The sequence below is a fragment of the Wolbachia endosymbiont (group B) of Gerris lacustris genome, assembly GCF_964028355.1.
Classification (GTDB): Bacteria; Pseudomonadota; Alphaproteobacteria; order Rickettsiales; family Anaplasmataceae; genus Wolbachia.
Genome location: NZ_OZ034761.1, coordinates 230685 through 692057, shown reverse-complemented (window position 1 = coordinate 692057; position 461373 = coordinate 230685). Strand labels below are relative to the sequence as shown.

Genomic DNA, 461373 nt, shown 5'->3' with positions numbered 1-461373 from the left:
TTTACAGAGTAAGGTGGCAAATTATTTAAATTGTATAAAAGCCATATCAGACTTGATAAGCTAAAAGGAAAGCCATGCAGAGTATTATGTGAACTATATGCTAAATTGTGCGCAATTCTTATATTTCACAGCATAGTTGGTTGCACAGAAGTGAAAAAGAATACAGAACTTGGCTTAACAAAGGCATTTATTGAGCTAAAAAGGCGGGTTAGAGAGTTATTTTTAGCACTAAAGAATAAAGTTAATAGTTTGAAAGTTTTTCTTAAAAAGCTTACCATAACTTGGTCTCGATTTTCATTAAAAGACAAGTACAGAAAAACTAGAGTATCTACCTTAGAGCCTGTTCATAATCTTTTGAGGAGCAAGGCAGTAAAAGCTAGAACGACCATTTGTAGTCTAGTATTGAGTTTACGCTCGCAATTTTTCCATAACCGTCTACACTTTTCCAGCCAAGCAAAAGAACGCTCTACAACCCACCTTTTTGGCAATACAACAAAGGTATGTAATTCACTTCGTTTTATTACTTCAACGGTTGCACCAATAGTCGTTTTTATTTGAGTTGCAAAATTTTCTCCTGTATAACCTGCATCAACTAGTATATTTTGAACTTCGGAAAGATTTTTTCTTGCGTTACAAATCATCTCTACAGCAGCAGTACGATCTCCGATATTAGCTGTAGTAATATAAATTGCATGTGGCAAACCTTGCGTATCTACTGCAATATGACGCTTTATTCCTGAAATTTTCTTGCCGGCATCATAACCTTTTTCTTCAGCAATATCGGTGTTTTTTACACTTTGAGCATCAATGATGCAGAAGCTTGTTTTTGTATTCCGACCACTGTTGAAACGAACCTCTCCAACTAATTTTTTTTAAGACAATTTCTAGAACACTTTCTCTATCTTCATTCGGTTTTTTACTCCATCTCTTGAAGTAATCGTAACAATTGCGCCATTTTGGAAACTCTTTTGGTAGCATTCGCCACTGACAGCCACTTTTTAGCACATAAAGTACACCGCAAAATAACTCATATAAATCCAGTTTTCTTGGTTTTGTTTTTTTTCTACAGGATTCTAGATCTGGTAATATAATCTCAAATCTTTCCCGACTTATATCACTTGGGTATACACTCCTCATATATCCTAACTTATATACATTATCTCTTAGTTTATTCCTTTCTTGAGATCATGTACAGGTTCTTAACTTCCCTGAATGAATTTACTTACAATCTCTTAACTTGACGCGTATGGTTTATTTAACATTCCCTAAGTATGCACAACAAGATCCAGATTTGCATAATTGATGATCAGATGTCATTCATGTTCAGCCTATATATAGAAAAAATTCTCAAGCTCAAGAGGGCTTAGGGTGGAACTAAAATTCATGGACTTGTTGACGCACGTAATTAATTTCTTTTTTTTTAAGTTAATTAATGTTAACAAGCCACGTCTGCCTGTAATCATGTTAATACCAAAATATAATGTAAGAGAAGAAATGGACAGTGCTATGGTTAAATACAACAATTTTTGTTTCTTTCTAACCATGCCTCCATATGAAAAACATATGACATAAAAAGGCAAACAAAAAGCTAAGAACCTTGACGCGCTTTACATCTTGGCTTTACTTTATTTATAATATAAATCTTACGACCCCTTTTCACAACTTTACAATTTTTATCTCTGTCACGATGAGATTTTAACGACGATACCTTTTTCATATCTATAGTAAGAATTAAATCAGCTTAATATTATGATCACTTACAGAGAGTTAGTCAATTGATTAAATTTTATTAAAATATTGTATAATTGTTGCTGATACTTCTTCGATCGACCTTTGCGTAACATCAATAATTGGCCAGTTATTTTGCTTAAAGAACTCCTCTGCTTCTTTAATTTCCTTTTCTACTTTTTCAGAATCAGCATATATATTATTATCTTTGTTATTAATTGAAGTAAGTCTGTTTTTGCGTATTTCTACTAGTCTACTTGGGTTGATTGTTACTCCTATAGTCAGTTTATTTTTTAATTTTGCTAAGTCGACATAAAAGGGTACCTCACTAACAAAAGGAACATTCGCAACCTTGTAGCCTCTATAAGCTAAATACATACTAGTGGGAGATTTTGATGTGCGTGAAACTCCAACCAAAATTATATCTGCTTTATCGATTTGAATACCTTGTCCATCATCGTGATTGATGGTATAGTTTATTGCCTCAATACGCTGAAAATATTCGTTATTTATTTCAGTATATAGGTCAAGTTTTTCATCTTTTTCAATTTCAAGATAGGTCGAAATTTCTCTAATAATATGTGATAATATTGCTCTATAGGGAATTTTTAACTTGATACAATTATCTTTTAGATATTTTCTGAGTCCATCATCAGTAATAGTGCATATAACAAAGTTATGCTCATCACTTTTTCTCTCAATTTCCTCCAGAATTTTATCGATCTGCTCTTCTTCTTTTACAAAAGACCAAACATATTCGATTGTTTCTACGGAACGAAAGTGTTTCAGAGCTGATTTTGCAACTGATATAACAGTTTCACCACTTGAATCTGACACTAAGTGTAGGTTAAGCTTTTTAATGGTCATATGGCAAATAAGCAATCTGTTACTCAAATTATGCTAATTTGTTGAACTACGTAAATACAGAAAAACTATCCTGTTGATCAAACTCAAACTAATTGGTAAATTTTTAATACAATTATTCTCAAAACAAATGTTTTTATTAAAGCCTACAAATTTCTCCTATTTTTCCAAGAAAGCCCTACCTTGGCTTGGGGTTATTTGTCTTGCATCTTTTTTAATTGGAATATTCTTAGCATTATTCTTCTCTCCAGGAGATTATAAACAAGGAGAAATTGTACGAATTATGTATCTTCATGTGCCTTCTGCATGGCTTGCTCTTGGAATATACGGACTCATTGCATCACTTAGTTTCATCTCATTGGTGTGGAACAATAGTGTTGCTAGTGTCTTAGCACATGCCGCTGCTCCTGCAGGGACAGTCTTTTCGGCAATATGCTTAATCACAGGTAGCATCTGGGGAAAAGGGACATGGGGTACTTGGTGGGTATGGGATGCAAGGCTTACTTCAATGCTGATTTTGTTTTTTCTGTATGTTGGTTATCTTTCATTGTGGAGTGCTTTTGATAATCAAGCAAGAGCAGAGAAATCATCAGCAGTATTTGCCATTTTTAGTGCTATAAATATTCCCATAGTAAAATTTTCTGTGAATTTATGGTCTACTCTTCATCAGCCTGCAAGCATTTTGAGAAAAGGTGGAGTAGCAATAGAAGGTTCTTTACTGCTGCCACTCATTGCAATGTTTATATTTTGTGCCACATTTTTTTTAGTAGTGTGGATATTTAATGCCCTTCATTTAATTAATTTGCAGAAGATAAAGAGAGAAATCAGCATGCGGTATTAGGTATACAGTTCCAGAGTGTAATGTTGTGAACAGCGACGGAGATTAAAATGTAAAGCAATCATCCATTAGCAAGTTCCAGAACTAATTACGTACAAACCACACTTCAAGATTATAGTGATTAATCACGGAAAAGTAGAAGAATCATGACTCTCTAAGGTAGACTGTATGCAAAATTGGCAAAGATACGTTAGAAATTGGAAGAAAATTTCTATTGATTGGTATGCTAGATTTACAATGCGAGTTATTAAATTTTTAACTACTTTAGCTTATAATAGCTCCTAATACCAATTCCCGCTATACAAGCAACGAATAGACGATAATGGAAAAAAAGCCATACTGGAGTAAGTAAAACAGCGAGGTTTAGATGGCATTAAGATCAAAATTATTGGATGAAAAAGTGGTGGAATCAGCAAAAGAGATGCTGAAGAAAGTAAGAAATAATGCGTATGTTGCAAAAAAACTAAATGCTGTAATTGCAGCAAAAAAGCACAGTATAACAGCTGTAGCAAAAATATGTTGCATTTCGAGAAAGGCAATTACTACATGGATAAAGCACATAAAATTTGGAAGAGAAGAAAAATTATTTTCTCCACCTCAACGCCGTAGAAAAACTATATTGAACCAAAGTCAACTTGAACAAATTGAGGTGTGGATAGAGGAAAACCCCAATATTACTATTAGAGAAATGAGAATAAGAATCCAAGAAAGATTTGGTTTGAATATCAGCAAATCCACAATACATCGTAATATGCAAAGAATGAAATTCTCATATATCACACCAAGACCAGTTCATAGTGGACAGGATAAAAATAAGCAAGAGGAGTTTAAAAAAAAACCTCAATGAAACTATTGTCATGCATTCTGAAAAAGAGCTATTTTTCTTCGATGAATCACGGTTTGGTACACATTCAAAAGTTGGACATGGGTGGTTTAAAAAAGGCAGTAGGACACAGGTTAAGGTAAAATTAGGTAGGGAAAATTTTTATCTCTATAGTGCAGTTAATCCCAGAAATGGAGAGAATTTTAGCTTATTTGCACCAAACGTCAACACTGCTTGTATAAATATATTCCTTGAACAGATGTCGCAATATTTAGGAATACGAAAGGCTTTTCTCGTGATGGATTGCGCTAGTTGGCATAAGTCAAAAAGTTTAAAGATACCTAAAAATATCGAAATTATATACCTACCACCATACTCACCTGACCTCAATCCTGTTGAGAGGTTTTGGTTATATATAAAACAGAACATTTTGCGCAATAAAATCTACGATACAATTGTTCTGCTTGAGAGCGCTTTGTGTAAATTTATTACCTCTCTTTCCCCTTCCACGGTTAAACAACTCTGCAATGCTTCTTATTTGGTTCATTAATAATGAGAGTTGGTATAAGTTACCATGAAGTTTCTTGAAATGTGGTTTCTTTTACTCACATTAAATTTGTAGTTTTTTTATTTTAATACAATTTCAGTTTTGACTGTAGAGGAGGTTCCGATGTCAAAAAATACCTATAGTGATCAAGTTATACCAATTCCCGCTATACAAGCAACGAATAGACAATAATGGAAAAAAAGCCATACTGGAGTAAGTAAAATAGCGAGGTTTAGATGGCATTAAGATCAAAATTATTGGATGAAAAAGTGGTGGAATCAGCAAAAGAGATGCTGAAGAAAGTAAGAAATAATGCGTATGTTGCAAAAAAACTAAATGCTGTAATTGCAGCAAAAAAGCACAGTATAACAGCTGTAGCAAAAATATGTTGCATTTCGAGAAAGGCAATTACTACATGGATAAAGCACATAAAATTTGGAAGAGAAGAAAAATTATTTTCTCCACCTCAACGCCGTAGAAAAACTATATTGAACCAAAGTCAACTTGAACAAATTGAGGTGTGGATAGAGGAAAACCCCAATATTACTATTAGAGAAATGAGAATAAGAATCCAAGAAAGATTTGGTTTGAATATCAGCAAATCCACAATACATCGTAATATGCAAAGAATGAAATTCTCATATATCACACCAAGACCAGTTCATAGTGGACAGGATAAAAATAAGCAAGAGGAGTTTAAAAAAAAACCTCAATGAAACTATTGTCATGCATTCTGAAAAAGAGCTATTTTTCTTTGATGAATCACGGTTTGGTACACATTCAAAAGTTGGACATGGGTGGTTTAAAAAAGGCAGTAGGACACAGGTTAAGGTAAAATTAGGTAGGGAAAATTTTTATCTCTATAGTGCAGTTAATCCCAGAAATGGAGAGAATTTTAGCTTATTTGCACCAAACGTCAACACTGCTTGTATAAATATATTCCTTGAACAGATGTCGCAATATTTAGGAATACGAAAGGCTTTTCTCGTGATGGATTGCGCTAGTTGGCATAAGTCAAAAAGTTTAAAGATACCTAAAAATATCGAAATTATATACCTACCACCATACTCACCTGACCTCAATCCTGTTGAGAGGTTTTGGTTATATATAAAACAGAACATTTTGCGCAATAAAATCTACGATACAATTGTTCTGCTTGAGAGCGCTTTGTGTAAATTTATTACCTCTCTTTCCCCTTCCACGGTTAAACAACTCTGCAATGCTTCTTATTTGGTTCATTAATAATGAGAGTTGGTATAACTTATATACATTATCTCTTAGTTTATTCCTTTCTTGAGATCATGTACAGGTTCTTAGGAAATTTTCTTTTGCTTTTGCTTTTGTGATTTTAATGTTAAAGTATAATTCCTAGGTGCAATAAGTAGCTGCTGTTGTGTGATAAACACAGCAGAGGAAAGTCCGAGCTCCAAGAAAAGGTAGTGACGGGTAACGCCCGCCGGAGGTAACTCCAGTTATAGGGCTACAGAAAATTACCGCCTAAAATATTATTAGGCAAGGGTGAAAAGGTGTGGTAAGAGCACACCATAACAATGGCAACATTGGTAGTCAAGTAACCAACACTAGGAGCAAGATTAAATAGAAGTAGATTCTATGTTTTTCTCATATCTACTCGGGTAAATCGCATGAAGTAAATGGTAACATTTACTCCAGATAAATAGCTACATAAACAGAACTCGGCTTATATTTCACCTAGGCAATACATGAATGTCAGCCGTACTATGTAAATGTATCAAACATTTCACATATCCTGTACGCTCAATTTGACCACCTATATTCCTTTTACTTCTTGGCTTATCTCTTTTTTTATTTCCTTTTGAACTTAACAAAGCTTGAATTTTAACCGAGCTTTTCCTTTAACTCATCACCCTCTATCTCTAAAGCCTTATTTTCTTACCTATAACTTTTTAGCTTAGCTTCCAACTTTTCTATTTTTTGCTGCAAATCTTTGTAAAGTTCTAAAAAACTAACCATGTTACCTCACTTTTACGATTGGTTTTTATCTTATTTCATCTACCTATTTTGTTGCTTCAATGAATGGGTGAATAAAGCATTTCATGCGCTGTCCTTCACTTGTTCTGCTTGATAGTCACTACTGCTTTCGCTTATATTAGCACTAAAGTATTCTTCATCGTCAACATACTCTTTTAGAACATATCCTCTACCCCAAACGGTTTCTATGTGGCTTATTCCATCATTTGCACTTTCAAGTTTTTTACGTAATTTACACATAAAAACATCAACTATTTTGTTATCTGAAGGTTCGTCCAAGCCATTGTAAAGATGGTTTAAAAACATTTCTTTTGTCAACACCGCTCCTTTACGCAATGCCAGCAATTCTATCATGGAATACTCTTTGTTAGTAAGGTGAACTGTTTTGCCTTTTACCTCAACAATCCTGTGATCAAAATTGATACTCATATTACCAATCTTTATCACTGATTCGGGATGACCTTTAGTACGTCGGACTATGGCCTTAATTCGAGCTAATAATTCGCTCTTATGAAATGGCTTGGTTAAGTAATCATCGGCACCATACCCAAGTCCTTTAGCTTTATGGTTGGCAGCGGAGATACACGAAAGTATTAAAACAGGAACTTTGATTTTTGCACTTCTTAATCTTAACAGTATATCATATCCATCAATATCACCAGGTAGGTGTATATCTAGAATAACTAGATCGTAATAGTCTCCACCCGAAGAAACCATATTATTGTTATAATCTTGTGCAGAAGTAACAACATCGCAAAAATGTCCATCAGAAGTTAAGGCATTAACTACAGTCCTTGCACTTACTTGATCATCTTCAATTAATAATATACGCATATTTTACACCCCATAAATAATTTATAATTTTAGTAATATATATAACCAAGGAAAGTAACAAATCAAATTTTTATTAATGAATAATAGAAATTACACTTATTAATTAATAGTTAATGTGTCGTTCCAAAATTATACAAATAGATCTAAAATACAATAGATATACTATAATAATACTATTTTTAGTAAATATTGAATAGAAGCTATTTTTATTAAAAGAATACTTATACCAACTCTCATTATTAATGAACCAAATAAGAAGCATTGCAGAGTTGTTTAACCGTGGAAGGGGAAAGAGAGGTAATAAATTTACACAAAGCGCTCTCAAGCAGAACAATTGTATCGTAGATTTTATTGCGCAAAATGTTCTGTTTTATATATAACCAAAACCTCTCAACAGGATTGAGGTCAGGTGAGTATGGTGGTAGGTATATAATTTCGATATTTTTAGGTATCTTTAAACTTTTTGACTTATGCCAACTAGCGCAATCCATCACGAGAAAAGCCTTTCGTATTCCTAAATATTGCGACATCTGTTCAAGGAATATATTTATACAAGCAGTGTTGACGTTTGGTGCAAATAAGCTAAAATTCTCTCCATTTCTGGGATTAACTGCACTATAGAGATAAAAATTTTCCCTACCTAATTTTACCTTAACCTGTGTCCTACTGCCTTTTTTAAACCACCCATGTCCAACTTTTGAATGTGTACCAAACCGTGATTCATCGAAGAAAAATAGCTCTTTTTCAGAATGCATGACAATAGTTTCATTGAGGTTTTTTTTTAAACTCCTCTTGCTTATTTTTATCCTGTCCACTATGAACTGGTCTTGGTGTGATATATGAGAATTTCATTCTTTGCATATTACGATGTATTGTGGATTTGCTGATATTCAAACCAAATCTTTCTTGGATTCTTATTCTCATTTCTCTAATAGTAATATTGGGGTTTTCCTCTATCCACACCTCAATTTGTTCAAGTTGACTTTGGTTCAATATAGTTTTTCTACGGCGTTGAGGTGGAGAAAATAATTTTTCTTCTCTTCCAAATTTTATGTGCTTTATCCATGTAGTAATTGCCTTTCTCGAAATGCAACATATTTTTGCTACAGCTGTTATACTGTGCTTTTTTGCTGCAATTACAGCATTTAGTTTTTTTGCAACATACGCATTATTTCTTACTTTCTTCAGCATCTCTTTTGCTGATTCCACCACTTTTTCATCCAATAATTTTGATCTTAATGCCATCTAAACCTCGCTATTTTACTTACTCCAGTATGGCTTTTTTTCCATTATTGTCTATTCGTTGCTTGTATAGCGGGAATTGGTATTAGGTTAATAGATATTTAAACTATTTTATACTTCTATGTTATATTTTTAATTTACTTATTCTACAGTTTTAAATTATAAGTAATACTTTCAGGAATATTGAGTGATAATATCAGTTTTAGGTGCTGGCGCATGGGGTACAGCAATTGCGATTTCATTAAGTAGTAAGAAAAATGTAATTTTGTGGACTCGCAATAAGGCCATATTTGAATCAATTAAAGAGAAAAGAGAAAGTGACAAGCTACCTGATTGTCCAATTTCTGATAATGTATCAGTAAAATTAGCTATTGAAGATGCAGTTAATGCTTCAGTAATAATTCTAGCTATTCCCACTCAGTCTCTAAGGGAGATATGTCATCAATTGAATGATTGTAACCTAAAAAAAAATGTAGCAATAATTTTGGCTTGTAAAGGAATAGAAAAATCTACATTAAAATTACCTAGTGAAATAGTCAATGAAGTTTTACCTAATAATCCTCTTGCTGTTTTTTCTGGTCCTAGCTTTGCTATAGAAGTTGCAAGAAAATTACCATATTCGATGGTTCTTGCATGTCAAAATGAAGTATTAGGTTCAAAATTAGTATCAGAGTTACAGCAAGAAAATATTAAATTGTACCTTAGTAGCGATGTTATAGGAATACAGGTTTGTGCAGCGTTAAAGAATGTTTTTGCTATAGCATGTGGGGTTGTTCTAGGTAGGTTTGGGTTTAATGCTCATGCAGCATTAATTACGAAAAGTATGAGTGAAATTAAGGCTTTATACTCAGCAAAAGTTGGTGACGGTAATGTAGATATAAATACACTACTTGGACCAGCATGCTTAGGCGATTTGGTTGTGACATGCACATCATTAAATTCAAGAAATTTATCTTTTGGATCTAAAGTAGCTAATAGTAATGGTTCTAGTGCTCAACAGATTTTATCAGAAGGTAAGTCGGTAATTGAAGGTTTTAACACTGCTAAGTCTGCATTTGATTTAGCAGAAAAGCTAAAGATAAAAATGCCCATATGTGAAGCAATCTATAGATTGCTATATGAAAATACTTCTATAGAAGATACTATTTCTGTTCTTGTAAATTAGTTTTATATTTCGGTATATTGTGAAATTTTTATATAAATTAATATCAACATGGTGGCTATCTGGCACGGTAAAAAACATGCCAGGTACTATAGGCAGCTTGGCTGCTTACCCAATTGTTCCTATATTACTCAATGACAGAATTTTAGGTACAGCAATTATTTTTTTTTTATTCTTGGTTGGATTATGGTCTACAGGCAATTATATACAACATTACAAAGCTTCGCATGATCCAAAAGAGGTAGTAATTGATGAAGTAGTTGGTCAATTGCTGACAGTACTTCTAGTTTCAATATTATTAGAACAAGAAATGAATAGCTCTGTATTGTTAGTGTGCTTTTTCTCCTTTAGGTTTTTTGATATAATAAAGCTGTGGCCTATAAATTTGATTGATAAAAGTACAAAAGGTCCTTTAGGTATTATGCTAGATGATGTTGTAGCTGCAATTTTAGCCTTTATTTTTATAGGAGCCTTTTATTGTTTATTGTTGATTTATGCAGAATAAAAAAATTTATTACTCAAGCTTAATTATTCAAAACCTAAAGGATTATATACTTTATGCAACGAACTTGTCCAAATGGGAAATACATGATAGATTTGATAATATTATATTTACAGTAAATGGTACCAGGGAGTCGTTATTTAATTTTGTGTTTTGTGAAGATCAATGTACTGAGCTTTCGATATGCAGAACTCTAGATTATCTCAAAGCACGAAATATAGAAGCAACATGGATAATAAGTCCACGTATAAAAATAGGGGGTATTTTAGAAAAATGCGAAATAAAACACGTTAGCACACCAAAAAAAGTTTTACTCAATATAAAAGATTATTTTTTGCCTGATGATGCTGTTCCAAATTTGAAGTTCAATGTTGTAAATAGTAGTGAGCTCTTAGAGCAATTAGATTTACACACTTCTAAAATTTTTTATCACAGAATTAGTATTGTTAGCACATTTTTTCGCCAATTATCGAATTATGATGATAAGAGCTCAAGGTTAAGATTTTTTCTTGTAATGCTAAATAACGAAATTGTTGGAACATGCGGTCTTTATGTTCAAGACCGCATAGCTGGTTTTTATAGCGATGGAGTTTTACCAATTTACAGGGATCGTGGAATAGGAACTCAAATGGTTCTAGAAAGAATAAAGATAGCTAGGCAATTTGAATGCAAATACATAGTAGCACATTGCATGAAACCTTCTGTAAACCTTTATAAGAGATTAGGCTTTAGGGTATTGGGCAATCTCCACTTATATACCTCTTCAGTACAACCTCTTTGCTGAGCGGTTACAAATTTTTATATTTGTTTTTAGAATGCTATGTTTTTTTTGTATGAAATAATTTTATTGCTAATTCTAGTATTCTTCTTTTTCTCGTATTCTAAATTAAAAATTAGTAATAAAATTAAGGACTTACAACATCAAAATGTTATCATAAATAATTTAATAGATACTGTGAATGATGGATTTTATATTTGGGACGCAAAAAAACGTATAGAAAAATTTTCTCCCAATTTACTAATTTTGCTTAATACTGTTTTTTATTCATTTAATGAGTTTGTAAATTTTTTTGAGCAATCAGAAAGCTTAATTAAAAGTTTTGCTGAGGCAAAGGAAATAAATAAATCTTTTACTCTAGATTTAAAGTCAAAAGACAGTGAGGTTTATTGCACATGTTATGGTAGAAGCATAATAGATTATTCTAATAATGTGATTGGTGTGTTGTTATGGATAAGGAATATCTCAGATTATAGGATAAAAGCTAATGAACTTGAGTTAGAAAATAGTAAGCTTATGCGAGAAGTGGAGAACTATAAAAAAATTTTTGACTCTTTACCATTTCCAATACTGAAGCATAATAAGAATAAAAAAGTAAGGTTTTATAACTTATTTTATGATAAATATATAGGCAGCTCTAAAAAATTCACTGTTGCGAGCGGCTCATATAGCGTAAAACCAGGAGAGTGTGTAGTAACTTACAAGAACGAACCCAAGGTTTTTAATTTTGTTGAAGTTCCAATACAAAATTCTAATAGCATAGTAATGTATGGAAAAGATATTAGTAATGAAAAAAAATTACACACTGAGCTAAGCAATTGTTTAGCTGCACAAGAAAGTTTACTTGAGAAGCTATCGATTGCTGTAGCGATATATAGTAAGAATCAAAAGCTAAAATTTTATAATAATGCTTTTATAAAAACTTTTCAGTTTGATCCAAAATTTTTGGAGTCTTATCCAACTTATCACGAGATTATGCTTCACCTATTTGAATCTAAAAAGCTTTTAGGAAAAAATGATTTTCAAACTATTAATAATCAAAGACATGAGTTGTTCAAAAGATTACTGGAATCATATGGTGAAACAATACATTTCATGAACGGAAGAACGTTTAGAGTATTAACAATACCCTATGCTTCAGAGGGTCTACTATTTTCTTACGAAGAGTGCCAGAAATAACACTCAAATTCCTCCTCTCTCTACCATAAGCTGTTTTACTTTCGCTATCGCTTTTGCTGGGTTAAGACCTTTCGGGCAGGTTTTTGTACAATTCATTATTGTATGACAACGATACAACTTAAATGGGTCGTTTAAAGAAGCAAGTCTTTCTTCTTTCTTATTATCACGACTGTCAGCAATCCATCTATAAGCTTGCAGTAATATCGCTGGCCCTAAAAATTTATCACCATTCCACCAATAGCTTGGGCAACCAGTCGAACAGCAAGCACATAGTATACAATCAGACAGACCATCCAATTTTTTTCTATCTTCAGGAGATTGAAAGTATTCTTTATTTTGTAAGGCAGATTTATCTGTTTGTAACCAAGGTTTAATCGATTTGTATTGCTCATAAAATTGGCTTAGATCTGGAACTAGATCCTTTACTATATACATATGAGGTAGTGGATATATTTTTACTTCACCTTTTATATCATGTATAGATTTAGTGCATGCGAGAGTGTTGGTACCATCAATATTCATTGCACAAGATCCGCATATTCCTTCTCTGCAAGAGCGTCTAAAAGTTAAGGTTGAATCTATTTCATCCTTTATTTTTATTAATGCATCAAGTACCATAGGGCCACAATTATCCATATCGATAAAAAATGTGTCTATTCTTGGATTTTTATCATCATCAGCAGACCAACGATAAATTTGAAATCTTCTAATATTTTTTGCTCCAGTAGGAGTAGGATAAACCTTGCCCTTTTTATTAACTTTAGAATTTTTTGGTAAAGAAAACTGAACCATATTGCTTACCTTTTACAGCTAAAACCCCTTTTTTGTAAATAACATATTTTGGTATTATCTACCATACTTTTCCTTTTCAAATTCAAGCAAAGCTAAAATCTTGCTCTCTAAACTTTTCATTATAATTTCTTCATCTTCTTTTTGATGATCATAGCCAAGTAAATGCAGCAATCCATGAACTAACATGTGTGCAGTGTGAGTGAGGATAGATATACAGTACTCATGAGACTCTCTTTCTATTGTATCTACTGCAATTGCTATGTCTCCTAGATCACATTCACTAGATAACTGTTCGCATGGAAATGATAGTACATTAGTTGGCTTATCTATTTCTCTAAACTTAAGATTAAGTTGATGTAGCAAGTTATCATCAGCGAGAGCTATTGATATATTTGGTTTATAATGATCTATTTTTAATTCTTTTAGAGAAGCATTAATAATATTTAATACAAAACTCTGTGGGTCCTTCGTAATACTATGCCACCTCTTATCAAGAATATTTACTTCTAACATGAATAAAGCACCAGAAAGGACATTATCCCATCACTTGACATTGGAACCCAAAAAAGAAGAATTATAGACCATCGTATCATACACACAACTATACGAATATTGTACACTAGAAGTATGTCATCCCAGTGCTCCGACACTGGGATCCAGGAATTCTGATTAGACATTAGGTGAGTGAATATAAAAGCTATATTAAAACACAACATTTTTAATGTGGTTGCATTACAGCTGGATTCCAGTGTCAAGCACTGCTTTGTGTTTGATGCAAAATCGGCTACTTCGAAACAAACACTCATACAGCTGTATGTTGTGTGCTGAGGTAATATTGTTTGGCAACAGGTATTACACATCACTCATCCTTATTATTTCATTCCACTCAGTCTCTAAAACCGGAGAAACTGATAAACGTGATTGTTTTAATATAACCATATTTTTCAAAAGTGGGTTTTGTTTTATACTGTTTAACGTCACTTGGTTACTTAAAGGTTTCAAAAGTTTTACATTCACTAATCCAAACTTGGAATTATAAACATGATAATACTCCTTTAATACTTCAACTATTCCAAGTATAACTCTCTCTTTACCTGTATGATAAAAAAATGCAAGATCGCCTAATTTCATAGCTCTCATGTAATTTTGAGCTTGATAATTGCATACACCATTCCACTGCGTCACCCGCTCCTTTCCCATTTTTTGCCACGAGTATTCACTTGGTTCTGACTTGAGTAGCCAAAATTGCATTATTTTTTTCTTCTTAAATAAGCTGGTATATCATAAACATTGCTGCCCCACTTAACACCTTCGTTTGTTTGCTCAGTTGAAGCATATTCTTTCGTTTCTGATACAGGAATTTGATTATAAGGCCATTTAAATTTTTCTTCCTCTTGATTCTTGCTTTGATCGATAGATGCTTCTGGCTTGTCATTACGACCATCAATGCCAGTTGCAAGAACAGAAACTCTAACTCTTCCCTCCATCGCCTGATCAAAAGTGGCACCAAATATTATATTTGCATTTTCGTCTACTTCTTCACGCACTCTATTGGCTGCAGCATCAACTTCAAATAGAGTCATATCTCCACCACCAGTAATATTAATCAATATTCCTTGTGCACCTTTCATTGATACATTATCAAGTAATGGATTAGATATCGCAGCCTCTGCAGCACTAATTGCCCTATCTTCTCCTTCTGCCTCTCCAGTACCAATCATTGCTTTACCCATCTCACTCATTACTGTTTCTATATCAGCAAAATCAAGATTAATCAGTCCTGGCATGATCATCAAATCAGTTACTCCTCTTATGCCAATATGTAGAACATTATCGGCGAGCTGAAATGCGTCAGCAAATGTAGTTTTCTCATTAGCAATTCTAAATAAATTTTGATTGGGAATGACAATAAGTGTATCTACGTATTTTTGCAACTCTTCAAGTCCAAGTTCTGCAATGCGCATACGTCGCATGCCTTCAAAACCGAACGGCTTAGTTACAACTCCAACAGTCAGTATCTTTTTTTCTTTTGCTCCTTTATCTTTAACTACCGCTCTTGCTTCTCTGGCTGCCTTTGCAATTACCGGTGCAGCACCTGTTCCAGTACCACCACCCATCCCTGCTGTGATAAAGAGCATATGGCTATCTTTTATATGCTCCATGATTTCATCAATTGATTCTTCTGCTGCACCTTTACCAACATCAGGCAAAGCACCAGCACCAAGGCCCTTAGTTAAGTTGATACCAAGTTGAATTTTTTTATCACATAATGACTTCTCTAACGCTTGAGCATCGGTATTTGCTACAACAAAATTTACCCCTTGCAAATTGGATTGGATCATGTTATTTACAGCATTTCCGCCAGCACCACCCACTCCCACAACGGTAATCCTTGGGTGCAATATGGGTAATTCTGGCAAACTAAGGTCAATTGACATTTAAATTACTCAAATATTAGTGAATTCACTTGATAACAAGTTACTGCTTTTTTAACAATATGCAAACATTTTTCATTTTGACATATGCAAATAGTAAACAAGATTTACTTATTTTTAACACTAATAGATGTAATGATTATAGATTTTTCAATAACACTACTTAAGGTGCAAAAAGAAACTGTAAAAAAGGGATAGAAGCCTATCCCTTTGTTTTGTTAAAATTACTTATTTACTTTTTTTGTGCTTTTACCAATCCAACTACTTCCGCAACTACATACAATACTGATGATGGATCTTTACCATTAGCAAGTGTTAGCTTACCATGATCAACTTTAGGCTCATTATCTTCTTTTTTTTCACAAGCATCAGATACTGCTTCTTTGATTTTTACAACTTGATTTTCCATACATTTGATTTGAGTTGCCTTATCATTGTTTTCACATACAAGCACAGGTGCAGTTATTAAAGCTGCTACTGCAGCAAGAACTACCAAACTAGCAATGAGTGGATGAGCAACTGCAAACGCAGACATTGCAGTAATAGCAGGACTAACAAGTGTTGCAGCTTTTGTTCCAACTGTACCAACAGAAGTTGCATAAGCTGGGCTTAAGAGATAAGCAGCTGTAAGCGAGGCTACTGCTATAACTGCTAAAGAAATACCAATTGTCTTGCCTTTATGTTCTTTTACGAGATCCCAACCTTGCATAGACACTTCTTTAACCGCTAGCCAAACCTTCTCTTTATATTTCTCTATTGTTGCTTCAGTTCTCGGCATAATTCTACTCCAAAAATATTAAAATTTTACTAATGGTAGTATATGGCAAAAAAAAGTTTTCTGTCAAGTAAATTAATTTATTTATACATTCTTATTCTGTAATTCAGCGCTTCTGAGATATGTGCTCTTTTTATTTCCTCACTTTTCGCAAGATCTGCAATGGTTCTTGCGACTCTTAATACACGTGTATAGCCTCGATTGGAAATGTAATTTTCTTTCAGTACGTATTTTAGCAATTCTAACCCTTCCTGATCTGGTTCAGTGAATTTATTTAATGCTTCACCACTGACTTCTGCATTGCAACGAATATTAAATTTACTATAACGCTCAGTTTGAATTTTTCTCGCTGATATCACTCTTTCTCTTATCGTCTTATACCAATTCCCGCTATACAAGCAACGAATAGACAATAATGGAAAAAAAGCCATACTGGAGTAAGTAAAATAGCGAGGTTTAGATGGCATTAAGATCAAAATTATTGGATGAAAAAGTGGTGGAATCAGCAAAAGAGATGCTGAAGAAAGTAAGAAATAATGCGTATGTTGCAAAAAAACTAAATGCTGTAATTGCAGCAAAAAAGCACAGTATAACAGCTGTAGCAAAAATATGTTGCATTTCGAGAAAGGCAATTACTACATGGATAAAGCACATAAAATTTGGAAGAGAAGAAAAATTATTTTCTCCACCTCAACGCCGTAGAAAAACTATATTGAACCAAAGTCAACTTGAACAAATTGAGGTGTGGATAGAGGAAAACCCCAATATTACTATTAGAGAAATGAGAATAAGAATCCAAGAAAGATTTGGTTTGAATATCAGCAAATCCACAATACATCGTAATATGCAAAGAATGAAATTCTCATATATCACACCAAGACCAGTTCATAGTGGACAGGATAAAAATAAGCAAGAGGAGTTTAAAAAAAAACCTCAATGAAACTATTGTCATGCATTCTGAAAAAGAGCTATTTTTCTTCGATGAATCACGGTTTGGTACACATTCAAAAGTTGGACATGGGTGGTTTAAAAAAGGCAGTAGGACACAGGTTAAGGTAAAATTAGGTAGGGAAAATTTTTATCTCTATAGTGCAGTTAATCCCAGAAATGGAGAGAATTTTAGCTTATTTGCACCAAACGTCAACACTGCTTGTATAAATATATTCCTTGAACAGATGTCGCAATATTTAGGAATACGAAAGGCTTTTCTCGTGATGGATTGCGCTAGTTGGCATAAGTCAAAAAGTTTAAAGATACCTAAAAATATCGAAATTATATACCTACCACCATACTCACCTGACCTCAATCCTGTTGAGAGGTTTTGGTTATATATAAAACAGAACATTTTGCGCAATAAAATCTACGATACAATTGTTCTGCTTGAGAGCGCTTTGTGTAAATTTATTACCTCTCTTTCCCCTTCCACGGTTAAACAACTCTGCAATGCTTCTTATTTGGTTCATTAATAATGAGAGTTGGTATAAGGTGGCAAATTATTTAAATTGTATAAAAGCCATATCAGACTTGATAAGCTAAAAGGAAAGCCATGCAGAGTATTATGTGAACTATATGCTAAATTGTGCGCAATTCTTATATTTCACAGCATAGTTGGTTGCACAGAAGTGAAAAAGAATACAGAACTTAGCTTAACAAAGGCATTTATTGAGCTAAAAAGGCGGGTTAGAGAGTTATTTTTAGCACTAAAGAATAAAGTTAATAGTTTGAAAGTTTTTCTTAAAAAGCTTACCATAACTTGGTCTCGATTTTCATTAAAAGACAAGTACAGAAAAACTAGAGTATCTACCTTAACTTCCCTGAATGAATTTACTTACAATCTCTTAACTTGACGCGTATGGTTTATTTAACATTCCCTGCTAGACTAAAATCTTTGACTATGATGACATTCTACGTTAACTACTTCAAAAGTTTCTTCAACTCTAGATTGTTTATCAATATGTTGATTAATAAAATTACCTCTGACTAGAATATCCTTTATTGGCCAATTTGTTTCTGTTGGAGTACCTGATAGCACAGCTGCACATTGTGCTTTTGCTGATGTTAGAGAAAGAGATATAGTGTTATTTGAATTAAGAGAGAAACTTACATGATTTTTACAATCTTTTAGATCTATATTTACTGGAAAATCTGGTATTTTTGACTGTATATTTACTCTTATTGGATTCATCCAACCGAACTTTTCAGTAAGTATGCTTGCCTCTTTTGGAACTTGTAATGGGATTATAATGTCATTGCTGATTCCATTTTCCTTCTTGAGAAAAAAGTTCATTGTATGCTCCTTTTTTACTGTGTTTCTCAAAATACTTAGGAAAATACATATTAAGGTATTCAGAGTTTAGCTCTATACGATTTTTCTGGTTATCCTCTAAAGTAAATGTATATTTACCACCATTTTGCTTAAGCTCGCACAATTTAAATTTACTAAAGTCAGAGTCTGGCAATGGATTTTCAATTTCAAAAGCAAGTGTAAGAGTATGCATTGTATGATCAAATTCATTTTTTTCTTGTAGACCATCTTGTAGACTATAGTACTTATTTTTTTCATATTCCTTTTTTTCTCTATTAGCATTAACTTCCTGTTCATCAAAACTTTCAACAGCATAAAAAAATTCTTCTTCATCTAGCTCTTCTCCTGTTAGAGCATCCTCAAACACATCTTGCTCATCCTCCAAATCAATCTCATTACCTTTCGTTTCTATTTTATTCTCTATACTTATTTTTTTGTATGGCCATTTCCATTGCTAGCGGTTGTTTGATGATGTGTATCGTTAGTTTGAAAAAAGCTCTTTACTTTTGATATTAAACTAATCCATGAAAGTCTGACTTGATTAAGTAGCCATTTAAAACTCTTCATTGTTTTACCCCAACCTAATTACTAAAAGTTGTAACAGAATAAATTAAATATGTCAATAAGATACACAAATCGTACTAACTGGGAATTAGTTACAGCACTTAACATCTGTGTAAATTTGACATAGGCTTTTTCTGCATTTTAACCAAATCAGTAAGGAGAACACCATTGATATTCTCCTTTTAGAAGCAACTTAAAAAGAATTAATAAAATTTAATCCATCAGATTAAGGAAGTGAGTGACGAGTACTTTTTATTTGTATTTCTTTGGATTCATTTACCTGAGTATTAGGTTCTATTGTTTTATATGTAACGTAACCAGCTACGAATGCAGATACTGTTGCTATACTGATTATTGCTAACATACTTAGTCTAGTTGTATGTTCAAGTACAGTACTTGCTACCAGCCCAACAGCAAGGCCAGCACCAATAACAGCAGTGTACAACATTATCGGATTTGAATTAGGTGTATAGCTTGTGAGCTCTCTGGAATACCCTTCTACTAATTTTTTCACTGTGCTATCGAGTTTGTTTTGATCTTCTGCTGTTCCAGTACCTGATTTTAATTCCTTGCATAACTTTTGTATTTCTGCCAACTCTTTTAGCTCCATAGATAATTTCTCTGTTCTTCTTCCTTTCAATTTTACCATTATTTTCTTGAAAGGTGGTATTATTATTTGTTCTGTTTCTTCTTCTATTTGCTTTTTTAATGCTATTATTTTGTTTAATTGTTCTTCTGATATTTCGATATTTTTTTTTAGCTCCATTGTAAATTTTGTTTCTTCTATCTCTGATATTACATCCCCTAATACGTGAAATGCATTCCATAGTTTTTCATCAGAATTCTGACTCCGTTTTGGTGACATAGGCTGACTACTTTTGAACTTTTTTGGTGATATAGGCTGATTTTTACTATCTTTGAGTTTTTTTGAGTTTTCACCAACGTTTACTTTGACCATAATAAAGCTCGCATATTAAATAATGCTATTACATAATATCTTTAAAGCTCAAGGTCAAATAGTATCTTTACATAATATAACTCATAAACAGAAAATTTTAGTATAAATTGCCATATTTACTTTGTGCTATGGTTTGAGATGGAATAACAACTTGCTTCAAATGTGGAAAGGCAGTACAATTCTATACAAGTTACTGAACTCTCATTTGCTACTCTTTTTTCGTAAAAAAATCTACAATTCATTAGTTGATCATTGATTGCGTCCTTACAATGAGACAAGACCTCATTCTGGTAAATATTGTTATGGTGATGCAGACTTTTTTGAATAGCAAACATATTAGAAAAATATTAGTAGAATTACACAAGAGACTAATATTAGTTTTCAATTCTTCTGTTAGTTAATTATTGTTTGCCAGGTTAAGTTGTATCTAGTACACGTAATGGCAAGTCTTGTTAATTGAGGAATAGATTTAGCTGGCTGCTATTTTGGTCTCTCTTATCCTGAAATTAATTGCATACTCTTTTTCGGGTGGTCTAATGAATTTATTAGTAAAGCTCAGTAGTTTATATTAGATATGTTGATTAGAAATTAACTTTAAAAGCGTTATTCAACTGTGACGGATTTAGCTAAATTTCTCGGACAATCTACATCTAACCCTTTTTTTTCTGCAATAGAATAAGCAAGAAATTGTATAGCAACACTGTAGATAATTGGAGAAACAAAATTATCAACTTCTAGAAGTTGCACCACATCTACGCAAATTCCCTTTAAGAGCGGTGCTCCTTGCTTATCACTAAAGGCAATTACTTTACCTTTTCTTGCAATAATCTCTTGTATATTGGATAGCGTTTTAAAGAATAAATTATCGTAAGGGATAATTGCGATAACAAGTACAGTAGAGTCTATCAAAGCGATAGAGCCATGCTTCATTTCTCCTGCTGCAATACCAATCGTGTTAATGTACGAAAGTTCCTTTATTTTCAACGCCCCTTCCATTGCAACTCCATATGAGCTTCCTCTGCCAATTAAAATAACATTGTTGTGCTCTAATATACTGTCTGATACATGTTGTATTTTCATTACATCCAAAACATGCTCAACACATTTGGGAACAGAATTAATAGCACTGCTCAATTGCTTTATCCTATTCTCATTGATTACACCTTTTATTTTTCCAAGCTCTACAGCAAAGCATGCTAAAATTGCAAGTTGTGCAGAAAAGGTTTTCGTCGAAGCAACACCAATCTCAGGTCCAGCAAGAGTATGCAATACAATATCTGAGGCTTTTTCTATGCTGCTATTAAATGTATTAGTTATGCTAATGATCATTTGTTTCTGCAATCTCGCATAACGTAGTGCTTCCATAGTATCTGCAGTTTCACCAGATTGAGAAATGAATAAGCCAATACTACCTTCTTCGAGCTTGACGCTGCTATACCTAAATTCTGACGAGATTTCTAGATATACCCGAATTTGAGCAATACTTTCCAGCCAACACTTTGCTATTAGTCCAGCAAAATAGGATGAACCGCATCCAACTATAGTAATGTAACCTAGTTCAGAAAATAATTCTTTGTTGATTTCTTTATATTGTTTATAAAATTGATTTATTGTTTTGTTTAATGCATACGGTTGCTCAAAAATTTCTTTTAGCATGAAGCTAGAGTAACCATTTTTACTAATTAGAAAATTCCCTGGACTACTATTCTCTATGCTGCGTTTAACTTGTGTACCATTATTATATATACTAAATTCGTTAGATCTTATTACTGCAATATCATTATCTTCTAAATGCAATATTTTTTCCACAAATGCACTCAAAGCATTAGAATCAGACGCAGCAAACATCATATTGCAATTATAGCCTATTGCCAAAGGTAAATTTCTTTTCGCAACGAACAAAGCATCTGGGTATTCTGCAAATAATAGAACCAAGGCAAATGAACCTTGTAAGTTGTTTAGACACTTAAATATAGAATCAACTGGTGACAACCCTTCATCAAGATATGAAGTTAATATGTTTGGTATCACTTCTGTATCAGTATCGGTGTGGAAAGATACTCCCTTTTCCTCCAGATCCTTTTTTAATATACTGTAATTTTCAACTATGCCATTATGAGCAACAACAACATTATTTATATAAATGGGATGAGCATTTTTAAGATTTGGAGCTCCATGTGTAGCCCAACGAGTATGTGCTATACCAACTTTGCTACTAGATATCTTGCTCTCATGAACAACTTCACATAATCTTTCAACTTTACCTTCTGATTTTTTGACTTCTATCTTACCTCTATTATCTACAATTGCTATACCTGAAGAGTCATAGCCTCTGTATTCCAATTTTTGCAACGCGGTTAGTAAAGTTGGTATTACTGAATCACTGCTACTTACTATACCTAGTATTCCACACACTTCTTAAATTATGAAGCATTTTTGTCTTTTTTACTTTCCTCTAGTTTATTTTTCTTGCCATTCTTTTCAACTTTGCTTTCTTCAATAGATTTAGCTACTGGCTTTTGAATTTCTTTATTTAAGATTTCAGATATAGCAGACTTTAGGATTTTTATTTCAATTTTTGGTGCTATTTCTAGTATGAGTTGTGCATTTACTTCGTCAACTTTGTTCACTTCACCTATTATTCCACTAGAAGTAATAACCGTATCACCACGTTTTATTTGATCTATCATCCTTCTATGTTCTTTTAGTTTTTTGTGATTGGGGCGAATAATGAGAAAATAAAATACTACAAATATTAAAATGAGTGGAATAAAACTAGCAACAGATGCTGATACATTGTTAGTCGCATCTGCTGCAAAAACCTCAGAAATGAACATATTTAATCCTAATTATTAACGATAAAATTAAATAGATTAAGCAGCAATTACAATATCATGTCAAGTCTCTGAAAGAAATTAATGCAAATTAATAAGGAATTTGAAGAATTTTAAGGTGCTTCTGCTGTAATGGCGGGAGTGATGAGACTTGAACTCACGACCTCATGCGTGACAGGCATGCGCTCTAACCAACTGAGCTACACCCCCCATTGCTTTTTAACGTTTGCAACCTTAAAGCTAATCAACGTGTTGCCACTTGTCAATATTTTTTGTTTGCGCTTTGTTGTCTTTTTTATTACTATGTAAATAACTTAATTTCACACATGGCTTATGCAAGTAGTCCCGTTAGGGTTGTGCCATGGAGGATAAACTATTTGGAGGAGTAGATATGACAAATTTGCCTAAAGTCGCTATGCGTGATTTAGCTGAATCTGGTGTGCATTTTGGCCATAAAGTTAGTCGCTGGAATGCGAAAATGGCCCCATACATATATGGTATACATCAACAGAATCGTATACACATAATAGACTTACGAAAAACATTACCGTTGTTAGAGGTGGCGATGAAAGCTTTATACGATGTTGCATCTCAAGATGGTCGCATTTTATTTGTTGGTACGAAATTTCAAGCTTTAGATATTGTTGCAAGTGAAGCGGTTCGTTGTGGTCAATATTATGTAAATGATCGATGGCTTGGCGGTATGCTTACTAATTGGAACACTGTTTCTTCTTCGATAAAAACTTTGATACAATATGAGAAAATATCCAATGATGAAGATAGCATCTTAACAAAAAAAGAATTAGGAAACATTGAAAAGAAAAGAAAAAAGCTTGATAAAGAATTGGGTGGAATTAGAGAAATGGGAGCAGTTCCTGATATTTTATTTATTATTGATACTAACAAAGAGCATATAGCGGTTAAAGAGGCTAAAAAATTGGGTATTCCTGTAGTTGGAGTACTTGATACCAATTCTGACCCAGATGGTATTGCCTATCCTATACCAGGAAATGATGATTCAAGAAAATCAATAGAGCTCTATTGTAAATTAGTTGCTGATTCTATATTAGCTGGAATAGAGTCTAGTTTGACAAGGTCTAGAGTTAAGATTGATGAGATAGAGAGTGATGAGCTTATTAAAGAAAAAGAAGAGGATGTTGTGCAAACTAAAAAGAAGCGTATTAAGGTTCAAACAGAAAGGGAGGTAGTAGTAAGTAAATGAAGATGGATTCAGATAGTATAAGGGAATTACGCGATAGAACAGGGCTTGGCTTAAGCGATTGTAAGAAAGCGTTAGAAGAGTGTGATGGTGATATTAAGAAAGCCGTTGATAGGTTACGTACAATAGGATTTGCTAAAGCTGACAAAAAGTCTGATAGAGTAGCTTCCGATGGGCTTATTGCTATGTGCTTGGCTAAAAATTATGGTGTATTGGTTGAAGTCAATTGTGAAACTGATTTTGTTGCTAGAAATGAGAAGTTCATAGCATTAGTTTCAAATTTAGCATCAATTGCTTGTCAAGAACGTTGTACTAGTCTTGATGAGTTAAAAAATGCCAAATATGAAGATGTTGGTACAGTACAGGAAGCTATTATGAGTGGTACATCGGTTCTTGGTGAGAAGTTAGAGTTAAGCAATCTTTGCTACCTAGAGACTAAGGATGGGATTATTGCTGGCTATGTACATGGTGATATGCATGGCTTAGGTAAGATTGGTGCTTTAGTAGCATTGCAATCATCTGGTGATAAACAAGAGATTGGAAAGCAAATAGCTATGCATGTAGTTGCTATGAAACCTGAAGCTTTATCTATAGATGATTTAGATCAAGAAAAATTAAACAATGAGCGTTCTATAATTGAGGAGCAAGTAAAGAGCTTAAATAAACCTGAAGAGGTAGCGAAAAAAATAGTAGATGGACGAATGGCTAAATACTATGAAGAAGTTGTTCTGCTAGAGCAGAAGTTTATAAAAGATGATAAAATGAAGATTGCTGATTTTATAGAATCAAGTGCTGTTAAATTAGCTAATTATAAGTTACTTACTTTGGATGGTGCGAATAAGTAACAAAACTTCAGAAGTAAAATACCCCAGAGTGTTATTCAAAATCTCTGGGGAGGCTTTGATGGGATCAAAGCTATTTGGCCATGATATGGAAGTGACAGATAAACTATCCAAAGACATAGTTGAAGTTTGTAATCTCGGAGTTCAAGTTTGTATTGTTGTTGGTGGTGGGAATATTTTTCGTGGTGCATCAGCATCTTTGAGTGGCTGTGAAAGAGCAAGCAGTGATTATATTGGAATGCTTGGCACTGTCATTAATGCTTTAATTTTGCAAAATTTTTTAGAAAAAAGCTCTATAGTCTCTAGGGTGTTGTCTGCTATACCTATGACTACCATATGTGAGCCTTATATAAGAAGGAAGGCTATTCATCATTTAGAAAAAGGTAGAGTTGTCATTTTTGCAGCAGGTACAGGTAACCCATTTTTTACCACAGATACAGCTGCAGCTCTACGTGCTGTTGAAATGAATTGTGATGTTATTCTAAAAGGTACGCAAGTAAGAGGTGTATATTCTGCTGATCCAAAAAAAAATGAGGATGCTGTGATGTATGATAGGCTTTCTTATACAGATTTGCTAACTCGTGATTTAAAAGTTATGGATGCATCAGCAATTTCACTTGCTCGTGAGAATTCTATCCCGATTATAGTTTTTTCTTTAAAAAGAGAAAAAATGGTCGATATTATTAAGGGTCAAGGTACTTATACTATAGTCTCAGATTATAAACATTAGGTAATTTATGTTAAACGAAATAAAAGCTAAAACAAAAGAAAGAATGCTAAAAACTATTCAATCTTTTCATGATGATATGAAAGGTGTACGTACTGGTAGAGCTAGTGCATCATTACTTGATGGTATAGTTGTAAGTATCTATGGTGGACATCAAAAACTGAACCAAGTTGCAGGTGTTTCAGCTGTAGATAATAAAACTCTATCAGTTAAAGTTTGGGATATTACTGTTATAGGTGAAGTAAAAAATGCGATACTGAATGCTAACCTGAATTTAAATCCCGTTGTTGAAGGCAATACTATACGTATAGTTCTTCCAGATTTAACGCAAGAAACTCGTGAAAAATTAGTGAAATTATTGCATCAATTTTCTGAAAATGCGCGAGTTGCGATTAGAAATATACGAAGAGATGTTATGGAAGAAATAGAGGAAATGAAGAAAAATAAGGAAATCTCAGAAGATGATTTTCATGTTGCCAAAAAGGAAATACAAAACATTACTGATGATAATGTAAAAAAAGTTGATGACGACTTATCTATTAAAGAAAAGGATATATTGCATCATTAAGTTAATATGGAAGAATTTTTCAGTGTTGAAAAACATACAAAGATTCGATACATATGCAACTGTATAAATGCTGTGGTTCAAGTTTACCAGATTACGCACACATTTGATTGTTATACCTGCTGAAATCTAGGAAAAAAGCTTTTCAGTTTGATTTTTTATTACGATAATTAAGTTTACACTCTTGAGCAAAAAAGATGCTGAAACGCTTTTTCCTTATTTTTGCATTTGTATTACTCATGCCGCTGTCAAATGCTGATGCTAGAAAATATATCAGAATTGTTGGATCTTCAACTGTTTTTCCGTTCATCTCATTTATATCTGAAGAATTCAGCCGTATATTTTCCTTTAAAACTCCAGTTGTAGAATCGATAGGAAGTGGATCAGGGTTTAAAATGTTTTGTTCAGGAGTAGGGGAAGGCACACCAGATATCACTACTTCATCTCGCCCTATGAAGGAAGTAGAGAGAGAATTATGTAAAAGAAATAAAGTGAATGAAGTAATAGAGATCATAATTGGCTATGATGGAATTGTTATTGCAAATTCAAATCAAAGCCATAGATTTGATTTTACAAAAAATGACCTGTTTGAAACTTTATCTTCATATTCTGAAGACAATGATAGATTAGTAAAGAATAACAAGAAATTTTGGTCTGATGTAAATCAAGCTCTACCAAAAACAGAAATTAAAATCTATGGTCCACATCAAAATACAGGTACACATGAAACTTTGATTAATTTTATTATGCTTGATCAATATTCATGCATGAACTCAAGGATTTTCAAAGAGAATTATCAAGACCAAGAAAAAAGAAAGAAAGCATGTAGTAATATCAGAGATGATGGAAGGTATATAGAAGTTGGAATTAATGAAAACATAATAATACAAAAATTGAAGAGCAATAAAAATGCTTTAGGAATATTTAGCTTCAGTTTTTTAGCGAAAAACCAAGATGAGATTCAAGGAAGCACAATCGCAGGAATTGAGCCAACTTATAAAAATATATCATCGGGAAAGTATATATTAGCAAGGCCTTTATATCTTTATATAAAGAAAGAGCATTTAGACACTATTGATGGATTAAGAGAATTCATTAGAGAAGTTGTAGACTCTATTAGTACTGAAGGTGGATATCTATCTAGGCTTGGCTTAATTCCACTTTCAAGCGAAAATATGAAAAAAGTCTTGGAAAAGGTTCATGATATAATGTGACGGCTTTGATATTTTTTTATTCTGGATACTAGGTTGACAGTAGAACGTCTAAATTCTTTTTGCGGGAGTGTTAAACAAACCATACGCGTCAAGTTAAGGAAAAATGAGCAAATTTATTGAACTCAAAGTTGATATTCTTGTTTTTCTATATTTATCTTTTAAGGAGAATTTTGACCAGGTTGAGATGAGTTTTTTGAGGAAAATTTGTACTTTACTGACTACACAATTTAATGTTAAGAATAGCTCTCTAACTCGCCTTTTAAGCTCAATAAATGCCTTTGTTAGACTAACCCTTTTTTAGTTCTGTACAACCCATGAAACATAAGAATCGCACACAATTTAGCATATAATTCACATAATACCCTATATGGCTTTCCTTTTAGTTTATCAAGTCCTATATGGCTCTTATATAATTTAAATAATTTGCCATCTTATACCAATTCCCGCTATACAAGCAACGAATAGACAATAATGGAAAAAAAGCCATACTGGAGTAAGTAAAATAGCGAGGTTTAGATGGCATTAAGATCAAAATTATTGGATGAAAAAGTGGTGGAATCAGCAAAAGAGATGCTGAAGAAAGTAAGAAATAATGCGTATGTTGCAAAAAAACTAAATGCTGTAATTGCAGCAAAAAAGCACAGTATAACAGCTGTAGCAAAAATATGTTGCATTTCGAGAAAGGCAATTACTACATGGATAAAGCACATAAAATTTGGAAGAGAAGAAAAATTATTTTCTCCACCTCAACGCCGTAGAAAAACTATATTGAACCAAAGTCAACTTGAACAAATTGAGGTGTGGATAGAGGAAAACCCCAATATTACTATTAGAGAAATGAGAATAAGAATCCAAGAAAGATTTGGTTTGAATATCAGCAAATCCACAATACATCGTAATATGCAAAGAATGAAATTCTCATATATCACACCAAGACCAGTTCATAGTGGACAGGATAAAAATAAGCAAGAGGAGTTTAAAAAAAAACCTCAATGAAACTATTGTCATGCATTCTGAAAAAGAGCTATTTTTCTTCGATGAATCACGGTTTGGTACACATTCAAAAGTTGGACATGGGTGGTTTAAAAAAGGCAGTAGGACACAGGTTAAGGTAAAATTAGGTAGGGAAAATTTTTATCTCTATAGTGCAGTTAATCCCAGAAATGGAGAGAATTTTAGCTTATTTGCACCAAACGTCAACACTGCTTGTATAAATATATTCCTTGAACAGATGTCGCAATATTTAGGAATACGAAAGGCTTTTCTCGTGATGGATTGCGCTAGTTGGCATAAGTCAAAAAGTTTAAAGATACCTAAAAATATCGAAATTATATACCTACCACCATACTCACCTGACCTCAATCCTGTTGAGAGGTTTTGGTTATATATAAAACAGAACATTTTGCGCAATAAAATCTACGATACAATTGTTCTGCTTGAGAGCGCTTTGTGTAAATTTATTACCTCTCTTTCCCCTTCCACGGTTAAACAACTCTGCAATGCTTCTTATTTGGTTCATTAATAATGAGAGTTGGTATTAGCAGCTCAAATGAGCCTGCACTCGTGCGTAAAGTTTTTGCGTTTCTCCCATTTCTTCGGTTATTTTCTTCACTTTCAGCTGACATGTAGCTTTCTATTTCACCTTCCAGACTTGCCTCTAGCAACCTTTTTATAAACGGTGTTAATGCTCCATCTCTTCCTGTCAATGGTCTTCCTTCTCGTATAGATGACAGGATATTTGTTTCTAATTCTTTATAATCTACCAAACCAGTAGTTCTATTTGCTTGACTCATATCAAACCTCCATTTTTTATATCAATTTATTACTTTTTTTTCGGTTTGACACACTTTTTTGAACGTTCCCAACTTTTTTTGTTAAGACTTTTGTTAAAGAATCCGAGGAAAAATTATCTGAATGTTCTAAAGAAGCAAAACCAGGTTCAAAACACGAAAACCAGGCAAAATATTAACCCATGTCAACTCTATTGTGAATAATGTCATTCCACCAAGCCCATTGAAACTAGGTATTTGTAAAATAAGTGAAGGTATAGATTTTCTTGCTGCAAAAAAACACAAGGACAGAGTGAAAAAAGCTTTTGCAGCACTTGTGCTTTTAGAAGATCAAATGAGAAAGATTTTAGTAGAGGCTAGCTTGGAGATTTTTCAAAAATTTGAGAAGCAATTAACTGGAGTTGTGGATGCTGATTCCTCTTCTTGGAAGAGGGGAGTTGAGAAGTTAGCAATAGACGCTGCATCTAGAGTAATAAATTACATTTCAGTTAGTAATGAGAAAGGAGAATTTCCCGTTTCTCACATAACTAAAGGTGTTGTTTTAGGTGAATCGAAAAAGAGGCGTCTTGCTACATGTTTTGGATATCGAGTAAAAGATAAGCAAAGTGGTGAAATTTCGCTAACTTCAGCATTATATGGAAATGTAGGAATAAAAAAAATAGAAGATAATGCTACTAATACCAACTCTCATTATTAATGAACCAAATAAGAAGCATTGCAGAGTTGTTTAACCGTGGAAGGGGAAAGAGAGGTAATAAATTTACACAAAGCGCTCTCAAGCAGAACAATTGTATCGTAGATTTTATTGCGCAAAATGTTCTGTTTTATATATAACCAAAACCTCTCAACAGGATTGAGGTCAGGTGAGTATGGTGGTAGGTATATAATTTCGATATTTTTAGGTATCTTTAAACTTTTTGACTTATGCCAACTAGCGCAATCCATCACGAGAAAAGCCTTTCGTATTCCTAAATATTGCGACATCTGTTCAAGGAATATATTTATACAAGCAGTGTTGACGTTTGGTGCAAATAAGCTAAAATTCTCTCCATTTCTGGGATTAACTGCACTATAGAGATAAAAATTTTCCCTACCTAATTTTACCTTAACCTGTGTCCTACTGCCTTTTTTAAACCACCCATGTCCAACTTTTGAATGTGTACCAAACCGTGATTCATCGAAGAAAAATAGCTCTTTTTCAGAATGCATGACAATAGTTTCATTGAGGTTTTTTTTTAAACTCCTCTTGCTTATTTTTATCCTGTCCACTATGAACTGGTCTTGGTGTGATATATGAGAATTTCATTCTTTGCATATTACGATGTATTGTGGATTTGCTGATATTCAAACCAAATCTTTCTTGGATTCTTATTCTCATTTCTCTAATAGTAATATTGGGGTTTTCCTCTATCCACACCTCAATTTGTTCAAGTTGACTTTGGTTCAATATAGTTTTTCTACGGCATTGAGGTGGAGAAAATAATTTTTCTTCTCTTCCAAATTTTATGTGCTTTATCCATGTAGTAATTGCCTTTCTCGAAATGCAACATATTTTTGCTACAGCTGTTATACTGTGCTTTTTTGCTGCAATTACAGCATTTAGTTTTTTTGCAACATACGCATTATTTCTTACTTTCTTCAGCATCTCTTTTGCTGATTCCACCACTTTTTCATCCAATAATTTTGATCTTAATGCCATCTAAACCTCGCTATTTTACTTACTCCAGTATGGCTTTTTTTCCATTATTGTCTATTCGTTGCTTGTATAGCGGGAATTGGTATTAGCACATAAAGTACACCGCAAAATAACTCATATAAATCCAGTTTTCTTGGTTTTGTTTTTTTTCTACAGGATTCTAGATCTGGTAATATAATCTCAAATCTTTCCCGACTTATATCACTTGGGTATACACTCCTCATATATCCTAACTTATATACATTATCTCTTAGTTTATTCCTTTCTTGAGATCATGTGCAGGTTCTTATAGTATAGCTGCTCTCTTAGAAAAGGGAGCTGACCTTAATGCAGAAGATAATGAAAAAAAAACGCCTTTGCATCATGTTGCTAGTGTTGGTTGTTCTGAAGGCGTAGTTTTACTCTTAGAGAAAGGAACTATTTCTGATCAAGGTGATAAACAAGGAAAAACTCCTCTGCAAGTTGCACGTGATAATCATCATGAACATATTGAAAAGTACTTTGTGACTTATAAGCGAGAGAAGTTGAGTGATAAGTTACGCTCTATAATGGAAACGAAAGACTGGTTCGAAGATGGTTCAGGTTACGTTTTAACTAAGAGACAGGGGGGCTTGAGAAGCAAGTTGTTGGATATAGTAAATAACTCAGAAGGTGATTCAGTTGTTGAAGATCTACAGGAATTCTTAGATGATTTTGGGAATGATCAAGATCTAAGAATGGTTTTGAATCTTCGAAGTAATGAAGGAGAGTTGAAGGTGCATCAACATGCTAAAAATCTTGATTCTTTTGCTCATTCAAGTACTGATGAAAGAGTAAAAAACCAACTTAAATTTGAAGTAAAAAGATTGCTTTTGAAAGTAGATGCAACCAATTTACAATGGTCAAGTTATGATGAGAAGGAGTATTATTCTAGGGATTTATGGAGTAATTTACCGCCGAATCGACAGATAAAGCTAAAAGAATTTTTAGATAAAGTTTCTAAAGCTCAAAATATGGATGAACTGGAAGGAGTTGTAAACGAAGCTATTCTCTCAGGAGGAAGGTTTAACAGACGATTTTCTCAAGATAAGAAGCGTAACTTTACAGATTGTATTATGGAAAGAATTGGTGAGTTAGGAAAGAATCCTGAAGTTGCAAGCAGGATAGTATGCAAGTTGGTATCAATAGGGGCAGTGTTATATAATAAGGATAATATGAAAGTAATTGATACACTAGAATCTGAATTTAAAGAGCACAAAGAGAATATGATAGAAGCTTATTACGATTATATATATAGCACTCTAGATTTTATGGAAGTTATAAAAGGAGCAGTTATTAATGGTGTGGTAAGAAATGCAAAAATGGATAACACCACTTTGTATTCAGAATATTCTGAGGATAGCACAATAAATGTTGCAAGGCTCACAGAAAAAGCTAGTGAGCTAAGGAGAGCTCAGGGAAACATAAATTATGAAAGAGATATAATAAAGATTGGTAAAAGTGAAGTAGCAATTATAACAAAGGATGGTATAAGGAATTACACCAATCTTGCGGACGATAGTGATATATTATTGACTTTCCCTACCACTAAGGGAGAATTAGACGTTAGGTTGTATCCTGATAAGCAGAATAAAGACTGGATAAAGGTAGAAGTAAGAGATCTAGAGAGGTTGAAAAAATTAAAAGATTGTGGGGAGAAAATAGGAGTAGATTGCTTACTTGGTGGTTACTCAGTTTACAATGCTATTGAACGTGGTTACTTTGAAAGGCCTTTAGGAATTTTTCAGGGAGAAAGATTACACAGTGGTGAAAAAATTTCTCATGTAGATCAATTACAACGTAGAAAAAATAACGAGGTATGCATATCACTCTAAGCTATAAAAGCTTTGTCCGCAGCAGGTTTTAGATTATGCAAGAAGTCTAATTGTAATTATTAGTCTTTCAGATATAATCTGTTGAGATTTATAAGAACCTTACAGATGAAAGAAAAAGAAGAGCAGTTTAGTTTTACATCAGATAACCTGAGGAAAGCGAAAAAGTCTATAGAGATGTATCCTAGGGGTAGAGAAGGTAGCGCTGTCATGCCTTTACTATATCTCGTGCAAGAGCAATGCGGATGGGTTTCTGAATCTGCTATGCGTTATATTGCTGATATGCTGCATATTCCACATATTCGCGTATATGAAGTGGCAAATTTTTACACCATGTATAATTTAAAACCAGTAGGTAAATATCTCATACAAATTTGTAGAACAACTCCTTGCTGGTTATGCAATAGCGAAGAAGTGTTAAATACCTTTAAAAAGAAACTAAGAATCAATATCGGTGAAACCACTAAAGATAATCTATTTACTTTAAAAGAAGTTGAATGTCTTGGTGCATGTGTTAATGCTCCTGTAGTGCAGATCAATAATGACTTTTATGAAAATCTCACTCCTGAAAAAGTAGAAAATATTATAGCAGAACTTTCAAGCAAATAGATGAAAGAGAAATTTGCATTTCAGATAGCTAAACAATCAGGTTCTGCAAGAGTTGGCACAATTAAAACTCCAAATGGAAACATAGAAACACCAGCATTTATATTTTGTGCAACCAAAGCCGCTATTAAAGCTGCAGATATCGAGAGAATCAGAGAAGCAGGTACTCAGATAATACTTTCCAACACTTATCACCTAATGCTACAACCGGGAGAGGATACTGTGGCAAAACTCGGTGGCTTGCACAAGATGATTGGATGGAATGGACCAATGCTAACTGATTCTGGTGGATACCAGATATTTAGTTTAGGACACGGATCAGTTTCGGAAGAAATAAAGGGAATAAGACAGAAACAAAAAACTCTGATCAAAATTAATGAAGATGGGGCAATTTTTCGTTCTTACATAAATGGTAAAATTTATTGCTTAACTCCTGAAAAATCTATACAAATTCAACAAAAATTAGGTGCAGATTTAATCCTAGTTTTAGATGAATGTACTCCATTCCATGTCAGTAAAGAATACACAAGAAAATCAATGCTCATGAGCCATAGATGGGCTGAACGTTCTTTAAATGAGTTTGAAAAAAATAATGATGGCAAACAGGCGCTGTATGGAATTAGCCAAGGCGGAGTGTATCAAGATTTACGTGGAGAAAGTTGTGACTTTATCAACAATTTGCCATTTTTGGGTCAAGCAATAGGTGGATCGCTTGGTCAGAGTAAAGAGCAGATGTATGACGTAGTTTCCTTTACTATGGAACGTTTAAAAAAAGAGAGGCCTACTCATTTGCTTGGTATTGGTGGAATTGTGGACATCTTTCGTGCAGTAGAGCTTGGTGTTGACACATTTGATTGTGTGCATCCAACTCGCCTCGCAAGACATGGTGGCGCACTTGTTAAAGTAAAAAACAGAGATTCTATTTCTTCAAAGTGTAAAGAGCATATTAATTTGCGAAATCAACGATTCGAACTAGATGATAACCCAATTGAGAGTGATTGTTTGTGCTTTACCTGCAGGAGACATTCAAGAGCTTATATACACCATTTACTAAAAGCAAAGGAATTGCTGGCTTATACACTTGTTACCATTCACAATGTTTTCTTCATGAATAAGTTGATGGAATCAATAAGACAAGCGATATTGAATGATAGGTTAGATCAGGAAAAAAATAATTGGGTTAGTGAAGTGCCTTTACATTGTGAATTATATACCTAGTTCATATTTCTTCTACGCTTATTTTATGTTCTCTAAAACAGAAAAAGCCTTCCTCTTCCTACTCTTTCCTGACCAATCCATAATTAGCATCTTTTGCGCATGTGTGTTGCATTTTTTTTTAACTTGACAGTATATTATATATACTGACATACTAGAAATGTAATTTTTGTGAGGCATTTATGGTTAAAAATAAAGAAAAACATCAAATAGCGTTTTGTGTTTCAGCCTTTACACTTTTAGCTGGTTTACCATTAATCGCAACTGGAGTTGCAGTAGGTACTGTACCTGCTATAGCTTCTTGTTTAGTGATAGGAGGAATCTTAATGGCCTTGTCTATTGTGCAATCAGTAGAAAGCTATTTATTTTTACAAAACAGCGAAAAAACTTTCAATAAAGTGATGAATGGTATATGCGATAAACCAGAAAGCAAACTTTTTATAGAAAGGATTTTGCAACTATTCATTGAACTTTTTAGTGAGCATAAGCAACATAATTAAAGTACACTAAGCATAGAAAGCACTTTATCGTAACTTGGCAATGAATTAATTTCCCCAATCGCAGCTAAAGTAACTTTTTCATGCTGAGATAGCAATTCTTCTGCTGCCCTTTTTATATCAGCGGTGGTAACTGTGCTAGTTTTTTCTATTAATTCATTTTTACTAATGTATTTATTATAGTTACCGTAGTAGTGTCCTAATGTTTCAGCACGCGAGCTAACACTTTCACGTGACATTAAAATTTGAGATTTTACTCGTTCTTTTACTCTATTTACTTCTTCTTCCTTCAGATCATCCGTGGACAATTTCTTTAGCTCTGTCGTTATGGATTTTAAAAGTTTATCTAGATTACTACTATCTGTACCGGCAAAAATGGAGAGCATTCCTGTATCAGCATAGCTAGAGTTGAATGAGTAAATAGAGTAAGCAAGACCCTGCTTTTCTCTTACTTCCTGAAATAGGCGTGATGACATTCCGCTTCCCAGTATGGAATCAAGAACTTTAAATGTGTGATATCTATTATCATCACGAGAAACACTAGGTAGCCCAATTAACAAGTGCACCTGATCTAATTTACGATGTTCTAGATACTCACCACCAGTATAATCTGCATTTTGGCTTTTTTTTAGCTCTTTTGAATGAATCTTTGAGAGAAAGTCTTTGATTAATTGAACAACTTCCTCATGTTCAACATTTCCTGCAACAGCAAATATAATGTTCTCGCCAAAGTAATGCTCATTTATGTAGTTATCTAGATTAGCTCGAGTAAAAGATTTGACAGTATCTTGCGTACCCAAGATTGACCTACCAAATGGTTGATCTTTATAAGCTGCTTCAAAATACTTATCAAAAATGATATCGCTCGGTGAATCATTAGTTTGAAAAATCTCTTGTATTACAACACCCTTTTCGCGTTCCAATTCATCTTCTGGAAATATAGAATTTATCAGTATATCTATTAATATATCAATGCCAGTTTTAATATCTTTTTTAAGAACCTTTGCGTAGTAACTGGTGCTTTCCCTACCGGTGCAGGCATTGAAAGCTCCACCTATATCATCAAAAGCTTTTGCAATTTCAAATGCAGTTCTCGTTTTCGTTCCTTTGAAAGCCATGTGCTCTAGGAAATGAGATATTCCATTTTGACTTGCGCTTTCAGCTCTACTGCCAACACCAACCCATATATTTAAAGCTATGGAATCAACTTCATGCACTCGCTCAGTTATTATGCGCAGACCATTATTTAGTTTTGTTACTTGTGGTATATTCATCTTATATATTCTTCTTTAAATTCTCTTCTACAAAATCCCAATTGATCAAATGATCAAGAAAAACTTTTATGTAATCAATTCTGCGATTTTGACAATCTAAATAGTACGCATGTTCCCACACATCCATAGTAAGTAGTGGCACCTGGCCATAAATTAGCGGTAAATCTGCATTTGGAGTTTTAGTAATTTTAAGCTTTCCTTTTTCAAGTACTAACCACACCCATCCACTACCAAATTGGCTTACTCCATAATTTGAAAATTCTTCACAAAATTTGTCAAAGCCACCAATATCATCTTGAATTTTTTTTGCTAGAAGACCATCATCTTGAGGCTTACCACCACCATTCTTTTTCATTGAATTCCAATAAAAAGTGTGATTCCAAACTTGTGCTGCATTATTAAAAATAGGAACTGTATTATTATTTCCATGAACTTTCGTTACTAATTCCTCAATTTCCATATGTTGATAATCTGTGTTTTCAACCAGTTCGTTGAGTTTATTTAAATATCCCTTATGGTGCTTATCATAATGAAAATCTAATGTCTTTACAGATATATAAGGCTCTAAAGCTGCTTTATCATATGGCAACTCAGGTAAAGTAAAACTCATGCTGACCTCTTTATTTTCGATGGTATGGTAATATGTGCTTTTGCGCAACAGATAATTTAGTTAGGTAGTGATTGCATTTATTCTAAAACAAGCTATATTAGTAAGATAATTATGTTTTTATTTTTAGAGGGGTAATATGTCAAGTTTATTCAAGAATTTTAGTAGATATGCTAAGTATGGAACAGTTCCTACCAAAAGCGTTGGATATTATGATAACGAAGTTCCACAAAATAGTTTCTATAAATCCGTTCACCTTATCAACAGTGTTGTTGGACCAGTGAAGAATGTAGCTTTTGGTCTTTCCAGAAGATACTATTCTAGTTCTATGGGTTGTAATTCTATGACTCGTTCTGTCACTTTTTTTCCAGTTAATATAGTTCTACAACCTTTATATCTAGCATTGGCGTATTTGTCATACTGGCCGGCAAAAGGATTGGCGCAAGTAGTAGGTAGCCATGATTTTGCAAAAAATACAAAATCATTGATAGATTATTCATGCATGTTGTCGCGTAAGGCAAGTAGTCACAGCTACATGGTAGCTAACTTTGTTAACACAATTTGAATTATGCTGTTAGTGCTGTCATCTGGGCTGCTGCGCTTGTTGTTACACCACTTACTTGGGCTATTGATAAAGTGGCAAGTAAATTTAGTGATGCAAATGCTGAAGGTGTTGAGTTATCTAAGTGAAGAAGGTTGCCCCTCCTCACTCGACTTCAAAACCGTACGTGAAACTTTCGCTTCATACGGCTTCTCTCTAGCTTGGTGCTTTTCATGCATACTTCTGTGTAAATTATCGTGACAATGTCCATGTAGCATAGATAAGTTTGTGATTGTATTATTTTGCTTATTTTGGTCCTTATGATGTATTTCTAAGATATCACCATTCTTAAACCAAAGTTGACAACAATCACACTTACCTTGTTGCATCTTCAGAAGTTTTATTGTTTGTGGTGATTTATCAAGTATTTTACTCATACGCTTTCCCCAATAAGTCCAGTCTCCATCATATGGAGATTTGGCTCCAATCACTTTGACATGTCGTTTAATGTCATGATCTCCGTGTTTAATAAGACGCATTCCGTTACTTGTCATATATCGCCATTTATCGTTACCATACTTCTTGAAGTATTTTCTTTTGATCCAACATCTTCCTTTGTTTTGGTGTTTAAACATTGCCCATTTCCAAAGTTTTCTAAACATTGTATTATCCATTGCACCAAAGGCTTTAGATGATACCACCGAAGCGTAGTATTGACACCATCCTCGAATAATTGGATTAAGGTGACTTATTACTGCTTCTTGTGATTCACCACGCATTTTCTTTAGCTTACTTTTAATGACCAATGAGTGTTGTTCTATAGAGTTACGACTTGGTTTGATGATAGACTTGTATGACATCTTATTGTGTTTTGTTGGATATTGCCATATTGTAAAACCAAGAAAATTGAAACCTGGTTTTATTCCTTTCAGGAATTTTTGAGTATGAGAAATTCTTGTTTTTGAAGGGTTCAACTCCAATCCAATAGTTTTTAACCATTCTTCAATCAGAGTTTTGCTTTCAAAACAATTTCCTCACTTTCATGAAGTACTACAAAATCGTCTGCATAAGTGATTACGCTGAGTGATCTTTTCGCATTTTCCCTACATGTTCTGCCAGGTTTCGTTTTCCTGTAGCTAATTAGCTCCTCTGCCATTATTTCTTTCAGATAATTTTCTAACCCATGTAGAGCAATACATGCCAGTAATGGAGAAATTGTCCCTCCTTGGATTGTACCGCTTCTAGATGGTTGAAATATCCTATTTTCCATCACACCTGCTTTCAACCATCCTTTTACTATCCTCCTTAAAGTTGGTGTGGTATTGAGTTTTTCTAACAGTATATGATGATTTATATTATCAAAACACCCAGAAATATCAGCATCTAAAACAAATACTGTTTTCTTGATGAGTGCTTGAAATATAGCTTCAATGGCATCATGACATGATCTACCAGGTCTAAAACCATAAATGTTGGGCTCAAACTTTGCTTCCCATTCTGGTTCTAGCATCATCTTAACAAGTGTTTGTTTTGCTCGATCTGTTATTGTTGGTATCCCTAATGGACGTTTTTCACTTTTTCCAAGCTTTTGGAATCCAAATGCGCCTTGATGGCTTTGCTCTCTCCCTTATATCTAAGGATTTTGCCAATTGCAATCTTTCTTTTTGATTAAGGTTAGCTTTTCCATCAATACCTGCAGTTCTTTTTCCTCTATTGTCCTGAGTTACCTTTCTCACAGCGATCATCCTAGCACTTGTCGATTTTTGTAATAATCTCTGAAGCTCATGCATCTTTTTGATATCATTACATTTAGAAGCTCGGTAAATTCGTTTTTGTAGCTTAAATGAAGACTTTTCTAGCTTGCGCCAAGGAACTTCATTCCATTCATACCTAACTTTTTGTTGGCTCATAACATATTCACTACTATTCATAACTTTACCTTCCAAGTTACAGTGTCCACGTCTGCGTATCCTAAGCATTACTTTAGGCATTAGCTTTTTAGACAATCCTTCCAACATAGAAGCTTGCAGTTGGCTACTTGCTTATTACAAAGTATAATAAGAGCTTCTATGTGGTTACTCCGTTCCATGAAACCGTTTCGCGTCAGATTTAGGTTCTTATTTTTTGCCGGGAGATCGGAAACATCTTGATTAAACGAACCAATTCTAATCATCCTTATTCTCCATACCTTTTGGTCTATGTGTACCAACCTTATTTCACATATTCACAGTAACGACAATTCAAACATAAGTTTCTTTCGTAACCTTACCTGACTCTTCTTGGGAGAATTTATTATAAGGTTTAACATTACTCCCTTTTAGCCCATGCTCGCACCTTATACCAACTCTCATTATTAATGAACCAAATAAGAAGCATTGCAGAGTTGTTTAACCGTGGAAGGGGAAAGAGAGGTAATAAATTTACACAAAGCGCTCTCAAGCAGAACAATTGTATCGTAGATTTTATTGCGCAAAATGTTCTGTTTTATATATAACCAAAACCTCTCAACAGGATTGAGGTCAGGTGAGTATGGTGGTAGGTATATAATTTCGATATTTTTAGGTATCTTTAAACTTTTTGACTTATGCCAACTAGCGCAATCCATCACGAGAAAAGCCTTTCGTATTCCTAAATATTGCGACATCTGTTCAAGGAATATATTTATACAAGCAGTGTTGACGTTTGGTGCAAATAAGCTAAAATTCTCTCCATTTCTGGGATTAACTGCACTATAGAGATAAAAATTTTCCCTACCTAATTTTACCTTAACCTGTGTCCTACTGCCTTTTTTAAACCACCCATGTCCAACTTTTGAATGTGTACCAAACCGTGATTCATCGAAGAAAAATAGCTCTTTTTCAGAATGCATGACAATAGTTTCATTGAGGTTTTTTTTTAAACTCCTCTTGCTTATTTTTATCCTGTCCACTATGAACTGGTCTTGGTGTGATATATGAGAATTTCATTCTTTGCATATTACGATGTATTGTGGATTTGCTGATATTCAAACCAAATCTTTCTTGGATTCTTATTCTCATTTCTCTAATAGTAATATTGGGGTTTTCCTCTATCCACACCTCAATTTGTTCAAGTTGACTTTGGTTCAATATAGTTTTTCTACGGCATTGAGGTGGAGAAAATAATTTTTCTTCTCTTCCAAATTTTATGTGCTTTATCCATGTAGTAATTGCCTTTCTCGAAATGCAACATATTTTTGCTACAGCTGTTATACTGTACTTTTTTGCTGCAATTACAGCATTTAGTTTTTTTGCAACATACGCATTATTTCTTACTTTCTTCAGCATCTCTTTTGCTGATTCCACCACTTTTTCATCCAATAATTTTGATCTTAATGCCATCTAAACCTCGCTATTTTACTTACTCCAGTATGGCTTTTTTTCCATTATTGTCTATTCGTTGCTTGTATAGCGGGAATTGGTATTAGGTGTTTGCCAATTTCCTAAAATGTGGACTACAATTTCAGCCAGATGTTATGGCGGATGGAATTTAACCATCACAATTTCATGACTTCCGGGTCACACTGGTCCCGCTTTTTCAAAATAGATAGCCTACCAAGTGCATGTGAAACCATTGTATCTGTATGGCAAAATAAAGTAGACGAGATAAAGACACCTATAGAAGCAAGAGGATGTCATGCAAGTAGCTGACACTGGCATCCAGTCTTTTCGTCATCAAAAACGTTGTAAGAGCCTGTTCATAATCTTTTGAGGAGCAAGGCAGTAAAAGCTAGAACGACCATTTGTAGTCTAGTATTGAGTTTACGCTCGCAATTTTTCCATAACCGTCTACACTTTTCCAGCCAAGCAAAAGAACGCTCTACAACCCACCTTTTTGGCAATACAACAAAGGTATGTAATTCACTTCGTTTTATTACTTCAACGGTTGCACCAATAGTCGTTTTTATTTGAGTTGCAAAATTTTCTCCTGTATAACCTGCATCAACTAGTATATTTTGAACTTCGGAAAGATTTTTTCTTGCGTTACAAATCATCTCTACAGCAGCAGTACGATCTCCGATATTAGCTGTAGTAATATAAATTGCATGTGGCAAACCTTGCGTATCTACTGCAATATGACGCTTTATTCCTGAAATTTTCTTGCCGGCATCATAACCTTTTTCTTCAGCAATATCGGTGTTTTTTACACTTTGAGCATCAATGATGCAGAAGCTTGTTTTTGTATTCCGACCACTGTTGAAACGAACCTCTCCAACTAATTTTTTTTAAGACAATTTCTAGAACACTTTCTCTATCTTCATTCGGTTTTTTACTCCATCTCTTGAAGTAATCGTAACAATTGCGCCATTTTGGAAACTCTTTTGGTAGCATTCGCCACTGACAGCCACTTTTTAGCACATAAAGTACACCGCAAAATAACTCATATAAATCCAGTTTTCTTGGTTTTGTTTTTTTTCTACAGGATTCTAGATCTGGTAATATAATCTCAAATCTTTCCCGACTTATATCACTTGGGTATACACTCCTCATATATCCTAACTTATATACATTATCTCTTAGTTTATTCCTTTCTTGAGATCATGTACAGGTTCTTAGTTTATTCCTTTCTTGAGATCATGTACAGGTTCTAAAGTGTTTACCAACTTAATGCTCAATCTGAATCCCAGTGTTTAAGCACTGGGATGACACCTTTATTAAAGGAACTGTGTCAGCTACTCAAATAAAACCCATTTGTTTCTATAGTTGTCTTTTCTCTTCTACCTTGTTTTGCCATTCTGCTGAACAGATACGTTTCTTTTACCTTTTTTTGTTCTGTAGATTTTTTAGTATTTATAGTCAGAAAGTTTAACGTAAGAACCACACAAGACTATAAATGGTGGATCAGCATTACCTTAAAGAGAGTACCCATATTTTCAGTTAACCTTAAAAATTCACTGAGAATCCTGCTTTTTTGTTCATCATTTGCATTTTTCATTAAAACTTGTGCTCTTTCTTTTATACCAAATAAATATAAAAATTCTCTTTGAGTAAAAATCTCACAATCTACGTGTTTTAATGAATCTTTTAGTGCTTGAAAATTCACAAGTGCAGTGATGTCACTATTACCGACATTTTCAAGAAAATTAGTATACTTATGCTGTCGTATTGATTGTAAAGTGCTTTTGTATGAAGGATATATATAGCTATAATCTATGATCAAAGCAGCTCCTCCATTATTGACTATTTTCTTCTCAAGCTTTCTTAATATTTCAATCCCAGCTAAGCATACTTCTACTACTGCACCATTAAAAAGTTTTCCATTTGTTATCTGAATAGCTGATGCTGGAACACATGATCCTTTCCTTCTGGATTCGAGTGTCAAACACTGACCGCCATCCTGTTTCATCACTCTATTTTCATACCACTGCCCATCACGATAAACAAACTGGTCTATTGGAAGAGCATCAAAGAACTCATTTGCAAAAAAAATAGTTGGCTGATTTGGTAAGTTATCGATATCTCTGTGCCAGTTAATATCTAATCCCTTTAATTTTTTCTTTTGTGTTTTCTGTAAAATAGGACTTATCTCGATTAGGTGAATGTCCATTGAGCTAAAAAAACAGCTATATTTTTTAGTGACTCTTATTACATCGTGAATGAGCGTTCCTTTACCTGGCCCAAGTTCAACCAGAGAGAATTTTGATGGCTTTCCTAATTTTTCCCATGTATGCATCATACACACAGCGATTGTTTCGCCAAATAATTGACTAATTTCAGGTGCAGTAATAAAGTCACCGTCTTTGCCAAGTGGTAATTTACTCATGTAATAACCATACTCTTTATGATATAGAGCAGCATTCATAAAATCGCTGATGGATATTGATCCTTGGTTTTTATCAATTAATTCGTGTATATAAGTGAGCATATTATTAATAAATGTTTAATTATAGTGTGCTATACTATAAAATAGTGGAGTATTTATATATATAATATAAGTTTAAAGGCGATAGTGCTTCAATTATGAATAGTCAAGATACAGATTATGTTACCCTTATACCTCAAGATGATGGTGTTGAATATAAATTTGAAGAAGCTATAAATTTTGTAGAAAATAAGGTTATAGGTGCTGACGGGTTAACTTTAGCAGAAATATTTCAAGTGCTAGTCCGAATGTTAAATGGTGACCTAGAATTAGTAAAAAAAGTGCTAGCATGTGCTAATATTATGGTAAAGCATGGAATGAGGGTAGCAAAAGAGTCACAATTGAGCAGAGCTGATGTTCGTCGAGCTTTAGAAGGCAAGAAAAGCATTATCAGCAGGCAAGATTTCACACCTCCTACACCTACTGTAAAATTAACCAAAAAGAAAAGTAGAGGTCTTTAAATGGCTGAGTCTATAAAAAAATTTACTGTACAGTGTGATTTCAAAGGACAAAATGCACCTTTTGCAGTATATATAGGAAATCCAAAGGGTGATACTCATCCAATTCATCATCAAGATTCATGGCTTGCAAAGGAACGTGGGGGAAACATTCCTAATAAAGTTAAAGAAAGTTTGCAAAAATTATACAAGCTGTCTCAAGAAAACGGGATCTCTTTTTCGGAATTATGCGCATATGCCATTACTATAGTTAGTAATAATGATAAAAAAAGTGACGGTAAGTAGTTAGATTCTCAATATTTCATTTATAGAAGTTTTTGATCTTGTCTTCTCGTCTACTTTTTTTATTATAATTGCGCAATAGGTTGAGATATTATTTTTAGATGGAGTAGATCCTGGTACAACTACAGAGTAAGATGGTACTTCACCATAAAATATCTTGCTTGTTTCTCTGTCAATAATTTTTGTTGATGCTCCAATAAACACACCCATGCCAAGAACTGATCCTTCTCTTATTATAACACCTTCGGCTACCTCACTACGCGCTCCAATGAAGCAATTATCTTCTATAATAACAGGAGAAGCTTGAATGGGCTCAAGAACTCCACCTATTCCCACTCCACCTGAAATATGGCAATTTTTTCCTATCTGTGCACAACTACCAACTGTTGACCAAGTGTCTATCATTGTGCCAGAATCAATGTATGCACCAACGTTGATAAAGCTTGGCATTAGAACAACATTTTTACCTATGTAAGCAGATTGGCGAACAAAACATCCAGGGACTGCTCTAATTTTTGACTGGTAAAATTTTTCTTCATTCCATTCACTAAACTTACTACCGATTTTGTCAAACCAGCAATTGGTGTTGTCTATTATTTTGCTTTCCTCAGTGAGAAAATGTAATAATATTGACTGCTTTATCCACTTATGTACTATCCATTCTCCACTTGATAGCTTTTCTGCTACTCTAATTTTACCACTGTCAAGTAACTCAATTACCTCTTTGATTATTAATCTTGCTTTGTGTTTTAGATTATAGTCGTTAAGTTTTTCTTTATCTTTCCAAATATTTTCTATCTCATCTTGTAATTTTTTAGTTGCAAATTTTTCATTTATTATATACATACTGATATCAAATTTATATTATTTTATACGTAAGCACTATGAAAATACAATGTCATAATTGTACTAAAACTTACTTAGTATCTCGTGGGCAAATAGGTGAATCTGGAAGAAAAGTGAAATGTACAAACTGCAATCACATGTGGCATGAGTATCTAAAAGAAATGTCAAGTGAATTGTGCCCTGCTGGTATACAAGAAATTGGTCATAATCATAAGATAAAAAAAGCTAGCTGGAGGCAAAGTTTAACTCTAGCTTTTGCAACAGTTGCAGGGTTATGCGTTATAATTGTTGGTGGTATCTTTCCAGGAGAGATAAGTAAGATATACAAAACAGTTAGTGCATACAAAGATTCAATCAGCCATAAATTAGGATACAAAAAAGTGCAAACGGAAAATTCAAATGCGAGAGAACTTGTTGTAAATGAGTTTTATCAAGATTACCTTTTTCTATCTAGTTTTAGATCTAGTTAAATAGGCATAAGTCATCAATGTTATGCAAGTAACTACACTTACTCCTTTATGATAGTGTCATCCCAGTGCTCAGACACTGGGATCCAGGAATTTTGATTGTGGATAAGCATATCAAACGGTTTGGTGTAATAGAAGTCGGATTCCAGTGTCAGCTACTTTCATAACACCCTATGGTTGTTATGATATTTTTTACTATAGGTTTGTTTCAGAAGCTTACATTTGGAAAACTAGTATAGATTTTTCCTACTTATGTGCTACTATAAGCCTGTAATGATAAAATAAGTAAATATGGATAAGTCAGCATACGAAATCATAGAACATGAATATGATGTGGTAATAGTAGGTGCAGGAGGAGCGGGGCTTAGAGCAACACTTGGAATGGCTGCAACTAATTTTTCAGTTGCCTGCGTTTCTAAGATTTTTCCTACACGAAGTCATACAGTTGCAGCACAAGGAGGAATTAGTGCAGCTTTGAGCAACATTGCTGAAGATGACTGGCGCTGGCATGCATATGATACAATAAAAGGTTCAGACTGGCTTGGCGATCAAGATGCAATAGAGTATATGTGTAAAAATGCTGCCAAAGCTGTTATCGAACTTGAAAATTTTGGCGTACCTTTTTCTCGTACGGAAGATGGTAAAATATATCAGCGTGCGTTTGGTGGAATGACAACCCACTTTGGTAAGGGAAAGTCAGCTCAGCGTACTTGTGCAGCAGCAGATAAAACTGGGCATGCAATTCTTCATACTCTATATCAGCAATGTCTTAAATTTAACGCTGAATTTTTTGTCGAATATTTTGTAATCGATTTGATTATGGACAAAGGGACATGCTGTGGGGTGATAGCATGGTCGTTGTGTGATGGTACGTTGCATAGATTTCGTGCACATTCTGTGGTAATAGCAACAGGTGGTTATGGACGTGTTTATTTCTCTGCAACAAGTGCACACACCTGCACAGGTGATGGTAATGGTATGGTGGTAAGAGCCGGGTTACCACTTGAAGATATGGAATTTGTGCAATTTCATCCAACAGGAATATATGGCTCAGGGTGCTTGATGACGGAAGGATGCCGTGGTGAAGGTGGGTACCTCGTTAACTCTCAGGGTGAGAAGTTTATGGAACGTTATGCACCAAAGGCAAAAGATTTGGCTTCTCGTGATGTGGTAAGTCGAGCAATAACAATTGAAATTAGAGAGGGAAGGGGAGTTGGGCCAAAGAAAGATCACATGTACTTGAATATAGCGCATCTTGATCCGGAAGTGATCAAACTGAGATTACCAGGTATTAGTGAAACAGCAAAAACTTTTGCAGGAGTTGATGTTACTAAAGATCCTATACCTGTTATTCCAACTGTTCATTACAACATGGGCGGTATTCCAACCAATTATCATGGAGAAGTGATCACACTGAAGAAAGGTAAGGAAGAAGTAGTGAATGGACTGTTTGCAATTGGAGAAGCAGCATGTGTTTCTGTACATGGTGCAAATAGACTTGGCTCTAACTCGCTTCTTGATCTTGTGGTTTTTGGTAGAGCTGCAGCCCTCAGAGCAAAAGAAAAATTGAAACCTGATACACCGCATAAAAAATTGCATTCAGACTGCACAGATTGGATAATAGATAGATTTGATAAAATGCGATTTGCTTCTGGAGAACTCAAAGCAGCAAAAATACGTAGTGAAATGCAGCATACTATGCAAAAATATGCGTCAGTATTTCGTGTTGCTGAAGTTTTGAAAGAAGGTAAAAAAGCTATAAAAGAAGTAGCAAAAATGATGCCTAACATTGCAATTGAAGATCGAAGTATGATATGGAATAGTGATTTGGTTGAAGCGCTAGAGCTTGCCAACATGATTCCACAAGCAGTTATTACTATGGAGTGTGCAGCCAATCGCGAGGAAAGCAGAGGTGCTCACGCTCGTGAAGATTTCCCTGAACGTGATGATAAAATTTGGATGAAACATACTATAGCATGGCTTAAAGAAGAGAAAAACCAAGTCAGTGTAGAAATTGACTATAAAAAAGTTGCTGAAAGAACTCTGAGTGATGAGATTGATTTCATTGCCCCGGAAAAGAGGGTTTATTAGTCAACCCATCTAGTTTATTTAACACTCTCTATGCATGATTGGGCTTTGACTATGTCTCAACTTGATATCTTTTTTCCTTGTAGGTTAAAAATTGAGTTGAACTAAAAATGCGGTTTGACACAGTGTATTTAACCATACGCGTCAAGTTAAGGAAAAAAAGGTATGAAAGAGATAGAATAATAAGGTATAAGTTCTCCCAGAAATACTTTTAGTGAGAGAACGAATGAATAAAATAACTAGCTTATCAAAAAAGCTCAAAGAATTTTTTAATGAAAAAGTAGACAAAATCTCAATTACAACAAGGTTTATAAAAAGAAAGAGAAAGCTAAAAGGTTCATCGTTCGTAAAAGCCATGGTCTTGGGTAATATAGGGGTTGATAATTGTAGCGTAGAAACAATGTGTCAATTACTAAACGAGGACTCGATAGATATAACAAAACAAGGTTTGGATTTTAGATTTACTGAAGAAGCAGTGGAATTTATGAAAAGGATGTATAATGAATCTGTGGTTCTTTTTAAAAATATCTTGCAAGTTGATTGCAAAATCTTACAGCTATTTAATAGTGTTAAATTATTGGACAGTAGCTATATTACTCTACCTAATACCAATTCCCGCTATACAAGCAACGAATAGACAATAATGGAAAAAAAGCCATACTGGAGTAAGTAAAATAGCGAGGTTTAGATGGCATTAAGATCAAAATTATTGGATGAAAAAGTGGTGGAATCAGCAAAAGAGATGCTGAAGAAAGTAAGAAATAATGCGTATGTTGCAAAAAAACTAAATGCTGTAATTGCAGCAAAAAAGCACAGTATAACAGCTGTAGCAAAAATATGTTGCATTTCGAGAAAGGCAATTACTACATGGATAAAGCACATAAAATTTGGAAGAGAAGAAAAATTATTTTCTCCACCTCAATGCCGTAGAAAAACTATATTGAACCAAAGTCAACTTGAACAAATTGAGGTGTGGATAGAGGAAAACCCCAATATTACTATTAGAGAAATGAGAATAAGAATCCAAGAAAGATTTGGTTTGAATATCAGCAAATCCACAATACATCGTAATATGCAAAGAATGAAATTCTCATATATCACACCAAGACCAGTTCATAGTGGACAGGATAAAAATAAGCAAGAGGAGTTTAAAAAAAAAACTCAATGAAACTATTGTCATGCATTCTGAAAAAGAGCTATTTTTCTTCGATGAATCACGGTTTGGTACACATTCAAAAGTTGGACATGGGTGGTTTAAAAAAGGCAGTAGGACACAGGTTAAGGTAAAATTAGGTAGGGAAAATTTTTATCTCTATAGTGCAGTTAATCCCAGAAATGGAGAGAATTTTAGCTTATTTGCACCAAACGTCAACACTGCTTGTATAAATATATTCCTTGAACAGATGTCGCAATATTTAGGAATACGAAAGGCTTTTCTCGTGATGGATTGCGCTAGTTGGCATAAGTCAAAAAGTTTAAAGATACCTAAAAATATCGAAATTATATACCTACCACCATACTCACCTGACCTCAATCCTGTTGAGAGGTTTTGGTTATATATAAAACAGAACATTTTGCGCAATAAAATCTACGATACAATTGTTCTGCTTGAGAGCGCTTTGTGTAAATTTATTACCTCTCTTTCCCCTTCCACGGTTAAACAACTCTGCAATGCTTCTTATTTGGTTCATTAATAATGAGAGTTGGTATTAGTACTTTCTCCTTCTGAACAAATTTCAGGAGAGAATATATTGACGTTTGGCATTTCAATGCATATGTCTATTCTATCAAGCAAAGGTCCTGATATTTTATTTCTATAATCTGTGCCGCACTTTGGAGCTTTGTTGCACGATCTACTTGCATCACCTAAATAACCGCACCTGCAAGGGTTCATTGCAGCTATAAGTTGAAAATTAGCTGGATAAGTAATGTGAACATTTGCACGTGCAATAGTTACCTTTCTATCTTCAAGTGGTTGGCGTAGAGAATCAAGCACAAGCCTTGGAAATTCAGGTAGCTCATCAAGAAATAACACACCATTGTGAGCCATGGTGATTTCCCCAGGCTTTGCATTTTTTCCTCCTCCTATCATCGCTGACATCGAGCATGAGTGATGAGGTTCACGAAAGGGACGAGTTACTTTAAATGTTTCGTTACCGGCTTTTGTTATGCTAGAGATGATATTAACATCAATCATCTCTTGTTCAGTCAAATCGGGTAATAGCCCTATAAATCGCTTAGCAAGCATTGACTTTCCAGTACCAGGAGGTCCAACAAGAAGCATATTGTGTCCACCTGCTGCTGCAATTTCAGCTGCTCTTTTTGCAACAACTTGACCTTTAATATCCTTTATATCTAGAACTGAATTTTTTTCTTTGGGTGCAGCGCTATAGTTAAAAGTTACCGGCTGAATTAACTGCTCACCCTTAAAATGTCTGATAATATCGGTTAATTTCTCTATAGCTAGAATAGAAACATTCTTTACCCATGAAGCTTCTACTCCATTTCCCCTTGGGCAAATTACTCCTTTATTTGCCTGTTTTGCATTGATTGCTGTTGGAAGTACTCCTGAGATTGGTATGACTCTGCTGTCTAGTACAAGCTCGCCCATAATTATATAAGACTGAACTTTTTCAACTGGTATCACATTCATTACAACAAGTAATCCAACAGCAATAGCTAAGTCATAATGACTACCTTCTTTAAGCAAATCCGCAGGGGAAAGATTAACCGTAATCCTTTTTGGAGGTAACAGAAGATTGATTGAATTTAACGCTGCTCTGATACGCTCTCTCGATTCTGCAACAGTTTTATCCGGCAGTCCAACAATATTAAAAGCTGGAATACCATTTGCCATGTGAATTTGTGCATTAACATTTACTGTGCTGGTTCCCTGAAGTGCAACGGTATTTATATTTGCAATCATACTACATTATATAAAGTTATTAATATAATATATTGACAAAGTAACGAAGTAAACAGTAGCTGTTAAAAGTGGTTTAATTTAGCAAAAAAGTGTAGTACTCTATCACTTTGCTGATTATATATGTTTATAAGAATAATCGCTTTTCTTTTGCTATATTCAAGCGCAGTTTTCTGTAGTGATTGTAACTTTAACTTACCATATCGTGGGCTCAGTTGTGATTTGGATCTATCATATAGAAATTTAAGTAATATAAAGAAATTATTGAATAACAAAGATAAGTTCGTTGCACTTACGTTTGATGATGGACCGTCTTATAATAGAGCAGGAGATATTATTAATATTCTGGAGAGCAATAAAACAAAAGCGACATTTTTTGTGCTTGGTGAGCGTATAAATAAAAAAACATCTGAAATAGTAAACAAAATCCATAAAGCAGGTCATGAATTAGGTAATCATTCTTGGTCGCATAGGAAGTTGACATCACTTTCAAGTGAGGAGCAATTGCAAGAACTGGAAAAGACAAATGTGGCAATTAAAAATGCAACAGAACAGAATGTAAAATGGTTTCGTCCACCATATGGATGTCACAATGATAATTTGATCGAAAATACTAATCGATTAAATATGTGTTCCATACTATGGACAGTTGATTCTCTGGACTGGCAAGGCGATAAATCAGAGATTCTGGTTGAAAGAGTTTTAAGCAATGTACATAATGGAGCGATTATATTGTTCCATGATCACGATAACAAATCAAATACAGTTGAAGCTTTACCTCAGATTATTAAAATACTAAAAAAATGGGGTTATGAGCTTGTTACCTTAAGTGGTTGGGAAAAGAGGATTTGTGATGTAGTGAAATCTAGAAATATGCCAATAAAAGGAGAAGGAGTGCATTCTAAAGGAATTCTATGTGGACAAAAAACAAGGTCTTCAACCGCAGGGCATTCATATTAGGTGGTATTCAGCTTACTATTTCTGCTATTTTCAGTTATAGGTTGTATACTTTACAAGTACGAGATAGACAAAAATATGAAGTGCTATCCAATAATAATAGGATAAAAGTTGTTACTATTATGCCTAAACGAGGCAGGATTTTGGATAGGAATAGCGTTGAACTCGCAGTAAACAAAATTTCGTATATTGTTTTATTTGATGGGCAAAAAACCTTTACTAGGGAAGTTGATTTGCAGATGTTATCAGAAATTAAACCTGATGCAACAAAATCATCAGATACAAAAATAACTGCTCTTTATAAACGTTATTACCCGTTTGGTTCGATATGTTCTCATATAATCGGATATACAAAAAGACAGCAAGACATAAATGAAGCAGGGGTTAGTGGAATTGAATATACATATGATCATATATTAAAAGGCAAGACCGGAAAATCTGAGCAGGAAATAAATTCTAAGAAGCGTATCATGAGAGAGTTATCTAGCATACCGCAGCAAGACGGACAAGATATACAGCTGACAATTGATGTTGATTTACAGAAGAAAATTGCAGAGATATTTAAAGACCACCAAGGTTCCACAGTGGTAATTGATGTAAATAACGGAGAAATTTTAGCATTATATAATTCACCTTCTTACGATAATAATCTTTTCACTAGCAGATTATCAAATGAAACTTGGAAAAATTTAAACAATCCTTCATTACCGCTTGTAAACCGTGCATTATCATATCAAATTCCACCTGGTTCAATATTTAAAATAATAGATGCGCTTGCAGGTTTAAAAGATGGAATAATAACACCAGAAGAAAAGTTCTCGTGTAGGGGCTATATGAAAATAGGTGAACGAAAATTTCGTTGCCTAAAAAGCAAAGTCCATGGATATGTATCTTTAAACGAGGCAATGGCCTTCTCATGCAACACTTACTTTTATAATATAGGAAAAAAAATAAATGTAGATTCTCTACTAGAAATGGCTAGCAAATTTGGTATTGGAAGTGGACCATTAATTGGAATGTTTAAGGAAGAAGCTCCAGGATTGTTGCCTGATGTGGATTGGCGTGCACGCAAGCTATATTCAGAGTGGTATTTAGGTGATACCATTAACTTAGTTATAGGACAAGGGTATTTACTTACAACGCCATTACAGCTTGCGGTTCTTGCAGCGAGGGTTGCAACAGGAAAAGAGGTAATTCCCCACATTGAGATGAGTAAACCAGGGCAATACTTTCTTGATATTGATGTGAATCATGAGCATCTTAGTGTGGTTCGAAAAGCTATGTTTGACGTGGTGAATTCTAACTATAGAAAAGGACTAGGCAGTATACAAATTGCTGGCAAAACCGGTACACCAGAGATAAACTCTAAAGGTGAAAGTCATAAATTGTTTATCGCTTATGGCCCCTACCATGATCCGCGCTATGCAATCTCAGTGTTTATAGAACACGGCAAAACTCCACGCCAAGATGTTGCAATTGCTAGTGAGATATTGCAATATATGCTTGAAAAATGAACTTATGAAATTGCCATATATGTTACTTGTAATTTATATATTCAAATCAAAGCTTTGAGGTTAAAAAAAAAGAAACGAAAATTGCATAAACTTTTTCAATTTAGTGCTTTAATGTTTCTAACGCAGAGAAGGTACTATCTTTATTTTCTATGGAGGAAGGTAGACTATTTTGATTATCACCATCAATTGAAGTAATAGGGCGAGTTAAAGCAACTTTCATAACTTCATCAATATTCTTAGCAAAAACTACGTTGATCCCCTCTTTGATGCTTGCATGAATCTCTTGCATATCTTTTTCATTTTCACTTGGTATAATCACAGTTTTGATTGATCCTCTGAGTGCTGCAAGCAATTTTTCTCTTAAGCCCCCAATAGCTAAAACTCTACCACGCAATGTCACTTCGCCTGTCATAGCAACATTTTTGTTAACTGGTATATTTGTCATAAGAGAAACAATAGACGTACATATCGCACCTCCAGCAGAAGGGCCATCTTTTGGTACAGCACCCTCAGGTACATGCAAATGTATATCATTATTTTGGAATTTTTCGGGCTTTATACCAAAAAACAAACAATTTGATCGAATATAACTATACGCAGCTTTTATAGATTCTTGCATAACCTCTCCAAGCTTTCCTGTGTATTTTATCTCTCCCTTGCCCGGAATTAGGACTGATTCTATCATCAAAATATCACCACCTGTTTCGGTATAGGCGAGCCCAGTCACTATCCCTACCAAACTCTCATTTTCTGCAATGCCAAAGGTATACTTACGTACCCCTAGATAATCTTGTAAATTACCAATCTCTACGGATATTTTCTTATTTTTATCAGTTAATATTGCTTTAACTGCTTTTCTCATGAGTTTTGCAAGTTCCCTTTCCATGCTTCGCACGCCGCTTTCACGTGTATATAAACGTATCAACTCGTATAATGCTTCATTGGTTATTTCCCACTCCTTCTGATGCAAACCATGCTCTTTTTTTAATTTTGGAATAAGGTGATGTGTAGCAATACTGATCTTCTCGTCTTCGGTATACCCAGATAATTGTATAATTTCCATCCTATCACGCAAAGGATGCGGTAAATTTAAGCTATTTGCTGTGGCTACAAACATTACACTTGAAAGATCAAACTCAACTTCCAAGTAATGATCTGTAAAATGTTTATTGTGCTCAGTATCCAAAACCTCAAGTAATGCAGATGCAGGATCACCACGCGAATCAGAACCCATCTTATCTATTTCATCAAGCAGAAAAAGCGGGTTGCATGAATTAGCTTTTTTCATGTGTTGAATGATTTTACCAGGCATTGAGCCAATATAGGTTTTCCTATGCCCTCGTATCTCAGACTCATCACGCACACCACCAAGAGCCATGCGAACAAAATCTCTTCCTACTGCTCTTGCCATAGACTTAGCTAAAGAAGTTTTACCAACACCTGGCGGTCCAACTAAGCAAAGTATAGGACCTTTTATCTCTTTTACTCTCTTTAATACTGCTAAAAATTCTATTATTCTATCTTTTACTTTCTCTATGCCATAATGATTTTCATCTAAGATTTTTTTAGCCGTATTTAAGTTAATTTTTGCATCTTTGTACTTTCCCCATGGTAAATCAAGCAACCAATGCAAGTAACTAGATATAACTGTTGCTTCAGGAGAAATGGGATTCATTTTCTTATATCTCTTTAAGTCAGTTATGGCTTTCTCTTTTGCTTCCTCAGAAAGCTTTGTTTCATTTATCTTTTTTTCAAATTCATTGAGTATATTCCCTTCATCCCCATTTTCAAACTCACCTAATTCTTTCTGTATAGCTTTTAATTGCTCATTAAGGTAGTAGACTTTTTGAGTACTTTCAACCTGTGATTTAATTGTCTTATACAAGCGGTTTTGTGCGCTCAAAATACTTATTTCTCTCTCAATGAGAGCAAAAACTTTTTTTAAACGCTCTTTTGGGTTATAAACTTCAAGTATGTTTTGCTTATCTGATACCTTTATATTTAAGTTCGAAGCTATCATATCTACAATTTGATTAACCTCTTTGACTTGATCAATGGGGTCAATAATAATCTCGGGTCGACTTCTCTTGCTTAGTTTACACCAATTGTCGAATGCATCTATAACAGAACGCCTTAAAGCTTCTAAATCAATATTATCTTCATTTTCTCCATGCTCATAATGACCATCCAACACTACTCTGGCCTGTAACAAAGTGTGAGAGCTAATATATTCTATAACTCTTCCCCTTCTTACCCCATGAATCACGACTTTTACTGCATTGTCAGGCAGTTTTATTAATGGTTGTATAATGTTTGCTAACACACCTACTTCATAAAGATTCTCTGGCTCTGGATTATCAATAGAACCATCTTTTTGTGTTATGAGAAAAATCTCGTTTTGGTGACTACTGCTACTTATTGCATACTCTAGTGCATGAACAGATTTTTCTCTACCTACGAATAAAGGCAACATTATATTTGGAAAAATTACTACATCTCTTAGAGGTAATACTGGTAATACAGTAGAATTAAAGTTTACAGCACGTCCAATGCTCATAATATATACCTCAAATTAATCATTAACCGTTATAACACTACCCTTATTATTATGATTAATCGTCGCTTTGCCTAATTCTACCATTTTCTTAGTAACCGTTATAGTGCTACCTTCAAAACCTCCGTTGCCGGATATATACATAACATCAAGCAAAAGTGACCCTAAGATAGTACGTAATATCCTTGCACCTATTTTATAGCTTATAGCTTTTTTAGCAATAGCTGATATTGCTTCATCTGAAAACTCAAGGGTTACTTTGCTAAATGCAAGTAATGCTTTATATTGTTTTATTAGCGCATTTCTTGGTTCCGTTAATACATGTATTAAATCCTCATGATTCAGCTCATCTAAAACAGCAATTATCGGAACCCGCCCTACAAATTCGGGTATCAAACCGAATTTGATTAAGTCCTCAGGTTGAGCATCGCGTAAAGCATTTTTTTTCTTTTGTGCTTTAGACTGACTTATATCCGCTCCAAAGCCAACTGATGTTCCCTTTTTTCTTGCCTCAATAATCTTATTGAGGCCTTCAAAAGCTCCTCCGCAAATAAATAGTATGTTACTAGTGTCTACTTGTATAAACTCTTGTTGCGGGTGTTTTCGCCCTCCTTGTGGAGGAACATAAGCAACCGTACCTTCCATGATTTTTAGTAGAGCTTGTTGGACCCCTTCACCTGAAACATCACGGGTTATTGAAGCGCTTTCAGACTTTCTTGTGATCTTGTCTATTTCATCGATAAACACTATACCATGCTGTGCCTTTGCAACATCATAATTTGCAGCTTGCAATAGACGTGACAACACGCTTTCTACATCATCACCTACATAACCCGCCTCAGTCAAAGTTGTTGCATCAGCCATAGCAAATGGTACATCTGAAACTTTAGCAAGTGTTTTTGCTAGCAAAGTCTTACCAGAACCTGTAGGGCCAATAAGCATTATATTTGACTTCTCAATTTCAATATCACTTATAGAATGAAGTTGCACCATGGATTGACAATGATTATACATAGCTACAGATAAAACATGTTGCGCATGTTCCTGACCTACAACATGCTTGCTAAGAAAATTTTTTATATCTTCAGGTTTCTTTAGTGATAGCTTCATATCAGATATACGATCTGAATTAAAAGCCCTCTCTTTCTTTTGACTTATTGCTTTATGGGATAACTCTATGCATTCATTACAAATGAACACCTTTAAACCATCTGAAGAGTTAGTAATCAATTTATCTACTTCGTTTTGTGCCTTGTTACAAAAAGAACAGTAGTGTAAATCATTATTGTTATCCATTAAACTACCTTTTATTTAACTTTAATATTTTCAATCTTCATATCTTTACGCTCAGCTATTACTCTGTCAATTAAGCCAATTTTCATTGCTCCTTCAGGATCCATGAATTTATCTCTTTCCATCATTCCTTCAATTTTCTTCAGTGAATTTGCAGTATGTTTTTCATAAATTTGATTTAGTTTTTTCTTAACTCGCAAAATTTCATTAGCATGTATTTCTATATCAGTTGCTTGACCTTGATAACCACCAGATGGCTGATGTATCATAATTCTTGAATGAGGCAGCGAGTAACGTTTACCCTCCGCACCAGCTGTAAGCAACAAAGAACCCATAGATGCAGCTTGACCTATACACAAAGTTGAAACGTCTGGATTTATATACTGCATTGTATCGTAGATCGACAAACCAGCAGTTACAACACCACCTGGTGAGTTAATATACATACAAATGTCTTTATCGGGATTTTCCGATTCTAAAAATAAAAGCTGTGCTACTATTACGCTGGCCATGTTGTCTTCAACAGGGCCAGTTACGAAAATTATTCTTTCTTTTACTAGCCTTGAATATATGTCATAAGCGCGCTCACCGCGACTAGTTTGTTCAACTACAATTGGTATAAGAGTCATACCTTTTCCTATCAAATATTATCAAATAATTCCTTTAATTCTTTCACAGAAACAATCTGTTCTTCTTTACTAACTTTTTCTATCATATAATCTGTCACTTTATACTCAAGCGCTTGCCCTCTAACTAATTCCTGAAATTGTCCATCTGATTTAAAATGTTTAAATACTCTGTCAAATGATACATCTTTACTGACATATTGATTTACAATAACGTTCATAATATCACTTTGAGTTAATGATATTTCATGTTCTTTACTGAATTCCATAAACAACATTGCAAGCTTTACACGTCTTTCAGCTTCTTTACAAGAATCATCTTTAGCATTCAACTCTCTTTCCACTCTCTGCTGTTCCTGTTTTACTACTTCTATAGGCAAATCAAAACTATAACTAGCATCCAAACAATCAAATAGCTCTTTCTTAATTAAGAGATCTCCCATTTCTTTACACTGATTATCAATTACTTCTTTTACATGATTTGTTAGCGAAGAATGATCTTCAAAACCAATTCTCCTAGCTATTTCATCATCACTTTGCAAATCTTCGGCAATCTGAATATCATTAACTCGAACAGAAAAAGCAGCCTCCTGCCCCGCAAGGGAAATTACCTGATAATCTTCAGGAAATCTCAACTTAAAGCTTTTTGTTTCCCCCTTTTTCATGCCAATTAATTGATCTTCAAAACCATTTGTAAATGTTCCAGATCCTAAATTAACAGTAAAATTTTTGCCACTTCCACCTTGAAAGAGCTTGTTTCTAATTCGTCCTTCAAAGTCAATTATCAGTTTATCCTCGTTTTTTGCTTGATAAGAAGCATCATCAACAGAGACAAAATTAGGAAATTTTATTTTTATAGAATCAATAAATTCTTTTATGTCTCCCTCTTTGATTTTTGCCTTAACTTTCTTCAAATTTATTTTATCAAGATCTATTGCTGGCACTTTTGGCATCGATTCAAAAGATAATTTGTACAGAAAGTCACCTTTCTCATCCTTTTTATCCAGGTTTGGTAATGACATAATATCAACCTTAGGATGGATGTGAGACTTAACTTCGATTTTTTTCATTAAATCACTTGAGCAATAGTCTATCGTATCGTTTATCACATATTCCAAAGCTTCGTTTTTATAATTTGTAACAACAAGATCGTAAGGCATCTTTCCGGATCTAAATCCAGGCAATTTTGCATCCTTCGCTATTTCTTGTAATCTAGAGTTTATCTTTTGTTCTATATAATCACTACTAACTGTGATTTCATACTCATACTTTAGTTTATCTACACTAAGTTCCTTATAGGTATATATATTACTTAATGTATCTGCTTCGACTGCATTTTGAGTTATATTACTAGACATTACAACCTGTTATCAATATTTTATTTATGTTTTAATAAAGCCATTTTACCAGAATTTAAGTTAAATACAATCCTTAAGAACAGGTTCTTATACAAACAAAAGTGTACTTAGTGATTATAAATTTTCTCTTAAAACCTGAGTTACATGACTTTAAGTGCGGATAGAGGGACTTGAACCCCCACGAGCAAGCTCACCAGGACCTAAACCTGGCACGTCTACCAATTTCGCCATATCCGCAAGAGCCCTTCATTAACTTATAGATAACCACTTCTGTCATCTTATGCAATTTAAGGATTAGATTTTAGTACCACAGACTGAACTTATAATACTGGTTAACTCCACTATGAATCTAAGCCTGAATTACTTTAACTAACACTATTAAGATAAGTACTGTCTTAGAAATATTCAAGGCTTATTCAATTTATAGTATTTACACAATAAAAAAAGCTTATTAATCTTTAATTAAGGCTCTAAACTCTGGAAATTAATAATGAGATTAATAGCAAGCTTCTTACTCGCAATTTTTTTGATTACACAGAGTGGCTGTACGACTTTTGTGGGTGGTATAGTGGTAACAGCAACTGCAGCGGCTACAGCAATAACAATGCAAGATAAATCCTTGGGAAACATTATTGATGATACAACTATAGTAATAAGAATCAATAAGGGGCTTTTAAAACACGGACTGTTCTCATCTATAAAAGTTAAAGTAAGTGAAGGGAGAGTATTGCTCATTGGAAATGTTGATAATCCTGAAAAGCAACTCACAGCAGAGAAAATAGCTTGGCAGCAAAAAGAGATTAAAGAAGTGATAAATGAAATAAGAGTTACACCAATTAAAATGGCTTCTATGCTAGACGTTACTGTAGATGGTATGATAACAGCAGAGATAAGCACAAGGTTTCTGGGAAAAAGAAATATTAAATCAATTAATTATAGCGTTAATACAGTTGATAGAGTCGTTTATTTGATGGGTATAGCTCAAAATAAGGCAGAATTAAAAGCTGCAATAGCAATTGCAAGAAAAGTAAAAGGAGTAAAGCAAGTTGTAAGCTATGTGAGATATAGACATAGCAAATTGCGTCATTGATGAAAATTTACTTGAGTGTTAGTATCATGTAACTAAGCTATAAAACTCCTTTACAAATTCCGTCAGTTCACTCTTAGGTAGCCCTCAACAACTCATGATATAAGTGTATCTTAAGGAAAAAAAGCCAGTATAAGGTAAGAAATATTATACTAGAATGGAATATATTAAGTGCAGCGGCAGGTGCGTTAAGAACGGTAAGTTGAAAAGCGGAAAACAACAATATAAATGCAAAGAATGTGGCGAGCAATTCGTGAAAAATGCAAAGAAAAAGTATATTACACAGGAAGAATGGAATTTAGTAGATAGTTGAGAGAATTCCTGTAGCGGAAGAGTTACAGCAATCTCAGAAACCCATTTACAAAATTATGTAAATAAAAAATACAACAACGTAAAAAATTGAAGAGCCATATAGAGTAAATATCAACAAACGCAAAATAGTAGTAGAACGCAACTAAATGTGGAGTTTTGTTGGTAAGAAGACAAAAAAAGTATGGTTTTGGTTGGCAATAGACCTACTGCGAAACGGTATGGAACTAAATTCAGCATGAGTTAGGTCAACAGCAGGATCAATTAAAACTCATGTTTGAGGTTTACCAGACCAGCAATGATGTTAAATCTCGGGAACGTTCAAAAAAGTGTGTCAAACCGAAAAAAAAGTAATAAATTGATATAAAAAATGGAGGTTTGATATGAGTCAAGCAAATAGAACTAATGGGTTGGTAGATTATAAAGAATTAGAAACAAATATCCTGTCATCTATACGAGAAGGAAGACCATTGACAGGAAGAGATGGAGCATTAACACCGTTTATAAAAAGGTTGCTAGAGGCAAGTCTGGAAGGTGAAATAGAAAGCCACATGTCAGCTAAAAGTGAAGAAAATAACCGAAGAAATGGGAGAAATGCAAAAACTTTACGCACGAGTGCAGGTTCATTTGAGCTGCTAACACCAAGAGATAGGGAGGGAAACTTTGAACCGCAAATAGTCAAAAAAAGGCAAACGAGCCTACATCCAGAACTTGAAGCAAAGGTCTTAAGTACATACGCCAGTGGCATGGGATACAGAGACATAGCTTCACACGTTGAGGAAATATATGACCATAAAATATCAGCAGCAGAGATATCCAGTATTACTGATAAATTGCTACCAATAATCAATGAATGGCGCAGCCGTCCACTGCAATCAGTGTATCCAATAGTGTTCATGGATGGCATGTTTTTTAAGGTCAAGGAGGACGGACATTGCGTAAGTAAATGCATGTATAATATATTGGGTATAAATCAAAATGGCAGAAAAGAAGTATTAGGTTTTTATTTGGCTGAAAGTGAGGGAGCTAACTTCTGGTTGGGAGTTCTAAATGACCTCAAAGAAAGAGGAGTAGAAGATATTTTAATTGCCTGCATTGATGGACTAAAAAGCTTTCCTACAGCTATAAATAGTGTATTTCCTAAAGCAGAAGTACAGCTATGTATAGTGCATCAGATAAGGAATTCACTGAAATATGTATCTAGCAAAGATGTAAAAGTTTTCATGAATGATTTGAAAAAAATATATCGTGCTTCAAGTAAAGAAATCGCTGAGAATTATTTGCTTGAGCTGGAAGAAAAATGGAGTGAAAAATATCCCTTAGTTACAAAATCGTGGCAAAACAATTGGGAAAATTTATCTAGTTATTTTAAGTATTCTGGGCCAGTTAGGAAGATGATTTACACCACCAATCCAATTGAGGGGTTGCATAGACAGATCAGAAAATTTACTAAAACTAAAGGTTCATTTACCAGTACAAATGCCTTGTACAAACAGGTATATTGTGCTATAAAAAAGGTAGAGCAAAAGTGGATTACTGCTTTGCCTAACTGGGCTTTAACTATGTCTCAACTTGATATCTTTTTTCCTGGCAGATTAAAAATTGAGTTGAATTGAAAATGCGGCTTGACACACTTTTTTGAACGTTCCCAGTTAAGGGAGTGTTAAATAAACTGTGTCAAGCCGCATTTTTAGTTCAACTCAATTTTCAGTCTGTTGGGAAAGAAAATGTCAAGCTGAGACATAGTTAATGCCCAATTAGGCAAAGCTGTAGTCCACTTTTGCTCTACCGGGAACGTTCAAAAAAGTGTGTCAAACCGAAAAAAAAGTAATAAATTGATATAAAAAATGGAGGTTTGATATGAGTCAAGCAAATAGAACTACTGGTTTGGTAGATTATAAAGAATTAGAAACAAATATCCTGTCATCTATACGAGAAGGAAGACCATTGACAGGAAGAGATGGAGCATTAACACCGTTTATAAAAAGGTTGCTAGAGGCAAGTCTGGAAGGTGAAATAGAAAGCTACATGTCAGCTGAAAGTGAAGAAAATAACCGAAGAAATGGGAGAAACGCAAAAACTTTACGCACGAGTGCAGGCTCATTTGAGCTGCTAATACCAATTCCCGCTATACAAGCAACGAATAGACAATAATGGAAAAAAAGCCATACTGGAGTAAGTAAAATAGCGAGGTTTAGATGGCATTAAGATCAAAATTATTGGATGAAAAAGTGGTGGAATCAGCAAAAGAGATGCTGAAGAAAGTAAGAAATAATGCGTATGTTGCAAAAAAACTAAATGCTGTAATTGCAGCAAAAAAGCACAGTATAACAGCTGTAGCAAAAATATGTTGCATTTCGAGAAAGGCAATTACTACATGGATAAAGCACATAAAATTTGGAAGAGAAGAAAAATTATTTTCTCCACCTCAATGCCGTAGAAAAACTATATTGAACCAAAGTCAACTTGAACAAATTGAGGTGTGGATAGAGGAAAACCCCAATATTACTATTAGAGAAATGAGAATAAGAATCCAAGAAAGATTTGGTTTGAATATCAGCAAATCCACAATACATCGTAATATGCAAAGAATGAAATTCTCATATATCACACCAAGACCAGTTCATAGTGGACAGGATAAAAATAAGCAAGAGGAGTTTAAAAAAAAACCTCAATGAAACTATTGTCATGCATTCTGAAAAAGAGCTATTTTTCTTCGATGAATCACGGTTTGGTACACATTCAAAAGTTGGACATGGGTGGTTTAAAAAAGGCAGTAGGACACAGGTTAAGGTAAAATTAGGTAGGGAAATTTTTATCTCTATAGTGCAGTTAATCCCAGAAATGGAGAGAATTTTAGCTTATTTGCACCAAACTTCAACACTGCTTGTATAAATATATTCCTTGAACAGATGTCGCAATATTTAGGAATACGAAAGGCTTTTCTCGTGATGGATTGCGCTAGTTGGCATAAGTCAAAAAGTTTAAAGATACCTAAAAATATCGAAATTATATACCTACCACCATACTCACCTGACCTCAATCCTGTTGAGAGGTTTTGGTTATATATAAAACAGAACATTTTGCGCAATAAAATCTACGATACAATTGTTCTGCTTGAGAGCGCTTTGTGTAAATTTATTACCTCTCTTTCCCCTTCCACGGCTAAACAACTCTGCAATGCTTCTTATTTGGTTCATTAATAATGAGAGTTGGTATTACTACTGCCGGATGGTTATACTTGGCAGCTTCATGTAAAGCAGTTGATCCTAAATCGTCACTTTCATTAGCATTTACTCCATTTTCTAATAAAGTATGTACCATTAAATTAACACCGCATCTGGCAACATAACGTAAAAAATTAGCTCCTATAAATTTTATCACATCCTTCCATATTTCAAGTTCCATTATAGTAGATACTGCTTCTAGATAATTATATGGATGAATAGAAAGTAATATTTTCTGTGGATCATTCGTCTCAATACTTGCTCCATTGGCTATTAGATAATTAATTACTTCTCTATGCTTTCCTACAACAGCAAGATTAAAAGGAGTCCATCCCCATGTATCCTGATAGTTAATCTCTGCTCCATAGTTTATTAAGAGCTTTACTGCTTCCAAATTACCAAGCGCAGCAGCAATATGTAAGAACCTGTACATGATCTCAAGAAAGGAATAAACTAAGAGATAATGTATATAAGTTAGGATATATGAGGAGTGTATACCCAAGTGATATAAGTCGGGAAAGATTTGAGATTATATTACCAGATCTAGAATCCTGTAGAAAAAAAACAAAACCAAGAAAACTGGATTTATATGAGTTATTTTGCGGTGTACTTTATGTGCTAAAAAGTGGCTGTCAGTGGCGAATGCTACCAAAAGAGTTTCCAAAATGGCGCAATTGTTACGATTACTTCAAGAGATGGAGTAAAAAACCGAATGAAGATAGAGAAAGTGTTCTAGAAATTGTCTTAAAAAAAATTAGTTGGAGAGGTTCGTTTCAACAGTGGTCGGAATACAAAAACAAGCTTCTGCATCATTGATGCTCAAAGTGTAAAAAGCACCGATATTGCTGAAGAAAAAGGTTATGATGCCGGCAAGAAAATTTCAGGAATAAAGCGTCATATTGCAGTAGATACGCAAGGTTTGCCACATGCAATTTATATTACTACAGCTAATATCGGAGATCGTACTGCTGCTGTAGAGATGATTTGTAACGCAAGAAAAAATCTTTCCGAAGTTCAAAATATACTAGTTGATGCAGGTTATACAGGAGAAAATTTTGCAACTCAAATAAAAACGACTATTGGTGCAACCGTTGAAGTAATAAAACGAAGTGAATTACATACCTTTGTTGTATTGCCAAAAAGGTGGGTTGTAGAGCGTTCTTTTGCTTGGCTGGAAAAGTGTAGACGGTTATGGAAAAATTGCGAGCGTAAACTCAATACTAGACTACAAATGGTCGTTCTAGCTTTTACTGCCTTGCTCCTCAAAAGATTATGAACAGGCTCTAAGGGAGTTCGCCCCACTAACATATCCTCTATATCAACACTTGCTCCACATCGTGATATGGCTTGTAATAGGATCTCTAATATTGGTGTACTATTCTTTGCAGCAGCCCAATATAAAGAAGTCCATCCAAATACATCCACTGTCTCAATATTTTCGCCAATATTCTCATCGTTTTCTATTATACAATCCACCATTGCTTTATCGACATTTGCAACAGCAAGATGTAAAGGAGTAAGTTTAAGCGTCCCATTCCTCTTAACATCTGCTCCATTCTTCATTAAGTACTTTACTACTTCTTTATGGCCATGAACGGCAGCCTCATATAAAGCAGTCAATCTCGCTAGATCCTCTGCATTAACATCTGCCTTATTTTTTACTAAGATTTTTGTTATTTCTATATCGCCATTTGCAGCTGGCTGATATAAAGTAGTCCGTTGAGATGAATCCATACTATTAACATTTGCTCCATTTTTTATTAGCTCTGATACCATTTTTACATTGCTATTTTCAGCAGCCCAATGTAAAATATTCCATTGAAAAAATGGCCCTTTTGCGTTAATATTGATTCCTTTTGCTTTACACAGAGCATTGAATACATTCATCAAGTTAAAATCCATAGCTAAACACAATAATGAGTATTGATCATACCCACTATGTATGTCGTAATTTAATGTAAACCAATAATTTACATTAAATCTAGCTTTCTTCCACTCGTGATACACATCTTTACTTGCTTTCTTTAGCTTCTCTATTGCCTCTAGTATCTTTTGTGTATCTAACATCACTGGCATTTTCTCTGATATTTTTCGCACATTCAGTACATCTTCTGTCGTCACTGCTTTTGATTTTTCTGATGTCTCTTGTACACCTAACTTTTTTAGTACTCTCTTTAATATCTTTTGTGCATCTGATACTCCTTGCTCTTTTAGTATTTTTTCTGATTTCTCTAATGTCTGTGGTATATGTTGCACTTTTAGTCTCTTTTTTAATAGCTCTGGTGTCTCTTGCACTATTGGAATCTCGTTTGATATTTCTAATTTATGCGATACCCCTTCTAACATTCTTAATACTTCTTTTCTCTCCAGTATCCTTGCTTTATTTAGTAGCTCTTTTATTTTTTCAATTACATTATCTTTGCTTAAATCTGCCTTCTGATCAACTATACCTAGTATTATTTCCCATTGCTCATATGACATTACCATAGCTTTACCTCATACTATAGAATATTATTCTTAACTCTATACATTATGATGTAATGGTCAATACATTTTTTCTATAAGTGCAACATTAGAGACTAAAGACCTGTGAAAACCAAGCTTGCTTAAAACCACTTAATTGGGTACAATTATAAGTTTTAAGGCAGCAAAATGACAGCTTTTATTCCTTTGGTTATTTTTTTAATCTTGTACCTTGGAAGTGGTATCTACTTTTCCTTTATCGGAATTGATAATCCGCTTCGCCAAGTTTCACCAGTAATTTGCCTACTACCTGCATTATTTTTTGCTGTTGCGCGCAATACAAGTAAAATTCAGCATAACATCGATACTGTTATTGAGGGTATGGGTGATAAAAATACCCTTACTATGTGTTTAATTTTTCTATTTTCTGGAGCATTTTCTGTGGTGACTCAATCAATTGGTAGTGCAGATACTGTTGCTGATTTAATTCTCAATTTCCTTCCAGCAAGATTACTACTGCCTGGAGTATTTTTGGCTTCCGCTTTTATATCAACTGCAATTGGTACGTCTATGGGAGTTGTTGTATTAATGGTACCAATAGCTGTTAACTTAGCAAAAAGTGGGGCTTTTGGTCTTGAAATAGGAACTGCAACTGTAGTTGGAGGTGCCGTATTTGGTGATAATCTTTCAATGATATCTGATACTACTATTGCATCTGTTTCTTCACAGGGGGCCACGATAAAGGATAAACTTAAAGTGAATTCTAAAGTAGCATTTGTTGCCAGCATTATAACGCTTGTCTATCTGGCAATTATGGCAGATAGTACAAAAATTATTCCTACATCAAATTTAGATTATTTATCAGTAATAAAGATTATTCCTTATATTTCTTTAATAATCATGGGGTTATTTGAAGTTACTACTTTAGTAACAATAACTATAAATATAATTGTTGCTAGTGTATTAGGGATGACTTTTTTTGACTATACTATCATTCAACTCTCTCATGACATATATGACGGTTTCAAAAAAGTAAACGAGATAGTGATATTTGCTCTATTTATTGGCGGATTGAGTCATATAATGTAAAAGCAGGGTCAAAAGGCATTACACAAACTTATCGATGAAAGCAATATCACAAAAACTAAAGCTGAATTTGTAATAGCGGGCATAGCATCTATGTTTACTGTTTTAGTTGCTAATAATACCATTGCTATTTTATTAAGTGGAGATATTGCAAAAAGGCTTGCACAAAAGCACAATATTCCGCCATACCGTAGTGCATACTTATTAGATATTTTTGCTTGTGTTACAAAAGGCATTTTGCCTTATGGTTCGCAGCTGCTGCTAGCAGGTAGCATTGCTTCTGTCTCACCTATTTCTTTGTTAACACAAGTGTATTACTGCTTTATTTTAGCAGCAGTTACAGTAGGTAAAATAATCATCAATGGTAGACGTTGCGCAACTACAACTTAATGTACGAAGATTTCTCTTCATATTACATTTTTGTGCCCATAAGAAACGGGTTGCCATTTTCATCAGCTACTTGGATAATAGATATATTCACAAAATTGTTCCATTTTTCTCAATAGGTTTTGGTTTTCTTTTCCCCTTATTAGCAGAGCATAAAACTTAGCTTTTTAATAAATCTCATTTTAACTCCAATACACTAACTATGAAATAATCTATGTTGCCATCAAAAACGGAATTTATATTGCCAACTTCATGTCCAGTCCTTAAATCCTTTACCATTTGATACGGATGCATAACATACGATCTGATCTGACTGCCCCAACCTATATCGCATTTCTTGCCATATTCTTCGGCCATTTTCTGTTCTTTTTTTTCCAATTCAATTTGATATAAACGTCCTTTAAGTAGTTTAAGTGCTTCATCTTTATTTTTATGTTGAGAACGACCATTTTGGCATTGAGCTACAACGCCTGTTGGAATATGCGTAATACGTACCGCGCTTTCAGTCTTATTTACATGCTGACCACCTGCTCCAGAAGCACGGTAAGTGTCGATCTTTAAATCCTTTTCATCCACAACAATATCTATTGAATCTTCAATCACTGGAGTTACTCCTACACTTGCAAAACTGGTATGACGTTTACTATTTGCATCAAATGGTGATATTCTAACCAATCTATGAACTCCACTTTCGCTTTTTGCCCACCCGTAAGCTTTTTCTCCGATGATCTTTATTGTTGTAGATTTTATACCAACTGCATCACCATCTAATTTTTCTACAACTTCAACTTTAAAATTGTGATAAATTTCTGCCCATCTTGTATACATGCGCATGAGCATCTCAGTCCAATCATTGCTCTCTGTTCCACCAGCTCCTGAGTGGATTTCTAAAAAGCAGTTATTGTTATCTGCTTCACCAGTAAATAAGGATTCTGTCTCTTTAAGTTTGATTAATTTCTCTAGCTTTACTAACTCGCCTTTAACTTCAGAAAAAAATTCTTCATCATTCTCATCAATAGCAGATTTCATCAAGCTGATAGCATCGTTGTAATCGCTTTCTAGCTTTGAAAACGACTCTATTTCATGCTTAATTTTAGAGCGTTCTTTTAAAATTTCTTGTGCCTTTTGATTGTCTTGCCACAGACTATCATTTGACGCTTGGGAATCCAGCTCTTCAAGACGCAACTTTAATTTTTCTATGTCAAAGACACCTCCTGATAAGAGAAATACTTTTATTTAAGCCTTGAAAGTATTCGAAAATTTCTGAATAAGTTTTCATTATACTTTAGATTTTAATATATTTACTATTACTAACAATAACAGCAAACAAAATAGAAATTTAACCATATAATAGTTAATTCAAAATAATTTTATTATACTTGAATGTTCAATAAAATCAAGTGTGTATATTTATTAAAAAAATAAGGTAAAGTAATGAATATTAAAACAAGTTCTCATTATGGTTTAGACAAAAAGGCTATTGATGATTTAATAGAGTCTCTCGATAATCAAGAATTAGAAAGTGTTCGTAATATTGTCAAAACGATAGATAGCGTTCAGTTAGCTTATTTTTTATCTACTTCGATCAGTGATCACAGGGAGAAATTAGTTAATATCCTCGATCAACATTTGTTAAGTGATGCCTTAGTACATGTAGTACCAGATTTACAAGTAGAAATCATAGAAATATTGGGAATAGAAAATACAGCAAAGTTACTAATGCTTCTTGATATAGAAGACATAGTAGCCATAGTGAAAGATTTAGATAGAAAGTCTATAGAAAACATACTTAACTATTTACCCAATGCAACTCAAAAATTAGTAGAGGAATTGTTATCATACCCAGAAGAAAGTGCAGGAAGGTTGATACATAAAAATATGGTTATAGCTCCGTATTATTGGACGATAAATCAGCTAATGGAATTCTTGCGCAATTATAAAAAAATACCAGAAACATTTTACCAAATCTTCATCATTAACTCGAAATTAGAACCTATAGGTAGTTTCAACTTAAATAAGGTAATATCTCACTCAGGAGAAACAATAATAAAAGAGATAATGAGTCAAGATATAAAAATAATTAAAACTGGAATGGACCAAGAAGAAGTAGCAAGAATATTTAAAGATTACTCTCTATTATCAGCCCCAGTAGTAAATAAGAATGGTAAAATTATCGGTGTAATCCTTATTGAAGATGTAATCAAAATTGTTCAGCAAGAAGCAGAAGAGGATGTACTTAAAATAAGCGGTGTATCTTCTAAATCTGATATAAATGCTCCTATACATAAAACTATAATTAAAAGGCTACCTTGGTTATTATTTAACCTCTTAGCTGCAACAATATGTTCTATAGTAGTTGGCTTTTTCGATAACGTAATAGAAAGTTTTATAGTACTACCAATAATTATGCCAATAATTGCATCAATGAGCGGAAATGCAGGATCCCAAACAGTAACACTAACTATCCGGGCAATCGCAACAAAATATCTAACTGAGCAAAATGCAAAAAGAATACTGATGAAAGAATTTTTAATAGGTATGATAAACGGGATAATTTTATCTACCATTTCACTCGTAGTATTAGTAATTAGATTTCACAATTTCAAAGTGGAGATGATTTTTGTGGTCTCCATGATTATGATGTCAATTATTGCAACATTTATTGGCACTTTCATTCCTATAATGCTCCATCGCTTAAGATCCGATCCTGCTGTTTCCTCTTCAATCTTAACATCAGCAACAACTGATATTCTCTCAGCTCTTATATTTTTTGGTCTAGCCACGATCTTTTTGTTAAATAGCTGAATCTTGCTATATAAGAAATTGCTTTACAAGCTTTACCTGCCACGTTATCGTTACTCATAGGTGCATTGAAGAAGAAAATAACAGTCGATAAAGAAATAAAAGTACATGAAACTGGGCTGCTTTAGTTTTAAAAATACAAACTAAAATAAGATGCTAAAAAGATCTAGCAAAGCAAGAATTTTTTAGCTATAGTACAATTTAATATAATGAACATACGGAGTGTTGAGTTAGATGCACTGTATTATGTACATTATTCAAAAAGCAATTCTGACTTTTTTAAGTAAATATCTAATCTAGTAAGAAATCAAAAGAAAGGCACACTGTTACTTAGGGTTAACGTGAGGTTTCTACAGTAAATTTGTAGAGCAGTTTAGTACAGCTGTATAAGAGTCAAATGAATTAGATATTAAAACCAATCTTCAGAAAAGAGATTAGCGGTAAAATAATCTAAATATTAACATTAAAATATAGGAGGCTTTATGTTAGGTAAAGAAAATGTAAAGGAACAAGTAACAGATAATCAAATGGATTATGTAGCTAATGAATAAGCAACAGTTGATTACGAAGATAGATTATCTGAGGATATTAGCAATGGTACATGGCATAGCGCTTTGGATGATGCTGCAAGTGATGAAGTAATGAAAAAGGCAACTTTTTGGGAGTGTTAAATAAACTGTGTCAAGCCGCATTTTTAGTTCAACTCAATTTTCAGTCTGTTGGGAAAGAAAATGTCAAGCTGAGACATAGTTAATGCCCAATTAGGCAAAGCTGTAGTCCACTTTTGCTCTACCTTTTTTATAGCACAATATACCTTTTGTACAAGGCATTTGTATTAGTAAATGAGCCCTTAGTTTTAGTAAATTTCCTAATTTGTCTATGCAATCCCTCAATTGGATTGGTGGTGTAAATCAGCTTCCTAACTGGTCCAGAATACTTAAAATAACCAGACAAATTTTCCCAATTGTTTTGCCATGATTTTGTAACCAAGGGATATTTTTCACTCCATTTTTCTTCCAGCTCAAGCAAATAATTCTCAGCAATCTCTTTACTTGAAGCACGATATATTTTTTTCAAATCATTTATGAAAACTTTTACATCTTTGCTAGATACATACTTCAGTGAATTCCTTATCTGATGCACTATGCATAGCTGTACTTCTGCTTTAGGAAATACACTATTTATAGCGGTAGGAAAGCTTTTTAGCCCATCAATACAGGCAATTAGAATATCTTCTACTCCTCTTTCTTTGAGGTCATTTAGTACTCCCAACCAGAAGTTAGCTCCTTCACTTTCAGCCAAATAAAAACCTAATACTTCTTTTCTGCCATTTTGATTTATGCCCAATATATTATACATACATTTACTTATGCAATGTCCGTCCTCCTTGACCTTAAAAAACATGCCATCCATAAATACTATTGGATACACTGATTGCAGTGGGCGGCTGCGCCATTCATTGATTACTGGTAGCAGTTTATCGGTAATACTAGATATCTCTGCTGCTGATATTTTGTGGTCATATATTTCCTCAACATGTGAAGCTATATCTCTGTATCCCATGCCACTGGCATATGTGCTTAAGACCTTTGCTTCAAGTTCTGGATGTAGGCTTGTTTGCCTTTTTTTGACTATTTGTGGTTCAAAGCTTCCCTCCCTATCTCTTGGTGTTATACCAATTCCCGCTATACAAGCAACGAATAGACAATAATGGAAAAAAAGCCATACTGGAGTAAGTAAAATAGCGAGGTTTAGATGGCATTAAGATCAAAATTATTGGATGAAAAAGTGGTGGAATCAGCAAAAGAGATGCTGAAGAAAGTAAGAAATAATGCGTATGTTGCAAAAAAACTAAATGCTGTAATTGCAGCAAAAAAGCACAGTATAACAGCTGTAGCAAAAATATGTTGCATTTCGAGAAAGGCAATTACTACATGGATAAAGCACATAAAATTTGGAAGAGAAGAAAAATTATTTTCTCCACCTCAACGCCGTAGAAAAACTATATTGAACCAAAGTCAACTTGAACAAATTGAGGTGTGGATAGAGGAAAACCCCAATATTACTATTAGAGAAATGAGAATAAGAATCCAAGAAAGATTTGGTTTGAATATCAGCAAATCCACAATACATCGTAATATGCAAAGAATGAAATTCTCATATATCACACCAAGACCAGTTCATAGTGGACAGGATAAAAATAAGCAAGAGGAGTTTAAAAAAAAACCTCAATGAAACTATTGTCATGCATTCTGAAAAAGAGCTATTTTTCTTCGATGAATCACGGTTTGGTACACATTCAAAAGTTGGACATGGGTGGTTTAAAAAAGGCAGTAGGACACAGGTTAAGGTAAAATTAGGTAGGGAAAATTTTTATCTCTATAGTGCAGTTAATCCCAGAAATGGAGAGAATTTTAGCTTATTTGCACCAAACGTCAACACTGCTTGTATAAATATATTCCTTGAACAGATGTCGCAATATTTAGGAATACGAAAGGCTTTTCTCGTGATGGATTGCGCTAGTTGGCATAAGTCAAAAAGTTTAAAGATACCTAAAAATATCGAAATTATATACCTACCACCATACTCACCTGACCTCAATCCTGTTGAGAGGTTTTGGTTATATATAAAACAGAACATTTTGCGCAATAAAATCTACGATACAATTGTTCTGCTTGAGAGCGCTTTGTGTAAATTTATTACCTCTCTTTCCCCTTCCACGGTTAAACAACTCTGCAATGCTTCTTATTTGGTTCATTAATAATGAGAGTTGGTATAAGGACCTTAATTAAATATGGAGCAAATGTTAATGCACAGAATTACTCAGGGGAATGTCCTTTAAGTTATGCTGTCGAACATGGACACTGGATAGTAGTAATGACCTTACTATGCCATGATGCAAGTACTTTATTGCCTGATCAATGCGGTGAAACTGTAAGAGATTTAGCTGAACGTCAAGGCATAAGTAATCTTCTAGTGGAAGCAGAACAAAGAGCACTAGATATACTTACGCAGCTTGACTTAGAATCAAGTATACTCAGAAACAAAGCATTAATGACAGTGCAACACATAGCATCACATATATTGAGAGAAATAGAATTACATCCATCTATCAACTTTGAACGTATGATAAGAGATCAAGCTAATCAAATTGAACAATTACAGTATAACGCTAAACTTAATGAAAAAAGAGTAGCACTTATAACTGACCTCATTAAATGTTTGCAGTTAAGGACTAACACTAAAGCGTGTCCAGCTGAAATGGATGGAGTAAAAGAACAAATATTACATAGTCCTTGCAGGTGGTCATATCGCACTAAAAATGTTAATGTAGGAAGAGTAACATCTTTAGCTAACGGCATTGAGTGTATGAAGTTAGGGCCTAACACTGAAGCGTGTCCAGGCCCTAGTACTAAAATGAATGGAATAAAAGAACAAAGATATAGTCCTTACAGGCGGACATATCACACTACAAATGTTAATGTAGAAAAAGCAACACCTTTAGCTAACAACATTGAGTATACGAAGTTAGGCCCTAGTACTCACCTCTCTAAGAACCTGTACATGATCTCAAGAAAGGAATAAACTAAGAGATAATGTATATAAGTTAGGATATATGAGGAGTGTATACCCAAGTGATATAAGTCGGGAAAGATTTGAGATTATATTACCAGATCTAGAATCCTGTAGAAAAAAAACAAAACCAAGAAAACTGGATTTATATGAGTTACTTTGCGGTGTACTTTATGTGCTAAAAAGTGGCTGTCAGGGGAACGTTCAAAAAAGTGTGTCAAACCGCATTTTCAATTCAACTCAATTTTTAACCTGCCAGGAAAAAAGATATCAAGTTGAGACATAGTTAAAGCCCAGTTAGGCAAAGCAGTAATCCACTTTTGCTCTACCTTTTTTATAGCACAATATACCTGTTTGTACAAGGCATTTGTACTGGTAAATGAACCTTTAGTTTTAGTAAATTTTCTGATCTGTCTATGCAACCCCTCAATTGGATTGGTGGTGTAAATCATCTTCCTAACTGGCCCAGAATACTTAAAATAACTAGATAAATTTTCCCAATTGTTTTGCCACGATTTTGTAACTAAGGGATATTTTTCACTCCATTTTTCTTCCAGCTCAAGCAAATAATTCTCAGCGATTTCTTTACTTGAAGCACGATATATTTTTTTCAAATCATTCATGAAAACTTTTACATCTTTGCTAGATACATATTTCAGTGAATTCCTTATCTGATGCACTATACATAGCTGTACTTCTGCTTTAGGAAATACACTATTTATAGCTGTAGGAAAGCTTTTTAGTCCATCAATGCAGGCAATTAAAATATCTTCTACTCCTCTTTCTTTGAGGTCATTTAGAACTCCCAACCAGAAGTTAGCTCCCTCACTTTCAGCCAAATAAAAACCTAATACTTCTTTTCTGCCATTTTGATTTATACCCAATATATTATACATGCATTTACTTACGCAATGTCCGTCCTCCTTGACCTTAAAAAACATGCCATCCATGAACACTATTGGATACACTGATTGCAGTGGACGGCTGCGCCATTCATTGATTATTGGTAGCAATTTATCAGTAATACTGGATATCTCTGCTGCTGATATTTTATGGTCATATATTTCCTCAACGTGTGAAGCTATGTCTCTGTATCCCATGCCACTGGCGTATGTACTTAAGACCTTTGCTTCAAGTTCTGGATGTAGGCTCGTTTGCCTTTTTTTGACTATTTGCGGTTCAAAGTTTCCCTCCCTATCTCTTGGTGTTAGCAGCTCAAATGAACCTGCACTCGTGCGTAAAGTTTTTGCATTTCTCCCATTTCTTCGGTTATTTTCTTCACTTTTAGCTGACATGTGGCTTTCTATTTCACCTTCCAGACTTGCCTCTAGCAACCTTTTTATAAACGGTGTTAATGCTCCATCTCTTCCTGTCAATGGTCTTCCTTCTCGTATAGATGACAGGATATTTGTTTCTAATTCTTTATAATCTACCAACCCATTAGTTCTATTTGCTTGACTCATATCAAACCTCCATTTTTTATATCAATTTATTACTTTTTTTTCGGTTTGACACACTTTTTTGAACGTTCCCGCTGTCAGTGGCGAATGCTACCAAAAGAGTTTCCAAAATGGCGCAATTGTTACGATTACTTCAAGAGATGGAGTAAAAAACCGAATGAAGATAGAGAAAGTGTTCTAGAAATTGTCTTAAAAAAAATTAGTTGGAGAGGTTCGTTTCAACAGTGGTCGGAATACAAAAACAAGCTTCTGCATCATTGATGCTCAAAGTGTAAAAAACACCGATATTGCTGAAGAAAAAGGTTATGATGCCGGCAAGAAAATTTCAGGAATAAAGCGTCATATTGCAGTAGATACGCAAGGTTTGCCACATGCAATTTATATTACTACAGCTAATATCGGAGATCGTACTGCTGCTGTAGAGATGATTTGTAACGCAAGAAAAAATCTTTCCGAAGTTCAAAATATACTAGTTGATGCAGGTTATACAGGAGAAAATTTTGCAACTCAAATAAAAACGACTATTGGTGCAACCGTTGAAGTAATAAAACGAAGTGAATTACATACCTTTGTTGTATTGCCAAAAAGGTGGGTTGTAGAGCGTTCTTTTGCTTGGCTGGAAAAGTGTAGACGGTTATGGAAAAATTGCGAGCGTAAACTCAATACTAGACTACAAATGGTCGTTCTAGCTTTTACTGCCTTGCTCCTCAAAAGATTATGAACAGGCTCTAAGATGAAAGAAATATCATTAATATCTTCCTCGATTATAGGAAAGTATTCGGCTATTATAGAATTTCCTTTAAGTTCGTTTTAACCAATTACACTCGAATGATAGATGTAGAGGTAACAGACACTGAAAGTACATTAGGTAGGATTGTGTGCTATTAGATTTCAGTGTACGCTACTTTCATTATAAAATTTCTGTAGGTAAGATGTCAGAAGGTATCAAAACCATATTAGTAGAAGACAATAACGTTAGGCTCGATAGGTACATCAGAAGAATTTTTCCCAATTTGAAACAATCTGCAATTGAGAAGTCTTTAAGGAAAGGATTAATCAAGGTTGATAATTGCACGGCAAAATCCAGCGATAGGGTAAATTCGGGACAAACTATAACGATAAGATACCTAGATTATATAGAAAACACTAATTCTGAACGTAAATATAATGAAAAGCTAATAAATCTACTAAGAGAGAATATACTATACGAAGACGAATATATATTATCTATAAACAAACCTGCAGGAGTAATTGTTCAAGGAGGTATAAAGGTAAAAATTAGCATTAGTGATTTGCTTGATCAAATAAGAGAAGGGGAAGTATTTAAAATTGTCCATAGGCTGGATAGGGATACAAGCGGAGTAATAATATTCGCGCGCAATGCCAGCGTTGCCAGATATTTTATGGAAGAATTTAAAGGACGGAGAATAAAAAAAACTTACCTAGCATTAACTTCTGGTGTACCTAGCAAAGATAATGGAACAATAGACTACCCGTTGGTGAAAAAATATATTTCAGGACAAGAAAAAGTGGTTATTGATGAAAGCTCACCTCAAAATGCCACTACGCATTTTTCAATTATAGCAAAGCTAAAACACAATACAGCTTATTTAAAATTACAACCAATTACGGGTAGAACTCATCAGTTACGTGCACATTTAGCTCATATAAATTGTCCTATTCTTGGTGATGGTAAATATGGTGGTAAAAAAGCTTTTATTGATGGAATAGCAAATCAGATTCACCTTCATTCACATTCTTTATCTTTAAAATTACCAAATAATAAGTATATCTCTATTACTGCACCTATTTCTAAACACATCGAAAAGTCTATTGAAGTGCTATCTTTCAACTAAAACGATTTCACCAATCAATTTTTCTGTCTTTGTCTTTAATTTGAAGTACAGATATCAGGCTAATTAATGCGCACATAGTAAGATAAACACCTGCTGCAAATGTTGTTTCAGTTTTTTCTATAAGCCACATGCATATCGATGGAGAAAGGCCACCAAAAATACCTGCTGATATGTTATGAGCTAAACTGAAGCCGGTACACCTAACTTTCGTTGAAAATAACTCACAGGAGAGAGAATTATATATTCCAAAAGATGCACCTATCGGCACACTTATTAATAGGAAAGTGAGCGTTATAATATAGTGATCATCATAGGACAATAGCGAAAATGCTGGTAAGCTGATATAAGCTAATACTATTAATAAAGGAACCATCACGTTTTTCCTTCCAACTTTATCAGACAGTATTGCAAATAGCACTGCAGACGTTCCGAATGTGATTTCAACCAGAATCCTTACTACATTTTTAATATCAATACCTGAGAGAATAAGTTCTTTTACAGATATGTTGTAAAACATGATTACTGAATAAGCAATTGCGTTTTGAGCAATGCCAAGTCCAATTGCTATCACAAATGCTCTTTTATAATTCTTGATTAATTCTAAAAAGGGAGAGTTAGATAAGCTTTTATTTTGGTCATGAGTTTTATATGCTAGGCTCTCTTCCATTACGTATCTTATTAAGAAGCCTATTATGCCCATAATAAAGGAGAAATAGAAGAGCAACCTCCAGCCCCAAATTTCATAATTTTCACCTGTAAATTTTTTGCAAATAGATATCATTACAAAACATGTAATAGAACCAAGAGCACCACTGAAAGCTTTCATGCTACCTAAAAAGCCTAGATTTTTTTTATCGCTTGAATGCTCTATTAAAAAGGCTGAGTTGATACTCGTTTCCCCTCCTGTTGCCATTCCTTGTATTATTCTACAAAGCAGAAGTAATATAGGAGAAAATACTCCTATTTCTTTAAAGCCTGGTATGACCGCAATTGCGGTGGATGATATCGAAGCTAATATTACGGAAGTCAGCAAAATTTTCCTCCTACCGTACTTATCTCCAATGTAACCAAAAATAAACGCACCAAGCGGTCTAAATCCAAATCCAATTGCAAAACTGCCAAGAAATTTGATTGTGCTTAAATAATCACTTTCTGAAGGAAAAAAAACGTTGCTTATTATATGCGTTAAAACTCCAAACAGAGTTACTTCATACCATATAATCATATTGCAGATTATGCTTGATAGTATTGCTTTTTGAATATCGTTCATGACTTCCGGGTTAACACACTCCGCTATAAAAATTTTTATTCAATAACCTTCAAGGATAATTCACGTAAATGTTTATCTTCTATTTTAGAAGGAGCACCCATTAGAACATCTTCACCCTGCTGATTCATAGGAAAACAGATTACTTCACGAATATTTGGCTCATCAGCAAGCAGCATAACCATTCTATCAATTCCTGGTGCTATACCGCCGTGAGGCGGAACACCAAATCTAAATGCACGTACAAGCGCGCCAAATTTTGTATCAACTTCTTCTTTACTGTAGCCTGCAATGGCAAAAGCTTTGTACATTATACCCAGTTTGTTGTTACGAATGGCTCCGCTTGACAGTTCTATTCCATTGCAAACAAGATCATATTGATAAGCAATGATGTCCAGCGGATCTTTTTCTTCTAAATCCTTCAAGCCGCCATGTGGCATAGAGAATGGGTTATGAAAGAAATCAATTTTTTTGCTTTTATCGTCATATGCAAAATATGGAAAATCAATAATCCAACAGAACTTAAATATATCGTTATCTATAAGACCCAGTTCTGATCCCAAAAGAGTGCGCACTTTTCCTGCGATTGTTGCTGCTTCACTCTCCTTGTCAGAAGCAAAAAATACACTATCTCCAGGTTTTATATTTGTTATTTCTTTTATAGAATTTAGCCGATTGTCATCGAGAAATTTAGCAATTGGTCCTTTTACAATGCCGTCCCTATCAAATGTTATATACCCAAGACCTTTAGCGCCGAATTCTTTTTGTGCATGTTCTATTTTTTTATCAAAAAAGCTACGAGGTTCCTCTGCTGTTTTAGGAGCAGGAATCGCTCTGACTACCATACCTCGCTCAATATTGCTTTTGAAAATATTGAACTCTGAATTACGGAAAATTTCTGTTACATCGCTGATTAACAGTGGATTGCGCAGATCTGGTTTATCAGAACCGTATTTGAGCATTGCGTCTTTGTATGTAATACGTGGAAAATCTTTATCAACTGATTTGCGAGAAAATTTGGCAAACACTTTATATAAGGTAGATTCAATAACCTGAAATATATCTTCTTGAGTTACAAAAGACATTTCAAGATCTAGCTGATAAAATTCCCCAGGAGAACGATCAGCCCTTGCATCTTCATCACGGAAACATGGAGCAATTTGAAAATATTTATCAAACCCTGAAACCATGAGCAGCTGTTTAAAAATCTGCGGAGCTTGTGGTAATGCATAGAATTTACCAGGATTTAGTTTGCTTGGCACTAAGTAGTCACGTGCACCTTCAGGAGAAGAGGAGGTAAGTATTGGAGTTTGAATCTCTAAAAACCCCTGCTCTATCATGAGCCTCTTGAGCTCTGAAATGATCTGTGAACGCAGAATAATGTTATTACGAACCTTTTCACGTCTTAAATCAAGAAAACGGTATTTAAATCTCATGTTTTCTGGGTATTCTTGCTCGCCGGCGATACTTGCTAATATACTCCTTTCTTCTTTTGCTATTTCTTCATCACAGTGGAACTCAACTTCCGACTCAATGCACAAATTATTAACTATAACCTCAATTTCCCCAGTTGCTATAGAGCTATTTACCGTATCTTTAGTTCTAGCTTTGACTACTCCTGTGACAATAATCACACTTTCTGATTTTAAATTCGAAATTTCATCAAAAAAATCTTTATCATTATTGAATACCAACTGAGTAATCCCATGAAAATCCCTTAAATCAACAAAGATCAGATTACCATGATCACGTTTACGGTACAGCCAACCAGAGAGAATAACTTCCTTCTCTACATCGCTTTTTCGCAGTTCATTGCACGTATGAGTTTTATAGCAGTTCATTTAATTGAAATTTCTAGAATACAGAAAGATTATAAAGTAAATTAACCTTTGGGCAAGCTAATATCTAAAAATCCTTTTCAAAGGATTCTGATTTGGGTATATTTTCTTTATTATGTGTGTTGAGGTATGCTTATGACTCCTTTAGAAGAGGCTTTACATTTTGCTGTTATTAGAGGAGATATAGTGATGGGGAAAGCTGCAATTAGATATATTTTGGAACATAACTCACTCTGGCTAAGAAGGTCAAATAAACCAGATCTTCTTAATAATCAAGAAGAGTTATTAGGCTACTGGGACGAATATAAAGCTCAAGTTAAAGAACTGCATGATACAGTGGGAAATAGAATTGACTTGACTGGTGACGGCTCTACCCGTCCTATAATGAGAACAATGAATGGCTTTTTAGATCGCGAAAGTAGAAAAAATCTAGTAAAAGCATCATTCATATCTACTTCTAGTTCTAATACATCAGAAAATTTTTGTCCGAGAAAGCTTGTAAGTTAAAAATGTGATATAAAAGAGATAAGAGGGAAAGATAACCCTACTCACTATAGGAATAGGGCTATCACGGGCGTGTGCGACCGAATGAAAGTTGGTATTACAACCGTAGCCATCAAGGTAAACTAGCCCCATCTCTCGATACGTTTGAATAGTTGCATGGGACATATGTATGCACCCGTTTACAATCTTAAATTAATTAAACTATCGAGGTTATTTATTATGATTACATCTTATCAAAATTTCATTGGCATTGATATCGGAAAATTTAAAAATGTTGCTGCAGCTTATAACCAAAGGAGCGCTATCAAGTTTGACAATGATGCTACTGGTTGGCAACAGTTGTTTCAAAAATTTTCAGATATCCTACCTAATTCTCTAGTAACTTTAGAAAACACTGGAAAATATGAGCTTGGCTTAGCACATTTTCTTGTTGATAAGAATGTTGCTGTACATCGAGCTAATACTCGTAAAGTAAAAAGTTTTATCATATCACATGGAACTTTAGCAAAGACAGATCAATCAGATGCAAGAGCCCTTGCTCAATATGGTTTTGAACGCTATAGTGCTCTATCTCTATTTGTGCCTATGTCAAAAGAACAAACCGCCTTAGTTGCACTCTGTCAACGTCGTGATGACATTACACAAATGAGAACTCAAGAGAAATGTAGGCTTGCAGCACCTGAAAACGACTATATAAAGGAAAGTTGCCAAAAAACAATAGACTTTTTTACCAGTCAGATAAATGAGTTCAACGATGCCATACAAAGAATTATTGATAAAAATCCAGAGTTACAAAAGCGTCAAAAGATCTTGAGAACAGTGCCAGGAATAGGTCTCAAGTTATCACAAGTTTTTGTGTGTCTAATGCCAGAACTTGGCCACCTAAACAAAAAAGAAGTTGCAAGTCTTGCTGGAGTTGCTCCACATCCAAAAGAAAGCGGTAAAACTATTGGTTACCGAAGGATAACAGGTGGTAGAAGCAATGTTCGTGCAAAGCTTTTCACAGCTGCTATGGCTGCTGCAAGATCTAAATCTGCACTTGGTGCTTTTTATTCTGATCTTATTGGTAGAGGTAAAAAGAAGATGGTAGCTATAACAGCTCTAATGCGAAAAATCATAGTAATTGCCAATGCAAGACTTAAAGAAGCAATTAATATGAAATAAAAAAATCTGTATAGAAAATAGGTTAACGAATATGTGCGTCTACACACATTTAAAGCACATATTCGTTAACCATAAAATCTAAGCAGTGCTTGCTGTTTGATATAAATTTCTTTCTGTATAAACTAGGGTTTTTGTTGCCAAAATACATTTTTCAATTGAATAAAAATACAAAATTATCAACAAATGAGACTAAATTCAAAAAATTTTAAAAAACATAGTTGATGGCTGTTATAAGTGTAGCTGCAATAACCTTTGCTTTAGCGCTATACTTTCTTGCTCCATTAATAATGGGTTCCTCTATTGGGGTTGGCACTCAATTGGCATTAGGAGCTGTAGGTGCAGTTGTAGGTGGTGGAATTGGAATCTTGACCAATGTGGCAATAGATCAATGCTACGTTAATTTAGCTGCTCAGAAAGCTGACTAAAATTAAAGCGCCATAGATTGCTAAAACTCCATAATTGTGGAGTAATATAATGTTACTTTCCTCAAGCCTTTAGCTCTTCAAATACTTCATTTGCTCTATTTAAAACAGAATCAGGAAAACCAGCAAGTTTTGCTACATGTATTCCATATGACTCATCTGCAATGCCTTCAATTACTTCATGTAGAAAGATAACCTCTCCGTTCCACTCTCTTATTTTTACACAAAAACATTTCACGTTCTTCAAGTATTTGCTTACTTTAGTTAATTCATGATAATGAGTTGCAAAAATGGCGCGGCACTTATTTATGTTGTGAATGTGTTCAATTACTGCCTGAGCAATAGACAGGCCATCATACACTCCTGTGCCCCTGCCAATTTCATCAAGTATCACCAAGGAACGATCTGTTGCCTGATTTACTATTGTTGCTGTTTCGATCATCTCTACCATGAAGGTAGAATAACCAGCTGTTATATTATCTGTTGCACCAACCCTGCTGAATATCTTGTCAATCACTCCAATATGCGCACTTTCTGCTGGCACAAATGACCCCATGTGAGCTAAAATTGCAATGAGAGCGTTTTGCCTCAAGAAAGTGCTTTTTCCAGCCATATTAGGCCCAGTAATTAGATGTATACCAGCTAAATTGATGCTATTTGCAATGAATTTATCGTTAACTTCAACCACTGGATGTCTTCCACTACAGATATTGAACTCTTTACTGTCATCGATAATGGGTTTTACGTAATTATTTTGCACTGCAAGCTCCGCAAACGTGGCTCTAATATCAAGTTTTGCCAAAGCATTTGCAGCAAGAGCAATTTTTTCAGATTCTTTAGCGACTTCACTACACAATTCACTAAAAATTTTCACTTCTAAGCCGATTGCAGCATCACGTGCCGTAAGAATTTTATTTTCTAGTTCTTTCAATTCATTAGTAGTGTAGCGCATGCTATTTGCTAAGCTTTGCCTATGAATAAATATGTCCGAAGTTATTTTGTGATTTGCTGACACTTCAACGTAATAACCAAGTATATTGTTGTGTAATATTTTGAGTGCGGCAATGCCAGTTAGGTCGCGATAAGACTCACGGAGCTTGGTTACCAACTTGTTACTGTTGTTCAATATATAAGATAACTCAGATAATTCTGAGTTGTATTTTGGATTGATAAATCCTCCTTCTTTTACGGAACTGAGATTGTTATCAAGTATAGCGCTGTTTAGAAGCTCGAATAGATCTTTATGATTACCAAGACTTTTATGTATTGTGCTTAGTTCACTCTCGTCACTACTTATCACCTGAGTAGTAAACACCGGTTCCCTTTCTCTGGTCAAGCGCTGGAATGACATCTGAAAGTTAATTGCTGGTTTTTCACTTAAACAATAATTATGCAAGGTAGACAGAAACTTAGATAACTCTAAAGTTTTTCCTAGGCCTATTTTTAATAGGTTCATATCCTTTGGTGAACCACGTCCTAGTGTTAAGCGCGATAAAGACCTCTCAATATCCGGAATGTTAGATAATATCTCTCGTATTTTTCTGCGTAGCTCATGATTATTTACAAAAAATTGAGTGGTGCTGAGCCTCAAATTGATTGCCTTGGAGCAAGCAAGTGGTGAAGCGAGCATTTGTTTGAGCAGGCGTCCACCAGAGGCTGTAACTGTGTGATCAATAACTGAAATTAGTGAACCTTTCTTTTCACCAAATTGAGTTGTAAACAACTCAAGATTTCTCCTTGCTGAAGCATCAATAAGCATGAAATTTTGTTGCTTATAGGTTTTTGGGAATTCAAGCCTTGGAATGGAGCCCCTTTGTGTTACTCTGACATATTCAAGCAGTGCACCGCACGCCATGATTTCTACTTTGCTGAAATTTCCTATACTCCCAAGTTCCCTGATTTTATAAAACTCGCATAACGTTCTGTGAGATTTACTATACTCAAAAAAACTCTGGGCGTGTTGTGTAATTGATATTTTATAATTTTTTAAAATCGATCTAATTTTTTCGTCCTCAATGAATTTTTCAGAAATTAATAATTCTCTTGGTGAAATACGCAATAAATCACTATCTAAAGCTTTCAAACTCGTTAAAGTGTGAAAAAATTTTCCCGTTGATAATTCAAGCCAAGCAATAGCATATTCGCTATTTTGTTCAACTATGGATGCGAGATAATTATTGCTTTTATCCTCCAGTAGCGAATCTTCAATAATTGTGCCTGGAGTTACAATTCGCACTATATCGCGTTTTACTATAGATTTATAGCCCCTCCTTTTTGCTTCATCGGCAGTTTCTAATTGGTCACAGATTGCTACTTTGAATCCTAAATTGATTAGCTTGTTCAGGTAAGATTCGCTACTGTGTGCTGGCACTCCACACATTGGTATTTCTTGCCCATTTGAATTGCCCCTCTTGGTTAGCACTATATTCAGCAATTTCGCAGCTTTAATAGCATCATCGAAAAACAATTCATAAAAATCGCCCAGTCTATAAAACAATAGATGATCCTTGTATTGAGCTTTCAAATTTAAATATTGCTCCATTACAGGGGTATTTTTTTCTCTTATTAAGTTCATAACATTTTTAAATATGTTAGCAGCAAACCACTTACTCTGGTGTTGGCTATTTTATTATGGATCAATAATTTTTTTTAGCTATAGTACAAAAACAAATAGTTTGAGGTAGAATTATGGAATATGAACGGTTGTTAAAAATATTAAGGACAATAAGTGACTTAAATGAGAACAAAATAATCGAAAGGGTAAAAGAGGAATTGGAAAAAGAAGATCCAGACACGTATAAAAAGTGGCAAGATAATAGATTTAACATAAATTATACATTCGATGATCAAAGTACATTGTTACATATAGCTGCTAGAAATGATCTTGTAAAGATAGCAGAGCTTTTAATAAAAAAAGGGGCTAATGTTGATGCAGTAAATAAAGTTAAGAGAACTCCTTTACATGATGCTGTTCTCCTTGGTTATACAGAGGTGATAAAAGTTCTCATAGAAAACGGGGTTAATGTTAATGTAGCAGATCAAAATGGGTGTACTCCTTTGCATTATTCTGCTCACAATGAAAATAAAGAGATAGTAGAACTACTATTAAACACGGGGGCTAATGTTAATGTAGCAGATCAAAATGGGTGTACTCCTTTGCATTATTCTGCTCACAATGAAAATAAAGAGATAGTAGAACTACTATTAAACACGGGGGCTAATGTTGATGTAGTAGATCAAAATGGGTGTACTCCTTTGCATTGTTCTGCTCACAATAGAAATAAAGAGATAGTAGAACTCCTATTAAACACAGGGGCTAATGTTGATGCAGTAGATCAGGCTGAGAGTACTGTATTACATCATGTTGTTTCTGCTGAAAATTGCCAAGTGGAAATAGTAAAAGCTATAATACAAAAGGAAGCTGATGTTGACATAGCGGATAAATACGGGCGTACTCCGTTATGCTGGGCTATTAGAAATGGCTATTCAGAAGTAGCAAGAATTCTACTTGAAAACAAAGCAGATCCTTTATTGGGACATAAGAGTTTTAACACATTAAAGCTCTTGATTGAATTAATAAAAAATGATTTTAATACCAACTCTCATTATTAATGAACCAAATAAGAAGCATTGCAGAGTTGTTTAACCGTGGAAGGGGAAAGAGAGGTAATAAAATTACACAAAGCGCTCTCAAGCAGAACAATTGTATCGTAGATTTTATTGCGCAAAATGTTCTGTTTTATATATAACCAAAACCTCTCAACAGGATTGAGGTCAGGTGAGTATGGTGGTAGGTATATAATTTCGATATTTTTAGGTATCTTTAAACTTTTTGACTTATGCCAACTAGCGCAATCCATCACGAGAAAAGCCTTTCGTATTCCTAAATATTGCGACATCTGTTCAAGGAATATATTTATACAAGCAGTGTTGACGTTTGGTGCAAATAAGCTAAAATTCTCTCCATTTCTGGGATTAACTGCACTATAGAGATAAAAATTTTCCCTACCTAATTTTACCTTAACCTGTGTCCTACTGCCTTTTTTAAACCACCCATGTCCAACTTTTGAATGTGTACCAAACCGTGATTCATCGAAGAAAAATAGCTCTTTTTCAGAATGCATGACAATAGTTTCATTGAGGTTTTTTTTTAAACTCCTCTTGCTTATTTTTATCCTGTCCACTATGAACTGGTCTTGGTGTGATATATGAGAATTTCATTCTTTGCATATTACGATGTATTGTGGATTTGCTGATATTCAAACCAAATCTTTCTTGGATTCTTATTCTCATTTCTCTAATAGTAATATTGGGGTTTTCCTCTATCCACACCTCAATTTGTTCAAGTTGACTTTGGTTCAATATAGTTTTTCTACGGCATTGAGGTGGAGAAAATAATTTTTCTTCTCTTCCAAATTTTATGTGCTTTATCCATGTAGTAATTGCCTTTCTCGAAATGCAACATATTTTTGCTACAGCTGTTATACTGTACTTTTTTGCTGCAATTACAGCATTTAGTTTTTTTGCAACATACGCATTATTTCTTACTTTCTTCAGCATCTCTTTTGCTGATTCCACCACTTTTTCATCCAATAATTTTGATCTTAATGCCATCTAAACCTCGCTATTTTACTTACTCCAGTATGGCTTTTTTTCCATTATTGTCTATTCGTTGCTTGTATAGCGGGAATTGGTATAAGTACCCTAAGAAAGCAGAAGAAACACAGCAACAAGAGGATGATGAATATGAATTGATTAAATACTCATTGCTACTTCGCAATGACTGCTCCTTAACTGATGTTGTTGAAAGAAGCGCATTTAGTAAGGTGATATCTACTTGGCTTGCTGATATGTCCAACTTAACAGAAAGCCAGAAAGAGTTGAATAAAAAATTTTTAAGCATTTTTAAAGATTTTCCACATGTTATACCAATTCCCGCTATACAAGCAACGAATAGACAATAATGGAAAAAAAGCCATACTGGAGTAAGTAAAATAGCGAGGTTTAGATGGCATTAAGATCAAAATTATTGGATGAAAAAGTGGTGGAATCAGCAAAAGAGATGCTGAAGAAAGTAAGAAATAATGCGTATGTTGCAAAAAAACTAAATGCTGTAATTGCAGCAAAAAAGCACAGTATAACAGCTGTAGCAAAAATATGTTGCATTTCGAGAAAGGCAATTACTACATGGATAAAGCACATAAAATTTGGAAGAGAAGAAAAATTATTTTCTCCACCTCAACGCCGTAGAAAAACTATATTGAACCAAAGTCAACTTGAACAAATTGAGGTGTGGATAGAGGAAAATCCCAATATTACTATTAGAGAAATGAGAATAAGAATCCAAGAAAGATTTGGTTTGAATATCAGCAAATCCACAATACATCGTAATATGCAAAGAATGAAATTCTCATATATCACACCAAGACCAGTTCATAGTGGACAGGATAAAAATAAGCAAGAGGAGTTTAAAAAAAAACCTCAATGAAACTATTGTCATGCATTCTGAAAAAGAGCTATTTTTCTTCGATGAATCACGGTTTGGTACACATTCAAAAGTTGGACATGGGTGGTTTAAAAAAGGCAGTAGGACACAGGTTAAGGTAAAATTAGGTAGGGAAAATTTTTATCTCTATAGTGCAGTTAATCCCAGAAATGGAGAGAATTTTAGCTTATTTGCACCAAACGTCAACACTGCTTGTATAAATATATTCCTTGAACAGATGTCGCAATATTTAGGAATACGAAAGGCTTTTCTCGTGATGGATTGCGCTAGTTGGCATAAGTCAAAAAGTTTAAAGATACCTAAAAATATCGAAATTATATACCTACCACCATACTCACCTGACCTCAATCCTGTTGAGAGGTTTTGGTTATATATAAAACAGAACATTTTGCGCAATAAAATCTACGATACAATTGTTCTGCTTGAGAGCGCTTTGTGTAAATTTATTACCTCTCTTTCCCCTTCCACGGTTAAACAACTCTGCAATGCTTCTTATTTGGTTCATTAATAATGAGAGTTGGTATTACCTATAAGGATTATAAGAGCGATGTTGAAAAAATTAAAAAATTTTTACTAGATCATAGAAGTAATCAAGATCTAAAAACCATTCTCAACCTTAAAAGAGGAGAATCTAAACTGACAATACTGCATATTCTATCAAGTGTGGAATGTAGCAATTCAAAAGAATTCATAGATTTATTGTTGAATTCAGGTGCTGATCCTAATGAAAAGGACGACACAGGAAGAACGCCTTTGCATTATGCTACTCGTTTTGGTCATTGTGATACAATTATCAAATTGCTTCTAAGGAAAGGAGCTAATCGTGATATAAAGGATAAAAAAGGTAAAACCCCAATAGAATTTGGAGCTAATAATCCCAACCTTAATATTAAAGAGTCCTTTTTAACTGATGATGTTATTTATGAAACTTTTCGTAAAAAAACACAAGTTGATTATAATGAAAAAAACTATTTGTGCAAAAGTGTAAATCTATGGGGGGAGGATTTTCTACTAGACGAGCAAGATCCAGATAAATATTTTTGTAAATTAGACGAAGCTCAAGACATAAATCAGCTAGAACAGGTTGTAAATGAAGCTATAAAATCTAGGGTAAGGTTCAATCTTACTTGTGAGGGAAAGATATATGAAAATACTTATGAGAGTAAGTATAATTTTGCAGATTATGTAATAAGAAGAATTAGTGAATTAAAGATTTTTCAAGTTGAAAGGAACATAGAAGTTGCTAGTCGCATAGTATGTAATTTGGTAAAAAGAGGTGCAGTATTTGAAACTCTAAGTAGTATAATTGTAATTGATAAACTAGAGAAGTTTAAAGACCTAAAAGCTAATCTGAAAGAAGCACGTAAAAGCTATATACATTATTCTCTAAGGTTTTTGGAAGCTGCAAAAAACGCAACTACTGGTAAGGTAAAAGAGGCAAAAATAGACAACTTCACTTTCTACTTGAAATACTCAAAGAATAGTATAGTCGAGGTTGCAAAAATCATAAATGGAACAGATGAAAGCACAGAATTTCGAAGAGACGTGATAGCAATCGGTGAAAGCGAGATAGAAATTTTAACGGAAGGTGGGGTAAGAAATTATACTGACCTTATAGGTAATATAGTACTGACCTTTCATACTGATTTGGGAAAAGTAGATGCTAGATTGTATTCTGATGTGCAAGATGAAGGAAAAATTATAGTAGAAGTGAGTAACAAGGAGGAAATATTGGAAAAGTTTAAAAATTATAAAGAAGAGTTAGGTGAGAACTGCTTGTTTGGTGGTTCTTCTGTCTACGATGCTATTAAGCAGGGATATTTTAAAAAGCTTGAAGAATTGAAATCTTCTGAGACAACTAGCTCACATGAGGAAGTTTTAGAAAAAGATTCCATATATCATGTAAGTTCTTCATTAGAAAATATATCTTTATTTCCTATTGTACAACAGAACATAGAGAAAATTCGCTAGCAAGGTTAGTGTTGCTTAGCTTAAGTTTAAATTGCTAAAAAATGCAAACTTTATGATACTGAAGGAACTACTTTTTTGCTAGAAGAAAAAGCAGCAAGGAGCGAACCAAAAGCGATAAGAAAGGATCCTAGCCAGATTATAGACATTCCAGGTTTATAGTGCACTTTAGCTGCGATTTTGCTTTTACTCTTATCAATCTCTCCAATTACAACATAAATATCAGAAAATAAATTGTGGTAGATACTGCTTTCAACATTTTTCTGACCTTCCGCAAGGTAAAATCTATATTCAGGAGTCACTTCACCTAATATCTTATTATTCAGCAAATTTCTGATATCCATTATACCCCTCACTGCATGGAAATTTTTTTCTTTTATTAGCTCAGTATTTTGTAAAGTAACTTTAAATTTATTGACTGTTATGCTGTCTCCTATTCCCAAGTAGTTTTCTTTTTTCTCCTGCCAACCAACTGAATAAGCTATACCAAGTACTAGAATTGCCACTCCAGCATGAGCAGGCATCATTGCATAGTAGGACTTAGAAACTCTTCTTGCTAATAAAATTGATTCACCAAATGCTACCTTAAATAAACAAATTCTTTTACTATATGCTTCTAAAACAAAGATTAATAATGCTATGGAGATGGTAATTGATAGCACAATCATTAGCTCCATGTGAAAGATAAACGGCAAAATAGCTGCAGCACTACAAAATGAAAATCTATATTCACGGAATATTGGCAATAGACTATTTCCCTGCCAACTGCAGTATTGCCCTATCATGGTGAGCACTAGAATAGCTAGTGCAATAGAGTTAAATAAAGAATTGTAATATGGTGCTCCAACTGAAATTAATTCACCGGTTAAATACTCAAGCACTGTAGGGTGTAAAGTGCCAACGAACACGATGAAAAAGGCAGTGATGAATAATAGATTGTTCATCAGCATCATCGTAAGGCGTGAAAAGAATCTTCTACCCGCTGTCACTTGAGTAGCAGATTTCTTTTCAGATTCCAATATCGAATACTGGAAAGATGTGTGATTCTTTCTCGTAAACACTACAAATATTACTAAGCTACTGACTGTAATTACACCAAGTAGAGCTAATATATACAGTCCATATCTTGGGTCATCTGCAAACGTGTGCACTGAGGTAAGTATTCCTGAGCGGACTAGAAATGTTCCAGTCACACTCAATATAAAAGTTGTGAGCGTAAGTAAAATAGCAAAATTCCTTAAAGTATTGAAATTTCGTACAACGAGCAACAAATGTGTCAGCGTCACTGCAATTAGCCACGGCATCAAAGAAACGTTTTCCACTGGATCCCAAAACCAAAATCCACCCCAACCGAGTTCACGATATGCCCACCAGCTACCCAAGCTGATGCCCAAAGTGAGCAGCGACCAAGAAATAAGTACCCAAGACCTGACAGTTTTAGCCCAAACATTTCCTTCAGTATTTAAAATTAATCCAGCTATAGAGAGCGAAAAAGGAACGCTAAATCCAAGGTACCCCAAATATAATACCGGTGGATGAATAGCAAGGCCTATATCTTGCAATATCGGATTAAAACCAAGACCATCTGTTTCGATGCCTGGCATTTTAGTGAAGGGGTTTGATTCAAGTAAAGTGAACAGTAAAAAACAAAAGCAAATCAGCCCATGAGTGATAAGAGATATTTTTTTTAATTTACTACCATTAGTTCGTTCTGGTGTCATTCCAGTGCTTGACACTGGAATCCAGTTTTTATTACACTGCCATTTGATGTACTCATTTGCAATTAAATTGTCTGGATCCAAGTAGTCAAGCACTGGAATGACAGAAGATATATAAATATCCATTAGTAATAAATACATGACAAGCACTAAGGTCCAAAGCAACATAGACCCTTCTTTATTTCCCCAAACACCACAAATCTTATAGATCAAAGGTTTTGTTGTGTGTGAGTGGTAATATACGTTTTCAAGTGAGAAATCATTTTTAATGTGGCAGTAGATCAAAATAGCCATTGATGCTGACACACAAAAAAATATGGCAGAGGAGACGAATCGGTAAGAGCTAAACGGTAGAAACAAATACGTTAAAGATAACAAACAGGCTACCAATAACAATATATTCCCAAATTCAGGCATAAGATTCATATAATGATATTACTAATAATAAGTTAGGAGTTAAAGTTTTAATATAGGAACAAAACTAATCTTCAATTATATTAATAGTAAGTAAAAATTAAGCATTAAGCTTTTATACTTTTATTATATGACATTAATATTGTGAGGTAATATTATGGGCACAAGTAAGATTAGTGAATTTCTATTCAATATAAAAGGTAAAGTGGCAAAACAACATGCTGAACCAATAATTGAAAAAAATCTCTATACTATTTTAGGATTCAAAGATATAGAAGATTTTGAAAATAAGGCAAGTAAGTTTGTTAATAAAAAAATTTGGCAGCTATTTATTGATTGCTTTACAAAGGAAATAGATTATGTAGCAACTAAGCAAGTTGTAAAAAACGTTGTTTGTAACATTGCCAAAAGTGCCCAAGGCAATGCTTTTACTGAAGCTGAAAGCTTAATCTTAAACGAAAAACAAGATAATAAAAAGAGAGAAAGAGCGATTAAAAAAGCTACTAGTATTTTAAAAAAAATCAATCCAGAAAAAGCCTTTAATGAACTTTCAGTAATAAAAAAACAAGCTGAAGATTTTTTACAAACCGATTTTTATAAGAGCCTGTTCATAATCTTTTGAGGAGCAAGGCAGTAAAAGCTAGAACGACCATTTGTAGTCTAGTATTGAGTTTACGCTCGCAATTTTTCCATAACCGTCTACACTTTTCCAGCCAAGCAAAAGAACGCTCTACAACCCACCTTTTTGGCAATACAACAAAGGTATGTAATTCACTTCGTTTTATTACTTCAACGGTTGCACCAATAGTCGTTTTTATTTGAGTTGCAAAATTTTCTCCTGTATAACCTGCATCAACTAGTATATTTTGAACTTCGGAAAGATTTTTTCTTGCGTTACAAATCATCTCTACAGCAGCAGTACGATCTCCGATATTAGCTGTAGTAATATAAATTGCATGTGGCAAACCTTGCGTATCTACTGCAATATGACGCTTTATTCCTGAAATTTTCTTGCCGGCATCATAACCTTTTTCTTCAGCAATATCGGTGTTTTTTACACTTTGAGCATCAATGATGCAGAAGCTTGTTTTTGTATTCCGACCACTGTTGAAACGAACCTCTCCAACTAATTTTTTTTAAGACAATTTCTAGAACACTTTCTCTATCTTCATTCGGTTTTTTACTCCATCTCTTGAAGTAATCGTAACAATTGCGCCATTTTGGAAACTCTTTTGGTAGCATTCGCCACTGACAGCCACTTTTTAGCACATAAAGTACACCGCAAAATAACTCATATAAATCCAGTTTTCTTGGTTTTGTTTTTTTTCTACAGGATTCTAGATCTGGTAATATAATCTCAAATCTTTCCCGACTTATATCACTTGGGTATACACTCCTCATATATCCTAACTTATATACATTATCTCTTAGTTTATTCCTTTCTTGAGATCATGTACAGGTTCTAACTAAGGGATATTTTTCACTCCATTTTTCTTCCAGCTCAAGCAAATAATTCTCAGCGATTTCTTTACTTGAAGCACGATATATTTTTTTCAAATCATTCATGAAAACTTTTACATCTTTGCTAGATACATATTTCAGTGAATTCCTTATCTGATGCACTATACATAGCTGTACTTCTGCTTTAGGAAATACACTATTTATAGCTGTAGGAAAGCTTTTTAGTCCATCAATGCAGGCAATTAAAATATCTTCTACTCCTCTTTCTTTGAGGTCATTTAGAACTCCCAACCAGAAGTTAGCTCCCTCACTTTCAGCCAAATAAAAACCTAATACTTCTTTTCTGCCATTTTGATTTATACCCAATATATTATACATGCATTTACTTACGCAATGTCCGTCCTCCTTGACCTTAAAAAACATGCCATCCATGAACACTATTGGATACACTGATTGCAGTGGACGGCTGCGCCATTCATTGATTATTGGTAGCAATTTATCAGTAATACTGGATATCTCTGCTGCTGATATTTTATGGTCATATATTTCCTCAACGTGTGAAGCTATGTCTCTGTATCCCATGCCACTGGCGTATGTACTTAAGACCTTTGCTTCAAGTTCTGGATGTAGGCTCGTTTGCCTTTTTTTGACTATTTGCGGTTCAAAGTTTCCCTCCCTATCTCTTGGTGTTAGCAGCTCAAATGAACCTGCACTCGTGCGTAAAGTTTTTGCATTTCTCCCATTTCTTCGGTTATTTTCTTCACTTTTAGCTGACATGTGGCTTTCTATTTCACCTTCCAGACTTGCCTCTAGCAACCTTTTTATAAACGGTGTTAATGCTCCATCTCTTCCTGTCAATGGTCTTCCTTCTCGTATAGATGACAGGATATTTGTTTCTAATTCTTTATAATCTACCAACCCATTAGTTCTATTTGCTTGACTCATATCAAACCTCCATTTTTTATATCAATTTATTACTTTTTTTTCGGTTTGACACACTTTTTTGAACGTTCCCTTCTTATTTGGTTCATTAATAATGAGAGTTGGTATTAGTAAAAACCCAGTACTTCTTTTCTGCCATTTTGGTCTATTCCTAATATGTTATACATGCACTTACTTACACAGCGACCGTCTTCTTTTACCTTAAAAAACATCCCATCCATAAATACTATTGGATACACTGATTGCAGTGGACGACTACGCCATTCATTGATTATAGGTAGTAATTTATCTGTAATTCCAGATATCTCTGCTGCAGATATTTTATGGTCATAAATTTCTTCCACATATGATGCTATATCTCTGTATCCCATACCACTTGCAAACATGTTCAAGACCTTTGTTTCAAGTTCTGGATGTAGGCTTGTTTGCCTTTTTTTCACTATCTGTGGTTCAAAACTTCCCTCTCTGTCTCTTGGTGTCAATAGTTCAAATGAACCTGCACTTGTCTTCAAAGTTTTTCCATTTCTTCCGTTTCTACGATTGTTTTCTTTGCTTTCAGTAGATAAATGATTCTATTTCACCCTCCAAGCTTGCTTCAAGTAGCCTTTTTACAAATGGCGTTAGTGCACCATCTTTTCCCATTAATGGTCTACCTTCTCGTATAGACGACAAGATATTTGTTTCTAATTCTTTATAATCTACCAAACCAGTAGTTCTATTTACTTGACTCATGTCAAACCTCCATTTTTATCTCAATTATATTTTACTTCTCGGTTTGACACACTTTTTTGAACATCCCCATATTATCTTCAAAAATCTCGCTGTTGCAGTAGCCTTCAATTACCCAGGAAGCTTTAATTTTTCCTTCATTTAGTGCTCCAATTATGCTTACCCTCTTTCTTTTAAACCCTGGGCAAATAACCTCTTGCCTTTTTGAGACCACCCATATTCATAAAATCTGTTGTCTTCTACTCCAGACTCATCTATGAATATCAAGTTTTCTTTTTCTATTCCTTCTATTTTTTTTATGAACTCCTTGCGTTTCTCTTCATTCCTTTCCTGATAAAGAAAAGTTTTTTTTATATGTATAGTTTACTTTTTTAAGATAATTGTAGACTGTATCTTTGCACATGTTGCCAAATTTTTCAATTATTTTTTCAATCGTAATATCTCGGTTTTCATCCAGAAATTTGACAAAGCTATCTAAATCTTTAATTTTATGACTATGTCCCTTTTGATAGCCTGAAGACGGTTTCTCTTTCTTCTCTTCTTTTCCTCCACCAGTATATAGTTTTTCTATCAATTTTGAACATCTTCCTTACTTCTTCCATAGTCATTTTTTTCTCATCTACCACTTTTAAAACTCGTTCCCTCAGGTCCTCACTATATGGCTTTGGCATCATTCTACCTTCATTAAAGCAGTATTATACCTTTTTACCCCCACCCTTTGAGGAAATCTTACTTAGGTTAGCTATAAATTGTGTGCGATTCTTATATTTCATGGGTTGTACAGAACTAAAAAAGGGTTAGTCTAACAAAGGCATTTATTGAGCTTAAAAGGCGAGTTAGAGAGCTATTCTTAACATTAAATTGTGTAGTCAGTAAAGTGCAAATTTTCCTCAAAAAACTCATCTCAACCTGGTCAAAATTCTCCTTAAAAGATAAATATAGAAAAACAAGAATATCAACTTTGAGTTCAATAAATTTGCTCATTTTTCCTTAACTTGACGCGTATGGTTTATTTAACACTCCCGATAGGTAGCTTCAAGTAATACCTTATACGTTTTGCAACTTTCTTACACTTCTGTTAAAACATCTATTTCACTTTTTAATAAAGCTTTTTTTTAGTACAAATAATTCAGTGGATGCGTTTTTTAAGCAACAGCCCAGAACTTTAACTTCAATAGTCCAGCTATGTTTCAAAGTACCTTGCTAAGTGTGCCCAACAAATTTACCTTTTTTATCAGCAAAACAATTGTACGCTGCATATCTGTCAGCGACTATTACGATTGCAACATACACTGTCTTTTAAATCTTCTTTCTCTTTAAAACTTGCAGTATTGCTTCAGCACTAACCAGGTTTACCTTTATAATTCTCACGTTTTGAATTTTTATAAAATCCACTGATTACTACAATTATCAACCTAACTCTTGGACTAAATGTATCTGCTTTTTGGTAGTTTGCTACTTTTTCTTTCTCCTCATCTCCAACAACTTAATTAATATTCAATTATATAAAGTTTGATTTTCGGAAGATCAACTTTTTGATGATTTGTTAAACATTGCTATCTCTCCTCCTCATTTGCAAATAGGTAACAAATTGTACTTTTACCACCTCATCTGCATCCATTTTGACACACCTAACTTGACCATCAATACTCTTTTCACTTTTTGGTTTGCTCTTTTATATTTTGTATAGCTCTCTTGAGCTGAGAATTTTTCGAATTTAAACCTAGCTTTTCCTTTAACTAAGCGTCTTCAATCTTCAAAGCTTCATTTCTGCTTTTAAATTTTCTACTTCTATTTTACAGTTTTCGCAGAGTTCTAAAAGATCAGTTATATTACCTCACAGCTACTCCATGTTTACCTTGTTTCACCGCTCTGCTGAACAGATATAAATAAAAAAGAAATTTTTATAAACTTGGCAACGACCTACTTTCCCTTTTTAAGTATCATCGGCGCCAAAAAGTTTCACTTCCGAGTTCGAAATGAGATCGGGTGGTTCATTTTTGCTATAGCCACCAAGTCAATAAAAATTTCTGACTTAATAAATTTCAATTTAATATTTAACACTGCATATACACATATAGAAAGCAAATAAATCAATCAGGCTATTAGTACTAGTTAGCTTCACATGTTACCATACTTCTACACCTAGCCTATCAACGTGGTAGTCTCCCACGGCCTTAATTGGGAATTTTTTTTGAAGAGGGTTTCTTGCTTATATGCTTTCAGCAATTATCCCATCTATACATAGCTACCCAGCGATGCTATTGGCATAACAGCTGGTACACCAGAGGTATATCCATCTCGGTCCTCTCGTACTAGAGTCAGATCTTCTCAAATTTCCTTCACCCACGGCAGATAGAAACCGAACTGTCTCACGACGTTCTAAACCCAACTCACGTATCACTTTAATCGGCGAACAGCCGAACCCTTGGGACCTTCTCCAGCCCCAGGATGTGATGAGTCGACATCGAGGTGCCAAACGGTGTCGTCGATATGAACTCTCGAACACCATCAGCCTGTTATCCCCGGCGTACCTTTTATCCGTTGAGCGATAACCCTTCCATACAGAATTACCGGATCACTATGACCGACTTTCGTCTCTGCTTGGCTTGTCAGCCTCGCAGTCAGGCAAGCTTATACCATTGTACTATCAAGCTGATTTCCGACCAGCTCTAGCTTACCTTCGCACGCCTCCGTTACTTTTTAGGAGGCGACCGCCCCAGTCAAACTACCCACCATACAATGTCCTAGTTCCAGATAATGAAACATAGTTAGATATCAAAAATGTAAAGGGTGGTATCTCAAGGTTGACTCCATTATAGCTAGCGCTATAACTTCAAAGTCTCCCACCTATCCTGCACATTATATTTTTAATAGCAATGTAAAGCTATAGTAAAGGTGCACGGGGTCTCTTCGTCTAACCGCGGGTACCCCGCATCTGCACGGGGAATTCAATTTCGCTGAAGTGATGTTGGAGACAGTGGAGAAATCGTTACGCCATTCGTGCGGGTCGGAACTTACCCGACAAGGAATTTCGCTACCTTAGGACCGTCAGTGTTACGGCCGCCGTTTACTGGGGCTTCAATTTAGAGCTTGCACCCCTCCTATTAACCTTCCAGCACCGGGCAGGCGTCAGACCCTATACTTCCACTTACGTGTTTGCAGAGTCCTGTGTTTTTAGTAAACAGTCGCTACTCCCTATTTTGTGCCACCTACTCATAGTTTCCTAAAAGCAGGTTACCCTTCTTCCGAAGTTACAGGTATAATTTGCCGAGTTCCTTCAACATCATTCTTTCAACACCTTAGTATACTCTACTCATCCACCAGTGTCGGTTTACGGTACGGCCTCATAAATATAAGTGCTATTTCCTGGAGCCTCTTTTAAGCATAGGTCAATCCAATAAGACCTATACAAATACGAAACCCGTCACACTTAAGAGGTTTAGGAATATTAACCTAATTGCCATCGACTACTCCTTTACGGACTCGCCTTAGGAACCGACTAACCCTACGCAGATTAACTTAACGTAGGAACCCTTAGATTTTTGGTGAGAGTGTTTTTCACACTCTTTTACGCTACTTATGTCAGCATTCTCACTTCCGATATCTCCAGCAGTTTTCACAAACCACCTTCACAGACTTACGGAACGCTCCGCTACCGCGCCTATTGATCGAAATCAATAAGCACTCACATCTTCGGTATACAACTTTAGCCCCGGTACATTTTCGGCGCAGAAAAACTTATTTAGACAAGTGAGCTGTTACGCTTTCTTTAAAGGATGGCTGCTTCCAAGCCAACCTCCTAGCTGTAATGGTTTTTCTACTTCCTTCCCCACTTAGCTGTAATTTTGGGACCTTAGATAGTGATCTGGGCTGTTTCCCTTTTCACCACGGACTTAGCACCCGTAGTGTGTCTGCTGTATAATTAATTGTTGGTATTCGGAGTTTGGTTAGATTTGGTAAGATGATGAATCCCCCTAGTCTATCCAGTGCTCTACCCCCAACAACATACATACAACGCTCTACCTAAATAGATTTCGCGGAGAACCAGCTATTTCCAAGTTTGATTGGCCTTTCACCCCTAATCACAACTCATCCAATAATGTTGCAACATTAACTGGTTCGATCCTTCAGTATGTTTTACCATACCTTCAATCTGGTCATGACTAGATCACTTGGTTTCGGGTCTAATCCATAAAACTAACACGCCCTATTCAGACTCGCTTTCGCTACGCCTACACCTAACGGCTTAAGCTTGCTTCATAGATTAACTCGCTGACCCATTATGCAAAAGGTACGCTGTCACTCTAAATATCAATAAATTGATATAGAGCTCCAACTGTTTGTAAGCACTTGATTTCAGATTCTATTTCACTCCCCTCCCGGGGTTCTTTTCACCTTTCCCTCACGGTACTTGTTCACTATCGGTCGTTAAGGAGTATTTAGGCTTGGAGGATGGTCCCCCCATATTCAAACAGGATTTCACGTGCCCCGCTCTACTCAAGGATTTAAAAACTTTCTACTTATACAGGACTATCACCTTCTATGGTTACCATTTCCAGAGTATTCTAATTCTTATTTTTAAATCGCTGGCCTTTTCCGCTTTCGCTCGTCACTACTAACAGAATCTCGGTTGATTTCTTTTCCTTTGGCTACTTAGATATTTCAGTTCACCAAGTTTGCTTTATATACTTAGTATATAATAACCAGCTAAGCTAGTTGGGTTTCCCCATTCGGAAATCTGCGGATCAAAACTTGTTGACAATTTCCCACAGCTTATCGCAGCCTGCCACGTCCTTCATCGCCTCTTAACGCCAAGGCATCCATCAAGCGCTCTTAATAATTTATTTATCTGACTATATGTAGAATATGCAGAGTTAAATATTAACTTACAATTGAATTGAGATTAAATAATCTCTACCATAAAACTTTTCAAACATCTAAAAACTAATCTTTTATATGTTACAATCTGATAAATCATATGTCAACGCCTTTTTACACAAAACATTTACCTATTATTATCAACAACAATATACCAGCAATCTTAAACAGTACAATCTGAGAAATATTCGATAAATTGATATGTACAGAAAAATTAATGAAAAAGATATTTTGTAAGATAAAATGTGTTAAAATTAGTTACCTAAAAATGATAATGAACATTCGGAGTATTTCTAATGTATGAAAAGTAATCTATCTTTTATAAAAAACTTTGCTTTAAATTGTATATCTAAGCTCACTGGTTTATTAAATATTAAAAAAGTAAAAAACTTCATTATGGATAAATACAACACTTTCCATAAAGAAGTTGTAGTGCTTCTTGAAAGATCTAAAAACCTGTTGAATACCAACATTGAAATCGGATTATATCACTTCTATAAAGGTAATATATCAGATGCAAAGTTAAGATTTTGGTTAATTAGCATACTCTACCCCAAATTACCTATAACCTGGTATAATATTGGAAGATGTCATTTTGCAGTAGGAAATACTAATAAAGCCTATACTTATTTAACAAAGACGCTAAAATTAGATAGTAGTCACAAAGAAGCTTCTTACTACATAAAAAAAATAACAAACACATCAGATATTGTAGAATTGCCTGAAAATCTCATAAAGCAATATTTTGATTACACAGGTGAATATTTTGTTGAGCATTGGCTAATTGCCAAACAATACAGAGGGCATGAACTCGTACACATGATAATTACAAAAGTCTTTAACAATTCCACTTCTGAACTCAATATACTTGACCTTGGTTGTGGAACTGGAATATGTGGTCATTTCTTAAAAATAAACAATACTGGAAGACACATAACAGGAATTGACATTTCAAATAGAATGCTAAATATAGCAAGAGGATGCTTTATAAAAGGTAACCCTGTTTACAATGAATTGGTACATATGGAAATGAAAGAGTTTCTTAAACAAGAGAAAAACCAGCAGTATGATGTAATTATCTTTGCTGAAGTGCTACATTATCTATATGATTTTCAAGAAGAATTGGAATTAGCAAAAAGATCTATGAGCGAAAAAGGGGTTATTGTATGCTTAGTAAGAAGAAAAGAAGGTAAAGGTATTGACTTTGTAAACAAAGGAGATTATTTTCATCATTCTGAAGATTATATTCAGCATGTTGCAAAAGAAACAAATATGCAAATAAGTCATATGAGTTACTGTAAAATATATGGCAGTCAGGTTGATGGTATCTTGTTTGCATTACAGCATCCACAAAAAAATTCAACAACTTAACTTAGAAATTTCTCAAATAAATGTCTATAGCATAATAAAAGGAGCCTTATGAATTACATTACTATTAATTACGCAAAGGATAGTAAATTAACTAATTTTGGAAAAGCAGTTCTATTGGACAGGTATTTAATAGAAAATGAAAGTTATCAAGATCTCTTTATACGTATTGCTAATTACTATTCTGATAATAAAAAACATGCACAGCGTCTTTATGATTACATGAGCAATTTGTGGTTCATGCCTTCAACACCAATACTTAGCAATGGTGGTACCAAGAGAGGATTGCCTATTTCCTGCTTTCTTAATGAAACTGAAGATAGCTTGCAGGGAATAGTTGATTTATGGAATGAAAATGTTTGGCTCGCTGCACGTGGTGGTGGAATAGGTAGTTATTGGGGAAATTTACGTTCAATTGGTGAAAGTGTCAAAGGTAGCGGTAAAACATCAGGAATTGTGCCATTTATTGTAGTACAAAACGCTCTAACGCTTGCAATCAGCCAAGGATCATTAAGAAGAGGAAGCTCAGCCGTCTATCTTCCTGTATCCCATCCAGAGATAGAAGAGTTTCTAGATTTACGTAAGCCAACTGGTGGTGACCCAAATCGCAAAGCATTAAATATACATCATGCTGTAATAGTAACAGATAAATTTATGCAAGCTGTTGAAGATGATCAAGAATGGGATTTAATAAGCCCTCATAATAATAAAGTTATTTCAACAGTAAAAGCACGGGATATATGGATTAAAATATTAACAGCAAGAATTGAAACTGGAGAACCTTATATTATCTTTCTTAATGCAACAAATAACAATAAACCAGAACCTTACAAAAAGCTCAATTTAGACATCAAAATGTCAAACCTATGCAGTGAAATAACTTTAACTACAGGTTACGATCACCTGAACAAGTCACGCACTGCTGTATGTTGTTTATCATCCGTAAATCTTGAATACTACGAAGAATGGAAAGATAATGAGCTTTTCATAGAAGATATAATGCGTTTTCTTGATAATGTATTAGAGGATTTCATAAATCAAGCACCAAATGAAATACAGCGAGCAAAATATTCCGCAATAAGAGAGCGTAGTATTGGTCTTGGTGTGATGGGTTTTCATTCATTTTTACAAAGTAAAATGGTTCCTTTTGAATCAGTAACAGCCCAACAATGGAATAAAAAAGTATTTAAGCATTTGCGCGAGCAAGCGGATGTAGTTTCTAAAAAATTAGCAGAAGAAAAAGGGCCATGTCTTGACGCTAAAGAAATCGATCTAATGGAAAGGTTCACACATAAGCTCGCTATTGCTCCAACTGCCTCAATTTCGATTATCGCAGGCAACACTTCCCCTGGAATAGAGCCATATGCAGCAAACGTATTTATACAGAAGACACTGACAGGTTCATTTGTAGTACGAAATAAATTTTTGCAAAAACTACTAGCAAAAAAAAATCAAGACAATGATGAAATATGGTCCTCAATTTCAACAAATGAGGGTTCTGTTCAGCATTTAGATTTTCTTAGCAAGCATGAAAAACTGACATTTAAAACAGCATACGAACTTGATCAACAATGGATTATAGAACATGCAAGCGATAGAACTCCCTATATTTGTCAATCTCAATCAGTAAATCTGTTCTTACCTGCCAATGTGCATAAACGTTACTTACATAAAATACATATGCTTGCTTGGAAAAAAGGATTAAAGAGCTTATACTACTGCAGGTCACAATCAATGCAGAGAGCTGACAAGATTTCACATGACATACTCAAAAAAAGTGAAATATTGCAACAAAAAACAGATATTAATTATGATGAATGTCTATCATGCCAGTAGAATGGGCATACCTTACTGTCACAAAAATACAACTGTACAAAAGTTATGTTTTCAAGGCAACTCAGTTATCTTCCAGTATTCTCTTTTCCGTCATCCAAGTAATCCTCACCAACATCCAAACGCTCCTCCCCTTGTCATCCCAGTGTTCGACCAGGTATAAAAGTGCTTGCAGACCATACAATTGGCAGGGAACATATGTCAAAAACAACGTCTATGATCAAATAGGCTGGATTCCAGTATCAGCTACTCGAATGACATCTTGCCTTACAGGACGTTCTTACAGTTCTACATCACGTTACAACTTATTTGTTTATTCTTGGCTTTAAAGGAAATCTAATAGATGCTACATAGAAATCCAGATGAATTCCTAAAGTCTATTCCAAAAGATAAGCGTTTAATGTGTCTTGATATGGGAGAAAAACAAATAGGCATGGCATTTAGTGATAAAACACAGCTTATAGCTACAGCTCATAGTATATATCACAGAAGAAATATGAGCAAAGATTTAGGCTATCTACATAGAATGCTTAAAGAAAATGAAGCTGGATCAATGGTAATAGGGCTACCATTCACAATAGATGACCAAGAGACCGAATGGTGTAAAGCAATAATCCAATTTGCAAATAAAATAATAAAAAAATGTAAGATAAACATATATCTACAAGATGAAAGTTTATCAACATCTCTTGCAACTCATGCACTAAAAATTACTGAAATATCAATCACAAAATCAAAAAAAATAGATGATAAAATTGCCGCATGTATTATTCTGCAACGAACATTAGATAAGATAAACACCATCAAATGAATTCATGTAAAATTACTCGATCAAACAAGAACTTCTCGTATAAGCATGACAAATTGCTGTAGCAAGAGCGTCAGCAGCATGGTGACATTTTATATTTGAGTTTTTAACTATTTGCTTCACCATAAATATAATCTGATCCTTATCAGCATGACCATTTCCGGTAATGCTCTTTTTTATATAGTTTGCATCATATTCATTCATGTGCAAATCCATCATTTGTAATACTAAAATTACAATCGCTCTTGCATATCCTAAAGTTAGTGAAGATTTTGGATTTTTATTAACAAAAATTTTCTCTACAGCAGCTTCATTTGGAGAATATAGAGAAATTACTTTCTGTAGTTCTTCAAAAATTATATGTAGACGTTCACCTGTACCCAATTTACCATCAGTTGATATGGCACCACCACCCAAAAATTCAATACTATTTTTTTCTTCCAGATTGATAATGGCCCAACCAGTTTTGCTTATTCCTGGATCTAGACCTATTATTTTAATCACTTAATAAACGCTGAGCCAATAAATAAACAGAAATAAAAATATCCAGACTAGATCGACAAAGTGCCAATACCAAGAAGCAAACTCAAAGCATAAGTGATCTTGAGGTGTAAATTGATCTTTTCGAGCTCTAAATAAACATACTGACAAAAATATTATACCTATTATAACATGCACACAATGAAAACCAGTAATCATGTAAAAGTTGGATGTATAAATAAGTTTTTCTCCTGTTTCTCGTAAAGAAAAACTTGCTTCATGATATTCGATTGCTTGCACTATTATAAAGAACATCCCAAGCAATATAGTTATAGACAGCATTTTAATCATGCTTTTTTTATCATTTTCAAGTAAAAAATGATGTGCTGAAGTAATTGTTGTACCAGAAAGCAATAATATTAGTGTATTCATAAATGGTAACGACCACGGATCCGGTGGTAAAATCCCTTCAGGGGGCCATTCAACTTTTTTTGTAGGAGAAAACGCTTCAAATAAAAAAACCGGATCAAGCCAGGCTTTAAAGAATGAACAAAAGAACGCTATAAAAAACACAACTTCCGAGAGGATAAACAAGTACATTGCAAGCTTGAGTCCATGTTTTACAATGACAGTATGACATTTATCACAAATTGCCTCTCTTATTACATCTCTCCACCAATAAAATAGTACTCCTGATACTGCAGAGATTCCTAGAATTAAACCAAATATTCCAGAAATTTGTTTATGGAGTGTACCAACTAATCCAAGTGCAAGAACAAGAATTGCTGCTGATACAGTAATTGGCCAGGGGCTTGGATCCACTAAATGAAAATCATGCTCTTTACTTTTCATATCATCTTTAAAAATACGTATCAAGCATACAAATTAGCTTGAAATTGTCAATATTTCTTAAAATCTTGATCAAATTTTGAAAAATTATATGCCCCACTCCAAAAATCCAACTCAAATTGTGCAGTTATTTTAAATAATTCGAGCATTCTGGTTCTTTCACTTTCCCTTACTTTGTTACAATACTCGTCAACAATATCTTCCAAAGCAACACATCCAGATTCCATCAAATTACTGCTAAAAAAATCAAACCAATCCTTATACCTGTTATTTTTTTTAATTTTATTTCCCATACTACCAACAACAACTTTATATATAAAATGGCAAGAGTAAAGAACTGTTACAGCTTCATAAATGTCGCTATACGAAGTAGACAAAAGAAAGTTAGTAAAATTGAAACACTCTAGTGACTTTTCTCCACGATTTATGGAGTATACAGTAAAGTAGTGGTCGTATAACACTCTCATAATCTCTATTCCTCCTTGAGCCACCTCAATCAATGGAACAATGTTGTTACAACTCTCCATTTTTGATGCAATAATTAAAACAGTACGAACATAATCAGCTACAAAAAATACATCTTGTTGTATATAAAACTTGAAATTTTCTATGTTTAAAGTATTATTTGCTAATTCAACATTGAAAGGGTGCTCAATAATATCCTTTAAAAGATTTGATCCATAATAGCTTTTAATTATACCACTGAACATCACATAAATTAGAATATAATTTGGTGTTAATACTACAGACTATGCTAGAGAATACATCTCATCCCAAAACATTATTTCTAGCTCTAGGCCTCTCCTAAAAAACTCACGCATCATTTTCTTTTCACAATCACCAACCTTTGCATATTGCCTATTTGTAACATCAGTAACTTCATCAATCGTACTATTCATTACTGTATTATTATAGATGTCAATCCACCCTTGGTATCTGTGATTTTCAATTTTCTTAGACGTAATCTCTCCTACCATATAACCTACAACAATTTGGTATATACTAAAGCAAGGATAAGATGCTGCCAAAGCTTCAGCAACAGAATTGTGATATGCAGCACACATAAAAAAGTCAGTAAAGGCAGAACAGCTCCTTGATTTCTTGTGATTATCGGATAAATCACAATCTCCAAAATATTCTTTATATTGCTTGCGAACATTAAATGTTCCTTTTGCTACATTTGTTAGGCTGCTCATTACCTCAATATCACTAACTCTAGCTGCAATAATCAATAAAGCACGAGTACAGTCTACTAGATATAAAAAATCCTGCTGAAGATAAAATTTGAACTTTTCATAGTCTAGAGTATTATCCATCAATTCAACATTGAAAGGATGTTTTTTTATTTTTTCGATAAGATCAGATGATTCTCTTATAGCAATATCGTAAAATTCTTCTTTTGGTTTGTCGAACATCTTGTAAGCCTCATAAATATTAAAACTGGTATAATTACTAAAAAGCTACTTACAATTTAATAATAAGTTATTATATCAGTATCGAGCTAGAAATCAAAGAGTTTAATAGTTTAAAGAAATTTTCTCTTTTTTTCTTCTATATTAAATTCTCTACAAAAATCAGCAGATAAGTCCATATTCTCCCAAGAAAAGCCACCATCACTTTCCGATTCTTTACCAAAATGCCCATAGCAGGCTGTACGTTTATATATAGGACGATTAAGTGATAAATGTCTTATTATGCCTTTAGTTGATAAATCTATGTTACCTTCAATAAACCCTTTAATCCTCTCTTCATCTATTGTATTCGTGCCAAATGTATCAATGTAAAATGAAGTAGGTCTTGAGACACCAATTGCATAAGAAAGCTGTACAAGGCAACGTTTAGCCAAGCCGGCAAAAACAATATTTCTCGCAAGGTATCTTGCCATATAAGCTGCAGATCTATCAACTTTAGTTGCATCTTTTCCAGAAAATGCTCCCCCACCGTGTGGAATATAGCCACCATAAGTATCAACCATAATTTTTCGTCCAGTTAATCCACAATCACCAACTGGCCCACCGATAACAAATCTACCTGTTGGATTAACTAAGAGATTTTCTTCAGGACACATCCACCCTTCAGGTAAAGATGAAACTATGTAAGGATAAATTATCTCCTTTACTTTTGATTGACTCAGATCCTCAAGGTGCTGTATTGAAACAATAATACTTTCAGCACGTACTGGAAGGTTATTCTCGTATGCCAAAGTAATTTGTGACTTTGCATCTGGGCCAAGTTTTACCTCTTTAACCATACTCATGACATTTTTCAGAATTGAGTGTGCATAAAAAATGGGTGCCGGCATGAGGCTTTCTGTCTCTGCTGTTGCATAGCCATACATTATGCCTTGATCTCCAGCACCTTGATCTACACCTATTGCAATGTCATTTGATTGTTCATGTAGCAATATATTTACTTTTACTGTTTTCCAGTGAAAACCATCATGCTCATAACCAATATCTTTTATTGTATTCCGTACAATACTTTCAATCTTGCTATTTTCAATGTTCGGCCCAAACACTTCCCCAGCTATAATGACATTATCTTTGGTAACTAAAGTCTCTATTGCAGTACGAGAAGAAGAGTCATTAAAAAGGTATTCGTCAAGTATCGCATCTGAAATCTGATCTGCTACTTTGTCTGGATGACCGGCTGCTACTGACTCACTGGTTACTGAATTCTTATGTAAAACCATCGTTTAGTTACACAATATCAAAACTATTGCAAATTTAAATGGTGGGTCTGGGAAGAGTTGAACCTCCGACCTCACGCTTATCAGGCGTGCGCTCTAACCACCTGAGCTACAGACCCGTATCTATTCAAGCCAAGGCTTGCATATCATCTGTAGGCACAACATCAATAAAAGTCTTTTTATTTGCTGATTTTCTAAAACTGACCCAGCCTTTCACTTTAGCAAAAATCGTATGATCCTTACCCATACCAACATTTTTTCCAGGATGAAATCTTGTACCTCTTTGACGTACAATTATGTTACCTGGAATAACCTCCCCATTCTTCTTTATTCCGAGCCTACGCCCTGCCGAATCTCTACCATTACAGGAACTACCACCTGATTTTTTAGTTGCCATATCTTACCTCTTACTTTTGAAGACTAATTTCATTGATACGAAGAACAGTGATATACTGCCTATGACCAGTTTTTCTACGGTAATTTTTTCTTCTTTTTTTCTTAAAAATTATAATTTTTTTATCTCTACACTGCTCCAGTACTTCAGCTTTAACAATAGCACTCGATGAACAAGATAAGCCATTATTTGAAACACAAATCACTTTATTGATTTCCACTTCCTCTTTTTCTTCAGCTTGTAATCTTTCTACTTTGATTATACTGCCTTTTTTTACTAAATATTGCTTTCCACCAGTTTCAATTACTGCAAACATGACAAATATCAATTATCGTTATTAACACTAATCGTAAATGATGTCATGCATACTGTCAATACAAATAAAAACATGAAATACTTCTATCTTTATCTGCTTTTCCTTGGAGAGTAGTCAAGTTCAAAAACTTGACTACTCTGAAAACTCACTTAAATTCCCTTCTTCTTATGAAAATTTTATGATGCTAAAAAACACTCAAGCTTTCACTAAAAATATTCAATCGGAGCTTATAAATTAAAACTCATTCCAAGTTCAAACCCATGAGAAAAATTACTGAATTTGTGAAGCTTGTAGCCAGCAAAAACATTTGTTCTCTCAGAAATTGGAAGATTAATGCCAGAACCTATCTGGTAGGAAAAAATCCTTCTACGTCTGGCTGTTGACCTTTCTGTGCTGGTTGAAACACTTTAGCGACACCTCCCACGCCAAAAGCAACATAAGGAGTAATATCCGTACTTTCAAATTTATAATGATAATGAAGCTTTGCCATGAGCCCTAGCTCTGCCAAAACTTCTTGAACAAGAATAGGTTTGACCACAGGGCCAAATGAAATTTTAACGCTATCTGTATAGTGATAACCAATGTCATAATTAACACCAAGATTACCATATGACGACGAAGTATAGATTTTATCTCTAATCCAATCAACTCCAAAAGACGGTGCTGACAGAGAACAGCAGACTACTAAAGTAAGTAATTTTTTCATTTTTACCCTCTAACCATGAATATACGCATATATACTCACAGAAAAGTTAAAAATTACATAACTTACATAATAAAATCGGAATCACTTTCTTAGCTACTTGCCTTTCTCTTGCAATTGCCAAACTTCTCTTTGTTACATTTTGTTACCTACTGCAATCATCATTTTAGCCTATATCACTTGCTTTTTTTCAACAAAAATTCAAACCAGACTTCACTAAAAACATTCAATCAGAGCTTACAAATTAAAACTCATTCCAAATTCAACCCCATGCGAAAGTTCATGAAACTTTTGCAGCTTGTAGCCAGCAAAAACACTTGTTCTCTCAGAAAGTGGAAGATTAATACCAGAACCTATTTGATAAGAAAAAAATTCTTCTACGTCTGGCCCTTGATTTTCTGAAAGAGGAATTTTAGCAACTCCTCCTACACCAAAAGTAATATAAGGAGTAATATCTGTATTTTCAAATTGATGATGATAATGAAGCTTTGCCATAAGTCCCGCGTCTAAAATCCCTTCATTCATAACAAGTTTGACTATAGGGCCAAATGAAATTTTAAAGCTATCTGTACAATGATAGCCAAGATCATAATTAATACCAAGCATGCCATACGACGAAGAGGTGTAGGTTCTATCTTTAACCCAATCAACTCCAAAAGACGGTGCTGACAAAGAACAGCAAGCCAACAAAGTAAGTAACTTTTTCATTTTTATCCTCCAAAGATTAATATATGCATATACAAGCATATAAATATTAAAAATAGCATAAATTGCAAGTAAAAAATTGAAGTTATTTTATTTTTTTGGTTATTTGCCTTTCTCTTGCAATTGCCAGACTTCTCTTTGGTATATCTTTCACTACCTGCTGCAATCAGCATTTTAGTCTATATCACTTGCTTTTTTTCAACAAAAATTCAAACCAGACTTCACTAAAAACATTCAATTAGAGTTTACAAATTAAAACTCATTCCTAGCTCAATTCCATGGAAAATTTTATGAAACCTTTGAAGTTTGTAGCCAGCAAAAACACTTGTTCTTTCAGAAAGTGGAAGATTAATACCAGAACCTATTTGATAAGAAAAAAATTCATCATTGACTACAGCTTTGAAAGCCTCTCCAAGTAGAGCACTTATGTTTTCACCTATACTATCAGCTCTACTTACATTAAGTTTAGCCTTCATTGTACGCACTATAACAGCACCAACACCAGCAGTAATATAAGGAGTAATATCCGTATTTTCAAATTGATGATGATAATGAAGCTTTGCCATAAGCCCCACCACTGCTCCAAATTCTTCATCAAGAGTAGGTTTGATGAGAGAATTAATAATAGGTTTGATTACATAGCCAACTGAAATTTTAACGCTATCTGCATAGTGAAAACCAACGTCATAATTAACACCAAGCCGGCTATAAGACAAAGAAGTATAAATTCTATCTTTAATCCAATCAACTCCAAAAGATGGTACTGACAAAGAGCAGCAGATCACCAAAATAAGTAATTTTTTCATTTTTATCTTCTAAAACTCAATATATGCATATACAAGCATATAAAAATCTTCAAGAAAAAAAACTGGGATTATTTTATTTTTTTTGTTATTTGCCTTTCTCTTGCAATTGCAAGACTCCTCTTTGGCACATCTTTGACTACAACGCTACCTGCTGCAACTAGAGAGTCATCATGCACATTAAGTGGCGCAATTAGTGAACTATTGGCACCAATAAAACAATTGCTTCCTATATTTGTTTTATGTTTTTTTTTTCCATCATAATTACAAACAACGGTACCTGCACCTATGTTACTCCCCTGCCCTACCTGAGTATTTCCTATATAACTTAAATGCTTTATCTTAGTATTTATACCTATATCACTTGCTTTTGTTTCAACAAAATTACCTATGATTGCGCCATCACCTATTGTTGTATTTTCACATTTGGCAAATGGACCAACCCTAACACCAGATCCTATTTTTACTCCAGGACCAAAAAAAACGTATGGGTAAACAATCGAATCCATACCAATTTGCGTATCAAGAGAGAAGAAAACAGTTTCTGGAGCAACAAGCGTTACTCCAGAGTTAGTGAAAAACTTTCTTTTTTCTTCTTGAAAGTAAAACTCGGCCGTTGCAAGGTCATTCCTATTATTTATGCCAGTTGCCTCCTCCTCATCAGCAATAACATAGCCGACATTTAAATTACTCTTTACTGCAATGGCAACGATATCGGTCAAGTAATATTCATGAGCTTGGTTATTACATTCTATTTTCTCCACCAATTCACGTAGATTTTTTGCACGTGCAACCATTATTCCGGCATTAGCAAGAAATTCCTCATCATTATTTCTACCATTTTGTGCTTCTACGATTTCTCTTAGGGAACCGTTCTCAATAATTAGTCTACCGTATCCTTTATTATTAGTTTTAAACCCAAGACAAACTAAAGCATTGCTCTCTTCTAAGCAGCTTATCATTTTAGTTATTGTGCTGCTTTTTATTAGTGGAGTATCCCCATACTGCACAATAACTATATCTGACAATTCTTTCAGGTTTCTCATCGCAGTTTTGACTGCATCTCCCGTGCCGAGCGTTGATTCTTGTGTAATTAACTGTATATCCTCAAAGCACTTTAGTCTTTCAATTAAAGGCTGATCAACTACAACAGCAATATTTTCAGGATTTAACTGTTTTGCATTGTAAATGACATGCTCAAGCATGGAAAAATTACCTATTTTGTGCAGAACTTTAGGTGTGTTCGAGTTCATTCTACTGCTATGACCTGCAGCAAGTACAATAAATGTATAACCTTTGTTTGTCACTTATCTTAAAGACGAAAAATGGAAACCATAATGGTTGAGCCAATTGATTTTGTTGTCGTAAAAACTCCTTAGATCACCAATTTGATATTTCAGCATCGCAAGTCTTTCTATGCCAATTCCAAATGCAAAGCCACTGTATTTAGTATGGTCTATGCCAACATTTTTAAAGACATTTGGATGCACCATACCACATCCAAGCACTTCAATCCATTTACTATCTTTATAGCTTATGTCCACTTCCGCAGAAGGTTCAGTAAAAGGGAAAAAACTATTACGAAAGCGTATTCTTAGACCCTTATCTCCGAAAAATTTACTAAGGAAGCGATGAATAGTAAATTTTAATTGGCCCATATTGACATTTTCATTAACATAAAGTCCTTCTATCTGATGAAACATAGGAGTGTGAGTTGCATCAAAGTCATTTCTGTATACCCTGCCTGCAGCCACTATTTTAATTGGAAAAGTTTTTGTCTTTTCCATGGTTCTAATCTGCACAGATGAGGTATGAGTGCGCAGCACCATTCTTTTATCGTTTATTTTATTCTTTAAGTAGAAGGTATCTTGCTCCTTTCGCGCAGGATGATGACTTGGAGTATTCAGTGCATCAAACACATGAAATTCATCTTCAATATCAGGACCATCAACTGCTTTAAAGCCCATATGCGCAAAAATGAGCTTTACTTCACTTATAACTTTACTGAGTGGATGAATCTTGCCAATTCTTTCTGGCCTGACAGGCAGTGTGATATCAACTGCTTCATTTTGCAGTTTTAACTTAACTTCTTTATCTTTTAGTTCATTTTCTTTGCTTGTTATAAGCTGGTCTATCTTATTGCGTAAAACATTAATCACTGCACCTAAGTCACGTTTTTCTCCTGCATCATCTATATTCTTTAAGTCATCGAAATAAGCTTTTACTACACCCTTTCTCCCCAAGTATGACAACCTAACTTTTTCTAAATCTTGCAAAGAAGCAGCATTTTCAACCTCAGAAACCGCCTTATCTTCAAGTAAAGGTATTTCACTTATTAGCTCTTTATTCACCTTAAAAACGCCAGCTTAAATTTTTATTATAGTGAAATCTTTAATATCATCAATAAAACTATTTGGATAAAAAGGCGTCATCCGAGTAGCTGACACTGGTTCCTTTATAATGGTGTCATCCCAGTGCTATCCCTTCTTGTCATCCGAGTAGCTGACACTGGTTTCTTACCAACAAAAACTTAGCATAAGATCGCCTCTTTTGTTCTCAAAAAATTTCTAGATTCCAGTGTCAAACACTGGAATGACAACGTTATACCTGCTATCATCCAATTGTCGTAATCTCACGCACTGTCATCCAAGTAGCCCTTTGCTGTTATTCGAGTAGCTGATCTCTATGATGGTGTCATTCAAATTGCCCTTTGTTGTTGCCTCCTTCTTGTCATCCAAGTACTCTCCTTCTTGTCATCCCAGTGCTTGACACTGGGATCCAAGTTACTCACAAGCAAACTAGCATAGAAAGTTGTAAGTTAAAAATGTGATATAAAAGAGATAAGAGGGAAAGATAACCCTACTCACTATAGGAATAGGGCTATCACGGGCGTGTGCGACCGAATGAAAGTTGGTATTACAACCGTAGCCATCAAGGTAAACTAGCCCCATCTCTCGATACGTTTGAATAGTTGCATGGGACATATGTATGCACCCGTTTACAATCTTAAATTAATTAAACTATCGAGGTTATTTATTATGATTACATCTTATCAAAATTTCATTGGCATTGATATCGGAAAATTTAAAAATGTTGCTGCAGCTTATAACCAAAGGAGCGCTATCAAGTTTGACAATGATGCTACTGGTTGGCAACAGTTGTTTCAAAAATTTTCAGATATCCTACCTAATTCTCTAGTAACTTTAGAAAACACTGGAAAATATGAGCTTGGCTTAGCACATTTTCTTGTTGATAAGAATGTTGCTGTACATCGAGCTAATACTCGTAAAGTAAAAAGTTTTATCATATCACATGGAACTTTAGCAAAGACAGATCAATCAGATGCAAGAGCCCTTGCTCAATATGGTTTTGAACGCTATAGTGCTCTATCTCTATTTGTGCCTATGTCAAAAGAACAAACCGCCTTAGTTGCACTCTGTCAACGTCGTGATGACATTACACAAATGAGAACTCAAGAGAAATGTAGGCTTGCAGCACCTGAAAACGACTATATAAAGGAAAGTTGCCAAAAAACAATAGACTTTTTTACCAGTCAGATAAATGAGTTCAACGATGCCATACAAAGAATTATTGATAAAAATCCAGAGTTACAAAAGCGTCAAAAGATCTTGAGAACAGTGCCAGGAATAGGTCTCAAGTTATCACAAGTTTTTGTGTGTCTAATGCCAGAACTTGGCCACCTAAACAAAAAAGAAGTTGCAAGTCTTGCTGGAGTTGCTCCACATCCAAAAGAAAGCGGTAAAACTATTGGTTACCGAAGGATAACAGGTGGTAGAAGCAATGTTCGTGCAAAGCTTTTCACAGCTGCTATGGCTGCTGCAAGATCTAAATCTGCACTTGGTGCTTTTTATTCTGATCTTATTGGTAGAGGTAAAAAGAAGATGGTAGCTATAACAGCTCTAATGCGAAAAATCATAGTAATTGCCAATGCAAGACTTAAAGAAGCAATTAATATGAAATAAAAAAATCTGTATAGAAAATAGGTTAACGAATATGTGCGTCTACACACATTTAAAGCACATATTCGTTAACCATAAAATCTAAGCAGTGCTTGCTGTTTGATATAAATTTCTTTCTGTATAAACTAGGGTTTTTGTTGCCAAAATACATTTTTCAATTGAATAAAAATACAAAATTATCAACAAATGAGACTAAATTCAAAAAATTTTAAAAAACATAGTTGATGGCTGATCTTATATTGAAATACAACGTTCTTGGTGAGATTACGGCAAGTCTGGATTCCAGTGTCATGCACTGAACATTTGCTGTGCAGTTTACCTTCAAAAATGAATGTTCGTATATCTGCGAGAAAGCGGTAATGCATTAGCTTAATCTACAGAGATCAAAAAAGTTCTTTTTTAAAAAACTTAAGGTATACTTATAAGTATTTGATATCTTTTATAGTGAATATGCCAAGTTTAAGCTGCCTTTATGGTGACAATGCAGAATTTGTGGAAGAAATATATAACCGCTATTTGCAGGGCGATAAATCAATTGGAGAAGATTGGTACAGAATTTTTTCGAGCAATTTAGAAGTTAATAAAGCAGAACCCTGTAGAGCACAGAATGAAGCCAAGGTAGATGCTGATGATTTAGCAAATTTTTTCAGATCTTACGGTCATTTTTTTGCAGACTTAAATCCATTATCACCGAATGTAAATAAGGAAATAGATTATCAAAAATACTTGAATCTTTCTCCTACAAGTGACACTAGAATCTACAGAGATATTTACTGCAAGAATATCGGTTTTGAATTTATGCATATTTCCTCTTATGAGGAAAGAGTTTGGCTGCAGGAGAAAATTGAAAATCAGGTCTATACGCTAAGCCCTCAGGATAAAAAAGAAATACTAAGGCACTTGATTGAATCTGAGATGTTCGAGCAATTTCTCCATATGAAATTTCCTGGATATAAGCGTTTTTCTATCGAAGGTGGGGAGTCAGCCATTGTTGCAATTGAAAGAGTTATTAGTGATTCTGCAGCTTTTGGTATTGAAGAAATAGTTCTTGGTATGGCCCACCGAGGACGGCTTAATGTTCTAACCAAAGTGATGGGGAAAGAGTATGCGGCAATGCTATCTGAATTTCAAGGCAACCTTGCATACCCAAGTGGTCTTGAGGTATCTGGTGATGTCAAATATCACCTTGGTTACTCTTCTGATCGAGCACTTGCTGGTGGTAAAAAAATACACTTAAGTTTATGTCCTAACCCATCTCACCTTGAGGCGGTAAATCCGGTTCTAGCTGGAAGAGTAAGAGCAAAGCAAAATATGAGATCTGTGCTTGGAGTATCAATTCATGGTGATGCAGCTTTTATCGGGCAAGGAGTGGTTGCCGAAACCCTGACTTTGAGCAACATTGAAGGTTATAAAGTTGGTGGTATAGTGCATATTGTCATTAATAACCAAGTTGGTTTTACTGCGAGTCCTCGTTGTACACGCTCTTCTTTTTATTGTACTGATGTAGCAAAATCAATAGAAGCTCCAATACTTCATGTTAATGGAGATAATCCAGAAGCCGTGAGTTTTGCCGCGAGTTTGGCAATGGAGTATGTGCAGAAATTTAAAAAGGATGTGGTGATTGACATAATATGCTACCGCAAATATGGCCATAATGAAGGCGATGAACCGAATTTTACCCAGCCACTTATGTATAAAGCAATATCAAGGCATAAAACTCCGGGAACAATTTACGAAGAGAAGCTAGCTGCAGAGAAAGTCCTAATTAGTGATGAAGTAAGTAAATTACGCAGCGAATTTAGAGCAAGATTGGATAAAAGCCTTACTGAGTCAACGACTTATACTCCGAAGAAAGCTGACTGGTTTGATGGAGTGTGGTTAAAACTCAGGAGAGCAAAGTTAAATGATTTAAGTGAATATTATACGGACTCTGGTGTTTCACTAGATGAGCTAAAAAAATTAGGTGTACACATAAATAGCAATATTCCAAGCAGTTTTAATCTCAATAATAAAGTGAGGAAAATACTTGATGGCAGAATAGAAAGTATAAATTCCGGTAGCAACATAGACTGGGCCACTGCTGAAAGTCTTGCATTTGCGTCATTGCTTAAAGAAGAAATAGGAGTGCGCTTGTCAGGACAAGATTCTGGTCGTGGTACCTTCTCGCACCGTCATTCAAGACTTGTTGATCAAGTAACGGAAGAAGAGTTTATTCCACTAAACAACATAAGTGAGAAGCAAGCTCGCTTTGAAGTTATAGATAGCGCACTATCTGAGTATGCTGTGATGGGTTTTGAATATGGCTATAGCCTTGATTCTCCGTATTCACTTGTGCTCTGGGAAGGACAATTTGGTGATTTTGCAAATGGTGCGCAAATCATGATCGACCAGTTTATTGCATCAGCAGAAACAAAATGGTTACGATCAAGTGGTCTAGTTTTATTGCTGCCTCATGGTTATGAAGGACAGGGACCTGAGCATAGTTCTGCTCGTATAGAGAGATTTTTGCAACTCTGTGCGGAAGATAATATGCAGGTGGTTAATTGCTCTACTCCTGCGAATTATTTTCATGTTTTACGCCGACAAATTAATCGAGATTTTCGTAAGTCTTTAGTGGTGTTTACACCTAAATCACTATTGCGTCATAAAATGGCAGTTTCTAACCTTTCTGACTTTGAAGGAAAATTTCTTACGGTAATTCCAGAGTGTAGAACAGGTTTAGTTGCAAGTGATAAAATACGTAAAGTTGTAATATGTAGTGGTAAAGTTTATTACGACATAATTGAAATGCTTGAAGCACAAAAAATAAACGATATAGCAGTAATGCGTTTAGAACAATTTTATCCATTCCCAGCTGATAAACTAGGCAGTGAACTTGAAAAATATAAGAACGCTGAAATTATATGGTGTCAAGAGGAACCCAAAAATATGGGAGGATGGTTCTTTGTCAACCCATTGATAGAAGAGGTATTGTCTGGCCTCAATGCTCAAGCAAAAAGACCTAAGTGCATTGCAAGACCTGCTGCTGCATCTCCTGCATGTGGTTATGCTAATATTCATGCTCAGCAACAAGCAGAAATTTTGAAGCAAGTTGCGCAGGCACAACTGTACAAACACTGAGCGGCTTCAAGCAGACTTATTAATTAGACTCTAGCACTTAGATAACTTACAACAATCAAACCTTTTATATACTCATACAAATATAAAAAGACTTTACTTTTTTAATAAAAGCTTAATCTTTATTAAGATTTTCATTTATTTTTCTTAAAATAGCTAATACAATTAATATTAATCTTAATTATTTTAAGATATATATGAATACAGAAGCATTTGAGAGGTTAATAGGGCAAACTAAGCTACGCAGCAATAGCAAGGCTGAAATCATACAATTAAATAGAAGCGAGAAGGCTTTTATAGATGAGGATAAAAAGTCTATAGAATTAGCTGAGGCTATTTTTGCAGAAAATAATATGTTTCATTTTCGCAAACCAGGTCCTGCTACGGATTACATTTTGCATAAACTAATAAATGATAAAAAGCTTCTCGAGGAAATGAAAGATAGAGGTACAAGTATAATGCGTCTCTTTTCTTTGCTATCAATGTATTGTGGTCTTCCCAAGTGCTGTATTGTGAGAAAAGAGGGATGTATTACTGAGTTTAGCATATTGACTTATGTTGAAGACGATTTAGAACCATTACCTTTAGAAGACTTTATACTTATTGAGTCTGCCTCGTATCTAGAGTATATTTTGTTTGACAATGATGATATCATAAATAAATTAGTTAAAGACTTAACTAAAGATAAAACAAAATTAGATATTTTCCTTGATGGGATTTTAGCAATGAAGAACTCGGATTTAGTATTGTCTTGTATTAACAAAATACAAGGTCTGAATGAGGAAGCTAGAAATTATGTTAGTCGCTTACAGAAAAAAACATGCTAGATAAAATCTTAAATAAAGATGATAAAACACTTGCAAAAATAGCTATAAAGGAGTTGTTAAAACTTTCTATTTTACAGGAAAAAGAAAGTACTACTTTAGAATTTCCTCAAATTTCGAGTGTGGAACATTGTAATGGACGATAGGCTTTAAAATATACTGAGGCTCATTTAAATATGAGCCTCAGTATCGCTTAACTTTTATGGAGCATACTTTAACTTTATTTCACTTCCACCAAGGGAATATTGTTCCAGCTATTGCTGCCATAGTTATCAATAGAAGCGTTTAGGTAATCTGTATCAAATCGTACTGGTACATCAAATTCGAAGCTTGCGGTGATTATTGTGCCTTTTGCTGGTGGTTTCATAAATGCTATTTCTCCAGTTGAATAATTTACTGAGTATTTTTCTGTTTCTACACCATCTAGGTAAATTTTTGTTGTATCATGCACTGGCTTTTTAATCATACGTGTATGTTTGTCTTTTCCACTTATGTAAGTTTTAATCAATTGAAAGATCGTTTTTTTATCGTCTCCTATACCAATTTCTTGATTGGTAACTGTAAAATCTGACCAATCATTAAAGCGAAACCCTATTGCTTTACCTTTTCGTGCATGAAAAAATGTTATGAATTCTGTTAGCTGCTCATTTGACCTAACTCCATAAGCTATGTTATACCTGGCACGTGCACGAGACCAATTAATATTGCGCTGCTCACAGCCATTATGAGTTGTTACAACGTCAGTGGAAAATTCCTGTCCTCCAGTGGAACCATAAGATATATTTTCTGGAAATCTAATTTCTGTAAATGACATATGTCCTCCTGTAAAAATGAAATTGAGATATTTTAGCTAAAAAAGACATATAGTGGTATCTAGGTTTCTAGATACCACTAAGAGATGAAGTAAATATAAGAAAAAAGAAATTAGTAATATTATTATATTTCAGATGATTGTAATGATGGTGATTTTTTAGACACTTCAGATTCTTGTAGAATTGTTGATATCGCTTTAGCTTGTTTACGATCATGATCTAAGAAATATGTAATTAATCCAGCAGCTACGCCAACAAGAGGAGATGCTATGATTGCACCTAATATAGCACTAGGAAAACTTACTACATCACACTCTGCTGCAATGCTCACACCCACTCCAAATACAATAAAAGCAAGACAGCTGACAGCGAATGTACGCCCTAAAGCATCATATCTAGAACTTTCTTTTTTTGAGCTAGCCTGTTCCATCATGCCTTTAATAAGCTCTTCCCTTGTTTGTCCTTGAGCTAAATCTAATGGAATCTGATTATTCATATTTTTGATTAAAGGGTTTGCATCATATTTAATAAGGGTCTTTATATTTTTATGTTGACTATGTGAAGCTACGTAGTGCAACAACGTATTTCCTTTATTGTCTTGAAAATCTAGTAGTTCATGAAGCTTTATATGTTGACATAACGATCTTTCCTTTATTGTTTTATCTAAATACTTTATTGAATTTTCTAGTAATTGCTCATTAAAATTTTGTACAAAAGAAAGCAGAATTTTATATACTTCCACCTTTGCTGTAGCTTGTGAGCATTCTAAAGCATATTTAAAACGCTTAGCTATCTTTTTATCAATCTTTATTTCAAGAGTTGTTGAATTTAAATTTGTGTTACCCATCATATTGTCCTTCTTATACCAATTCCCGCTATACAAGCAACGAATAGACAATAATGGAAAAAAAGCCATACTGGAGTAAGTAAAATAGCGAGGTTTAGATGGCATTAAGATCAAAATTATTGGATGAAAAAGTGGTGGAATCAGCAAAAGAGATGCTGAAGAAAGTAAGAAATAATGCGTATGTTGCAAAAAAACTAAATGCTGTAATTGCAGCAAAAAAGCACAGTATAACAGCTGTAGCAAAAATATGTTGCATTTCGAGAAAGGCAATTACTACATGGATAAAGCACATAAAATTTGGAAGAGAAGAAAAATTATTTTCTCCACCTCAACGCCGTAGAAAAACTATATTGAACCAAAGTCAACTTGAACAAATTGAGGTGTGGATAGAGGAAAATCCCAATATTACTATTAGAGAAATGAGAATAAGAATCCAAGAAAGATTTGGTTTGAATATCAGCAAATCCACAATACATCGTAATATGCAAAGAATGAAATTCTCATATATCACACCAAGACCAGTTCATAGTGGACAGGATAAAAATAAGCAAGAGGAGTTTAAAAAAAAACCTCAATGAAACTATTGTCATGCATTCTGAAAAAGAGCTATTTTTCTTCGATGAATCACGGTTTGGTACACATTCAAAAGTTGGACATGGGTGGTTTAAAAAAGGCAGTAGGACACAGGTTAAGGTAAAATTAGGTAGGGAAAATTTTTATCTCTATAGTGCAGTTAATCCCAGAAATGGAGAGAATTTTAGCTTATTTGCACCAAACGTCAACACTGCTTGTATAAATATATTCCTTGAACAGATGTCGCAATATTTAGGAATACGAAAGGCTTTTCTCGTGATGGATTGCGCTAGTTGGCATAAGTCAAAAAGTTTAAAGATACCTAAAAATATCGAAATTATATACCTACCACCATACTCACCTGACCTCAATCCTGTTGAGAGGTTTTGGTTATATATAAAACAGAACATTTTGCGCAATAAAATCTACGATACAATTGTTCTGCTTGAGAGCGCTTTGTGTAAATTTATTACCTCTCTTTCCCCTTCCACGGTTAAACAACTCTGCAATGCTTCTTATTTGGTTCATTAATAATGAGAGTTGGTATTAGTAAGGTTAGTTTATTAAAAATAATAATAAATTATATCAAAAATTAAATAAATTAACAATAGAAATCTTAAGCTTTTAAAGCTACTTTATCAATAAGGCTGTGCATTTTTAATCCCATTCCTTCTAAAAAAGTATGGGCGCTATTTTCTCCTAAGTTACTTTTCAGCTCATGAATGTCTTTATAACTCTGCGTTAATTGATATACACAAACACATGCAACGGCTAAAGCAATACCAGCAAGACATGCTAAAGGAATTGGTTGAGTAAAAACAGCAGCTATAGCAGATGCTGTGAATGCCGTAGCTGCTATTACAGAAGCTATGGCATAAATAGCTTCTTTTCTGTAACTATTGATTAATTTCTTTTGTATTTCCTCTTGTTGTGCTTTTTGCTCTTGTTGATGAGAAATAGTAATTATTGTATCTGTATAAACTGTCTTACTAGCGCTGGTATTAATTCTCTCTTTTTGTGTTTCATAAATTTGCGCAATTGCTGATTTACTAGTTTTAGTATTATGTTGTACTTCTTGCTTTGGTTGATCAGAAGCAGGAACTCTTTCACCTATTTCAAGAATTTCTTCACTGGAATTTTTTTTCATATCCTTAGAAGTGTCACTCAAGATCTTTGCTGTATTTTCAAAAGCTTTGCTGTGTGTTTTTTCTAACATTACTTCATGATTTTGTGAATTCCTTTCATCAATACTTCTATCAGCAGCTCTTTCTTTTAGTGGTTTCTGCTCTGATTGATTAGAAATAGGAGTTCTTTTCTATTCGAAAAAATCGGCTTACCAGCGCTGCTTTTTTGTTGTACTGGTTGCTCAGAAGCAGAAGCTTCTGTAACCTCACCAAAGATTTCTTCATTAGAAACTGGTTGACTTTCTCTTATATCCTCAGAAATTCCACTAAGAAGTGGAACAAAATGTCGCATGTAATTCACTACTCCTATAGTTTTTTTGTTAATATCTATCTCTAGTTGATTGAGATTTATATCTTGTATATAAACTTCTGGATCATCATCATGTGCTGTAATTTTAGTTACCGTAACTTTTTGACTTTCTTCATCTATTGAATAAATATAAAGCTCCACTTTGTACTTGTCGCATATCATTCTACCTTCAATGTTTGGACGACCCCATATAGGTGCGTCAGCTGTATGTGTATTAGTAATACCAATTCCCGCTATACAAGCAACGAATAGACAATAATGGAAAAAAAGCCATACTGGAGTAAGTAAAATAGCGAGGTTTAGATGGCATTAAGATCAAAATTATTGGATGAAAAAGTGGTGGAATCAGCAAAAGAGATGCTGAAGAAAGTAAGAAATAATGCGTATGTTGCAAAAAAACTAAATGCTGTAATTGCAGCAAAAAAGCACAGTATAACAGCTGTAGCAAAAATATGTTGCATTTCGAGAAAGGCAATTACTACATGGATAAAGCACATAAAATTTGGAAGAGAAGAAAAATTATTTTCTCCACCTCAATGCCGTAGAAAAACTATATTGAACCAAAGTCAACTTGAACAAATTGAGGTGTGGATAGAGGAAAACCCCAATATTACTATTAGAGAAATGAGAATAAGAATCCAAGAAAGATTTGGTTTGAATATCAGCAAATCCACAATACATCGTAATATGCAAAGAATGAAATTCTCATATATCACACCAAGACCAGTTCATAGTGGACAGGATAAAAATAAGCAAGAGGAGTTTAAAAAAAAACCTCAATGAAACTATTGTCATGCATTCTGAAAAAGAGCTATTTTTCTTCGATGAATCACGGTTTGGTACACATTCAAAAGTTGGACATGGGTGGTTTAAAAAAGGCAGTAGGACACAGGTTAAGGTAAAATTAGGTAGGGAAAATTTTTATCTCTATAGTGCAGTTAATCCCAGAAATGGAGAGAATTTTAGCTTATTTGCACCAAACGTCAACACTGCTTGTATAAATATATTCCTTGAACAGATGTCGCAATATTTAGGAATACGAAAGGCTTTTCTCGTGATGGATTGCGCTAGTTGGCATAAGTCAAAAAGTTTAAAGATACCTAAAAATATCGAAATTATATACCTACCACCATACTCACCTGACCTCAATCCTGTTGAGAGGTTTTGGTTATATATAAAACAGAACATTTTGCGCAATAAAATCTACGATACAATTGTTCTGCTTGAGAGCGCTTTGTGTAAATTTATTACCTCTCTTTCCCCTTCCACGGTTAAACAACTCTGCAATGCTTCTTATTTGGTTCATTAATAATGAGAGTTGGTATAATATACTCTAAATATTTGAAAAAAGACTTCGCCTTGTCTTGCTTATTAAGTCCATTTTCGCTTATTACTTCTCCATCCGGATCTTTTTGAGGTACGAAATACTCTCCGGCATCTCTTATTACCGCGTTATAAACCCACTGATCTGGCTTGCTGTTTGCTCTAGCATAATCTGAACAGTCTTTTCTTAATGATTTTGCAGTAAAACGATAATCAGGTTTTATGTTTAATTCATTCAATCCTTGAGCTACAGAGTCAAAAAAGCAATCCCCTGTCTTTATAGCAGCCCCGATTTTTAGTTCTCTAGGATAAGCGCTCTTTAAGTTATCCAATAGATAACTTGGTTTTTTCTTTTCTTTGATTTGTTGAAAAAGAGCAATTGGCCCTCTTACATAGTTAGAATCTCTCATGTTATAACTCCAAAATGATAATAATATTTTAATAGATTAACTGGACTACGAAGAATGATTACTTAAGGTTACGCTTGGTTGTAGGCATCACCTATTCTTCTTAAACTAATATGTAGCCTATACATATTGTTACTTACTATATCTTAGCTTAATTATACTTAAACTCTCTTATGCTGTCAAGTAAGAAATTTATTAATTTTTTAACTTATCCACCTTTTTGCGTAGCACATTCAAATCAGTTGCCCCTACAAAAAGACTATCTCCTATTATCAAAAAAGGTGTACCGCCTACTCCCAGCTCCCTTACTAAAAGTTTGCTATTGTTTATCATTTGCTCAATTTTGTCTGCGTTATTTTTCATAGAGTTATTAAAGTCGTCCTCGTTAATCCCTATACTTTTTATTATACCTAATATAGCTTCATCTGAAAATTCTCCTCTGTGATCTAGTGCAGCGTAGTGAAAATCTAAGTACTTTTCTTTATCGATAAAATAAGTAGCTAGAGCACCTTTTGCTGCTTTTATAGACCTTTCACCAAGTATTGGAGCATCCCTAAAGATATATTTAATTTTGCCATCATTGATCAACTGTTTTATGTCATTCTTTATTGCCTTACAATAGCCACAAGAATAGTCAAAAAACCCTACAGCTACAACATTGCTATTTTCATTTCCTGAGTAAGGATAAGTGGAGTCAAATATTTCATTTTTATGCTGAGAAATTTTATTTTTGGTTGCATTAGCATAACTATTTTTAGCTGACTCTTCCTGGAGAGTTTTTATAATCTTATTAAAATTTTTACTGATGTAATTATCCAATCTCTCACCTATATAATCATCATTTAAGGTCTGAGTGCGATGTGAAAGCCAATTGTTTATTACTGGTAAACTTGCTACTGCAAGTATAAAAATCAATAAAAATGGTATCTTAGACATATACTTACTTAAAGGATACAAATATTAAAGAAATGCTTAATGTTAAAACATTTTTATCAAGAAATGCAAACTTTATATATGTTATATCAGAGAATCTGGTGATATTAAGTAACGAAAACTTGTGTATAATAAGGCATTTGAGATTTAAGCAATCCTTACCGCCGCGTATAACAATTGTAACCGCGGTGGTAAAAAAGTTGATTATTTTATAACCGCCACATATAATGCTAACAAACACGCCGGTAAATTATATGAGCGAACCAATAGCTGAAGTTCATATATTGTGGATAGTATTGTCGGGTCTAATAAAATGACTTTTCAATAAATGTGAGGACGTAATGAAATTTTTAAAAATTATATCTAATTTAGCATTACTAGTATTTTTTATAACTCCTACAGCTGAAGCAAGATGGCGTAAGTACGAAGATGCTTCCGTCGAAGTCAAGTTTTCTAATGTTAACATTAATGTTAATAAAGATGGTACCTACGAAACGGAAGCAGAATTTCAAGCAAAAATACTCAAGGAATCTGGACGTGATGGATTCTCTCTATACAGTCTTGTTTACAATGATGATAGTACAGATTTTACTATTTTAGAGGCTAAAACAACTTACAGCAGGGAAGAATATATAGTCACTGAAGACATGATTGAGGATAAGCCACTGGCTAGTCCTGCCAAGGGTTTCGACCAATCAAGGCAAGTAATCATATCATTTCCTAAGGTAGAAATTGGTACAGAAGTATATTTAAGATATAAGCAAGTTACAAAAAAGGTTCCTGTTGATAATTTTTATGGTTTGAGCTTTTCTTATTATGGGGATTATTTACAAGCAGAAAATACTAAAATCAATTCTGAATTGCCTCTAAAGATTAAAGTGAATGATCCAAGAGAAGTACTAGAGATCACTGAAGAAAAAAAGGATGATATACATTCTATAAGCATTGCTTTAAAGAAAGCAATTTATGAAAACACAATAAATGAACCACATAATGGAATATTGAATATTAAACATAACACTTGGGTATCACTGTCGAGCCTATCTAAATGGGATGATTTAGCTAAAAAGTTAGCTCCTGGATATCATAGAGTCATTAATCAACCACTTCCTGCAATTTTTGAAGCTATAGCAGAATCTGCTGCCAATGAGAGTACTGATGAGGAAAAAATAAATGCTGTTACTTCTTTGTTAAATGAAAAAATTCAATACATGGGAGATTGGCGCACAGTATCAGGAAAAATTTTTCCGAGAGATTTAGAGAAAATTGCTAATTCTCAAATTGGGGATTGCAAAGACTTTTCTGCTAGCACGGCTGCTATTTTACAGGAACTTGGTTACAAAGTTCAACCTATTTTTGTTATGAGAGGAACTACTAGCACTTCTAACTCTGAAGCATTACCTAATATGAGTTTCAATCATGCGATGCTCAGAGTAAAAAATAAAGATGGAAAAATATATTGGATTGATCCAACTAATACCGTCAGTATGGCGCAGGGTATTTTTCCAGATATTGCTGATAGGAACGCTCTAGTACTCGATTCTGAGGAAGCAGATTACATAAAAATTCCTGCTGTACAAGCTGAAAATTCAAAAGTGATATCCCATAGTGAATTAACTATAGAAGGTAATGTTGTAAGTGAACGCGGATGGCTTATCGTGCAAGGAGAATCAGCTATAGATTTAACAGGTGTTGGATTATATTACTCAAATGAGCAATTAAGGGATTCTGTTTTTCGTATGATTAGTGGGGTATATCTTGATGAAGAAGAAAAGAAGTCCTTAGAGTTACCTGATCTTACTTTGCGTAATGTAGAGGATCTTACAATTAAGTATGAATTTCAGCAAAAAAATAAGGTTTTTAAGACAAATCTAGGACCTGCTTTGAACTTAGGAGATAATTGGCTTAATGATGTTGTGAATACAGTTTCTGACCAAATATCAGACCTTTTTATTGGTGTTCCTAAAACTAAGGAAAGCCATATGATAATAAAAGATATCAGAATTAAAAACTGTGAAAATTTGAATTTTGAAATAGATACTCCTTGGTTGTATGTAAATAGGTCGTGTAAATATCAAAATGATGGAACCGAATTTAGCAATTTAATAACCATAAAGAAAAGTTTTATTACCAATGAAGAGTTAAAGACTGATGAATATAAAAACTTAAAAAGTGAGCTGGAGAATAATTTTTCTAGAGCCTCTATAATAATAAGTGAATGAGTTGTGCTGGGAAAAGCACTTCTTAAAAGGCTTAAAATTTTTAAAATATGTACAATAACTTACGCGACTTCATCAGAGCATTAGAAGAAAAAAAAGGTCTAATTAGAATTAAAAAAGAAGTTTCAACTATTCTTGAAATGACAGAAATTCATCGTAGGGTTTTGTCAAACAAGGGACCAGCTATCATCTTTGAAAATGTTGTCACAGAAAATGGCAAAAATTCAATTCCCGTTTTAGTGAATTTATTTGGTACTATTGAGAGAATTGCATTCGGACTTGGTATAAATTCTGATGAATTAAGGGATCTGGGTAAACTTCTAGCATTTTTGCGATCACCTGAGCCGCCAAAAACCTTCAAAGATGCTGTGAAAATGTTTCCTCTACTAAAAGTTGTATTGTCGATGCGGAGCAAAGTTGTGAGCAAAGCCCCATGTCAAGAGGTGGTGCTAACTGGGGATAAGGTGGATCTTAGTTTGCTACCTATTCAGACATGCTGGCCAAACGAGCCTGCACCGCTTATCACTTGGCCACTTGTGGTAACAAAAGGACCAACAGCAGACAAGCAAGATAATTTCAATCTTGGAATATATCGTATGCAGGTTGTGAATAAAAAAACGACTCTCATGCGCTGGCTTGCACATCGTGGTGGTGCAGGTCACCATAAACGGTGGAAGGAGAGGGGGCAAAATATGAAGTTTCCTGCGGCTGCTGTGATTGGTAGCGATCCTGCAACGATTATTGCTGCAGTAACTCCGGTGCCGGAGACTTTATCAGAATACCAATTTGCCGGGCTGCTGCGAAAAAAACCACTTGAGCTTGTAAATTGTAAAACTATTCCTCTTCAGGTTCCAGCTCATGCAGAAATTGTTTTGGAAGGATATGTAAGTTTAGATAAGTATAGAGATGAAGGGCCATACGGAGACCATACCGGTTACTATAATGCTGTTGAACAGTTTCCTGAGTTTAACATTACTGCAATTACAATGCGCAAAGATCCAATTTATCTCAGCACTTTCACTGGCAAGCCACCAGATGAACCATCAATTCTTGGTGAAGCACTCAACGAAATTTTTGTGCCGATTCTCATCAATCAGTTTCCGGAGATAGTAGATTTTTATCTGCCCCCAGAAGGTTGTTCATATAGAATAGCGGTAGTGTCGATAAAAAAGGCTTATCCAGGGCATGCAAAAAGAATTGTTATGGGCACACTATCTTTTCTCAAACAGTTCTTATACACGAAATTTATTATAGTTGTTGATTATGATATAAATATACGTGATTGGAAAGAGGTAATGTGGGCAATGTCAACAAGAATGGACCCTGTGCGTGATACAATTACGATAGAGAATGCCCCAATTGATTATTTAGATTTTGCTTCCCCTGAAAGCGGTCTCGGAGGTAAAATAGGGTTTGATGCAACAAACAAACTTCCACCTGAAACCAAACGAGAATGGGGAAGAAAAATTGAAATGAGCGAGGAAATAATAAAGAAAGTTACAGAGAAGTGGAAGGAATATGGGTTGACAGATGATTGAGATATGATGTAGACTACCGCCGTGTATTTAGGTGTGGTTTGTGAGGCTTTTATATCTTTTATTTTTGTCGGCATGTTTTTCTCTGTATTACTATGTGGGTCCTACATTCTCGCCTTGCCCAAAAGCAACAGTTTGCTTCTCACCTGAAGAAGACTGTGCTGTACCGATAATCAGCGAGATAGACCAATCTAAAGAATCTATCTTAGTTCAAGAATATACATTTACTCTTGGAACAGTTGCAAAATCTTTGATTAACGCCAAAGAGCGTGGTGTTGATGTTAAAGTCGTCTTAGATAAATCACAACTCCATTCAAAATATAGTGTCATAAGCGAATTGTTTTCAAATGGAATACCGATTTGGATCGATAATAAGCCAAAAATTGCTCATAATAAGGTAATAATTGTTGATAATCAAAAAGTCATCACAGGATCGTTTAACCTCAGTAAGACAGCTGAAAAGGGAAACGCTGAAAATTTATTAATTATTGAAAATTATCCTGAATTAGTCCAGCAGTATGTGAAGAACTGGGAAATACGAATGTCACAATCCTATCAATATGCTCCCTAGATACTTGATATCAAAAAAAGTCTTTTTATTGATAGATTTAATTTCTTGTGATATAATAAATTAAAAGGTTTTAAGGGGTAGGTAATGGATTGCATAAATGATGCTGCTGATAGTTACGCTGCCATTCATGATTTTTTTCAAAATAATGGTGTTGGAGATTACAAAGTTCAATGCAATTATGGTGGTGTACCGTATGCTACTGACGAATATGTACATTCTGGAGACAAATTTTGGAGCAATAATTTTATAGACTCACATTTTGGAAGGGAAATAAAAATGTATCCTCAAAGTGAGCTTTTAGCTAAAGAGTATGCTGGTAATACACTACCGGTTTCAATATCACTAGACAAGGATCTAATAAAAATAAAAGAATGTCAGAAAAAAACTAAATTTGTAGAACTAGAAGGGAAATCAGGTGATATAGTATATGATAAGCAAAAGCATATAAAGTGCTACACGACGAAGTTATCATATGACGATGTTTCTGTTCATAATAAAAACGAAGTTTCAATACTGAATATTAGATATGATGTGCCAAACGATCCGAAGTACAGTTTAAACATAGCCTTTACAAAGGTTAATGATAATAAACCAGGATTTTGGCAAAAGTTTAAAAATATGTTTTAATAGAGTAGGTTCTCAATCAAGACTATTCTAGTGGGATCAGTAGCTGCTAAGTTTGTCTCATAGCTATCCAAAAAAGGTTTGCTGGTCTTACATTTATTCTCTGCAAGACAAAAAATTCACATAATTGTACATAGCATGGAATGAATAAACTTCCACTATATTTTTCGATTAAACTTACCTTTTCTCTATTGAACAGATTTCGTATTAAATCTTAAGTTCAACGCACCTAAATATATAAGCATTCCCAGCAAAATCATAGGTATAGAAAGAAATTGTCCCATAGTTAAATTGAACCATAAATAGCCAATTTGATAGTCTGGCTCGCGGAAAAATTCAACCACAAAACGTGCTATTCCATACCACATAACTGCAATACCAGTTGTTGAACCGTAATACAGTTTCACTCTAGTCAAGAAAAACAGTGAATTTGCAACTACAAAAAGTAGCGCTCCTTCAAAAAATGCCTCATAAAGTTGGCTTGGATGGCGCAATAAATTATCACCACTTTCTGGAAATACCATACCCCACGGCATAGTTGTAACCCTGCCAAATAACTCTCCATTTATAAAATTACCTATGCGGCCTAGAAGTAAACCTATCGGAACTCCACAAGAAATTAGATCCAGTGTGTAAAATATAGGAATGTTATGTCTTCTACAGGAGATTATTACTGCAAGCAAAACTCCTATAGCACCGCCATGAAATGACATCCCTCCTTCCCAGGTCTTTAGTATCTCGATAGGATTGCTTATATAGAGAACCGGATCATATATCAATACGTAGCCAAGCCTACCTCCAAGGATAATGCCTATAATAACGGCTGTTAATAACGAATCGTAAAAATTCTTAGTAAATATTTTTTGATTGTCTAGCTTATGTAAATACCAATATGCAAAAACTATACCCAAAACATATGCTAAAGAGTACCAATATATAGAAACAGGACCGATGCTAAAAATAATTGGACTTAAAGACATATTTTACTACAAATTATTCTTAGACAATCTACTTTTCTCACGGTCCCACTCTCTCTGCTTTATGGTCGCTCTCTTATCGTAGAGTTTTTTTCCTTTAACAATAGCAATTTTAGTTTTTGCCAACCCTTTATCATTAAAATAGATAGAAAGTGGCACAACAGTTATTCCAGAGGTTTTGATTTGACCAATTAGCTTATTTATCTCTTTTTTATGCAAAAGCAATTTACGTTCTCTTTTTGGCTTGTGATTCTTTTGGTTTGCAGCTTTATACTCTGCAATATGCATATTGTTTAGCCATATTTCACCTTTTTTTTCAGTAACGTAAGCATCAGAAATGTTTGCTTTTCTTTCCCTTAGTGATTTCACTTCACTACTTAAGAGGATCATACCTGCTTCAAATTCTTCTAAGATAAAGTATTCAAACCTTGCTTTTCTATTTTCTGCAATAACTTCCATATCTAAAGATATCTTTAAGCTTCAATATATTACAGAACTTTTGGTTTAATTCATAACAAAACAATTATCTCAATAAATGCAAGTTTGGTTAAAAAAGCTCCAATCTTCCTGCAAGTGTAATTTGTTCCACTCTTCCTACTGCCATTTCAGCCCTAGAACTAGCATTACCTGACAAAGAACTTATCACATCTTTGCAGCCCCATTCAATAGCAAAGTGTAAAGGAGCATATCTATTATTGTTCTGTTTACTAACATATGCCCCACTTTCAATTAAAATATCTCTTATACTTTCATGATCGCTAGCAAAATGCAAAGGAGTGCGTCCACAACTATCCCACACATTAACACATGCTCCATGTTCAATCAGAGTTCTTACTATGTTTTCATTATCACTTTCAGCAGCAAAATGCAAGGGAGTGCTTCTATAATTATCCCACGCATCGACATATGCTCCGTGTTCAATTAGAGCTATTACTATGTTCTCATAGCCACTCTTAGTAGCAAAATGTAGAGGAGTGTGTCCATCATTGTTCTGCGCGTTAACATCTGCTCCACATGCAATTAGAGCTCTTACTACACTTTCATTCCCACCTTCGGCAGCAAGATGTAAAGGTGTACATACATCATTGTCCCACGCATTAACATTTGCTCCACTTTCAATTAAAATATCTAATATGCCTTTGTGGTTCCATTCAGCAGCAAAATGTAAAGGAGTGCATCCATCGCTGTCCCATGCATCAACATATGCTCCATATTCAATTAGAGCTATTGCTATGTTCTCATAGCCACTCTTAGCAGTAAGAGCCTGTTCATAATCTTTTGAGGAGCAAGGCAGTAAAAGCTAGAACGACCATTTGTAGTCTAGTATTGAGTTTACGCTCGCAATTTTTCCATAACCGTCTACACTTTTCCAGCCAAGCAAAAGAACGCTCTACAACCCACCTTTTTGGCAATACAACAAAGGTATGTAATTCACTTCGTTTTATTACTTCAACGGTTGCACCAATAGTCGTTTTTATTTGAGTTGCAAAATTTTCTCCTGTATAACCTGCATCAACTAGTATATTTTGAACTTCGGAAAGATTTTTTCTTGCGTTACAAATCATCTCTACAGCAGCAGTACGATCTCCGATATTAGCTGTAGTAATATAAATTGCATGTGGCAAACCTTGCGTATCTACTGCAATATGACGCTTTATTCCTGAAATTTTCTTGCCGGCATCATAACCTTTTTCTTCAGCAATATCGGTGTTTTTTACACTTTGAGCATCAATGATGCAGAAGCTTGTTTTTGTATTCCGACCACTGTTGAAACGAACCTCTCCAACTAATTTTTTTTAAGACAATTTCTAGAACACTTTCTCTATCTTCATTCGGTTTTTTACTCCATCTCTTGAAGTAATCGTAACAATTGCGCCATTTTGGAAACTCTTTTGGTAGCATTCGCCACTGACAGCCACTTTTTAGCACATAAAGTACACCGCAAAATAACTCATATAAATCCAGTTTTCTTGGTTTTGTTTTTTTTCTACAGGATTCTAGATCTGGTAATATAATCTCAAATCTTTCCCGACTTATATCACTTGGGTATACACTCCTCATATATCCTAACTTATATACATTATCTCTTAGTTTATTCCTTTCTTGAGATCATGTACAGGTTCTAAAATGCAACAATGTAGTTTCTACAGGATCTAGATCACTATGTGTAGTGAATATATGATTGATATTAAATTCACTATCTTTCCACCTCCGTAAATCAATTCTTTCTAATTTTATTTTTATTCGTTCAACTATGTTGTTCTTGTTTAAACCTGAAGTATCATTTATTTCTTCAAGCATTTTTAGAAAATCATCAAGCGTCATAATCTCCACTACTTATTAAAATAACTTGGTTATTATGTTCTTTGACACAAAAATCAAGAACTTTTTATTTTCCTAAAAAATCATTTAAGTTATACTCCAAATCATGAAAGTCAGGCAAAATATTAAGTTTTTTTCTCTATCATTTGTGATTTTGTCTTCTCTATGGATTACATTGTCTGGTTATTTTGAGCCTTTTTTTATTCTCTGTGGAGCATTTTCTTCTGTGTTCACATTGATTATCTTTAAAAGGTTAATTGATGCTGAAAGTGCCCTTAGTCAAATTCTAAATGATAGTGGTAGGCTGTCACTTTATCAGCTTATAAGTTATATACCTTGGCTAATTTACCAAATTATTTTTTCAAGTATTTATGTAACAAAAAAGGTGCTACGATTCAAATCTACAGTTGAGCCAATTGTTATTGTAAGAGAATGCATAGGACATAATGATAAGACCATTGCATTATTTGCTAACTCGGTTACGATTACTCCTGGAACTTTAACTATCAATGTTGAAAAGAAGCAGAAAACATATTTATCTACCATATGTTTGATAGATAAAGATCTTGAAAGTGGCATTTCTGAAATAGAAGGTAAAGTCTTAAAAATGCTACACCTAGTTAAGTAATCGCTTTAAATAAGTTAACAGCGTCTCTGTATTCTCTTCTTAGGCTTTCAAGCATTTCTTTTGGAAGGCTATCAATAACAGTAGAACATAAATAATTGTACAAATCTTCTAGCCTTGATATGTTATTTTTCTTCTTGCTGTTGAATTTGTACGGAAAAATGCCCTCCATAATTTCAATATCAACAACCTTATTTAAAAATGCATTTTCACTTGTTATGCTTATTCTTGTAAGTATAGTATTAATTTCAGGTTCATTACTCGTATAAATATCTGATAATTCTGCCATTTTAATAACGTATAAAGTTACTACTTTTGATAAACAATTATCAGAATATTCACAATTTTTTATTACCTCCCACTGAGTAACCTGAGACTTGCTTGTTTTTGCATTGCTTGGTAATTTGTTCATTGAATTTTCTCCATTTAATTCAGTGTAGTAAATTATACTAATACTTTGTTAAATAAATAATAACGCAGCCATAAAAACATGCATTTATTTACCATAAATTGTATAATATTCCTAAAATTAAATGTTAAAGTTACTTCAAACTGAATGATTTCTTTAATTCCATATTATCCATCAGTGTAAAATATTGCTACACAATAGTATTTATTCTAAAATAAACTTTCCTTTTGAGCTATTTTATTAATATCCATTCTTACGGCTGCACTAAAATGAAAAAGATAAAACTCGGAATACTAATTTCAGGTAGAGGATCAAACATGCAGGCTTTAATAGAAGCATGTCAAGATCAGAATTTCCCTGCTGAAACTGTGTGTGTTATCACAAATAATAGTGAAGCTGGAGGCCTTAAAATAGCAAAGCAAGCAGGAGTTTCAGCGTTTGTTGTTGAAGATAAGCCACTTGATACTGATAAAATTCATGAAATACTTGTTCAACATAAGGTTGATTTAATTTGCCTTGCAGGGTTTATGAGAATTATAAAGGCAAATTTCCTGAATAAATGGCATAACAAAGTTATAAATATTCATCCCTCTTTACTTCCGTCATTTAAGGGCCTAAATGCTCAGGAGCAAGCTCTGAAAGCGGGTGTAAAAATTACAGGATGTACTGTGCATTATGTTACTCCTGAAATTGATGCTGGAGCCATAATCGCTCAAGCTACTGTTCCAGTGTTACCAAATGATGATGTTCACAGTCTCTCAGAGCGCATTCTAGCTGAAGAGCATAAGTGTTATGTAAAAGCAGTAAGATCAATAGCAGAAGGTATTAACTATTGACCTTGAGCGTTTCTTCCAACTTCAACAAAAAATAAATTTTCAGGATTCAGTAAAGAACTTGCCAGCTTGTTTACTTTTTCCAATTGAACATCATTAATGATATTTGCATAATTATTTATATGATTAACATCACGATCATTTATCTGCATACTATCCAACAACGTTGCTGTATTCGCATTATTGGATAGAAAAGAGAAGGTAAGGTCATTTACTAAACTGGTTTTTGCATCCTTGAATAATTGTTCGTCAATTCCTTCCTTTTTTATTCTGCTAAATGTATCTTTTACTGCTGATATAGCTTTGCCAGCAGTAGAACTATCAGTACTTATAAATCCAGATATAATATTCCCATGTTTATTTGTAATATTACTTGCACTAATACCATAAGTAATACCTAGATTTTGTCTCAATTCCTTCATTAATATTGAATTCAGCCCCATACCACCAAGCGCGTTAATTAAGACGCTAGCATTATAATAATTAGGGTCTTCATATGCTATGCCTTTTTGAGCAAAAAGTATTACACTCTGTGGTATATCCATAAAAACGCTCTTACTTTCTGCAGGCCTAAATTCATTTTTTACAGATATCTTCCTAACTTTTGATCTTTTTGATGGTAACTTAGATAAATATTTATCGAGGAGCGTACTAACTTCTTCTTTTGTTGCACAACCAACAATACTAATAACGATATTATCCTTAGTAAAACTACGCTTTATGTATGTTAAAACATCGTCTCTAGTAATGCTCATTATAGTGTCTAGAGTTCCATATGGATCCCTTGAGTAAGGATGTTTTTTGAACAACAAAGTATCCAACTCTTTTGCAGCAATAAAATAAGGATCTTTTTCAAAATTATTAAAGCTTACTTTGGCTTTTTCAAAAACTCTATTCAATCCTTCAGGATCAACTTTAGGACGCATTATAGCATCACTCAGTAGTGAAATTGCATCCTCTAGATTCTCAGATAAAGTATTTAATGAAACCCTAAATGCTTCTAAACCAGCAATAAAATTTAAACTAATTCCTTTATCCTCAAGCTTTTTTACAAAATCTTTGGCATCATTTTTTCCTGCTCCTTCTTGAATTACAAGGGAAGTAAACCAAGCAAGCCCCTGCTTTTCTGCACTTTCATACACGCAACCTGCATCTTTGAATGATATATTGAGTGAAACTTTTGGTAGATCGCAGTTTTCAACGAATAAAAACTTAAATCCTTTATTAGTAGTAACTTCCTCTATATTTAGGTGACTGCTTGCTTGCAAATTAAAGCATAGACAGAAAAAAAATAGAAATACAAATTTACTTATCTTCATTATTACCCCCTTTTGGTAGCAAACGACCGACTAATTTATTAGTAGAAAAAATAGTACGAATTTTGTGATTTACATCTTTCAGATTGACATCATTAATTTTGCTATATGAAATGTCTATTTCATCAAGTGGGATACCTAGTGCTAGACGTGGTATATAAAACATTGCTACACTAGTTAAATCAGATAGATTATCAAACTGTGCTGCTTTGTATTTAGACTTTGTGCTTTGCAACTCTTCACTTGTTATTTCTTTAGAGGTAAAGTGATTAATAGAATTTTCTAACTCTCTTGCAACAGCATCCAAATCTACCCCGCTTTTTGGAGTTACCCGAATCTCAATGTAACCATTACTAAAAGCTAAGCTATTATAATAAGCAAACACTTCTACTGCTACATTCTTATCTAGAACTAAATCTTTATATAGCTTACTAGACTTGCCATTCCCCAAAACATCAATTGCCAAATCAATAGGAAAAGTTTCACTTATATGTTCGAACAAAGGAACACGGTAGCGAAAGTATAAAACTGGTTCCTTTACTTCAGTGCTTTCTAAAGTTACTGACAAATCTGCATTATGTACTGGATCTTGGTTTGGATAATGCCTAATTACAGGCTTAGCTTTAATTTCTCCATATTTTTTTTCTGCTAATTTCACCACTTCATCAAATTCCACATCACCAACAACAAGCAGTATTGCATTGCTTGGATGATAATAGTTATCGTGAAACCTCGTTATGTCATCCTGATTGTAAGTTTTAATGTCGCTCTCCCAACCAATAACAGACCTGCCATAACCATTACGGTAGAATGCACTTTCCATTTCCTCCCATAGTAAAACTTCAGGATTATTATCGAACCTCATCTTCCTTTCTTCTAATACGATGTTTTTTTCTCTATCTATTTTGTCTTGAGTGACATCAAAGTTGCTCATTCTATCTGCTTCAATTTCCATTGCTAGTGGTAAATCTTTTTTGAGAACTAATTCATAGTAGCAGGTATATTCTTTAGTAGTAAATGCATTAAACTGGGCCCCAATACTACCCAAAGTAGATTCTATGTTTTTAAATTTTCCTGTAGTTTCAAACATCAAGTGTTCAAAGTAGTGAGCCAATCCTGCTTTGCCAATTGGATCATCCATTCCCCCAACTTTATATATTACTGCATGAAAAACAGCTGGAATTCGGTGATTGGGTACCACATAAACATCCAATCCGTTACTGAGTTTAGTATATTTTACATTGTGTGCTACGATTTCAGCCTTCAAAAAAATCGGATGAATGAAAAAAAATACAAGTAATATAAAAAAACTAAAGAATTTACGAAGCATTATTTTATTCCTCATTTTGCTTAGAGATAGACCTATCATATATATACCACTTATATAACAATATACACATTCCACAAACTATAAATAGATCAGCTAAATTAAAGGCCGGCCAATACCAATTATTGATGTGAAAATATATGAAATCATATACAGCTCCCCAATAGATTCTGTCAATTACGTTCCCGATCGCTCCACCAATCATCAGAGAAAAACCAAGGTAAATTGACTTATCATTAGATTTATATATCAAGTATGCAAGTATACCAATTATTAATATTGAACACGCCGAAAAAAAGAAGCTGCCATGCGGCAGAGCACTACACATTCCAAAGCTAATTCCTGAATTCCAAACTTCAACTAATTTCATAAAACTAGTAATCTCGATTGACTCCCCCTCATCAATCAATGAGTTTATATACAATTTACTTGCTTGATCGAATAATACTATAATTAATATAATAATTAAACATATCCTTTTCATAAATTTATCTTTAACTGGTAAGCCTTTAGTATATCACAATCTATCTGTTTTGTTAACTCGTTAATACTATGGAATTTTTTTTCTGGCCTAATAAATTTTAAAAGTTGTATATCAACCTTAAAATTGTATACATTTTCATTAAAGTCAAATATGTGCATTTCTACTATAGGTTTTTTTAAATCTTTAAACGTAGGTCTCATACCAATATTGACTACTCCATATAGCCAACTTGTACTACTTTCAGGAAATGCCACTTTAGCGTAATATGTACCAAACTTAGGTTTTATCATATAATCTTCTATCGGAATGTTTATGGTTGGAAATCCTATCTCTCTACCTCTACATGCATCTTTTGTTACAATACCAGAAACTTGATAAGGCCTACCAAGCAATTTATTAGCAACTTCTATTTCGCCTTTTTGTAAACATTCTCTGATTGAAGAAGAAGAGCAGATTTTTCCATCGATTATCAATAGCTCTAATTTAGTTAAAGAATATCCATACGTTTCCGAATATTTCTCTAAAGTTGATATATTACCTAATCGTTTATGACCAAAAGTACAATTTTCTCCAACAGCTATGTGTTTAGCGCCATATTTCTCTACCAAAATCTTACTAATAAAGTCATCACAGCTTACTTGAGCAAAACCTTTATTGAAATCAACAACATATAAGTAATCTATACCATGGTTGCCGATTAGTTCCTTTTTTTGTTCTTGATCTATCAATCTAAAATTTTTTCTGTCAGATAGGACAGTTGATGGATGGGGTTCAAAGGTTAAAACTGCGGAAGGTAATCCTTTTTCCTGTGCTATCTTCTTTAGAGTAGAAATCGTAAATTTATGTCCTAAATGAACGCCATCGAAATTTCCGAAAGTTAGTGCTACATTATCTTCTATCCTTTGCTCACAGTCGTAAATAATTTTCATACAATTTGATGTTTTATACATATTTCTTATATATAATAGTTATATTTTATAAACTACGGAGATAAATCGTGAAAAATACTAAAGGGAAGGTTGTAATATATGTGAAGCAGTACTGCCCATTCTGCAAAAAAGCAAAAGAGTTATTGGATGAAAAAGGTGTGAAATACGAAGAAATTGATGTACTCCAAAGCTCAGATTTGTTTAACAGCATAAAGTCAAAATATAACGTTAGAACAGTTCCACAAATTTTTATTGCTGATGAAAATGGTGATTATGTACATCACATTGCTGGATGTGACAAATTGATGGATCTTGAAAGAGAAGGAAAGTTGGATAATATGTTAAATAATAATGAAGATAGCATTGATGCAACAGCTTACACAAACAGCAGTAATGAACATGAGGGATGTGTTATATCACATGATGATTTTATGTGATTTTTTTGCCTTACCGTTGCTGGCATACCCACTTTAAATAATTTTTAATGAATTAAAAATACAATTCATCTAGTGAGTTTTTTTAGTGGGAAAAAATGATAAAAAATATTATAATTATTAGTAACAACTTAATTAGTGTTGAATTAATTAACAAACAAGATTTAGAGAATTTCATCAAGATTTTCACAGTCCTTGATAAACATATAGCAGCTAAAACACTTTTTACAGAAGAAGTAAAAATAGAGTATAAACAACGTAATTGCGTAGAAGTCGTTGAACTGATAAAAGATACAGGTTTTACATATCATGATGTTGAGAATGTGTTAAATCACCTAAGTAAGCATGGAATGAAAGTACCAAGCAGCGTTATAGCAAGCACCCTTTCTTCTTCATACAATCACGTACTTGAGTCTAAGGATGTAGCATTTGCCTGTTCTAAAGGATTGCCACAATTTCACATCAGAGTAAACAAGAATACCTTTATAATGACTCCTATAAGTGAAGAGAATCTGGAATTGAATTCGCAAAATAGCAAAATGCTTATAGAGTCATTAAAGAGCGAAAAAAGCACTTATGATTGCATAGTGGAAGAAAATATCATCAAAGTTATAGTGCATTCTGAAATACATCAGGCTATAAACTCAATTACAAAATCACTGATAAAATCTTGCCTTTTAGCAGGAGATGAAGAAGAAAAATTCAAAGAGAAATTGAGACAACTTGCTTTTAAAGATCAAGCTTTCGTTGAGTATTCTAGCATCAAAACCATTCATAGATATCCGAATAACCATCCTCTGAGAAAGCATGAAAGTGTTATTAAAGATATAGAAAATATTTTATGTGATTTCATAATAAATGAGAACAGCGAGTTTGCTATAGAGCGGTTAAATAAGCTGGGTTCGGAAGTTTCTTCCAATACTCCAAGAATCATCACTAAAACTATAGATAAACTTGTTAAGTTTCACTAAAATGTTATTAGTGGTTTTAGCCAATGTCTACATTATCTGTTTTTACTGATTGAGTAGAACTCTTGAGCTGCTCTCTATTATTCCAGTGTTAAACACTGAAATAACATCATTGCATGGCATCTTGTATAGTGTTGATTTAAGATGTATCTATTTTAAATTTACCCATATCAATATCAGTGAACTTATTGAGCAAAATATTACTTAATTCTTGAAAATTATGTTTTTGGACATACATTAATCATTTATTTTCAAAGCCTCAATAAAAGCATTCTGTGGAATGTTTACGTTTCCCACAGAATGTAATCTTTTCTTACCTTTCTTCTGTTTTTCAAGCAGCTTCATCTTTCGTGTGACGTCTCCACCATAGAGTTTAGCTGTTACATCCTTTTTATATGGATTAATCGTTTCTCTAGCAATAATTTTACTGCCCAATGCCGCTTGAATCGCGATTTTATATTGCTGACGTGGTATCAAGTCTTTCAAACGTGCACATATTTCACGGCCTCTTTTTTCTGCCCTGCTTTTATGAACAATGCAGGCTAATGCATCCACAGGTTCTCCATTAACTAAAAAACTTAATTTATCTATCTGACTTTCCTGATAATCGGATATTTCCCAATCTAAACTTGCATATCCCTTGGAAATTGATTTTAGTCTATCGTAAAAATCAAAAACAACCTCAGACAGCGGTAATTTATACTTCAGTAGTGCTGTTGTCGTATTACCAACATAAGATAAATCCTGCTGTTCTCCTCTCCTCTCTTCACACAGAGATAGAATCTCTCCTAAATATTGATCAGGTACCATTATAGTTGCAGTGATCCACGGTTCTTCCACTATTTCAATTTTTGTAGGGTCTGGCATATCGCTTGGGTTATGGATATTTAAAACTTTACCATTTTGTGTTGCAACTTTATATATAACACTCGGTGCAGTTGCTGTTAGATCTAAATCAAATTCTCTTTCGAGTCTTTCTTGAATGACTTCAAGATGTAGCATTCCTAAGAAACCGCAACGAAATCCATAACCTAGCGCATTTGACGTTTCAGCATCAAATGTAAAACTAGCATCATTTAAATGTAATTTTTCTAGTGCTTCCCTTAAATATTTAAAATTATCTGTGTTATTGGGAAAAATACTGCAAAATACTACAGGATGTACTGCTTTAAAGCCAGGTAATGCCTTGCTGCACGGCCTTTTCTCTTCAGTAATAGTGTCTCCTACTTTGCAGTCTGCTACTTCTTTCATTGAAGCAGTTATAAAACCAACTTCACCTGCTGAAAGTTCACCAGTCATAACTTTTTTAGGAGTGAAAATACCGATATTATCGACCTGATATGTAGCATTATTAGACATCATAACGATTCTCATGCCTTTTTTTAGTACTCCATTTTTAACTCGCACTAAAATTACTACTCCTAGGTAAGGATCATACCAACTATCAACTAAAATTGCTTGCAGTGGAGCATTTGTATCACCTTGAGGAGCGGGAAGTTTTGTCACTATAGCTTCAAGTACATCCTTTACCCCAAGACCAGTTTTTGCTGATATCAAAATTGATTCAGTTGCATCAATTCCGATTACCTCTTCAATCTGAAGCTTTATCCTTTCTGGATCTGCAGCAGGAAGATCGACTTTATTAAGCACAACTATTATCTCATGATTATTGTCAATTGCCTTGTAGACATTTGCCAGAGTCTGAGCTTCAACTCCTTGGCTGCTATCTACTACCAAAAGTGCGCCTTCACATGCGGCTAAGCTTCGGCTGACTTCATATGAAAAGTCAACATGACCTGGTGTATCCATTAGATTGAGGCAATATTGATTACTATCATTTGCAGTATAATTGAGCCTTACGGTTTGTGCTTTGATTGTGATTCCACGTTCACGCTCTATATCCATTGAATCAAGTATTTGATTGGTCATCTCTCTTGCTTCAAGACCATTGCATTCTTCTATTAAACGATCAGCAAGTGTTGATTTACCGTGGTCTATGTGTGCTATTATTGCAAAATTTCTTATATTGTTCATAGATCTACTTATTTAAGTAGATCTATTTTACATTTTAAGTATTGTAAGAGCAATTATTTACATCGAAAAAATAGCACATTATTGTATCTGTTGTTGAACAAACTGCTCACTAGAAACTGATTGATTCATTGTACTACTTGGCTGTCTACATGTTTTTACTGCCTCAGCAAGGCTTAGGAGGTTATCACCAACTTGAATTTTTATATCTTTATTTTCTTCTAAATCTTTATCAGCTGGTCTATCGCCTATTACTCTAATGCTGCCATCGCTATTAGCACCTAACGTAATACTACGCTCCTTTCCATCCACATACCAGTTAAACTTCATTCCATATTGAGCTGTGGTACCTAAATTATAACACCTCCTTCTCTCGTTATCTACAAAGCCATAGATAGTTTTTTCTTGATTGCTATTTAGAATAAGAAAACCAGCAATATTATTTTTTTTACAAAAATCACTATTTAAAAATTCGCTTATTTTAACATCTGTGCTTTTGTTGTCATTTTTTAGCGTGATTTTTGCATAAAAAAATCAAGATCTTTATATTTTTCAATTGATACTCCATCAATAGTACCATTTATGTACTTGCTAAACTCTTCTTTAGATTTCTTTTCCAATTCAAAGAGTTCTTTTTGGCTTTTTTGTTGTTGCATTTTTTCCAGCGCTTCTTTCATTTTTTTCTGGAGTAATATAGCTCGATCACGTGTTTTGTCTATATCTTTGTTATCACTAACAAGTAGCCTTAAAGCTTCTACCACTATATTTAAATTCTTATAAGCTACTTCAACACTATACTTGTCACTTAAAGGCTCATTATTAGCTGAAGAGTATTTCAAGCTATCCAAATAATCCTCTTCAATAATATCACATTCCTTTGCAAGCAATTGGTAGATAGACTGAAGCTCTTTTGTTATTTCTTCTTTTTGACTATGACCATTTTTAATTAACTCCAGACTTTCTCTAATATCATTAACTAAATTATCAGATACAGGCAACTTTACTATCGACTTGCTCTATATTGACTGACCTAGTTTTTTTATGATGCCTTGAAGTTTTTCTAAAACCATATATTTCACCTCATAAAACTATCTGATACCATATACATAAGCATTAGGAAGTTTTCAACATAGCTGATACTCTTTTTGAATGAGAAATCACTTTATTAATCATATAATTCTCATGATTGTTATCTATTTTAGGCAGCTCATACAGATAATTCACCATTATTCCGGCTGACTGACTAATGCCTTTTTCAGAAGTATCGGCCATCCAGTTGATTTGTTTGATTGATGCACCATTGCTTAAATGAAAGTGTGCTACCGGATCATAAGCACCCCCAACACTGCTTTTAACCTTTAGCAAATAATGTGCACAAAGTTTCAGTAGGGACTGTTTTTCGCATTCAATGTTAGTTTTTATGCTTTCTAAAATTTCTGTACCTGATTGTTTTATATTAAGCTTACCTAATAAAGCTACGTCTTGATTTTTTAGCCATTTTGTAAATCCAGGAACTGGAGAAAGAGTTGCATAAACTTTTACGCTTTTAAATTCCTGCGATAGTTTTTCTACGACTCTCTTTATTAAAAAGTTACCGAGGCTAATTCCAGATAAACCAGTTTGAGTGTTTGATATTGAATAGAATATAGCAGTACTTGAACTGCTTGGGTCACTTGAAGGAACTGACTCGTCCAAAACGTGTTGAATGCTATCTGCAATTTTGTTCATCAATGCAACCTCTACAAAAATTAGAGGCTCCTCTGGTATTTTATAATGAAAGAAAGCAAAACAGAGACGGTCAGAATCTAACCTGTTTTTTAAATCACCCCAAGAAGAAATTTCATGCACAGCTTCATATTTTATAAGTTTTTCTAGCAATGATGCAGATGAATCCCAAGTGATTTGATGAAGATCAAGTAGATCAACATCAACCAAAGTACAGAGTATACTTTTTAATTCGTTTTCTAGTGAACTTAGACTTTGATATTCGCTCTTTAGCTTGAGTACATCAGAACGCATATCAACAATAAACTTAAGACCCTCCGGTAAGGAGATAAACTGCTTCAATATTTTAGAGCGTGGTGATTCAAGGACTTTTATTAAGTCCTGTTCAAACTTATAGCTCGACTCAGAATCTTGATTTTTCTTATATATTTTTATTTCTTCATCTATTTTCGTTTTATCCGGATTAAATTTTTCTGCCAGGGTTTGTAAAAATTTTATTTTACCTTTTTCTGATAAACTCAAGTATAGATTACCAAGAGATACGGTGTTCTTACGTGCTGAAACCTCCCCTCCCTTTGGGTTTAAGCACTCGTTCATCTTCAAGACTAAGCTATCGATATCGCGACTACTACTTAAATCAGGGCCAATATTGCCAACCCATGACCTTACAGCATCTGCTACTTCACCTAATATTTTAAAAAAGCCCTTTGGTGCTTTCTTATCTTCAACTTTCACTATACCAGTTTTTGCTAATGATTCTTTTATCATATGTTCCTTTTATCGTGTATTTATCTTAATTTAAAGAAAGATCTTAGTCTACAAAGAAGGCATATATTTTCATGGTACAACTATTTTATAATCTATTTGAAATTTTCGTAAAGAGAGTTAGATTTTTAATTCTATTATTCTTCTTAAAAAAGTACTTTTATTATAAAAATGCCCTTTTCCTCTTCCTTTTCCGGGTAAGGCTGATTTTTTAATTACCTAGTCGAAGTCACTTAATTTTTACACATCTATTGTAAAGTACAAAATCTGACTTTGGAGTGAAAATGCTAGCTGATGCTTGGACTTTATTGATACTTATGCTACTTGAAACTATACTTGGTATAGACAATTTAATCTTTATTTCTCTAGCAATAGATAAGGTGCCAAATCTGCTGAGAGAAAGAGCCCGCCTGATAGGTTTTGGCTTGGCGCTATTGATGCGTTTTGTAATACTGTTTTTTACATCACATATATTATCAATGCAAGAGCCTATATTTCACTCTGTATCACTAGATATTTCAGTAAAAGATTTGCTTATGATTGCAGGAGGGTTATTCCTTATTGTTAAAAGTTCTATGGAGTTATGGAGCGAAATTTTTGTACATAAGGAGAACAAAACAAAGGCAAACGTTAAATCACAATTTTTTTTAGTTGTGTTACAAATTATATTAATAGATTTAGTTTTTTCTGTTGATTCAATATTAACTGCTATAGCATTAACTCATGATATGATAATCATTGCTATAGCATTTATATTTTCCATATTAGCAATGCTATTTTTATCAAGTTATACTGCTCAGTTAATAAAATCCAGCCCAAGCTTAAAAGTAATTGCCATTCTATTCATTTTACTCATCGGTATATATCTAATACTTGAAGGACTTCACATAGAGCTACCAAAAGCATATTTATATTCTTCATTTATATTTGCACTGCTTGTGGAAGCTATAAGCAAAATAAAGACAATGCGGTCTTGAAATTATTTTGTACAAAGCAAAAGTCTAATTTTTATTCCGGTTTGTGACGAATATCTGTACGAACATTTTGATATCATCCGAGTAGCTGATACTGGTTCTTTTTTTTTCCTGGATTCCAGCGTTACGCGCTGGAATGATATTAAATAGTTTTCCTTGGAATTTGAGTTATGCAAGCAGCCTCTTTGGTGTGATTCGAGTAGCTGAAACTGGAATGAAATTATTGCTACTCCCACTCAATAGTTGCTGGTGGCTTGGAAGTTAAGTCATACACAACTCGATTTACTCCGGAAATTTTGTTAACAATTATACTGCTGACGTCTTGCAAAAACCTCCAAAATACTAACGAATGTTGATCTTTATTTTCAAATGGAAATGCATCAGCTGTCATGCCATCAGATGAAGTCACAGCCCTTAAAGCGCAAACATATCCGTATGTACGATTATCTCCCATAACTCCCACAGTTTTTACTGGTAACAGTACAGCAAAGGCCTGCCATATTTTATCATACAGATCATAATTTTTCATTGTGTTGATATATATTTCATCTACTTCTTGCAATATTCGTACCTTTTCTTCATCAACCTCACCTATGATCCTCACTGCAAGTCCAGGTCCAGGAAATGGATGTTGAAATATTATCTCATCTGAAAGCCCAATTTCTTTGCCAAGCAGCCTTACTTCATCTTTAAAGAGATAGCGTAAAGGTTCTACTAGTTTCAGATTCATTTTTTCTGGCAACCCACCAACATTGTGATGAGATTTAATTGTACTAGTGTTTCCTGAAGCGTGCCCTGATTCAACTACATCAGAGTAAATGGTGCCTTGCATTAAAAAATCCACATCACCTATTTTTTTCGCCTCTTCTTCAAACACTTCGATAAAAGTATTGCCAATAATTTTTCGCTTTTCTTCCGGATCAGTTATTCCCTTTAACCTACTTAAAAACAAGTTTGATTTATCAACGTAATTTATTGGAATTTCTTTTAACATAGCAGTGGTCTGGCTCTTACGCAATAACCCAGTATCGATAAAAATACAGTTTAATTGTTTTCCTATAGCTTTATGGGTGAGAACTGCTGCAACACTTGAATCAACTCCCCCACTTACTGCAGCAATTACTTTTTTCTCCCCTACTAAGTTTTTAATTTTTTCCTTCTGTTTTTCAATGAATGACTTCATTGTCCAATCTCTCTCACAGTTTGCAATATCTATGAAATTAGAGAGAAGTTTACTACCATTTGTCGTAGGCTTAACTTCAGGATGGAACTGAGTACAGTAAATCTTCCGCTTTTCGTTGGCAATTATTGCGATTGTTTGATTTATTACACCTGAGGCAATAACAGTAAATCCTTGCGGTATAGTTTCGACACTGTCTGCATGATTCATCAGCACATCGACTTCCGAATTAACGTCCCAAGTATCCTTTATAATTGGAGATTCTTTTAGTATCTTGATTTTAGTTTTGCCAAATTCCTGATTGAATCCTTTTCTTACCTTTGCTCCGAAATAATGACAAATGAGTTGCTGTCCATAACATATTCCAAGTATAGGAGTGTTTATTGTTTCGTTAAGTTTTATAATTTTATGTGCTACTTCACTTACTTCAGAGCAATTGTCATTTACAGATTGCGGTCCTCCAGAAAAAATAAATCCATTGAATTTTGATACTGTTTCGAAATCGATATTGCTTGGAAATATTTCACAGTAAACGCCCATTTCCCTGATTTGTCTTGCAATAAGCTGTGTAAACTGTGAACCAAAATCAATAACGGCAATTGCTGACAATGTGCTCCTCCATATTATTTAAAGCAATATTTGATAATAAAGAAAACAATAAAGTAAGTAAACTAAGACCTGTTTAAAAACTTTAATATATGACTAAAGTAACTTAAATTTACCGCAACAGATTTATGATTAAGTTGTCTTAATTATCATTCTGATACTCTCTTCTTATCATAATAGCAACCCCAACATCTTTCCTTAAGTTGATGCCATTGCCTGAACGGATACGTTTAATATATATATAAATTCTTATCTTTTATATCTAATAAACCAAGTGTTGGTACGATTGTTGCTTTCAGGAAGATGACGGTTTCTACTGTCTTAGCCAGTTTCTTTGACTTTTGATGCAATAAGTTTTGGTTATCTTTTCTATGCTCTATAAGCCCACCAATTACCATAACTTCGCCGCTCTTAATTTTTAACGTAGAGTGCATTTCTCTGGTTTCAATAATTGGAATGTCACTATTTAATTTCATTTTATTCTGCTGTGCGACATATTCTATATTTGGGTCTTTAGTGTAATCGTTAATTCTTGATAAGATTGGGTGTATATCCATGAATATTTCATTAGTATCAATATTAATGCTTGGGTGGATTATTAACACCACACCTATTGGAGTGCTATTCATCTTGGTAATTAAGACATGATTAGAATTTTTGGTATTTTTCTGTATATCGGAAGTAAAATAGATATGATTTTTAGTAAATGAAATCATTGCTTGCTGATTATTTATAGCATGTACTCTAGGACTTGAAATTACGGTTGAAGTGCCAAATTTGCCTAAATTTTTTACTAAATCTCCTAAATCACTCACACCAGAGTTAATTGCTAGGTCAATAATGGAGTTACCTTGATTTGTTATAGATTTGGTTTCATTATGCAAATCATTTAAGTTGATACCGGAAAGGTATTTATCGTCTAATAAAACTTCAACTATTTTGGCCTCGATCATTACTTGAGAAGACGCCAATTTCTTAACTTTATTAATATATTCTTCAACAGCTTTGTGAATATCTTTTCTAGCATTTAGAATAATGACACCAGCTTCTCTGTTGGATGAAAGAAACTCACCATCATCTACTCCGTTAACATCCATTATTGCATTTAAGCCTTTTTCTAATGAATTCCATAAATCACTACTATATTGAGACTTCATATAGTTTCTATCAACATCGCTGTCGGTAATATTGTTACCAATGATAAAATTTCTTTGCGCAGAGTGTTGAATATTGATGAAGTCTACGTAATAATTTTGTGCATATGGCAAATCTTGTTCAATTCTAATTACACCATTATTCATTGAGTAACGCAATTTGGCGCTGTTGGCTATATTCTGAATTACTTCGTTTATGTTCTTATCTTTTAGTTTTAAAGTAATATTACCTGATATTTTGGGATCTATGTCTAAGTTAACGTCAGAAAGTTTTCCTATCTCAATCAGTAAATCCTTTACTGGTACTTTTTCATCAACATTAATCGAAAGAAACTGATTACTGGTTGTAAGATCGGGAAACTCTACCGGTAAAGGTATCATTTCTGGTATTGCTGGATCGTTATTCTTCAAAGGGGTATTATATTGTTGCAACGAATAACCGTGCTTATAATTATCTATATTAACAGGATGTTGCTTGTTAGGTAGATGTGTACAAGAAATAATGAAAAGGAATATTAAACATTTTAAAATAGCCATGAGGGCAGCATACAAATCTATACTAATAGTTTTCTATAAAAATGTTAAAAATGTATTTAATTGTATCCGTTCAGGGGAGTGGTTTAAGAAATGATAGATAGGGGATTGTGAAAAGGGTTTAGCCGTCTTTGTTTTCATGTTAAGTATAACGAAATTATCCGTTCAAGCTCCTTGCTCCGATTGTATAAAAATGAGTTTTTATGGTAAACGATATAATGCCTAATTTGCCGTTCAGTGGGGGATGTTAAATAAATCATACGAGTCAAGTTAAGGAAATCACAACCTATTACTTGTAGGGAGTGTTAAATAAACCATACGCGTCAAGTTAAGAGATTGTAAGTAAATTCATTCAGGGAAGTTAAGGTAGATACTCTAGTTTTTCTGTACTTGTCTTTTAATGAAAATCGAGACCAAGTTATGGTAAGCTTTTTAAGAAAAACTTTCAAACTATTAACTTTATTCTTTAGTGCTAAAAATAACTCTCTAACCCGCCTTTTTAGCTCAATAAATGCCTTTGTTAAGCCAAGTTCTGTATTCTTTTTCACTTCTGTGCAACCAACTATGCTGTGAAATATAAGAATTGCGCACAATTTAGCATATAGTTCACATAATACTCTGCATGGCTTTCCTTTTAGCTTATCAAGTCTGATATGGCTTTTATACAATTTAAATAATTTGCCACCTTACTCTGTAAATCGTTAATACTTGCTCAGCACTAATTTTATTTTCTGGAACATTAGTTTTGACCAGTTCAACAATTTTTGATTTCTTTTAGAGGATGTATATCCCTGCGATCTTGCTAATCTATTAGCTTTCCTTCTTCTGGCCATATTCAGTTAGTTTCTGACATATAATTCTTACTCTAATTTTTGCTTCTTTTCCTAACAATACCTCGTTTTCTAAAAATAACTTATCCTCTAAACATTCTAATAACTCCATTTTTTGATTTGTTTCTACATCATATATGTTGGTATCGGATTTATAACGACTTATGAAATAAGCTCCTATTTCATTGATTTGTTTAAAAGAACTTGGCACAAAATAACCGAGATCAGATATTAGCAAATCATTGCTTAATATATTACTTAAATGTTTCCTATATCCCTGGTCTGATCTTACTCCCTCCGTTAAATTAAGTTGGTCTATTATCTGATTCATGTAGTCGAAAACTAATTGTAACTTTATTCCAGACTTATACCAACTCTCATTATTAATGAACCAAATAAGAAGCATTGCAGAGTTGTTTAACCGTGGAAGGGGAAAGAGAGGTAATAAATTTACACAAAGCGCTCTCAAGCAGAACAATTGTATCGTAGATTTTATTGCGCAAAATGTTCTGTTTTATATATAACCAAAACCTCTCAACAGGATTGAGGTCAGGTGAGTATGGTGGTAGGTATATAATTTCGATATTTTTAGGTATCTTTAAACTTTTTGACTTATGCCAACTAGCGCAATCCATCACGAGAAAAGCCTTTCGTATTCCTAAATATTGCGACATCTGTTCAAGGAATATATTTATACAAGCAGTGTTGACGTTTGGTGCAAATAAGCTAAAATTCTCTCCATTTCTGGGATTAACTGCACTATAGAGATAAAAATTTTCCCTACCTAATTTTACCTTAACCTGTGTCCTACTGCCTTTTTTAAACCACCCATGTCCAACTTTTGAATGTGTACCAAACCGTGATTCATCGAAGAAAAATAGCTCTTTTTCAGAATGCATGACAATAGTTTCATTGAGGTTTTTTTTTAAACTCCTCTTGCTTATTTTTATCCTGTCCACTATGAACTGGTCTTGGTGTGATATATGAGAATTTCATTCTTTGCATATTACGATGTATTGTGGATTTGCTGATATTCAAACCAAATCTTTCTTGGATTCTTATTCTCATTTCTCTAATAGTAATATTGGGGTTTTCCTCTATCCACACCTCAATTTGTTCAAGTTGACTTTGGTTCAATATAGTTTTTCTACGGCATTGAGGTGGAGAAAATAATTTTTCTTCTCTTCCAAATTTTATGTGCTTTATCCATGTAGTAATTGCCTTTCTCGAAATGCAACATATTTTTGCTACAGCTGTTATACTGTGCTTTTTTGCTGCAATTACAGCATTTAGTTTTTTTGCAACATACGCATTATTTCTTACTTTCTTCAGCATCTCTTTTGCTGATTCCACCACTTTTTCATCCAATAATTTTGATCTTAATGCCATCTAAACCTCGCTATTTTACTTACTCCAGTATGGCTTTTTTTCCATTATTGTCTATTCGTTGCTTGTATAGCGGGAATTGGTATAAGCAATAGAAATAGTAGGATAACAGTAGTCAACCAAGATTCCAGCATCACGTACTAGGATGATATAAGTATCATAATTTACGATTAGATTGACATGAGATAAAGAGTAAATTAAAAATTGAATAGATCTTTAAATGTATAATAAATGCCTATAGAAATATTAATGCCTGCTCTTTCCCCGACAATGAGCAAAACTGGAGGAAAAATTGTAAAGTGGTGTAAAAAGGAACAAGATAAAGTTGAAATAGGTGATGTAATCGCTGAAATTGAGACCGATAAAGCCATAATGGAGTTTGAATCTATCGATGAAGGAGTTTTGGCAAAAATTTTAGTGTCGGAAGGAACAAGTGGCGTGCCTGTAAGTCAACTGATAGCTCTAATGTTAGAGGAAGGGGAAGATAAAAGCGCACTTGATTTAGCTTCTGCCATCAATACCAAGGTTGAGAAGGAGGTTGAAGCCGATTTTTCAGTATCATCTAACCCTTCGATTTCATCTAGCTCTTCAATGTCATCTAATTCTCTAATGTCATCCCAGTGCGTGACACTGGGATCTAAAAAAGAGGATAGAGCAACAGAAAATAGAATAAAAGTAAGCCCCTTAGCTAAGAACATAGCTCAAAATGAAGGTGTTGATGTAAAGCGACTGAAGGGTACCGGACCATATGGTCGCATTATCAAGGCTGATATATTAGAATGTCTAGATCAAACTAAAAATTATGAGAGACCTGAGAAAGATGTAACAGTTGAAGTAAGCAACATGCGCCAAGTGATAGCACAGCGTTTAGTTGAATCTAAGCAAAATATTCCACACTTTTATTTAACTGTAGACTGCTACGTTGATAAGCTAATATCGCTCAAAAATGAGGTTAATTCAGCAAATGAAAACAATAAAGTAACAATTAATGACTTAATTATAAAAGCTGTGGCTTTAAGCATGAAAAAATTTCCTGATATAAACTCATCGTGGATAGATACTAAAATAGTAAGATACTCAAATATAGATATCTCAATTGCTGTAGCGCTTGAGGATGGACTCATTACTCCTATAATAAAAAATGCTGATGAAAAAAGTGTTTTATCTATATCAAAAGAAGTGAAAGATTTAGTAAGTAGGGCAAGATCTGGAAAACTAAAGCCTGAAGAATTTCAAGGAGGAGGATTTACTATCTCCAACTTAGGCATGTTTGGTATAAAAACTTTCAGCGCTATAATCAATCCACCGCAATCTTGCATTATGGCTGTTGGTACATCCAAAAAGCAACCAATTGTTATAGGTGAAAAAATAGAGATAGCAGAGATAATGACAGTTACTCTCTCTGTTGATCACAGAGCAGTTGATGGAGCACTCGGAGCAAAATTTTTAAATGCCTTTAAGTACTATATAGAAAACCCTACGGTGATGCTTCTTGAGCCTTTATTATTATAATAAAATTAATACCTCTTAGTTTATACTTTTATTAATTGGATAGGTTTAGAGGTAAAAATATGACTGAAACAAAGATAGAAAAACGCAGTATATCTTTTGATTCTGCAAAATCAAAATTTTCAAACGATAGGTTTCAAATAGATTCCTCGTCTAATGAGTCAATAGATGCCATTGATAAGAAATTTAAGTATGAAGTGAAACTTCCGGGCATTATCCACACTACAACAAGAAAAAATAACGTTGGGGACGGACTTAATGAATTGAATACAAGAAAGAAGGCTAATTTTATTGCTCCAGAGCTTAGCATTGCAAAGAAGAAAGTTACTTTTGCAAATCCAGAGTACCATATTATTCCAAATGTTGATAACCATAAGAAAAGTTCTCCAGTACAAGCAACTGTTGAGGATATGTTATTTGGAGGAGTAAGCGATTCTACTCCATGTCTGACACCTAAAAGAACTACTGAAAACATGTTATTTGTTGGGGGAGTGAACGACTCTACTCCATGTTTAACACCAGAAAAAAGCCAAGCAACAACTACAGATGAACTGGAGACTGTAAAATTCCTTAAAACATTAAGCAAAGCAGAAAAAGAAAATTTTAGTTTTTCTGCTAAGCAGCACAACCAAAAGGTTAAGGATAGCAAAAAAACTTATAATCCACTTGATTGGAATCCAATTTATCAGGATAAAAAGCGTTTTAGTCCAGACAGGTTAAATGTTCATCCGTTATTGCATAATAATGCTGAAATGCACGGCAATATAACTTCTGGTACCAGGCCTTACTCAGTGACAGAAAAGTGCATGGTAACACACGATGGCAGTGAGCTTGGAGCAAAGATGGAGAGAAAGCATGGATTTCAACAGGATCTAAATGTTAAGCATACAAAAGCTGATACTGTAGTGTGCTCTATTACCAAAGGTAATGATAAAAAAGATGTCAGACCTGATGAACAAGAGCCTTTATCAGAGGTATCTAAAGTTAACGTGAAGGAATTAGTAAATAGATTCCGCGGTTAATAATTATTCGATTTTCATATAACAATTGTTTAAGAAAATCAAATATAGTATCAGCGCATTGGAACGACACTGTCATAAACTATATATAGTAGATTATAAAAGGAATGGAAGTACTAAACGCTTCCCTCTTTAACCACTTGCTGAAGAACGTTTATCTTCTGTGGCGTCTGGTGATGGAGCAACTAATCTGCTTAAAATCTCATCTTTTGGTCCCATAGCATAAATAACACCATCTGACATGATAATCACTTTATCAACCACGGATAGTAACGGTAGCTTATGAGTGATGATAACAGTGGTAGTATTTTGTTCTCTTGCAACGTTGATTGCATTAATCAAGCGCGCCTCTCCATTACTATCTAAGTTAGCATTCGGTTCATCAAGCACTAAAAGCTTAGTATTACCATAAAAAGCCCTTGCAAGTCCAAGAAGCTGTTTTTGGCCACCAGAGAGTATTACTCCTCCAGGTCCGCCTATTGTTGTATCATACCCATTTGGTAAGCTTAGTATTAATTCATGTATTCCTGCAATTTTTGCTGCTTTGATTATTTCTTCAGGATTTGGATCTGGTCTCATGCGAGCAATATTAGCTTTGACACTAGTGTTAAATAGTTCAATATCCTGAGGTAAGTAACCAACATAATTACCAAAGTTTTCTCGATTCCAAGTATATACATCAGCACCATCTAGTCTGACTACACCTGATATGGGTTTCCAAACACCAACGGTTAGTTTTGCAATGGTCGACTTACCAGAAGCACTTGCACCAATAACACCAACAACATCCCCTGGTTCTATTACAAATGAGATTCCTTTTACTGTTGGCTTATTGCTCCCATAAGGAGTAAAAAATACCCTATCAAATTCCAACTTCCCTTCAGGCTCTGGTAGAGCCATAGTTTGCTCTCTTTTTGGGGATGTTAGGATAAGTCTTTGCAGCCTACCATATGACATCCTGGCTTGATTTAAAAATTTCCAAGTATGAACTGCTGCATCAAATGGAGCCAATACTCTACCCATCAAAATCGAGGCAGCAATGATACTACCGGCAGTTTTGTGAGCTGTAATTGCAAGTAATGCGCCTGTTCCAATTACTGATATTTGCAGAGTTGAGCGTAGAAACTTAGTAATCCCAGTAATCACATTAGAACGATTCTGCGCTGTAACTTGCATTGCACGATTTTGATCATTCCGTTTACACCAATCAGAAACTATAAATTCTGACATGCCCATAGCTTCAACCACCTCTGCGTTTCTTGTTGCAACATCTATAGCATTAATATTGCGTATAGTTTCTTCATTGGTTTCTCGCAATATACGCTTAGTGGCAAGTTCATTCCATACTGCCATTGAAACTAATATAATGATCCCGGCAATAGCTATAAACCCTGTAGAGGTATGTATCATAAAGATCACAACAAGGTAAATTAGCGACCATGGAGTATCGAACAGTGAAAATATACCATTTCCTGTAATGAAATTTTTTATTACTCCAAGATCTCGTATTGCTTCACCACTTGAAGTTGAGCTTTGTACTGATGTTAACCTGATTGACCTTACTATTAGATCTGGTGTTGCAGTTTTATCAATCCAATCACCAATTTTAGCCATAGCTAAATATCGACAAGTTTCAAGCATTGCAGAACATGCAAACGCAGATAAAGTAATAACCGTCAGCATAACTAGTGTTGACACACTCTCGCTCGATATCACTCGATCAAGTACCTGAGAGGTATAAAGTGGCAAAAATAACATTAACGCATTAATCCCTGAGCTAAACCAGAAAATAAACCAAAACGCACTTTTGCACTTCTCTAGACAAGCATATAGTATACTTTGCTTTAATTCCTTTTTTATTGACGGAGTGATTTCCACAATCTTCCTTTTTACTTAATTATATGTACCATATATAATTTTTATTTCAAAAGTATTAACAGTTATTGCCTTGCCATATCATTAATGTAATAAAATATTAATGATATGCGAATATAAACTTTTTCATAGCAAGGCTATCTAATTTCTTCTCTACTATAACCTTATACGACAGCCTTGCCAATTGTTCTATGTTTTTCTTATCTACTACTCAATGACAGGTTACTAGAATGCTTACTATCACTTCTCTGAAAGTTGATGCTATCAGAGTCAGTGACTACAATCTGCATCTCTTTTTCTCTTCCTATATGATCAGGAAGTATTCCATATTCCAATACTCTACCTGTAAATTATCTTTTGTTCATACAAGGTGGACTTGAATATACCCTTGGTCTATATTCCAATTCTAAAAAGTCTGTTTCTTTAACAAAAACCGCTGTCCCAGGGCTAGAAAGTGTTGCAGACGGAATTTTATTAGCTACCTTCTTACTCACAGAAGGTAGCTTATTTTCACTACTATCACTCACATGATGCGCTGCTCTATGGTTGTTATCACACTCTTCTCTTAAGAACCTGTACATGATCTCAAGAAAGGAATAAACTAAGAGATAATGTATATAAGTTAGGATATATGAGGAGTGTATACCCAAGTGATATAAGTCGGGAAAGATTTGAGATTATATTACCAGATCTAGAATCCTGTAGAAAAAAAACAAAACCAAGAAAACTGGATTTATATGAGTTATTTTGCGGTGTACTTTATGTGCTAAAAAGTGGCTGTCAGTGGCGAATGCTACCAAAAGAGTTTCCAAAATGGCGCAATTGTTACGATTACTTCAAGAGATGGAGTAAAAAACCGAATGAAGATAGAGAAAGTGTTCTAGAAATTGTCTTAAAAAAAATTAGTTGGAGAGGTTCGTTTCAACAGTGGTCGGAATACAAAAACAAGCTTCTGCATCATTGATGCTCAAAGTGTAAAAAACACCGATATTGCTGAAGAAAAAGGTTATGATGCCGGCAAGAAAATTTCAGGAATAAAGCGTCATATTGCAGTAGATACGCAAGGTTTGCCACATGCAATTTATATTACTACAGCTAATATCGGAGATCGTACTGCTGCTGTAGAGATGATTTGTAACGCAAGAAAAAATCTTTCCGAAGTTCAAAATATACTAGTTGATGCAGGTTATACAGGAGAAAATTTTGCAACTCAAATAAAAACGACTATTGGTGCAACCGTTGAAGTAATAAAACGAAGTGAATTACATACCTTTGTTGTATTGCCAAAAAGGTGGGTTGTAGAGCGTTCTTTTGCTTGGCTGGAAAAGTGTAGACGGTTATGGAAAAATTGCGAGCGTAAACTCAATACTAGACTACAAATGGTCGTTCTAGCTTTTACTGCCTTGCTCCTCAAAAGATTATGAACAGGCTCTAAGGTTGAACAGCTTGAATTAAAAAAAGCCGGAAATATTAAACACCCATTGATATCACCAAATTTTTTTATCAATTCATTTTCTTTATTCATTCTTGTAATATTCTCTTGATTAGCACCTTCTGATAAGCTTGATGAAGCAATAAGATCTTCTTTTTTCTTACTAAAGATATTGCCTCTTTTTAGCTTGGCTGCAACATTCTTGAATTTGCTTTTCGGAGCTTTTGGTTTACTTTCTGAATGCTCATTTATAGTTATAAAACATGATTCATTATCTAACTTGTCCATTGTATCTTGTACTCTACTGGTGCGTTTTACATACTGATCAAGCTTTTCTCCTAAATTGCCCAGAAAAGAAGAACTTCTTCTTTCTGCTAACACTGTACTACCACGCCTACTCATTTTCTGAGGAGAAATATTGAGTTTGTCTCTACTCTCTAAGCTAACTGGATGCACAAGTTTGTTAAATCTATTTTTCAATTGTGAAATATCTCCAGCATGTTGTACTAATTGTTCCGATATTATTCTGTCTCTTTCTGAATCATAGATTTCTACTTCTGTCTTAGCTAGCTTTCCTGTGACCTCTTCAATTCTGTTTATTTGTTCAGTATAGTTTTCTATCTTACGTTTAACAAATTCTTTTTGACGGCCAATCACTAAGTTGCATAACAAAAGAAAAAATGATATCAAAGAACACGAAATGGAAATCCAGGTAAAAGTTTTTTCTATTTCAGATTCTGACTTATTAGACATAATGCAAGCAGAAATAATCACAGTTGATATTGACGTGGCCATATTAGAGTAGTCTAGAAGCTTTTTGCTTCTCTCTTGATATTCCATCTCAAGTTTATCATATTTCCTTTTTTTGTTTTCCTTTATTTCATAAAAGAAATCTAAAAATAACCTCAAGATATTTGTGTCGCTATGTTTAAAAGCATAATCTAAAGCTGTTTTTTTTGCATTATCCTTTATATCAAAATTTATTTTCTCATTTACAATTTTCTCTCCGTTGCTGATTGTTATACCAACTCTCATTATTAATGAACCAAATAAGAAGCATTGCAGAGTTGTTTAGCCGTGGAAGGGGAAAGAGAGGTAATAAATTTACACAAAGCGCTCTCAAGCAGAACAATTGTATCGTAGATTTTATTGCGCAAAATGTTCTGTTTTATATATAACCAAAACCTCTCAACAGGATTGAGGTCAGGTGAGTATGGTGGTAGGTATATAATTTCGATATTTTTAGGTATCTTTAAACTTTTTGACTTATGCCAACTAGCGCAATCCATCACGAGAAAAGCCTTTCGTATTCCTAAATATTGCGACATCTGTTCAAGGAATATATTTATACAAGCAGTGTTGACGTTTGGTGCAAATAAGCTAAAATTCTCTCCATTTCTGGGATTAACTGCACTATAGAGATAAAAATTTTCCCTACCTAATTTTACCTTAACCTGTGTCCTACTGCCTTTTTTAAACCACCCATGTCCAACTTTTGAATGTGTACCAAACCGTGATTCATCGAAGAAAAATAGCTCTTTTTCAGAATGCATGACAATAGTTTCATTGAGGTTTTTTTTTAAACTCCTCTTGCTTATTTTTATCCTGTCCACTATGAACTGGTCTTGGTGTGATATATGAGAATTTCATTCTTTGCATATTACGATGTATTGTGGATTTGCTGATATTCAAACCAAATCTTTCTTGGATTCTTATTCTCATTTCTCTAATAGTAATATTGGGGTTTTCCTCTATCCACACCTCAATTTGTTCAAGTTGACTTTGGTTCAATATAGTTTTTCTACGGCGTTGAGGTGGAGAAAATAATTTTTCTTTTCTTCCAAATTTTATGTGCTTTATCCATGTAGTAATTGCCTTTCTCGAAATGCAACATATTTTTGCTACAGCTGTTATACTGTGCTTTTTTGCTGCAATTACAGCATTTAGTTTTTTTGCAACATACGCATTATTTCTTACTTTCTTCAGCATCTCTTTTGCTGATTCCACCACTTTTTCATCCAATAATTTTGATCTTAATGCCATCTAAACCTCGCTATTTTACTTACTCCAGTATGGCTTTTTTTCCATTATTGTCTATTCGTTGCTTGTATAGCGGGAATTGGTATTAGGTAGAATAAGGCTTTAATAGCTTTTTCCCTTAAGTGCTCATTTTGTTTACGCTTTTTTAAAACCAACTTTTTCAAAAATTGACCTTGCTTAAAATCCTCATCTAAGATTCTTGTAAAATCATTATTATGCACTACAAGATAGTGTGATGGTGTTCTTCCAGATTTAGATACAACATTAAACATTTCCTCAGTATAGGGATCATGATGATCTGTCATAAAATATTCTATTAACTCAGCATTAAGGCTCATGGCAGCTAAACGTAGAGGTATAAGCCCTTGACTGTTTGTGTGAAAAAGTGATACTGTGTTCCTAATAGTTGATTTAGCAATACTTTCAATAACATACTGAGAGCATCCTATGCCGTCGGCAAGAGCAGCCATGTGTAACGGTGTATTGTCGTTTTCATCATATAACACTTTGATGCTAGCAGCCACCTTTTTACCTACAAGTTCTTTTGCCACAAATTCAAGACATTCCTTATTGCTGCTTAAAGTAGCTGCAAATAACAACTTTTTTTGTGTATTTTCTTCTGAAAAAATATCAATTTGGCTTTTTTGTATCAAATACTCAACGCATTCAATGCTTCCGCTTAACATAGATAAGTACAGTAAAGTTTGCCCATCTTCATTCTTCTTATTTAATACCTTTTCTATTTCCTCTTTTTGTATAAGAGAGAAAAGATACTCAAGGCATGACTTATTACCAACATGTGCTGCCATATGAAAGACGGTGTCACCGTTGCTATTCTCACGCAAAACCTCTTGATAAACGTCAAAATTCTTATTTTTCAACTTTTTTTTCTATCATGCTTAAAAACGATAAATCAAGTTGGGCAGCAAAATGTAAAGGGGTGTTTCCTTCATTATTACTCTTATTTACTTGTATGCTTCTGTCTGTTAATAATAGACTCACACGTTTTTTTCTTGTTCTGTTTCTGTATTACTCGATAGAGCTAAGTGTAGGGCCGTATTTCCTTTGTATGTTTCTGTGCTTAAATCGTAATCAGGAAATTTATTGAGTAAAGATGTTAGACAATCATACTTCCCGTACATTGCAGCTAAATGTACAAGATCTCTTCCATGTTCACCTTTGGATTCAAGCATGCTATTTCCTATATTTTCATAAAATAGGTCTATACAATATGAATTACCATGTATAATAGCAATATGTAAGGGGGTGTTACCTTGTTTATTCTGAACAATTTTTGCACCTGATTTAATAAACAATTTCATTAGCTGGTTATTTTCATGTTTTGCAGCTATATGCAATGGGGTGTTACCATCTACATTTTCTTGATTAATTTCACTTTTTAGTCTACCTAAAAATTTTAGATGCTCTATAAGAAAATTTATGGCATTTTCTTGAGTTCCTGAGTTATCTACAATCTTATGAAAAGGATTCTCATTATATTTATTTTTTAAAAATTGTACTTGATTATCAATGAAGAATTTTATGCACTCAGCATTTCCAGATTGCACAGCATAGTGTAATGCGTTATTTCCATATTTGTCTGTTTTAATTTTCTCCCTATCAAAAATTCCTTTTGCTGTCAATATTTCTTTTAAATATTCTAGGAGGTTAGGACTTCCGCTTCTGGCAGCATAGTGTAACTCAGTTTTATTATTGGTAGTGCAACTCAAATCTGCTCCATTTTCTATGAGAATTTTAAAGCATTCTTTATTGCCAGATTTAGCCGCATAGTGTAGTGGTGTTTTACCATCTCTATCTTTATTCCTTACTGCTTCTTCAATGTCAAAATCAGAATTTTCTATCACAAAACGTAAAATATCTTCTTTACCCGACTCAGCTAAATAATGTAGAAGTGTTTTATCATTACTATCTGCAAAATTCTCCAATTTTATAATCAATTCTCTGTCCATACCAAGAATTAGAGATACAGCTATTTCAACATGAATATCATAATTCCTATTTTTCTTTTGTTCTTTCCCAATTCTTTCAATAGCCACTGTTAATAGCGAAGAACCATCATTACTTGTTATATTCCATCCATCTTGACGAAATTTTTCAGCTAATGAATCACTTATATTTTCTGCTAAAATCCTGCTTTTTGTACAATCAAGATTATTAGTACATATATTATAGTTTTCTTCTTGAGTTACTTTATTAATATAATCATATATGATTATTAAGTCTTGCTTATTGACTTTATCTTCTGAATTGCCTTGTAATGAAGAGAGGTCTATCTCACTAATTGCTCTTGCCATACCAATGGTTCCCACAGCAAATAAACCTGAACTGAGTGTCTTTGCGCTTGTACTAGATTTAGTTTTGAAAGGATTAATAACTGTGTCAAAATTTTTTTTGAACATGCTGTACCTCATAAATAATAATGCCGGTAGTGAATAAGGCTTTCCACTATAATTTTTAAGCCTACAAAAATCCACCAGCGGCCGCATTATATAGTAGATAATTTTTTGTGCTAGTAATATTTTTCTAATTCCCACTTTGGCCTTGGTGCAAAGTCAAGAGAGTCTACATAGCTTTTCTGTAACCTTTCAATTCCTGTCCATCCAACCATCACTGCATTGTCTGTACATAAATTGCTTGGAGGAGAAAGCACGTTCAAGTCTATGTGCTTTTTTAATCTCTCTTTCAGGAAATTATTTGCTGCAACTCCACCAGTAATTACAAAATCATTGATTTTAATATTTAAAGATACAGCGATACCAATAGCATTTCTGACTCTATCGAGTAATATGTCGCTAATACACTCCTGAAACGAAGCACACATATCACACACATCCTGTTCACTCATTACAAATTCTCGTGCTAAGTTTTTTACCGCTGTTTTAATTCCAGAAAATGAAAAGTCACATCCAGAGCGTTTTGTCATCGCCCTTGGCAATTTAAATCTCATACCATCACCTTTTTTAGCTAATTTTTCAATCAATGGACCTCCTGGATAGCTTAGACCCAGCATCTTAGCGACTTTGTCAAATGCTTCTCCTAATGAGTCATCAAGCGTTTCTCCAAGTTTGATATATTTACCTACATCCTGTGCAATTAAAAATTGACAATGGCCACCTGATATCAGTAGGACTAAAAACGGAAATTTAACCTCATATAGTAGCCTAACAACTAATGCGTGTGCTTCTAAGTGATTGACTGCAATAAACGGTTTTTGTGTTACGTGTGCAATTGCTTTAGCCATCATTGTACCAATTATTAATCCACCTATGAGTCCTGGTCCTGATGTCGCTGCAATTGCATCTAGATCACAAAAGTTAAGGTTAGATTTTTCCATAGCATTTTTTATTAAACCACTTAAATGCTTCATATGAGCACGTGATGCTATTTCAGGAATCACTCCACCGCACTTTTTATGCTCTGCCTGAGAGAGAATTTCGTGAGCAAGAACTTGTTTATCACTACTCACAATTGCTGCTGCAGTTTCATCGCAACTTGTTTCAACCGCTAAAATGGTTTTCATATATATTTGAACTCTTTAAGTTGCGAGAACTATAACTTAAAATGTTGAAGAAGTTAACTATATTCTGCTGAGCTAATTATCATCTTCAAATATGGAACCAATTTTTTTGCTTCCAGGAGAAAATTTATTAGTCCAACTGTTTTGTACTTTGTTTATATCTTTAAAAGCAGTTTTGTTGCTGTACTCCTTTACTTCTTTATCTATTCTCTCCATTATTTGTAGATCCAGATAGCTCTTTTTCCATTGGTTAGTAGCAAGGAATATTTTGTTTAAATCTTGAGTGCAAATTAGATATTCTTTATCTTTAGGATAAACTTCCTGAGCCCAAGCGAACAGCTCAAAATAGCGTGCGAATAACTCAGATGCACGTGATTTTGGAGTCTGATAGGCTTGTATCTCTTCAAATATAATTTGACCAGTAATTTTTTGTACCAAAATATTTGACTGCTTTAAGTTCTGCTCAATATCCTGATAAACTTTATAGAGAAATTCTTGCTCTAAGCTTAAGTTCAGTTCATTTTCAACCATATGTGAAAGTTCATGTACTATGATGTAAGGATTTGACCTTCTTAGCACAATAACATACTTATTTAAACCAGAAGATCGAATTGTCTTACATACTCCCTCTTCCATATCCACTAATCTTTCTTGATATATTTCAAACGAGAGTCTATTTTGCTTTATTAGTGACAAAGTGAGGTTTAATGTATTTCTAAACTTCTCAAATTGATAGAGATATTTGACATATTGTATTACGTTTTCACTATTTCCTACTTGAGTTGCTTGTTTTATTAAGTTCCTGATTAGCATGCTTTATTATTAAAGGAATTTTCTTTATGCTCAAGAATTATAAAGTGTTTTCAGGAAGTATAGCTAAAAAAGTTTAATTTACTTACATTCCGCTACTTATTATTAGCCAAGAGGTATCACGTCAGTATAACTTAGGAATGTACTAGATATAAAAGTGCAATATCAAATATATTCTACTAAAAATCAATCAACTTTTCACATGTTTGCTCTTCATAAAAGAAGTTCAGTGTTATCGTAGTACCAAGTTTTGCTTCACTTTGAATGTTGAAAGTCCCACCCATTAACTCTACTAATTTCTTGCTTAGAGGTAATCCGATACCTGTGCCTTCGTTTCTATATCCCGAATCTGCTTGGCCAAAAACGGACATAACTTTATATATGTCTTGCTGCATTATCCCTATTCCATTATCATGAAACTCAATAGTTAATAAATTTTTTTCTATATTCTCTTTTATAATCATTCTTATTAAACCACCTTTAGGAGTGAACTTGATTGCATTTGATAACAAATTTATTATAATTTGCTTCATTCTTTTGGGATCGGCGATAACTAATAATTGTTTATCAGATATCTCTTTCTTTAAACTAATTCCTGTTTCTTTTAGTTTAGGTGATAACATGTTTAAGCACGAATCTATTATCTTATTCAGATTAAACTTCACTTTTTCTACTGTTAAACTACTTGATTCAGCTTTAGAAAAATCGAGCACATCATTAATCAAAGCAAGTAAATGTGTACCAGCATTATATATATCGTCTACGTATTCCTTGTATTCAGAGTGATCTACCGAACCTAAAGTTTCATTTTTGATCAATTTTGCAAATCCAATAATAGCGTTAAGAGGTGTACGCAACTCATGTGTAACACTTGCAAAAAATTTTATCTTATTTGCATTTTCTTGCTCTAATGCCTCTTTAACCCTTTGTAATTCAATATTAGTTTTGTGTTGCTTAGCTAGCATTTGGGTGTTGGAAAAGTGCAAATAAACCATTATTAGTATTAAGATAACCAGTAATAAGCCCATGAATATTGAAAATAGACTATATACCATAATATAAGAGTCATTATAGCTTTGAATGATCTTCAAAAAAAATGAAGGCTTAATGTCATCTTCATGAAATATAGGGAAAGTAGAAGTTAATGTATTTCCTGTAGCGTAAAATATTTCTTGATTGCTTAGCAATTTATCAATTTCATCATTTGTAAGCAACTGCTCATAGTCATGACCTTGAGTATTAAAATTACTGAAAATTACTCTGGCATTTTGATCATACAGTATTAAGCTAAAATTTCTTACTTTGCTTACTGATTGTAACAATTCAGCACGCAGTTTTACCAACTGGTTTATGTAATCAAAACTGTTATATTTAATATGATGTTTTTCTATTAGTAAATAATGATATTTTTTTATTATACTATTTTCCAATAGATCTTTTAAGTTTGCATTTGAATTACGGTAAAAAGAAAGAAAATTATTCTTTAATGAATAATTGCGGTATATTGTGCTCAATAAAACCACAAAAACTAATAAGAATAGCGAGATAATTTTTGTATATCTATTTGTTTTTAGTTTAGTAAACATTAATTTACTTAATTTATACATATTCTTCTCATTGTGAAATAACGTCTTTTATGGTATTAATAAAAAATTAGCATATCATACTTTTATGACAATTTCTCCTATCTTGCCAGTTTATTCTCCTATTAATATAAATTTTCCTTATGGTAAAGGTGTTTACTTGTATGATATCGATAATAAGCGCTATGTAGATTTTCACTCTGGAATAGCTGTTAGCAGTTTAGGTCATGCTAACCCACGATTAACTGATGTCCTAAAATTACAAGGGGAAAAACTATGGCATATATCAAATACCTATAATATATCTACTGCCAACAAATTTGCAGAAAATTTAATAAACAACAGCTTTGCTAATACTGTATTTTTTGCAAATTCTGGATCAGAAGCAGTGGAATGTGGACTTAAAATCGCTAGGGCCTATCAAAATGGAAAAGGTAATAAAAATCGCTATAGAATTCTAACATTTCATGGTGCATTTCATGGAAGGACATTTTTAACTTGTGCAACAAACGATAGACAGAAATTTTCTGAATTACTGAATCCTTATATTGACTGGTGTGATAACATAAAGCCCAATATTGAGAGTGTAAAGAAAGCAATTTCTAATGACATAGGTGTTATATTAATAGAACCAATACAGGGACAAGGTGGTATTAAAGTAATGAGTGAAGTCTTCATGAAAGAGCTAAGAGAACTATGTAACGAAAACGACATACTGCTATTTTTTGATTGCGTTCAGTGCGGTGCTGGCAGGACAGGAAAGTTATTTGCATATGAACACATAGGAATTAAGCCTGACATATGTGCTCTTGCAAAAGGAATAGGAGGAGGTTTCCCTCTGGGGGCTTGTCTTGCAACTGAAAAGGTTGCTAAGTACATGGCGGTCGGTATGCATGGTTCTACTTTTGGTGGTAATCCACTTGCAACTTCAGTAGGTAATGCTGTATTGGATGAATTGCTCAGTCCTGGCTTCTTAGAAAATGTTGAAGTTAGAGGTAAGTCTTTAAAAAACAAACTAGAGGACTTAGCAAGTAAGTTTCCAATGATAGAAGAAGTGAGAGGAAAAGGGTTGATGCTAGGAATAAAAGTAAAAATGAATAACCAAAAATTTGCAGAAGAGCTAAGTCACCGTGGTTTACTCACTGTTGGAGTAACATCAGATAACGTTGTAAGAATCTTGCCTCCACTCATTATCACTGAAAAAGAGATTGATGAAGGCATTGAAATCCTCACTCAGTATTTATCTGAAAAGTTCTAGTTAAAAACTAAACCTTCCTGCTCACTAGTTGTTGGCTATATCAAAATTGCAGATAAAGCAGTAGCTACAACTTTATCAGCTACTTCATTTGTACACTTTGCCTTTTCCTGTTCTCTTATCAATGTAATACCAACTCTCATTATTAATGAACCAAATAAGAAGCATTGCAGAGTTGTTTAACCGTGGAAGGGGAAAGAGAGGTAATAAATTTACACAAAGCGCTCTCAAGCAGAACAATTGTATCGTAGATTTTATTGCGCAAAATGTTCTGTTTTATATATAACCAAAACCTCTCAACAGGATTGAGGTCAGGTGAGTATGGTGGTAGGTATATAATTTCGATATTTTTAGGTATCTTTAAACTTTTTGACTTATGCCAACTAGCGCAATCCATCACGAGAAAAGCCTTTCGTATTCCTAAATATTGCGACATCTGTTCAAGGAATATATTTATACAAGCAGTGTTGACGTTTGGTGCAAATAAGCTAAAATTCTCTCCATTTCTGGGATTAACTGCACTATAGAGATAAAAATTTTCCCTACCTAATTTTACCTTAACCTGTGTCCTACTGCCTTTTTTAAACCACCCATGTCCAACTTTTGAATGTGTACCAAACCGTGATTCATCAAAGAAAAATAGCTCTTTTTCAGAATGCATGACAATAGTTTCATTGAGGTTTTTTTTTAAACTCCTCTTGCTTATTTTTATCCTGTCCACTATGAACTGGTCTTGGTGTGATATATGAGAATTTCATTCTTTGCATATTACGATGTATTGTGGATTTGCTGATATTCAAACCAAATCTTTCTTGGATTCTTATTCTCATTTCTCTAATAGTAATATTGGGGTTTTCCTCTATCCACACCTCAATTTGTTCAAGTTGACTTTGGTTCAATATAGTTTTTCTACGGCATTGAGGTGGAGAAAATAATTTTTCTTCTCTTCCAAATTTTATGTGCTTTATCCATGTAGTAATTGCCTTTCTCGAAATGCAACATATTTTTGCTACAGCTGTTATACTGTGCTTTTTTGCTGCAATTACAGCATTTAGTTTTTTTGCAACATACGCATTATTTCTTACTTTCTTCAGCATCTCTTTTGCTGATTCCACCACTTTTTCATCCAATAATTTTGATCTTAATGCCATCTAAACCTCGCTATTTTACTTACTCCAGTATGGCTTTTTTTCCATTATTGTCTATTCGTTGCTTGTATAGCGGGAATTGGTATTAATAGTAGATATCAACCTAACGACATTGCTGATAACAAACCTAGAAGCTACTTAAACAATACAACAGTGGACAAACAGCTACAAGGGTCATATCATGCTATTTCTTCCTGAAGTTGTTTAATTTCATCTACCGAAAGGCCTGTGATTTCAGCGATAACATCAATAGAGACACCGGCCTTGAGTGAGTTTTTGGCTACTTCAACGTCCCTTTCTTTTCTGCCTTCCACTTTGCCTTTTTCATGGCCAATTAGGATGCCTTCTTGTCTACCTTCTTGTCTACCTTTTTGAGTGGCATCATCGAGTTTTTGTTCTAAGATGGCAGCTTCTTTCTGTAAATCCATTACTCTTTCTTCATAAGCTACAAGATCCTTCTCATTCCAATGAAACTTATCTAACTCATCATACGCTAGCTTTATTATTGGTGATTTTTCTGCTATTTTTCTTAAATCTTCATCAGTTGTTTCTTCTGCATATTTAAAGAAAAACAGCCAACGATCTACTACATTTTCTAGCTGCTCTTCTCTATTCTTAGGAAACTTTGGTAACTCAATGAAAATAAATTGAAAATCTTTTAAGTCATGCTCATTAGTTTTTTCATCTCTTATGGTATGGCTAGATATATAATCAAGCTTGTCAGGAAATAAATTACAGTTAGAAATAGCAATAAAGAAAACCTTCTTTAAATCAATGTACTTACCACCTTTATCAGCCTGCCTTGAGTAAGCCTTAGCAGCATAGAGTTGAGCGCGCTTTTCAAATCCTTTATCACGAGCGAGTTGCATCTCAATCACGTACCTTGCCCCAGTAGAATCCTTGCACAGAACATCAACAATACTCTGCTTATCAGAGGCAATTTCAGGATCCATAATGGTGCTAAGGAATTCGACATCTTGTATAGTATTTATTTCAGTAAATCCCAAAATATCATTCAAAAAATGGATAAGGATATTCTTATTTTTTTCAGTACCGAAGATTTTCTTAAATGTTAAATCTAATTTCGGATCAAGAAACTTCGAAAGAGCCATGAGAAAGTAAGATAAAAAGCATTAATAATTATACACAATTGTGAAGAAATATTCAACTAAAATGCAAACATTTTGTATATCTTTATTTTGTAGTATTAACCTATATAATATTTATGGCAAATATCTCGATAAGGTACAAAATAGCGCAAAAAGTAAAAAGTTGGAGGTTAAAGCGAAAATATACTCTGAAAGATTTAGCAGGCAAAGCAAACATAAACTATCACACGCTGCTAAGATATGAACAAGGAACATGTGGCATCCAATTGAGAAGTTAAAAATCGTAGCAGAGTCATTATCAATTCCTATTAATACATTTCTGCTTTAGGAAATACGCTATTTATAGCTGTAGGAAAACTTTTTAGACCATCCACACAAGCAATCAGAATATCCTCTACTCCTCGCTCTTTTAGGTCATTTAATACACCCAACCAGAAGTTAGCTCCCTCACTTTCTGCTAATACCAACTCTCATTATTAATGAACCAAATAAGAAGCATTGCAGAGTTGTTTAACCGTGGAAGGGGAAAGAGAGGTAATAAATTTACACAAAGCGCTCTCAAGCAGAACAATTGTATCGTAGATTTTATTGCGCAAAATGTTCTGTTTTATATATAACCAAAACCTCTCAACAGGATTGAGGTCAGGTGAGTATGGTGGTAGGTATATAATTTCGATATTTTTAGGTATCTTTAAACTTTTTGACTTATGCCAACTAGCGCAATCCATCACGAGAAAAGCCTTTCGTATTCCTAAATATTGCGACATCTGTTCAAGGAATATATTTATACAAGCAGTGTTGACGTTTGGTGCAAATAAGCTAAAATTCTCTCCATTTCTGGGATTAACTGCACTATAGAGATAAAAATTTTCCCTACCTAATTTTACCTTAACCTGTGTCCTACTGCCTTTTTTAAACCACCCATGTCCAACTTTTGAATGTGTACCAAACCGTGATTCATCGAAGAAAAATAGCTCTTTTTCAGAATGCATGACAATAGTTTCATTGAGGTTTTTTTTTAAACTCCTCTTGCTTATTTTTATCCTGTCCACTATGAACTGGTCTTGGTGTGATATATGAGAATTTCATTCTTTGCATATTACGATGTATTGTGGATTTGCTGATATTCAAACCAAATCTTTCTTGGATTCTTATTCTCATTTCTCTAATAGTAATATTGGGGTTTTCCTCTATCCACACCTCAATTTGTTCAAGTTGACTTTGGTTCAATATAGTTTTTCTACGGCATTGAGGTGGAGAAAATAATTTTTCTTCTCTTCCAAATTTTATGTGCTTTATCCATGTAGTAATTGCCTTTCTCGAAATGCAACATATTTTTGCTACAGCTGTTATACTGTGCTTTTTTGCTGCAATTACAGCATTTAGTTTTTTTGCAACATACGCATTATTTCTTACTTTCTTCAGCATCTCTTTTGCTGATTCCACCACTTTTTCATCCAATAATTTTGATCTTAATGCCATCTAAACCTCGCTATTTTACTTACTCCAGTATGGCTTTTTTTCCATTATTGTCTATTCGTTGCTTGTATAGCGGGAATTGGTATTAGCACATAAAGTACACCGCAAAATAACTCATATAAATCCAGTTTTCTTGGTTTTGTTTTTTTTCTACAGGATTCTAGATCTGGTAATATAATCTCAAATCTTTCCCGACTTATATCACTTGGGTATACACTCCTCATATATCCTAACTTATATACATTATCTCTTAGTTTATTCCTTTCTTGAGATCATGTACAGGTTCTAAAGCAGAAGTACAGCTATGCATAGTGCATCAGATAAGGAATTCACTGAAGTATGTATCTAGCAAAGATGTAAAAGTTTTCATAAATGATTTGAAAAAAATATATCGTGCTTCAAGTAAAGAGATTGCTGAGAATTATTTGCTTGAGCTGGAAGAAAAATGGAGTGAAAAATATCCCTTGGTTACAAAATCATGGCAAAACAATTGGGAAAATTTGTCTGGTTATTTTAAGTATTCTGGACCAGTTAGGAAGCTGATTTACACCACCAATCCAATTGAGGGATTGCATAGACAAATTAGGAAATTTACTAAAACTAAGGGCTCATTTACTAATACAAATGCCTTGTACAAAAGGTATATTGTGCTATAAAAAAGGTAGAGCAAAAGTGGACTACAGCTTTGCCTAATTGGGCATTAACTATGTCTCAGCTTGACATTTTCTTTCCCAACAGACTGAAAATTGAGTTGAACTAAAAATGCGGCTTGACACAGTTTATTTAACACTCCCTTTTGGTCTTTAAATTTACGATCATTTTCTTGCTGCAATAACAGGTCATGTGTCACTATAATTGTTGTAGGTTTAGTTGCCTTCAGTGCATTTTTAATTTCCTCAGCAATTTTAGGTGTCCTAATGTTTACAGTAAATGCACTACTCATCATTTTTTTAGCTTGATTCACTAGGTCACTACTTGGTACTGCAACCAGATGATGAAATCCTGCTTGGGCTAGTACATGACTCAATATTCCAATGTCGTAAGTCTTACCAAATCCAGTTTCTGCATCGATCATAACATTACAGTTAGTAGTGCAAGAGTTGCATAGATGTTCTAATACCCCTTCAACAACAGGTTTACGACGTGCTACTATTATAGATTCCTTTGTATCATCAAGTTTTATAGATTCACCTTGCAACTTACAGTTGATTTCTTCTAAGCCACTTATAATACTTTGCTTTTCTTGATTGCTGATAGAACTCACACATTACCCACTATAATTATCACAATATTAATTGTATGTTAATTCAGTAAATTGTCAATTCTATAGACAAAAAGCTGATTTCAACTATCATATTAATATGAATATATGCCTCGGAATCATTACTTCTCCCCATGGAATCAAAGGAGCTGTCAAGATAAAAACCTTTACTGAAAAACCCGAAAATATTTTCCTATATGGTGAATTAATAAGCGGAAGTGAAAATTATAAAATAAGCTTGGTGTCTGTTGTCAGTAATAATTTAGTAATAGCAACAATTAGCGGTGTGAACTCCCGTAATGAAGCAGAACTTTTAAGAAATAAAAAGTTATATATAGAAAGAAATAAGCTACCACAGTTAAATGATGAGGATGAATTTTACCAAGATGATCTTGTGAATATGGAAGTAAGACTAGAGAGTAATGAATTATATGGCTATGTGAAGTCTGTGTATAATTTCGGCTCGGGTGATATATTAGAAATTTTGGTTATCAGCACAAAAAAAAACATTATGTTATCTTTTACTAAAGAAACATTTCCACATATCAATATGAAGGAAAGGTATATAGTAATCAACATGCCAGAATTCATTAGCCAATAAAAATTTTGATATTTATATAAAGTTATTTATAATCATCAGACCAAATTAAAAGTGTAATTATGGCAGAAAGGGCTAATGATATCAGGCCAGGTCAGGTACTGGAACATAACGGTGGATTGTTTTTGGTTGTAAGTATTATGCATACTCAACCTGGTAAAGGTGGTGCATATATACAAGCTGAAATGAAAAATATCCAAACAGGAGCAAAGTACTATGAGAGGTTTCGCTCTGATGCAACAATCAGAAGGGCAATTTTAGATGAAGAGGAATATGTTTATCTCTTTACTGAAGGGAATATCGTAAATCTTATGCATCCAAGTAGTTACGAACAGATTGTTATAAATTTAGACTTATTAGGGGAAAAGAAGGCTTATTTGCAAGATAATATGAAAATTAAAGTAGTAACTTATCAAGATAAAATAATTTCTGCACATGTGCCTGATCACGTTACACTAACTGTAAAAGAGACAGAGTCTGTTATCAAAGGTCAGACTGTTACTGCTTCTTATAAGCCTGCAATTTTGGAAAACGGAATACGTGTTAACGTGCCTCAATTTATAAAAGAAGGGGATAAAATTGTATTACATACTCCTGATAACAGCTATTACGAAAGAGTAAAAGAGTAAATGGCCATTTCATCACCACGAATCAATGTGATGCTTGATTCTGTACGCAGTGCCTCCAAGCAGCTTATACGTGATTTTAATGAATTGCAAATTTCAAGCGTTAAGTCAGCAGACTTTATCAATAAAACTTATTCGAAATCCAAGCAACTTATGTACGATTGCTTGAAAAACTACAACCAGAACTATGACTTTATTTTTGAAGACAATGTAGGCCAAGATCTAAAAGAAGGCAGTTATACTTGGTTTATTATGCCTATAGAAGGCAAGGAAAACCTTTTTAGTTGTATGGTTTATTTTGCAGTATCAGTTTGTCTCATTCATAAAAACAGAGTTGTAGCAGCTGTGATTGATGCTCCAGCCCTTAGAGAAACTTTCTGGGCAGAGGAAAAGAAAGGAGCTTTTCTTGAAGATTTCAAATCTCGCCATGTAAAAATGCGGATGAAAGCTCGTGAAGGGGGAATAATAGACATAAGTGGTAATTTGTTAAATAAATTACCACTTGACAATAATAATCTACGCTCCCTTGGCTCAACGGTACTAGGTTTTGCATATCTTGCTGCTGGAAGATACAATGGAATAATTTACTCTGGAATTAATAAATATAAAACTTCACTCGGTAGGCTTTTTCTGCAAGAAAGCGGTGGGAGATTAAGGGAAGATAACGCGCTTGTCATTGCTGGAGATATAAACTAAAGTTCATTCAAAAGAGCAAAAGTCACGTAGTGAAAATAATAAATGGTCTTACATACCCCTCATTGTAGCAGGGTGGCAAAATAAGGTAAATAGAAAAACACAGAAATGAATGATGTCATCCAATATGATGGCAGTGCTTCATTCTATAACGCAACTCACCAAATCCAATGCATTCCTTACAACCTGGATCCCAGTGTCGAGCACTGGGATGACACCATTTTTGCTTCGATATTTACATATTAACCATGCTTTTAAATAGATACCTTACTTTCGGCAACTTTAAACTCAACAACAGACACAAACAGACAATTTCTCAAAAACTTTTACAAGAGATTTTGTTAAATGCTCTATCATTTCATTTGTATGGTAAGGCGTAGGAGTAATACGGAAGCGCTCAGTCCCATTTGAAACTGTTGGGTAATTTATATGTTGTACATATATTCCATACTCATCAAATAACAATTTTGATGCTTTTTTGGACAACTCAGGATCGCCAATTATGATTGGAATTATATGAGTTTCTGTTTGCATAAAATTCACTCCTGCGTTTCTCAGTGAGTCTTTTACTTTTTCAGTAGCCTGTTTTTGCTTCTCTCTTTCAACGCTGCTTGATTTTAAATGTTCAACGCTTGCCTTTGCTGCTGCTGCTAAAATGGGTGACATAGCAGTAGTAAAAATAAATCCTGGGGCTGAACTTCTTATTACATCCACCAAGCTCTTTGAAGATGCTATATACCCACCCATCACTCCAAAAGCTTTTGATAATGTACCCTGAATAACAGTTATTCTATCCATCAAACCTTCTCTTTCTGCAATTCCGCCACCGCGCGGTCCATACATGCCAACTGCATGTACCTCATCCAAATAGGTAATTGCATTATACTGATCTGCTAGATCACATATCGCTTCAAGCGGTGCTACATCACCATCCATTGAGTATACAGATTCAAGTGCTATTATTTTCGGCGTTTTTATATCCATAGACTTTAGCAACTGCTCTAAGTGATCAACATCATTATGCCTAAATATGTGTTTTGGTCTTTTGCCTGACTTTATACCTTCTATCATTGAAGAGTGATTTTTCTCATCTGAAAAAATTACCACACCAGGAATAACAGACGACAAAGTGCTAAGCGTAGTTTGGTTAGCAAGGTAGCCACAAGCAAAAGTTAAAGCAGCTTCTTTTTGATGCAAGTCAGCCAAAGACTTCTCGAGCTCAACAACTTCTTTTGTTGTACCTGATATATTTCTTGTTCCTCCAGCACCAACAGATGAATTTTGAATAGCAGCAATGACACTATCGTTTTGTGACATTCCCAGATAATTATTACTGCACCAGACAATAACCTCCCTATTTCTTTCATAATCCATAATATAGGGAAGTCTGCCAGGTAATGACGCAAAATGCGTGAATTCACGATAGCGCCCTTCTTCTTTTATATCTTTGATTTTATTTAAGAATATTTCTTCGTAGTCTACCAAGTTTCTATCCATTAATAACTAATAAAATTATAATAAATTATTAAATGATAGACTACTATATTTGTCAGCCACAACAAGGTGTACTTTTTTGTGTATCATTAATTTTTTCGACCTTGCTTTCATCTAAGCTCTGAGGCCTAACGCAGTACGTAATTGTAGCTGCAACAAGACAACAAGCTGCAATTCCTATCACTAACATTTCCAAATAAACTGCAACAGCCACTCCTAAGGCAATACCAGTTATTGCAAGCGCAGAAGCAGCTACAATATACTTTTTTGTATTTTGTGGATCATTCTTTGAATTGCTTGGTACGGTTGCTGAATAGCCTAAAGATGACATAAATTTCAAAAATCCCTTATTTCCTCGTTTTTTTGCCATATCTAAAGAGCTTCCTTTCACAAGAGTATCAAGTGGTGTATTAATAATTGGATCATTTTCTAAATATGGACTTGCACCATTGTCTAGTAGCAATTTTGCAGATTTTTTATGTCCTTCATTTATTTTCTGATTATAAGCTATAACATGCAACGCAGTACCAATACTATCGCTTTGCATATTAACGTACTTTTCTTTATCTTCTGCTGCATCTATCAAAATGGCAGCTACATCAAAATAACCATTATCAGCAGCTAAGTGCAATGCAGTTTCACCATTATTACCCCGTAAATAAAGATCTGCTTTGTTTTGTAAAAGTAATCTCACCACTGCCAAATTACCTTCTGCAGAAGCATACATCAAAGGAGTAAAGTTATGCCGATCTTTAGCATCAACTGTTGCATTATGTGCTATTAGCAATTCTGCAACATCTAAATGTCCATAGTACGCTGCTTCATATAAAGGAGTTACTCCGCTGCCTGTACTACTCACTGAATTAACATTTGCACCGCTATCAAGTAAAAGCTTCACAAAATCTTTATGACCATTTCTAGCAGCTAAATGAAGTGCAGTGTCACCACCTACTTTTGTTTTTGATTTAATCTCAATATTTGTACCACATTCTAGTAAACGCCTGCCAAGCTCAACATCACCTTTTTGTGCTGCAACGTGTAAACGAATAAATCCATTATTATCATAATCTGTGAAATATTCGTTGATATTGTCTAGTAAACTTTCTCTATAAGCTTTTAATTCTTCAGGAATGATAAGTGTTACTTTACCGTTTCCATACTCTACCTTACTATTCTGAGATTTAAGTGTGAACTCTAAAATAGCATCAACCCTGCATATTTCCCTATTTGTATCAAGTTCCCTGACAGGCATACTTGGACAATACTGAATATTGAGAGAATCTTGGCTGTTATATACAATACTTATCTTTCTATCGTTGGCATTAAACAAGATTAGTTTATGCTTAAAGAATATAGGAGAGAGTTGCATTAACAAAGAGCCATCATACCCAGCCTGATTGCAACTAGTAATTAACTCTTCCAGTATATAGTCACTTGGAACTTCTGCTTTAGCATATTTAAACATTTCTGTGAAAACACATTTTGCAAACTGACGTTTATCATTCTTCTGATTGTATTTAGCATACAACTCTCCAATGAAATTATTGTCTATAGTTTGATCATTGATTACAAAAAAATCCGTTCTATATAAGTCTTGATAAGCTATTTCACCAGACTTTACATCTTCATTGTTCTCATTTGCCTTTACCAGATTTAGCAAAGATTGTGTTAATTGAAATTCCAACGTAGTTACTGCACTAGATTCAGTATCAGAATTATTAACGCCAGCTTCTTCTTGACTTTCATTACCTGAATCCTCAGAACGACGGCGCTCTTTTTCCTCTCGTTCTAAAATTTCAAACCCTTCTTCAGTGCCCGAATCCCTAGAATCTGATTTCTTTAAAATTTTGTTTGATTCCTGTGATACAAAATCTGAACCTAACATGTTTTTCCTCCTAATTAGTAGCTAAGCTAAGTGTAGCATTAAATGGCAATTTTGTCAACTTAGCAAGCATTTCTTCGTAGTCTATCAAGTTTTTATCTATTAATAATCAATACAATTATAATAAATTATTAAGTGATAGACTACTGTTTCTTAATTTGCTTCTACAGTAACATTATGAGCAATCGCCTCAGCATCTGGTTCTTTAAGTGAATCTGAAGGTGCCTTATTACAATAATGTATAGCTATAGCAGCAACTATACAGAAAGCTCCAATACCTGCTGCTACTCCTGCTACTAGCAGACTAGTACCGAGAGCAAAATATGCAGCTAGTGCAGCAGCTAATGTAAGTACTTCAGTTGCTGCAAACACCCATGTAGCCACAGTAGGCCATTTAACGCTATTCTCTTTTATGTGACTTTTGTTGCTATTACTAGCTTGCTTATTAGCTACTGATTTTGGTTGTGTATTTTCGTTAGCAACTTGTTCTACATACTCGGCGGGTTTATTAGAAGTTTGCTTTTCTCTGTTATTATCAATTGATATTAGGGTATTAACACTTTCATTTGCAAAACCTAATGATGATGGTTGAGGTGGAATAGTAGAATTTTCATCTCTAGAAACTAGAGGTGGTGCACAAAGATCATCTTCGTCATCAGATGATGATTGAGATAGTAGAGAATCTCCACTATCATGTGTAAACAATCCAGTACCACGTTGATCCTCAAAAATAGGATGATCTACAGCTGTAGGTATTGTAGAATTTTGCTGATCATCTTTTTCGTCATTTAGATTATCAGACTTTTCCTCAGTGACCATTGAAGGCATTGCTGCTGCAATTTCAAGTACTTCTGTTTCATCAATAATATCAAACGAAGGAGAATCTGAAGAAATTCTAGCAGGATCATCACTTTCAAGCTTAGAGCCTGTTCATAATCTTTTGAGGAGCAAGGCAGTAAAAGCTAGAACGACCATTTGTAGTCTAGTATTGAGTTTACGCTCGCAATTTTTCCATAACCGTCTACACTTTTCCAGCCAAGCAAAAGAACGCTCTACAACCCACCTTTTTGGCAATACAACAAAGGTATGTAATTCACTTCGTTTTATTACTTCAACGGTTGCACCAATAGTCGTTTTTATTTGAGTTGCAAAATTTTCTCCTGTATAACCTGCATCAACTAGTATATTTTGAACTTCGGAAAGATTTTTTCTTGCGTTACAAATCATCTCTACAGCAGCAGTACGATCTCCGATATTAGCTGTAGTAATATAAATTGCATGTGGCAAACCTTGCGTATCTACTGCAATATGACGCTTTATTCCTGAAATTTTCTTGCCGGCATCATAACCTTTTTCTTCAGCAATATCGGTGTTTTTTACACTTTGAGCATCAATGATGCAGAAGCTTGTTTTTGTATTCCGACCACTGTTGAAACGAACCTCTCCAACTAATTTTTTTTAAGACAATTTCTAGAACACTTTCTCTATCTTCATTCGGTTTTTTACTCCATCTCTTGAAGTAATCGTAACAATTGCGCCATTTTGGAAACTCTTTTGGTAGCATTCGCCACTGACAGCCACTTTTTAGCACATAAAGTACACCGCAAAATAACTCATATAAATCCAGTTTTCTTGGTTTTGTTTTTTTTCTACAGGATTCTAGATCTGGTAATATAATCTCAAATCTTTCCCGACTTATATCACTTGGGTATACACTCCTCATATATCCTAACTTATATACATTATCTCTTAGTTTATTCCTTTCTTGAGATCATGTACAGGTTCTTAGAAGAGTCATCATCCTCAGAACTCAGTGATGGTGAATTTTGTTGATCACATCCGCCTTCAATATAGGAACTATTATCTAAAAATTCCATTGTATCTTCTTTTTTTGACACATCACTTCGTACTACATTTCCAACAGAGAAATTATTTGAACTGCCTACACTACCTAATCTTGAATCTAAGAGTTCTATGTTACCGCTGTCTGCAGATAAAACCTTCTCTTCAGCATTTTGTACAACTTTCTCAGATTGAGAATTTTTTTGAACCTTTTTTTTGTTTGTATACTTACTACTAAAACTACTTTTCTTATTTTTAGACACTTTACCCCTCCTATAATTATTACTTATAGCTTCTTCTATTGAAGCCTCTTCATTGTTCATAATATTTTCTATTTTATCAACAACGTTTCTTTGTAGCTGTTGATTTTTGGATTCTTTAGTATTTAGCTGTTCTCTACTCACTGCTTGGCTTGAGGTTGGAGTCTCATTTAGTATAGCCGAAGTGTCTTGAGCGTTTGTAACAGAAGGTCCTGCATTATGATCATTGCTACTTCTTTTTATCAGATTAGACTTAATCTTGCACAAAATCTCCTTATATTGCTGCTTGGCAGAATATATATGACTTGCAATAGGTACAGTAGGATGACAGTTCCATGCCTTACCTTGTTCCTCAATAAAACCACTTACTATTTCTAATATTTTTTCTACTACTGGCAAACCTTCCTTAGGTGATACATGAGTAACGTGATCTTGAAAAGAGCCTATGTGATTAGCTAAGTCATTAACATCCTTATCATCCACTGCCTTTTTTATTAGTTCTGGAATGTGACCCAGATCAAAAACTGCATTCTCAGGAATAATATCAAATGAATCTGAATTTACCTCTGCTGGCAGATTTACAACAAATGACTTTGGACCTTCACCAATATTTTCAACAAGGGACTCAATAATTGTGTTATCAACATCTACAAAATGCCTATTTATGTTATCTAATAAACTTTTGCCATCAGCTTTGTAATTCTCCAATTCCTTCGGAATTGTAAGTGTTACTTTACCGTTTTCATACTCTGCCCTATCATCCTGAGATTTAAGTGTGAATTCTAGTTTACTAAAAGCTTCATATTGTCTTAATTGATCTGGATTTTTTACAACTATAACATCACTATATTCAACATCTATACAACCTGCACTATTACAACAAAGACTTACTGTCTTTTTAGGAATTGTTGGTATTAAACCATATTGATCAAGTATAGGATGAATGTGTCCATACACTGCAAATTCATACCCAGCCTGATTGCAATTAGTAATTAACTCTTCTAATACATTGTAATTTGGAATTTCTGCTTTAGCATATTTAAACATTTCTATGAAAACTTTCTTAGCAAATGGGCGGTAATCCTCGTTTTCACTCGGAATCAAATGATTGCACTTGATGTATAACTTGCCAACATACTCTTTACTTATTTCTTTCCCATTAATTACAAAACTCATTCGTTTCAGATCAAGTTGTGCTTGCCTGCCAGAATTTGCATCCCTATTATTCTCACCTGCCTTTACTTGACTTAGTAAAGATTGTGTTAGCTGAAATTCCAATACTCTGTTAGTATCTTGCCCTTCCTCAGCCTCTGAACAATTACCTGAATCTTCAGAACGACGATGCTCTTCAATTTTAACTTCCTCTCGCTCTAAAATTTCAAATTCTTCTTCGTTACCTGAATCTCTGGAATGGCGACGCTCACTTTCTCCTGCAGTATCTACTGCTGGCGGCATGAGCCCACCAAGTCAATTCCAACCACCCATAATCTACCCCCTAATTATTAGCTAAGCTAAGTATAGCATTAAACAGAAATTTTGCCAAGCAAATTATTGAGTCTTTTAGCAAACAGACTTACGTCTTCCATCTCTTCACCTTCCACTATACAAGCTTGATAGAACAATAAGTAAATCATATCTCCAAGTGTTGGATTTTCACCATTTTCAGCGTGAGATTCCATTATGTTTTTTATCAAAGGATGCTTAATGTTAATTTCAAGTACTTTTGGCGTGCGGTAATTTAGCTGCTTCTGTTCACGTAAAAAACGCTCCATACGAAGATCCATAGTTCCTTCATCAACTGCTAGACACACAGGACTGTCGGTCAATTTCTTAGAGATCTTTACACTTTTTACTAAGCTTCCAAGAACCTTGGTGAAGTATTCGAGTATAGAATCTGCGTTTTCTTCGCTTTTGTTTTTATCTGATTTATTTTCTTCATCTTTCTTACCTTCTTCTGAAGAGAATTTTTCTAAATCAACATCAGCGCGAGTTACAGATTTAAATTTTTGATCTTTATATTCATGAATCACGCTAGTCCAGAAATCATCAACTGGATCAACAAATAGAAGCACTTCCAATCCTTTGCTGACGAATCCTTCAAGTTGTGGACTGTTTTTTACTGAATCAAGGCTATTTCCCGTGAGATAGTAGATATGCTCTTGCTCAGGCTTCATTCTGCTTATATAGTCGTCAATGCTGACCAATTTCTCATCGCTGGTGCTATTAAATCTGCAAATCGAGAGCAAAGCTTCTCTCTCATCAGTTGGCATAGCTTCACAAAGACCCTCTTTTAACACCGCACCAAAATTGCCCCAGAATTTTGTATATTCCTCTAAATTCTCTTTTGCTTTTTTGCCAAGCTCTGATACCGCACGTTTAGTTAGGGATTTCCTAATTTGCTCAACTACACGATTATTCTGCAATGTTTCTCTGCTGATGTTGAGAGGCAAATCTGGTGAATCAACCACACCTTTCAAGAAACGTAGGTATTGTGGTATAATTTGTACATTATCTTCAGTAATAAATACTTTATTTACATATAATTTTACAGAGCAGCGTCTATCTGGATGGAATAAATCAAAAGGCTTGATAGAAGGAACATAAAGCAAATTCGTATATTCTATTGCACCTTCATTTTTATTATGCAGTATCATCCAAGGCTCACCACCGACATGTGCAACACCACGAAAGAAACCGTTATGCTCTTCTTGAGTAACGTCATTTTTTGGTTTAGTCCAAATTGCAGCCTTGCTGTTTAATTTTTCACTTTTTCCTTCTTCATTCAAAAACTCAACGGGAAAATTTATGTGGTCAGAGTAAGTAGTAACAATGTTTTCAACACGGAATTTGTCTAAAAATTCACTTTCTTCAGGACGCATGATGAGCGTAATTTTTGTGCCACGAGAGATTTGACCATCTAACTTGCTGATTGAATATTCTCCATCTCCTTTAGATTTCCATACCCAAGACTCTTCTTCTCCAGCTTTCCTTGATTCAACTATCACTTCTGAGGCAATCATGAAGCTTGAATAAAAACCAACACCAAATTTTCCAATCAGTTCTACAGCTTGGCTTGAATCTTTATTATTCTTGATTGCATTCAAGAATTTTTGTGTACCAGAACTCGCAATCGTACCAAGATTATCTATCAAATCCTGTCTGTTCATGCCAATTCCATTATCAGTTATATACAGCTCATTCTTATCTTTATTGGAGCTAATAGTAATCTTTAACTCATCACTTGAATCTAATAAATTAGAATTTAATTGTGATTCATAGCGCAATTTATCACATGCATCTGATGCGTTTGATATTAACTCACGCAAGAAAATATCCTTATTAGTATAGAGTGAGTGGATTACTATATTCAATACTTTCCCTACTTCAGCATCAAATTTTAAATTTTCAGTTTCTTGTACATTGTGCATTTTGAGCTCCATTATTAGCCTACTACTCTAATAATTTAAGTATTGCACCGCAATCTTTCAAGGTCACGCATGCTAAAATTTATGTAGGCCAATTTATGGATGTGAACTTTCAATACTAAAAGAGAGTTCTGTTTTACAATATGAACACTTTCTTTATTCTTAAAATATAATATCTCTTATTTGCTTCAAAGATTTGTGAGTCTTTGATTCTTTTTCTTTAAAAGTAGTCTCAAGAGAAGTTTTAAGCTTTTCCCATTTTTCTTGGCCATTTAGAATTAAGTCATTCTCAATCTTCTCTAGTACTTTTTTATGTGATGAATATAACTCTTCATATAAATCAGTGTTTACTGACTGTAGTATTACTAAAAATGTAAATAAATTTGGATCAACTTTCGCATAACATAGCTTTATTTTCTTTATGCAGTATTGTATTGCTTTTAATGATAACGAGAAACTTTCTGCATAAAATATAAAGCTATCTATCATTAAGTTCTTTGATTTTTTTGGTAATTCAACACTTTCAAATAGCTTTCTTATAAACCTCTCTGTTGGCTCTTTTGGCAAATGCAAGGAAAGATCAGTAAAAGATTTTAAGCTAAAATTTGGTCCAAGTATTGTGCTAATTGCTCTTTGCACATTACTCTTATCTTGACTAACAGAGAGAATGAAAACCAGTCCCTCCACATCTAGCATGTACTTTATGGATTCTAAAAAATCAACAATAAATTTAGGGCGGCATATATCAAGATCATCGACCATTATATAAATGTTTTTGCCTTTTCTGATTTTGTTAACCACATCTGCCAATTGTCTTTTAAAATCTCTGATGTTCTCTTTTCTCCTTTGAAGAAGAGTTAATTCACTCAAGATAAAACCAATATCTTTCTTATCAGCTTCTTTTGCAGCATCGAGAAATACTGAAAGCATAGCAAGTGGAGATTTACTGATCAGCTTTCCTAATGTATTAAGGGAAAATAGTTCTTGGTTTATGTTTTTGAATTGCTGTATAACACTCCTTTTTACTTCATAAGATGCAAATAGATCTTCAAACAGAAAGTGCAAAAAAGAAGGTAGTGGTTGATCTAGAGCATTAATATCCCATGCGCTGTAATAAGCTGCAATTTCATTTTGCTGCTTTAGATCCTTTATCCACTCTTGCAAAAAAAATGTCTTACCCCACTTATCATATCCTTCTAAGGATACGATTGAAAAAGACTTTTCAATCGTCTTAATTATAGCACTAAATCTACTTGCAACTTGCTTATAACCTAAGCAATCATTTTCCCAAGTTATTACCTTAGGTAGATGTTCCGTTTCTTTTTTTCTGCAGGTTATTAGCGACATAAGGTTTTTTAAGCACATACCTTACTTTATATTTAACTCATACTCCTGTCTTGAAGCAAGTGCTATCCTTAGCGTTCCTTCATCTAGGTAGTCGATTTCTCCACCTATCGGTATGCCACAAGCAAGGCGTGATATTTTCACATTCAAATTTTTTAGCAATTCAATTATATATTGTGCGGTAACTTGGCCCTCTAATGTAGGATTGATTGCAATAATGACCTCTTCAATTTTAAATTCTGTAACTCTTTTAGGAATGTTATCAAGATTGAGTTCTTTTGGACCTATGCCATTTATTGCTGACAATCTGCCACCTAAAACATGATACATACCTGAGTATATATTTCCTTTTTCAAATGCCCATAAATCACCTAACTCTTCTACTACACACATTAACTTGGTGTCACGCTTTGGATTAATGCAAATAGAGCACGGTGACTTAGTATCTAGGTTCCCACAAATTTTGCACTCTATGATAAGATCAGCTAGCTCTCTAATCAAAGATGCAAGCGGCAGCATGACCCTCTCTTTGTTTTGGAGCAAATGTATAACTAACCTTCTTGATGATGATGGCCCTAAACTTGGCAATTTAGAAAAAGCATGAACTAAATTCTTTATATTAATGTTCATTCAACAAATTCAGGATAGTGCATAAAATGATAACATCAAACCTTTCGTAAAGAAAGCAGTAAGTCTTTATCTTGATTAGCTATAGAAAAATTTTTCCACTTTTCTCAGAAATTGTCTTGAAAAAAGTAATGTAATCATAATCTACTGTAACCCAACTCTGATTCAGGTGTAACTGAAATTATCTCAGACATTTGAGTATTTGTTCTAGTATTTCTTTTTTGAAAATGACGCAATTTATTTTTCAACATATTTCTTTCTTCTACATAACTGTCTGACTCTTTATTCAAACTAGAATTTTTTTCTTCACACTTGGAAAGCGTTATATCGATAAAATGATTCACAAGGAATACTACACCCATAGTGTCGAAGAGAAATCCAAGAATACGATATAACATATTTTCACTCGCTTCTTTATTTTCTGTGTCATAAGTATTTTTATACATTCTAAAACAAGAGCCGGAGGCTGCTAAGATTGCAGCAACAGATTTTGTTATAAACAGAAAAGACTTAGTTGGCGCTAATTTTTTATTACTATCTTCTAATTTTATACGCAACTTACTAATTTTACTACTATAGTGCTCAATAAACAATTCTATTGCCTCTTTGTTATTGGCATAATTATATGCTTTGTAATACCAATTCCCGCTATACAAGCAACGAATAGACAATAATGGAAAAAAAGCCATACTGGAGTAAGTAAAATAGCGAGGTTTAGATGGCATTAAGATCAAAATTATTGGATGAAAAAGTGGTGGAATCAGCAAAAGAGATGCTGAAGAAAGTAAGAAATAATGCGTATGTTGCAAAAAAACTAAATGCTGTAATTGCAGCAAAAAAGCACAGTATAACAGCTGTAGCAAAAATATGTTGCATTTCGAGAAAGGCAATTACTACATGGATAAAGCACATAAAATTTGGAAGAGAAGAAAAATTATTTTCTCCACCTCAATGCCGTAGAAAAACTATATTGAACCAAAGTCAACTTGAACAAATTGAGGTGTGGATAGAGGAAAACCCCAATATTACTATTAGAGAAATGAGAATAAGAATCCAAGAAAGATTTGGTTTGAATATCAGCAAATCCACAATACATCGTAATATGCAAAGAATGAAATTCTCATATATCACACCAAGACCAGTTCATAGTGGACAGGATAAAAATAAGCAAGAGGAGTTTAAAAAAAAACCTCAATGAAACTATTGTCATGCATTCTGAAAAAGAGCTATTTTTCTTCGATGAATCACGGTTTGGTACACATTCAAAAGTTGGACATGGGTGGTTTAAAAAAGGCAGTAGGACACAGGTTAAGGTAAAATTAGGTAGGGAAAATTTTTATCTCTATAGTGCAGTTAATCCCAGAAATGGAGAGAATTTTAGCTTATTTGCACCAAACGTCAACACTGCTTGTATAAATATATTCCTTGAACAGATGTCGCAATATTTAGGAATACGAAAGGCTTTTCTCGTGATGGATTGCGCTAGTTGGCATAAGTCAAAAAGTTTAAAGATACCTAAAAATATCGAAATTATATACCTACCACCATACTCACCTGACCTCAATCCTGTTGAGAGGTTTTGGTTATATATAAAACAGAACATTTTGCGCAATAAAATCTACGATACAATTGTTCTGCTTGAGAGCGCTTTGTGTAAATTTATTACCTCTCTTTCCCCTTCCACGGTTAAACAACTCTGCAATGCTTCTTATTTGGTTCATTAATAATGAGAGTTGGTATTAGCACCAACCTGGATCCCAGTGTCAAGCACTGGCCTGATTATGCAAGAAATCTAATGTTAAAAAACTTACAGTTATTATTGAGTTTTTAGCATTGCTTCATTTGTATAAGCCTTTTCATGCTTGATGGAAGAGAGTTGAGAATCAACAGCTTCTTCTATGGCTTTAGCCTGTTTATAGTCCTGACTTAGGAAGTATATAGCCAGTCCAATTGCTATTCCAGCAACAAGAGCAGATACTGCGAGTGCGCATAATATAATAGTCATTGAAGGTACTAAAGCACTACCAACACCCAGTCCAATACCGAGAAAAACTCCAGGTATAATTCCAATCAAACCATTACATCTAGCACTTTCTTTTTTCGATTGAGCTTGGTCTTGCATAAATTTAATTAGCACTTTTTTTGTATTTCCTTGAGCTAAATCTAGTGGAATGTTACCTTCTTTATTCTTTAACAAAGGATTTGCACCATATTTCAAAAGGGCTTCTATTGCGTTAGTGTTGTTACTTATAACAGCTTGGTGTAATAATGTACTTTCACTACTTTGATCTCGAAAATTTATCAATTGATAGAAATACTTAGTAGTATCAAGCATATGAACCACCTTATCTAAAATCTTCATCACGCTTTGAAACGATAATTTCTCTTTTTTCTCAGATATTGCACTATCGTGTTCAATACAGTGGTGCAAGATAGGGTATACTATCTTTCCTCCTTCCTTATTGATAAGATCTCCATTTACAGGGATTTTATTTGAAATAGCCAGTGCGAATAACTGCTTGTTAATCACAATTTCCTTATTATCATTAAGATAATTTTGCAATTCTATAACTTTTTTATTATAATCCCTGTCTGGATTATTAATGATTTTAAGCAAAGCAGTCATATTATCTACCTATTGTAATTATATTAACAATATAATAAATTCTAATAAAAGTCAAATTTTTAATTAAAAAATTAGTATAATTTATTAGCAATTCCTACGAATGTCAAATAAATTCAAATAACATCAAAAAAAACTCACAGGATCAACATCTATTGTTACTGCAATGTTTGAACTCAAGTTACAGCAATGTTTCAGCTTTTTCTTTATAGACAGACTGTATTTATTGTGTATTTTGAGTAACACTCTATACCGATATTTATTGTTTAAAAAATTTATTGCTGCTGGAGATGGACCAAAAATTTCAAATTCTTCCAGCGTTAAGTGCTGAGAGGTAGTTGAAGATTGATTATGTAAAAAGCTTGTTAGCTCACTTGCTGCTTTTTGCGTTGCAAATTGATCCTTACCGCAAACTATAAGCGCTATTAATCTACTAAATGGTGGCATTTTAGCTTTGCGTCTTGACTCAAGTTCAATTTCATAAAACAAATCCCTTTTTTGCTGCTGCAATGCTTTTATTATCAAACTTTCAGGATTATTAGTTTGCACTATTACTGTTCCTTTTTCGTTGAATCTTCCCGATCTTCCTGCAACTTGATGCAACAATTGATACGTCTTTTCTGCTGCCCTAAGATCAGAATTTTCAAGTCCTAAATCTGCATTTATCACTCCAACCAAAGTTAATTTAGGGAAATTATGCCCTTTAGCAATTACTTGTGTACCAATTATAATATTCACTTCTTCCTTGAGCACTGAGTCAATGACGCTACCAAGCGACTTCTGATCGCTGCTGATAATTGCAGTTTTCGCATTTGGTAATAGTTTTACTATTTCTTCAACTAACCTCTCAATTCCTACACCATAAAGGAACAGTGACTTCTCACTTTGACAATTCGAGCATTTTTCTGGAAGTTTTGATTGATAAGAACAATGGTGACACAAAAGGACGTTCTTTTTCTTGTGGTAAGTAAGCCATACAGTGCAATTTGAGCAGGAAATTTTATATCCACATTTTTTACAAACTGCAAGTTGCGCATATCCCCGGCGGTTTAGAAAGAGCATAACTTGCTGTTTTTTCTCTATGGTTTGTTTTATCCCTTCGAAAAGTTCATTAGAAATCCATTGCTTATTATTTACTACTTTTATTTGTGGCAACTCTGCACCACCGAATCGTTTAGTCAATTTTACATGATTGTAATTCCCTTTTTTAACATGATAAATTGTTTCAAGCAGCGGAGTGGCGGATGATAAAATAATCGAAATATTTTCGAGCTTGGCTAAGATAATGGCCATATCTCGAGCATTATATATAATCCCCTGTTCTTGTTTAAAGGATGAGTCATGCTCTTCATCGACGATGATTAATTTTAGGTTTTTATAAGGCAAAAAAAGCGCTGACCTTGCCCCAATAATGATCTGTGCACTTCCGTTTGCTATATTGAGCCAATTATTTCGGCGAGCTTTTGGAGTAAGTCCTGAATGCCACTGGGCTATATTACCGGATATCTTACGATTTACCAATTGTGAAGTTAGGACAATTTCTGGCAGAAGGATCAGGACTTGTGCATTACCTCCTTCTGTTGTCATTCCAGTGCTTGGCAAAGGCAGTATGCTAAGTGTTACAGTGGGTTTTGCCTTAAATAAAAAGTTGTCATTCCAGTGTTTAACACTGGAATCCAGAAATTTTGATTCTAAATTTGGTATTGATTTTAAATTAAAATAAATGTTTGTGATGAGATTATATGAAAAACTGGATCTCAGTGTCGGGGCACTGGGATGACAGGAGAAAGAAGCACTGGGATGACAAGAGAAGAGAGCATTGGAATGGCAAGAAAAGTAGGCATTGGGATGAAAGGAGAAGGAAACGCTGGAATGACACCATAGGATGGAGTTACGCCTTTTTGGTAGACAATGTGCGTACATACTATGATTCTTAATCAACTGTGCAATCACAGAGAGATAAACTTCCGTTTTTCCAGACCCGGTTTCACCGTCAAGTAAAGTTACTGAATACTCATTCAAATTACTTATTATTTTATCTCGAGCTACTTGCTGTTCAGGGTTTAATTGGTAATCTATTTCACTTATTTCCTGCTTTTGCTCAGTGCAAACTAACTTATCTATTTGATTTACCTTTAATACTCCTCCCATTGTCACTTTGGCAAGCATACCAATAGGTATTACATTATACTGTGCAACCCACTCTGCAAATTCGATCAGTTTTGGTCTAATACTCGGTAAATCGATCTTTTGTTCAATGCATTTTAATTCTCGATCACTCTTGCCGCTATATCTCCAAACTATTCCAATCAAACGCTTCTTGCCAAACGGCACCACTACGTAATCTCCAATTGAAATTTCAGTATCTTCCTCAATTGCATATGAAAATAGCTGATCAATTGGAAGTGGTAGTAATACGTCAACTGTTCTTGTCATAAGTTAGCGCTGTTTTTAGATACATAAAGAAGCCTTAATGCTTTTTTCATAGTACACAATTTATAATCATAAATATTGGAAATGTGAGGAAATTCTGTATGTTTAGCGATAAGATAGTCCTAGACTTTGAAATAGAAAAAGGTGACCGAATAGATCGTTGTTACTTTTCTGCACGCATCAAACTTACAGATAAGAGCAAAAATCTTTTGCGTGAAAAGCTTGGAAGTACAATTCAGCTTGATAATCTAGATAATTACTTTGATCTTAGTCCTGAAGATTTTTACATTTATTACAACAAATATAGTGGGCACTACGGTATAAATGAGCTGTATGTCAGAGATAATAATGGTAGATATTTAGCTACTAAACTTCCACTTGATCACAACGGATTTTCAATAGAGTTATCACCTGGTGAGACGAATTATGGCTTTTATCCTCTGTATGCAGTCTATAACCCCACTCAATATGACAAAGAGCAGGAAAAGAGCTTTGAAGATAATGGTGAATTGCAGCCATTCGTGTCAAGTGTATTTGATTACTTTCTAAATGGCTTAACCATTCAAGATATGTTTTTGCAAATACAAAATGAGCTTGTTGAAAAAGAAACAAAATTAGAAGAAGACAGAAGAAAAGCAGAGGAAGAATTAAATCAAAAGAATGAAAAGTTAAGAGAATTCACAGAAAATGGTGAGATTAAAACATTTAAAGTAATAAAAGGTCATAGTATTGGGAATGGACGTTCAGCGGCAATTTTGCAGCTTTATGGTGATCTTGATGCAAGTAAGTACTACATAGCAGAGTATGAAGGCAATGAATACTTACATTGCACGAGCTCTGGTTATGACATACTGCTTGACCAGAGCGATTTATTTTTTGTTCTCAATAGAAGCTCTTATCTTGAACTTGAAAGCGGTTTTTACTCAATACCTGCTGGCAGCTATGCTAAATATCTCGATACTAAGAATCGGCTTTTCAGCGATAATCAACTATCTAAGCAGTTATGTAAAAATCAAGTAAGGGATGAATCTATGGTGAACACATTTTTCTCAAAACTTATTTATAGTGAAAATTTTTAAGAGGTGAATATGAAATTTAAAACAAATTCTGAATATGATAAATCAAAAAATTTAGACTTAGATGCTAAAGCCTCTACAGGCTATACTGCTCTACATAAAGCTGTTTTTAGTGGGTGTTTCGATGAGGTCAAACTGTTAATAGATAAAGGCGTTAGAGTGGACGTGCAAGATAAACATGAGCTCACTCCACTTTTTTATGCTGTTATCAACAATGATGAGAAAATGATAAAATTTCTAGTCGAAATAGGTAATGCCGATGTTAACCTGGGTAAATATAATAATCCTCTTGGCATGGCTATTTCACGTGGACGTATGGAATTAGCAGAATATTTGATAGACAAAGGTGCAGATATAAACCGACAAGACAATATCGGCAGAACCTTTCTGCATAAAGCTGCTGAAGGTGGAAATTTAGCTGCAGTGAAATTTTTAGTAGAAAAAGGTGCTAGGCTTGATGTTTTAGATGAATGGAATGATACTCCTCTTCATCTTGCTGCAAATGTAGAAGTCAATAAAGGTCATACAGAAGTAGTAGATTATTTAATAAAAAACGGTGCAGATATAAATCTTACTCATAACTACACTCCGATACACCTAGCTATTACACGTGGAAATTTAGATATGGTGAAATGTCTGATAGATAATGGTGCTGATCTTTATATTAAAAGAGCATGCGATGGTACACCCCTTACTTATGCTAAACAGCAAGGGCAAGTGGAAATAGTAAATTACATGGATAGTGTAATGTCAAACCTTTCACTTAGCAAAACTGTGTCCCTTGATAACACTAATATAAATATCAAGTATGACTTAGCTGCCAATAAGCTAGATACAATAGAAAAAAGCATTAAAGATGCTGTACGAGACTTTAAGGGTGCTTTTAATACCTCTGACCATGATATAAGGATCAATGCTTATGTATTCAACACTCAAAATGAGTTTAAAGAGTACTTGAAAAAAGTTGGATTCGATGCTGGCGACGGTGTTAATGGCTACACAAGAATGATCGATCTAAATAAGGGAAATGCTGCTGACGTTTATGTCTACCTAGATAGTAAAGGGAATTTAAATCAACATACGTTAAAGCACGAGATAGGGCATGCAATGCACTTTGCAAATCTTGGTCTAAGCTATATCTTGCCAAAAGCAATGCACGAAGCTATTGCTAACTATGTTGCTGGTTTAGAAAATGGCAAGCACATTAATGATCACGGAGATAAAGAAGCTTTAATTGCAATAAAAAATAAGAATCTTAAACTAGATGAGATATTACGTAATGATTATCAAGGAAATCACTACTATTCAGAAGCAGAGCAAGTAGTAAAGTTTCTTGAACATAAACACCCGGACTTAATTGATAATTTACTAAAGAGCCTCTCCACTTATAAGAGATATCATGATAGGGATGAAGGTAAGAAATTAGTTGAGGATTTTTTGACTGAGCTAAAAGGTTATACTCAGGAATTTAAACAGTGGGTCAAAGCTGAGCTGAGTGGTGAACAACATATGGAATATAATGTTGTTGAATCTAACAGTGTTGAAAGTTCAACAAGCCAACAAAGTGCAGGCAAGGGTCTATATGGTTACAGTCCAGTACATAATGTAAGTGGTGATAAAATCAAGATAGAAAGTATCAGTAGAAAAGATACTATGCAACTTGCTAAAAAAGCGAGTGCAGACGAACAAGGAAAAGCTGTTACAACAAAAGTTATGAAGTATAATAAACAGCCTTTCTTAAAGGTGAATATTGACGACAATAATGTAGGAAACACAGACGAGATAAATAAGATAACAGGTGCGACGAGTTTACATTCTGCTGCTTCATTGGGAGATTTAAGCAAAGTAACAACGCTTCTAAAGCACAATGCATATATTGATGCAAGAGACCATAATGGACAAACACCACTACATTGTTCCATTCAGTCAGGAAATACGGAGGTAGCAAAATATCTTATTGATCATGGAGCAAATCTTAATGTTCAGGACAATTATTATCAGAAAACTAATACTAAATATGTCTATTACAAGACACCTTTACACTATGCTATTGAATCTGGCAACACAGAGATAGCTAAATATCTAATAGATCGTGGTGCAAATCCTAATATTCAAGATGCTTATTCTAAAACGCCATTATACAGCGCTATTTATTCAGGTAATACAGAAATAGTGAACTATCTATTAGATCATAACGCAGATCCTAATAGTCAAAGTTATTATACTTTTCCATTACTTGTTGCTGTTAAGCTAGGGCATGCGGAAATAGTTAAGAGTTTAGTTGAGCATGGTGCAATCAACAATACATCAGCTCAAACGCTGCTGCACTATGCAATTGAGCTAAAACACACGGAAATTGCTAAATACTTAATAGATCGTGGTATAGATATTGATACCCGTGATATTAGCTCTGGTAAATCTCCGCTATATTTTGCCATGCATATGAAAAATATGGAAGTAGTTAAATATCTTATAGACCACAATGCGAATATTGATGTTCCGGATAGCTACGGCTTAACACCTTTGCACCTTGCTGTTGATCTTGGGAATAAGGAGATGATAGAGCAGTTAGTTAAAAAAGGTGCGAATATTAATGCTCAGGACAATGATGGCTGGACACCGCTGATTCATGCAGTGAGGCATGGACAGTTAGATACAATAGAATATCTAATAAAAAACAAAGCTGATGTTGACGTTGTAGGCAAAGATGGCAGGACACTTGTTGAACATGCTGAGTTATGGGCAGAAGAGAAAGGGCTAGCAAGAGATGTAATAGATAGCAAAGGTGATAATGATTCTTATTATCATCAGCTTTCAAAAGAAGCTGCAACTTGGGAAAAAGCTGGAAAGGACATGCTTAGCTATCTCGAAAAAATTACTATGCAAGAGAACGATATAGACCAAATGCCAGCAGATCAACCTGCAAATGGAGAGAGGAATAAAAGGTCGCTAATAGAAGACGAAGAGAAGCAAGAGGAAACAATTGTTATAGATGATATGAAAGAAGAATCACAATATCCTTTAAAAATCAAGGTAGGTGAAGCTATTGGAGATGGTAAATATAAGGCGGTGCTGCAAGCTCAAGGTCAAGACATAGATAATTTTTATCAAAACTTAAGTAGTCAGTATACTGCTGGGAAATACAATTATAATCAAATGATAGCTCTGTATAATAAAGTTTATGTGCAAGATTCCAAGCTTGATGGAAAGCCGATCACTCTTTCTGAAGCTTATGTTACAAATGATCATCTGTTTATTAAAAATCAAGATTTTGGAATTTTGAATGATTTTAATGAGATGTTCTATAAAAGTGATGAGTTTATGTAACATAAAAGGTGGATGAGAATTAATTGATATAGGAAATTAGGGTTTTTGCATGATCTTCTATCATCCCAGTCAGAAAGGTGTAATCCCAGTGCTTGACACTGGGATCCATTCTTTTTTTACTAGATTCCAGCACCAAGTGCTGGAATGACACCATCTACTACTAAAATTGCCTACAAATTGCAACAGTTGTGCGCTTGACTACTAGGCTCTGTGGACAAAATTTTAAAGAAGCCATACAAGAGCCGCAACAAAATTTAGAAAACCCATAAAAACCTCAGCCGTTTTATCGAATCTGGAAAAATACGCCTAAAATTTTTAATTTTACCGAAAAAGCACTCAATCAAATGACGTTCTTTATAAATATGCTCATCATAATACCTCTGCACTTTTCGGTTACGCTTCGGAGGAATAACTGCTGTACATCTTTTGCTCTCAAGACTTGCAACAAAAGCGTTGCTATCATAGCCTTTATCAGCCACTACAGTAGTATTGTAAATGCTTTCAGTTAGTGTTGCTGCTTGTGTAATCTCATTTCTTTGACCAGCAGTTAGGGTAAATTTAAGCGGATTTCCGAGTGCATCAACAACTGCATGTATCTTGGTTGTAAAGCCTCCTTTGCTTCGCCCTAAAGCCTCTTGCTCTTTGGAATTTTTTGTATAGCCAGCTGAACATGGATGGACTCTAACGATTGTACCATCGATTATGGCAACTTCTAAATCTGGTTCTTGTTTAGCATACTCGAGTAACTTTGCCCAAACATCTTTTTCACACCATCTTTTAAACCGCTTATGTATACTTCTGTAATTACCATAAATCTGTGGCAAAAGCCGCCACTGGCAGCCACTTCGTGCCATATACCACACTGCTTCTGTGAATATTCTTAGACGTTTTTCGTCTTTGCTATGCATTCCTTTTATGCCTTTTATAAACTCTAAAATTTGTTTCCAATTTCTTTCTTTTATATAATATTTCACTTGGTAGTTTCTCCACTTTTATATCCACTTGGTTAAACTACCACTTTTTTCTTCTCTTCCTTGTTTTTTGTCCACAGAGCCTAGAGTTTGAAAAGGAAGATGTCATCCCAGTGCCCAGACACTGGGATCCAGTTTTTCATATAATCTCATCACAAACGTTTTAAGACCAACACCCAATTTAGAATCAAAATGCCTGGATTCCAGTATCAAGTACTGGAATGACACCGTTTACTATGGAAATTGCCAAAATGTTCGTGCAGCTGTGACTGGTTTGGGTTTTGTACAGCTATCCTGCAAACGCTATGTAAATAACAACTATACATTTATCTTCAAGATTATTTACCGAGTATAGACATCAGCTCATCCCATTCTCTTTTACCCATGCCAATTTCTTCTCTAGTAATATTTTCTCCTTTAATTAGCTTGCGAATTATTTCAAGACCAGTTTTTGAAATGCAGGATGATTTTAGCGAGTATTCAACAAAAGCATTATAGGCTAGCGGAACCCATTTCTTTATTATATCCAACATAACTTCTGCATAGACTCTAATTTCATATTGGGCATGCTTATCAGCTCTGAGCTTTAGAAAATGAAGAAGGTTGTGAAGATCTATCTTCCAATAAAACTGGGTATAGTAATTAAGTGTTAGATTAGTTCGGGAAATTTCCCTTGCAAGGCCCTGCTCAATAAATTTCTCATAATGAGAGTATACCAAATTAGAATCATTTATCAGAGAGTCTATTATTTCTTTTGAAGTACTTGAGTCAAAAGCTTCACCACTGCCTTGTTTATTATTATCAGATTGTTTTGCAACTTGTTCTGATTTTGGTATATAAAATTCATTATCAAGTATCGAATACCTTCCAGAATATTCATTCACATTTGCAGTTCTGTGTCTTATCCATTGTCTTGCAACAAAAATTGGAAGTTTCACGTGAAACTTAATTTCACACATTTCAAATGGAGTTGTATGATGATGTCTCATCAAATATTTTATAAGCGCTTCATCTTGATTTATCTGTTTCGTTCCCTTTCCATAAGAAACGCGAGCAGCTTGAACTATAGCGCTATCAGAGCCCATATAATCAATTACTCGAACAAATCCATGATCTAATACCTTATGTTCTTCGTATAGAATTTCATCTATCTCTTTTACTGTAGTTCGCTTATTCATAATATGTCCTCAAGGAGATATCAGCTCCACACGAATTGAGTTTTTCGTCCATCGCTTCATAGCCTCTCCATAAATGATGTGAGTTATTTATTGTAGTTTCTCCTCTAGCCACCAAAGAAGCAAGAATTAAAGCTGCTGTTGACCTTAAGTCATTAGCATGCAGATTAGCTCCAGATAGGCTCTTTGTTCCACTTATAGTAGCTTTACTTTTTTCGATGCTAATATTAGCACCTAATTTTCTTAGCTCATTTGCATGTGCAAATCTATTTTCAAAAACATTTTCTTCAATTACTGATATTCCATCTGCAATTGACATAGCAGACATTAGTTGTGGTTGCATATCACTGGGAAAATTAGGATATGGATTTGTTGTAACGTGAGTAGATTTAATAGAGCCATTTTTTCTAGAAATAATAATACCATCGTCACATAACTCAATTCCGGCTCCTATAGTCTTCAATTCATTTGCAATACATTCTATATCAGACAAACTTACTCCTTCTAACTTTAGCTCGCCGCCGGTAATGACAGCAGCCAAAGCATAAGTACCGGCCTCTATGCGATCTGGTATTATTTTATGCTCACACCCATTTAATGCTTCAACACCTTCTATTGTGATTTTTGTGTTATTAACTTCAATATTGGCATCCATACTCTTCAGAAACTCTATTAAATCAAGAACTTCCGGCTCGATTGCCGCATTGTTTATTATTGTTACTCCCTCTGCAAGTGTTGCTGCCATTATTATATTTTCTGTTGCACCAACACTCACCTTTTCAAATGTTATTTCTTTACCTTGCAATTTTCTCTTTATTGTTGCAGTTATGTTACAGCCATCAATTTCAATTTTAGCTCCCATTTCTTCGAGCGCCTTGATATGCATATTAACAGGACGTTTTCCAATATTACAACCACCAGGAAACACTGTTGCAATTTTACCAAATCTACTGAGCATTGGACCCAAAATTAAAAAAGATGCTCGCAGTCTGCTTGCAATTTCATGTGATATTAAATGGTTATTGATATTGCTACAGTCAATTTTTAAAGTATGATTTGCTTTATAATCTTTGTTATGTATAAAATTCACTTTTGCACCAAGCTTCTTAAGCAGCTCAGACATCAAATGCACATCAATTAAATCAGGTGCGTTATGCAGAATTACTGAAGAATTACTCAATAAGCTTGCCGCCATTATTGGCAAGATAGCATTCTTTGAACCATTAATCTTGATTTTTCCAATCAAGGGCTTATGGTTACTTCTTACTAATATTTTATGCATTTAATCAAGCGATAGAACTTATCAAGTAAGTATAATAGGTTAGCGGTAAAAGGCAAAATTTTGCTTTTTATTCTTCTGTCATTCCAGTGCTTGACACTGGAACCCAGTTAAGTTGGTAAGCATAAAAGTAGTCATTTTATGTTAAAACACAACATTTTGATGATTATGTAAAGGCTGAATTCCAGTATCAGCTACTCGAATGACATCTTCATAGTCGATTCAAAATAGCATAATTAACTACACCCTTCTAAAAATAAGAGACGCATTAGTGCCACCAAAACCAAATGAATTGGAAAGCGCATATTGAATTTTATGCTCTTGAGCTTTAAGCGGTACAAAATTTAAATCACACCCTTCTGAAGGTTTGTGTAGGTTTAAAGTTGGTGGAACGATTCCATTGTTTAATGCAAGGATACTAAATATTGCTTCAACACTTCCTGCAGCACCAAGCAAATGTCCTATAGAAGATTTAGTCGAGGAAATAGGTATTTTATAGGCATAGTCACCGAATAACTGCTTCATTGCTATTACTTCGATTTTGTCTCCAAGTGGTGTTGAAGTGCCATGTGCATTGATATACCCAATTTGATTTGGGCTGATTTGTGCATTCTTTAAAGCAAGCTCCATTGCCTTAAATGCGCCTCTTCCTTCTGGATGAGGTGCTGTGATGTGGTGTGCATCTCCTGTGAGTCCATATCCAGTGAGTTCTGCATATATTTTTGCTCCTCTTTTTTTTGCATGTTCATATTCTTCCAGCACTAATATACCTGCCCCTTCCCCCATGACAAATCCATCACGTTCTTCATCCCATGGCCTTGAGGCTTCTTCAGGTTTATCATTGAATTTAGTTGATAGCGCCTTCATCGATGCAAAACCTGCAATTCCAACTCTACATAGCGCACTTTCTGCTCCACCTGCAATCATCACATCCGCTTCATCAAGTTTTATAGCTCTTGCTGAGTTTATAATCGCATGCGCACCTGTTGCACATGCAGTTACCGCTGAATCATTTGGACCTATAAATTCGTATTTAATAGAAATATGACCAGATATCAAATTTATTAGACTCGCAGGGACAAAAAATGGGCTAACACGCCTAGGCCCCTTTTCCTGCATGGTAATTACATTTTCTTGAATTAATGGAAGACCACCTATACCAGAACCAATAACTACACCGATTCGCTCTTTATTAATATTTTGATTTTTCAAAATCAGTGAATCTTCTACTGCCTGAACAGCTGCTGCAATTCCGTAGTGAATAAAACGATCTGTTCTTTTTAGGTCTTTTTCAAAAATATAATCTGGCGGATTAAAATAATACTCAGTGTTATCAGATTGCACAGGCACCTGCCCTGCAACCTTACAAGCAAGATCAGAAGAGTTAAACCTATCTATACTAATTGCTTTTATGCCAGATTTACCTTTTATCAGCTTTGACCAAGTGTTATTGACATCTGCTGCTAATGGAGTAATTAAACCAACACCGGTAACTACTACTTTTCTGCTCATTCAACATTAATTGTTTGCTTTGTTTACTACATATTCAACTATCTGTTCCATAGTTTCCATTTTTTGTGCATCTTCATCAGGAATCTCTATACCAAACTCTTCTTCAGCTGCCATAATTATTTCAACTGCATCTAAACTATCTGTGCCATGGTCTGAAAGCTTTGAAGAGCTACCAAATTTCTCTACATCCTTACTGATGTGCTCTAGTATAATCTTCTTTACTTTTTCTTCTATATCTTCCCTAGTGCTTTTTGCCAATTCGCTCATTTCTTACTAAAAAATAACCTATTCTTTGATGTTATAAGAAATTTTGATGTTTGCAATAGCTTTTATGATTATATAGACTATTAAAAACTTCCTATCTCTTAGCACTCGATAGTTAATAAATTTAAAAATGCTAGACGAAACAACAAAAAATTTGCTTGTTGTAGAAGTGAATAAGCTCTTACCTGAAAATAGCGAGAATAAGCTTATATCAGCTATGCGTTATGTGCTTCTTGCTCCTGCAAAACATATACGTTCTTTTTTAGTTATAGCATCTTCGTCGATATTCAACATAAAGGTTGAAAAAGCAATAACAGCAGCAGCAGCAATTGAATTTATTCATGCTTACTCCCTAATTCACGATGATCTGCCATGTATGGATAACAGTGACACCCGCAGAGGCCAGCCAAGCTGCCACAAAAAATTTGGTGAAGCAACAGTAGTACTGGCCGGAGATGCATTACTTACCCTTGCATTTGAAATATTATCATCACTTGATATAGATAGCGATAAGCGCTGCAAAACTATAAAGGTGCTGTCAGAAGCGATAGGGCCTAAAGGCATGGTAGGGGGGCAGGTTTTGGACATTGAGAATCATCATGTAAATTTTGAGAAAATAAAAGAAATCCATTTGATGAAAACTGCAAAACTATTTGCAGCTTCATGCAAAATAGGGGCTATAATAGGTAATGCCACAACCAAAGAGCGGAGAGCGTTATATAACTATGGAATAAATCTAGGGCTTATCTTTCAAGCCAAGGATGATATTGAAGATTACGAGCAGGATAAAACAAACAATTTAATATCTGTGCTTGGCAAAAATGAAATGGAAAACTATATAGATAGTCTCTTTAAACAGGCCTCAGATAATTTAAGTACGCTTTCAGGGAATACTAATGACTTATATGATTTATTGAACCAAGTAAAAAAAGATGGTTAGAAAAATTATATTACAAATATTTATCTCTGTAGTAATGATTCTCACTTTAGCTTCTGCTTTTATAATTACGATTGTTTATATAAACAAAGATAAACCAGAGAAAAGGGAAAAGCTTTACGAAATAAATGCTACACATGGTGGTTTGACACAGATGATAGCAAGTTATTTGGTCAGGCCGATACTTGAATCAGCTCTTGATCGTTATATTGAAAAGCATGGGTTAGCAGAATATTTAGAAGAAATAACACAGCAAAAAGAAGAAGAGATGATAAACTTTTATGAAATTACTGAAGGTAGCGGCAGTAAGGCTTTCTGTGGCCAAGAAGTCCTGCTACAAATGTACAAAATATCCAACAATCTGGCAGCATTACCAAGTCAAGTCTCTGATATTACTCTGAGAATAGGTGAAAAAGAAGTGAGTTTAGGGGTAATAGGTATGAAAGAAGGCGGAGAGCGTGTAGTTACTATTGCTGCTGATGACAACAAAATGAGTTTTAACTCTTATTACATCAAACTGATTGAAGTAAAAGATAAATATCCCGATTCAGTAAATAACCTGATGATTTTTAATGACTTAATTAACAAAACTGGAAAACGAGTAAAATGTGGCGATGAGATATCAGTTCAATATAGCATAAAGAGACATAATGGTGAGTATATAATCAAAGATCAAATAGTGCAGTTTAAGGTTGGTGACAAAAAAATACCACTTGCTATAGAACTTGGAGTTGTGGGAATGAGAGCTGGTAATAAAAGAACAGTTCTTTCTCCACCTGACCTTTTAACTGATGTATTAACAAAAGAAATAGATTTTGATATTGCAATAATTGATTTAAGCTTGAATTCTACTATTGAAAAATAGCTTAAAGAATTACGAAGTAAGAGAAAATAAAACTTCTTGAGTGCTATATATTACTTAAAGAAAAAGTTTCTTCTAAAGTATAAACTTAGATAAATCAAGCTGCTTTGAAATTGATTCAAGCTTATCTCTTACGTGCTTGCTATCTATAACAAATTTTTCACTATTTTTTTCAGAAGCGATAAAACTTATTTCATCCAAAAGCTTCTCCATGATAGTATGAAGTCTTCTTGCACCTATATTTTCCACTTCTCTATTAACTGTAAATGCTATTTCAGCTATAGTCTCTATACCATCATCAGTAAACTCAAGTGTTACATTTTCCGTTTTCATTAACGCTATATACTGTTTTAACAAACTAGATTCTGGTTCCTTTAATATTTTTATTAGATCCTCTTGAGTAAGCGCCTTAAGTTCCACTCTAATTGGCAATCTACCCTGTAATTCTGGTAAAAGATCAGATGGCTTAGATAAATGAAAAGCACCAGATGCAATAAATAATATATAGTCTGTTTTTACGGGGCCATACTTAGTTGAAACAGTTGTTCCCTCAAGTAATGGTAACAGATCGCGCTGCACTCCTTCTCTGTTAACTTCACCTTTTATTTCTGTACGTGCTGCAATTTTATCTATTTCATCTAAAAACACTATGCCTTCATTGCTAACAAGATCAATCGCTTCTTTGATTATCTTGTCTTCATCCATTAACCTTTCGCTTTCTTCATTAGTCAATATTTCACGTGCCTCTTTCACTTTAACTGTAATAGTTTTTGTTTTTTTGCTCCCATTAAACATCTTGCCCACGATTTCTGTTACGTTCATCACACCAATTTGCCCACCTGGCATGCCAGGTATATCAAAAGTGGGTAACATACCCTTGCTCTCCCTGACGTTAATAGAAACTTCTCCATCTTCAAATTCCTTATTTCTCAGTCTTTCTCTGAAAACTTTTTTGCTTTCCTCGGTTGCATTTTCACCAACCATGGAGTTGACTATTATCTTTTCAGCCAAACCTAAAGCTTTTTTAGTTAAGGCTTTACGTGCTTTTTCCTTAACTAAAACTATTGCTGCATCAACTAAATCACGTATTATCGAGTCAACATCACGTCCAACATATCCTATTTCAGTAAATTTCGTTGCTTCAACTTTTATAAAAGGTGCACCAGCAAGCTTTGCTAAACGGCGAGCTATTTCAGTTTTACCAACTCCCGTATGGCCTATCATGAGTATATTCTTAGGTATAATCTCTTCACGTAGTGGAAGTGGTACTTTATTTCGACGCCAACGATTTCTGAGTGCAATAGCAACAGCACGCTTTGCGTCATTCTGCCCGATTATAAATCTATCCAACTCTTTAACTATCTTCTGTGGTGGTAGATCATCTAATAAAGCTTGTGAGCTTTGGATGCTGCTACTTTCTGTACCTTCATTTTCATAGAGGCTATTTTTCTCATTACAGTCATCATTATTATCAAATTGACCTACCACGGATTGACCAGAAGAATTGGTACACAAGGTTCTTGACATATTACTCCTTTATTTTTTCAATAATTAGATTATGGTTTGTATAAACACATATATCGGCAGCTATCTTCATAGCCTTTTTTGCAATCTCCTCTATTGATATTCCTTCAACGTCAATCAAAGCTTTTGCTGCAGATAAAGCAAAATTTCCTCCAGAGCCAATGGCTGCAATGCCATCTTCAGGTTCAAGAACATCACCCGTTCCTGTAATGACCAATGAAATGGACTTGTCTGCCACGATCATCATAGCTTCTAATTTTCTTAAATATTTATCCATTCTCCAGTCTTTTGCAAGTTCAACACATGCCCTCATTAACTGTCCTGGGTGCTTATCAAGTTTAGATTCTAGCCTTTCGAAGAGAGTAAATGCATCAGCTGTTGCTCCAGCAAAACCGGCAATTACGGAATCGCCAGAAAGACGCCTAACTTTTTTTGCTCCAGATTTTATAACGGTATGGCCTAGCGAGACTTGCCCATCACCTATTACTACTACATTTTTGTCTCTTCTAATTGACAGTATAGTAGTACCATACATTTTACTGCTGTCATGATGAATCATTTTTTTGTTATTTTAATTCGTTATATTATATTAAGATTATAACTTATAATATAGTACTTTTCTTATAACATTTAAAGTGTAGATGCAAAACATAATTCGCCCAGATTTGGAAAAAAGTATAAATAATTGGTTTGAGGCAAAATTTAACGGCCTTACATTGCCATTTTATAGCTCTATAGATCTTAGGAATTCAGGCTGCAAAATTGCTCCAGTAGACGCTAATTTATTTCCTGCAGGTTTCAACAATCTGAGCGAGGTATCGAGAGTAACAGCAGCAAAATTGATAAAAAGCTACTTCGAAACAAAACAATATAAGAAAGCCCTTATAATACCGGAAAATTACACACGAAATAAAATGTATATAGAAAATGTATTTGCCATAGAAAAGGTGCTTCAACTTGCAGGTTTCGAAACTAAAACTGGTCTCTTTCACAGTGAAGCATATAATTTAATAGAATTATATGAGACTATTGTAAAAGAAAATTCTTTGTTAAAGACAACTTCAGGATTTGTACCCGATGTTATTATACTGAATAGAGATATGACAAGCCACATTCCAGATATTCTCAAAAATGTAAAACAAGAGATAATACCGAGCCCACTTTATGGTTGGCACAGTAGACAGAAATTTAAGTATTTTAAAATTTATCAAGAATTATCATTCGAATTTTGTGGCGAGTTTAAAATAGACCCGTGGCTTATTTCTGTGCTTACAGAAAGCTGTAATGGAGTTGACTTTAATGATGATTCATCACTAGGAGCAGTAGCGACTAAAGTTGATCAAATATTATCTCTAGTGCAAAAAAAATATGAGGAATATGCAATAAAAACACAACCTTACGTTTTTATCAAAGCAAGCAATGGCACATACGGAATGGGTATCATAACAGTGACAAGTGGTGAAGAAGTGTTAAACCTCAACAAAAAAAAGCGCAGTAAAATGAAAAAGGTAAAGGAAGGTATAGAAGTAAGTAGTGTTATTATACAAGAAGGTGTACCAACTATCGATGTATTTAAAAGCAATTCTGCAGAACCGCTAATATATTATATAGGAAATACACCTACGTGCTACTTATATCGATGTAATAGCAGAAAAGATATATATTCTAGCTTGAATTCCACTGACTGTGAATTTTATGACATCAGCCAAGAAAATAAAACTCTGCCACTTTGGAATATTGTTAGTAAATTAGCAGTGCTAGCATTGGCAGTGGAAATCAGGTCTTTTCATCTCTAATCATTAATTTCTACAATGCTGCCATTATGCTGAATATGGTGAGCGTCATCAAGTCCAGTAGAAGGATCAGTGCCATTATTAGGCTGATTGACAAACTTATCGATGTTTGATACTAGATATGCTATACTTAGTATCAAACTGACCGTAACAGTTAAGTTGAAGTTATAGATTATGCCACCACCCAAGTCTATCGGTATAGTTGCAATTTCCATTCTCTTTAATGTAAAGCTTAATAAGCCTAATGACAAGGTTATCGTGCTGAAAATAACATCTTTTCTACATTCAGCAGATTTTTCAGGATTCTTATTATCCAGATACTTCTTCCATGTATAATAATAGCTTATAAATTCTGAAAATAAAAACAGAACTGCTGATATTAAGCTAATATAACTTATTATATCTTTATTGTTCCCAGCTAGGAAATGAATGATTTTTGTCTGCATCAATATTCCTATTGTACAATTTGCCAAGAAGGCTAAGCTACCTATAACCTGTGCTCTTTTTTTAGGCTCACCTTTATCGTCCTGAGATTTATATCCAGCTAACTTGAGTCCAGAATGAAGAATGAGTAATGTTGATGTTGGTAATTTTATGAACTTGGCAATATCTAATATAGTACAAATATTGGATCTGTTGTTATCAATAAACTCGCAACAGAATTGCAATGAAATTTTACACAATATGCCTGTTAAACCTACTGCAATACAATACATCTTTCTAATATCATGATTGTGAACATCATGTATACTTTGTATAAATGTATTTGGTTTACCTTTTGGCATAAGTAGATAATAAAATAATAACTTTTTAATATTGTACTATAAAAATCTAAAAAGAAAAGTGCTATAAATCAGTACCTTGAGAGTGATCTAAACATAAATCGGCCAAGCACTTGATAAATAAGAGATCAGTACTGAGAGTTGGTACGCGAAAGTAATATCCGTCTTTGATAATTGCTTTATACTCTATATCAAGTTCAACCAGTGTTTCAGAATGCTCAGAAACAAAAGATATAGGTGATAAAACTACAGGTATATTATCGTCTTTCGCGCGTGATAGCTCACTTTCAGTGCTAGGCTCCAACCATTTTACAGGGCCAACCTTACTCTGATAACATATTCCCCAATCAAGATCTTCAATATTCAATTTTTTTACTATTAATTTTACTGTTTTTTCTATCTGTGAAGCGTAAGGGTCGCCTTTTTTAATGATACTAAGAGGCAAGCTATGAGCTGAAAACAGTACTCTTGGCTTACCGATTTTGCTAGCTAACTTGTAGTACTTAGCTGTCAGATTGGTGTGAGCTTCAATAAAGTCTTCATTGTCATAATAATTATTGATTATTGTTGTGTTACATTCCAGGCTATGTTTTTTGGCATTTTTTTGCCAATTCTCGATGGATGATAGAGTTGTGGTGGTTGAATATTGCGGATATAGTGGTAACAGAATGATTTCGTCAGGGTCGAATTGCTTTACACTTTCAACAACTTCATCAGCAAATGGATGCCAATAACGCATGCAGATGAATATCTTATATACATGGCTTCCATTTTCATTTAATTTTAGTTCTAAAGCATCAGCTTGTGCTTTCGTATTCTCCAAGATTGGCGATTTACCTCTAATGTGCTCGTATATTTCTTGTGCAGTACTTTCTCGCCTTTTGGAGATAAATTTTGCTAAAAGGAAGCGAAAAGGATTTGGTAGATTTATTATTCTTTTATCGTAAAAAAGATTAAATAAGAAAGGACGTACTGCACTTAGTGAATCAGGTCCGCCAAGGTTAAATAAAATAACTGCTTTTTTCATTAGATCTGTTGCAAATTATTACTGAAGCTAAAAGCTTGCTTTTTGCCTCCATTCCAGAGCATTATGCATGACAATATTGCGGTTTGAGTAGCAAGAAGAATGTCATCCCAGTGCTTTGACACTGGGATCCAGGATTTCACTAAATTGGTGAGTATAAAAGTACTATAAAAAAACAGCATCCTCGATGAAGTTGTGTGAAAATGCTGGATTCCAGTTTCAAGCACTGGAATGAGAAAATAGAGTACGTTTAAATAGAAGAGACACATTTAGGCTCCGCAGCAAGTTGCTTTTGGGGTACCTATAAGATTAGCTACACACTCATCAAGTTTAGTTACAGGCACTAAATTTCTTATATTAGCGTACAATAAGTGGACAGACTTCTGCATGTTACTCTCTGTGGATGAAAAGCTTCTATCGAAAACCAGATCGACACAAAAACTTGGCACTGCTTCAAGAACTTCAACAGTAGCTAAAGATAGCATGATACAGCTTTGTAAGGCCTTTAGAATAACCGTAAGAGAAACTTTAACGAAACAACAAGAGGTGCTTTCATTCAGTGACTGCCCTGGATTAGGTGAATTATACTCAATATGCTGTCTGTTTTTATTAAAGATAGGAAATTTCATGGTGTCTTTCTTAAATTGCTCGTATATTTCTTCTCTACTATGGCCAGTGGTATTTAACCATTTCGTTTCCATTAATTTCTGACGCAGTTGACAAGTTCTCACAACAAAACATGTTGCAACCATCAGTGCAGCGCATGTAAGTGCACACTCCACAAGGCTTATATTACCTACCATAGCTGGTAATACAAAACAAACAAGCAGCGGTACGGCAATCATTTCACCAAATGGAACAACATTTCTTTTCATCGCAAAAGCAGCACCTTCTTTTAATTTCATATTACGATTCAAGCTATACTCTAACCAGCTCAAAGATGCTAAGCTGAAAGTCAAAAACCCTTTCGTTCCACAAAAAATTGATGACTTTAAGTTATTGATCAATTTTTCAGTAGTAGATGCAAGTTTAACTGGTTGTTTAATAGCAGGATCAATATGTCCATTATTTTTGTTATGACAACATTCACCCATACAATACCTCCTTGATGATTTATCCTTGACTATAAATAAAAAATCTCTTTGATGGAACAAAAATTCGCAATAAAGTAAATATACGATCTTAATATAAGGAAATGATATGGTAATTGAAAGAACACTTTCGATATTAAAACCTGATGCAGTAAAAAATAATATTACAGGTAATGTAAATTCTTACATTGAAAAATCTGGACTAAAAATTATAGCACAAAGAATGATGCTGCTGACAAAAAAACAAGCAGAGCTATTTTATGAAATTCATAAGGATAGGCCTTTTTTTGGAGAATTAGTGGAATTTATGACTTCTGGGTCTGTAATAGTTCAAGTTTTAATCGGTGAAAATGCAGTAAGTAAATATAGGCAAATAATGGGTGCTACAGATCCAAAGCAGGCAGATAAAGGCACAATTAGGGGCGATTTTGCTGATGATATTAGTGAAAATAGAGTGCATGGTTCTGATAGTCTAGAGAATGCTCATAGAGAAATAGCTTTCTTCTTTGCTGAATGTGAATTGGTGTAATTTTACTTTACTATACAGAATTAAATTTTCTAGGTTTTATGTCAAGCCATGGAATATTAACTAAACTTTTAGTTATGAAGAAAAAGCTTTATGTCAGTTTCATAAATAGCATAAGATAATACTAAATGGATTATATAGTTAATGCTTATAATAGATCTAAAGCTTCTATAGTTAGAGGAGAAGGAGTATATCTCTTCGATAAGGATGGTAAAAAATATTTAGACTTTGCTGCGGGAATTTCTACAACCTCTCTAGGGCATTGTCATCCATATATTACAGATAAACTGAAGGATCAACTGGATTCGTTGTGGCATTGCTCTAATATTTTTACTATTCCCCAGCAGGAAAGGCTTGCTCAGCGTTTAACGGAACTTACCTTTGCCGATAAAGTTTTTTTCTGCTCAAGTGGACTTGAAGCAACAGAAGCTGCAATTAAATTTATTCGCCGTTACTTTTACTTCAATGGACAAGAAAAACGCAATCGCATTATTACAATTGAAGGAGGTTTTCATGGCCGTAGTATTGCTGCAATTTCTGCTGGAGGAAATGAAAAATCACGCGAAGGCTTTGCTCCGCTCCTTTCTGGTTTTGATAAAGTTCCAAGAAATAACATTGAAGCATTAGAAAAGAAAATCAATAGCGAAACAGCTGCCATATTTTTAGAGCCCATACAAAGTGAAGGCGGAGTACATCCATTGGACGTAGAGTATCTTAAAAAAGTAAGGGAGATAACAAAAGCTCAAGGAATAATTTTATGCTTTGATGAAGTGCAATGCGGATATGGACGGATTGGCTCTCTATTTTACTATCAAAATATAGGAGTTGAACCTGATATGCTCACTTGTGCGAAGGCTATGGGCAATGGATTTCCTCTGGCTGCATGTTTAGTAAAAGATTATATAGCAGAAGCAATCACTCCAGGAACTCATGGGTCAACTTATGGAGGTAATCCACTTGCTATGACTGTTGGTAATGCAGTACTCGATGTAATGCTAAAGGAAGGCTTTTTTGACCATGTTAAGAAGGTCAGTAAATATCTAAAAGAAAAGTTGTTGCCTTTGACTGAAGAATTTCCGAAGATCGTTTCAGAAGTTCGTGGGGAGGGTTTATTGATAGGGATAGAGCTTAGGGTACCTTTGGCTGATACAATTGTTAAACAATCTCTTGACAAAGGCTTAATAATGACTAAAATTTTGAATAATAGGGTAATAAGAATAACTCCTCCACTTGTTGTTGAGAATATGCATGTGAATGCAGTGTGTGATATATTTCATGATTTATTTTTTTATGTTAAAGATATATAGACTTGCAAATGCCTCTTACAACATATAAAATCAACTCTGTTTCTATATCGCAATAACATCATACTTTAATGGATTGGTTATTGATTTCAGTATTGTCAGCAATTTTTTTCTTATTGATTTTATCGTTTTTGTTCTCAGGAGCAGAAATAGGGTTAACCTCAATTAGCCGATCCCGAGTTAATAAACTAAAGCTAGAAGGTAACAAAAAAGCTAAGATAATAGAGCTTTTGTTAGGTAAGAAAGAATTAACAATAGGAACAATATTAGTATGCAACACAATTATTAACATTACTTGCTCTGCTTTATTTACAGCAATATTTATAAATTCTTTTGGGAGCGAGGGCATACTTCTTGCAACATTTACGATGACGTTTTGTATTTTGCTATTTTGTGAAGTTTTACCAAAAACTTACGCCATGCAAAATCCTGAAAAATTTACATTACTTTCTGCTTATTTTATGCTGTTTTTTGTTAAGATTCTTTCTCCATTGACATTAGGCATTCAATTTATTGTCAATCTCATTCTGAAGTTATGCGGGCTTCATAAGAATAGGGAAGTGATATCTGCAGCAGATGCAATGCGTAATATGATTACTCTTCATCGCAGTGAGGGAACTATGTTACAACAGGATTTAGATATGCTAAATAGTATACTTGATTTGGCTGAGACAGAAATATCACAAATTATGACCCACAGGAGAAACTTATTTTCTCTTGATATAGATCGAAACAAAGAGGACTTAATAAGAGAGATTTTAACCAGCAGACATAGTAGGGTACCTTTATGGCAAAAAGAACCAGATAATATTGTTGGAGTGGTTCACGTGAAAAATCTAATAAATGCCTTGCGTGAAAAGGACAATAAAATAGAGGTTGTTAAAGTGATGTCGAAGCCTTGGTTTATACCAGAAAGTACACCGCTTAGTGTACAACTTCACAACTTCCGTAAAAATAGGAAACACCTTGCATTTGTTATTGATGAGTATGGAGCGTTGCAGGGAATTGTAACTCTTGAGGATATACTGGAAGAAATAGTTGGAGAAATTTCGGATGAACATGATTTGATTACAGAAAATTTTATAAAAAAAATATCTGATAGCGTGTATCACATAGAAGGAAAATCTACTATTAGGGACATTAATAGACAATTAAATTGGAATCTACCTGATGATGAAGCTACAACTCTAGCAGGTATGATTGTAAATGAGATAGAGCGCATTCCTGACGAAAATGAAAAGTTTTCCATGTACGGTTTTTACTTTAAGATTTTAAAAAAAGATAAAAATATTATTACTGTTATTGAAGTACAAGTAAAAACTGATAATACTATAGCAGCAATTAATTAGTTGGGTTCTATGGAAGATACAGTAAAAATAACGGCTGAAGATTTAAAGAGCTATATAGAGAGAATCGAAAAACTTGAACAAGAAAAAAGGGATGTGCAAGATCACATTCGTGATGTATATACAAAAGCTGCAGATGAAGGTTGGGATATAAAAGTGATGAAACAGATTATTAGGCTAAGAAAGATGGATGATGATGACAGAGAGGAACAGGAAATATTACTTGATACCTACAAACGTGCATTGGGAATGAATTACGAAGGTGAATAGTAGGATTGTAATTGGAATAAGTGGAGCATCTGGTTCTATTTACGGTGTACGGATTCTAGAGGCACTAAAAAATACCAATCATGAAACTCATTTAGTGATAAGTCGTGCTGGAAAAATAACTCTAGCTCATGAGATTAAAGAAAAACTTGAAGATATTACATCACTTGCAGATTTTTACTATTCTGAAGAAAAAATAGGAGAAAAAATAGCAAGTGGCTCATTTAAAACCTCAGGAATGATTGTAGCACCATGCTCTATGAAGACAATGTCTGAAATTGCATCAGGTGTTACTTCCAATCTATTGACAAGGGCTGCAGATGTAACGCTAAAAGAAAGAAGAAAATTAATTCTTATGGTGCGAGAGTCACCACTACATCTTGGGCATTTACAAAATATGTTAAAATTAACGGAGATGGGAGCAATAATTACTCCACCAGTGCCTGCTTTCTATATTAAACCAAAATCGTTGGATGATATTATTAATCATTCTGTTGGCAAAATATTGGATTTATTTGATATCAAATTACCTGACTTTAAGGAGTGGCAAGGAAGTGACAATTATTATTGATGGTAAAAAAATAGCAAACGACCTATGTGAGAGGCTATCACAAAAAATTGATATTTTAAAGAGAGAGTATAACATTTTTCCTTGCCTGAAAGTAATTCTCGTGGGCAGTAATCCAGCAAGTCAGGTTTATGTTCGCAACAAACAGAAAAAAGCAGAATCAATAGGCATAAGTTCTGAGACCATTGTTTTGCCTAATAATATTTCAGAAGATGAATTGATTGAAAAAATCAATGAGTTAAATGAAGATCGATCTGTGCATGGCATTTTAGTACAGTTGCCTTTACCAAATCATATTAGTGCAAGCAGAGTAATTAACGCAGTAAGTATTGAAAAAGATGTAGATGGCTTCCACGATGAAAACGTTGGTAGATTAGTTAAAGGTGAAAAAAACTGCCTTATACCTTGTACTCCTAAAGGTTCTTTGCATTTAATTAAATCAATTGAAGAGAACCTTTCCGGTAAAAACGCAGTGGTGATTGGTAGGTCAAATATCGTGGGCAAACCAATGTTTCACCTATTGTTGCAGGAAAATTGTACCGTTACCATCTTGCATTCACAAAGTAGGAATTTAGATGATTATTGTTCTAAAGCGGATATAGTAGTTGCAGCAGTTGGAAAGCCAAATTTTGTTCAATCAGATTGGATAAAAAAAGGTGCAATAGTGATTGATGTTGGCATAAATAGCGTTAACATAGGAAATCAAAGTAAGCTTGTAGGTGATGTTGACTTTGAGGGAATAAAAGAGAGAGCTAAAGCTATGACCCCAGTACCCGGGGGCGTTGGCCCAATGACAATTGCATTTCTAATGATGAACACTATCATTGCTGCTTGCTTGCAGAAGGGAGTTGATGCTTCTGATTTTATTGCTTAAGGTTTAGCTTAAGGTTAGCATAAACAGAGTACTTTTGCAAATAGCACATATATAGCACCGAGCATACAACCGTACGCGTCAAGTTAAGGAAAAATGAGCAAATTTATTGAACTCAAAGTTGATATTCTTGTTTTTCTATATTTATCTTTTAATACCAATTCCCGCTATACAAGCAACGAATAGACAATAATGGAAAAAAAGCCATACTGGAGTAAGTAAAATAGCGAGGTTTAGATGGCATTAAGATCAAAATTATTGGATGAAAAAGTGGTGGAATCAGCAAAAGAGATGCTGAAGAAAGTAAGAAATAATGCGTATGTTGCAAAAAAACTAAATGCTGTAATTGCAGCAAAAAAGCACAGTATAACAGCTGTAGCAAAAATATGTTGCATTTCGAGAAAGGCAATTACTACATGGATAAAGCACATAAAATTTGGAAGAGAAGAAAAATTATTTTCTCCACCTCAACGCCGTAGAAAAACTATATTGAACCAAAGTCAACTTGAACAAATTGAGGTGTGGATAGAGGAAAACCCCAATATTACTATTAGAGAAATGAGAATAAGAATCCAAGAAAGATTTGGTTTGAATATCAGCAAATCCACAATACATCGTAATATGCAAAGAATGAAATTCTCATATATCACACCAAGACCAGTTCATAGTGGACAGGATAAAAATAAGCAAGAGGAGTTTAAAAAAAAACCTCAATGAAACTATTGTCATGCATTCTGAAAAAGAGCTATTTTTCTTCGATGAATCACGGTTTGGTACACATTCAAAAGTTGGACATGGGTGGTTTAAAAAAGGCAGTAGGACACAGGTTAAGGTAAAATTAGGTAGGGAAAATTTTTATCTCTATAGTGCAGTTAATCCCAGAAATGGAGAGAATTTTAGCTTATTTGCACCAAACGTCAACACTGCTTGTATAAATATATTCCTTGAACAGATGTCGCAATATTTAGGAATACGAAAGGCTTTTCTCGTGATGGATTGCGCTAGTTGGCATAAGTCAAAAAGTTTAAAGATACCTAAAAATATCGAAATTATATACCTACCACCATACTCACCTGACCTCAATCCTGTTGAGAGGTTTTGGTTATATATAAAACAGAACATTTTGCGCAATAAAATCTACGATACAATTGTTCTGCTTGAGAGCGCTTTGTGTAAATTTATTACCTCTCTTTCCCCTTCCACGGTTAAACAACTCTGCAATGCTTCTTATTTGGTTCATTAATAATGAGAGTTGGTATAAGGAGAATTTTGACCAGGTTGAGATGAGTTTTTTGAGGAAAATTTGCACTTTACTGACTACACAATTTAAGGGAACGTTCAAAAAAGTGTGTCAAACCGAAAAAAAAGTAATAAATTGATATAAAAAATGGAGGTTTGATATGAGTCAAGCAAATAGAACTACTGGTTTGGTAGATTATAAAGAATTAGAAACAAATATCCTGTCATCTATACGAGAAGGAAGACCATTGACAGGAAGAGATGGAGCATTAACACCGTTTATAAAAAGGTTGCTAGAGGCAAGTCTGGAAGGTGAAATAGAAAGCTACATGTCAGCTGAAAGTGAAGAAAATAACCGAAGAAATGGGAGAAACGCAAAAACTTTACGCACGAGTGCAGGCTCATTTGAGCTGCTAACACCAAGAGATAGGGAGGGAAGCTTTGAACCACAAATAGTCAAAAAAAGGCAAACAAGCCTACATCCAGAACTTGAAGCAAAGGTCTTAAGCACATATGCCAGTGGCATGGGATACAGAGATATAGCTTCACATGTTGAGGAAATATATGACCACAAAATATCAGCAGCAGAGATATCTAGTATTACCGATAAACTGCTACCAGTAATCAATGAATGGCGCAGCCGCCCACTGCAATCAGTGTATCCAATAGTATTTATGGATGGCATGTTTTTTAAGGTCAAGGAGGACGGACATTGCATAAGTAAATGTATGTATAATATATTGGGCATAAATCAAAATGGCAGAAAAGAAGTATTAGGTTTTTATTTGGCTGAAAGTGAAGGAGCTAACTTCTGGTTGGGAGTACTAAATGACCTCAAAGAAAGAGGAGTAGAAGATATTCTAATTGCCTGTATTGATGGGCTAAAAAGCTTTCCTACCGCTATAAATAGTGTATTTCCTAAAGCAGAAGTACAGCTATGCATAGTGCATCAGATAAGGAATTCACTGAAGTATGTATCTAGCAAAGATGTAAAAGTTTTCATAAATGATTTGAAAAAAATATATCGTGCTTCAAGTAAAGAGATTGCTGAGAATTATTTGCTTGAGCTGGAAGAAAAATGGAGTGAAAAATATCCCTTGGTTACAAAATCATGGCAAAACAATTGGGAAAATTTGTCTGGTTATTTTAAGTATTCTGGACCAGTTAGGAAGCTGATTTACACCACCAATCCAATTGAGGGATTGCATAGACAAATTAGGAAATTTACTAAAACTAAGGGCTCATTTACTAATACAAATGCCTTGTACAAAAGGTATATTGTGCTATAAAAAAGGTAGAGCAAAAGTGGACTACAGCTTTGCCTAATTGGGCATTAACTATGTCTCAGCTTGACATTTTCTTTCCCAACAGACTGAAAATTGAGTTGAACTAAAAATGCGGCTTGACACAGTTTATTTAACACTCCCCAATTTAATGTTAAGAATAGCTCTCTAACTCGCCTTTTTAGCTCAATAAATGCCTTTGTTAAGCTAAGTTCTGTATTCTTTTTCACTTCTGTGCAACCAACTATGCTGTGAAATATAAGAATTGCGCACAATTTAGCATATAGTTCACATAATACTCTGCATGGCTTTCCTTTTAGCTTATCAAGTCTGATATGGCTTTTATACAATTTAAATAATTTGCCACCTTACTCTGTAAATCGTTAATACTTGCTCAGCACTAATTTTATTTTCTGGAACATTAGTTTTGACCAGTTCAACAATTTTTGATTTCTTTTAGAGGATGTATATCCCTGCGATCTTGCTAATCTATTAGCTTTCCTTCTTCTGGCCATATTCAGTTAGTTTCTGACATATAATTCTTACTCTAATTTTTGCTTCTTTTCCTAAGAGCCTGTTCATAATCTTTTGAGGAGCAAGGCAGTAAAAGCTAGAACGACCATTTGTAGTCTAGTATTGAGTTTACGCTCGCAATTTTTCCATAACCGTCTACACTTTTCCAGCCAAGCAAAAGAACGCTCTACAACCCACCTTTTTGGCAATACAACAAAGGTATGTAATTCACTTCGTTTTATTACTTCAACGGTTGCACCAATAGTCGTTTTTATTTGAGTTGCAAAATTTTCTCCTGTATAACCTGCATCAACTAGTATATTTTGAACTTCGGAAAGATTTTTTCTTGCGTTACAAATCATCTCTACAGCAGCAGTACGATCTCCGATATTAGCTGTAGTAATATAAATTGCATGTGGCAAACCTTGCGTATCTACTGCAATATGACGCTTTATTCCTGAAATTTTCTTGCCGGCATCATAACCTTTTTCTTCAGCAATATCGGTGTTTTTTACACTTTGAGCATCAATGATGCAGAAGCTTGTTTTTGTATTCCGACCACTGTTGAAACGAACCTCTCCAACTAATTTTTTTTAAGACAATTTCTAGAACACTTTCTCTATCTTCATTCGGTTTTTTACTCCATCTCTTGAAGTAATCGTAACAATTGCGCCATTTTGGAAACTCTTTTGGTAGCATTCGCCACTGACAGCCACTTTTTAGCACATAAAGTACACCGCAAAATAACTCATATAAATCCAGTTTTCTTGGTTTTGTTTTTTTTCTACAGGATTCTAGATCTGGTAATATAATCTCAAATCTTTCCCGACTTATATCACTTGGGTATACACTCCTCATATATCCTAACTTATATACATTATCTCTTAGTTTATTCCTTTCTTGAGATCATGTACAGGTTCTAACAATACCTCGTTTTCTAAAAATAACTTATCCTCTAAACATTCTAATAACTCCATTTTTTGATTTGTTTCTACATCATATATGTTGGTATCGGATTTATAACGACTTATGAAATAAGCTCCTATTTCATTGATTTGTTTAAAAGAACTTGGCACAAAATAACCGAGATCAGATATTAGCAAATCATTGCTTAATATATTACTTAAATGTTTCCTATATCCCTGGTCTGATCTTACTCCCTCCGTTAAATTAAGTTGGTCTATTATCTGATTCATGTAGTCGAAAACTAATTGTAACTTTATTCCAGACTTAGTATTGCTTTCATAGCCACTGTAGCTAGTACCATAACCTTTATACATCTCTTCCATATTGTTAGGTAGAGTAATATAGCTACTGTCCAATAATTTAACACTATTAAATAGCTGTAAGATTTTGCAATCAACTTGCAAGATATTTTTAAAAAGAACCATAGATTCATTATACATCCTTTTCATAAATTCCACTGCTTCTTCAGTAAACCTAAAATCTAGACCCTGTTTTGTTATTACTACAGATGCTTCGTTTAATAATTGGCACATTGTATCTATGCTGCAGTTTGCAACTCCTATATTACCCCAAATTATAGCTTTTATGAATGATGAACTACTCAATTTTCTCTTCCTTTTCTGTTTTAATTATTTGCTCTCTCATTGAAAAATTTGTTGAGGTAATTTGATAAGCAAGTTATTTTATTCATCATTAGTTCTCTCACTAAAATATATCCGAGAGAACTTATACCTTGTTATCCTATCTTCTTCATACCTTTATTTCCTTAACTTGACGCGTATGCTTTATTTAACACTCCCCCTCAAACATGAGTTTTAATTGATCCTGCTGTTGACCTAACTCATGCTGAAATTAGTTCCATACCGTTTCGCAGTAGGTCTTATATACGCTGGAATGAAATTCTAAGCTTTTTTCCTAAGTCTCTTTTGCTCTTTCTATAGGGCCATCTATTACTAAAATCTCGTATTCTACATTTGACTTTAATAGCTCTTTATCTTCCTGAAATCTGGATGTTTTATCAATGCATCTTCTATCCAGCCGTTAGCAAGCACTTTCACTTATTCCATAGCTTTGTGCTATATGGAAATATGTACGGTATTTACGCAAATATTCTAGTGCTATTAACAAACATGCATTGTTTATTTGGTTTTCCTCCTCTTGCCTTTTTATTGGCCTCTTCCTCTATTAAAATTTCTATTATTTTTCCAATGTTTTTCTTTTTACTCTTGTTAGTCTTCGAAGCTTCTCTTCATCAAATTTACTTGCCTGCTCAAATTTTATACCTTCCCTAATATTGCTTCTACTACTTGTTTCTTAAGTTATCCAAGAAGTCTATTGTTTGTTCAGACACGAGGTAGCTGCTGCCATTTGAAATATTTTATTCACCTAAAATTACATTCTACTTATTTTAAAAGTAGTTTAAACAAACTTTATAGACTGCATACAAAAGACCTAACATCTTTAGCAATGTCTTCATAAATCCTTACTAAATCCTCACTTAGCATTGAAGGATCTCCACAATCAGAAGCACTACATATTTTCGGATCTAGAGGAACTCTGCCCAAGAGTTTGACTCCCAGCTCTTCAGACATTTTTTTTGCACCGTCTTTTCCAAATATGTGTATTTTTGAATTATCTTGAACAAAATAGCTCATATTTTCCACAATACCGATAATTGATACGCTGAGCTTTGTGAACATATCATAAATTTTTCGTGCATCAATTAAAGCAAGCTCCTGTGGGGTTGAAACTATTATTGCTCCAGTTAAACTAAAATTCTCCATCAGACTTAAATGTACATCGCCAGTGCCAGGCGGTGTATCAATGATTAAATATTCTATATCAGACCACCTTGTTCCCATTAGCAAATTGTAAAGTGCTTTTGTGATCATAGGTCCACGCCATATTGCTGCGCGGTCCTTATCAATAAAATAGCCAATTGAAATAGTATAGAGACCATGTTTCTCTATAGGCATTGCTTTACCACTCTGTATTTCTGGTTTTAAATTCTCAGTGCCCAATATTTTAGGAATCGAAGGACCATATATATCTGCATCAACTAGCGCAACTTTATATTTTAATTCTGCTAACGAAAGAGCTAGATTTAGTGCAACTGTCGACTTACCCACACCTCCTTTACCAGAAGCAACGACAATTATATTTTTCACTCCTTCGATATGAAGTTTAGCTTTTTGTTGCCTAGCTTGTTTTTGACCAGTAGCAACTACAGTAACCTTCCCTACTCCCGTTATCGCCTTAACAGCTTGCTCACAATTTCTTCTTAATTCTTCATTTTCTTCAGTAACTTCAAGAGCAAAGGCAACATCTTTACCCTTAATAACAATTGAAGATACTGTGCCAATACCCTGACCACCTTTTTTCTCTATGACTTTTTTTAAGCTCTCTCTTATGATTTCCTCATTGATCATTGTACATTTTTTCCAGAACATATTATAAAATTTCTTCTATCAGTGTATACTAACATAAACTGCACTAACTTGAAAATGAGGTTACAAAAATATGCTAAATCATCAAAATTTAACACGAAAACAAGAAGATTTGTATTTTCAGTTAAAAGGATCCATATGGAATGGAAGAAGCATCAGTAATATCTTGAAAGCAGTTTCAAAAAATGATTTACTAAAAGTTCTTACAACAGAATATACTACACGATTTCCAAGAGGTGGGGGACGCACCTTGACACTTCTTAGCCTTACTATACATAGAAATAACAATGAATGTGTTAATTCTATTTTAGAACAAGCTAAAAACAATGGTATATTGCAAGAGATTATTAATACTGAAAATATTATACACTATAAAGATGATAGGTCATACACCTTAACATCGCTTGGCTTTGCCATATATGAAAATAAGGAAAGATATGTTAATGCTATTTTTGTAAAAGCTCAGGAAAGTGGTATATTACAAGATATTCTTGCTGCTAGAAATATTATAAAGTTAAATATTATATCATATGCTTTAACACCACTTAGCTTCTCTATATATAAAGGTAATAACGAATGTATCAATTCTATTTTAGAACAAGCTCAAAATAATGGTATGCTGCAGGGTGTTTTTGTTGCTGAAGATATTGCAACACGGCCTTTAAGTTGTCTTATACCAACTCTCATTATTAATGAACCAAATAAGAAGCATTGCAGAGTTGTTTAACCGTGGAAGGGGAAAGAGAGGTAATAAATTTACACAAAGCGCTCTCAAGCAGAACAATTGTATCGTAGATTTTATTGCGCAAAATGTTCTGTTTTATATATAACCAAAACCTCTCAACAGGATTGAGGTCAGGTGAGTATGGTGGTAGGTATATAATTTCGATATTTTTAGGTATCTTTAAACTTTTTGACTTATGCCAACTAGCGCAATCCATCACGAGAAAAGCCTTTCGTATTCCTAAATATTGCGACATCTGTTCAAGGAATATATTTATACAAGCAGTGTTGACGTTTGGTGCAAATAAGCTAAAATTCTCTCCATTTCTGGGATTAACTGCACTATAGAGATAAAAATTTTCCCTACCTAATTTTACCTTAACCTGTGTCCTACTGCCTTTTTTAAACCACCCATGTCCAACTTTTGAATGTGTACCAAACCGTGATTCATCGAAGAAAAATAGCTCTTTTTCAGAATGCATGACAATAGTTTCATTGAGGTTTTTTTTTAAACTCCTCTTGCTTATTTTTATCCTGTCCACTATGAACTGGTCTTGGTGTGATATATGAGAATTTCATTCTTTGCATATTACGATGTATTGTGGATTTGCTGATATTCAAACCAAATCTTTCTTGGATTCTTATTCTCATTTCTCTAATAGTAATATTGGGGTTTTCCTCTATCCACACCTCAATTTGTTCAAGTTGACTTTGGTTCAATATAGTTTTTCTACGGCGTTGAGGTGGAGAAAATAATTTTTCTTCTCTTCCAAATTTTATGTGCTTTATCCATGTAGTAATTGCCTTTCTCGAAATGCAACATATTTTTGCTACAGCTGTTATACTGTGCTTTTTTGCTGCAATTACAGCATTTAGTTTTTTTGCAACATACGCATTATTTCTTACTTTCTTCAGCATCTCTTTTGCTGATTCCACCACTTTTTCATCCAATAATTTTGATCTTAATGCCATCTAAACCTCGCTATTTTACTTACTCCAGTATGGCTTTTTTTCCATTATTGTCTATTCGTTGCTTGTATAGCGGGAATTGGTATTACCACATGCAATTTATGTAACAACAGCAGACACAACTGATCGTAGCAGTGCTATGAAAATGGTTGAAAGTGCGCAAGAAAATCTCTCTGAGGTCAAAAATGTACTTGTTGATGCAGGTTACACGGGAGAAAAATTTGCAACTCAAATAAAAGATATTATCGGTGCAACTGTTGAGGTTATAAAGCGCAGTGAGTTACATTCTTTTGTTGTGCTGCCAAAGAGATGGGTTGTCGAACGCTCTTTCGCCTGGTTGGAGAAGTGTAGACGACTTTGGAAAAATTGCGAGCGTAAACTTAATACTAGCCTACAGATGATTGTTCTCTCCTTTTACAAAGATTTTAAACAGGTTCTTAGAGCGTGTGCTTTAACGCTACTTAACTTTGCTATATATAAAGGCAATAACGAATGTATCAATTCTATTTTAATACGGGCTCAAAATAGTGATACACTGCGAAATATCCTTACTTCTAAAGATATTGTGCAGCTTCCAGGTATGACGTATGTCATCAAACCAATTGCCTTTGCTATATATAAAGGTAATAATGAATGTGTCAATTCTATTTTAATACGAGCTCGAAATAGTGGCATGATACAAGATGCATTTACTGAAGTAAGTACTGTACTGTTTCCATATGGTAGATGTACTTTGAATGCTTTTGAGCTAGCTGTAGTTGTTAATGAGAACAATTCTAGTATTAGGACTGCATTAGATAATGTATCTATTTCTTCTAGATATGTTAGAGAAAATAGCAAAATTAATTAATTTCTTAAGTAACTCTTTCTTGCAAGTACTACTTTTTTATGTATCTGTTCAGGCAATGGCGTTAACTTAAGAGAATAAATTAGCAAGCTCTCCTAAAGACATGATGGCGTTTAGGCTTATCTACTTTATTGCAGCTATACAATCTTCACGTTAACTTTAGTGCGTATACTTAAAAAGGGCTTGAAAATTTTTTGGTTCCAACAAGCACCTGATAAAGTTTTTGTTTCATTATACCAAATAAAACTGAAAAATTTAAACGATACTCAGCAATTTGATCTGGGTTCCAAGGCCCTTGTGAATAACACATATGAAGTATTGCACATGACCAAGTTTGCACAAAATTCTTATCTCTAAATTTATCTCAGAAAAATTCTCTAACTCTGTTTCTACTTTGAGTCGTTTATAGCACTCCTCTATGTGACACCTTAATAGATAAGCTTTACTGATATCTTCTTTATTGAAATAAAATAGAAACCAAAGGTCCTATTTTTTGTAGTATTTTACTCCTTAACATCTTTCCTTAAGTTGATGCTATTGGGCTTTGTTGCATTGCTATCTACGATGGATAAAAGATAAAAAAGTGTAGAATGTCAATAGCTTATTATTCTAGCATTTATAGTAAGGACAGTCAGTAAATATCTAAATTTAAGTAAAAGAAGTTTTACTATCATTCACTAATCTAGCTAGAATTCAAGAATTTTAATGCTTTAGCTATTTTAAGTAGAATTAAATTTACTAGTACAAACAATAAATTACTATTCTTAAATTTGATCAGATTGATTGCAAAAAATAAGATTTTCAATAAGCTGCTTGTATAGTTAGCCTTTCATAGGTAGTGATGCAACAAAGCCCGCTGGAATCTAGTTCATATTATATATTTATCTGATAAGTTCCATGTATATGTAATTTATTTAAATTGACTTCTTATCATATAATTAAATACATTATTGAAAATTAAATGTGAGGTTATGACAATGGAAATTTCAAATTGGCACGAATTATTGAGTTTAGTTAATGTTGACAAAGATTTAAGCAAAGATAACGTAATTGAAAAAATACAAAATGAGCTGAAAAGATATTCAAAGGAATATGAAGAGTGGGAAAAGTCTGGCTTTGATATAAATTATGTGTTTAAAGATGGTGAAAAAGAGACTCTTTTGCACTTAGTGGCTTCCTTTAACCTAGAAAATATAGCGAAGGCTCTCATGGAAAAAAGGGCAAATGTTAATGAAAAAGATGTAAAAGGAGATATTCCTTTACATAATACTACTTATCTTGATAGTATAAACATAGCAAACGCTCTCATAGAAAAAGGTGCAGATGTTAATGCAATAAATATATGGAGAAGGACTCCTTTACGCTATGCTGCTTTATTTCGCAGTATGGCCATAATAGATGCTCTTGTAGAAAGAGGTGTCAATGTTAATGCAGTAGATATGTGGGGAGAGACTCCTTCATACTATCTTAATCGTTCAGCAATTAAGAAAGGGTGGATTGCCGGTGGAGTAACTGCATTATTAGGTACTGCTATATCTATAGCACTTTTTACAGCCGGAGCAATTATAGCTGAGTTAATACCTATAGTTATAGCAGTAGTTGCAATTACAGCAACAGCACTAATAGTTGTCAATGCTATATATAAATTGTCAAAGCCTGATACTCAAGTTGATAAACCAATCTTAGCAAATCGACAGCAAGAAACTGCTAGCGATAGTAGGGTTGCCTAGCGATTCTGCCACAGTGTCAGCTGCTTCAATGATATCCATTTGTTCCTATAGTTGTCTTTTCTTGGCTACCTTATTTTGCTATTCTGCTGAACGGAGACAAATTTACTTTCTTACTTCACTCACTAAAATTTTAATATGGCGTTTCTTTCCTGCAGATAATTTGATAAATGGCTGACCTTTAAAGCTTTCAGAGTTTATTGTATAGTTAACATCATTTATAGTATTATCATTAACTTTACATCCATTTCCCTGTATTAAACGCTTTGCTGCGCCTTTTGAAGATTCAAAACCGGTGTTGTACAGCAAGTCTATCAAGGATATACCATTTGCGACTTGTTCTTTTGCTATAGTGTAACTAGAAAGCAATGAACTGTCTTCATTTTCAAAAGCAGAGATTGCAGCAGATCGTGCAAGTTTCGCTTCTTTACAACCGTGACATATTTTTGTCACTTCTGTTGCCAAGACCTTTTTTGCTTCATTTATTTCTTGATCCTTCAAGGACTCTAGTTTTTTAATTTCATCAGTTGGTAAATCAGTGAAAAGTCTCAAGAAGCGACCAACATCTTGATCATCAACATTGCGAAAATATTGCCAGTAGTCATAAGGCTTGAGCATACTGCCATCAAGCCATAATGCCCCACTTTCAGTTTTGCCCATCTTTTTTCCTTGTGCGTTTAATAAAAGAGGCGTGGTAAGACCAAACATCTCAGGTAAATTTAACTTTTTGCCAAGTTCAATTCCGTTTACTATATTTCCCCATTGGTCTGACCCTCCAATCTGGAAACGACAGTCATACTTTTTATTCAACTCAACAAAATCATAGGCTTGTAACAACATGTAGTTAAACTCGAGAAAGCTTAGATTTTGTTCCCTATCTAGCCTAGTTTTCACACTATCAAAGCCTAACATGCGATTTACAGAAAAATGTGCCCCTATATCACGCAAAAAGTCTATATATTTTATGCTATCTAACCAATCTGCGTTGTTTACTATGATTGCACCGGTTTTGCCATCATCGAAAGATATCATCTTCTCGAGGGTTTTCTTTATACCAAGTATATTTTGATTGATATCTTCTATCGGCAAGACGCTTCTTGCTTTGTCTTTACCAGATGGGTCACCAATTTTTGTTGTGCCACCTCCAAGTAGAACTATTGGCTTATAACCGAATTTTTGTAGGTGACGGAGCATCATGATTTGAATGAGACTGCCAATATGCAAACTTGGTGCCGTACAATCAAACCCAATGTATGCAATTATATAATTATCTTGTGATAATAGCTGGTCTAATCCTTCAATGTTTGTACATTGATATAGGTATCCTCTTTCTTGAATGAAATTTAAAAACTCGGATTTATGTTTCATAATATGTTATTTTGTGTGTAAACGGTGTTGTTAATGATGGCGTCATTCCAGTGCTTGACGCTGGAATCGAGTTTATTATGAAATTTCATCAAAAATGTTGTATAGTGTGCTCGTTTATGATCTAGTTTTCTAGATTCCAGTGTCAAGCACTGGAATGACACCACCAACTTCGTAAGGGTTGCCTTCAAAATTACAATATTTGAACAAGTGTATACCAGCTACCTGGATAATCAATTCCATAACTCTTCTATTTTATAATATTCTCTTACTTCTGGCCTGAATAGGTGAACCATTATACCTTGAAAATTCACAATCACCCAGTTACCTTCATCCATACCTTCTACATCTATTTTATCATATTGCTTGAGATTTTTTATCACGTGCTCAGCTAATGCTTTTACATGGCGGCTCGAATCACCGGATGCAATGATCATATATTTTGCAATGACAGTTTTATTCTGCACATCAAAAGTAACTATATCTTGACCTTTGTTTTGATCTATTACATCTACAATTGTATTTTTTATTGATTCTGTGTCACCAGTCATTATTCTAAGTTATATAATTTTTTATGATTATACACTCAAAATTTCTGAATATGAATTGTTTTTGATATGCTTTTAACTTAACATTTATAATACATATTCTTTTGTTTGTAATATATGACAGTTTTCTAATGGTATGCTCATTTACTTAATCGGATTTCCGGGTAGTGGCAAACTTACGACCGCAAAAGAGCTGTGTAATATTATTGATGGGGTGATAGTAGACAATAACCTGTTTAATAATATCATATTTGATATTATTGATTTCAGAAACGCTGAGGTTACAAGTGAAATATGGGAAGAAATTTTTGTGATTAGAGAGAATATGTTAGCAATATTGGAAAAATACCATATAGAATCAAAGCATTATATATTTACAAACGAATTGATAAAAGGTGATTCCTATGATCAAAGAGTATACAATTCAGTGGTAAATTTAAGTGAAAAAATGAATGTGGAGATTCTTCCTGTGGTGTTATATTGTAATAGTGCAGAACTAGTAAAGCGCTTTCAATCAAAGGAAAGAGAGCAGGAGAGAAAAATTACTGATTCAGATTTTGCTATGAGAAGAATTAAAGGAAAGAAACTATTTGTGCCTCAAGGTTCACTTGAAATTGATAACTTAAACTTAAGCGCAAAAGAAGTTGCAAAAAAAAATTGTTGAAAAAATGAATGGTAAAAAGTAGTTAGCTTCTATGATAGATAATTTATCAACAGAGAGTGTTTGTGGTTAGGCAAAAAAAAGAGTATCGCCCTTGTGTTGGCATAATGCTATTTAACAAACAGGGAAATGTTTTTATTGGAAAACGTTTTGATAGTGACTCTTATTGGCAGATGCCACAAGGGGGAATTGACGATGGTGAAGAGCTGGAGCAGGCAGCACTACGCGAGCTATTGGAGGAAGTTGGTACTGATAAAGCAGAAGTTGTGGCTAAAAATAAAGAGTGGATACACTATAACTTACCTGAGGAAGTTATACCAGTATGCTGGAATGGTAAATATTCTGGCCAAAGGCAAAGATGGTTCTTAATGAAATTTTATGGAGAGGATAAGGATATTAATATTAACTATACTGATCATCCAGAGTTCAAAGAGTGGCGTTGGCAGAATGTGAATGATTTGGTAGCCAGTGCTATACCGTTCAAAAAAGAAGTTTATAAAACAGTGATAGAAGAGTTTTCTTCTATCATAAAAGGATCTATTTATGATAGTTGATTCTCATTGTCATCTACTTTATTTTTCTGATGATGAAATACCAAAGGTAATTTCAAGGGCAGAGCAAAATGGTGTGAGAATTTTGCATAACATATGCATAAGCGTCGATGATATCCCTAAATTATTAAAAATCTCTTTATCCTATGATCAAGTCTACTGCTCCGTTGGTGTACATCCGCTTGATACTACTGTGGAAAAAGGTGAGTGTATACATGCTGATGAATTGATTGAATTTACTAAGGGTAAAAAGGTAATTAGTATCGGTGAAACCGGATTAGATTTTTATAAATCTGATAACAAAAGCAATCAAAAAAAAAGTTTTGCATCACATATAGAAGCGGCAAAAGTAACAGGATTACCTTTAGTTATTCATACTAGAAGTGCTGATAGTGAGATGATTGATATGTTAAATTCAGAAATGAGGAAGGACGCTTTTAGTGGAGTAATGCATTGCTTTGCTTCTTCTAAAGAGCTTGCTTATAAGGCTATGGACTTGGGATTATACATTTCATTTTCTGGAATTATTACTTTTAAAAATGCAAACTTACTAAGAGAAATTGCACAAAATGTGCCACGTGAGCGTGTTTTAGTTGAAACTGATGCACCTTATCTATCTCCTGAGCCTTACAGAGGAAGAAAAAATGAACCGGCAATGGTGAAATACGTTGTGAATTGTTTAGCGAAATTATGGAATGAATCGCCAGAAGAAGTAGCAAAAATAACTACAAATAATTTTTTTAGACTGTTTTCGAAGCTTGAGCTCAAAGAAATTCTATAGGGCAATTAATTTAGCTGACAGAGCTCTTTTACTGCACTCACAGATTTATAAAACATCTCTTGTTCACTATCGTTCATTTTAACTTCTAGAACTTTCTCAACTCCATTTTTGCCAATAATAGTAGGAACACCAATGAATAAGTCTTTCACACCATATTCACCATTAAGATAAGCAGCGCATGGCAATATACGCCTTTTATCTTTTAAGTATGATTCTAGCATGCTTATGGCTGAAGATGCAGGAGCATAGTATGCAGATCCAGATTTAAGTAGATCAACTATTTCTTTTCCACCATTACGAGTGCGCTCAACTATTTCATCAACTTTTCCTCGCGTAATCAAACCCATCTCAATGATTTGGGTAAGTGGAATGCCAGCAATTGAAGCATAATTGATTAGTGGTACCATAGTGTCACCATGTCCTCCAAGCACAAAAGCAGATACATCTTCGACAGAAATATTTAACTCACTTGCAAGAAAATAACGAAAACGAGCAGAGTCAAGCACTCCTGCCATACCAACAATCATATTAGTTGGCAGACTCGAAGATTTGTGCACCACTGAAACCATAGCATCTAAAGGATTGGTAACCACTATTACAAATGCGTTTGGAGAATGTTTTTTAATATTTTCCCCAACCTCTTTCATTACTGCAGCATTAGTTTGCAGAAGGTCATCTCTGCTCATTCCAGGTTTTCTGGCAATTCCAGCAGTTATTATAATTGCGTCAGAGTTTTTTATATCTTCATACCTATTTGTACCAGTAATATTGACATTAGATCGATCAATAGGAGATGATTCTGTAATGTCAAGCGCTTTACCTTGTGGTATTCCATCGCTTACATCAAGCAAAATAACATCTCCTAGCTCTCTTAGTGCAATCATATGGGCAAGAGTCCCACCGATATTTCCTGCACCAATCAAAGATATTTTTTTTCTTTGTGCTGTCATTTTCTACTCCTTTATATTTACTTTTGTGGCTTTACTACCTTCCCAAGGGGATAAGCTGTCAAACATACGAAAATCTTGCGGTAAGTCTATAGGATTATATACAACCTTTTTTGCCTCTATATCGTATCTTACTTCCTCGTAGCCAGTGAGAGGAAAATCTTTTAACATTGGATGACCTTTGAATCCATAATCCGTTAAAATCCTACGTAAATCTGGGTGATTAGAAAACTCTATTCCATACATATCAAATACTTCACGCTCAAACCACGAAGCTGCGTTAAATATCTTTGCTGCACTTAGAGGTATATCACCTTCACATAACTGAAGCTTTATGTGCACTCTGATATTGTGCACAAGGCTGAGCAAATTGTATATTAGCTCGAAACGTTTTTTTCTATCTGGGTAGTCAACTCCAAAAACGTCAACTAATAATTCAAGCCTACACTTTTCATCATCACGTAGAAAGAGTAAGTGATTTTCAATGTCATTCAAAGCTGAATATATTACAATAGTGCCATCATTTTTCTGAATACATTCACATTTAGTCTTTTTTTGTATGTATTTTGCAGTTTTATCCATGCTATATATTCTTAGTTCGTTTTATTTTATTTTGTAGACATAGCATTCCATATAGTAACGCCTCAGCAGTTGGAGGGCATCCAGGAACATATACATCAACTGGTACAATTCTGTCGCAACCACGGACTACTGAGTAAGAATAATGATAATAGCCACCGCCATTTGCACAACTTCCCATAGAAACGACGTATTTGGGGTCCGCCATTTGATCATAAACTTTACGCAATGCTGCTGCCATTTTATTAGTTAACGTGCCAGCAACAATCATAACATCTGCTTGCCTTGGGCTTGCACGAAAGATTATGCCATATCTATCAAGATCATAACGACTGGATGCAGTGTGCATCATCTCTACTGCGCAACATGCAAGACCAAATGTCATTGGCCACAATGAACCAGACCTTGCCCAGTTCATTACATAATCTATTAAATCGCCAAATTTAGTGATAAGAAAACCTTCTTTTTTGTAACGATTCCAGTCGCCATTAGATAAATTTACTTCCATTCCAACGCACCTTTACACCACTCATAAATAAAGCCTATAGTAAGTATTGCAAGGAATATCATCATAGACCAAAATCCGCAATAGCTTATTTTAGATAAAGAAACGGCCCAAGGGAAAAGAAAAGCAATTTCTAAATCGAATATTATGAACAATATTGCAACTAAGTAAAATTTTATGTCGAAACTTTTTCTGGCTCTTGATAAAGGATTAAAGCCACACTCATATGTAGAAAGCTTTTCACCATCTGGGTTACTGACTGCAAGAAACATAGGTAATACACCTAAAGTAAAGGATACTACAATTGATACACAGATAAAAATTAATATGGTTAAATATTCACTCATTTAAAAAACATATAACACTATGAACTTACATGCTTTCCTAATCTTTTACCACCTAAAATATGTATGTGAAAGTGCGGTATAACTTGCTCTCCATCTTTACCGTGATTAGTAACTAATCTATATCCTGTTTTTTCTAAGTTATATTTATGTGCTATTTCTCTAACAGTTTTAAAAAAACTTACTATTTCCTCTTCGGAAGCTTTCAGAACAAAATCATCATATGAAACGTATTGAGCTTTTGGTATAACTAGAATATGAACTGGTGCATCAGGATACTTATCACGAAAAGCTAGCACATTTTCATTTTTGTGTATTTCCTCATAAGACAATTGACCTCTTAATATCTTAGCAAAGATATTAGTGTCATCATAAGCTGTACTAACCATACTTTATTAAATTCCTGGTCCTCTCCTATTTTGCTTATGATTTGGTGTAGAAGGTGGGCTTATTGCTGCTTCGCTAGAAGCATCTTCAAGACTTGAAACGTCTTCTAGCTGTATATCTTGTCCACGTAAAACTGACCCATAGTCCATTTGGTGTCTTTTTGAAAACGTTTCTATTCTATTTGCCCTTCTTGCAGCAATAACTTCTGGTTGTAAATGATACATATCTCCAGGAATAGTTAGGCTATGATACCTTTCCTCTATTTTAACTTCTTTCATAACACTCTCCATAATTTATTTCCCCTTACCTCTTATGCTTTCGCAACTTTTTAAATCTTGTTTAATAGCTTTTTGCCAATTATTTGAAATTTTCTCTGATGACTTTTCTTTACCCATAGACTCTATAACTTCTTGTGACTGTTGCTTTTGATTATCATATTCTTTATACAACTTTTCTGCAATACCATACAGCAATTTTGGATCTGTGTGAGTTTTAAACTCTCCACCAGTAATTTTTGCCAAATTTTTGAGATCACAATCAATCTTATTATAAATTTCTTCAAGAGCATACTTTTTCATTACTTTTTCATCTATACCTGGATTTTTATCTTTTATTTCTTGGATAATCTTCTCAACATCAACTTCAATTACAATTTTGTTTTCTTCTCTAAAAATAGTTATATTTGGCAGATCTTTCCTTATTTTATCTAATTTCTCTGTACTCAAGTAAGGTACATCCCCCGTTAAAGTTCTTGACGCTAAAAAAAACACCTTTCCTTTTTCTTGTTTTGTTATTTGTATACCAAGGTACTTACTAGCTTCTGTGGTTTCTATAGGTGGTTCATATTTCTTTCCTTCTTCAAGGACATCCATACCAACAGCTTCCTTTAACGAAATTTTGGCATCATGTTTCATTTCATCCAGTGAAGCAAACGGCTTCTTTACAGGGTAAACAAGTGCTTTAGGCACAAGAAGAAGTACGTCTTTTGTAGCTCCTGCAACTGTTTTAACTGCTCCACCTATCTTAGCCCAAACTTTTACCATACATACCTCCAAGACACTTTCTACAACCAGGAGTAAAATACACCTAATTATAGACGAAAACATTTAAGCTTGTATATCTATTATAAGATGAAATTATAGAGATTGCAATCATTATTGTACATTGCCAAAGCATGTAGTATTTTTACTGCTTTTCTTGTTCAATTTACTTTTAAAGATAAATTATGTTTAAATGGAACGCAAATAATATTATTGATGCTACTGGCGGAAGAGGAGAGGGTGATTGTAATTCGGTATATAGCTCAAATATTTCAACGGATACAAGAAGAATAAAAAAAGGTGATTTATTTATTGCTCTCAAGGGAAAGAACTTTGATGGACATGATTTTCTACATGAAGCATTTTTAAAAGGAGCTGTTGCTGCGGTAGTAAGAGAAGATAAATATAGAAATTTTCCTCTAATTATTGTGCAAGATACCCTAAAAGCTTTGCATAATATGGCATCATATTACATTAGAAATATTCTTGTTAATGCTAAAGTTATCACAATCACAGGTAGTGTTGGGAAAACCACTACAAAAGATATGCTTAACGCTGTTTTGTTGCAGTATGGAGTATCTCATGTAAATGAAGGTAACTTGAATAATAATATAGGATTGCCTTTTACAATTCTAAAAGCCCCAAAAAACTGCCAGTACTTAATCCTTGAAATAGGAATGAATAGAGCTGGTGAAATAAAAGAGTTATCGGAGATTAGCAATCCGGATATTGCAGTTATTACCAACATTGAACCTGCGCATGTTGAAAATTTTTCATCTCTACTTGATATTGCGCAAGCGAAATTAGAAGTTCTGTATGGTATGAAAAATAATGGTACTTTAGTTTTGAACAAGGATAATAAACATTATGATTATCTCTTATCAAATGCTGACAGAAGTGTAGTAAGCTTTGGTAAGAATGAAAGAGCTACTGTTTGTTTGTTAGACCTAATAAGAAACGATAACGGTCTAAATTTAAAAATTAAACTGAACAATGATCAAATTATAAACTGCAATTTACGTGTACGGGGTGAGCATTTTGCATACTCTGCATTAGTTGCTACAGCAGTTGTGCAAAGTCTAGGACTTGATTTATCGAAATTACCGCTAGCACTTGAAAATTTTACTGTAACAGAAGGTAGAGGTAATGTTCATAAAGCTGAATACAATGCAAAATTAGTACATTTGATTAATGATTCCTATAATGCCAACCCTACTTCAATGAAAGCTGCAATAAGAACTTTAGGTACATATTCTAATCTGAGAAAAGTGGCATTACTTGGTGATATGTTAGAACTTGGTAATGAAAGCATAGTATTTCATACGGAATTGCTTGATTCTATAGTAGAACACAATGTGAATAAAGTTCATACGGTCGGTAAATTTATGTTAGAATTGAATAGGCTTTTACCGGAGAATGTAAAAGGCATGCATTTCAATGATTCTAACCAATTGAAAAGTAATTTAGCTAATATTGTTCAAGGTAATGATGTAATTTTAGTTAAAGGTTCTCATGGAATGAGAATGGACCTTATAGTGCAGGAATTCACAATAGAATATTAAATAAAACTATTGTATTAATTTAAAGTTAAGTTATTGGAAGTTTTAACTGTGATAAAACGTATAGTTATTTTTGGTGGAACGGGATTTATAGGAAAACACATCGTAAGACGCTTGGCAGCGGCGGGGTATTTAATAAGAATATTTACTCGTGATCAGGAAAAAGCTGCTTGTCTGAAGTTATGTGGAAATTTAGGACAAATATCAATAATTGAAGGAGATTTTTTTAATGAAAAATCAATTTTAGAAAGTATGGAGGGGTGTGATGTTGTTATAAATTTAGTAGGAATATTATATGAAAAAAGAAAATACGATTTCTATGACGTTCATGTTGGAGTAGCTGAAAGAATAGCAAAAGCTGCGCAAATAAAAAGTGTATACATGATGATACATTTTTCTGCCATGGGAATAGAAAATAGTAAGCTGTCAAGATACGCCCACAGTAAATTAGAAGGTGAAAAAGCTGTAACTTCAGCATTTCAGGGAGCAATAATAATTAAGCCAAGTCTTGTATTCGGTAAAGAAGATAGTTTCTTCAATAAATTTGCAAGATTAGCAACAATTCTTCCTTTTTTGCCGTTAATCGGTAGTGGAATAACGAAGTTTCAGCCGATATGTGTAACAAACTTAGCTGAAGTGGTATATCGTATTATCAGTTTTAATAAGCAAGATAAAAAAATTTATAATATAGGTGGACCAAAAGTTTACTCTTTTAAAAGCTTATTAAAGTTTATTCTGAATGTTACTAACAGAAAGTGTTTACTGATCAATTTATCTTTTCCAATGGCAAGATTGATAGCCTTCTTCTTAGAAAGTAAAGTTGTTTCTGTGCTGTTAAAACCTATAACTGGAGATGCAAGCCCTATACTTACTCGAGATCAGGTGAAAGTTATGATGAGTAGTTCAATTGAAAAGTCAGATGATCTCGAAACAATGAAAATTCGACCATTAGCAATTGAAAATGTGGTACCAGAGTACTTGAGAATTTATAGAAAGCATTGATAGAAGAGAATGTGCCCGGTAGGATTCGAACCTACGACCCACAGCTTAGAAGGCTGTTGCTCTATCCAACTGAGCTACGGGCACACAGCATATATAAAATGCTTCTTAGTACACATGAAGTCAAGTATTTCTTGTGAATATGATGTTTGTAATAATATCTCAAAACTTTGTCAGTACAGCATGTAACGATAAAACTGAGAAAAAAGAAGCGTGGGTAATAGGAAGTCTAATAGCGCAGTAACACAGAACCCCAGGCTAAACCTGCACCTATTGAAATCAGCAATATCAGATTTCCTGACTTTATTTTTGATTCTTGTACTGCATAGTCTAAGGCTAGTGGAATTGACGCTGCTGAGGTGTTTGCATGCTTATCAACTGTATTAATTACTTTTTCTATAGGAAAATCTAATTTCTTTACTACTGCTTCAATAATGCGAATGTTTGCTTGATGGGGAATTAACCAGTCAATATCAGTAATCTTCAAACTATTGCATTTTAGAGTTTCCTCTACTGAGGCTGTTAATTTCTCTACTGCATGTTTAAACACTTCTCTTCCATTCATAAGTATCTTTCCAGAATCACGAGTAGAGGATATTCCTCCGTTTGTACATAATAAGTCCACATTGCCATCAGAGTGTAAGTTTGTTGATATAATGCTACTGCTACTCATTTCTGATTTCATTATCACTGCACCAGCACCATCACCAAAGAGTACACAAGTTGACCTATCTTCCCAATCAACAATCCTAGACATTATTTCAGCACCAATAACAAGCGCGTATTTAATTCTATCGTTAGACTTTATAAGTGAATCAGCAACTGTAACTGCATATATAAAACCAGAGCATGCTGCCTGTACATCAAAAGCAAATGCGTTTTTACACTTTAATTTACTTTGTATAATCGTTGCACAGCTAGGAAAAGTTTTGTCAGGTGTTGTTGTTGCAACTATGATCAAACCAATTTCATCTATTGAAATTTTCGCTTTTTCTATAGCATTTTTTGCTGCATTAACAGCTAGATCTGACGTTAATTCTTCTTCATCTGCTATATGTCTTTGAACTATTCCTGTTCTTTGCCTTATCCATTCATCGTTTGTTTCAACTATCGATGCAATTTCGTTATTACTCAAAATTTTTTTTGGTAGGTAAGAACCAGTGCTTAATATGAAACTTTTATTCAATATGACTTACCCCGTTAATTATCTTCTGGTTTAAATTTTCACTGATTGCATTTACTGCAAATTTTATAGCGTGAGCAAAAGAAATAGCATCAGAATTTCCGTGGCTCTTTATAATGATACCATTTAGCCCTAAAAACATAGCTCCACTTCTAATTTTAGGATTAAAACGTTCTAATGCTTTATTTAGCTTGGGTTTCAACAATATGCCGACAAGCATTTTTGTCATCCATGAATTAAATACTTCCTGTTTTATTAGACTGATAAAAGTACCAGCAGTTGCCTCAGCTGTCTTGAGCATTACATTACCAACAAAACCATCAGCAACAATTACGTCTATATTACCATCTAAAAATTCACTTGCCTCTATATATCCTTTGAAGTTAATACTTGGAGCATTTTTGAGTAACTCAAAAGCTCCTCTTACTGAGTCAGTACCTTTCACTTCTTCTGTACCAATGTTTAGCAAAGCAACTTCAGGATTTTCAACTTTTAATGCTATTTTTGCAAATATACTCCCCATTAATGCAAATTGAAATAATGAGTCAGTATTACAGTCAACATTTGCACCAAGATCAAGCAATGCAAAGCTTTTTGTCTTAGTTGGACAGACAGATGCAATAGCAGGACGATAGATATTTGGTAATGTTCCTAGAATAAGTCTAGAGATTGCCATCAATGCTCCAGTGTTGCCTGAAGACACCACTCCGAAAGCCTTACCTTCTTTCACTGCGCCAATTGCAGCCTTCATACTTGAATCTTTGCGATATCTCAATGCAAAAGAGGGCTTATCATTTGGAAGAACATTGTCAGAGCAATGGGTAAACTCGGAATTATCACTTACTTTTTTATATTTTGAAAGCAAAGGAGATATTTCTTTCTGATCTCCATAAATATGAAAAAAAACTTTAACGCCTAGATCAACAAGATTATCCAAAAAAAAACTAGCACCCTGAATTACGGAAAGAGGTGCAAAATCACCTCCCATAGCATCAAGTGCGATAACCATGTTATTGTTGACCGTAGGTAACATACCATTAGTTACTCCGCCTTTTGTTTAATGAAAACACGTCTTCCTTTGTAACTGTTGTCAACTGCTATGTTGTGAGGCAACATGAATTCTCCAGTTTTTGCACATACCACGGTATTCTTAGGCTTAATAGCATGATGAGAACGATGCATATTACACTTTGACTTTGACTTTTTGTTCTTTGGAACTGCCAAAACTTACTCCAATCGAATTATAACACGATTTATTAGTAGCATGTTTTTTACAAGAAGTAAATAGCGAAATAAGTAGGGTTTTCTTACAAAATTCAGTCTTATAAACTTAAACTCAAGCATTTTGATCAAAGTATATTGAACTTAGGACATATCTTGACTATACTCTGGTGAAGTTAATAAAAATTTTAATAAAATCAGTAAAACTAATTTTAGCTAAGATAAGTGTAAAGTGAGTTCTTTTAATATAGACAGCGTTAGAATAATCGGTAGATGCTTTATTAACTTTCTGTTGAGGGTTGGTAACGCATTTGTATTTTTTATTCAATCTCTATACCACTGCTTTATTCCTCCATATTATTTTAGCAATGTAGCAAGACAAATTATAGAGATAGGCTTTTTCTCTTTGCCAATTGTTGGGCTCACTGGAGTTTTTATAGGAGCGGTGATAGTTTTACAAAGTAGCTTGAGTGGTCTATTGATGAATCAAGAACAAGTAGTACCTAAACTTGTTACGATCACTATCATTAAAGAGTTAGGGCCAGTTTTGATCAGTTTAATAATGGTAGGGAAGGTTGGGTCGTCAATTGCGGCAGAAATTGGTACGATGCGCATCACTGAGCAAATAGATGCACTTACAACTTTGGACATCAACCCTTTCAAATATTTAATTGTACCAAGGATTTTAGCGTCAATCATAGTATTTCCCATGCTTACAGTATGTGCAGATCTAATAGGAATATTTGGAGGGTATGTCACCGCAGTCTTCGAATTTAACCATAATTTAAATATATACATAAAATATACAGCTCAATTCTTTAATATGTACGATTTTGTTGTTGGGCTAATGAAAGCAACTGCTTTTGGCGCTATAATTTCTGTTTCAAGTTGTTATTACGGTTACCATTGTAGAGAAGGTGCACGAGGAGTAGGTGTTGCTACAACATCAACTGTTGTTTTATCGTCTATATTGATCATTTTAGCAAACTACTTGATTACTTTGATACATGCATAGCCCCATAATATCAATATTGAACTTAAGCTTATCTTTTGATGATAGAACGATATTAAACGACATAAGTTTTGATATATTGCAGGGAGAGTCATTAGTCATACTTGGCGGCTCGGGAAGTGGCAAATCTGTATTAACAAAAATAATCATTGGATTGCTAAAACCAGACTTAGGGTCTATTAAAATAAATAGTAAAAGCAAAAATAAATTTGGAGTCTTATTTCAAAATTCTGCTTTATTTGACTATGTTACAGTGTGGGAAAATATATCTTTTAATTATAAAAAACGCTTTAATATTAGCAAAAAGGAAGCAAAACAGCTGGCAATCGAGAAGTTAAATGACGTTGGACTGGAAGAAAACATAGCAGATATGTTTCCAATAGAACTATCAGGTGGAATGAAGAAAAGAGTGGCACTTGCAAGGGCAATTGCACACAATCCAGAAATCATCGTCCTGGATGAGCCAACTTCAGGGTTGGACCCAATTATGTCAGATATAGTAAACGAGATAATAATAAAGTTATCTAAAGATCTTCGTCCTACAATTATCACGATTACACATGATATTCATAGTGCATTTAAAATAGCTGACAAAATAGCAGTATTATATGAAGGGGAGATCATTTCTCACGGAACTGTTCAGGAAATACAAAATACTAACAACGAATATATAAGAAAATTTATTTATTGTATATAGCTACAGGTTTACAAACGATATTGTGGATGCTATAACTAACCTAACTTGAGCTATCGACAACCTTCGGTCTGTTACTAGTGTAGTGCTACGGTGGTATAGTGTGTTAGCTATAAAACAACGCATTAAATATAGATAAAGTAACTTAATATCAATTTTTATTATCATGCCAATTCCAACTGCAGAAATTTATTGAATTTGTTACTTCACGCTAAAATAATATACTTCACTACTCAACGGCAATTACAATTGATGATTTTATTTCATTCTACTATTTATTGACTTATTTTCTGCTCAGCATATCCATTAAATCAGATTCTTTGAGTTTACTATGATCGACTTTACTGAACTTATTTACCATAGAGCTCATTTGATTATACTGCTTAATTAAAAGATTAACATCAGTTACACTTGTACCGGACCCTTTAGAAATTCTAAATCTTCTTTTGCCATTTAAAATATCCGGATTTTGTCTTTCTTTTTCAGTCATTGAATTTATAATGGCTATATATTTTTTCACTTTATTATCGTCTGGTATACCGCTGCTTAACTTTTTTGTGAATGAGCTAGGAATGAATTTCATTATGTTGCTAATACCATCCATTTTATTGAGGGTTGTTAACATGCCCACTAAGTCGTTCAGATCGAACTTACCCTTTTTTACTTTCTTTTGCAGTTTATCAATTTCTTCCTGACCAACAATCTCAGCAGCTTTCTCAACCAATGAGACAACATCACCCATACTCAGTATCCTTTTTGCAATTCTATCAGGATAAAAATCATCAAGGTCACTTAATTTTTCACCACAAGCAATAAATTTAATTGGACAATTGGTGATCATTTTCATAGAAAGAGCAGCACCACCACGTGCATCACCATCAACACGGGTGAGAATAATCCCAGTTACACCTATTACTTCATTGAATGATTTGGCAATGTTTACTGCATCTTGACCTATCATTGCATCGGTTACTAAAATAACCTCTGTAGGTGAGGATATTTCCTTTACGGCTTTTAACTCACTCATCATATTGTTGTCGATATGAAGCCTGCCCGCGGTATCCAGTATTAACACATCATAATTATCATTTTTTGCTGCTGTTAGTGCCTTTTTTGTAATTGCAGTGGGCTTATCGTCTATTATTATAGGTAAAGTTTGCACATCTATTTGTTTACCTAGCACTTCAAGTTGTTTTTGAGCGGCTGGTCTATAAATGTCCAAAGAAGCAAGCAACACTTTTTTCTTTTGTTTTTTTAACTTCAGAGCAAGTTTCCCTGAAGTAGTTGTTTTTCCCGCACCTTGCAAACCTACCATCATAATCACAGCAGGAGGTTTAACCGATAAATTTAAGTCACTTTTTTCTGATCCAAGAACTGCAACTAAATTATCCTGCACAATTTTGATTATCATTTGCGCTGGAGAAACGCTTTTTATGACTTTTTCCCCAATCACTTTATCTTTAATGTCGTTGATGAATTTTTTTGCAACTTCAAGTGAAACATCAGCTTCGATTAAGGCCATGCGTATTTCTCGCATGGCAAGGTTAAAATCATCTTCAGAAATGATTGATTTTCCTCTCAGTTTATTAAATACAGAATTTAAACTTTCAGTTAACGATTTAAACATAATATAATTAGTAGAATACTCATTAAAAAGAGAGAAGAAGCTGAAACAAAACTCACTGAGTTATAACTCAGCACTTCTTTAAGTTTATTAATATTATTAAAGTATAAACTAGCAAGTGAATTAGTCAAGTTTTGCAGTAAGTTGGCAGACATTTCTCTCACTTTAAAGATCAGTTGATTGAACAGCAAAGCAATATATGGTATAAGAGCTCTAAAAATCCAATCAACATCCATTTTAAAATTTATCCTTGGGTAAAACAACTTGCGTAAAGGAATAAACAATAAAGTGGTACATAATAACAAATTAAATTGCGACAAAATATTTTTTGTGTTGTACACAAAATCGAAAATCGAAGATTTATTGTAAATAGGTAAGTAAGGGTTGCCGGCGATTATACATATAAATGCTAAAATAAGCATAGATATTTTACCTTCCCTATTTGTTAAAGGTTTTGACTTACTTTTTGCAATAAATATGTAGTAAAGAAATTTGAGTCCCACGCTTAAATAAAGCAGTAAATTCAGAATCTTGTATAAATTTTTATATCCTTTTAGGGCAGCACCATTTATTTCAATTTCAGCTGCAATGTATGATTTACTGATGAATCCAGCAGTTCCAGGAAATGCAGCCATTGTGAGTACTGCGATCATAGCGCACATACCTTCCACTGACATTAGTTTACCCATTCCATTAAAACTAATTGTTTTTGTTTGTGAAATAATCGAATTGCTGACTACAAATAATAGTGATTGATAAAGAAGAGAGAAAATTATGTGTAACATCAAAATTGGTATTGCATTTTCCGAAGGGATAAGTAAACCTCCTGCAATAATCAGCAAGCCCATTTGTCCTACAGCATTATAGCATAAAAATCTACGAATATTTTGCTCAAGGGAAGCAAATATAATGCTGTAAATTACAGTAATAGCGCCTACAAGTGCTAATATTTCAGTACAATCTTGCCATAGGGTATAAGTGTGTAAAAGCATCACTAAAAAAGAGACTTTAGTGGTAAATAAAGAGAGATATGTAGTGCCATGCAGCGACGCATCAGGATACGCATCAACAACCCAAAATGAAAAAGGGAAACAAGCACAGTTTATTAATAAACCCAAAATTATCAGGTTAGTGCTTTGAAATGCCAATCCTGCTATCAATATAACTCCAACGAAAAAGTGTATACAAGCGTACCTTATTGCAGATCCACTATCTTTACAGCTAGCTGCAATAACAAAAAATGCACTGATGGTCATTAACTCAAAGAATATTATAACTAATATTGTCTGCTCAGATAATATTGCACTGAGCGAACTGATAGTGTAAGCAGCAAAGGAAAGCATCTCTGAAAAACTCAAATTTTTTGCTGGTAGAACAGCTAAAAATGCAACTGATAGAAAAGATATTAGTACGATACGAAAAGATAAATCATAATTTAGAACTGGATGAGACCAATTTAATATATTACCTAAATTTTCAGGTAATGTTAGGACTATAACTATTAATGTAGTCAATAGAAATAAAAATGAAAATTTATAAAGTTGCACAGTGATGTAAACCAGTATGGTTTATGCTACCTCAACATACAAATAAAATCAATTTGCATATTAACCACCAGTTAAGCTAATTACCATATAATTACATCAGGGTTCAGAGGGTTATAGAGAAACCGGTCAGATTAGGTTTTTAATCTAATCTGACCGATAGCTTTAATAGTGAGGTAAGCTCTAATATAGCGCTCCTAATTCACAGTGCTACACTCGTGCATAATTTATTTTTAATTTGTGCACGAGCGTTAGTAAATTATTTACTTTTTGAAATAAAGTTTGGCATCACTTTAATACCCAGAACTTCAGTAAGTCTGCCAGTTGAAAGTTATTTACTCGCTTTCTCTTCAGTATTTGCATAAATATAATGGAGCTGCCAGTTTTTAATTCACTCATTCGACTTTTATGCTCTTCACAATATCTGATTCTATTAAAGAATTCTTTGTTAATTTAGTTTTTTATGTTTTTTGGATAATAATATAGATAGGTTCCGCTAACATGTAGCGGAATATTAAATTGTTTGGCTATAGATCGCTGTATCAAGCACTGTAATGACGGCATTCGAATAGCAGATAATGGAACCAAGAGAGCTCTGAGTAGCTGTATAATGAAAATTAGATTATAAAATCCTCTGACAGCACATTCTGTGTTGTATCATTATCCATAACTGTGTAATCAATATTATATTTATCGAATTCATTGCGCATCCTAGTTAAATGTCCTTTACCATGATCCAAAAGAACACTTACGTAGCTAAAGCTATCATTAAAAAGATCATTATAAATTACTGGAAATTGAACTGTTTAGGATGTTGTACACTCATCCTGACCGTTATTATCTTTACAAAGGGACATTTTTCCTGTTTTGCCAGTATCATCTGTAGTAGAAATAAGAAATTTAATACCTACGTCTTTGTTTTTTGCTACAAACTCCTTACACTTTCTACTTTTTGCAGAACACGGTCCTATAGCTATATAGTAGCTTTCTTTTGGAAGTGTGAATATTAACTGATGTGTCATAATGCTACCTTAATAAAAATCATTATTATAGTATAGATTTATTAATAAATAATATACATTATGGTATAATTAGTACAAAATAGGTTTAACCAATCTCAGTAGGACTGCCAGTTGGACCCATAAGAATTATTTGTTCACCTTTTTTAAAACATTTACATAAATTAGTGGAACCGCCAGTTTCAAGCACAATAGTAGAAATAAATCCTTTTTTTTTGTCTACTTCAGTGCCGGTTACTGCTATACCTTCCATAGTGAGGTGAGTTTTTCTGCTATTGGTTTCAAAATTTTGCAACCTAAAGAATTGTCCAGGTTTAAAATTCTTTGCCGCAAGTGGTGCTTTGATCACTATTTCCACAACTTTGTCTGTTAAATATTGAACTTTTATAACCTTTGCAGTGAATTGCTCTTTGATTCTATTAAAGAATTCTTTGTTAGCTTGACGGAACAGCGTCACTCCAGCGCGTGACGCTGGCTGATTAGCTGTTTGGATCACTCCACTCAAAAGCTGAGAAATAATAGGGTAGCCGTTCTTAGCACTTGCCATAGCTTTCACGACGCTGCCGCTATACGAAGGGTGAAGATCACCAAAAAAGCTGATTGTTTTATTGCTTTGCTTATACACTAATATTCTATCTTTATTTTGCATTTTAGGAGAAAATATTGGGTCTATTTCTTTTCCTGATGAATTCAAATGAGTAAAATACCCATTACTTAATTTAAAATGCTTTTTATCTTCTGTTGCAATAACTGTATTTGGCTCAGTACCTGCTGCTATAAAAATAGAACGTGCTTTTATACGTTTGATTTCGCCGGATTTTGTGTCTATCAGTTTTATTGACTCAGCATGGTTATATTTATCTGTCACAACTTCAACTGGCTCTAAGTTTTCAATAAAGTAAATCCCTTCTGATAATGCGTTTTGCACCTCTTCGCTATTTAATCGATAACTTGGCGAGTCTTTCAGCTCTTTTCTATATACAACTTTCACTCCCCCCAAGCTCTGCATTAACTCCAATATTTTTATTTCTCTATTCTCTTTTTTTGCTAACTCTTGTTCTGCTTGGATCAACTGTGCGTGCGATATGAGCTCATTTGCAATTTTGTGTTCTTCCTCTGTCCAATCTTTTTCAACATAGTCCTCTCCATACTTATCAACTAATATCTCATAACGAAGAAGAAATTTTTCTACTTGAATTGGATAATACGCTAAAGCTTCAGTGGCAGTGTCAATCGCAGTAAGCCCCGCACCTATGACAATTATCGGCATACGAACTTGCAGATTTGCTATAGAATCAAATTTAAGAGCGCCAGTCAGTTGTAACGACATAAGAAAGTCAGATGCCATACGCACTCCGCGAGCTAGTGTGTTTTTTATTTTGATCATTTGTGGCTTACCAGAGCCAAGTGCCAAGGCAATGTGATCAAAACCCAAGTTGAATGAGTCATCAACAGTTATCGTGCCACCAAAACGAATACCTCCATAAAGTGCGAAATTCTCACGTCTTTCCAGCAACAGTCTGATAATCTTTAAGTAATTTTTGTTCCATCTAGAGGTTATGCCATACTCTGCTACTCCACCAAATCCACCAGCTGTGCGTTCACTTAGTTTTTCATGCTCGAAATCTTTAATTAGCTGAAAATTATCGATCAAAGGTTCAATCTTTAGTCCATCAATGGCGATAACGTTATGCCCATCGTTTAATAAATGATGAGCTAAATTAAAACCCGCAGGACCAAGGCCTACAACTAGAACGTTTTTTCCAGTGTTTTCTTTTGGCAATGGACGCTGGAAATTTAAAGGATTCCAACGGCTAAGCAGAGAATATATTTCAAAGCCGTACGGTAAACTAAGCACGTCATCCAAAGTTCTTGTTTCAACCACTGGCACATTTACAGGCTCTTGTTTCTGGTATATGCATGAGTTCATGCAATCATTGCATATTCTGTTCCCAGTAGCTGCACATAGCGGATTGTCTATCATCACAATTGCAAGACTTGCTATGCTGTACCCTTCGCTCTTCACCAGATTCATTTCTGATATTTTCTGTTCTAGTGGACAGCCATGCAGTTCAACTTTAAGTGGAGATTTTTTAAAGGCATTGCCATTATTAATCAGTCCTTTTGAACAGCTATCCTTATTTTGCTTATGGCAAAATATGCAATAGTGAGCGTTATCTAATGCTTTATTCAAACGCACCTTTTTATTTGTGAGATCAAAACCATATCGCCTCTTTACTTCATTTGAATACAGGGCCTTAACTCCGTCTACTTCTTTTTTAGAGAATGATACAAGATTTTCGTGGTCAGTTTTTCTGTAGATACTAAAGAGTATACTCTGTTTATTTTTCACTCTCCACGCTGCATATTGTGCCGCAAGTTCTATTTCCTTTTTGTGATGCTCTTTATCCTCAAACCAATGCATCACTTGCTCGGCAAAGCTTTTCTCTGTTGTCAATAAAGTAAGAAAACGATTTAATCTGTTTGCGACATAATCAATGTCTATATTTGCTATATCAGTGTATTTCTTCAATGCGTAGCGCTGAACAAACAACCTTTTGCATTTATATATTACAGCGAAGTCGTTGTGTTTTTTCCTTAGCTCTTCTATTTCTTTTTCAATATTGAAAAGTTTTGCGATAAATTCATCAAGTAAATATGAAAGATCTATAATTAGCTGGTTATCTGTCATCCAAGTAGCTGACCGTCCTTCTTGTTTTCTAGATCCCAGTGTCAAGCACTGGGATGACATAGAAGAAGCTGCTTTTTCTCTTGCTTCAATCAGTGAACAAAACAAATTTTCATCGCATGATTTGATGTAATCTAAAAACGCCTCGTCTAACTTTATTAATTCACTACGAGTGTATAAGTTTGAAAATGAGATTTTGAAATTCAGTTGCATCTTTATACTATACAGCGTACATACTGTTTCTTACAGATGAAGATTTTATTTCTTTTTTAATGCTGCTGAGATTATTGCTTCTGCAACCTTTTCTTCCTTAACATATGCAACACACTCAAATTTGTGTAGACCTAAACGCACACTTTGAATATTAGCTTGAAGAATCAATGCGTCTCCTGGAGTAACTGGCTTTGTGAATTTTGCATTTTCAATTGATCTCAAGTAAACAACTTTATTTTCTATTGTTTCTTTACCGAGAACACATATTGCAGATGCTTGAGCCAGAGATTCAATTATCAAAACTCCTGGCATTATCGGATGGCCAGGAAAATGACCAATAAAAAATGGCTCGTTGAAAGTCACATTTTTGATTGCTTTTATACTTTTACCAGGTTCGCATTCTATAACCCTATCTACTAAGAGAAAAGGATAAGAATGTGGTAGTATTTTTATAATATCACTGATATTAAATTGCATAAGCCTACTCAATGCTTTGCAAAGCAAATTCAGGTATTTCCTTGTTTACATTTTTTAATACCACATCTGATAAATCTGCTTCATCCATAGAGTATAAAACTTGATTCTTTTTTGAAATAAATAGTACTAAATCTATATTGTTTTTTTCTGCCGTTCTTTTAGCAATTTCTTTTATCTTATTAAAAACACTTTCTACTGCTTCTCTATAATTTTCTTCTAAATGTGATATTTTCTTAGCATAATTATCCCTAACACTTACAGTATGCTTACTAAATTGTTCTGTCTTTTCCTTTTTTGCTTCTTCTGATAAAAGTTCAAATTCTTCTTTTGATGGCTTAAGTTTTTCTAACTCACTTTCAAATTTTTGCTGTAATCTAGAATTCTGATCCTTTATTTGTTGTTGTATACTTTGCAGAGCAAGAGATTCACTGATAACTTTGTCACTATCAATAATGGCAGCCTTTGTATTAAGCGCGCTCTGAGGTTGATACCCTATAAATTTATACCCTACAAATAAGGAAATAACTAAGGCAATAACTGATGTAAATAATTGTATATATTTCATTTAAATCCCCGCTTCAATAGAAATTTTAACGTTTGTTGATGGTATGTCATAAGCTTCCTTTACTAAAGGAAATCCAAAGTCTAATCTTAGTCTACCAAAAGGAGAAGGCATTGAAAAGCCAAAACCTGGTGATACTCTTATAAGCTTACTGTCGTAATATTTTCCTTTATACCTTACTTTTTCATCTAAGCCAAAAAGCATTGCATAATCAACAAATAATGAGCCTTTGATACCAGTATAGTCGTATAATTTAGGTAATGGAAAATCTACTTGCTGTGTTAAATTAAAATAAGTTTTGCCTCCTAATGAGCTTTTATCTTCTTTATCATTTTCATCTTTCTTACCTTTTACTCTTGGTCCAATACCAGAAAGGTCAAACCCTCTAATTTCATTGCCACCTTTAAAAAAGTGCTGGCCAATGTTTAGCTCTTTATCGGTATAAGAGAAAATATGACCTGCTGCTATTTTAAAGCGCAGTGTTATATCATCATCAATTTTGCTTAGTATAGGGCGTGTATAAAAAGACAAAAACTCAGATTTTAAGAAATTTACATTTCCCCATAATCCTGAAATATCTTGACTTAAACGCAGTAAATATCCCTCTTTAGGAGTATAGAGGTTATCCAATTTGTTGTATGCTAACGTATACCCCACTGATGAAATTTGATACTCACCTACTTGATCTCTTATTATTTCAGAGACATTCTCATCTTTTCCACCCTGATTGTCCATGTGTATGTGATTACACTTATAAGAATAGTGAAAAGAATTGGTTAGATTTTCTAAAATTTTATAAGATAATTTTACTGTTCCTCCCCAGTCACAAGTATCAAAAGTGGTGTTTGGCTTATCTTGTTTTTCATAAAATATACCTACGCCTAATGACGTATCAGAATCGTTAAAATTGTTTTCAATAGCATCTATATTAGCAGAAAGCATGTACTCACTTTTTTCAAGAGCAAAAGAGAGCTCTTTGCCGCTACCAAATAAATTACGATCCGTGAAATCAGTTTTAATAAATACTCTACCAGGCCAGGACATACCTCCTGTTAAAGATAATGAGGCAGTTCTTTTTTCTTTGACATTTAAATCAAGATTTACTACATTATCACTCACTGTGTAACTATTTATTTTCACTGTTTCAAAAAAATCACTATATATCAGTTTTCCACGTGATTTTTGAATCTCAGCTGTGTTATATGCGTCACCTTCTGCTATACTGAGCTTTCTTCTAATTACTTTATCTAAAGTGCGGTCATTGCCATCAATAGTAATTTGGTTTATATAAATCTTTTTACCTGGTAGCACTTTGTAAGTTACATCCACAATATTGTTATGTTGTGTATATTCTGGATTAACTTTTGCAAATATATATCCTTTTTCGTTTAAATGTTTACTTATTTTTTCTGCTGTATTGTTAATTTTAACTCTATTAAATATTTGATTATTTTCCTCTTTGATAAATTCTAATATTTCTTCCCTTAAACTTAAATCCTGAATCTCAGTTTCAATATCAACTTCATTACTTCCAAATAAATATTGCTCCTTTTCATCAATCAAAAAAGTTAACTCTATTTGGTTGTTGCTATCAATCTCAACAATTGGTTGGATATTATTTTGAATATATCCCTTAGATGAATAGAAGCGATCAAGCAGTTCTGTGTTAATCAGTAGATATTGAGGTGAATAATGAGTTCCGCTTTTAAAAATGGCTCTAAATAACTTACTAAATATATCATTGCTATGCCTTTTGATAACTTGCTCTAGCTCATTTGCTGAAAAGTTTTTATTACCTATGAATCGTAAACCCTTAATTTTAGACGTTCTTCCTTCTTTTATCTTAAAAATTAGGTTTATCCTATTGCTACCAAGCTTATCTAGCTCGTATGCAATTTTAACACCAATTTTACCACTGTTCCTATAAAGGGTAGCTAGATTTATTAAATCGTTTTGTAATTTTGTTTCAGTGAAAATGGTTAGTGATTTTGACTGGATAACGTTATTTAGCAACTCTTTACTGTTAAATAACTTATTGCCCTTTAATATTACTTTGTTAATCAATGGATTCTCATGAATTTTTACTACTAAGTTTTTTTCATCATCGATATAGGCGTTAATACTAGCAAATAACTTTGTTTTATATAAACCTTTTATAACTGAATCTATATCATCACCATTTATATAATTACCTGGTTCTAGTTTTGTATAAAATCTTATTGTTTGATCACTTACTCGCTCATTGCCAATATACCTGATATCTTTTATCTGTACTTTTTCCTTATTTTCTAGAGCAACAAGTAGAGCAGGAAAAGAGATAAAAATTATTATTAGTATGTGGAATAACTTCTTCATACGTATCTTAAAAAAGATGCCTAATATCGTTTGTGATTGCAACTGCCATCAACAAAAACAGTATGGTAGCACCAAAAGTGGCTGCATATTTTTGATATTTCAAACTCAAATCTCTACGTATCACTGTTTCTATGATATAATGAAATAAATGCCCACCATCTAATAGTGGTATTGGCAATAAGTTAATAGCAGCTAAATTAGCTGAAATGATTGCCATAAAATATAGAACTATAATAAATCCCTTTTTAGCTGATTGTCCTGAGTATTTTGCGATTTTTATTGGCCCGCCTATTTCATTTATACTCCTCTTACCAACGACAATTTGAAAGAGGGCTTTGATTGTTAAACACATAGTGTGGTAAGTTTCACTCACTGATAGGCTAGCAGCTCCAAGAAAAGATGACTGTCTTAACCCAGTCATATTAATTGAGGTAATTCCTATAGTATTTCTTTCTATTATGTTGCCAAAGACATCTCTATCCTCAACTGTAAACGGAGTTAGGGTAGTTGTATGCTCTTCGTTATTCCTGCTATATTTAATTTCAATTCTTGTCTCAGGGTTCGACATTATCACGCGTGAAATATCTTCAAAGTATTTTATTTTATACTCATTGATCTGTGTAATAGTGTCACCTGGCAACAGGCCAGCTTGCTTTGCTGCACTTTCTTCAATTACATTACCAATTACCGGTGGAGTACGATAATAGCCTGCCACACTAAAAAATACTGTGAAGGCTATAACGGTAAATATCATATTTGCAAAAGGCCCTGCAAAAACTATTGCTGCTTTTTGATATCGAGGTTTTGTATGGAATGAGTATAATTTTTCTTCTTCAGTTAATTTTTGTTGATCAACAGGAACGCTTGCTGCATTAGTATCCCCTAACATTTTAACGTAGCCACCCAATGGAAAGGCACTTAATTTCCATCTAGTTCCAGACTTGTCGTTAAAACCAAAAATTTCAGGACCAAAGCCTATAGAAAAAGATTCAACTTTAACCTTGCATGCTTTAGCGACAACATAATGCCCACATTCATGCACGAATACTATGATAGAAATTATTAAAGAAAATGATAAAAAATAATATATTCCAGCGCTAAGTTGATGAGAAATTAATTCCACCTATGTTTTAAATCTTAATCAAACATTGAGTGTATTAAAATGCGCCTTGCTTGACAAGTATTTAGTTTAGTCTTTAAATTAAAAAAAGTTTAATGACAATGATAGATATCTCCTTATTAAGAAGAAAACTGATGTATAGGAGTTGGCATAGGGGTTGTAAAGAAACTGATATACTTTTAGGGCATTTCGCATTGAAATATCTTGATAAATTTTCCTTAAGCGAACTAATTGAATACGAAAAAATAGTTGACCTTGATGATTGCGAATTATATTGTTACATAACTCGTAAGACACTTCTCCCCCCTGATTTGAGTAGTGAGGTAGTCGATTTGATTGCTTGCTTTAATCACTTATGCACCCAATAATCTTGTTTACCCTATCTAACACTTCAGCATATTCTACTCTTTTTTCCTCCCTATACTTTTTGCATTCTTGATTTATTTCATCTAATCGCTTTGTTAATTCTAAAATTTTGTCTTCGAGAGTCAATGCTGCAAGTAAGAAATTTAATGCATCTGAGCCCTTACCTCCAGTTCTTTGAGATATGGAGCTAACTAGCTTGTTGAAGCTATTAGCAAGTTGTAATAAATGGTCCTTCTTTTTACTTTCGCAAGATATTTTATATGTGTTATTATGTATAACTATTTCTACTACTTGCATATGATGCTATATTGTATAACTTTCAAGTTTACAATATAGATTTTCATTCATTTATCAAGAGGGATAACTTTTTACTGCTACGAAAATAAGTTTTAAAGTATTGATGTTTTGCAACCTTCTGTGACATCAAATTACTTGCTTCTTTCAAGTTATAGCTTCTAATTGAAAAAGAACCAAACCCCCTGATTTCAACTCTATTATGATATTTCAATGTGTTTGAAAACACTCGAAAAAAACTATCAACTATGCTGCTATAATGACCTTATCTAACAAAAGGTGTTTTTTTGCCACTCTTGCTATTATATCAGATTTCGTTGCCATTTATATGAAGCACAAGAAGTTATTTGGCAGATAATATGATATTATATTTTTCAACACCTACTACTTCAACTTTTATTTTTTCTGATATAGAAAACTTTTTATTTTCTGGTAAATGCTCTTGATCTACTAAAAGGGTTACATTGTTCTCAACCTCAACGATTAGACCATTTTCCTCTCTCTTACTTACAGCAACCTGCATTTTATCCCCTACTTTAACTTTCTCTATCAGTTCTTCAAGGGGATCATACTCTATTTGTTTTACTCCAAGATAAATTCTTGTCCGATCTACGTTAGCCCTTATCACTTTTGCTTCTATTTCATCACCTACATTATACTTTTTTATCTCATCTGAATTGTTTTTGGACCAACTTAGATTTTGCATATAAATTGTTCCTTCTACGTCCTCAGATATCTCAGAATCATCAAAAGTCACAGATATTTGTGAACCATTGTTGCTTTTAACTTTACCAGAGACAATAGAACCAAGAGGATATTTATTAATAAATACTTGCCAAGGATTCTCTACGCACCTTTTTGTGCTTAAACTCATCTTATTTTTAATAATGTCAATACCGAGAATTTTTACATCCACTTCTTGTCCTATTGTTACAAAACTACTAATTGGTAAATTACTCTTGCTCCAAGTTATTTCTGATGAGTGTACCAAACCCGCAATCCCAGGTTTAATCTCAACAATGAATCCACAATCTTTTATACCTGTTACACATCCTTTGTATACGCTGTTAATTGGACATTTTGACTCTAGATCTTGCCAAGGATTGTCTCCTAATTGTTTTACACCCAGGGAGATTTTTCCATTTTCTCTATCTATTTTTATAATTTTAGTTTTTATATGCTGACCACAAGAAAAAATTGCAGATGGATGACTTACATTACTCCAAGAGATATCTGTAATATGTAGCAGTCCATCTATAACTCCCACTGTATCTGATTCATGGATGCCAACAAATACACCGTAGTGAGTGATGCTTTTTATTTTGCCTTCTACTACATCACCTTCATTTAAAGATTCTAAAAACTTAATTTTTTCACCAGCATGCAATTTCTCTAATACCAGCTTTCTTGATACTACAATATTCCCCTGCTTCTTATCCATTTTAAGCACGATGAATTTTTGTTCAGTTTCAATAAGGTGATTAGCATCTTTTATTTGCTTCAAATCTACATGACTCAGAGGTAAAAATGCACTTATTCCATCACCAAGATCAATAATAAAACCGCATTTAATTGAGCGTTTAATGATTCCTGTTACTTCATCTTTTGTAACTGCGCTTTCTTCCAATTTATTCCATTTTTCGTCTCTGATTGCTTTCTCACGACTAAGAACAACATTACCATGGTAATCTTCAATTCTTTCAACATAAACTCTAATTTTCGAGCCAACAGTGATATCATCATTACAACTGAGCTCCTTAATCAGAATTCTTCCGTCTGACTTTAAACCAACATCAACCACAATATCATTAGAATTTCTTCTTGTGATTATACCTTCTACCACATCTCCTTCTTTGATTCTGTTAGCAAAAGAATCTTCACAAAAGTCATTATCTTGATTGTCAAATTGATCTTGAAATATCTCTTCTATGAACCTATTTGATAATAGCCTCCTGATAGCAACTGTATTTTCCATACCTTTTAACTTTAACTTCATTAGAACTGATATATTATATAATATTAATAATTAGTGACAAGTAAATTCTCATTAATTCATTTCGAGAATTGTTTAAGCTATAAAAGATTAAGTTATGTAAGATATGCTATCTAGGAATAATAAATGGATTAGATCATTTTCCAGAAGATCTAGGTTAAAGTTGAATGTTTTGGAGAAATATTCTATTCAAAACAGCAGGGAATCTATAAAAAAGATCATAAGTTCGCAAAAAAGGATATGGGTAGAAATAGGTTTTGGCAATGGCGAAAATATGCTTTATCAAGTATTCAATGAAACTGACTTATTATTTATAGGGTGTGAGCCTTATTTAAAGGGGGTTTCTTCCTTGCTAAAAAGCATAGAAGCATACAGCATAAAAAATATTTTAATATGGACAGAAGATGCAAGAGAATTAATTGCCAATTTTCCTGACAACAGTGTTGAAAAATTCTTTATTCTCTTTCCAGATCCATGGCCAAAAAGAAGTCACAACAAAAGACGGTTAATTAATACGGAATTTTTAAATTTATTAGCAAAAAAAATACTTATCACAGGGGGAATATTTATTGCAACTGATCATCAGGATTATGCAGAGTGGATAGAGTTACATATAAAGCAGTGTAATTCTTTAATCTACAAGGAAGAGAGTTTTCCAAATTATACTCTAACAAAATACCACAGAAAAGCGCTAGAATATCAGCGTAAAATAAAGTTTTTTAAAGTAAGTGTTATGTCTAAAATGACTTAGAATTTACCTCTACTTGTTAGTACAGATGTGTACGTGACACTCTACAGTGCAAGCAGTCCATCATGTACTGGAAATAACAGTTCACTAAATTCTTTAATCTCACTAGGAAGATCAATAAACTTGATAAACATCAACATTATCAGCCAGCATTGCTTTTGTAGCTTCAATTTACCTTTTTTATGACCGATTTGGATAATTTTATAACCTATAGCATTTTGTCTAGCAACCAGTCTGGTGCTTCTCTACCTTTTTCCCACTTAGCAAATCTCATCTTTTCTTTTAGGTAATATTCTCTATAGGCTTCTATTGGGTTACTACATTTATATCGATCAGGTAACGCTTGTGTAAAAGCTTGTATATCAGATGATCGAAATATTAGCAAATCCTTGTTATTATTGCACCAATCTATAACTTCTTCGGATTTATGCGTTCTTTTGTATCGCAAGCTATATTCTATACACAATTCTTTTCCATGTTTTATTAACCAATCAAAGTTTCCTTTTGATTGTCTAGCCCATAAAGAACAAGGATGGTTTTTGTGAGTAAGTTTATATGGAACTTCTATATTCTGGTTTGTAATGCTGACTAAAGGATTTGGCTCTTTTAATGCGATTGAAAAAACACTGCTAAGCAATTGAGCAGTTTCTAGCGGCATTTTTACTATGTGCTTATCGCATAACATTTGTGCTGCAGTTACAGGATTTTCGTCTAATATAAAGATATTCATCTAAGCATCTAGAGATAGAGTTATTGCGTAGTATTTATTTCAGTAAACCTCAAAATATCATTTAGAAAATGGATAAAACTCAGTTAAAAAAATTATACACAATTCCGAGGGACCTTTTCAAGCTACAATGAACGTATAGCTACCACTCTAGCAATATTATTGCTCACCCACTGAAGATATTGCACGGTACTGTCTACTTGATCGTCGTGACGGGTTTCTGGGAACATTAAAATCTCATACTCAAAGTCGCTAAGCCATACTGCTTGGTTAGGGAGAAAAACCCGCTCAGATTCTATAATTGGGACAATTCGGTGAAATCGAGTTAATTTGTCATCATGTGGTACTATTTGAATAATAGGTAAATCACTGTTTTTCCTGAGCTCCTGAACCAATTGTTGACCGCTTGCTTTTGCTTCGATTAAAATTGCATGTGGCTTCCACCTTGCAGCCAGTGATAAAACTTGTTCTTTAAGTTTTGGATACTCAAGTTTTGCGCGGTATACATCGAGCAAATAGAATTTATTATTTATTTTTGTCCAGGTAGTGCAGACACTAAAGTCACTTGTGTTGTTTGTTGAAATTGCAGTATCCCAACTTTGCGTTACATACAATAGGCTATCAGGAAAATTTTTATAGCACTTCAACCACTCTCGTTTAATTATACCACTTGAAAGTGGTAGAGGGTTTTGTTGGTATTGAGCAGCAAAACCATAACTCCCAAGTTCAGCTTTTATCATCTCATACCAATTCCCGCTATACAAGCAACGAATAGACAATAATGGAAAAAAAGCCATACTGGAGTAAGTAAAATAGCGAGGTTTAGATGGCATTAAGATCAAAATTATTGGATGAAAAAGTGGTGGAATCAGCAAAAGAGATGCTGAAGAAAGTAAGAAATAATGCGTATGTTGCAAAAAAACTAAATGCTGTAATTGCAGCAAAAAAGCACAGTATAACAGCTGTAGCAAAAATATGTTGCATTTCGAGAAAGGCAATTACTACATGGATAAAGCACATAAAATTTGGAAGAGAAGAAAAATTATTTTCTCCACCTCAACGCCGTAGAAAAACTATATTGAACCAAAGTCAACTTGAACAAATTGAGGTGTGGATAGAGGAAAACCCCAATATTACTATTAGAGAAATGAGAATAAGAATCCAAGAAAGATTTGGTTTGAATATCAGCAAATCCACAATACATCGTAATACCAACTCTCATTATTAATGAACCAAATAAGAAGCATTGCAGAGTTGTTTAACCGTGGAAGGGGAAAGAGAGGTAATAAATTTACACAAAGCGCTCTCAAGCAGAACAATTGTATCGTAGATTTTATTGCGCAAAATGTTCTGTTTTATATATAACCAAAACCTCTCAACAGGATTGAGGTCAGGTGATACCAATTCCCGCTATACAAGCAACGAATAGACAATAATGGAAAAAAAGCCATACTGGAGTAAGTAAAATAGCGAGGTTTAGATGGCATTAAGATCAAAATTATTGGATGAAAAAGTGGTGGAATCAGCAAAAGAGATGCTGAAGAAAGTAAGAAATAATGCGTATGTTGCAAAAAAACTAAATGCTGTAATTGCAGCAAAAAAGCACAGTATAACAGCTGTAGCAAAAATATGTTGCATTTCGAGAAAGGCAATTACTACATGGATAAAGCACATAAAATTTGGAAGAGAAGAAAAATTATTTTCTCCACCTCAATGCCGTAGAAAAACTATATTGAACCAAAGTCAACTTGAACAAATTGAGGTGTGGATAGAGGAAAACCCCAATATTACTATTAGAGAAATGAGAATAAGAATCCAAGAAAGATTTGGTTTGAATATCAGCAAATCCACAATACATCGTAATATGCAAAGAATGAAATTCTCATATATCACACCAAGACCAGTTCATAGTGGACAGGATAAAAATAAGCAAGAGGAGTTTAAAAAAAAACCTCAATGAAACTATTGTCATGCATTCTGAAAAAGAGCTATTTTTCTTCGATGAATCACGGTTTGGTACACATTCAAAAGTTGGACATGGGTGGTTTAAAAAAGGCAGTAGGACACAGGTTAAGGTAAAATTAGGTAGGGAAAATTTTTATCTCTATAGTGCAGTTAATCCCAGAAATGGAGAGAATTTTAGCTTATTTGCACCAAACGTCAACACTGCTTGTATAAATATATTCCTTGAACAGATGTCGCAATATTTAGGAATACGAAAGGCTTTTCTCGTGATGGATTGCGCTAGTTGGCATAAGTCAAAAAGTTTAAAGATACCTAAAAATATCGAAATTATATACCTACCACCATACTCACCTGACCTCAATCCTGTTGAGAGGTTTTGGTTATATATAAAACAGAACATTTTGCGCAATAAAATCTACGATACAATTGTTCTGCTTGAGAGCGCTTTGTGTAAATTTATTACCTCTCTTTCCCCTTCCACGGTTAAACAACTCTGCAATGCTTCTTATTTGGTTCATTAATAATGAGAGTTGGTATGAGTATGGTGGTAGGTATATAATTTCGATATTTTTAGGTATCTTTAAACTTTTTGACTTATGCCAACTAGCGCAATCCATCACGAGAAAAGCCTTTCGTATTCCTAAATATTGCGACATCTGTTCAAGGAATATATTTATACAAGCAGTGTTGACGTTTGGTGCAAATAAGCTAAAATTCTCTCCATTTCTGGGATTAACTGCACTATAGAGATAAAAATTTTCCCTACCTAATTTTACCTTAACCTGTGTCCTACTGCCTTTTTTAAACCACCCATGTCCAACTTTTGAATGTGTACCAAACCGTGATTCATCGAAGAAAAATAGCTCTTTTTCAGAATGCATGACAATAGTTTCATTGAGGTTTTTTTTTAAACTCCTCTTGCTTATTTTTATCCTGTCCACTATGAACTGGTCTTGGTGTGATATATGAGAATTTCATTCTTTGCATATTACGATGTATTGTGGATTTGCTGATATTCAAACCAAATCTTTCTTGGATTCTTATTCTCATTTCTCTAATAGTAATATTGGGGTTTTCCTCTATCCACACCTCAATTTGTTCAAGTTGACTTTGGTTCAATATAGTTTTTCTACGGCATTGAGGTGGAGAAAATAATTTTTCTTCTCTTCCAAATTTTATGTGCTTTATCCATGTAGTAATTGCCTTTCTCGAAATGCAACATATTTTTGCTACAGCTGTTATACTGTGCTTTTTTGCTGCAATTACAGCATTTAGTTTTTTTGCAACATACGCATTATTTCTTACTTTCTTCAGCATCTCTTTTGCTGATTCCACCACTTTTTCATCCAATAATTTTGATCTTAATGCCATCTAAACCTCGCTATTTTACTTACTCCAGTATGGCTTTTTTTCCATTATTGTCTATTCGTTGCTTGTATAGCGGGAATTGGTATTAATATATCAAAGAATAAACTTCACTAGTAGAATGTCATTCTAGTACTAAAATGACAAAAAGAGGATAAAATCGCAATAGCTACGTATCAAGCACCGTTGTATTTTCTCTATGTTTTAGGTTACTTTGTTTACCCCCCTTTACCATTCAGCTACGCAGATAGTTACTACAAATCGTAAAAATGTTTAAAAGAAATCGAATTTTTTATCAACTCATACATTTCATTACCAACTTCACAATAAGGTTCTGCAGTTGGATAAAAATAATCAAAAAAGAAATAATCCTTTAGTATTTTGTGCTGAATCCAGAATTATAGTAAGTATCAAGCCCTCCTTTAAATATCAACTTTAAGAGTATCTTTATACTTTTTCCAAATCACCCTCCCCCAAACTGGTCTGTGATGTTTGATAGTTATGCATCTCGATCATTTAACCCTTTGCTCTTATATTTACCAAGCATACTTTTCATTTTAGAGTTAAGATCGAATGCTTTTATTTCAAGATCTGCACTTTTCTTCATATAATCTAAACCATTAGCTAATTTTGCATTGAAACTCTATGTAAGCTTTTCAGCCAGCTCTCTTGCTTTTCGTCTTTATTAAAAGCTAGTATCAAACCAACGTCACATTTGCAACAATCACATGCTTTATACCACGTTCATTTAGAACCAAATGCATTGCATATTTCACTAGCCGCTTTATTTCAATACTTTTTCTGCTTTAACATTGTTATAAGCAGTGGCACCCATAATATTATTTCCGTCGATTATAATGAAAAATAAATCTCCTTTACCTACACCTGGATGATGTTTAATTACTGCGTTTAGCTGATTAACTAAACGAAATTTATTGAGGAAATAAGAAAAAACAGGGTCAAGAATTTCAGATGCTGTTGCATATAAAATCGCATAGTTATGACCTTGCTGTTCATAGTATCGATCAAAAAATGAGCATCTCCATGATGGCTTAAATTCTTCTAAAACCAAATACTTTGCTACATATTCAACAGCAGTAAGGCCATTGCTAAAAGATCTTCCTTAATGAAAAGGGGCATTAAGTTTCACGTTTCTTGCAAAGGATAAGTTATTTAAAATTTCAATAATTGCACTATTATCAGATAAACTATCACCTAGAACACAAAAATTTTTACACTCTGAATTAGAGTTATTATTTTTATTTGCCATAACATTCAATATCTAATCATATTGCTCTATGAAGCCTATAAAAAAGGAAAAATAGGGTAAAATTATAGAATTTTGGCTGAATTTTACCTATTTTTTGAGCAGCCCTTCTGCCTTAAAAGAAACCTCTAAGTTTTTTAGCACGGCTTGGATGTTTCAACTTACGTAGTGCTTTTGCCTCTATTTGCCTAATTCTCTCACGTGTAACATTAAAAATTTTTCCTACTTCTTCTAAGGTATGCTCCTTTCCATCTTTACCAAGGCCAAAGCGCATCCTTAGAATTCTTTCTTCTTTTGGTGTTAAAGTTGCAAGAACACTGGTCGTAATGCCACGCAAGTCGGCAAGTATTGCAGCATCCTCTGGTTTAGAAACTCGCTTATCTTCTATACAATCACCGAAGGTACTACTATCATCCTTTCCTGTTGGAGCTTCAAGACTTACCGGATCTCTTGCTATCTTCATAACTTTGCGTATTCTTTCTAGCGGCATCGCCAATTCTATACTTAATTCCTCTAATGTAGGCTCTCTACCCATTCCATGGGTCATCTTTCTTAATGCTTTGTTGATCTTACTGATAATTTCCACCATATGCACTGGTATTCTAACTACTTTAGACTGTTCAGGTATTGCCCTAGTGATTGATTGTTTTACCCACCAAGTGCCATAAGTCGAAAATTTATATCCACGTTTGTAATCAAACTTATCCACAGCCTTCATAAGACCAATATTACCCTCTTGTATCAAATCAAGCAGATCAAGGCCTCTTTTTGAATATTTTTTAGCAATCGAAACCACCAGCCTTAAATTAGCCTTAATCATTTCTTGCTTTGCTTGAGAGATTTCTCGTTCGTGTTTCTGTATTCTCTTGATTAGCTTCTTAAACTCCTGAACTTTATCTCCTTGTACATAACTCTTAATATTGCTTAAGGCACTAGCCATATACTCATAGCTATCGTTTATAAACCTTAAGAATTTATTTTTTAATTCACTTGTAAAAAGAGATTGATTTTCATTAATCTTGAGAAGACTTATTTCACTAAACTCACGCTTTAAAAGCACATCATCATAAACATTATAAAAACTTTCTCTATCAATATCGTACTTTCTAGCTTCAGTAATAAGATTAGCTTCTTCAAACGTGATTAGTCTATTTATTTCGTAAAGTTTTTTTGTAATTCTGGTAATAGCAGCATCACTAAACTGAATTTGTAATGCTACAGACCATATTTGATTATATAAATTTTCTAGCTCATTAGAGAAATCTTTAGAATCTTTTTTCAATACCAATGCTTCATTTGTTAAAGAAATGATCTCATCCAATGCCGCGATAACCTTTGGCAACAAATCACTTTCCATTTCAAGAACAGAAATACTTAAGTTAGCTGAACTTATGTCTTCACTCTCATTTCCCTTTTCATCATTACCTTTTTCCTCATCATTAACACAATCTCTAACATCTTCAGCTTCACTTTCTTCTTTGTCTATCATATTGAAATCAGAGTTATAAATTGCATCCAGATTTATAATTTCTCTCAGAAAAAAAGTTCCACCACTTAAATCATCACGCCATGTTTTGATCATGTTGAATGCCACTGATGTTTCAATGATTGCACGTAACATGTTATGCTTTTCAGATTCAATTTTTTTTGCTATCTTAATTTCATCTGCTCGTGACAAAAGCTTTACAGAGCTCATATCTTGTAAATAAATTCTTACTGGATCATCATTTTGCACTAAAGTTGTAGTAGTATTCAACGATGTCTCATCATCATCAAGCTTATTACCATCATCATTAGAAGGAGCTTCTTCCTCATCTTCACTACTTTCGAGTATGTTAACTCCAGAGTCTCGTAATAAAGCTATAGTATCATCTATAAAATCAGGTGAAAAATTTTCATCTGACAACTTATCATTTATATCATCAAAAGTGATAAAACCACCCTTTCTTATACTTTTAGTTACAAGATCTTTGATGATTTTTTTCCTATCTTCCGTATCATTAATAGTTGACATCATTACCTTTACAGTTTATAATTTTACTTCTTATTATCAAATAAACTTACAATTAGCAAGTTTATAGTTTTATTCTTAATTTATAGCTACTTGCTACTTCATATAGTTTAAGATACTGTCAATTCATTCACACTCTTCTTAATCAACCAATCTCTCCATTCTTACTGCTATGGACAATCCAACTGAAAATGTTGCAATTCCAACCACTATAGCAGTAAGCATTAAGACGTGAGGTATAGGATTGGTATATAAGTGAAAATTTGAAGTCAATATAGGAGGTAAAGAACTTTTTATATACCCTAAAGATATGTAAAATAACAAAACAGATGCTTGTAAGACACTTAATCCCATCATTTTTTTGATTAAGTTTTTATCATTTACAATGATATAGAAACCTAGCACCATTAATATAGTAATGCCTACATAATTATATAGAGTCATTGTTTTTTCTTACGAGCAAAATTTATATATATGATTAACATGGAAGAAGAAACGGTAAGTAATACACCCAGCTCCACTAAGAAAATACCCAATTTTTGACCCGTTCTACTGTCAGCTGACAATACACTATAGGATAAAAAATTTTGGCCAAATAAAACTGTTATAATACCAGCTCCTCCATAGGTTAAAATACCTAGTACGTTAGTAAATTTGATCATAGAGTAAGGTATTGCTTTTAAAGTTGTAGATATATCAAATAACATAGAATATAATATTATCCCAGAAGCAATAATTATCCCCGCCTGAAAACCTCCACCTGGAGTATAGTCACCATGAAACTGTATGTATAACCCAAACAAAATGATAAAAGGTATCATCAAAAATGTTACTGCACTTAACACCGGATCTTTAATCACTTTCTTTCTCTTCTAATATCAACATTATACAGAGTGCAGCAGTAAAAACTACTATAGTTTCTCCAAATGTGTCATAGCCACGAAAGCTTGCTAAAACAGCTGTCACTATATTAGGAATATCAATAGCCTTTTCAGTATTTTCTACATAATAAGGAGCAACGTGCAAGTGAACTGGAGCATTATGACTGCCAAAATCTGGTAATTGAATCATAAAGTATGATAAACATGCAGTCAAAAATAACATAAAAAAAAGTGTTGTGGGGCTATGAGATAAATTTGCTTTGTGATTCTTTACCAAAGAGAGTGCTGCAAACGTAAAGACTGTGCTCAATCCTGCACCAACAGAAGCTTCAGTAATTGCAACATCTGGCGCATTCATAATTAAGTACATAAGTGCAATAAGTGCACTAAATACACACATTAGAACAGCACTTACAACCAAATGTTTCGAAAGAACTATAAAAACTGTAACCGTGAGTAACAGCAAAAGTAATATTAGATTCAGTATTTCCAGCATCTTAACCTTCTTTAATAGTCTTTACTTTTATAATGAGTACGCGCTAAAATATAACTGTTAGTTGAATTGGCTATCCATATTATAAAAATCAATAATATAATTTTAACAGTATTGATTGAAAATTCATTTTGCCAAGCAAAACCAATCAACAACAACATTGCGCCACTAGAATCTGCAATACCTGCAGCATGTAGTCTAGTATAGAAATCAGGAAATACTACTACTCCTACGCTTGAAATGACTATTAAACAAATACCTAAAAATATGAGAATGGATGCTACCATAAATTATCAAAACAACATTAATCTCATTAGCGCTATAGTTGATATAAAGCTGATGCTAGCATATAGTAATGCTATATCAATTAAAAAAAAATCATCCAGAATAATCGATATTGCTGTTATGAGTAAAACTACTTGTGTTGATAAATTATTGAATGCTAAAACCTTATTGTACACATCACTTGACCTAAACACTATACAACATAACATTACACTCATACAGAATAAAAGCGCATAGATAGCAATACTAATCATTTATAAGCTATTATAACCTCTGCAGATTTCTAAATCGGTACTTCTTCACCACTATCTTGATCATCTATTTCATCATCTTGGCTTTCTTGACTTATATCCAGACTTGTGTTAAGTTGATGATCAGAAAAATTTAACAAATTTGCTAGCTTACTTGGACTACTACTATAAGCATTATCCGCGTTTCCTTTCATGTGCTCCTTGCACCTTTTCACCAAAAGGTTAAACAACTCATGAGTATTCACCTTCTTTTCTGCTATTTCATATAAAGAAACTATGGTATCCTTATGACCTTTAAACTTAACCATTTCAACGGGATCGCTTGCCCCTGTACTCAAATCATGTGTTCTTTGACTTGCTAGCAGAACCAATTTAAAACGGTTGTGTACCTGTTCTACACACTTTTCTACAATAGAATCAACCATAAAATACTACCTTGATAAGCTTTATACTATATCACAAAAAATAAGATGTCAACTTCGCATCTATTGAGATCCAATTCTATATTCTACTTTTTCTTCTTTAGCTTTTACTGATTGATTCTCTGTTATTGTAATTGTTATTTCATGATCAAGCTTTTTCAAAAAACCTAACAATCTCTCTAAAGAAAAACCACTTGTCTTACCACTTTTAATTTGTGACACCTTTGGTTGATCAATACCAAGTTTCTCAGCTGCACAAGCTTGAGTCCAAGTATTTTTTCCTATAATTTTACTTATTATGCCAAGCAATTTTTTTTTTATTGCTTCACTATCCAGATTGTTTAACGATATTGTTTCCATAATTTTTACTCTCACATACCAACTAGCTTTATTAAATATTATATCATAATATTTAATATACCAATATATTAATACTATATAATTTGTCAATAACTATAATGATATACTGATACTCAAAATTTTAAATTGACTATAATTTTTATCAAAATACTAGTAATTTCAAACTATTATTTTGTAAAAAACTCACTATTAAAGAGAATAAGTTAAAATTGCAAAGTTTAAAATACAGAAATAATCATTTTACAAATTCATTTTAGAGACTGTACATGATCTCAAGAAAGGAATAAAGTAGGAGACAGGGTATGTAAATTATGAAAACAGAGCAAGATGAGTAGAGTTCTGTAGAAAGAAACAAAATCAAGAAGATTTAGGATGTATTTTACATAGTGTTACAGGTCCTAAAAAGTGGCTTTCAGTGAATCAACAATGTTTTCAAAATGGCAAGATTATTTTAATAAATGAAGTAAAAAACATAGCGGAAGTAAAGAAAGTGTTTTGAAACATATATAACAAAGTAGTTGCAAAGAAACAAATAAAAGAATGTAACTGTTGAGATCTTTGCCATATTGTCAAAAGGTAAGTCTCTAATACTCTTATAGAAAAGTGTAGACAATTGTGATAAGCAAAATTCAATACTAGCTTACAAATCGTCTTCTTGCTTCCACTGCTTTGCTTCTAAAAAGATTATGAATAGACCCTTATATCCGAAATTTATACCTCTATATTTTAATATAGAGATTCATTTCAATTTTTAAAGTTTCTATTTAATGAGAATGCTATATCATATTCGTAATTTAATTTAAATATTTGTTGCTTCTGAAATACTATTTGGTTAGTAAATAAAATCATGTCTAATACAGAAAAAATGAAAAAAGATGTTGCTATAATTATGGGAAGCGAGTCGGATTATGGCACTATGGTGCATGCTATTAACCTATTAAAAGAATTAGAAATTTCACATGATGTATTTATAATATCCGCACACAGAACACCAGAGAGACTCTTTAATTTTGCTAAGTCTGCTCAAGAAAAAGGCTTTAAGGTTATTATAGCTGGTGCAGGAGGGGCGGCTCATTTACCTGGTATGACTGCATCGCTTACTTGTTTACCTATTATCGGCGTCCCTGTGCACAGCAAGCACCTAAATGGGCTAGATAGTCTTTTATCCATAGTACAGATGCCAAAGGGTGTTCCAGTTGCAACAATGTCCATAGGAGAGAGTGGAGCATGCAATGCCGCTATCACTGCTGCATCTATATTATCGATTTCTAACAGTGAAATTGCAGATAGATTAAAAAAATGGAAAGAGAAGCAGACCGAAGCAGTAAAAGAGAAACCAACACTATAATGGCAATAGTTCTTTTAGACACAAAAACCATAAATCGTATAGCAGCAGGAGAGGTAATTGAAAGGCCTGCAAGTGTGGTAAAGGAATTAGTGGAAAATGCAATAGATGCAAAGAGCTCAGAGATAGAAATTAAGATAGAAAGTGGTGGGCGTAACCTCATTACTGTAATCGATGATGGTAGCGGAGTAAAAAAGGATGATTTAGAACTTGCGTTTATGCGCCATGCTACTTCAAAATTGAGTGACAGTGAATTGATAGAGATCAAGCATCTTGGCTTTAGAGGAGAAGCTTTGCCTTCAATTGCAGCAGTAAGCAGAATAAAATTATCATCTAAGGCAAGCAAAGCAGATCAAGCATGGTCTATAAGGTATGAGGGGGGAGAAAAAATAGGAGAGCTTGTTCCTTATCCTTTATCGATAGGAACATGTATTGAAGTACGAGATTTATTTTTTGCCACACCAAATAGACTAAAATTTCTCAAAGCCGAAAGGGCAGAAACACAAAGCATTGTTGATATTGTAAACAACTTAGCAATGATCAATTATGGAATTGAGTTTACTCTTATCTCCGATAATAAGAAACTTCTTAAGTATGCTAAGCAGACCTCATTATTTAGCAGGCTATGCGAAGTAGAAGAAGAATTTCATGAAAACTCTTTGCAAATTAGTAAAGAAGAAGATGGAATTAGACTTACAGGATACATCTGTAAACCTACTGTCAATCGTAGCAATTCAACTCAGATCTATACATTTGTTAATGGTAGACCAATTAAAGATAATCTACTTATTGGTGCAATTCGTTGTGCGTATCACGACCTTATTCCAAGCAATAGATATCCTTTTGCAGCGCTGCACTTAGAGATACCGTATGATCAAGTTGATGTAAATGTGCATCCAAATAAATCAGAGGTAAGGTTTCAGAACAAGAGGCTAATATATGAAATAGTGAGAAGAGGGCTAATAAAAGTGCTATCAAAGAGAATAGATCTTGCAGAAACTGTATTGGCCCAGAATGGAACAACAACGAATCATCTATCATCAGATCCTTTTAGTAGGTCTAGTCTTAAAAATGAATTTTATGGAAGAAGGTCGGATCCTTTTGAAAACCAGTTAATGAGAGAATTTACTTCTCCAAATATAGAGACAAAAAGCTTATCAGAACATTCAAAATCGTTTGATTATACTGGTATGCAAAAATCTCCTCCACGAGCAGAAACTACAATTTTGGAAAGGAAACAAACCGATCTAATAAGGGACTATCCACTTGGGTTTGCACACTGTCAAATCTACAATACTTATATTATTGCCGAGGTAAGAGACAAACTAATTATAGTAGATCAGCATGCAGCCCATGAAAGACTAGTATACGAGTGCTTAAAGGAGAAATCAAGTATAAAAAGACAAAAACTTCTTTTGCCTGAAATGGTTGAAATCAAAAGTCAAGCCGGTATGGAAATGATAGAAGTTTATAAGGATAAGCTTTTCGAAATGGGCTTTGATATCGAAATTAAATCAGAAAATGCGATCATAGTAAAAGAAATACCTGCAATCTTAGGGTCAATAGATGTGAAGGAAATGCTAATTGATATAGTGGATAGATTAATAGAAATAGAAGATACTCTACCTATAGAGGATAAAATAAATAAAATACTAGCTACAATTGCTTGTCATGGATCAATTAGAGCAGGTAGAAAGATGAAATTAGAGGAGATGAATGAGTTGTTGAGGCAAATAGAAAAAACACCATATTCTGGACAATGCAATCACGGAAGGCCAACCTATATAGAAATGAAATTAAGCGATATTGAAAAGTTATTTGAGCGAAGGTAAGAAATTGTCACAAATGTGTATAGATTATACAACCCTAGTTTCGTCATCTCAAAACTCAGATACACAATTGTTCGAACATTGCAATTTGCAGGTAATTTATATAGTAGATAATGTCATTCTATTACTAGACGATGATTTACTATGCAACTACTTGATTAAAATTAAGTTTCCTAAATCCCAGGCATTGTCTTTCATGTTAATAATTAATATACAACTAAAGATACTTATCAAAAACGACAATAAAGAATTCAAAAAAAGCCAAAATTCTGTAGAATTGACCATATCATATAGAGAAAAAGGAAGTGTATGATCACATCCTTCACTCCGATCATTAATTTGTAAACAAAATAGTTTTGCATTTTTTGATAAGATTAAGTAATATCAGCGTATTAGTTATACAATTAATAATTTTTATGGATGAGCGTAATCCTTGGAATCTTGGAAAGAAACCGTCAGGTCCTAGTAATGAAGATATTTTAAGTAAAGCTGTGTCTGATATAAGATGCTTCTTTAATGGCTTAACCAGAAATAGAGGGAAAAAACCTTATTTCATCATTTTTATTGTTTTGTTGTTTTATTTTTGTACTGGTTTCTATATTGTCCATCCGAGTGAGGAAGGTATAGAACTTACTTTTGGCAAATATTCCAATACAGAAACATCTGGTTTGCGCTATCACTTCCCCTACCCTATTGGTAAGGTTTTTAAAGTGAATGTTAAAGAAGTAAATCGTGAAGAAATTGGGATAAGCAGCTCTTATGGGCGAGATACAGATCGTGGTGAAGGAGTGATGCTTACTGGAGATGAAAATATAGTCAACGTTAACTTTGAGGTCCAGTGGCGAGTTAGAGATGCCAAAGATTATTTATTCAAAGTGCGGGATTATAAACCTGGTTTCAGCGTTAAAAATGCTGCTGAAAGTGCTATGAGAGAAATAATAGGTAAGAATACGATCTCTTTTGCACTCGAAGGTCAAGGCAGGGCTGAAATTTCCAGAGATACCAGAATTTTATTGCAACAGATTCTTGATGGATATCAAATGGGTATAGAGATTTTATCCGTTCAAATGAAAAAAATCGATCCACCAGAAAAGGTAATTAGCTCATTCAGGGATGTACAAAGTGCTCGTGCAGATAAGGAGCGTACCATAAACGAAGCATACGCTTACAGTAATGATATTATACCTCGTGCAAAAGGTGAAGCAATAAAGATAAAATTAGATGCAGAAGCATACGAGAATGAAGTAATAAATGAAGCAAAAGGTAATGCAAATCGCTTTTTATCTCTTTATGAGGAATATAGACAGAATCCTTCTCTCGTTAAGAATCGTATTTATCTTGAAACTATGGAAAATATTTTCAGTAAGGTAGACAAAGTTGTTGTAACTGATGATCTGAAAGGTATGTTCTCTTATTTACCCCTTACAAATCTAGGAAAATAGTCATGAGTAGTAATATTAAAATTGTTTTTGCTTTTGTATTTGTTGCATTATTGATTGCATTATCTAATTCAATCTTTGTTGTTCAAGAAACAAAACAAGCGATAGTTATACAATTAGGTAAAGTCGTCAGAGATGTTAAGGACAGTGGTTTATATTTTAAGCTACCATTTATAAATAACGTAGAATTTCTTGATAAGAGAATTTTAGATCTAAGTCCTGATAAAACTCCAAGGGAAGTGATAACTGCAGATCAAAAGCGTATTATAGTAGATGCTTATGCAAAATATAAAATAATAGATCCTATCACTTTTTATCAAACTGTGAAAAATGAATCAGGGCTAGTTAGAAGATTATATCCTGTCATAGAAGCTCACATAAGGGAGAATATAGGAAGATTTTCATTAATTAGTTTATTGAATGAAAAGAGATCAGAAGTTATGCAATTAATTCAACGTGGAGTTTATTCTGAAGCTGGAAAATTTGGCATAGAAATAATAGATGTAAGAATTAAGAGAGCAGATCTACCAGAAGAAAATAGTTCTGCAATATTCCGCCGCATGCAAACTGAAAGGGAAAAGGAAGCAAAAGAAATTAGAGCAGAAGGAGAACAAGCTGGACAAGAAATCAGATCAAAAGCTGATAAATTAAAAAGGGGAATTGTCTCTAGTGCAGTAAAAGAATCGCATGAAATAAGAGGCCGTGGTTATGCTGAAGCAACTAGAATCTATAATGAGGCATTCAAGGTTGATAAAGAGTTTTTTAACTTTTATCGCTCTATGAAAGCTTACAGTAAATCATTTGCTGAGGGTAATACTAAATTTGTGCTTTCACCAAATAATAATTTCTTAGATATTTTGAACAAGGGATGGAAATAGTTTATGAAAAGTAAAGCATTTATTTTATCTATATTTGCATATTTTTTAATTTCATTTTCTTCATATGCTAATCTGTTTGCAAAAACAGTTGCAGATCCTGTATGTAGTTGTAATAAAGGGCTTGCTGATATAGTGGAAGAACTTATTCCCGCAGTTGTAAATATTTCAAGTGAGCAAATAGTTAAGCAAGAAAATAACAGTAGAACTAAAATTCCCTTTACGCCAAGAAATAATTTCTTTGATGACTTTAGAGAATTTTTCGAGCATTTTGATCAATTTTTTGATAGAGCTCCTAGCATTAATAGAGAAGTGACGTTACTTGGGTCTGGATTTATTATAGATAAAAGTGGAACCATAGTAACCAACTATCACGTTATTAAAAATGCCCAAGATATTACAGTTACTATGAACGATCATACTTATTTTAAAACAGAAGTTTTAGGCTATGATGCAAAAACTGATCTTGCTGTGCTTAAGATTAATTCTGATAAAGATCTTCCTTTTGTTGCATTTGGCGATTCTGATACAGCAAGGGTTGGTGATACAGTTATTGCAATAGGTAACCCATTTGGTTTAGGTGGCTCTGTAAGTACAGGAATTGTGTCTGCAAGATCTAGAGACATTAGTATTGGTACTATGAATGAATTTATTCAAACTGATGCTGCAATTAATAGAGGCAACTCAGGTGGACCATTATTTCATCTAAATGGAAAAGTTATAGGCATTAATACTGCTATCTATTCCCCATCTGGATCTGGAGGTAACGTGGGTATAGGCTTTGCTATACCATCTAATCTAGCTATTTCAATTATTGAAACATTAAAAAGTGGTAAAAAAATAAAACATGGTTGGCTTGGCGTGCAAGTTCAGCCTATAACAAAAGAATTTGCTGAATCCTTGAATTTAAAAGATATCAAAGGTGCATTAGTTGCAAGCGTAGTAAAGGGCAGTCCTGCAGAGAAAGGAGGAATCAAAGTAGGTGATATACTATTAGAGTTTTACGGCAAAAAAATTGATAGAATGACGCAATTACCTCATATGGTTTCACGAACTGAGCCCGGAAAGAAAGTACAGGTTAAGTTACTTAGAAAAGATAAAGAAGTCAATATCAAGGTTGCAATCGAGGAATCTATAAATGATGGTTCAGGTAATAATCAAGAAGAAAATAAATCAACATCTAGTTATATAAGTGGTTTAACCGTTTCAAATTTGCCAAAAGAACTAAAAAATAATGCACCCACAAAGGGTGTAGTAGTTACTAGTGTAGATAGTAGTAGTAATTCTACACTACGTGTTATTAAGAAAGGTGATATAATTATTCAACTAGATGGAATCGATATTGAAAATACTAATGATTTTCAAAAACAAATTGATTCAGCAGTAAAGAAAGACGGCAAAGATTCAGCAATGTTGCTTATTTACCGCAACGGCAATCAATTTTTTACCTCAATCAAATTGAAGAAGTAGCTATTTATCTAGCTGGTCATGAAAAACTTGCTTGACAAATTTAACTAGCTTCTTTATCCTGAGAGTAAGGGTATTTCTGTAGATTAATGAAATTTATCCCTATACTAAAAACGTTTTCAATGAGATTATGGAAGAACTAGATTTCAGTATCAAGCACTGGAACGACATCATCTATCAGATGAAAGAGCTGGAGTGGTAAGAAATTCGATAATATAAAGCATTTTTATGCTCAGTTGTAAAAAAACAACTTTCTTTCATAAATTAATTTATAATTAAATTAGTATAAAATATAATTGTATTTACTGATCATCATTATTAATCAATAATTAATACCCATAAATTAATTATACCTAATCGCAAAGGGAGGTGGAGATGCGTTTTAAACTAGAAAAGGAAGATATTCCACTAAACGATTATAATAATAGAACTGGTCGTAAGATACCTGCACAAATAAGATTAAATAACAAAACAACATTTAGCCTGCCTAGTGTATCTTACATTATCATCGACAATAATATTGATCTGCGTTTTCAAATTTGGGATTTGAAGCATGACGTGGGAAGTATACTAAACGACTTATCTCAAGGGCTACAACTAAAGCTAGAAAGCGTAAGAAATGATTACAAATTCGCTTTAGTTACTACCTCTGATCAACCTTATTATTATTACTATGATGGCAAAGATACTATGATAGATACTATTGATCATATACCTCATGGTTACACAAATGGTTTCTATGTTAACGCATATAATCGTGAAAGCTGTAGTATTTATTATGAACTGCTAGAAAACAGGAAGGTTTTAATAGATCCAAAAGACATAATTAGTAGTGAAAATATCATTCTTATTTTGGAAGATCTTAAAAGTTCACCTGATAAAAGACTCAAAATAAAAATAGGAGACTATTTGTTTAAAGAATCAAGAAATACATACAAAGTATATAGGAGCGCTCAGGTATATAATTTAACTGGTGAAAAAGTTGGCATATTGAATGATATTCTTTCAGTATTTACTCGTATAAGCAATACATTTCAGTTATTCCCTTTTCATGAAACGGAGCGCTTGAAAGCACAAGATATCTATTTCGCAGTAAAAAAGTTAGGCAACAATTATGTTGGTTGCATATCGTATGAAAATAGCACATGCAAAAATTTTTATAATTTTAACCCTAATTCTTTTGGGTATGACCACGACAATAGCCCAGGTCCATATCCTTATTATTATAACTTATACCAATTCCCGCTATACAAGCAACGAATAGACAATAATGGAAAAAAAGCCATACTGGAGTAAGTAAAATAGCGAGGTTTAGATGGCATTAAGATCAAAATTATTGGATGAAAAAGTGGTGGAATCAGCAAAAGAGATGCTGAAGAAAGTAAGAAATAATGCGTATGTTGCAAAAAAACTAAATGCTGTAATTGCAGCAAAAAAGCACAGTATAACAGCTGTAGCAAAAATATGTTGCATTTCGAGAAAGGCAATTACTACATGGATAAAGCACATAAAATTTGGAAGAGAAGAAAAATTATTTTCTCCACCTCAACGCCGTAGAAAAACTATATTGAACCAAAGTCAACTTGAACAAATTGAGGTGTGGATAGAGGAAAACCCCAATATTACTATTAGAGAAATGAGAATAAGAATCCAAGAAAGATTTGGTTTGAATATCAGCAAATCCACAATACATCGTAATATGCAAAGAATGAAATTCTCATATATCACACCAAGACCAGTTCATAGTGGACAGGATAAAAATAAGCAAGAGGAGTTTAAAAAAAAACCTCAATGAAACTATTGTCATGCATTCTGAAAAAGAGCTATTTTTCTTCGATGAATCACGGTTTGGTACACATTCAAAAGTTGGACATGGGTGGTTTAAAAAAGGCAGTAGGACACAGGTTAAGGTAAAATTAGGTAGGGAAAATTTTTATCTCTATAGTGCAGTTAATCCCAGAAATGGAGAGAATTTTAGCTTATTTGCACCAAACGTCAACACTGCTTGTATAAATATATTCCTTGAACAGATGTCGCAATATTTAGGAATACGAAAGGCTTTTCTCGTGATGGATTGCGCTAGTTGGCATAAGTCAAAAAGTTTAAAGATACCTAATACCAACTCTCATTATTAATGAACCAAATAAGAAGCATTGCAGAGTTGTTTAACCGTGGAAGGGGAAAGAGAGGTAATAAATTTACACAAAGCGCTCTCAAGCAGAACAATTGTATCGTAGATTTTATTGCGCAAAATGTTCTGTTTTATATATAACCAAAACCTCTCAACAGGATTGAGGTCAGGTGAGTATGGTGGTAGGTATATAATTTCGATATTTTTAGGTATCTTTAAACTTTTTGACTTATGCCAACTAGCGCAATCCATCACGAGAAAAGCCTTTCGTATTCCTAAATATTGCGACATCTGTTCAAGGAATATATTTATACAAGCAGTGTTGACGTTTGGTGCAAATAAGCTAAAATTCTCTCCATTTCTGGGATTAACTGCACTATAGAGATAAAAATTTTCCCTACCTAATTTTACCTTAACCTGTGTCCTACTGCCTTTTTTAAACCACCCATGTCCAACTTTTGAATGTGTACCAAACCGTGATTCATCGAAGAAAAATAGCTCTTTTTCAGAATGCATGACAATAGTTTCATTGAGGTTTTTTTTTAAACTCCTCTTGCTTATTTTTATCCTGTCCACTATGAACTGGTCTTGGTGTGATATATGAGAATTTCATTCTTTGCATATTACGATGTATTGTGGATTTGCTGATATTCAAACCAAATCTTTCTTGGATTCTTATTCTCATTTCTCTAATAGTAATATTGGGGTTTTCCTCTATCCACACCTCAATTTGTTCAAGTTGACTTTGGTTCAATATAGTTTTTCTACGGCATTGAGGTGGAGAAAATAATTTTTCTTCTCTTCCAAATTTTATGTGCTTTATCCATGTAGTAATTGCCTTTCTCGAAATGCAACATATTTTTGCTACAGCTGTTATACTGTGCTTTTTTGCTGCAATTACAGCATTTAGTTTTTTTGCAACATACGCATTATTTCTTACTTTCTTCAGCATCTCTTTTGCTGATTCCACCACTTTTTCATCCAATAATTTTGATCTTAATGCCATCTAAACCTCGCTATTTTACTTACTCCAGTATGGCTTTTTTTCCATTATTGTCTATTCGTTGCTTGTATAGCGGGAATTGGTATAAAAATATCGAAATTATATACCTACCACCATACTCACCTGACCTCAATCCTGTTGAGAGGTTTTGGTTATATATAAAACAGAACATTTTGTGCAATAAAATCTACGATACAATTGTTCTGCTTGAGAGCGCTTTGTGTAAATTTATTACCTCTCTTTCCCCTTCCACGGTTAAACAACTCTGCAATGCTTCTTATTTGGTTCATTAATAATGAGAGTTGGTATAACTATAAATATAGAGAAGTATTACTAAATAAAAAAGGTAAAAGAACCTCTGAGTAGTGAAGTTTTGACTCTATATTACTGTAAGTGGTGCTGTAATAATGTTCTAACAAGCGCGACTTGGCTAAGTATAGAAAAACTTAAAAAACCGCTATAATTTTACGTAATCTACCAATAAATACATAAATTTTTACTGAATTTTGTGATTGATCCTACAGGTCAAAAACAAGTTTTGAGTCATAAATACTTTTAATGCCATGATAAGGGAAATAGGGAGGTTTCTCAAGTAAAGTTCTTTATTTCATCGGATGCGCTGCCAAATTGTTATGCAAGCAAGTTTTTTAGTTTTCATATATTCGAAGTAATTCTTGTGCATTGGCCTTGATTAGAGTAGGACATTCTCTATCATTTAATAATGAATGCAATATTTCAATTGCACCTTTAATGTCGTTACTATGTATCTTTACTATAGCGATAGCTTCTTGGCTTGAATAAGGATACACTGCATTTGATTCTAAATTACTAATTTTATCTTTATTTATTTTTTCACCGCTGGAGTGAAGTAAGCTCATTACTTCTAAGTATTGTGCTAACTCACGCAAAACATTAGGAGCATCTTTATCATCTGCCAAATCATTATAAATAATAGATGCTGTGTCTGTTGGCATTGAATCTGAGATATGATTGAATGCGTGTTCAAAATTTGCTAAATACCCCCAATTTGAATCTATTTCTTCTAGCAGCGGCTTACTATCTTTTTTTAAGAATAATACTTCGTAAAATTTGTCACCTGCAGTTATAGATTGTTTTGTGTTATCAATGTTGCGCAATAAGTATAATGTGATGCTAACTAACATTGGTGCGAGTGCAAGCAGAAAGATGTATTTTTTCATGGTAATATTCCAAATAGTTATATATCTATACATTAATGCTTTTGATTTGCAAAAACATATTGACATAGTGATTATATCACATAATAATATTCTCAAAGTTGTTTGAATAGTTGGAGATTAAAATATTTCTAAAGTAGAAATAAAGACAGCAGTATTAAGCTAAATTATTTTTGTCGGATTTATCCGATGTACACTCAACCTTTTATAGGTTGAAGTCTAAATTTGAGAGTTTGATCCTGGCTCAGAATGAACGCTGGCGGCAGGCCTAACACATGCAAGTCGAACGGAGTTATATTGTAGCTTGCTATGGTATAACTTAGTGGCAGACGGGTGAGTAATATATAGGAATCTACCTAGTAGTACGGAATAATTGTTGGAAACGGCAACTAATACCGTATACGCCCTACGGGGGAAAAATTTATTGCTACTAGATGAGCCTATATTAGATTAGCTAGTTGGTGGAGTAATAGCCTACCAAGGCAATGATCTATAGCTGATCTGAGAGGATGATCAGCCACACTGGAACTGAGATACGGTCCAGACTCCTACGGGAGGCAGCAGTGGGGAATATTGGACAATGGGCGAAAGCCTGATCCAGCCATGTCGCATGAGTGAAGAAGGCCTTTGGGTTGTAAAGCTCTTTTAGTGAGGAAGATAATGACGGTACTCACAGAAGAAGTCCTGGCTAACTCCGTGCCAGCAGCCGCGGTAATACGGAGAGGGCTAGCGTTATTCGGAATTATTGGGCGTAAAGGGCGCGTAGGCTGATTAATAAGTTAAAAGTGAAATCCCGAGGCTTAACCTTGGAATTGCTTTTAAAACTATTAATCTAGAGATTGAAAGAGGGTAGAGGAATTCCTGATGTAGAGGTAAAATTCGTAAATATTAGGAGGAACACCAGTGGCGAAGGCGTCTATCTGGTTCAAATCTGACGCTGAAGCGCGAAGGCGTGGGGAGCAAACAGGATTAGATACCCTGGTAGTCCACGCTGTAAACGATGAATGTTAAATATGGGAAGTTTACTTTCTGTATTACAGCTAACGCGTTAAACATTCCGCCTGGGGACTACGGTCGCAAGATTAAAACTCAAAGGAATTGACGGGGACCCGCACAAGCGGTGGAGCATGTGGTTTAATTCGATGCAACGCGAAAAACCTTACCACTTCTTGACATGGAAATCATACCTATTCGAAAGGATAGGGTCGGTTCGGCCGGATTTTACACAAGTGTTGCATGGCTGTCGTCAGCTCGTGTCGTGAGATGTTGGGTTAAGTCCCGCAACGAGCGCAACCCTCATCCTTAGTTGCCATCGGGTAATGCTGAGCACTTTAAGGAAACTGCCAGTGATAAGCTGGAGGAAGGTGGGGATGATGTCAAGTCATCATGGCCTTTATGGAGTGGGCTACACACGTGCTACAATGGTGGCTACAATGGGCTGCAAAGCCGCGAGGCTAAGCTAATCCCTTAAAAGCCATCTCAGTTCGGATTGTACTCTGCAACTCGAGTACATGAAGTTGGAATCGCTAGTAATCGTGGATCAGCATGCCACGGTGAATACGTTCTCGGGTCTTGTACACACTGCCCGTCACGCCATGGGAATTGGTTTCACTCGAAGCTAATGGCCTAACCGTAAGGAAGGAGTTATTTAAAGTGGGATCAGTGACTGGGGTGAAGTCGTAACAAGGTAGCAGTAGGGGAATCTGCAGCTGGATTACCTCCTTGGGCTTTGTATGTAATTCACCATTTCAAATAATAGTGTCATTATGTACTATACTGCTGTCTTTACTTCTACTTTATTTTTTTAATTTCTCGATAACAAAATTTTATGAGTGATAGGCCTCTTTCTCCATATTTACAAATATATAAAGTACAAGTTACTAGTTTTTTCTCTATTATGCATAGATTGACTGGTATCTTGCTATTTCTTTTATTAATCATACTTTCTTGGTATTCTATATTATATGTTTACTCCCCTAAGTTACTTATAGTAAAGTGCTTAAATGTATTATTGTTCACTCCTATTGCTAAATTAGCTTATATCTTATGTTTTGTAAGCTTTATATATCATTTTCTTAATGGTATTCGTCATTTATTGTGGGATGCTGGGCTTAATTTAGAAATTGCTAGTGTTTCAAAAAGTGCTATGTTACTAACAGTAATGCTATTTCTTTCTACTATGGCTTTTTTATTTATGTTTATATGAGTCAATCTGTAAATTCAGTACATCATTGGTGGATCCAGCGTGTTTCTGCGGTGATTTTGTTATTTTTATTTCCTTGGTTTATTTACTCATTTTCTTACACATTTTATGTTGATAGCCCTTTATCTTTTAATGAAAAATTATTTCAGGCTATTAATCATCCACTAGAGCTTTTGTTTTTTGTTATACTGGTATTTTGCATTTTTTGGCATGCAGTTCTTGGAATGCAGGTAGTGTGTGAAGATTATATAGACAGCGTACCTCTAAGGATTTTTACAATTACATGCATAAAATACTTATCAAGCATTACTTATATAGTCCTTGCTTTTACGACTTTTTTCTTTTATAGGCATATTTTCTTGTAAAATTGTTAGTTTTGTGTTAATATATTATTAGTTTACTAGTTTTATTATTGAACTATAGCGATTTTGGTTTGACAACATGTTCGCAGTGTTAAAAAAAGCAGTAACAGATTTTACACTTAAAGCAAAAGGTTTATTTCCTTCATCTGAATCTCAAATTTATGTCAAGGATCTTAGAAAGGTAATGACCTATGCAGATGGAAGAAAATGCAAATATCCAAAGAATTACGATCAGATTGTAGAATCTGGGAAAATTATAGAAGCTAAGAATAGCGAGGGTGAGACTATATATAAACTTTTATATGGCAAGACAGACACAGATGGAAGAAAACCAAGTTTTGAATTGACTCTTGTCAAGGAAACGGACGATAGGTCTTATTTTACTGTTGACTTTTTAGTTAATCGGGAAAAAAACAAGGATGTTAAGCATTATGATGGCTACTATAAACCATTTGAGTTTTCAAAAATCGATCTTGAAAAACATATTCCAATTTTTGAAGCTAAAAAAACTAATGATCCTATTGAATTAACTCACTCTTCTGTGCTAATGAAAAAGGTAAAAAATGGAGAGGGTAAAGTTCAGGGAGTTGTTGATGAAAAGGGAAGAAATGGAGAATTACTATACACTAGTAATTATAAAAAATTAAGCACTAATTTTTCAGAAATTAGAGATCAAAATGGTAGTCTAGAGCTAGATAAAAGTCTGATATCTGTTCCTATTGTTTTTGTTGCGGGTTTAGCTAAGATTTGTGCTAGAATGCTGACTTTTATTCCTATGAAATTAGGAGAGAATTTGATAGCTAGAAAAAATCGAGTTGCAAAATCTTTTGGTTATCTTTTTTTCACTCCTGCAGTGGTAGTAAAAAATTTAGTAAATATGGGAGCTACAATACTTAAGGTTCCAATTTTATTATTTGTAGAAAATGAGAAAAAGTATGGTGATGCTTATCTTACTATGTGGAAACACCAATTGAAAGAATGTTGGAAAGAGGCAAAAAGTGACTTTAATATTATTAAAGGTGAAGAAGGGCTAAAGCCGGAGCAGAAGGATCATAAGCCACTCAGTATAGTGGGCACATGGGATGAGCTTGACGCTAGAAGTCCAGGTATTGAAAGAGACTTGGAAAAGGCGCTGAATAAAAGTAGTGAAAGTATAGATAAATCCAGAGAACCAGGTGTTGGAGAAAGCTTAAAGGAAAAGTTGCAAAGCAAAACTGATGAAAAAGTAGCTGCAGCCGTTAATCAAAAAAGCAACACTCCTCATATTGATAGAGAGATAGAAAGAAGACAAGACTCATCACGAAATGTAGGGACTCCATCACGCTCGTAGTCAACCATCACTTTAAATTACTTTTTACTTTAATCATCTCATAATAAAAACTTGCATGCATTTTGCCGTTAGTATAAGATATTAATTAAATAATTAATATCTTAATTAAATGCGCCCTGTAATACTGTGTGGTGATAGTGGCAGCAGACTTTGGCCTCTATCTAAGCCAAAGCAATTTCAGAAAATATTTAGTCAGAATACTATGTTTCACAACACTTTGTTGAGGCTAAAAGGCGATTATATGCCACCCATCATTACCACAAATATACAATATGAGTCATTATTGATGCAGGAATTACATGCATTACAGGAATGTAAAGTAGTTTTTGAACCAGTTAAAATTGGGACAGCGGCAGCAATACTAATTGCTGTGCTTCTCTGCGATAGGAACGAGACAATCTTATACCAACTCTCATTATTAATGAACCAAATAAGAAGCATTGCAGAGTTGTTTAACCGTGGAAGGGGAAAGAGAGGTAATAAATTTACACAAAGCGCTCTCAAGCAGAACAATTGTATCGTAGATTTTATTGCGCAAAATGTTCTGTTTTATATATAACCAAAACCTCTCAACAGGATTGAGGTCAGGTGAGTATGGTGGTAGGTATATAATTTCGATATTTTTAGGTATCTTTAAACTTTTTGACTTATGCCAACTAGCGCAATCCATCACGAGAAAAGCCTTTCGTATTCCTAAATATTGCGACATCTGTTCAAGGAATATATTTATACAAGCAGTGTTGACGTTTGGTGCAAATAAGCTAAAATTCTCTCCATTTCTGGGATTAACTGCACTATAGAGATAAAAATTTTCCCTACCTAATTTTACCTTAACCTGTGTCCTACTGCCTTTTTTAAACCACCCATGTCCAACTTTTGAATGTGTACCAAACCGTGATTCATCGAAGAAAAATAGCTCTTTTTCAGAATGCATGACAATAGTTTCATTGAGGTTTTTTTTTAAACTCCTCTTGCTTATTTTTATCCTGTCCACTATGAACTGGTCTTGGTGTGATATATGAGAATTTCATTCTTTGCATATTACGATGTATTGTGGATTTGCTGATATTCAAACCAAATCTTTCTTGGATTCTTATTCTCATTTCTCTAATAGTAATATTGGGGTTTTCCTCTATCCACACCTCAATTTGTTCAAGTTGACTTTGGTTCAATATAGTTTTTCTACGGCGTTGAGGTGGAGAAAATAATTTTTCTTCTCTTCCAAATTTTATGTGCTTTATCCATGTAGTAATTGCCTTTCTCGAAATGCAACATATTTTTGCTACAGCTGTTATACTGTGCTTTTTTGCTGCAATTACAGCATTTAGTTTTTTTGCAACATACGCATTATTTCTTACTTTCTTCAGCATCTCTTTTGCTGATTCCACCACTTTTTCATCCAATAATTTTGATCTTAATGCCATCTAAACCTCGCTATTTTACTTACTCCAGTATGGCTTTTTTTCCATTATTGTCTATTCGTTGCTTGTATAGCGGGAATTGGTATAAGCTAGCCTCTGAAACTGACTCTATAGTCACTTTTGGGGTAAAGCCTCATGAATTCAATTCTGAATACGGCTATATAAATGCAGTATATGGTCAGAAAGAAAAATGTCATATAGTAAAAGATTTTACAGAAAAACCCGAGCGTAAGGTAAGTAACGATCATTATTGGAACTCTGGAATATTTGTGTTTAGAGCAAAACGCTATATAGATGAGATAAAAAAAATTGCTCCGACTCTCTATAATTTATGTTGTAAAAGTATGAAGCATTTTGTACCACGAGAGAGATTTCTGTATTTAGAACAGCAAAATTGTGCAGGAATGGGTGATACATCTATTGATCACCTAGTGATAGAAAAAGCAGAAAATATTGTAATGATAGAAGCCAATTTCGATTGGATGGATGTTGGCACTTGGGGTTCAGTTTTAGAGTTAAGTAAGAGATTTAATAAGAATTTTGAGTCGTTTCAAGCTGTAACCAAAGGAAGAGAGCCAGTTTTGATGACAGAAAATGATGCAAAAAATTTACTAGGTAGAGTTTATAAACGGCCAAGTAAGAGCCTAATGTTGTTCATTAATAAAGTTAAGGAAGTAAAGCCAATAAGGAAAGAGATTAAGCCATGGGGATTTTATAGTGTAGTTTTAATGGGCAAGGATTTTCTTATAAAATATCTTTTTATAAATCCACTAAGCTGCACTTCTAAGCAATTTCACCACTATAGAGATGAGTAACATATAATACTATCAGGAGTTGGATATGTTAGTTTAGATGACAAAACATATGCTATAACGAAAAATCATGTAATAGAGATTCCAAGGAAGGTGTTTCATAAAATTGAGAATAAAAGTACAAGATTTCCTCTTGAGATAGTTGAGTTTCAGGTAGGAAAGTTTTTATCTGATAATGATATAGTAAGATTGGACGATATATATGGAAGGTCTTAATATAGAATATTGAATATATTCTATAAGCTTGCTAAATTTAGACAACCTAATTTGAGGTAAAGGAAAAATTACAGTTATATGAAGCATAAAAAGTATGATATTTAAATCTTAGTATAATGTCTATTGCCTTTGAATTTACTATGGCTATTCGTTATTTGCGAGCAAAGAATTCTAGATTTTGCTCTATAATGGCCTTGTTTTCTATTATTGGTATTGCTCTTGGAGTTGCAACGCTAATAGTAGTAATGTCTGTAATGAATGGGTTCAGAGCAAAGCTGCTCGACTCTGTACTTGGCATTAATGGCCATATTAATGTTTACTTTGATAGAAGCATAAGTTCAGATTACCACGCAGTGTTAAAATCTATTGAGAAAATCCCAGGTGTATTAAAAGCTACTTCTATGACCAATGATCAAGTGATCGTTGCATCAAATGGTGGAATTGTGGGTAGCGTAGTCCGTGGTGTGTCAACTAAAGACTTACTTAATAATACTACCGTTAAGAATAATGTAATTATGGGTAACGTGGAAAAATTCGATGAAGGTATCATAATAGGGGCAAGATTAGCAGAAGCTTTGAATATTGATTATGGTGATAACATTATGCTTATATCACCTGAAGGATTTGACGCACTGTCTGGTGAAATACCAAAAATGAAAGAATATAAAGTTGTAGCAATATTTGATATGGGTATGTTTGAGTACGACAATACCTTAATGTATATGCCCATAAAGTCAGCTCAAGCTTTTTTTAATTATAAAGATAATGTGAGAAATATAGAAGTGTTTGTAGATGATATTGCTATGGCTAATAAGCTAGCAAACGCTATAGCAAAAGAAACAGGAATGAGAGCTGAAAGTTGGCAATCTCAGCAAAGCCATTATGTTAATGCTTTAAAGACTGAAAGAAATGTGATGTTTTTAATTCTCACTTTAATTATAGTTGTAGCAGCATTCAATATTGTTTCAAGTTTGATGATGATAGTGCAAGAAAAGAAATCTGCAATTGCAATTATGCGTACATTTGGTGCAACAAGCGGAAGCATTATGCGCATATTTTGTGCTTGTGGGCTGTTAATTGGTTTTACAGGAACTTGTCTTGGCTCTATTATAGGGGTTGTTTTTTCTCTCAATATTGAAAATATTAGAGTGTTTTTAGAAAACATTACCAACATCAAGCTATTTGATCCTATGATATACTTTTTTTCAAGTTTGCCAGTGATATTAGTTTCTCAAGATGTAGTGAACATTTCTGCACTTGCATTGTTCTTGTCATTTTTAGCAACAATTCCTCCTGCATTGCAGGCAGCTGCACAAGACCCAGCGGAGATATTACGTTATGAATGATACTTGGAGAAAATGCATAGGTTGGTTCTTAATTATATTGTTGTTTGTTAGCTATATTACAATAAATAACATAATATTTTTTAAAATAAATCAGCAAGAAAGTGAAGACAGTATAAGTGTTTTAACGGAAAAGATAGATGAGCTTAAAATGTTGCTTGAAGTTAATCAAATTAAGGTAGAGAAAAAGATATTTGATTTAAAGAGGAATCTTCACACTCAATGTGAGCAAGGTGACAGTAGTTCAAGGCATAAGAACCTAGCGAAGTTACTTCTACTTGTAGTTAAAATGAAGAATTCATTATTGCAAGAAACAAAGTTTGATAATCATATAAATTCAATAAAGCCTTTGATATCAGAGCTTGACGATCCAGAAATAGAAAATGCAGTAAATGAATTGGAAAATTTGAAAGAGGTAGATACTTTATGCGGGTTGAAATTGTCTTTTGAGAAGAACATGACTGTTATTAACTACAATAAAAGTAACTTGTTTAAAAAAATCATTTCAAATTGGATAAAGATAGATGATCGTAGTGATCCACTCAGGTTAAAGCTTGCGGAAATTGAAGAATTAATAAGCGATAATGATTGGCAGAGCATAGCCACCGCAATAAGTGACTTAACATACCCAAAATTCAAACCATGGCTTAATAAATTGAATGATTTTATTGTAGCTTTCAAGAATACTTCAATAATATATCGTCACTTATTACAATACATCTCATGATTTATTTTATAATTTTTGCTTTTTCGTTTTTATTTGGCATATGGGTCAAGGTAAGTGGTGAAGTAATAAAATTGGAACTAGGCAATTATAATATACGTATTGATCTATATTTCGTTATTCTTGCTTGTATAGTTTTATTATTTTTATTGATTGCAATTGCGCGCTTTTATTCTTCTATTTCATCAACATTTGCTAACATAAAAAATAGAAGAAAAAATAGGGAAGAATTACTTCTCTTTGAAGCTTTCTTTAGCCTAGACTTAGGCAATACAGAGAATGTCCACAAGATAGTTAAAAATCTAAGCGAGGAGAACGATAAATTATCTTTAGTAAAGCTCTTTAACGCAGGTAAAACGGGAAATTACAGCTTTTTCAGTCATAGTTTGGTGAGTATTGCAAGTAAAAATCTTAATTTAGCTCTACTTCTGGTTAATAAATTGATTATTCACCTAAAGCAAGAAAGGTTAATCTTTCAAAAATTTATAGAATATTGCTCTAGTTCAATTAATGATAAAATTTTGTCTATTCCCTTTCAAATAGAGCATTGCATATTGCAAGAAGATTGGATAAATGCAATTTCAAAGTTAAATGAAGCTATCAAATTCAATATTTTTCTTCCTTTTGATCATAAAAGAATACTAGCAGTCTTTTATTGCGCCTTAGCAAAGCAACACGAAAGTAAAGGAAATTTCAAAGAAGCTGTAAAATCTTTATTTAAAGCGCAACACCATTGTGCGGTTTTTCAACCCATCAATTATTTAAAAGCAGAATTATATATTAAACTTGGAAAAATCAAAAAAGCTTCTGCAGTACTAGAAGAAGAGTATGCAGTAAATCCTACGCCTCAGTCAGCTAGAATGTATATCAAATTAAATAATAAAGGCGCTGAAATACTATATAACTTACGCCCTGATTATTATTTTAGTTATTGCTTGCTTGCTTTATCTTCAATTAGCTTAGGGAAATATGATCTTGCAAGTCAGCATTTAAATATTGCTACGAAAAAAGCTAATTACATATCAATCTACCTTGTTATGGTACAGCTCAAGATTATGCTACAAGAGTATGATCAAGCAATTTACTGGCTAAACAAGATGGACTCAGAAGCTGTGCCTGATCCAGATTGGAAATGTGCTGATTGTAATAAAGAGCTAAAGCAATGGGATTATAAGTGCTCAAGTTGCAATAGTTTTAATTGTATTTACCTTATATTATAAGACTCCGTAAGGTGTGATACTTTTACATCGAGATTGCTTTAATATAAGCTTTATCTCAAAACAGTAAATCTGTGAGTTTCTTAGTTAGGTTTGACTCCAATGTCAAAAAAACTTGTTTTTAGACATTACCAGTTATATATTTTAATAGATTGAAATTATAAAATGAAGAGCTTAAAGGAACTATCCTTAAGAATTAAGAATATTAAGTCTGTGCAGAAAACCACGAAAATAATGCAAATGGTTTCTGCAGCAAAGTTATTACAAAGCCAAAAGAAGTTATCAAATTCAAAATTGCATATATCTAAGCTGCATAGCATTATTTCTTCACTAGCGCTATCAGCGGATCAAGAGTTACTAGCAAGAATTCTAAATATCAATAATGAAGATTCTTTCCTAGTATTTATTATTGCATCTGATCGTGGTTTATGTGGCAGCTTTAACTCCTCTGTTGTTAAATTCAGTCAGGAGCATATAAACAAATTAATTGCAAATGATAAGAAAGTAGACATTGTTTTTTTTGGTAAGAAAGCTTTTGAGACAGGCAAAAATAGATTTAATTCTAAAAATATCTTGAAGGTTGAAAATAGTAAGGAAATCACACTAAAGCGTGTGGAAGCCTTGGTTAGTGATATAGATCTAAGTAAATACAATAAAGTTAAGGTTTTTTACAGTAAATTCTATAATACCTTCATGCAAAAGCCAATATTAGAAACAATAAAACCATGGAGTAAAGACTCATTATCAATTGATAATTCTGTAGTTAGTCCTCTAACAGATTACAGCTATGAGTATGAACCACAAAATATTGAGTTTATTGTAAAATCTTTGACTCAAGATTATGTTACAGCTGCTCTTTATTCTGCTTTACTTGAAAGTGCAGCAAGTGAAAATAGTGCTAGGATGGTTGCTATGGAATCAGCAAACAGAAATACAAAAGAAATGCTAAATAAACTAGCATTACTTTATAATCGTTCTCGTCAAGCAGCAATTACAACTGATTTGATTGAAGTTATAGGTGGTGCAGAATCTTTATAGAAACTCAAGGAATGAAAAATGAATATATTAAATATTGCAGCAGATATCACTAAACTAATAAAAAAGCAGAATCAAGATGCAGAAGTTACAATATATGAAACTAATAAGACCTCGGTTTCTCAGCGTCTATCAAAAATTGAACAAATATCACAATCTAAAAACTGTACTGTCGGAATTAGAGCTATAGCAGGTAAGAACAAAGCTGCGTATATTTCCACAAACGATTTGAATAATCTTAGTAGTGCAGTGAGCCAAGTGGTGGAAATGGCAAAGAATGCCCAGGAAGATCCTTATATTAGTTTTGCTGTAGATGGCAGTAATTATATCTCTTCTGCAGATTTAAATATCTCAGATAATAATGTTGTAACAATTGATAAATTAAAAGAAATTACTGAATCTACAGAAAATTCAGCTCTTGCACATAAAAATATTATTAATTCCGAAGGAGCTTCATCTTCACATACTTCAGTAAATACAGTATTATCAACCGTTTCTGGTTTTGTTGGTTCATTTAGTAAGTCAACTTTTGTTAATCAGGTTTCTGTTGTTGCTGGAGAAAAGAGTGAAATGAAAATAGGCTACGATTACGATGTAGCATGCAACTTCAGTGATTTAAAAACACCGGAGTCAATAGGGAAAGAAGCAGCAAAAAGAGCAATAGATCAATTGGGTTCATGTACAATCAGGACAAGCAAATTTCCGGTTGTTTTTGAAAAAAGAGCAGCAAAAGAGCTAGTAAAGAGCTTTGCTTCTGCCATAAATGGTAGCAATATTGTAAATAATGGCTCTTTTTTGAGAAATAGTTTAAATACTCAAATTTTTAATACTAATATTAGCATTATTGATGATCCATTCTTACCAAGGGGTATAACATCAAGACCGTTTGACGGGGAAGGAATAATGAGCAGAAGAAATGAATTTGTAAAAAGTGGAGTACTGCAAAACTGGATTTTAGATCTATATTCGGCTAGGAAATTAAACTTGGAAACGACCGCAAATGCAACTCGTGCAAGTAATGCTGCAATTATTCCTTCAGCTAGTAATTTCTATTTCAAAAATGGTAATAGATCGTTTAAGGAATTAATTGAGGAAGTAAAAGAAGGAATATATGTAACTGATTTATTTGGTTTTGGTGTTAATTTAATCAATGGCGATTATAGTCAAGGTGCATGCGGATTTTTTATAGAAAATGGTAAAATAACGTATCCAATACACGAGATTACTGTTGCCGACAATTTGAAAAATATGTTTAGCAATTTAGTTGTTGCAAATGACCTAACTTTCTGTGGGCAGTTTAATTCACCAACGATTAAAGTTAGCGAAATGACAGTAGCAGGTTCACTTAGTGATTAAAATTTTAGTTGCATTAAGTACAATAATTGTATACTATTACTATGTAATGTTAAGAATAGACTATGGAGTATAGAAGTTTAGTTGCAGTAACTAAGCTTAAAGCATTCTAAATCGTAATTTCAAAGTTTTTCATCACATTAATAATATTAGTTGGTAGTTTAGGAGTTATCCATATGGAATTTGGTAATATAAAATGGTTTAATGTTGAAAAAGGCTATGGTTTCATCAAGCCAGAAGGTAAAGGTGAGGACGTTTTTGTACATGTTAGTACATTAGAACGTTCAGGAATAAGACCTGATGCACTTCGAGGAGAGGATAAAAAGAAAGGAATGAAAGGGGAAAGGGTAAGTTATGAGCTTAAAGAGGAGCGTGGTAGGAACGGAGAAGATAAAAAGTCTGCAATAAATTTAAGATTAGAAGATTAGTCTATCGTGAAGCTTTTTAATAGGGTAATGTATTGTGAGTAATTTTCATGAAATGGGGCTTCCAATTTTGCTTAGGCAAGCTCTAAGTAAAAATAATCTTTGTATTCCAACCCCGATTCAAATGCAAGCGATTCCTCTAGCTCTCCAGGGCAAAGATATTCTTGGATCTGCTCAAACGGGAACTGGAAAGACTTTGGCATTTGCTATTCCACTGGTTGCTAAATTGCTGAATGAGCCAAGCATTGGTTCAGCTTTAGTCATCGTGCCAACCAGAGAGCTTGCTCATCAGGTAACAAATGAGATAAGAAAACTCTTATCTCAAAATTCTGTACTAAGAGTCGCTTTGTTGATTGGAGGTGAGCCTATTTTTAGGCAGCTAAATCAGCTTCAGAAAAAACCACAAATCATAATAGGTACTCCTGGTCGTATTATAGACCATATTGAGCGTAAAACTTTAGTTACTCGGAATGTTAGTATTCTTGTGCTTGATGAGACGGATCGTATGTTTGATATGGGCTTTGGAATTCAGATTGAAGAAATTATGGAGCATTTGCCTAAAATAAGGCAAACTCTTATGTTTTCTGCAACTCTTCCTGGAGAAATAGTAAAACTTACTGAAAAATATCTTAATCAACCAGAGCGTGTTTCTGTTGATTGCCAGGCTACAACTTCTGTAAAAATTAAGCAAGAAGTTGTTTATGCATCAGAATCAGAAAAATATGGAAAACTTGTTACACAATTGTGTCAGCGCAAAGGATCGATCATTATTTTTGTCAAAACAAAGCGGGGAGCGGATCAGCTGGCTGACAAATTGCACAAAGATGACTATAGCGCTTTGGCAATTCATGGTGATTTAAGGCAGCACAAGCGTGAAAGAGTCATTAATTCTTTTCGTCGTGGCCGCAATCAAATCATGGTTGCAACAGATGTTGCTTCTCGTGGCCTTGATATTCCGCACATTCAACATGTTATCAATTATGATGTACCACAATCGCAAGCTGATTATGTTCATCGTATAGGTAGAACTGCACGTGCGGGAGCTGAAGGATTTGCATTATCTTTTGTTACACCTCAAGATAAGAGAAGACTGCCTGCACTAGCAGATAAAGAAGGAGAGCCAAATTTTGATTGTAGTATGCAATCTCAAAAACGTAACAGCAAAAAGATCTTTAAAAGGCCAAGTACGCTAAAGGCTAAATACGGTAGAAAAAAGATCAATGTATTTAAGAAGAAAAGCAGAGTACTAGAAAAAGCGTATTAATGTACTTAACTATTCTTTAAAAGCTCCAGTAAACTTGCTGCAAAGTGAAGTGATTGGAGGATGGTAGAAAGAATATATAGCTAGCCCAAATTAGATTTACCTACAATTTGATAATCTTAATTCTGCTGCTTATAGCGTTTTGAGATTATCACAACGGTATAATGTTAGGCTGTGTGGACTATAATCTGTAGCTTAATTCAATTTGGCTACAACGAGCTGGTAGATTTCAGTTTTTTTAATAATTGTGTGCTACTAATTATATATAAATTTACACTTTTAAAGAGAATAGATGATTTCTAAAAATTTAGAGGCAAGTTTAAATAGAGCGTTACAGATTGCTTCTGATTGTAAGCTTAAATATGCAAAAGTGGAACATTTGTTGCTAGCATTAACCAAAGATGTGGATGTAAATTATATTTTATCAAGATGTAACATCAGAGCTGGTGAAATCATAAATATAGATAATATTATATTAAGGAATGATCATGGTAATAATACAAAGGGTTTTTTACAAGACAACTCCGAATTAACTGTCAATAAAGTTGAGCCTGATGTGCTATTTAAACGCATAATACATAAAGCCATGATACGAGCTCATCGTTTGGGAAGAAAAGAAATAAATGGAGCAAGTATTCTATTAGAGATTTTGTCTGAGCAAGATTTATACATTGAAGAGCTATTACTCAAACAGAATGCAAAGGGTTCTAATTTGATTTATAATATATCCAATATAAAATATTCAGGTGATATAGAAGAATATGTAACTAATCGCAAGATAAAACTTGATAAGAATAACGATATCTCTACTGTAGCAAATAAAGGTGAATTATTAAAAGATGAAGAAGTTCTACAAAATTATTGTAAAAATTTAAATGATTATGCAAGAAGCAAAAAAATAGATTATGTCATTGGTCGTGATTATGAATTAGATCGCACTATAGAAATCTTACTAAGACGCAGAAAAAATAACCCTTTATATGTCGGAGAACCAGGTGTTGGTAAAACAACAATAGTTGAAGGCTTGGTATTGAAAATTATTGAAGGTAGTGTTCCAAGTGCACTGAGATCCAGCATAATTTATGCTTTGGATTTAGGATCACTTCTTGCAGGAACACGCTATAGAGGTGACTTCGAAGAGAGAATAAAATCTATAATAAAAGTAATTGAGGCGAAACCTGGCGCTATTCTTTTCATTGATGAAATACACACTATTATTGGAGCGGGTTCAACAAGTGGCAGCTTTCTTGATGCTGGCAATCTGCTCAAACCTGCACTTGCAAGAGGTACGTTGCGTTGTATAGGTGCAACTACATATAGAGAATATAGTAATAGCTTTGAAAAGGATAAAGCATTAGCAAGGAGGTTTCAAAAAATTAATGTAAAAGAGTCTTCTATTAATGATACAGTAAAGATACTAGATGGTATAAAGCATTACTATGAAAGGTATCATGGAGTATATTACACGAAACACGCCATTAAATCTGCAGCTGAACTTTCACACAAGTATATTACTGGGCGAATATTACCTGATAAAGCAGTTGATGTTATAGATGAAGCTGGGGCATATTGTAAGTTACAAAAAAGCAGGCGAAAAATTATAAACAGTAGAGACATTAAGAATACTATCGCTAGGATTACAAATGTACCTTGCGGGTTTGATGATATGCAAAGAGTAAAATCTTTGAAAGAAAATCTCAATAGGGCCATTTTTGGTCAAGAGCAAGCGATAGAGTCTCTCGTTAATTCTATTAAAATTGCTAAATCTGGTCTGAGAAGTTACAATAAACCCTTAGCAAATTATCTTTTTGCAGGGCCAACTGGTGTAGGTAAGACTGAGCTTGCGAAGCAACTAGCACAAAATATGGGTATGAACCTTATTCGGTTTGATATGTCTGAGTATATGGAACCTCACACAATATCTAGAATGATTGGTTCCCCTCCTGGATATGTGGGTTACGACCAAGGTGGATTGCTTGCAGAATCTGTATCTAATAATCAATATAGCGTAGTACTTCTTGATGAAATTGAGAAAGCTCATAGTGATATTTATAATATATTACTACAAATCATGGATTATGGGTGTGTTACAGATACTTACGGACGTAAGGTTAATTTTTCCAATACTATTTTAATTATGACAACCAATGCAGGGGCATTTGAACGCAACAAAAGTTCTATTGGCTTTGGGTATAAAAACTTTAACATCAGTGACAGCGAAAAAGCAATGGAACGGGTTTTTAACCCTGAATTTCGTAATCGTCTTGATGCAGTCATTTCCTTTTCTGATTTGGATACGGATGTCATTTTGCACATTGTGGATAAATTTATTCAGGAATTAAAAAAACAACTTGTGCAAAAGGGTATAAGCTGCTCAGTGGAAGAAGAAGTAAAGTCTTATCTTGCGCAAACAGGTTATAGCAAAGAAATGGGAGCACGCCCAATAGAGAGGCTGATTGAAAAAGAGATAAAAAGTCATTTGGCTGAAGAAATACTGAATCGTCGATTAATTAAAGGAAAGAAATTAAGGATTTATATTGGTAAACACGGAATTGCTTTTGATATAGTTTAAATTCTTGCTTGAGTATTAAATTTGTAGTATAGTCACTATTTTTTAATGAGGCTATAGTGGCAGGTTTAACCAGAAATCAATATTACAGTAATCAAGATTTACAGAACTTATTTTCAAGGCTGGGAATAAAAGCAGAAGAAGTCATAAGCCAGGAGTTTGATGATGTACTTAAGTTAGTTGAGCGGCGCTTTAGAAGAGCTTCATTAAAATGTCACCCTGATAAAGTAGTAGGAGAGAAAGAGAAAAAAATAGCTGAAGGAGAGTTTAAAAAACTTAGTGCAGATAAAGATAGGCTAGAGCAATATCTTAACGACTTAAAAGCAGCTGGCATATCTATACCATTACAGCGAGAAGAACAAAGAAAGACTAATGAGATTCTATCACGTAGAAGCGAAGCTATAAATAGAGCACTTTTATTTTTTATATTAGCAAATGTGGTACTTGGTCCGTCGCCTCAAGTCAAATATTGCTTATCACAACTTGCTAACAGTGGCAAAGTGCAAAATATTGCTTATAAATTTTATGCATTCAGCATCGGAGTTTGGCCATGGTTATTTATTATATCCTTTTGTAGTATTATCTATGCAGCAAGTAAACAAAGAGGCTCACAAGAAGAAAATCTAGATAGGTTAAATAGGGGATACAATTTACTTATTGCTGCTGATAATTATGTGATATGTATAGCAGCAGCGTTTGCTGTGTGCAGTTTAGCGTCGGAAATTGCACAAAATGGCTGGCCTGTTCAATATGGAATGGTGCTTATGGCTAATTTAGCATTGGATTTATTACTTATTGCTTTACTTAGAACTTTTATAAAAGCTTCTGAACTATATGGTGAATACTGTATCCAGCGTTTATACGAAGAAGATGCAGAATTTAGTTATAAAGAAAAATTTGCATGGTATGACTACAAATTAGTACTTATGCCGCTCGTTCTTCCTATTGTTAAAATATATTTTGAAGATTTAGTTCAAGAAAAACCACAACAGCATACTACTGATCCTAAAGTTACACCTTTAAATATAGGCGTAGGAACAAGAGCATAAAAAGGTCTTTGCTTCAACTATAGTTTTTGCTACACTTTGAGTAAATTTGAAGATATTAATGAGTGAAGAAGTAAAACAAATCCTAAGTTACTACGAAAGTGAAAACCCTGGAGTAAAAGCGAATCTTACTCGCATTCTTATGCATGGGAAACTTGGTGGAACTGGCAAGTTAGTAATTCTCCCTGTAGACCAGGGATTTGAGCACGGACCAATAAAAAGTTTTGAAGTTAACCCTGATGCTTACGATCCACATTATCATTTTCAGCTTGCAGTTGATTCAGGAGTAAGTGCATACGCTGCTCCGCTTGGTATGATCGAAGCTGGTGCTTCAACTTATGCTGGAATGCTACCACTTATTTTGAAGCTTAATAGCGCTAACTCTTTGCACTCAAAAAGCTTAACTTCAGATCAAGCAATAACTGCCTCTGTAAAAGATGCGCTGCGTTTGGGCTGCATGGCTGTTGGGTTTACTATATATCCTGGTTCTGCTAAGTGTTTTGATATGATGGAAGAAGCTCGCAAAATTATAGCTGAGGCTAAATCTTGTGGCCTTGCTGTAGTGCTATGGTCTTATCCACGTGGTGAAGGGATTTCCAAAGAAGGTGAAACAGCAGTTGATGTGATTGCTTATGCTGCGCATATAGCGGCTTTGCTCGGTGCCAACATAATAAAAGTAAAACTTCCAACCAATCATCTGGAAAGAGAAAAAATAGAAAATATTGAACCATTATCTAAAAGAATTGAGTATATTAAAAAGTCTTGCTTTGCAGGAAAAAGAATAGTAGTTTTCTCTGGTGGTGAGTCAAAGTCAGTGGATGATATATACAATGAGGCAAAAGAAATTAAGCAAGGTGGTGGTAATGGTTCAATTATCGGGCGCAACACTTTTCAAAGAAAAAAAGAGGATGCTTTATCTATGCTAAAAGATATAATTAATATCTACGCATAAAAAAACGGCTGGGTGGCAGAATGGCTTATGCGGAGGACTGCAAATCCTTTTATACCGGTTCAATTCCGGTCCCGGCCTCTTACTCCAATTAGATCGTTTTTTCTTCTGAAATTTTAACAAGAAGTGTGGCTTTTAATGAAATATTTAAAAAAATAAGATACTATATTCAAAATATAAGCAGTAAAATGCCAAAGAGATTAACAGAAGTTTTATTATTGATTGGTTTGCCCTTCTTGCTTACCAGTTGCACTTTTCACTATTTATTAAAGAGCTCGTATACTCATCTTGCACCAGAAAAGTACCCTTCATCCAACAAACAGCCGGTTTACGTCGGTACAGCTTACAGTGCACAGACTATATATAATGAGTTATTTAATGACTTTCTGTTAATAGGTAAGTCATCATTCACAGCTAAACATGGGCGTGCTAGTCAATATATCAACTATGGAAGAGAAGTTGGAGCAGATGTGATAATTGTATCATTTCAAAATATGCAAAAGGATAAAGAGCATTTTAGCATCACAGAACAACTATTATGGGACACAAGCTTAACAACATTTCATACAAGGACCATTATAAACTTTGATCAGGACGTACTCTTTCTAAAAAAGGTAGGTGATGCAAAAGCTTCATGGGAATATGTCAAAGGAGAGTTCAAGCTTTACGAAGAAAACGATACTGATCCATATCTAGGGAATTGGGTAGGGTATAGAATGTGCAAGGTTGCAATATATTCTTCAGAAGATGAATATTTAGGATTTGTAAATGAAGATAATTGTAAGGAAAAATCAGGAATAAATAAGATGCTTGCTTGGGAGAGTGGGGATATAAGGTTACGGATTAAAAAACAATCAAAACAGGGATTTTATTTAAATCGAAATAAGATTCCTATACTAATAAAATCTCAAATTAACAAATTTGGCTACCTAGAATTAGTAGATAAAAATACCGATCAAGTAGTGGTTTCCCTTCAGAAAAATTAGTTTTTATTCCTCATAGAAACTATATACTTATACCAACTCTCATTATTAATGAACCAAATAAGAAGCATTGCAGAGTTGTTTAACCGTGGAAGGGGAAAGAGAGGTAATAAATTTACACAAAGCGCTCTCAAGCAGAACAATTGTATCGTAGATTTTATTGCGCAAAATGTTCTGTTTTATATATAACCAAAACCTCTCAACAGGATTGAGGTCAGGTGAGTATGGTGGTAGGTATATAATTTCGATATTTTTAGGTATCTTTAAACTTTTTGACTTATGCCAACTAGCGCAATCCATCACGAGAAAAGCCTTTCGTATTCCTAAATATTGCGACATCTGTTCAAGGAATATATTTATACAAGCAGTGTTGACGTTTGGTGCAAATAAGCTAAAATTCTCTCCATTTCTGGGATTAACTGCACTATAGAGATAAAAATTTTCCCTACCTAATTTTACCTTAACCTGTGTCCTACTGCCTTTTTTAAACCACCCATGTCCAACTTTTGAATGTGTACCAAACCGTGATTCATCGAAGAAAAATAGCTCTTTTTCAGAATGCATGACAATAGTTTCATTGAGGTTTTTTTTTAAACTCCTCTTGCTTATTTTTATCCTGTCCACTATGAACTGGTCTTGGTGTGATATATGAGAATTTCATTCTTTGCATATTACGATGTATTGTGGATTTGCTGATATTCAAACCAAATCTTTCTTGGATTCTTATTCTCATTTCTCTAAGAACCTGTACATGATCTCAAGAAAGGAATAAACTAAGAGATAATGTATATAAGTTAGGATATATGAGGAGTGTATACCCAAGTGATATAAGTCGGGAAAGATTTGAGATTATATTACCAGATCTAGAATCCTGTAGAAAAAAAACAAAACCAAGAAAACTGGATTTATATGAGTTATTTTGCGGTGTACTTTATGTGCTAAAAAGTGGCTGTCAGTGGCGAATGCTACCAAAAGAGTTTCCAAAATGGCGCAATTGTTACGATTACTTCAAGAGATGGAGTAAAAAACCGAATGAAGATAGAGAAAGTGTTCTAGAAATTGTCTTAAAAAAAATTAGTTGGAGAGGTTCGTTTCAACAGTGGTCGGAATACAAAAACAAGCTTCTGCATCATTGATGCTCAAAGTGTAAAAAACACCGATATTGCTGAAGAAAAAGGTTATGATGCCGGCAAGAAAATTTCAGGAATAAAGCGTCATATTGCAGTAGATACGCAAGGTTTGCCACATGCAATTTATATTACTACAGCTAATATCGGAGATCGTACTGCTGCTGTAGAGATGATTTGTAACGCAAGAAAAAATCTTTCCGAAGTTCAAAATATACTAGTTGATGCAGGTTATACAGGAGAAAATTTTGCAACTCAAATAAAAACGACTATTGGTGCAACCGTTGAAGTAATAAAACGAAGTGAATTACATACCTTTGTTGTATTGCCAAAAAGGTGGGTTGTAGAGCGTTCTTTTGCTTGGCTGGAAAAGTGTAGACGGTTATGGAAAAATTGCGAGCGTAAACTCAATACTAGACTACAAATGGTCGTTCTAGCTTTTACTGCCTTGCTCCTCAAAAGATTATGAACAGGCTCTAAGTTATTCTTGTTGCATGGTAAAAAATAAACTAAAAATAAGCAAAGTGTTTTATAAAGTGATATTACGTAATTTACTGTTTTTGCTACCACCTGAAATTGCTCACTCTTTGGTAATAATGGCGTTAAAAAAGATGCCCTGTAGGAAACCTATAGAACCACCTAAGTCTTTAAATGTAAACTTTTTTGGTAATAAAATTAGGAGTCCTGTAGGTCTTGCTGCAGGTTTTGATAAAAATGCGGAAGTTGTAAAGCCGATGCTCTCATTTGGTTTTGGATTTATTGAGGCTGGTACTGTAACTAAACATCCCCAATATGGAAACAAAAAACCGAGAATTTTTCGATTAATTAAAGATGAAGGAATAATTAATAGATTGGGATTTAATAATAAAGGAGTAGACTATTTTCTTAAACAGATAAGTGAAACTAAACTTGGTGATTGTATTTTTGGTATAAATATAGGAAGAAACAGTACATCAAAGGACCAAATCAGCGATTATGTTGACTTAATAAAGATAGTATATGGAAAGAGCAATTATATAGTACTGAACATCTCATCCCCAAACACACCTAACTTGCGCGATTTGCACAATAAACAAGAATTATCCAAATTGTTGAAATCTATCACTCTAACCCGGAAATCAATCGATAGCTCTGAATCCATACCGATAATATTAAAAATTTCTCCAGATATAGATCAGCAAACAAGAGAAGATATCGCTGAGCTTACACTAGAATATAAAATTGACGGCTTAATAGTAAGCAACACTACGATAAGTCAAGATTCTTACTATAATGAGAGTGGTGGGTTGAGCGGTAGACCATTGTTTCAACTTTCAACTGAGTTATTGAGTGATATGTACAAGCTTACTAAGAGCAGAATTCTATTGATAGGATGTGGGGGAGTTTCAAGTGGTGTTGACGCATATGAGAAAATAAAGGCAGGAGCTTCTTTAGTCCAGCTATACACTGCTCTTGTATACCAGGGGCATCAAGTTGTGAACAAAATCAACCTGGAGCTTGCGGAATTGGTAAGAAGAGATGGATTTAGTAACGTTACTGAAGCAGTGGGTTGTATACATTAGACTGTACATTTTGGAAGTTATTGATATTGTTTTAATAAAGTAGAGCTAACTTTTTAGTGTAAAGGTATGATAGGGAGTACTTTTCTTTTGAATGATGAATATGAAAGTCTTGAATGATACAATATCTAAAGTTATTAATTATAAATTTACAAATCACGCAATACTAGAAGAGGCACTAACTCACCCAAGCGTAAATAAAAGGGATAGCGAAGACCAGATTGTAAGCTACGAAAGGCTAGAGTTTTTAGGTGATAGTGTTTTAAACATGGTCGTATCTGCTATGCTGTTTAAAATGTTTCCTGAAGAAAAAGAAGGGGCATTGGCAAAAAGAAAAACGGATTTAGTTTGTGGTAGTACCATTGCTAATGTTGCTAAAGAAATGGAGTTAGGTAACTTTATCATCATGAATAATAGTGAACGTTGCAACGGAGGAAAATGTAACTTAAAAAATTTAGAAAATTTGTTGGAAGCATTAATAGGTGCAATTTATATTGACGGCGGACTTGAGAGTGTTGAGAAATTTATTATCCGACATTGGGAAAAGCTAGCTAAGGACATCCTCGATCCTCCTCAAGATCCTAAAACTTCACTGCAAGAATGGACTCAGAGAAATAAATTACCTTTACCAAAGTATGAGCTTGTAAAACAAATTGGACCAGCACACAATCCTGAATTTACTATATCAGTTTGCATAGAGAGTTATGACAAAGTTTCTGCATGCGCTCCTAGTAAGAAAATTGCTGAACAAAAAACTGCTGAGTTAATGCTAGAAAAAATTAAAAAAACGACTTAGCTTAAGCAAAATAGCCGTTAGCATAAATTTAAAGTAAGCTAATAGCTCTTTAGTTCAGCTTACATATTTTCTTATCTCAGTCAAAATCTTATCAGATTGACTTTCGTCTGAATTTAAATCAGCTGCAAAGTGTGTAACATATTTTCCTCCAGGGCCAATAAGATATATTATCGAAGAATGGTTGATTTCTTCTTCTCCGTCTACTTTGCTTGCATATACTTTATACTTCGCAATTACTTCGTTTATTTTTTCTCTTTCACCAGTTAACATTTGTATTCTATGGTCAAATTGCTGCTGAAATTCTTTAAGTCTTTCCGTGCTATCACGCTCAGGATCAACTGTGATAAAAAATGTTTGTAGCTTATTGTCAAATTTCTTATCTAACTTTGCAAGTGTTTCTGAAATTATCCCAAGGTTCATAGGGCAAATTCTTTTGCATGAGGAAAATCCAAAGAAAATCATCATGTATTTATCTTTAAAATCACTACTGCGCAGAATCTGTCCGTCCTGATTAATTAAAGAAAAATCTCCGCCTATCTTAACTTCCGCATTGTGAATCGCTGCTGGGACAAATATGCCTTTTTTAGTGAAATAACAATAACCTAAAAAAACAACTGCTAATGCTGCTAGCACATTAGATAACAATCTTATAAACCTTACCATTAGAATGCTCTCAGTAAAATCAAATTGTATCTTTATTGGTTAACCTATTCAATATATTTATTCCAAAGTGTATTGTTAATTTTGTCTAACAGTTTCTTATGTTCATCAATTTCTTCACTATTTGGTGAATGTTCTCTGGGAGTTAGATTACGCACTTTATGCTGAACGAATGTAGAGTTACTGTCCTGATTGCATTCATTATCAAACAGAAAGGTTTGTAACCCTCCTGTAAGTTCAACATATACCTTTGCAAGTAATTGAGCATCAACTAGTGCTCCGTGCAATTCTCTATTCTCTAGCGATATATCAAAACGCTTACATAATGCATTCAAAGAAGCAGGTGATCCTGCGAATTTTTTCCTCGCAAGAGGTAATGTATCTAGCACTCTATCTGAGGAAATTAACCCAGCATTCAGCTTGCTTAACTCCATATTAAGGAACTTAATATCAAATTCAGCATTATGAATTACCAAGATATCATTAGATATGAAGTCAAGAAATTCAAGTGCAACATCTGAAAATAGTGGCTTATCTTCCAAAAACTCCTCACTAATACCATGAATCTTAAATGAGTGGTAAGGTATATCTCTCTCTGGATTAAGATATCGATGAAATGTTTTACCTGTTGGAATACGGTTAATTAGTTCTACACATCCTATCTCAATAATTCGATGGCCAGACTCAGTGTCAAGACCTGTAGTTTCAGTATCAAGTACTATTTCTCGTAGCCTACTTTCCATAGGTGTAACTAATCTTACTTGTCATTTGCTGTTAAATTTTTATCGGTACTTGCCTTCTTATAGTTAATGGAAACAAGCAACCAGGTTGGATCTGATGAATTAATATTTTTTTTGAATTGCCATACATCCTCAACTTTGTTAATAGTAGACATACTACCTGATATGATGTCTCCTTCACCATTCTTAACGAAATGAATTTGCTCTGAAAGGAAGTATACTGCAATAAATACTACGTTTTTTACTAGCTTTATTTCTAAGATTTTTTGTGAAACAATAGAAACAATTATAGACTCGTGTATCTCTTTACGATGTTTAATCTTATCCACAAAGCTATTATACAAATCTTTGTCCAGAAGAGATTTTAATTGAGGTAAATTTCCTTGGTTGAAATATTTAATTATTAATTCAAAAGCTATGCTTGAACCTTCTATAAAATTGGAAATAGAGAACTTTCTGTTTTTTTGTAATATTTGTTCATAAGTAGCTTCTATTGAACTTTTGTTATTGCTATAAGTATAATCTTCGATATTTTCTACCACATCCTCTTTACTTTGACTTACATCTAATACACCTGTTAGCTTTTTTAGATTGAGACTGGATGATCTTCCTAAAGAATTATATAAGCGTGAAAAAATAAACGCCGCTAGTAAAGCATATATTACAAGCTCTATCATGGTAACTTACTCCTTGATATATAAAGTATCTAAATATTATTAATTATTGATAAAAATATGTTTTTCATATTAACCTATAGTTAGGTTTACTATTCATTTGTAAATGGATATATTATATAAGAAAGTATTAAACATCTCAACTTAATTAAAGGAGACGTAAGAAATGTCACAACACAAAATGAAAATTCATGGTCAGTATGTCAAAGATTTTTCGTTTGAGAATCCAAATTCGCCATTCCTTCCTTCTAGTAAAGCTCCTGATATTAATGTAATGGTTAATATTAATTCAGCAAAATTAGAAGGAACAGAAAATAAAAAAGGAATAAGTGAAGAAAAGCCTTTTCATGAAATTACTTTGCATATAGAGGCCAAAGCAACGGTAAAAGATGAAGATGTAAAGGATGATATAGCTTTCATTTGCGAGGTAAAGTATTGCGGTATTTTTTCAATAGAAAACTTTACAGAGCTAAGTGAAGAAGAGGTGAGACAAGCTTTATTTATTGGTGGACCTACTTTTCTTTTCCCTTTTGCAAGAGAAATAATTGCAAGAACTACAAGTAGTGGTGGATTTCCTCCACTTATGCTAGATCCTATAGATTTTGAAACTATGTATCAGCAGCAAAGTCAACAACAAAAAAGTAGCGCTAGTAATTCCAATTTTAACTAATATAGTGTAATATATAGCTGAAAATAGCTGTGCTACTGAGGTACCAAAGGAGGAAGTATCTGAAATGAAGCAGAATATGTGTAATGATTTTGAAGGTAGTCTGTATGTCCACCAGTGCACACCGTTTTTGTCATCCCAGTGCGTGACGCTGGGATCCAGGTATAGAAGTGTTTGCAAATCATACAATTTGCAGGGAATCCTAGGAACATATGTCAAAAACAATGTCTATGATGAAATAGGCTGGATTCCAGCATCACGTGCTGGAATGACATCATTAGTTGATTTTTCACTTAAAAATGGTTATGCAGGATGAATAGTTCTTTAAACGCAAAAACAACTTTAAACATTGACGGGAAATCATACAACTATTTTAGCCTAAGTAGCGCTGGTAAATTCTTGGGAATGGATTTAACCAAATTGCCTTGCTCACTCAAGGTATTGCTTGAAAATTTATTGCGCAACGAAGATGGAGTAAGCGTAAAATTGAATGACATAAAAACATTAGCAAGTTGCGTCAACAAACATATCAATCACGAAATTAGCTACAAGCCAGCAAGGGTATTGATGCAGGATTTTACAGGAGTTCCTGCTATCGTTGACTTAGCTTCAATGCGTAGTTATGTAAAGAAAAATGGAAGTAACCCAAGCAAAATAAATCCATCTGTACCTGTTGATCTTGTGATCGATCACTCTGTTCAAGTAGATAGTTACGGAAGCACTTCTGCATTTGGTAAAAACGTTGCACTGGAAGTAAAAAGAAATTTGGAGAGATATCAATTCTTAAAATGGGGAGAGTCATCCTTCACAAATTTTAGAGTAGTGCCACCAGGTACTGGAATTTGCCACCAAGTGAATCTTGAATATTTAGCGCAAGTTGTATGTAACGATAGCGGAGTTCTATATCCAGATACCTTAGTCGGTACAGATAGTCACACTACTATGGTAAATGGTTTATCGGTTCTTGGTTGGGGTGTTGGTGGAATAGAAGCTGAGTCTGTGATGCTTGGTCAACCAATTAGTATGGTAATTCCAGAAGTAGTAGGATTTAAATTAATAGGAAGACTTTCAGAGGGAGTAACAGCAACTGATCTAGTGCTAACAATTACTAATATCCTGAGAACAAAAGGCGTTGTTGGCAGATTTGTGGAATTTTATGGTGATGGCTTAGATTGTTTATCTTTGGCAGATAGAGCAACCATAGCTAATATGGCTCCAGAGTATGGTGCAACTTGTGGATTCTTTCCAATTGATCAGAAGACACTAGATTATTTAAACTTAACTGGAAGGCCAAAAGAGTTGGTTAAATTGGTTGAAGTCTATGCAAAAGAACAAGGGCTATGGCGTAGTAATGACGAATTGGCGTTCTTTGACACACTGGAGCTTGATTTATCGAGCGTAGAGCCGGTAATGGCCGGTCCAAAAAGACCGCAAGATAAGGTTTTTCTTTCGCAAGTGGCAGAATCTTTTTCTAAATCATTTCCAGTTAATGAGTCAGAGGAAAGCGATAAACTCCAAGATGGAAGTGTAGTTATTGCAGCAATAACAAGCTGCACTAATACTTCAAACCCAAGTGTAATGATTGCTGCTGGACTTGTAGCACGTAATGCAGTCAACCTTGGATTAAAATCAAAGCCTTGGGTTAAAACTTCTCTTGCTCCAGGGTCACAAGTTGTAACAGAATATTTAGAAAAGTCAGGGTTACAGGAAGATCTAAATGCTTTGGGTTTTAATTTGGTTGGGTACGGCTGTACAACTTGTATTGGAAACTCCGGTCCGCTTCATGAAGATATAGAAAGTGATATTAAGGATAAAAACTTGACTGTTGCAGCAGTTTTATCCGGTAATCGTAACTTTGAAGGAAGAATCCATCCTTTAGTCAAAGCTAATTACTTGGCATCTCCGCCACTTGTTGTTGTGTATGCACTTGCAGGTGCTGTACAAATTGACCTGACAAAAGATTCAATATGCAAAGATAAGAATGGAAGTGATGTTTATCTCAAAGATATATGGCCAACAAATAGTGAAGTTGAGAGCTGTGTTAAAAGTGTTGTGACGCGTGAAATGTTCATACAAAAGTATAAGGATGTTTTTTCTGGTGATGAGCATTGGCAAAAGATAAGGTGTGAGAAAAGTGAAATCTATGATTGGGACGCGAAAAGCACTTATATACAAAACCCTCCCTATTTTGATGATTTATCGACTAAGAACAATAAAAGCAACATAGTTGATATAAAGAATGCGCAAATACTAGCGATGTTTGGCGATAGCGTCACTACCGACCACATTTCCCCTGCTGGAAATATTGCCTCAAATAGTCCTGCAGGCATATATTTAAAAGGTCTTGGAGTTGAACCGCAAGATTTCAATTCATATGGATCTCGCCGCGGTAACCACAATGTAATGATGCGTGGGACTTTTGCTAACATTAGAATAAAAAATGAAATGGTAAGCATCGAAGGCGGCTATACAAAATATATTCCTTCTCAAGAAACTATGTCGATTTTTGATGCAGCAATGCGTTATAAAAAAGAAGCTGTTCCATTAGTTGTTATTGCAGGAAAGGAATATGGCACAGGTTCAAGTAGAGACTGGGCAGCAAAGGGTACTGCACTGCTGGGAATTAAAGCTGTGATTGCAGAAAGTTTTGAACGCATACATAGGGCCAACTTAGTTGGTATGGGTGTTCTTCCACTTATATTCCAAAATGGAATAACCAGAAAGATATTTGATGGTAGTGAGATAATAAGCATAAAAGGTGAAATAGTGCCAAGTGGAAATTTAGAATGTATCATCAAAAGAAAGGATAGTTCTGAACAATCAATTCAACTCAAATGCTGTGTACAAACTGCAATTGAGATGAAATACTTGACGAGTGGCGGAGTGTTGAGCTATATACTTACATAGTCCTCTTGAGCTATCATAATCATTAACTAGGATCTTTGAATCGATCCTAGCCCCTTACTTAAATAATAATGTATTCTACGTAAAGTTATGATATAATTTTACCTTACATATGGTAAAAGGTGTTTTGTAGATGATTATGATCAGTTCTATACAAGAACCTAACGCGTTACGAAAACGGTTGCAGGGATTTTATCGTGCTGATGAAAAAAGTTATGTACGTTATCTTGTAGAAAAAGCAGAACTTTCTGCTGATTCAAAAAACAGAATTTACAATATTGCAAAACAAGTTGTCGAAAAGATTAGAGGTAGTAAATTAGGCATTATAGATTCTTTTATACAACAGTACTCGCTTTCTGATGACGAAGGAGTAGCGCTAATGTGTCTTGCTGAGTCACTGCTTAGAATACCAGACGATTACACAATAGATAAATTAATCAAAGATAAAATTACCAATCAAGAATGGAATAAACACTTGGGGCATTCCTCTTCATTATTTGTTAATGCTTCTACTTGGAGTTTAATTATAGGAAGCAGTATATTAAGAAACAATGGAGAGGATTCAAAATTCTATCACATAATTTCCAGGTTACTGAAAAATTTAGGAGAGCCAATAATCCGCAAAGCGGTGAAGCAAGCAATATCCATTCTTGGCAAGCATTTTATTGTTGGAGAAACTATAGAAAAAGCATTGGAAAGTATAAAATCAGATAACTATAGCAAGTATTTATGCTCTTTTGACATGCTTGGTGAATCTGCTCGCACAGTTGAGGATGCAGAAGAGTATTTTAATTTATACATGCATGCAATAAAAGCTATAGGTGAATCTGCTAATGTAAATGATTGCTTTAAATCTCAAGGAGTTTCGATCAAATTGTCTTCACTGCACTCACGTTATGAATTTAGCCAATTTGGTAATATAGCTGAAGAGCTGAGAGCTAAGTTGCTGGAACTGTGTCATGAAGCGAAGAAATATAACATTTCACTTTGTATAGATGCAGAAGAATCAGAAAGACTTGAGATGTCATTAGTTTTATTTGAGCAATTGCGTCTTGATGATTCACTTTCTAAATGGGAAGGGCTTGGCTTGGCTGTGCAAGCGTATCAAAAACGTGCTTTATCTGTTCTTGATTTTGTTGAAGACGTTGCCATTCGATCAAAGCATAAAATTATGGTGAGGCTTGTGAAAGGAGCATATTGGGACTCAGAAATCAAGCGCACACAAGAATTAGGGTTAATTGGTTATCCGGTATTTACTAGAAAAAGCCACACAGATGTATGCTACCTTGCCTGTGCGCAGAAACTTTTAAGCAAAGAGAATCACTTTTATCCATGTTTTGGAACTCATAATGCTTATACTTTTGCTACTATAATAGAGCTTGCTGATAAAAATCATCCTGGATTTGAGTTTCAGTGCTTACATGGAATGGGTAAAAGTTTGTATGATTATGCAATTTCAGAACTTGCAACAAGTATCAATTGTCGTATATATGCACCAGTTGGTAAACATAGTGATTTATTGCCATATCTTATTAGGCGCCTTCTTGAAAACGGAGCTAATAGCTCGTTTGTCAATCAAGTAAATGATTCTGACGTTAAAATTGAAGGATTAGTTTCAGATCCATTAGAAAAAGCTAAAAGCTTAGAATATGAGCCTCACCCAAGCATTCCGTTGCCACGAGATATTTTTGGAGAGGAAAGGCAAAACTCTCTAGGGATGGATATTAGCGATTCAATTACAGTTTCGCAATTCGCAAATGATATAAGGGAATTTAGTGAAAAGAAATGGCAGATTGGCCCAATAATTGATGGAGAGTCGCTTTTTGACAGTGCTGAATTTATTGAAATAGTGAATCCTGCACATTTGAAAAATGTAGTTGGAGAAGTATCAAGTGCAACAAGTGCTCAGGCTTTAAATGCTCTTGAAATAGCACATAGTGCTTTTACTAAGTGGCAGAATGTTTCAGCAGAAGAGCGCGCTAAATGCCTTGAAAAAGCTGCAGATTTGCTTGAGGAAAGGATGAAAGAGTTAATTTATATTCTGATTGTAGAAGCTGGAAAGATTTTGCCTGATGCAATAGCAGAAGTAAGGGAGGCAATCGACTTTTTGCGTTACTATGCAGTAATAGCAAAAAATAAACTGAATGATTGGAGGAATTTGCCGGGCCCAACAGGTGAAGATAACTTTATCTTTTTTGAGGGCAGAGGAGTTTTCTTGTGCGTATCACCGTGGAATTTTCCACTTGCTATCTTCATTGGGCAGATTTCAGCTGCGCTTGCAGCAGGTAATGCAGTGCTGGCAAAGCCGGCAGAACAAACACCAATTATTGCCTATGAAGCCATTAAGATATTACATGAAGCTGGAATACCAAAGAATGTATTGCATTTCGTTCCAGGGGATGGTTGGTATTTAGGTAAAGTATTAGTGCCAGATAATAGAATTTCCGGTGTAGCTTTTACTGGTTCAACACAAACCGCTCAAATAATTAATCGAATGCTTGCTAGCAGAGATGGTCCTATTGTGCCACTTATCGCTGAAACTGGTGGATTAAATGCTATGATTGTTGATAGTTCTGCTCTTTTAGAGCAAGTAACTATGGATGTTTTAATTTCTGCATTTCGCAGTAGCGGTCAACGTTGTTCTGCTCTTAGAGTGCTATTTATTCAAGAAGATATAGCAGAAAAACAGATAAAAATGATATGCAATGCGGCTCAAGAACTAAAGATAGGTGATCCAATACAGCTGAGCACAGATATTGGTCCAATAATTGACAAAGCATCTATTGATATGCTCACTAAACATACGGAGAAAATGTCAAGAGATAAAGATTCAAACCTTTTGTCCAAGGTACCCATGGATACAAATTCTTATAATGGTTATTTCTTTCCTCCATACATTTATGAGATACAAAAAATTTCGCAACTCAAGCAAGAAGTGTTTGGTCCTATTTTACATATTATACGTTTTAATAAGCTGCAATTAAATGAAGTTATAAGTGATATAAACAATACAGAATATGGGCTGACGTTTTCTTTGCAGAGCCGCGTGCAAAATCAGATCGATTTAATAAGCAGGAAAATATCAGTTGGAAATGTGTACATCAATCGCAATCAAATAGGTGCAGCAGTTGGAATACAACCATTTGGCGGTAGAGGATTATCAGGTACCGGACCAAAAGCTGGTGGTCCTAATTATCTGCAACGTTTTTCTACAGAAAAGGTTGTGAGCATCAACACTACAGCATGTGGTGGTAACATTACACTTGCGTGTTTGGATTGATTTGCAATTTCTAAATTGGAAGTTCGTGCAGTTGTGTATGCAGTACTGAAGTCTAAACTCATACACTGAAGGGATAGTTGTGATTCTAAGAAGGCTTCAAAGAAAGTCTTATCTTTAAATAAAAGAAAAAGGTTGCTATAATTCTGATAAAAGCACTATAAACAAAATGAATGTGAAAAGTATCTTATTAGCGTTTTTAGTACATTCTATATTAGGTTTGTCATTATTTGCAGCTGACCCTGTTTTACTCAATTGTATTGAAACTCCAGGGATTTATAATCTTGAAACAAGGCCAAAAAGCTTTAACTCTTCAAATAATTTAAGAAGAAAACCTGGCTCTCCAAGTAGTGCAGCAGGAGAATTAATAAATGTAGTGGGTAGAGTTACTGATGTAAATTGCTTACCAATACAAAATGCTGTAGTTTCTATGTGGCATGCAAATTCACGTGGTATGAGCCATTATGATGAGAATGTAGAGGATGATCCAAATTTTGCTGGATCAGGAAGATTTGTAGTAAATAACCTTGGCTATTATAGTTTTATTACAATAGCACCTGGAAAAATCGGGGATAGGGCTCCACACATCAACTTTTTGATTCAACATCCAGATTTTCCAGAATTCACAACACAAATGTTCTTTGCTGATCATAATTGCGACAACTGTGCTGATTCTGTTCTTGGGGGTCTTATTGATAATGGGTTTGCAAGCCTTCTGATAGCACCATTTACTTATAACAATCGGGCCATTAAGACCTACACATTTAATATAACCCTAGGTGGGTATAACAAATTTTCTGATAAAAGGTAAAAATCCTTGCGTATGAAGGGAGCTCACATTAACTTTAAAAAGTGTAATAGTTTAGACTTAATCTGACAGATTAATAAAGTAATACCAATTCCCGCTATACAAGCAACGAATAGACAATAATGGAAAAAAAGCCATACTGGAGTAAGTAAAATAGCGAGGTTTAGATGGCATTAAGATCAAAATTATTGGATGAAAAAGTGGTGGAATCAGCAAAAGAGATGCTGAAGAAAGTAAGAAATAATGCGTATGTTGCAAAAAAACTAAATGCTGTAATTGCAGCAAAAAAGCACAGTATAACAGCTGTAGCAAAAATATGTTGCATTTCGAGAAAGGCAATTACTACATGGATAAAGCACATAAAATTTGGAAGAGAAGAAAAATTATTTTCTCCACCTCAACGCCGTAGAAAAACTATATTGAACCAAAGTCAACTTGAACAAATTGAGGTGTGGATAGAGGAAAACCCCAATATTACTATTAGAGCCTGTTCATAATCTTTTGAGGAGCAAAGCAGTAAAAGCTAGAACGACCATTTGTAGTCTAGTATTGAGTTTACGCTCGCAATTTTTCCATAACCGTCTACACTTTTCCAGCCAAGCAAAAGAACGCTCTACAACCCACCTTTTTGGCAATACAACAAAGGTATGTAATTCACTTCGTTTTATTACTTCAACGGTTGCACCAATAGTCGTTTTTATTTGAGTTGCAAAATTTTCTCCTGTATAACCTGCATCAACTAGTATATTTTGAACTTCGGAAAGATTTTTTCTTGCGTTACAAATCATCTCTACAGCAGCAGTACGATCTCCGATATTAGCTGTAGTAATATAAATTGCATGTGGCAAACCTTGCGTATCTACTGCAATATGACGCTTTATTCCTGAAATTTTCTTGCCGGCATCATAACCTTTTTCTTCAGCAATATCGGTGTTTTTTACACTTTGAGCATCAATGATGCAGAAGCTTGTTTTTGTATTCCGACCACTGTTGAAACGAACCTCTCCAACTAATTTTTTTTAAGACAATTTCTAGAACACTTTCTCTATCTTCATTCGGTTTTTTACTCCATCTCTTGAAGTAATCGTAACAATTGCGCCATTTTGGAAACTCTTTTGGTAGCATTCGCCACTGACAGCCACTTTTTAGCACATAAAGTACACCGCAAAATAACTCATATAAATCCAGTTTTCTTGGTTTTGTTTTTTTTCTACAGGATTCTAGATCTGGTAATATAATCTCAAATCTTTCCCGACTTATATCACTTGGGTATACACTCCTCATATATCCTAACTTATATACATTATCTCTTAGTTTATTCCTTTCTTGAGATCATGTACAGGTTCTTAGAGAAATGAGAATAAGAATCCAAGAAAGATTTGGTTTGAATATCAGCAAATCCACAATACATCGTAATATGCAAAGAATGAAATTCTCATATATCACACCAAGACCAGTTCATAGTGGACAGGATAAAAATAAGCAAGAGGAGTTTAAAAAAAAACCTCAATGAAACTATTGTCATGCATTCTGAAAAAGAGCTATTTTTCTTCGATGAATCACGGTTTGGTACACATTCAAAAGTTGGACATGGGTGGTTTAAAAAAGGCAGTAGGACACAGGTTAAGGTAAAATTAGGTAGGGAAAATTTTTATCTCTATAGTGCAGTTAATCCCAGAAATGGAGAGAATTTTAGCTTATTTGCACCAAACGTCAACACTGCTTGTATAAATATATTCCTTGAACAGATGTCGCAATATTTAGGAATACGAAAGGCTTTTCTCGTGATGGATTGCGCTAGTTGGCATAAGTCAAAAAGTTTAAAGATACCTAAAAATATCGAAATTATATACCTACCACCATACTCACCTGACCTCAATCCTGTTGAGAGGTTTTGGTTATATATAAAACAGAACATTTTGCGCAATAAAATCTACGATACAATTGTTCTGCTTGAGAGCGCTTTGTGTAAATTTATTACCTCTCTTTCCCCTTCCACGGTTAAACAACTCTGCAATGCTTCTTATTTGGTTCATTAATAATGAGAGTTGGTATAAGATAAAAATATAAATAAATTTTAAAGGAGTGTCAGATATGAGTAAAACACAAGAAAAAATACTAAAACCAAAGTTGGGGTTGCTAGAACTTGCAAAGCAATTAGGAAATGTATCACAGGCGTGTAAAGTAATGGGATATTCAAGGGATACATTTTACCGCTTCAAAGAGCTGTATGAAACGGGAGGGGAAAAAGCATTATATGAGATAAACAAAAGCAAACCATTACTTGCCAATAGAGTACCAAAGGATACAGAAGAAGCAGTAGTTAAAATAGCAGTAGAGTTTCCAGCATATGGACAAGAAAGAGCAGCTAATGAGTTAAAGAAAAAAGGAATTCTAATATCTGCTAGCGGGATAAGGTCAATATGGCAAAGAAACGACCTCGAAAATTTTAAAAAGAGATTGAAAGCACTGGAAGCGAAGGTGGTACAAGATGGTATCATTTTGACAGAGGAGCAAGTTGCTGCTTTAGAAAAAACTAAGGAACAAAAAGAAGCCAATGGCGAAATTGAGACACAACACCCTGGATATTTAGGTAGTCAAGATACCTATTATGTAGGCAATATCAAAGGTATTGGAAGAATTTATCAACAAACTTTTATTGCTACCTACTCTAGAGTGGCCTTTGCTAAACTTTATACGGAGAAAACTGCTATCACAGCTGCAGATCTTCTCAATGATAGAGTTATACCATTTTTTGACGAACAGAAAGTTCCATTGCTACGCATTTTAACTGATCGTGGTACAGAGTATTGTGGCAAGCCAGGAAATCATGCTTATACCAATTCCCGCTATACAAGCAACGAATAGACAATAATGGAAAAAAAGCCATACTGGAGTAAGTAAAATAGCGAGGTTTAGATGGCATTAAGATCAAAATTATTGGATGAAAAAGTGGTGGAATCAGCAAAAGAGATGCTGAAGAAAGTAAGAAATAATGCGTATGTTGCAAAAAAACTAAATGCTGTAATTGCAGCAAAAAAGCACAGTATAACAGCTGTAGCAAAAATATGTTGCATTTCGAGAAAGGCAATTACTACATGGATAAAGCACATAAAATTTGGAAGAGAAGAAAAATTATTTTCTCCACCTCAACGCCGTAGAAAAACTATATTGAACCAAAGTCAACTTGAACAAATTGAGGTGTGGATAGAGGAAAACCCCAATATTACTATTAGAGCCTGTTCATAATCTTTTGAGGAGCAAAGCAGTAAAAGCTAGAACGACCATTTGTAGTCTAGTATTGAGTTTACGCTCGCAATTTTTCCATAACCGTCTACACTTTTCCAGCCAAGCAAAAGAACGCTCTACAACCCACCTTTTTGGCAATACAACAAAGGTATGTAATTCACTTCGTTTTATTACTTCAACGGTTGCACCAATAGTCGTTTTTATTTGAGTTGCAAAATTTTCTCCTGTATAACCTGCATCAACTAGTATATTTTGAACTTCGGAAAGATTTTTTCTTGCGTTACAAATCATCTCTACAGCAGCAGTACGATCTCCGATATTAGCTGTAGTAATATAAATTGCATGTGGCAAACCTTGCGTATCTACTGCAATATGACGCTTTATTCCTGAAATTTTCTTGCCGGCATCATAACCTTTTTCTTCAGCAATATCGGTGTTTTTTACACTTTGAGCATCAATGATGCAGAAGCTTGTTTTTGTATTCCGACCACTGTTGAAACGAACCTCTCCAACTAATTTTTTTTAAGACAATTTCTAGAACACTTTCTCTATCTTCATTCGGTTTTTTACTCCATCTCTTGAAGTAATCGTAACAATTGCGCCATTTTGGAAACTCTTTTGGTAGCATTCGCCACTGACAGCCACTTTTTAGCACATAAAGTACACCGCAAAATAACTCATATAAATCCAGTTTTCTTGGTTTTGTTTTTTTTCTACAGGATTCTAGATCTGGTAATATAATCTCAAATCTTTCCCGACTTATATCACTTGGGTATACACTCCTCATATATCCTAACTTATATACATTATCTCTTAGTTTATTCCTTTCTTGAGATCATGTACAGGTTCTTAGAGAAATGAGAATAAGAATCCAAGAAAGATTTGGTTTGAATATCAGCAAATCCACAATACATCGTAATATGCAAAGAATGAAATTCTCATATATCACACCAAGACCAGTTCATAGTGGACAGGATAAAAATAAGCAAGAGGAGTTTAAAAAAAAACCTCAATGAAACTATTGTCATGCATTCTGAAAAAGAGCTATTTTTCTTCGATGAATCACGGTTTGGTACACATTCAAAAGTTGGACATGGGTGGTTTAAAAAAGGCAGTAGGACACAGGTTAAGGTAAAATTAGGTAGGGAAAATTTTTATCTCTATAGTGCAGTTAATCCCAGAAATGGAGAGAATTTTAGCTTATTTGCACCAAACGTCAACACTGCTTGTATAAATATATTCCTTGAACAGATGTCGCAATATTTAGGAATACGAAAGGCTTTTCTCGTGATGGATTGCGCTAGTTGGCATAAGTCAAAAAGTTTAAAGATACCTAAAAATATCGAAATTATATACCTACCACCATACTCACCTGACCTCAATCCTGTTGAGAGGTTTTGGTTATATATAAAACAGAACATTTTGCGCAATAAAATCTACGATACAATTGTTCTGCTTGAGAGCGCTTTGTGTAAATTTATTACCTCTCTTTCCCCTTCCACGGTTAAACAACTCTGCAATGCTTCTTATTTGGTTCATTAATAATGAGAGTTGGTATAAGACTCCTATGCAGACCTTTTTTGATAGTATGCATATTGCTTACCAAAAAAATATTGATAACATTAAAACAGATTCTGATATCGGTTTTGACTTCGTCGATTCTTCTGTCAGATAATTCATGACTGTCAGATCAAGTCTAAACTATTACACTTTAAGTGTTATTGTACTTGAAACGTGCATGAGAAATATCTTGCTAATGTTTTTACTATGTTTTATGTACAGTTTACAATTATTTGCAGCGGAGATATCAACGATGAAGATAACAATTTCTAAGGCTTTACCTAATTTTGAGACGCTAGTGGTAGGTTTGTTTGAGGGTGATAAGTTCATAAATAATGTTCTACAAGACAAGCAAGTTGTAGATAATATCAGGAAATTTAGCGACTTCAGTGGAGGCTTTGGTGAATTTTTCTCCGTCACTTCATCAGAGGGAAAAAATATTATAGTTGCTGGTCTTGGCAAGAGAGATGAATGGAATGAAAGCAAAGAATTAAATATTGGCGGTAAAATATATTGTGAACTAAGCAGATTAAGAATCAAAAGGGCAGCAATTTCAATCGAAGGCAATGTAGCGAGTGTTGCATATGGCGCATTTTTGCGTAGTTTTAGGTTTGATAAGTATAAAACTAAAAAAGATGAAAAAATTACAGAAGTGGAGGAGATTACAGTATTAGTAGAAGATGAACAATTAAGTGATGCTGAAAGATCGTTTGAACGTTTAAAACAAGAAGGTGAAGGCATATTTCTTGCACGTGTTTTTACTACTGAGCCACCTAACATCTTATATCCCGAATCCTATGCTAATCGTATAAAAGATGAACTTACTAAACTTGGCCTTGAAGTTGAGGTGCTCGATAAAAAGCAGATAGAAGAGAAAAAAATGGGAGCTTTGCTCGGAGTAGCACAAGGAAGTAGTAAAGAGCCAAAATTAGTAGTGATTAAATGGGACGGAGCCTCTAAAGAACAAAAGCCTATAGCTTTTGTGGGCAAAGGTATAACGTTTGATACTGGTGGAGTGTCACTAAAACCCTCACGTGGTATGGAGTCAATGAAATATGACATGGCAGGCTCTGCCACTGTAGTTGGAGTGATGCGTACTTTGGCTGGACGAAAAGCAAAAGTAAATGCAATTGGTGTAGTTGCACTTGCAGAAAATGCAGTGGGCGGTAATGCTCAAAGACCGAGCGATGTAGTTACTTCAATGTCTGGACAGACAATAGAAGTTTTAAATACCGACGCAGAGGGAAGACTAATACTTGCAGATGCTTTGTGGTATACACAAGAGAGGTTTTCACCAAAATTTATGATTGATCTTGCAACTTTAACTGGTGCTATTGTGGTTGCACTTGGAAATAACGAATATGCTGGTCTTTTTTCAAATAATGATGAATTGGCAAGTCATTTGATTGATGCAGGAAATGAAGTAAATGAAAAATTATGGCGCTTTCCTATGAATGAGACTTATAACAAAGTTATTGATTCGCCGGTTGCTGATGTCCAAAACATCGCTCCTGCAGGTTCTGGTGGAGATAGTATAATGGCTGCACAGTTTCTACAGCGTTTTGTAAACGACACTTGCTGGGCACATTTAGACATTGCAGGCACTGCTTGGCACGAAAAAGGCACTGATATTTCTCCAAGAGGGGCAGTAGGTTTCGGTGTAAGATTGCTCAATAAGTTGGTTGAGAAATACTATGAGGTTAATAATTAAGGATCTTTGTATTGAATTTATAGCTTAATTTACGGCTGCATGAATGTCTATTGATAAGACGTAGAAAATGATATCATCATCTTCTTTTTGGGGGATTCTAAAGTTACGTACTTGAGCAGCATCAAGAGAAAGTATTTTGTTCAAATGATGATTGTAATGATGGCCTATTAAAACTTTAAAGCTATTTAGCATTGACGGTGTATACTTAAGTGTTAAAATAAAATAAGAAGTTTTTAGGAGTTTATATGGCAGCAGGTGGGAAAGCGAAAACAGCTAGTAAAAATAACCCTACTCAACGTAAGAAAGCTGAACAAAAAATGTATAAGGATAAACCGGTAAAACCGGTTAAGTATATAGACCGTGATTCACGTATGAACTATATGTCTGCTCAATACGATAACGGCAATCTAGTTGAAGATGAGGTAAGTGGTAACCCTATAAAGTGGGAAGCTGTATAGTGAAAGTTACTATTAACTCTAAGGAATGTGAAGTAGAGCATGGGCTCACTATAATCCAAGCTTGTGAAGCTGTGGGCATTGAAGTTCCACGTTTTTGTTATCATGAGCGTTTAGCAATTGCTGGTAACTGCAGAATGTGTTTGGTTGAAGTTGAGGGTGGTCCTCGAAAACCAGTAGCTTCCTGCGCAATGCCAGTTGCAGAGGGTATGGTGATTCACACCGACACCCCCAAGGTAAAAAAGGCACGTGAAGGAGTGCTCGAGTTTTTGCTGATTAATCACCCACTTGATTGTCCGATTTGTGATCAAGGTGGTGAGTGCGATTTACAAGATATAACAATGGCCTATGGGAAAGGGAACAGCAGACTTGATGAGCATAAGAGGGCTGTACCGAAAAAACATTTTGGTCCACTGATTGAGACTACAATGAACAGGTGTATTCATTGTACTCGATGTGTTAGATTTCTGTCTGATGTTGCAGGTACAAATGAACTTGGAGGAATTGGCAGGGGAGAAAATATAGAGATTAGTACTTACATAAAAAGGCATATTAGCTCTGAATTATCTGGGAATATTATAGATCTCTGCCCTGTGGGAGCCTTAACTTCAAAGCCTTACTCTTTTACAGCACGCCCATGGGAGCTATCACATTGCGAAACTATAGATGTGCTGGATGCTGTAGGGAGCAGTATTAGAGTTGATTATCGTGGTCCTGAAGTTATGCGAATATTGCCAAGACTCAATGAAGAAGTGAACGAGGAATGGATATCAGACAAAACTCGTTTTGCTTATGATGGACTCAAAGTACAACGCCTCGATCGACCTTATATAAAAAAAGAGGGCAAATTAGTGCCAGCTGATTGGAGTGAGGCATTGACTCTTGCTGCGAAAAAACTAAAGAGTACAAAACCAAACAAAATAGCTGCAATTGCAGGTGATTTAGCAGATTGTGAGTCTATGCTCTTACTAAAAGAAATGATGTATAAGCTTGGTTCAGCAAATATAGACTGCAGACAGGATGGAGCAAAACTTATACCAAATAATCGTGGATCTTATGTGTTCAATACCACTATCGAGGGCATAGAGAATGCAGATTTGTGTCTGCTTGTAAATACAAATCCCAAAGTAGAGGCACCAATTATTAATGCACGCATAAGAAAGAGATATTTACAAGGTAATTTTCCTATTGCAAGCATTGGCCCTGACATTGAGTATTTGTATCATGTTGAGAAGTTGGGCAATAACCCAAATATTTTAGACGAAATAGCAAAAGGAAATCATAAATTTTGTAAGCTGCTGAGCACTGCCTCAAACCCTATGCTCATCATCGGTCAAGATACATTAATGAGAGATGATTCTGAGTCAATTTTAGCTCTGGCTGGTACAATTGCAGAAAAATTCAACATGATCAGAGATGATTGGAATGGCTTTAATGTGCTACATAAAGCTGCAGGAAGAGTTGGTGGACTCGATGTTGGATTTGTTCCTAAAAAAGATGGAAAGGATGTTAGTCAAATATTAAAGCAAACAGAAAATGGCGAGGTAGAAGTTGTTTATCTTCTTGGCGCAGATGAAGTTGACACATCAAAGTTAGAAAATACATTTGTAATTTATCAAGGCCACCATGGTGATAGGGGAGCACATATAGCAGATGTCATTCTACCTGGAGCTGCATACACAGAAAAATATGCAACTTATGTAAATACTGAAGGGCGAGTACAGAGAACAAATTTAGCTGTTTTTCCTCCTGGTGAAGCAAAGGAAGATTGGTTGATTATAAAAAATTTATCCCAATATTTGGGTCTTTCCTTTCTATATGATAGTCTATTTGATGTTAGGAAAAAATTAGACACTATTGGTCCACAGTTTAGAGATGCTGACCAATTAGTAAAAAATAAATGGGTATCAATTGCTTGTAATGAGATCAAATTAAGTAATATCCCTTTCACTCTAAAAAAGTATGATTTTTATATGACAGACTCAATAAGTCGCGCTTCAAAAATAATGGCAGATTGTACTAAAGCTTTCCATGGACACGCTGATTAATATCTTATTTGTTTTAGTACCGCTACTGCTTTCAGTTGCATATTTAGTATATTTTGAGCGCAAAGTTATTGGTGCAATTCAACTGAGACATGGTCCAAGTGTAGTAGGGCCATTTGGTTTATTGCAGCCGTTTGCAGATGCTATCAAATTGATAATTAAAGAGCCGATAATACCATTTAGAGCAAACACCATACTGTTTATTATGGCTCCAATGATCACCTTTATTTTAGCATTAATTGCCTGGGCAGTTATACCGTTTGGAGCTGAAATAATTACAGAAAACGGACAGCAGGTAGTAATCCCTAAAGTAATAGCAAATATTAATGTTGGAGTGCTTTATGTGCTAGCTATATCCTCTTTGGGAATATATGGCATTATTATTGCAGGCTGGTCTAGTAATTCTAATTATGCATTTCTTGGCGCTATAAGGTCAGCTGCTCAAATGATTTCATATGAAGTTTCAATAGGTCTAATAGTTGCTACAGTTGTTATTACAACTGGCACATTAAATCTCGGAGAGATGGTGGTAGCGAAACATAATATGCCATTTTGGATTGATTTGCTACTAATGCCTATAGGAATAATATTTTTTATTTCTTTGCTTGCAGAAACTAACCGTCACCCATTTGACTTGCCAGAAGCTGAAGCAGAGCTTGTCTCTGGGTATAATGTTGAGTATTCATCAATGCCTTTTGCTCTCTTTTTCTTGGGAGAATATGCAAACATGATTTTAGCAAGTGCTATGATGACAATATTCTTTCTAGGAGGATGGTATCCTCCGCTAGAGCTTGGTTTGCTGTATAAAATTCCTGGTTTAATCTGGTTCATTTTGAAGATAATTATACTTTTGTTTATATTTATTTGGATTAGAGCTACAATACCTCGCTATCGGTATGATCAACTCATGCGTCTTGGTTGGAAAGTGTTTCTACCGATATCGGTGCTTTGGGTAGTACTCATTTCAGGAGTGTTGCTTTTTACTGGGAATTTACCTGGATCCAATGTTTAATTTTCCAAATACAAGATTAAGGCGTAGGCGCTCAGGCAAGTGGGTTCGCAATTTAACAAGTGAAAGCACTTTATCAGTAAATGATTTGATTTTTCCCTTATTTGTTCATGACGGAGAAGGAACAACTGAGCCGATTTCTGGCTTACCTGATATCAAATGTTATTCAATAGATGGGCTGGTTTCCATAGCTCAGGAAGCTAAGGATTTGGGAATTAATGCTGTTGCAATTTTTCCTGTAGTTGATAGTAAACTAAAATCTGAAAACGCCGAGGAAGCGTATAATCCTGACAATTTAATCTGTAAAGCAATTCGTGCTGTAAAATCAAATGTGCAGGATATTGGCATTATTGCAGACATTGCACTAGACCCATACACTACTCACGGTCATGATGGCATTTTAAAAAGCGGTGGGATAGATGTAGAAAATGATAAAACTGTGTCAGCATTATGTAAGCAAGCGCTTGTTTTAGCAAAAGCAGGATGCGATATAGTTGCTCCTTCTGATATGATGGATGGCAGGATAGGAAAAATAAGAAAAGCATTGGATGATAATGATTTTCAGAATGTATCAATATTGTCATATGCAGTAAAGTACTGTTCTAGCTTTTATGCGCCATTCAGGCAAGTTGTCGGTTCGTGCGCATCATCAAAATTCATCGACAAAAGTGGTTATCAAATGGATTATAGAAATGCACACGAAGCAATCTGCGAAATCGAAATGGATATAGATGAAGGCGCAGATTTTATAATGATAAAGCCAGGTATGCCATACTTGGATGTAATAAAAACAGCAAGTGAAAAGTTTAATTTTCCGATTTTTGCTTACCAAGTAAGCGGCGAATATGCAATGATAAAAGCTGCAGCAAATAATGGATGGCTGGATTATGACAGAGTGATTTATGAGTCTTTAATTGGTTTTAAACGTGCAGGTGCAAGTGCAATATTCACCTATGCTGCACTTGATGTTGCAAAAAGTCTTAGCAGTGTGGAACATCTAGATAGGTAGCTGGTCGAAGTGACTTGACAAACCTTCCCACCTTCCTTATCATATCAATAAGAGTATTTATCCTTGTTTTCGATCCGCGCGGGTTCAATAACAAAAATTCAGTAAAAAACTCAGATATTTATTGGCAAATTATATAAAAATTATAGCGGCTGCATGTCTTTTTTATTTTTTCTACATTCAGCCAAAACACGCTTATTTTAAGCGTTAGCACATTATTACAATGCCAATTTGCATTATAAAACTCACTACTGGGGGATTCTTTCGCCTTTTTCTAGCTTGGTGAATTTTTTAATATTTATAGTTAAAGCTTCAGGCCAGCGCGTGACGCATAGCTATACGGAGCTTGAAGATATCATTCAAGTAGCTGACACTGGAATCCAGGAATTTTTTGAGCACAAAGGAGATCTGATTCTAAGTTTTTATTGGTAATACCAATTCCCGCTATACAAGCAACGAATAGACAATAATGGAAAAAAAGCCATACTGGAGTAAGTAAAATAGCGAGGTTTAGATGGCATTAAGATCAAAATTATTGGATGAAAAAGTGGTGGAATCAGCAAAAGAGATGCTGAAGAAAGTAAGAAATAATGCGTATGTTGCAAAAAAACTAAATGCTGTAATTGCAGCAAAAAAGCATAGTATAACAGCTGTAGCAAAAATATGTTGCATTTCGAGAAAGGCAATTACTACATGGATAAAGCACATAAAATTTGGAAGAGAAGAAAAATTATTTTCTCCACCTCAACGCCGTAGAAAAACTATATTGAACCAAAGTCAACTTGAACAAATTGAGGTGTGGATAGAGGAAAACCCCAATATTACTATTAGAACCTGTACATGATCTCAAGAAAGGAATAAACTAAGAGATAATGTATATAAGTTAGGATATATGAGGAGTGTATACCCAAGTGATATAAGTCGGGAAAGATTTGAGATTATATTACCAGATCTAGAATCCTGTAGAAAAAAAACAAAACCAAGAAAACTGGATTTATATGAGTTATTTTGCGGTGTACTTTATGTGCTAAAAAGTGGCTGTCAGTGGCGAATGCTACCAAAAGAGTTTCCAAAATGGCGCAATTGTTACGATTACTTCAAGAGATGGAGTAAAAAACCGAATGAAGATAGAGAAAGTGTTCTAGAAATTGTCTTAAAAAAAATTAGTTGGAGAGGTTCGTTTCAACAGTGGTCGGAATACAAAAACAAGCTTCTGCATCATTGATGCTCAAAGTGTAAAAAGCACCGATATTGCTGAAGAAAAAGGTTATGATGCCGGCAAGAAAATTTCAGGAATAAAGCGTCATATTGCAGTAGATACGCAAGGTTTGCCACATGCAATTTATATTACTACAGCTAATATCGGAGATCGTACTGCTGCTGTAGAGATGATTTGTAACGCAAGAAAAAATCTTTCCGAAGTTCAAAATATACTAGTTGATGCAGGTTATACAGGAGAAAATTTTGCAACTCAAATAAAAACGACTATTGGTGCAACCGTTGAAGTAATAAAACGAAGTGAATTACATACCTTTGTTGTATTGCCAAAAAGGTGGGTTGTAGAGCGTTCTTTTGCTTGGCTGGAAAAGTGTAGACGGTTATGGAAAAATTGCGAGCGTAAACTCAATACTAGACTACAAATGGTCGTTCTAGCTTTTACTGCCTTGCTCCTCAAAAGATTATGAACAGGCTCTTAGAGAAATGAGAATAAGAATCCAAGAAAGATTTGGTTTGAATATCAGCAAATCCACAATACATCGTAATATGCAAAGAATGAAATTCTCATATATCACACCAAGACCAGTTCATAGTGGACAGGATAAAAATAAGCAAGAGGAGTTTAAAAAAAAACCTCAATGAAACTATTGTCATGCATTCTGAAAAAGAGCTATTTTTCTTCGATGAATCACGGTTTGGTACACATTCAAAAGTTGGACATGGGTGGTTTAAAAAAGGCAGTAGGACACAGGTTAAGGTAAAATTAGGTAGGGAAAATTTTTATCTCTATAGTGCAGTTAATCCCAGAAATGGAGAGAATTTTAGCTTATTTGCACCAAACGTCAACACTGCTTGTATAAATATATTCCTTGAACAGATGTCGCAATATTTAGGAATACGAAAGGCTTTTCTCGTGATGGATTGCGCTAGTTGGCATAAGTCAAAAAGTTTAAAGATACCTAAAAATATCGAAATTATATACCTACCACCATACTCACCTGACCTCAATCCTGTTGAGAGGTTTTGGTTATATATAAAACAGAACATTTTGCGCAATAAAATCTACGATACAATTGTTCTGCTTGAGAGCGCTTTGTGTAAATTTATTACCTCTCTTTCCCCTTCCACGGTTAAACAACTCTGCAATGCTTCTTATTTGGTTCATTAATAATGAGAGTTGGTATAAGAAACCAGTGTCAGCTACTCGGATGACAAGAAGGGGATAGCACTGGGATGACAAAAAAGGAGGCTACTAGTATAAAGGGGCAACGGTTTAGATCGTTTTTAACTATTTGCCTTTTTTCTATGCAAGAAGTGTATTGATAAGTCCATTACAATTCAGTATTGTGAAAAATATAAGTTAAGTGTTAGTTAGGACATGGGGATTTTTTTTCAATTTTTGGGTAAGGTGCTAGGCAAGGTTTTTCCTGCCAAAATAATAAGCTCTTTTTTGGGAATAGGATATTTACCAGGTTGGCAGCATTATTGGTCTTCTTTTCTAATATTATTTATTACCGACATTATATTAATGCTTACATACGGAGGTGATTTTATACTATACAAAATGCCGAATTCAGGCATAGTTGTAGCTGCTATTTTTACCAAGCTAGCGATAGTTATGTTAGTGCTGCAGTTAGTTGGAATATCAATTTTCCACATTCAAGATCCTTCAGCTAGCAGTGATGAGAATATAGTAATACAAATAGCATCAGGACAAGTGCTGACTGTTGCGCTTTCGATGCCGGCAATAATGTCAATTTATTATATTGTAAGTAAATTCTATTTAAGTATATGCAAGGCAATACTTCAATGTCCATTTTGGTTTAATGATCTTATGCATTTGTTCTTTTTCTTTATAATACCTTATTTATTTTTTAATATTGTAGAAGTAATAAAACCATGGCCGATAAGTATGATACAGCTTAGTTATAACAATGCAATATCAATCACATTTGAAGGGATTTTTCATGTGTTTTATGCAGTGATTTTATTGTACTTGACTGCATTTATATTCTGCGATCTGACTATGCATGATGCGATTGTTTTAAATAAAAGCATATTTGAGTATGTAAAAGAAAGTTCAATAGCCTTGAGTGACTATTTCCATGGCACTATTAAAAAAATAAGTATAGAATAGTACTTATTTGCTTATATATTCAGTTTAAAAGATATACAGTTTGCGTGAATCTACAGGATATAATAAAGGGATTACAAGACTTTTGGGCAGATGAAGGGTGTACTATACTTCACCCATATACGTCTGAAGTTGGAGCTGGAACACTACATCCTGCAACAATCATGTCAGCGGTTGACGAAAAACCAACAAAAATTGCGTATCTGCAACCAGTAATCAGACCTGCAGATGGGCGCTATGGCGACAACCCTAATCGCTTATATCAGCATCATCAATACCAAGTTATAATCAAACCATCTGGCAGCAATTTGCAAGATGTCTACTTAGACAGCTTAAAAGCTCTTGGTGTATCAATAAAAAAATATGATATTAAGTTTATTGAAGATGATTGGGAGAATCCAAGTGTTGGCGCATCGGGGCTTGGCTGGGAAGTTACGTGCAACGGAATGGAAGTAACACAACTTACTTATATACAGCAAGTGGGAGGCATTGACTGCAGAATAATTCCTGGTGAGGTGGCATATGGGTTGGAACGTTTAGCAATGTGCATACAAGGTGTAGATAATGTTTACGATGTAATTTGGAACGATAATGGTGTAACTTATGGAGATGTTTTTAAACAAAGAGAGTATGAATTTTCTTACCTGGCACTTGATTATTATGATACTAAAGTAGTACAACAGCAGTTTGAGGACACAGAAAAATTGTGTAAATTCCTTATTGAAAAAGAATTGCCGGTAGCAGCTTATGACCAATGTATTAAAACTAGCCATCTACTTAATTTGCTTGATGCAAGAGGTGTCCTTGGTGTGAATGAACGTACAGCTTATATTGGTAGAGTGAGAGAGCTGACAAAAAAATGCTGTGAGTTATATAGAGCTAAGTAGAATATGTCGTCACAATTATTGTTTGAATGTCTTTCAGAAGAAATTCCATCGAGAATGCAGAATTCAGCTGCAGCTCAGATTAAGAGCTATATTACTAATGCTTTCAGTAAAAATAATGTAAAGTTTGTATCCATAGAAGTTTATGTGACTGCACGTCGCATTGCTCTTTTTATCGATGGCGTAAGTGCTTTAGAGCTAAAAGATTCTAACAGTGAGATTAAAGGACCAAGAGTTAATGCACCGAAAAGTGCTATCGAAGGTTTTTTGAGAAAAAATCGCAAAGTTGAAGAAGATTTACTCGTTCGCAAAGTAAACGATGAAGATTTTTACTTCATTAAGAGAGAAAGCTGCTTATTTAACATCAACGGGTTTCTCAAAAATCAACTGGAGGAAATGCTAAAAAACTTTTCTTGGCCAAAGAGCATGAGATGGAGTGAAAGAAAAGAGAGATGGGTTAGGCCAATTAAAAATATTCTATGCATTTTAAATGACGAAATAATACCTGTATTTTTTGCAGGGATTACAACATGCAACGTAACGTATGGTCATAGATTTCTTTCAGGTGATGCAGTACTTACTGTTAAAACACCCAAAGACTATTTTGAATTGTTAGAAAAAAATAATGTCATTCTCCAGTCGGACAAAAGAAAGCAATTTATACTAGATCAGATTAATAAGTTTACAAAAGAGGAGAACTTACAACTTGAAAAAAATGATTATTTGCTTAATGAATTGGCAGGGCTTATAGAGTGGCCAATAGTATTATTTGGTAAGGTAAAATTATCAGAATTACCGAAGGAAGTAATACTTAGTATAATTAACACGCAGCAAAAGTATCTTGCTTTAAGCGACGGACAAAAAATTTCACATTTTGTTACTGTTGTAAATGTTAACAATAATGAAGTTGTCAAAGGCCATGAAAGAATACTAGAAGCACGTCTTGCTGATGCCCAGTTTTTGATATCTCAAGACAAGAAGGAAAACCTGGATTACTATGTCAAAAAATTGAGTTCTATTTCATTTCATGCCTTGCTCGGTAGTGTAGAAGAAAAAGTGAAGCGTATTATTGCTCTGTCAAAGTATATAGCGATATTTATTCCATATGCTTCATTAATGAAAGTTGAACGTGCTGCATATTTAGCAAAGGCAGATCTTGCAACGTTGATAGTGAAAGAATTTCCGGGATTGCAAGGAGCGATGAGTGGATATTATGCTTCTTACTTTCAAGAAGATAAAGAAGTAGTAGAAGCTATAACTGAGCACTATAAGCCAATTGGATCGGAGCAAGAATGCCCTAGATCTCCTACTGCGATTGCTGTAGCTATTGCAGACAAAATGGATAGTTTGGTTGGTTTAATTGCAGCAGGTGAGAAAATCTCTGGTTCGTATGATCAGTTTGGTTTGCGGAGAATGACAATTGGTATAATTAGAACAATACTTGAAAATAATTTGCATATTCCAATTAGACTGCTGATAGATAAGTCAGTATCTTTATGTTCAAGACTTCTATTGAATAAAAATATAATTCCAGTTGATAAGCCAAGTGAAAAACAAATTTCAGAGCTAGTATTTAAATTCTGCTTAGAAAGGTTCAAGGTTATTTTAAAAAATAGAAATATAAGGCAAGATGTTGTAGATTCAATAATATATAAAATCGATATTAATGATCTGCTAACAGCAGAAAAACAAACTGTTATGTTGGATTATTATCTTAGTACACCAGAAGGTGAACATGTTCTAAGCACTTATAAAAGAGTCAGTAACATAATAGGCAAAGTAAGAAAAAATGATGGCACTACTTATAGTGCATCTTACAATAAGAAGTTTTTGATTGAAAATGAAGAGGTTGAGCTATCAAATTGTGCTATAGCTGTGTGTAAAAACATAAAACAGGCGATAGAAAATAACGACTTTAATATAGCGCTTGATGAACTTGCTCATTTTGCTCCATTTATCAATCAATTTATGGACAATGTAAAGATTAACTGTGATTCTAATGAACTCAGAATAAACAGGTTATCTTTACTTGTAAATGTTATTTCTACTTTTCATTTAGTAGCAGAGTTTAACCTTATACAGGTTAAACAATTGATAAATGTTCAGGCAATATAAGGAACAAATCAAATCATCTCCACAGTCCTGTGGCGTGTATAAGATGGTTGGAGATAAGGATAAGGTTTTATACATTGGTAAAGCAAAAAACTTGAAGTTGAGGTTATCCGACTATCTTCAATTCGAAAACCTTTCTGAACGAATCAGAGTAATGATCTCACAGGTTATTAAGGTTGAAATATTCATCACTGAGAATGAAATCGAAGCATTGCTTCTTGAAGCACAGTTAATAAAATCGTTAAAACCATCTTATAATATTTTGCTTAGGGATGGAAAATCTTATCCTTATATAACAATTTCTAAGCATGATTATCCAAGAATGGCGAAATATAGAGGTAAGTTTAAGAAGAATGAGTTTCATTACTACGGCCCTTTTCCATCTGCTGCTGCTGTTAAGAACACTATATTATCATTGCAAAAAGCTTTTCTCTTAAGAGTATGTTCAGATCAATATTTCTCTTCAACAAAAAGACCATGTCTTGAGTATCAAGTTAAGCGCTGTTCAGCACCATGCGTAGATAAAATTACAAAAGATGATTACTGCAAATCAGTAAAACAAGCACAAGATACTCTGCTAGGAAGGAATAAAGAAGTGCAAAGACAGCTATTTTCTACAATGGAAAAGTGCAGTAGGGAGATGAACTACGAGCTTGCTGCTGTCTATAGAGATCGATTGAAATTTCTTCAGCAAATTCAAATGCAGCCAATGGATTTTTCTTTTGAAGAAGATGCAGATTTCTTTAGCGTTGTACGTGAGGCAGACTTAGCATGCATTGGTGTACTATCTTTCAGAGATAAAGGTAACTATGGAAGCATTCCTTACTTCATTGAGAATTGTAGTGATCACCCAAATGATGAAATTTTATCCACCTTTTTGGTCAATTTGTATAATCCAGTTAGCACACCACCAGCACAAATTTACGTTCCCGATTTTATTAAGGATAAGGAAATTATAGAACAAGTACTTTATGCTCTTACTCAAAAATCAATAAGAGTTTTGCATACGAAAAATAGTAAAGAGCGTGATTTGTTGAATTTTATTTACAATAATTCTAAGCATAGCCTAGAGCAGAAGCTTACTGATTATAGAAATAACCTAGAAAAGCTCGAAGAGCTTAGGAAGATTTTCTCGTTACCAAATATTCCAAAGCGTATCGAGGTTTATGATAATAGCCATATATCTGGAAATCAACAAGTTGGTGTGATGATTGTTGCAGGGCAGGAAGGTTTTTTAAAAAGTGAATACAAAAAATTTACTATAAAAGAAGAAATTTCAGGTGATGACTATAAAATGATGAGAGAAGTGCTGACTAGACGTTTCTCTGGCAATATAAAAGATATAATCCCTGATTTTTTACTGATTGATGGCGGTCCAGGACATGTTTCCATAGTGCATAATGTGTTGGAAATATTGAATATAAAAGTTCCTTTTGCTTGTATGGCGAAAGGTCATGATCGTAATGCAGGAAATGAAAGATTTTATGTGCCGGACAGAGAAGAATTTACTCTAGCAAGTGACAGCAAGGTCATGCTTTATTTACAATTGCTGCGTAATGAAGCTCACCGTTTTGCGATAACTTCGCATAGAAAAAAACGCGATAAACAGTTTTTTGCTTCACAATTAAGTAAAATATCCGGTGTTGGCAGTAAAAGAAAGAAGGCACTCATGTCTCATTTTGGTTCGGTAGAAAATATAAGCAAAGCTTCTCTAGCTGAAATTCAAAACGTACCTGGAATTAGTAAAGGTTTAGCAGAAATCATTCTTCAATACGTGAATTCTAAGAAAGGTACTCCTAAATTAACCTTTATTTCTTCTTAATAAGACATAAAAAGCTCCTTTGCCACCATGTTTTTTTATGGCTTGCTGATAGTATAAGATCATATTCCGAACTTTTGTGTCATTCAACCACTTATTTAAGCTATTCTTTATAGTGTCTATTTTATCTGTACTATTACCATGCCCCGTAATTACCAATAAGCACCTATTCCCTGCTTGATAATTTTTGATAATAAAATCTATCAATTTACAATAAGCATTATCTATACTATAGCCGTGCAAATCGAGTTTATCGCTTATAAAATATTTGCCCCTATCGATCTTTAATTTTGTATTGTAGTCAAGACAAAATGATGAATCACCATTATCAGTATTAAGAAAATTTTCTTGTAAACTAGAGGCACCTTTATCAATCATAGATTTTATATTTACTTTGTGATCAACTTTCAAAGTAACTTTTCCACATTCTATTGGCTTAACATTTTTTTGCCAATCTAACTCATCATCTGACATAAATTCATTAATTGAACTCATAATTTTACAACAATATATAAACACAGTAAAATATTGCTTACTCTATAAAAATCTGATTTTTAATAATGAGATGAAATCATCAAAAGCTAATGAAAACTGTTGGATATATGGAAAGCACACTTGTATTTCAGCATTAAGAAACAAAAATAGGCGGTGTATAGAACTGTTAGTAACAGAAAATTTCTACAGAGAATTTGAGAAAGAAATTAAACAATGTGCAGATAGTAAGGGCATTAAAGCTCGACTGGTAGAGAACAAAATGTTCAATGATGTTTTACCCAAAGGTGTAAATCACCAAGGAATTGCTTTAAAAGTTACTCCTATTTTTCACAGCTTAAATATTGAAGAAATAGCTGAAAGATCAGGTGAAAACTCTACTATAGTCATTTTAGATCAAATTACTGATACACACAATATAGGTTCGATTTTAAGAACCTCAGCTTGTTTCAACATTGATGCATTGGTTTTACCGTATCACCATTCACCGAGCGAAAATGCATCTATCGCAAAAGCAGCAAGTGGAGCACTGGATATTGTCCCTCTAATATACGTTACAAACATAGTAAAGACGATGGAGTCTTTAAAAAAGATAGGCTACTGGTGTTATGGGTTTGATTGCAATGCAAAGGAAAATATAGATGAAATAAAGAATTTTGGGCAAAAAAGAGTAATTGTTTTTGGTTCTGAAGAGAAAGGAATGCGGAGATTAGTGAAAAAAAATTGTGATTATCTTTTAAAAATTCCAATGTCAAACGTAATTGATAGTCTAAATGTTTCAAACGCAGCAGCAATAGGACTATATTCCATTTACATTAAAACAAAAATCACTGCAAATTAGTTGCAATGAAAAATATACTTTTTGCCTGCTATCAAGACCGTTGGAATCTAGAAAAAAGAATGCCATTTTAGCTTCACATGCACAGCTGGAAGATGTCATCCCAGTGCGCGACACTGGGATCTAGTTAAATTTGCGAGTATAAAAAAAATATAACGTTTCTGATGATGATGGAAAAATGGATGCCAGTGTCTGGGCACTGGCATGACATCTTTCTACAGAATAATGTTCGTACATCTGTGTATCACATGCTGGAATGACAACAGTGAATGACATCTTGCGAGGGAGTGTTAAATAAACTGTGTCAAGCCGCATTTTTAGTTCAACTCAATTTTCAGTCTGTTGGGAAAGAAAATGTCAAGCTGAGACATAGTTAATGACCAATTAGGCAAAGCTGTAGTCCACTTTTGCTCTACCTTTTTTATAGCACAATATACCTGTTTGTACAAGGCATTTGTATTAGTAAATGAGCCCTTAGTTTTAGTAAATTTCCTAATTTGTCTATGCAATCCCTCAATTGGATTGGTGGTGTAAATCAGCTTCCTAACTGGTCCAGAATACTTAAAATAACCAGACAAATTTTCCCAATTGTTTTGCCATGATTTTGTAACCAAGGGATATTTTTCACTCCATTTTTCTTCCAGCTCAAGCAAATAATTCTCAGCAATCTCTTTACTTGAAGCACGATATATTTTTTTCAAATCATTTATGAAAACTTTTACATCTTTGCTAGATACATACTTCAGTGAATTCCTTATCTGATGCACTATGCATAGCTGTACTTCTGCTTTAGGAAATACACTATTTATAGCGGTAGGAAAGCTTTTTAGCCCATCAATACAGGCAATTAGAATATCTTCTACTCCTCTTTCTTTGAGGTCATTTAGTACTCCCAACCAGAAGTTAGCTCCTTCACTTTCAGCCAAATAAAAACCTAATACTTCTTTTCTGCCATTTTGATTTATGCCCAATATATTATACATACATTTACTTATGCAATGTCCGTCCTCCTTGACCTTAAAAAACATGCCATCCATAAATACTATTGGATACACTGATTGCAGTGGGCGGCTGCGCCATTCATTGATTACTGGTAGCAGTTTATCGGTAATACTAGATATCTCTGCTGCTGATATTTTGTGGTCATATATTTCCTCAACATGTGAAGCTATATCTCTGTATCCCATGCCACTGGCATATGTGCTTAAGACCTTTGCTTCAAGTTCTGGATGTAGGCTTGTTTGCCTTTTTTTGACTATTTGTGGTTCAAAGCTTCCCTCCCTATCTCTTGGTGTTAGCAGCTCAAATGAGCCTGCACTCGTGCGTAAAGTTTTTGCGTTTCTCCCATTTCTTCGGTTATTTTCTTCACTTTCAGCTGACATGTAGCTTTCTATTTCACCTTCCAGACTTGCCTCTAGCAACCTTTTTATAAACGGTGTTAATGCTCCATCTCTTCCTGTCAATGGTCTTCCTTCTCGTATAGATGACAGGATATTTGTTTCTAATTCTTTATAATCTACCAAACCAGTAGTTCTATTTGCTTGACTCATATCAAACCTCCATTTTTTATATCAATTTATTACTTTTTTTTCGGTTTGACACACTTTTTTGAACGTTCCCTCTTGCGATGTCATTCACTAGCACTTACATTACCAATCCCAAGAAAGAGGTGAACTTAAATCTGTTGGAATCTCGAAGGATGGCTGTGACACTATCTCTTTTATCTCATTTCTAAGCCATTCACTACCTTCTTGCCCAGCATCCTTGATAGCTTGCTTGAAACTGCTCCCTAGTACAGTTTTAGCAGCTTTAGTGACGTCACCATTATTATCTAGAGCTTTTGCTATTATAGTTAACTCAGTTAACTTATCATTTAAGTTAGCAGGCATCTTATCAGTCTTAGCCTTTATTGCATCTACGTTAGTTACAATACCTGCGATTCTATTAGTCTCAGTTCCTAAATCGTCAGGTATCTTATCAGTCTTAGCCTTTATAGCAGCAACATCAGCTCCTAAGGTATCTGTAATCTTATCAGTCTTAGTTTTTATTGCAGTAACGTCAGCAGTTTTAGCTAAAGGAGCTAGTTCAGCAGATTTTGCTAACTTACCTAACTCAGTTCCTAAATCGTCAGGCATCTTATCAGTCTTAGCTCTTATTTCAGTAACATCAGTAGATTTTGCTAACTTACCTAACTCAGTTTCTAAATCGTCAGGCATCTTATCAGTCTTAGCCTTTATAGCAGCAACATCAGCTCCTAAGGTATCTGTAATCTTATCAGTCTTAGTTTTTATTGCAGTAACGTCAGCAGTTTTAGCTAAAGGAGCTAGTTCAGCAGATTTTGCTAACTTACCTAACTCAGTTCCTAAATCGTCAGGCATCTTATCAGTCTTAGCTCTTATTTCAGTAACATCAGCAGATTTTGCTAACTTACCTAACTCAGTTCCTAAATCGTCAGGCATCTTATCAGTCTTAGCTCTTATTTCAGTAACATCAGTAGATTTTGCTAACTTACCTAACTCAGTTTCTAAATCGTCAGGCATCTTATCAGTCTTAGCCTTTATAGCAGCAACATCAGCTCCTAAGGTATCTGTAATCTTATCAGTCTTAGTTTTTATTGCAGTAACGTCAGCAGTTTTAGCTAAAGGAGCTAGTTCAGCAGATTTTGCTAACTTACCTAACTCAGTTTCTAAATCGTCAGGCATCTTATCAGTCTTAGCCTTTATAGCAGCAACATCAGCTCCTAAGGTATCTGTAATCTTATCAGTCTTAGTTTTTATTGCAGTAACGTCAGCAGTTTTAGCTAAAGGAGCTAGTTCAGCAGATTTTGCTAACTTACCTAACTCAGTTCCTAAATCGTCAGGCATCTTATCAGTCTTAGCTCTTATTTCAGTAACATCAGCAGATTTTGCTAACTTACCTAACTCAGTTCCTAAATCGTCAGGCATCTTATCAGTCTTAGCTCTTATTTCAGTAACATCAGTAGATTTTGCTAACTTACCTAACTCAGTTTCTAAATCGTCAGGCATCTTATCAGTCTTAGCCTTTATAGCAGCAACATCAGCTCCTAAGGTATCTGTAATCTTATCAGTCTTAGTTTTTATTGAATCTACATTAGTTCCAATACCTAATAATGTAGCAATTGCACCTCCAGTCATGAACTTTGTTGCTGTAGAACTGTAATCTACTTCAGCATTACCATTAGGTTCATACCTAAAAGTGTTGAAAACACTAGTATCATCTACACCAAAGGTATACTTATTACCTGTATTATCTTCATAAATTATAGTTTTAACATCAGCTAGATCTGTTGCATCAGTTTGTGTATCTACTTTTTTAAAACTTAAATTAGCCGCCATATCACACTCTCCGTTAATTATAAAAACCATAATGTGCATGAAAATAATATAAATTCCGTAAATACTAGATTTTGCATAAGATTTCCTTGAAGCTTTTCACTTCAGAATTCTTCTCTTGCCGTTCCAGTCTCCTCTGCTGTCATTCCAGTGCTTGACACTGGAATCCATTTTCCCATCATAAGAAACGTTGTACTTTAATATAAAACGGCTACTTTTATGCTCATCAACTTAACTAGATCCCAGTGCCTGGGCACTGGGATGACAAGAAGGGGGCTACTTGGATGATATCGAAGGAGCTACTTGAATGACAAGAAGAGGGCAGTGCCCTCCTTGTATATTAGATATAGGCCGAGTTATGATCGTGATAAACATGATCGCTTGCGCAATCGAACATTTTCGCAAAGCCATTCTCTAGATAAAGATTATATTCGTTATGTTGACCTAAAAATATAGTGCTATCTTGTGTTTCTAGGCTGAAACTATTTGAATCTGACAGCAACTCATAGTTTAAGTTGTCTATTTTGGTAATGCTACTTATCACTTTACCATTATCATTATTAGATATAGCTAGATCATAATGATTGCCATCCTTCACTATCTTAATAGATACCTTATCCTCAGGTAACACTATAAGCTTTTTTGTGTCACTATCGTGAATTACAAATTTGCCATCTTTAAAGTAATACTTGTCTTCCGGCAAAGCACCAACCTTATAATTCGATGTATGCAGTTTGTCCCAAAAATCTAACACAGATTGCTTTTCTGCTCCTTCTGCCCTATCATGCAAAGCTTTTAGGTCATGATAATCTATGGTTACATTTGCCTTGTGCTTTCCTTCTGAGAATTGATCAGAGCTCCTTTCTATTTTCAAGATTGTGTCTTTCAATACCTGCTCTTTTTCCTCCACAAAAGGTGATCTTTTTGTTCTTGCTAAACTTTGTGGCTGATCAGACAGCATTTCATTGTTGTCGTTTTTCTCTTCAGTAGCTAGTGCAACAACATTACCATGGCTCATATGTAATGTATCCACTCCTATTTTAGTTTCACTTGCACTTACCTGTTCTTTTGGACTTTCGATTTCCCTTGTGTATATCCTCTGATAGTCCGTGTAGCCTCTATTAGTATCACCGATATCGCCATCACCTTGATCGAAAGTTATTTTTTTACTTCCATCTTGCATGTTCTCAATTTCAACTTGAGGAGAAACAGATGCTAGAAAATCATTATAACTGTAGTTATAATCAGTAGAAAAGAATATTTTTCCTTTGAAGTTATGGAAATTATTAGATAACATTCCAATTTCTTCATCAGTATCACCATCAAATAGTTTTACTTTAGTGAAATATCTTTGATTGTTGATTCTCACTATTTCACCACTCGAGTTTCTTTGTATCTGATAATCATTTGGATCATGTTTAATGGTAAAAAGTTTACCAGGGGCATATTTTTCTAAGTTTATAAGGCCCACATTTATATGTTTATGAGAATAATCTCTCTTTTCATATTCATGTGCAAATACTGGGTCAATATATTTGTATTCGTCTGGTATGCTACTGTATTCTCTTCCTTCAGAATCAGATGGTGCTAATTTATATTGTCCATCTTTTTCCACCAATTTTAGGTGAGTAACATTGTCTGGCAATTGAAACCTTACGTTTTTTCCATGATCATGAATGAACAAGTTACTTTCATTTATAACTTCACCTCTTTCATTTTTCATCTCTTCAGTGATATAGAAGCCCATATTTTTGAATGCATGTAGATTTTTGCCTCCTTGCTTTACAACCGCTTCGTATACATCGTCGTCTGTTCTATCGGTCCCTTTATCATCCAATAATGTTCCTTTTTCTACGATTACGCCGCTTTCTCTTTGCTCATCAGAATATTGAGCATGCTTTGAATCTTGATGATTCAAGATTTTGGTACCTCTAAGAAGCAGAGAATCTAAATCTTTTTGAATGTGTCCAGTGTTAGGATGCAATAATTCATTTTCATGTAAATGTGCTTCATCAAAGTATTCATCGCGTTCTACTGTTCTGCCGTCTATTAAAGAAGCTTTATACTGACCGTTTTCTTTTGTAACTGCCATATAAGCACCGCCATCATATTGAGTATTTAAGTTGTGCAATATATCCTCAAAAACAAAAGTTTCTTTAGTTTGGCCTTCAACTTGCTTAAAAAATCCTGATTCGCTCGATAATTCTCCAAGTTTTGTATTTCCATCATATATAGACAGTGCACCCATATCTCCTTGACCATGAGCTTTTACGGAGAAAATCTTACCTTCTTGTAGATTAATATGAGCACCTCTGATTAAGTTTGGATCGATATTAACCATCTCTTCTAACATCTTTTCTACATCGATGTTCTGAGTTGACTTTAACTGTTTTGAACCAGTGCTTATCATCTCATCGAGCAAGGATTTTTTCAATTCTTCATATCGAGAGGAAGAAGTAATGGAATTATATTGTTCCAAAAGTTTTTCATGAGAAATCTCTTGCTTATGGTATTTTTCACGTACTTCAGCGGATTCCTTGCGAATCTGCTCATCCAGGGCTTTTAATGCATTATCATAAACTTTTTTTAAGTTCTCATCATAATTTGACAATGTCCTTAAAGCCTGATTTTTATACTCTAAACTGTTTTGGTACTCATTACCTTGTTGGTCAGAGTAGGTTAGTTTATTCTGTCCATCAGCAGTTTTCACTACCTTTAAAAAATGATATTCCTTAGATATATCAAGGTTATCATTTGTTGCCCTATTAACAGCGCGAGCAACATTATGAAATGCAACGTGTTCTACAGGAGAAAAACTTCCAACGTTTTCTCCATCCATTTTTTCTATATTTGCTTTATAGTATGATATGTTTTTAATTTCTCCGCCCACTATTTCTTGACCAGTTGCTATAAAATCTCCTTTTGTAACTTGTAGGGCATTAATTTCTTCCATAGCAGTTTCCGTATTATTAGAAGCCAGCCAGCCTTTGAAGGAATCATTATGACCTTTTATTTGGTCTAGAAAATTTCCTGATTGATTTGAATCACCTTTATATAAAGCATCTAGATAGCTTCTGAGTAGATTAGGATCTTTTTCCTGTAAGTACATTATCAACGCATGACCAGTTTTATACACTAAACTGTTTTCTTCATCATTGGCTGAGTATTGTAAATTTAAAATTCCACCTAGATCCAAATTTGCGGTTTCAGTTTTATCAATGCTTGACCCTTGAGCATTGAACTTGTGATCTGAATGATGTTCAAAGTAATCTGCAATTCCCTCCATTAATAATGTAGGTAGAGATTTTCCTCCTGTAGCCAAGTAAGTCAAACCATGTGCAAACTCATGCTGAAGGTTATGAACGCCACCTTGCTGATAGACATACATCTCAGCAAAAATATCAGCTTCTCCTTTGTAGTAACATTTACCACCTTCATCTCCGAGGTAAGAACCAAAACGTTCGCTTCCACCAAGGTGAGTGTAATCAGCCTTATCATCAAACACATAAATTTTGAATGTTTGTTCTGAGCTACCAGGCTCCAGCTTAAATGCATCTTTAAAATTAATAGCTGTTTCTCTTATCTCACTTTCAATGTGAGCAACTTTACTTGTTCTTAAATCATGAGAATGAACCTCTACTTTGATATTTAAATCTTTCACTTCTATGATATGCTTATTGTTAAAGTATTCTTCTTTAGTTATATTTTTATTTATTTGTTGATTGATTTTCATAATTCTAACCTCTAATTTATTAGTCTTTACAATATCAAGCATAAAGCTACTTTCGCTAAGAAAGTGTAAATTGTCATATTGATATAATTTATATCTTAGCAGAAGAATACAAATAATTAATCTGATATGGAAAATGTAGAATATGAATGAAATTCTATAGCTAACCTTAGGTGGCTGCTAACAAGTAACGGAATTATAAATATTAAGAAATTTATCAATTTTAAAAAAGGCAAAAAAATCCCTATGTAGCGAGTTTTGACCCTATAACAATGTAAATTGGCGTTGTAATAATGTGCTAACGCTTATTTAAAGCGGGTTTTGGCTGAACGTAGAAAAATTTTAAAAGACATGCAGCCGCTATAATTTTTATGTAATTTGCCAATAAATATCTGAGTTTTTTACTGAATTTTGTTGTTAAATCCGCGGAGATTAAAACAAGGATAAATACTCTTGTTGCTATAGTAAGGAAGTTAAGAAGGTTTGTCAAGGAATTTCATCCAGCAAGAAGTCTAAAAGCAAATTGACTTCCATTCCACTGAAGCACTATACTAAAGCTACGATGGGTAATTAGCTCAGTTGGTAGAGCACTTGCTTGACGTGCAAGGGGTCGCTGGTTCGAGCCCAGTGTTACCCACGTTTTTGCTAACGAAAAGATTTTATATGACAGCAGTGCACAATGGCAAACACTCGATAGCAGAGTCCAAGCGCTTAATTTATTCCATAATAATAGTCGCAATAACAATGCTTATGGAGATAGCAGGGGGAATAATTTCACACTCGCTTGCTTTGTTATCAGATGCAGGACATATGCTCACTGATCTTTTTGCCTTGGTTTTAAGCTGGATAGCGCACAAATTTTCAGCTAAAAAATCTGATTTACAGAGGTCATATGGGTATCACAGATTGCAGATAATTGCAGCATTTGTTAATGGTTTAACTCTATTTTTCATCGCAGTGGTCATTATCATTGAATCAATAAAGAGATTTATTTTTCCAGTTCATGTTGAATGGAAAATAATGTTAATAATTTCTACACTTGGCCTGATTTCTAACATTATGGTATTTTTTATATTACATAGTAAATGCGAAAATAATATAAACATGAAAAGTGCTGTATTGCATGTTATAGGAGATATTTTAGGTTCTGTAGCTGCTATACTTGCATCTGTAATTATCATGTTTACCGGATGGCAAATAGTGGACCCTATTTTGTCAGTATTTGTTAGTGTAATAATCTTAAACAGTGGCTATAAAATTCTCAAGAATTCTTGCCATATACTCCTTGAAGGTACACCTGAGAGTGTATCTGCTAAGGAGATAAAAAGTGAGCTTATATCTAAGCTACCTGAAGTGATAGATGTACACCACATACATGTATGGTCACTATCTGATAATTATTTTATACTTACTATGCATGCCAAGATAAAGCAAAATGGACAACACACTAATACTTTGTATGAGATAAAAAAAATACTATTAAATAGATTCGAAATCGCACACTCTACAGTTGAAATTGAATACGATGAGTGCGTAGACAGTAAAATACTTAAACATTGACATCTATAGGCTATTTGTTATTACTACAATATCATCTATATTATAGAGGGTAGGCTATGATAGGTATTTCCCAAATACAATTTCCTGGAAAGGATTCTTACAGATTAAAGACAGCAAGCTACTTCGCAGCTTTTATTTCTTTAAGCATTTTAGTTAATCCAGCCAACGTCTTTTTATCTTTCGCTACAGTATTTTTTAGATCTGAAATAAAAGCTTTTTATGTTTATAAAGACATAAAAGCTGCAAAACAGGAAAAAATAAGTAAAAAGGAATATTGGGAAATATTTTTTAAGAATAATAAAATTAAGATAGCATCTTTCCTTTTATTTTTTGCTTCTATAACATATCTAACCTTTACTACTACTTTTCTACTCGTTTCGTTACTTGCAACAATACCACTTGCAATGGTTTTAATTCTATTACAAAGTGAGTTAAGACCAAAGGATTTTAATCCATTTACGTTACTCAAAGCTGCTATAAATTTCTTTTTAGAAGGTATAAAAGAAAATACTCGAGGCATGGTAAATAGGTTTGATTATACTTATGAACATTTACTGCCCCATCAATTGAATAATGATATTAGTAATAATATTGATAAGCTACTGTATAAATATGGTGGGGTAGCAGAAGATGCTATTAATAATGAGGAACTTAGAGAATTTATTGAATATATAAATCACTTACATATGCTTGATGGTCAACCATTTAGTAATGAGAATAAAGGAAAATTAGTGATGTTTTTGCAAGATTTTTGCAAAGGCAATGAGAAACATAGCTCTGGTTTCACTGGTGGGCAAATTCTTCTGTTAGTTCTAAGAGCTTGCAATGATGGAGATAGAGAAACTATAAAAAATAAAAAAGACGCGTTGATTGCAAATTTGCTAGATAGTCAAACCTTCTCTAGGAAAGAACGAATTCCCAACACATGTTTTACTGGTGTTATCTACAGAATGTTAAGTACATTAGAGGGTATTCATCTTGATCCAGAGATTAAATTTACGCCGCCTAGACAAATATTACTTTCAGAAGCAGAAAATGAAGCACGTAAATTTATGTTAGACAGGCTAAAAAGCAAGAAAAACAGTAAGGAAATTCTTAAAGCTTGGCATAACGCTAAAAATGGCTATGAAAACGATGAAAAGCAAAAAATAGTTGATGATTTTATTGCAGAAGTAAGCATTCCTTTAATGAGAAATTTACTGAGTTTTGCTTCTCAATATAGCGAACAAATTGTGTCAACGTTAATGAAAAATATTAGCTCTATAAAGCTAAACAAACTAGAGTCCTCCGCATTGAATCTGTACATAATAAATAAGCTACAAGAACACGGGTTAGATGATCAACTTGAAAACATCAAAGGAAAAGTCTTTTTAGAGCTCTTAAATAAAAATTTACTTAGAACAGATTTTTCTCTCAAGGATTCATCTTTAACTGAAGCTAAGAGAATAGCTAACAAAATAATAAAAGAAGAAGTAAAAGAATTTAAATTGAAAGCCAAGAAGACTATTGAGGGTCAAGTGGCCAGAATGCTAGATAGTTTAAGAATGTTACCACTAGGGAAAAGGTGTTATAGGGTATACACAGAACTGAGTAAAAATAGCAGAGACGATAAAGAAGAAATAAAGAAAATTCTGCAAGAAAAACTAGCAATAACAGAAGCAGTGATAAATAACATGTTAAAAAAAGAAGCTTCATGCAGGCTAGAGGTAGAAATTGAAGATATTTATAATCAAAGTAAGCACAATGTAACCACACTTTATGAAAAAATACAAGAAGTGAAGCAAAGATTCATTGAAGATGAACTTTTAACACCTCAAGAAGTAGAGAATATAACAAGAGCAAAAATTACAAGCTTAAACAAAGGAGACAAAACAATGCCATCAAGCAGGTTGTTTCGTAGTCTGAGTATCAATAACTTAGCAGCACATCATTTATAAAAACCTATGCTCTCTGCCTTGCAGAAGATTTGCAATGTTTTTATGATGCCTCAAGAAAATTAATATCGCTACAGTGAGTAGTATAAGAAATAACTCTTTTTGAAAAAAGAAAGACGCTAATAAAGCCGTTGCAGTAGAAGTCAAAGAAGCAAGAGAAGAATATCGAAAGGTAAAAAATACTATTAGCCAGACAAATACAAATGCTAATGCTATAGAAATGTTAAGTGCTATCAAAACTCCCAAAGTTGTTGCAACCCCCTTTCCTCCATTGAACCTTAGCCAAATAGGAAACATATGCCCTAGAACTGCAAAAATTGCAGATCCAATATCAACACCACCATCGAAAAATTGTTGTGCTATATAAACTGCGATAAACCCTTTAAAGGTATCCAGAAATAATGCAAGAGCAGCAAGAAATTTATTTCCTGTTCTTGCGACATTTGTAGCACCAATATTTCCAGAGCCTACTTCCCTTAAATTTACCCCTTTTATTTTTGTGATAATTAAACTAAATGGTATTGAGCCTAATATGTAGGATAATATAAGAATTATATACTTTTCCATTATACCAAAAACTTAGCTAATCTTGTTATCCCTCAATCTTTTTAGGTAGCACTGAACTTCATTGTTAATCTGATTGCTAAACAGTATAAGTGCTGTCATATTGATGAGTGCTAAACAAGAGAATAAAGCCCCACCAATATTAGCAATAGCCATTATATCTTTAGACAAACCTGACAAAAATGAAACTACTACCACCGCTATACGATATATTACTACACTTTTTACACCAAACAAATACAGCCATCCCATTTCACAACAATATACAAATGAAATTACTGAGGAAAACGCAAACAAAGGCGCAGCGATGGTTAAAAGTATAGGAAACCAAGAAGAAACTGTTTCAAATGCTTTTTGGGTGATCAATATTCCCTCGCCAATGCCGGTCTGGTATGCACCTGTTATTACTATTGTTATTCCTGTCAAGCAACAAATTAACATTGTATCAAAGCATGGTTCTATCATCGCAACCAGCCCAGTTCTAACTGGCTCCTCATCTTTAGCTACCGCGTGAGTGATTGCAGCAGAACCAACACCTGCTTCACTGGCAAAAATTGCCCTTTGAATTCCAGCAACAAATGCTCCTACCACTCCTCCACCAACGGCATTGAAGTCTATCATACTGGAAAACAATATTTTTAATGTATTGCCAAAATTGTGAATATTAAATGCAATAATCGTGAAACAACTCAAAATATATATTAGTGACATGATAGGCACTAGTGCAGAAGATACTCTAGCTATTCTCCTAATTCCACCGATAATCACCAGAGCAAGTAGCGTAGAAATTATGGAAGAGAGAAACCAAGGATGACCATCTATCCAATTTGAATAGCCAGATAATATTGAAACCATTTGGTTAGTTTGAAATGCTACACTTCCACCAAGGCCTGATAATACAAAAACCGCTGCATATATTGCAGCCAGTACGATACCAAGTTTTTTAAATCCAAACTCTTCTAGCCCATTTCTTATATATTGAAAGGGACCACTGAATAACTGCTCCTGACCTTCTGTTCTGTGCCTAAATGCTAAAGTTACTTCAGCAAACTTTGCAGACATACCAAAAAAGCCTGTGATCATCATCCAAGGTACCGCTCCTGGCCCTCCCATTGAAATTGCAATTGCAACACCAGCAACAGTTCCAAGACCTACAGTGCTTGAAAGTGCAGTAACAAATGCCTGAAAATGCGTAATGTGACCATCGTGATGATCTGTATCATATTTTCCACATAAAATAGCGAACGCATGCTTAAACATCCTTATGTTGAGGAATTTAAAACGTAGTGTTAGAAATATATAACCAAAAGCCAATAGAAGAATTATAAATGGTACGTGAAAGATCTTGAAAAACAATACTTCATTCATGAAGTTGCTTATTCCATTTAATGCAATGTCATAACTTTTGTAAAAAATTGAAGCAGCGTATACATCATTAAATGGTAGGCAAAATAACACTATATAAAGCATTCTATAAATCATGTTTAATACCTTTTGTAATAAGAATCTATTGTATTTAAGACTTCCCTTCTCAGTAGATATATCGCAACAGCATTTGGAATCATAAGGGACATAAACAGGCTATCACCTAAATAAGATATAAATTCTATATTTTTTGATATACAGCTGATATACACTGAACCCACTATAAAAAACTGAAACAATATCAGTACTTTTTTGTTACCAAATAAGTACACTAGGGCAACTTCACAGTAGTAATAGTAAGCTATTATCGTGGAAAAAGCAAAGGAAAACATTATCAGCGGAAGAGCTAGCTTGCTAAATAAAGGCAAGGCTGTTGAAAATGCTGAGCTAACTAACGTAATATCACCTACGGTATTAGTGCTATGCATATCGGTGATAATGATCACAATACCAGTCAAAAATGAGACTAATATTGTGTCTACAAATGGTGCAATCATTGCAACACTTCCAACTTTAACTGGGTCTTTCTCTTTTACAATCGAATGTGCTATAGCTGCTGTTCCAGTACCTGCTTCATTAGCAAACACTGACCTTCTTACCCCTGCTATTAATCCACTCAATACTCCACCTCCTATAGCTGATTTGTTAAAGATATCTTGAAATATTATAGATAGAGCATTCAGTAGATTATTTCCGTTTACATAGATTAAATATATACACATGCCTATATATAACATTATCATGATCGGTCCTAAACCTGTTGCAACTAAAGCAATTCGCTTTATTCCTCCCAGTATTACAATTAATACAAATAGCGAGATAATAACAGATGTGTTGTATTCAAATAAGTTACTTGACAACGCTGCAATTTGATTTGCCTGAAATGGTATGCCGCCTAGAATCATTGCAACAAGCAGCATAACTGCGTAGATAAATGCAAGGAATTTGCCAGTCTTCATAAATCCAATCTTTGCAAGTCCATGTTCCATATAATAAAAAGCCCCACCAGTTGTGTTTTCAGAGCGATGAGTAAATGCAAGCACTACTTCAGCAAATTTTATTGACATGCCAAGTACCCCGGTAATTATCATCCAAAAAACTGCACTTGGTCCCCCTATTGTAATAGCTATTGCAACTCCTGATATTGTTCCAAGACCAACTGTTCCTGAAATTACCGTTGCAAATGCCTGAATGTGGGTGATTATGCCGTTATTATTATGGCTTTCTAGGTTGAATAGTGTTTGTATCCCATATTTGAACAACCTAAAGTTAATGAATTTGAATCGAATCGTACAAAAAAAACCAGTTGCAATTACCCAAATAATTATAAATGGTATGTTGAATATCTTTATATATAAAAAAGAGTTTAATAGATCAGTTACTTTTATAATCATGCTGCTCACTATTTTTTATATAGCTGACTAGTTTTATATGCGTAATGTACATAAAGTCCGGTACTTATTGGAATAGTCAAGATATAAACTGCACCTAAAATTGGTAGTGTTATCCATGGCTTACTTATAAAAAATATGATCAATATTCCAAAAAATGACACAAATATATAGGATAAACTTTTAGGGACATAAATGTATTTTGCAGAGAAAGTTGGAATATGACTTATCGAAAAAAATGAGATGGCCAAAAAGTAACAAGCTGTATTCTTTACGTTAAAAAATTGCTCTATAAGAAGTAAATATTCACTTTCATGAGATTGAAAGGTAATAATTATTGGAAACAGAACAAGTAAAGCGCATACAGGAGCTGGAACACCAGAAAAGAAAAATTTTTTCCAGTATAATTGTTCTGAATGTAGCGAGACATTAAATCTTGCAAGTCTTATTGATATGCAGATTACATATATCATTACTAGAATCCAACCTACAACTTTAATTTCGTTTAACTTCCAAAAATATAAAAGAAAAGCAGGTGCTGAACCAAAATTTAGAAAATCTGCAAAAGAATCGAGTTGTGCTCCAAAATCGCTAGTTGATTTTAGAATTCTGGCTATTCTGCCATCCATCCCATCTATTATTGCTGCAATGATAATAAAAATTGCTGAAAACTCCCATTGTTCATTAAACGTGAATTTAAGTGAAGTAAGGCCAGCACATAAACCCAATAAAGTTATAAAGTTTGGAAATAATTTGGTAATAGGTAAGAATTTACCGTTACCTTCATCATTATTCATATAACGTCAAAAGTAAGCTTCTCTTGTTTATTAAAATCTGCTATAACTGTTTCACCGCCAATAACAGTTTGCCCTTCTGAAACTCTTACCTCTATGTTAGCAGGAATATAAATATTTACTCTACTGCCAAATCTTATAATTCCAAACCTTTCACCTGCCTTTACGCTCTGAGATGTCCTCAAATTACAAACAATGCGGCGTGCAATAAATCCAGCTATTTGCTCTACAATGATTTCTTTTCCCTTCTCATATTCAATCACAATAACCTGCTTTTCATTCTCATTACTAGACCTATTGCTTATTGCGGAAACAAACTTGCCTTTTTTATAACTCATTTCCTTTATTGTACCAGATATTGGTATACGATTAACGTGGACATTCAAAACACTTAGAAATATGCTAACAAGCGTAAACCTCTTCTCTTCTTCATTTTCTGCTGACAAGGAGTAACTCACTTCTTCAATTTTTGAAATCACACCATCAGCAGGACTTAATATAAAATCCTTATTGTTTGGTATAGCTCTTGCTGGATCACGAAAAAAATAGGTACATAATAACGTTGGAAATAAGCAAGTAATTCCAGCTCCCCAAGATATAGAGAATGCTATACACGTTACTATAAAGGAAACAATTATAAATAAATAACCTTCTCTGTTTATGTTAGGCAGACCAAAGCACATAATTTATTCTCGATAATTCATTATTAACAATTTATCATTTATAATTTCTCATGAAAAGCTTTTTTTCACTGTTTCACTTTTGGAATTATTATATAAATATTTGCTTATAAAATAATTGATAGATGTAAATTTTTCAATAAAAGTTGAAGTTTTTTAACTATTATTAATATTATTTTAATAAAAACTTAATAATAATTCTTAATAATATATGAATTATTATGTTCGTAATTTCGTATGACAGGGGAAATAGAAAAAGATGAATCTCATTCTCTACGAGATGCAATTCAGGGAGGTGATATTGAGGCTGCAGAACTACTAATAAAGTCTGGTGCAAACGTCAATTATAATTATGAGCGTAATAGTACACCACTGCATATTGCCATCGGGTATGAGCAATTTAAAATAGCGAGGTTGCTGATAAATAACGGAGCAAACGTTAACGCAAAAACTGAAAATCATGGTAAAGACGACTTAACACCAATGCACCTTGCAATTTTTGCAAACACGCCAGAGTTTATAGAATTGCTAGCTAGCCATGGTGCATTAATTAATGAAAGAGAAAGCACTGAAGGATATACACCTCTTCACCTTGCTGCTTTATATGGGAATAAAAGCGTAATGCAAGCCTTGATTGATAAGGGACAGAATATTGAAGATATTGATAATAATGGGCGTACAGCTTTATTTTTAGCTATTAGGCAATGCACTGAAGCAGAGGATGATAGCAGAATAGAAATTATCGAGTATTTGATAAATAAACTCAAAGCAGACATAACGAAAAAAGATAATAATACCAATTCCCGCTATACAAGCAACGAATAGACAATAATGGAAAAAAAGCCATACTGGAGTAAGTAAAATAGCGAGGTTTAGATGGCATTAAGATCAAAATTATTGGATGAAAAAGTGGTGGAATCAGCAAAAGAGATGCTGAAGAAAGTAAGAAATAATGCGTATGTTGCAAAAAAACTAAATGCTGTAATTGCAGCAAAAAAGCACAGTATAACAGCTGTAGCAAAAATATGTTGCATTTCGAGAAAGGCAATTACTACATGGATAAAGCACATAAAATTTGGAAGAAAAGAAAAATTATTTTCTCCACCTCAACGCCGTAGAAAAACTATATTGAACCAAAGTCAACTTGAACAAATTGAGGTGTGGATAGAGGAAAATCCCAATATTACTATTAGAGAAATGAGAATAAGAATCCAAGAAAGATTTGGTTTGAATATCAGCAAATCCACAATACATCGTAATATGCAAAGAATGAAATTCTCATATATCACACCAAGACCAGTTCATAGTGGACAGGATAAAAATAAGCAAGAGGAGTTTAAAAAAAAACCTCAATGAAACTATTGTCATGCATTCTGAAAAAGAGCTATTTTTCTTCGATGAATCACGGTTTGGTACACATTCAAAAGTTGGACATGGGTGGTTTAAAAAAGGCAGTAGGACACAGGTTAAGGTAAAATTAGGTAGGGAAAATTTTTATCTCTATAGTGCAGTTAATCCCAGAAATGGAGAGAATTTTAGCTTATTTGCACCAAACGTCAACACTGCTTGTATAAATATATTCCTTGAACAGATGTCGCAATATTTAGGAATACGAAAGGCTTTTCTCGTGATGGATTGCGCTAGTTGGCATAAGTCAAAAAGTTTAAAGATACCTAAAAATATCGAAATTATATACCTACCACCATACTCACCTGACCTCAATCCTGTTGAGAGGTTTTGGTTATATATAAAACAGAACATTTTGCGCAATAAAATCTACGATACAATTGTTCTGCTTGAGAGCGCTTTGTGTAAATTTATTACCTCTCTTTCCCCTTCCACGGTTAAACAACTCTGCAATGCTTCTTATTTGGTTCATTAATAATGAGAGTTGGTATAAGGAAGAGGAAGACCAAATAAACAGACCAGAAAACATTATGGATTGGCCTGTTCCAATTCCGAATGATAAACCGGAAGAGCAGCAAACTCCATTAAAGCCAACTAAGGTAAACACAGAATTATCAGATCCAAAATCAACCCCTGCTGAGATTCCTAAAAAATCTACTCCTTCAAAAGGATGAGTTTTTGCTTTAACTATAGCTAATCCAAACAAGACGTCATACTGCAACAATCACTAATTTTCTGTGCTTTCAAAAAAACACATCAAGCAAAATCATTTGAGAGTAAGTGGACATTGTTAGATGAATTAACCCTAACTTAAGAATCAGGTATATAAAATATTAGTATGTTTAATTAATAGTGAGGTTTAAAATGTCACCTAGTGAAAAAAACTCTTCAAATTTTGTTGAAACTAAGCAAAGCACTAATTCCAGTTTGGGTGAAAGTGCTGTAAATACAAGTTCTAATGATCCCCTCTTGGGAAAAGCTGAGATAATTGCACAAAAGTTCAATGTTAAAGATAAGGAGTCTTTAATCAAAAAAGGTCCTACTATGATTTGGAACCTGTTAAAAGGAGATAAAAAATTCTCTGAGTTGAATAAAGAAGATAAAGATATTGCATGGAAGCTAGCGCAGGGGTTATTTATAGCAACCATACCACTTTTGGTAGCTGAAGTAATAATTGCTGCACCATTTGCTATAGTTGGTTTTACTTTACTTTTCGCTGTGAAAGTTGCTGTAAAAGCAGTTCAATCTGGATATAAAGGACTCAAATGGTCAGCAGAAAAAACAGTTGAAGGAGCGAAGCATATTGGCGGAAAAATTAAGGATGGTTATGAGTATTCAGCAGATTCACTGAAGAGAGGTGCTAGTTTTGTAAGTGAAAAAACAAAGGAAAAGACAAGTGATATATTCACTGCAACAGCAGATAAGTTATATCGTGCGGCTGGTAATGAAAATTATTCAGATAGAATAGATAACGAACTTATTCCTGATTCACCACAAAAGAAGAGAATTCAAGGAGTGAAAGAAGATCTTAGAGCAATTTGCGCTGACGAAAAAAGTAATTCCACGTTAATAAAGAGCATACTTTCTGGAATATCAGAAAAAATAGAAGAAAAAATAACAGAGGAAACATATCTTGATTGGAGAGATTACTTGCCAGACCAGCTAGTAGATAAATGGAGAGAGCAGAAAAAATTTATTGATCACTTGGACGCAGATGGTTTGCGTAATTTAGTTACAAAAAGGCTATCGGATAAAGATAAATACTTTAGAGACAGTATTTTCTCTGAACATCATGATGGAATTAAGGAAGTAATGAGAGAATGGAAGGAAGAGCATACTCGTTTTAATACTTTAGAAAGGCTTAATAAGTCAGCAAAAAGGCATAAAGCAAGTTCTATGAATTCACTGAAAAATAGCTTATCAGAAAGCAGTTCAATGGATTCTCTAAGCAGTTACAGCACTACTAGCAGCGAAGCGGAGTTGTTAAACCCTAGTGAACATAAGGAAGTAAAAGCACCTACTTCATTCTTTGGTAAGCTGTTCTCGTCAAAAGGTAGCAAAAAGCCAGAGGAAGTTACTTGCACGGGATATAAAAGAATTTCTGAGGATGAGATAACATCTGCAGAAATAGGAAAACCAGGAGCTGTACGACGTAATAGTACTGGTAACCTTACTAAGGTATCGACTCCAAAAGTACCAACTAGTGCCTCACTGACTAATTTAAATAAGGTTGTGAATTCATCTTCACAAAGTTCTTTCAGTCAAGATGTTTTAAACGATCCTACTGTAAAACAAAATCTCAATGCTTTATCTAGTAGAACTCTAACTCGTAGTGATTCTGTGAGTAGCTTAGCTTCTAATAGTAGCTATTCTAGTGCTATTAGTACGTTAAGTGATATCGATAAAAATATTGCTTCTCAAAGCAGTTCTTTCATTTACCATAGTAATTCTGATAGTGGAGTGTGTTCTGGTTCTTCTACGCCACAAAGACACAGTCCTTCTCAAGAAACAAGATTTAGTCTAGAAGTTACGGAAGAGCTCGCTGAGAAGTTGGCAAAACGACGCGTGATTGTAGATCAACCAAACGTAGAATCTGTTCAACAAAAAGCTGAGCCTAGTAAAGGATAAATAAAACCGCTTATCATTCCAAAAGGATGTTACTCAATGAGTAACATCCTTTTTTCATTTGATCAAAATGTTTGCTTATTTAAGATCAATTTTCTAGCACTGGGACAATTATGGAGTTTCTTTTGCCTTTTTTCTAGATTATGCAAGAAACTTAAAAAATGAAAGTTTTTATTCAATAATTTGTGTATAAGGGATATTATTTTACTGCTAGTGAAATAAACCAGAATGAAGTCTATTTTATTGACAAGGCCTTTATTAGATTCGTTGAGCACAAGAAGCACGCTAAAAAAATATGGATACAAAGTTTTTATAGAGCCAGTATTCACAATAAAGTACTTAAATCCTGATATATCTACGTATGAATTTGACGTTGTGATATCTACAAGTAAAAACAGTGTAAAGGCTTTCAGTCAAATATGCAAAGAGGATGGCTTTCCAATTATTACGGTTGGTAATTCAACTATGCAGGCTGCAAAAAATTTGGGATTTTCCGATATAATCTCAGCAGACAGCAACGTTGATGGTCTGATATCATTCATAAAATCTCATTATTCAAATGCAATAAAGTTCTTATATATAAGGGGACAAGAAGTATCATGTGACCTAAAAAAGAAATTATCTGAAGAAGGTTTTAACGTAAGAGAAATTGTACTCTATAAAACAATTACTAAAAGGAGTCTAACTAATAGGTGTAAAAATTTACTATTGGACGGTAAAATTGATAGCGTTGCTTTTTTTTCCTCACAAACAGCAAGAATATTTTGCTCATTAGCTCTAAAAAGTAAGCTATCCCATGTTATGAGTAATACAATTGCATATACCATGAGTAAGAACATTGCTGATAGTTTAAAATTAATCAAATGGAAAAAAATCATAACATCAAGACTACCTACCAAAGAGAATTTAATCGATACAATTAATAAGGATTATTGATGTTAAAGATTGCAACTTGGAATGTAAACTCCATACGTAAAAGAATTAACCAACTTTGTAGTTTTATAGTTGATAGTCAGATAGATATAGTTTTGCTGCAAGAGATAAAATGTACGGAAGAGCAATTTCCTTATGCAGAAATAGAAGAGTTAGGATATGAATATGCTATCTATGGACAGGTTGCAAGAAATGGCGTTTGTGTTTTATCTAAATATCCGATACTAGAGAAATTTAAAATTGAAATTGTAGAAGGTTATCAAGAAGCGCGCTATATAGAGTGCATAATAGAGCACGGTGACCAAAAGATAAGAGTGGTGAGTGTATATGTCCCAAATGGCCAAAGCCCTGATTCTCATGTATTTGAGTATAAACTTAAGTTTTTTGATAACCTATATGAAAGGATGAACAGTTTATTAAAAAATGAAGAGTTAACCATTATAGCTGGCGATTATAATGTTGCACTGGATGAAATTGATGTTTTTGATTCAAATTTATTAAATGGCCAAGTGTGCTTTCATATAAAAGAGCGTGAGAAATTAAGAGCAATCTTGAATCTTGGCTTTAAAGATGCATTTAGAATATCTCACCCAAACTTGCAACAATTCACTTGGTGGAATTATCAAGGCGATTCACTCAGAAACAATCAAGGAATGCGAATAGATTATATGCTACTATCGCCACAAGCTGTAGATAAATTGGAAACATGTTACATAGACGATAGGTTGCGTAAACTAGAAAACCCATCTGACCATACTCCTGTTGTATGTGCTATAAAACAATAAAAACCTCTACATATTTGGCAAATCTGTTTGCTGTCCTGTACTTTTAGCTGGCTGATCTAAAGTAGGTTGTTTAAGGGTAGCAGGTGTTTCTTTTCGTGGACTGCAAATTCGCTCAGAGGCAAAATACTGTTTATTCTCTCCGTTTCCCTGGGAAATTTGTTCAGAAACTTCTTTAACTTTAGTTTTTAAAATACCATCAATGCCATTGCAAATTTTTTCATTCAATTTTGCTCTCTTTTCTGTATCATCTTTATCTTGTGAACTAGGATCATATAAAGTACCTTTTTTGTTATTTGAAAAAAGAACCTCAACTCCTCCCTTTACAGCAAATATTGTACCAATAACAGCAGCAACTATCGCAAGTTTAGTAGGGCCAAAAATTAATATTGAAGCAATCGAAAAAAGAACAGGAAGAAAAACCTCACGTAAGAACTTTGTTACCATCTCTTCATCACTAAGTAGTGGTGGTTCATCCTCTTCTTTTTTACCCCCTCCTAAGAATGGTATTTTTTCTTTTAGCCCACTCATCAAAGAGTCAGAAATGTTTTTCGGGTCTATTTTTATTCCAAGTGGTAACCCAACAAGTTTTATTAGTGAATCTTTAGCTTCTGTACCACGTATATCATCTAAGCATGCCTCTACTACTTGCTTTACTTTACTATCTTCCTCTCCAGCTAATTTTTTCTCTCTAATTTCTTTAAGCACAGAAAGTAAAAACTGACAAAAATTCTCTTCACTGAGTGGTCTTATTTTTTCCGGATTGACATTATTAAGTAGTATGTCCTTATAAACTGATATGAAAGCATTAGTTATTCCTTGATTCTCTTTGGCCTTATCTTGTAGCACTTCCACAAAGTCATCATAAATTACCCTATGCTCCTCCTTGAGGACTATCTCATTTTTCTCCACCACCTGAACAGGTAGCTTCGAAGGTTCCTGATTCTTTGATTGTGAAATTGGTATTCCTGTCATAACTGATTTATACGTACTAACCTATGCTTTAATTATAGCATATTTTTCGCATCAGTTCAAATTTCTTAGAACCTGTCTGAAAGGAAAAAAAGAAAAGAATAAAGCAAAAAAAAATAGAAGAGTAACAAATGATATAAGTGATAAGGGAATGTAAAAAGTTGCTTTCATATATTTTAAATCTGATTATAATGACAGTTAGAGATATTTTTAGAGCTCAAAAACTTATCTTTGTCTGCAGACTTTTTCTACTAAACAATCAAATTAATTAAAAAATGTAGTGTATCTTCTTCAGTGTATACACGTATACTTAATCTCTGTCGTATGTGTGCTGCATTTTATTTTTCACACAAGGGGATTTTATGTCCAGAATTCCAGATATTTGACCTTTACTTTAGCTAAAAATCAATAGGCGCCTATTGTTTAACGCTAATTAAAATAAAAATTTTTCTAATATATAGGAAAATCACAAAATCACTGTTTACTGAAAGCGGGATGTTATTGCCAAGAAAGCTGCTGATATCACAGAACCTTAGATTATTCCCAAACGTTGTTTGCTTGACGTATGAGCGTGCTCTCCTTACTTCAAGAATTCTTTAATATTACTACTATTATACTTACGAAATTAACTACTCAAAGCATCCGTTCAGGGGTGTGGCAAAATAAGGTAAAAGTGAATCTACAACAACAAGGTGTCATTCCAGTGCTTGACACTGGAATCCAGCCTTTTGTAGTCTCATTGAAAGCGTTGCTTTTAATATCTATGATTAGGTTGCTTGTGAGCAATTTGGATCCCAGTGTCAAGCACTGGGATGACATTATTTTTGCTTCAATATTTACACATTAGCCATGCATCTGAACAGATACTACTTAGGTCCTTTCAAGATATGTTCTTATACCAATTCCCGCTATACAAGCAACGAATAGACAATAATGGAAAAAAAGCCATACTGGAGTAAGTAAAATAGCGAGGTTTAGATGGCATTAAGATCAAAATTATTGGATGAAAAAGTGGTGGAATCAGCAAAAGAGATGCTGAAGAAAGTAAGAAATAATGCGTATGTTGCAAAAAAACTAAATGCTGTAATTGCAGCAAAAAAGCACAGTATAACAGCTGTAGCAAAAATATGTTGCATTTCGAGAAAGGCAATTACTACATGGATAAAGCACATAAAATTTGGAAGAGAAGAAAAATTATTTTCTCCACCTCAACGCCGTAGAAAAACTATATTGAACCAAAGTCAACTTGAACAAATTGAGGTGTGGATAGAGGAAAACCCCAATATTACTATTAGAGAAATGAGAATAAGAATCCAAGAAAGATTTGGTTTGAATATCAGCAAATCCACAATACATCGTAATATGCAAAGAATGAAATTCTCATATATCACACCAAGACCAGTTCATAGTGGACAGGATAAAAATAAGCAAGAGGAGTTTAAAAAAAAACCTCAATGAAACTATTGTCATGCATTCTGAAAAAGAGCTATTTTTCTTCGATGAATCACGGTTTGGTACACATTCAAAAGTTGGACATGGGTGGTTTAAAAAAGGCAGTAGGACACAGGTTAAGGTAAAATTAGGTAGGGAAAATTTTTATCTCTATAGTGCAGTTAATCCCAGAAATGGAGAGAATTTTAGCTTATTTGCACCAAACGTCAACACTGCTTGTATAAATATATTCCTTGAACAGATGTCGCAATATTTAGGAATACGAAAGGCTTTTCTCGTGATGGATTGCGCTAGTTGGCATAAGTCAAAAAGTTTAAAGATACCTAAAAATATCGAAATTATATACCTACCACCATACTCACCTGACCTCAATCCTGTTGAGAGGTTTTGGTTATATATAAAACAGAACATTTTGCGCAATAAAATCTACGATACAATTGTTCTGCTTGAGAGCGCTTTGTGTAAATTTATTACCTCTCTTTCCCCTTCCACGGTTAAACAACTCTGCAATGCTTCTTATTTGGTTCATTAATAATGAGAGTTGGTATTAGGTGTGCAACATAATTAAGAAAAGCCCCAGTTGTCGCTAATTTTTATTTCTACTTCAAGTGGTATAGAGATTTCTATCGCATTTTCCATTACGTCTTTCATAAGTTTTGCTGTTTCTTGTACCTTGTCGTCCTCTACTTCAACTAGTAGCTCATCGTGGACTTGGAGAATTATTTTACCTGTTTTCAATTGATCAAAAAGCTGAATCATTGCACGTTTTATTATATCAGCGGCGGTTCCTTGCAGTGGTGCATTTATTGCTGCCCTTTCTGCAAATTGTCTTAGATAAGGAATTTTGTTGTTGATGTCTCTTACAAAACATCTTCTACCAAACAAAGTTTCTACATAACCATGATTTCTCGCGATAGATACTGCTTTTTCCATATAGACCTTTATTTCTGGATAAGAAGAAAAATAGTAATTAATGTATTCAGCAGCCTCTTGAAAGGTAATTCCAAGTCGCTTTGCAAGGCCAAATGGACTAATGCCATATATAATTCCAAAATTAATAGTTTTTGCTTTGCGTCTTAATTGCTCATCTATTTCTTGCACCCCAAAAACTTGCCTTGCAGTGATGCCATGAATGTCCCTTCCATTTGCAAAAGCTTCTTTAAATGCCGCAACATCTGCCACATGTGCCAGGAGTCTTAATTCTATTTGCGAATAGTCGGCAGAAATTATCTTGCACCCTTTTGGCACAATAAACGCTTGCCTGATAAGATTACCTTCTTCGCTTCTGATAGGAATATTTTGTAAATTAGGATTGCTAGAGCTCAGCCTTCCAGTTGCAGTCACAGTTATTGAAAAGCTTGTATGTATTCTACCATCAAGTGGATCAATCTGCCTCACTAGTGCATCAGTATAGGTACCTTTTAATTTACTCAGATGTCGCCAACTTAAAATTTTACCTGCGATTTCTGTCCCCCCCTCTTCAAGTGCCCCTAGAACTTCAGAGTTTGTGCTATAAGACCCAGATTTTGACTTTTTCTTTTTACTTAGCTCCATTTTATTAAACAAAACATCACTTAATTGTTTTGGCGACGCAATGTTGAATTTTTCTCCTGCTAAATTATGTATATCGTTTTCAAGTACAGCAATTAGCTGCTCAAACTTATCAGACAATTCTTGTAGTTTTTGTACGTTCAGCAATATTCCATTTTTCTCCATATCAAATATTACTTTCATGAGAGGCTTATCAAAGCGCTCATAAATCGTAAAAAGTTTTTCCTGAAATAATCTTTGTGTCAATTTCTCATGAATCGCTATTAAAGTTTTTGCCGAGAAAGTTTCTATATTTTCACTTAAATTGTGTGCAACTATGTTTGGAATGCTGTGATCATGCTTACCTGTGTCAAGACTATATGACATGATCATCAAATCATCAATTGAGTCTAGCACTTTCTCTATTGCGGGAAATGTTTCTCTGATCTTTCTAATATCATGTATTATTTTAAGCACCCCATTTGAAAATAAAGTTGAATTTATTATAGTGAGTGCATCTTGTAGACAGTTTTGATCTATGTAGAAAATATTATCTTCACTGCAAGATAAGGAGATTTTGTTTAACGCGTTGTTTTCAAAGTGGCAATGAATTGCAATTTTGCCTTCATATCTGCAATGCTCCAAAAATTTTTCTAATTCTTCACTACTATATTCTGTTTTCTCTTTTGTGCTCGATCTACTATAAGAAAAAAGCTTTTCTACTTTTCCTATCAATGAATTAAATTCATATTTCTTCAAAAAGGATAACAATTTTTCCATATTTGGAGGATGGACTTCATATTTTGCAATATCATGCTGAAGATCTACTTTCTCATATAGCGATAAAAGTTCTCTTGAAATTAGTGCTTTTTCCTTATGCTCAGTAAGAATATTACGAACTCTTGTTTGCTCAATGTTATTGATGTTTTCTATAATGTTATCCAATGAATCAAATTCATCTAGTAATTTAGCTGCAGTCTTTGGCCCTATTCCTGGGACGCCTGGAATGTTGTCAGATGCATCACCAGTAAGAGAAAATAAATCAAGAAGCTTGTTTGAACTTACACCAAATTTTTCTATTACTTTTTTTTCATCTATGTATACATTTTTAATAGGATCAAATATTAGAATGTTGTAATTCAAAAGTTGAAATAAATCTTTATCTGAGGAAACTATTACCACCTTAAAGTCTTGATGGTTGGCGTATTTTGCAGCGAGTGTTGCAATTATGTCATCTGCTTCATAGCCTTCAATCTCTTCATAGCTGAAGTTAAAAGCTTCTACCGCTTCTCTCAGTATTGTAAATTGTGGAATTAGATCCTCAGGAGGCGTTACTCTGTTTGCTTTATACTCAAGATATAAATCGTGCCTAAAATTTTTTTTGCCAGAATCAAGTGCTATAGTTAAGTAGTCCGAATGGGAAATATACTTCAGAACCATATTAAGAAAACCGTACACAGCACCTACTGGAGTACCAGTTGTGGTAGTTAAATGATGTAAGACATAGTAAGCCCTGAAAAGAAAGCCGTAACCATCGATGATTGTAAAAGTCTTTTCTTTCATTGCAGATATTTGTGTGTGACTTTGATGGTTTACTATTTAGCTACAAAAATCAAGTTCTTGTTTCCTATAGCTAAAATAATCACTATTCTATAGTTACTATCGGAAAATATTACATAAGAGAGTTAATTATTCTGCCACAATTTTGTTCTATCACACTTGCCATATTTAATATTCCAGCTTCATCGTAATAATTTCCAATTACTTGCAAGCCAAGTGGCAAACCTTCATTTGAGAGCCCAACAGGAACAGAGATAGCAGGTAACCCTGCCAGACTTGCTGGCACGGTGAACACATCATTAATGCACATCATTAGTGGATCTGGCTTTTCGTTCAAGCCGAAAGCTTCTGTTGGAGCAGATGGCACAAGTATGTAATCTATTTTTTCAAACGCTTTTATAAAATCATTTCTGATTAATGCCCTAATGCACTGTGCTTTTTCATAATACTCATTGTAATGACCTGAAGAAAGCGCATAAGAACCAATTAAAATTCTCCTTTTCACTTCCTTACCAAAACCTTCTGCTCTTGTTAGCGAATACATTTCTTCAAGGGTATCAGCATCAACCCTAAATCCGTAACGTACACCATCATAGCGAGCAAGATTAGATGAAGTTTCAGCAGAACAAATTAGATAGTAAACCGGTATCGCATATTTAGTATGAGGCAGAGTAATGTCAACAACTTCAGCACCATTTTCTTTTAAATTGGAAGAAACTTTTTCCCAATGATGAACGATTTCTTCTGAAATCCCATCCATTCTATATTCTTTTGGTATACCAATGCGCTTACCCTTGATATCACCATTTATGAAATTGGAAAACTTAGGCACTGGCCTTTTGCTCGATGTTGAATCTTTTTCATCATAGCCACAAATTGTTTCCAGCATTAACGCTGAATCAGAAATGGAACGAGTAATTACTCCTGCTTGATCAAGAGAGCTCGCAAATGCAATCATACCAAAACGCGAACACCTTCCATAAGTTGGCTTTATTCCAACTACTCCACAATAAGCTGCTGGTTGACGTACGGACCCACCGGTATCGCTTCCTAGTGATCCAGCACATAAAAACCCAGCAACTGATGCTGCAGACCCACCAGATGACCCACCAGGAACAATTTTTTTTCCATCACTTTTCCTAATCCACACATTTTCAACAGGACCAAAATAGCTATTTGTGTTCGCAGAGCCCATAGCAAATTCATCCATATTAAGCTTACCGAGCATGACTGTTCCATTTTTTAAAAGTAAGTCAGATACCGTAGATTCATAAGTCGGAACGAAATTTTCCAGCATTTTTGAGCATGCCGTTGTTTTTATTCCTTTTGTACAGAATAAATCTTTAACACCAACTGGTATGCCCATAAGTGGTGAGATATTATCTTTTTGTTTCAAGAAATATTCATCTGCTATTTTAGCAGCTTTTATTGCGATTTCTGGGGTTTTTGTTATAAATGCATTTAGTTGCTCATTTTTAACTGCATTAATATGCGTTTCTACAAGCTCAACAGCAGAAAAATCTCTTCGCCTCAGTCCATCATGCATCTCTGTAATACTTAGCCTTCTCAATTCATTCATTAATATTCAATTTTAGCAAGGTATTAACTATAACAATAATAGGGCAGAAAATCTATATATTTATGATCGAAAACAGGAATACAACCGAGATCAATTCAGATTTCTGAAATGGACTGGTTAGTAGTACGTTTCAAATAGCCGGGTTGGCACACAATGCTGAGCCATAAGAGCCTTCATATCTAGCATTTCTAAAATCAAATATCAACATCATGCACGTTAAGTGCATTGTTATTTATAAAGTCACGACGTGGTTCAACTATATCACCCATTAGCACCGAGAATATGCTATCTGCTTCCTCACAATCTTTTATTTCAACTTTTAGCAGAGTTCTAGTTTCTGGATTGAGTGTAGTTTCCCAAAGCTGATCAGCATTCATTTCACCAAGGCCTTTAAATCTCTGCAGAGTTAAACCTTTTTTACCATAATCCATCACTATTTTTGCGAGTGCACTTGGAGACTTTATTTTTATTTCAGTTTCTTGCGACTGTAAAAATGAATCACCATTAAATAAGTCAATTATGTTATCAAGAGAACTCAATATATTTCGTATTTCTTTGCTTTCAAGTATGCTAAGCGAGAATACATACTTGTCTGCTAATCCTTGAAATAATTTAGCAATGTGGATTTCTTCATCTTTTACTTCTACTTCCCAATTATATTCACTATACATCAATTTTAAATATTTTAATATCTCATCAGCAGACAATAGAGCATTCTTTTTGCTTAAAATTAGCAATGATTCTAAGAGATCTTTTGGTATTTCCCTATCATAATTTTTGCTAATGTTTGAAATACTGAGGCACTTATTCAAAACGAAACGCAAGTCTTTGCCTATGCCATTTAATGTTAATCTTTTAATCGCTGAATTTACTATATACTCTTCAAAAGTTCCGTCATCTTTGATATAAGTATCTTTGGCATTTTTTGTGACTTTATAGAGCGGTGGCTGTGCTATGTATAAATATCCTTTTTCAATTACTTCACGCATATGTCTAAAAAAGAAAGTTAGAATCAAAGTTCTTATATGCGAGCCATCAACATCTGCGTCTGTCATAATGATAATTTTATGATACCTAGTTTTTTCAATATTGAAGTGCTCACTCCCTATTCCAGCTCCGATTGCCGTGATCAGAGAGCCGATTTCTGCAGATGAAAAAATACGATCCAATCCTGCACGTTCTACGTTTAGAATTTTCCCTCTTAAGGCAAGTACTGCCTGTGTTTTACGATTACGTCCCTGCTTTGCAGTACCACCTGCGGAGTTACCTTCTACTATAAACAGCTCCGATAACTCAGGAATTTTTTCCTGACAATCAGCAAGCTTTCCAGGTAGAGTTGCGATATCAATATTGTTTTTATTTTTAACTAACTCTCGTGCTTTTCTTGCTGCTTCTCTTCCTTTTGCCGATCTAATCGCTCTTTCTACTATACTTGCTGCTAATTTGGGATCAGTTTCAAGTATTGTACTCAACTTGTCAAAAACTATGCTCTCCACGACTGTCCGCGCTTCAGAACTGACCAATTTATCTTTTGTCTGTGAAGAAAATTTAGGATCAGGCATCTTGAGAGATAAAACACAAGTTAAGCCTTCTCTAACATCTTCTCCGGTCAAATTCACTTTTGCTTTCTTCAAAAACCCTTCATTAGTTGCATAGTTATTGATACATCTGGTTAGTGCAGATCTAAACCCTGCTAAATGCGCACCACCATCCCGTTGTCTTATATTATTTGTAAAGCATAGCATATTCTCATAGTAAGAATCATTCCACTCCATCGATATTTCTACACTAGTGCCTAGACTTTTCACATCATCTCTAATGCTGGCAATTTTAGTAACGTTTGTCTTGTTCTTGTCTAAGTACCGTACAAAATTCGCTGTACCAAAATTATCTTTAGACTCCTTATTATCGTTAAAATGAGACTTTACATGGGGCTCATTACGGAGATCACGCAAAATGATCTCAATATTTGAGTTTAAAAATGCCAATTCTCTTATACGACTCTCAAGAGTGGAGTAACTAAAATCAATACTACTAAAAGTCCCCGTTGATGGCATAAACGTTACTCTAGTTCCTCTTTTACTTGTATTTTCATTAACTACCTTTAAAGATTTAACAGATTCACCATCTTCAAAACGTATGAAGTATTCCTTTTTATTGCGCCAGATGGTTAATTCCAGCCAGCTTGATAACGCATTCACAACTGAGATTCCAACACCATGTAATCCCCCGGAAACCTTATAGGTATTGCTGTCAAATTTACCTCCTGCATGTAATTGAGTCATTATTACTTCTGCTGCTGATATTCCTTCCTCTGGATGAATGTCAGTTGGAATGCCACGACCGTTGTCGGTTACAGACACCGAACCGTCTTCATTTATGCTAACCTCTATCTTACTGCAATATCCAGCTAAAGACTCATCTATCGCATTATCAATAACCTCATATACCATATGGTGCAAACCGGATCCATCGTCAGTGTCACCAATGTACATACCTGGCCGCCTTCTTACAGCATCAAGACCTCTTAGGATTTTTATTGCATCAGCGTTGTAGTTACTTTCCATGGAATTACTTTATTTATAAATATTAATTAATATTACATTTGTATGTGTTGATTAGCAACATTTTTAAGTTGAAAGAAGGACCCTTGCCCTTGACATATAGATAAAGTATAACACATTACCTATGCGAAACAATTTTATATACTATTTCAATACATAGGCTTAAATTGAAACAATCGCATAAAATTCTACTTCGTACTTCAAGATAAATTGCTATAATCAAATATAATTTATCTTCTCCTTTCAATTGGACTTTCTAGCTCAACACAGGATAAGTTGCTCATACACTCTTCTAATATTTCATTCTTTTTATCATTGTTTAATCTATTGCTGAACTCTTGACACCTTCTCTCGAGAGCTGAATGCGTAGTCATAATATACCTTACTGTTTCAGATGATAACTCTGGTAACTCATTACGGATCCTTTCTTGTTCTGTTCCAGAGAAATTACTGAAATTGGCTCTAGCCATTTCAGGGAATTTTTGTGTGATCGTTTCTTTTATCATTGCTCTAGCCTCTTCTCCATCAAGTGTAATAACCACTGATGGATGTAAGCCAGATAAAGACTCAAATAATTTATTGTATGTTCCACCTGCACAACTTTGACCTTGATTACCGTAAGTTGTTGCAGCGTCTACAAGACCTTTTACAAACATATCTTTTCTGTTTTTTATGTCTTCATCATTCAAAGGAGTTCTTTGATTTTCTGTCCCTGTATTTCTATCATTGCAGGCTTTCCAACATAAAACAGCTGCCTGCTTTAGTGTTAACTTACTATGATTGTCTTTAAAAATATCTCCTGTTGTTCTATTGATAAATCTTAAGCATTCAAGTGCATGAGATTTATCGCTTTCTGTAAATTCATTTGACTGTTTGATGTACTCTTCAATGCCGGTTGTGTTGCCTCTATTTAGCTGTACATAGAATTCATCTTTGCTTAAATTCTCTTTATACTTTTCTATGAGTCTATCAACACTCAATTTTATACTAGCAACTGCACTTGGGTCATGAGTAGTTTGCACAACAAAGGGAAGAATATTGACTAAATCAGCAGCAAAAAGGCCCCTTTCTTCCTCTGGAATTTGTTGTATTAAATCGTTAAACTGCTGTATTTCTTCAGTAAGCGTTTTGTTTAGCAACCACAAGAACAACATGGGCAGCACTAAAAATATACAAGAAATAATAATACATATAATTAAAACAGCCGTTAATATTCCTCTAATAATATTTTTTGGCCATGCTGATAACTTCCTTTCATTTTCCTCCGGTTTTAAAAAATAATTTACTAATGATAAATACAAAGAGAGCTGTAAAAGAAGAAAAAATGAAGGAATCATACTTACTAATAAAACTATATTAATGAATCTTTTAATCTTATTAATGTTGTTGTAAGCATTTTGCACTCTTTCTATTAAAGCCTGTACTCTATTTCTATTTTGCTGTTGATTATTATTTTGACCTGCAAACATAACACACACCCTATTCTAACATTAATATGTCATGCTATAGAAAGAATGTAAATAAAGCAAGGAATTTAGAGCTGCTTTTATTTTTGTTTGATTGGGGATACCACTTCTATACTTTCCGCTACATCTAAGGTACTATTTGGTTTTTCTACAGTAATCTTGGGAGTTACTTTATTCTCGATATCTGCTCCATATGAGCTAATACCAATTCCCGCTATACAAGCAACGAATAGACGATAATGGAAAAAAAGCCATACTGGAGTAAGTAAAATAGCGAGGTTTAGATGGCATTAAGATCAAAATTATTGGATGAAAAAGTGGTGGAATCAGCAAAAGAGATGCTGAAGAAAGTAAGAAATAATGCGTATGTTGCAAAAAAACTAAATGCTGTAATTGCAGCAAAAAAGCACAGTATAACAGCTGTAGCAAAAATATGTTGCATTTCGAGAAAGGCAATTACTACATGGATAAAGCACATAAAATTTGGAAGAGAAGAAAAATTATTTTCTCCACCTCAACGCCGTAGAAAAACTATATTGAACCAAAGTCAACTTGAACAAATTGAGGTGTGGATAGAGGAAAACCCCAATATTACTATTAGAGAAATGAGAATAAGAATCCAAGAAAGATTTGGTTTGAATATCAGCAAATCCACAATACATCGTAATATGCAAAGAATGAAATTCTCATATATCACACCAAGACCAGTTCATAGTGGACAGGATAAAAATAAGCAAGAGGAGTTTAAAAAAAAACCTCAATGAAACTATTGTCATGCATTCTGAAAAAGAGCTATTTTTCTTCGATGAATCACGGTTTGGTACACATTCAAAAGTTGGACATGGGTGGTTTAAAAAAGGCAGTAGGACACAGGTTAAGGTAAAATTAGGTAGGGAAAATTTTTATCTCTATAGTGCAGTTAATCCCAGAAATGGAGAGAATTTTAGCTTATTTGCACCAAACGTCAACACTGCTTGTATAAATATATTCCTTGAACAGATGTCGCAATATTTAGGAATACGAAAGGCTTTTCTCGTGATGGATTGCGCTAGTTGGCATAAGTCAAAAAGTTTAAAGATACCTAAAAATATCGAAATTATATACCTACCACCATACTCACCTGACCTCAATCCTGTTGAGAGGTTTTGGTTATATATAAAACAGAACATTTTGCGCAATAAAATCTACGATACAATTGTTCTGCTTGAGAGCGCTTTGTGTAAATTTATTACCTCTCTTTCCCCTTCCACGGTTAAACAACTCTGCAATGCTTCTTATTTGGTTCATTAATAATGAGAGTTGGTATAAGAGCCTGTTCATAATCTTTTGAGGAGCAAGGCAGTAAAAGCTAGAACGACCATTTGTAGTCTAGTATTGAGTTTACGCTCGCAATTTTTCCATAACCGTCTACACTTTTCCAGCCAAGCAAAAGAACGCTCTACAACCCACCTTTTTGGCAATACAACAAAGGTATGTAATTCACTTCGTTTTATTACTTCAACGGTTGCACCAATAGTCGTTTTTATTTGAGTTGCAAAATTTTCTCCTGTATAACCTGCATCAACTAGTATATTTTGAACTTCGGAAAGATTTTTTCTTGCGTTACAAATCATCTCTACAGCAGCAGTACGATCTCCGATATTAGCTGTAGTAATATAAATTGCATGTGGCAAACCTTGCGTATCTACTGCAATATGACGCTTTATTCCTGAAATTTTCTTGCCGGCATCATAACCTTTTTCTTCAGCAATATCGGTGCTTTTTACACTTTGAGCATCAATGATGCAGAAGCTTGTTTTTGTATTCCGACCACTGTTGAAACGAACCTCTCCAACTAATTTTTTTTAAGACAATTTCTAGAACACTTTCTCTATCTTCATTCGGTTTTTTACTCCATCTCTTGAAGTAATCGTAACAATTGCGCCATTTTGGAAACTCTTTTGGTAGCATTCGCCACTGACAGCCACTTTTTAGCACATAAAGTACACCGCAAAATAACTCATATAAATCCAGTTTTCTTGGTTTTGTTTTTTTTCTACAGGATTCTAGATCTGGTAATATAATCTCAAATCTTTCCCGACTTATATCACTTGGGTATACACTCCTCATATATCCTAACTTATATACATTATCTCTTAGTTTATTCCTTTCTTGAGATCATGTACAGGTTCTTAGAGAACTATATTATAATATTAGCATATTTTCTTAAAAAATCAACTAATCTTATAGTTAAATAGACTTGAGTATTTGGCGGAAATGTTATATATTAACCACTCCAAGAAGTGCACTATGGACAATACTATTATAAGAAAATACGATATTAGAGGTGTGGTAGGCAAAGACCTGCAGATCAGTGATGGGTATGAAATAGGTAGAAAATTCGGTCAAACTGCAGCTAACGTTTGTGTAGGCTATGACAGCAGGATAGATTCACCAAGTATAGAAAAAGAATTAATAAGAGGCTTAATTTTATCCGGTGCAAATGTTATACGAGTTGGGCTCTGTTCTTCACCTATGCTCTACGCTGCAACAATGAATGCAGATCTTGGGATTATGATCACTGCTTCTCATAATCCCAGAAAATATAACGGCTTTAAATTTTTCAGTACTAAAAAAGTTTACTCAGATCAAGAAATGAAGGAAATTATAGGCAGTACAATTAAAAACAGCACGAAAATTGGAAGCTTAATTAACACGAATACATATAGTGAGTACATTCATATATTAAAAAATGCGCTCAAGAATAACACTACACAAAAACTGAAAATAGCCTGGGATTTTGGCAATAGTCCAACAATTGTAAGGTATATTGAAAAAGTTTTACCAAGTCATGTACACATCGTAACCAATAATTCTATCGATGGAACGTTTCCACTGCACGACCCAGATCCCATAGAAGAAAAAAATCTTGTTCAGCTAATCAATATTGTTAAGAAAGATGAATGTGACCTTGGTATTGCACTCGATGGTGATGGTGATAGGGTACGCTTGATTGATAATAAAGGTAATGTTGTTTCCAATGATCACTTATTTATGATTTTTGCACGTGAAGTATTGGTGAAACACCCAAAAAGCAAAGTTATTGCCAACGTAAAAATGAGTATGAAAGTGCATGATTTCGTTAGCAAATTAGGGGGGAAAGTAATTACCTGTGCCACTGGACACTCACTGGTTAAGAAAAAGATGGTAGAAGAAGGGGCAAAATTTGCCGGTGAACTCAGTGGGCATTTTTTCTTTTCTGAGCTGGGTTTCGATGACGGACTATATTCTGCTGTTAAAGTCATTGACATTTTACTTAAGAAAAACCAAAGCCTATCTGAGATGATTGGAGATTTACCAAAGTTATATATCACTCATGAAGTGAAAATTGTAGTGAAGGATGAGAAAAAATTTCAAATAATTGAGTCAGTAAAGGAGACACTAAAGCAGCAAAATATTTTATTTTCAGAGCTTGATGGTATTAAGGTAACCGATAATAAAGGTTGGTGGCTTCTTAGAGTATCAAATACGCAAAACTGCATTACAGCAAGATGTGAAGGAAATACCTTAGAAGATTTTGAACTTACTAAGAAAGTTTTGTTTTATTATATTGATGAACTAAAACTATACATTTAGATTTTTTTGATAATTTACTTATTCGTAAATGTCTGCAGTTTTGTTTGGTTAGTAATAGGAATTGGTGTGACCTATGGCGCACTGCTGTGACGCTAACAAGCAGCGGAATAACACTGTCTAATCTAGTTTAGCTATAGAAAATCAACACTCACTTTTCTTTATTGTTTTGAGGTTTTTCTTGATCAACCATTTCTTCACCGATCTCTTTTATTTTTAGTATCAATGACTCTGGCACATACATGTTAATTACTTCTTCTGTTGTCACAAATAAAGCCTGATAAGAGTGTGAATTTATTATCCAATTGGGCAAGATGTCTTCTGCTTCTACTTTAGACTCTCCCTCTTTTTTATCATATACTGTGTGGCAATATAAGTGCACAGCAAAAAATAGTACATAAGAAAGCAATATTCCTCTGAGTGATCCGACAAAGATTCCAGTAACTCTATCCATTAATCCCAACCTTATAGGTGATAATATGTACATTAGCCAGTTATTCATTGTCATGAATGTAAGATTAAGTATGATAAATACAGAGATTGTAGAAAGTATGTTTTGTGTAACTTTAGAGTCAAAATACTTATTATAATTTATAATAAAAAAATCATAGTAACTAGCTGTCAAAAAGACTGATAAGAGCAAGAACATTAATGCACATAGCTCCTTTATAAAGCCTCTAGTTATCGATATTATTATACACAAGACAATAATAAAGATAATTAGGCTATCGAAAAACATATTTTGTATCTATATGATTTTCAAGATATAATAGTTGTAAATAACACAGTTGTAAAACTAATTGTGTTTATATTTCATCAACTGATCTAAGTACCGAGCAATTGTATCAACTTCTAAGTTTAGGTAATTACCTGTTTTATTATATTGAAAAGTTGTATTTTTCCATGTGTAGGGAATGATATTTACAGTAAATTCTTGATTGACAACTGAATTTACTGTGAGAGAAACCCCATCTAGCGTTACAGAACCTTTTTTCGCAACAAATTTAATTAATTCTTGTGGGCACGATAGCTTGATTTCATGAGAATCTAAATTTTGTTCAGTTATTAAAATTCTTACTATCCCATCAACATGACCCTGAACCAAGTGGCCGTCAATTCTGTCACTCAGTTTCATTGCTTGTTCTAGGTTTATTTTTTTCCCTATTTCCCACGTATTTAAGTTAGAAACCTTCATGGTTTCTTGAGATACTTGAACTGTGAATACATCGCTCATTATGTTGACAACAGTTAAACACACTCCGGAGCAGGATATTGAATCTCCTTTGTTTATAGAGGATAAATTTTGTGTCTCAATATGGAAGATTTGATCAGAGTTAGGGTGGATAGTGATATCAGTTATAGTGCCAATATCTTTGATAATTCCTTTAAACATGCAATAAAATAAATAATTATATCACAAAAGATCTTATTTGTTAGGTGCGCAAAGGAAGATCTTTTTTACTTATCTGCTCAATAGATTCTACAGAATATTCAGAATATAGAAAGTAAGCCAGGTTCAAAACGCACAGTGTAATTAATATTGGTAACCCTATGTTTAATATTAGACCGATACTTTCCCTTTTTTCTGTTGGCACCAATTCCTTTAAAATTGACACTTTTCCCAGCGGCAAGTGCCATAGGCAGAGTGCTGATATAGAAGCTGCTACTAAAAATAGACAAAAATAAGTCTCTTTCGAAGAAAACATAGCTTTTAATGGTGATTTGAGCTTAATATTAGTAGGTGATGGAGTTTTAGCTTCATTTGTTTTTGGTAAATGGTCTACAGCTTTGCTTGGTAAAATTTCATGAGAAATCTTTCTAAGCTGTGGAGAAGGTTGTATAGGAATGCTCGAAACTAATTTGAGCAATTGCACTTTTTTTCTATCTACTTGCTTTTGTAAATATTCTTTACCTAAAAGTGAATTATTAGGGGGTTGTGGCCTTTTGAGTACCTCTAGCACTTCTGATATCTCATCTGGCTCTAATACTTCATGTAATTGTTTATCTTGAAAGTAAACAATATTAAACACTGAGTTGAAAATGTTGTGAAATATTTCTGGATCTTGATTTTTGTATCCATTCATCACTTCAATAAATATTTCATCGAGTTTTTTTTCCTTGTGCTCAGCCAAATTATCTATCATAGCTACTCTAGCATCAAGTTGAACTTATTTTATGATTGATTGTTTTTCTTCTTGCAATAATTCTTTAGCCTGCTTTTTTGACTTCTTTTTTGTGTTAGCTTTAAAATAGTCTGTGTGCAACTAATTTGACCTATATCCCGCTCTATTTCTTGAGGGACTAAATTTCTTGTGGTATCCCCATTTTTAGCTTTTTCTACATGTTTTAGCTGCTTATTCAAGAATATCTCGATTTGTTGCAAGCTACCGAGGTTGATGTTTTGAACTTCTGTTTGTAGCGTTATTGTTATGCCCTGCAGGAGGATTTGAATGGGAGCATTACTTATGAATTCTTCTACAGTTTTACAGCAGCTATTGTATGATTCTTCACTTTCTTTAGGCACTTTTATATTGGCTGTGAAGTTTTTCTCCTGAGAAAGGCAGATTTTAAAAAAGTCAATTAAATGTTTTATTTGAGGTAATATTGTATTAGGGTTTACCTCTGTCAGTAGCTTGAGCTTAAATGAAAACTCTTGCGTATCACTTGTAATATTTTTTGAGCGAATGGTGCTAATCTCCAGTACTTCATTAGAAAATGCTTTACTTATGTTTTTGGATCTTTCCTTAAAAAACTTAGGTAAATCCTCCATTTCGTATTTTCTCTGAGTTTTTATGTTACTACTATGCATGAGTAAATTTTTTAATGTAAAGTGAAATAAAAAATATAATTAGTCAATAAATTAATAATTAAAGCACTCTTACATAATAGTGGCGTGTTGGATTCAATAAGAGCAGAAAAAGTTACTTTACAAACCTCATCAATCTTCTTCTTATGATAATAAGAGTATTTATCCTTGTTTTTAATCTCTGCAGATTTAACAACAAAATTCAGTAAAAAACTCAGGTATATATTGGCAAATTACATAAAATTATAGCGGCTGCATGTCTTTTTTATTTTTTCTACATTCAGCCAAAACGCGCTTAAAATAAGCGTTAGCACATTATTACAATGCCAATTTACATTATAAAACTTACTACTGGGGGATTCTTTTGCCTTTTTTTCGCTTGGTAAATTTTTTAATATTTTGGATTAGTTAGGAGCCCTATAGAGATGTCATTCCAGCACTTGATGCTGGAATCCAGCCTTTCTGCAATCTCATCGAAAACGTTGTACCATCAACTATGTTTTTTAAAATTTTTTGAATTTAGTCTCATTTGTTGATAATTTTGTATTTTTATTCAATTGAAAAATGTATTTTGGCAACAAAAACCCTAGTTTATACAGAAAGAAATTTATATCAAACAGCAAGCACTGCTTAGATTTTATGGTTAACGAATATGTGCTTTAAATGTGTGTAGACGCACATATTCGTTAACCTATTTTCTATACAGATTTTTTTATTTCATATTAATTGCTTCTTTAAGTCTTGCATTGGCAATTACTATGATTTTTCGCATTAGAGCTGTTATAGCTACCATCTTCTTTTTACCTCTACCAATAAGATCAGAATAAAAAGCACCAAGTGCAGATTTAGATCTTGCAGCAGCCATAGCAGCTGTGAAAAGCTTTGCACGAACATTGCTTCTACCACCTGTTATCCTTCGGTAACCAATAGTTTTACCGCTTTCTTTTGGATGTGGAGCAACTCCAGCAAGACTTGCAACTTCTTTTTTGTTTAGGTGGCCAAGTTCTGGCATTAGACACACAAAAACTTGTGATAACTTGAGACCTATTCCTGGCACTGTTCTCAAGATCTTTTGACGCTTTTGTAACTCTGGATTTTTATCAATAATTCTTTGTATGGCATCGTTGAACTCATTTATCTGACTGGTAAAAAAGTCTATTGTTTTTTGGCAACTTTCCTTTATATAGTCGTTTTCAGGTGCTGCAAGCCTACATTTCTCTTGAGTTCTCATTTGTGTAATGTCATCACGACGTTGACAGAGTGCAACTAATACCAATTCCCGCTATACAAGCAACGAATAGACAATAATGGAAAAAAAGCCATACTGGAGTAAGTAAAATAGCGAGGTTTAGATGGCATTAAGATCAAAATTATTGGATGAAAAAGTGGTGGAATCAGCAAAAGAGATGCTGAAGAAAGTAAGAAATAATGCGTATGTTGCAAAAAAACTAAATGCTGTAATTGCAGCAAAAAAGCACAGTATAACAGCTGTAGCAAAAATATGTTGCATTTCGAGAAAGGCAATTACTACATGGATAAAGCACATAAAATTTGGAAGAGAAGAAAAATTATTTTCTCCACCTCAACGCCGTAGAAAAACTATATTGAACCAAAGTCAACTTGAACAAATTGAGGTGTGGATAGAGGAAAATCCCAATATTACTATTAGAGAAATGAGAATAAGAATCCAAGAAAGATTTGGTTTGAATATCAGCAAATCCACAATACATCGTAATATGCAAAGAATGAAATTCTCATATATCACACCAAGACCAGTTCATAGTGGACAGGATAAAAATAAGCAAGAGGAGTTTAAAAAAAAACCTCAATGAAACTATTGTCATGCATTCTGAAAAAGAGCTATTTTTCTTCGATGAATCACGGTTTGGTACACATTCAAAAGTTGGACATGGGTGGTTTAAAAAAGGCAGTAGGACACAGGTTAAGGTAAAATTAGGTAGGGAAAATTTTTATCTCTATAGTGCAGTTAATCCCAGAAATGGAGAGAATTTTAGCTTATTTGCACCAAACGTCAACACTGCTTGTATAAATATATTCCTTGAACAGATGTCGCAATATTTAGGAATACGAAAGGCTTTTCTCGTGATGGATTGCGCTAGTTGGCATAAGTCAAAAAGTTTAAAGATACCTAAAAATATCGAAATTATATACCTACCACCATACTCACCTGACCTCAATCCTGTTGAGAGGTTTTGGTTATATATAAAACAGAACATTTTGCGCAATAAAATCTACGATACAATTGTTCTGCTTGAGAGCGCTTTGTGTAATTTTATTACCTCTCTTTCCCCTTCCACGGTTAAACAACTCTGCAATGCTTCTTATTTGGTTCATTAATAATGAGAGTTGGTATAAGGCGGTTTGTTCTTTTGACATAGGCACAAATAGAGATAGAGCACTATAGCGTTCAAAACCATATTGAGCAAGGGCTCTTGCATCTGATTGATCTGTCTTTGCTAAAGTTCCATGTGATATGATAAAACTTTTTACTTTACGAGTATTAGCTCGATGTACAGCAACATTCTTATCAACAAGAAAATGTGCTAAGCCAAGCTCATATTTTCCAGTGTTTTCTAAAGTTACTAGAGAATTAGGTAGGATATCTGAAAATTTTTGAAACAACTGTTGCCAACCAGTAGCATCATTGTCAAACTTGATAGCGCTCCTTTGGTTATAAGCTGCAGCAACATTTTTAAATTTTCCGATATCAATGCCAATGAAATTTTGATAAGATGTAATCATAATAAATAACCTCGATAGTTTAATTAATTTAAGATTGTAAACGGGTGCATACATATGTCCCATGCAACTATTCAAACGTATCGAGAGATGGGGCTAGTTTACCTTGATGGCTACGGTTGTAATACCAACTTTCATTCGGTCGCACACGCCCGTGATAGCCCTATTCCTATAGTGAGTAGGGTTATCTTTCCCTCTTATCTCTTTTATATCACATTTTTAACTTACAATTTTCATAGCACTGCTACGATCAGTTGTGTCTGCTGTTGTTACATAAATTGCATGTGGTAAACCCTGCGTATCAACTGCAACATGGCGTTTTATGCCTGAAATCTTTTTACCTGCATCATAGCCTTTACTTTCAGCGGTATCTTTATTTTTAACACTTTGGGCATCAATTATACAGAAACTGGTTTTCTCTTTTCGACCATTGTTCTCTCCAACTAATTTTTTTTAAGACCAATTCTAGTAAACTTGATTCTTCTCCATTCTTTTATTCCAAGTTTGAAAGTAGTAATATATGTTTTCCCACCTTGGAAAGTTCTTTGGCAACATTCTCCACTGGCAGCCACTTTTTAGAACGTATAGCACTCCACAAAATACATGATATAAGTCAAGTTTTCTTGGTTTTGTTCTTTTTCTACTATTTTCTAAAATTGCTCTGATTTTTTCAAATTGCTTTCGACTTATATCACTTGGATAATTTTTTTTGCATAGATATACCTCTTTCTTAAATCTATGCCTATTTTACCTCATCTTTCCAAGATTCTTAACAGGTTCTAATACCAATTCCCGCTATACAAGCAACGAATAGACAATAATGGAAAAAAAGCCATACTGGAGTAAGTAAAATAGCGAGGTTTAGATGGCATTAAGATCAAAATTATTGGATGAAAAAGTGGTGGAATCAGCAAAAGAGATGCTGAAGAAAGTAAGAAATAATGCGTATGTTGCAAAAAAACTAAATGCTGTAATTGCAGCAAAAAAGCACAGTATAACAGCTGTAGCAAAAATATGTTGCATTTCGAGAAAGGCAATTACTACATGGATAAAGCACATAAAATTTGGAAGAGAAGAAAAATTATTTTCTCCACCTCAATGCCGTAGAAAAACTATATTGAACCAAAGTCAACTTGAACAAATTGAGGTGTGGATAGAGGAAAACCCCAATATTACTATTAGAGAAATGAGAATAAGAATCCAAGAAAGATTTGGTTTGAATATCAGCAAATCCACAATACATCGTAATATGCAAAGAATGAAATTCTCATATATCACACCAAGACCAGTTCATAGTGGACAGGATAAAAATAAGCAAGAGGAGTTTAAAAAAAAACCTCAATGAAACTATTGTCATGCATTCTGAAAAAGAGCTATTTTTCTTCGATGAATCACGGTTTGGTACACATTCAAAAGTTGGACATGGGTGGTTTAAAAAAGGCAGTAGGACACAGGTTAAGGTAAAATTAGGTAGGGAAAATTTTTATCTCTATAGTGCAGTTAATCCCAGAAATGGAGAGAATTTTAGCTTATTTGCACCAAACGTCAACACTGCTTGTATAAATATATTCCTTGAACAGATGTCGCAATATTTAGGAATACGAAAGGCTTTTCTCGTGATGGATTGCGCTAGTTGGCATAAGTCAAAAAGTTTAAAGATACCTAAAAATATCGAAATTATATACCTACCACCATACTCACCTGACCTCAATCCTGTTGAGAGGTTTTGGTTATATATAAAACAGAACATTTTGCGCAATAAAATCTACGATACAATTGTTCTGCTTGAGAGCGCTTTGTGTAAATTTATTACCTCTCTTTCCCCTTCCACGGTTAAACAACTCTGCAATGCTTCTTATTTGGTTCATTAATAATGAGAGTTGGTATTAGATAACAAAGTAGGACGTTATTCCATCGTCAGCTACTTGGATGACATCTTTTTTGGACTTCTATACTATTATTGATTGAAGATGATTGAATTTTTTTTGCACATCTAGGAGTGCAAGTGTTTATGAGTCAGAGGATAAGTCATATAACATTTACTGGGTCTTAATACTTTGAATTTATATTTGAGTAAACGATAAACAGTAATTGGTATGAGTGATCTATTTAAAAGTGACAATTATGATAAAAATTTCAATTCTTTGATAAGAGTCATAAAGCTGAAGGATACAAAAAAAATTAATGAACAATATGATGAAACACTGAAAGATTTATCTCAAGCTCTGAAGAATTCTACAAACAATGCAAAAGATGTAGCCAAATTTGTTATATATAGTGACTTGAATAATTATGTAGAACCGTTAAATGCACAGCCACTCGGTTTTGTTGAAACATTAAAGAGAATATTAGATAGAGTTTTGGGAAAAGATATTCCAACTAAGGATAATGACATAAAAAATTTTGTTGGTGATGAATTATCAGGTTTCACTATAGAAAAAGCAGCCGAATATACAATCATTTTGAAAGGAATTAATGAATTAGGCTATGAAAAACTTAATACTTTGAAAGAATTTTTAGACTCAAAGCAGAGCAAAAAAAAACAGGAGGAATATAAACCGCATCAAGTAAGCTCGAAAAATAAAACGATATCAAAGCAGAAGGAAGATACTCCTAAGCTGCAAGAAGGAAAACAGCCGGTAGGAAAATTAGTTATGAAGAGAATAAAACGGCCAACAACAGCACCTCCACCACCTCCTACTGTTCCGAATGAGCTTAAACCTGAGCCTCAAGAAAAGGCTTCTACTACTGAGAAGAAGAAGGTACACTTTAAATCAAAACCAGAAATTATACCTTTTAGTGATTCAGGATATGCAAGTTTATCAGATGAAGAGTCTGATGAAAAAATACCTAATTACCAAGAAAAAGGGTCCATTTACGCAGCAGTTCCTAAAGAGCATATAAAAAAAACGAAAAGAGTAAGTAAACAGCAGCAGCAATCTAAGCCTCCAATACCGCTGAAACCATCAATAGCACCACGAGTGCCAAACGCTAACAATCAAGAAGCTAGGCAAAAACCTAAAAAAGGTAAACCTAAAATACTGCCAAAGCCTAAAAACCTAGGCAGTGCTGATCAACAAGTGAGCACGAAACCAAGAATAGTAGGAGTGACTTCCCAAAAATTAGCTGAAAGTAAACCAATCATACCACTGAAAAAATCTGCTGATAAAGCAGCATCAGAAGTAAAAGCGGTTGCTATGAAAGAAAAAGTAAATAGCAAGAAGGACGGTAGAGTAAAGTCAATGGTAGAAAAATTTGAGCAAAATCAAGTTGCTAATACCAATTCCCGCTATACAAGCAACGAATAGACAATAATGGAAAAAAAGCCATACTGGAGTAAGTAAAATAGCGAGGTTTAGATGGCATTAAGATCAAAATTATTGGATGAAAAAGTGGTGGAATCAGCAAAAGAGATGCTGAAGAAAGTAAGAAATAATGCGTATGTTGCAAAAAAACTAAATGCTGTAATTGCAGCAAAAAAGCACAGTATAACAGCTGTAGCAAAAATATGTTGCATTTCGAGAAAGGCAATTACTACATGGATAAAGCACATAAAATTTGGAAGAGAAGAAAAATTATTTTCTCCACCTCAACGCCGTAGAAAAACTATATTGAACCAAAGTCAACTTGAACAAATTGAGGTGTGGATAGAGGAAAACCCCAATATTACTATTAGAGAAATGAGAATAAGAATCCAAGAAAGATTTGGTTTGAATATCAGCAAATCCACAATACATCGTAATATGCAAAGAATGAAATTCTCATATATCACACCAAGACCAGTTCATAGTGGACAGGATAAAAATAAGCAAGAGGAGTTTAAAAAAAAACCTCAATGAAACTATTGTCATGCATTCTGAAAAAGAGCTATTTTTCTTCGATGAATCACGGTTTGGTACACATTCAAAAGTTGGACATGGGTGGTTTAAAAAAGGCAGTAGGACACAGGTTAAGGTAAAATTAGGTAGGGAAAATTTTTATCTCTATAGTGCAGTTAATCCCAGAAATGGAGAGAATTTTAGCTTATTTGCACCAAACGTCAACACTGCTTGTATAAATATATTCCTTGAACAGATGTCGCAATATTTAGGAATACGAAAGGCTTTTCTCGTGATGGATTGCGCTAGTTGGCATAAGTCAAAAAGTTTAAAGATACCTAAAAATATCGAAATTATATACCTACCACCATACTCACCTGACCTCAATCCTGTTGAGAGGTTTTGGTTATATATAAAACAGAACATTTTGCGCAATAAAATCTACGATACAATTGTTCTGCTTGAGAGCGCTTTGTGTAAATTTATTACCTCTCTTTCCCCTTCCACGGTTAAACAACTCTGCAATGCTTCTTATTTGGTTCATTAATAATGAGAGTTGGTATAAGAGCAAAGCCACCCCTGCAACACAAGCAGATATCGGTATTAAGAAAGATCCTGCACCATTGCAAAAAACTGCCTCCCAATCTCACTCACTTCCGGTGGGAAATAAAAGATCTAAAATGAACCCCATAACAGCAAAGTACGATCCCAAGCCTCCAGTTAGTAAAAAGCCTCCTCTCACGCACGTCAGCGTAAAGAAAATAGCTGCACGATTTGAAAGCCATGGGAAGAAATAGTTGTAACCTATTGAGCAAACCCTATAATATCCTTGATCTCTTTTATATTGTTATTTGCAATCTCTGCTGCTTTTTCTGTACCTTGTTTTAATATTTTATGTAAATGAAGCTGATCTTTTAGAAGACTATTCATCTTTTCGCGTATGGGTGATATAACGCTGATGATTAGGTCAGCTAACTCTTTTTTAAAGTTCTTCATGTCATGTTTATCCACTTTTTTACACACTTTTTCTACATTAAAATCACTAAGCACTGAATAAATATTTATCAAATTGCTTATTTCTGGACGACATTTTAAAGTAGAAAAATCAAAGCCTAGAATTGAATCTGTTTTTGCTTTTTCTATTTTCTTGACAATTAAGTCATTTGTATCGTTAAGGTTAATGCATGAATATTCTGAAGGGTCAGATTTGCTCATCTTGCTTGCTCCATCTCTTAAGCTCATTATCCTTGATGTACAATCCAAAGTTAAGATTTCAGGTATGATGAAATGACTACATTTATAATGATTGTTAAAAGCTGATGCAATATCACGTGCAAGTTCTAAATGCTGTTTTTGATCATCGCCAACAGGAACATATTTAGTTTGATACAGCAATATATCCGCAGCCATAAGTACTGGGTAGCTATATAACCCAAGAGAAGCTTTTTGTTTATCGCTTCCAGCCTTATCTTTAAATTGAGTCATACGATTAAGCCAACCAATTGGTGTATAGCACCCTAGCAGCCAGCCCAATTCTGCATGACCACTAACTGCGGATTGATTGAAAATAATCGACTTTTCCGGATCTATTCCACATGCAATATAAGTTGCTGCTGCTTTAAAAATATTATTTTTTAATTCATTTGCGGGAAGCTTATTTGCTGTGACTGCATGCAGATCAACAACACAAAAAAGAGATTTATATTTATCCTGCAAGCCTATCCACTGCTTAATTGCACCAAGATAATTGCCCAAGTGTAATACTCCACTTGGCTGAATACCTGAGAAGACAACTTCTGTCATACCTTGAGTGTTTTATTAGTTACTTTCGCAATCAGCAGATTTTTTAGAAAGAACAACCATTGCAGGACGAAGCAACCTATTTTTAATGGTATAACCAGTTTGTAGTACTTCTACAATAGTGCCAGGCTCTTTTTCATTATCTTCTCTTTCCACAACAGCTTGATGTAAATTGCCGTCAAAAGAGTTACCTATTGGATCTATTTCTTCTATTCCATGTTTTTTTAGATCACTCACAATCTTTTGGTGCGCCACTTTTATTCCTTCATGAATAGGATCATTATCTTTCAAGTTTTCCATTGCTTTTTTTAAATTGTCACAAGAGTCAATCATATCACGTGCAAATTTTGTGACTGCATAATCACTTGCATCGCTAATTTGCTTTTGCATTATACGTTTAACGTTTTCATTATCCGCAACAGCGCGACGTAAATGATCTTCAAGTTGAACTGCACGTTCTTTTAATATATTAAGCTCTTCACTTAAATCACCTGTTTGCTGATCTTCTTGGTCATCCCCTTTTCGTTTACTGACCATATCTGCAAATTTCTTTTTTTTCTCTTTATTACTATCTGACATATCATTCACCCTTACAAACTTAATAAATATATAACAATCAATCTAAAAATATCAAGCGTTAGCTATCCTTGTCTTTCTATGCTTGCATTTAAAAAGTCAATCAAAGCAGTTTTATAAAGAGAATCAGAAAAAGTATCAATATTACTTTGCGCCATATTAATATAGTGTTCAGCTTCTTCCATAGAAATATGAATGGCATTATGATGATTAATATATTGTAATGCTTGGTCAAAATTGTGTCTAGCTGAAGAAAAAGATTTCTCCCAGAATTTTTGTTCTGATGGGCTGCCTTTTTCATATGCTATAATAGAAGGTAAAGTGACTTTACCTTCAAAAAAATCTTTTCCAAGTTGCTTTCCTAAAGTGCCTTGATTAGCAGTATAATCTAGCACGTCATCAATTATTTGGAATGCCATACCAAAATTAAACCCGAAATTCCTTAGCCTCTCTGTTTCATCACTTGTGGCTCCAGATACTACTGATGCAGCCTCGCAGCATGCAGAAAATAAAGATGCTGTCTTTTCTCCAATGATATTAAAATAATTTTTCCTAATTGTGTTAGGGTCAAAACGCGTTGTCATCTGCTTTATCTCACCCTTGACAAGCAAATTAGATGCCTTAGATAAAATAGAGAGAACACTTAAATTCCCACATTCTATAAGCCATCTAAATGCTAAGGTCAATAATAGATCACCAACTAAAATGCTTGATTTATTCCCCCAAATTTTATTTGCTGTTGCAACTCCATGGCGTGCCTTACTTTCATCAAGCACATCATCATGAAGTAAAGTAGCGTTGTGTATAAATTCTACCGATGCAGCAATGTTGACCCTACTCTCTCCAGAGTAATTCAGCATTTTACATATAATAAAAATGAGCTTAGGCCTTATCTTTTTTCCTCCTGAATTAATAAGATGAGATGCAATATTAGTAGCAAGCTTAGTACCTTCATCATTGACATTTTTGAAGATAAAGTCATTCATAGCCAATAAATCAGAAGATACAATATCATCTAATTTACTACTTTTTGTTAAATCAGTGTTTAGCATTTAAGAGGACTTATGCTTCTTGCCCTTGTACTTTCTCAACTTTTTTCTTTTCTATTTTTTTCGATTCCGTTTCTAAATCTACTATGCCTTTTTTAATGAACCATATTACCCTTTCAGTTGCTTGCGCTCCTACACTGAGCCAATGTTTTAATCTATCAGCTTTTACCACAACACGACTTTTATTGTCTTTTGGCAACATTGGATCATATTGTCCTATTTTCTCAATAAAGCGTCCATCTCTTGGTGCTCGTGAGTCGGCTACAACTATCCTATAAAAAGGACGTTTCTTTGCCCCAAACCTTGCCAACCTTATTTTAACTGCCATGTCAACCTTTGTTCATATATTAATTGTAATTTAATACAATAAACAGTTCAAGTCAAACTAATTGTACCTCTTTTACCTAAAAACAACATAACTTCCGCTAATCACTCAAAAAAGGAAAATCTAAGACAATAAAATTTTTTATATATCATCAATCATAGCATGATTAACTTCAACTGTATACTTTGATTTTAGATAGCGAATTAGCTGCTCCTTTAACGATATCATCTCACGCTTTCCGGTGTCAAGCATGTTTAATTTGCCATTTGATGAATGCATTTCTTTTAGAACACCTATTATAATTTCACTATTGTATTGAATAGGATCTGTTACCGAATCAGTTGTTTTCATATTGAAAATCTCTTCTATAAAAGAAAAAGGGTAGATTTGTTCATTGCGTTGTATTTGCTGGCCTTTAACCAATTCTACACCTTGCATTTCTTTCAAATCTGTCTTTTCTCTTAATTGGACTGCAACTTTTTGCCCCATTTCAAACATTCTTTCTTTTATAAACTCACTATGCCAAAGCTTTGCGGCTGATTCCCTACTTTCTTCAAAACTTTGTAATTCAGGAGGAATGATATCAGTGATTTTTACACCAACAACAGTGTCTCTGACGCTGTTAAAATAACTCTTCTGATCTTTCTTGCGTGAAAAAATGAAAGAAATGAAATCACTAGAATTTCCTACTTCATTACCACTTTGGTCTTTTCCATTTGTATCTACTGGACCAATGGTTTGTATAGGCAAATTGTACTCACTGGATATTTCTTCAATCATTGCACCATTGTATATCTTATAATTCACTTGATTTATGAAATCATTGACTTTTTCAAAAGACTTTTGATTGGTTAAAACTGACCTTATGTCTTTTTTTAAATCAACCAAGTCTTCATCAGAGATTTGATGTATGCTTTCTACCTTTATTACGTGCCATCCAAAATTGCTTGTTAAAACTTCACTTACTTCACCTGTTTTGAGAGCAAATACCTTTTCTCTCATATTTTCAGGTAAGAAATCCTTAGTTATATTATTTACTCTGGTTTCATCGAGTTTCACTTTATTAAACTCTTCTATTATTTGTTCAAAGCTTGCTTTACTTTCTTCAAGTGCTCTTCTTGCTATTTCAGCTTTTTCTTTGGTAGGAAATATCACATTGAATATGTCTCTTTGATTTTTAAGTTCCTGATGTTCTATTATACTATCAACCTCTTCATCTGAAATTCTGATTTGATTTTCAAAATATTTTTGATCCAGAGAAATGTATTGCGCAGTTCGATACTCAGGGTAATAAAAATTGGACTTATTTCTTTCATACAAATCAAGTAAGGCTTGATCATCTGGTTCAGGAACGTCTGTAATTGCATCCTCAGTTATTTTAACAATATCAACTACTCTAGTTTGGTAGCGATTTTTGTATATCTGCTCATCAACATTCTCACCAAAAGTTACCGGATAATTATCTTTAAATAACGAAGTCATGAACATCATTGCAGGCAGGATTTTCTCTAGTTTTTCTATATATTCCTTTTCTGTTATATGCAGGCTATTTAGAGTTTGATGGAATTTATTATGGTCAAATTCTCCTTTATCATCCTGAAAGTACTTGGTATTTTTAATATGGCTTTTGATAGATTCTTCTCCAACTTTTAATCCAAGTTCGCTAATTAGGTTAAACAATAGTTTTTGCTCTATAAGTGCGTTAAGTAAATCATATTTCAGCTTTTTTACTTGTCCTTTACTTACATCAGATCCAGAAATTTGCTTTTCATAATTTTGATATAGTAATTTATATTCATCTGATGTTATAACTTCCTTTCCTACTTTAGCTAATTCTTTCCTTTCATCATCATTTGATAAAAGATTGCCAATCCCCATAAAGATTAATAAGCAAACTAAAAGAAGAACGATTGCTTTGGTAAAAAAATTTCTAATACTCATTGTAAACTCAGTTAACTAACACTTAAATTTAGAATAGCAATAATTTAATCTTTGTAAATCTATTAATAAATTAGCTAATATATGTAATATTGTAGTGTATTAAATTGAATGGAAGCTTATATTTAACCTAAGAGATAAGAAATATAAGCAAAAAAGTCATTGGATGACAAAGTTAATGCTTTTTTAGTTTTAATGGTTTATATTTTATCTCTATAACAGTAAAGGAATATTAAAATGGGAGATGTTTTTTTGATGTCAATGGAATCTTCTAAAGACAATAAGGATAGAAATGAACAATTTCTCATGCAAGTAGCTGCTTGGTTGGTTGATAACACTAGCTTAACTTTTAATCAAATAGCACAATGTTGCAAGTTATCCCTTGAAAAAGTACAAGACATAGCTGATGAGGAAATAGAAGTTGAAAAGTATGACCCTATTATTTCTGAAATAATTACTGAAAAAGAAATCGATAATTGCAAAAAAAATCCCAATCGTGTACCAAATTTGATTATAAAAAATATAAAAAAAAGGGCAAAGACGGTTAGCATTCTTGGCTTTGCTTCTACAGCAAGGCGTAGAGATAAACCTAATGCGATTTATTATTTGGTAAAAAAATTTCCTATCTTGAACAATAATGTTATAGCTAAGCTAGTTAGTACAACAAATTACACAGTTGAGCAGGTAAGAGACAGATCTCATCATAACATGCTCAATATCAAACCTCAAGATCCTGTACTACTTGGTTTATGTAGCCAGGAAAATTTAGAAGCGGAAGTAGAAAGAGCGAAAGTAGAAGAAGAGAAGAAACAAAGATTAAAAAATATAAATAATAGCTATTGATGATTCTCAAATTCTTGTACTTTGTTAATATTAAATTGACTTGACTTGTTAGTTTTTATCAGTATAATGTAAGTAAAGTATCTAGTTTAATAATAATTAAATCTAAATACGCACTAAAAACTAGCTCAGCCTAATTTATTATTTTATATTCACATTTTAGGTTAGTAAGCATCAATTAAAATTTTTGGAGGATTATGACAACAATCAATGAAGATGTCTTAGCAAAAGGAAAGGTTGTAGGTCAACCTGAAAAAAGCGAACAAATTCATAATGCTGACGCAGTAAAACAAATGACCAGCGAAGGTGCTGAAAAAAACAAGAAAACATTGGACCTGAGCGAATTGAAAGAGAAAACAGCAGAAGAATTGTTAGAGCTAGCTGAAGAAAGAAAAATTTCAACCAGTGGTAAAGGCAATGGCAGGATGCTAAAACAGGAAATGATATTCAGTTTAATGAAGAAAATGAGTGAAGAAGGAGGCATAACCACAGGAAGTGGAGTAGTGGAAATATTGCCTGATGGTTTTGGTTTCTTACGTTCATCAAGTGCAAATTATGCTCCAAGTACCGATGATGTTTATATTTCCAATGGCCAAATAAAGAAGTTTAATTTACGTACAGGAGATATGGCATGTGGAGAAATAAGGCCACCTGGTGATAAGGAAAGATATTTTACTTTAACTAAGGTTCACAGTATAAACTCTACTGAAATCAGTGAATTAAGAAAGTACGTACATTTTGATAATTTGCTTCCACTTTATCCTGAAAAAAGCCTCATCCTTGAAAACAACAGTAGCGGAGATAATAAAAAAGATATAAACATGCGTGCTGTAGATATAGTTACACCTCTTGGAAAAGGACAAAGAGCATTGATAGTTGCTCCACCTCGTACGGGAAAAACGATATTGCTTCAGCAAATGGCTCACTCTATAGCTACAAATCATCCTGAAATAGAACTAATAGTATTACTGATAGATGAAAGACCCGAAGAGGTGACAGATATGATACGCTCTGTAAAGGGTGAAGTGGTAAGCTCTACATTTGATGAACCTGCCTACCGTCATGTCCAACTTGCTGAAATAGTAATAGAAAAAGCTAAAAGAATGGTTGAACACAAAAAAGATGTAGTGATTTTGCTTGATTCTATAACTCGCCTTGCACGTGCTTATAATGCAGTCATTCCTTCGTCTGGAAAGGTTCTAACCGGCGGTGTAGATTCAAATGCGCTACAAAGACCAAAACGCTTTTTTGGAGCAGCTCGTAATATTGAAAATGGTGGTTCTTTGACAATCATCGCTACAGCCCTTATAGAAACTGGTTCAAAAATGGATGATGTTATTTTTGAAGAGTTTAAAGGTACGGGTAATGCTGAAATTATACTAGATAGAAAACTTGCTGATAAACGTATATTCCCTGCTATTGATATTACAAAATCCGGAACAAGGAAAGAAGAGCTATTAGTTGATAAGGCCATACTAAATAAAATATGGGTATTGCGTAGGATACTTAACCCTATGGGATCTGTTGAAGCAATGGAGTTTTTACGTGACAAATTACTTTTAACAAAGAGCAATGCTGACTTTTTTAACTCCATGAATCACTAAAAGTAAGCCAATTCTAATGGAGCAAAAAAGCAAAGCTCTCTTATAGCCAAAATAATTTGGATTTATCAAAATATATTAAGCTGGCAATCTACCTTAAGTTGCTATTCCAACTTATAGCACTGATTTTGATCAAAAATTTTATGTAGTCAGTTTATTTACAATCGATTTTCCAGTGTCAGTCACTTAGATTACATCTTTTTGACTCTTAATATTAATATCAATTGTGTACCAGTGTTGAAATGACACACTCAAAAGGGGATTGTATCTACTCTGAATCAGACGATAAATTAGATGCTTGGTAAGCGTAATTCGGAGCTTCCTGTGTAATGATTATATCATGAGCATGACTTTCTCTTAACCCTGATGAAGTAATAGTGACAAATTTGCAATTTTTTTTCATCTCTTCTATATTATGATTGCCAGTATAACCCATTGCAGCTTGCAACCCACCAATTAATTGACAGATCACTCCTGAAGCCGGACCTTTAAACGGAACTCTAGCTTCTACTCCTTGTGGGACTAAATCAAGTTTTGAATCTTTATCTTGAAAATAACGGCTAGCTGAACCTCGTTTCATTGCGCTAATAGATCCCATTCCTCGATATTCTTTATATGCTCTACCCTTATACATGATAATCTCACCTGGGCTTTCCTCAGTACCAGCAAAGATTGAACCTATCATCACAGTATCAGCACCAGCTGCAATAGCTTTTGCAACATCTCCCGAATATTTTATTCCACCATCAGCAATTAGTCTAACGTTTTTTGTTTTACAAACCTCTGCAATATTCTTGATCGCAGAGAATTGTGGCATACCAACACCTGTAACTATTCTGGTAGTACAAATTGACCCTGGCCCTATTCCAACCTTCACTGCATCAACACCAGCATCAATCAACGCTTCAGCAGCCTCTTTTGTTGTGATATTTCCGCCGATTAATTGAGTATTCGGACACATCTTTTTTATTTCCTTAATAGTGCTGATAACGTTTTGGGAATGACCGTGAGCGGTATCTACAATAACCACATCAACTTCTTCTTCGACCAAAGCTTCACATCTTTCTATACCGTCTTTTTTACCAGTACCAATTGCAGCGGCAACTCTGAGTCGACCTTTACCGTCTTTACATGAATTTGGATATCTATTGTATTTTTCGATGTCTTTAACTGTGATTAGACCTATGCAACAAGAATTTTCATCAACAACCAAAAGCTTCTCTATTCTATTTGCATGCAACAATTTCATTGCTGAGGTGCTGTTTACTGCCTGCTCTCGAACTGTTACTAACTTATCTTTTGTCATTACCTCGGAAACTTTTATATTCATGTTCTGGTCTTCAATAAACCTCACATCTCGATTAGTTAAAATTCCCACTAACTTGCGTTGATCAACTACAGGAATGCCGGAATAATTATACTCTCTCATTAATGAAACTGCTTCTGCAACCGTTTTATCTGGGGAAATTGTAATTGGGTTATACACGATCCAGCTTTCATATTTTTTCACCCTTCTCACTTCTAACACTTGTTCATCTATTGATAAATTCTTATGTATGCAACCTATTCCACCATGTTGGGCAATAGCTATTGCAAAGCCTGATTCAGTGACAGTATCCATTGCAGAGGATATGAGAGGGATATTTAGTTCTATATTATTTGTTAAATAAGTTCTTGTATCTGCATCGCGAGGCAGTAGATCAGAATAGGCCGGTAAGAGAAGTACATCGTCAAACGAATAACAAGCTTCCATTTTCTTCATATGCTTTATTTAAAGCTTATACGCCAATTAATGAAATTGCAATAGAGCTTTTGCAAAATTAGCCTGGCTACAGCTATTTTTAGATCAAAATAGGATAGAATAGGGATGTAGCCCCTAATATATTTATCGCAAAATTACATTATTTGCTAGCAAACAGAACTGCTCAATAGTTAAGCTTTCTGGACGTTCGTCTCCACTCAGTTTAGCATTCTCAAGAGTAGTTGAGACATCACTAGTTATACTTTGCAAGCTATTTCTCAGCATCTTTCTTCTTTGAGCGAACACAGCACGTGTTAGCTTTGTTAAGGTTCCTAAATTTACTGCAAATCTTGGAGTGGGTAAAGGTTTTACTGTAATTACTGAAGAATATACTTTTGGTCTTGGAAAAAATTCCTTAGGTTCAATATCAAATTCCTTTTTTATGTCGCATAGTAACTGGCTTAGCACTGATAGGGAACCATAATCTTTAGAATTAGGTTCTGCTGTAATACGCTCTGCTACCTCCTTTTGGAACATTAACGTCAAATTCGTAAAAAATTTTATATTATTTAACCACTTTAAAAATAACGCTACTGAGATATTGTAAGGCAAGTTAGCAATGACTTTGACTGGACATTCTACCAGCTCTTTTTCTACAACATTAAGTGCATCTGCTTCTATAATTCTATATTTCCCCTGATGCTCATTTAGCAATTGTTCGTGATGTTTCACTAAACTACTATCTTTTTCTATAGAAAGTAGAAACTTTGGATTATACGCCAATATTTCTCTTGTTAACGCACCATACCCAGGACCAATTTCAATAACATTAAAATCTTTCAGGCTACCAGCTAAGGCAACTATTCTTTTTGTTATCTCATTCGATAAAATAAAATTTTGCCCTAGACTCTTTTTTGGCTTCAGTGAAAATTTTTTCATATGATCTTAGTATGCAGTATTTTAAAAATTAGTTGACGAAAATTCATCAATAATTGTATATTGTCAGTGTATTTAATGCCGGCTTAGCTCAATTGGTAGAGCAACTGACTTGTAATCAGTAGGTTGTCAGTTCAAGTCCGACAGCCGGCACTCTTATCCATACAAGTAAAGTTGATGTCCTTTTTAATAGTAGCAAATTGGAAAATGAATGGAACACGTTCTTCATTTGTTGACTTTATAGGCAAACTTAACAACAAGAGCAACGAAATTGCCTCTAAATTAGTAATTTGCCCTCCTTTTACATCATTTCCAAGCAGTATAGAGTTGAACAACAATATTAAAATAGGAGGACAGAATTGCCATCATAAAGAGTTCGGTTCTTACACAGGTGAAATTAGTGCAGGAATGTTGAAGGAACTAGGATGTAGTTACGTAATACTTGGACATTCTGAAAGGGCTCATGAAAAAGATAGTGAAATAAAACTTAAATCGAAAACAGCAATAGAATCAGGATTACACCCAATCATCTGTGTAGGTGAAAACTCAGAAGATTATAAAAATAAAAAAACAAAAGAAGTAATAGAATATCAATGCAAAAACCGTTTGCCAACACAAGGTGAATATACCATAGCATACGAACCGATATGGGCAATAGGAACAGGAAATGTGCCAAATAATGACGCAATTGCTGAGGTGATAGAGATAATAAAATTGTGTACTGGTAAAAAACACATTATATATGGTGGCTCAGTCAGCTCAGAAAATATAGGAAACTTGCTCAGTATTCCAAATCTATTAGGAGTTTTAATTGGTAGTGCAAGCTTAGATTTTGATCACTTTTATCAAATTATACAACAAGTCGAGAAAAAATTTTCTCTTATTAATTCTAAAAGTAGATAATACTCACTATAGGGATAGATCTATCACATCCATCTCAACAGATTCCGCTAATACGTAGAGAGATGACGGTTGTCAAGGTGACACTGACTTCCATCTAAGACGCCAGTGCCCAGACACTTGAATCCAGAAGACTTAATTTCAATCAAGTAATAAAGGCTGGATTCCAGTGTCAAGCACTGGAATGACACCGTTTACTACGCAAATTACTTATAAATTCAATGTGTATCTGTTCAGATGCATGTGAAACCAGTACTTCTTTTCTTGTCATCCTAGCTTCCATAATGTCATCCCAGTGCTTGACACTGGGATCTAGGAATTCTGATTATATATCAAGTTAGTGAGTATAAAAGTTATGTAAAAATACAACGTTTTTAGTGAGATTACGGAAAGCCAGCGTCACACGCTGGAAAGACATCTTTCTTGGTAGACTCAAATTATAATGTTCGTACGGTTGTGGGTTTATAGCTTAGAAAATTAACGATATTTTATTCCCCGGTGAACGCTCTATTCTGTTTTCCAACTCTAGTTCTAAAAGAGCCATGAGGGCTATGTTGGTAGAAAGTCCGCTTGCTAATAGGTTATCTAAGTGAAGAAGGTTGCCCCTCCTCACTCGACTTCAAAACCGTACGTGAAACTTTCGCTTCATACGGCTTCTCTCTAGCTTGGTGCTTTTCATGCATACTTCTGTGTAAATTATCGTGACAATGTCCATGTAGCATAGATAAGTTTGTGATTGTATTATTTTGCTTATTTTGGTCCTTATGATGTATTTCTAAGATATCACCATTCTTAAACCAAAGTTGACAACAATCACACTTACCTTGTTGCATCTTCAGAAGTTTTATTGTTTGTGGTGATTTATCAAGTATTTTACTCATACGCTTTCCCCAATAAGTCCAGTCTCCATCATATGGAGATTTGGCTCCAATCACTTTGACATGTCGTTTAATGTCATGATCTCCGTGTTTAATAAGACGCATTCCGTTACTTGTCATATATCGCCATTTATCGTTACCATACTTCTTGAAGTATTTTCTTTTGATCCAACATCTTCCTTTGTTTTGGTGTTTAAACATTGCCCATTTCCAAAGTTTTCTAAACATTGTATTATCCATTGCACCAAAGGCTTTAGATGATACCACCGAAGCGTAGTATTGACACCATCCTCGAATAATTGGATTAAGGTGACTTATTACTGCTTCTTGTGATTCACCACGCATTTTCTTTAGCTTACTTTTAATGACCAATGAGTGTTGTTCTATAGAGTTACGACTTGGTTTGATGATAGACTTGTATGACATCTTATTGTGTTTTGTTGGATATTGCCATATTGTAAAACCAAGAAAATTGAAACCTGGTTTTATTCCTTTCAGGAATTTTTGAGTATGAGAAATTCTTGTTTTTGAAGGGTTCAACTCCAATCCAATAGTTTTTAACCATTCTTCAATCAGAGTTTTGCTTTCAAAACAATTTCCTCACTTTCATGAAGTACTACAAAATCGTCTGCATAAGTGATTACGCTGAGTGATCTTTTCGCATTTTCCCTACATGTTCTGCCAGGTTTCGTTTTCCTGTAGCTAATTAGCTCCTCTGCCATTATTTCTTTCAGATAATTTTCTAACCCATGTAGAGCAATACATGCCAGTAATGGAGAAATTGTCCCTCCTTGGATTGTACCGCTTCTAGATGGTTGAAATATCCTATTTTCCATCACACCTGCTTTCAACCATCCTTTTACTATCCTCCTTAAAGTTGGTGTGGTATTGAGTTTTTCTAACAGTATATGATGATTTATATTATCAAAACACCCAGAAATATCAGCATCTAAAACAAATACTGTTTTCTTGATGAGTGCTTGAAATATAGCTTCAATGGCATCATGACATGATCTACCAGGTCTAAAACCATAAATGTTGGGCTCAAACTTTGCTTCCCATTCTGGTTCTAGCATCATCTTAACAAGTGTTTGTTTTGCTCGATCTGTTATTGTTGGTATCCCTAATGGACGTTTTTCACTTTTTCCAAGCTTTTGGAATCCAAATGCGCCTTGATGGCTTTGCTCTCTCCCTTATATCTAAGGATTTTGCCAATTGCAATCTTTCTTTTTGATTAAGGTTAGCTTTTCCATCAATACCTGCAGTTCTTTTTCCTCTATTGTCCTGAGTTACCTTTCTCACAGCGATCATCCTAGCACTTGTCGATTTTTGTAATAATCTCTGAAGCTCATGCATCTTTTTGATATCATTACATTTAGAAGCTCGGTAAATTCGTTTTTGTAGCTTAAATGAAGACTTTTCTAGCTTGCGCCAAGGAACTTCATTCCATTCATACCTAACTTTTTGTTGGCTCATAACATATTCACTACTATTCATAACTTTACCTTCCAAGTTACAGTGTCCACGTCTGCGTATCCTAAGCATTACTTTAGGCATTAGCTTTTTAGACAATCCTTCCAACATAGAAGCTTGCAGTTGGCTACTTGCTTATTACAAAGTATAATAAGAGCTTCTATGTGGTTACTCCGTTCCATGAAACCGTTTCGCGTCAGATTTAGGTTCTTATTTTTTGCCGGGAGATCGGAAACATCTTGATTAAACGAACCAATTCTAATCATCCTTATTCTCCATACCTTTTGGTCTATGTGTACCAACCTTATTTCACATATTCACAGTAACGACAATTCAAACATAAGTTTCTTTCGTAACCTTACCTGACTCTTCTTGGGAGAATTTATTATAAGGTTTAACATTACTCCCTTTTAGCCCATGCTCGCACCTTAGGTGTTTGCCAATTTCCTAAAATGTGGACTACAATTTCAGCCAGATGTTATGGCGGATGGAATTTAACCATCACAATTTCATGACTTCCGGGTCACACTTGTTCAAATGTGTCAAAAAATTCAAACCACAGCACAACGGTCAAATTTAAATAGTATTAAATTTGCTCTACAAACAAATGGAATGTTAATTGATACTGAGTGGATAAAAATTTTTAAAGAATATGATGTTGGAATAGGTATTAGTTTAGATGGCACAAAGAATCTGAATGATATTTATAGATTAGACAAAAAAGGAAATAGTACTTATGAGAAGGTAGTTAGTAAAATCAGGCTGTGTCAAGAAAATGAGTATAAATTTGGGTTATTATCTGTTGTTAATCCTGAGGCGAATGGCGCTGATGTTTATAATCATTTCGCTAAAGAACTAAATTTGAGACATTTTGATTTTTTGTTACCAGATGCTAATACCAATTCCCGCTATACAAGCAACGAATAGACAATAATGGAAAAAAAGCCATACTGGAGTAAGTAAAATAGCGAGGTTTAGATGGCATTAAGATCAAAATTATTGGATGAAAAAGTGGTGGAATCAGCAAAAGAGATGCTGAAGAAAGTAAGAAATAATGCGTATGTTGCAAAAAAACTAAATGCTGTAATTGCAGCAAAAAAGCACAGTATAACAGCTGTAGCAAAAATATGTTGCATTTCGAGAAAGGCAATTACTACATGGATAAAGCACATAAAATTTGGAAGAGAAGAAAAATTATTTTCTCCACCTCAATGCCGTAGAAAAACTATATTGAACCAAAGTCAACTTGAACAAATTGAGGTGTGGATAGAGGAAAACCCCAATATTACTATTAGAGAAATGAGAATAAGAATCCAAGAAAGATTTGGTTTGAATATCAGCAAATCCACAATACATCGTAATATGCAAAGAATGAAATTCTCATATATCACACCAAGACCAGTTCATAGTGGACAGGATAAAAATAAGCAAGAGGAGTTTAAAAAAAACCTCAATGAAACTATTGTCATGCATTCTGAAAAAGAGCTATTTTTCTTTGATGAATCACGGTTTGGTACACATTCAAAAGTTGGACATGGGTGGTTTAAAAAAGGCAGTAGGACACAGGTTAAGGTAAAATTAGGTAGGGAAAATTTTTATCTCTATAGTGCAGTTAATCCCAGAAATGGAGAGAATTTTAGCTTATTTGCACCAAACGTCAACACTGCTTGTATAAATATATTCCTTGAACAGATGTCGCAATATTTAGGAATACGAAAGGCTTTTCTCGTGATGGATTGCGCTAGTTGGCATAAGTCAAAAAGTTTAAAGATACCTAAAAATATCGAAATTATATACCTACCACCATACTCACCTGACCTCAATCCTGTTGAGAGGTTTTGGTTATATATAAAACAGAACATTTTGCGCAATAAAATCTACGATACAATTGTTCTGCTTGAGAGCGCTTTGTGTAAATTTATTACCTCTCTTTCCCCTTCCACGGTTAAACAACTCTGCAATGCTTCTTATTTGGTTCATTAATAATGAGAGTTGGTATAACTATGGCTCTCTTCCCACTTATCCACCTGAAAAATATGGTAAATTTATGATTGAGGTATTTGATGAGTGGATAAAAGAAAATTCAGATAGTCTAAAGGTGTTCATTCGATATTGCATTAATGCATTAGAGCTATTTTATGGTAATTATTCAAGAGTTGAAGGATTTGGCAAGAGAAGTCCTTTTGTATTACCGTTAATATGTGTTTCCAATAATGGTGATCTCGGTCCACTAGATGATTTGAGAACATGTGTCCCTCATAAATTTGTCGAATATAACATCAGCAATACTAGTTGGGCTAAGTTCTTATCAGATAAATTTTTTAATAACTTTTTGAGTGATATGGAAAATAGGCCTGATGATTGTAAGCAGTGTTGTTATGAAAATATTTGTGGTGGGGGAAGTTATGGTAACAGGTTTAACCCTGCCAACGTAAGTTTTAATAATCCTTCAGTATATTGTGAGGGACTGAAGATCTTTTGGCAAAGGATTATACAATTTCTTTTAATGCATGGATTTTCTAAAGAAAAATTACGGCAGGTATTATTGAATAGTAATACTGAAAAAGCAGCTTAATGGTAGTGTATAAAAGGTATTTACTAGACGTTTTTCTATAATCTAATTAGCATCTAGAGGGTTGACTTTATGAATATCGTCTTCTAAACTGCCGTTACCAAGATTCGAACTTGGGACCTCGTCATTACCAATGACGTACTCTACCATCTGAGCTACAACGGCAAGTTCACGTATTATGATAATGAATAACATGAAAAAAAATAAGGAAAAAGAAGAAGAGAGAAAAAGATTGGCAAAAGCTTTAAAGCAGAATATTCTAAAAAGAAAAAAACAGCAACAGAGTAGACAAGATGCCAGAACTCCCAGAAGTGGAAGTAATCTCTAACTTCTTATTTGATAAAATCAAAAATAAGAAAATAAGCAATGTGACAGTTAATGATTGTAATTTGCGTGTACCAATAACGAAGAATATTGATGATTTGCTAAAGGGCAAAGTTATAAATGATATCAAGCGTAGAGGTAAATATATAATCTCGAATATAGATGCTAGTATGGCTGTAATCATACACCTTGGCATGAGCGGAAAGCTTATATATGCTGAAGACAATCAAGCACAGAACAAACATGATCATGTGATATTCTTATTTTCTGACAACACTTCACTAATCTTTAATGACCCAAGAAGGTTTGGATTAGTGATTGTTTTAAACAGAGAGCAAGAACTAAATTTTTTTAATAACCTAGGAATAGAACCCCTCACGAATGAATTTGACGGAAATTATTTACAGAAGTTGCTAAAGAACAGAAAAGCAAATATCAAATCAGTATTAATGAATAATAAGCTAATAGTTGGCGTAGGTAACATATATGCTTCTGAGAGCTTATTTAGAGCTCGCATATCACCACTTAGGCTAGCACAAGATTTAACATATATAGAGTGCGAAAAACTTGCTATCGAAATAAAAAATACTCTGAGTGATGCAATTGCTGCTGGTGGTTCAACACTGAAAGATTATGCACAACCATCTGGATCTGCTGGATACTTTCAAAATAACTTTTACGTATATGGTAAAGTGCAAAAACCTTGCAGAATCTGCAACAATATCATAACACTTATACGACAGAATGGTCGTAGCACTTATTTTTGCAATGCATGTCAGAATTAAATTTTATTTTTGAATATGACATTTTCACCTAAAAAAGATCCTTTTGATTTGTTTTCAAAGTGGTATCAAGAAGTACTTAATTTTCCGTGTAAAGAGTCAACTGCAATGACGCTAGCAACGTGTAGCAAAGACTGCATTCCATCTGCAAGAGTGGTATTACTAAAGGAATATAGTAAAGAAGGTTTTGTGTTCTTTACTAACGTAAACAGTAGAAAAGGAAAAGAATTGACTGAGAACCCCAAAGCTGCACTCGTATTTCATTGGACAGAATTTTCTAGACAAGTACGAATTGAAGGAGAAGTTAGGCTTCTAAGCGGCAAAAAGGCTGACGAATATTTCTCTTCTCGAGCACATGATAGTCAAATTAGCGCGTGGTGCTCAAAACAATCAAGAGTTCTGAAAAATTGGCAAGATTTTGAGCAGGCTATAGAATTGAAAGAGAAAGAATTTCACAATACACAAGTTTCTCGTCCTGATTTTTGGGTGGGATTTTGCGTAATTCCAAAAATAATTGAATTTTGGCAAGAAGGTGAACACAGGAGACACACTAGATTTAGATATACTCTTGTTGAGAAAAGCAATTGGAAAGTGGAACAATTATATCCCTAACGTTATTGGAAAGCGCCTGACCCTTCTTAATTTACTATTGGGAATTGGATGACACCCTAAAATCAACCTGGAATGGAGGAAGTTAGTGGCGGTCACATACTCTTTCATCACAATGATAAAGAAGCTTACCTTTATCTCTGACGTATTTTAAAGGAATTTTGGGATTATTGATGTCTTTACCACCAGTATCATGCCATTTCTTTTCCCATGTAATATAATATGGCTCAAGGTCTTGCGGCGTTAATTTATATATTTCTTTTAGCTCTATTCCTTCGTAAATAGCAAATATCCAATCCACCTTTCGGTATTTTGCAATTATTGTCGGATTCATATGATGATGAGTAGAAAAGCTTTTTGTAAGAAGAGCATTTACTGATTTAAGCTCATATTCATTACCATACTCATCAATGGCATCATTTCCCTCTCGTGCTGGAAGAATAGTGAGTCCAGTTAGTAACAAGACTTGTAGGATTTTCCCGCCGTTATCCTGAAAGATATCATTTATACCATGCTTAACAGCAAACTCCTGATACTTCCGTATATGAGGAAATATATCTTTCAGACATTTTCTGTCTTGATCCTGATTTAGAAGTACAGTAGGTTCAACACCAAGGGCATCTGCTATGCGCTCAACATTATCTATAGAGATATTTCTCTCACCACGTTCAACGGAGCCTATATATGTTCTGTGTAATTCACATAAATCAGCAAGAGTTTCTTGGGAAAGCCCTTTTATATTTCTTATCTTTCGTATATTCTGGGAAAGAAGTAACCGCAAAGATTGTTTTTTTATTTTTGTCATCTTTGTAAGATAATAGTTGACAATTATAAGTCTACAGACTATAAGTATCTTTCATATGGCACATATATTGGAAAAATTTAAATTTAATAATAAACCCACATATACTACAGATAGGGGAGCTGCATATTGTGGAGACTCTCTTAACCTATTGCCGCAATTACCAGATAATAGCTTAGATCTCGTAATAACCAGTCCACCGTTTGCTTTGCAAAGAAAAAAAGAATACGGAAATGAATCCCAAGCCGAATATGTTGCATGGCTTAGTCAATTTGCAAAATTAGTATATAGCAAACTCAGAGATACAGGCAGTTTTGTACTTGATCTAGGTGGGGCTTATGAAAAAGGCGTGCCATCCAGAAGTTTATATAATTTTAGAGTGCTTATGCATTTCTGTGATGATATAGGCTTCTTCCTTGCAGAAGATTTCTATTGGTATAATCCTTCTAAATTGCCAAGTCCAATTGAATGGGTAAATAAGAGAAAAATCAGAGCAAAAGATTCTGTTAATACAGTATGGTGGTTCAGCAAAACTGAGTGGCCTAAAGCAGATGTCACAAAGGTGCTAGTGGAATACAGTGGCCGCATGAAAAAACTTATCGAGAACCCAAAGGCTTATTATACTCCAAAAGAACGACCATCAGGCCATAATATTGGTAGTAGCTTTGGTAAAGATAATGGAGGAGCTATTCCATCAAATCTTTTGCAGATTCCCAATTCAGAATCTAACGGCCAGTATCTTGCTGCATGTAAGGAACTAGGTATAAAAGAGCATCCAGCTCGATTCCCTGCTAAATTACCTCAATTTTTTATTCGGTTTCTAACACAACCAGGTGATGTTGTTTTAGATATTTTTGCTGGCTCTAACACAACAGGTTTTGTATGTGAGCAAGAAGACCGTTACTGGTTAGCATTTGAAGAAAATAGAGAATATCTTGCTGCATCTGCTTTTAGGTTCTTAAAAAAAGAATGCTCAAAAGAAACTATTTATCAACGCATTGTTCATGGTGAAGAGCAAGTATTAAAGGTTAAACAGTCTGTATTGGATCTTCGGCAGTCATTAGTAGTTTAGTTATGCTCTTTGTTCATGGTTTTCCCGTTTTTAGCAATAATTTTTATATAAGCATTTTTGTTGCCTATCCTCAACACTTTCCACATTAGCGTTACTGGAGAAAGCTACTCTGCAGATCAAAAATAAGGATTTATTGTCATCCTGATCAAGTAACTTTTTATAGCTTAAAAACTCGTTGGAAGACACCTTACTTTAATTTCTTTATAAACCAAAGCACCAAATCGTCATCAAGATCAACTTCAGCGCCAGGTTTAATATCCTTATATTTGTACGTAACGCCCAAACCATCGGGAATATAGCCTCTCTTGACATATAGTTTTTGAGCAGCTCCATAATCAGCATAAAGACCAACACCTAACCCAACAATATCACTTTTTTTCACTGCTTCTTTTTCTGCAACTTCAAGCAAAGTTGATCCTATATTTCTATTCCTCATAAGTGGTAACACGTTAAGATCCATAATTTCTGGAATACCTTGATCCTGAAAAGGTTTGTATTTGGAGCACCATTTTAATGTCACGTATCCAGCAAATTCATTATTATAAGAAGCAATCCATACAATACGCTCACCAAATTTTTGCTCTTGTAAATAAGTTTCAAATGTAGATAGCGGTTTTAGCCAATTTATTTCTGCAAATCTTGTAAAAAGAATTGAAATATCAGATTCAGTGAATGCTCTTATTTTAATGCTATTTTCCTGATCTGTTCTGATGAATTTGGTTGAGGTTTTCACAAATTTGACCATAAATTCTTATAAATAAATCTTAACAAAAATACTTCAGTGCATTCTCAAATATGAGCATTCCATCACCATATTTTGGCATAGCCACTCCTGAACGTTTACATTTTTCTTTTTCAAGAGGCCAGTTGTCCTGCTGAGTAAAAAATATTCCTCTCTCTGGGTGAGGCATTAAAGCTAGCACTCTTCCACTTTTATCTGATAAAGCTGCCAGATCGTACATAGATCCGTTTGGATTGTAAGGAAATTGTAAATTTGCATAGTCACCATTTTCATCAACGTAACGCAGTGCAACGGAATTATTTTCAATCAATTGATTTAAAATATCTTGATCCATAAAAAACCTGCCTTCTCCATGAGCAACAGGAAGATATAGCTCACTCAGGCCCCGTAGCCAAACAGAATTACTCTGCGGATTAACTCTCACTCTAATCCAACGACATTGGTAATTGCCTATATCATTAGAGGTTAAAGCTAGATTAGAGAATTCTGGAACTAACTTTACTAATATCTGGCAACCATTACATATCCCTATAATAAGCTTATCCTGAAATAAGAAATCTTGAAATTCGTCTAACAAGTTGTTTTTTATACGCAAAGCAAATGCATTGCCAGCACCAGTGTCATCACCGTAAGAAAAACCTCCTGGAATTGCAAGTATATTACTTGATTTTAGTTCATCTGGATTACTTATAACTTCATTAATGTGAACGATTTTTACTTCTACATTGCTGATATCAAGTTTTTTACTGCATTCTATAAATGCAAATGCAGTTTCTTTTTCACAATTCAAGCCATAACCAGATAAAACAATAATTTTCATGAATCAAAAAACTCGAACTTTCTTTTTACAAAATTTGCTATTAAATTCAAAGCAAATAGCATTAACAATAAAGCTATAATTGCAATGGCAGCAAGCTCAATAAATGCAATTTCAGGACTACTTGACCATATGTATATTTGTACAGGTAAAACAGTTGCCGGATCGAAGAAGGATGTAGGTGTATCAGCAATAAATGCTACCATGCCTATCATAAGTAAAGGGGAAGATTCGCCTAAAATCCTTGCAATTGCAAGCACTGCACCATGTATTATCCGTGGCAACGCAATCGGTAAAGAGTGATCCAATATCACCTTGATGTGAGGTGCACCTAGCGCAAACGCTGCATCTTTTATTGCAATAGGAACGTTTGTAAAGGCATTTTTTGTTGCAATAATAATATTAGGCAGCATCATAAATGAAAGAGTCATCCCGCCAACAAACGGTGAAGAACGGGGTAACCCAAATATGCCCAAGTAGAGAGTCAATCCTACCACACCAAATATTATCGAAGGCACTGCAGCAAGGTTATTCATGCTAATTTCTACAATATTGGTTATTAACTTATTTTTAGGCATAAATTCATAAAGACAGATACCTGACATAATTCCTATTGGCAATGCCAACGCTAAGCATACTATAATTGTCATTAATGAACCGATAAATGCCCCTAAAATCCCCGCATTCTCGGGCTCACGAGAATCAGACTTAAGAAACAGAGACTTATTAAAAAATTTTCTTACTCTTCCCTTTTCTTTAAGCCGATCAAGTAATTTAGCATAATGATCATTAGAACATTTATTTTTATATACTGAATTGATCACACTCGATGCAGTAAACCAAATCCCATATTCACCACTATTTCTTACTTTCTTACGAAAAAATCTCTCTAGCTCCTTGTAAGAGTTACGACTTAAAATTTCGTCACTGTCTTTAAAGTCAATTCCTTCAAACACTTTATGTAAAGAGTTATTGAGTAGGCTAATGGACTTATATCGTAAATCACCAGGATTATTAGTTAAAATAAGACCAGCATTTATTTCAATTGGCAATAAAATTTTCGTTACTGTTAAAGCACTATAAGAGTTAACTAATATACTTAGTAATATACATATAGGACAACCAATTGAGACAATCAGTGCTGTAAAAGAGCAAAAGCATAAAATGTTGTTCTTTTTATTTTTTCTTTTTACACGAGCATGTACGCGCTTAGATTGAAGTAACTTAAGGAAGTTTTTCTTTATACTCATTTACTTTTCTTTATATGAAGATTTGAAAAAACTTTCCCCTTTTTCCAGTGCTTGACACTGAGATCTAGCAGACTTTGCCTGCAGATAATTTTTGTATTTCTCATGAAAGCACAAACCAAAAGGAGAATCTGGATCCCAGTGTCAAGCACCGGGATGATGCCACAGCGGGAGGCAAACACAATGTTTGTACAGTTGTGCGTCACGCACTGGGATAATAAGAGAGAGTTTTGAGATGATACAATTGACATCACTCCCTATTATATCTACTTAGATTTTTTTTTAACATAAGTAGTACGTTCTTTGATTCTTGCAGCTTTCCCAAATAGCTTGCACAAATAATATAATTTTGCTCTACGAACCTTTCCTTTTCTTGTCACTTGCACTGAAACCAGTGCAGGAGAATAAACAAAAAATTGAGACACTATACTTTCTCCATGGCTCACTTTTCTGACTGCAAAAGAAGAATGTAACCCGCGATTCCTTTTTGATATACATACACCTTCAAATATCTGTATACGTTCACTTGCACCGTCAACTACTTTAAAAGTGACCTTCAAATCATCGCCGGGACGAAACTCTGGTATTTCTCTAGCTAATCTTTGTATTTGTTGTTCGTTAAATTTTTCAAGTAAGTTTGTCATTTATCATCTCCATTCAACAATTCAGGTCGACGTTCCTTTGTTCTAACATATGACTGTTCCCTTCTCCAATCACTTATTTTTCTGTGATTGCCAGACAACAGAACCTCAGGAACTTTATACCTACTCCACTGCTCAGGCCTAGTATATTGAGGATATTCAAGCATACCGCCACTATAACTAAAACTTTCTTCAGCAACGCTATCGAAATTATTTACTACACCTGGAAGAAGCCTAATACATGCATCAAGAACCACCATTGCAGCTGGCTCACCTCCCGAAAGTATATAATCTCCAATACTTAACTCATAAGGAGTATACACATCAATTACTCTTTGGTCAACACCTTCAAATCGACCACACAATATTGTTACATGAGGAATTTCTGTTAGCTCCTTTGCAATGCTCTGATTAAATTTTGTGCCAGATGGAGTCATATAAATAAATCTAGTATTTTTATGAGCAGAAAGCACATTATCAACTGCATTACCAATCACATCTGGGCGCATAACCATCCCTGCTCCACCTCCATATGGAACATCATCCACAGTTGAATGTTTATCTTTAGCAAAAGAACGAATATTTACTATTTCAAGATTCCATATTTTTTTTTCCAACGCTCTTCCAGCAAGAGAATAGTTCAAAAACCCGGGGAACATTTCTGGAAATATGGTTAACACTGTAACACTAAACGTCATTAGCAAATTTGTAGTAAACTAAGCAGCAATTTGATATTATCTTATAGTATACAGCTAAATTAATCATGTCACCGAATAAAATCATTTACGAAGGTAAAGCAAAATCCATTATAGCAACTGAAGACTCGTTAAATGTCATACAGCACTTTAAAGATGATGTTACAGCGTTCAACAAGGAAAAATATGAAATTATTGAGGGCAAAGGAATAATTAATAATCATGTTAGTGCTTTTATCATGGAAAAGCTTGAAGAAGCAGGAATTAGCACGCACTTTATAAAAGCTCTAAACGAAAGAGAACAGCTAGTCAAGAAGCTCAAGATAACACCTCTTGAGGTAGTGGTTAGAAATATTGCAGCTGGCAGCTTTTGCAAACGTTTTAATATCAAAGAAGGTGAGGCACTTACATCTCCTATAATCGAGTTTTTTTACAAAAATGATGACCTAGCCGACCCAATGGTGAATGAAAATCACATACTATATTTTGGTTGGTTATCCCATAAAGAAATGGAAGAAGTTAAAACTACAACTTTAAAGATCAACAAAATCTTAGTCGACCTATTTTCAAATGCAAATATATATTTAGTTGATCTCAAGTTAGAATTTGGCAAATTGATAAACAACAGCACTAAAATTATTTTAGCCGATGAAATCAGCCCTGATAATTGTAGGCTATGGGATAAAAATACTCATAAAAAGCTAGACAAAGATGTTTTCCGTTTAAATCTAGGAAACTTAAAGGAAGCATACTCAGAAGTTGCAAAAAGACTGTCGGTAAAGTTAGACTAACTAAATACTACTCTATCAAGTGGAGGCTGATATGCTTCATCAAGTTTTCCAATAATCTCAATTTTTTCTCCACGCTTTTGGAAATGGCTTTCCACATCCTTCATATTATCGGGATCTACAATCAGTACTATACCTATGCCGCAATTAAATGTTTTTAACATTTCTCTCTTTTCTATTTTGCCTTCTTCTTTCAGCCATAAAAATATATCTGGCCATTTCCAAGAATTAATATTTATGTCTACAAATAAATTTCCTGAGAGAATTCTTGGAATATTGTCTATTAACCCGCCACCTGTTATATGCGCAATGCCTTTTACCTTTGGCATAACAGGCAACAAAGAATCAACATATATCTTTGTTGGCTTCAGTAATATTTCACCCCAAGATTTATTATTCCATGGAGATATATCATTATAATTTATACCTAAGCTTTTAAAAATATGGCGCACCAAAGAAAATCCATTTGAGTGAATTCCATTTGATTCTAAACCAACTACAAAGTCACCTGCTTTCATTATACTACAGTTTGGAAGAATTTGCTTTCGATCAACAACACCAACCACAAACCCTGCAAGGTCATAGTGATTGTTACCATACATTCCAGGCATTTCTGCAGTTTCTCCACCAACTAATGCTATTTTAGATTCCTTGCACCCTTCTGCAATGCCCTGGATTACAGACAATAAAACGTTTTTGTTTAAAACGCCTGTTGCAAAGTAATCAAGGAAAAATAAAGGTGTTGCTCCTTGTGCAAGTAAATCATTTACACACATTGCAACTAAGTCTATACCTATAGTATCATGCTTATTCACCTCTTGAGCTATTAATAGTTTTGTGCCCACTCCATCAGTTGAGGAAACAAGTACTGGATGGTCGTATTTCTTACTCAGCGAAGAAAAGTCAAACAATGCGGAAAATGATCCTACTTCGCTAATTACTTCTTCTCCTTTAGTTTTTTCAATAATAGGTTTAACTTTTTTTATTAGTTCATTATATAGTTTAAGGTCTATTCCAGATTTAGCATAAGTATTCATAGCGCCTTCATATATCTTATAATTATTAATACTACATTAATGCTTTGACACAAAAAGCGCAACGAAACTTTCTCTTAAATTGACTACTACGTGCCTACCAATATAGGGTTAACTTAAATCATTTATACTTTTATCCAATGAATAAAAACATAATGTTAATAACAGAGTGCCTATCAGGACGAATTCTTCATGATCTTGCTAGTTCTATGCAAGGAATAGTGGGTGGATTGGAAGAGCTTGAAGAAAACAATCCTAATATGCTAAAAGAAATAACATCACTACTTGAAGAAAGCTCTAATGATTTAATATATAAATATAAAGTTATGAAGCAAGCGTACTCTCGTTCATCAGATAATAGCAGCTTTGATAAGACTAAATCCAATATAGAAAATTATTTATTAAAAAAAAAGTAAAGCTTAAGTGGAGGATAAGTGAATGCCCTACAGAAAACTTAATTGAAAGAATAAATAAGATAATCTCCAATATGGTGATAACTATAGTCAGTGCAGTGGCACAAATTGAATTAGTTTCTATTTTACTGACTAAAACAGAAGATAAAACACTACTAACCATAAAAGTAGTAAATAAACATAAATCAATAAGCACATCATTAGTGAGCAAATTAACAAAAAAAAATGATATTAACCTAGACACAAAAGACATTAGTATCTATATGACTTCTTTACTGTTAGAGCATTATAACACTAAAATCAATTACACTTGTGAAAGTAATTCACTGAATATAGGCTTAACTATAACTTGAGATGGCTTCATATTTCATAAAAAGGACTCGATACTATAAATTTGAATCTTGGATAAGGAAAGGAAAAACTTTGTGGAGTAACCTAGACATAAAATCTGTAGTTAATTTCTTTTTGAAAGTTACAGATTGCTAAAAATACTTAAATAACTAATTTTTATAACTTTGTACCAATAAAACTATTCCTACCTTTAATTATCAAACAGTAATGTATAGAACTACAAATTTTTGCATATTAAGAAACCTTTTAAGCGCGTATTTAAGTTGCACATCTGGCTATTGCAATCTCTCACTTCCAAGGTAAAGTACCTTATCACCAAAAAAATTTAATTTAATTTTTGCAATCGCTTAAGTCTAGTATTATTTTGTTAATGTACCGTTCATTTGCATCCTTAATAATAAACTTTATACCATTTTTATACTTTACAACTTCATTTACAGAAGGTACCTTACCAGCAATTGAAAGAATCAAACCACCAAGTGTAACATAATCCTCTTCAGAGTCACACAACTCTATTTTTAGATTTTCCTCTATATCCTTTATAAGGGCTCTTGCTGACATTTCAAATTTACTTTGAGATAGTTCAGTAATGGTGTATTCGGAATTTACCTCGTTCTCGTTATCGATATTTGGTATTAACTCTTTTATAAGATCAGTCATTGAGATTAAACCATCAGTTCCGCCATATTCATCCAATACAATAGCCAAATATGATTTAGAAGATTTCATCCTAATAAAAAGATTTGTTGCTTTCATTGAGGCTGGGACAAATATCACATTTTGTATAATATTTCTCAGATTAAAATCTTTATTCTTATTGAAAATGATATCTTTTACGTAAAAAAAGCCTATTACGTTGTCAAAGTTATTCTTATAAGTTGGTATCTTAGCATGGTAAGTGTTTTTCACCTTCTTTATTACCTTATCCTTGCTCGATTCAATGTCTACTGCACATATCTCCTTACGTGGGGTCATTATATCCATGATGCTACAATCACGGAATTTTAATAGACTACTAAGTATGTCAAGATCTGACAGATCACCCATTAATGCCTCAGTAGCACATTTTTTTAACACAGAAGTTTTATTGAAGAGAAAGAGAAAAATTCTGTATGCTATTTTTTCTACTAAAGTTTTTTTCTTATTCAATTTATTCCTTTTAATGGTGAAAATATCTTTAGATAAGGTCTATCAAGAAAACTGTTATTAAATGTTTAATAAGCATGTGAATAATGTCAAATTAATTTGTGAATTATTTGTTGACATAAAATACTAACAATTGATCAACAAATTTTTCAACGACATATACATAATTATGTAACAATGCATGATAGTAAAACATTTTTCCATAAAAGAAAATTACTAACATTCTAAACATCTTACTTATACACATAAATAATAAAGGAAAATCAATAGCATACAGAAGTTACTAACATATTTATTCACAAGTTAAGTAATACTAATTTTTACTGAATTTTAAGTTAATAACAATTTATTGATAGAACTACTACTATTGTTATACTTTAGTTTAGATAACAAAGTAGATAAAATAGATTGAAAAGAAGTAAAACAAAAATAACAAGAATCATCAGCCAGAACGAGTCAGATGAAAAAGTTCCTATTTGGTTAATGCGTCAGGCTGGTAGGTCTCTTCCTGAGTATCGGAGGGCAGTGGAAAACATGAATAATTTCATGGAGATATGTTATAGCACAGATTTGGTAACAGAGTTAACGTTACAACCAATAAGAAGGTTCAACATGGATGCAGCGATAATTTTTTCTGATATTTTGATAATAGCTGACATTTTAGGTTGTAATGTAAATTTTATTCGAGGTGTGGGTCCAATAATAAGACCTATAGAAAGTGCTAAAGAATTGAAGAGTCTACAAGGAATTGAATCTAACACATTACCAATCCTAAATGCTATAAAAGAAGTAAGAAGCCAGTTGCCAGAAGAAAAATCGCTTATAGGCTTTGCTGGAGGGCCGTGGACGGTAGGTTCATACATCATAGAGGGCGGTGGTAGTAAAACTTTTTCCAAGGTGCTAAATTTTTGTCCATTGGCACTAGAGGAAATAATAAAAAAAATAACGGAAGCGACAATTATTTATCTGATCAAACAGATAGAGTTTGGAGCAGATGTTATTCAGTTATTTGACAGCAATGCTGGTGTATTGAAGGGAAAACTATTTGAAAGATACATCATCAAGCCAACAAAGGAAATTGTTTTGGCAATAAAGAGTAGATTTCCTAATTTTCCAATAATAGGTTTTCCGCGCTCTGCTGAAAATCTTTATACAGATTACTGCGAACAAACAGGCGTATCTGCAGTAAGTATAGATTATAATGTTCCAATAGAATGGGCGAAAGAAAATCTAAAAATTTCTCTGCAAGGGAACCTTAATCCTAGTCTTTTGGCCTACAATAAGTCAGAAGCAATTGAAGAAGCAAAGCGTATAATAGATTGTTTTAGAGGGTTACCTTTTATATTTAATCTTGGACATGGAGTGCTTCCTGATACTCCGGTTGAAAATATTGCTGAATTAGTGGACCTAGTAAGAAACTACTAAAACTCTTGTATGAAAAGCCTTTATGAGGGTGGAATGAAAACCTTACTTGACAAACCTCATTCTCTTCCTTACTATAACGATAAGGGTATTCATCCTTGTTTTTGGGCTCAACGACAAAATTCAGTAAAAAAACTCAAATATTTATTGGCAAATTACAAAAAATTATAGCGGCTGCATGTCTTTTTTATTTTTTCTACATTCAGCCAAATCGCTCTTATTTTAAGCGTTAGCACATTATTACAGTGCCAATTTACATTATTAAAACTTGCTATACGGGGGTTTATTTGCCTTTTTAAATTTATTAATCTTTTAATATTTACAGTTAATATATTTAAGAATATAAAATACCAACCTTTATGTAAAATAATAAAACTTCTAGCTTTTTTGTTGTGTAGAGTTTATCATTTTTATTTAACTTTAGTGAGATTATGTCAGACCTTGCAAAGAGGATGTCTCTGATAAAACCGTCGCCTACAATTGCTGTGACTGATAAGGCAAACAGATTAAAAAGCGAAGGAAAGAAAATTTGCGTTTTAGCTGCGGGAGAACCGGATTTTGATACTCCAGATCATATAAAAAAGGCAGCTATTCAATCAATAAATGAAGGCAAAACTAAATATACTGCTGTTGATGGAACGCGTGAGCTTAAAGAGGCGATAATCAATAAGTTAAAAAGGGATAACAATCTAGAATATACACTCAACCAAATTTGTATCGGCGCTGGCGCTAAGCAGGTGCTGTTTAACTTGTTTATGGCAACAATTAACCCTGGAGATGAGGCTATAATACCAGCTCCTTATTGGGTTTCGTATGTTGATATGGTAAATCTTTTTGGCGGATTGCCAGTTGTTGTAGAGTGCAAACAAAACTTTAAGCTGACACCGGAATTACTGGAAAGTAATATAACTGAGAAAACTAAGTGGTTAATTCTCAACTCACCAAATAATCCAGCAGGAATTGTCTATACATATGATGAATTGAAAAGAATAGCGCAAGTATTACTCAAATATCCACATGTGAATGTTGTTACAGATGATATTTATGAACACATAATATACGACGAAAAGTTTTTTACCATTGCTCAGGTTGAGCCAAAACTTTATGATAGAGTTTTTGTGGTCAATGGAGTATCGAAAGCCTATGCAATGACGGGATGGAGAATAGGGTATATTGCAGGTAAAAGTGATGTGATAAAAGCTATTTCTACACTACAGTCTCAGAGCACTTCTAATCCAAATTCAATAGCACAAGCAGCAGCAGTTGAAGCGTTAAACGGTGATCATAGTTTTTTGAAAGAAAGAACAAGAATCTTTAAGGATCGTAGAGATTTTGTAGTAAAGAAACTAAATTCTGCTCCAGGATTGTCAGCATCTATTCCGCAAGGTGCATTCTATTTGTTTGTCTCATGTGAAGGTTTATTGGGTAAGAGCACGAAAAGTGGTAAAGCAATAAATAGTGACCTTGATTTCGCCGAATATTTATTAGAAGATCATTTAGTTGCTGTTGTTCCAGGAATTGCATTTGGTTTGGAAAATTTTATCAGAATTTCTTACGCAACCTCTCAGGAACAATTGGAAATTGGATGTGATAGCATTACTAAAGCATGTGAAATGCTGAGTTAACTTATGGCTTGGGTGTATTTGTTATTAGCTGGCTTGGTTGAGATAATATGGACCACGGCACTAAAATATAGCAATGGCTTTACTCGTGTTATACCTGTAGTAATTATCTTAGTTAGCGGTTCTGTGAGTCTTTACTGGCTGTCGTTAGCAATGAAATCTATTCCTCTTGGTACATCTTATGCAGTTTGGACTGGTATAGGCTCTATAGGTGCAGCGATAATAGGAATAATGTTTTTTAATGACCCAGTAAATTTTGGGCGTTTATTTTCCCTTGCTTTGGTAGTGCTGGGTATCATAGGATTAAAAGTATTTTCCAATTAGGAAAAGTTAAGTACGTCTATTTTACCATTTCAGAACTTTCTACTAAAGTTGCCTTGGATTTTTCGGTTCTTGAAGAGGGCATTCCTATTGATTTGGCAAGTACCTTTCTCATGTTCAATGTTTTATTTTTCTCATTTTGTTGGATTAAGTTAATATCGTTTATTTTATTCATTAAATCTTTTCCTTCCTCTAAAACTTTTGAATCGCTTTCATTAATGTGATGTTCATTGTTAAATTCTGCAACGATCTCTTTCTTTGTCGGATGAGTGTTCAGAAATTCTAACACCTGGTATTTAGCAACAACTTGAATAAATTTCTTATCATGAAATCTTGAGTCTTTATGTAGTTCTTCTAAGCTTTTATCATAGTGTTTTGCCTCGGTTACAGTAAGTTTTATTATTTTTTCTACGCTGTTTAAAAGTTTCCTACATAGCTTATCGTGTTTGTTGCCTGTTTGTGCTGCAAATGTTTGCTTGATATATTTTGTTATGTAGTTTTGTAATGTGTTGTCTATTGTGTTTATGTTCATTCACTCACCTTGCTTTTATATTATATTTTACACGCGAAAAGGTTAATATTGAGTTAACTTAGACGTTTCTAAAGCCAAGTTTTACTAAAAATTATATTATTTAAAGTATAATAGCTATCACAAAATAAAGCCGTAAATAAAATGAACTTTGTAACAAAACTAAAACTTATAATAAAAAAAATAAAGCTTAAGGTGAACAAGGGTAAAATTATAAAAATCCTTATCATCTGTGGTATAATTTTTTTCATATACCTTATTCATGAATCAGTTATAAATATGCTAAAAGGTCTCTTTTAAGAAATATACTCAGATTAGAGTAGATATTTACAAAAGTGTTGCTCCTTGCTGATAAAATACCTATAATTCCGTTTTTTAGGTAGTATTAGAATTGCAGAGAAACTTTTTAATATGGTTATTAGCATCATTGTTCTATGCGTACCAATATATATTGCGTGTAATTCCAAACATAATCGCGCCTGAGTTAATAACGAAATTCAACATAAGTATTACAGACGTTGGTCAATTTGGTGGGCTATATTATATAGGCTATACAATTGCTCACATACCTGTTGGTCTTGCCCTTGATAGATTTGGGCCAAAGTTTGTTTTGCCTGCATGTATTATCTTAACGTTTGCTGGAACATTGCCGCTAATATGCTTTGATGAGTGGTATTACTCAATACTTGGTAGAATGATTGTTGGAGTTGGTTCATCTGCTTCGGCAATTGGGCTTTTCAAAGTTGCAAGTATGTATTTCTCACAAGAAAAATCAGCAAGGATGGCTAGCTTATCTATAATAATAGGATTACTGGGGGCTATTTATGGTGGATTACCTCTATACTTCTTGCTCAATAAATTTGATTGGAATTATGTTATATACACTTTCTCAGCGTTTGGTTGTTTACTTGCTCTGCTGTTGCTTTTAATAACACCACGCGGTAGTTCAGAAGAAAATGCAAGTGACAATATATTTCAAGATTTAAAAACTGTACTTTTCAATAAACATATCATTCTGATTAGCTTTTTTGGCGGCCTAATGGTTGGACCACTAGAAGGTTTTGCTGATGGTTGGGCAAAAGCGTTCTTATGTGAAGCATATCAAATGACCGGAGATCTGGCATCTTCGCTTTCTTCCCTTATGTTTATAGGTATGGGAGCTGGATCATTCTTTTTAGCTTACTTACTGGAAAAGTATCCAGATAAACATTATGAAGCAATTATTGCCTGTTCTTTTGCAATGATTGCTAGCTTTCTCTTGCTTTTTATGCAAGCTGGAGGTTTATATATTGCACTACCTGCACTCCTTGTTATCGGCTTTTCATCTGGATATCAAGTAGTTACTATTTACAAGGCAATAAGTTATGTAAATAATAACTTGGTAGGCTTAGCCACAGCTATATCAAATATGGTAGTTATGGTTTTTGGCTATTTTTTTCATACTGCAATTGCAAAGATAATAGACTTGTGTTGGAATGGGACGGTAATACAAGGAAATCCTGTCTATGGTACTGAATTGCTAATAAAAGCAATATCGATTATTCCTGTATGTTTGCTTTTGGCTGTTTTTGGATTTATGTGGTTAAAGAAAGGATCTTATGACAATTGCTCCAAAAAGGATTTGTAACTCTGAAAATAATTTAAAGTCTTTTGATAATGAAGTTTATCAATCTATAGAAAAAGAACTGCAGCGGCAAAAATCACAGTTGCAACTGATTGCATCGGAAAATTTTGCAAGTAAAGCAGTGATGGAAGCACAAGGTTCTTTTCTGACTAATAAATATGCAGAAGGTTATCCTGGTAAAAGATATTACTGTGGCTGTGAGTATGTAGATGAAGTTGAAAATCTGGCTATAGAAAGGCTTTGTAAGCTGTTTGGTGTTAAATTTGCAAACGTTCAACCTCACTCTGGTTCTCAGGCAAATCAAGCAGTGTTTGCTTCACTACTTGCTCCGGGTGATACAATACTTGGATTGTCACTGAATTGTGGTGGACATTTAACTCATGGTGCAGCACCAAACCTTTCTGGTAAGTGGTTTAAGTCGATCCATTATACAGTTAATAGAGACACTTACCTGCTTGATATGGATGAGGTGGAAAGGCTAGCGCTGGAGCATAAACCGAAGCTAATCATTGCTGGTGCTTCTGCTTATCCAAGAGAAATAGATTTCGAGCGCTTTCGCAAAATTGCGAATAAAGTTGGTGCATATCTGCTTGCAGATATTGCTCACTATTCAGGGCTTATTGCTGCAGGTTGTTACCCATCACCTGCCAAATATGCGCATGTTATAACTTCAACAACTCACAAGACTCTACGAGGTCCTCGTGGCGGAGTGGTAATGACAAATGATGAAGCGTTACATAAAAAAATTCAGTCTGCAGTTTTTCCAGGGTTGCAAGGTGGACCGCTTATGCATGTGATAGCTGCAAAAGCTGTTGCATTTAAGGAAGCATTAGCGCCAGAGTTTAAAACTTATAGTAAAAAAGTTGTGGAAAATGCGAAAGTGTTAGCTCAAGCGCTGCAAGAACATGGAATAAACATTATAACTGGTGGCACTGACTCTCATATTGTACTAGTTGATTTAAGATCACAGAAGTTGACGGGAAAAGACGTTGTAAATAGCCTTGAGAGAGCTGGCATTACCTGCAATAAAAACTCTGTGCCATTTGACACGGAAAAGCCAACCATTACTTCAGGGCTACGTTTTGGTACCGCTGCTGAGACAACGCGTGGACTTGAGAGAGAAGATTTTAAAGAGATAGCTGATCTAATAAATGAAATAATTCAGGGATTGATCAATGGAAATAGTCCTGATATTGAAAGAGCAGTAAAAAATAAAGTTGAAAAGATTTGTAGTAATTTTCCTATTTATTAATTTATTTAGCATTCAAATTTCCTTTCTTTACTTTGGATTAAACTATTGTATAGTGATTTTATAGCTCTTTAATTTTATGATAAATGTACTTAGCATAGAGAGTTGTGATTTCCACAATAAAAATGTTCTGCTCAGGGTTGACTTCAATGTTCCTATAAAAAATGAAAGAATTTGTGATGCCACTCGTATTTTAAGAGCGCTACCTACCATTCAGTATTTGGCAAATGCGGGTGCAAAAGTTATTATTATCTCACATTTTGGGCGTCCAAAAGCAAAAGAAAGTAACCTATCGCTAAAAAAAGTAGTTGAAACTTTATCACAGCTGCTGAATAAAGAAGTGAAATTTATTGATGATTGTATTGGCGAGAGAGTACAAAGAGCAATAAATGTAATGGATGGAGGAGATGTAATATTACTAGAGAATCTGAGGTTTTATAAAGAAGAAGAACAGAATGACTCAAGTTTTGCTAAACAATTAGCATCTCTAGCAGATATATATGTAAATGATGCATTTTCTTGCTCTCATAGAGCTCATGCTTCTATTTCATGTATTACGGGATTTTTACCTTCTTATGCAGGATTTTGCCTGCAAGATGAGCTAAAGTATCTTGAGCAAGCCATATCGTTTGACGCTAAACCTATTACTGCGATAGTTGGTGGAGCTAAAATATCAACTAAAATAAAAATGCTTATAAAGCTAGCAGAAAAAGTTGATTACCTTATTGTGGGCGGCGCAATTGCTAATAATTTTTTGTTATTTAATAAAGTTAATATAGGTAAATCTTTTTTTCAAAATGGAGTTGATGATCTTCTGCACGATATTATTGAGACGGCAAATAAAAACAATTGTAAAATAGTTGTACCTGAGGACGTTTTAGTTGCAGAAAACTCTGATTATAGCACTGGCATTTTAAGAAAAACTGAATCCATTTTGGACGGTGATATAATTTTAGATATCGGACCTCAAACTTTAAGCACAATAAGCGGTATAATAGCAAGCAGTAAAACTCTACTATGGAATGGGCCTATTGGTGTTTTTGAACATTCAGCTTTTGCAAATGGCACGATAGAGGTGATGAAAATTGCTAATAACTTAACGCATAAAGGAAAATTAACCAGCGTAATAGGGGGAGGAGATAGCCTATCTGCAATAAATGCAGCAGGTCTTACTGATAAAGACTTTACATATATTTCAACAGGTGGAGGAGCATTTTTAAGTTGGCTAAGTGGTGATGAAATGCCGGGACTGCAATTAACGTCGAATTAAAACTTTTTTAAGCTGTTGCTTGTACCTTAGCTTTTTTATAAATTGTGTTGTGGTTATGTCGAAAGCAGCCAAATTAATCTTATGCTTAATAATACCAGTAATAGGATTTGTTTTTTACATTAAGGAGCATTACCTCAACAATACAAGTTCACAAATTAAATTTGAGCCATTCTTCAAAACAAATTCTACAAGTCCAGACTACATTCCACCACTTCCAGAGCTGACTGATTTTGATAGAGGAGTATTAAGGGTTTGTGGAGATTGGGGAACACACCCTGATGAAGAAGATTTCAGGATTTTGCTTGATTGTCCTCAGCATCAAGAAGTGGTGAAAAAGATGTACGATAAGCTTGATCATCAAGTGATTACACCTAGTGCAGACTTGGGATTATTTAAAGATGAATTGACCAAGATTTGGTTTACAAATAGTGGAATTGAGAAAGAAACTATAGGGTTTGGGCATATTTTTTGTGGTGAACCAGATAGATTGGGGCTTGGTGGTATGCATTTTGTAGGTAGATATGTTGAGGCTCAAGAAGATAAGTGGGCGGGTGCAATTTGGGATAGTAAATCCCTGTGCAATAAATTAGATATTAAGCCACCTGTTTACACGTTTGGAATGAAATATTTAGGTAAGGATGGAGAAGTAAAAGTTAAGTGCCCAAATGGGTATGCGTATAACCTTCATGCTGATGATATTTTAGTTTCTGCAACTAAGGCGTTTAAGGAACTGGGAAAAGATGGAATGTGTCTGTATAAAATGGAAGATGACAATTATCAATCAGTGTTTGTGAGAAAAAATGATGCTATACTTACGTTTTATCCTGACTTAACACCAAAATGTAATGATAAGAGTAATAATTGTAGCTGCAGCAAGTCTTGATTGGCTAAAAAAAAGTAAACATTTTATGTGTATTATGCTAATCTAGTTATATTGCGGACAATTTGTAGAGCTACATGAAACTTATAGTAAAAAAATATTTGTCAGTTTTATTTTTGTTGCTGCTTGTAGCGCCTCTTGTATATGGACAGCAATCTTGTTTAAGTGATATTGAGAACGATTTTCAAGATTTGAAAACATCATTAAAAAATCCAATATTTTTAGATCCTGCACCAAGTTTAAATTATGATGATAGAGAAGGCAAAAAAGTGTTGATGGTGGTGGTGCACCATACCGAATCACCAACATTAAAAAGCACAAAAGACGCATTAAATTTTGCGGGAATATCAGTACAACTTATTGTTGATAGGGATGCTGGCATTACTCTGATGGTTCCACTCGAAAAAAGAGCGTGGCATGCTGGTGTAAGTTATGCGAAAGTTCAAGTAGATAATGTGGTTGAAGAGCTACGGAAACTGAATGATTATTCTATAGGCATAGAAATTGTAAACACAGGGCTTGAGCCTTTTCCAGAAGAGCAAATGAAATCTGTTAAAGATCTGATTTTATACCTCATGAAACGCTTTAAAATTAGAAAAGATATGATATTTAGTCACGCTGAGATAGGCACTATAGTGTACAACTCAGCAATTGAAGGTTACGCAATGCGTAAGCCTGATCCACATAAGTTATTTGATTGGGAGTTATTAGAGAAAAGTGGTATCGGATTGCATATAGGTGATAGAATCAGTCCTCAAGATGCAGAACAAAAAGTAAATGAGGTTTTGTATAAGGTAGGCGATAAGAGTGAAAATATTTTGAAATTAAAAAAAAGGTTAAACGGTTTTTTTTATAAAATACTGCCTTGGAACGATAGGAAAGGTAATATGATTTTTCCTGACAATAATGCTGATTACTCAAATGAGTTTGATGAGAATTTTGCGTGGGTTATCAATCAGTTTTCAATGCACCACTTGCCGAAAGAAATTAGAAAAGACTTGCCTCTAAAATTAGAACAAGAAGATATTTTGCCTGAATTTTTAGTTAAGTATAGTAATCTTATTTTTAGTAAATTCTTATCTTTAAGTGATAAAACTAAATTAAGCTTAAAGCCACCATTTTTGAATGAAGAGGATTACAAGCATTTATTATCTTCTTTTGCAGAATATGAAAATAATATTTCTTCTACTGCATTTGCTACGCTCATGTACAAGATTAAGCTATATTACGACTCTTATCTAAGGTATAATATAAGATCCTCGCTTTATATTCCATTTAAGCTTAATTTATTTGAAAAGCTAGATGTTTTAAAGAATGAAATATTGTCTTTTAAGTCTTTAAGCCATGAAAAGGCTATAGAAGTTTCGAATTTAATTAATGAGTTTAGGTCGAAAATTTTATCTGATTTCCAAAATTTTGAAAAACAATGGTTCCAAGAATTTAAGGACACTTGGAAACAAAAATTTATACCGAATATGGAAAAGCAAATGTCTTGGACTGCGCTGCATGAAACTGTGTTGGAATATGTAGAAGAGGCGAAGAAAGAAGTCTAACGAGTATTACGATGGCCAGATGAATGGGCAGAGAAAAATAAAGGCACATGCATCTGGACGGATACAAAAATTTCTAAATGAGGATTAATATAGTATTGGGATGACAGAGTTTAAAAAATAAGTTACTTTTTTTATTTTTGGTAAAAAGTAGTCTATGGGTATTAAAATTGCACCTTCTATACTTTCAGCAGACTTTGCAAGGTTAGGGGAGGAAGTAAAAAGAATTAGCGACTTGAATGTAGATTATATACACATAGACGTTATGGATGGAAATTTTGTTCCAAATATTACAATAGGTCCGAATGTTATCTCTGCAATACGTAAATATAGCAATCTTCCTTTTGATGTACACTTAATGATTAAATCTCCTGGTGAACATATTGAAAGTTTTATAAATGCTGGTGCTGATATTATCACTATACATGCAGAAGTAGAGATACATCTTGAGAGGCTAGTAAGAAAGATAAAGTCATATAAAAACATAAATGATAAAAAAAAAACAATGCAAGTTGGGGTTTCAATTGTTCCTTCAACTTCTCCAAGTGTGCTTGAGTATATAATACATGAGCTAGATATTGTGCTAATTATGACAGTCAATCCTGGGTTTGGAGGACAGGAGTTTATTCATTCGCAGTTGAGTAAGATATCTACCGTGAAGAAAATGATACAAGAACGTAACCTTAAAACGCAAGTTTCAGTAGATGGTGGAATTAACTTTTCTAACTCAGCTGATATAATAAAAGCAGGTGCAAATATATTAGTTGCTGGATCAGCAATATTTAAAGCTGAAGATATGAAAAAGGCTATAAACGACCTTAAAAATCTTTCGTTATAACCATACAGATAACACAAACCATTTTTGTTATCTTGTCAGTTTTAAAAATTTCTATTATCCCAATGTTTCGATACTGAGATAATAGAAAGTAAGTTCAACCTCAGTAGAAACCTGATGATGAATCATTATTACCAAATTTTGGTCTGTTTCTATTACTAAAACCAGAACGAGGACGAGTAGGTCTATTACTATGATAATTATCTCCAGGTTTTTTATTAAACGAGTTGTTATAATAACTATCCCTATTATTTAAACCATCTTTCCTTTCTTCATTGTAAAGCTTACCTTCAAAAAATTCACCTGTTTCTTGATCAACACGACGTCTTGATAATTTTGGACATCCACCTTTTTCAAAGTCAATTATCAAAGCTTTGAAGGTATCACCCTGTTTAAGTATATCCTCAATGGACTCTACATGTTGATTAGCTACCTCGCTTATATGCATTTTTCCTTTTCTTCCATTAAGAAGTTCTAGCTCTACAATAGACTTCTCTATCCTTACAACTTTAGCATCAACTATAGAACCTTGTTCTAGTTCTGTTATTGAATCAATCATCATATTCTTTGCAGCTTCAGCTTCAGTACTACTAATGGCAAAAACAGAAACTTTACCGTCATCCCCTATTTCAATTTTTGCATTACTTCTTTCACATACACTGCGTATATTTTTTCCTTTAGCACCAATAGCTGCAGAAATTTTATCTTTATCTATATAAAACGATAACACTCTTGGTACATGATCTTTTATATCCTTACGATGTTCTGAAATTACTGCATTCATTTTTTCTAAGATATGTAATCTTCCAACTTTTGCTTGTTCTAAAGATTTTTCAACAATTTCAAGGCTTATACCAGGAATTTTCATATCCATCTGCAGTGCTGTAATCCCTTCGCTAGTTCCTGCTACTTTGAAGTCCATATCACCAAGATAGTCTTCATCGCCTAGTATATCAGAAAGTATTATATGCTCATTTTTGTCTTTGATGAGACCCATAGCAATTCCTGCAACGGGAGCCTTTATTGGCACACCTGTATCCATTAATGCAATGGAAGTTCCACAAACTGTTGCCATAGAAGAAGAACCATCAGATTCCATAATCTCAGATACTACCCTTATTGTATAAGGAAATTCAGATTTATCAGGTAAAACAGGATGAATTGCTTTCCAAGCAAGTTTACCATGACCAATTTCTCTCCTTCCTGGTGCGCGTATAGCAGAAGCCTCTCCAACAGCAAATGGAGGAAAGTTATAATGCAACATAAAATGTTCACGTCTATCCCCTTCAATGTCATCCACAATTTGCTCATCTTGTGTAGTACCAAGAGCAGTAACAACTAGTGCCTGAGTGGTACCCCTTGTAAATAGCGCAGAGCCGTGAGTTTTGGGTAAAATATCAGCCTCAATTTCTATCTGGCGTATTTCATCATACTTACGGCTGTCTATCCTCACACTTTTCTTTCTAATCATTTCACGCACTAAAGATCTTTCAAAGCTTTTTACTGCATAAGTAATTAACTTTTCTTCTTTTCCAGCCTCTTTAAGAGTATTCAACATATTATTTCTGACTACTTCTAGAGCCTGAACTCGCTCTTGTTTTATTGTTTTTGAATATGCTTCTTCAAAGTCTTTGCGATATTTCTCAAGTTCTTGAGTTATATCTGATATATCAACAGGGGCAAAGCTTTCAGGTTTATTGCCTACTGTATCAGCAAATTCTTTTATAAGCTTAATAACAGGTTGAAGATGTTCATGACCGAATTTTATTGCACTCAAAACATTTTCTTCAGAGAGCTCTTTGACTTCCGATTCGACCATTAAGATCGAATTTTCATCACCAGACAAAAACAGATCCAAGTTGCTTGCTTTCATCTCTTGAACGGAAGGATTGAGTATATAATTGTTATTTTCATCACAACCGACCATAACTCCAGCTATATTAAAGTGGAAAGGAACACCAGAAATTGCAAGAGCTGCGACGGTACCTATCAATGCTGGTACTTCAGGAGAATTGACCGTATCGTAAGTTAATAGATTACATACTACACTAATTTCATCATAAAAACCTTCAGGAAATAACGGCCTTATACTTCTGTCTATTACTCTTGAAATTAAAGTTTCTCTATCAGATGGTTTTCCTTCTCTTTTAAAAAAACCACCAGGAATCTTACCCATGGCATAACTTTTTGCAATAAACTGCACATTTAAAGGGAGAAAATCAACACTTTCTTCCTTCTTTTTTCGTACAACAGTGACTAAGATAGAAGTATCTCCATAATTTACAACTACTGAACCATCAGCTTGACGTGCCATTTTTCCAGTTTCTAAAAATAAGGAACGACCACCCCACTCTATAGATTTTTTTATAATTTCAAACATACAAAATTCCTCGATTATTTTCTAATGCCTAACTTCTCTATTAACTCTTGATAGGCTTCATTACCAAATTTACGTTTTATATAATCTAAGCACTTGCGCCTTCTACCTATCAATACAAGTAAACCGCGCTTAGAATTATGGTCATGCTTGTGCACTTTAAAATGCTCAGTTAAATTACTGATCCTCTCGGTCAAAATTGCACATTGTACAAAAGATGAACCTGTATCATCTTCTTTAATTGCATATGTACTAATCAAACTTTTTTTCTTTTGGGATGTTATTGACATCTAAACCTCATTTTAAAATATTAAAAACACGAATAGGCTTCACATAACCATGAGTAAAATTGCAAATTGCAATAGGTACATTACCCACTATCGTACAAAAAATATCATAATTCTTTAAACCACGCAAGTTATTTAATATAATTCCTTGACCTTTTCTGATTTTCTTTGCTTCCTCTGGAGAAATCTCAATCTTGAACATCGATTCTAAGACTGATGCAATAGGGATAATCGGACTTTTTGCATTATATTCAATGCAACTCTTCGGTGTCATTCCAGCGCTCTGGTACACATCTGTACAAACATTTGTTTTGCCAGAGTAATTTGCACAACGGGTGGTGTCATTCCAGCACTTGACACTGGAATCTAGGGAAGCTTGCTTGCTTGCAAGCAAACTTGTTTGGTGATCATGGAAAGTAGCTAATAGACGCTTTTGATTGAGGTTACATAGAAAACTAGATCCCAGTGCCCAGACACTGGGATGACATCCTACTGGTAAGTCCGAATTGCAATGTTTATGCAATTGTGCAGTTTGCTCGATTGTTACTGATTCATCTTCCTTGAAATTACCTACCATCGTTCTTCTTATACCAATTCCCGCTATACAAGCAACGAATAGACAATAATGGAAAAAAAGCCATACTGGAGTAAGTAAAATAGCGAGGTTTAGATGGCATTAAGATCAAAATTATTGGATGAAAAAGTGGTGGAATCAGCAAAAGAGATGCTGAAGAAAGTAAGAAATAATGCGTATGTTGCAAAAAAACTAAATGCTGTAATTGCAGCAAAAAAGCACAGTATAACAGCTGTAGCAAAAATATGTTGCATTTCGAGAAAGGCAATTACTACATGGATAAAGCACATAAAATTTGGAAGAGAAGAAAAATTATTTTCTCCACCTCAACGCCGTAGAAAAACTATATTGAACCAAAGTCAACTTGAACAAATTGAGGTGTGGATAGAGGAAAACCCCAATATTACTATTAGAGAAATGAGAATAAGAATCCAAGAAAGATTTGGTTTGAATATCAGCAAATCCACAATACATCGTAATATGCAAAGAATGAAATTCTCATATATCACACCAAGACCAGTTCATAGTGGACAGGATAAAAATAAGCAAGAGGAGTTTAAAAAAAAACCTCAATGAAACTATTGTCATGCATTCTGAAAAAGAGCTATTTTTCTTCGATGAATCACGGTTTGGTACACATTCAAAAGTTGGACATGGGTGGTTTAAAAAAGGCAGTAGGACACAGGTTAAGGTAAAATTAGGTAGGGAAAATTTTTATCTCTATAGTGCAGTTAATCCCAGAAATGGAGAGAATTTTAGCTTATTTGCACCAAACGTCAACACTGCTTGTATAAATATATTCCTTGAACAGATGTCGCAATATTTAGGAATACGAAAGGCTTTTCTCGTGATGGATTGCGCTAGTTGGCATAAGTCAAAAAGTTTAAAGATACCTAAAAATATCGAAATTATATACCTACCACCATACTCACCTGACCTCAATCCTGTTGAGAGGTTTTGGTTATATATAAAACAGAACATTTTGCGCAATAAAATCTACGATACAATTGTTCTGCTTGAGAGCGCTTTGTGTAAATTTATTACCTCTCTTTCCCCTTCCACGGTTAAACAACTCTGCAATGCTTCTTATTTGGTTCATTAATAATGAGAGTTGGTATTAATTGTGTAATATGTCCAAAACAATTTAATTCAATTCCAAGATCTCTTGCAATTGATCTTACATATACACCGCTACCGCAGATCATAGAAAAATCGGCACTATTATTTATGGTGTCCAAAAATATCATCTTCAGTTCATGTATTTTGACTTGTCGAGGTTTTATATTTACCTTTTGCCCACTTCTTGCCAGCTTATATGCTCTTGCTCCTTTGATTTTTACTGCTGAAAATTGAGGAGGAGTTTGTGTTATCTCACCAATAAAATCCTTAATCACACAATTTATTTGGTTATATTCAGGTTTTATAGTGCTAGTTCTAATAATATCACCATCTAAATCGTCCGTAGTTGTTTGTTTTCCCCATTTGATTGTGAAATTGTATGCCTTTAAGTCACAAGATAAATACGGTATAGTTTTTGTTGCTTCACCAAGAGCGATTGGTAATACACCTGAAGCCAAAGGATCAAGTGTTCCCAAATGTCCGGCTTTTTTTATTCCAAAAATCCTTTTAATTTGAGTTACAGCTTGTGCAGAACTCATTCCTGTTGGTTTATCAAGATTCAGCCAGCCATTTACCATGTATCAATCTTACATAATTAGTAACAATTTAGAAAGTAGATAAAATATTAAGTTGTTAATAAAATGCTTGACTAGTGTGCATTGTTAATATACAATTAACTTTTTATAAACCTTAATTAAGGAGGAAGTTATTATGCCATACTATATGGAAATTGAAAAATATAGCACCCATAACAAAAATGAGTATTGAAAGTACAGTTGCAACTGCATCTTTAGCAGCAGCAATAACAACAATATTGATTGCTACTAAAGTAATTGCTGGACCTGCATCTTTAGCACTTATTGCTAGCCCTGCTGGAATTGCAGTTCTATCTATTGCCGCTGTATATTTTGCCGCAGCAGCTTATGCTTCATATCAGCAGATGAATGCAATAGAAAATGTTAAGGGTGAAAAAGGCGATAAGGGCGAACAAGGACTTCAGGGTGAGAAAGGTGACCAAGGACCTCAAGGCGAGAAAGGAGAAGTACTTGATCTTGCAAGTGAACTAAAAAAACCTGAAATTATGAGAATATTTGAAAATAAGTTTCAAGAAAAAACAGCGTAATAGGTTATATAGGAGGTAGATTTTCTACCTCTTTTTTTCTCCTTTCATCTGGATGTGTAAAAGTTACAATAGCCTATCCCACATTTCAACTACATCCTCACTGAACTCTATTATCTCTACTTTTTTAAATTGGTAACAGTTGTTGATGGATTGAATTCCTAAATCTCTTATGAAAGGAGTGGCATCGTTACCTAAAATTTTACCACTGCGGCAGATTATCAACCTGTCGATTAAATTATACTTCAGTAGCTCTGTAATTAACACTCCTCCGCCTTCAACTAATAACCTTGTTATACCAATTTTTGAAACAAGTTTTAATGCCATGTCTTTTAGGCAGATTTTTCGATTTGATGTCATTCCAGTGCTTGACACTGGAATCCAGTTTTCACTACGCAATTGCTTGAAATTTTCTGGATCCCAGTGTCTGGGCACTGGGATGACACCCTTCTTGGTGAAAGTCGCTTTTATATTACAGCATTCGTACAGTTGAGCACTTGAAGTTAAAATCCATGTTTTTTCTAGATTCCAGTGTCCGGGCACATAATTATACGAACATTGCAATTTGCCGGTGGTGTCATTCCAGTGCTTGACACTGGAATCCAGTTTTTTGATCGAAAATGTTGTATAGTGCACAATCAATTTTCCTGGATCCCAGTGTCTGGGCACTGGGATGACAGGAGGTGTATTAACTATCAAATAATTAATGTTTTTTATTTTTTCCTCTACTTCTTTATTTGTAATCACCCAAGTGATTACTTTGTCTGCAGTTTTTGCAATATTATGCTCTTCCTTCAATTTCCCTTGGCTATCGATAATTAGCCTTATTGGCGACCTGTCTTCGAGTCCTGGTAATCTGCAAGTTAAGAGAGGATCGTCATTGATAAGGGTACTACTGCCAATCATAATTGCATCATATTTTGCTCTGAGCTCATGTACCCAATTTCTCGTATCTTCACTTGTTATCCATTTGCTATCACCTGTAAACGTTGCGATTTTTCCATCGAGAGTTGTTGCGATTTTGCAAGCTATGAATGGTCTATGGAGTTTCTTGGTGGTAAAAAAGCCAACATTCAGTTTCTCTGCTTCTTCTTGCATAATACCTTGCTCAACTTCAATTCCTGCATCTGCTAAAGCTTTTATGCCTCTGCCTAAAACTCTATTATCTGGATCAATTGCTGCAATCACTACCTTTCTTATTCCTGATTTTATGATTTCTGTAGTGCAAGGTTCTGTAACTCCAAAGTGGCAGCATGGTTCGAGAGTGACGTACATAGTTGCACCATGAGTTAAGTCTTTAGCATTTTGTAAAGCAACTACTTCTGCATGTGGACGTCCACCGATTCCTGTGTAGCCTTCACCAATTACCATACCGTCTTTTACAATGACACATCCAACAGTGGGATTTGGTGCAACACTTCCAAGACTTTTTCCTGCAAGTTTTAATGCGATCGACATGAAATAATCATCGGTCATTAGAAAGAAGTCATTTCGTATGAGGTATCAAAAATTCTTCTGTGCTCGTGTATGGCAAATCTATCTGTCATACCTGAGATATAATCACATATTATTACTGAACGCTGAGATTCACAAGCAAGCTTGTTCCACTCTATAGGTAATAACCCTGGGTTTTCATAAAAGCATTGAAAAAGCTCCTGTACTATACGTTTTGCTTTGTTCATTGTTCTATTCAATTTATAGCTTCTGTATATTTTTTCCATGTTAAATTTTTTTATCTCTTTTGTGGCATTTGCAATTTCTGGTGAAAATGTGACTAGCATTATATTTAGACCTCTTACATCTTCTACGCTTTTTATTTTGTAGTCTTTAATATTTTTTTCAGTCTGAAAAACGACATCATTTATCATAATTCCTATAGTTCTACTCAGTGATTCATGTATGAGTTTACTCTGAGGCAAGTCTGAGTATTCACTCCTTACGCCTTTAAACATTTTGCCAATTAAAGGAACATCAAACAAATCTTCGATGGTTACTAAATTTGCCCTGAGTGCATCATCAAGATCATGCACACTGTAGGCGATGTCGTCGGCAATCGAAGCAACTTGTGCTTCAATGCTTGAAAATTCTTCAAGCTTTAGGTCATATTTTTCATTGTATTCTAATAACAGCTGATTATTTGTGTGAGATACCGCATTTTGACCGAGTAAAGGACCATTATGTTTTGCAACGCCTTCAATCACTTCCCAACTTAGATTCATGCCGTTAAAGTCAGCATGTTTTTGTTCAAGATAAGTTAAAATCCTTATAGCTTGAACGTTATGATCAAACTTATACTCCTCCTTATCAACTTGAACTAGAGCATCCTCACCTGTGTGACCAAATGGAGGATGACCAAGGTCATGTGCAAGCGCTATACATTCAGTGATGTCCTCATCTAATCTGAGCCTGCGTGCGATAGATCTTGCAATTTGTGCAACTTCAAGGCTATGAGTTAGCCGAGTGCGATAGTAATCATGCTCATAATTGATAAAAACTTGTGTTTTATATCCTAATTTCCTAAATGCATTAGAGTGAATAATGCGGTCCCTATCACGCTGAAAGCAGCTGCGATTTTCGTCTTCTGGCTCTTTGAAATTTCTTCCTTTTGTTTTACTTGGAAAGCACGCGTAACTTAATAGAAAATTATTGTTTGACATGTAAAATTTCTACTATAATAAGTTATCAATAATGAACGGTGGTTGTTATGTCAACAGATTACAATATTAGCTTAACTGACAATGCATTAAGGAAAATCCACTCCCTTGTAGAACAGGAAGGAGATGAGAGTTCTATTTTGCGGGTTGCAGTTTCAGGTGGTGGATGCTCTGGCTTCAAGTATAATTTTCTTATGGATCAAATAAATAAGAAGATGTCTTTGGATGACGATTTTGACGATGACGAAGACGACGATTTTGACGATGACGAAGATAGCGAGGATTATAGAAGCCACTCCAGTTTTAGTGAGAAAGGTAAAGATATAGTAATTAATGATGAGAATGGAAACCCTGTGTTAATGGTTGATAATTGTTCAGCGAAATTTTTAAATAATTCAACTATAGATTATACTGAAGATCTAAGCGGTTCTGGTTTTCAAATCAAGAATGCTCTCGCTAAGTCTCGATGTGGGTGTGGTAACAGTTTCTCGGTCTAATTCTCCCTCCTAGATCTTTTTATAATATGGGTAATGGTGTAACACTAGAGCTAGCTTCTGTAAGTAAGAGCTTCAAAAAAAGTCCTGCTATTGTAGAAGATATCAATCTGAGTCTTACAAGGGGGCAAGTAGTTGCATTGATTGGTAGTTCGGGATCAGGAAAAACAACTATACTACAAATTGCAGGCCTATTGGATAAGCCAACTTTAGGTGTAGTGACAGTAGATGGAGTAAATTGCACGCAAGCCAGCAATAAATATAAAACTCATGTAAGAAGAAATTTTCTTAGCTTTGTTTATCAATTTCACTATTTATTACAAGAGTTATCAGTGTTGGAAAACGTTATGCTTCCTCAGCTTATTGCAAGAAGAAGCAAAGCTGAAGCAAAAAAAAAATCGCAAGCAATATTAGAAAAATTTGGTCTGGAAAGTAAAGCAAGTAGTATGGTATCTGAAATTTCTGGTGGAGAAAGGCAGAGGGTTGCAATTGCAAGAAGCATTGTAAACTCTCCAAAGCTTTTACTTGCAGATGAACCAACGGGAAATTTAGACCCAACAAATTCTTTGAATGTGTTTTTGCTGTTACATTCATATGTAAAGGAAAATAATAGCTCTATGCTTATAGTAACACACAACTATATCCTTGCAGAAAAAGCAGATCACATTTTTCAGTTAAAAAACCGATCATTAGTAAAGCTGTGAATGGAAGAAACAGTACGATACAAAGCTACCTATAACTTGTACTTATTTAACCAATGATCATTAACGGAGTATAATTCGCATGAAATACCTTCATTGCTTTTTATACACGGACTCTTTAACTTACGCTGTTTACTTAGAAAGCATCCTGACAGCATAAACATCGCTAAAACGAGAAATAATAATTGCCTAAACATAACAAGACTTTTTTTATTTATATTAATACACTCATTTCTTTCATTTGTAAAGTTAGGCATATTCTTTTACCCTTATCTCTTTTTTAGCTTTTTGGGAGGAAGTGACTGCACTGTTTAAGCGTAGTTTTATATAATTATCTATAATTTGAGCTACTTCCTCTTCTTTATCCCTTAAAAAGTGGTTAGTATCGTCTATTATATGGTATTCCACATGGTTATTTTTTACCGAATTTATTAACCTTTGTGCTAATTCTGTTACATCGCTTTCTTCTGAAATTGTATCATTATTACTTTGTATTATAAGTCCAGGAACTGGGCAAGGAGAGAGAAAAGAGAAATCGTACTTAGTTGCTGGAAGAGAAAGGGCAACAAAACTTACTATCTCTGGACGGCGCATTGTCAACTGCATAGCTACCCATGCTCCAAAAGAAAAACCGACTATCCAAATTGGAACGTTGTTAGAGTTATGCTCCTGAAGCCAATCAATAGCTACTGCAGCATCAGTTAATTCTCCTATACCCTTATCAAAAGTTCCGGTAGATTTTCCGACGCCACGAAAATTAATTGTCAATGCAGAAAAGTTATTATCGATAAAAGATTCATATATACTATGTATAATCTTACTATCCATACTACCACCATATTGGGGATGGTGATGTAAAATTAGCACAACCGGTGCATTGGTATCTTTGCTTTGATGGTATCTACCTTCTATCTTTTTTGTTGAATTATTTAAAAAGACTTCTACCATGATGACTCCTAATAAAAACCTGTTTTAACAGGGATTGATAATGAAAATTGTTTATTAATTATGTATTAATTTCGCTGTTTTTGCAATAAATTTTTATCGTGTTAAAGTTAACATACACAATTGGTTGATGGTAAGTGAAAAATAAGCCTGTGAGTTTATTCTCTCTGGAAGATAGTAGTTGCGTGTATGCTGATTATAATGCAACTGCTCCAGTGAGTGAAAATGTAAAAAAAAGTATACTTGAGATTTTGTCAAAACAAACACTAAATCCATCATCGCTGCATAAAAGAGGACAAGAAGCGAGGAAGATTCTTAAAGAGGTAAGAGATAACGTACGTGATGCTCTTAGCGTTCCAGATGATAAAGAAATAGTTTTTACGTCTGGTGCAACTGAAGCAAACAACCTCGTCATGAGAGGAATGAAAGGCTATCTGCATGTAATTTCAGCTATAGAGCATCCTTCAATTCTTGATTCTGCATGTAATCCACATATAATACCCGTTAATCAAGAGGGTATTATTGACTTTTTAGAGCTAGAAAAAATTCTAAGCGAACTTGATGAAGGGAATAAAGTAATAATTTCAGTGATGATGGCTAATAACGAAACTGGAGTTATTCAGCCTGTTAAGGAAATAGCTAAAATGGCACATAAATTCGGGGCAATCTGTCACACCGACGCTGCTCAAAGTGTCGGGAAAATCCAAGTAAATATGGAAGATTTAGGAGTGGATTTACTTACTTTATCTGCTCACAAATTTGGTGGTATAGCAGGTAGTGGAGTTTTAATATTTGACAAAAAGCTTGTAATAGAACCTACTATAATAGGTGGTGGGCAAGAAAAAGGATTGCGTGGTGGTACAGAAAACATTGTTGCAATAGTAGGTCTTTCTGCTGCATTGCAAAACATTCCAGATCTTCTATCAAAGATGGATGAAGTAGAGAAGCTGCGTGATCAATTGGAGTGTGGGTTATTAAGTCTTGTCAGTGATATCAAGATCTTTGGCAGAAATTCTAAAAGATTGCCAAATACAAGTTTCATTTATATGCCGAGAGTGAAGAATGATCTGCAGCTCATGCACTTTGACTTAAATAATATTGCAGTCAGCAATGGTTCTGCATGTTCTTCTGGAAAAGTTGGGCCTTCTCATGTTTTGCTTGCAATGGGAGCAACAAAAGAGCAAGCAGAATGTTCAATTAGAATCAGTATAGGTTCAGAGGTTAAACCGCGAGACATAGAAAAAATAGTGGATTGTTGGTATAGTGTCTATAAGAAGAATGCTTTAGTAAATGCAAAAACTATTTTCACCATTCCCCTTAAATCATGATAGAGGGAATGGTGAAAGTAGTTTCTATTGCCAGAGGTTGTTATAATAGTTACATGCTGATGAAACATGGCTTGCTTATAGTTATGGAAGAAATTCTCTAATTGCACACCACACCATTCAATTGTAGTATGTCATTTTATACTTGATAAAAACGCTGTATTGTATTATAATATATCATCAAGAGATAATAAGGAGTTACATATGTCTTATATGAAAAACGAACAGGATATTCGCTCTCAGGGCGTTTATTATAGTGCTGGACTCAGGAGTTACCTAACTAAAGTATACAATTATATGGCTTTAGCTTTAGGTGTTACAGGGCTTGTTGCGTTTTTAACAGTATTTTCTGGTCTTTTCCAGGTGATTTATTCTAATCCTGTTCTATCGCTTGTGGTAATGCTGTCTCCAGTTGCATTGGTGTTTTATATGTCTTTTAGGCTTCAACACCTAAGTGCTCAGTCAACACTTACTGTATTTTTTCTATTCTCAGTTTTAATGGGAATTTCTTTATCTCATATTTTTATAATTTATACTGCAGAAAATATAGCGAGAGCATTTTTCATTACATCGATCATGTTTGGCTCTATGGCTTTATATGGTAATACTACAAAAAAAGATCTGACCAGTATGGGTTCTTTTTTGATTATGGGAATCTGGGGATTAATCATTGCATCTATAGTTAATCTGTTCCTTGGGAGTAGTCCACTCTATTTTGCAATATCATTTGTGTCAGTAATAGTGTTTACTTTAATGACCGCGTACGATGCTCAGAGAATCAAAGATGTTTATTATAGGTATAATGATGGCTCAGAGGTTGCAACTACTAAGCTGGCAGTACTTGGTGCAACTAATCTTTACTTTGACTTCATCAATATATTCCTCAATTTACTCAGGTTACTTAATTTATTCAACAATAAGGATTAGATGATTTCCTTTTTAAGGGGAAATAATGAAAATTCTATAGTTTTTTTCCTAGTATCTTTAGTGGTATTGATGCTGTGTCTTGCATATGCTTCAGTGCCATTGTATAGTATCTTTTGCAAAGCTACTGGATATGGTGGCACAACGAGAAAAGCAACTAATACGACAATAAATGCAACTGACCAAAAAATCAGGGTTTACTTCAATGCTGATGTAATGCCTGATCTACCTTGGGAATTTAATTCAGAAGCTAATTATATTGATACAAACATAGGAGAACAAAGTTTAGCATTTTATTACGCAGAAAATTTATCTGACCAGCCTGTGCTTGGAATGGCAGTGTATAATGTCACACCTTTTAAAGCAGGTAAGTATTTCAATAAAGTTGCATGCTTCTGCTTTGAAGAACAAATTTTGCAGCCAAAACAAAAAGCAGCTATGCCAGTATCCTTTTACATAGATCCTGAGATAATGCGTGACAATAGTACAAAAGATTTAAGTGAAATAACACTATCGTATACGTTTTTTAAGCTTAAGTAGCAAACCTTTTCCTATAAATAGTAGTTATGCAACAGATCTATTGAATTGAGCAGAAGCTCTTATTTGTTTTTTGCACACTGACTACTTCTGTTTCAGTGTTCGGTGTTGCTAATACCAATTCCCGCTATACAAGCAACGAATAGACAATAATGGAAAAAAAGCCATACTGGAGTAAGTAAAATAGCGAGGTTTAGATGGCATTAAGATCAAAATTATTGGATGAAAAAGTGGTGGAATCAGCAAAAGAGATGCTGAAGAAAGTAAGAAATAATGCGTATGTTGCAAAAAAACTAAATGCTGTAATTGCAGCAAAAAAGCACAGTATAACAGCTGTAGCAAAAATATGTTGCATTTCGAGAAAGGCAATTACTACATGGATAAAGCACATAAAATTTGGAAGAGAAGAAAAATTATTTTCTCCACCTCAATGCCGTAGAAAAACTATATTGAACCAAAGTCAACTTGAACAAATTGAGGTGTGGATGGAGGAAAACCCCAATATTACTATTAGAGAAATGAGAATAAGAATCCAAGAAAGATTTGGTTTGAATATCAGCAAATCCACAATACATCGTAATATGCAAAGAATGAAATTCTCATATATCACACCAAGACCAGTTCATAGTGGACAGGATAAAAATAAGCAAGAGGAGTTTAAAAAAAAACCTCAATGAAACTATTGTCATGCATTCTGAAAAAGAGCTATTTTTCTTCGATGAATCACGGTTTGGTACACATTCAAAAGTTGGACATGGGTGGTTTAAAAAAGGCAGTAGGACACAGGTTAAGGTAAAATTAGGTAGGGAAAATTTTTATCTCTATAGTGCAGTTAATCCCAGAAATGGAGAGAATTTTAGCTTATTTGCACCAAACGTCAACACTGCTTGTATAAATATATTCCTTGAACAGATGTCGCAATATTTAGGAATACGAAAGGCTTTTCTCGTGATGGATTGCGCTAGTTGGCATAAGTCAAAAAGTTTAAAGATACCTAAAAATATCGAAATTATATACCTACCACCATACTCACCTGACCTCAATCCTGTTGAGAGGTTTTGGTTATATATAAAACAGAACATTTTGCGCAATAAAATCTACGATACAATTGTTCTGCTTGAGAGCGCTTTGTGTAAATTTATTACCTCTCTTTCCCCTTCCACGGTTAAACAACTCTGCAATGCTTCTTATTTGGTTCATTAATAATGAGAGTTGGTATAATTTCCATCCTGCGTTGTTTGCTTCACAAGCATTCCAATATTGAGCCAATTCCTTATTATTTTTTACAGAATCTGGCATTTCTATGTTGGGATTTTTTTCTAATGTATGCTTAATTAGAATCTCATAGCAATTCTTGCATTCAATTGACTTTTCTCTACCATATAATTCAGCAATACACTCTAAAGCGGTATTTCAATTGTAATTTTCATTTGGGCCATCATTTATTCCTGCTTTTATGAGAGCCTTTAACACGTCTGGAGAACAAGTCAAGGCGCAGGCATGTAAATATCCTTTTTCATTTTGCACGTTAGCCCCTGTTTTTATTAAAACTTGCGCTAGATTTGGTAAAGGGTGCGGTTTATAATTAATGGCAATAGAAAAAAGACTGTCTATTGGAAAGCCATCATAGTCTTTCAAATCAAATTTGTGATTGATATCAAAACCTTTTTTTCCCCAAGAAGTATATAAATATTTATAATAGTCTCCTTTTTTATCTGATTTTTGCATTCCATATTTTAACCCTTCTTTTATTTTTTTTATTATATTGTTGGCATCTAAATCGTCATCTTCATCCACTTTGCACAACACGTTGAATAAAACACCATAAAGCCAAATTTCTCTGTTCATGATAATTTGTGTCTCAAAACTATTAACAATACGCTTATGTAGTGTATAAACTCTAAATAACATTTTGCAAAATATTAATTGCTAGATAACATAATTAAAGTTTTTGTCTTACATTTATCATGGTTAGAGCTATACAAATTAAAAAAACTGGGGGGCCAGAAGTATTAGAATTTGTAGATCAGAGCGTAGGTGAACTAAAAGATGAGGAAGTCTTAATACGTCATACAATTATCGGCTTAAATCGTTATGATTTAGAACATAGAAAAGGTATGCGCAAAATTAAAGATCTGCCATCAGTACTTGGAGTAGAGGCAGTAGGAATTGTTGAAAAGCTTGGTAAAAAAATTAGTGATAGACTTAAGGTTGGAGATAGAGTTGGATATTGCACAGCTCCTCCAGGGGCATATTGTGAAAAGCGCATTGTACACCAGAAATATTTGATAAAAATTCCGAATGATATACCTGATGAAGTTGCTGCTGCAGTGTTGTTTAAAGGCATGACAGCTCACTATTTAGTTAATCAATCTTATAAAATCAGGCCTGGTGCTTTTGTCTTGGTTCGTGGAGCTAATGGTGGTTTGGGGCAAATAATATGCCAATGGGCAAAGGATAAAAAAGGTGTAGTGATAGGTTCTATAAGCTCTGACGAAAAAATGAAGATAGCTTTACAAAGTGGCTGCACATACGCAATAAACTACAATGATAAAGACTTCGTTTCTAAAATCATGGAGATTACGAAAAATAGAGGAGTAGGTGTGGTGTATGACCCTATAGGTTACGCTACAAGCAAGCTCTCTTTTGAATCTTTAGGTAAGTTTGGCATATATGTTTCCTATGGGCAGATATCAGGTAATGCTCCTATTAATTTCTCTTTACTTAGTTCGCGTTCGTTATTTGCAGCTGGAACTTCGATATATCACTACAAGCACAATAGACTTACGTTAGTGCTTACTGCAATGGAAATTTTTGAAATGATAAGAAAAAAACTTTTAATTGTACGAATTAATAAAAAATATAAATTTGATGAAATAATAGAGGCTCATCGTGACATGGAAAATAGAAAAGTAAGTGGGCTAAATATTATCAAAGTTTCTTAAATAACTTAGTAACCTAAAATAATTATTCATTAAGTCATATTAACAAGAATTTCACATGGTTAATTCTCTTATAACAAGTTAGTTTATTTGATGCAGGTGTGGAAGTTGATGATGTGTGTTCCTAGCTTTAGCTATTAGTCAATTCTTTCCATTCAAGAATCATTTTATTAGCTTGCCTTAATGTTTCAACAGAAGGCAAGTCTTCTGTGCTGAGTGGTAGGCGGACAGTTTTGTGTTCTATGAGCCCAATATCATGCAGGAGTGCTTTAGTAGGTATTGGATTGCTGGCAGTAAATAGAGCTTTGCAAGCTTGTTGCCAACTGTCTGCTTGAGGGTTCTTGCCACTCATGCATTGCTTAACATATTTATGTACTACACTTGGCCAAACATTGGCAACAACAGAAACTAGACCAGACGCATCCTCAGCAGCCATATCGGATATCATATTATCATCTCCACAAAATACCTCAATATTTGGAGCAACTTTTTTATACTGAGTTAAAGTATCAACAGTTCCACTTGAATCTTTTATAGCCCAAAATTTTTCATGGTCAGATAAGTTGTGTACAGTTTCAGCATGAAGACTCACTCCTGCTCTCGATGGAATATTGTAAAACATAGCCGGCACATGTGCTTTCTCAAGCAGCTTTTCAAACCATAAAGTCTGCCCCATAATTCCAGGCTTTGCATAAATGGGAGTTGTCATTAGATAGCCGTGAATAGGCATATCCTTGCAAAAATCAAGCCATTCAAGAGTCTGATATAGATTCACTCCTGGTACACCAATTACAATTTTTGTATTTAATTTTAGCTCACATACAAATTCAACTAATGTACGCTTTTCAGAATCAGTAAGCGATAGGCTTTCACCTGTACTACCCAGTAACACTACGCCATTTTCAGCTTCAGCTTGTATTGTAAGTAAACGCTGCAAACTGCTATAATCTATGCTATCCCCATTGTAATTAAAGGGAGTAACACAAGCAGTCCATAAAAATGTAAATTTCAATTTAAATTGTTAAAATGGTATTTCATCGTCGATTAGTTCATCTTTTATATTGTTGTCAAAACTTTCGTGCTTATTTTTTTGTTCTGTTTCATTTTGCTTGTATTCACTTGGCTTGTAATCGGAATTTGGTCGCGAATCCAAGAGAGTAAGAGCGCTATTAAAATTATATAGAACCACCTCTGTTGTGTATCTTTCACTACCGTTTTGGTCAGTCCATTTTCTAGTTCTCAAAGAACCTTCAACATAAACTTTACTGCCTTTGCGTGCAAAATCTTTGACGATTTTTACTAATCCTTCACTAAAAATTACAATATTATGCCATTCTGTCTTTTCAGAGCGCATACCGGAAAGTTTGTCAGTCCAACTTTCAGACGTAGCTATCGAAAAACTTGCCATCTCTTTTCCATTTTGTGTAGTCCTAATTTCAGGATCTTTTCCTAAATTACCAACTAATATGACTTTGTTTATAGTACCACTAGACATAGTTATGCTTTTAAATAGATCTTTTATTATCTTATGTGAAAGTATTGTTGTCAAATTTAATTAAAAACGCGCTTGGAGGGATTTGAACCCACGGCCTTTGCCTCCGGAGGGCAACGCTCTATCCAACTGAGCTACAAGCGCAAATATATTAGATTATTTAATAGATAAACTATCTAAATCAAATTTTTGTTTTGGATAAAGCGTAAACATAATGCTTTCATGCCCAAAATATACATTTTTAGAATTACTTATCCGTTCTTTTGTTACCTTTTGGTCTACAGCCCATGAAAAAGTTACATAATTTTCAGTTACTGAGTGCACTTTTAAATCCTTAGTATTTATAAACAACTTTCCATTTACCCATATTTTCCATGTATCGGGGGAAAAGTATAAAATTGAATCTAAACTGACTACTTTACAATTGAAATTTTCTTCCTCTGTAACTCCTGAAGACTGTAAGTTAAACTTTTCCATCTCACTAACTATTCTATTAACCTGCTCTTCATCAAAAAAAATGCTTTTTATGTTACCATATTGCGATAAAGTACTTTCTGCTGCCTCTTTTATTATATCATCTCGATCTATATAATAATTGTTGATAAAAAAACACTCCTTCGCACGCAAATTTGCTATATCAATGAAATCATTTATTTCTTGATTTCCAACTTTTAAGATATTTTTTAAGTACTTCTTTTCTATAATCATTCCATTATTAGAATGATGACAGACCATTTCATCATTGCCTTGTCTTTCTATATATACACATAAATTTTCACTATTTAACCCTAATATTTTATGCTCAATAAAATCTTCATCACTAATATGCTGTTGGCAAGAATATTTTTTACAAATCCCTATATTTTCTACAAGATCTTCACAATTGCAATATGCACTAACATTAAAAAATAGCAGCGTAAAAATAAAAAACAACTTTATATTCATCTACTTAATATGGTATACCAATCAAAAACTATACTAGCTCTCACTATCTCTATCATATTACCACTTAAAATCTGGTTTATAACTGCAGAATCTATATTTCTCTGCTTATTCAAGGTAAGAGATCTGATCATAACATAACCAGGCAGATTTGGAATAGATTGTAGAAATAAAAAAATATGCTTATCGCTAATTGAGCTTAAACTTAGAACCACTTCACTTTTTATTACTTTTGTGCATTCACTTTTACTGTGTAGTTCAACTTCTTCAGGTATAGAAATTGATATTTCAGGCTCTAATATGTAATATCTTTTGTATAGCTTGTTAAGCTCAAAATTTAAATTTGCAATGTATCTACTACTATGTAAATTTAAAGAAGAAACTCTTTTCCATAAATCTAGATTTTTATTTAGGATAACTTCCTTTTTTTGAATTTCAGCAATCTGTAAGTTAATAGAACGTATTCCCTCAACAGCAATTTGATTTTTATTATAAATCTTCTTGTTATAGATAATAAAACACGTTGATAACCCTATTAATACAATGGATAATAATAAGTAAGATGTGAGCTGAATTGCAGCTTTTCTTTTTAGTTGATAGATAGTCATCAGTCTACATTGCCTCTCCTATTTCAACATCAATAGATGGATTTTTTTCTTTAGTAGTAGGTAAGTTAGAAATACTAACATCATGGATACGAAAATTATCGTTTAAGTTTTTCTGTAGCTTCTTGTATTGATGAGAAATATCTTTATTAGATTGAAAATTAAACCTTAAAGTTGTGGTAATATAACTTTTTGCCTCATTATAATTCCACTCAAATGATTGAAGCTTTACACCTGGTACTTTTAACTTTTCTACATGCTTAACTTGTGTGAGAGGAGAGTATTCTATTTTTGATAAAGTATTATTGATATTAATAAAATCGTAAACTTCATCTATCTTCTTTACATTATAGCTTTGGCTAAATCTTATTAGTTTGTTATTTAAAGTGTTCTGCTTCGCAGATAAATTATCAGCAATATTGAAATTCGAATACAAGTTTTGCAAATAAAAGGTGTTAGTTGTAACTATAACCAAGATGAGATATAGAAAAATTCGAGGAGAGTTTAAATAAAGGTAGTTAAATAGATAAAATTCTTTAGTTTCTTTTGTGTTAAAAATATTTATTGGCTTATTCTTAAAGCTGTGGAACAAAATTGTAGTATCACAAAAGCTATCTTTTTCGCTTATAGCTAATCCTGTCTCCAATAGTTTACCTAGCTCATATGGAGTTAATATACTCATACTATTCTCTGAAAAATTTATGACTGATAGGCTAGCTTTAATAGCTTCTGACACTATGATACAAAGATCAATAGGGCTATTTTTTTCAAATCCAAATTTAGTTAAAGATCGAATGGTATTTTGTACTTCCTGATATATTCCACCAGCAATGATCCCTGGTAAATTATCATTAGTAAATGGTATTAAACGCGTAAATATTATTTTATTCTCTTTAAGAATCACTTGCCTGTAGCCACCTGTTTTAGTTGCAGTAACTATAATTTTCCAATTATTAGGATCTTTATGTAGAATCTTTTTTGCTATACTGCTTACTTCTAAAGGAAACATTAATATTCCTTTAAAGTTAGAGCCTATTTCAACAAATACATTTAACCAATATTCTATTAAATGCTTTGCTTTTGATGAAACAAAGAGGTAGCACCAGTTCTGGTTAAATTTATTTGGCTTTTCAACTAAGAGGATCGAATTTATATCATTGTTATGAGCAAGATGTTCCATTTTTGTTTTTGCTGATAGATAAGCACTAATCCTATTCACTCTTGGAATAGACTGTAACGAATAGCTCTGATCAGCGTGATTGAGCACCAGGTATAAAGGTGCCTTTTTATCTAATGAAAGACACGAAATTAAGTCAGAAACAACTTTATTATTTTTGTCTTTAGCAAAATACCTTTTATTTAAAGTATCATTTTTAAAATATAGTAACATTATGCCTTCTTCTCCTAGAGAAAGCATAAACTTACTTTCGGATCTTGATCCAAACATATTAATAAAGCGTATACTCATCTAGAATTAAAAAGGTAATTTATTGAAATTCATTAAACATTAGATGGAAATATTATCATAAATTTTCACAGCAACACCATTTATATTATAACTTTTTGATAAATTTAGTAGTAATATTAACCTATTTATATGACGAAGGTTTTTTTATATTTTAGTGTTCCCCTGTAGGATTTTTTACCTTAAGGCGAAGGTATATTAGACACAACTTAACCTGATGAACGAGAATTAACCATATCTCAGCTTGATGTTTTCTTTCTTAATAAGAGACTAAAATTGAGTTGAAATAAAGACTTGATTTGATGCACTTTGTTGCACATTACCATTTAGTATACTTAAACTGAACATTTTCAGTGAATCCATCTGGCATAACTGAAATTTTTGTATTCATATTTATTTTTAAGTAATGTATTAATTCATCAACTAATATATCAGGAGCAGAAGCACCTGCAGTAATTCCTATTTTTTCTGCGCCCTGTAACCAGCTTCTGTTCACGCATCTGTAATTATCAATCAAATAGGCTCTTTTTCCTCTGGAAATGCACAGGTCTAATAAGCGGTTTGAATTAGAACTGTTTTTACTTCCTATAATTAACACTACGTCTGTAATTTTAGCCAATTTTTTAACAGCGTTCTGCCTATTTTGCGTTGCATAGCATATATCTTTTAAGTCGGGGCCTGTAATACTTGGAAATCTGAGCTTCAGTGTAGCAATAATTTCTTTGGTATCGTCAATACTTAACGTGGTTTGTGTTACATAAGATAAATTATCTGGATCTTTGATTTGTAAATTGTATACGTCTTGCATAGTTTGTACTAGAGATATAGGATTACTTACTCTTCCTATAATTCCTTTAACTTCTGGATGATTTTCATGTCCAATTAGAATTAATTCTTTACCATTATCCTCATACCTTTTTGCCTCTTTATGTACTTTGCTGACTAATGGACATGTTGCATCAATCACTTGAACACCCTTTCTTTTTGCCTCATCCTCTATACTTTTCGACACTCCATGTGCGCTAAAGATCAATATCCCTCTATTGTCTTTAATGTCTTCTATGCTGCTTACAAAAACCACTCCTTGTTTCTTGAAGTCCTCTACTATATACTTATTATGAACGATTTCGTGTAGTACATAAACTTGGCGTTCATTTTTGTATTTCTCTAAAGTAATTGCTAATATGTCTACAGCTCTTTTAACTCCTGCACAGAAACCACGTGGTTCAGCTAAGATAATCTCCATTTTTTAAGTAAGTATGTAAACATTGCTAAAAAGTAAGCTCCGCTCACTATGTTTCATATCATAGCTGCTTTACTATAATTTTAAATTTATCATTACCAAGATTCTTATTAATATACCAAGAACCGTCATCTTTAATTACAAATTCAGGACCCTTGAGGTCTCTTGTGATTGTCCTTCCATCTTGGTCATCCATGGCAATATTGATATCAAATGTAACGATGTCTAGATTTACCATAGCTTTTTTTTCACTGTCTGAATTTAAACCAAACTTGCCTAACATGACATCATTAAAACTCACTTTTCCTTCATAAGTATCACACTGACCATCTATACAACACTCACTTTCAATATAAAAAAGATCTGACATATTTACATCTATAAAAAAAGAACTAAACTTACATACTAAATATAACTTATTGTTAATAAGCAATTACAGATTACTTTGGCTACAGCAATAATGCAACTGGAAGTATAACATAATTAATTGTATAAGAAACTATACTTTAGAGAAATGGTTGTTTAGTTTTTTTATTAATTTTTTTCACCATGCTGTCAATCATGTGCTTTATTCCTTGATATACAGAGTATGTACTTTCATCGCTACGCATATAAGCAGAACAGGAAAATATATTATGCTTTTCGTCTTCTATTGATAGCTTTGTATCGCATGTTATATGTTCGCCGCCGAGCTTCTCTATCAACTGGTCTTTGTCGTCTCCTATAGTTACCTTAATCTTACTTTTTTCTTTACCTATCTTGCTACTTAAAATTAAAACAATAATGGCTGGAGATATACATATAGTTCCTATTGGCTTTTTTGCAACAAAGAACTCTGAGACTAATCTTTCAAACTCAGGCATTACTGTTTTATTTTCAGCTAAGTCAGATAAATTTTTCGCAACTCCATATCCACCAGGTACGACTAGCATGTCAAAATTTTCAGCTTTAGCTTCTCTTAAATCATTTATCTCACCTCTTGCAATTCTTGCTGCTTCTACAAGTACATTCCTTTTTTCTTTTACTGCTTCTTTTGTTTTGTGATTCATAACTTGTGTGATATCAACATCAGGAGCAAAGCACGTGACTTCAACTTCCTGCTGATCAAACACAAGCAGAGTTAAGACTGCTTCTCTCACCTCTGTGCCGTCGAGGTGGCCGCATCCTGATAAAACCACAGCAGCTCTTAATTTTTTCTCACCCATAAAATACCTTGATTTCATATAATCTAGGTATTGTAATACAAATTACATATTTGGAAAGGAGTAATTATTTTATGTCAATTATAATATAATTAATAATTAGTATATATAATTAGGCATATTTATAATTAATGGGAGTCGAATATGGTACAAGGTGGTACAGCAAATCCAACCAATTCGGACAAGTTCATTGAAGATGTAGTAAGACATATTAGTAAAAAAGAAGATTTGTTACAAAAATTGCAGGATCTATTAAGACTAAATGGCTTTGAAAAGAAAGGTGAAATTTTTAATGAATCAACTATCAATGATATGTCTAAATTTCTGATGGAAAATAAAGATCTTTTTGAGGGTGTAATAAGTCTTATATTGGAAGATTTTGAGAAAAACAAAGTTGAATCAAAAGAATTTTTGGAACAAGTAAATAAAGTAAAAGGCATGGAGAAAGAGCTTGAAACTTTAGGCAATCAACTGTTAGCTCAGGGGTTAATAAGTGGAGCAGCAGTGACAACACTAACAGGTGTACTAGCAGGTTTATTAACAGTAGGAGGAGTGACTGGTGCATTAATTGGTGGTGGGGCAGCATTCGTAGGATTTATGGCACTAGTTGCTATAGCTGCTATTGGTTATCTTATATACCAGAATAGAGGTGAGATAAAAGAAGGTGCGATTGAAGTAGGAAAAGCAGTGAAAAGTTTTGTGAAAGATGTAATCGATAAATTACCTACAATTCAAGCAAGAGAGAATAATTTTGATAGATTACGTAGTGAATTGCTTGCAGGTATTGCAGACGATAGTAAGTTAAAAGCAGGGCAAAGCGTGGAAGACGCTAAGAATCAGAACAAGATAGTAGAAATGCTTCAAAATCAAGAGCAGAAATCTGTTATACAAGAGTTAGTAAAGAATGGAACTATTCAAAATTTTTCAGAAGATGATATGAGTAGACTTCTGAACAAAGGTCTTATACCAATTCCCGCTATACAAGCAACGAATAGACGATAATGGAAAAAAAGCCATACTGGAGTAAGTAAAACAGCGAGGTTTAGATGGCATTAAGATCAAAATTATTGGATGAAAAAGTGGTGGAATCAGCAAAAGAGATGCTGAAGAAAGTAAGAAATAATGCGTATGTTGCAAAAAAACTAAATGCTGTAATTGCAGCAAAAAAGCACAGTATAACAGCTGTAGCAAAAATATGTTGCATTTCGAGAAAGGCAATTACTACATGGATAAAGCACATAAAATTTGGAAGAGAAGAAAAATTATTTTCTCCACCTCAATGCCGTAGAAAAACTATATTGAACCAAAGTCAACTTGAACAAATTGAGGTGTGGATAGAGGAAAACCCCAATATTACTATTAGAGAAATGAGAATAAGAATCCAAGAAAGATTTGGTTTGAATATCAGCAAATCCACAATACATCGTAATATGCAAAGAATGAAATTCTCATATATCACACCAAGACCAGTTCATAGTGGACAGGATAAAAATAAGCAAGAGGAGTTTAAAAAAAAACCTCAATGAAACTATTGTCATGCATTCTGAAAAAGAGCTATTTTTCTTCGATGAATCACGGTTTGGTACACATTCAAAAGTTGGACATGGGTGGTTTAAAAAAGGCAGTAGGACACAGGTTAAGGTAAAATTAGGTAGGGAAAATTTTTATCTCTATAGTGCAGTTAATCCCAGAAATGGAGAGAATTTTAGCTTATTTGCACCAAACGTCAACACTGCTTGTATAAATATATTCCTTGAACAGATGTCGCAATATTTATACCAACTCTCATTATTAATGAACCAAATAAGAAGCATTGCAGAGTTGTTTAACCGTGGAAGGGGAAAGAGAGGTAATAAATTTACACAAAGCGCTCTCAAGCAGAACAATTGTATCGTAGATTTTATTGCGCAAAATGTTCTGTTTTATATATAACCAAAACCTCTCAACAGGATTGAGGTCAGGTGAGTATGGTGGTAGGTATATAATTTCGATATTTTTAGGTATCTTTAAACTTTTTGACTTATGCCAACTAGCGCAATCCATCACGAGAAAAGCCTTTCGTATTCCTAAATATTGCGACATCTGTTCAAGGAATATATTTATACAAGCAGTGTTGACGTTTGGTGCAAATAAGCTAAAATTCTCTCCATTTCTGGGATTAACTGCACTATAGAGATAAAAATTTTCCCTACCTAATTTTACCTTAACCTGTGTCCTACTGCCTTTTTTAAACCACCTATGTCCAACTTTTGAATGTGTACCAAACCGTGATTCATCGAAGAAAAATAGCTCTTTTTCAGAATGCATGACAATAGTTTCATTGAGGTTTTTTTTTAAACTCCTCTTGCTTATTTTTATCCTGTCCACTATGAACTGGTCTTGGTGTGATATATGAGAATTTCATTCTTTGCATATTACGATGTATTGTGGATTTGCTGATATTCAAACCAAATCTTTCTTGGATTCTTATTCTCATTTCTCTAATAGTAATATTGGGGTTTTCCTCTATCCACACCTCAATTTGTTCAAGTTGACTTTGGTTCAATATAGTTTTTCTACGGCATTGAGGTGGAGAAAATAATTTTTCTTCTCTTCCAAATTTTATGTGCTTTATCCATGTAGTAATTGCCTTTCTCGAAATGCAACATATTTTTGCTACAGCTGTTATACTGTGCTTTTTTGCTGCAATTACAGCATTTAGTTTTTTTGCAACATACGCATTATTTCTTACTTTCTTCAGCATCTCTTTTGCTGATTCCACCACTTTTTCATCCAATAATTTTGATCTTAATGCCATCTAAACCTCGCTGTTTTACTTACTCCAGTATGGCTTTTTTTCCATTATTGTCTATTCGTTGCTTGTATAGCGGGAATTGGTATAAGTTCATCTATATCAACAGGTACAGAGTTAATATGATCAACTATAACAGATTTTGCCTGTTGTAATTTTTCTTGTTTTTGGTTAACAGCATAGTGCTCAACATTAAATAGTTTTTTTTGCTGCGGAGGTAAACTAAACCTAATACTCTCTATTACGTCATCAGCGGACTCGATAAGCTTAGCACCGTTTTTAATTAAATAATTACTACCACTACAACGTGAATCTAAAGGGAAACCAGAAACTGCAAATACCTCTCTTCCTTGATTCAAAGCAAAATCTGCTGTGATGAGAGAACCAGACTTTTTTGATGCTTCGATTACCACAACACCGAGTGACAGGCCAGATATAATTCGATTCCTTTGAGGAAAATACTGAGGCTTTGGTTTAGTAGCAAATGGAAGCTCAGTAATTACTAATCCGCCATTTTCAGTGATTTTTTTGTATAGATCAAGATTTTCTCTTGGGTATACTACGTCAATTCCGCTTGCTGTGACAGCAATGGTTAGGTGATTTTTGTATATTACACTGTTTGCTGCAGTGTCGATTCCCCTTGCAAGTCCAGAAACGATAATAAAACCAGCCTCGCTTAAATTAAGTGCCAACTTATTGGCAAAATTTCTTCCATTGATTGAAGAATTACGTCCACCGATTATTGCAATTATCTCATGGCTTAATAACGACACATCACCAAGTGTAGTTATTACAGGAGGACAACCAGAGATATTCCTTAAAATGTCAGGGTAATCTGGATCACATGCTGGTATAATTTTAGCTCCAATTTTTTCTGCATTCTTAATTTCTTCTTTTGCACTTTGAATTTCATAATCCTTATTAGCCAACTCATTAAGATATTTAAGCACTTCACCTAGCGACCCACATGCTCTCAGTATACTAAAGAACTTTACTGGCCCCACAGTTCTAGCCAAGCTTAGCCATACTCCTAATTCTTCGTTATTTAATTTATTTATCTTCATAAAAAGCTTGAATTTCTTATTAATTTAGTGTACCCAAGATAATGTAAATATACAGTGTTTTATGACGCATTTTGTTACGGATAAATGCATAAAATGTAAATATACGGACTGTGTAGAAGTATGTCCCGTTGACTGCTTCTATGAAGGTAAAAACATGCTCGTGATTAACCCAGATGAATGTATTGATTGTGGAGTGTGTATACCTGAGTGTCCAGTAGATGCAATTGTAACTGATGATTCCATAACAGATATTCTAGAGCTAGACGAAGGCTTGCTGAACAATGAACAAAAAATCTTTAAATCATTTTACAACATAAACGTGGAATATTCGCAAAAGTGGCCAAATATCACAGCTAAAAAGCAACCCTTAGATACAGCAGAAGAGTATAAAGAAAAAAAGGATAAAACAGCTTATTTTGATGAAAATCTAAAGTAGTGCTGCGTTTTGCAAGTAATGAGCACTGGAATCCAGGAAAGAAACAGTGTCAACATCTACTACCTGTAATCTTTGTACAGTTGTGGGTAGAAACATTTTTTCTATTGAAGACAGGGGTACCTTTTATTATGCTATATAGAAAATGGTTGTAGCAATTCTAAATGGCGGATTTTCTTGTGAAAGAGAAATATCTCTTATGAGCGGAAAAGCAGTCAAGAAGGCACTTGATAGCTTATCATATAATGCAATAGAAATAGATGTTGATAGCAACATTGCTGAAAAGCTTAGAAAAATTAATCCGGGCCTTGCTTTTATTGCTCTACATGGTCCTTATGGTGAAGATGGCTGTATTCAAGGTTTATTGGAAATCTTAGGTATAGAATATACACACTCCGGAGTTATGGCTTCGGCTGTTGCGATGAACAAGGCAATGTCAAAACATATATTTCGATCACTTAATATCAACACTCCAAAAGGTGATGTAATTAGTCGAGAAGATCTGCTAAAAAATAATATTACAATTGATTATCCGTACGTCTTAAAACCAATTAACGAAGGTTCTAGCATCGGAGTACACATGATTTTCTCGCATGAGGATTACTTAAAATCAAAAAACATGTTTGCAGCGCATGACCAGAAAGAAGAAAAATGGATCCCAGTGTCGAAGCACTGGGATGACAAGAAAGGAGATACTTGGATGACAAAAGGTTATTTAAGAGATTTGATGATCGTAGAAGAGTATATACCTGGTATAGAGTTACATACTGCTGTGTTGCTGAACGAAGCAATTGGCACTATGGAAATACGACCAAAAAATAAATTCTATGATTATGAAGCAAAGTATACAGATGGATTTGCAGAACATATATTTCCTGCTGAAATTCCTGACAATATATATAAAATGACCTTGGAACACGCACTAAAAGTTCATCAATTTTTAGGATGCAAAACTGTTTCCCGCTCAGATTTTCGTTATAATCCCAAAAATAACACTTTAAAAATGCTTGAGATTAATACACATCCTGGCTTTACTGAGTTATCATTAGTGCCAGAAATTGCAAAATTGACAAAAGGAATCGATTTTAATGAATTAGTTAAAATTGTTGTCGAAGACAGTTTACACCACAGGAATATTAGAGATCAAGCCGATGTTGAACAATGTTACTAGAAGCCAAAGGAGTTTTTTGCGCAAGTGTGCTTTCATGATTATAACTGCACTTTTCCTTACACTAATACTCTACAGCTCACTTGATAAAATAATAAATCGATTTAATTACTACTTTACTTGGTATAATGACTGCCTATCTAGTTTATTACTCAGTAGTGGATTTTCAATCGACGAAGTAATCGTGAGCGGCAATAAATTTACAAACAAAAAGGATATTCTAAGTTTGACAGATAGAACGCAACCTATCCTGTATATATCACTTTCAAAACTTGCCGGTAACATACAATCCGTAAGCAGATGGATAAAATACGTAAGAGTTCACAGAATTTTGCCCAATACCCTACATATTAATATAGATGAGCATAAACCGTTTGCTCTCTGGAAAGATAATAACAAAACTTCGGTAATTGATTTCGAAGGCAAAGTGATCGTAGATGACTATCCAGTAGATGATCTTGTTGTAATTACAGGACAAAACTCGTTATCAAACCTAGAATTTGTTAGAGATGTGTTAGAGAGTAAAACTCAATTAAGTGACCACATTTCTTCTTGTGTTTATGTAGGCAATAGAAGATGGAATATCATACTCGATGACAGTTACACAGTAAAATTACCTGAAGATAATCCTTATAGTGCATGGGATTATTTAAACCACTTGCAAAATACAACCGACTTTACTTTTAGCAATTGGAGCATAATTGATATGCGTGTTGCCGATAAAATCTTTGTAAAAAGGTGATCTGCTCAGTGCTCCTTTTTGTAACGCAAGTAGCACTTTTTCTGTCATCCGAGTAGCTTGACACTGGGATCCAGATTGCAAGTAATTAATTAGGTTGGGTGAGTATGGATTTTGCATTATAGAAGGAAGCATTAACCATTACTAAACAAAAAGCCTTGATCTGGAGTAGAATGTTTTAAAACAGAAACACCACAAAGATCTCCCTTAGACTGAGAGTTTTCTTTAGCACGTTTTAGTTTTTTAAATATTTCTGTGTTTATACCTATATTCTTCTCTGCATAATCATGTAATACCAATTCCCGCTATACAAGCAACGAATAGACAATAATGGAAAAAAAGCCATACTGGAGTAAGTAAAATAGCGAGGTTTAGATGGCATTAAGATCAAAATTATTGGATGAAAAAGTGGTGGAATCAGCAAAAGAGATGCTGAAGAAAGTAAGAAATAATGCGTATGTTGCAAAAAAACTAAATGCTGTAATTGCAGCAAAAAAGCACAGTATAACAGCTGTAGCAAAAATATGTTGCATTTCGAGAAAGGCAATTACTACATGGATAAAGCACATAAAATTTGGAAGAGAAGAAAAATTATTTTCTCCACCTCAACGCCGTAGAAAAACTATATTGAACCAAAGTCAACTTGAACAAATTGAGGTGTGGATAGAGGAAAACCCCAATATTACTATTAGAGAAATGAGAATAAGAATCCAAGAAAGATTTGGTTTGAATATCAGCAAATCCACAATACATCGTAATATGCAAAGAATGAAATTCTCATATATCACACCAAGACCAGTTCATAGTGGACAGGATAAAAATAAGCAAGAGGAGTTTAAAAAAAAACCTCAATGAAACTATTGTCATGCATTCTGAAAAAGAGCTATTTTTCTTCGATGAATCACGGTTTGGTACACATTCAAAAGTTGGACATGGGTGGTTTAAAAAAGGCAGTAGGACACAGGTTAAGGTAAAATTAGGTAGGGAAAATTTTTATCTCTATAGTGCAGTTAATCCCAGAAATGGAGAGAATTTTAGCTTATTTGCACCAAACGTCAACACTGCTTGTATAAATATATTCCTTGAACAGATGTCGCAATATTTAGGAATACGAAAGGCTTTTCTCGTGATGGATTGCGCTAGTTGGCATAAGTCAAAAAGTTTAAAGATACCTAAAAATATCGAAATTATATACCTACCACCATACTCACCTGACCTCAATCCTGTTGAGAGGTTTTGGTTATATATAAAACAGAACATTTTGCGCAATAAAATCTACGATACAATTGTTCTGCTTGAGAGCGCTTTGTGTAAATTTATTACCTCTCTTTCCCCTTCCACGGCTAAACAACTCTGCAATGCTTCTTATTTGGTTCATTAATAATGAGAGTTGGTATTAGCAGCTAGAAACGGCTATAAAGAAACAGTAGAAGCCCTGATAAAAAACAATAAAAAACTTTCAATTGATATATAACAGTTACAAGGCTTGTAACGCAAGATTACTATCAAGTCAGAGAATTGTTGATAGCATCAATTCGATGAACTATAGTAAACTTGAAATCATATGCAGGTATAACAGTAAGTTTAGTTATAAAGGTATTGAAGAATTACTATCAGATGAGGACATTGTTGATAGCATCAATAATTACGATGATGAACTGTTTAGATCCATATTAAGTGATGCGACTTCAGAGCGCAATATCCTAGAAGTACTAAAAGATACTTGCAATAGTGATTATAAACTTGAAAGTAGTGATGACGAGGAAAATGAAGAAGATTATGGATATTATGATAATTTTGATTGCGATGAAGATGAAAAAACTGATACTGATGATGAAAAACGTAAATGCATACTTGGTGATAGTCAGTTTGATAACTACGCAGGTGTGGAAATACCAATAGCAAATAAAGATACTATTGCTAGTATTCGTCTTGTTCAACGCATTATGGTTGAGAGTGGTAAGCTTAGTGATAAACATGCTACAGAATTACTAAAAGATCAAAGTTTATCTGATAAAGTTAAATCTATTGGTGATAAAAAGCTTCAACTCATGCTTAAAAGTAATAAGTTTAGTGGTGAAGATATTATGAAGTTACTAGGAAATCGGGAACGTTCAAAAAAGTGTGTCAAACCGAAAAAAAAGTAATAAATTGATATAAAAAATGGAGGTTTGATATGAGTCAAGCAAATAGAACTAATGGGTTGGTAGATTATAAAGAATTAGAAACAAATATCCTGTCATCTATACGAGAAGGAAGACCATTGACAGGAAGAGATGGAGCATTAACACCGTTTATAAAAAGGTTGCTAGAGGCAAGTCTGGAAGGTGAAATAGAAAGCCACATGTCAGCTAAAAGTGAAGAAAATAACCGAAGAAATGGGAGAAATGCAAAAACTTTACGCACGAGTGCAGGTTCATTTGAGCTGCTAACACCAAGAGATAGGGAGGGAAACTTTGAACCGCAAATAGTCAAAAAAAGGCAAACGAGCCTACATCCAGAACTTGAAGCAAAGGTCTTAAGTACATACGCCAGTGGCATGGGATACAGAGACATAGCTTCACACGTTGAGGAAATATATGACCATAAAATATCAGCAGCAGAGATATCCAGTATTACTGGTAAATTGCTACCAATAATCAATGAATGGCGCAGCCGTCCACTGCAATCAGTGTATCCAATAGTGTTCATGGATGGCATGTTTTTTAAGGTCAAGGAGGACGGACATTGCGTAAGTAAATGCATGTATAATATATTGGGTATAAATCAAAATGGCAGAAAAGAAGTATTAGGTTTTTATTTGGCTGAAAGTGAGGGAGCTAACTTCTGGTTGGGAGTTCTAAATGACCTCAAAGAAAGAGGAGTAGAAGATATTTTAATTGCCTGCATTGATGGACTAAAAAGCTTTCCTACAGCTATAAATAGTGTATTTCCTAAAGCAGAAGTACAGCTATGTATAGTGCATCAGATAAGGAATTCACTGAAATATGTATCTAGCAAAGATGTAAAAGTTTTCATGAATGATTTGAAAAAAATATATCGTGCTTCAAGTAAAGAAATCGCTGAGAATTATTTGCTTGAGCTGGAAGAAAAATGGAGTGAAAAATATCCCTTAGTTACAAAATCGTGGCAAAACAATTGGGAAAATTTATCTAGTTATTTTAAGTATTCTGGGCCAGTTAGGAAGATGATTTACACCACCAATCCAATTGAGGGGTTGCATAGACAGATCAGAAAATTTACTAAAACTAAAGGTTCATTTACCAGTACAAATGCCTTGTACAAACAGGTATATTGTGCTATAAAAAAGGTAGAGCAAAAGTGGATTACTGCTTTGCCTAACTGGGCTTTAACTATGTCTCAACTTGATATCTTTTTTCCTGGCAGGTTAAAAATTGAGTTGAATTGAAAATGCGGTTTGACACACTTTTTTGAACGTTCCCAGGAAATCAAAAAGTTGTTGAGTACCTAAATTTTATTGATTATGAAAAATTGAAACTCATTCATAATAGCAAGAAATTTAATAGTGGACAGTATACTAGTAGCAGTGACAAGATTATTAGAAAATCAAGAGATTGTTAAGCACATCAATTTTATTGATTATGAAAAACTTCGATTTATGCTTTGTGATAATAAGTTTCTTTTTAGCGATATTATAACACTACTAAAAAACCAGGAAGTTGTTGAGAACATCATTGCTTTTAACATTGAAAAATTTCGACTCATATTTTATAATGATAAGCTCAATTGCGTAGATACTATAGAACTACTAAAAAATCAGGAAGTTGTTGATCTCATCAATTTGATTGCTCCTAAAAAATCTAACCTTATATTTAAGAGGTTTAATTATAAGGATATTATAGAATTACTAGAAAATTGGAAAGTTGTTGATCACATCAATTTGATTGTTCCTGAAAAATTAGAACTCATATTTAATAAGTTTAGTTTTAGAGATATTATAAAAGTACTAGAAGACCAAAGTTTATTCGAACGAAGCAATTCTATTGATTAGAAAAAACTTGAACTTATACTCAGTAGTAATAAATTTGATAATCCCATGGTTATGAGATTACTAGAAGATCAGAATTGATTTGATCAAATCAATTCTATTGATGCTGAAAAATTTCGACTTGTACTTAATAACGAAAGATTGAGTAGCACAAGGGTTCTAGAATTATTAGAAGATCAGAATGCTGTTAAACACATTAGTTCTATCAATAATGAAAGGCTAAAGGCAATAATTAGTAATGTTACTGATGGGAGTCTTATAAGTATATTTGGAAATGTTGACCCTCATGTAAGGCAGAATTTGAAGCTTGCCATACCTCTGCGTATAGCTGGTAAAATCACGAATATAGTCGGTAAAGTCACAGATATTGATATCGATTACTTGAGTAACAACAAGAATGTCTACACAGATATAATTGAATACCTTCCCCCAAAGCTGCACATGGACATAGAATACCCTTTATCAGGGATGAACGTAAACATTGAAGATCTTCCCCTAGAGCTGAATATAGATATAAAGTCATTTATACCATTCTCTATATTCGAGAAAAATATCACATGCCAAGAACCTATGTCAAAATTATATAATCTATCTCTAGAGCGGGTTATTGAGAATATCAATCCACATAAAAGAGCCAGGTATTCCTAACACCGCTAAACTCACAAATTCATTTGCAAGAGTTTATAAGTTCTTGTTTATAATAATTTTATTATATCGTAAAACCATCTATATCAGCCTATTTAAACAGCATTTTACTTTCCTTAGGGATTTTTTAAGATTACCTATTGAATTCTATGATATTATTTTTTGTGAGATTGTTATACACGTTATGGCAAGGAAGGCAGGGAAATTCGTTAAGTAGTTTTTGCATCTCTATGAGCTACTTGAATAATGGTTACAATGTTTGTACAATTGTACAGCATGAGCTAGAGTTCGCTTAGCCCTTATCTACATATTCAGTTCCACCAACAGTTATTGCATCGACCTTGAGTGTTGGCTGACCAACTCCAACAGGCACATTTTGTCCGTCTTTTGAGCACGTACCAACACCAGGATCTAACTTTAGATCATTACCAATCATTGATACTTTTTTCAACACTGTTGGACCGTCACCAATGAGTGTTGCTCCTTTAACTGGCTGTGTAATTTTACCATTTTCTATTAGATAAGCTTCCGAAGATGAGAAAACAAATTTTCCTGATGTTATATCAACTTGTCCACCACCAAAATTTACTGCATATAAGCCTCTCTTTACGCTGGATATTATTTCTCCTGGTGTATATTTTCCTGGCAACATATAGGTGTTTGTCATGCGTGGCATAGTAACTTCTTCATAACTTTCCCTTCTACCATTACCTGTTGGATTTACACCCATAAGTTTGGCGTTCATGTGATCTTGCATATATCCTTTGAGAATTCCATCTTCTATCAGCACATTATAGACAGGTGAAGTACCCTCATCGTCTATGCTAATAGAGCCACGCAAATTAGGTAGAGTTCCATCATCAACTACAGTAATGTTACTGGCTGCCACTTGTTTACCCATAGAATTTGAAAATGCCGAGATTCCTTTACGGTTAAAATCACCCTCAAGTCCATGACCTACAGCTTCATGCAATAATATCCCTGGCCAACCTGAACCTAAAACAACTGTCATCTCTCCAGCCGGAGCTGGAATTGCCTCAAGATTTACTAGCGCTTGCTCTAACGCTTGGTTTGCAACTTCTTTCCACTTCTTCTCAGAAACAAATTTACTATAAGAGTCTCTCCCACCGTGCCCTGCAGAACCTCTCTCAGCTCGGCCATTTTTCTCTACGATGACTAGTACATTAAAACGTACCAAAGGCCTAATATCGCTTAACCTGTGATCATCTTTTATTATTTGTACAACTTGCCATTCTCCATTTAGAGTTATTTTTACCTGCTTCACGCAATTATTCTTCGACCTTAAATACTCATTAACCTCATTAAGTAGTTTAATCTTTGAGCTCAGGTCCATTTCATTTATGGGATTAATCGTTGAATACAGGCTTTTTGCCTCCTCATTTAAGTTTACTGAATTTGTTTTGCTTAAAGATGCTGAACTTTTCACCATGGAAGCAGCTTTACTAATTTCTTTTTCGCTAATCTCAGAAGAGCAAACAAAAGACGTACTATCTTCACAAAAAGACCTTAGACCAAATCCTCTTCTGATATTTAAATCCATATGTTTTAATATATTATCATCAAAAACTAGGGATTCTGATTGGCAAAACTCTAAAAATAGCTCACCACCATCACTATTGCTCAAAGCGTTGTTGACTATTTTATGTACATTATTAATATTAACATTGTTTTGAGCAAAAAATATTTGATCTAGATTTGGCATTACCTTTGAGCTAAAAACTATTTGAGTATATTATTTTATTTTAACATAGTAAATCACAAAAAGCCCGGGTGGCGGAATTGGTAGACGCGCTAGCTTCAGGTGCTAGTAACTTTTCAAGTTGTGGAAGTTCAAGTCTTCTCCCGGGCACTCTATATTGATTTTCAAGTCAATTAATGTTATGATATAATATGTATTTACTGTTAAGTTTATGAGTTATGAGAAAGAGGGGCTTATTTACAGAAAAAAAATACGAACTTATTCAAAACGCTTAGTTACTGCACTATCTATTGCTTCTTTGAGTGGGTACATAGCAGCATTAGCCCTAAATATTTCTTCCTTAAGCTTGTATTTTACTATTGTCAGCACTATGCTAAGTGCACTTTCGCTTGCTTTAAATATATGGTCATTAACTGATCATTTTAGGCAGTGTGGCCTTAATAAGCAACTCGATACCTCTTGGCAAGATAAATTAATGAAGATCTGCCTCAACATTACATCTAACGTTTCATTTTTAATAGGAGGAATTACATCTATATTACCTCTTGAATTTCCTATTATCCCCTTTATTTCCGTTGCTTTTTTTATTCTAGGTTGTACCTTTATGGCAACCAATTTCATTCGAACTATGATTAGTCAGCCGCAAATAGATGAAACCAAAACCTCAAAGCTAGTGATCATTTGAACATTCAATCTGCAATAGCTGCCTAATTATTACATGTTAATAAGTTAGCTTATTTAACTTGACAAATTACGCCATCCCCCTTGCTATGATAGCAAGAGTATTTATCCTTGTTTTTAATCTCCGCGGATTTAACAGCAAAATTCAGTAAAAAACTCAGATATTTATTGGCAAATTACATAAAAATTATAGCGGCTGCATGTCTTTTAAATTTTTTCTACATTCAGCCAAATCGCGCTTAAAATAAGCGTTAGCACATTATCAATTTAAATTATTATAGGGTCAAAACTCACTACTGGGGGATTCTTTTGCCTTTTTTTGCTTGGTAAATTTCTTGATATTTTGATTAGTTAGAAGTCCTATAGAGATGTCATTCCAGTGCTTCTTACTTACCTGTTCTGGATACCAGTACTGGGATTACATAAAAAGGGCTACTTAAATGACAAGATAGATAGAACTGGCATGAATTGGATTTGAGTAACTCAAATGACCAATGAAAACTTTAACCCTAAACATTGAAGCACTATTATGCACTAAATGATAACTTTCATACACTTGTCATGGTAGTCGTGAAAGAAATAATTCATACAATAAGCATGAATGAAATGATTAACATGATTTGGAAATTTATATATTATAAAGTATTAATAGTTAGTTAATTTATGAGGTGGAGACATGGGCTATAAGCTAAGAAAAAGAGAATATGATTATAATGAAAGTTTATTTAAAGAGATAGGCATTCAAGTACAAGAAGTAGAAGGTCGTAACTTCTTAGAAATATCTAATATAATAGCAAAAAATTATAGAAGGTTATCAATAAAGTGTCACCCAGATAAACCAGGAGGTAGCGATGAAAAAATACAAGCCCTTAACAGAAATAAAGCAGCACTTTTGCAATATATTAAACCACTAAGTGGAAAGAATCAGGGATTAATCATTCCTGAGGAATGGAAAAGGTATTTACAATCAATTCAGCAAGGTCAGAATGATAAGCGTGCAGAGTATTATGCTGTTTTTACTCGGGTAAATATCCTACTGCTCATCTCGTCATTAGTGTCGTATATTTACTTGGGGTTTAAGCTATATAAGGCTGCTAATTTTACTGACGCACCTGGCATTTTGTTTAGTGCGAGTCTAATAACATCTGTTACAACTTTTTTCTTATCTGTTTATTTGATGTCTTCTTTATTTAAAAAAGCTATGGATTTGCAAAATCCTCAACGGGAACAAAGTGAAAATTTAGATCAAGAAGAGCTAAAAGATGAAATGTTCAAAAGTAAAGCATTTAAATATCTAATTCTTACTTCCCAAATTTCAAATTATCTTCCTCCTATTTTATTAGTAGCAGGTTTGGTGTTACAGTATCAATCTAGTTGCGTAGACAGTAAAATACTCATTGGATTTGCTACAGTACTAGGTTGTAGTTTATTACTACACTTAGCAAGTGAAATCCACGAGAGAAAAGTTGTAAATCTTGTAAAAACTGAAGGAATAGGTGATGAACAAAATGTACCTATAGGAGCATTAACCGAAAAGCCAAGCAGCATTGTAAATCCTGATGGTGCTTTTAACGTCTCGGCTCATCAAGTAGGTTGATTATTCTCCATACTCAAATCTCTGGCTAAAAATAACGAGCCACAGATTAGTATGGTTTTGACGTTTTGAATAGAGGCTTTTAATATGTGATTTGATATTGCATCACCGATTGATTTACATTCGATAGCATTTACTCCTATATTATTAGCTCCTTCTCTAATTAAATCTGTACTTGTTGCTTTAGGCTCAGATTTAACACAAATCGCGCATAGTAGTTTGATATATGGCTTTAAGTGCTCTAAGAACTCTGCGACGTTTCTGTTACGAGTAACACCAAAGATCATATAGATACCTTCAGCAAAATTGTCTCTTACCCACTTAGCTAACACTCTGGCACCATCATTGTTGTGCGCGCCATCTAGAAATAATTGCCAATCTTTTGGTAATAAAGAAATTAAATTACCTTCTTTTATAGACTCTAGCCGCGCAGGCCAATAAGTGCGCTGTAAACCTGAAGCAATGTCCTCTTCTCCAATATTAAATCCATACTTCCCACTTAAAATGCTACATGCTGCAATTGCGTTTCCTGCATTGATTATTTGATGATCACCTTTTAAAGATGGCAAAGAAAATTCTATTGATTGAATAGTCGATTGAAAGACTATTCTGTTATTCTGTTTTTCGCAATTCCATTCAAGTCCTCCTCTATATAAGGGAGATTTTTTGTTTATTGCGTGTTGTTCTAGCGTGTTCATTATAGATTTTTCTTGTGATGCTATGACACAAGGAACATTAGGTTTCATTATTCCAGCCTTCTCACTTGCTATAATCTCCACAGTAGGACCAAGATATTCTGTATGATCAAGGGCAATGGAAGTGATGATCGTTAGAATCGGATTATCTATAACATTTGTTGCATCAAGCCTTCCACCCATACCCACTTCAACTAAAGTAATATCCGCTTTATGACGAGCAAAAGCTAAGAAAGCTGCAATTGTTGTGGCCTCAAACAGAGTGATATGTTGTTCCGCAACTGCTATACGGCATTCTTCCAGTGAGTTATGTAATTCACTATCATCGATATCATTGCCTGCAACAACTATTCTCTCATTAAAATTCACTAAATGTGGAGAAGTGTACGTATGAACTTTATACCCTGCTGCTTGCATTATATATCTTATAAATGATAGTGTTGATCCTTTGCCATTAGTGCCAGCTATGTGAATTATTGGCGGTATTTTTTTCTCGGGATTACCCAATTTATTTAGAAAACTTTTTATGCGATCAAGAGAAAAATCCTTTGGCCTACTGCCAATCGGCTTAGGCCAATGAGGCATGTATATCATAAATTATTGTTACGTTTTAATTCATCTATTACACTTGCCATGCCATTCGTGTCGATCTTTTCACTAAATTGAGAACGTTGATTAATAGCAATACTTATCCCACTCATTACAACATCGTTTATTAAGAAAGAACTATCACTTTTAGTAACTTTAAAGTCAATATTTGTAAATTCCTCATCACCATAAGAAAATCTTGTTCCTATCAGACAAGTTTCATCGTCAACTGCTTTTGTACTCATTATGATCATTTCACTATTATTTATGTATTTATACAAAATTTTAGCGCACAAACGCGCGAGATATACTTCATATTCTTTTAGAAACTCTTCTTTTTCTTTCTGAGTAGATAAATTCCAATATTTCCCTATTACAAATCGAGATATTTCTTTGAGGTTAACATTATTCTGAATGATCTTCCGAAGCTTTTCGTGTATATGTTCTAGATTTTTTCTGTTTCCTTTCATAGACGTGTTGTCTATTTGCTGCTTCATGGCAAGGACAAAAGTTTTGTGCCCTATACAACTCGCGTAAGCACTTGAGGAGATTACAATAAAAATGGTTAAGAGCTTAATAACATTCATAAGATATATTTATTAGCTATGATACTTAAAATGCAAAATTTAACAAAGGCAAAATAATGATCGCTAGCTTTAACATATCTATAGACATACTCTATATAAATAATCTATAACTAACTTAGGGGTCTGTGCTATGCGTTATGAGTTAAGTTAAATTTCCCGAGCGATAATTTCTGATCAAGGGGATCGCCTCTGTTAATTTCATTGAAATTAGTACGTGATGCCCACCTTAACTTTAGGTCTCAGGAATCTACTAAGACTGACGGTAGATACGGATCCCATTTCCATTACTCAGTTTTATGCTTCACCAATATAAAGAAAAAGGTATTTTTGTCTCTTCATCGCATGAAGTATTTCAAGTTGTAATTGATGTTGAGAAGTATCCTGATTTTGTTCCTTGGTGCAAAGCTGTTTATATAAAAGGAAAAACTGATAGCCAAATGATTGTGGATCTCCTTGCGACTTTTCATGGTATTAAAGAAAGTTACACATCAGAAGTGACCTACCTTGCTCCAAATGGAACAAATGAAAGTTGGATAAAAGCTGTGTCATCAAATGGAATATTTAAGCATTTGTACAACGAATGGAAATTTACTCCTATGAGCAAAAATAAAACTATGGTAGAGTTCTATATAGAGTTTGAATTTAAATCCAATTTGTTTTCTACTTTATTAAACTCGGTGTATAAATATGCACAAAATAAAATAATTACTGCATTTAAAGACAGAGTAGAAAGCCTTGCTAAACAAAAGTTATCTTGACATCATTTATATAAATGCATAAATTCTTTAATAAGTTAAGTGTTTCAATTGTAATGATTTTTAGATTATTGTTCTTACTTATTTTTATAAGTGTTAGTTCTTATGCAACTATTGAACAAAACTTACCCAACACTCAAAAAACTGATGAAATAACGCCAAAAGAACTACTGTCGCTATTGCCTGATGATAAATTATTAGGAGATCGAAAAGCACCAATTTTAATGATAGAATACGCCTCGCTCACTTGTTATCACTGTTCTCTTTTTCATAAGAAAGTTTTTCCTAAAATCAAAGAGAAGTACATAGATACAGGTAAGATGTTATACATATTCCGTCATTTTCCTCTAGATTACAGAGGATTAAAAGCTGCAATGCTAAGTTATTGCTATGAAAAAGAAGAAGACTATTTTAATTTTAACAAAGCTGTGTTTAACGCAATAGACTCGTGGAACTACTCTAATTTTAGTGATTTAACTATACTACAAAAAATTGCTGCACTAAGCAATTTGAAGCAAGATGTATTTAACCAATGCATTAATGATAAAAAGATGATGGACAAAATTATAAATGATAAATCACTTGCAATTAATAAACTTGATATCACAGCTACTCCTGTATTCATCATCAAGCTTAACGATGACAAATCATACGTAGAAAATGGTAAAATCAAACATGAAGGATATAGAGACCTGGAATACTTCACTAATGTAATAGATGAGTCATATGGAAAAGCTATAGTGAAGTAATAACACTGTAGCTTACCATATAAAAACCCTATGCTGAATCAGTATTTTTTGATACTGTTTGTTGCTTTTTACGCTCAAACTCTCTTTTTTTACTGTGCCAAGTATAATAATACATGGCAATTTTATTCTCTATTAATACTATCGTTCCATCATAAAATTGGACCATATCCATAACTTTTTTCTGAGCTTCGTTAAAGCGTTCTTTGTACTTCTCGCGATAAGCTGGATTGTGCAGTAATTTTACTCCTTCATTATTATTAGATTTCTTGCTTAACGTTTCAACTTCGTTAGCAGTGTTATAAGACATATAACCCCCTCTAATTGATTATAAAAATTACATTTTAAGAGAGATGTAAATAAACGATCCCTTAATTCTAGTATAGCAATTGATTGTTATACTAGTTAACCATAGTAAAATATATAATAATCTTTGTCACTTAAAATTTTACTTTATAAAATAACAACTTAAAATAAAAAATTTTATTATTCTTAACTCTATTGTTACCTTTATAAATCTTATATAGATTAAACCTCCTTAGTTTATATTATAAAACTTAATGCGTCATAACTTTAGCAGAAAATCGTTGTACATAAGAAACTTATTTGCAAAAGAGTATAAAAAAATAGAAGAACATTGTACTCTTGATAAGAAACAACGCATTCAAATCACTCCTGAAGAAGGAAAATTATTAAATTTATTTATCAAAATCCATAAAGTTAAAAGTATAGTTGAAATTGGCACGTTATATGGTTATTCATCAATTTGTATGGTAAAAGCTTTACCGAAAGATGGTCATATATATACAATAGAAAATAATTCTCAGCATTACGAAATAGCAAAAAAAAATTTTAGTATCTTTAATCTGAGTAACAAAATTTCTTTAATAGAAGGCAATGCATTGGAAAAGCTTGATGAATTGTCAGCAAAAGCACCTTTTGATATGATATTCATTGATGCTGATAAAGTTAGTTATCCTAAATATTTAGATTGGGCAGATTCATACATTAAACAAGATGGGCTGATTGTTGCAGATAATACTCTATTGTTTAATACAGTATTCTTGAAATCTCCTCCAAAAGAAGTATCAGAAAAGTCATGGCATGCTATGAGAGAGTTTAACGATAGATTGTCAAATGAAAAGAAATATTTCTCCATATTGATTCCTACTGACGAAGGAATGACTGTAGCTTTAAAACTAACGTAAGTTAAAAATCAAGGTCAGCGTAATGTCTAGGGGGAGTTAAGCCAAAAACTCTCTCTAATAATATTTCGCGAAAACAAGGCCTTGATTTAACAATGGAGTACCATTCTTTTAAAATCTTACTTTTTTCCCATGGAAAACTACTTACATAATCCATTACGGAAATATGCGATGCTAAAGCAATATCAGCCAAAGTGAACTTATCAGTTGCAAGCCAAACGTTCTTGTTAATTAAGTGTTCGATGTATTCCATATGGCAAGGCAGGTTATGCTGAGCTGCATGAAGAAATCTAGAGTCAGGGCTGCGGTTAGTAATTACTTTTTCATTCATAATATACTTAGTAACTTCATTGTAAAATTTGTTGTCGAACCAATTGATTAGAGCGCGTATTTTAGACTTAATAATAGTGGATGAACCAAGTAATTTGACGTCGCTATTGTAAGTCTCTTCTATATATTCACAAATGGCATTACTATCCGCTATTACAAAGTTATTATCTATTAATACTGGTACCTGTCCGGTTGGATTAATCTTCATGAATTCATTTCGCTTCTCCCATGGATTTTCATATACAAAATCACAACTCAGCTTTTTTTCCTTGAGAAGAGCTCTAACTTTTCGTGAAAACGGACAAAGAGGAAAATGATATAAAATCATAATATTCCTCTTTTGTTATTCCAATACCTATATGTTGTCATTCCAGTGTGTGACACTATCTTTTTTCTCTGGATCCAAGTTGGAATGACAAGAGAAGAGTATTTTAGGTAACAGTTGTTTACTCCAAAGTAATGTTGCAAGAGATCTAACATATAAATTATTAAGGTTAATATAGGATATACCTTGCTAAATAAAAAAAAAAGTATAATATTTTATAAGGTATGCAGGCAAAAACTCTGTAACTTGGGTCAGATCAGAAATGAAGCAGCCATATCAGAACTTTTTTGGGTTGCATACCTATTTCATTGTTTGTTTTATTCGAGGCTATGAACATAGCATTAAAACATCGTCCTAGTAGCTTTAAAGATCTAGTAGGTCAAGATATATTAGTACGTGTATTAGAAAATGCTTTTATTTTAAACAAAATCCCACAGTCTATACTGCTCTCTGGTAGTAGTGGAGTTGGTAAAACCACCACTGCAAGGATAATAGCTTTATGTTTGAATTGTTCCCTGGGGCCAATTTTTGAACCTTGCGGATCATGTAAAAATTGTCTAGCAATAAAAAATTCAAGCCATCCAGATGTAATTGAAATTGATGCAGCAAGTCACACTAGCATCGACGATATTAAAGTAATCCTGGGAGATATTTGCTATTCACCTATAAGCTCTAAATTCAAAGTTTACATTATAGATGAAGTACACATGTTATCCAGCAGTGCATTTAACGCATTACTTAAAACCCTAGAAGAGCCACCATCTAGTGTAAAATTCATTTTAGCAACTACAGAAATAAAAAAGATACCAATAACTATTATTGCACGTTGTCAAAGATTTGATTTACACAACATTCCTGTAGCTAAAATAGTAGAACGTTTAAATGATGTTGCACAAAAAGAGAGTTATTCCATTGAAAAGGGAGCATTAGAATTAATTGCACGACACTCTGGAAATTCAATGCGTAACGCCTTATCTTTGATGAATCAAGCAGTGCTATATAGCAAAGATGGTGCAATATCCACTAAAAATGTGATAGACATACTTGGCCTAGTGGATAAAGATATTATATTCGATCTATTAGGAGCAATATTAGAAGGTGATTTACAGAAAGCTCTATCAGTGTTTGACAGGGCGATAAAAACAGCAAACCCACTTAGTATTTTTGAAGGTCTATTGCAAACAATTCAGTTAGTATGCCGTTTTTTGATTACAAAAGAAATTGATAATGCAGTTACAGAGTATGAAAAGAACAGGATAAAAGATTTAAGTATAAAGAAGTCTTTAATATTTTTTTCGAGATTGTGGAAGGTGTTGCTTAAAGGTATTCAAGATATAAAAACTTCAACATACAACGATGTTGCTGCTGAAATGATGCTAATTAGTCTTTGCTATCTCTCTGATCTGCCTTCTCCGGAACAGGTGATCAAAAAAATTCTTTCACAAAATGTAGAGCAAGGAAATAGACAGGGCAGACCTGTTGCACCTTCCCCCTCTGTCATCCCAGTAGCTGACTATTCGGATCCAAAAAAATGTGTGGAAAAACACCACTCTGTCATCCCAGTGCGTGACACTGGGATCCATGTGAAAAATAAACAACAAAATTACGATTTTGATAAGATTTTGCAACTATTAAGGCAGAGTAACCAAAATTATCTTTACAAGCAACTATGTAATAATCTACAGTTAATAGATTGTAAACCTGGATATTTAAAATTAAAAGCTGTATCTAAGTTGGATAGTAATTTTTGCAATGATTTAAAAAATTACTTAAATCAGGTGATTCAGCAGGAGTGGGTTATTACAGTTGATACGGGTTATATAAACAGGGAAGTGAGTAATTTAAATTATGCACCTGCAGTTAAGGATATACTTGATACATTTAAAGGTGCAAAAGTAGTTAATATAGAAAATAAGGAGTAAGTTGTGGATTTTAGTCAAATAATGAAACAAGCGCAAGAGATGCAAAAAAAGCTTGCAGAAGCTCAAGAAAAATATGTTGGAAAAGAGTTTCAAGGTATTTCTGGTGGTGGTAAAGTTTCTGTATTAGTGGAAGTGATAAAAATAGGTAGCTATAAAGCTAAAAAGGTAAATATAGACTTAGAGCTTATGAGAAATGAAGAAAAAGATATAGTAGAAGATTTAGTGACAGCAGCGTTTAATGATGCCATTAAAAAAGCAGAAGAAGATATGGCAAATGCAACCTCTGATCTTGCAGGTATGATGGGGTTGCCACCTGGATTTAAACTTCCTTTTTAAATTTACTACTGAAGTTTGCCTTAATGCAGTAACTAAGTGTTTTCCTTTTATACTAGTACTTCCATGAAGTACATTCACATTACTGCATGAATATGCAGCAATTCATAATGATGAATGCAGATCAGAAGATAAAAAGACATTAGTGAAATAGGTGTCAGAAGATCAAGAGTAAAAAAAGTAGAGTAACTCTATTTATTAATTAATAAAATCTTTGTATTTTCCTAAAAGTTAGTTAAGATACAGAAGGTTTTGTGTTATTAAGTTAGTACTTGACTTAACTTTAGTTATTATTTAGACTGCTAAAGTGGAATTTTAATTTTTTTAACGAGGGCAATTATGCATTATAAAAAGTTTTTTTCGGCAGCTGCTTTAGTGACGTTGCTAAGCCTATCAAACTCTGCTTTTTCATCAGACCCTATTGGTCCAATAAGTGATGAAGAAACTAGCTACTATGTTCGTTTGCAATACAACGGTGAGTTTGTACCTTTTAAAACAAAGATTACTGGCATTGAATATAAAAAAACAGGAAGCGACGTTCATCATGATCCTTTAAAAGCATCTTTTATGGCTGGTGGTGGTGCATTTGGTTATAAAATGGACGATATCAGGGTTGATGTTGAGGGACTTTACTCACAATTAAACAAAAACGATGTTAGTGGTGCAACATTTACTCCAACAACTGTTGCAAACAGTGTGGCAGCATTTTCAGGATTGGTTAACGTTTATTACGATATAGCGATTGAAGATATGCCTATCACTCCATACGTTGGTGTTGGTGTTGGTGCAGCATATATCAGTAATCCTTCAGCAGCTAGTGAAGTTAAAGATCAAAAAGGATTTGGTTTTGCTTATCAAGCAAAAGCTGGTGTTAGTTATGATGTAACTCCAGAAATCAAGCTTTATGCTGGTGCTCGTTATTTTGGTTCTTATGGTGCTAGTTTTAATAAAGAAAGAGTATCAGCTACTAAAGAGATAAACGTCCTTTACAGCGCTGTTGGTGCGGAAGCTGGAGTAGCATTTAATTTCTAGTCTATCGTTGTCTTATTATCCCAGTGGGTTTTCCTTGTCATTCAAGTAGCATGACACTGGGATCTAGAAAAAAGAAATGTGAATTCCAGTGTTTAAACACTGGAATAACACACTGTTTACTTTAAATTATATAGCCTATCATCACACATTAGTAATTTTAATTCTACATTCAGGTAGTTCTTGTTGAAGTTTAATGTTGCTAAGATCTTAATTAGATATAAAGTTATGCTTTTTTTAATTAAAGCTTGAATTTTTCACTGAAAATCAATATATTATATACATGGAGTTTTAATTTAAGTTATTATGTTGACCCCAGTAGCGAATTTATCTGTTAATAGTAGCACTAATCTCATGCAATATATTGCTGAAGTGCGAAAATTTCCTATGCTTTCCCAAGAAGAGGAAGTGCGATTAGCAAAAAATTGGCAAGAATACCAGGATATTTCTTCTGCTCACAGGTTGATTACTAGCCATTTGAATTTGGTAGTAAAAATTGCAATGAAATTTAAGAATTACGGGCTATTGTTGATGGACCTGGTCATGGAAGGAAATATGGGTTTAATGCATGCAGTGAAAAAGTTCAATCCCGATTTAGGGTTTCGTTTTTCAACTTATGCAATGTGGTGGATTGAAGCTTCGATGAAAGACTTTATATTAAAATCTTGGTCGCTTGTAAAAATAGGTACAACGCAAGCACAAAGGAGATTGTTTTTCAGTTTACGTAAAATAAAAAAAAGAATTTTACAGTATACGAACAGAGAAACTTTGAGTAACGAAGAAATAAAAGCAATATCAAACGAGCTTTCTGTATCTGAAGAAGATGTTGTACAAATGAACTATCGTTTGGCTTGTAAGGATCAGTCGTTAAATAATTGTATAAAAATAGGTGATGGCTCTAAAAAGGAGTTACAAGATATGATTCCGTGTAATTTAGTCAGTCAAGAAGTAGCTTACCACAATCATGAAGAAAAGGCATTAAAAGAAACAATTTTAAACAATGCACTGACAAGTCTTAACGAAAGATCACGAGACATTTTCATTAGCAGATATTTGTCTGAGAATACTCGGACTTTGGATAAGCTTAGCAAAAAATATTGTGTTTCAAGAGAAAGAATAAGACAGCTGGCTGAGCAAGCGATGAGTAAGGTAAAACAATACATAAAATCAGAGAGTTTGAAACTTGGGTTACATGCGTAGTCTTTTCGTACTTCTAATATTTCTCTCAGCAGGTGCTCTTGCATCGGTTAATAACGTACAACTGAGCAAAAAATATAAAGATTGGTTTGTGTATACTGCATTGGAAGATGGTGAAAAAGTGTGTTACATTGTATCTCATCCTAAGAAAAAAAGTGAACATTATACAGCCGATCGCAAGCCGTATGTAATGGTCAGTTACGTTGATAAAAAAGCAGATGAGGTAAGCGTCACTTCTGGCTTTCAGTATAATAATGAGCCTGTAGTTCTCAATATCGATAAAAAAATTAAATATCAATTGCCAATAATACAAGGAAGTCTTGCGTGGACAGACGATACAAAAATGGACCAAGATTTGATTCTAAAAATGAAGCAGGGATTATCAATGGTAGTTAATGGAAAAGTAAAAACAGCAAATGTTGATGATACTTATTCCTTGCTTGGCTTTCAAAAAGCATATCAAAAAATGCATGACTTATGTCATACAAGATAAACTACTGTAGTAGAATATCAATATAATATAAGATAGGCTATTTTGCCTTTCAGACAAAAATATGGATACCACTTTACATAGGATATGAATATCATTTAAAATATATTTTTGAGAATTAATATGTCAGAAATTGCAGATATAGGAATCAAAGAACAAAGTTCTGTGTGTGAACAAATGCGTTTCAGTGTAAGTCGTGCAAGCCTTTTAAATACGCTATCCAGAGTAAGTGGAGTGGTTGAGAGGCGTAACGCAATAGATGTTTTGTCTTGTATAAATATCAAAGCACAATATGGTAGCATAAAACTGAAGGCTACTGATCTTGATATTTCAGTATTTGCCTCACTTGTTGCAGATGTATCAACAGAAGGAGAAGTGAAAATCTCAGCACATACTTTACATGACATAGTGAAAAAGTTGCCAACTGATTTGGATGTCAATTTCGAAATGAATAATCAAGGAAAATTATTGATATCCTGTGGAAATGCAAATTTTTCTTTACCGAATGTAGTTTCAAATAGCTTTCCTGTCCTTGAAGAAGATGATCATCAATATGATTTCACTATACTAAGTGCAGATTTGGTAGATTTATTGACTAAAACGAAATTTGCTGTTTCACTAGATGATACAAGGTATAATTTAAATGGGATATATATACATACAGATGAGAAATTTCTGTACTGTGTTGCAACTGATGGCCACCGTTTATCACGTATAAAAAGGCCCAAACCTGAAAATATCAATGGCAAATTTGGTGTGATCATTCCACGTAAAACTATTATGGAATTATTGAAAGTGTTGGGTGATTGTAATGAGGTTAATATAAAACTTTCAGATAGAAAAATCAAATTCACATGCGGTGAGTATATTCTAATATCAAAATTGATAGATGGGACTTTTCCAGATTACAAAGCCGTTATTCCAACGTTTCAAGATAAACAAATGATTGTTGAGAGTAGTAAGCTTTCTAGTGTTATAGACCGAGTTTCCGTTGTTGTATCTGATAAAGTAAAATCAATTAAATTTTCATTGCAAGAGAATTTATTAACTCTACATTCAAATTCCCAAGAGTGCAGTGATGCAACTGAATCTATAGAGGTGGATTACGATGGAGCTCTTCTGGAAGTAGGATTTAATTCTCGTTATTTGCTTGATGTTTTATCCTGTATAAAAAATAAGTGTAAATTTAGCTTATCAGATGGTAATAGTGCTACAATTATCACTGATGAAGATGATCCAAGTGCACTATATATAGTGATGCCAATGAGGACTTAAGCTAGCAATCTATCTTTACTAAGTATAAGCCGTAAGGCGGTGCAGTGATTCCAGCGGCGTTTCTTTTACATTGACTTAATATATTTAACATTTCTTGTGGATTAGTTCTATTTTTTCCAAATTCAACTAAAGTGCCAACAATAATTCTCACTTGGTTATGTAAAAAGGAAATCGCAGATATTTTGATGTATATGTGACTTCCATTTTGTACTATATCAATATCATCGATTGTTCTGACCGGATTTGTAGCTTGACAATCTTTTGAGCGGAAGCTTGAAAGATTATGTTTTCCAAGCAGGTGTCTAGCAGCTTCACGCATGATGTTTACGTCAAGTGGGTTAAATACTTGCCACACATAACCGATTTCCAGAGCTGCAGGAGCGTAGCGATTAATTATTCTATATTCATAATATCTTTTTTTTGCTGAGAAGCGGGCATGAAATGCATCACCTACAACTTCTGCACCAAGCA

Annotated in this window: 410 protein-coding genes, 10 tRNA genes, 3 rRNA genes, 3 other RNA genes and 55 pseudogenes (2 of these 481 running past the window's edge); 234 read left to right on the top strand and 247 right to left on the bottom strand. The window is 34.0% G+C overall.

Annotated elements, in window-relative coordinates; genetic code table 11:
- Positions 1 to 354 (top strand): annotated as a pseudogene (locus ABWU62_RS03515) (IS4 family transposase); its annotated part reaches 952 nt to the left of the window's first position; the annotation flags it as partial.
- On the opposite strand, the gene ABWU62_RS03510 reads toward ABWU62_RS03515, so the two are convergent.
- From ABWU62_RS03510 to ABWU62_RS03500, 3 genes are all read right to left on the bottom strand, one after another.
- A protein-coding gene (locus tag ABWU62_RS03510) for an IS5 family transposase (protein ID WP_353287093.1) occupies positions 345 to 1137 on the bottom strand; the annotation gives its coding sequence in 2 pieces (ribosomal slippage) (positions 345 to 872 and positions 874 to 1137; 792 coding nt in all). The pseudogene ABWU62_RS03515 and the gene ABWU62_RS03510 sit on opposite strands and share 10 nt — an antisense overlap.
- Before the next feature lie 451 nt (positions 1138 to 1588).
- Positions 1589 to 1717, bottom strand: a complete 129-nt coding sequence (locus ABWU62_RS03505; protein WP_353287542.1) for a ribosomal protein bL36 — start codon at positions 1715 to 1717, stop codon at positions 1589 to 1591.
- A 62-nt stretch (positions 1718 to 1779) separates the two neighbouring features.
- Complete coding sequence (locus ABWU62_RS03500; protein WP_353288154.1) at positions 1780 to 2595, bottom strand: pyruvate, water dikinase regulatory protein; 816 nt, start codon at positions 2593 to 2595, stop codon at positions 1780 to 1782.
- Positions 2596 to 2722: 127 nt separating this feature from the next.
- Between ABWU62_RS03500 and ccmC the strand changes: the two genes are divergently transcribed.
- The 4 genes from ccmC (at position 2723) to rnpB (ending at position 6518) form a co-directional block, all read left to right on the top strand.
- A complete protein-coding gene (ccmC, locus tag ABWU62_RS03495) occupies positions 2723 to 3433 on the top strand; it encodes a heme ABC transporter permease CcmC (RefSeq protein ID WP_353287541.1) in 711 nt (236 codons plus the stop codon).
- A gap of 364 nt (positions 3434 to 3797) precedes the next feature.
- A protein-coding gene (locus tag ABWU62_RS03490) for an IS630 family transposase (protein ID WP_353287090.1) occupies positions 3798 to 4803 on the top strand; the annotation gives its coding sequence in 2 pieces (ribosomal slippage) (positions 3798 to 4259 and positions 4261 to 4803; 1005 coding nt in all).
- A gap of 233 nt (positions 4804 to 5036) precedes the next feature.
- Positions 5037 to 6042 (top strand): IS630 family transposase gene (locus ABWU62_RS03485; protein WP_353287090.1). Its coding sequence is split into 2 segments (ribosomal slippage): positions 5037 to 5498 and positions 5500 to 6042, totalling 1005 coding nucleotides; the frame shifts between segments, so codons are not numbered across the junction.
- Between the two features lie 126 nt (positions 6043 to 6168).
- Positions 6169 to 6518: RNase P RNA component class A (gene rnpB, locus ABWU62_RS03480), an RNA gene on the top strand.
- 355 nt (positions 6519 to 6873) lie between these two features.
- Here rnpB and ABWU62_RS03475 read toward each other — a convergent pair.
- Positions 6874 to 7644 (bottom strand): response regulator transcription factor, encoded by a 771-nt coding sequence (locus ABWU62_RS03475; RefSeq protein WP_353287540.1) that lies wholly within the window; start codon positions 7642 to 7644, stop codon positions 6874 to 6876.
- Positions 7645 to 7883: 239 nt separating this feature from the next.
- A protein-coding gene (locus ABWU62_RS03470; RefSeq protein WP_353287090.1) for an IS630 family transposase occupies positions 7884 to 8889 on the bottom strand; the annotation gives its coding sequence in 2 pieces (ribosomal slippage) (positions 7884 to 8426 and positions 8428 to 8889; 1005 coding nt in all).
- Between the two features lie 184 nt (positions 8890 to 9073).
- On the opposite strand from ABWU62_RS03470, the gene ABWU62_RS03465 reads away from it, so the two are divergent.
- The 4 genes from ABWU62_RS03465 to ABWU62_RS03450 are packed head-to-tail and all read left to right on the top strand — an operon-like array spanning position 9074 to position 12507.
- Positions 9074 to 10051: an NAD(P)H-dependent glycerol-3-phosphate dehydrogenase gene (locus tag ABWU62_RS03465; protein WP_353287539.1), complete on the top strand. Its 978-nt coding sequence runs from the start codon at positions 9074 to 9076 to the stop codon at positions 10049 to 10051.
- Between the two features lie 19 nt (positions 10052 to 10070).
- Positions 10071 to 10553, top strand: coding sequence for a phosphatidylglycerophosphatase A (locus ABWU62_RS03460; RefSeq protein ID WP_353287538.1), 483 nt, complete (start codon positions 10071 to 10073; stop codon positions 10551 to 10553).
- Positions 10543 to 11334 carry a GNAT family N-acetyltransferase gene (locus ABWU62_RS03455; RefSeq protein WP_353287537.1) on the top strand — a complete coding sequence of 264 codons (792 nt, stop codon included), beginning with the start codon at positions 10543 to 10545 and terminating at the stop codon, positions 11332 to 11334. Before ABWU62_RS03460 ends, ABWU62_RS03455 begins: the two co-directional genes overlap by 11 nt.
- A gap of 36 nt (positions 11335 to 11370) precedes the next feature.
- On the top strand, positions 11371 to 12507 hold the full coding sequence (locus tag ABWU62_RS03450) for a hypothetical protein (RefSeq protein WP_353287536.1): 1137 nt from the start codon (positions 11371 to 11373) through the stop codon (positions 12505 to 12507).
- 3 nt (positions 12508 to 12510) lie between these two features.
- Here the strand turns inward: ABWU62_RS03450 and ABWU62_RS03445 are convergent, their stop codons facing one another.
- The 6 genes from ABWU62_RS03445 to ABWU62_RS03415 form a co-directional block, all read right to left on the bottom strand.
- On the bottom strand, positions 12511 to 13299 hold the full coding sequence (locus ABWU62_RS03445; protein ID WP_006014752.1) for a succinate dehydrogenase iron-sulfur subunit: 789 nt from the start codon (positions 13297 to 13299) through the stop codon (positions 12511 to 12513).
- Positions 13300 to 13353: 54 nt separating this feature from the next.
- A complete protein-coding gene (gene ybeY, locus ABWU62_RS03440) occupies positions 13354 to 13812 on the bottom strand; it encodes an rRNA maturation RNase YbeY (RefSeq protein WP_015587883.1) in 459 nt (152 codons plus the stop codon).
- A gap of 339 nt (positions 13813 to 14151) precedes the next feature.
- A complete protein-coding gene (locus tag ABWU62_RS03430) occupies positions 14152 to 14550 on the bottom strand; it encodes an EVE domain-containing protein (RefSeq protein WP_353287535.1) in 399 nt (132 codons plus the stop codon).
- A complete protein-coding gene (ftsZ, locus tag ABWU62_RS03425; protein ID WP_353287534.1) occupies positions 14550 to 15737 on the bottom strand; it encodes a cell division protein FtsZ in 1188 nt (395 codons plus the stop codon). Before ftsZ ends, ABWU62_RS03430 begins: the two co-directional genes overlap by 1 nt.
- 229 nt (positions 15738 to 15966) lie before the next feature.
- Positions 15967 to 16512: a hypothetical protein gene (locus ABWU62_RS03420; RefSeq protein ID WP_353287533.1), complete on the bottom strand. Its 546-nt coding sequence runs from the start codon at positions 16510 to 16512 to the stop codon at positions 15967 to 15969.
- 77 nt (positions 16513 to 16589) lie between these two features.
- Complete coding sequence (locus tag ABWU62_RS03415) at positions 16590 to 16976, bottom strand: hypothetical protein (RefSeq protein ID WP_353287532.1); 387 nt, start codon at positions 16974 to 16976, stop codon at positions 16590 to 16592.
- On the opposite strand from ABWU62_RS03415, the gene ABWU62_RS03410 reads away from it, so the two are divergent.
- Positions 16970 to 17975 (top strand): IS630 family transposase gene (locus ABWU62_RS03410; RefSeq protein ID WP_353287090.1). Its coding sequence is split into 2 segments (ribosomal slippage): positions 16970 to 17431 and positions 17433 to 17975, totalling 1005 coding nucleotides; the frame shifts between segments, so codons are not numbered across the junction. The genes ABWU62_RS03415 and ABWU62_RS03410 overlap by 7 nt on opposite strands.
- Before the next feature lie 27 nt (positions 17976 to 18002).
- Positions 18003 to 18356 (top strand): annotated as a pseudogene (locus tag ABWU62_RS03405) (IS4 family transposase); the annotation flags it as partial.
- A gap of 32 nt (positions 18357 to 18388) precedes the next feature.
- Here the strand turns inward: ABWU62_RS03405 and ABWU62_RS03400 are convergent.
- The 3 genes from ABWU62_RS03400 to ABWU62_RS03390 form a co-directional block, all read right to left on the bottom strand.
- Positions 18389 to 18796, bottom strand: coding sequence for a hypothetical protein (locus ABWU62_RS03400; RefSeq protein WP_353287531.1), 408 nt, complete (start codon positions 18794 to 18796; stop codon positions 18389 to 18391).
- Entirely contained in the window at positions 18756 to 19199 is a 444-nt protein-coding gene (locus ABWU62_RS03395; RefSeq protein ID WP_353287530.1) for a hypothetical protein, read from the bottom strand. Before ABWU62_RS03395 ends, ABWU62_RS03400 begins: the two co-directional genes overlap by 41 nt.
- Before the next feature lie 405 nt (positions 19200 to 19604).
- Positions 19605 to 20336: a hypothetical protein gene (locus tag ABWU62_RS03390; protein WP_353287529.1), complete on the bottom strand. Its 732-nt coding sequence runs from the start codon at positions 20334 to 20336 to the stop codon at positions 19605 to 19607.
- 211 nt (positions 20337 to 20547) lie between these two features.
- Between ABWU62_RS03390 and ABWU62_RS08355 the strand changes: the two are divergent.
- Positions 20548 to 20733, top strand: a pseudogene (locus ABWU62_RS08355) (IS481 family transposase); the annotation flags it as partial.
- Between the two features lie 206 nt (positions 20734 to 20939).
- Here the strand turns inward: ABWU62_RS08355 and glmS are convergent.
- The 3 genes from glmS to ABWU62_RS03375 all read right to left on the bottom strand — a co-directional run bounded on the left by glmS (position 20940) and on the right by ABWU62_RS03375 (position 23380).
- Complete coding sequence (gene glmS, locus ABWU62_RS03385; protein WP_353287528.1) at positions 20940 to 22751, bottom strand: glutamine--fructose-6-phosphate transaminase (isomerizing); 1812 nt, start codon at positions 22749 to 22751, stop codon at positions 20940 to 20942.
- Between the two features lie 8 nt (positions 22752 to 22759).
- On the bottom strand, positions 22760 to 23173 hold the full coding sequence (gene yajC, locus ABWU62_RS03380) for a preprotein translocase subunit YajC (protein ID WP_353287527.1): 414 nt from the start codon (positions 23171 to 23173) through the stop codon (positions 22760 to 22762).
- A gap of 130 nt (positions 23174 to 23303) precedes the next feature.
- A tRNA-Asp gene (locus ABWU62_RS03375) sits at positions 23304 to 23380 on the bottom strand.
- Positions 23381 to 23561: 181 nt separating this feature from the next.
- On the opposite strand from ABWU62_RS03375, the gene rpsB reads away from it, so the two are divergent.
- The 5 genes from rpsB to ABWU62_RS03350 all read left to right on the top strand — a co-directional run bounded on the left by rpsB (position 23562) and on the right by ABWU62_RS03350 (position 27737).
- Entirely contained in the window at positions 23562 to 24392 is an 831-nt protein-coding gene (gene rpsB, locus ABWU62_RS03370) for a 30S ribosomal protein S2 (RefSeq protein ID WP_353288153.1), read from the top strand.
- Positions 24389 to 25234, top strand: a complete 846-nt coding sequence (tsf, locus tag ABWU62_RS03365; RefSeq protein WP_353287526.1) for a translation elongation factor Ts — start codon at positions 24389 to 24391, stop codon at positions 25232 to 25234. Before rpsB ends, tsf begins: the two co-directional genes overlap by 4 nt.
- Entirely contained in the window at positions 25218 to 25961 is a 744-nt protein-coding gene (gene pyrH / locus ABWU62_RS03360) for a UMP kinase (protein ID WP_353287525.1), read from the top strand. The genes tsf and pyrH overlap by 17 nt, the downstream gene beginning before the upstream one ends.
- 7 nt (positions 25962 to 25968) lie before the next feature.
- Positions 25969 to 26526, top strand: coding sequence for a ribosome recycling factor (gene frr / locus ABWU62_RS03355; RefSeq protein ID WP_353287524.1), 558 nt, complete (start codon positions 25969 to 25971; stop codon positions 26524 to 26526).
- Positions 26527 to 26720: 194 nt separating this feature from the next.
- Positions 26721 to 27737 carry a substrate-binding domain-containing protein gene (locus ABWU62_RS03350; protein ID WP_353287523.1) on the top strand — a complete coding sequence of 339 codons (1017 nt, stop codon included), beginning with the start codon at positions 26721 to 26723 and terminating at the stop codon, positions 27735 to 27737.
- 93 nt (positions 27738 to 27830) lie between these two features.
- Here the strand turns inward: ABWU62_RS03350 and ABWU62_RS03345 are convergent.
- Together ABWU62_RS03345 and ABWU62_RS03340 are read right to left on the bottom strand one after the other, a co-directional pair.
- Positions 27831 to 28159: pseudogene (locus ABWU62_RS03345) on the bottom strand (IS4 family transposase); the annotation flags it as partial.
- Entirely contained in the window at positions 28132 to 28260 is a 129-nt protein-coding gene (locus ABWU62_RS03340; RefSeq protein ID WP_353287522.1) for a hypothetical protein, read from the bottom strand. The pseudogene ABWU62_RS03345 and the gene ABWU62_RS03340, both read right to left, overlap by 28 nt.
- On the opposite strand from ABWU62_RS03340, the gene ABWU62_RS03335 reads away from it, so the two are divergent.
- A protein-coding gene (locus ABWU62_RS03335; protein ID WP_353287090.1) for an IS630 family transposase occupies positions 28254 to 29259 on the top strand; the annotation gives its coding sequence in 2 pieces (ribosomal slippage) (positions 28254 to 28715 and positions 28717 to 29259; 1005 coding nt in all). The two genes, ABWU62_RS03340 and ABWU62_RS03335, sit on opposite strands and share 7 nt — an antisense overlap.
- Before the next feature lie 10 nt (positions 29260 to 29269).
- Here ABWU62_RS03335 and ABWU62_RS03330 read toward each other — a convergent pair.
- Positions 29270 to 29530 (bottom strand): annotated as a pseudogene (locus ABWU62_RS03330) (transposase); the annotation flags it as partial.
- Between the two features lie 289 nt (positions 29531 to 29819).
- Here ABWU62_RS03330 and ABWU62_RS03325 point away from each other — a divergent pair.
- Entirely contained in the window at positions 29820 to 30224 is a 405-nt protein-coding gene (locus tag ABWU62_RS03325; RefSeq protein ID WP_353287521.1) for a hypothetical protein, read from the top strand.
- Here the strand turns inward: ABWU62_RS03325 and ABWU62_RS03320 are convergent.
- A protein-coding gene (locus ABWU62_RS03320; RefSeq protein WP_353287151.1) for an IS630 family transposase occupies positions 30221 to 31226 on the bottom strand; the annotation gives its coding sequence in 2 pieces (ribosomal slippage) (positions 30221 to 30763 and positions 30765 to 31226; 1005 coding nt in all). The genes ABWU62_RS03325 and ABWU62_RS03320 overlap by 4 nt on opposite strands.
- 263 nt (positions 31227 to 31489) lie before the next feature.
- Here ABWU62_RS03320 and ABWU62_RS03315 point away from each other — a divergent pair.
- The 4 genes from ABWU62_RS03315 to ABWU62_RS03300 all read left to right on the top strand — a co-directional run bounded on the left by ABWU62_RS03315 (position 31490) and on the right by ABWU62_RS03300 (position 35394).
- Complete coding sequence (locus ABWU62_RS03315) at positions 31490 to 33076, top strand: ankyrin repeat domain-containing protein (protein WP_353287520.1); 1587 nt, start codon at positions 31490 to 31492, stop codon at positions 33074 to 33076.
- A 105-nt stretch (positions 33077 to 33181) separates the two neighbouring features.
- Positions 33182 to 33682: an NADH-quinone oxidoreductase subunit NuoE gene (gene nuoE / locus ABWU62_RS03310; RefSeq protein WP_353287519.1), complete on the top strand. Its 501-nt coding sequence runs from the start codon at positions 33182 to 33184 to the stop codon at positions 33680 to 33682.
- On the top strand, positions 33683 to 34897 hold the full coding sequence (gene tgt / locus ABWU62_RS03305; RefSeq protein WP_353287518.1) for a tRNA guanosine(34) transglycosylase Tgt: 1215 nt from the start codon (positions 33683 to 33685) through the stop codon (positions 34895 to 34897).
- 179 nt (positions 34898 to 35076) lie between these two features.
- On the top strand, positions 35077 to 35394 hold the full coding sequence (locus ABWU62_RS03300) for a hypothetical protein (RefSeq protein ID WP_353287517.1): 318 nt from the start codon (positions 35077 to 35079) through the stop codon (positions 35392 to 35394).
- Here the strand turns inward: ABWU62_RS03300 and ABWU62_RS03295 are convergent.
- Positions 35391 to 36665: a M16 family metallopeptidase gene (locus tag ABWU62_RS03295; protein WP_353287516.1), complete on the bottom strand. Its 1275-nt coding sequence runs from the start codon at positions 36663 to 36665 to the stop codon at positions 35391 to 35393. The genes ABWU62_RS03300 and ABWU62_RS03295 overlap by 4 nt on opposite strands.
- 1 nt (position 36666) lies before the next feature.
- Positions 36667 to 37275: a superoxide dismutase gene (locus ABWU62_RS03290; RefSeq protein WP_353287515.1), complete on the bottom strand. Its 609-nt coding sequence runs from the start codon at positions 37273 to 37275 to the stop codon at positions 36667 to 36669.
- A gap of 136 nt (positions 37276 to 37411) precedes the next feature.
- On the opposite strand from ABWU62_RS03290, the gene ABWU62_RS03285 reads away from it, so the two are divergent.
- A complete protein-coding gene (locus tag ABWU62_RS03285; RefSeq protein WP_353287514.1) occupies positions 37412 to 37837 on the top strand; it encodes a hypothetical protein in 426 nt (141 codons plus the stop codon).
- Positions 37834 to 37962: a hypothetical protein gene (locus ABWU62_RS03280; protein ID WP_353287513.1), complete on the top strand. Its 129-nt coding sequence runs from the start codon at positions 37834 to 37836 to the stop codon at positions 37960 to 37962. The genes ABWU62_RS03285 and ABWU62_RS03280 overlap by 4 nt, the downstream gene beginning before the upstream one ends.
- Here ABWU62_RS03280 and ABWU62_RS03275 read toward each other — a convergent pair.
- The 6 genes from ABWU62_RS03275 to ABWU62_RS03250 all read right to left on the bottom strand — a co-directional run bounded on the left by ABWU62_RS03275 (position 37951) and on the right by ABWU62_RS03250 (position 43696).
- Positions 37951 to 38787 carry a group II intron maturase-specific domain-containing protein gene (locus tag ABWU62_RS03275; RefSeq protein ID WP_353287293.1) on the bottom strand — a complete coding sequence of 279 codons (837 nt, stop codon included), beginning with the start codon at positions 38785 to 38787 and terminating at the stop codon, positions 37951 to 37953. The two genes, ABWU62_RS03280 and ABWU62_RS03275, sit on opposite strands and share 12 nt — an antisense overlap.
- A gap of 32 nt (positions 38788 to 38819) precedes the next feature.
- Positions 38820 to 39359: a reverse transcriptase/maturase family protein gene (locus tag ABWU62_RS03270; protein ID WP_353288134.1), complete on the bottom strand. Its 540-nt coding sequence runs from the start codon at positions 39357 to 39359 to the stop codon at positions 38820 to 38822.
- Positions 39360 to 39384: 25 nt separating this feature from the next.
- Entirely contained in the window at positions 39385 to 39792 is a 408-nt protein-coding gene (locus ABWU62_RS03265; RefSeq protein WP_353287292.1) for a reverse transcriptase N-terminal domain-containing protein, read from the bottom strand.
- A 374-nt stretch (positions 39793 to 40166) separates the two neighbouring features.
- A protein-coding gene (locus ABWU62_RS03260) for an IS630 family transposase (RefSeq protein ID WP_353287512.1) occupies positions 40167 to 41172 on the bottom strand; the annotation gives its coding sequence in 2 pieces (ribosomal slippage) (positions 40167 to 40709 and positions 40711 to 41172; 1005 coding nt in all).
- 356 nt (positions 41173 to 41528) lie between these two features.
- Positions 41529 to 42321 (bottom strand): IS5 family transposase gene (locus tag ABWU62_RS03255; protein WP_353287093.1). Its coding sequence is split into 2 segments (ribosomal slippage): positions 41529 to 42056 and positions 42058 to 42321, totalling 792 coding nucleotides; the frame shifts between segments, so codons are not numbered across the junction.
- A 337-nt stretch (positions 42322 to 42658) separates the two neighbouring features.
- Positions 42659 to 43696 (bottom strand): class I SAM-dependent methyltransferase, encoded by a 1038-nt coding sequence (locus ABWU62_RS03250; RefSeq protein ID WP_353287511.1) that lies wholly within the window; start codon positions 43694 to 43696, stop codon positions 42659 to 42661.
- 95 nt (positions 43697 to 43791) lie between these two features.
- On the opposite strand from ABWU62_RS03250, the gene ABWU62_RS03245 reads away from it, so the two are divergent.
- Entirely contained in the window at positions 43792 to 44154 is a 363-nt protein-coding gene (locus ABWU62_RS03245; protein WP_353287510.1) for a hypothetical protein, read from the top strand.
- On the top strand, positions 44155 to 44436 hold the full coding sequence (locus ABWU62_RS03240; RefSeq protein WP_353287509.1) for a DUF2610 domain-containing protein: 282 nt from the start codon (positions 44155 to 44157) through the stop codon (positions 44434 to 44436). It abuts the gene before it with no gap.
- Here the strand turns inward: ABWU62_RS03240 and dapD are convergent, their stop codons facing one another.
- A complete protein-coding gene (gene dapD, locus ABWU62_RS03235; RefSeq protein ID WP_353287508.1) occupies positions 44437 to 45279 on the bottom strand; it encodes a 2,3,4,5-tetrahydropyridine-2,6-dicarboxylate N-succinyltransferase in 843 nt (280 codons plus the stop codon).
- A 38-nt stretch (positions 45280 to 45317) separates the two neighbouring features.
- Here dapD and ABWU62_RS03230 point away from each other — a divergent pair.
- The 5 genes and pseudogenes from ABWU62_RS03230 to ABWU62_RS03205 all read left to right on the top strand — a co-directional run.
- Positions 45318 to 45413, top strand: a pseudogene (locus ABWU62_RS03230) (zinc-ribbon domain-containing protein); the annotation flags it as partial.
- A gap of 3 nt (positions 45414 to 45416) precedes the next feature.
- Positions 45417 to 45749: a hypothetical protein gene (locus ABWU62_RS03225; protein ID WP_353288205.1), complete on the top strand. Its 333-nt coding sequence runs from the start codon at positions 45417 to 45419 to the stop codon at positions 45747 to 45749.
- A gap of 288 nt (positions 45750 to 46037) precedes the next feature.
- Positions 46038 to 47837, top strand: coding sequence for a succinate dehydrogenase flavoprotein subunit (gene sdhA / locus ABWU62_RS03215; protein ID WP_353287507.1), 1800 nt, complete (start codon positions 46038 to 46040; stop codon positions 47835 to 47837).
- 211 nt (positions 47838 to 48048) lie between these two features.
- Positions 48049 to 48444: pseudogene (locus tag ABWU62_RS03210) on the top strand (IS4 family transposase); the annotation flags it as partial.
- Between the two features lie 78 nt (positions 48445 to 48522).
- Positions 48523 to 49528 (top strand): IS630 family transposase gene (locus ABWU62_RS03205; protein WP_353287506.1). Its coding sequence is split into 2 segments (ribosomal slippage): positions 48523 to 48984 and positions 48986 to 49528, totalling 1005 coding nucleotides; the frame shifts between segments, so codons are not numbered across the junction.
- 17 nt (positions 49529 to 49545) lie between these two features.
- On the opposite strand, the pseudogene ABWU62_RS03200 reads toward ABWU62_RS03205, so the two are convergent.
- Positions 49546 to 50760 (bottom strand): annotated as a pseudogene (locus ABWU62_RS03200) (YifB family Mg chelatase-like AAA ATPase); the annotation flags it as partial.
- Between the two features lie 120 nt (positions 50761 to 50880).
- On the opposite strand from ABWU62_RS03200, the gene ABWU62_RS03195 reads away from it, so the two are divergent.
- A complete protein-coding gene (locus tag ABWU62_RS03195) occupies positions 50881 to 51717 on the top strand; it encodes a polysaccharide deacetylase family protein (protein WP_353287505.1) in 837 nt (278 codons plus the stop codon).
- A complete protein-coding gene (locus ABWU62_RS03190; RefSeq protein WP_353287504.1) occupies positions 51672 to 53228 on the top strand; it encodes a penicillin-binding transpeptidase domain-containing protein in 1557 nt (518 codons plus the stop codon). Before ABWU62_RS03195 ends, ABWU62_RS03190 begins: the two co-directional genes overlap by 46 nt.
- Positions 53229 to 53328: 100 nt before the next feature.
- Here ABWU62_RS03190 and lon read toward each other — a convergent pair whose 3' ends face one another.
- The 5 genes from lon to ABWU62_RS03165 form a co-directional block, all read right to left on the bottom strand.
- Complete coding sequence (lon, locus tag ABWU62_RS03185) at positions 53329 to 55785, bottom strand: endopeptidase La (RefSeq protein ID WP_353287503.1); 2457 nt, start codon at positions 55783 to 55785, stop codon at positions 53329 to 53331.
- 15 nt (positions 55786 to 55800) lie between these two features.
- Complete coding sequence (gene clpX / locus ABWU62_RS03180) at positions 55801 to 57078, bottom strand: ATP-dependent Clp protease ATP-binding subunit ClpX (protein WP_353287502.1); 1278 nt, start codon at positions 57076 to 57078, stop codon at positions 55801 to 55803.
- Positions 57079 to 57089: 11 nt separating this feature from the next.
- Positions 57090 to 57704: an ATP-dependent Clp endopeptidase proteolytic subunit ClpP gene (gene clpP / locus ABWU62_RS03175; protein WP_353287501.1), complete on the bottom strand. Its 615-nt coding sequence runs from the start codon at positions 57702 to 57704 to the stop codon at positions 57090 to 57092.
- A gap of 11 nt (positions 57705 to 57715) precedes the next feature.
- Positions 57716 to 59059 carry a trigger factor gene (tig, locus tag ABWU62_RS03170; RefSeq protein WP_353287500.1) on the bottom strand — a complete coding sequence of 448 codons (1344 nt, stop codon included), beginning with the start codon at positions 59057 to 59059 and terminating at the stop codon, positions 57716 to 57718.
- Between the two features lie 155 nt (positions 59060 to 59214).
- A tRNA-Leu gene (locus tag ABWU62_RS03165) sits at positions 59215 to 59296 on the bottom strand.
- A 253-nt stretch (positions 59297 to 59549) separates the two neighbouring features.
- Here ABWU62_RS03165 and ABWU62_RS03160 point away from each other — a divergent pair.
- From ABWU62_RS03160 to ABWU62_RS03145, 4 genes and pseudogenes are all read left to right on the top strand, one after another.
- Positions 59550 to 60149 carry a BON domain-containing protein gene (locus ABWU62_RS03160; RefSeq protein ID WP_353287499.1) on the top strand — a complete coding sequence of 200 codons (600 nt, stop codon included), beginning with the start codon at positions 59550 to 59552 and terminating at the stop codon, positions 60147 to 60149.
- 689 nt (positions 60150 to 60838) lie between these two features.
- On the top strand, positions 60839 to 62071 hold the full coding sequence (locus ABWU62_RS03155; protein ID WP_353287494.1) for an IS256 family transposase: 1233 nt from the start codon (positions 60839 to 60841) through the stop codon (positions 62069 to 62071).
- 244 nt (positions 62072 to 62315) lie between these two features.
- Positions 62316 to 62576: pseudogene (locus tag ABWU62_RS03150) on the top strand (transposase); the annotation flags it as partial.
- A 77-nt stretch (positions 62577 to 62653) separates the two neighbouring features.
- A pseudogene (locus ABWU62_RS03145) lies at positions 62654 to 63658 on the top strand (IS630 family transposase).
- On the opposite strand, the gene ABWU62_RS03140 reads toward ABWU62_RS03145, so the two are convergent.
- The gene (locus ABWU62_RS03140) at positions 63621 to 64115 is read right to left on the bottom strand and encodes an ankyrin repeat domain-containing protein (protein WP_353287498.1); all 495 of its coding nucleotides are present in this window, start codon (positions 64113 to 64115) and stop codon (positions 63621 to 63623) included. The pseudogene ABWU62_RS03145 and the gene ABWU62_RS03140 sit on opposite strands and share 38 nt — an antisense overlap.
- Positions 64116 to 64165: 50 nt before the next feature.
- Here ABWU62_RS03140 and ABWU62_RS03135 point away from each other — a divergent pair.
- Positions 64166 to 64958, top strand: a protein-coding gene (locus ABWU62_RS03135) for an IS5 family transposase (protein WP_353287310.1) whose coding sequence is annotated in 2 segments (ribosomal slippage) — positions 64166 to 64429 and positions 64431 to 64958 — 792 coding nt in all. Because the reading frame shifts where the segments join, the coding sequence is not laid out codon by codon here.
- A 50-nt stretch (positions 64959 to 65008) separates the two neighbouring features.
- On the opposite strand, the pseudogene ABWU62_RS03130 reads toward ABWU62_RS03135, so the two are convergent.
- Positions 65009 to 65584 (bottom strand): annotated as a pseudogene (locus tag ABWU62_RS03130) (ankyrin repeat domain-containing protein); the annotation flags it as partial.
- A 750-nt stretch (positions 65585 to 66334) separates the two neighbouring features.
- Between ABWU62_RS03130 and ABWU62_RS03125 the strand changes: the two are divergent.
- Positions 66335 to 67621: pseudogene (locus ABWU62_RS03125) on the top strand (Na+/H+ antiporter NhaC family protein).
- A 174-nt stretch (positions 67622 to 67795) separates the two neighbouring features.
- On the opposite strand, the gene prfB reads toward ABWU62_RS03125, so the two are convergent.
- A protein-coding gene (gene prfB / locus ABWU62_RS03120; RefSeq protein ID WP_353287497.1) for a peptide chain release factor 2 occupies positions 67796 to 68897 on the bottom strand; the annotation gives its coding sequence in 2 pieces (ribosomal slippage) (positions 67796 to 68830 and positions 68832 to 68897; 1101 coding nt in all).
- Positions 68898 to 69052: 155 nt separating this feature from the next.
- On the opposite strand from prfB, the gene mgtE reads away from it, so the two are divergent.
- Positions 69053 to 70423 carry a magnesium transporter gene (mgtE, locus tag ABWU62_RS03115; RefSeq protein WP_353287496.1) on the top strand — a complete coding sequence of 457 codons (1371 nt, stop codon included), beginning with the start codon at positions 69053 to 69055 and terminating at the stop codon, positions 70421 to 70423.
- A 691-nt stretch (positions 70424 to 71114) separates the two neighbouring features.
- Here the strand turns inward: mgtE and ABWU62_RS03110 are convergent.
- A pseudogene (locus tag ABWU62_RS03110) lies at positions 71115 to 72094 on the bottom strand (IS256 family transposase); the annotation flags it as partial.
- Positions 72095 to 72175: 81 nt separating this feature from the next.
- Between ABWU62_RS03110 and ABWU62_RS03105 the strand changes: the two are divergent.
- From ABWU62_RS03105 to ABWU62_RS03095, 3 genes and pseudogenes are all read left to right on the top strand, one after another.
- A protein-coding gene (locus ABWU62_RS03105; protein ID WP_353287090.1) for an IS630 family transposase occupies positions 72176 to 73181 on the top strand; the annotation gives its coding sequence in 2 pieces (ribosomal slippage) (positions 72176 to 72637 and positions 72639 to 73181; 1005 coding nt in all).
- Positions 73182 to 73183: 2 nt separating this feature from the next.
- Positions 73184 to 74005 carry an ankyrin repeat domain-containing protein gene (locus ABWU62_RS03100; protein WP_353287495.1) on the top strand — a complete coding sequence of 274 codons (822 nt, stop codon included), beginning with the start codon at positions 73184 to 73186 and terminating at the stop codon, positions 74003 to 74005.
- Between the two features lie 31 nt (positions 74006 to 74036).
- A pseudogene (locus ABWU62_RS03095) lies at positions 74037 to 74189 on the top strand (IS5/IS1182 family transposase); the annotation flags it as partial.
- Positions 74190 to 74223: 34 nt separating this feature from the next.
- Here ABWU62_RS03095 and ABWU62_RS03090 read toward each other — a convergent pair.
- A complete protein-coding gene (locus ABWU62_RS03090; protein ID WP_353287494.1) occupies positions 74224 to 75456 on the bottom strand; it encodes an IS256 family transposase in 1233 nt (410 codons plus the stop codon).
- Between ABWU62_RS03090 and ABWU62_RS03085 the strand changes: the two genes are divergently transcribed.
- Positions 75433 to 76174, top strand: a protein-coding gene (locus ABWU62_RS03085) for an IS5 family transposase (protein WP_410542194.1) whose coding sequence is annotated in 2 segments (ribosomal slippage) — positions 75433 to 75645 and positions 75647 to 76174 — 741 coding nt in all. Because the reading frame shifts where the segments join, the coding sequence is not laid out codon by codon here. The genes ABWU62_RS03090 and ABWU62_RS03085 overlap by 24 nt on opposite strands.
- Before the next feature lie 211 nt (positions 76175 to 76385).
- Entirely contained in the window at positions 76386 to 77309 is a 924-nt protein-coding gene (locus tag ABWU62_RS03080; protein WP_353288151.1) for an RluA family pseudouridine synthase, read from the top strand.
- 7 nt (positions 77310 to 77316) lie between these two features.
- Here the strand turns inward: ABWU62_RS03080 and ABWU62_RS03075 are convergent, their stop codons facing one another.
- Positions 77317 to 78579 carry an MFS transporter gene (locus tag ABWU62_RS03075; protein WP_353287493.1) on the bottom strand — a complete coding sequence of 421 codons (1263 nt, stop codon included), beginning with the start codon at positions 78577 to 78579 and terminating at the stop codon, positions 77317 to 77319.
- Between the two features lie 35 nt (positions 78580 to 78614).
- On the bottom strand, positions 78615 to 80417 hold the full coding sequence (gene aspS, locus ABWU62_RS03070; RefSeq protein ID WP_353287492.1) for an aspartate--tRNA ligase: 1803 nt from the start codon (positions 80415 to 80417) through the stop codon (positions 78615 to 78617).
- A 126-nt stretch (positions 80418 to 80543) separates the two neighbouring features.
- Here aspS and ABWU62_RS03065 point away from each other — a divergent pair, with 126 nt between their 5' ends.
- From ABWU62_RS03065 to ABWU62_RS03055, 3 genes are all read left to right on the top strand, one after another.
- Positions 80544 to 80921 (top strand): hypothetical protein, encoded by a 378-nt coding sequence (locus ABWU62_RS03065; protein WP_353287491.1) that lies wholly within the window; start codon positions 80544 to 80546, stop codon positions 80919 to 80921.
- A 216-nt stretch (positions 80922 to 81137) separates the two neighbouring features.
- Positions 81138 to 82082 carry an IS110 family transposase gene (locus ABWU62_RS03060; protein WP_265022222.1) on the top strand — a complete coding sequence of 315 codons (945 nt, stop codon included), beginning with the start codon at positions 81138 to 81140 and terminating at the stop codon, positions 82080 to 82082.
- Between the two features lie 221 nt (positions 82083 to 82303).
- Positions 82304 to 82507, top strand: coding sequence for a hypothetical protein (locus tag ABWU62_RS03055; RefSeq protein WP_353287490.1), 204 nt, complete (start codon positions 82304 to 82306; stop codon positions 82505 to 82507).
- Between the two features lie 61 nt (positions 82508 to 82568).
- Here the strand turns inward: ABWU62_RS03055 and mutS are convergent, their stop codons facing one another.
- Positions 82569 to 85079, bottom strand: a complete 2511-nt coding sequence (mutS, locus tag ABWU62_RS03050; RefSeq protein ID WP_353287489.1) for a DNA mismatch repair protein MutS — start codon at positions 85077 to 85079, stop codon at positions 82569 to 82571.
- 113 nt (positions 85080 to 85192) lie between these two features.
- Here mutS and ABWU62_RS03045 point away from each other — a divergent pair, with 113 nt between their 5' ends.
- Positions 85193 to 86116 carry an ankyrin repeat domain-containing protein gene (locus tag ABWU62_RS03045; RefSeq protein ID WP_353287488.1) on the top strand — a complete coding sequence of 308 codons (924 nt, stop codon included), beginning with the start codon at positions 85193 to 85195 and terminating at the stop codon, positions 86114 to 86116.
- Here the strand turns inward: ABWU62_RS03045 and ABWU62_RS03040 are convergent.
- Positions 86113 to 87118, bottom strand: a protein-coding gene (locus ABWU62_RS03040) for an IS630 family transposase (RefSeq protein ID WP_353287487.1) whose coding sequence is annotated in 2 segments (ribosomal slippage) — positions 86113 to 86655 and positions 86657 to 87118 — 1005 coding nt in all. Because the reading frame shifts where the segments join, the coding sequence is not laid out codon by codon here. The two genes, ABWU62_RS03045 and ABWU62_RS03040, sit on opposite strands and share 4 nt — an antisense overlap.
- Between ABWU62_RS03040 and ABWU62_RS03035 the strand changes: the two genes are divergently transcribed.
- The 3 genes from ABWU62_RS03035 (at position 87112) to ABWU62_RS03025 (ending at position 89981) form a co-directional block, all read left to right on the top strand.
- Entirely contained in the window at positions 87112 to 87468 is a 357-nt protein-coding gene (locus ABWU62_RS03035) for a hypothetical protein (RefSeq protein WP_353287486.1), read from the top strand. The two genes, ABWU62_RS03040 and ABWU62_RS03035, sit on opposite strands and share 7 nt — an antisense overlap.
- Before the next feature lie 44 nt (positions 87469 to 87512).
- Positions 87513 to 88518, top strand: a protein-coding gene (locus ABWU62_RS03030; RefSeq protein WP_353287090.1) for an IS630 family transposase whose coding sequence is annotated in 2 segments (ribosomal slippage) — positions 87513 to 87974 and positions 87976 to 88518 — 1005 coding nt in all. Because the reading frame shifts where the segments join, the coding sequence is not laid out codon by codon here.
- Positions 88519 to 88520: 2 nt separating this feature from the next.
- Positions 88521 to 89981: an ankyrin repeat domain-containing protein gene (locus ABWU62_RS03025; protein ID WP_353287485.1), complete on the top strand. Its 1461-nt coding sequence runs from the start codon at positions 88521 to 88523 to the stop codon at positions 89979 to 89981.
- Positions 89982 to 90031: 50 nt separating this feature from the next.
- Here ABWU62_RS03025 and ABWU62_RS03020 read toward each other — a convergent pair whose 3' ends face one another.
- The gene (locus ABWU62_RS03020) at positions 90032 to 92122 is read right to left on the bottom strand and encodes a heme lyase CcmF/NrfE family subunit (protein ID WP_353287484.1); all 2091 of its coding nucleotides are present in this window, start codon (positions 92120 to 92122) and stop codon (positions 90032 to 90034) included.
- Positions 92123 to 92267: 145 nt separating this feature from the next.
- On the opposite strand from ABWU62_RS03020, the gene ABWU62_RS03015 reads away from it, so the two are divergent.
- Positions 92268 to 92732, top strand: a complete 465-nt coding sequence (locus tag ABWU62_RS03015) for a hypothetical protein (RefSeq protein WP_353287483.1) — start codon at positions 92268 to 92270, stop codon at positions 92730 to 92732.
- Here ABWU62_RS03015 and ABWU62_RS03010 read toward each other — a convergent pair.
- The 5 genes and pseudogenes from ABWU62_RS03010 to ABWU62_RS02990 all read right to left on the bottom strand — a co-directional run bounded on the left by ABWU62_RS03010 (position 92719) and on the right by ABWU62_RS02990 (position 95913).
- Positions 92719 to 93511 (bottom strand): IS5 family transposase gene (locus ABWU62_RS03010; RefSeq protein ID WP_353287093.1). Its coding sequence is split into 2 segments (ribosomal slippage): positions 92719 to 93246 and positions 93248 to 93511, totalling 792 coding nucleotides; the frame shifts between segments, so codons are not numbered across the junction. The two genes, ABWU62_RS03015 and ABWU62_RS03010, sit on opposite strands and share 14 nt — an antisense overlap.
- A 63-nt stretch (positions 93512 to 93574) precedes the next feature.
- Positions 93575 to 94516 (bottom strand): annotated as a pseudogene (locus tag ABWU62_RS03005) (IS256 family transposase); the annotation flags it as partial.
- Between the two features lie 107 nt (positions 94517 to 94623).
- Positions 94624 to 95245, bottom strand: a pseudogene (locus tag ABWU62_RS03000) (transposase); the annotation flags it as partial.
- Between the two features lie 316 nt (positions 95246 to 95561).
- Entirely contained in the window at positions 95562 to 95816 is a 255-nt protein-coding gene (locus tag ABWU62_RS02995) for a hypothetical protein (RefSeq protein WP_353288204.1), read from the bottom strand.
- Entirely contained in the window at positions 95737 to 95913 is a 177-nt protein-coding gene (locus tag ABWU62_RS02990; RefSeq protein ID WP_353288150.1) for an IS630 transposase-related protein, read from the bottom strand. Before ABWU62_RS02990 ends, ABWU62_RS02995 begins: the two co-directional genes overlap by 80 nt.
- 75 nt (positions 95914 to 95988) lie before the next feature.
- On the opposite strand from ABWU62_RS02990, the pseudogene ABWU62_RS02985 reads away from it, so the two are divergent.
- Positions 95989 to 96236 (top strand): annotated as a pseudogene (locus ABWU62_RS02985) (IS4 family transposase); the annotation flags it as partial.
- A 39-nt stretch (positions 96237 to 96275) separates the two neighbouring features.
- On the opposite strand, the pseudogene ABWU62_RS02980 reads toward ABWU62_RS02985, so the two are convergent.
- The 3 genes and pseudogenes from ABWU62_RS02980 to ABWU62_RS02970 form a co-directional block, all read right to left on the bottom strand.
- Positions 96276 to 97073: pseudogene (locus tag ABWU62_RS02980) on the bottom strand (IS66 family transposase); the annotation flags it as partial.
- A 79-nt stretch (positions 97074 to 97152) separates the two neighbouring features.
- Positions 97153 to 97259, bottom strand: a 5S ribosomal RNA gene (gene rrf / locus ABWU62_RS02975).
- A 67-nt stretch (positions 97260 to 97326) separates the two neighbouring features.
- Positions 97327 to 100092 (bottom strand): 23S ribosomal RNA (locus ABWU62_RS02970).
- A 331-nt stretch (positions 100093 to 100423) separates the two neighbouring features.
- On the opposite strand from ABWU62_RS02970, the gene ABWU62_RS02965 reads away from it, so the two are divergent.
- The 3 genes from ABWU62_RS02965 (at position 100424) to ruvX (ending at position 104135) form a co-directional block, all read left to right on the top strand.
- Positions 100424 to 101494 (top strand): methyltransferase domain-containing protein, encoded by a 1071-nt coding sequence (locus ABWU62_RS02965; RefSeq protein ID WP_353287482.1) that lies wholly within the window; start codon positions 100424 to 100426, stop codon positions 101492 to 101494.
- A gap of 48 nt (positions 101495 to 101542) precedes the next feature.
- Positions 101543 to 103327, top strand: coding sequence for a ribonucleoside-diphosphate reductase subunit alpha (locus ABWU62_RS02960; protein ID WP_353287481.1), 1785 nt, complete (start codon positions 101543 to 101545; stop codon positions 103325 to 103327).
- A gap of 340 nt (positions 103328 to 103667) precedes the next feature.
- A complete protein-coding gene (ruvX, locus tag ABWU62_RS02955; protein WP_353287480.1) occupies positions 103668 to 104135 on the top strand; it encodes a Holliday junction resolvase RuvX in 468 nt (155 codons plus the stop codon).
- 12 nt (positions 104136 to 104147) lie between these two features.
- Here ruvX and ruvC read toward each other — a convergent pair whose 3' ends face one another.
- From ruvC to pheS, 13 genes and pseudogenes are all read right to left on the bottom strand, one after another.
- A complete protein-coding gene (ruvC, locus tag ABWU62_RS02950) occupies positions 104148 to 104636 on the bottom strand; it encodes a crossover junction endodeoxyribonuclease RuvC (RefSeq protein ID WP_353287479.1) in 489 nt (162 codons plus the stop codon).
- On the bottom strand, positions 104637 to 105464 hold the full coding sequence (locus tag ABWU62_RS02945) for a cytochrome c oxidase subunit 3 (protein WP_353287478.1): 828 nt from the start codon (positions 105462 to 105464) through the stop codon (positions 104637 to 104639).
- A gap of 47 nt (positions 105465 to 105511) precedes the next feature.
- Positions 105512 to 106171 (bottom strand): TenA family protein, encoded by a 660-nt coding sequence (locus ABWU62_RS02940; protein ID WP_353287477.1) that lies wholly within the window; start codon positions 106169 to 106171, stop codon positions 105512 to 105514.
- Between the two features lie 39 nt (positions 106172 to 106210).
- Positions 106211 to 106876: a TenA family protein gene (locus ABWU62_RS02935; RefSeq protein WP_353287476.1), complete on the bottom strand. Its 666-nt coding sequence runs from the start codon at positions 106874 to 106876 to the stop codon at positions 106211 to 106213.
- 110 nt (positions 106877 to 106986) lie between these two features.
- Positions 106987 to 108153: a methionine adenosyltransferase gene (gene metK / locus ABWU62_RS02930; protein ID WP_353287475.1), complete on the bottom strand. Its 1167-nt coding sequence runs from the start codon at positions 108151 to 108153 to the stop codon at positions 106987 to 106989.
- Between the two features lie 39 nt (positions 108154 to 108192).
- A tRNA-Ile gene (locus tag ABWU62_RS02925) sits at positions 108193 to 108269 on the bottom strand.
- Positions 108270 to 108277: 8 nt separating this feature from the next.
- Positions 108278 to 108547: a 50S ribosomal protein L27 gene (gene rpmA, locus ABWU62_RS02920; RefSeq protein WP_353287474.1), complete on the bottom strand. Its 270-nt coding sequence runs from the start codon at positions 108545 to 108547 to the stop codon at positions 108278 to 108280.
- A 10-nt stretch (positions 108548 to 108557) separates the two neighbouring features.
- Entirely contained in the window at positions 108558 to 108860 is a 303-nt protein-coding gene (gene rplU / locus ABWU62_RS02915; protein ID WP_353287473.1) for a 50S ribosomal protein L21, read from the bottom strand.
- Positions 108861 to 109087: 227 nt separating this feature from the next.
- Positions 109088 to 109566 (bottom strand): annotated as a pseudogene (locus ABWU62_RS02910) (acyloxyacyl hydrolase).
- A gap of 234 nt (positions 109567 to 109800) precedes the next feature.
- On the bottom strand, positions 109801 to 110271 hold the full coding sequence (locus ABWU62_RS02905) for a P44/Msp2 family outer membrane protein (protein ID WP_353287471.1): 471 nt from the start codon (positions 110269 to 110271) through the stop codon (positions 109801 to 109803).
- Positions 110272 to 110513: 242 nt separating this feature from the next.
- On the bottom strand, positions 110514 to 111074 hold the full coding sequence (locus tag ABWU62_RS02900; RefSeq protein WP_353287470.1) for an outer membrane protein: 561 nt from the start codon (positions 111072 to 111074) through the stop codon (positions 110514 to 110516).
- A gap of 68 nt (positions 111075 to 111142) precedes the next feature.
- Positions 111143 to 112378, bottom strand: a complete 1236-nt coding sequence (locus ABWU62_RS02895) for an NTP transferase domain-containing protein (protein ID WP_353287469.1) — start codon at positions 112376 to 112378, stop codon at positions 111143 to 111145.
- Positions 112379 to 113422, bottom strand: a complete 1044-nt coding sequence (pheS, locus tag ABWU62_RS02890; protein ID WP_353287468.1) for a phenylalanine--tRNA ligase subunit alpha — start codon at positions 113420 to 113422, stop codon at positions 112379 to 112381.
- 687 nt (positions 113423 to 114109) lie between these two features.
- Here pheS and ABWU62_RS02885 point away from each other — a divergent pair.
- The 4 genes from ABWU62_RS02885 to ABWU62_RS02870 all read left to right on the top strand — a co-directional run bounded on the left by ABWU62_RS02885 (position 114110) and on the right by ABWU62_RS02870 (position 119138).
- Positions 114110 to 115054 (top strand): IS110 family transposase, encoded by a 945-nt coding sequence (locus tag ABWU62_RS02885; protein WP_265022222.1) that lies wholly within the window; start codon positions 114110 to 114112, stop codon positions 115052 to 115054.
- 447 nt (positions 115055 to 115501) lie between these two features.
- A complete protein-coding gene (locus ABWU62_RS02880; RefSeq protein ID WP_353287467.1) occupies positions 115502 to 118171 on the top strand; it encodes a 2-oxoglutarate dehydrogenase E1 component in 2670 nt (889 codons plus the stop codon).
- A gap of 194 nt (positions 118172 to 118365) precedes the next feature.
- Complete coding sequence (locus ABWU62_RS02875; RefSeq protein ID WP_353287466.1) at positions 118366 to 118995, top strand: hypothetical protein; 630 nt, start codon at positions 118366 to 118368, stop codon at positions 118993 to 118995.
- Positions 118989 to 119138: a hypothetical protein gene (locus tag ABWU62_RS02870; protein ID WP_167315806.1), complete on the top strand. Its 150-nt coding sequence runs from the start codon at positions 118989 to 118991 to the stop codon at positions 119136 to 119138. The genes ABWU62_RS02875 and ABWU62_RS02870 overlap by 7 nt, the downstream gene beginning before the upstream one ends.
- Positions 119139 to 119212: 74 nt before the next feature.
- On the opposite strand, the gene ABWU62_RS02865 is transcribed toward ABWU62_RS02870, so the two are convergent.
- Complete coding sequence (locus tag ABWU62_RS02865) at positions 119213 to 119806, bottom strand: TIGR02217 family protein (RefSeq protein ID WP_353287465.1); 594 nt, start codon at positions 119804 to 119806, stop codon at positions 119213 to 119215.
- A gap of 122 nt (positions 119807 to 119928) precedes the next feature.
- Positions 119929 to 120756: an ankyrin repeat domain-containing protein gene (locus ABWU62_RS02860; protein WP_353287464.1), complete on the bottom strand. Its 828-nt coding sequence runs from the start codon at positions 120754 to 120756 to the stop codon at positions 119929 to 119931.
- On the opposite strand from ABWU62_RS02860, the gene ABWU62_RS02855 reads away from it, so the two are divergent.
- A protein-coding gene (locus ABWU62_RS02855) for an IS630 family transposase (protein WP_353287090.1) occupies positions 120750 to 121755 on the top strand; the annotation gives its coding sequence in 2 pieces (ribosomal slippage) (positions 120750 to 121211 and positions 121213 to 121755; 1005 coding nt in all). The two genes, ABWU62_RS02860 and ABWU62_RS02855, sit on opposite strands and share 7 nt — an antisense overlap.
- 85 nt (positions 121756 to 121840) lie before the next feature.
- On the opposite strand, the gene ABWU62_RS02850 is transcribed toward ABWU62_RS02855, so the two are convergent.
- Together ABWU62_RS02850 and ABWU62_RS02845 are read right to left on the bottom strand one after the other, a co-directional pair.
- Positions 121841 to 122440, bottom strand: a complete 600-nt coding sequence (locus ABWU62_RS02850; RefSeq protein ID WP_353287463.1) for a hypothetical protein — start codon at positions 122438 to 122440, stop codon at positions 121841 to 121843.
- Between the two features lie 56 nt (positions 122441 to 122496).
- On the bottom strand, positions 122497 to 122859 hold the full coding sequence (locus tag ABWU62_RS02845; protein WP_353287462.1) for a hypothetical protein: 363 nt from the start codon (positions 122857 to 122859) through the stop codon (positions 122497 to 122499).
- A 162-nt stretch (positions 122860 to 123021) separates the two neighbouring features.
- On the opposite strand from ABWU62_RS02845, the gene ABWU62_RS02840 reads away from it, so the two are divergent.
- Positions 123022 to 124027 (top strand): IS630 family transposase gene (locus ABWU62_RS02840; RefSeq protein WP_353287151.1). Its coding sequence is split into 2 segments (ribosomal slippage): positions 123022 to 123483 and positions 123485 to 124027, totalling 1005 coding nucleotides; the frame shifts between segments, so codons are not numbered across the junction.
- Here the strand turns inward: ABWU62_RS02840 and ABWU62_RS02835 are convergent.
- Positions 123990 to 124451: a hypothetical protein gene (locus ABWU62_RS02835; protein ID WP_353287461.1), complete on the bottom strand. Its 462-nt coding sequence runs from the start codon at positions 124449 to 124451 to the stop codon at positions 123990 to 123992. The genes ABWU62_RS02840 and ABWU62_RS02835 overlap by 38 nt on opposite strands.
- A 192-nt stretch (positions 124452 to 124643) precedes the next feature.
- On the bottom strand, positions 124644 to 125384 hold the full coding sequence (locus ABWU62_RS02830; protein WP_353287460.1) for a DsbA family protein: 741 nt from the start codon (positions 125382 to 125384) through the stop codon (positions 124644 to 124646).
- Between the two features lie 338 nt (positions 125385 to 125722).
- Here ABWU62_RS02830 and ABWU62_RS02825 point away from each other — a divergent pair, with 338 nt between their 5' ends.
- The 4 genes from ABWU62_RS02825 (at position 125723) to ABWU62_RS02810 (ending at position 130333) form a co-directional block, all read left to right on the top strand.
- Complete coding sequence (locus ABWU62_RS02825; RefSeq protein WP_353287459.1) at positions 125723 to 127603, top strand: DUF3857 domain-containing protein; 1881 nt, start codon at positions 125723 to 125725, stop codon at positions 127601 to 127603.
- Between the two features lie 47 nt (positions 127604 to 127650).
- A complete protein-coding gene (locus tag ABWU62_RS02820) occupies positions 127651 to 129138 on the top strand; it encodes a UbiD family decarboxylase (RefSeq protein ID WP_353287458.1) in 1488 nt (495 codons plus the stop codon).
- A gap of 40 nt (positions 129139 to 129178) precedes the next feature.
- Complete coding sequence (locus tag ABWU62_RS02815; protein ID WP_007301949.1) at positions 129179 to 129706, top strand: phospholipase D family protein; 528 nt, start codon at positions 129179 to 129181, stop codon at positions 129704 to 129706.
- Between the two features lie 84 nt (positions 129707 to 129790).
- On the top strand, positions 129791 to 130333 hold the full coding sequence (locus ABWU62_RS02810) for a hypothetical protein (protein WP_353287457.1): 543 nt from the start codon (positions 129791 to 129793) through the stop codon (positions 130331 to 130333).
- 185 nt (positions 130334 to 130518) lie between these two features.
- Here ABWU62_RS02810 and lgt read toward each other — a convergent pair whose 3' ends face one another.
- The 5 genes from lgt to ABWU62_RS02785 form a co-directional block, all read right to left on the bottom strand.
- Positions 130519 to 131310, bottom strand: coding sequence for a prolipoprotein diacylglyceryl transferase (gene lgt / locus ABWU62_RS02805; RefSeq protein ID WP_353287456.1), 792 nt, complete (start codon positions 131308 to 131310; stop codon positions 130519 to 130521).
- Positions 131311 to 131316: 6 nt separating this feature from the next.
- On the bottom strand, positions 131317 to 131766 hold the full coding sequence (gene smpB, locus ABWU62_RS02800) for an SsrA-binding protein SmpB (protein WP_015587785.1): 450 nt from the start codon (positions 131764 to 131766) through the stop codon (positions 131317 to 131319).
- An 88-nt stretch (positions 131767 to 131854) separates the two neighbouring features.
- A complete protein-coding gene (locus ABWU62_RS02795) occupies positions 131855 to 132601 on the bottom strand; it encodes an ankyrin repeat domain-containing protein (protein ID WP_353288149.1) in 747 nt (248 codons plus the stop codon).
- A protein-coding gene (locus ABWU62_RS02790) for an IS5 family transposase (protein WP_353287093.1) occupies positions 132576 to 133368 on the bottom strand; the annotation gives its coding sequence in 2 pieces (ribosomal slippage) (positions 132576 to 133103 and positions 133105 to 133368; 792 coding nt in all). Before ABWU62_RS02790 ends, ABWU62_RS02795 begins: the two co-directional genes overlap by 26 nt.
- Before the next feature lie 48 nt (positions 133369 to 133416).
- Entirely contained in the window at positions 133417 to 133641 is a 225-nt protein-coding gene (locus ABWU62_RS02785; RefSeq protein WP_353287455.1) for a hypothetical protein, read from the bottom strand.
- Between the two features lie 94 nt (positions 133642 to 133735).
- Between ABWU62_RS02785 and ABWU62_RS02780 the strand changes: the two genes are divergently transcribed.
- The gene (locus ABWU62_RS02780; RefSeq protein WP_353287454.1) at positions 133736 to 134257 is read left to right on the top strand and encodes a Na+/H+ antiporter subunit E; all 522 of its coding nucleotides are present in this window, start codon (positions 133736 to 133738) and stop codon (positions 134255 to 134257) included.
- On the opposite strand, the gene ABWU62_RS02775 is transcribed toward ABWU62_RS02780, so the two are convergent.
- Positions 134250 to 134666 (bottom strand): hypothetical protein, encoded by a 417-nt coding sequence (locus tag ABWU62_RS02775; protein ID WP_007301944.1) that lies wholly within the window; start codon positions 134664 to 134666, stop codon positions 134250 to 134252. The genes ABWU62_RS02780 and ABWU62_RS02775 overlap by 8 nt on opposite strands.
- A 266-nt stretch (positions 134667 to 134932) precedes the next feature.
- On the opposite strand from ABWU62_RS02775, the gene purN reads away from it, so the two are divergent.
- Positions 134933 to 135499 (top strand): phosphoribosylglycinamide formyltransferase, encoded by a 567-nt coding sequence (gene purN, locus ABWU62_RS02770; RefSeq protein ID WP_010402201.1) that lies wholly within the window; start codon positions 134933 to 134935, stop codon positions 135497 to 135499.
- Here the strand turns inward: purN and ABWU62_RS02765 are convergent.
- Genes ABWU62_RS02765 through ribF form a run of 4 tightly spaced genes read right to left on the bottom strand, consistent with a single transcriptional unit; the run spans position 135493 to position 139552 of the window.
- A complete protein-coding gene (locus ABWU62_RS02765) occupies positions 135493 to 136815 on the bottom strand; it encodes a M16 family metallopeptidase (RefSeq protein WP_353287453.1) in 1323 nt (440 codons plus the stop codon). The genes purN and ABWU62_RS02765 overlap by 7 nt on opposite strands.
- On the bottom strand, positions 136802 to 138142 hold the full coding sequence (locus ABWU62_RS02760) for a M16 family metallopeptidase (protein WP_353287452.1): 1341 nt from the start codon (positions 138140 to 138142) through the stop codon (positions 136802 to 136804). Before ABWU62_RS02760 ends, ABWU62_RS02765 begins: the two co-directional genes overlap by 14 nt.
- 4 nt (positions 138143 to 138146) lie before the next feature.
- A complete protein-coding gene (gene lspA / locus ABWU62_RS02755) occupies positions 138147 to 138623 on the bottom strand; it encodes a signal peptidase II (protein WP_353287451.1) in 477 nt (158 codons plus the stop codon).
- Positions 138620 to 139552, bottom strand: a complete 933-nt coding sequence (gene ribF / locus ABWU62_RS02750; RefSeq protein WP_353287450.1) for a riboflavin biosynthesis protein RibF — start codon at positions 139550 to 139552, stop codon at positions 138620 to 138622. The genes lspA and ribF overlap by 4 nt, the downstream gene beginning before the upstream one ends.
- 68 nt (positions 139553 to 139620) lie before the next feature.
- On the opposite strand from ribF, the gene ABWU62_RS02745 reads away from it, so the two are divergent.
- Positions 139621 to 139989, top strand: a complete 369-nt coding sequence (locus tag ABWU62_RS02745) for a glutaredoxin (protein WP_353287449.1) — start codon at positions 139621 to 139623, stop codon at positions 139987 to 139989.
- 95 nt (positions 139990 to 140084) lie between these two features.
- Positions 140085 to 140957: a hypothetical protein gene (locus tag ABWU62_RS02740; RefSeq protein WP_353287448.1), complete on the top strand. Its 873-nt coding sequence runs from the start codon at positions 140085 to 140087 to the stop codon at positions 140955 to 140957.
- Positions 140958 to 141191: 234 nt separating this feature from the next.
- Here ABWU62_RS02740 and lepA read toward each other — a convergent pair whose 3' ends face one another.
- The 4 genes from lepA to ABWU62_RS02720 all read right to left on the bottom strand — a co-directional run bounded on the left by lepA (position 141192) and on the right by ABWU62_RS02720 (position 145478).
- Positions 141192 to 142988, bottom strand: coding sequence for a translation elongation factor 4 (lepA, locus tag ABWU62_RS02735; RefSeq protein ID WP_353287447.1), 1797 nt, complete (start codon positions 142986 to 142988; stop codon positions 141192 to 141194).
- A gap of 78 nt (positions 142989 to 143066) precedes the next feature.
- Positions 143067 to 143297, bottom strand: coding sequence for a hypothetical protein (locus tag ABWU62_RS02730; protein ID WP_353287446.1), 231 nt, complete (start codon positions 143295 to 143297; stop codon positions 143067 to 143069).
- 197 nt (positions 143298 to 143494) lie between these two features.
- The gene (locus ABWU62_RS02725; protein WP_353287445.1) at positions 143495 to 143983 is read right to left on the bottom strand and encodes a hypothetical protein; all 489 of its coding nucleotides are present in this window, start codon (positions 143981 to 143983) and stop codon (positions 143495 to 143497) included.
- A 115-nt stretch (positions 143984 to 144098) separates the two neighbouring features.
- Positions 144099 to 145478, bottom strand: coding sequence for a malonyl-CoA decarboxylase (locus ABWU62_RS02720; RefSeq protein ID WP_353287444.1), 1380 nt, complete (start codon positions 145476 to 145478; stop codon positions 144099 to 144101).
- 281 nt (positions 145479 to 145759) lie between these two features.
- Here ABWU62_RS02720 and ABWU62_RS02715 point away from each other — a divergent pair, with 281 nt between their 5' ends.
- Complete coding sequence (locus ABWU62_RS02715) at positions 145760 to 146452, top strand: TerC family protein (protein ID WP_353287443.1); 693 nt, start codon at positions 145760 to 145762, stop codon at positions 146450 to 146452.
- Between the two features lie 223 nt (positions 146453 to 146675).
- On the opposite strand, the gene guaA is transcribed toward ABWU62_RS02715, so the two are convergent.
- From guaA to ABWU62_RS02695, 4 genes and pseudogenes are all read right to left on the bottom strand, one after another.
- On the bottom strand, positions 146676 to 148238 hold the full coding sequence (gene guaA / locus ABWU62_RS02710) for a glutamine-hydrolyzing GMP synthase (protein ID WP_353287442.1): 1563 nt from the start codon (positions 148236 to 148238) through the stop codon (positions 146676 to 146678).
- 227 nt (positions 148239 to 148465) lie between these two features.
- Positions 148466 to 149926, bottom strand: a complete 1461-nt coding sequence (locus ABWU62_RS02705; RefSeq protein WP_353287441.1) for a type II secretion system protein GspD — start codon at positions 149924 to 149926, stop codon at positions 148466 to 148468.
- A gap of 320 nt (positions 149927 to 150246) precedes the next feature.
- A pseudogene (locus tag ABWU62_RS02700) lies at positions 150247 to 151132 on the bottom strand (IS4 family transposase); the annotation flags it as partial.
- Positions 151133 to 151136: 4 nt separating this feature from the next.
- Positions 151137 to 152142 (bottom strand): IS630 family transposase gene (locus ABWU62_RS02695; protein ID WP_353287151.1). Its coding sequence is split into 2 segments (ribosomal slippage): positions 151137 to 151679 and positions 151681 to 152142, totalling 1005 coding nucleotides; the frame shifts between segments, so codons are not numbered across the junction.
- A 228-nt stretch (positions 152143 to 152370) separates the two neighbouring features.
- On the opposite strand from ABWU62_RS02695, the gene ABWU62_RS02690 reads away from it, so the two are divergent.
- Together ABWU62_RS02690 and ABWU62_RS02685 are read left to right on the top strand one after the other, a co-directional pair.
- Positions 152371 to 153651, top strand: a complete 1281-nt coding sequence (locus ABWU62_RS02690; protein ID WP_353287440.1) for a pyruvate dehydrogenase complex dihydrolipoamide acetyltransferase — start codon at positions 152371 to 152373, stop codon at positions 153649 to 153651.
- A 59-nt stretch (positions 153652 to 153710) separates the two neighbouring features.
- A complete protein-coding gene (locus tag ABWU62_RS02685; RefSeq protein WP_353287439.1) occupies positions 153711 to 154670 on the top strand; it encodes a hypothetical protein in 960 nt (319 codons plus the stop codon).
- 129 nt (positions 154671 to 154799) lie between these two features.
- Here the strand turns inward: ABWU62_RS02685 and ABWU62_RS02680 are convergent, their stop codons facing one another.
- Positions 154800 to 156545: a type I secretion system permease/ATPase gene (locus tag ABWU62_RS02680; RefSeq protein ID WP_353287438.1), complete on the bottom strand. Its 1746-nt coding sequence runs from the start codon at positions 156543 to 156545 to the stop codon at positions 154800 to 154802.
- 628 nt (positions 156546 to 157173) lie between these two features.
- Between ABWU62_RS02680 and ABWU62_RS02675 the strand changes: the two genes are divergently transcribed.
- Positions 157174 to 157966, top strand: a protein-coding gene (locus ABWU62_RS02675; RefSeq protein WP_353287093.1) for an IS5 family transposase whose coding sequence is annotated in 2 segments (ribosomal slippage) — positions 157174 to 157437 and positions 157439 to 157966 — 792 coding nt in all. Because the reading frame shifts where the segments join, the coding sequence is not laid out codon by codon here.
- Between the two features lie 1045 nt (positions 157967 to 159011).
- Here the strand turns inward: ABWU62_RS02675 and ABWU62_RS02670 are convergent.
- The 7 genes from ABWU62_RS02670 to ABWU62_RS02640 form a co-directional block, all read right to left on the bottom strand.
- Positions 159012 to 160017 (bottom strand): IS630 family transposase gene (locus ABWU62_RS02670; RefSeq protein WP_353287437.1). Its coding sequence is split into 2 segments (ribosomal slippage): positions 159012 to 159554 and positions 159556 to 160017, totalling 1005 coding nucleotides; the frame shifts between segments, so codons are not numbered across the junction.
- Positions 160018 to 160061: 44 nt separating this feature from the next.
- The gene (locus ABWU62_RS02665; protein WP_353288148.1) at positions 160062 to 160859 is read right to left on the bottom strand and encodes an ankyrin repeat domain-containing protein; all 798 of its coding nucleotides are present in this window, start codon (positions 160857 to 160859) and stop codon (positions 160062 to 160064) included.
- A gap of 25 nt (positions 160860 to 160884) precedes the next feature.
- On the bottom strand, positions 160885 to 161016 hold the full coding sequence (locus tag ABWU62_RS02660; protein WP_353287436.1) for an ankyrin repeat domain-containing protein: 132 nt from the start codon (positions 161014 to 161016) through the stop codon (positions 160885 to 160887).
- On the bottom strand, positions 161013 to 162569 hold the full coding sequence (locus tag ABWU62_RS02655) for an ankyrin repeat domain-containing protein (protein ID WP_353287435.1): 1557 nt from the start codon (positions 162567 to 162569) through the stop codon (positions 161013 to 161015). Before ABWU62_RS02655 ends, ABWU62_RS02660 begins: the two co-directional genes overlap by 4 nt.
- Positions 162545 to 163555: a tRNA (adenosine(37)-N6)-threonylcarbamoyltransferase complex transferase subunit TsaD gene (gene tsaD, locus ABWU62_RS02650; RefSeq protein ID WP_353287434.1), complete on the bottom strand. Its 1011-nt coding sequence runs from the start codon at positions 163553 to 163555 to the stop codon at positions 162545 to 162547. The genes ABWU62_RS02655 and tsaD overlap by 25 nt, the downstream gene beginning before the upstream one ends.
- 72 nt (positions 163556 to 163627) lie before the next feature.
- Positions 163628 to 164188: a hypothetical protein gene (locus ABWU62_RS02645; RefSeq protein WP_353288147.1), complete on the bottom strand. Its 561-nt coding sequence runs from the start codon at positions 164186 to 164188 to the stop codon at positions 163628 to 163630.
- A 353-nt stretch (positions 164189 to 164541) separates the two neighbouring features.
- Entirely contained in the window at positions 164542 to 165969 is a 1428-nt protein-coding gene (locus tag ABWU62_RS02640; protein ID WP_353287433.1) for a sensor histidine kinase, read from the bottom strand.
- Between the two features lie 64 nt (positions 165970 to 166033).
- Between ABWU62_RS02640 and ABWU62_RS02635 the strand changes: the two genes are divergently transcribed.
- Positions 166034 to 167203, top strand: coding sequence for an aspartate aminotransferase family protein (locus tag ABWU62_RS02635; RefSeq protein WP_353287432.1), 1170 nt, complete (start codon positions 166034 to 166036; stop codon positions 167201 to 167203).
- Between the two features lie 142 nt (positions 167204 to 167345).
- On the opposite strand, the gene ABWU62_RS02630 is transcribed toward ABWU62_RS02635, so the two are convergent.
- Together ABWU62_RS02630 and ABWU62_RS02625 are read right to left on the bottom strand one after the other, a co-directional pair.
- Positions 167346 to 168351 (bottom strand): IS630 family transposase gene (locus tag ABWU62_RS02630; RefSeq protein ID WP_353287151.1). Its coding sequence is split into 2 segments (ribosomal slippage): positions 167346 to 167888 and positions 167890 to 168351, totalling 1005 coding nucleotides; the frame shifts between segments, so codons are not numbered across the junction.
- A gap of 176 nt (positions 168352 to 168527) precedes the next feature.
- Positions 168528 to 169460, bottom strand: a complete 933-nt coding sequence (locus ABWU62_RS02625; RefSeq protein WP_353287431.1) for an Rpn family recombination-promoting nuclease/putative transposase — start codon at positions 169458 to 169460, stop codon at positions 168528 to 168530.
- A 113-nt stretch (positions 169461 to 169573) separates the two neighbouring features.
- Here ABWU62_RS02625 and ABWU62_RS02620 point away from each other — a divergent pair.
- Positions 169574 to 169767, top strand: a pseudogene (locus tag ABWU62_RS02620) (helix-turn-helix domain-containing protein); the annotation flags it as partial.
- 4 nt (positions 169768 to 169771) lie between these two features.
- Here ABWU62_RS02620 and ABWU62_RS02615 read toward each other — a convergent pair.
- Both ABWU62_RS02615 and ABWU62_RS02610 read right to left on the bottom strand, forming a co-directional pair.
- A pseudogene (locus ABWU62_RS02615) lies at positions 169772 to 169918 on the bottom strand (transposase); the annotation flags it as partial.
- 15 nt (positions 169919 to 169933) lie between these two features.
- Positions 169934 to 170939 (bottom strand): IS630 family transposase gene (locus ABWU62_RS02610; RefSeq protein ID WP_353287151.1). Its coding sequence is split into 2 segments (ribosomal slippage): positions 169934 to 170476 and positions 170478 to 170939, totalling 1005 coding nucleotides; the frame shifts between segments, so codons are not numbered across the junction.
- 287 nt (positions 170940 to 171226) lie between these two features.
- Between ABWU62_RS02610 and ABWU62_RS02605 the strand changes: the two are divergent.
- Positions 171227 to 171696, top strand: a pseudogene (locus ABWU62_RS02605) (transposase); the annotation flags it as partial.
- Here ABWU62_RS02605 and ABWU62_RS02600 read toward each other — a convergent pair.
- Positions 171637 to 172200, bottom strand: a complete 564-nt coding sequence (locus ABWU62_RS02600; RefSeq protein WP_353287430.1) for a DEAD/DEAH box helicase — start codon at positions 172198 to 172200, stop codon at positions 171637 to 171639. The pseudogene ABWU62_RS02605 and the gene ABWU62_RS02600 sit on opposite strands and share 60 nt — an antisense overlap.
- 97 nt (positions 172201 to 172297) lie before the next feature.
- Between ABWU62_RS02600 and rimM the strand changes: the two genes are divergently transcribed.
- From rimM to ABWU62_RS02585, 3 genes are read left to right on the top strand one after another with little or no spacing between them, the layout of a single operon-like run.
- On the top strand, positions 172298 to 172798 hold the full coding sequence (rimM, locus tag ABWU62_RS02595) for a ribosome maturation factor RimM (RefSeq protein WP_353287429.1): 501 nt from the start codon (positions 172298 to 172300) through the stop codon (positions 172796 to 172798).
- A gap of 59 nt (positions 172799 to 172857) precedes the next feature.
- The gene (gene efp, locus ABWU62_RS02590; RefSeq protein WP_017532253.1) at positions 172858 to 173424 is read left to right on the top strand and encodes an elongation factor P; all 567 of its coding nucleotides are present in this window, start codon (positions 172858 to 172860) and stop codon (positions 173422 to 173424) included.
- Entirely contained in the window at positions 173425 to 174117 is a 693-nt protein-coding gene (locus tag ABWU62_RS02585; RefSeq protein ID WP_211907536.1) for an inositol monophosphatase family protein, read from the top strand.
- A gap of 285 nt (positions 174118 to 174402) precedes the next feature.
- Here ABWU62_RS02585 and hemA read toward each other — a convergent pair whose 3' ends face one another.
- From hemA to ABWU62_RS02535, 9 genes are all read right to left on the bottom strand, one after another.
- On the bottom strand, positions 174403 to 175599 hold the full coding sequence (gene hemA, locus ABWU62_RS02575) for a 5-aminolevulinate synthase (RefSeq protein WP_353288146.1): 1197 nt from the start codon (positions 175597 to 175599) through the stop codon (positions 174403 to 174405).
- A gap of 64 nt (positions 175600 to 175663) precedes the next feature.
- Positions 175664 to 177493, bottom strand: a complete 1830-nt coding sequence (locus ABWU62_RS02570) for an ankyrin repeat domain-containing protein (protein ID WP_353287427.1) — start codon at positions 177491 to 177493, stop codon at positions 175664 to 175666.
- A 150-nt stretch (positions 177494 to 177643) separates the two neighbouring features.
- Positions 177644 to 178318: a hypothetical protein gene (locus tag ABWU62_RS02565; protein WP_353287426.1), complete on the bottom strand. Its 675-nt coding sequence runs from the start codon at positions 178316 to 178318 to the stop codon at positions 177644 to 177646.
- Between the two features lie 102 nt (positions 178319 to 178420).
- A protein-coding gene (locus ABWU62_RS02560; protein ID WP_353287093.1) for an IS5 family transposase occupies positions 178421 to 179213 on the bottom strand; the annotation gives its coding sequence in 2 pieces (ribosomal slippage) (positions 178421 to 178948 and positions 178950 to 179213; 792 coding nt in all).
- 31 nt (positions 179214 to 179244) lie between these two features.
- On the bottom strand, positions 179245 to 181047 hold the full coding sequence (locus ABWU62_RS02555) for a hypothetical protein (RefSeq protein ID WP_353287425.1): 1803 nt from the start codon (positions 181045 to 181047) through the stop codon (positions 179245 to 179247).
- A gap of 68 nt (positions 181048 to 181115) precedes the next feature.
- Positions 181116 to 183020, bottom strand: a complete 1905-nt coding sequence (gene htpG, locus ABWU62_RS02550) for a molecular chaperone HtpG (protein WP_353287424.1) — start codon at positions 183018 to 183020, stop codon at positions 181116 to 181118.
- Between the two features lie 159 nt (positions 183021 to 183179).
- The gene (locus tag ABWU62_RS02545; RefSeq protein WP_353287423.1) at positions 183180 to 184382 is read right to left on the bottom strand and encodes a P-loop NTPase fold protein; all 1203 of its coding nucleotides are present in this window, start codon (positions 184380 to 184382) and stop codon (positions 183180 to 183182) included.
- 3 nt (positions 184383 to 184385) lie between these two features.
- Positions 184386 to 184985 (bottom strand): recombination mediator RecR, encoded by a 600-nt coding sequence (recR, locus tag ABWU62_RS02540; protein ID WP_353288145.1) that lies wholly within the window; start codon positions 184983 to 184985, stop codon positions 184386 to 184388.
- A 140-nt stretch (positions 184986 to 185125) separates the two neighbouring features.
- A complete protein-coding gene (locus ABWU62_RS02535; protein ID WP_353287422.1) occupies positions 185126 to 185713 on the bottom strand; it encodes a hypothetical protein in 588 nt (195 codons plus the stop codon).
- Here ABWU62_RS02535 and ABWU62_RS02530 point away from each other — a divergent pair.
- Positions 185707 to 186712, top strand: a protein-coding gene (locus tag ABWU62_RS02530; protein WP_353287151.1) for an IS630 family transposase whose coding sequence is annotated in 2 segments (ribosomal slippage) — positions 185707 to 186168 and positions 186170 to 186712 — 1005 coding nt in all. Because the reading frame shifts where the segments join, the coding sequence is not laid out codon by codon here. The two genes, ABWU62_RS02535 and ABWU62_RS02530, sit on opposite strands and share 7 nt — an antisense overlap.
- Before the next feature lie 92 nt (positions 186713 to 186804).
- Here ABWU62_RS02530 and ABWU62_RS02525 read toward each other — a convergent pair.
- A complete protein-coding gene (locus tag ABWU62_RS02525) occupies positions 186805 to 187614 on the bottom strand; it encodes an ankyrin repeat domain-containing protein (protein WP_353287421.1) in 810 nt (269 codons plus the stop codon).
- 123 nt (positions 187615 to 187737) lie between these two features.
- On the bottom strand, positions 187738 to 190047 hold the full coding sequence (gene priA, locus ABWU62_RS02520) for a primosomal protein N' (protein ID WP_353287420.1): 2310 nt from the start codon (positions 190045 to 190047) through the stop codon (positions 187738 to 187740).
- 98 nt (positions 190048 to 190145) lie between these two features.
- On the opposite strand from priA, the gene ABWU62_RS02515 reads away from it, so the two are divergent.
- Together ABWU62_RS02515 and ABWU62_RS02510 are read left to right on the top strand one after the other, a co-directional pair.
- Positions 190146 to 191123, top strand: a complete 978-nt coding sequence (locus tag ABWU62_RS02515) for a hypothetical protein (protein ID WP_353287419.1) — start codon at positions 190146 to 190148, stop codon at positions 191121 to 191123.
- Between the two features lie 9 nt (positions 191124 to 191132).
- The gene (locus tag ABWU62_RS02510; protein ID WP_353287418.1) at positions 191133 to 194447 is read left to right on the top strand and encodes an ankyrin repeat domain-containing protein; all 3315 of its coding nucleotides are present in this window, start codon (positions 191133 to 191135) and stop codon (positions 194445 to 194447) included.
- A 222-nt stretch (positions 194448 to 194669) separates the two neighbouring features.
- Here ABWU62_RS02510 and ABWU62_RS02505 read toward each other — a convergent pair.
- The 5 genes and pseudogenes from ABWU62_RS02505 to acpP all read right to left on the bottom strand — a co-directional run bounded on the left by ABWU62_RS02505 (position 194670) and on the right by acpP (position 199651).
- Positions 194670 to 195421 (bottom strand): annotated as a pseudogene (locus ABWU62_RS02505) (IS5 family transposase).
- 335 nt (positions 195422 to 195756) lie between these two features.
- Entirely contained in the window at positions 195757 to 196596 is an 840-nt protein-coding gene (gene thyX, locus ABWU62_RS02500; protein ID WP_353287417.1) for an FAD-dependent thymidylate synthase, read from the bottom strand.
- Entirely contained in the window at positions 196589 to 197875 is a 1287-nt protein-coding gene (gene murA / locus ABWU62_RS02495; protein WP_353287416.1) for a UDP-N-acetylglucosamine 1-carboxyvinyltransferase, read from the bottom strand. The genes thyX and murA overlap by 8 nt, the downstream gene beginning before the upstream one ends.
- A 237-nt stretch (positions 197876 to 198112) precedes the next feature.
- Positions 198113 to 199384, bottom strand: a complete 1272-nt coding sequence (fabF, locus tag ABWU62_RS02490) for a beta-ketoacyl-ACP synthase II (protein WP_353287415.1) — start codon at positions 199382 to 199384, stop codon at positions 198113 to 198115.
- Positions 199385 to 199390: 6 nt separating this feature from the next.
- On the bottom strand, positions 199391 to 199651 hold the full coding sequence (acpP, locus tag ABWU62_RS02485) for an acyl carrier protein (RefSeq protein WP_353287414.1): 261 nt from the start codon (positions 199649 to 199651) through the stop codon (positions 199391 to 199393).
- 127 nt (positions 199652 to 199778) lie between these two features.
- Between acpP and ABWU62_RS02480 the strand changes: the two genes are divergently transcribed.
- Positions 199779 to 200588, top strand: a complete 810-nt coding sequence (locus tag ABWU62_RS02480; RefSeq protein WP_353287413.1) for a polyprenyl synthetase family protein — start codon at positions 199779 to 199781, stop codon at positions 200586 to 200588.
- Positions 200581 to 201450: an FKBP-type peptidyl-prolyl cis-trans isomerase gene (locus tag ABWU62_RS02475; RefSeq protein WP_353287412.1), complete on the top strand. Its 870-nt coding sequence runs from the start codon at positions 200581 to 200583 to the stop codon at positions 201448 to 201450. Before ABWU62_RS02480 ends, ABWU62_RS02475 begins: the two co-directional genes overlap by 8 nt.
- Positions 201451 to 201522: 72 nt before the next feature.
- On the opposite strand, the gene hslU is transcribed toward ABWU62_RS02475, so the two are convergent.
- Together hslU and hslV are read right to left on the bottom strand one after the other, a co-directional pair.
- Positions 201523 to 202974: an ATP-dependent protease ATPase subunit HslU gene (gene hslU / locus ABWU62_RS02470; RefSeq protein WP_353287411.1), complete on the bottom strand. Its 1452-nt coding sequence runs from the start codon at positions 202972 to 202974 to the stop codon at positions 201523 to 201525.
- A 1-nt stretch (position 202975) separates the two neighbouring features.
- Positions 202976 to 203530, bottom strand: a complete 555-nt coding sequence (hslV, locus tag ABWU62_RS02465; protein WP_026092657.1) for an ATP-dependent protease subunit HslV — start codon at positions 203528 to 203530, stop codon at positions 202976 to 202978.
- An 82-nt stretch (positions 203531 to 203612) separates the two neighbouring features.
- Here hslV and gshA point away from each other — a divergent pair, with 82 nt between their 5' ends.
- Positions 203613 to 204767: a glutamate--cysteine ligase gene (gene gshA, locus ABWU62_RS02460; RefSeq protein ID WP_353287410.1), complete on the top strand. Its 1155-nt coding sequence runs from the start codon at positions 203613 to 203615 to the stop codon at positions 204765 to 204767.
- On the opposite strand, the gene ABWU62_RS02455 is transcribed toward gshA, so the two are convergent.
- The 3 genes from ABWU62_RS02455 to ABWU62_RS02445 form a co-directional block, all read right to left on the bottom strand.
- Complete coding sequence (locus ABWU62_RS02455) at positions 204764 to 205549, bottom strand: hypothetical protein (protein ID WP_353287409.1); 786 nt, start codon at positions 205547 to 205549, stop codon at positions 204764 to 204766. The two genes, gshA and ABWU62_RS02455, sit on opposite strands and share 4 nt — an antisense overlap.
- 61 nt (positions 205550 to 205610) lie before the next feature.
- The gene (gene hemH, locus ABWU62_RS02450; RefSeq protein ID WP_353287408.1) at positions 205611 to 206573 is read right to left on the bottom strand and encodes a ferrochelatase; all 963 of its coding nucleotides are present in this window, start codon (positions 206571 to 206573) and stop codon (positions 205611 to 205613) included.
- A 266-nt stretch (positions 206574 to 206839) separates the two neighbouring features.
- Positions 206840 to 207664 carry a hypothetical protein gene (locus ABWU62_RS02445; protein ID WP_353287407.1) on the bottom strand — a complete coding sequence of 275 codons (825 nt, stop codon included), beginning with the start codon at positions 207662 to 207664 and terminating at the stop codon, positions 206840 to 206842.
- 106 nt (positions 207665 to 207770) lie between these two features.
- Here ABWU62_RS02445 and ndk point away from each other — a divergent pair, with 106 nt between their 5' ends.
- From ndk to ABWU62_RS02405, 8 genes and pseudogenes are all read left to right on the top strand, one after another.
- On the top strand, positions 207771 to 208190 hold the full coding sequence (gene ndk, locus ABWU62_RS02440) for a nucleoside-diphosphate kinase (protein ID WP_353287406.1): 420 nt from the start codon (positions 207771 to 207773) through the stop codon (positions 208188 to 208190).
- A gap of 125 nt (positions 208191 to 208315) precedes the next feature.
- The gene (locus tag ABWU62_RS02435; RefSeq protein WP_353287405.1) at positions 208316 to 209494 is read left to right on the top strand and encodes an aspartate aminotransferase family protein; all 1179 of its coding nucleotides are present in this window, start codon (positions 208316 to 208318) and stop codon (positions 209492 to 209494) included.
- Positions 209495 to 209562: 68 nt separating this feature from the next.
- Complete coding sequence (locus tag ABWU62_RS02430; protein ID WP_353287404.1) at positions 209563 to 210840, top strand: HlyC/CorC family transporter; 1278 nt, start codon at positions 209563 to 209565, stop codon at positions 210838 to 210840.
- Between the two features lie 9 nt (positions 210841 to 210849).
- Complete coding sequence (locus tag ABWU62_RS02425) at positions 210850 to 211107, top strand: DUF2312 domain-containing protein (protein WP_353287403.1); 258 nt, start codon at positions 210850 to 210852, stop codon at positions 211105 to 211107.
- Positions 211100 to 211675 carry a UbiX family flavin prenyltransferase gene (locus ABWU62_RS02420; protein WP_353287402.1) on the top strand — a complete coding sequence of 192 codons (576 nt, stop codon included), beginning with the start codon at positions 211100 to 211102 and terminating at the stop codon, positions 211673 to 211675. The genes ABWU62_RS02425 and ABWU62_RS02420 overlap by 8 nt, the downstream gene beginning before the upstream one ends.
- Entirely contained in the window at positions 211659 to 212546 is an 888-nt protein-coding gene (gene folD / locus ABWU62_RS02415; protein ID WP_353287401.1) for a bifunctional methylenetetrahydrofolate dehydrogenase/methenyltetrahydrofolate cyclohydrolase FolD, read from the top strand. The genes ABWU62_RS02420 and folD overlap by 17 nt, the downstream gene beginning before the upstream one ends.
- Before the next feature lie 234 nt (positions 212547 to 212780).
- Positions 212781 to 213786 (top strand): IS630 family transposase gene (locus ABWU62_RS02410; RefSeq protein ID WP_353287090.1). Its coding sequence is split into 2 segments (ribosomal slippage): positions 212781 to 213242 and positions 213244 to 213786, totalling 1005 coding nucleotides; the frame shifts between segments, so codons are not numbered across the junction.
- 157 nt (positions 213787 to 213943) lie between these two features.
- Positions 213944 to 215175: pseudogene (locus ABWU62_RS02405) on the top strand (IS256 family transposase).
- A gap of 36 nt (positions 215176 to 215211) precedes the next feature.
- Here ABWU62_RS02405 and ABWU62_RS02400 read toward each other — a convergent pair.
- The 5 genes and pseudogenes from ABWU62_RS02400 to ABWU62_RS02380 all read right to left on the bottom strand — a co-directional run.
- Positions 215212 to 215638, bottom strand: a pseudogene (locus ABWU62_RS02400) (IS4 family transposase); the annotation flags it as partial.
- Positions 215639 to 215643: 5 nt separating this feature from the next.
- A protein-coding gene (locus ABWU62_RS02395; RefSeq protein ID WP_353287093.1) for an IS5 family transposase occupies positions 215644 to 216436 on the bottom strand; the annotation gives its coding sequence in 2 pieces (ribosomal slippage) (positions 215644 to 216171 and positions 216173 to 216436; 792 coding nt in all).
- Between the two features lie 62 nt (positions 216437 to 216498).
- Positions 216499 to 217235, bottom strand: a pseudogene (locus ABWU62_RS02390) (IS4 family transposase); the annotation flags it as partial.
- Between the two features lie 350 nt (positions 217236 to 217585).
- Positions 217586 to 217672 (bottom strand): transposase family protein, encoded by an 87-nt coding sequence (locus ABWU62_RS08350; protein WP_410542193.1) that lies wholly within the window; start codon positions 217670 to 217672, stop codon positions 217586 to 217588.
- Between the two features lie 302 nt (positions 217673 to 217974).
- Complete coding sequence (locus tag ABWU62_RS02380) at positions 217975 to 218994, bottom strand: Mrp/NBP35 family ATP-binding protein (RefSeq protein ID WP_353287400.1); 1020 nt, start codon at positions 218992 to 218994, stop codon at positions 217975 to 217977.
- A 70-nt stretch (positions 218995 to 219064) separates the two neighbouring features.
- On the opposite strand from ABWU62_RS02380, the gene ABWU62_RS02375 reads away from it, so the two are divergent.
- Complete coding sequence (locus tag ABWU62_RS02375) at positions 219065 to 219718, top strand: hypothetical protein (RefSeq protein WP_353287399.1); 654 nt, start codon at positions 219065 to 219067, stop codon at positions 219716 to 219718.
- Here the strand turns inward: ABWU62_RS02375 and ABWU62_RS02370 are convergent.
- Positions 219681 to 220686, bottom strand: a protein-coding gene (locus ABWU62_RS02370) for an IS630 family transposase (protein ID WP_353287090.1) whose coding sequence is annotated in 2 segments (ribosomal slippage) — positions 219681 to 220223 and positions 220225 to 220686 — 1005 coding nt in all. Because the reading frame shifts where the segments join, the coding sequence is not laid out codon by codon here. The two genes, ABWU62_RS02375 and ABWU62_RS02370, sit on opposite strands and share 38 nt — an antisense overlap.
- An 82-nt stretch (positions 220687 to 220768) precedes the next feature.
- Between ABWU62_RS02370 and ABWU62_RS02365 the strand changes: the two are divergent.
- Positions 220769 to 221098: pseudogene (locus tag ABWU62_RS02365) on the top strand (transposase); the annotation flags it as partial.
- A 514-nt stretch (positions 221099 to 221612) separates the two neighbouring features.
- Here the strand turns inward: ABWU62_RS02365 and ABWU62_RS02360 are convergent.
- A pseudogene (locus ABWU62_RS02360) lies at positions 221613 to 221995 on the bottom strand (IS4 family transposase); the annotation flags it as partial.
- 512 nt (positions 221996 to 222507) lie between these two features.
- Here ABWU62_RS02360 and ABWU62_RS02355 point away from each other — a divergent pair.
- Positions 222508 to 223260: an ankyrin repeat domain-containing protein gene (locus ABWU62_RS02355; RefSeq protein ID WP_353287398.1), complete on the top strand. Its 753-nt coding sequence runs from the start codon at positions 222508 to 222510 to the stop codon at positions 223258 to 223260.
- A 102-nt stretch (positions 223261 to 223362) separates the two neighbouring features.
- On the opposite strand, the gene tyrS is transcribed toward ABWU62_RS02355, so the two are convergent.
- The gene (tyrS, locus tag ABWU62_RS02350; RefSeq protein WP_353287397.1) at positions 223363 to 224625 is read right to left on the bottom strand and encodes a tyrosine--tRNA ligase; all 1263 of its coding nucleotides are present in this window, start codon (positions 224623 to 224625) and stop codon (positions 223363 to 223365) included.
- 230 nt (positions 224626 to 224855) lie between these two features.
- On the bottom strand, positions 224856 to 225173 hold the full coding sequence (gene rsfS, locus ABWU62_RS02345) for a ribosome silencing factor (protein ID WP_353287396.1): 318 nt from the start codon (positions 225171 to 225173) through the stop codon (positions 224856 to 224858).
- A gap of 133 nt (positions 225174 to 225306) precedes the next feature.
- Between rsfS and ABWU62_RS02340 the strand changes: the two genes are divergently transcribed.
- From ABWU62_RS02340 to ABWU62_RS02330, 3 genes are all read left to right on the top strand, one after another.
- Positions 225307 to 225834 (top strand): hypothetical protein, encoded by a 528-nt coding sequence (locus ABWU62_RS02340; RefSeq protein WP_353287395.1) that lies wholly within the window; start codon positions 225307 to 225309, stop codon positions 225832 to 225834.
- Positions 225835 to 225896: 62 nt separating this feature from the next.
- Positions 225897 to 226385 carry an RNA pyrophosphohydrolase gene (locus ABWU62_RS02335; protein WP_353287394.1) on the top strand — a complete coding sequence of 163 codons (489 nt, stop codon included), beginning with the start codon at positions 225897 to 225899 and terminating at the stop codon, positions 226383 to 226385.
- Positions 226375 to 227163, top strand: a complete 789-nt coding sequence (locus tag ABWU62_RS02330) for a TatD family hydrolase (protein WP_353287393.1) — start codon at positions 226375 to 226377, stop codon at positions 227161 to 227163. Before ABWU62_RS02335 ends, ABWU62_RS02330 begins: the two co-directional genes overlap by 11 nt.
- 5 nt (positions 227164 to 227168) lie before the next feature.
- Here the strand turns inward: ABWU62_RS02330 and mdh are convergent, their stop codons facing one another.
- The 7 genes from mdh to ABWU62_RS02295 are packed head-to-tail and all read right to left on the bottom strand — an operon-like array spanning position 227169 to position 230968.
- Positions 227169 to 228113, bottom strand: coding sequence for a malate dehydrogenase (gene mdh / locus ABWU62_RS02325; RefSeq protein ID WP_264330816.1), 945 nt, complete (start codon positions 228111 to 228113; stop codon positions 227169 to 227171).
- Between the two features lie 3 nt (positions 228114 to 228116).
- On the bottom strand, positions 228117 to 228692 hold the full coding sequence (locus ABWU62_RS02320; protein ID WP_214249946.1) for an NADH-quinone oxidoreductase subunit C: 576 nt from the start codon (positions 228690 to 228692) through the stop codon (positions 228117 to 228119).
- Between the two features lies 1 nt (position 228693).
- On the bottom strand, positions 228694 to 229197 hold the full coding sequence (locus ABWU62_RS02315) for a NuoB/complex I 20 kDa subunit family protein (protein ID WP_353287392.1): 504 nt from the start codon (positions 229195 to 229197) through the stop codon (positions 228694 to 228696).
- Entirely contained in the window at positions 229188 to 229541 is a 354-nt protein-coding gene (locus ABWU62_RS02310) for an NADH-quinone oxidoreductase subunit A (RefSeq protein WP_006014410.1), read from the bottom strand. Before ABWU62_RS02310 ends, ABWU62_RS02315 begins: the two co-directional genes overlap by 10 nt.
- Positions 229542 to 229558: 17 nt before the next feature.
- Positions 229559 to 229927 carry an HIT domain-containing protein gene (locus ABWU62_RS02305; RefSeq protein ID WP_353287391.1) on the bottom strand — a complete coding sequence of 123 codons (369 nt, stop codon included), beginning with the start codon at positions 229925 to 229927 and terminating at the stop codon, positions 229559 to 229561.
- Positions 229928 to 229933: 6 nt separating this feature from the next.
- Entirely contained in the window at positions 229934 to 230215 is a 282-nt protein-coding gene (locus tag ABWU62_RS02300) for a hypothetical protein (RefSeq protein ID WP_353287390.1), read from the bottom strand.
- A gap of 3 nt (positions 230216 to 230218) precedes the next feature.
- The gene (locus tag ABWU62_RS02295) at positions 230219 to 230968 is read right to left on the bottom strand and encodes a hypothetical protein (protein ID WP_353287389.1); all 750 of its coding nucleotides are present in this window, start codon (positions 230966 to 230968) and stop codon (positions 230219 to 230221) included.
- Positions 230969 to 231150: 182 nt separating this feature from the next.
- Between ABWU62_RS02295 and ABWU62_RS02290 the strand changes: the two genes are divergently transcribed.
- Positions 231151 to 232527 carry a UDP-N-acetylmuramoyl-tripeptide--D-alanyl-D-alanine ligase gene (locus tag ABWU62_RS02290; RefSeq protein ID WP_353287388.1) on the top strand — a complete coding sequence of 459 codons (1377 nt, stop codon included), beginning with the start codon at positions 231151 to 231153 and terminating at the stop codon, positions 232525 to 232527.
- A gap of 33 nt (positions 232528 to 232560) precedes the next feature.
- Positions 232561 to 233526: a complex I NDUFA9 subunit family protein gene (locus ABWU62_RS02285; protein ID WP_353287387.1), complete on the top strand. Its 966-nt coding sequence runs from the start codon at positions 232561 to 232563 to the stop codon at positions 233524 to 233526.
- Between the two features lie 10 nt (positions 233527 to 233536).
- On the opposite strand, the gene ABWU62_RS02280 is transcribed toward ABWU62_RS02285, so the two are convergent.
- From ABWU62_RS02280 to rpmF, 4 genes are all read right to left on the bottom strand, one after another.
- Positions 233537 to 233610, bottom strand: a tRNA-Arg gene (locus tag ABWU62_RS02280).
- A gap of 142 nt (positions 233611 to 233752) precedes the next feature.
- Positions 233753 to 234709 (bottom strand): beta-ketoacyl-ACP synthase III, encoded by a 957-nt coding sequence (locus tag ABWU62_RS02275; RefSeq protein WP_353287386.1) that lies wholly within the window; start codon positions 234707 to 234709, stop codon positions 233753 to 233755.
- A complete protein-coding gene (gene plsX, locus ABWU62_RS02270) occupies positions 234702 to 235739 on the bottom strand; it encodes a phosphate acyltransferase PlsX (protein WP_353287385.1) in 1038 nt (345 codons plus the stop codon). Before plsX ends, ABWU62_RS02275 begins: the two co-directional genes overlap by 8 nt.
- Before the next feature lie 8 nt (positions 235740 to 235747).
- Positions 235748 to 235930: a 50S ribosomal protein L32 gene (gene rpmF / locus ABWU62_RS02265; protein ID WP_353287384.1), complete on the bottom strand. Its 183-nt coding sequence runs from the start codon at positions 235928 to 235930 to the stop codon at positions 235748 to 235750.
- A gap of 229 nt (positions 235931 to 236159) precedes the next feature.
- Here rpmF and ABWU62_RS02260 point away from each other — a divergent pair, with 229 nt between their 5' ends.
- Both ABWU62_RS02260 and ABWU62_RS02255 read left to right on the top strand, forming a co-directional pair.
- Positions 236160 to 236942 (top strand): MlaE family ABC transporter permease, encoded by a 783-nt coding sequence (locus ABWU62_RS02260; RefSeq protein ID WP_353287383.1) that lies wholly within the window; start codon positions 236160 to 236162, stop codon positions 236940 to 236942.
- Positions 236935 to 237636, top strand: a complete 702-nt coding sequence (locus ABWU62_RS02255; protein WP_353287382.1) for an ABC transporter ATP-binding protein — start codon at positions 236935 to 236937, stop codon at positions 237634 to 237636. Before ABWU62_RS02260 ends, ABWU62_RS02255 begins: the two co-directional genes overlap by 8 nt.
- 280 nt (positions 237637 to 237916) lie before the next feature.
- Here the strand turns inward: ABWU62_RS02255 and ffh are convergent, their stop codons facing one another.
- The 8 genes from ffh to rseP form a co-directional block, all read right to left on the bottom strand.
- Positions 237917 to 239260 carry a signal recognition particle protein gene (gene ffh, locus ABWU62_RS02250; RefSeq protein WP_353287381.1) on the bottom strand — a complete coding sequence of 448 codons (1344 nt, stop codon included), beginning with the start codon at positions 239258 to 239260 and terminating at the stop codon, positions 237917 to 237919.
- Positions 239245 to 240804, bottom strand: a complete 1560-nt coding sequence (locus ABWU62_RS02245; RefSeq protein WP_353287380.1) for a proton-conducting transporter membrane subunit — start codon at positions 240802 to 240804, stop codon at positions 239245 to 239247. The genes ffh and ABWU62_RS02245 overlap by 16 nt, the downstream gene beginning before the upstream one ends.
- An 803-nt stretch (positions 240805 to 241607) precedes the next feature.
- Positions 241608 to 241823: a hypothetical protein gene (locus ABWU62_RS02240; protein WP_353287379.1), complete on the bottom strand. Its 216-nt coding sequence runs from the start codon at positions 241821 to 241823 to the stop codon at positions 241608 to 241610.
- 85 nt (positions 241824 to 241908) lie between these two features.
- Positions 241909 to 244722, bottom strand: coding sequence for an FAD-dependent oxidoreductase (locus ABWU62_RS02235; protein WP_353287378.1), 2814 nt, complete (start codon positions 244720 to 244722; stop codon positions 241909 to 241911).
- Positions 244723 to 244767: 45 nt separating this feature from the next.
- Positions 244768 to 245199, bottom strand: coding sequence for a 3-hydroxyacyl-ACP dehydratase FabZ (gene fabZ / locus ABWU62_RS02230; RefSeq protein WP_353287377.1), 432 nt, complete (start codon positions 245197 to 245199; stop codon positions 244768 to 244770).
- Between the two features lie 4 nt (positions 245200 to 245203).
- On the bottom strand, positions 245204 to 245764 hold the full coding sequence (locus tag ABWU62_RS02225) for an OmpH family outer membrane protein (protein ID WP_353287376.1): 561 nt from the start codon (positions 245762 to 245764) through the stop codon (positions 245204 to 245206).
- On the bottom strand, positions 245765 to 248116 hold the full coding sequence (gene bamA / locus ABWU62_RS02220; protein WP_353288144.1) for an outer membrane protein assembly factor BamA: 2352 nt from the start codon (positions 248114 to 248116) through the stop codon (positions 245765 to 245767).
- Positions 248117 to 248123: 7 nt separating this feature from the next.
- Positions 248124 to 249239 carry an RIP metalloprotease RseP gene (gene rseP, locus ABWU62_RS02215; RefSeq protein ID WP_353287375.1) on the bottom strand — a complete coding sequence of 372 codons (1116 nt, stop codon included), beginning with the start codon at positions 249237 to 249239 and terminating at the stop codon, positions 248124 to 248126.
- A gap of 98 nt (positions 249240 to 249337) precedes the next feature.
- Between rseP and ABWU62_RS02210 the strand changes: the two genes are divergently transcribed.
- Positions 249338 to 249604, top strand: coding sequence for a succinate dehydrogenase assembly factor 2 (locus tag ABWU62_RS02210; protein ID WP_353288143.1), 267 nt, complete (start codon positions 249338 to 249340; stop codon positions 249602 to 249604).
- Here the strand turns inward: ABWU62_RS02210 and ABWU62_RS02205 are convergent.
- The 3 genes and pseudogenes from ABWU62_RS02205 to ABWU62_RS02195 all read right to left on the bottom strand — a co-directional run bounded on the left by ABWU62_RS02205 (position 249582) and on the right by ABWU62_RS02195 (position 251892).
- A complete protein-coding gene (locus ABWU62_RS02205; protein WP_010404232.1) occupies positions 249582 to 249899 on the bottom strand; it encodes a cell division protein ZapA in 318 nt (105 codons plus the stop codon). The two genes, ABWU62_RS02210 and ABWU62_RS02205, sit on opposite strands and share 23 nt — an antisense overlap.
- Before the next feature lie 43 nt (positions 249900 to 249942).
- Positions 249943 to 250220, bottom strand: a pseudogene (locus ABWU62_RS02200) (HU family DNA-binding protein).
- Positions 250221 to 250239: 19 nt separating this feature from the next.
- Positions 250240 to 251892, bottom strand: coding sequence for a 30S ribosomal protein S1 (locus tag ABWU62_RS02195; RefSeq protein WP_353287374.1), 1653 nt, complete (start codon positions 251890 to 251892; stop codon positions 250240 to 250242).
- A gap of 103 nt (positions 251893 to 251995) precedes the next feature.
- Here ABWU62_RS02195 and trmB point away from each other — a divergent pair, with 103 nt between their 5' ends.
- On the top strand, positions 251996 to 252640 hold the full coding sequence (trmB, locus tag ABWU62_RS02190; protein WP_353287373.1) for a tRNA (guanosine(46)-N7)-methyltransferase TrmB: 645 nt from the start codon (positions 251996 to 251998) through the stop codon (positions 252638 to 252640).
- Between the two features lie 205 nt (positions 252641 to 252845).
- Here trmB and ABWU62_RS02185 read toward each other — a convergent pair whose 3' ends face one another.
- Together ABWU62_RS02185 and terL are read right to left on the bottom strand one after the other, a co-directional pair.
- Entirely contained in the window at positions 252846 to 253367 is a 522-nt protein-coding gene (locus ABWU62_RS02185; protein ID WP_353287372.1) for a pyrimidine dimer DNA glycosylase/endonuclease V, read from the bottom strand.
- A 122-nt stretch (positions 253368 to 253489) separates the two neighbouring features.
- A pseudogene (gene terL, locus ABWU62_RS02180) lies at positions 253490 to 254107 on the bottom strand (phage terminase large subunit); the annotation flags it as partial.
- A gap of 83 nt (positions 254108 to 254190) precedes the next feature.
- Between terL and ABWU62_RS02175 the strand changes: the two are divergent.
- Positions 254191 to 254571, top strand: a pseudogene (locus tag ABWU62_RS02175) (helix-turn-helix domain-containing protein); the annotation flags it as partial.
- A gap of 17 nt (positions 254572 to 254588) precedes the next feature.
- Here the strand turns inward: ABWU62_RS02175 and ABWU62_RS02170 are convergent.
- Together ABWU62_RS02170 and ABWU62_RS02165 are read right to left on the bottom strand one after the other, a co-directional pair.
- Positions 254589 to 254762: pseudogene (locus tag ABWU62_RS02170) on the bottom strand (IS630 family transposase); the annotation flags it as partial.
- Positions 254720 to 254851 carry a hypothetical protein gene (locus ABWU62_RS02165; protein WP_353287371.1) on the bottom strand — a complete coding sequence of 44 codons (132 nt, stop codon included), beginning with the start codon at positions 254849 to 254851 and terminating at the stop codon, positions 254720 to 254722. The gene ABWU62_RS02165 and the pseudogene ABWU62_RS02170, both read right to left, overlap by 43 nt.
- Here ABWU62_RS02165 and ABWU62_RS02160 point away from each other — a divergent pair.
- Positions 254845 to 255850, top strand: a protein-coding gene (locus ABWU62_RS02160) for an IS630 family transposase (RefSeq protein WP_353287151.1) whose coding sequence is annotated in 2 segments (ribosomal slippage) — positions 254845 to 255306 and positions 255308 to 255850 — 1005 coding nt in all. Because the reading frame shifts where the segments join, the coding sequence is not laid out codon by codon here. The genes ABWU62_RS02165 and ABWU62_RS02160 overlap by 7 nt on opposite strands.
- Positions 255851 to 255853: 3 nt before the next feature.
- Here ABWU62_RS02160 and ABWU62_RS02155 read toward each other — a convergent pair.
- The 10 genes and pseudogenes from ABWU62_RS02155 to ABWU62_RS02110 form a co-directional block, all read right to left on the bottom strand.
- Positions 255854 to 256700, bottom strand: a pseudogene (locus tag ABWU62_RS02155) (IS630 family transposase); the annotation flags it as partial.
- Between the two features lie 778 nt (positions 256701 to 257478).
- Positions 257479 to 257766: a hypothetical protein gene (locus ABWU62_RS02150; RefSeq protein ID WP_353287370.1), complete on the bottom strand. Its 288-nt coding sequence runs from the start codon at positions 257764 to 257766 to the stop codon at positions 257479 to 257481.
- Positions 257767 to 258076: 310 nt separating this feature from the next.
- The gene (gene rpoD / locus ABWU62_RS02145) at positions 258077 to 259975 is read right to left on the bottom strand and encodes an RNA polymerase sigma factor RpoD (RefSeq protein WP_353287369.1); all 1899 of its coding nucleotides are present in this window, start codon (positions 259973 to 259975) and stop codon (positions 258077 to 258079) included.
- Between the two features lie 138 nt (positions 259976 to 260113).
- On the bottom strand, positions 260114 to 260416 hold the full coding sequence (locus ABWU62_RS02140; protein WP_353287368.1) for a cation:proton antiporter subunit C: 303 nt from the start codon (positions 260414 to 260416) through the stop codon (positions 260114 to 260116).
- Complete coding sequence (locus tag ABWU62_RS02135; RefSeq protein ID WP_353287367.1) at positions 260413 to 260832, bottom strand: Na(+)/H(+) antiporter subunit B; 420 nt, start codon at positions 260830 to 260832, stop codon at positions 260413 to 260415. The genes ABWU62_RS02140 and ABWU62_RS02135 overlap by 4 nt, the downstream gene beginning before the upstream one ends.
- A complete protein-coding gene (locus ABWU62_RS02130) occupies positions 260825 to 261349 on the bottom strand; it encodes a DUF4040 domain-containing protein (protein ID WP_353287366.1) in 525 nt (174 codons plus the stop codon). The genes ABWU62_RS02135 and ABWU62_RS02130 overlap by 8 nt, the downstream gene beginning before the upstream one ends.
- 11 nt (positions 261350 to 261360) lie before the next feature.
- Positions 261361 to 261633, bottom strand: coding sequence for a monovalent cation/H(+) antiporter subunit G (mnhG, locus tag ABWU62_RS02125; protein WP_353287365.1), 273 nt, complete (start codon positions 261631 to 261633; stop codon positions 261361 to 261363).
- A gap of 6 nt (positions 261634 to 261639) precedes the next feature.
- Entirely contained in the window at positions 261640 to 261885 is a 246-nt protein-coding gene (locus tag ABWU62_RS02120; RefSeq protein ID WP_353287364.1) for a monovalent cation/H+ antiporter complex subunit F, read from the bottom strand.
- Between the two features lie 29 nt (positions 261886 to 261914).
- The gene (gene rpoZ / locus ABWU62_RS02115; RefSeq protein WP_353287363.1) at positions 261915 to 262307 is read right to left on the bottom strand and encodes a DNA-directed RNA polymerase subunit omega; all 393 of its coding nucleotides are present in this window, start codon (positions 262305 to 262307) and stop codon (positions 261915 to 261917) included.
- 60 nt (positions 262308 to 262367) lie between these two features.
- Positions 262368 to 262664 (bottom strand): helix-turn-helix domain-containing protein, encoded by a 297-nt coding sequence (locus ABWU62_RS02110; protein ID WP_353288142.1) that lies wholly within the window; start codon positions 262662 to 262664, stop codon positions 262368 to 262370.
- A gap of 847 nt (positions 262665 to 263511) precedes the next feature.
- Between ABWU62_RS02110 and purE the strand changes: the two genes are divergently transcribed.
- The 7 genes and pseudogenes from purE to ABWU62_RS02075 form a co-directional block, all read left to right on the top strand.
- Positions 263512 to 264012, top strand: coding sequence for a 5-(carboxyamino)imidazole ribonucleotide mutase (gene purE / locus ABWU62_RS02105; RefSeq protein WP_353287362.1), 501 nt, complete (start codon positions 263512 to 263514; stop codon positions 264010 to 264012).
- On the top strand, positions 264012 to 265841 hold the full coding sequence (gene mutL / locus ABWU62_RS02100) for a DNA mismatch repair endonuclease MutL (RefSeq protein WP_353287361.1): 1830 nt from the start codon (positions 264012 to 264014) through the stop codon (positions 265839 to 265841). The genes purE and mutL overlap by 1 nt, the downstream gene beginning before the upstream one ends.
- 413 nt (positions 265842 to 266254) lie before the next feature.
- Positions 266255 to 267280, top strand: a complete 1026-nt coding sequence (gene hflK, locus ABWU62_RS02095; RefSeq protein WP_353287360.1) for an FtsH protease activity modulator HflK — start codon at positions 266255 to 266257, stop codon at positions 267278 to 267280.
- A gap of 2 nt (positions 267281 to 267282) precedes the next feature.
- On the top strand, positions 267283 to 268155 hold the full coding sequence (hflC, locus tag ABWU62_RS02090; RefSeq protein WP_353287359.1) for a protease modulator HflC: 873 nt from the start codon (positions 267283 to 267285) through the stop codon (positions 268153 to 268155).
- Between the two features lie 3 nt (positions 268156 to 268158).
- A complete protein-coding gene (locus ABWU62_RS02085) occupies positions 268159 to 269622 on the top strand; it encodes a DegQ family serine endoprotease (protein ID WP_353287358.1) in 1464 nt (487 codons plus the stop codon).
- A 372-nt stretch (positions 269623 to 269994) separates the two neighbouring features.
- Positions 269995 to 270915: a hypothetical protein gene (locus tag ABWU62_RS02080; protein WP_353287357.1), complete on the top strand. Its 921-nt coding sequence runs from the start codon at positions 269995 to 269997 to the stop codon at positions 270913 to 270915.
- 19 nt (positions 270916 to 270934) lie between these two features.
- Positions 270935 to 271730 (top strand): annotated as a pseudogene (locus tag ABWU62_RS02075) (IS630 family transposase); the annotation flags it as partial.
- 20 nt (positions 271731 to 271750) lie between these two features.
- On the opposite strand, the gene ABWU62_RS02070 reads toward ABWU62_RS02075, so the two are convergent.
- A protein-coding gene (locus ABWU62_RS02070) for an IS630 family transposase (RefSeq protein ID WP_353287151.1) occupies positions 271751 to 272756 on the bottom strand; the annotation gives its coding sequence in 2 pieces (ribosomal slippage) (positions 271751 to 272293 and positions 272295 to 272756; 1005 coding nt in all).
- A gap of 83 nt (positions 272757 to 272839) precedes the next feature.
- On the opposite strand from ABWU62_RS02070, the pseudogene ABWU62_RS02065 reads away from it, so the two are divergent.
- Positions 272840 to 273046, top strand: a pseudogene (locus ABWU62_RS02065) (transposase); the annotation flags it as partial.
- 354 nt (positions 273047 to 273400) lie between these two features.
- On the opposite strand, the gene ABWU62_RS02060 reads toward ABWU62_RS02065, so the two are convergent.
- Positions 273401 to 274018, bottom strand: a complete 618-nt coding sequence (locus tag ABWU62_RS02060; protein WP_353287356.1) for a hypothetical protein — start codon at positions 274016 to 274018, stop codon at positions 273401 to 273403.
- Between the two features lie 152 nt (positions 274019 to 274170).
- Here ABWU62_RS02060 and ABWU62_RS02055 point away from each other — a divergent pair.
- The 5 genes and pseudogenes from ABWU62_RS02055 to ABWU62_RS02035 form a co-directional block, all read left to right on the top strand.
- Positions 274171 to 275674, top strand: a 16S ribosomal RNA gene (locus ABWU62_RS02055).
- Positions 275675 to 275777: 103 nt separating this feature from the next.
- Positions 275778 to 276155, top strand: coding sequence for a succinate dehydrogenase, cytochrome b556 subunit (gene sdhC / locus ABWU62_RS02050; RefSeq protein WP_353287355.1), 378 nt, complete (start codon positions 275778 to 275780; stop codon positions 276153 to 276155).
- Positions 276152 to 276517, top strand: a complete 366-nt coding sequence (sdhD, locus tag ABWU62_RS02045; protein ID WP_353287354.1) for a succinate dehydrogenase, hydrophobic membrane anchor protein — start codon at positions 276152 to 276154, stop codon at positions 276515 to 276517. Before sdhC ends, sdhD begins: the two co-directional genes overlap by 4 nt.
- A 76-nt stretch (positions 276518 to 276593) precedes the next feature.
- Positions 276594 to 277844, top strand: a complete 1251-nt coding sequence (locus ABWU62_RS02040; RefSeq protein ID WP_353287353.1) for a hypothetical protein — start codon at positions 276594 to 276596, stop codon at positions 277842 to 277844.
- Between the two features lie 109 nt (positions 277845 to 277953).
- Positions 277954 to 278232 (top strand): annotated as a pseudogene (locus tag ABWU62_RS02035) (sugar phosphate nucleotidyltransferase); the annotation flags it as partial.
- A gap of 30 nt (positions 278233 to 278262) precedes the next feature.
- On the opposite strand, the gene ABWU62_RS02030 reads toward ABWU62_RS02035, so the two are convergent.
- A protein-coding gene (locus tag ABWU62_RS02030; protein WP_353287090.1) for an IS630 family transposase occupies positions 278263 to 279268 on the bottom strand; the annotation gives its coding sequence in 2 pieces (ribosomal slippage) (positions 278263 to 278805 and positions 278807 to 279268; 1005 coding nt in all).
- Here ABWU62_RS02030 and ABWU62_RS02025 point away from each other — a divergent pair.
- The 14 genes from ABWU62_RS02025 to ABWU62_RS01960 all read left to right on the top strand — a co-directional run bounded on the left by ABWU62_RS02025 (position 279262) and on the right by ABWU62_RS01960 (position 293201).
- Positions 279262 to 280080 (top strand): sugar phosphate nucleotidyltransferase, encoded by an 819-nt coding sequence (locus ABWU62_RS02025; RefSeq protein WP_353287352.1) that lies wholly within the window; start codon positions 279262 to 279264, stop codon positions 280078 to 280080. The genes ABWU62_RS02030 and ABWU62_RS02025 overlap by 7 nt on opposite strands.
- A gap of 3 nt (positions 280081 to 280083) precedes the next feature.
- Positions 280084 to 280293, top strand: a complete 210-nt coding sequence (locus ABWU62_RS02020; RefSeq protein WP_353288141.1) for a hypothetical protein — start codon at positions 280084 to 280086, stop codon at positions 280291 to 280293.
- A gap of 116 nt (positions 280294 to 280409) precedes the next feature.
- Positions 280410 to 281639 carry a lipoprotein-releasing ABC transporter permease subunit gene (locus ABWU62_RS02015; protein WP_353287351.1) on the top strand — a complete coding sequence of 410 codons (1230 nt, stop codon included), beginning with the start codon at positions 280410 to 280412 and terminating at the stop codon, positions 281637 to 281639.
- The gene (locus ABWU62_RS02010) at positions 281632 to 282363 is read left to right on the top strand and encodes a hypothetical protein (protein ID WP_353287350.1); all 732 of its coding nucleotides are present in this window, start codon (positions 281632 to 281634) and stop codon (positions 282361 to 282363) included. Before ABWU62_RS02015 ends, ABWU62_RS02010 begins: the two co-directional genes overlap by 8 nt.
- The gene (locus ABWU62_RS02005; protein ID WP_353287349.1) at positions 282360 to 283580 is read left to right on the top strand and encodes a heme biosynthesis protein HemY; all 1221 of its coding nucleotides are present in this window, start codon (positions 282360 to 282362) and stop codon (positions 283578 to 283580) included. The genes ABWU62_RS02010 and ABWU62_RS02005 overlap by 4 nt, the downstream gene beginning before the upstream one ends.
- A 162-nt stretch (positions 283581 to 283742) precedes the next feature.
- Positions 283743 to 284615: an ATP synthase F1 subunit gamma gene (gene atpG, locus ABWU62_RS02000; RefSeq protein ID WP_353287348.1), complete on the top strand. Its 873-nt coding sequence runs from the start codon at positions 283743 to 283745 to the stop codon at positions 284613 to 284615.
- 18 nt (positions 284616 to 284633) lie between these two features.
- On the top strand, positions 284634 to 285968 hold the full coding sequence (locus ABWU62_RS01995; protein ID WP_353287347.1) for a TldD/PmbA family protein: 1335 nt from the start codon (positions 284634 to 284636) through the stop codon (positions 285966 to 285968).
- A 173-nt stretch (positions 285969 to 286141) separates the two neighbouring features.
- Positions 286142 to 286393: a cold-shock protein gene (locus ABWU62_RS01990; RefSeq protein ID WP_006015726.1), complete on the top strand. Its 252-nt coding sequence runs from the start codon at positions 286142 to 286144 to the stop codon at positions 286391 to 286393.
- Positions 286394 to 286427: 34 nt separating this feature from the next.
- Positions 286428 to 287654 (top strand): DEAD/DEAH box helicase, encoded by a 1227-nt coding sequence (locus ABWU62_RS01985; RefSeq protein WP_353287346.1) that lies wholly within the window; start codon positions 286428 to 286430, stop codon positions 287652 to 287654.
- Between the two features lie 289 nt (positions 287655 to 287943).
- Positions 287944 to 290223 (top strand): AAA family ATPase, encoded by a 2280-nt coding sequence (locus ABWU62_RS01980; protein ID WP_353287345.1) that lies wholly within the window; start codon positions 287944 to 287946, stop codon positions 290221 to 290223.
- A gap of 56 nt (positions 290224 to 290279) precedes the next feature.
- Positions 290280 to 291269 (top strand): molecular chaperone DnaJ, encoded by a 990-nt coding sequence (locus tag ABWU62_RS01975; protein ID WP_353287344.1) that lies wholly within the window; start codon positions 290280 to 290282, stop codon positions 291267 to 291269.
- A 58-nt stretch (positions 291270 to 291327) separates the two neighbouring features.
- On the top strand, positions 291328 to 292218 hold the full coding sequence (locus ABWU62_RS01970) for a class I fructose-bisphosphate aldolase (RefSeq protein WP_353287343.1): 891 nt from the start codon (positions 291328 to 291330) through the stop codon (positions 292216 to 292218).
- Positions 292219 to 292224: 6 nt separating this feature from the next.
- A tRNA-Cys gene (locus tag ABWU62_RS01965) sits at positions 292225 to 292296 on the top strand.
- 47 nt (positions 292297 to 292343) lie between these two features.
- Complete coding sequence (locus ABWU62_RS01960) at positions 292344 to 293201, top strand: hypothetical protein (protein WP_353287342.1); 858 nt, start codon at positions 292344 to 292346, stop codon at positions 293199 to 293201.
- 45 nt (positions 293202 to 293246) lie between these two features.
- On the opposite strand, the pseudogene ABWU62_RS01955 reads toward ABWU62_RS01960, so the two are convergent.
- Positions 293247 to 293928 (bottom strand): annotated as a pseudogene (locus ABWU62_RS01955) (IS630 family transposase); the annotation flags it as partial.
- A gap of 73 nt (positions 293929 to 294001) precedes the next feature.
- On the opposite strand from ABWU62_RS01955, the gene ABWU62_RS01950 reads away from it, so the two are divergent.
- From ABWU62_RS01950 to rnc, 3 genes are all read left to right on the top strand, one after another.
- Positions 294002 to 294794 (top strand): IS5 family transposase gene (locus ABWU62_RS01950; RefSeq protein WP_353287093.1). Its coding sequence is split into 2 segments (ribosomal slippage): positions 294002 to 294265 and positions 294267 to 294794, totalling 792 coding nucleotides; the frame shifts between segments, so codons are not numbered across the junction.
- 25 nt (positions 294795 to 294819) lie between these two features.
- Complete coding sequence (locus tag ABWU62_RS01945; RefSeq protein ID WP_353287341.1) at positions 294820 to 295887, top strand: quinone-dependent dihydroorotate dehydrogenase; 1068 nt, start codon at positions 294820 to 294822, stop codon at positions 295885 to 295887.
- 100 nt (positions 295888 to 295987) lie between these two features.
- Positions 295988 to 296680 (top strand): ribonuclease III, encoded by a 693-nt coding sequence (rnc, locus tag ABWU62_RS01940; protein ID WP_353288140.1) that lies wholly within the window; start codon positions 295988 to 295990, stop codon positions 296678 to 296680.
- 54 nt (positions 296681 to 296734) lie between these two features.
- Here rnc and ABWU62_RS01935 read toward each other — a convergent pair whose 3' ends face one another.
- From ABWU62_RS01935 to ABWU62_RS01925, 3 genes are read right to left on the bottom strand one after another with little or no spacing between them, the layout of a single operon-like run.
- Positions 296735 to 297343, bottom strand: coding sequence for an SCO family protein (locus tag ABWU62_RS01935; protein ID WP_353287340.1), 609 nt, complete (start codon positions 297341 to 297343; stop codon positions 296735 to 296737).
- Between the two features lie 44 nt (positions 297344 to 297387).
- A complete protein-coding gene (gene dnaQ, locus ABWU62_RS01930) occupies positions 297388 to 298083 on the bottom strand; it encodes a DNA polymerase III subunit epsilon (RefSeq protein WP_353287339.1) in 696 nt (231 codons plus the stop codon).
- Positions 298084 to 298097: 14 nt separating this feature from the next.
- Positions 298098 to 298757 carry a Tim44/TimA family putative adaptor protein gene (locus ABWU62_RS01925; RefSeq protein ID WP_353287338.1) on the bottom strand — a complete coding sequence of 220 codons (660 nt, stop codon included), beginning with the start codon at positions 298755 to 298757 and terminating at the stop codon, positions 298098 to 298100.
- Between the two features lie 163 nt (positions 298758 to 298920).
- On the opposite strand from ABWU62_RS01925, the gene secB reads away from it, so the two are divergent.
- The 5 genes and pseudogenes from secB to ABWU62_RS01900 all read left to right on the top strand — a co-directional run.
- Complete coding sequence (gene secB / locus ABWU62_RS01920) at positions 298921 to 299424, top strand: protein-export chaperone SecB (RefSeq protein ID WP_007302467.1); 504 nt, start codon at positions 298921 to 298923, stop codon at positions 299422 to 299424.
- A 309-nt stretch (positions 299425 to 299733) separates the two neighbouring features.
- Positions 299734 to 302328 (top strand): aconitate hydratase AcnA, encoded by a 2595-nt coding sequence (acnA, locus tag ABWU62_RS01915; RefSeq protein ID WP_353287337.1) that lies wholly within the window; start codon positions 299734 to 299736, stop codon positions 302326 to 302328.
- A gap of 136 nt (positions 302329 to 302464) precedes the next feature.
- Positions 302465 to 305605: a bifunctional proline dehydrogenase/L-glutamate gamma-semialdehyde dehydrogenase PutA gene (gene putA, locus ABWU62_RS01910; protein ID WP_353288139.1), complete on the top strand. Its 3141-nt coding sequence runs from the start codon at positions 302465 to 302467 to the stop codon at positions 305603 to 305605.
- Positions 305606 to 305771: 166 nt separating this feature from the next.
- Positions 305772 to 306413, top strand: coding sequence for a protocatechuate 3,4-dioxygenase (locus ABWU62_RS01905; protein ID WP_353287336.1), 642 nt, complete (start codon positions 305772 to 305774; stop codon positions 306411 to 306413).
- A gap of 164 nt (positions 306414 to 306577) precedes the next feature.
- Positions 306578 to 306895: pseudogene (locus tag ABWU62_RS01900) on the top strand (IS630 family transposase); the annotation flags it as partial.
- 6 nt (positions 306896 to 306901) lie between these two features.
- Here the strand turns inward: ABWU62_RS01900 and ABWU62_RS01895 are convergent.
- Positions 306902 to 307694 (bottom strand): IS5 family transposase gene (locus ABWU62_RS01895; protein WP_353287093.1). Its coding sequence is split into 2 segments (ribosomal slippage): positions 306902 to 307429 and positions 307431 to 307694, totalling 792 coding nucleotides; the frame shifts between segments, so codons are not numbered across the junction.
- A gap of 73 nt (positions 307695 to 307767) precedes the next feature.
- On the opposite strand from ABWU62_RS01895, the pseudogene ABWU62_RS01890 reads away from it, so the two are divergent.
- The 3 pseudogenes from ABWU62_RS01890 to ABWU62_RS01880 all read left to right on the top strand — a co-directional run.
- A pseudogene (locus ABWU62_RS01890) lies at positions 307768 to 308449 on the top strand (IS630 family transposase); the annotation flags it as partial.
- 55 nt (positions 308450 to 308504) lie between these two features.
- Positions 308505 to 309248: pseudogene (locus ABWU62_RS01885) on the top strand (helix-turn-helix domain-containing protein); the annotation flags it as partial.
- 81 nt (positions 309249 to 309329) lie between these two features.
- Positions 309330 to 309647, top strand: a pseudogene (locus ABWU62_RS01880) (IS630 family transposase); the annotation flags it as partial.
- A 6-nt stretch (positions 309648 to 309653) separates the two neighbouring features.
- Here the strand turns inward: ABWU62_RS01880 and ABWU62_RS01875 are convergent.
- Positions 309654 to 310446 (bottom strand): IS5 family transposase gene (locus ABWU62_RS01875; RefSeq protein ID WP_353287093.1). Its coding sequence is split into 2 segments (ribosomal slippage): positions 309654 to 310181 and positions 310183 to 310446, totalling 792 coding nucleotides; the frame shifts between segments, so codons are not numbered across the junction.
- Between the two features lie 73 nt (positions 310447 to 310519).
- Here ABWU62_RS01875 and ABWU62_RS01870 point away from each other — a divergent pair.
- The 13 genes and pseudogenes from ABWU62_RS01870 to uvrC form a co-directional block, all read left to right on the top strand.
- Positions 310520 to 311201: pseudogene (locus tag ABWU62_RS01870) on the top strand (IS630 family transposase); the annotation flags it as partial.
- A gap of 232 nt (positions 311202 to 311433) precedes the next feature.
- The gene (locus ABWU62_RS01865; protein WP_353288138.1) at positions 311434 to 312930 is read left to right on the top strand and encodes a leucyl aminopeptidase; all 1497 of its coding nucleotides are present in this window, start codon (positions 311434 to 311436) and stop codon (positions 312928 to 312930) included.
- A gap of 245 nt (positions 312931 to 313175) precedes the next feature.
- The gene (locus ABWU62_RS01860) at positions 313176 to 313388 is read left to right on the top strand and encodes a hypothetical protein (protein ID WP_264336834.1); all 213 of its coding nucleotides are present in this window, start codon (positions 313176 to 313178) and stop codon (positions 313386 to 313388) included.
- A complete protein-coding gene (gene nuoG / locus ABWU62_RS01855; protein WP_353287335.1) occupies positions 313373 to 315433 on the top strand; it encodes an NADH-quinone oxidoreductase subunit NuoG in 2061 nt (686 codons plus the stop codon). Before ABWU62_RS01860 ends, nuoG begins: the two co-directional genes overlap by 16 nt.
- Positions 315417 to 316442: an NADH-quinone oxidoreductase subunit NuoH gene (nuoH, locus tag ABWU62_RS01850; RefSeq protein ID WP_353287334.1), complete on the top strand. Its 1026-nt coding sequence runs from the start codon at positions 315417 to 315419 to the stop codon at positions 316440 to 316442. Before nuoG ends, nuoH begins: the two co-directional genes overlap by 17 nt.
- The gene (hemB, locus tag ABWU62_RS01845; protein WP_353287333.1) at positions 316435 to 317448 is read left to right on the top strand and encodes a porphobilinogen synthase; all 1014 of its coding nucleotides are present in this window, start codon (positions 316435 to 316437) and stop codon (positions 317446 to 317448) included. The genes nuoH and hemB overlap by 8 nt, the downstream gene beginning before the upstream one ends.
- Positions 317449 to 317959: 511 nt before the next feature.
- A pseudogene (locus ABWU62_RS01840) lies at positions 317960 to 318277 on the top strand (IS630 family transposase); the annotation flags it as partial.
- A gap of 60 nt (positions 318278 to 318337) precedes the next feature.
- Positions 318338 to 319130 (top strand): IS5 family transposase gene (locus ABWU62_RS01835; RefSeq protein WP_353287310.1). Its coding sequence is split into 2 segments (ribosomal slippage): positions 318338 to 318601 and positions 318603 to 319130, totalling 792 coding nucleotides; the frame shifts between segments, so codons are not numbered across the junction.
- A gap of 19 nt (positions 319131 to 319149) precedes the next feature.
- Positions 319150 to 319831 (top strand): annotated as a pseudogene (locus tag ABWU62_RS01830) (IS630 family transposase); the annotation flags it as partial.
- A gap of 210 nt (positions 319832 to 320041) precedes the next feature.
- On the top strand, positions 320042 to 320800 hold the full coding sequence (locus tag ABWU62_RS01825; protein ID WP_353287332.1) for a phosphatidylglycerophosphatase: 759 nt from the start codon (positions 320042 to 320044) through the stop codon (positions 320798 to 320800).
- Positions 320801 to 320844: 44 nt separating this feature from the next.
- Positions 320845 to 321684 carry a glycine--tRNA ligase subunit alpha gene (locus ABWU62_RS01820; protein WP_353287331.1) on the top strand — a complete coding sequence of 280 codons (840 nt, stop codon included), beginning with the start codon at positions 320845 to 320847 and terminating at the stop codon, positions 321682 to 321684.
- Positions 321685 to 321687: 3 nt separating this feature from the next.
- Positions 321688 to 323796 (top strand): glycine--tRNA ligase subunit beta, encoded by a 2109-nt coding sequence (gene glyS / locus ABWU62_RS01815; protein WP_353287330.1) that lies wholly within the window; start codon positions 321688 to 321690, stop codon positions 323794 to 323796.
- Positions 323780 to 325615 (top strand): excinuclease ABC subunit UvrC, encoded by a 1836-nt coding sequence (gene uvrC / locus ABWU62_RS01810; RefSeq protein ID WP_353287329.1) that lies wholly within the window; start codon positions 323780 to 323782, stop codon positions 325613 to 325615. The genes glyS and uvrC overlap by 17 nt, the downstream gene beginning before the upstream one ends.
- Here the strand turns inward: uvrC and ABWU62_RS01805 are convergent.
- A complete protein-coding gene (locus ABWU62_RS01805; protein WP_211907769.1) occupies positions 325595 to 326086 on the bottom strand; it encodes a Smr/MutS family protein in 492 nt (163 codons plus the stop codon). The genes uvrC and ABWU62_RS01805 overlap by 21 nt on opposite strands.
- Positions 326087 to 326177: 91 nt before the next feature.
- Between ABWU62_RS01805 and rlmB the strand changes: the two genes are divergently transcribed.
- Positions 326178 to 326945, top strand: coding sequence for a 23S rRNA (guanosine(2251)-2'-O)-methyltransferase RlmB (rlmB, locus tag ABWU62_RS01800; RefSeq protein WP_353287328.1), 768 nt, complete (start codon positions 326178 to 326180; stop codon positions 326943 to 326945).
- A gap of 314 nt (positions 326946 to 327259) precedes the next feature.
- Here rlmB and ABWU62_RS01795 read toward each other — a convergent pair whose 3' ends face one another.
- The 3 genes from ABWU62_RS01795 to ABWU62_RS01785 form a co-directional block, all read right to left on the bottom strand.
- Complete coding sequence (locus ABWU62_RS01795; RefSeq protein WP_353287327.1) at positions 327260 to 328492, bottom strand: IS256 family transposase; 1233 nt, start codon at positions 328490 to 328492, stop codon at positions 327260 to 327262.
- Positions 328493 to 328591: 99 nt separating this feature from the next.
- A complete protein-coding gene (locus ABWU62_RS01790; RefSeq protein WP_353287326.1) occupies positions 328592 to 330298 on the bottom strand; it encodes a hypothetical protein in 1707 nt (568 codons plus the stop codon).
- A gap of 337 nt (positions 330299 to 330635) precedes the next feature.
- The gene (locus ABWU62_RS01785; protein WP_353287325.1) at positions 330636 to 334070 is read right to left on the bottom strand and encodes a peptidase M2; all 3435 of its coding nucleotides are present in this window, start codon (positions 334068 to 334070) and stop codon (positions 330636 to 330638) included.
- A gap of 519 nt (positions 334071 to 334589) precedes the next feature.
- Between ABWU62_RS01785 and ABWU62_RS01780 the strand changes: the two genes are divergently transcribed.
- The 3 genes from ABWU62_RS01780 (at position 334590) to ABWU62_RS01770 (ending at position 337522) form a co-directional block, all read left to right on the top strand.
- A tRNA-Val gene (locus ABWU62_RS01780) sits at positions 334590 to 334662 on the top strand.
- A 26-nt stretch (positions 334663 to 334688) separates the two neighbouring features.
- A complete protein-coding gene (locus tag ABWU62_RS01775; protein WP_353288137.1) occupies positions 334689 to 335585 on the top strand; it encodes a cation diffusion facilitator family transporter in 897 nt (298 codons plus the stop codon).
- Between the two features lie 56 nt (positions 335586 to 335641).
- Positions 335642 to 337522: a hypothetical protein gene (locus ABWU62_RS01770; RefSeq protein ID WP_353287324.1), complete on the top strand. Its 1881-nt coding sequence runs from the start codon at positions 335642 to 335644 to the stop codon at positions 337520 to 337522.
- On the opposite strand, the gene plsY is transcribed toward ABWU62_RS01770, so the two are convergent.
- Genes plsY through ABWU62_RS01745 form a run of 5 tightly spaced genes read right to left on the bottom strand, consistent with a single transcriptional unit; the run spans position 337517 to position 342376 of the window.
- Positions 337517 to 338086, bottom strand: a complete 570-nt coding sequence (plsY, locus tag ABWU62_RS01765; protein WP_353287323.1) for a glycerol-3-phosphate 1-O-acyltransferase PlsY — start codon at positions 338084 to 338086, stop codon at positions 337517 to 337519. The genes ABWU62_RS01770 and plsY overlap by 6 nt on opposite strands.
- A gap of 12 nt (positions 338087 to 338098) precedes the next feature.
- Positions 338099 to 339565 (bottom strand): alanine/glycine:cation symporter family protein, encoded by a 1467-nt coding sequence (locus tag ABWU62_RS01760; RefSeq protein ID WP_353287322.1) that lies wholly within the window; start codon positions 339563 to 339565, stop codon positions 338099 to 338101.
- A 2-nt stretch (positions 339566 to 339567) separates the two neighbouring features.
- Positions 339568 to 340902, bottom strand: a complete 1335-nt coding sequence (locus ABWU62_RS01755) for an alanine/glycine:cation symporter family protein (protein WP_353287321.1) — start codon at positions 340900 to 340902, stop codon at positions 339568 to 339570.
- 8 nt (positions 340903 to 340910) lie between these two features.
- Positions 340911 to 341696, bottom strand: coding sequence for a CDP-alcohol phosphatidyltransferase family protein (locus ABWU62_RS01750; protein ID WP_353287320.1), 786 nt, complete (start codon positions 341694 to 341696; stop codon positions 340911 to 340913).
- Positions 341693 to 342376 carry a phosphatidylserine decarboxylase gene (locus ABWU62_RS01745; RefSeq protein ID WP_353287319.1) on the bottom strand — a complete coding sequence of 228 codons (684 nt, stop codon included), beginning with the start codon at positions 342374 to 342376 and terminating at the stop codon, positions 341693 to 341695. The genes ABWU62_RS01750 and ABWU62_RS01745 overlap by 4 nt, the downstream gene beginning before the upstream one ends.
- 234 nt (positions 342377 to 342610) lie before the next feature.
- Here ABWU62_RS01745 and ABWU62_RS01740 point away from each other — a divergent pair.
- The 6 genes and pseudogenes from ABWU62_RS01740 to ABWU62_RS01715 all read left to right on the top strand — a co-directional run.
- Positions 342611 to 343177 (top strand): annotated as a pseudogene (locus tag ABWU62_RS01740) (ankyrin repeat domain-containing protein); the annotation flags it as partial.
- Between the two features lie 72 nt (positions 343178 to 343249).
- Positions 343250 to 344255, top strand: a protein-coding gene (locus ABWU62_RS01735) for an IS630 family transposase (RefSeq protein ID WP_353287112.1) whose coding sequence is annotated in 2 segments (ribosomal slippage) — positions 343250 to 343711 and positions 343713 to 344255 — 1005 coding nt in all. Because the reading frame shifts where the segments join, the coding sequence is not laid out codon by codon here.
- Complete coding sequence (locus ABWU62_RS01730; RefSeq protein ID WP_353287318.1) at positions 344233 to 344454, top strand: hypothetical protein; 222 nt, start codon at positions 344233 to 344235, stop codon at positions 344452 to 344454. Before ABWU62_RS01735 ends, ABWU62_RS01730 begins: the two co-directional genes overlap by 23 nt.
- 190 nt (positions 344455 to 344644) lie before the next feature.
- Positions 344645 to 346408, top strand: coding sequence for a hypothetical protein (locus tag ABWU62_RS01725; protein WP_353287317.1), 1764 nt, complete (start codon positions 344645 to 344647; stop codon positions 346406 to 346408).
- A gap of 225 nt (positions 346409 to 346633) precedes the next feature.
- Complete coding sequence (locus tag ABWU62_RS01720; protein ID WP_353287316.1) at positions 346634 to 347341, top strand: uroporphyrinogen-III synthase; 708 nt, start codon at positions 346634 to 346636, stop codon at positions 347339 to 347341.
- Positions 347341 to 348123, top strand: coding sequence for an exodeoxyribonuclease III (locus ABWU62_RS01715; protein WP_353287315.1), 783 nt, complete (start codon positions 347341 to 347343; stop codon positions 348121 to 348123). Before ABWU62_RS01720 ends, ABWU62_RS01715 begins: the two co-directional genes overlap by 1 nt.
- A 6-nt stretch (positions 348124 to 348129) precedes the next feature.
- On the opposite strand, the gene ABWU62_RS01710 is transcribed toward ABWU62_RS01715, so the two are convergent.
- On the bottom strand, positions 348130 to 349086 hold the full coding sequence (locus ABWU62_RS01710) for a hypothetical protein (protein WP_353288136.1): 957 nt from the start codon (positions 349084 to 349086) through the stop codon (positions 348130 to 348132).
- 984 nt (positions 349087 to 350070) lie between these two features.
- Here ABWU62_RS01710 and ABWU62_RS01705 point away from each other — a divergent pair.
- A protein-coding gene (locus ABWU62_RS01705; protein WP_353287090.1) for an IS630 family transposase occupies positions 350071 to 351076 on the top strand; the annotation gives its coding sequence in 2 pieces (ribosomal slippage) (positions 350071 to 350532 and positions 350534 to 351076; 1005 coding nt in all).
- 32 nt (positions 351077 to 351108) lie between these two features.
- Here ABWU62_RS01705 and polA read toward each other — a convergent pair.
- The 4 genes from polA to ABWU62_RS01685 form a co-directional block, all read right to left on the bottom strand.
- Positions 351109 to 353637, bottom strand: a complete 2529-nt coding sequence (gene polA, locus ABWU62_RS01700; protein WP_353287314.1) for a DNA polymerase I — start codon at positions 353635 to 353637, stop codon at positions 351109 to 351111.
- 109 nt (positions 353638 to 353746) lie between these two features.
- Positions 353747 to 355213, bottom strand: coding sequence for an Asp-tRNA(Asn)/Glu-tRNA(Gln) amidotransferase subunit GatA (gatA, locus tag ABWU62_RS01695; RefSeq protein ID WP_353287313.1), 1467 nt, complete (start codon positions 355211 to 355213; stop codon positions 353747 to 353749).
- A gap of 194 nt (positions 355214 to 355407) precedes the next feature.
- On the bottom strand, positions 355408 to 357780 hold the full coding sequence (gene gyrB / locus ABWU62_RS01690; RefSeq protein ID WP_353287312.1) for a DNA topoisomerase (ATP-hydrolyzing) subunit B: 2373 nt from the start codon (positions 357778 to 357780) through the stop codon (positions 355408 to 355410).
- A 227-nt stretch (positions 357781 to 358007) separates the two neighbouring features.
- Positions 358008 to 359246 carry a hypothetical protein gene (locus tag ABWU62_RS01685; RefSeq protein WP_353287311.1) on the bottom strand — a complete coding sequence of 413 codons (1239 nt, stop codon included), beginning with the start codon at positions 359244 to 359246 and terminating at the stop codon, positions 358008 to 358010.
- Between the two features lie 281 nt (positions 359247 to 359527).
- Between ABWU62_RS01685 and ABWU62_RS01680 the strand changes: the two genes are divergently transcribed.
- A protein-coding gene (locus ABWU62_RS01680; RefSeq protein WP_353287090.1) for an IS630 family transposase occupies positions 359528 to 360533 on the top strand; the annotation gives its coding sequence in 2 pieces (ribosomal slippage) (positions 359528 to 359989 and positions 359991 to 360533; 1005 coding nt in all).
- A 26-nt stretch (positions 360534 to 360559) separates the two neighbouring features.
- Here ABWU62_RS01680 and ABWU62_RS01675 read toward each other — a convergent pair.
- A protein-coding gene (locus ABWU62_RS01675; RefSeq protein ID WP_353287310.1) for an IS5 family transposase occupies positions 360560 to 361352 on the bottom strand; the annotation gives its coding sequence in 2 pieces (ribosomal slippage) (positions 360560 to 361087 and positions 361089 to 361352; 792 coding nt in all).
- Positions 361353 to 361532: 180 nt separating this feature from the next.
- Here ABWU62_RS01675 and ABWU62_RS01670 point away from each other — a divergent pair.
- Positions 361533 to 362858: a phosphomannomutase/phosphoglucomutase gene (locus tag ABWU62_RS01670; protein ID WP_353287309.1), complete on the top strand. Its 1326-nt coding sequence runs from the start codon at positions 361533 to 361535 to the stop codon at positions 362856 to 362858.
- 148 nt (positions 362859 to 363006) lie between these two features.
- On the opposite strand, the gene ABWU62_RS01665 is transcribed toward ABWU62_RS01670, so the two are convergent.
- From ABWU62_RS01665 to ABWU62_RS01650, 4 genes and pseudogenes are all read right to left on the bottom strand, one after another.
- Positions 363007 to 363594 (bottom strand): CvpA family protein, encoded by a 588-nt coding sequence (locus tag ABWU62_RS01665; RefSeq protein WP_353287308.1) that lies wholly within the window; start codon positions 363592 to 363594, stop codon positions 363007 to 363009.
- Positions 363595 to 363651: 57 nt separating this feature from the next.
- Entirely contained in the window at positions 363652 to 364248 is a 597-nt protein-coding gene (locus tag ABWU62_RS01660; RefSeq protein ID WP_353287307.1) for a riboflavin synthase, read from the bottom strand.
- Positions 364249 to 364288: 40 nt separating this feature from the next.
- Positions 364289 to 365664: pseudogene (locus tag ABWU62_RS01655) on the bottom strand (hypothetical protein).
- A gap of 709 nt (positions 365665 to 366373) precedes the next feature.
- A pseudogene (locus tag ABWU62_RS01650) lies at positions 366374 to 366931 on the bottom strand (transposase); the annotation flags it as partial.
- Positions 366932 to 367013: 82 nt separating this feature from the next.
- Here ABWU62_RS01650 and ABWU62_RS01645 point away from each other — a divergent pair.
- Positions 367014 to 368019 (top strand): IS630 family transposase gene (locus tag ABWU62_RS01645; protein WP_353287306.1). Its coding sequence is split into 2 segments (ribosomal slippage): positions 367014 to 367475 and positions 367477 to 368019, totalling 1005 coding nucleotides; the frame shifts between segments, so codons are not numbered across the junction.
- A 6-nt stretch (positions 368020 to 368025) separates the two neighbouring features.
- Here ABWU62_RS01645 and ABWU62_RS01640 read toward each other — a convergent pair.
- Together ABWU62_RS01640 and ABWU62_RS01635 are read right to left on the bottom strand one after the other, a co-directional pair.
- Positions 368026 to 368424 (bottom strand): annotated as a pseudogene (locus ABWU62_RS01640) (IS110 family transposase); the annotation flags it as partial.
- A 222-nt stretch (positions 368425 to 368646) separates the two neighbouring features.
- Positions 368647 to 369111, bottom strand: a pseudogene (locus ABWU62_RS01635) (IS5 family transposase); the annotation flags it as partial.
- Positions 369112 to 369286: 175 nt separating this feature from the next.
- On the opposite strand from ABWU62_RS01635, the gene ABWU62_RS01630 reads away from it, so the two are divergent.
- The 4 genes from ABWU62_RS01630 (at position 369287) to ABWU62_RS01615 (ending at position 373036) form a co-directional block, all read left to right on the top strand.
- A protein-coding gene (locus tag ABWU62_RS01630) for an IS630 family transposase (protein WP_353287151.1) occupies positions 369287 to 370292 on the top strand; the annotation gives its coding sequence in 2 pieces (ribosomal slippage) (positions 369287 to 369748 and positions 369750 to 370292; 1005 coding nt in all).
- Positions 370293 to 370517: 225 nt separating this feature from the next.
- Positions 370518 to 371729, top strand: coding sequence for a hypothetical protein (locus ABWU62_RS01625; RefSeq protein ID WP_353287305.1), 1212 nt, complete (start codon positions 370518 to 370520; stop codon positions 371727 to 371729).
- A 51-nt stretch (positions 371730 to 371780) separates the two neighbouring features.
- Positions 371781 to 372786 (top strand): IS630 family transposase gene (locus tag ABWU62_RS01620; RefSeq protein WP_353287090.1). Its coding sequence is split into 2 segments (ribosomal slippage): positions 371781 to 372242 and positions 372244 to 372786, totalling 1005 coding nucleotides; the frame shifts between segments, so codons are not numbered across the junction.
- Complete coding sequence (locus ABWU62_RS01615; RefSeq protein ID WP_353287304.1) at positions 372764 to 373036, top strand: hypothetical protein; 273 nt, start codon at positions 372764 to 372766, stop codon at positions 373034 to 373036. The genes ABWU62_RS01620 and ABWU62_RS01615 overlap by 23 nt, the downstream gene beginning before the upstream one ends.
- 7 nt (positions 373037 to 373043) lie before the next feature.
- On the opposite strand, the gene trpS is transcribed toward ABWU62_RS01615, so the two are convergent.
- The 5 genes from trpS to ABWU62_RS01590 form a co-directional block, all read right to left on the bottom strand.
- Positions 373044 to 374042: a tryptophan--tRNA ligase gene (gene trpS, locus ABWU62_RS01610; RefSeq protein WP_353287303.1), complete on the bottom strand. Its 999-nt coding sequence runs from the start codon at positions 374040 to 374042 to the stop codon at positions 373044 to 373046.
- 15 nt (positions 374043 to 374057) lie between these two features.
- Complete coding sequence (locus tag ABWU62_RS01605; protein ID WP_353287302.1) at positions 374058 to 374618, bottom strand: nucleotide exchange factor GrpE; 561 nt, start codon at positions 374616 to 374618, stop codon at positions 374058 to 374060.
- 62 nt (positions 374619 to 374680) lie between these two features.
- Entirely contained in the window at positions 374681 to 375667 is a 987-nt protein-coding gene (locus ABWU62_RS01600) for a polyprenyl synthetase family protein (protein WP_353287301.1), read from the bottom strand.
- Between the two features lie 10 nt (positions 375668 to 375677).
- Positions 375678 to 375992 carry a 30S ribosomal protein S16 gene (gene rpsP / locus ABWU62_RS01595; RefSeq protein WP_353287300.1) on the bottom strand — a complete coding sequence of 105 codons (315 nt, stop codon included), beginning with the start codon at positions 375990 to 375992 and terminating at the stop codon, positions 375678 to 375680.
- 138 nt (positions 375993 to 376130) lie between these two features.
- A complete protein-coding gene (locus tag ABWU62_RS01590) occupies positions 376131 to 377930 on the bottom strand; it encodes a SurA N-terminal domain-containing protein (protein WP_353287299.1) in 1800 nt (599 codons plus the stop codon).
- A gap of 234 nt (positions 377931 to 378164) precedes the next feature.
- Between ABWU62_RS01590 and ABWU62_RS01585 the strand changes: the two genes are divergently transcribed.
- Complete coding sequence (locus ABWU62_RS01585; protein WP_353287298.1) at positions 378165 to 378770, top strand: cell cycle transcriptional regulator TrcR; 606 nt, start codon at positions 378165 to 378167, stop codon at positions 378768 to 378770.
- A 194-nt stretch (positions 378771 to 378964) separates the two neighbouring features.
- Entirely contained in the window at positions 378965 to 380371 is a 1407-nt protein-coding gene (rho, locus tag ABWU62_RS01580; protein ID WP_353287297.1) for a transcription termination factor Rho, read from the top strand.
- 265 nt (positions 380372 to 380636) lie between these two features.
- Here the strand turns inward: rho and guaB are convergent, their stop codons facing one another.
- Together guaB and rsmA are read right to left on the bottom strand one after the other, a co-directional pair.
- A complete protein-coding gene (gene guaB, locus ABWU62_RS01575) occupies positions 380637 to 382130 on the bottom strand; it encodes an IMP dehydrogenase (RefSeq protein WP_353287296.1) in 1494 nt (497 codons plus the stop codon).
- A 123-nt stretch (positions 382131 to 382253) separates the two neighbouring features.
- The gene (gene rsmA, locus ABWU62_RS01570) at positions 382254 to 383048 is read right to left on the bottom strand and encodes a 16S rRNA (adenine(1518)-N(6)/adenine(1519)-N(6))-dimethyltransferase RsmA (RefSeq protein ID WP_353287295.1); all 795 of its coding nucleotides are present in this window, start codon (positions 383046 to 383048) and stop codon (positions 382254 to 382256) included.
- A gap of 77 nt (positions 383049 to 383125) precedes the next feature.
- On the opposite strand from rsmA, the gene ABWU62_RS01565 reads away from it, so the two are divergent.
- Positions 383126 to 383198 (top strand) — tRNA-Thr (locus ABWU62_RS01565).
- A gap of 24 nt (positions 383199 to 383222) precedes the next feature.
- Positions 383223 to 383948, top strand: a complete 726-nt coding sequence (locus tag ABWU62_RS01560) for a triosephosphate isomerase (protein WP_353287294.1) — start codon at positions 383223 to 383225, stop codon at positions 383946 to 383948.
- 466 nt (positions 383949 to 384414) lie between these two features.
- Here the strand turns inward: ABWU62_RS01560 and ABWU62_RS01555 are convergent.
- The 4 genes and pseudogenes from ABWU62_RS01555 to ABWU62_RS01540 all read right to left on the bottom strand — a co-directional run.
- Positions 384415 to 384525, bottom strand: a pseudogene (locus ABWU62_RS01555) (DNA-protecting protein DprA); the annotation flags it as partial.
- A 1-nt stretch (position 384526) separates the two neighbouring features.
- Positions 384527 to 385363: a group II intron maturase-specific domain-containing protein gene (locus ABWU62_RS01550; protein ID WP_353287293.1), complete on the bottom strand. Its 837-nt coding sequence runs from the start codon at positions 385361 to 385363 to the stop codon at positions 384527 to 384529.
- Positions 385364 to 385395: 32 nt separating this feature from the next.
- On the bottom strand, positions 385396 to 385935 hold the full coding sequence (locus ABWU62_RS01545) for a reverse transcriptase/maturase family protein (protein ID WP_353288134.1): 540 nt from the start codon (positions 385933 to 385935) through the stop codon (positions 385396 to 385398).
- 25 nt (positions 385936 to 385960) lie between these two features.
- Positions 385961 to 386368 (bottom strand): reverse transcriptase N-terminal domain-containing protein, encoded by a 408-nt coding sequence (locus tag ABWU62_RS01540; RefSeq protein WP_353287292.1) that lies wholly within the window; start codon positions 386366 to 386368, stop codon positions 385961 to 385963.
- Positions 386369 to 386833: 465 nt separating this feature from the next.
- Between ABWU62_RS01540 and ABWU62_RS01535 the strand changes: the two genes are divergently transcribed.
- From ABWU62_RS01535 to ABWU62_RS01525, 3 genes are read left to right on the top strand one after another with little or no spacing between them, the layout of a single operon-like run.
- Positions 386834 to 387223: a radical SAM protein gene (locus ABWU62_RS01535; RefSeq protein ID WP_353287291.1), complete on the top strand. Its 390-nt coding sequence runs from the start codon at positions 386834 to 386836 to the stop codon at positions 387221 to 387223.
- 51 nt (positions 387224 to 387274) lie between these two features.
- Complete coding sequence (locus ABWU62_RS01530; protein WP_353287151.1) at positions 387275 to 388279, top strand: IS630 family transposase; 1005 nt, start codon at positions 387275 to 387277, stop codon at positions 388277 to 388279.
- Entirely contained in the window at positions 388257 to 388871 is a 615-nt protein-coding gene (locus ABWU62_RS01525) for a hypothetical protein (protein ID WP_353287290.1), read from the top strand. Before ABWU62_RS01530 ends, ABWU62_RS01525 begins: the two co-directional genes overlap by 23 nt.
- 89 nt (positions 388872 to 388960) lie before the next feature.
- Here the strand turns inward: ABWU62_RS01525 and ABWU62_RS01520 are convergent.
- A tRNA-Thr gene (locus ABWU62_RS01520) sits at positions 388961 to 389033 on the bottom strand.
- 128 nt (positions 389034 to 389161) lie between these two features.
- Between ABWU62_RS01520 and mutM the strand changes: the two genes are divergently transcribed.
- Positions 389162 to 389977, top strand: a complete 816-nt coding sequence (gene mutM, locus ABWU62_RS01515) for a bifunctional DNA-formamidopyrimidine glycosylase/DNA-(apurinic or apyrimidinic site) lyase (protein ID WP_353287289.1) — start codon at positions 389162 to 389164, stop codon at positions 389975 to 389977.
- Between the two features lie 15 nt (positions 389978 to 389992).
- Positions 389993 to 390586, top strand: a complete 594-nt coding sequence (pdxH, locus tag ABWU62_RS01510; RefSeq protein ID WP_353287288.1) for a pyridoxamine 5'-phosphate oxidase — start codon at positions 389993 to 389995, stop codon at positions 390584 to 390586.
- A gap of 82 nt (positions 390587 to 390668) precedes the next feature.
- Here pdxH and ABWU62_RS01505 read toward each other — a convergent pair whose 3' ends face one another.
- On the bottom strand, positions 390669 to 391388 hold the full coding sequence (locus tag ABWU62_RS01505) for a helix-turn-helix domain-containing protein (RefSeq protein WP_353287287.1): 720 nt from the start codon (positions 391386 to 391388) through the stop codon (positions 390669 to 390671).
- Positions 391389 to 391455: 67 nt separating this feature from the next.
- Here ABWU62_RS01505 and ABWU62_RS01500 point away from each other — a divergent pair, with 67 nt between their 5' ends.
- Entirely contained in the window at positions 391456 to 392457 is a 1002-nt protein-coding gene (locus ABWU62_RS01500) for a DNA-methyltransferase (protein WP_353287286.1), read from the top strand.
- Between the two features lie 187 nt (positions 392458 to 392644).
- On the opposite strand, the gene ABWU62_RS01495 is transcribed toward ABWU62_RS01500, so the two are convergent.
- From ABWU62_RS01495 to trmD, 5 genes are all read right to left on the bottom strand, one after another.
- Positions 392645 to 393202 (bottom strand): GNAT family N-acetyltransferase, encoded by a 558-nt coding sequence (locus ABWU62_RS01495; RefSeq protein WP_353287285.1) that lies wholly within the window; start codon positions 393200 to 393202, stop codon positions 392645 to 392647.
- A gap of 19 nt (positions 393203 to 393221) precedes the next feature.
- Positions 393222 to 394019 carry a phosphoribosylformylglycinamidine synthase subunit PurQ gene (locus ABWU62_RS01490; protein WP_353287284.1) on the bottom strand — a complete coding sequence of 266 codons (798 nt, stop codon included), beginning with the start codon at positions 394017 to 394019 and terminating at the stop codon, positions 393222 to 393224.
- Positions 394016 to 395266: a phosphate ABC transporter permease PstA gene (gene pstA / locus ABWU62_RS01485; protein WP_353287283.1), complete on the bottom strand. Its 1251-nt coding sequence runs from the start codon at positions 395264 to 395266 to the stop codon at positions 394016 to 394018. Before pstA ends, ABWU62_RS01490 begins: the two co-directional genes overlap by 4 nt.
- A gap of 263 nt (positions 395267 to 395529) precedes the next feature.
- Positions 395530 to 395907 carry a 50S ribosomal protein L19 gene (gene rplS, locus ABWU62_RS01480; RefSeq protein ID WP_353287282.1) on the bottom strand — a complete coding sequence of 126 codons (378 nt, stop codon included), beginning with the start codon at positions 395905 to 395907 and terminating at the stop codon, positions 395530 to 395532.
- Positions 395904 to 396602: a tRNA (guanosine(37)-N1)-methyltransferase TrmD gene (gene trmD / locus ABWU62_RS01475; protein ID WP_353276987.1), complete on the bottom strand. Its 699-nt coding sequence runs from the start codon at positions 396600 to 396602 to the stop codon at positions 395904 to 395906. Before trmD ends, rplS begins: the two co-directional genes overlap by 4 nt.
- Positions 396603 to 396667: 65 nt before the next feature.
- Here trmD and purC point away from each other — a divergent pair, with 65 nt between their 5' ends.
- Positions 396668 to 397390, top strand: coding sequence for a phosphoribosylaminoimidazolesuccinocarboxamide synthase (gene purC / locus ABWU62_RS01470; RefSeq protein ID WP_353287281.1), 723 nt, complete (start codon positions 396668 to 396670; stop codon positions 397388 to 397390).
- Here purC and purM read toward each other — a convergent pair.
- Positions 397387 to 398424 carry a phosphoribosylformylglycinamidine cyclo-ligase gene (gene purM / locus ABWU62_RS01465; protein ID WP_353287280.1) on the bottom strand — a complete coding sequence of 346 codons (1038 nt, stop codon included), beginning with the start codon at positions 398422 to 398424 and terminating at the stop codon, positions 397387 to 397389. The genes purC and purM overlap by 4 nt on opposite strands.
- A 137-nt stretch (positions 398425 to 398561) precedes the next feature.
- Between purM and ABWU62_RS01460 the strand changes: the two genes are divergently transcribed.
- Both ABWU62_RS01460 and ABWU62_RS01455 read left to right on the top strand, forming a co-directional pair.
- Positions 398562 to 398837 (top strand): hypothetical protein, encoded by a 276-nt coding sequence (locus ABWU62_RS01460; protein WP_353287279.1) that lies wholly within the window; start codon positions 398562 to 398564, stop codon positions 398835 to 398837.
- On the top strand, positions 398801 to 399187 hold the full coding sequence (locus tag ABWU62_RS01455) for a histidine phosphotransferase family protein (RefSeq protein ID WP_353288133.1): 387 nt from the start codon (positions 398801 to 398803) through the stop codon (positions 399185 to 399187). The genes ABWU62_RS01460 and ABWU62_RS01455 overlap by 37 nt, the downstream gene beginning before the upstream one ends.
- A gap of 328 nt (positions 399188 to 399515) precedes the next feature.
- On the opposite strand, the gene ABWU62_RS01450 is transcribed toward ABWU62_RS01455, so the two are convergent.
- Positions 399516 to 400334 carry a transporter associated domain-containing protein gene (locus tag ABWU62_RS01450; protein WP_353287278.1) on the bottom strand — a complete coding sequence of 273 codons (819 nt, stop codon included), beginning with the start codon at positions 400332 to 400334 and terminating at the stop codon, positions 399516 to 399518.
- Positions 400335 to 400739: 405 nt separating this feature from the next.
- Here ABWU62_RS01450 and hemE point away from each other — a divergent pair, with 405 nt between their 5' ends.
- The 3 genes from hemE to ABWU62_RS01435 all read left to right on the top strand — a co-directional run bounded on the left by hemE (position 400740) and on the right by ABWU62_RS01435 (position 403699).
- Positions 400740 to 401756, top strand: coding sequence for a uroporphyrinogen decarboxylase (hemE, locus tag ABWU62_RS01445; protein ID WP_353287277.1), 1017 nt, complete (start codon positions 400740 to 400742; stop codon positions 401754 to 401756).
- 428 nt (positions 401757 to 402184) lie between these two features.
- Positions 402185 to 403378 (top strand): pyridoxal phosphate-dependent aminotransferase, encoded by a 1194-nt coding sequence (locus tag ABWU62_RS01440; protein ID WP_353287276.1) that lies wholly within the window; start codon positions 402185 to 402187, stop codon positions 403376 to 403378.
- Between the two features lie 3 nt (positions 403379 to 403381).
- Positions 403382 to 403699 carry a DMT family transporter gene (locus ABWU62_RS01435; protein ID WP_010403511.1) on the top strand — a complete coding sequence of 106 codons (318 nt, stop codon included), beginning with the start codon at positions 403382 to 403384 and terminating at the stop codon, positions 403697 to 403699.
- 16 nt (positions 403700 to 403715) lie between these two features.
- Here ABWU62_RS01435 and ABWU62_RS01430 read toward each other — a convergent pair whose 3' ends face one another.
- The gene (locus ABWU62_RS01430) at positions 403716 to 404228 is read right to left on the bottom strand and encodes a hypothetical protein (RefSeq protein ID WP_353287275.1); all 513 of its coding nucleotides are present in this window, start codon (positions 404226 to 404228) and stop codon (positions 403716 to 403718) included.
- 388 nt (positions 404229 to 404616) lie between these two features.
- Between ABWU62_RS01430 and ABWU62_RS01425 the strand changes: the two genes are divergently transcribed.
- From ABWU62_RS01425 to rpe, 6 genes are all read left to right on the top strand, one after another.
- The gene (locus tag ABWU62_RS01425; protein WP_353287274.1) at positions 404617 to 405852 is read left to right on the top strand and encodes an MFS transporter; all 1236 of its coding nucleotides are present in this window, start codon (positions 404617 to 404619) and stop codon (positions 405850 to 405852) included.
- On the top strand, positions 405824 to 407101 hold the full coding sequence (gene glyA / locus ABWU62_RS01420) for a serine hydroxymethyltransferase (protein WP_353287273.1): 1278 nt from the start codon (positions 405824 to 405826) through the stop codon (positions 407099 to 407101). The genes ABWU62_RS01425 and glyA overlap by 29 nt, the downstream gene beginning before the upstream one ends.
- A gap of 79 nt (positions 407102 to 407180) precedes the next feature.
- Entirely contained in the window at positions 407181 to 408368 is a 1188-nt protein-coding gene (locus tag ABWU62_RS01415) for a phosphoglycerate kinase (RefSeq protein ID WP_353288132.1), read from the top strand.
- Between the two features lie 55 nt (positions 408369 to 408423).
- Positions 408424 to 409251 (top strand): EndoU domain-containing protein, encoded by an 828-nt coding sequence (locus ABWU62_RS01410; RefSeq protein ID WP_353288131.1) that lies wholly within the window; start codon positions 408424 to 408426, stop codon positions 409249 to 409251.
- 113 nt (positions 409252 to 409364) lie between these two features.
- Positions 409365 to 410801, top strand: a complete 1437-nt coding sequence (locus ABWU62_RS01405) for an N-acetylmuramoyl-L-alanine amidase (RefSeq protein ID WP_353287272.1) — start codon at positions 409365 to 409367, stop codon at positions 410799 to 410801.
- Positions 410802 to 410955: 154 nt separating this feature from the next.
- Entirely contained in the window at positions 410956 to 411636 is a 681-nt protein-coding gene (rpe, locus tag ABWU62_RS01400; protein WP_353287271.1) for a ribulose-phosphate 3-epimerase, read from the top strand.
- A gap of 100 nt (positions 411637 to 411736) precedes the next feature.
- On the opposite strand, the gene pnp is transcribed toward rpe, so the two are convergent.
- From pnp to ABWU62_RS01385, 3 genes and pseudogenes are all read right to left on the bottom strand, one after another.
- On the bottom strand, positions 411737 to 414013 hold the full coding sequence (pnp, locus tag ABWU62_RS01395; protein ID WP_353287270.1) for a polyribonucleotide nucleotidyltransferase: 2277 nt from the start codon (positions 414011 to 414013) through the stop codon (positions 411737 to 411739).
- A 14-nt stretch (positions 414014 to 414027) separates the two neighbouring features.
- Positions 414028 to 414300 (bottom strand): 30S ribosomal protein S15, encoded by a 273-nt coding sequence (gene rpsO / locus ABWU62_RS01390; protein WP_353287269.1) that lies wholly within the window; start codon positions 414298 to 414300, stop codon positions 414028 to 414030.
- Between the two features lie 7 nt (positions 414301 to 414307).
- Positions 414308 to 414544, bottom strand: a pseudogene (locus tag ABWU62_RS01385) (tRNA pseudouridine(55) synthase TruB); the annotation flags it as partial.
- Between the two features lie 423 nt (positions 414545 to 414967).
- Here ABWU62_RS01385 and ABWU62_RS01380 point away from each other — a divergent pair.
- Positions 414968 to 415973, top strand: a protein-coding gene (locus ABWU62_RS01380) for an IS630 family transposase (RefSeq protein ID WP_353287090.1) whose coding sequence is annotated in 2 segments (ribosomal slippage) — positions 414968 to 415429 and positions 415431 to 415973 — 1005 coding nt in all. Because the reading frame shifts where the segments join, the coding sequence is not laid out codon by codon here.
- 1 nt (position 415974) lies between these two features.
- On the opposite strand, the pseudogene truB reads toward ABWU62_RS01380, so the two are convergent.
- A pseudogene (truB, locus tag ABWU62_RS01375) lies at positions 415975 to 416568 on the bottom strand (tRNA pseudouridine(55) synthase TruB); the annotation flags it as partial.
- A 179-nt stretch (positions 416569 to 416747) separates the two neighbouring features.
- On the opposite strand from truB, the gene ABWU62_RS01370 reads away from it, so the two are divergent.
- Positions 416748 to 417113 (top strand): collagen-like protein, encoded by a 366-nt coding sequence (locus ABWU62_RS01370; RefSeq protein ID WP_353287267.1) that lies wholly within the window; start codon positions 416748 to 416750, stop codon positions 417111 to 417113.
- A gap of 63 nt (positions 417114 to 417176) precedes the next feature.
- Here the strand turns inward: ABWU62_RS01370 and ribD are convergent, their stop codons facing one another.
- Together ribD and ABWU62_RS01350 are read right to left on the bottom strand one after the other, a co-directional pair.
- Positions 417177 to 418586 carry a bifunctional diaminohydroxyphosphoribosylaminopyrimidine deaminase/5-amino-6-(5-phosphoribosylamino)uracil reductase RibD gene (gene ribD / locus ABWU62_RS08345; RefSeq protein ID WP_410542185.1) on the bottom strand — a complete coding sequence of 470 codons (1410 nt, stop codon included), beginning with the start codon at positions 418584 to 418586 and terminating at the stop codon, positions 417177 to 417179.
- Positions 418586 to 419767, bottom strand: a complete 1182-nt coding sequence (locus ABWU62_RS01350; RefSeq protein ID WP_353287266.1) for a deoxyguanosinetriphosphate triphosphohydrolase — start codon at positions 419765 to 419767, stop codon at positions 418586 to 418588. Before ABWU62_RS01350 ends, ribD begins: the two co-directional genes overlap by 1 nt.
- Before the next feature lie 47 nt (positions 419768 to 419814).
- Between ABWU62_RS01350 and ABWU62_RS01345 the strand changes: the two genes are divergently transcribed.
- Complete coding sequence (locus ABWU62_RS01345) at positions 419815 to 420261, top strand: HesB/IscA family protein (protein ID WP_007302232.1); 447 nt, start codon at positions 419815 to 419817, stop codon at positions 420259 to 420261.
- A gap of 26 nt (positions 420262 to 420287) precedes the next feature.
- Positions 420288 to 420962: an ABC transporter ATP-binding protein gene (locus tag ABWU62_RS01340; protein ID WP_353287265.1), complete on the top strand. Its 675-nt coding sequence runs from the start codon at positions 420288 to 420290 to the stop codon at positions 420960 to 420962.
- A gap of 246 nt (positions 420963 to 421208) precedes the next feature.
- On the opposite strand, the gene ABWU62_RS01335 is transcribed toward ABWU62_RS01340, so the two are convergent.
- Complete coding sequence (locus tag ABWU62_RS01335; protein ID WP_353287264.1) at positions 421209 to 421907, bottom strand: alpha/beta hydrolase; 699 nt, start codon at positions 421905 to 421907, stop codon at positions 421209 to 421211.
- 134 nt (positions 421908 to 422041) lie between these two features.
- Between ABWU62_RS01335 and ABWU62_RS01330 the strand changes: the two genes are divergently transcribed.
- The 4 genes from ABWU62_RS01330 to ABWU62_RS01315 all read left to right on the top strand — a co-directional run bounded on the left by ABWU62_RS01330 (position 422042) and on the right by ABWU62_RS01315 (position 425893).
- A complete protein-coding gene (locus ABWU62_RS01330) occupies positions 422042 to 423232 on the top strand; it encodes a cysteine desulfurase family protein (protein ID WP_353287263.1) in 1191 nt (396 codons plus the stop codon).
- Positions 423233 to 423433: 201 nt separating this feature from the next.
- Entirely contained in the window at positions 423434 to 424156 is a 723-nt protein-coding gene (locus tag ABWU62_RS01325; RefSeq protein WP_015588059.1) for a Bax inhibitor-1/YccA family protein, read from the top strand.
- Complete coding sequence (locus tag ABWU62_RS01320) at positions 424157 to 424693, top strand: cytochrome c oxidase assembly protein (protein ID WP_353287262.1); 537 nt, start codon at positions 424157 to 424159, stop codon at positions 424691 to 424693.
- 194 nt (positions 424694 to 424887) lie between these two features.
- A protein-coding gene (locus tag ABWU62_RS01315) for an IS630 family transposase (RefSeq protein WP_353287261.1) occupies positions 424888 to 425893 on the top strand; the annotation gives its coding sequence in 2 pieces (ribosomal slippage) (positions 424888 to 425349 and positions 425351 to 425893; 1005 coding nt in all).
- 210 nt (positions 425894 to 426103) lie between these two features.
- Here the strand turns inward: ABWU62_RS01315 and ABWU62_RS01310 are convergent.
- Positions 426104 to 426538 (bottom strand): hypothetical protein, encoded by a 435-nt coding sequence (locus tag ABWU62_RS01310; protein ID WP_353287260.1) that lies wholly within the window; start codon positions 426536 to 426538, stop codon positions 426104 to 426106.
- A 119-nt stretch (positions 426539 to 426657) separates the two neighbouring features.
- Between ABWU62_RS01310 and ABWU62_RS01305 the strand changes: the two genes are divergently transcribed.
- On the top strand, positions 426658 to 427635 hold the full coding sequence (locus ABWU62_RS01305) for a quinone oxidoreductase family protein (protein ID WP_353287259.1): 978 nt from the start codon (positions 426658 to 426660) through the stop codon (positions 427633 to 427635).
- A gap of 127 nt (positions 427636 to 427762) precedes the next feature.
- Here ABWU62_RS01305 and dapA read toward each other — a convergent pair whose 3' ends face one another.
- The 9 genes from dapA to elbB form a co-directional block, all read right to left on the bottom strand.
- Positions 427763 to 428644 carry a 4-hydroxy-tetrahydrodipicolinate synthase gene (gene dapA, locus ABWU62_RS01300; RefSeq protein WP_353287258.1) on the bottom strand — a complete coding sequence of 294 codons (882 nt, stop codon included), beginning with the start codon at positions 428642 to 428644 and terminating at the stop codon, positions 427763 to 427765.
- Positions 428645 to 428653: 9 nt separating this feature from the next.
- Positions 428654 to 429127, bottom strand: a complete 474-nt coding sequence (ssb, locus tag ABWU62_RS01295) for a single-stranded DNA-binding protein (RefSeq protein ID WP_353287257.1) — start codon at positions 429125 to 429127, stop codon at positions 428654 to 428656.
- Positions 429128 to 429194: 67 nt separating this feature from the next.
- A tRNA-Arg gene (locus ABWU62_RS01290) sits at positions 429195 to 429268 on the bottom strand.
- Between the two features lie 12 nt (positions 429269 to 429280).
- Positions 429281 to 430069 carry a hypothetical protein gene (locus ABWU62_RS01285; protein ID WP_353287256.1) on the bottom strand — a complete coding sequence of 263 codons (789 nt, stop codon included), beginning with the start codon at positions 430067 to 430069 and terminating at the stop codon, positions 429281 to 429283.
- Positions 430066 to 430674 (bottom strand): hypothetical protein, encoded by a 609-nt coding sequence (locus ABWU62_RS01280; protein WP_353287255.1) that lies wholly within the window; start codon positions 430672 to 430674, stop codon positions 430066 to 430068. The genes ABWU62_RS01285 and ABWU62_RS01280 overlap by 4 nt, the downstream gene beginning before the upstream one ends.
- A 4-nt stretch (positions 430675 to 430678) precedes the next feature.
- Complete coding sequence (locus ABWU62_RS01275; RefSeq protein WP_353287254.1) at positions 430679 to 432118, bottom strand: hypothetical protein; 1440 nt, start codon at positions 432116 to 432118, stop codon at positions 430679 to 430681.
- Positions 432119 to 432455: 337 nt separating this feature from the next.
- A complete protein-coding gene (ispH, locus tag ABWU62_RS01270; protein ID WP_353287253.1) occupies positions 432456 to 433382 on the bottom strand; it encodes a 4-hydroxy-3-methylbut-2-enyl diphosphate reductase in 927 nt (308 codons plus the stop codon).
- Between the two features lie 58 nt (positions 433383 to 433440).
- Positions 433441 to 433749, bottom strand: coding sequence for a hypothetical protein (locus ABWU62_RS01265; RefSeq protein ID WP_353287252.1), 309 nt, complete (start codon positions 433747 to 433749; stop codon positions 433441 to 433443).
- A gap of 136 nt (positions 433750 to 433885) precedes the next feature.
- Complete coding sequence (elbB, locus tag ABWU62_RS01260; RefSeq protein WP_353287251.1) at positions 433886 to 434584, bottom strand: isoprenoid biosynthesis glyoxalase ElbB; 699 nt, start codon at positions 434582 to 434584, stop codon at positions 433886 to 433888.
- A gap of 141 nt (positions 434585 to 434725) precedes the next feature.
- Here elbB and ABWU62_RS01255 point away from each other — a divergent pair, with 141 nt between their 5' ends.
- Both ABWU62_RS01255 and ABWU62_RS01250 read left to right on the top strand, forming a co-directional pair.
- Positions 434726 to 435583 (top strand): glycine zipper family protein, encoded by an 858-nt coding sequence (locus ABWU62_RS01255; protein WP_353287250.1) that lies wholly within the window; start codon positions 434726 to 434728, stop codon positions 435581 to 435583.
- Between the two features lie 44 nt (positions 435584 to 435627).
- Positions 435628 to 436357, top strand: a pseudogene (locus ABWU62_RS01250) (IS630 family transposase); the annotation flags it as partial.
- A gap of 15 nt (positions 436358 to 436372) precedes the next feature.
- On the opposite strand, the gene ABWU62_RS01245 reads toward ABWU62_RS01250, so the two are convergent.
- Positions 436373 to 437378, bottom strand: a protein-coding gene (locus ABWU62_RS01245; protein ID WP_353287249.1) for an IS630 family transposase whose coding sequence is annotated in 2 segments (ribosomal slippage) — positions 436373 to 436915 and positions 436917 to 437378 — 1005 coding nt in all. Because the reading frame shifts where the segments join, the coding sequence is not laid out codon by codon here.
- A gap of 59 nt (positions 437379 to 437437) precedes the next feature.
- Positions 437438 to 438436, bottom strand: a pseudogene (dprA, locus tag ABWU62_RS01235) (DNA-processing protein DprA); the annotation flags it as partial.
- A 61-nt stretch (positions 438437 to 438497) separates the two neighbouring features.
- On the opposite strand from dprA, the gene ABWU62_RS01230 reads away from it, so the two are divergent.
- The 3 genes from ABWU62_RS01230 (at position 438498) to ABWU62_RS01220 (ending at position 440779) form a co-directional block, all read left to right on the top strand.
- Positions 438498 to 438872 carry a ferredoxin family protein gene (locus ABWU62_RS01230; RefSeq protein ID WP_353287247.1) on the top strand — a complete coding sequence of 125 codons (375 nt, stop codon included), beginning with the start codon at positions 438498 to 438500 and terminating at the stop codon, positions 438870 to 438872.
- Between the two features lie 142 nt (positions 438873 to 439014).
- Positions 439015 to 440040, top strand: coding sequence for a D-alanine--D-alanine ligase (locus ABWU62_RS01225; RefSeq protein ID WP_353287246.1), 1026 nt, complete (start codon positions 439015 to 439017; stop codon positions 440038 to 440040).
- Complete coding sequence (locus tag ABWU62_RS01220; protein WP_353287245.1) at positions 440021 to 440779, top strand: cell division protein FtsQ/DivIB; 759 nt, start codon at positions 440021 to 440023, stop codon at positions 440777 to 440779. The genes ABWU62_RS01225 and ABWU62_RS01220 overlap by 20 nt, the downstream gene beginning before the upstream one ends.
- Positions 440780 to 440910: 131 nt before the next feature.
- Here ABWU62_RS01220 and ABWU62_RS01215 read toward each other — a convergent pair whose 3' ends face one another.
- On the bottom strand, positions 440911 to 441075 hold the full coding sequence (locus tag ABWU62_RS01215) for a hypothetical protein (protein WP_353287244.1): 165 nt from the start codon (positions 441073 to 441075) through the stop codon (positions 440911 to 440913).
- A gap of 76 nt (positions 441076 to 441151) precedes the next feature.
- On the opposite strand from ABWU62_RS01215, the gene ABWU62_RS01210 reads away from it, so the two are divergent.
- The 5 genes from ABWU62_RS01210 (at position 441152) to ABWU62_RS01190 (ending at position 445433) form a co-directional block, all read left to right on the top strand.
- A protein-coding gene (locus ABWU62_RS01210) for an IS630 family transposase (RefSeq protein WP_353287184.1) occupies positions 441152 to 442157 on the top strand; the annotation gives its coding sequence in 2 pieces (ribosomal slippage) (positions 441152 to 441613 and positions 441615 to 442157; 1005 coding nt in all).
- Positions 442158 to 442314: 157 nt separating this feature from the next.
- A complete protein-coding gene (locus ABWU62_RS01205) occupies positions 442315 to 442923 on the top strand; it encodes a hypothetical protein (RefSeq protein ID WP_353287243.1) in 609 nt (202 codons plus the stop codon).
- A gap of 29 nt (positions 442924 to 442952) precedes the next feature.
- Complete coding sequence (locus tag ABWU62_RS01200; RefSeq protein WP_353287242.1) at positions 442953 to 444185, top strand: IS256 family transposase; 1233 nt, start codon at positions 442953 to 442955, stop codon at positions 444183 to 444185.
- Positions 444186 to 444302: 117 nt separating this feature from the next.
- Positions 444303 to 444788, top strand: coding sequence for a hypothetical protein (locus tag ABWU62_RS01195; RefSeq protein WP_353287241.1), 486 nt, complete (start codon positions 444303 to 444305; stop codon positions 444786 to 444788).
- 138 nt (positions 444789 to 444926) lie between these two features.
- On the top strand, positions 444927 to 445433 hold the full coding sequence (locus ABWU62_RS01190) for a hypothetical protein (protein WP_353287240.1): 507 nt from the start codon (positions 444927 to 444929) through the stop codon (positions 445431 to 445433).
- 289 nt (positions 445434 to 445722) lie between these two features.
- Here the strand turns inward: ABWU62_RS01190 and tldD are convergent, their stop codons facing one another.
- On the bottom strand, positions 445723 to 447153 hold the full coding sequence (gene tldD, locus ABWU62_RS01185; RefSeq protein ID WP_353287239.1) for a metalloprotease TldD: 1431 nt from the start codon (positions 447151 to 447153) through the stop codon (positions 445723 to 445725).
- A 62-nt stretch (positions 447154 to 447215) separates the two neighbouring features.
- Here tldD and ABWU62_RS01180 point away from each other — a divergent pair.
- The 3 genes from ABWU62_RS01180 (at position 447216) to ABWU62_RS01170 (ending at position 449428) form a co-directional block, all read left to right on the top strand.
- Positions 447216 to 447300: transfer RNA gene (locus ABWU62_RS01180), tRNA-Leu, on the top strand.
- 61 nt (positions 447301 to 447361) lie between these two features.
- Positions 447362 to 447835, top strand: coding sequence for a hypothetical protein (locus ABWU62_RS01175; RefSeq protein ID WP_353287238.1), 474 nt, complete (start codon positions 447362 to 447364; stop codon positions 447833 to 447835).
- Positions 447836 to 448507: 672 nt separating this feature from the next.
- Positions 448508 to 449428 (top strand): molecular chaperone DnaJ, encoded by a 921-nt coding sequence (locus ABWU62_RS01170; RefSeq protein WP_353287237.1) that lies wholly within the window; start codon positions 448508 to 448510, stop codon positions 449426 to 449428.
- On the opposite strand, the gene ABWU62_RS01165 is transcribed toward ABWU62_RS01170, so the two are convergent.
- Together ABWU62_RS01165 and ABWU62_RS01160 are read right to left on the bottom strand one after the other, a co-directional pair.
- A complete protein-coding gene (locus tag ABWU62_RS01165) occupies positions 449416 to 450714 on the bottom strand; it encodes a bifunctional folylpolyglutamate synthase/dihydrofolate synthase (RefSeq protein WP_353287236.1) in 1299 nt (432 codons plus the stop codon). The genes ABWU62_RS01170 and ABWU62_RS01165 overlap by 13 nt on opposite strands.
- Complete coding sequence (locus ABWU62_RS01160) at positions 450711 to 451295, bottom strand: phospholipid-binding protein MlaC (RefSeq protein WP_353287235.1); 585 nt, start codon at positions 451293 to 451295, stop codon at positions 450711 to 450713. Before ABWU62_RS01160 ends, ABWU62_RS01165 begins: the two co-directional genes overlap by 4 nt.
- A gap of 117 nt (positions 451296 to 451412) precedes the next feature.
- On the opposite strand from ABWU62_RS01160, the gene ssrS reads away from it, so the two are divergent.
- The 3 genes from ssrS to ABWU62_RS01145 all read left to right on the top strand — a co-directional run bounded on the left by ssrS (position 451413) and on the right by ABWU62_RS01145 (position 452799).
- A non-coding RNA gene (gene ssrS, locus ABWU62_RS01155) (6S RNA) lies at positions 451413 to 451574 on the top strand.
- Between the two features lie 17 nt (positions 451575 to 451591).
- Complete coding sequence (locus tag ABWU62_RS01150) at positions 451592 to 452053, top strand: type II toxin-antitoxin system RatA family toxin (RefSeq protein WP_353287234.1); 462 nt, start codon at positions 451592 to 451594, stop codon at positions 452051 to 452053.
- A 53-nt stretch (positions 452054 to 452106) separates the two neighbouring features.
- The gene (locus ABWU62_RS01145) at positions 452107 to 452799 is read left to right on the top strand and encodes a thioredoxin domain-containing protein (RefSeq protein WP_353287233.1); all 693 of its coding nucleotides are present in this window, start codon (positions 452107 to 452109) and stop codon (positions 452797 to 452799) included.
- Positions 452800 to 452827: 28 nt separating this feature from the next.
- On the opposite strand, the gene ABWU62_RS01140 is transcribed toward ABWU62_RS01145, so the two are convergent.
- Complete coding sequence (locus tag ABWU62_RS01140) at positions 452828 to 453106, bottom strand: DUF2671 domain-containing protein (RefSeq protein ID WP_353287232.1); 279 nt, start codon at positions 453104 to 453106, stop codon at positions 452828 to 452830.
- A 250-nt stretch (positions 453107 to 453356) separates the two neighbouring features.
- Here ABWU62_RS01140 and ABWU62_RS01135 point away from each other — a divergent pair, with 250 nt between their 5' ends.
- A complete protein-coding gene (locus ABWU62_RS01135; protein WP_353287231.1) occupies positions 453357 to 454004 on the top strand; it encodes an O-methyltransferase in 648 nt (215 codons plus the stop codon).
- A 1-nt stretch (position 454005) separates the two neighbouring features.
- Here ABWU62_RS01135 and ABWU62_RS01130 read toward each other — a convergent pair whose 3' ends face one another.
- Complete coding sequence (locus ABWU62_RS01130; protein WP_353287230.1) at positions 454006 to 454659, bottom strand: glutathione S-transferase family protein; 654 nt, start codon at positions 454657 to 454659, stop codon at positions 454006 to 454008.
- 214 nt (positions 454660 to 454873) lie between these two features.
- Here ABWU62_RS01130 and ffs point away from each other — a divergent pair.
- The 7 genes from ffs (at position 454874) to dnaN (ending at position 460902) form a co-directional block, all read left to right on the top strand.
- An RNA gene (gene ffs / locus ABWU62_RS01125) (signal recognition particle sRNA small type) lies at positions 454874 to 454964 on the top strand.
- A gap of 21 nt (positions 454965 to 454985) precedes the next feature.
- Entirely contained in the window at positions 454986 to 456578 is a 1593-nt protein-coding gene (gene dnaX / locus ABWU62_RS01120) for a DNA polymerase III subunit gamma/tau (RefSeq protein WP_353287229.1), read from the top strand.
- Positions 456579 to 456581: 3 nt separating this feature from the next.
- The gene (locus ABWU62_RS01115) at positions 456582 to 456914 is read left to right on the top strand and encodes a YbaB/EbfC family nucleoid-associated protein (RefSeq protein ID WP_353287228.1); all 333 of its coding nucleotides are present in this window, start codon (positions 456582 to 456584) and stop codon (positions 456912 to 456914) included.
- Positions 456915 to 457250: 336 nt separating this feature from the next.
- Positions 457251 to 457943 carry a P44/Msp2 family outer membrane protein gene (locus tag ABWU62_RS01110; RefSeq protein WP_353287227.1) on the top strand — a complete coding sequence of 231 codons (693 nt, stop codon included), beginning with the start codon at positions 457251 to 457253 and terminating at the stop codon, positions 457941 to 457943.
- Between the two features lie 303 nt (positions 457944 to 458246).
- Positions 458247 to 459140: an RNA polymerase factor sigma-32 gene (locus ABWU62_RS01105; protein ID WP_353287226.1), complete on the top strand. Its 894-nt coding sequence runs from the start codon at positions 458247 to 458249 to the stop codon at positions 459138 to 459140.
- Complete coding sequence (locus tag ABWU62_RS01100; protein ID WP_353288129.1) at positions 459133 to 459630, top strand: invasion associated locus B family protein; 498 nt, start codon at positions 459133 to 459135, stop codon at positions 459628 to 459630. The genes ABWU62_RS01105 and ABWU62_RS01100 overlap by 8 nt, the downstream gene beginning before the upstream one ends.
- Before the next feature lie 120 nt (positions 459631 to 459750).
- Entirely contained in the window at positions 459751 to 460902 is a 1152-nt protein-coding gene (gene dnaN / locus ABWU62_RS01095) for a DNA polymerase III subunit beta (RefSeq protein WP_353287225.1), read from the top strand.
- Position 460903: 1 nt separating this feature from the next.
- Here dnaN and truA read toward each other — a convergent pair whose 3' ends face one another.
- Positions 460904 to 461373, bottom strand: the 3' portion of a protein-coding gene (gene truA / locus ABWU62_RS01090) for a tRNA pseudouridine(38-40) synthase TruA (protein ID WP_353287224.1). It continues 268 nt past the right edge of the window; 470 of the gene's 738 nt are visible here — the last part of the coding sequence; the start codon falls outside the window, past its right edge; the stop codon is at positions 460904 to 460906.

Excerpts from the sequence above, each read along its gene's own strand:
- ABWU62_RS03505 (WP_353287542.1), bottom strand. The coding sequence starts at position 1,717 with ATGAAAAAGGTATCGTCGTTAAAATCTCATCGTGACAGAGATAAAAAT.
- ABWU62_RS03500 (WP_353288154.1), bottom strand. The coding sequence starts at position 2,595 with ATGACCATTAAAAAGCTTAACCTACACTTAGTGTCAGATTCAAGTGGT.
- ccmC (WP_353287541.1), top strand. The coding sequence starts at position 2,723 with ATGTTTTTATTAAAGCCTACAAATTTCTCCTATTTTTCCAAGAAAGCC.
- ABWU62_RS03475 (WP_353287540.1), bottom strand. The coding sequence starts at position 7,644 with ATGCGTATATTATTAATTGAAGATGATCAAGTAAGTGCAAGGACTGTA.
- ABWU62_RS03455 (WP_353287537.1), top strand. The coding sequence starts at position 10,543 with ATGCAGAATAAAAAAATTTATTACTCAAGCTTAATTATTCAAAACCTA.
- ABWU62_RS03450 (WP_353287536.1), top strand. The coding sequence starts at position 11,371 with ATGTTTTTTTTGTATGAAATAATTTTATTGCTAATTCTAGTATTCTTC.
- ABWU62_RS03445 (WP_006014752.1), bottom strand. The coding sequence starts at position 13,299 with ATGGTTCAGTTTTCTTTACCAAAAAATTCTAAAGTTAATAAAAAGGGC.
- ybeY (WP_015587883.1), bottom strand. The coding sequence starts at position 13,812 with ATGTTAGAAGTAAATATTCTTGATAAGAGGTGGCATAGTATTACGAAG.
- ABWU62_RS03430 (WP_353287535.1), bottom strand. The coding sequence starts at position 14,550 with ATGCAATTTTGGCTACTCAAGTCAGAACCAAGTGAATACTCGTGGCAA.
- ftsZ (WP_353287534.1), bottom strand. The coding sequence starts at position 15,737 with ATGTCAATTGACCTTAGTTTGCCAGAATTACCCATATTGCACCCAAGG.
- ABWU62_RS03420 (WP_353287533.1), bottom strand. The coding sequence starts at position 16,512 with ATGCCGAGAACTGAAGCAACAATAGAGAAATATAAAGAGAAGGTTTGG.
- ABWU62_RS03415 (WP_353287532.1), bottom strand. The coding sequence starts at position 16,976 with ATGCCATCTAAACCTCGCTATTTTACTTACTCCAGTATGGCTTTTTTT.
- ABWU62_RS03400 (WP_353287531.1), bottom strand. The coding sequence starts at position 18,796 with ATGAACTTTTTTCTCAAGAAGGAAAATGGAATCAGCAATGACATTATA.
- ABWU62_RS03390 (WP_353287529.1), bottom strand. The coding sequence starts at position 20,336 with ATGGTCAAAGTAAACGTTGGTGAAAACTCAAAAAAACTCAAAGATAGT.
- yajC (WP_353287527.1), bottom strand. The coding sequence starts at position 23,173 with ATGTTCATTTCTGAGGTTTTTGCAGCAGATGCGACTAACAATGTATCA.
- rpsB (WP_353288153.1), top strand. The coding sequence starts at position 23,562 with ATGACAAATTTGCCTAAAGTCGCTATGCGTGATTTAGCTGAATCTGGT.
- tsf (WP_353287526.1), top strand. The coding sequence starts at position 24,389 with ATGAAGATGGATTCAGATAGTATAAGGGAATTACGCGATAGAACAGGG.
- pyrH (WP_353287525.1), top strand. The coding sequence starts at position 25,218 with ATGGTGCGAATAAGTAACAAAACTTCAGAAGTAAAATACCCCAGAGTG.
- frr (WP_353287524.1), top strand. The coding sequence starts at position 25,969 with ATGTTAAACGAAATAAAAGCTAAAACAAAAGAAAGAATGCTAAAAACT.
- ABWU62_RS03350 (WP_353287523.1), top strand. The coding sequence starts at position 26,721 with ATGCTGAAACGCTTTTTCCTTATTTTTGCATTTGTATTACTCATGCCG.
- ABWU62_RS03340 (WP_353287522.1), bottom strand. The coding sequence starts at position 28,260 with ATGCCATCTAAACCTCGCTATTTTACTTACTCCAGTATGGCTTTTTTT.
- nuoE (WP_353287519.1), top strand. The coding sequence starts at position 33,182 with ATGAAAGAAAAAGAAGAGCAGTTTAGTTTTACATCAGATAACCTGAGG.
- tgt (WP_353287518.1), top strand. The coding sequence starts at position 33,683 with ATGAAAGAGAAATTTGCATTTCAGATAGCTAAACAATCAGGTTCTGCA.
- ABWU62_RS03300 (WP_353287517.1), top strand. The coding sequence starts at position 35,077 with ATGGTTAAAAATAAAGAAAAACATCAAATAGCGTTTTGTGTTTCAGCC.
- ABWU62_RS03295 (WP_353287516.1), bottom strand. The coding sequence starts at position 36,665 with ATGAATATACCACAAGTAACAAAACTAAATAATGGTCTGCGCATAATA.
- ABWU62_RS03290 (WP_353287515.1), bottom strand. The coding sequence starts at position 37,275 with ATGAGTTTTACTTTACCTGAGTTGCCATATGATAAAGCAGCTTTAGAG.
- ABWU62_RS03285 (WP_353287514.1), top strand. The coding sequence starts at position 37,412 with ATGTCAAGTTTATTCAAGAATTTTAGTAGATATGCTAAGTATGGAACA.
- ABWU62_RS03265 (WP_353287292.1), bottom strand. The coding sequence starts at position 39,792 with ATGCTTAGGATACGCAGACGTGGACACTGTAACTTGGAAGGTAAAGTT.
- ABWU62_RS03250 (WP_353287511.1), bottom strand. The coding sequence starts at position 43,696 with ATGCTCACTTATATACACGAATTAATTGATAAAAACCAAGGATCAATA.
- ABWU62_RS03245 (WP_353287510.1), top strand. The coding sequence starts at position 43,792 with ATGAATAGTCAAGATACAGATTATGTTACCCTTATACCTCAAGATGAT.
- ABWU62_RS03240 (WP_353287509.1), top strand. The coding sequence starts at position 44,155 with ATGGCTGAGTCTATAAAAAAATTTACTGTACAGTGTGATTTCAAAGGA.
- dapD (WP_353287508.1), bottom strand. The coding sequence starts at position 45,279 with ATGTATATAATAAATGAAAAATTTGCAACTAAAAAATTACAAGATGAG.
- ABWU62_RS03225 (WP_353288205.1), top strand. The coding sequence starts at position 45,417 with ATGTGGCATGAGTATCTAAAAGAAATGTCAAGTGAATTGTGCCCTGCT.
- sdhA (WP_353287507.1), top strand. The coding sequence starts at position 46,038 with ATGGATAAGTCAGCATACGAAATCATAGAACATGAATATGATGTGGTA.
- ABWU62_RS03195 (WP_353287505.1), top strand. The coding sequence starts at position 50,881 with ATGTTTATAAGAATAATCGCTTTTCTTTTGCTATATTCAAGCGCAGTT.
- ABWU62_RS03190 (WP_353287504.1), top strand. The coding sequence starts at position 51,672 with ATGTGGACAAAAAACAAGGTCTTCAACCGCAGGGCATTCATATTAGGT.
- lon (WP_353287503.1), bottom strand. The coding sequence starts at position 55,785 with ATGAGCATTGGACGTGCTGTAAACTTTAATTCTACTGTATTACCAGTA.
- clpX (WP_353287502.1), bottom strand. The coding sequence starts at position 57,078 with ATGGATAACAATAATGATTTACACTACTGTTCTTTTTGTAACAAGGCA.
- clpP (WP_353287501.1), bottom strand. The coding sequence starts at position 57,704 with ATGACTCTTATACCAATTGTAGTTGAACAAACTAGTCGCGGTGAGCGC.
- tig (WP_353287500.1), bottom strand. The coding sequence starts at position 59,059 with ATGTCTAGTAATATAACTCAAAATGCAGTCGAAGCAGATACATTAAGT.
- ABWU62_RS03160 (WP_353287499.1), top strand. The coding sequence starts at position 59,550 with ATGAGATTAATAGCAAGCTTCTTACTCGCAATTTTTTTGATTACACAG.
- ABWU62_RS03155 (WP_353287494.1), top strand. The coding sequence starts at position 60,839 with ATGAGTCAAGCAAATAGAACTAATGGGTTGGTAGATTATAAAGAATTA.
- ABWU62_RS03140 (WP_353287498.1), bottom strand. The coding sequence starts at position 64,115 with ATGTACAGGTTCTTACATATTGCTGCTGCGCTTGGTAATTTGGAAGCA.
- mgtE (WP_353287496.1), top strand. The coding sequence starts at position 69,053 with ATGAATATTAAAACAAGTTCTCATTATGGTTTAGACAAAAAGGCTATT.
- ABWU62_RS03100 (WP_353287495.1), top strand. The coding sequence starts at position 73,184 with ATGAGAGTTGGTATAAGGACCTTAATTAAATATGGAGCAAATGTTAAT.
- ABWU62_RS03090 (WP_353287494.1), bottom strand. The coding sequence starts at position 75,456 with ATGAGTCAAGCAAATAGAACTAATGGGTTGGTAGATTATAAAGAATTA.
- ABWU62_RS03080 (WP_353288151.1), top strand. The coding sequence starts at position 76,386 with ATGTCAGAAGGTATCAAAACCATATTAGTAGAAGACAATAACGTTAGG.
- ABWU62_RS03075 (WP_353287493.1), bottom strand. The coding sequence starts at position 78,579 with ATGAACGATATTCAAAAAGCAATACTATCAAGCATAATCTGCAATATG.
- aspS (WP_353287492.1), bottom strand. The coding sequence starts at position 80,417 with ATGAACTGCTATAAAACTCATACGTGCAATGAACTGCGAAAAAGCGAT.
- ABWU62_RS03065 (WP_353287491.1), top strand. The coding sequence starts at position 80,544 with ATGCTTATGACTCCTTTAGAAGAGGCTTTACATTTTGCTGTTATTAGA.
- ABWU62_RS03060 (WP_265022222.1), top strand. The coding sequence starts at position 81,138 with ATGATTACATCTTATCAAAATTTCATTGGCATTGATATCGGAAAATTT.
- ABWU62_RS03055 (WP_353287490.1), top strand. The coding sequence starts at position 82,304 with ATGGCTGTTATAAGTGTAGCTGCAATAACCTTTGCTTTAGCGCTATAC.
- mutS (WP_353287489.1), bottom strand. The coding sequence starts at position 85,079 with ATGAACTTAATAAGAGAAAAAAATACCCCTGTAATGGAGCAATATTTA.
- ABWU62_RS03045 (WP_353287488.1), top strand. The coding sequence starts at position 85,193 with ATGGAATATGAACGGTTGTTAAAAATATTAAGGACAATAAGTGACTTA.
- ABWU62_RS03035 (WP_353287486.1), top strand. The coding sequence starts at position 87,112 with ATGCCATCTAAACCTCGCTATTTTACTTACTCCAGTATGGCTTTTTTT.
- ABWU62_RS03025 (WP_353287485.1), top strand. The coding sequence starts at position 88,521 with ATGAGAGTTGGTATTACCTATAAGGATTATAAGAGCGATGTTGAAAAA.
- ABWU62_RS03020 (WP_353287484.1), bottom strand. The coding sequence starts at position 92,122 with ATGAATCTTATGCCTGAATTTGGGAATATATTGTTATTGGTAGCCTGT.
- ABWU62_RS03015 (WP_353287483.1), top strand. The coding sequence starts at position 92,268 with ATGGGCACAAGTAAGATTAGTGAATTTCTATTCAATATAAAAGGTAAA.
- ABWU62_RS02990 (WP_353288150.1), bottom strand. The coding sequence starts at position 95,913 with ATGCCAAAGCCATATAGTGAGGACCTGAGGGAACGAGTTTTAAAAGTG.
- ABWU62_RS02965 (WP_353287482.1), top strand. The coding sequence starts at position 100,424 with ATGAAAAGTAATCTATCTTTTATAAAAAACTTTGCTTTAAATTGTATA.
- ABWU62_RS02960 (WP_353287481.1), top strand. The coding sequence starts at position 101,543 with ATGAATTACATTACTATTAATTACGCAAAGGATAGTAAATTAACTAAT.
- ruvX (WP_353287480.1), top strand. The coding sequence starts at position 103,668 with ATGCTACATAGAAATCCAGATGAATTCCTAAAGTCTATTCCAAAAGAT.
- ABWU62_RS02945 (WP_353287478.1), bottom strand. The coding sequence starts at position 105,464 with ATGAAAAGTAAAGAGCATGATTTTCATTTAGTGGATCCAAGCCCCTGG.
- ABWU62_RS02940 (WP_353287477.1), bottom strand. The coding sequence starts at position 106,171 with ATGTTCAGTGGTATAATTAAAAGCTATTATGGATCAAATCTTTTAAAG.
- ABWU62_RS02935 (WP_353287476.1), bottom strand. The coding sequence starts at position 106,876 with ATGTTCGACAAACCAAAAGAAGAATTTTACGATATTGCTATAAGAGAA.
- metK (WP_353287475.1), bottom strand. The coding sequence starts at position 108,153 with ATGGTTTTACATAAGAATTCAGTAACCAGTGAGTCAGTAGCAGCCGGT.
- rpmA (WP_353287474.1), bottom strand. The coding sequence starts at position 108,547 with ATGGCAACTAAAAAATCAGGTGGTAGTTCCTGTAATGGTAGAGATTCG.
- rplU (WP_353287473.1), bottom strand. The coding sequence starts at position 108,860 with ATGTTTGCAGTAATTGAAACTGGTGGAAAGCAATATTTAGTAAAAAAA.
- ABWU62_RS02905 (WP_353287471.1), bottom strand. The coding sequence starts at position 110,271 with ATGAAAAAGTTACTTACTTTGTTGGCTTGCTGTTCTTTGTCAGCACCG.
- ABWU62_RS02900 (WP_353287470.1), bottom strand. The coding sequence starts at position 111,074 with ATGAAAAAATTACTTATTTTGGTGATCTGCTGCTCTTTGTCAGTACCA.
- ABWU62_RS02885 (WP_265022222.1), top strand. The coding sequence starts at position 114,110 with ATGATTACATCTTATCAAAATTTCATTGGCATTGATATCGGAAAATTT.
- ABWU62_RS02880 (WP_353287467.1), top strand. The coding sequence starts at position 115,502 with ATGCCAAGTTTAAGCTGCCTTTATGGTGACAATGCAGAATTTGTGGAA.
- ABWU62_RS02875 (WP_353287466.1), top strand. The coding sequence starts at position 118,366 with ATGAATACAGAAGCATTTGAGAGGTTAATAGGGCAAACTAAGCTACGC.
- ABWU62_RS02870 (WP_167315806.1), top strand. The coding sequence starts at position 118,989 with ATGCTAGATAAAATCTTAAATAAAGATGATAAAACACTTGCAAAAATA.
- ABWU62_RS02865 (WP_353287465.1), bottom strand. The coding sequence starts at position 119,806 with ATGTCATTTACAGAAATTAGATTTCCAGAAAATATATCTTATGGTTCC.
- ABWU62_RS02860 (WP_353287464.1), bottom strand. The coding sequence starts at position 120,756 with ATGCCATCTAAACCTCGCTATTTTACTTACTCCAGTATGGCTTTTTTT.
- ABWU62_RS02850 (WP_353287463.1), bottom strand. The coding sequence starts at position 122,440 with ATGTTAGAAAAAACACACAGCAAAGCTTTTGAAAATACAGCAAAGATC.
- ABWU62_RS02835 (WP_353287461.1), bottom strand. The coding sequence starts at position 124,451 with ATGAGAGATTCTAACTATGTAAGAGGGCCAATTGCTCTTTTTCAACAA.
- ABWU62_RS02830 (WP_353287460.1), bottom strand. The coding sequence starts at position 125,384 with ATGTCTAAGATACCATTTTTATTGATTTTTATACTTGCAGTAGCAAGT.
- ABWU62_RS02825 (WP_353287459.1), top strand. The coding sequence starts at position 125,723 with ATGAAATTTTTAAAAATTATATCTAATTTAGCATTACTAGTATTTTTT.
- ABWU62_RS02820 (WP_353287458.1), top strand. The coding sequence starts at position 127,651 with ATGTACAATAACTTACGCGACTTCATCAGAGCATTAGAAGAAAAAAAA.
- ABWU62_RS02810 (WP_353287457.1), top strand. The coding sequence starts at position 129,791 with ATGGATTGCATAAATGATGCTGCTGATAGTTACGCTGCCATTCATGAT.
- lgt (WP_353287456.1), bottom strand. The coding sequence starts at position 131,310 with ATGTCTTTAAGTCCAATTATTTTTAGCATCGGTCCTGTTTCTATATAT.
- smpB (WP_015587785.1), bottom strand. The coding sequence starts at position 131,766 with ATGGAAGTTATTGCAGAAAATAGAAAAGCAAGGTTTGAATACTTTATC.
- ABWU62_RS02780 (WP_353287454.1), top strand. The coding sequence starts at position 133,736 with ATGAAAGTCAGGCAAAATATTAAGTTTTTTTCTCTATCATTTGTGATT.
- ABWU62_RS02775 (WP_007301944.1), bottom strand. The coding sequence starts at position 134,666 with ATGAACAAATTACCAAGCAATGCAAAAACAAGCAAGTCTCAGGTTACT.
- purN (WP_010402201.1), top strand. The coding sequence starts at position 134,933 with ATGAAAAAGATAAAACTCGGAATACTAATTTCAGGTAGAGGATCAAAC.
- ABWU62_RS02765 (WP_353287453.1), bottom strand. The coding sequence starts at position 136,815 with ATGAAGATAAGTAAATTTGTATTTCTATTTTTTTTCTGTCTATGCTTT.
- ABWU62_RS02760 (WP_353287452.1), bottom strand. The coding sequence starts at position 138,142 with ATGCTTCGTAAATTCTTTAGTTTTTTTATATTACTTGTATTTTTTTTC.
- lspA (WP_353287451.1), bottom strand. The coding sequence starts at position 138,623 with ATGAAAAGGATATGTTTAATTATTATATTAATTATAGTATTATTCGAT.
- ribF (WP_353287450.1), bottom strand. The coding sequence starts at position 139,552 with ATGAAAATTATTTACGACTGTGAGCAAAGGATAGAAGATAATGTAGCA.
- ABWU62_RS02740 (WP_353287448.1), top strand. The coding sequence starts at position 140,085 with ATGATAAAAAATATTATAATTATTAGTAACAACTTAATTAGTGTTGAA.
- lepA (WP_353287447.1), bottom strand. The coding sequence starts at position 142,988 with ATGAACAATATAAGAAATTTTGCAATAATAGCACACATAGACCACGGT.
- ABWU62_RS02720 (WP_353287444.1), bottom strand. The coding sequence starts at position 145,478 with ATGATAAAAGAATCATTAGCAAAAACTGGTATAGTGAAAGTTGAAGAT.
- ABWU62_RS02715 (WP_353287443.1), top strand. The coding sequence starts at position 145,760 with ATGCTAGCTGATGCTTGGACTTTATTGATACTTATGCTACTTGAAACT.
- ABWU62_RS02705 (WP_353287441.1), bottom strand. The coding sequence starts at position 149,926 with ATGGCTATTTTAAAATGTTTAATATTCCTTTTCATTATTTCTTGTACA.
- ABWU62_RS02690 (WP_353287440.1), top strand. The coding sequence starts at position 152,371 with ATGCCTATAGAAATATTAATGCCTGCTCTTTCCCCGACAATGAGCAAA.
- ABWU62_RS02685 (WP_353287439.1), top strand. The coding sequence starts at position 153,711 with ATGACTGAAACAAAGATAGAAAAACGCAGTATATCTTTTGATTCTGCA.
- tsaD (WP_353287434.1), bottom strand. The coding sequence starts at position 163,555 with ATGAAAACCATTTTAGCGGTTGAAACAAGTTGCGATGAAACTGCAGCA.
- ABWU62_RS02645 (WP_353288147.1), bottom strand. The coding sequence starts at position 164,188 with ATGGAAGAGGGAGTATGTAAGACAATTCGATCTTCTGGTTTAAATAAG.
- ABWU62_RS02640 (WP_353287433.1), bottom strand. The coding sequence starts at position 165,969 with ATGTATAAATTAAGTAAATTAATGTTTACTAAACTAAAAACAAATAGA.
- ABWU62_RS02635 (WP_353287432.1), top strand. The coding sequence starts at position 166,034 with ATGACAATTTCTCCTATCTTGCCAGTTTATTCTCCTATTAATATAAAT.
- ABWU62_RS02625 (WP_353287431.1), bottom strand. The coding sequence starts at position 169,460 with ATGGCTCTTTCGAAGTTTCTTGATCCGAAATTAGATTTAACATTTAAG.
- rimM (WP_353287429.1), top strand. The coding sequence starts at position 172,298 with ATGAATATATGCCTCGGAATCATTACTTCTCCCCATGGAATCAAAGGA.
- efp (WP_017532253.1), top strand. The coding sequence starts at position 172,858 with ATGGCAGAAAGGGCTAATGATATCAGGCCAGGTCAGGTACTGGAACAT.
- ABWU62_RS02585 (WP_211907536.1), top strand. The coding sequence starts at position 173,425 with ATGGCCATTTCATCACCACGAATCAATGTGATGCTTGATTCTGTACGC.
- ABWU62_RS02570 (WP_353287427.1), bottom strand. The coding sequence starts at position 177,493 with ATGTTAGGTTCAGATTTTGTATCACAGGAATCAAACAAAATTTTAAAG.
- ABWU62_RS02565 (WP_353287426.1), bottom strand. The coding sequence starts at position 178,318 with ATGCCTTCAATGGTCACTGAGGAAAAGTCTGATAATCTAAATGACGAA.
- ABWU62_RS02555 (WP_353287425.1), bottom strand. The coding sequence starts at position 181,047 with ATGCCGCCAGCAGTAGATACTGCAGGAGAAAGTGAGCGTCGCCATTCC.
- htpG (WP_353287424.1), bottom strand. The coding sequence starts at position 183,020 with ATGCACAATGTACAAGAAACTGAAAATTTAAAATTTGATGCTGAAGTA.
- ABWU62_RS02545 (WP_353287423.1), bottom strand. The coding sequence starts at position 184,382 with ATGTGCTTAAAAAACCTTATGTCGCTAATAACCTGCAGAAAAAAAGAA.
- ABWU62_RS02535 (WP_353287422.1), bottom strand. The coding sequence starts at position 185,713 with ATGCCATCTAAACCTCGCTATTTTACTTACTCCAGTATGGCTTTTTTT.
- ABWU62_RS02525 (WP_353287421.1), bottom strand. The coding sequence starts at position 187,614 with ATGACTGCTTTGCTTAAAATCATTAATAATCCAGACAGGGATTATAAT.
- priA (WP_353287420.1), bottom strand. The coding sequence starts at position 190,047 with ATGACAAGAACAGTTGACGTATTACTACCACTTCCAATTGATCAGCTA.
- ABWU62_RS02515 (WP_353287419.1), top strand. The coding sequence starts at position 190,146 with ATGTTTAGCGATAAGATAGTCCTAGACTTTGAAATAGAAAAAGGTGAC.
- ABWU62_RS02510 (WP_353287418.1), top strand. The coding sequence starts at position 191,133 with ATGAAATTTAAAACAAATTCTGAATATGATAAATCAAAAAATTTAGAC.
- thyX (WP_353287417.1), bottom strand. The coding sequence starts at position 196,596 with ATGAATAAGCGAACTACAGTAAAAGAGATAGATGAAATTCTATACGAA.
- murA (WP_353287416.1), bottom strand. The coding sequence starts at position 197,875 with ATGCATAAAATATTAGTAAGAAGTAACCATAAGCCCTTGATTGGAAAA.
- fabF (WP_353287415.1), bottom strand. The coding sequence starts at position 199,384 with ATGAGCAGAAAAGTAGTAGTTACCGGTGTTGGTTTAATTACTCCATTA.
- acpP (WP_353287414.1), bottom strand. The coding sequence starts at position 199,651 with ATGAGCGAATTGGCAAAAAGCACTAGGGAAGATATAGAAGAAAAAGTA.
- ABWU62_RS02480 (WP_353287413.1), top strand. The coding sequence starts at position 199,779 with ATGCTAGACGAAACAACAAAAAATTTGCTTGTTGTAGAAGTGAATAAG.
- ABWU62_RS02475 (WP_353287412.1), top strand. The coding sequence starts at position 200,581 with ATGGTTAGAAAAATTATATTACAAATATTTATCTCTGTAGTAATGATT.
- hslU (WP_353287411.1), bottom strand. The coding sequence starts at position 202,974 with ATGTCAAGAACCTTGTGTACCAATTCTTCTGGTCAATCCGTGGTAGGT.
- hslV (WP_026092657.1), bottom strand. The coding sequence starts at position 203,530 with ATGATTCATCATGACAGCAGTAAAATGTATGGTACTACTATACTGTCA.
- gshA (WP_353287410.1), top strand. The coding sequence starts at position 203,613 with ATGCAAAACATAATTCGCCCAGATTTGGAAAAAAGTATAAATAATTGG.
- ABWU62_RS02455 (WP_353287409.1), bottom strand. The coding sequence starts at position 205,549 with ATGCCAAAAGGTAAACCAAATACATTTATACAAAGTATACATGATGTT.
- hemH (WP_353287408.1), bottom strand. The coding sequence starts at position 206,573 with ATGAAAAAAGCAGTTATTTTATTTAACCTTGGCGGACCTGATTCACTA.
- ABWU62_RS02445 (WP_353287407.1), bottom strand. The coding sequence starts at position 207,664 with ATGGGTGAATGTTGTCATAACAAAAATAATGGACATATTGATCCTGCT.
- ndk (WP_353287406.1), top strand. The coding sequence starts at position 207,771 with ATGGTAATTGAAAGAACACTTTCGATATTAAAACCTGATGCAGTAAAA.
- ABWU62_RS02435 (WP_353287405.1), top strand. The coding sequence starts at position 208,316 with ATGGATTATATAGTTAATGCTTATAATAGATCTAAAGCTTCTATAGTT.
- ABWU62_RS02430 (WP_353287404.1), top strand. The coding sequence starts at position 209,563 with ATGGATTGGTTATTGATTTCAGTATTGTCAGCAATTTTTTTCTTATTG.
- ABWU62_RS02425 (WP_353287403.1), top strand. The coding sequence starts at position 210,850 with ATGGAAGATACAGTAAAAATAACGGCTGAAGATTTAAAGAGCTATATA.
- ABWU62_RS02380 (WP_353287400.1), bottom strand. The coding sequence starts at position 218,994 with ATGTTCTGGAAAAAATGTACAATGATCAATGAGGAAATCATAAGAGAG.
- ABWU62_RS02375 (WP_353287399.1), top strand. The coding sequence starts at position 219,065 with ATGCTAAATCATCAAAATTTAACACGAAAACAAGAAGATTTGTATTTT.
- ABWU62_RS02355 (WP_353287398.1), top strand. The coding sequence starts at position 222,508 with ATGGAAATTTCAAATTGGCACGAATTATTGAGTTTAGTTAATGTTGAC.
- tyrS (WP_353287397.1), bottom strand. The coding sequence starts at position 224,625 with ATGAAACATAAATCCGAGTTTTTAAATTTCATTCAAGAAAGAGGATAC.
- rsfS (WP_353287396.1), bottom strand. The coding sequence starts at position 225,173 with ATGACTGGTGACACAGAATCAATAAAAAATACAATTGTAGATGTAATA.
- ABWU62_RS02340 (WP_353287395.1), top strand. The coding sequence starts at position 225,307 with ATGCTCATTTACTTAATCGGATTTCCGGGTAGTGGCAAACTTACGACC.
- ABWU62_RS02330 (WP_353287393.1), top strand. The coding sequence starts at position 226,375 with ATGATAGTTGATTCTCATTGTCATCTACTTTATTTTTCTGATGATGAA.
- mdh (WP_264330816.1), bottom strand. The coding sequence starts at position 228,113 with ATGACAGCACAAAGAAAAAAAATATCTTTGATTGGTGCAGGAAATATC.
- ABWU62_RS02320 (WP_214249946.1), bottom strand. The coding sequence starts at position 228,692 with ATGGATAAAACTGCAAAATACATACAAAAAAAGACTAAATGTGAATGT.
- ABWU62_RS02315 (WP_353287392.1), bottom strand. The coding sequence starts at position 229,197 with ATGGAAGTAAATTTATCTAATGGCGACTGGAATCGTTACAAAAAAGAA.
- ABWU62_RS02310 (WP_006014410.1), bottom strand. The coding sequence starts at position 229,541 with ATGAGTGAATATTTAACCATATTAATTTTTATCTGTGTATCAATTGTA.
- ABWU62_RS02305 (WP_353287391.1), bottom strand. The coding sequence starts at position 229,927 with ATGGTTAGTACAGCTTATGATGACACTAATATCTTTGCTAAGATATTA.
- ABWU62_RS02300 (WP_353287390.1), bottom strand. The coding sequence starts at position 230,215 with ATGGAGAGTGTTATGAAAGAAGTTAAAATAGAGGAAAGGTATCATAGC.
- ABWU62_RS02295 (WP_353287389.1), bottom strand. The coding sequence starts at position 230,968 with ATGGTAAAAGTTTGGGCTAAGATAGGTGGAGCAGTTAAAACAGTTGCA.
- ABWU62_RS02290 (WP_353287388.1), top strand. The coding sequence starts at position 231,151 with ATGTTTAAATGGAACGCAAATAATATTATTGATGCTACTGGCGGAAGA.
- plsX (WP_353287385.1), bottom strand. The coding sequence starts at position 235,739 with ATGTTACCTACGGTCAACAATAACATGGTTATCGCACTTGATGCTATG.
- ABWU62_RS02255 (WP_353287382.1), top strand. The coding sequence starts at position 236,935 with ATGCATAGCCCCATAATATCAATATTGAACTTAAGCTTATCTTTTGAT.
- ffh (WP_353287381.1), bottom strand. The coding sequence starts at position 239,260 with ATGTTTAAATCGTTAACTGAAAGTTTAAATTCTGTATTTAATAAACTG.
- ABWU62_RS02240 (WP_353287379.1), bottom strand. The coding sequence starts at position 241,823 with ATGACACATCAGTTAATATTCACACTTCCAAAAGAAAGCTACTATATA.
- ABWU62_RS02235 (WP_353287378.1), bottom strand. The coding sequence starts at position 244,722 with ATGCAACTGAATTTCAAAATCTCATTTTCAAACTTATACACTCGTAGT.
- fabZ (WP_353287377.1), bottom strand. The coding sequence starts at position 245,199 with ATGCAATTTAATATCAGTGATATTATAAAAATACTACCACATTCTTAT.
- ABWU62_RS02225 (WP_353287376.1), bottom strand. The coding sequence starts at position 245,764 with ATGAAATATATACAATTATTTACATCAGTTATTGCCTTAGTTATTTCC.
- bamA (WP_353288144.1), bottom strand. The coding sequence starts at position 248,116 with ATGAAGAAGTTATTCCACATACTAATAATAATTTTTATCTCTTTTCCT.
- ABWU62_RS02210 (WP_353288143.1), top strand. The coding sequence starts at position 249,338 with ATGATAGATATCTCCTTATTAAGAAGAAAACTGATGTATAGGAGTTGG.
- ABWU62_RS02205 (WP_010404232.1), bottom strand. The coding sequence starts at position 249,899 with ATGCAAGTAGTAGAAATAGTTATACATAATAACACATATAAAATATCT.
- ABWU62_RS02195 (WP_353287374.1), bottom strand. The coding sequence starts at position 251,892 with ATGAAGTTAAAGTTAAAAGGTATGGAAAATACAGTTGCTATCAGGAGG.
- trmB (WP_353287373.1), top strand. The coding sequence starts at position 251,996 with ATGCTATCTAGGAATAATAAATGGATTAGATCATTTTCCAGAAGATCT.
- ABWU62_RS02185 (WP_353287372.1), bottom strand. The coding sequence starts at position 253,367 with ATGAATATCTTTATATTAGACGAAAATCCTGTAACTGCAGCACAAATG.
- ABWU62_RS02165 (WP_353287371.1), bottom strand. The coding sequence starts at position 254,851 with ATGCCATCTAAACCTCGCTATTTTACTTACTCCAGTATGGCTTTTTTT.
- rpoD (WP_353287369.1), bottom strand. The coding sequence starts at position 259,975 with ATGTCAACTATTAATGATACGGAAGATAGGAAAAAAATCATCAAAGAT.
- ABWU62_RS02140 (WP_353287368.1), bottom strand. The coding sequence starts at position 260,416 with ATGACTCTATATAATTATGTAGGCATTACTATATTAATGGTGCTAGGT.
- ABWU62_RS02130 (WP_353287366.1), bottom strand. The coding sequence starts at position 261,349 with ATGCTGGAAATACTGAATCTAATATTACTTTTGCTGTTACTCACGGTT.
- mnhG (WP_353287365.1), bottom strand. The coding sequence starts at position 261,633 with ATGGTAGCATCCATTCTCATATTTTTAGGTATTTGTTTAATAGTCATT.
- ABWU62_RS02120 (WP_353287364.1), bottom strand. The coding sequence starts at position 261,885 with ATGATTAGTATTGCTATCTATGCGCTTTTATTCTGTATGAGTGTAATG.
- rpoZ (WP_353287363.1), bottom strand. The coding sequence starts at position 262,307 with ATGGTTGATTCTATTGTAGAAAAGTGTGTAGAACAGGTACACAACCGT.
- ABWU62_RS02110 (WP_353288142.1), bottom strand. The coding sequence starts at position 262,664 with ATGGAAACAATATCGTTAAACAATCTGGATAGTGAAGCAATAAAAAAA.
- purE (WP_353287362.1), top strand. The coding sequence starts at position 263,512 with ATGTCTAATACAGAAAAAATGAAAAAAGATGTTGCTATAATTATGGGA.
- mutL (WP_353287361.1), top strand. The coding sequence starts at position 264,012 with ATGGCAATAGTTCTTTTAGACACAAAAACCATAAATCGTATAGCAGCA.
- hflK (WP_353287360.1), top strand. The coding sequence starts at position 266,255 with ATGGATGAGCGTAATCCTTGGAATCTTGGAAAGAAACCGTCAGGTCCT.
- hflC (WP_353287359.1), top strand. The coding sequence starts at position 267,283 with ATGAGTAGTAATATTAAAATTGTTTTTGCTTTTGTATTTGTTGCATTA.
- ABWU62_RS02085 (WP_353287358.1), top strand. The coding sequence starts at position 268,159 with ATGAAAAGTAAAGCATTTATTTTATCTATATTTGCATATTTTTTAATT.
- ABWU62_RS02080 (WP_353287357.1), top strand. The coding sequence starts at position 269,995 with ATGCGTTTTAAACTAGAAAAGGAAGATATTCCACTAAACGATTATAAT.
- ABWU62_RS02060 (WP_353287356.1), bottom strand. The coding sequence starts at position 274,018 with ATGTCAATATGTTTTTGCAAATCAAAAGCATTAATGTATAGATATATA.
- sdhC (WP_353287355.1), top strand. The coding sequence starts at position 275,778 with ATGAGTGATAGGCCTCTTTCTCCATATTTACAAATATATAAAGTACAA.
- sdhD (WP_353287354.1), top strand. The coding sequence starts at position 276,152 with ATGAGTCAATCTGTAAATTCAGTACATCATTGGTGGATCCAGCGTGTT.
- ABWU62_RS02040 (WP_353287353.1), top strand. The coding sequence starts at position 276,594 with ATGTTCGCAGTGTTAAAAAAAGCAGTAACAGATTTTACACTTAAAGCA.
- ABWU62_RS02025 (WP_353287352.1), top strand. The coding sequence starts at position 279,262 with ATGCCATCTAAACCTCGCTATTTTACTTACTCCAGTATGGCTTTTTTT.
- ABWU62_RS02015 (WP_353287351.1), top strand. The coding sequence starts at position 280,410 with ATGTCTATTGCCTTTGAATTTACTATGGCTATTCGTTATTTGCGAGCA.
- ABWU62_RS02010 (WP_353287350.1), top strand. The coding sequence starts at position 281,632 with ATGAATGATACTTGGAGAAAATGCATAGGTTGGTTCTTAATTATATTG.
- ABWU62_RS02005 (WP_353287349.1), top strand. The coding sequence starts at position 282,360 with ATGATTTATTTTATAATTTTTGCTTTTTCGTTTTTATTTGGCATATGG.
- atpG (WP_353287348.1), top strand. The coding sequence starts at position 283,743 with ATGAAGAGCTTAAAGGAACTATCCTTAAGAATTAAGAATATTAAGTCT.
- ABWU62_RS01995 (WP_353287347.1), top strand. The coding sequence starts at position 284,634 with ATGAATATATTAAATATTGCAGCAGATATCACTAAACTAATAAAAAAG.
- ABWU62_RS01990 (WP_006015726.1), top strand. The coding sequence starts at position 286,142 with ATGGAATTTGGTAATATAAAATGGTTTAATGTTGAAAAAGGCTATGGT.
- ABWU62_RS01980 (WP_353287345.1), top strand. The coding sequence starts at position 287,944 with ATGATTTCTAAAAATTTAGAGGCAAGTTTAAATAGAGCGTTACAGATT.
- ABWU62_RS01970 (WP_353287343.1), top strand. The coding sequence starts at position 291,328 with ATGAGTGAAGAAGTAAAACAAATCCTAAGTTACTACGAAAGTGAAAAC.
- ABWU62_RS01945 (WP_353287341.1), top strand. The coding sequence starts at position 294,820 with ATGGTAAAAAATAAACTAAAAATAAGCAAAGTGTTTTATAAAGTGATA.
- rnc (WP_353288140.1), top strand. The coding sequence starts at position 295,988 with ATGAAAGTCTTGAATGATACAATATCTAAAGTTATTAATTATAAATTT.
- ABWU62_RS01935 (WP_353287340.1), bottom strand. The coding sequence starts at position 297,343 with ATGGTAAGGTTTATAAGATTGTTATCTAATGTGCTAGCAGCATTAGCA.
- dnaQ (WP_353287339.1), bottom strand. The coding sequence starts at position 298,083 with ATGGAAAGTAGGCTACGAGAAATAGTACTTGATACTGAAACTACAGGT.
- ABWU62_RS01925 (WP_353287338.1), bottom strand. The coding sequence starts at position 298,757 with ATGATAGAGCTTGTAATATATGCTTTACTAGCGGCGTTTATTTTTTCA.
- secB (WP_007302467.1), top strand. The coding sequence starts at position 298,921 with ATGTCACAACACAAAATGAAAATTCATGGTCAGTATGTCAAAGATTTT.
- acnA (WP_353287337.1), top strand. The coding sequence starts at position 299,734 with ATGAATAGTTCTTTAAACGCAAAAACAACTTTAAACATTGACGGGAAA.
- putA (WP_353288139.1), top strand. The coding sequence starts at position 302,465 with ATGATCAGTTCTATACAAGAACCTAACGCGTTACGAAAACGGTTGCAG.
- ABWU62_RS01905 (WP_353287336.1), top strand. The coding sequence starts at position 305,772 with ATGAATGTGAAAAGTATCTTATTAGCGTTTTTAGTACATTCTATATTA.
- ABWU62_RS01865 (WP_353288138.1), top strand. The coding sequence starts at position 311,434 with ATGTACAGTTTACAATTATTTGCAGCGGAGATATCAACGATGAAGATA.
- ABWU62_RS01860 (WP_264336834.1), top strand. The coding sequence starts at position 313,176 with ATGGCAGCAGGTGGGAAAGCGAAAACAGCTAGTAAAAATAACCCTACT.
- nuoH (WP_353287334.1), top strand. The coding sequence starts at position 315,417 with ATGGACACGCTGATTAATATCTTATTTGTTTTAGTACCGCTACTGCTT.
- hemB (WP_353287333.1), top strand. The coding sequence starts at position 316,435 with ATGTTTAATTTTCCAAATACAAGATTAAGGCGTAGGCGCTCAGGCAAG.
- ABWU62_RS01825 (WP_353287332.1), top strand. The coding sequence starts at position 320,042 with ATGGGGATTTTTTTTCAATTTTTGGGTAAGGTGCTAGGCAAGGTTTTT.
- glyS (WP_353287330.1), top strand. The coding sequence starts at position 321,688 with ATGTCGTCACAATTATTGTTTGAATGTCTTTCAGAAGAAATTCCATCG.
- uvrC (WP_353287329.1), top strand. The coding sequence starts at position 323,780 with ATGTTCAGGCAATATAAGGAACAAATCAAATCATCTCCACAGTCCTGT.
- ABWU62_RS01805 (WP_211907769.1), bottom strand. The coding sequence starts at position 326,086 with ATGTCAGATGATGAGTTAGATTGGCAAAAAAATGTTAAGCCAATAGAA.
- rlmB (WP_353287328.1), top strand. The coding sequence starts at position 326,178 with ATGAAATCATCAAAAGCTAATGAAAACTGTTGGATATATGGAAAGCAC.
- ABWU62_RS01795 (WP_353287327.1), bottom strand. The coding sequence starts at position 328,492 with ATGAGTCAAGCAAATAGAACTACTGGTTTGGTAGATTATAAAGAATTA.
- ABWU62_RS01790 (WP_353287326.1), bottom strand. The coding sequence starts at position 330,298 with ATGGCGGCTAATTTAAGTTTTAAAAAAGTAGATACACAAACTGATGCA.
- ABWU62_RS01785 (WP_353287325.1), bottom strand. The coding sequence starts at position 334,070 with ATGCTTGATATTGTAAAGACTAATAAATTAGAGGTTAGAATTATGAAA.
- ABWU62_RS01775 (WP_353288137.1), top strand. The coding sequence starts at position 334,689 with ATGACAGCAGTGCACAATGGCAAACACTCGATAGCAGAGTCCAAGCGC.
- ABWU62_RS01770 (WP_353287324.1), top strand. The coding sequence starts at position 335,642 with ATGATAGGTATTTCCCAAATACAATTTCCTGGAAAGGATTCTTACAGA.
- plsY (WP_353287323.1), bottom strand. The coding sequence starts at position 338,086 with ATGGAAAAGTATATAATTCTTATATTATCCTACATATTAGGCTCAATA.
- ABWU62_RS01760 (WP_353287322.1), bottom strand. The coding sequence starts at position 339,565 with ATGATTTATAGAATGCTTTATATAGTGTTATTTTGCCTACCATTTAAT.
- ABWU62_RS01755 (WP_353287321.1), bottom strand. The coding sequence starts at position 340,902 with ATGATTATAAAAGTAACTGATCTATTAAACTCTTTTTTATATATAAAG.
- ABWU62_RS01750 (WP_353287320.1), bottom strand. The coding sequence starts at position 341,696 with ATGAATAATGATGAAGGTAACGGTAAATTCTTACCTATTACCAAATTA.
- ABWU62_RS01745 (WP_353287319.1), bottom strand. The coding sequence starts at position 342,376 with ATGTGCTTTGGTCTGCCTAACATAAACAGAGAAGGTTATTTATTTATA.
- ABWU62_RS01730 (WP_353287318.1), top strand. The coding sequence starts at position 344,233 with ATGCTTCTTATTTGGTTCATTAATAATGAGAGTTGGTATAAGGAAGAG.
- ABWU62_RS01725 (WP_353287317.1), top strand. The coding sequence starts at position 344,645 with ATGTCACCTAGTGAAAAAAACTCTTCAAATTTTGTTGAAACTAAGCAA.
- ABWU62_RS01720 (WP_353287316.1), top strand. The coding sequence starts at position 346,634 with ATGAAGTCTATTTTATTGACAAGGCCTTTATTAGATTCGTTGAGCACA.
- ABWU62_RS01715 (WP_353287315.1), top strand. The coding sequence starts at position 347,341 with ATGTTAAAGATTGCAACTTGGAATGTAAACTCCATACGTAAAAGAATT.
- polA (WP_353287314.1), bottom strand. The coding sequence starts at position 353,637 with ATGAAAGAAAAGACTTTTACAATCATCGATGGTTACGGCTTTCTTTTC.
- gatA (WP_353287313.1), bottom strand. The coding sequence starts at position 355,213 with ATGAATGAATTGAGAAGGCTAAGTATTACAGAGATGCATGATGGACTG.
- gyrB (WP_353287312.1), bottom strand. The coding sequence starts at position 357,780 with ATGGAAAGTAACTACAACGCTGATGCAATAAAAATCCTAAGAGGTCTT.
- ABWU62_RS01685 (WP_353287311.1), bottom strand. The coding sequence starts at position 359,246 with ATGTTTGCAGGTCAAAATAATAATCAACAGCAAAATAGAAATAGAGTA.
- ABWU62_RS01670 (WP_353287309.1), top strand. The coding sequence starts at position 361,533 with ATGGACAATACTATTATAAGAAAATACGATATTAGAGGTGTGGTAGGC.
- ABWU62_RS01665 (WP_353287308.1), bottom strand. The coding sequence starts at position 363,594 with ATGTTTTTCGATAGCCTAATTATCTTTATTATTGTCTTGTGTATAATA.
- ABWU62_RS01660 (WP_353287307.1), bottom strand. The coding sequence starts at position 364,248 with ATGTTTAAAGGAATTATCAAAGATATTGGCACTATAACTGATATCACT.
- ABWU62_RS01625 (WP_353287305.1), top strand. The coding sequence starts at position 370,518 with ATGAGTGATCTATTTAAAAGTGACAATTATGATAAAAATTTCAATTCT.
- ABWU62_RS01615 (WP_353287304.1), top strand. The coding sequence starts at position 372,764 with ATGCTTCTTATTTGGTTCATTAATAATGAGAGTTGGTATAAGAGCAAA.
- trpS (WP_353287303.1), bottom strand. The coding sequence starts at position 374,042 with ATGACAGAAGTTGTCTTCTCAGGTATTCAGCCAAGTGGAGTATTACAC.
- ABWU62_RS01605 (WP_353287302.1), bottom strand. The coding sequence starts at position 374,618 with ATGTCAGATAGTAATAAAGAGAAAAAAAAGAAATTTGCAGATATGGTC.
- ABWU62_RS01600 (WP_353287301.1), bottom strand. The coding sequence starts at position 375,667 with ATGCTAAACACTGATTTAACAAAAAGTAGTAAATTAGATGATATTGTA.
- rpsP (WP_353287300.1), bottom strand. The coding sequence starts at position 375,992 with ATGGCAGTTAAAATAAGGTTGGCAAGGTTTGGGGCAAAGAAACGTCCT.
- ABWU62_RS01590 (WP_353287299.1), bottom strand. The coding sequence starts at position 377,930 with ATGAGTATTAGAAATTTTTTTACCAAAGCAATCGTTCTTCTTTTAGTT.
- ABWU62_RS01585 (WP_353287298.1), top strand. The coding sequence starts at position 378,165 with ATGGGAGATGTTTTTTTGATGTCAATGGAATCTTCTAAAGACAATAAG.
- rho (WP_353287297.1), top strand. The coding sequence starts at position 378,965 with ATGACAACAATCAATGAAGATGTCTTAGCAAAAGGAAAGGTTGTAGGT.
- guaB (WP_353287296.1), bottom strand. The coding sequence starts at position 382,130 with ATGAAGAAAATGGAAGCTTGTTATTCGTTTGACGATGTACTTCTCTTA.
- rsmA (WP_353287295.1), bottom strand. The coding sequence starts at position 383,048 with ATGAAAAAATTTTCACTGAAGCCAAAAAAGAGTCTAGGGCAAAATTTT.
- ABWU62_RS01560 (WP_353287294.1), top strand. The coding sequence starts at position 383,223 with ATGTCCTTTTTAATAGTAGCAAATTGGAAAATGAATGGAACACGTTCT.
- ABWU62_RS01540 (WP_353287292.1), bottom strand. The coding sequence starts at position 386,368 with ATGCTTAGGATACGCAGACGTGGACACTGTAACTTGGAAGGTAAAGTT.
- ABWU62_RS01535 (WP_353287291.1), top strand. The coding sequence starts at position 386,834 with ATGTGTCAAAAAATTCAAACCACAGCACAACGGTCAAATTTAAATAGT.
- ABWU62_RS01530 (WP_353287151.1), top strand. The coding sequence starts at position 387,275 with ATGGCATTAAGATCAAAATTATTGGATGAAAAAGTGGTGGAATCAGCA.
- ABWU62_RS01525 (WP_353287290.1), top strand. The coding sequence starts at position 388,257 with ATGCTTCTTATTTGGTTCATTAATAATGAGAGTTGGTATAACTATGGC.
- mutM (WP_353287289.1), top strand. The coding sequence starts at position 389,162 with ATGCCAGAACTCCCAGAAGTGGAAGTAATCTCTAACTTCTTATTTGAT.
- pdxH (WP_353287288.1), top strand. The coding sequence starts at position 389,993 with ATGACATTTTCACCTAAAAAAGATCCTTTTGATTTGTTTTCAAAGTGG.
- ABWU62_RS01505 (WP_353287287.1), bottom strand. The coding sequence starts at position 391,388 with ATGACAAAAATAAAAAAACAATCTTTGCGGTTACTTCTTTCCCAGAAT.
- ABWU62_RS01495 (WP_353287285.1), bottom strand. The coding sequence starts at position 393,202 with ATGGTCAAATTTGTGAAAACCTCAACCAAATTCATCAGAACAGATCAG.
- ABWU62_RS01490 (WP_353287284.1), bottom strand. The coding sequence starts at position 394,019 with ATGAAAATTATTGTTTTATCTGGTTATGGCTTGAATTGTGAAAAAGAA.
- pstA (WP_353287283.1), bottom strand. The coding sequence starts at position 395,266 with ATGAGTATAAAGAAAAACTTCCTTAAGTTACTTCAATCTAAGCGCGTA.
- rplS (WP_353287282.1), bottom strand. The coding sequence starts at position 395,907 with ATGACAAACTTACTTGAAAAATTTAACGAACAACAAATACAAAGATTA.
- trmD (WP_353276987.1), bottom strand. The coding sequence starts at position 396,602 with ATGACGTTTAGTGTTACAGTGTTAACCATATTTCCAGAAATGTTCCCC.
- purC (WP_353287281.1), top strand. The coding sequence starts at position 396,668 with ATGTCACCGAATAAAATCATTTACGAAGGTAAAGCAAAATCCATTATA.
- purM (WP_353287280.1), bottom strand. The coding sequence starts at position 398,424 with ATGAATACTTATGCTAAATCTGGAATAGACCTTAAACTATATAATGAA.
- ABWU62_RS01460 (WP_353287279.1), top strand. The coding sequence starts at position 398,562 with ATGAATAAAAACATAATGTTAATAACAGAGTGCCTATCAGGACGAATT.
- ABWU62_RS01440 (WP_353287276.1), top strand. The coding sequence starts at position 402,185 with ATGTCAGACCTTGCAAAGAGGATGTCTCTGATAAAACCGTCGCCTACA.
- ABWU62_RS01435 (WP_010403511.1), top strand. The coding sequence starts at position 403,382 with ATGGCTTGGGTGTATTTGTTATTAGCTGGCTTGGTTGAGATAATATGG.
- ABWU62_RS01430 (WP_353287275.1), bottom strand. The coding sequence starts at position 404,228 with ATGAACATAAACACAATAGACAACACATTACAAAACTACATAACAAAA.
- glyA (WP_353287273.1), top strand. The coding sequence starts at position 405,824 with ATGACAATTGCTCCAAAAAGGATTTGTAACTCTGAAAATAATTTAAAG.
- ABWU62_RS01410 (WP_353288131.1), top strand. The coding sequence starts at position 408,424 with ATGTCGAAAGCAGCCAAATTAATCTTATGCTTAATAATACCAGTAATA.
- rpe (WP_353287271.1), top strand. The coding sequence starts at position 410,956 with ATGGGTATTAAAATTGCACCTTCTATACTTTCAGCAGACTTTGCAAGG.
- pnp (WP_353287270.1), bottom strand. The coding sequence starts at position 414,013 with ATGTTTGAAATTATAAAAAAATCTATAGAGTGGGGTGGTCGTTCCTTA.
- rpsO (WP_353287269.1), bottom strand. The coding sequence starts at position 414,300 with ATGTCAATAACATCCCAAAAGAAAAAAAGTTTGATTAGTACATATGCA.
- ABWU62_RS01370 (WP_353287267.1), top strand. The coding sequence starts at position 416,748 with ATGAGTATTGAAAGTACAGTTGCAACTGCATCTTTAGCAGCAGCAATA.
- ribD (WP_410542185.1), bottom strand. The coding sequence starts at position 418,586 with ATGACCGATGATTATTTCATGTCGATCGCATTAAAACTTGCAGGAAAA.
- ABWU62_RS01350 (WP_353287266.1), bottom strand. The coding sequence starts at position 419,767 with ATGTCAAACAATAATTTTCTATTAAGTTACGCGTGCTTTCCAAGTAAA.
- ABWU62_RS01345 (WP_007302232.1), top strand. The coding sequence starts at position 419,815 with ATGTCAACAGATTACAATATTAGCTTAACTGACAATGCATTAAGGAAA.
- ABWU62_RS01340 (WP_353287265.1), top strand. The coding sequence starts at position 420,288 with ATGGGTAATGGTGTAACACTAGAGCTAGCTTCTGTAAGTAAGAGCTTC.
- ABWU62_RS01335 (WP_353287264.1), bottom strand. The coding sequence starts at position 421,907 with ATGGTAGAAGTCTTTTTAAATAATTCAACAAAAAAGATAGAAGGTAGA.
- ABWU62_RS01325 (WP_015588059.1), top strand. The coding sequence starts at position 423,434 with ATGTCTTATATGAAAAACGAACAGGATATTCGCTCTCAGGGCGTTTAT.
- ABWU62_RS01320 (WP_353287262.1), top strand. The coding sequence starts at position 424,157 with ATGATTTCCTTTTTAAGGGGAAATAATGAAAATTCTATAGTTTTTTTC.
- ABWU62_RS01310 (WP_353287260.1), bottom strand. The coding sequence starts at position 426,538 with ATGAACAGAGAAATTTGGCTTTATGGTGTTTTATTCAACGTGTTGTGC.
- ABWU62_RS01305 (WP_353287259.1), top strand. The coding sequence starts at position 426,658 with ATGGTTAGAGCTATACAAATTAAAAAAACTGGGGGGCCAGAAGTATTA.
- ssb (WP_353287257.1), bottom strand. The coding sequence starts at position 429,127 with ATGTCTAGTGGTACTATAAACAAAGTCATATTAGTTGGTAATTTAGGA.
- ABWU62_RS01285 (WP_353287256.1), bottom strand. The coding sequence starts at position 430,069 with ATGAATATAAAGTTGTTTTTTATTTTTACGCTGCTATTTTTTAATGTT.
- ABWU62_RS01280 (WP_353287255.1), bottom strand. The coding sequence starts at position 430,674 with ATGACTATCTATCAACTAAAAAGAAAAGCTGCAATTCAGCTCACATCT.
- ABWU62_RS01275 (WP_353287254.1), bottom strand. The coding sequence starts at position 432,118 with ATGTTTGGATCAAGATCCGAAAGTAAGTTTATGCTTTCTCTAGGAGAA.
- ispH (WP_353287253.1), bottom strand. The coding sequence starts at position 433,382 with ATGGAGATTATCTTAGCTGAACCACGTGGTTTCTGTGCAGGAGTTAAA.
- ABWU62_RS01265 (WP_353287252.1), bottom strand. The coding sequence starts at position 433,749 with ATGTCAGATCTTTTTTATATTGAAAGTGAGTGTTGTATAGATGGTCAG.
- elbB (WP_353287251.1), bottom strand. The coding sequence starts at position 434,584 with ATGGGTGAGAAAAAATTAAGAGCTGCTGTGGTTTTATCAGGATGCGGC.
- ABWU62_RS01255 (WP_353287250.1), top strand. The coding sequence starts at position 434,726 with ATGGTACAAGGTGGTACAGCAAATCCAACCAATTCGGACAAGTTCATT.
- ABWU62_RS01230 (WP_353287247.1), top strand. The coding sequence starts at position 438,498 with ATGACGCATTTTGTTACGGATAAATGCATAAAATGTAAATATACGGAC.
- ABWU62_RS01225 (WP_353287246.1), top strand. The coding sequence starts at position 439,015 with ATGGTTGTAGCAATTCTAAATGGCGGATTTTCTTGTGAAAGAGAAATA.
- ABWU62_RS01220 (WP_353287245.1), top strand. The coding sequence starts at position 440,021 with ATGTTGAACAATGTTACTAGAAGCCAAAGGAGTTTTTTGCGCAAGTGT.
- ABWU62_RS01205 (WP_353287243.1), top strand. The coding sequence starts at position 442,315 with ATGAACTATAGTAAACTTGAAATCATATGCAGGTATAACAGTAAGTTT.
- ABWU62_RS01200 (WP_353287242.1), top strand. The coding sequence starts at position 442,953 with ATGAGTCAAGCAAATAGAACTAATGGGTTGGTAGATTATAAAGAATTA.
- tldD (WP_353287239.1), bottom strand. The coding sequence starts at position 447,153 with ATGCCAAATCTAGATCAAATATTTTTTGCTCAAAACAATGTTAATATT.
- ABWU62_RS01175 (WP_353287238.1), top strand. The coding sequence starts at position 447,362 with ATGAGTTATGAGAAAGAGGGGCTTATTTACAGAAAAAAAATACGAACT.
- ABWU62_RS01170 (WP_353287237.1), top strand. The coding sequence starts at position 448,508 with ATGGGCTATAAGCTAAGAAAAAGAGAATATGATTATAATGAAAGTTTA.
- ABWU62_RS01165 (WP_353287236.1), bottom strand. The coding sequence starts at position 450,714 with ATGATATACATGCCTCATTGGCCTAAGCCGATTGGCAGTAGGCCAAAG.
- ABWU62_RS01160 (WP_353287235.1), bottom strand. The coding sequence starts at position 451,295 with ATGAATGTTATTAAGCTCTTAACCATTTTTATTGTAATCTCCTCAAGT.
- ABWU62_RS01150 (WP_353287234.1), top strand. The coding sequence starts at position 451,592 with ATGCTTCACCAATATAAAGAAAAAGGTATTTTTGTCTCTTCATCGCAT.
- ABWU62_RS01145 (WP_353287233.1), top strand. The coding sequence starts at position 452,107 with ATGATTTTTAGATTATTGTTCTTACTTATTTTTATAAGTGTTAGTTCT.
- ABWU62_RS01140 (WP_353287232.1), bottom strand. The coding sequence starts at position 453,106 with ATGTCTTATAACACTGCTAACGAAGTTGAAACGTTAAGCAAGAAATCT.
- ABWU62_RS01135 (WP_353287231.1), top strand. The coding sequence starts at position 453,357 with ATGCGTCATAACTTTAGCAGAAAATCGTTGTACATAAGAAACTTATTT.
- ABWU62_RS01130 (WP_353287230.1), bottom strand. The coding sequence starts at position 454,659 with ATGATTTTATATCATTTTCCTCTTTGTCCGTTTTCACGAAAAGTTAGA.
- dnaX (WP_353287229.1), top strand. The coding sequence starts at position 454,986 with ATGAACATAGCATTAAAACATCGTCCTAGTAGCTTTAAAGATCTAGTA.
- ABWU62_RS01110 (WP_353287227.1), top strand. The coding sequence starts at position 457,251 with ATGCATTATAAAAAGTTTTTTTCGGCAGCTGCTTTAGTGACGTTGCTA.
- ABWU62_RS01105 (WP_353287226.1), top strand. The coding sequence starts at position 458,247 with ATGTTGACCCCAGTAGCGAATTTATCTGTTAATAGTAGCACTAATCTC.
- ABWU62_RS01100 (WP_353288129.1), top strand. The coding sequence starts at position 459,133 with ATGCGTAGTCTTTTCGTACTTCTAATATTTCTCTCAGCAGGTGCTCTT.
- dnaN (WP_353287225.1), top strand. The coding sequence starts at position 459,751 with ATGTCAGAAATTGCAGATATAGGAATCAAAGAACAAAGTTCTGTGTGT.